The organism is Amycolatopsis sp. cmx-4-54, from assembly GCF_046548895.1.
Classification (GTDB): Bacteria; Actinomycetota; Actinomycetes; order Mycobacteriales; family Pseudonocardiaceae; genus Amycolatopsis.
On the sequence record NZ_JAEBEJ010000001.1, the window covers coordinates 56022 to 506530 of the forward strand.

The 450509-nt window shown below is 67.4% G+C and carries 438 protein-coding genes, 3 tRNA genes and 8 pseudogenes (2 of these 449 cut by a window edge); 255 read left to right on the forward strand and 194 right to left on the reverse strand.

The window, feature by feature from the left end; genetic code table 11:
- Positions 1–776, forward strand: partial view of an alpha/beta hydrolase family protein gene (locus ACLJQ7_RS00270; protein ID WP_410646036.1) — the 3' portion only. Its footprint begins 550 nt before the window's first position; only the last 776 of its 1326 coding nucleotides appear in the window; the start codon falls outside the window, past its left edge; its stop codon occupies positions 774–776.
- Between the two features lie 106 nt (positions 777–882).
- On the opposite strand, the gene ACLJQ7_RS00275 is transcribed toward ACLJQ7_RS00270, so the two are convergent.
- Complete coding sequence (locus ACLJQ7_RS00275; protein ID WP_410646037.1) at positions 883–1683, reverse strand: carbon-nitrogen hydrolase family protein; 801 nt, start codon at positions 1681–1683, stop codon at positions 883–885.
- Between the two features lie 103 nt (positions 1684–1786).
- Between ACLJQ7_RS00275 and ACLJQ7_RS00280 the strand changes: the two genes are divergently transcribed.
- Positions 1787–2446: a GntR family transcriptional regulator gene (locus tag ACLJQ7_RS00280; protein ID WP_410646038.1), complete on the forward strand. Its 660-nt coding sequence runs from the start codon at positions 1787–1789 to the stop codon at positions 2444–2446.
- Here the strand turns inward: ACLJQ7_RS00280 and ACLJQ7_RS00285 are convergent.
- Positions 2434–3528 carry an agmatine/peptidylarginine deiminase gene (locus ACLJQ7_RS00285; RefSeq protein WP_410646040.1) on the reverse strand — a complete coding sequence of 365 codons (1095 nt, stop codon included), beginning with the start codon at positions 3526–3528 and terminating at the stop codon, positions 2434–2436. The two genes, ACLJQ7_RS00280 and ACLJQ7_RS00285, sit on opposite strands and share 13 nt — an antisense overlap.
- An 87-nt stretch (positions 3529–3615) precedes the next feature.
- Between ACLJQ7_RS00285 and ACLJQ7_RS00290 the strand changes: the two genes are divergently transcribed.
- Together ACLJQ7_RS00290 and ACLJQ7_RS00295 are read left to right on the forward strand one after the other, a co-directional pair.
- Positions 3616–4182 carry a TetR/AcrR family transcriptional regulator gene (locus ACLJQ7_RS00290; protein ID WP_410646041.1) on the forward strand — a complete coding sequence of 189 codons (567 nt, stop codon included), beginning with the start codon at positions 3616–3618 and terminating at the stop codon, positions 4180–4182.
- Entirely contained in the window at positions 4182–4517 is a 336-nt protein-coding gene (locus tag ACLJQ7_RS00295) for a sporulation protein (protein ID WP_410646042.1), read from the forward strand. The genes ACLJQ7_RS00290 and ACLJQ7_RS00295 overlap by 1 nt, the downstream gene beginning before the upstream one ends.
- Here ACLJQ7_RS00295 and ACLJQ7_RS00300 read toward each other — a convergent pair.
- Positions 4456–5130: a TetR/AcrR family transcriptional regulator gene (locus ACLJQ7_RS00300; RefSeq protein ID WP_410646043.1), complete on the reverse strand. Its 675-nt coding sequence runs from the start codon at positions 5128–5130 to the stop codon at positions 4456–4458. The two genes, ACLJQ7_RS00295 and ACLJQ7_RS00300, sit on opposite strands and share 62 nt — an antisense overlap.
- Before the next feature lie 54 nt (positions 5131–5184).
- Between ACLJQ7_RS00300 and ligD (ACLJQ7_RS00305) the strand changes: the two genes are divergently transcribed.
- Positions 5185–6117, forward strand: coding sequence for a non-homologous end-joining DNA ligase (ligD, locus tag ACLJQ7_RS00305; RefSeq protein WP_410646044.1), 933 nt, complete (start codon positions 5185–5187; stop codon positions 6115–6117).
- A 342-nt stretch (positions 6118–6459) separates the two neighbouring features.
- Here the strand turns inward: ligD (ACLJQ7_RS00305) and ACLJQ7_RS00310 are convergent, their stop codons facing one another.
- A complete protein-coding gene (locus tag ACLJQ7_RS00310) occupies positions 6460–8844 on the reverse strand; it encodes an ATP-binding cassette domain-containing protein (RefSeq protein ID WP_410646045.1) in 2385 nt (794 codons plus the stop codon).
- A gap of 355 nt (positions 8845–9199) precedes the next feature.
- Complete coding sequence (locus tag ACLJQ7_RS00315; protein WP_410646046.1) at positions 9200–9703, reverse strand: Lrp/AsnC family transcriptional regulator; 504 nt, start codon at positions 9701–9703, stop codon at positions 9200–9202.
- Positions 9704–9796: 93 nt separating this feature from the next.
- Here ACLJQ7_RS00315 and ACLJQ7_RS00320 point away from each other — a divergent pair, with 93 nt between their 5' ends.
- The 7 genes from ACLJQ7_RS00320 to pspAB all read left to right on the forward strand — a co-directional run bounded on the left by ACLJQ7_RS00320 (position 9797) and on the right by pspAB (position 15237).
- A complete protein-coding gene (locus ACLJQ7_RS00320; protein WP_410646047.1) occupies positions 9797–10981 on the forward strand; it encodes an MFS transporter in 1185 nt (394 codons plus the stop codon).
- A 138-nt stretch (positions 10982–11119) separates the two neighbouring features.
- Positions 11120–11308 (forward strand): hypothetical protein, encoded by a 189-nt coding sequence (locus tag ACLJQ7_RS00325; RefSeq protein ID WP_125683248.1) that lies wholly within the window; start codon positions 11120–11122, stop codon positions 11306–11308.
- 45 nt (positions 11309–11353) lie between these two features.
- Positions 11354–12496: a type III PLP-dependent enzyme gene (locus ACLJQ7_RS00330; RefSeq protein WP_410646048.1), complete on the forward strand. Its 1143-nt coding sequence runs from the start codon at positions 11354–11356 to the stop codon at positions 12494–12496.
- Complete coding sequence (gene speD, locus ACLJQ7_RS00335) at positions 12486–12857, forward strand: adenosylmethionine decarboxylase (protein WP_410646049.1); 372 nt, start codon at positions 12486–12488, stop codon at positions 12855–12857. Before ACLJQ7_RS00330 ends, speD begins: the two co-directional genes overlap by 11 nt.
- Positions 12857–13717: a spermidine synthase gene (locus tag ACLJQ7_RS00340; protein ID WP_410646050.1), complete on the forward strand. Its 861-nt coding sequence runs from the start codon at positions 12857–12859 to the stop codon at positions 13715–13717. The genes speD and ACLJQ7_RS00340 overlap by 1 nt, the downstream gene beginning before the upstream one ends.
- 121 nt (positions 13718–13838) lie before the next feature.
- A complete protein-coding gene (locus ACLJQ7_RS00345) occupies positions 13839–14525 on the forward strand; it encodes a GAF and ANTAR domain-containing protein (protein WP_410646052.1) in 687 nt (228 codons plus the stop codon).
- A 154-nt stretch (positions 14526–14679) separates the two neighbouring features.
- A complete protein-coding gene (gene pspAB, locus ACLJQ7_RS00350; RefSeq protein WP_410646053.1) occupies positions 14680–15237 on the forward strand; it encodes a PspA-associated protein PspAB in 558 nt (185 codons plus the stop codon).
- Between the two features lie 15 nt (positions 15238–15252).
- On the opposite strand, the gene ACLJQ7_RS00355 is transcribed toward pspAB, so the two are convergent.
- The gene (locus ACLJQ7_RS00355) at positions 15253–15522 is read right to left on the reverse strand and encodes a hypothetical protein (protein ID WP_410646054.1); all 270 of its coding nucleotides are present in this window, start codon (positions 15520–15522) and stop codon (positions 15253–15255) included.
- Positions 15523–15854: 332 nt separating this feature from the next.
- On the opposite strand from ACLJQ7_RS00355, the gene ACLJQ7_RS00360 reads away from it, so the two are divergent.
- Genes ACLJQ7_RS00360 through ACLJQ7_RS00370 form a run of 3 tightly spaced genes read left to right on the forward strand, consistent with a single transcriptional unit; the run spans position 15855 to position 22168 of the window.
- Positions 15855–16538: a response regulator gene (locus ACLJQ7_RS00360; RefSeq protein ID WP_410646055.1), complete on the forward strand. Its 684-nt coding sequence runs from the start codon at positions 15855–15857 to the stop codon at positions 16536–16538.
- A gap of 32 nt (positions 16539–16570) precedes the next feature.
- Entirely contained in the window at positions 16571–17641 is a 1071-nt protein-coding gene (locus tag ACLJQ7_RS00365; protein ID WP_410646056.1) for a PAS domain S-box protein, read from the forward strand.
- A gap of 21 nt (positions 17642–17662) precedes the next feature.
- Positions 17663–22168: a HAMP domain-containing protein gene (locus ACLJQ7_RS00370; RefSeq protein ID WP_410646057.1), complete on the forward strand. Its 4506-nt coding sequence runs from the start codon at positions 17663–17665 to the stop codon at positions 22166–22168.
- Between the two features lie 8 nt (positions 22169–22176).
- Here ACLJQ7_RS00370 and ACLJQ7_RS00375 read toward each other — a convergent pair whose 3' ends face one another.
- Together ACLJQ7_RS00375 and ACLJQ7_RS00380 are read right to left on the reverse strand one after the other, a co-directional pair.
- Positions 22177–22581, reverse strand: a complete 405-nt coding sequence (locus ACLJQ7_RS00375; RefSeq protein ID WP_410646058.1) for a response regulator transcription factor — start codon at positions 22579–22581, stop codon at positions 22177–22179.
- Between the two features lie 71 nt (positions 22582–22652).
- Positions 22653–22958, reverse strand: coding sequence for an ANTAR domain-containing protein (locus ACLJQ7_RS00380; protein ID WP_410646059.1), 306 nt, complete (start codon positions 22956–22958; stop codon positions 22653–22655).
- Positions 22959–23146: 188 nt separating this feature from the next.
- Here ACLJQ7_RS00380 and ACLJQ7_RS00385 point away from each other — a divergent pair, with 188 nt between their 5' ends.
- Positions 23147–23779, forward strand: coding sequence for a response regulator (locus ACLJQ7_RS00385; RefSeq protein ID WP_410646060.1), 633 nt, complete (start codon positions 23147–23149; stop codon positions 23777–23779).
- A gap of 15 nt (positions 23780–23794) precedes the next feature.
- Here the strand turns inward: ACLJQ7_RS00385 and ACLJQ7_RS00390 are convergent, their stop codons facing one another.
- A complete protein-coding gene (locus ACLJQ7_RS00390) occupies positions 23795–24772 on the reverse strand; it encodes an Acg family FMN-binding oxidoreductase (protein ID WP_410646061.1) in 978 nt (325 codons plus the stop codon).
- A 130-nt stretch (positions 24773–24902) separates the two neighbouring features.
- Here ACLJQ7_RS00390 and ACLJQ7_RS00395 point away from each other — a divergent pair, with 130 nt between their 5' ends.
- Entirely contained in the window at positions 24903–26645 is a 1743-nt protein-coding gene (locus ACLJQ7_RS00395; protein ID WP_410646062.1) for a GAF domain-containing sensor histidine kinase, read from the forward strand.
- 6 nt (positions 26646–26651) lie between these two features.
- On the opposite strand, the gene ACLJQ7_RS00400 is transcribed toward ACLJQ7_RS00395, so the two are convergent.
- Positions 26652–26948, reverse strand: coding sequence for a dsRBD fold-containing protein (locus ACLJQ7_RS00400; protein WP_410646063.1), 297 nt, complete (start codon positions 26946–26948; stop codon positions 26652–26654).
- Between the two features lie 254 nt (positions 26949–27202).
- On the opposite strand from ACLJQ7_RS00400, the gene ACLJQ7_RS00405 reads away from it, so the two are divergent.
- Positions 27203–28351, forward strand: coding sequence for a DUF6528 family protein (locus tag ACLJQ7_RS00405; protein WP_410646064.1), 1149 nt, complete (start codon positions 27203–27205; stop codon positions 28349–28351).
- Between the two features lie 168 nt (positions 28352–28519).
- Here ACLJQ7_RS00405 and ACLJQ7_RS00410 read toward each other — a convergent pair whose 3' ends face one another.
- Together ACLJQ7_RS00410 and ACLJQ7_RS00415 are read right to left on the reverse strand one after the other, a co-directional pair.
- Positions 28520–29509, reverse strand: coding sequence for an alpha/beta fold hydrolase (locus ACLJQ7_RS00410; protein WP_410646065.1), 990 nt, complete (start codon positions 29507–29509; stop codon positions 28520–28522).
- Between the two features lie 64 nt (positions 29510–29573).
- Entirely contained in the window at positions 29574–30551 is a 978-nt protein-coding gene (locus tag ACLJQ7_RS00415; protein ID WP_410646066.1) for a GlxA family transcriptional regulator, read from the reverse strand.
- 253 nt (positions 30552–30804) lie between these two features.
- Here ACLJQ7_RS00415 and ACLJQ7_RS00420 point away from each other — a divergent pair, with 253 nt between their 5' ends.
- Entirely contained in the window at positions 30805–31428 is a 624-nt protein-coding gene (locus tag ACLJQ7_RS00420) for a hypothetical protein (protein ID WP_410646067.1), read from the forward strand.
- Between the two features lies 1 nt (position 31429).
- Here the strand turns inward: ACLJQ7_RS00420 and ACLJQ7_RS00425 are convergent, their stop codons facing one another.
- Positions 31430–32245 carry a response regulator transcription factor gene (locus ACLJQ7_RS00425; RefSeq protein WP_410646068.1) on the reverse strand — a complete coding sequence of 272 codons (816 nt, stop codon included), beginning with the start codon at positions 32243–32245 and terminating at the stop codon, positions 31430–31432.
- Between the two features lie 108 nt (positions 32246–32353).
- Between ACLJQ7_RS00425 and ACLJQ7_RS00430 the strand changes: the two genes are divergently transcribed.
- Complete coding sequence (locus tag ACLJQ7_RS00430) at positions 32354–34003, forward strand: AMP-binding protein (protein ID WP_410646069.1); 1650 nt, start codon at positions 32354–32356, stop codon at positions 34001–34003.
- On the opposite strand, the gene ACLJQ7_RS00435 is transcribed toward ACLJQ7_RS00430, so the two are convergent.
- Positions 33960–36029: an AMP-binding protein gene (locus ACLJQ7_RS00435; protein ID WP_410646070.1), complete on the reverse strand. Its 2070-nt coding sequence runs from the start codon at positions 36027–36029 to the stop codon at positions 33960–33962. The genes ACLJQ7_RS00430 and ACLJQ7_RS00435 overlap by 44 nt on opposite strands.
- Positions 36030–36348: 319 nt before the next feature.
- On the opposite strand from ACLJQ7_RS00435, the gene ACLJQ7_RS00440 reads away from it, so the two are divergent.
- A complete protein-coding gene (locus ACLJQ7_RS00440) occupies positions 36349–37017 on the forward strand; it encodes a flavin reductase family protein (RefSeq protein WP_410646985.1) in 669 nt (222 codons plus the stop codon).
- On the opposite strand, the gene ACLJQ7_RS00445 is transcribed toward ACLJQ7_RS00440, so the two are convergent.
- Positions 36963–39500 (reverse strand): P-loop NTPase fold protein, encoded by a 2538-nt coding sequence (locus ACLJQ7_RS00445; RefSeq protein WP_410646071.1) that lies wholly within the window; start codon positions 39498–39500, stop codon positions 36963–36965. The two genes, ACLJQ7_RS00440 and ACLJQ7_RS00445, sit on opposite strands and share 55 nt — an antisense overlap.
- A gap of 270 nt (positions 39501–39770) precedes the next feature.
- On the opposite strand from ACLJQ7_RS00445, the gene ACLJQ7_RS00450 reads away from it, so the two are divergent.
- Positions 39771–41015 (forward strand): MFS transporter, encoded by a 1245-nt coding sequence (locus tag ACLJQ7_RS00450; RefSeq protein WP_410646072.1) that lies wholly within the window; start codon positions 39771–39773, stop codon positions 41013–41015.
- On the opposite strand, the gene folE is transcribed toward ACLJQ7_RS00450, so the two are convergent.
- Positions 41005–41601 (reverse strand): GTP cyclohydrolase I FolE, encoded by a 597-nt coding sequence (gene folE, locus ACLJQ7_RS00455; RefSeq protein WP_410646073.1) that lies wholly within the window; start codon positions 41599–41601, stop codon positions 41005–41007. The two genes, ACLJQ7_RS00450 and folE, sit on opposite strands and share 11 nt — an antisense overlap.
- Positions 41602–41733: 132 nt before the next feature.
- Here folE and ACLJQ7_RS00460 point away from each other — a divergent pair, with 132 nt between their 5' ends.
- A complete protein-coding gene (locus ACLJQ7_RS00460) occupies positions 41734–42471 on the forward strand; it encodes a helix-turn-helix transcriptional regulator (protein WP_410646074.1) in 738 nt (245 codons plus the stop codon).
- A 5-nt stretch (positions 42472–42476) separates the two neighbouring features.
- Here ACLJQ7_RS00460 and ACLJQ7_RS00465 read toward each other — a convergent pair whose 3' ends face one another.
- Entirely contained in the window at positions 42477–42929 is a 453-nt protein-coding gene (locus ACLJQ7_RS00465; protein ID WP_410646075.1) for a carboxymuconolactone decarboxylase family protein, read from the reverse strand.
- A gap of 68 nt (positions 42930–42997) precedes the next feature.
- Complete coding sequence (locus tag ACLJQ7_RS00470) at positions 42998–43693, reverse strand: SDR family NAD(P)-dependent oxidoreductase (protein WP_410646076.1); 696 nt, start codon at positions 43691–43693, stop codon at positions 42998–43000.
- Between the two features lie 106 nt (positions 43694–43799).
- Between ACLJQ7_RS00470 and ACLJQ7_RS00475 the strand changes: the two genes are divergently transcribed.
- A complete protein-coding gene (locus tag ACLJQ7_RS00475; protein WP_410646077.1) occupies positions 43800–44378 on the forward strand; it encodes a TetR/AcrR family transcriptional regulator in 579 nt (192 codons plus the stop codon).
- Here the strand turns inward: ACLJQ7_RS00475 and ACLJQ7_RS00480 are convergent.
- Positions 44375–45751, reverse strand: a complete 1377-nt coding sequence (locus tag ACLJQ7_RS00480; protein ID WP_410646078.1) for a cytochrome P450 — start codon at positions 45749–45751, stop codon at positions 44375–44377. The genes ACLJQ7_RS00475 and ACLJQ7_RS00480 overlap by 4 nt on opposite strands.
- 100 nt (positions 45752–45851) lie before the next feature.
- On the opposite strand from ACLJQ7_RS00480, the gene ACLJQ7_RS00485 reads away from it, so the two are divergent.
- On the forward strand, positions 45852–46448 hold the full coding sequence (locus ACLJQ7_RS00485; RefSeq protein ID WP_410646079.1) for a TetR/AcrR family transcriptional regulator: 597 nt from the start codon (positions 45852–45854) through the stop codon (positions 46446–46448).
- Here ACLJQ7_RS00485 and ACLJQ7_RS00490 read toward each other — a convergent pair.
- Together ACLJQ7_RS00490 and ACLJQ7_RS00495 are read right to left on the reverse strand one after the other, a co-directional pair.
- Positions 46366–47160 (reverse strand): glycosyltransferase family 2 protein, encoded by a 795-nt coding sequence (locus ACLJQ7_RS00490; RefSeq protein ID WP_410646080.1) that lies wholly within the window; start codon positions 47158–47160, stop codon positions 46366–46368. The two genes, ACLJQ7_RS00485 and ACLJQ7_RS00490, sit on opposite strands and share 83 nt — an antisense overlap.
- Positions 47161–47162: 2 nt before the next feature.
- Positions 47163–47792: a class I SAM-dependent DNA methyltransferase gene (locus ACLJQ7_RS00495; protein WP_410646081.1), complete on the reverse strand. Its 630-nt coding sequence runs from the start codon at positions 47790–47792 to the stop codon at positions 47163–47165.
- Between the two features lie 124 nt (positions 47793–47916).
- On the opposite strand from ACLJQ7_RS00495, the gene ACLJQ7_RS00500 reads away from it, so the two are divergent.
- Positions 47917–48261 carry an MmcQ/YjbR family DNA-binding protein gene (locus ACLJQ7_RS00500; protein WP_125683301.1) on the forward strand — a complete coding sequence of 115 codons (345 nt, stop codon included), beginning with the start codon at positions 47917–47919 and terminating at the stop codon, positions 48259–48261.
- 1073 nt (positions 48262–49334) lie between these two features.
- Here the strand turns inward: ACLJQ7_RS00500 and ACLJQ7_RS00505 are convergent.
- Positions 49335–50588, reverse strand: coding sequence for a DUF222 domain-containing protein (locus ACLJQ7_RS00505; protein WP_410646082.1), 1254 nt, complete (start codon positions 50586–50588; stop codon positions 49335–49337).
- 177 nt (positions 50589–50765) lie between these two features.
- Positions 50766–52385, reverse strand: a complete 1620-nt coding sequence (abc-f, locus tag ACLJQ7_RS00510; protein ID WP_410646084.1) for a ribosomal protection-like ABC-F family protein — start codon at positions 52383–52385, stop codon at positions 50766–50768.
- A 387-nt stretch (positions 52386–52772) separates the two neighbouring features.
- On the opposite strand from abc-f, the gene ACLJQ7_RS00515 reads away from it, so the two are divergent.
- Positions 52773–54074, forward strand: coding sequence for a hypothetical protein (locus tag ACLJQ7_RS00515; protein ID WP_410646086.1), 1302 nt, complete (start codon positions 52773–52775; stop codon positions 54072–54074).
- A gap of 50 nt (positions 54075–54124) precedes the next feature.
- Here ACLJQ7_RS00515 and ACLJQ7_RS00520 read toward each other — a convergent pair whose 3' ends face one another.
- Genes ACLJQ7_RS00520 through ACLJQ7_RS00535 form a run of 4 tightly spaced genes read right to left on the reverse strand, consistent with a single transcriptional unit; the run spans position 54125 to position 58670 of the window.
- The gene (locus ACLJQ7_RS00520) at positions 54125–55528 is read right to left on the reverse strand and encodes a GH1 family beta-glucosidase (protein ID WP_410646986.1); all 1404 of its coding nucleotides are present in this window, start codon (positions 55526–55528) and stop codon (positions 54125–54127) included.
- Positions 55529–55530: 2 nt separating this feature from the next.
- On the reverse strand, positions 55531–56388 hold the full coding sequence (locus tag ACLJQ7_RS00525) for a carbohydrate ABC transporter permease (RefSeq protein WP_410646087.1): 858 nt from the start codon (positions 56386–56388) through the stop codon (positions 55531–55533).
- A complete protein-coding gene (locus ACLJQ7_RS00530) occupies positions 56385–57365 on the reverse strand; it encodes a carbohydrate ABC transporter permease (protein ID WP_410646088.1) in 981 nt (326 codons plus the stop codon). Before ACLJQ7_RS00530 ends, ACLJQ7_RS00525 begins: the two co-directional genes overlap by 4 nt.
- Positions 57366–57368: 3 nt before the next feature.
- Positions 57369–58670 (reverse strand): extracellular solute-binding protein, encoded by a 1302-nt coding sequence (locus ACLJQ7_RS00535; RefSeq protein WP_410646089.1) that lies wholly within the window; start codon positions 58668–58670, stop codon positions 57369–57371.
- Positions 58671–58849: 179 nt separating this feature from the next.
- On the opposite strand from ACLJQ7_RS00535, the gene ACLJQ7_RS00540 reads away from it, so the two are divergent.
- From ACLJQ7_RS00540 to ACLJQ7_RS00615, 16 genes are all read left to right on the forward strand, one after another.
- Positions 58850–59896 carry a LacI family DNA-binding transcriptional regulator gene (locus ACLJQ7_RS00540; protein WP_410646090.1) on the forward strand — a complete coding sequence of 349 codons (1047 nt, stop codon included), beginning with the start codon at positions 58850–58852 and terminating at the stop codon, positions 59894–59896.
- A 108-nt stretch (positions 59897–60004) separates the two neighbouring features.
- On the forward strand, positions 60005–61018 hold the full coding sequence (locus ACLJQ7_RS00545; protein WP_410646091.1) for a LacI family DNA-binding transcriptional regulator: 1014 nt from the start codon (positions 60005–60007) through the stop codon (positions 61016–61018).
- A gap of 77 nt (positions 61019–61095) precedes the next feature.
- Positions 61096–62067 carry an ABC transporter substrate-binding protein gene (locus ACLJQ7_RS00550; protein ID WP_410646092.1) on the forward strand — a complete coding sequence of 324 codons (972 nt, stop codon included), beginning with the start codon at positions 61096–61098 and terminating at the stop codon, positions 62065–62067.
- A 22-nt stretch (positions 62068–62089) separates the two neighbouring features.
- Entirely contained in the window at positions 62090–63592 is a 1503-nt protein-coding gene (locus ACLJQ7_RS00555; protein ID WP_410646987.1) for a sugar ABC transporter ATP-binding protein, read from the forward strand.
- Positions 63589–64626, forward strand: coding sequence for an ABC transporter permease (locus ACLJQ7_RS00560; protein WP_410646093.1), 1038 nt, complete (start codon positions 63589–63591; stop codon positions 64624–64626). The genes ACLJQ7_RS00555 and ACLJQ7_RS00560 overlap by 4 nt, the downstream gene beginning before the upstream one ends.
- Complete coding sequence (gene yjfF, locus ACLJQ7_RS00565) at positions 64623–65606, forward strand: galactofuranose ABC transporter, permease protein YjfF (protein WP_410646094.1); 984 nt, start codon at positions 64623–64625, stop codon at positions 65604–65606. The genes ACLJQ7_RS00560 and yjfF overlap by 4 nt, the downstream gene beginning before the upstream one ends.
- A 295-nt stretch (positions 65607–65901) precedes the next feature.
- Positions 65902–67575: a ribulokinase gene (gene araB, locus ACLJQ7_RS00570; RefSeq protein ID WP_410646095.1), complete on the forward strand. Its 1674-nt coding sequence runs from the start codon at positions 65902–65904 to the stop codon at positions 67573–67575.
- Positions 67572–68258, forward strand: a complete 687-nt coding sequence (locus ACLJQ7_RS00575) for an L-ribulose-5-phosphate 4-epimerase (RefSeq protein ID WP_410646096.1) — start codon at positions 67572–67574, stop codon at positions 68256–68258. Before araB ends, ACLJQ7_RS00575 begins: the two co-directional genes overlap by 4 nt.
- Positions 68255–69760, forward strand: coding sequence for an L-arabinose isomerase (araA, locus tag ACLJQ7_RS00580; RefSeq protein WP_410646097.1), 1506 nt, complete (start codon positions 68255–68257; stop codon positions 69758–69760). The genes ACLJQ7_RS00575 and araA overlap by 4 nt, the downstream gene beginning before the upstream one ends.
- Before the next feature lie 26 nt (positions 69761–69786).
- Positions 69787–70914, forward strand: coding sequence for a multiple monosaccharide ABC transporter substrate-binding protein (gene chvE / locus ACLJQ7_RS00585; protein ID WP_410646098.1), 1128 nt, complete (start codon positions 69787–69789; stop codon positions 70912–70914).
- Positions 70915–70918: 4 nt separating this feature from the next.
- Complete coding sequence (gene mmsA, locus ACLJQ7_RS00590) at positions 70919–72442, forward strand: multiple monosaccharide ABC transporter ATP-binding protein (protein WP_410646099.1); 1524 nt, start codon at positions 70919–70921, stop codon at positions 72440–72442.
- A 3-nt stretch (positions 72443–72445) separates the two neighbouring features.
- Positions 72446–73693, forward strand: a complete 1248-nt coding sequence (mmsB, locus tag ACLJQ7_RS00595) for a multiple monosaccharide ABC transporter permease (RefSeq protein ID WP_410646100.1) — start codon at positions 72446–72448, stop codon at positions 73691–73693.
- Positions 73694–73820: 127 nt separating this feature from the next.
- Complete coding sequence (locus ACLJQ7_RS00600; RefSeq protein ID WP_410646101.1) at positions 73821–76355, forward strand: alpha-L-arabinofuranosidase C-terminal domain-containing protein; 2535 nt, start codon at positions 73821–73823, stop codon at positions 76353–76355.
- A gap of 2 nt (positions 76356–76357) precedes the next feature.
- Positions 76358–77815 carry a family 43 glycosylhydrolase gene (locus ACLJQ7_RS00605; RefSeq protein WP_410646102.1) on the forward strand — a complete coding sequence of 486 codons (1458 nt, stop codon included), beginning with the start codon at positions 76358–76360 and terminating at the stop codon, positions 77813–77815.
- A gap of 22 nt (positions 77816–77837) precedes the next feature.
- Positions 77838–81572 (forward strand): glycoside hydrolase family 2 TIM barrel-domain containing protein, encoded by a 3735-nt coding sequence (locus ACLJQ7_RS00610; protein ID WP_410646103.1) that lies wholly within the window; start codon positions 77838–77840, stop codon positions 81570–81572.
- A 258-nt stretch (positions 81573–81830) separates the two neighbouring features.
- Positions 81831–82235, forward strand: coding sequence for a hypothetical protein (locus ACLJQ7_RS00615; RefSeq protein WP_410646104.1), 405 nt, complete (start codon positions 81831–81833; stop codon positions 82233–82235).
- Here ACLJQ7_RS00615 and ACLJQ7_RS00620 read toward each other — a convergent pair.
- Positions 82213–82767 (reverse strand): hypothetical protein, encoded by a 555-nt coding sequence (locus tag ACLJQ7_RS00620; RefSeq protein ID WP_410646105.1) that lies wholly within the window; start codon positions 82765–82767, stop codon positions 82213–82215. The two genes, ACLJQ7_RS00615 and ACLJQ7_RS00620, sit on opposite strands and share 23 nt — an antisense overlap.
- Positions 82768–82807: 40 nt before the next feature.
- Here ACLJQ7_RS00620 and ACLJQ7_RS00625 point away from each other — a divergent pair, with 40 nt between their 5' ends.
- Positions 82808–84154: an MFS transporter gene (locus tag ACLJQ7_RS00625; RefSeq protein ID WP_410646106.1), complete on the forward strand. Its 1347-nt coding sequence runs from the start codon at positions 82808–82810 to the stop codon at positions 84152–84154.
- A 229-nt stretch (positions 84155–84383) separates the two neighbouring features.
- Here ACLJQ7_RS00625 and ACLJQ7_RS00630 read toward each other — a convergent pair whose 3' ends face one another.
- The 7 genes from ACLJQ7_RS00630 to ACLJQ7_RS00660 form a co-directional block, all read right to left on the reverse strand.
- The gene (locus ACLJQ7_RS00630; RefSeq protein ID WP_410646107.1) at positions 84384–85322 is read right to left on the reverse strand and encodes a squalene cyclase; all 939 of its coding nucleotides are present in this window, start codon (positions 85320–85322) and stop codon (positions 84384–84386) included.
- A 9-nt stretch (positions 85323–85331) separates the two neighbouring features.
- Positions 85332–86099 carry an HpcH/HpaI aldolase family protein gene (locus ACLJQ7_RS00635; RefSeq protein WP_410646108.1) on the reverse strand — a complete coding sequence of 256 codons (768 nt, stop codon included), beginning with the start codon at positions 86097–86099 and terminating at the stop codon, positions 85332–85334.
- Positions 86084–86869 carry a 2-oxo-hept-4-ene-1,7-dioate hydratase gene (gene hpaH / locus ACLJQ7_RS00640; protein ID WP_410646109.1) on the reverse strand — a complete coding sequence of 262 codons (786 nt, stop codon included), beginning with the start codon at positions 86867–86869 and terminating at the stop codon, positions 86084–86086. The genes ACLJQ7_RS00635 and hpaH overlap by 16 nt, the downstream gene beginning before the upstream one ends.
- Positions 86870–87053: 184 nt before the next feature.
- Positions 87054–88148 (reverse strand): 3,4-dihydroxyphenylacetate 2,3-dioxygenase, encoded by a 1095-nt coding sequence (gene hpaD, locus ACLJQ7_RS00645; RefSeq protein ID WP_410646110.1) that lies wholly within the window; start codon positions 88146–88148, stop codon positions 87054–87056.
- Between the two features lie 31 nt (positions 88149–88179).
- Positions 88180–89685: a 5-carboxymethyl-2-hydroxymuconate semialdehyde dehydrogenase gene (gene hpaE / locus ACLJQ7_RS00650; protein ID WP_410646111.1), complete on the reverse strand. Its 1506-nt coding sequence runs from the start codon at positions 89683–89685 to the stop codon at positions 88180–88182.
- 13 nt (positions 89686–89698) lie between these two features.
- Positions 89699–90370, reverse strand: a complete 672-nt coding sequence (locus tag ACLJQ7_RS00655; protein ID WP_410646112.1) for a GntR family transcriptional regulator — start codon at positions 90368–90370, stop codon at positions 89699–89701.
- On the reverse strand, positions 90352–91815 hold the full coding sequence (locus tag ACLJQ7_RS00660; RefSeq protein WP_410646113.1) for a fumarylacetoacetate hydrolase family protein: 1464 nt from the start codon (positions 91813–91815) through the stop codon (positions 90352–90354). The genes ACLJQ7_RS00655 and ACLJQ7_RS00660 overlap by 19 nt, the downstream gene beginning before the upstream one ends.
- 148 nt (positions 91816–91963) lie before the next feature.
- On the opposite strand from ACLJQ7_RS00660, the gene ACLJQ7_RS00665 reads away from it, so the two are divergent.
- The gene (locus ACLJQ7_RS00665; protein ID WP_410646114.1) at positions 91964–93337 is read left to right on the forward strand and encodes an MFS transporter; all 1374 of its coding nucleotides are present in this window, start codon (positions 91964–91966) and stop codon (positions 93335–93337) included.
- A gap of 18 nt (positions 93338–93355) precedes the next feature.
- Here ACLJQ7_RS00665 and ACLJQ7_RS00670 read toward each other — a convergent pair whose 3' ends face one another.
- Positions 93356–94045, reverse strand: a complete 690-nt coding sequence (locus ACLJQ7_RS00670) for an IclR family transcriptional regulator (protein WP_410646115.1) — start codon at positions 94043–94045, stop codon at positions 93356–93358.
- 70 nt (positions 94046–94115) lie between these two features.
- On the opposite strand from ACLJQ7_RS00670, the gene ACLJQ7_RS00675 reads away from it, so the two are divergent.
- From ACLJQ7_RS00675 to ACLJQ7_RS00700, 6 genes are all read left to right on the forward strand, one after another.
- Positions 94116–94646: a flavin reductase family protein gene (locus tag ACLJQ7_RS00675; protein ID WP_410646116.1), complete on the forward strand. Its 531-nt coding sequence runs from the start codon at positions 94116–94118 to the stop codon at positions 94644–94646.
- Positions 94647–94677: 31 nt separating this feature from the next.
- Positions 94678–96138: a 4-hydroxyphenylacetate 3-monooxygenase, oxygenase component gene (hpaB, locus tag ACLJQ7_RS00680; protein WP_410646117.1), complete on the forward strand. Its 1461-nt coding sequence runs from the start codon at positions 94678–94680 to the stop codon at positions 96136–96138.
- A 312-nt stretch (positions 96139–96450) separates the two neighbouring features.
- A complete protein-coding gene (locus ACLJQ7_RS00685; protein WP_410646118.1) occupies positions 96451–97164 on the forward strand; it encodes a hypothetical protein in 714 nt (237 codons plus the stop codon).
- A complete protein-coding gene (gene thiL / locus ACLJQ7_RS00690; RefSeq protein WP_410646119.1) occupies positions 97157–98212 on the forward strand; it encodes a thiamine-phosphate kinase in 1056 nt (351 codons plus the stop codon). The genes ACLJQ7_RS00685 and thiL overlap by 8 nt, the downstream gene beginning before the upstream one ends.
- Complete coding sequence (locus ACLJQ7_RS00695; protein WP_410646120.1) at positions 98209–98976, forward strand: hypothetical protein; 768 nt, start codon at positions 98209–98211, stop codon at positions 98974–98976. The genes thiL and ACLJQ7_RS00695 overlap by 4 nt, the downstream gene beginning before the upstream one ends.
- A complete protein-coding gene (locus ACLJQ7_RS00700) occupies positions 98967–99635 on the forward strand; it encodes a class I SAM-dependent methyltransferase (RefSeq protein ID WP_410646121.1) in 669 nt (222 codons plus the stop codon). Before ACLJQ7_RS00695 ends, ACLJQ7_RS00700 begins: the two co-directional genes overlap by 10 nt.
- On the opposite strand, the gene ACLJQ7_RS00705 is transcribed toward ACLJQ7_RS00700, so the two are convergent.
- Positions 99593–100015: an HIT family protein gene (locus tag ACLJQ7_RS00705; protein WP_410646122.1), complete on the reverse strand. Its 423-nt coding sequence runs from the start codon at positions 100013–100015 to the stop codon at positions 99593–99595. The genes ACLJQ7_RS00700 and ACLJQ7_RS00705 overlap by 43 nt on opposite strands.
- 102 nt (positions 100016–100117) lie before the next feature.
- The gene (gene cmk, locus ACLJQ7_RS00710; RefSeq protein WP_410646123.1) at positions 100118–100792 is read right to left on the reverse strand and encodes a (d)CMP kinase; all 675 of its coding nucleotides are present in this window, start codon (positions 100790–100792) and stop codon (positions 100118–100120) included.
- A 696-nt stretch (positions 100793–101488) separates the two neighbouring features.
- Here cmk and ACLJQ7_RS00715 point away from each other — a divergent pair.
- Both ACLJQ7_RS00715 and katG read left to right on the forward strand, forming a co-directional pair.
- Positions 101489–101969: pseudogene (locus tag ACLJQ7_RS00715) on the forward strand (Fur family transcriptional regulator).
- Positions 101962–104196 (forward strand): catalase/peroxidase HPI, encoded by a 2235-nt coding sequence (gene katG / locus ACLJQ7_RS00720; RefSeq protein WP_410646124.1) that lies wholly within the window; start codon positions 101962–101964, stop codon positions 104194–104196. The pseudogene ACLJQ7_RS00715 and the gene katG overlap by 8 nt, the downstream one beginning before the upstream one ends.
- Positions 104197–104247: 51 nt before the next feature.
- Here katG and ACLJQ7_RS00725 read toward each other — a convergent pair whose 3' ends face one another.
- A complete protein-coding gene (locus tag ACLJQ7_RS00725; protein WP_410646125.1) occupies positions 104248–104709 on the reverse strand; it encodes a DUF4383 domain-containing protein in 462 nt (153 codons plus the stop codon).
- 253 nt (positions 104710–104962) lie between these two features.
- Here ACLJQ7_RS00725 and ACLJQ7_RS00730 point away from each other — a divergent pair, with 253 nt between their 5' ends.
- Entirely contained in the window at positions 104963–105715 is a 753-nt protein-coding gene (locus ACLJQ7_RS00730) for a ZIP family metal transporter (protein ID WP_410646127.1), read from the forward strand.
- A 7-nt stretch (positions 105716–105722) separates the two neighbouring features.
- Here the strand turns inward: ACLJQ7_RS00730 and ACLJQ7_RS00735 are convergent, their stop codons facing one another.
- The 3 genes from ACLJQ7_RS00735 to ACLJQ7_RS00745 form a co-directional block, all read right to left on the reverse strand.
- Positions 105723–106178 carry an ester cyclase gene (locus tag ACLJQ7_RS00735; RefSeq protein ID WP_410646128.1) on the reverse strand — a complete coding sequence of 152 codons (456 nt, stop codon included), beginning with the start codon at positions 106176–106178 and terminating at the stop codon, positions 105723–105725.
- Entirely contained in the window at positions 106175–106831 is a 657-nt protein-coding gene (locus ACLJQ7_RS00740) for a hypothetical protein (RefSeq protein WP_410646129.1), read from the reverse strand. Before ACLJQ7_RS00740 ends, ACLJQ7_RS00735 begins: the two co-directional genes overlap by 4 nt.
- Positions 106832–107163: 332 nt before the next feature.
- Positions 107164–108174: a hypothetical protein gene (locus ACLJQ7_RS00745; RefSeq protein WP_410646130.1), complete on the reverse strand. Its 1011-nt coding sequence runs from the start codon at positions 108172–108174 to the stop codon at positions 107164–107166.
- A 191-nt stretch (positions 108175–108365) separates the two neighbouring features.
- On the opposite strand from ACLJQ7_RS00745, the gene ACLJQ7_RS00750 reads away from it, so the two are divergent.
- The 5 genes from ACLJQ7_RS00750 to ACLJQ7_RS00770 all read left to right on the forward strand — a co-directional run bounded on the left by ACLJQ7_RS00750 (position 108366) and on the right by ACLJQ7_RS00770 (position 112739).
- Positions 108366–109766, forward strand: a complete 1401-nt coding sequence (locus ACLJQ7_RS00750) for a fatty acid desaturase (RefSeq protein ID WP_410646131.1) — start codon at positions 108366–108368, stop codon at positions 109764–109766.
- Entirely contained in the window at positions 109763–109957 is a 195-nt protein-coding gene (locus ACLJQ7_RS00755) for a ferredoxin (protein WP_410646132.1), read from the forward strand. Before ACLJQ7_RS00750 ends, ACLJQ7_RS00755 begins: the two co-directional genes overlap by 4 nt.
- 2 nt (positions 109958–109959) lie before the next feature.
- Positions 109960–111159 carry an NAD(P)/FAD-dependent oxidoreductase gene (locus ACLJQ7_RS00760; protein WP_410646133.1) on the forward strand — a complete coding sequence of 400 codons (1200 nt, stop codon included), beginning with the start codon at positions 109960–109962 and terminating at the stop codon, positions 111157–111159.
- A gap of 126 nt (positions 111160–111285) precedes the next feature.
- Positions 111286–111912, forward strand: a complete 627-nt coding sequence (locus tag ACLJQ7_RS00765; RefSeq protein ID WP_410646134.1) for a TetR family transcriptional regulator — start codon at positions 111286–111288, stop codon at positions 111910–111912.
- 524 nt (positions 111913–112436) lie between these two features.
- The gene (locus ACLJQ7_RS00770; RefSeq protein WP_410646135.1) at positions 112437–112739 is read left to right on the forward strand and encodes a DUF1905 domain-containing protein; all 303 of its coding nucleotides are present in this window, start codon (positions 112437–112439) and stop codon (positions 112737–112739) included.
- Positions 112740–112742: 3 nt separating this feature from the next.
- Here the strand turns inward: ACLJQ7_RS00770 and ACLJQ7_RS00775 are convergent, their stop codons facing one another.
- A complete protein-coding gene (locus ACLJQ7_RS00775) occupies positions 112743–113723 on the reverse strand; it encodes an ArsR/SmtB family transcription factor (RefSeq protein WP_410646136.1) in 981 nt (326 codons plus the stop codon).
- 65 nt (positions 113724–113788) lie between these two features.
- On the opposite strand from ACLJQ7_RS00775, the gene ACLJQ7_RS00780 reads away from it, so the two are divergent.
- Positions 113789–114979 (forward strand): MFS transporter, encoded by a 1191-nt coding sequence (locus ACLJQ7_RS00780; protein WP_410646137.1) that lies wholly within the window; start codon positions 113789–113791, stop codon positions 114977–114979.
- Here the strand turns inward: ACLJQ7_RS00780 and ACLJQ7_RS00785 are convergent.
- Together ACLJQ7_RS00785 and ACLJQ7_RS00790 are read right to left on the reverse strand one after the other, a co-directional pair.
- On the reverse strand, positions 114966–115187 hold the full coding sequence (locus ACLJQ7_RS00785) for a hypothetical protein (RefSeq protein WP_410646138.1): 222 nt from the start codon (positions 115185–115187) through the stop codon (positions 114966–114968). The two genes, ACLJQ7_RS00780 and ACLJQ7_RS00785, sit on opposite strands and share 14 nt — an antisense overlap.
- 136 nt (positions 115188–115323) lie before the next feature.
- Positions 115324–117354, reverse strand: coding sequence for an MMPL family transporter (locus tag ACLJQ7_RS00790; protein ID WP_410646139.1), 2031 nt, complete (start codon positions 117352–117354; stop codon positions 115324–115326).
- A 106-nt stretch (positions 117355–117460) separates the two neighbouring features.
- Between ACLJQ7_RS00790 and ACLJQ7_RS00795 the strand changes: the two genes are divergently transcribed.
- The 5 genes and pseudogenes from ACLJQ7_RS00795 to ACLJQ7_RS00815 all read left to right on the forward strand — a co-directional run.
- The gene (locus ACLJQ7_RS00795; protein WP_410646140.1) at positions 117461–117934 is read left to right on the forward strand and encodes a MarR family winged helix-turn-helix transcriptional regulator; all 474 of its coding nucleotides are present in this window, start codon (positions 117461–117463) and stop codon (positions 117932–117934) included.
- A gap of 11 nt (positions 117935–117945) precedes the next feature.
- Complete coding sequence (locus tag ACLJQ7_RS00800) at positions 117946–119406, forward strand: SDR family oxidoreductase (RefSeq protein WP_410646141.1); 1461 nt, start codon at positions 117946–117948, stop codon at positions 119404–119406.
- A 249-nt stretch (positions 119407–119655) separates the two neighbouring features.
- Entirely contained in the window at positions 119656–120333 is a 678-nt protein-coding gene (locus tag ACLJQ7_RS00805) for a response regulator transcription factor (protein ID WP_410646142.1), read from the forward strand.
- Complete coding sequence (locus ACLJQ7_RS00810; RefSeq protein ID WP_410646143.1) at positions 120326–121720, forward strand: sensor histidine kinase; 1395 nt, start codon at positions 120326–120328, stop codon at positions 121718–121720. Before ACLJQ7_RS00805 ends, ACLJQ7_RS00810 begins: the two co-directional genes overlap by 8 nt.
- A 57-nt stretch (positions 121721–121777) precedes the next feature.
- Positions 121778–122743, forward strand: a pseudogene (locus tag ACLJQ7_RS00815) (acyltransferase family protein); the annotation flags it as partial.
- A 165-nt stretch (positions 122744–122908) separates the two neighbouring features.
- Here the strand turns inward: ACLJQ7_RS00815 and ACLJQ7_RS00820 are convergent.
- Positions 122909–124357 carry a DHA2 family efflux MFS transporter permease subunit gene (locus ACLJQ7_RS00820; RefSeq protein WP_410646144.1) on the reverse strand — a complete coding sequence of 483 codons (1449 nt, stop codon included), beginning with the start codon at positions 124355–124357 and terminating at the stop codon, positions 122909–122911.
- A gap of 225 nt (positions 124358–124582) precedes the next feature.
- Here ACLJQ7_RS00820 and ACLJQ7_RS00825 point away from each other — a divergent pair, with 225 nt between their 5' ends.
- Positions 124583–125434 (forward strand): maleylpyruvate isomerase N-terminal domain-containing protein, encoded by an 852-nt coding sequence (locus ACLJQ7_RS00825; RefSeq protein WP_410646145.1) that lies wholly within the window; start codon positions 124583–124585, stop codon positions 125432–125434.
- 264 nt (positions 125435–125698) lie between these two features.
- The gene (locus ACLJQ7_RS00830) at positions 125699–126178 is read left to right on the forward strand and encodes a cupin domain-containing protein (RefSeq protein WP_360132647.1); all 480 of its coding nucleotides are present in this window, start codon (positions 125699–125701) and stop codon (positions 126176–126178) included.
- A gap of 4 nt (positions 126179–126182) precedes the next feature.
- On the opposite strand, the gene ACLJQ7_RS00835 is transcribed toward ACLJQ7_RS00830, so the two are convergent.
- The gene (locus ACLJQ7_RS00835; RefSeq protein ID WP_410646146.1) at positions 126183–126590 is read right to left on the reverse strand and encodes a RidA family protein; all 408 of its coding nucleotides are present in this window, start codon (positions 126588–126590) and stop codon (positions 126183–126185) included.
- 98 nt (positions 126591–126688) lie between these two features.
- On the opposite strand from ACLJQ7_RS00835, the gene ACLJQ7_RS00840 reads away from it, so the two are divergent.
- From ACLJQ7_RS00840 to ACLJQ7_RS00850, 3 genes are all read left to right on the forward strand, one after another.
- Positions 126689–127078, forward strand: a complete 390-nt coding sequence (locus ACLJQ7_RS00840; RefSeq protein ID WP_410646147.1) for a winged helix-turn-helix transcriptional regulator — start codon at positions 126689–126691, stop codon at positions 127076–127078.
- Between the two features lie 59 nt (positions 127079–127137).
- The gene (locus ACLJQ7_RS00845) at positions 127138–128073 is read left to right on the forward strand and encodes a helix-turn-helix domain-containing protein (RefSeq protein WP_410646148.1); all 936 of its coding nucleotides are present in this window, start codon (positions 127138–127140) and stop codon (positions 128071–128073) included.
- Between the two features lie 82 nt (positions 128074–128155).
- Positions 128156–129973, forward strand: coding sequence for a fibronectin type III domain-containing protein (locus ACLJQ7_RS00850; protein ID WP_410646149.1), 1818 nt, complete (start codon positions 128156–128158; stop codon positions 129971–129973).
- Positions 129974–130072: 99 nt separating this feature from the next.
- Here ACLJQ7_RS00850 and ACLJQ7_RS00855 read toward each other — a convergent pair whose 3' ends face one another.
- Complete coding sequence (locus tag ACLJQ7_RS00855; protein WP_410646150.1) at positions 130073–130504, reverse strand: VOC family protein; 432 nt, start codon at positions 130502–130504, stop codon at positions 130073–130075.
- A gap of 101 nt (positions 130505–130605) precedes the next feature.
- Here ACLJQ7_RS00855 and ACLJQ7_RS00860 point away from each other — a divergent pair, with 101 nt between their 5' ends.
- The 12 genes from ACLJQ7_RS00860 (at position 130606) to ACLJQ7_RS00915 (ending at position 144898) form a co-directional block, all read left to right on the forward strand.
- A complete protein-coding gene (locus ACLJQ7_RS00860; RefSeq protein ID WP_410646151.1) occupies positions 130606–131262 on the forward strand; it encodes a GntR family transcriptional regulator in 657 nt (218 codons plus the stop codon).
- 132 nt (positions 131263–131394) lie between these two features.
- A complete protein-coding gene (locus ACLJQ7_RS00865) occupies positions 131395–132708 on the forward strand; it encodes an ABC transporter substrate-binding protein (RefSeq protein WP_410646152.1) in 1314 nt (437 codons plus the stop codon).
- On the forward strand, positions 132708–133664 hold the full coding sequence (locus ACLJQ7_RS00870; RefSeq protein WP_410646153.1) for a carbohydrate ABC transporter permease: 957 nt from the start codon (positions 132708–132710) through the stop codon (positions 133662–133664). Before ACLJQ7_RS00865 ends, ACLJQ7_RS00870 begins: the two co-directional genes overlap by 1 nt.
- Positions 133657–134496, forward strand: a complete 840-nt coding sequence (locus tag ACLJQ7_RS00875) for a carbohydrate ABC transporter permease (RefSeq protein WP_410646154.1) — start codon at positions 133657–133659, stop codon at positions 134494–134496. Before ACLJQ7_RS00870 ends, ACLJQ7_RS00875 begins: the two co-directional genes overlap by 8 nt.
- A 32-nt stretch (positions 134497–134528) precedes the next feature.
- A complete protein-coding gene (locus tag ACLJQ7_RS00880; protein WP_410646155.1) occupies positions 134529–135860 on the forward strand; it encodes a GH1 family beta-glucosidase in 1332 nt (443 codons plus the stop codon).
- A 221-nt stretch (positions 135861–136081) separates the two neighbouring features.
- Complete coding sequence (locus tag ACLJQ7_RS00885; RefSeq protein WP_410646156.1) at positions 136082–137557, forward strand: amidohydrolase family protein; 1476 nt, start codon at positions 136082–136084, stop codon at positions 137555–137557.
- A complete protein-coding gene (locus ACLJQ7_RS00890) occupies positions 137554–138696 on the forward strand; it encodes a M20 family metallopeptidase (protein ID WP_410646157.1) in 1143 nt (380 codons plus the stop codon). Before ACLJQ7_RS00885 ends, ACLJQ7_RS00890 begins: the two co-directional genes overlap by 4 nt.
- A 31-nt stretch (positions 138697–138727) precedes the next feature.
- The gene (locus ACLJQ7_RS00895) at positions 138728–139612 is read left to right on the forward strand and encodes a GNAT family N-acetyltransferase (RefSeq protein ID WP_410646158.1); all 885 of its coding nucleotides are present in this window, start codon (positions 138728–138730) and stop codon (positions 139610–139612) included.
- Positions 139609–140715, forward strand: a complete 1107-nt coding sequence (gene menC, locus ACLJQ7_RS00900) for an o-succinylbenzoate synthase (protein ID WP_410646159.1) — start codon at positions 139609–139611, stop codon at positions 140713–140715. The genes ACLJQ7_RS00895 and menC overlap by 4 nt, the downstream gene beginning before the upstream one ends.
- A 76-nt stretch (positions 140716–140791) precedes the next feature.
- Entirely contained in the window at positions 140792–142462 is a 1671-nt protein-coding gene (locus tag ACLJQ7_RS00905; RefSeq protein ID WP_410646160.1) for a PucR family transcriptional regulator, read from the forward strand.
- Positions 142463–142604: 142 nt separating this feature from the next.
- Positions 142605–143870: an MFS transporter gene (locus tag ACLJQ7_RS00910; protein WP_410646161.1), complete on the forward strand. Its 1266-nt coding sequence runs from the start codon at positions 142605–142607 to the stop codon at positions 143868–143870.
- A 113-nt stretch (positions 143871–143983) separates the two neighbouring features.
- Positions 143984–144898: a serine hydrolase gene (locus tag ACLJQ7_RS00915; RefSeq protein ID WP_410646162.1), complete on the forward strand. Its 915-nt coding sequence runs from the start codon at positions 143984–143986 to the stop codon at positions 144896–144898.
- On the opposite strand, the gene ACLJQ7_RS00920 is transcribed toward ACLJQ7_RS00915, so the two are convergent.
- On the reverse strand, positions 144867–145061 hold the full coding sequence (locus ACLJQ7_RS00920) for a hypothetical protein (protein ID WP_410646163.1): 195 nt from the start codon (positions 145059–145061) through the stop codon (positions 144867–144869). The genes ACLJQ7_RS00915 and ACLJQ7_RS00920 overlap by 32 nt on opposite strands.
- Positions 145062–145159: 98 nt before the next feature.
- On the opposite strand from ACLJQ7_RS00920, the gene ACLJQ7_RS00925 reads away from it, so the two are divergent.
- Positions 145160–145606, forward strand: a complete 447-nt coding sequence (locus ACLJQ7_RS00925) for a VOC family protein (RefSeq protein ID WP_410646164.1) — start codon at positions 145160–145162, stop codon at positions 145604–145606.
- Positions 145607–145717: 111 nt separating this feature from the next.
- On the opposite strand, the gene ACLJQ7_RS00930 is transcribed toward ACLJQ7_RS00925, so the two are convergent.
- Both ACLJQ7_RS00930 and ACLJQ7_RS00935 read right to left on the reverse strand, forming a co-directional pair.
- The gene (locus ACLJQ7_RS00930) at positions 145718–146365 is read right to left on the reverse strand and encodes a response regulator (RefSeq protein WP_410646165.1); all 648 of its coding nucleotides are present in this window, start codon (positions 146363–146365) and stop codon (positions 145718–145720) included.
- A complete protein-coding gene (locus ACLJQ7_RS00935; protein WP_410646167.1) occupies positions 146353–147552 on the reverse strand; it encodes a sensor histidine kinase in 1200 nt (399 codons plus the stop codon). Before ACLJQ7_RS00935 ends, ACLJQ7_RS00930 begins: the two co-directional genes overlap by 13 nt.
- Before the next feature lie 66 nt (positions 147553–147618).
- On the opposite strand from ACLJQ7_RS00935, the gene ACLJQ7_RS00940 reads away from it, so the two are divergent.
- Positions 147619–147945, forward strand: coding sequence for a putative quinol monooxygenase (locus ACLJQ7_RS00940; protein ID WP_410646168.1), 327 nt, complete (start codon positions 147619–147621; stop codon positions 147943–147945).
- Here the strand turns inward: ACLJQ7_RS00940 and ACLJQ7_RS00945 are convergent.
- The gene (locus ACLJQ7_RS00945; protein WP_410646169.1) at positions 147929–148792 is read right to left on the reverse strand and encodes an alpha/beta fold hydrolase; all 864 of its coding nucleotides are present in this window, start codon (positions 148790–148792) and stop codon (positions 147929–147931) included. The genes ACLJQ7_RS00940 and ACLJQ7_RS00945 overlap by 17 nt on opposite strands.
- A gap of 120 nt (positions 148793–148912) precedes the next feature.
- Here ACLJQ7_RS00945 and ACLJQ7_RS00950 point away from each other — a divergent pair, with 120 nt between their 5' ends.
- Positions 148913–149830 (forward strand): AurF N-oxygenase family protein, encoded by a 918-nt coding sequence (locus ACLJQ7_RS00950; protein ID WP_410646170.1) that lies wholly within the window; start codon positions 148913–148915, stop codon positions 149828–149830.
- A 1-nt stretch (position 149831) separates the two neighbouring features.
- Positions 149832–151337 carry an FAD-dependent oxidoreductase gene (locus tag ACLJQ7_RS00955; protein ID WP_410646171.1) on the forward strand — a complete coding sequence of 502 codons (1506 nt, stop codon included), beginning with the start codon at positions 149832–149834 and terminating at the stop codon, positions 151335–151337.
- Positions 151338–151386: 49 nt separating this feature from the next.
- Here ACLJQ7_RS00955 and ACLJQ7_RS00960 read toward each other — a convergent pair whose 3' ends face one another.
- Positions 151387–151848 (reverse strand): SDR family NAD(P)-dependent oxidoreductase, encoded by a 462-nt coding sequence (locus tag ACLJQ7_RS00960; protein ID WP_410646172.1) that lies wholly within the window; start codon positions 151846–151848, stop codon positions 151387–151389.
- 44 nt (positions 151849–151892) lie between these two features.
- On the opposite strand from ACLJQ7_RS00960, the pseudogene ACLJQ7_RS00965 reads away from it, so the two are divergent.
- A pseudogene (locus ACLJQ7_RS00965) lies at positions 151893–152114 on the forward strand (amidase); the annotation flags it as partial.
- Positions 152115–153002: 888 nt separating this feature from the next.
- Here the strand turns inward: ACLJQ7_RS00965 and ACLJQ7_RS00970 are convergent.
- Positions 153003–153230 (reverse strand): helix-turn-helix domain-containing protein, encoded by a 228-nt coding sequence (locus ACLJQ7_RS00970; RefSeq protein WP_410646173.1) that lies wholly within the window; start codon positions 153228–153230, stop codon positions 153003–153005.
- A gap of 2659 nt (positions 153231–155889) precedes the next feature.
- Here ACLJQ7_RS00970 and ACLJQ7_RS00975 point away from each other — a divergent pair.
- Positions 155890–156432 (forward strand): helix-turn-helix domain-containing protein, encoded by a 543-nt coding sequence (locus ACLJQ7_RS00975; RefSeq protein ID WP_410646174.1) that lies wholly within the window; start codon positions 155890–155892, stop codon positions 156430–156432.
- A gap of 751 nt (positions 156433–157183) precedes the next feature.
- Here ACLJQ7_RS00975 and ACLJQ7_RS00980 read toward each other — a convergent pair.
- Positions 157184–158002 (reverse strand): GntR family transcriptional regulator, encoded by an 819-nt coding sequence (locus ACLJQ7_RS00980; RefSeq protein ID WP_410646175.1) that lies wholly within the window; start codon positions 158000–158002, stop codon positions 157184–157186.
- A 355-nt stretch (positions 158003–158357) separates the two neighbouring features.
- Here ACLJQ7_RS00980 and ACLJQ7_RS00985 point away from each other — a divergent pair, with 355 nt between their 5' ends.
- From ACLJQ7_RS00985 to ACLJQ7_RS01020, 8 genes are all read left to right on the forward strand, one after another.
- A complete protein-coding gene (locus ACLJQ7_RS00985) occupies positions 158358–158726 on the forward strand; it encodes a hypothetical protein (protein WP_410646177.1) in 369 nt (122 codons plus the stop codon).
- A complete protein-coding gene (locus tag ACLJQ7_RS00990) occupies positions 158726–159226 on the forward strand; it encodes a hypothetical protein (protein ID WP_410646178.1) in 501 nt (166 codons plus the stop codon). Before ACLJQ7_RS00985 ends, ACLJQ7_RS00990 begins: the two co-directional genes overlap by 1 nt.
- Entirely contained in the window at positions 159223–160824 is a 1602-nt protein-coding gene (locus ACLJQ7_RS00995; RefSeq protein WP_410646179.1) for a DUF2637 domain-containing protein, read from the forward strand. The genes ACLJQ7_RS00990 and ACLJQ7_RS00995 overlap by 4 nt, the downstream gene beginning before the upstream one ends.
- Positions 160825–161058: 234 nt before the next feature.
- Positions 161059–163221: a hypothetical protein gene (locus ACLJQ7_RS01000; protein WP_410646180.1), complete on the forward strand. Its 2163-nt coding sequence runs from the start codon at positions 161059–161061 to the stop codon at positions 163219–163221.
- 142 nt (positions 163222–163363) lie between these two features.
- A complete protein-coding gene (locus tag ACLJQ7_RS01005) occupies positions 163364–163624 on the forward strand; it encodes a hypothetical protein (RefSeq protein WP_410646181.1) in 261 nt (86 codons plus the stop codon).
- 1101 nt (positions 163625–164725) lie between these two features.
- Positions 164726–164926 carry a hypothetical protein gene (locus tag ACLJQ7_RS01010; protein ID WP_410646182.1) on the forward strand — a complete coding sequence of 67 codons (201 nt, stop codon included), beginning with the start codon at positions 164726–164728 and terminating at the stop codon, positions 164924–164926.
- Between the two features lie 65 nt (positions 164927–164991).
- Complete coding sequence (locus ACLJQ7_RS01015) at positions 164992–165306, forward strand: hypothetical protein (protein WP_410646183.1); 315 nt, start codon at positions 164992–164994, stop codon at positions 165304–165306.
- Positions 165307–165716: 410 nt separating this feature from the next.
- The gene (locus ACLJQ7_RS01020; RefSeq protein WP_410646184.1) at positions 165717–166040 is read left to right on the forward strand and encodes a DUF732 domain-containing protein; all 324 of its coding nucleotides are present in this window, start codon (positions 165717–165719) and stop codon (positions 166038–166040) included.
- Positions 166041–166396: 356 nt separating this feature from the next.
- Here the strand turns inward: ACLJQ7_RS01020 and ACLJQ7_RS01025 are convergent, their stop codons facing one another.
- The 3 genes from ACLJQ7_RS01025 to ACLJQ7_RS01035 form a co-directional block, all read right to left on the reverse strand.
- Positions 166397–166930 (reverse strand): endonuclease domain-containing protein, encoded by a 534-nt coding sequence (locus ACLJQ7_RS01025; RefSeq protein WP_410646185.1) that lies wholly within the window; start codon positions 166928–166930, stop codon positions 166397–166399.
- Positions 166931–166998: 68 nt separating this feature from the next.
- Positions 166999–167199 (reverse strand): hypothetical protein, encoded by a 201-nt coding sequence (locus tag ACLJQ7_RS01030; protein ID WP_410646186.1) that lies wholly within the window; start codon positions 167197–167199, stop codon positions 166999–167001.
- Positions 167200–167204: 5 nt separating this feature from the next.
- On the reverse strand, positions 167205–167711 hold the full coding sequence (locus tag ACLJQ7_RS01035) for a helix-turn-helix domain-containing protein (protein ID WP_410646187.1): 507 nt from the start codon (positions 167709–167711) through the stop codon (positions 167205–167207).
- Positions 167712–168071: 360 nt separating this feature from the next.
- Between ACLJQ7_RS01035 and ACLJQ7_RS01040 the strand changes: the two genes are divergently transcribed.
- The 8 genes from ACLJQ7_RS01040 (at position 168072) to ACLJQ7_RS01075 (ending at position 177012) form a co-directional block, all read left to right on the forward strand.
- Positions 168072–168668: a hypothetical protein gene (locus ACLJQ7_RS01040; protein WP_410646188.1), complete on the forward strand. Its 597-nt coding sequence runs from the start codon at positions 168072–168074 to the stop codon at positions 168666–168668.
- Between the two features lie 60 nt (positions 168669–168728).
- The gene (locus tag ACLJQ7_RS01045) at positions 168729–169847 is read left to right on the forward strand and encodes a hypothetical protein (protein ID WP_410646189.1); all 1119 of its coding nucleotides are present in this window, start codon (positions 168729–168731) and stop codon (positions 169845–169847) included.
- A 7-nt stretch (positions 169848–169854) separates the two neighbouring features.
- The gene (locus ACLJQ7_RS01050) at positions 169855–170586 is read left to right on the forward strand and encodes a hypothetical protein (protein ID WP_410646190.1); all 732 of its coding nucleotides are present in this window, start codon (positions 169855–169857) and stop codon (positions 170584–170586) included.
- A gap of 1140 nt (positions 170587–171726) precedes the next feature.
- Positions 171727–172149 carry a LuxR C-terminal-related transcriptional regulator gene (locus ACLJQ7_RS01055; RefSeq protein ID WP_410646191.1) on the forward strand — a complete coding sequence of 141 codons (423 nt, stop codon included), beginning with the start codon at positions 171727–171729 and terminating at the stop codon, positions 172147–172149.
- A 438-nt stretch (positions 172150–172587) separates the two neighbouring features.
- Positions 172588–173529, forward strand: a complete 942-nt coding sequence (locus ACLJQ7_RS01060) for a hypothetical protein (protein WP_410646192.1) — start codon at positions 172588–172590, stop codon at positions 173527–173529.
- 149 nt (positions 173530–173678) lie between these two features.
- Positions 173679–175730: an NAD-dependent DNA ligase LigA gene (ligA, locus tag ACLJQ7_RS01065; RefSeq protein WP_410646193.1), complete on the forward strand. Its 2052-nt coding sequence runs from the start codon at positions 173679–173681 to the stop codon at positions 175728–175730.
- Positions 175731–175780: 50 nt separating this feature from the next.
- Positions 175781–176221 carry a hypothetical protein gene (locus ACLJQ7_RS01070; RefSeq protein ID WP_410646194.1) on the forward strand — a complete coding sequence of 147 codons (441 nt, stop codon included), beginning with the start codon at positions 175781–175783 and terminating at the stop codon, positions 176219–176221.
- Positions 176222–176562: 341 nt separating this feature from the next.
- Complete coding sequence (locus tag ACLJQ7_RS01075) at positions 176563–177012, forward strand: single-stranded DNA-binding protein (protein ID WP_410646195.1); 450 nt, start codon at positions 176563–176565, stop codon at positions 177010–177012.
- Between the two features lie 467 nt (positions 177013–177479).
- On the opposite strand, the gene ACLJQ7_RS01080 is transcribed toward ACLJQ7_RS01075, so the two are convergent.
- Together ACLJQ7_RS01080 and ACLJQ7_RS01085 are read right to left on the reverse strand one after the other, a co-directional pair.
- On the reverse strand, positions 177480–178097 hold the full coding sequence (locus tag ACLJQ7_RS01080; RefSeq protein WP_410646196.1) for a hypothetical protein: 618 nt from the start codon (positions 178095–178097) through the stop codon (positions 177480–177482).
- Positions 178098–178375: 278 nt separating this feature from the next.
- Positions 178376–178693, reverse strand: coding sequence for a DUF397 domain-containing protein (locus ACLJQ7_RS01085; RefSeq protein WP_410646197.1), 318 nt, complete (start codon positions 178691–178693; stop codon positions 178376–178378).
- Positions 178694–179109: 416 nt separating this feature from the next.
- Here ACLJQ7_RS01085 and ACLJQ7_RS01090 point away from each other — a divergent pair, with 416 nt between their 5' ends.
- The 14 genes and pseudogenes from ACLJQ7_RS01090 to ACLJQ7_RS01155 all read left to right on the forward strand — a co-directional run bounded on the left by ACLJQ7_RS01090 (position 179110) and on the right by ACLJQ7_RS01155 (position 189700).
- A complete protein-coding gene (locus tag ACLJQ7_RS01090; RefSeq protein ID WP_410646198.1) occupies positions 179110–180261 on the forward strand; it encodes a DUF932 domain-containing protein in 1152 nt (383 codons plus the stop codon).
- Positions 180262–180560: 299 nt separating this feature from the next.
- Entirely contained in the window at positions 180561–180800 is a 240-nt protein-coding gene (locus tag ACLJQ7_RS01095; RefSeq protein WP_410646199.1) for a hypothetical protein, read from the forward strand.
- Positions 180801–181058: 258 nt separating this feature from the next.
- Entirely contained in the window at positions 181059–181862 is an 804-nt protein-coding gene (locus tag ACLJQ7_RS01100; RefSeq protein ID WP_410646200.1) for a hypothetical protein, read from the forward strand.
- A 186-nt stretch (positions 181863–182048) separates the two neighbouring features.
- Positions 182049–182543 (forward strand): hypothetical protein, encoded by a 495-nt coding sequence (locus ACLJQ7_RS01105; RefSeq protein WP_410646201.1) that lies wholly within the window; start codon positions 182049–182051, stop codon positions 182541–182543.
- A 486-nt stretch (positions 182544–183029) separates the two neighbouring features.
- Positions 183030–183206 (forward strand): annotated as a pseudogene (locus ACLJQ7_RS01110) (DUF4326 domain-containing protein); the annotation flags it as partial.
- Positions 183207–183550: 344 nt separating this feature from the next.
- On the forward strand, positions 183551–183880 hold the full coding sequence (locus tag ACLJQ7_RS01115; RefSeq protein ID WP_410647016.1) for a hypothetical protein: 330 nt from the start codon (positions 183551–183553) through the stop codon (positions 183878–183880).
- A 47-nt stretch (positions 183881–183927) separates the two neighbouring features.
- Positions 183928–184437: a hypothetical protein gene (locus tag ACLJQ7_RS01120; protein WP_410646202.1), complete on the forward strand. Its 510-nt coding sequence runs from the start codon at positions 183928–183930 to the stop codon at positions 184435–184437.
- 566 nt (positions 184438–185003) lie between these two features.
- Positions 185004–185243 carry a hypothetical protein gene (locus tag ACLJQ7_RS01125; protein WP_410646203.1) on the forward strand — a complete coding sequence of 80 codons (240 nt, stop codon included), beginning with the start codon at positions 185004–185006 and terminating at the stop codon, positions 185241–185243.
- Between the two features lie 778 nt (positions 185244–186021).
- Positions 186022–186735 carry an AAA family ATPase gene (locus ACLJQ7_RS01130; protein WP_410646204.1) on the forward strand — a complete coding sequence of 238 codons (714 nt, stop codon included), beginning with the start codon at positions 186022–186024 and terminating at the stop codon, positions 186733–186735.
- A 756-nt stretch (positions 186736–187491) separates the two neighbouring features.
- A complete protein-coding gene (locus ACLJQ7_RS01135) occupies positions 187492–188880 on the forward strand; it encodes a TROVE domain-containing protein (RefSeq protein WP_410646205.1) in 1389 nt (462 codons plus the stop codon).
- Between the two features lie 4 nt (positions 188881–188884).
- Positions 188885–189103: a hypothetical protein gene (locus ACLJQ7_RS01140; protein WP_410646206.1), complete on the forward strand. Its 219-nt coding sequence runs from the start codon at positions 188885–188887 to the stop codon at positions 189101–189103.
- 159 nt (positions 189104–189262) lie between these two features.
- A tRNA-Val gene (locus tag ACLJQ7_RS01145) sits at positions 189263–189334 on the forward strand.
- A 28-nt stretch (positions 189335–189362) separates the two neighbouring features.
- A tRNA-Val gene (locus ACLJQ7_RS01150) sits at positions 189363–189436 on the forward strand.
- 192 nt (positions 189437–189628) lie between these two features.
- Positions 189629–189700: transfer RNA gene (locus ACLJQ7_RS01155), tRNA-Cys, on the forward strand.
- Between the two features lie 58 nt (positions 189701–189758).
- Here ACLJQ7_RS01155 and ACLJQ7_RS01160 read toward each other — a convergent pair.
- Positions 189759–190256, reverse strand: a complete 498-nt coding sequence (locus ACLJQ7_RS01160) for a hypothetical protein (RefSeq protein ID WP_410646207.1) — start codon at positions 190254–190256, stop codon at positions 189759–189761.
- 408 nt (positions 190257–190664) lie between these two features.
- Between ACLJQ7_RS01160 and ACLJQ7_RS01165 the strand changes: the two genes are divergently transcribed.
- The 27 genes from ACLJQ7_RS01165 (at position 190665) to ACLJQ7_RS01295 (ending at position 213516) form a co-directional block, all read left to right on the forward strand.
- The gene (locus tag ACLJQ7_RS01165) at positions 190665–191063 is read left to right on the forward strand and encodes a hypothetical protein (protein WP_410646208.1); all 399 of its coding nucleotides are present in this window, start codon (positions 190665–190667) and stop codon (positions 191061–191063) included.
- A 158-nt stretch (positions 191064–191221) separates the two neighbouring features.
- Complete coding sequence (locus ACLJQ7_RS01170; RefSeq protein ID WP_410646209.1) at positions 191222–191686, forward strand: macro domain-containing protein; 465 nt, start codon at positions 191222–191224, stop codon at positions 191684–191686.
- Between the two features lie 630 nt (positions 191687–192316).
- Positions 192317–192916, forward strand: coding sequence for an HAD domain-containing protein (locus ACLJQ7_RS01175; RefSeq protein WP_410646210.1), 600 nt, complete (start codon positions 192317–192319; stop codon positions 192914–192916).
- 265 nt (positions 192917–193181) lie between these two features.
- Positions 193182–193376: a hypothetical protein gene (locus ACLJQ7_RS01180; RefSeq protein ID WP_410646211.1), complete on the forward strand. Its 195-nt coding sequence runs from the start codon at positions 193182–193184 to the stop codon at positions 193374–193376.
- Between the two features lie 77 nt (positions 193377–193453).
- A complete protein-coding gene (locus ACLJQ7_RS01185; RefSeq protein WP_410646212.1) occupies positions 193454–194176 on the forward strand; it encodes a hypothetical protein in 723 nt (240 codons plus the stop codon).
- A 544-nt stretch (positions 194177–194720) separates the two neighbouring features.
- Positions 194721–194954 (forward strand): hypothetical protein, encoded by a 234-nt coding sequence (locus tag ACLJQ7_RS01190; protein ID WP_410646213.1) that lies wholly within the window; start codon positions 194721–194723, stop codon positions 194952–194954.
- Between the two features lie 205 nt (positions 194955–195159).
- On the forward strand, positions 195160–195384 hold the full coding sequence (locus tag ACLJQ7_RS01195) for a hypothetical protein (protein WP_410646214.1): 225 nt from the start codon (positions 195160–195162) through the stop codon (positions 195382–195384).
- Positions 195385–195501: 117 nt separating this feature from the next.
- The gene (locus ACLJQ7_RS01200; protein ID WP_410646215.1) at positions 195502–195726 is read left to right on the forward strand and encodes a hypothetical protein; all 225 of its coding nucleotides are present in this window, start codon (positions 195502–195504) and stop codon (positions 195724–195726) included.
- A 537-nt stretch (positions 195727–196263) separates the two neighbouring features.
- The gene (locus ACLJQ7_RS01205; RefSeq protein ID WP_410646217.1) at positions 196264–196953 is read left to right on the forward strand and encodes a hypothetical protein; all 690 of its coding nucleotides are present in this window, start codon (positions 196264–196266) and stop codon (positions 196951–196953) included.
- Entirely contained in the window at positions 196950–197852 is a 903-nt protein-coding gene (locus tag ACLJQ7_RS01210; protein ID WP_410646218.1) for an N-6 DNA methylase, read from the forward strand. The genes ACLJQ7_RS01205 and ACLJQ7_RS01210 overlap by 4 nt, the downstream gene beginning before the upstream one ends.
- Positions 197853–198922: 1070 nt before the next feature.
- Entirely contained in the window at positions 198923–199180 is a 258-nt protein-coding gene (locus ACLJQ7_RS01215; RefSeq protein ID WP_410646219.1) for a hypothetical protein, read from the forward strand.
- A gap of 954 nt (positions 199181–200134) precedes the next feature.
- A complete protein-coding gene (locus ACLJQ7_RS01220) occupies positions 200135–200374 on the forward strand; it encodes a hypothetical protein (protein WP_410646220.1) in 240 nt (79 codons plus the stop codon).
- 915 nt (positions 200375–201289) lie between these two features.
- Positions 201290–201514, forward strand: a complete 225-nt coding sequence (locus ACLJQ7_RS01225) for a hypothetical protein (protein ID WP_410646221.1) — start codon at positions 201290–201292, stop codon at positions 201512–201514.
- A gap of 257 nt (positions 201515–201771) precedes the next feature.
- On the forward strand, positions 201772–202275 hold the full coding sequence (locus tag ACLJQ7_RS01230; RefSeq protein WP_410646222.1) for a hypothetical protein: 504 nt from the start codon (positions 201772–201774) through the stop codon (positions 202273–202275).
- Between the two features lie 542 nt (positions 202276–202817).
- Entirely contained in the window at positions 202818–202991 is a 174-nt protein-coding gene (locus tag ACLJQ7_RS01235; protein ID WP_410646223.1) for a hypothetical protein, read from the forward strand.
- A gap of 189 nt (positions 202992–203180) precedes the next feature.
- The gene (locus ACLJQ7_RS01240; protein WP_410646224.1) at positions 203181–203858 is read left to right on the forward strand and encodes a hypothetical protein; all 678 of its coding nucleotides are present in this window, start codon (positions 203181–203183) and stop codon (positions 203856–203858) included.
- 375 nt (positions 203859–204233) lie between these two features.
- Positions 204234–204548, forward strand: a complete 315-nt coding sequence (locus tag ACLJQ7_RS01245; protein WP_410646225.1) for a hypothetical protein — start codon at positions 204234–204236, stop codon at positions 204546–204548.
- A 92-nt stretch (positions 204549–204640) separates the two neighbouring features.
- Positions 204641–205009 (forward strand): hypothetical protein, encoded by a 369-nt coding sequence (locus tag ACLJQ7_RS01250; protein ID WP_410646226.1) that lies wholly within the window; start codon positions 204641–204643, stop codon positions 205007–205009.
- 947 nt (positions 205010–205956) lie between these two features.
- Entirely contained in the window at positions 205957–206178 is a 222-nt protein-coding gene (locus ACLJQ7_RS01255; RefSeq protein WP_410646227.1) for a hypothetical protein, read from the forward strand.
- A 107-nt stretch (positions 206179–206285) separates the two neighbouring features.
- Complete coding sequence (locus ACLJQ7_RS01260; protein WP_410646228.1) at positions 206286–206909, forward strand: hypothetical protein; 624 nt, start codon at positions 206286–206288, stop codon at positions 206907–206909.
- Positions 206910–206973: 64 nt separating this feature from the next.
- On the forward strand, positions 206974–207432 hold the full coding sequence (locus tag ACLJQ7_RS01265; RefSeq protein WP_410646229.1) for a hypothetical protein: 459 nt from the start codon (positions 206974–206976) through the stop codon (positions 207430–207432).
- Between the two features lie 416 nt (positions 207433–207848).
- The gene (locus tag ACLJQ7_RS01270) at positions 207849–208499 is read left to right on the forward strand and encodes a hypothetical protein (RefSeq protein WP_410646230.1); all 651 of its coding nucleotides are present in this window, start codon (positions 207849–207851) and stop codon (positions 208497–208499) included.
- A 227-nt stretch (positions 208500–208726) separates the two neighbouring features.
- Entirely contained in the window at positions 208727–209170 is a 444-nt protein-coding gene (locus ACLJQ7_RS01275; protein WP_410646231.1) for a hypothetical protein, read from the forward strand.
- Complete coding sequence (locus ACLJQ7_RS01280) at positions 209142–209990, forward strand: DNA polymerase III subunit beta (RefSeq protein ID WP_410646232.1); 849 nt, start codon at positions 209142–209144, stop codon at positions 209988–209990. Before ACLJQ7_RS01275 ends, ACLJQ7_RS01280 begins: the two co-directional genes overlap by 29 nt.
- 279 nt (positions 209991–210269) lie before the next feature.
- The gene (locus tag ACLJQ7_RS01285) at positions 210270–211136 is read left to right on the forward strand and encodes a hypothetical protein (RefSeq protein WP_410646233.1); all 867 of its coding nucleotides are present in this window, start codon (positions 210270–210272) and stop codon (positions 211134–211136) included.
- Positions 211137–211435: 299 nt separating this feature from the next.
- The gene (locus ACLJQ7_RS01290; protein WP_410646234.1) at positions 211436–212314 is read left to right on the forward strand and encodes a hypothetical protein; all 879 of its coding nucleotides are present in this window, start codon (positions 211436–211438) and stop codon (positions 212312–212314) included.
- Positions 212311–213516 (forward strand): hypothetical protein, encoded by a 1206-nt coding sequence (locus tag ACLJQ7_RS01295; RefSeq protein ID WP_410646235.1) that lies wholly within the window; start codon positions 212311–212313, stop codon positions 213514–213516. Before ACLJQ7_RS01290 ends, ACLJQ7_RS01295 begins: the two co-directional genes overlap by 4 nt.
- Before the next feature lie 36 nt (positions 213517–213552).
- Here ACLJQ7_RS01295 and ACLJQ7_RS01300 read toward each other — a convergent pair whose 3' ends face one another.
- A complete protein-coding gene (locus ACLJQ7_RS01300; RefSeq protein ID WP_410646236.1) occupies positions 213553–214140 on the reverse strand; it encodes a hypothetical protein in 588 nt (195 codons plus the stop codon).
- A gap of 291 nt (positions 214141–214431) precedes the next feature.
- Here ACLJQ7_RS01300 and ACLJQ7_RS01305 point away from each other — a divergent pair, with 291 nt between their 5' ends.
- The 20 genes from ACLJQ7_RS01305 to ACLJQ7_RS01400 all read left to right on the forward strand — a co-directional run bounded on the left by ACLJQ7_RS01305 (position 214432) and on the right by ACLJQ7_RS01400 (position 230268).
- Positions 214432–214848, forward strand: coding sequence for a WGR domain-containing protein (locus tag ACLJQ7_RS01305; RefSeq protein ID WP_410646988.1), 417 nt, complete (start codon positions 214432–214434; stop codon positions 214846–214848).
- Positions 214845–215843 (forward strand): AAA family ATPase, encoded by a 999-nt coding sequence (locus ACLJQ7_RS01310; RefSeq protein WP_410646238.1) that lies wholly within the window; start codon positions 214845–214847, stop codon positions 215841–215843. The genes ACLJQ7_RS01305 and ACLJQ7_RS01310 overlap by 4 nt, the downstream gene beginning before the upstream one ends.
- Positions 215840–217651, forward strand: a complete 1812-nt coding sequence (locus tag ACLJQ7_RS01315; RefSeq protein ID WP_410646239.1) for a hypothetical protein — start codon at positions 215840–215842, stop codon at positions 217649–217651. The genes ACLJQ7_RS01310 and ACLJQ7_RS01315 overlap by 4 nt, the downstream gene beginning before the upstream one ends.
- A 220-nt stretch (positions 217652–217871) precedes the next feature.
- Positions 217872–218132, forward strand: a complete 261-nt coding sequence (locus ACLJQ7_RS01320; protein ID WP_410646240.1) for a hypothetical protein — start codon at positions 217872–217874, stop codon at positions 218130–218132.
- A gap of 106 nt (positions 218133–218238) precedes the next feature.
- Positions 218239–218664, forward strand: a complete 426-nt coding sequence (locus tag ACLJQ7_RS01325) for a hypothetical protein (protein ID WP_410646241.1) — start codon at positions 218239–218241, stop codon at positions 218662–218664.
- A gap of 258 nt (positions 218665–218922) precedes the next feature.
- Positions 218923–219912 carry an NADAR family protein gene (locus ACLJQ7_RS01330; protein ID WP_410646242.1) on the forward strand — a complete coding sequence of 330 codons (990 nt, stop codon included), beginning with the start codon at positions 218923–218925 and terminating at the stop codon, positions 219910–219912.
- A gap of 126 nt (positions 219913–220038) precedes the next feature.
- Positions 220039–220551 carry a hypothetical protein gene (locus tag ACLJQ7_RS01335; RefSeq protein ID WP_410646244.1) on the forward strand — a complete coding sequence of 171 codons (513 nt, stop codon included), beginning with the start codon at positions 220039–220041 and terminating at the stop codon, positions 220549–220551.
- 532 nt (positions 220552–221083) lie between these two features.
- Positions 221084–221212 (forward strand): hypothetical protein, encoded by a 129-nt coding sequence (locus ACLJQ7_RS01340; protein ID WP_410646245.1) that lies wholly within the window; start codon positions 221084–221086, stop codon positions 221210–221212.
- A 106-nt stretch (positions 221213–221318) separates the two neighbouring features.
- On the forward strand, positions 221319–221621 hold the full coding sequence (locus tag ACLJQ7_RS01345; protein ID WP_410646246.1) for a hypothetical protein: 303 nt from the start codon (positions 221319–221321) through the stop codon (positions 221619–221621).
- A gap of 88 nt (positions 221622–221709) precedes the next feature.
- Positions 221710–222159 (forward strand): hypothetical protein, encoded by a 450-nt coding sequence (locus ACLJQ7_RS01350; protein ID WP_410646247.1) that lies wholly within the window; start codon positions 221710–221712, stop codon positions 222157–222159.
- Positions 222160–222436: 277 nt separating this feature from the next.
- A complete protein-coding gene (locus ACLJQ7_RS01355; RefSeq protein WP_410646248.1) occupies positions 222437–223501 on the forward strand; it encodes a YqaJ viral recombinase family protein in 1065 nt (354 codons plus the stop codon).
- 60 nt (positions 223502–223561) lie between these two features.
- Positions 223562–224641: a hypothetical protein gene (locus ACLJQ7_RS01360; protein ID WP_410646249.1), complete on the forward strand. Its 1080-nt coding sequence runs from the start codon at positions 223562–223564 to the stop codon at positions 224639–224641.
- Between the two features lie 81 nt (positions 224642–224722).
- Positions 224723–225265, forward strand: coding sequence for a hypothetical protein (locus tag ACLJQ7_RS01365; protein ID WP_410646250.1), 543 nt, complete (start codon positions 224723–224725; stop codon positions 225263–225265).
- Between the two features lie 262 nt (positions 225266–225527).
- Entirely contained in the window at positions 225528–225902 is a 375-nt protein-coding gene (locus ACLJQ7_RS01370) for a hypothetical protein (protein ID WP_410646251.1), read from the forward strand.
- Positions 225903–225989: 87 nt separating this feature from the next.
- Positions 225990–226388: a hypothetical protein gene (locus tag ACLJQ7_RS01375; protein ID WP_410646252.1), complete on the forward strand. Its 399-nt coding sequence runs from the start codon at positions 225990–225992 to the stop codon at positions 226386–226388.
- A gap of 413 nt (positions 226389–226801) precedes the next feature.
- Complete coding sequence (locus ACLJQ7_RS01380; protein ID WP_410646254.1) at positions 226802–227179, forward strand: histone-like nucleoid-structuring protein Lsr2; 378 nt, start codon at positions 226802–226804, stop codon at positions 227177–227179.
- 404 nt (positions 227180–227583) lie between these two features.
- Positions 227584–227955 (forward strand): hypothetical protein, encoded by a 372-nt coding sequence (locus ACLJQ7_RS01385; RefSeq protein ID WP_410646255.1) that lies wholly within the window; start codon positions 227584–227586, stop codon positions 227953–227955.
- Positions 227956–228174: 219 nt separating this feature from the next.
- Entirely contained in the window at positions 228175–228636 is a 462-nt protein-coding gene (locus ACLJQ7_RS01390) for a hypothetical protein (protein ID WP_410646256.1), read from the forward strand.
- Between the two features lie 461 nt (positions 228637–229097).
- Positions 229098–229676 carry a hypothetical protein gene (locus ACLJQ7_RS01395; RefSeq protein WP_410646257.1) on the forward strand — a complete coding sequence of 193 codons (579 nt, stop codon included), beginning with the start codon at positions 229098–229100 and terminating at the stop codon, positions 229674–229676.
- 130 nt (positions 229677–229806) lie between these two features.
- Entirely contained in the window at positions 229807–230268 is a 462-nt protein-coding gene (locus tag ACLJQ7_RS01400) for a hypothetical protein (RefSeq protein ID WP_410646258.1), read from the forward strand.
- Positions 230269–230311: 43 nt separating this feature from the next.
- On the opposite strand, the gene ACLJQ7_RS01405 is transcribed toward ACLJQ7_RS01400, so the two are convergent.
- Positions 230312–230734, reverse strand: coding sequence for a hypothetical protein (locus tag ACLJQ7_RS01405; protein WP_410646259.1), 423 nt, complete (start codon positions 230732–230734; stop codon positions 230312–230314).
- Between the two features lie 321 nt (positions 230735–231055).
- On the opposite strand from ACLJQ7_RS01405, the gene ACLJQ7_RS01410 reads away from it, so the two are divergent.
- The 8 genes from ACLJQ7_RS01410 (at position 231056) to ACLJQ7_RS01445 (ending at position 238758) form a co-directional block, all read left to right on the forward strand.
- Positions 231056–231838, forward strand: coding sequence for a GGDEF domain-containing protein (locus ACLJQ7_RS01410; protein WP_410646260.1), 783 nt, complete (start codon positions 231056–231058; stop codon positions 231836–231838).
- 216 nt (positions 231839–232054) lie between these two features.
- Positions 232055–232528 (forward strand): hypothetical protein, encoded by a 474-nt coding sequence (locus ACLJQ7_RS01415; RefSeq protein ID WP_410646261.1) that lies wholly within the window; start codon positions 232055–232057, stop codon positions 232526–232528.
- 205 nt (positions 232529–232733) lie between these two features.
- Positions 232734–233693 (forward strand): hypothetical protein, encoded by a 960-nt coding sequence (locus ACLJQ7_RS01420; protein ID WP_410646262.1) that lies wholly within the window; start codon positions 232734–232736, stop codon positions 233691–233693.
- Positions 233694–234296: 603 nt separating this feature from the next.
- Positions 234297–234809, forward strand: coding sequence for a hypothetical protein (locus ACLJQ7_RS01425; protein WP_410646263.1), 513 nt, complete (start codon positions 234297–234299; stop codon positions 234807–234809).
- 629 nt (positions 234810–235438) lie between these two features.
- Complete coding sequence (locus ACLJQ7_RS01430) at positions 235439–237241, forward strand: ParB/RepB/Spo0J family partition protein (protein WP_410646989.1); 1803 nt, start codon at positions 235439–235441, stop codon at positions 237239–237241.
- A gap of 620 nt (positions 237242–237861) precedes the next feature.
- Positions 237862–238098 (forward strand): hypothetical protein, encoded by a 237-nt coding sequence (locus tag ACLJQ7_RS01435; protein ID WP_410646264.1) that lies wholly within the window; start codon positions 237862–237864, stop codon positions 238096–238098.
- An 84-nt stretch (positions 238099–238182) separates the two neighbouring features.
- Positions 238183–238425: a hypothetical protein gene (locus ACLJQ7_RS01440; RefSeq protein ID WP_410646265.1), complete on the forward strand. Its 243-nt coding sequence runs from the start codon at positions 238183–238185 to the stop codon at positions 238423–238425.
- A gap of 96 nt (positions 238426–238521) precedes the next feature.
- Positions 238522–238758, forward strand: coding sequence for a hypothetical protein (locus ACLJQ7_RS01445; protein ID WP_410646266.1), 237 nt, complete (start codon positions 238522–238524; stop codon positions 238756–238758).
- Positions 238759–239134: 376 nt separating this feature from the next.
- On the opposite strand, the gene ACLJQ7_RS01450 is transcribed toward ACLJQ7_RS01445, so the two are convergent.
- The gene (locus ACLJQ7_RS01450) at positions 239135–239314 is read right to left on the reverse strand and encodes a hypothetical protein (protein WP_410646267.1); all 180 of its coding nucleotides are present in this window, start codon (positions 239312–239314) and stop codon (positions 239135–239137) included.
- On the opposite strand from ACLJQ7_RS01450, the gene ACLJQ7_RS01455 reads away from it, so the two are divergent.
- From ACLJQ7_RS01455 to ACLJQ7_RS01515, 13 genes are all read left to right on the forward strand, one after another.
- A complete protein-coding gene (locus ACLJQ7_RS01455) occupies positions 239313–240023 on the forward strand; it encodes a hypothetical protein (RefSeq protein ID WP_410646268.1) in 711 nt (236 codons plus the stop codon). The two genes, ACLJQ7_RS01450 and ACLJQ7_RS01455, sit on opposite strands and share 2 nt — an antisense overlap.
- Before the next feature lie 98 nt (positions 240024–240121).
- Positions 240122–240394 carry a hypothetical protein gene (locus tag ACLJQ7_RS01460; RefSeq protein WP_410646269.1) on the forward strand — a complete coding sequence of 91 codons (273 nt, stop codon included), beginning with the start codon at positions 240122–240124 and terminating at the stop codon, positions 240392–240394.
- A complete protein-coding gene (locus ACLJQ7_RS01465; RefSeq protein WP_410646270.1) occupies positions 240376–241041 on the forward strand; it encodes a PP2C family protein-serine/threonine phosphatase in 666 nt (221 codons plus the stop codon). Before ACLJQ7_RS01460 ends, ACLJQ7_RS01465 begins: the two co-directional genes overlap by 19 nt.
- A gap of 68 nt (positions 241042–241109) precedes the next feature.
- On the forward strand, positions 241110–242078 hold the full coding sequence (locus tag ACLJQ7_RS01470) for a bifunctional DNA primase/polymerase (RefSeq protein WP_410646271.1): 969 nt from the start codon (positions 241110–241112) through the stop codon (positions 242076–242078).
- Positions 242079–242505: 427 nt separating this feature from the next.
- Positions 242506–242712 carry a hypothetical protein gene (locus ACLJQ7_RS01475; RefSeq protein ID WP_410646272.1) on the forward strand — a complete coding sequence of 69 codons (207 nt, stop codon included), beginning with the start codon at positions 242506–242508 and terminating at the stop codon, positions 242710–242712.
- 103 nt (positions 242713–242815) lie between these two features.
- Entirely contained in the window at positions 242816–243235 is a 420-nt protein-coding gene (locus ACLJQ7_RS01480) for a hypothetical protein (protein ID WP_410646274.1), read from the forward strand.
- Between the two features lie 745 nt (positions 243236–243980).
- Entirely contained in the window at positions 243981–244688 is a 708-nt protein-coding gene (locus tag ACLJQ7_RS01485; RefSeq protein WP_410646276.1) for a hypothetical protein, read from the forward strand.
- 70 nt (positions 244689–244758) lie between these two features.
- Complete coding sequence (locus ACLJQ7_RS01490) at positions 244759–245292, forward strand: hypothetical protein (protein WP_410646277.1); 534 nt, start codon at positions 244759–244761, stop codon at positions 245290–245292.
- 724 nt (positions 245293–246016) lie between these two features.
- Positions 246017–246661: a hypothetical protein gene (locus ACLJQ7_RS01495; RefSeq protein ID WP_410646278.1), complete on the forward strand. Its 645-nt coding sequence runs from the start codon at positions 246017–246019 to the stop codon at positions 246659–246661.
- Positions 246662–246809: 148 nt separating this feature from the next.
- The gene (locus ACLJQ7_RS01500) at positions 246810–247121 is read left to right on the forward strand and encodes a hypothetical protein (protein ID WP_410646279.1); all 312 of its coding nucleotides are present in this window, start codon (positions 246810–246812) and stop codon (positions 247119–247121) included.
- 243 nt (positions 247122–247364) lie between these two features.
- Positions 247365–247724, forward strand: coding sequence for a hypothetical protein (locus tag ACLJQ7_RS01505; RefSeq protein WP_410646280.1), 360 nt, complete (start codon positions 247365–247367; stop codon positions 247722–247724).
- 387 nt (positions 247725–248111) lie between these two features.
- Positions 248112–248414, forward strand: a complete 303-nt coding sequence (locus ACLJQ7_RS01510) for a hypothetical protein (protein ID WP_410646281.1) — start codon at positions 248112–248114, stop codon at positions 248412–248414.
- Positions 248415–248779: 365 nt separating this feature from the next.
- Complete coding sequence (locus ACLJQ7_RS01515; protein ID WP_410646282.1) at positions 248780–249172, forward strand: single-stranded DNA-binding protein; 393 nt, start codon at positions 248780–248782, stop codon at positions 249170–249172.
- A gap of 134 nt (positions 249173–249306) precedes the next feature.
- Here the strand turns inward: ACLJQ7_RS01515 and ACLJQ7_RS01520 are convergent, their stop codons facing one another.
- Positions 249307–249858, reverse strand: a complete 552-nt coding sequence (locus ACLJQ7_RS01520; protein WP_410646283.1) for a hypothetical protein — start codon at positions 249856–249858, stop codon at positions 249307–249309.
- A gap of 527 nt (positions 249859–250385) precedes the next feature.
- Between ACLJQ7_RS01520 and mobF the strand changes: the two genes are divergently transcribed.
- Positions 250386–254993, forward strand: coding sequence for a MobF family relaxase (mobF, locus tag ACLJQ7_RS01525; protein ID WP_410646284.1), 4608 nt, complete (start codon positions 250386–250388; stop codon positions 254991–254993).
- A 535-nt stretch (positions 254994–255528) separates the two neighbouring features.
- Here the strand turns inward: mobF and ACLJQ7_RS01530 are convergent.
- The 29 genes from ACLJQ7_RS01530 to ACLJQ7_RS01670 form a co-directional block, all read right to left on the reverse strand.
- Complete coding sequence (locus ACLJQ7_RS01530; protein WP_410646285.1) at positions 255529–256218, reverse strand: hypothetical protein; 690 nt, start codon at positions 256216–256218, stop codon at positions 255529–255531.
- 57 nt (positions 256219–256275) lie between these two features.
- Entirely contained in the window at positions 256276–258117 is a 1842-nt protein-coding gene (locus tag ACLJQ7_RS01535) for a type IV secretory system conjugative DNA transfer family protein (RefSeq protein WP_410646286.1), read from the reverse strand.
- Complete coding sequence (locus tag ACLJQ7_RS01540; protein WP_410646287.1) at positions 258104–259426, reverse strand: ATP/GTP-binding protein; 1323 nt, start codon at positions 259424–259426, stop codon at positions 258104–258106. Before ACLJQ7_RS01540 ends, ACLJQ7_RS01535 begins: the two co-directional genes overlap by 14 nt.
- A 164-nt stretch (positions 259427–259590) precedes the next feature.
- Positions 259591–259950, reverse strand: coding sequence for a WhiB family transcriptional regulator (locus ACLJQ7_RS01545; RefSeq protein ID WP_410646288.1), 360 nt, complete (start codon positions 259948–259950; stop codon positions 259591–259593).
- A complete protein-coding gene (locus tag ACLJQ7_RS01550) occupies positions 259950–261449 on the reverse strand; it encodes an SCO6880 family protein (RefSeq protein ID WP_410646289.1) in 1500 nt (499 codons plus the stop codon). Before ACLJQ7_RS01550 ends, ACLJQ7_RS01545 begins: the two co-directional genes overlap by 1 nt.
- Positions 261446–263650: a hypothetical protein gene (locus ACLJQ7_RS01555; RefSeq protein WP_410646290.1), complete on the reverse strand. Its 2205-nt coding sequence runs from the start codon at positions 263648–263650 to the stop codon at positions 261446–261448. The genes ACLJQ7_RS01550 and ACLJQ7_RS01555 overlap by 4 nt, the downstream gene beginning before the upstream one ends.
- 22 nt (positions 263651–263672) lie before the next feature.
- On the reverse strand, positions 263673–264353 hold the full coding sequence (locus ACLJQ7_RS01560; protein WP_410646291.1) for a hypothetical protein: 681 nt from the start codon (positions 264351–264353) through the stop codon (positions 263673–263675).
- A gap of 9 nt (positions 264354–264362) precedes the next feature.
- The gene (locus ACLJQ7_RS01565; RefSeq protein WP_410646292.1) at positions 264363–264695 is read right to left on the reverse strand and encodes a hypothetical protein; all 333 of its coding nucleotides are present in this window, start codon (positions 264693–264695) and stop codon (positions 264363–264365) included.
- Entirely contained in the window at positions 264692–265891 is a 1200-nt protein-coding gene (locus tag ACLJQ7_RS01570) for a MinD/ParA family protein (protein WP_410646293.1), read from the reverse strand. The genes ACLJQ7_RS01565 and ACLJQ7_RS01570 overlap by 4 nt, the downstream gene beginning before the upstream one ends.
- Positions 265892–265896: 5 nt before the next feature.
- Entirely contained in the window at positions 265897–267021 is a 1125-nt protein-coding gene (locus tag ACLJQ7_RS01575) for a C40 family peptidase (RefSeq protein WP_410646294.1), read from the reverse strand.
- A complete protein-coding gene (locus ACLJQ7_RS01580; protein ID WP_410646295.1) occupies positions 267021–267647 on the reverse strand; it encodes a hypothetical protein in 627 nt (208 codons plus the stop codon). Before ACLJQ7_RS01580 ends, ACLJQ7_RS01575 begins: the two co-directional genes overlap by 1 nt.
- Complete coding sequence (locus ACLJQ7_RS01585; protein ID WP_410646296.1) at positions 267644–268657, reverse strand: alpha/beta hydrolase; 1014 nt, start codon at positions 268655–268657, stop codon at positions 267644–267646. Before ACLJQ7_RS01585 ends, ACLJQ7_RS01580 begins: the two co-directional genes overlap by 4 nt.
- 173 nt (positions 268658–268830) lie before the next feature.
- On the reverse strand, positions 268831–269871 hold the full coding sequence (locus ACLJQ7_RS01590) for a hypothetical protein (protein ID WP_410646297.1): 1041 nt from the start codon (positions 269869–269871) through the stop codon (positions 268831–268833).
- Between the two features lie 359 nt (positions 269872–270230).
- A complete protein-coding gene (locus ACLJQ7_RS01595) occupies positions 270231–271337 on the reverse strand; it encodes an aminotransferase class I/II-fold pyridoxal phosphate-dependent enzyme (RefSeq protein WP_410646298.1) in 1107 nt (368 codons plus the stop codon).
- The gene (locus ACLJQ7_RS01600) at positions 271327–271845 is read right to left on the reverse strand and encodes a hypothetical protein (RefSeq protein WP_410646299.1); all 519 of its coding nucleotides are present in this window, start codon (positions 271843–271845) and stop codon (positions 271327–271329) included. The genes ACLJQ7_RS01595 and ACLJQ7_RS01600 overlap by 11 nt, the downstream gene beginning before the upstream one ends.
- 60 nt (positions 271846–271905) lie before the next feature.
- Positions 271906–272190, reverse strand: coding sequence for a hypothetical protein (locus tag ACLJQ7_RS01605; RefSeq protein WP_410646300.1), 285 nt, complete (start codon positions 272188–272190; stop codon positions 271906–271908).
- Positions 272191–272226: 36 nt separating this feature from the next.
- Positions 272227–272619, reverse strand: coding sequence for a hypothetical protein (locus ACLJQ7_RS01610; RefSeq protein ID WP_410646301.1), 393 nt, complete (start codon positions 272617–272619; stop codon positions 272227–272229).
- Positions 272620–273154: 535 nt separating this feature from the next.
- A complete protein-coding gene (locus ACLJQ7_RS01615) occupies positions 273155–273928 on the reverse strand; it encodes an AAA family ATPase (protein WP_410646302.1) in 774 nt (257 codons plus the stop codon).
- Entirely contained in the window at positions 273925–274449 is a 525-nt protein-coding gene (locus tag ACLJQ7_RS01620; protein WP_410646303.1) for a hypothetical protein, read from the reverse strand. Before ACLJQ7_RS01620 ends, ACLJQ7_RS01615 begins: the two co-directional genes overlap by 4 nt.
- Complete coding sequence (locus ACLJQ7_RS01625; protein ID WP_410646304.1) at positions 274446–275465, reverse strand: AvrD family protein; 1020 nt, start codon at positions 275463–275465, stop codon at positions 274446–274448. The genes ACLJQ7_RS01620 and ACLJQ7_RS01625 overlap by 4 nt, the downstream gene beginning before the upstream one ends.
- Positions 275466–275636: 171 nt before the next feature.
- Positions 275637–275867 (reverse strand): hypothetical protein, encoded by a 231-nt coding sequence (locus ACLJQ7_RS01630; protein ID WP_410646305.1) that lies wholly within the window; start codon positions 275865–275867, stop codon positions 275637–275639.
- A gap of 296 nt (positions 275868–276163) precedes the next feature.
- Positions 276164–276778, reverse strand: coding sequence for a hypothetical protein (locus tag ACLJQ7_RS01635; RefSeq protein WP_410646306.1), 615 nt, complete (start codon positions 276776–276778; stop codon positions 276164–276166).
- A 191-nt stretch (positions 276779–276969) separates the two neighbouring features.
- Positions 276970–277665, reverse strand: coding sequence for a hypothetical protein (locus ACLJQ7_RS01640; protein ID WP_410646307.1), 696 nt, complete (start codon positions 277663–277665; stop codon positions 276970–276972).
- A gap of 38 nt (positions 277666–277703) precedes the next feature.
- Positions 277704–278681, reverse strand: a complete 978-nt coding sequence (locus ACLJQ7_RS01645) for a L,D-transpeptidase family protein (RefSeq protein ID WP_410646308.1) — start codon at positions 278679–278681, stop codon at positions 277704–277706.
- Positions 278682–278773: 92 nt separating this feature from the next.
- Positions 278774–280699 (reverse strand): protease pro-enzyme activation domain-containing protein, encoded by a 1926-nt coding sequence (locus ACLJQ7_RS01650; protein WP_410646309.1) that lies wholly within the window; start codon positions 280697–280699, stop codon positions 278774–278776.
- Positions 280700–281047: 348 nt separating this feature from the next.
- Entirely contained in the window at positions 281048–281446 is a 399-nt protein-coding gene (locus ACLJQ7_RS01655) for a hypothetical protein (protein ID WP_410646310.1), read from the reverse strand.
- Positions 281443–282213, reverse strand: coding sequence for a hypothetical protein (locus ACLJQ7_RS01660; RefSeq protein ID WP_410646311.1), 771 nt, complete (start codon positions 282211–282213; stop codon positions 281443–281445). The genes ACLJQ7_RS01655 and ACLJQ7_RS01660 overlap by 4 nt, the downstream gene beginning before the upstream one ends.
- Positions 282214–282308: 95 nt before the next feature.
- Positions 282309–282605 (reverse strand): hypothetical protein, encoded by a 297-nt coding sequence (locus ACLJQ7_RS01665; RefSeq protein ID WP_410646312.1) that lies wholly within the window; start codon positions 282603–282605, stop codon positions 282309–282311.
- Between the two features lie 48 nt (positions 282606–282653).
- Positions 282654–283478 carry an alpha/beta fold hydrolase gene (locus tag ACLJQ7_RS01670; RefSeq protein WP_410646313.1) on the reverse strand — a complete coding sequence of 275 codons (825 nt, stop codon included), beginning with the start codon at positions 283476–283478 and terminating at the stop codon, positions 282654–282656.
- An 849-nt stretch (positions 283479–284327) separates the two neighbouring features.
- Between ACLJQ7_RS01670 and ACLJQ7_RS01675 the strand changes: the two genes are divergently transcribed.
- Positions 284328–285059 carry a hypothetical protein gene (locus tag ACLJQ7_RS01675; RefSeq protein WP_410646314.1) on the forward strand — a complete coding sequence of 244 codons (732 nt, stop codon included), beginning with the start codon at positions 284328–284330 and terminating at the stop codon, positions 285057–285059.
- 51 nt (positions 285060–285110) lie between these two features.
- On the opposite strand, the gene ACLJQ7_RS01680 is transcribed toward ACLJQ7_RS01675, so the two are convergent.
- The 3 genes from ACLJQ7_RS01680 to ACLJQ7_RS01690 form a co-directional block, all read right to left on the reverse strand.
- Positions 285111–286301: an MAB_1171c family putative transporter gene (locus ACLJQ7_RS01680; RefSeq protein ID WP_410646315.1), complete on the reverse strand. Its 1191-nt coding sequence runs from the start codon at positions 286299–286301 to the stop codon at positions 285111–285113.
- A 9-nt stretch (positions 286302–286310) separates the two neighbouring features.
- Positions 286311–286700 (reverse strand): hypothetical protein, encoded by a 390-nt coding sequence (locus tag ACLJQ7_RS01685; RefSeq protein ID WP_410646316.1) that lies wholly within the window; start codon positions 286698–286700, stop codon positions 286311–286313.
- Between the two features lie 185 nt (positions 286701–286885).
- Positions 286886–287344 (reverse strand): helix-turn-helix domain-containing protein, encoded by a 459-nt coding sequence (locus tag ACLJQ7_RS01690; protein ID WP_410646990.1) that lies wholly within the window; start codon positions 287342–287344, stop codon positions 286886–286888.
- Positions 287345–287590: 246 nt separating this feature from the next.
- Between ACLJQ7_RS01690 and ACLJQ7_RS01695 the strand changes: the two genes are divergently transcribed.
- The 6 genes from ACLJQ7_RS01695 to ACLJQ7_RS01720 all read left to right on the forward strand — a co-directional run bounded on the left by ACLJQ7_RS01695 (position 287591) and on the right by ACLJQ7_RS01720 (position 293440).
- Entirely contained in the window at positions 287591–288148 is a 558-nt protein-coding gene (locus ACLJQ7_RS01695) for a hypothetical protein (RefSeq protein ID WP_410646317.1), read from the forward strand.
- A gap of 141 nt (positions 288149–288289) precedes the next feature.
- Entirely contained in the window at positions 288290–289297 is a 1008-nt protein-coding gene (locus ACLJQ7_RS01700) for a BMP family ABC transporter substrate-binding protein (protein ID WP_410646318.1), read from the forward strand.
- Positions 289294–290760 carry an ATP-binding cassette domain-containing protein gene (locus ACLJQ7_RS01705; protein WP_410646319.1) on the forward strand — a complete coding sequence of 489 codons (1467 nt, stop codon included), beginning with the start codon at positions 289294–289296 and terminating at the stop codon, positions 290758–290760. The genes ACLJQ7_RS01700 and ACLJQ7_RS01705 overlap by 4 nt, the downstream gene beginning before the upstream one ends.
- Positions 290757–291824, forward strand: coding sequence for an ABC transporter permease (locus ACLJQ7_RS01710; protein ID WP_410646320.1), 1068 nt, complete (start codon positions 290757–290759; stop codon positions 291822–291824). The genes ACLJQ7_RS01705 and ACLJQ7_RS01710 overlap by 4 nt, the downstream gene beginning before the upstream one ends.
- Positions 291817–292734, forward strand: coding sequence for an ABC transporter permease (locus tag ACLJQ7_RS01715; protein ID WP_410646321.1), 918 nt, complete (start codon positions 291817–291819; stop codon positions 292732–292734). The genes ACLJQ7_RS01710 and ACLJQ7_RS01715 overlap by 8 nt, the downstream gene beginning before the upstream one ends.
- A 64-nt stretch (positions 292735–292798) precedes the next feature.
- Complete coding sequence (locus ACLJQ7_RS01720) at positions 292799–293440, forward strand: class I SAM-dependent methyltransferase (RefSeq protein ID WP_410646322.1); 642 nt, start codon at positions 292799–292801, stop codon at positions 293438–293440.
- Between the two features lie 12 nt (positions 293441–293452).
- Here the strand turns inward: ACLJQ7_RS01720 and ACLJQ7_RS01725 are convergent, their stop codons facing one another.
- Positions 293453–295744, reverse strand: a complete 2292-nt coding sequence (locus ACLJQ7_RS01725; protein WP_410646323.1) for a tetratricopeptide repeat protein — start codon at positions 295742–295744, stop codon at positions 293453–293455.
- Positions 295745–296009: 265 nt separating this feature from the next.
- Here ACLJQ7_RS01725 and ACLJQ7_RS01730 point away from each other — a divergent pair, with 265 nt between their 5' ends.
- Complete coding sequence (locus tag ACLJQ7_RS01730; RefSeq protein ID WP_410646324.1) at positions 296010–297266, forward strand: MAB_1171c family putative transporter; 1257 nt, start codon at positions 296010–296012, stop codon at positions 297264–297266.
- Positions 297267–297427: 161 nt separating this feature from the next.
- Here the strand turns inward: ACLJQ7_RS01730 and ACLJQ7_RS01735 are convergent, their stop codons facing one another.
- Positions 297428–298621 carry a cytochrome P450 family protein gene (locus ACLJQ7_RS01735; RefSeq protein WP_410646325.1) on the reverse strand — a complete coding sequence of 398 codons (1194 nt, stop codon included), beginning with the start codon at positions 298619–298621 and terminating at the stop codon, positions 297428–297430.
- Positions 298622–299028: 407 nt separating this feature from the next.
- On the opposite strand from ACLJQ7_RS01735, the gene ACLJQ7_RS01740 reads away from it, so the two are divergent.
- Complete coding sequence (locus ACLJQ7_RS01740; protein ID WP_410646326.1) at positions 299029–300159, forward strand: hypothetical protein; 1131 nt, start codon at positions 299029–299031, stop codon at positions 300157–300159.
- A gap of 103 nt (positions 300160–300262) precedes the next feature.
- Here ACLJQ7_RS01740 and ACLJQ7_RS01745 read toward each other — a convergent pair whose 3' ends face one another.
- Entirely contained in the window at positions 300263–300928 is a 666-nt protein-coding gene (locus ACLJQ7_RS01745; RefSeq protein WP_410646327.1) for a hypothetical protein, read from the reverse strand.
- Positions 300929–301884: 956 nt separating this feature from the next.
- Here ACLJQ7_RS01745 and ACLJQ7_RS01750 point away from each other — a divergent pair.
- Positions 301885–305202 (forward strand): error-prone DNA polymerase, encoded by a 3318-nt coding sequence (locus ACLJQ7_RS01750; protein WP_410646328.1) that lies wholly within the window; start codon positions 301885–301887, stop codon positions 305200–305202.
- A gap of 299 nt (positions 305203–305501) precedes the next feature.
- Here the strand turns inward: ACLJQ7_RS01750 and ACLJQ7_RS01755 are convergent, their stop codons facing one another.
- The 4 genes from ACLJQ7_RS01755 to ACLJQ7_RS01770 all read right to left on the reverse strand — a co-directional run bounded on the left by ACLJQ7_RS01755 (position 305502) and on the right by ACLJQ7_RS01770 (position 308134).
- Entirely contained in the window at positions 305502–306260 is a 759-nt protein-coding gene (locus ACLJQ7_RS01755) for a hypothetical protein (protein WP_410646329.1), read from the reverse strand.
- A gap of 129 nt (positions 306261–306389) precedes the next feature.
- Complete coding sequence (locus ACLJQ7_RS01760; protein ID WP_410646330.1) at positions 306390–306815, reverse strand: hypothetical protein; 426 nt, start codon at positions 306813–306815, stop codon at positions 306390–306392.
- Between the two features lie 98 nt (positions 306816–306913).
- Positions 306914–307309, reverse strand: a complete 396-nt coding sequence (locus tag ACLJQ7_RS01765) for a CPCC family cysteine-rich protein (RefSeq protein ID WP_410646991.1) — start codon at positions 307307–307309, stop codon at positions 306914–306916.
- 291 nt (positions 307310–307600) lie between these two features.
- Positions 307601–308134, reverse strand: coding sequence for a DUF6985 domain-containing protein (locus tag ACLJQ7_RS01770; RefSeq protein ID WP_410646331.1), 534 nt, complete (start codon positions 308132–308134; stop codon positions 307601–307603).
- 299 nt (positions 308135–308433) lie between these two features.
- Between ACLJQ7_RS01770 and ACLJQ7_RS01775 the strand changes: the two genes are divergently transcribed.
- Positions 308434–308973 (forward strand): hypothetical protein, encoded by a 540-nt coding sequence (locus ACLJQ7_RS01775; RefSeq protein ID WP_410646332.1) that lies wholly within the window; start codon positions 308434–308436, stop codon positions 308971–308973.
- A 256-nt stretch (positions 308974–309229) separates the two neighbouring features.
- Here the strand turns inward: ACLJQ7_RS01775 and ACLJQ7_RS01780 are convergent, their stop codons facing one another.
- From ACLJQ7_RS01780 to ACLJQ7_RS01800, 5 genes are all read right to left on the reverse strand, one after another.
- Positions 309230–309757, reverse strand: a complete 528-nt coding sequence (locus ACLJQ7_RS01780) for a hypothetical protein (protein ID WP_410646333.1) — start codon at positions 309755–309757, stop codon at positions 309230–309232.
- A gap of 241 nt (positions 309758–309998) precedes the next feature.
- Positions 309999–310493, reverse strand: coding sequence for a hypothetical protein (locus ACLJQ7_RS01785; RefSeq protein WP_410646334.1), 495 nt, complete (start codon positions 310491–310493; stop codon positions 309999–310001).
- Positions 310494–310729: 236 nt separating this feature from the next.
- Positions 310730–311389 carry a cysteine hydrolase family protein gene (locus tag ACLJQ7_RS01790; protein WP_410646335.1) on the reverse strand — a complete coding sequence of 220 codons (660 nt, stop codon included), beginning with the start codon at positions 311387–311389 and terminating at the stop codon, positions 310730–310732.
- Positions 311390–311553: 164 nt separating this feature from the next.
- Positions 311554–311859 carry a hypothetical protein gene (locus tag ACLJQ7_RS01795; protein ID WP_410646336.1) on the reverse strand — a complete coding sequence of 102 codons (306 nt, stop codon included), beginning with the start codon at positions 311857–311859 and terminating at the stop codon, positions 311554–311556.
- A 230-nt stretch (positions 311860–312089) separates the two neighbouring features.
- Entirely contained in the window at positions 312090–313388 is a 1299-nt protein-coding gene (locus tag ACLJQ7_RS01800; RefSeq protein WP_410646337.1) for a pentapeptide repeat-containing protein, read from the reverse strand.
- A gap of 310 nt (positions 313389–313698) precedes the next feature.
- Here ACLJQ7_RS01800 and ACLJQ7_RS01805 point away from each other — a divergent pair, with 310 nt between their 5' ends.
- Complete coding sequence (locus ACLJQ7_RS01805; RefSeq protein WP_410646338.1) at positions 313699–314292, forward strand: hypothetical protein; 594 nt, start codon at positions 313699–313701, stop codon at positions 314290–314292.
- A gap of 567 nt (positions 314293–314859) precedes the next feature.
- Here the strand turns inward: ACLJQ7_RS01805 and ACLJQ7_RS01810 are convergent.
- The gene (locus ACLJQ7_RS01810) at positions 314860–315630 is read right to left on the reverse strand and encodes a GntR family transcriptional regulator (RefSeq protein WP_410646339.1); all 771 of its coding nucleotides are present in this window, start codon (positions 315628–315630) and stop codon (positions 314860–314862) included.
- A gap of 153 nt (positions 315631–315783) precedes the next feature.
- On the opposite strand from ACLJQ7_RS01810, the gene ACLJQ7_RS01815 reads away from it, so the two are divergent.
- On the forward strand, positions 315784–316665 hold the full coding sequence (locus ACLJQ7_RS01815; RefSeq protein WP_410646340.1) for an RNA polymerase sigma factor: 882 nt from the start codon (positions 315784–315786) through the stop codon (positions 316663–316665).
- A 413-nt stretch (positions 316666–317078) separates the two neighbouring features.
- Here ACLJQ7_RS01815 and ACLJQ7_RS01820 read toward each other — a convergent pair whose 3' ends face one another.
- The 4 genes from ACLJQ7_RS01820 to ACLJQ7_RS01835 all read right to left on the reverse strand — a co-directional run bounded on the left by ACLJQ7_RS01820 (position 317079) and on the right by ACLJQ7_RS01835 (position 323466).
- Positions 317079–318341 carry a helix-turn-helix domain-containing protein gene (locus ACLJQ7_RS01820; RefSeq protein WP_410646341.1) on the reverse strand — a complete coding sequence of 421 codons (1263 nt, stop codon included), beginning with the start codon at positions 318339–318341 and terminating at the stop codon, positions 317079–317081.
- Between the two features lie 214 nt (positions 318342–318555).
- Positions 318556–318774, reverse strand: coding sequence for a hypothetical protein (locus ACLJQ7_RS01825; RefSeq protein ID WP_410646342.1), 219 nt, complete (start codon positions 318772–318774; stop codon positions 318556–318558).
- A 461-nt stretch (positions 318775–319235) separates the two neighbouring features.
- Positions 319236–320369 (reverse strand): hypothetical protein, encoded by a 1134-nt coding sequence (locus ACLJQ7_RS01830; RefSeq protein WP_410646343.1) that lies wholly within the window; start codon positions 320367–320369, stop codon positions 319236–319238.
- A 1777-nt stretch (positions 320370–322146) separates the two neighbouring features.
- Complete coding sequence (locus ACLJQ7_RS01835; protein ID WP_410646344.1) at positions 322147–323466, reverse strand: terminase large subunit; 1320 nt, start codon at positions 323464–323466, stop codon at positions 322147–322149.
- A 169-nt stretch (positions 323467–323635) separates the two neighbouring features.
- Here ACLJQ7_RS01835 and ACLJQ7_RS01840 point away from each other — a divergent pair, with 169 nt between their 5' ends.
- Positions 323636–324247: a hypothetical protein gene (locus ACLJQ7_RS01840; protein WP_410646345.1), complete on the forward strand. Its 612-nt coding sequence runs from the start codon at positions 323636–323638 to the stop codon at positions 324245–324247.
- Here ACLJQ7_RS01840 and ACLJQ7_RS01845 read toward each other — a convergent pair.
- Positions 324165–324623, reverse strand: coding sequence for a phage terminase small subunit P27 family (locus ACLJQ7_RS01845; protein WP_410646346.1), 459 nt, complete (start codon positions 324621–324623; stop codon positions 324165–324167). The genes ACLJQ7_RS01840 and ACLJQ7_RS01845 overlap by 83 nt on opposite strands.
- Positions 324624–325191: 568 nt before the next feature.
- Between ACLJQ7_RS01845 and ACLJQ7_RS01850 the strand changes: the two genes are divergently transcribed.
- The 8 genes and pseudogenes from ACLJQ7_RS01850 to ACLJQ7_RS01885 all read left to right on the forward strand — a co-directional run bounded on the left by ACLJQ7_RS01850 (position 325192) and on the right by ACLJQ7_RS01885 (position 332118).
- A complete protein-coding gene (locus ACLJQ7_RS01850) occupies positions 325192–326511 on the forward strand; it encodes a tyrosine-type recombinase/integrase (RefSeq protein ID WP_410646347.1) in 1320 nt (439 codons plus the stop codon).
- Positions 326501–326944, forward strand: a complete 444-nt coding sequence (locus tag ACLJQ7_RS01855) for a DUF6262 family protein (protein WP_410646348.1) — start codon at positions 326501–326503, stop codon at positions 326942–326944. The genes ACLJQ7_RS01850 and ACLJQ7_RS01855 overlap by 11 nt, the downstream gene beginning before the upstream one ends.
- A 68-nt stretch (positions 326945–327012) precedes the next feature.
- A complete protein-coding gene (locus ACLJQ7_RS01860; protein WP_410646349.1) occupies positions 327013–327558 on the forward strand; it encodes a hypothetical protein in 546 nt (181 codons plus the stop codon).
- A 106-nt stretch (positions 327559–327664) separates the two neighbouring features.
- Positions 327665–328222, forward strand: a complete 558-nt coding sequence (locus tag ACLJQ7_RS01865) for a hypothetical protein (protein ID WP_410646350.1) — start codon at positions 327665–327667, stop codon at positions 328220–328222.
- Positions 328219–328641 (forward strand): annotated as a pseudogene (locus ACLJQ7_RS01870) (TniQ family protein); the annotation flags it as partial. The gene ACLJQ7_RS01865 and the pseudogene ACLJQ7_RS01870, both read left to right, overlap by 4 nt.
- A 1837-nt stretch (positions 328642–330478) precedes the next feature.
- Entirely contained in the window at positions 330479–330856 is a 378-nt protein-coding gene (locus ACLJQ7_RS01875; protein ID WP_410646992.1) for a LysR family transcriptional regulator, read from the forward strand.
- Positions 330857–330956: 100 nt separating this feature from the next.
- Positions 330957–331424 carry an NUDIX hydrolase gene (locus tag ACLJQ7_RS01880; RefSeq protein WP_410646351.1) on the forward strand — a complete coding sequence of 156 codons (468 nt, stop codon included), beginning with the start codon at positions 330957–330959 and terminating at the stop codon, positions 331422–331424.
- 187 nt (positions 331425–331611) lie between these two features.
- On the forward strand, positions 331612–332118 hold the full coding sequence (locus tag ACLJQ7_RS01885) for a hypothetical protein (protein WP_410646352.1): 507 nt from the start codon (positions 331612–331614) through the stop codon (positions 332116–332118).
- Positions 332119–332307: 189 nt separating this feature from the next.
- On the opposite strand, the gene ACLJQ7_RS01890 is transcribed toward ACLJQ7_RS01885, so the two are convergent.
- The 21 genes and pseudogenes from ACLJQ7_RS01890 to ACLJQ7_RS01990 form a co-directional block, all read right to left on the reverse strand.
- Positions 332308–333066, reverse strand: coding sequence for a hypothetical protein (locus tag ACLJQ7_RS01890; RefSeq protein ID WP_410646353.1), 759 nt, complete (start codon positions 333064–333066; stop codon positions 332308–332310).
- A 187-nt stretch (positions 333067–333253) separates the two neighbouring features.
- On the reverse strand, positions 333254–333853 hold the full coding sequence (locus ACLJQ7_RS01895) for a hypothetical protein (protein ID WP_410646354.1): 600 nt from the start codon (positions 333851–333853) through the stop codon (positions 333254–333256).
- Between the two features lie 430 nt (positions 333854–334283).
- Positions 334284–334907: a hypothetical protein gene (locus ACLJQ7_RS01900; RefSeq protein WP_410646355.1), complete on the reverse strand. Its 624-nt coding sequence runs from the start codon at positions 334905–334907 to the stop codon at positions 334284–334286.
- Between the two features lie 191 nt (positions 334908–335098).
- On the reverse strand, positions 335099–335650 hold the full coding sequence (locus ACLJQ7_RS01905; RefSeq protein ID WP_410646356.1) for a helix-turn-helix domain-containing protein: 552 nt from the start codon (positions 335648–335650) through the stop codon (positions 335099–335101).
- Positions 335651–335793: 143 nt separating this feature from the next.
- Positions 335794–336831 (reverse strand): SAM-dependent methyltransferase, encoded by a 1038-nt coding sequence (locus ACLJQ7_RS01910; RefSeq protein ID WP_410646357.1) that lies wholly within the window; start codon positions 336829–336831, stop codon positions 335794–335796.
- The gene (locus ACLJQ7_RS01915; RefSeq protein WP_410646358.1) at positions 336825–337712 is read right to left on the reverse strand and encodes a helix-turn-helix domain-containing protein; all 888 of its coding nucleotides are present in this window, start codon (positions 337710–337712) and stop codon (positions 336825–336827) included. The genes ACLJQ7_RS01910 and ACLJQ7_RS01915 overlap by 7 nt, the downstream gene beginning before the upstream one ends.
- A 190-nt stretch (positions 337713–337902) precedes the next feature.
- Entirely contained in the window at positions 337903–338970 is a 1068-nt protein-coding gene (locus ACLJQ7_RS01920; protein WP_410646359.1) for a S1 family peptidase, read from the reverse strand.
- Positions 338971–339160: 190 nt separating this feature from the next.
- Positions 339161–339550: a hypothetical protein gene (locus tag ACLJQ7_RS01925; RefSeq protein ID WP_410646360.1), complete on the reverse strand. Its 390-nt coding sequence runs from the start codon at positions 339548–339550 to the stop codon at positions 339161–339163.
- Entirely contained in the window at positions 339547–340440 is an 894-nt protein-coding gene (locus ACLJQ7_RS01930; protein WP_410646361.1) for an SAM-dependent methyltransferase, read from the reverse strand. The genes ACLJQ7_RS01925 and ACLJQ7_RS01930 overlap by 4 nt, the downstream gene beginning before the upstream one ends.
- Positions 340437–341165, reverse strand: coding sequence for an SAM-dependent methyltransferase (locus ACLJQ7_RS01935; protein WP_410646362.1), 729 nt, complete (start codon positions 341163–341165; stop codon positions 340437–340439). The genes ACLJQ7_RS01930 and ACLJQ7_RS01935 overlap by 4 nt, the downstream gene beginning before the upstream one ends.
- Before the next feature lie 248 nt (positions 341166–341413).
- A complete protein-coding gene (locus ACLJQ7_RS01940) occupies positions 341414–342415 on the reverse strand; it encodes an ABC transporter substrate-binding protein (protein WP_410646363.1) in 1002 nt (333 codons plus the stop codon).
- Positions 342416–342508: 93 nt separating this feature from the next.
- A complete protein-coding gene (locus tag ACLJQ7_RS01945) occupies positions 342509–343147 on the reverse strand; it encodes a hypothetical protein (RefSeq protein WP_410646364.1) in 639 nt (212 codons plus the stop codon).
- A gap of 60 nt (positions 343148–343207) precedes the next feature.
- Complete coding sequence (locus ACLJQ7_RS01950; protein WP_410646365.1) at positions 343208–344125, reverse strand: SAM-dependent methyltransferase; 918 nt, start codon at positions 344123–344125, stop codon at positions 343208–343210.
- 227 nt (positions 344126–344352) lie between these two features.
- Positions 344353–345240: a phosphotransferase gene (locus tag ACLJQ7_RS01955; protein WP_410646366.1), complete on the reverse strand. Its 888-nt coding sequence runs from the start codon at positions 345238–345240 to the stop codon at positions 344353–344355.
- A 12-nt stretch (positions 345241–345252) separates the two neighbouring features.
- Positions 345253–346113, reverse strand: a complete 861-nt coding sequence (locus ACLJQ7_RS01960) for a hypothetical protein (RefSeq protein ID WP_410646367.1) — start codon at positions 346111–346113, stop codon at positions 345253–345255.
- Positions 346114–346184: 71 nt separating this feature from the next.
- A complete protein-coding gene (locus ACLJQ7_RS01965) occupies positions 346185–346538 on the reverse strand; it encodes a helix-turn-helix domain-containing protein (protein ID WP_410646368.1) in 354 nt (117 codons plus the stop codon).
- Positions 346539–346815: 277 nt separating this feature from the next.
- Positions 346816–347328, reverse strand: coding sequence for a flavoprotein (locus tag ACLJQ7_RS01970; RefSeq protein ID WP_410646369.1), 513 nt, complete (start codon positions 347326–347328; stop codon positions 346816–346818).
- Positions 347321–348529, reverse strand: coding sequence for a helix-turn-helix transcriptional regulator (locus ACLJQ7_RS01975; protein ID WP_410646370.1), 1209 nt, complete (start codon positions 348527–348529; stop codon positions 347321–347323). The genes ACLJQ7_RS01970 and ACLJQ7_RS01975 overlap by 8 nt, the downstream gene beginning before the upstream one ends.
- Positions 348530–348809: 280 nt before the next feature.
- Entirely contained in the window at positions 348810–349328 is a 519-nt protein-coding gene (locus ACLJQ7_RS01980) for an NUDIX domain-containing protein (RefSeq protein WP_410646371.1), read from the reverse strand.
- The gene (locus tag ACLJQ7_RS01985; RefSeq protein ID WP_410647017.1) at positions 349316–350362 is read right to left on the reverse strand and encodes a hypothetical protein; all 1047 of its coding nucleotides are present in this window, start codon (positions 350360–350362) and stop codon (positions 349316–349318) included. The genes ACLJQ7_RS01980 and ACLJQ7_RS01985 overlap by 13 nt, the downstream gene beginning before the upstream one ends.
- 78 nt (positions 350363–350440) lie before the next feature.
- Positions 350441–350623: pseudogene (locus ACLJQ7_RS01990) on the reverse strand (helix-turn-helix transcriptional regulator); the annotation flags it as partial.
- Positions 350624–351539: 916 nt separating this feature from the next.
- Between ACLJQ7_RS01990 and ACLJQ7_RS01995 the strand changes: the two are divergent.
- The 6 genes from ACLJQ7_RS01995 to ACLJQ7_RS02020 all read left to right on the forward strand — a co-directional run bounded on the left by ACLJQ7_RS01995 (position 351540) and on the right by ACLJQ7_RS02020 (position 356190).
- Positions 351540–352574 carry a hypothetical protein gene (locus ACLJQ7_RS01995; protein WP_410646372.1) on the forward strand — a complete coding sequence of 345 codons (1035 nt, stop codon included), beginning with the start codon at positions 351540–351542 and terminating at the stop codon, positions 352572–352574.
- A gap of 39 nt (positions 352575–352613) precedes the next feature.
- Positions 352614–352994, forward strand: a complete 381-nt coding sequence (locus tag ACLJQ7_RS02000; protein WP_410646373.1) for a hypothetical protein — start codon at positions 352614–352616, stop codon at positions 352992–352994.
- Positions 352991–353902 carry a hypothetical protein gene (locus tag ACLJQ7_RS02005; RefSeq protein WP_410646374.1) on the forward strand — a complete coding sequence of 304 codons (912 nt, stop codon included), beginning with the start codon at positions 352991–352993 and terminating at the stop codon, positions 353900–353902. The genes ACLJQ7_RS02000 and ACLJQ7_RS02005 overlap by 4 nt, the downstream gene beginning before the upstream one ends.
- Positions 353899–354522: a DUF3558 family protein gene (locus ACLJQ7_RS02010; protein ID WP_410646375.1), complete on the forward strand. Its 624-nt coding sequence runs from the start codon at positions 353899–353901 to the stop codon at positions 354520–354522. The genes ACLJQ7_RS02005 and ACLJQ7_RS02010 overlap by 4 nt, the downstream gene beginning before the upstream one ends.
- Before the next feature lie 59 nt (positions 354523–354581).
- The gene (locus ACLJQ7_RS02015; RefSeq protein WP_410646376.1) at positions 354582–355382 is read left to right on the forward strand and encodes a hypothetical protein; all 801 of its coding nucleotides are present in this window, start codon (positions 354582–354584) and stop codon (positions 355380–355382) included.
- A gap of 82 nt (positions 355383–355464) precedes the next feature.
- A complete protein-coding gene (locus tag ACLJQ7_RS02020) occupies positions 355465–356190 on the forward strand; it encodes a Scr1 family TA system antitoxin-like transcriptional regulator (RefSeq protein WP_410646377.1) in 726 nt (241 codons plus the stop codon).
- A 126-nt stretch (positions 356191–356316) separates the two neighbouring features.
- Here the strand turns inward: ACLJQ7_RS02020 and ACLJQ7_RS02025 are convergent, their stop codons facing one another.
- From ACLJQ7_RS02025 to ACLJQ7_RS02050, 6 genes are all read right to left on the reverse strand, one after another.
- Positions 356317–356766 (reverse strand): SUKH-3 domain-containing protein, encoded by a 450-nt coding sequence (locus ACLJQ7_RS02025; RefSeq protein ID WP_410646378.1) that lies wholly within the window; start codon positions 356764–356766, stop codon positions 356317–356319.
- Between the two features lie 245 nt (positions 356767–357011).
- Positions 357012–357326 (reverse strand): hypothetical protein, encoded by a 315-nt coding sequence (locus tag ACLJQ7_RS02030; RefSeq protein ID WP_410646380.1) that lies wholly within the window; start codon positions 357324–357326, stop codon positions 357012–357014.
- A 9-nt stretch (positions 357327–357335) separates the two neighbouring features.
- Entirely contained in the window at positions 357336–357728 is a 393-nt protein-coding gene (locus ACLJQ7_RS02035; protein ID WP_410646381.1) for a hypothetical protein, read from the reverse strand.
- Complete coding sequence (locus tag ACLJQ7_RS02040) at positions 357725–358228, reverse strand: hypothetical protein (protein ID WP_410646382.1); 504 nt, start codon at positions 358226–358228, stop codon at positions 357725–357727. Before ACLJQ7_RS02040 ends, ACLJQ7_RS02035 begins: the two co-directional genes overlap by 4 nt.
- A gap of 124 nt (positions 358229–358352) precedes the next feature.
- Positions 358353–358553 (reverse strand): hypothetical protein, encoded by a 201-nt coding sequence (locus tag ACLJQ7_RS02045; protein ID WP_410646383.1) that lies wholly within the window; start codon positions 358551–358553, stop codon positions 358353–358355.
- A gap of 214 nt (positions 358554–358767) precedes the next feature.
- Entirely contained in the window at positions 358768–359232 is a 465-nt protein-coding gene (locus ACLJQ7_RS02050; protein WP_410646384.1) for a hypothetical protein, read from the reverse strand.
- Between the two features lie 277 nt (positions 359233–359509).
- On the opposite strand from ACLJQ7_RS02050, the gene ACLJQ7_RS02055 reads away from it, so the two are divergent.
- From ACLJQ7_RS02055 to ACLJQ7_RS02065, 3 genes are all read left to right on the forward strand, one after another.
- The gene (locus ACLJQ7_RS02055; protein ID WP_410646385.1) at positions 359510–360772 is read left to right on the forward strand and encodes a hypothetical protein; all 1263 of its coding nucleotides are present in this window, start codon (positions 359510–359512) and stop codon (positions 360770–360772) included.
- Positions 360765–361643 (forward strand): phosphotransferase enzyme family protein, encoded by an 879-nt coding sequence (locus ACLJQ7_RS02060; protein ID WP_410646386.1) that lies wholly within the window; start codon positions 360765–360767, stop codon positions 361641–361643. Before ACLJQ7_RS02055 ends, ACLJQ7_RS02060 begins: the two co-directional genes overlap by 8 nt.
- A 99-nt stretch (positions 361644–361742) precedes the next feature.
- Entirely contained in the window at positions 361743–362369 is a 627-nt protein-coding gene (locus tag ACLJQ7_RS02065; RefSeq protein ID WP_410646387.1) for a hypothetical protein, read from the forward strand.
- Positions 362370–362485: 116 nt separating this feature from the next.
- On the opposite strand, the pseudogene ACLJQ7_RS02070 reads toward ACLJQ7_RS02065, so the two are convergent.
- The 6 genes and pseudogenes from ACLJQ7_RS02070 to ACLJQ7_RS02095 form a co-directional block, all read right to left on the reverse strand.
- Positions 362486–362692: pseudogene (locus ACLJQ7_RS02070) on the reverse strand (SUKH-3 domain-containing protein); the annotation flags it as partial.
- 126 nt (positions 362693–362818) lie between these two features.
- Positions 362819–363427: an SMI1/KNR4 family protein gene (locus ACLJQ7_RS02075; protein WP_410646388.1), complete on the reverse strand. Its 609-nt coding sequence runs from the start codon at positions 363425–363427 to the stop codon at positions 362819–362821.
- Positions 363428–363525: 98 nt separating this feature from the next.
- Positions 363526–363822, reverse strand: coding sequence for a hypothetical protein (locus ACLJQ7_RS02080; protein ID WP_410646389.1), 297 nt, complete (start codon positions 363820–363822; stop codon positions 363526–363528).
- Positions 363823–363923: 101 nt separating this feature from the next.
- Positions 363924–364871 (reverse strand): hypothetical protein, encoded by a 948-nt coding sequence (locus tag ACLJQ7_RS02085; protein ID WP_410646390.1) that lies wholly within the window; start codon positions 364869–364871, stop codon positions 363924–363926.
- Positions 364872–365514: 643 nt separating this feature from the next.
- Positions 365515–366705: a hypothetical protein gene (locus ACLJQ7_RS02090; RefSeq protein ID WP_410646391.1), complete on the reverse strand. Its 1191-nt coding sequence runs from the start codon at positions 366703–366705 to the stop codon at positions 365515–365517.
- Positions 366706–366953: 248 nt separating this feature from the next.
- Positions 366954–367373: a hypothetical protein gene (locus tag ACLJQ7_RS02095; RefSeq protein ID WP_410646392.1), complete on the reverse strand. Its 420-nt coding sequence runs from the start codon at positions 367371–367373 to the stop codon at positions 366954–366956.
- A gap of 207 nt (positions 367374–367580) precedes the next feature.
- Here ACLJQ7_RS02095 and ACLJQ7_RS02100 point away from each other — a divergent pair, with 207 nt between their 5' ends.
- A complete protein-coding gene (locus ACLJQ7_RS02100) occupies positions 367581–367955 on the forward strand; it encodes a hypothetical protein (RefSeq protein ID WP_410646393.1) in 375 nt (124 codons plus the stop codon).
- A gap of 132 nt (positions 367956–368087) precedes the next feature.
- Positions 368088–368255 carry a hypothetical protein gene (locus ACLJQ7_RS02105; protein ID WP_410646394.1) on the forward strand — a complete coding sequence of 56 codons (168 nt, stop codon included), beginning with the start codon at positions 368088–368090 and terminating at the stop codon, positions 368253–368255.
- A 172-nt stretch (positions 368256–368427) separates the two neighbouring features.
- Here the strand turns inward: ACLJQ7_RS02105 and ACLJQ7_RS02110 are convergent, their stop codons facing one another.
- A complete protein-coding gene (locus ACLJQ7_RS02110) occupies positions 368428–368889 on the reverse strand; it encodes a hypothetical protein (RefSeq protein WP_410646395.1) in 462 nt (153 codons plus the stop codon).
- An 840-nt stretch (positions 368890–369729) separates the two neighbouring features.
- Here ACLJQ7_RS02110 and ACLJQ7_RS02115 point away from each other — a divergent pair.
- The 6 genes from ACLJQ7_RS02115 to ACLJQ7_RS02140 all read left to right on the forward strand — a co-directional run bounded on the left by ACLJQ7_RS02115 (position 369730) and on the right by ACLJQ7_RS02140 (position 376091).
- On the forward strand, positions 369730–370071 hold the full coding sequence (locus tag ACLJQ7_RS02115; RefSeq protein WP_125677262.1) for a hypothetical protein: 342 nt from the start codon (positions 369730–369732) through the stop codon (positions 370069–370071).
- A complete protein-coding gene (locus ACLJQ7_RS02120; RefSeq protein WP_410646396.1) occupies positions 370068–371375 on the forward strand; it encodes a putative T7SS-secreted protein in 1308 nt (435 codons plus the stop codon). The genes ACLJQ7_RS02115 and ACLJQ7_RS02120 overlap by 4 nt, the downstream gene beginning before the upstream one ends.
- Before the next feature lie 49 nt (positions 371376–371424).
- On the forward strand, positions 371425–371832 hold the full coding sequence (locus ACLJQ7_RS02125; protein ID WP_410646397.1) for an ankyrin repeat domain-containing protein: 408 nt from the start codon (positions 371425–371427) through the stop codon (positions 371830–371832).
- Positions 371829–372359 carry a suppressor of fused domain protein gene (locus ACLJQ7_RS02130; protein ID WP_410646398.1) on the forward strand — a complete coding sequence of 177 codons (531 nt, stop codon included), beginning with the start codon at positions 371829–371831 and terminating at the stop codon, positions 372357–372359. The genes ACLJQ7_RS02125 and ACLJQ7_RS02130 overlap by 4 nt, the downstream gene beginning before the upstream one ends.
- Before the next feature lie 127 nt (positions 372360–372486).
- A complete protein-coding gene (locus ACLJQ7_RS02135) occupies positions 372487–373473 on the forward strand; it encodes a hypothetical protein (RefSeq protein ID WP_410646399.1) in 987 nt (328 codons plus the stop codon).
- A gap of 215 nt (positions 373474–373688) precedes the next feature.
- Positions 373689–376091, forward strand: a complete 2403-nt coding sequence (locus ACLJQ7_RS02140; RefSeq protein WP_410646400.1) for a hypothetical protein — start codon at positions 373689–373691, stop codon at positions 376089–376091.
- A 58-nt stretch (positions 376092–376149) separates the two neighbouring features.
- Here ACLJQ7_RS02140 and ACLJQ7_RS02145 read toward each other — a convergent pair whose 3' ends face one another.
- The 18 genes from ACLJQ7_RS02145 to ACLJQ7_RS02230 form a co-directional block, all read right to left on the reverse strand.
- Positions 376150–377925, reverse strand: a complete 1776-nt coding sequence (locus tag ACLJQ7_RS02145; protein WP_410646401.1) for a hypothetical protein — start codon at positions 377923–377925, stop codon at positions 376150–376152.
- Between the two features lie 199 nt (positions 377926–378124).
- A complete protein-coding gene (locus ACLJQ7_RS02150; protein ID WP_410646403.1) occupies positions 378125–379057 on the reverse strand; it encodes an aminoglycoside phosphotransferase family protein in 933 nt (310 codons plus the stop codon).
- Positions 379054–379824, reverse strand: coding sequence for a dTMP kinase (locus tag ACLJQ7_RS02155; protein ID WP_410646404.1), 771 nt, complete (start codon positions 379822–379824; stop codon positions 379054–379056). Before ACLJQ7_RS02155 ends, ACLJQ7_RS02150 begins: the two co-directional genes overlap by 4 nt.
- Entirely contained in the window at positions 379818–380642 is an 825-nt protein-coding gene (locus ACLJQ7_RS02160; protein WP_410646405.1) for an inositol monophosphatase family protein, read from the reverse strand. The genes ACLJQ7_RS02155 and ACLJQ7_RS02160 overlap by 7 nt, the downstream gene beginning before the upstream one ends.
- Entirely contained in the window at positions 380639–381217 is a 579-nt protein-coding gene (locus ACLJQ7_RS02165) for an AAA family ATPase (protein ID WP_410646406.1), read from the reverse strand. The genes ACLJQ7_RS02160 and ACLJQ7_RS02165 overlap by 4 nt, the downstream gene beginning before the upstream one ends.
- Positions 381214–382056, reverse strand: a complete 843-nt coding sequence (locus tag ACLJQ7_RS02170; RefSeq protein ID WP_410646407.1) for a nucleotidyltransferase family protein — start codon at positions 382054–382056, stop codon at positions 381214–381216. Before ACLJQ7_RS02170 ends, ACLJQ7_RS02165 begins: the two co-directional genes overlap by 4 nt.
- Positions 382053–383231 (reverse strand): hypothetical protein, encoded by a 1179-nt coding sequence (locus ACLJQ7_RS02175; protein ID WP_410646408.1) that lies wholly within the window; start codon positions 383229–383231, stop codon positions 382053–382055. The genes ACLJQ7_RS02170 and ACLJQ7_RS02175 overlap by 4 nt, the downstream gene beginning before the upstream one ends.
- A complete protein-coding gene (locus tag ACLJQ7_RS02180; RefSeq protein WP_410646409.1) occupies positions 383228–384103 on the reverse strand; it encodes a hypothetical protein in 876 nt (291 codons plus the stop codon). Before ACLJQ7_RS02180 ends, ACLJQ7_RS02175 begins: the two co-directional genes overlap by 4 nt.
- Before the next feature lie 29 nt (positions 384104–384132).
- Positions 384133–384873: an HAD family hydrolase gene (locus ACLJQ7_RS02185; protein WP_410646410.1), complete on the reverse strand. Its 741-nt coding sequence runs from the start codon at positions 384871–384873 to the stop codon at positions 384133–384135.
- Entirely contained in the window at positions 384870–385592 is a 723-nt protein-coding gene (locus ACLJQ7_RS02190; RefSeq protein WP_410646411.1) for a ribulose-phosphate 3-epimerase, read from the reverse strand. The genes ACLJQ7_RS02185 and ACLJQ7_RS02190 overlap by 4 nt, the downstream gene beginning before the upstream one ends.
- The gene (locus ACLJQ7_RS02195) at positions 385576–386508 is read right to left on the reverse strand and encodes a sugar phosphate isomerase/epimerase family protein (RefSeq protein ID WP_410646412.1); all 933 of its coding nucleotides are present in this window, start codon (positions 386506–386508) and stop codon (positions 385576–385578) included. Before ACLJQ7_RS02195 ends, ACLJQ7_RS02190 begins: the two co-directional genes overlap by 17 nt.
- A gap of 48 nt (positions 386509–386556) precedes the next feature.
- Positions 386557–387009: a nucleoside 2-deoxyribosyltransferase gene (locus tag ACLJQ7_RS02200; RefSeq protein ID WP_410646413.1), complete on the reverse strand. Its 453-nt coding sequence runs from the start codon at positions 387007–387009 to the stop codon at positions 386557–386559.
- A 32-nt stretch (positions 387010–387041) separates the two neighbouring features.
- Complete coding sequence (locus ACLJQ7_RS02205) at positions 387042–387755, reverse strand: 7-cyano-7-deazaguanine synthase (protein ID WP_410646414.1); 714 nt, start codon at positions 387753–387755, stop codon at positions 387042–387044.
- Positions 387752–388507 carry a dTMP kinase gene (locus ACLJQ7_RS02210; RefSeq protein ID WP_410646415.1) on the reverse strand — a complete coding sequence of 252 codons (756 nt, stop codon included), beginning with the start codon at positions 388505–388507 and terminating at the stop codon, positions 387752–387754. The genes ACLJQ7_RS02205 and ACLJQ7_RS02210 overlap by 4 nt, the downstream gene beginning before the upstream one ends.
- The gene (locus ACLJQ7_RS02215; protein ID WP_410646416.1) at positions 388497–389210 is read right to left on the reverse strand and encodes a 7-carboxy-7-deazaguanine synthase QueE; all 714 of its coding nucleotides are present in this window, start codon (positions 389208–389210) and stop codon (positions 388497–388499) included. The genes ACLJQ7_RS02210 and ACLJQ7_RS02215 overlap by 11 nt, the downstream gene beginning before the upstream one ends.
- Positions 389204–389974 (reverse strand): 6-carboxytetrahydropterin synthase, encoded by a 771-nt coding sequence (locus ACLJQ7_RS02220; RefSeq protein WP_410646417.1) that lies wholly within the window; start codon positions 389972–389974, stop codon positions 389204–389206. Before ACLJQ7_RS02220 ends, ACLJQ7_RS02215 begins: the two co-directional genes overlap by 7 nt.
- A 106-nt stretch (positions 389975–390080) precedes the next feature.
- Complete coding sequence (locus ACLJQ7_RS02225) at positions 390081–390908, reverse strand: AAA family ATPase (RefSeq protein ID WP_410646418.1); 828 nt, start codon at positions 390906–390908, stop codon at positions 390081–390083.
- A 166-nt stretch (positions 390909–391074) separates the two neighbouring features.
- Positions 391075–391875 carry a TauD/TfdA family dioxygenase gene (locus ACLJQ7_RS02230; protein WP_410646419.1) on the reverse strand — a complete coding sequence of 267 codons (801 nt, stop codon included), beginning with the start codon at positions 391873–391875 and terminating at the stop codon, positions 391075–391077.
- Between the two features lie 151 nt (positions 391876–392026).
- On the opposite strand from ACLJQ7_RS02230, the gene ACLJQ7_RS02235 reads away from it, so the two are divergent.
- On the forward strand, positions 392027–392437 hold the full coding sequence (locus ACLJQ7_RS02235) for an NUDIX hydrolase (RefSeq protein WP_410646420.1): 411 nt from the start codon (positions 392027–392029) through the stop codon (positions 392435–392437).
- A gap of 7 nt (positions 392438–392444) precedes the next feature.
- Complete coding sequence (locus ACLJQ7_RS02240) at positions 392445–393695, forward strand: helix-turn-helix transcriptional regulator (protein ID WP_410646422.1); 1251 nt, start codon at positions 392445–392447, stop codon at positions 393693–393695.
- Positions 393696–393912: 217 nt separating this feature from the next.
- Here the strand turns inward: ACLJQ7_RS02240 and ACLJQ7_RS02245 are convergent.
- The 3 genes and pseudogenes from ACLJQ7_RS02245 to ACLJQ7_RS02255 form a co-directional block, all read right to left on the reverse strand.
- A pseudogene (locus tag ACLJQ7_RS02245) lies at positions 393913–394728 on the reverse strand (Tn3 family transposase); the annotation flags it as partial.
- Positions 394729–395519: 791 nt separating this feature from the next.
- Positions 395520–396398, reverse strand: a complete 879-nt coding sequence (locus tag ACLJQ7_RS02250; RefSeq protein ID WP_410646423.1) for a hypothetical protein — start codon at positions 396396–396398, stop codon at positions 395520–395522.
- Positions 396399–396622: 224 nt separating this feature from the next.
- Entirely contained in the window at positions 396623–397444 is an 822-nt protein-coding gene (locus tag ACLJQ7_RS02255; RefSeq protein ID WP_410646424.1) for an SAM-dependent methyltransferase, read from the reverse strand.
- Between the two features lie 304 nt (positions 397445–397748).
- On the opposite strand from ACLJQ7_RS02255, the gene ACLJQ7_RS02260 reads away from it, so the two are divergent.
- The 3 genes from ACLJQ7_RS02260 (at position 397749) to ACLJQ7_RS02270 (ending at position 400914) form a co-directional block, all read left to right on the forward strand.
- Positions 397749–398024, forward strand: a complete 276-nt coding sequence (locus tag ACLJQ7_RS02260; RefSeq protein ID WP_410646425.1) for a hypothetical protein — start codon at positions 397749–397751, stop codon at positions 398022–398024.
- 62 nt (positions 398025–398086) lie between these two features.
- Positions 398087–398590, forward strand: coding sequence for an RNA polymerase sigma factor (locus ACLJQ7_RS02265; RefSeq protein ID WP_410646426.1), 504 nt, complete (start codon positions 398087–398089; stop codon positions 398588–398590).
- Positions 398587–400914: an EAL domain-containing protein gene (locus ACLJQ7_RS02270; protein ID WP_410646427.1), complete on the forward strand. Its 2328-nt coding sequence runs from the start codon at positions 398587–398589 to the stop codon at positions 400912–400914. Before ACLJQ7_RS02265 ends, ACLJQ7_RS02270 begins: the two co-directional genes overlap by 4 nt.
- Positions 400915–400971: 57 nt before the next feature.
- Here ACLJQ7_RS02270 and ACLJQ7_RS02275 read toward each other — a convergent pair whose 3' ends face one another.
- From ACLJQ7_RS02275 to ACLJQ7_RS02285, 3 genes are all read right to left on the reverse strand, one after another.
- Complete coding sequence (locus ACLJQ7_RS02275) at positions 400972–401175, reverse strand: hypothetical protein (protein WP_410646428.1); 204 nt, start codon at positions 401173–401175, stop codon at positions 400972–400974.
- Positions 401176–401567: 392 nt separating this feature from the next.
- Positions 401568–401921 (reverse strand): hypothetical protein, encoded by a 354-nt coding sequence (locus ACLJQ7_RS02280; RefSeq protein WP_410646429.1) that lies wholly within the window; start codon positions 401919–401921, stop codon positions 401568–401570.
- Between the two features lie 351 nt (positions 401922–402272).
- The gene (locus tag ACLJQ7_RS02285; protein ID WP_410646430.1) at positions 402273–402833 is read right to left on the reverse strand and encodes an NUDIX hydrolase; all 561 of its coding nucleotides are present in this window, start codon (positions 402831–402833) and stop codon (positions 402273–402275) included.
- A gap of 261 nt (positions 402834–403094) precedes the next feature.
- Between ACLJQ7_RS02285 and ACLJQ7_RS02290 the strand changes: the two genes are divergently transcribed.
- Positions 403095–403217 carry a hypothetical protein gene (locus ACLJQ7_RS02290; RefSeq protein WP_410646431.1) on the forward strand — a complete coding sequence of 41 codons (123 nt, stop codon included), beginning with the start codon at positions 403095–403097 and terminating at the stop codon, positions 403215–403217.
- Between the two features lie 60 nt (positions 403218–403277).
- Here ACLJQ7_RS02290 and ACLJQ7_RS02295 read toward each other — a convergent pair whose 3' ends face one another.
- Positions 403278–403466 carry a hypothetical protein gene (locus ACLJQ7_RS02295; RefSeq protein WP_410646432.1) on the reverse strand — a complete coding sequence of 63 codons (189 nt, stop codon included), beginning with the start codon at positions 403464–403466 and terminating at the stop codon, positions 403278–403280.
- 166 nt (positions 403467–403632) lie between these two features.
- Here ACLJQ7_RS02295 and ligD (ACLJQ7_RS02300) point away from each other — a divergent pair, with 166 nt between their 5' ends.
- From ligD (ACLJQ7_RS02300) to ACLJQ7_RS02315, 4 genes are all read left to right on the forward strand, one after another.
- Positions 403633–405714 carry a DNA ligase D gene (ligD, locus tag ACLJQ7_RS02300; RefSeq protein WP_410646433.1) on the forward strand — a complete coding sequence of 694 codons (2082 nt, stop codon included), beginning with the start codon at positions 403633–403635 and terminating at the stop codon, positions 405712–405714.
- Positions 405715–405748: 34 nt separating this feature from the next.
- Positions 405749–405913, forward strand: a complete 165-nt coding sequence (locus ACLJQ7_RS02305; RefSeq protein WP_410646434.1) for a hypothetical protein — start codon at positions 405749–405751, stop codon at positions 405911–405913.
- A 300-nt stretch (positions 405914–406213) separates the two neighbouring features.
- Positions 406214–406429 (forward strand): hypothetical protein, encoded by a 216-nt coding sequence (locus ACLJQ7_RS02310; protein WP_410646435.1) that lies wholly within the window; start codon positions 406214–406216, stop codon positions 406427–406429.
- A 1219-nt stretch (positions 406430–407648) separates the two neighbouring features.
- Positions 407649–408857: a hypothetical protein gene (locus ACLJQ7_RS02315; protein ID WP_410646436.1), complete on the forward strand. Its 1209-nt coding sequence runs from the start codon at positions 407649–407651 to the stop codon at positions 408855–408857.
- Positions 408858–408921: 64 nt separating this feature from the next.
- Here ACLJQ7_RS02315 and ACLJQ7_RS02320 read toward each other — a convergent pair whose 3' ends face one another.
- From ACLJQ7_RS02320 to ACLJQ7_RS02335, 4 genes are all read right to left on the reverse strand, one after another.
- Positions 408922–409122 (reverse strand): hypothetical protein, encoded by a 201-nt coding sequence (locus ACLJQ7_RS02320; RefSeq protein ID WP_410646437.1) that lies wholly within the window; start codon positions 409120–409122, stop codon positions 408922–408924.
- A gap of 858 nt (positions 409123–409980) precedes the next feature.
- Entirely contained in the window at positions 409981–410805 is an 825-nt protein-coding gene (locus ACLJQ7_RS02325; RefSeq protein WP_410646438.1) for an SDR family oxidoreductase, read from the reverse strand.
- Positions 410806–410848: 43 nt separating this feature from the next.
- A complete protein-coding gene (locus ACLJQ7_RS02330) occupies positions 410849–412036 on the reverse strand; it encodes an acyl-CoA dehydrogenase family protein (RefSeq protein WP_410646439.1) in 1188 nt (395 codons plus the stop codon).
- Positions 411987–413426 carry a tyrosine-type recombinase/integrase gene (locus ACLJQ7_RS02335; protein ID WP_410646440.1) on the reverse strand — a complete coding sequence of 480 codons (1440 nt, stop codon included), beginning with the start codon at positions 413424–413426 and terminating at the stop codon, positions 411987–411989. Before ACLJQ7_RS02335 ends, ACLJQ7_RS02330 begins: the two co-directional genes overlap by 50 nt.
- Before the next feature lie 93 nt (positions 413427–413519).
- Between ACLJQ7_RS02335 and ACLJQ7_RS02340 the strand changes: the two genes are divergently transcribed.
- The 4 genes from ACLJQ7_RS02340 (at position 413520) to ACLJQ7_RS02355 (ending at position 415053) form a co-directional block, all read left to right on the forward strand.
- On the forward strand, positions 413520–413675 hold the full coding sequence (locus tag ACLJQ7_RS02340; protein WP_410646441.1) for a hypothetical protein: 156 nt from the start codon (positions 413520–413522) through the stop codon (positions 413673–413675).
- A complete protein-coding gene (locus tag ACLJQ7_RS02345) occupies positions 413672–414289 on the forward strand; it encodes a hypothetical protein (RefSeq protein WP_410646442.1) in 618 nt (205 codons plus the stop codon). The genes ACLJQ7_RS02340 and ACLJQ7_RS02345 overlap by 4 nt, the downstream gene beginning before the upstream one ends.
- A gap of 114 nt (positions 414290–414403) precedes the next feature.
- Positions 414404–414607 carry a cold-shock protein gene (locus tag ACLJQ7_RS02350; protein WP_410646443.1) on the forward strand — a complete coding sequence of 68 codons (204 nt, stop codon included), beginning with the start codon at positions 414404–414406 and terminating at the stop codon, positions 414605–414607.
- Positions 414608–414909: 302 nt separating this feature from the next.
- On the forward strand, positions 414910–415053 hold the full coding sequence (locus ACLJQ7_RS02355) for a hypothetical protein (RefSeq protein ID WP_410646444.1): 144 nt from the start codon (positions 414910–414912) through the stop codon (positions 415051–415053).
- A gap of 339 nt (positions 415054–415392) precedes the next feature.
- Here ACLJQ7_RS02355 and ACLJQ7_RS02360 read toward each other — a convergent pair whose 3' ends face one another.
- Together ACLJQ7_RS02360 and ACLJQ7_RS02365 are read right to left on the reverse strand one after the other, a co-directional pair.
- Entirely contained in the window at positions 415393–416028 is a 636-nt protein-coding gene (locus ACLJQ7_RS02360; protein ID WP_410646445.1) for a hypothetical protein, read from the reverse strand.
- A gap of 164 nt (positions 416029–416192) precedes the next feature.
- A complete protein-coding gene (locus ACLJQ7_RS02365) occupies positions 416193–419231 on the reverse strand; it encodes an RICIN domain-containing protein (RefSeq protein WP_410646446.1) in 3039 nt (1012 codons plus the stop codon).
- A gap of 337 nt (positions 419232–419568) precedes the next feature.
- Between ACLJQ7_RS02365 and ACLJQ7_RS02370 the strand changes: the two genes are divergently transcribed.
- From ACLJQ7_RS02370 to ACLJQ7_RS02405, 8 genes are all read left to right on the forward strand, one after another.
- Complete coding sequence (locus tag ACLJQ7_RS02370) at positions 419569–420648, forward strand: hypothetical protein (RefSeq protein WP_410646447.1); 1080 nt, start codon at positions 419569–419571, stop codon at positions 420646–420648.
- Between the two features lie 153 nt (positions 420649–420801).
- Positions 420802–425058, forward strand: coding sequence for a DNA/RNA non-specific endonuclease (locus ACLJQ7_RS02375; RefSeq protein WP_410646448.1), 4257 nt, complete (start codon positions 420802–420804; stop codon positions 425056–425058).
- 106 nt (positions 425059–425164) lie between these two features.
- Positions 425165–425722 (forward strand): SMI1/KNR4 family protein, encoded by a 558-nt coding sequence (locus tag ACLJQ7_RS02380; protein WP_410646449.1) that lies wholly within the window; start codon positions 425165–425167, stop codon positions 425720–425722.
- Positions 425723–426134: 412 nt separating this feature from the next.
- Complete coding sequence (locus ACLJQ7_RS02385) at positions 426135–426347, forward strand: hypothetical protein (protein ID WP_410646450.1); 213 nt, start codon at positions 426135–426137, stop codon at positions 426345–426347.
- A gap of 402 nt (positions 426348–426749) precedes the next feature.
- Positions 426750–427031: a hypothetical protein gene (locus ACLJQ7_RS02390; protein ID WP_410646451.1), complete on the forward strand. Its 282-nt coding sequence runs from the start codon at positions 426750–426752 to the stop codon at positions 427029–427031.
- 16 nt (positions 427032–427047) lie between these two features.
- Positions 427048–427509: a hypothetical protein gene (locus tag ACLJQ7_RS02395; protein ID WP_410646452.1), complete on the forward strand. Its 462-nt coding sequence runs from the start codon at positions 427048–427050 to the stop codon at positions 427507–427509.
- The gene (locus tag ACLJQ7_RS02400) at positions 427510–427716 is read left to right on the forward strand and encodes a hypothetical protein (protein ID WP_410646453.1); all 207 of its coding nucleotides are present in this window, start codon (positions 427510–427512) and stop codon (positions 427714–427716) included. It abuts the gene before it with no gap.
- A gap of 200 nt (positions 427717–427916) precedes the next feature.
- Positions 427917–428210 carry a hypothetical protein gene (locus ACLJQ7_RS02405; RefSeq protein WP_410646454.1) on the forward strand — a complete coding sequence of 98 codons (294 nt, stop codon included), beginning with the start codon at positions 427917–427919 and terminating at the stop codon, positions 428208–428210.
- 83 nt (positions 428211–428293) lie between these two features.
- On the opposite strand, the gene ACLJQ7_RS02410 is transcribed toward ACLJQ7_RS02405, so the two are convergent.
- From ACLJQ7_RS02410 to ACLJQ7_RS02445, 8 genes are all read right to left on the reverse strand, one after another.
- Entirely contained in the window at positions 428294–428809 is a 516-nt protein-coding gene (locus ACLJQ7_RS02410; RefSeq protein WP_410646455.1) for a hypothetical protein, read from the reverse strand.
- Between the two features lie 79 nt (positions 428810–428888).
- Positions 428889–430115 (reverse strand): NucA/NucB deoxyribonuclease domain-containing protein, encoded by a 1227-nt coding sequence (locus ACLJQ7_RS02415; RefSeq protein ID WP_410646456.1) that lies wholly within the window; start codon positions 430113–430115, stop codon positions 428889–428891.
- A 798-nt stretch (positions 430116–430913) separates the two neighbouring features.
- Positions 430914–431534, reverse strand: a complete 621-nt coding sequence (locus ACLJQ7_RS02420; RefSeq protein WP_410646457.1) for a hypothetical protein — start codon at positions 431532–431534, stop codon at positions 430914–430916.
- 336 nt (positions 431535–431870) lie between these two features.
- Entirely contained in the window at positions 431871–433706 is a 1836-nt protein-coding gene (locus ACLJQ7_RS02425; protein WP_410646458.1) for a tetratricopeptide repeat protein, read from the reverse strand.
- Between the two features lie 101 nt (positions 433707–433807).
- The gene (locus ACLJQ7_RS02430) at positions 433808–434281 is read right to left on the reverse strand and encodes a hypothetical protein (protein WP_410646460.1); all 474 of its coding nucleotides are present in this window, start codon (positions 434279–434281) and stop codon (positions 433808–433810) included.
- Positions 434282–434830: 549 nt separating this feature from the next.
- Positions 434831–436405, reverse strand: coding sequence for a hypothetical protein (locus ACLJQ7_RS02435; RefSeq protein ID WP_410646461.1), 1575 nt, complete (start codon positions 436403–436405; stop codon positions 434831–434833).
- A gap of 231 nt (positions 436406–436636) precedes the next feature.
- The gene (locus ACLJQ7_RS02440; protein WP_410646462.1) at positions 436637–437317 is read right to left on the reverse strand and encodes an alpha/beta fold hydrolase; all 681 of its coding nucleotides are present in this window, start codon (positions 437315–437317) and stop codon (positions 436637–436639) included.
- A gap of 74 nt (positions 437318–437391) precedes the next feature.
- Positions 437392–437730, reverse strand: a complete 339-nt coding sequence (locus tag ACLJQ7_RS02445; protein ID WP_410646463.1) for a VOC family protein — start codon at positions 437728–437730, stop codon at positions 437392–437394.
- A gap of 445 nt (positions 437731–438175) precedes the next feature.
- On the opposite strand from ACLJQ7_RS02445, the gene ACLJQ7_RS02450 reads away from it, so the two are divergent.
- The 4 genes from ACLJQ7_RS02450 to ACLJQ7_RS02465 all read left to right on the forward strand — a co-directional run bounded on the left by ACLJQ7_RS02450 (position 438176) and on the right by ACLJQ7_RS02465 (position 442834).
- Positions 438176–439519, forward strand: a complete 1344-nt coding sequence (locus tag ACLJQ7_RS02450; RefSeq protein ID WP_410646464.1) for a hypothetical protein — start codon at positions 438176–438178, stop codon at positions 439517–439519.
- A gap of 77 nt (positions 439520–439596) precedes the next feature.
- Positions 439597–440817, forward strand: a complete 1221-nt coding sequence (locus ACLJQ7_RS02455; RefSeq protein WP_410646465.1) for an AAA family ATPase — start codon at positions 439597–439599, stop codon at positions 440815–440817.
- Entirely contained in the window at positions 440817–442040 is a 1224-nt protein-coding gene (locus ACLJQ7_RS02460) for a DUF2201 family putative metallopeptidase (protein WP_410646466.1), read from the forward strand. The genes ACLJQ7_RS02455 and ACLJQ7_RS02460 overlap by 1 nt, the downstream gene beginning before the upstream one ends.
- A 311-nt stretch (positions 442041–442351) precedes the next feature.
- Complete coding sequence (locus ACLJQ7_RS02465; RefSeq protein ID WP_410646467.1) at positions 442352–442834, forward strand: NUDIX hydrolase; 483 nt, start codon at positions 442352–442354, stop codon at positions 442832–442834.
- Positions 442835–442931: 97 nt separating this feature from the next.
- Here ACLJQ7_RS02465 and ACLJQ7_RS02470 read toward each other — a convergent pair whose 3' ends face one another.
- From ACLJQ7_RS02470 to ACLJQ7_RS02485, 4 genes are all read right to left on the reverse strand, one after another.
- On the reverse strand, positions 442932–443438 hold the full coding sequence (locus ACLJQ7_RS02470) for a hypothetical protein (protein ID WP_410646468.1): 507 nt from the start codon (positions 443436–443438) through the stop codon (positions 442932–442934).
- A gap of 55 nt (positions 443439–443493) precedes the next feature.
- Positions 443494–444312, reverse strand: coding sequence for an inositol monophosphatase family protein (locus tag ACLJQ7_RS02475; RefSeq protein ID WP_410646469.1), 819 nt, complete (start codon positions 444310–444312; stop codon positions 443494–443496).
- A 43-nt stretch (positions 444313–444355) separates the two neighbouring features.
- Entirely contained in the window at positions 444356–444508 is a 153-nt protein-coding gene (locus ACLJQ7_RS02480) for a hypothetical protein (RefSeq protein WP_410646470.1), read from the reverse strand.
- Between the two features lie 180 nt (positions 444509–444688).
- A complete protein-coding gene (locus tag ACLJQ7_RS02485) occupies positions 444689–445858 on the reverse strand; it encodes a hypothetical protein (RefSeq protein ID WP_410646471.1) in 1170 nt (389 codons plus the stop codon).
- Between the two features lie 113 nt (positions 445859–445971).
- On the opposite strand from ACLJQ7_RS02485, the gene ACLJQ7_RS02490 reads away from it, so the two are divergent.
- Together ACLJQ7_RS02490 and ACLJQ7_RS02495 are read left to right on the forward strand one after the other, a co-directional pair.
- Complete coding sequence (locus ACLJQ7_RS02490) at positions 445972–446115, forward strand: ribbon-helix-helix domain-containing protein (RefSeq protein ID WP_410646472.1); 144 nt, start codon at positions 445972–445974, stop codon at positions 446113–446115.
- A gap of 298 nt (positions 446116–446413) precedes the next feature.
- Positions 446414–446743 carry an SAM-dependent methyltransferase gene (locus ACLJQ7_RS02495; protein WP_410646473.1) on the forward strand — a complete coding sequence of 110 codons (330 nt, stop codon included), beginning with the start codon at positions 446414–446416 and terminating at the stop codon, positions 446741–446743.
- A gap of 243 nt (positions 446744–446986) precedes the next feature.
- Here ACLJQ7_RS02495 and ACLJQ7_RS02500 read toward each other — a convergent pair whose 3' ends face one another.
- Together ACLJQ7_RS02500 and ACLJQ7_RS02505 are read right to left on the reverse strand one after the other, a co-directional pair.
- Entirely contained in the window at positions 446987–447967 is a 981-nt protein-coding gene (locus ACLJQ7_RS02500) for a DMT family transporter (protein WP_410646474.1), read from the reverse strand.
- 65 nt (positions 447968–448032) lie between these two features.
- Positions 448033–449751 carry a carbamoyltransferase C-terminal domain-containing protein gene (locus tag ACLJQ7_RS02505; protein WP_410646475.1) on the reverse strand — a complete coding sequence of 573 codons (1719 nt, stop codon included), beginning with the start codon at positions 449749–449751 and terminating at the stop codon, positions 448033–448035.
- A gap of 633 nt (positions 449752–450384) precedes the next feature.
- Between ACLJQ7_RS02505 and ACLJQ7_RS02510 the strand changes: the two genes are divergently transcribed.
- A protein-coding gene (locus tag ACLJQ7_RS02510; RefSeq protein WP_410646476.1) for a hypothetical protein crosses the window boundary here: on the forward strand, positions 450385–450509 show its 5' end (the start). The gene runs 694 nt beyond the window's last position; the window shows 125 of its 819 coding nt (coding positions 1–125); its start codon is at positions 450385–450387; the stop codon falls past the right edge of the window.

The window sequence follows — 450509 nt, forward strand, 5'->3', positions numbered from 1 at the left end:
ATATGCGCACCCTCGCGGGCGCGGGTGTGTTCCCCGAGGCCGGATACGATCCGGTTCCGGTGCTGGAGAAGGTGCGGCAGCCGGTGCTCGGCCTATGGGGTGAGCTGGATCGGCTCACCCCGCCCGGCGAAGCCGTGCGGATCTTCCAGGAGACGCTGGACCGGGCCGGGAACCGGCAGTACACGCTGAAGGTGTTCCCGCAGGTCCAGCACGGGCTCCGGCGGACCACCGATGGTTTCGACAAACTCGACGGCTTCGCTCCCGGCTATCTCGACCTCGTCGCGAACTGGGTGAACGGAACGAAGGACGGGCCGTCCGCCGACCCGCCTCCGGTCCAGGCGAGCCAAAGTGCCGCGCTGGCACCGCTCGCCTGGTACGAGGTGCCGTGGGTGCAGATCGTGGTCTGGGCGCTGGCTCTGCTGGCGTTCGCGGCCTACCCGGTGACAGCGTTGTTCCGCCGTCGTAAGGAGGTTCCGCTCGCCGGGCCCGCACGCTGGCTCGCTTCGGCAGGCCTGCTCGGGACGGTGGGATTTCTCGTTTACTACGTCGTGCTGACGACGGGGGCGGCGATGGGGCCTGGTCCGGTCCTTTTCGGACGGACGCTGCCATGGCTCGCGTTGCAGCTGATCGCGGTCGGGGTCGTCGTCGCCGGGGCGGTGACCGCGGTTTCGTGGTGGCGGAAGAAGGAACGTGGGGGAGTCCGGGTCGGCCTGCTGCTGGCCGGAACCGTGCTGTTTATCCCGTGGGCCGTCCACTGGGGACTGCTGGTGCCGTGAACCGAGCCTGGGTGCCGGGCGGCCACCCGGCACCCAGGCGAACGGAAGCCGCGTCACCACGCCCGAGGGCGTGTCTTCACGAACGGACTTCCGGTTCAGAAGATACTCAGGACTTCGGGGTGACGGTGAACCGGCGCAGTTCCAGCGCCGGGTTCTTGGCGCGTACCTCGGAGATCCGCTCGGCGGAGACCTCGCCGGTCGCGGTTCCCGTGCGCTCGCCGAGCGAAGCGACGACGACGCCCATCGGGTCGACGATCATGCTGTGCCCCGAACCCGTCGGGGCGGCCTGCCCGGCCGCGACGAGGTAGATCGTGTTCTCGATCGCCCTGGCCCGGATCAGGGTGGTCCAGTGGTCCTCTTTGAGCGGACCGGGCATCCACTCCGCGGGCAGCAGTACCGCGTCGGCGCCCGCGTCGACCAGGCGACGGGTGACCTCCGGGAACCTCAGGTCGTAGCAGGTCTGGAGACCGAAGGTGATCCCGTCGACTTCGAACGTCTCCGGGGCCTCGATGTCGCCGGGCCGGACCAGTTCCGATTCGCGGAAACCGAAGGCGTCGTACAGGTGCAGCTTGCGGTAGAGCGCGGTGATCGCCCCGTCGGGGCCGGCCGCGACCAGCGTGTTCGAGATCCGCTCGCCGCCGGGGAGGGCTTCGTTGATGCCCGCGACGACGGTGATCTGCCTGTCCTTCGCGAGGCCGCGCAGTTCGGTGACGAACGGCCCGTCGAGTTCTTCGGCCGAGGTCACGAATTCCCGGCTCATCGTCGGTACGGTGAACAACGAGTACTCGGGCAGCGCGACCACCCGCGCGCCGCGGTCGGCCGCTTCGCCGACCAGGGAGGCGACTCGGGCGAGGTTGGCCTCTTTGTCGTTGCCGGGCGCGAATTGCGCCACCGCGACGTGCACCATGGGACCCCTTCCAATCAGTGGAACTCTTGTATACATGATGGATACTTGGCTGGTCCAGGTGTAGGCTCTGTCGCGGAAAGTGACGAAATAGAGGGGGAACGAGATGACTGTGACCGCCGAAGGGGGCGGCCCGGCGCGCGAGCGGGTCTACACGTGGCTGCGCGACGGAATCATCTCGGGCGAGCTGGAAGGCGGCCGGTTCCTCGACGAGATGTGGGTTTCCGGCGTCGTCGGCGTCTCCAGGACCCCGGTGCGCGAGGCGTTCCACCGCCTGGCCGCCGAGCGGTTCATCAGCCTCCTGCCCCGCAAGGGCGCCCAGGTGCGCACGGTCACCGCCAGGGAGCTGGAAGAGGTCTACCAGAGCAGGCGGCTGATCGAAGGCCACGCCATCGCCATGCTCTGCGCGAACCGGGCGGGCGCTCCCGCCGAACTGCCGGAACTCATCGAAGCCATGGCAAGCTCCGGCGCCGAACACGACTGGTTCGCCGTGTCGGGTTTCGACCGCCGGTTCCACCGCGCCATCGTGAACGCCGCGGGCAACACCGTCCTGACCGAGCTGTACGACACGCTCCGTTCGCGGCAGCAGCGGGTCACGGTCCGCGCGCTGGAGGCGCGCCCGCAACGGCTGACCGTGATCAACGCGGAACACCGGGCGTTGGTCGCCGCCCTGAACGACCACGACGCGAAAGAGGCGTCACGGTTGCTGGAGGAGCATCTGCGCCCGGTGTCCGAAGTGATGTCGGTGCTGCCTCAGGAAGGCTGACCCGGCTGGTCGTGTGTCGAGCAGTGGATCCCGCCGCCTCCCGCGGCGATGGCCGGGATCTTCACCGGCACGATCTCGCGGCCGGGGAATTGCTCGCGCAAGATCCGCTGGGCGCGCTCGTCCGCCTCGATGTCACCGAATTCCGGCACGAAGACCGACTTGTTCGCGACGTAGAAGTTGGCGTACGAGATCACGCTGTCCTCGCCGTAGCCTTCGACCTTGTCCGGATCCGGCTGGACGAGCTCGATGACCTCGAAGGGCCTGCCGTCGGCGTCGGTGGTGCTCGCGAGCACCGACCTCGCCTGATCAGTCGCACGAGACCAGGAATCGGGCGGCGTTCCGGGCGCGGCTTTGTCCAGGAGTACGACGCCGGGCGCGGTGAACCGGGCCAGGCAGTCGACGTGGGCGTCGGTGATGTCCTCGCCGCGAACGCCCGCGAACCAGATGACCTTCCGGACGCCGAGCACCTTCTTCAGTTCGTCTTCGATCTCCTGGCGGCTCTTGCCCTTGTTGCGGTTGTCGTTGACGAGTGAGCTTTCGGTGACCATCAGGGTGCCCGCGCCGTCGGTCTCGAACGAGCCGCCCTCGGCGGTGATCCAGGTTTCGGTGCGGGCCAGGCCGTACTCGCCCAGCACGGACTTCGCCACGGCGTTGTCCTTGTCGTGTGGCTTCTGTTTGCCGCCCCAGCCGTTGAAGTTGAAGTCGACGCCCGCGACCTTGCCCGCCTCCTCCACGAAAACCGGGACGGTGTCGCGCGCCCACAGGTCGTCGACCGGGATCGGGGCGACCTCGACGGTGTCGCCGCAGGCTCGCTGAGCGGCGTCGGCGTGCTCGGGCCTGGCGAGGAGCACCACCGGTTCGAAGTCGGCGATCGCCTTGGCCAGACCCGCGATCTCCTCACGGACGACGGGGAGATCCTCCGCCCAGATGGACTTCGACGCGGGCCAGGACAGGTAGGTGCGTGCGTGACTTTCCCATTCGGCGCCCAGCCTGCGACCCGCCACCGCGCTCCCGACGGCGACGGCGCCGACCGCGGTCACCGCGCGCAGGACCGTGCGACGGGGAAGGGACGAATCGAACACTTTCTGCACTCCTTGGTCGGACCGGTATTGACACGATAGCATCTGACTGAAAATTCAGTCAGGACCAGATGACTAGGGTGAAGCCCCGTGTTCGAACGTCAGCAGAAGATCTTGGAAGCGGCCGTGCGAGTGATCGCGCGCAGCGGTGTGCGGGGCCTGCGGGTGGAGAAGATCGCGGCGGAGGCAGGGATCTCGACCTCGCTGATCTACTACCACTTCACGAACCGCGCCGGGCTCCTGCGGAAGACGCTGGAATTCGTCAGCGATCGCGCCGCGGCGTACACCGAAGAGGCCGCGGCCAAGGCGGCGGATCCCCGCGCCGAACTGGAACTCCTGCTGTTCGGGGAACTTCAGGACACCCAGTCGGTGCGGGAGAACAGCACGGCCTGGGGCGAATTGCGGGCCAGCGCCGTCTTCACCCCGGAGCTGCGTGAGCCGCTGGCGGAGTCGACACGGATCTGGGTGGACGAAGTCGCCGGGGTGATCCGGCGTGTCGGCGGTGCCGGAGTCAAGGCCGAGGACGCTGCGGAACGGCTCACCGGGCTCGTCGAAGGACTCAGCGAGCGGTGGCTTTCTGGTTCGATGGGTCTGGACAGGGCGCGGGACCTCCTGCGAGGTGCGATCGCGCTGGAACTGGACAGGGCGGGAGGCTGATGGGACTCGAAAAGGTCGTCGGGGTCATGCGCGACAACCTCACCGTCCGGCGCGTCTACGGCGAGCCCGTCGAGAAGGATGGCGTCGTGGTCATCCCGGCCGCGAGCGTGATCGGCGGTGGAGGCGGTGGGCACGGCGCCGAACAGGACAAGGAAGGCGAGGGTGGCGGTTTCATCCTCGCGGCGCGACCTGTCGGCGCGTACGTCCTCAAAGGCGGCGAGGTGCGCTGGGTCCCGGCGGTGGACGTGACCTTCCTTTCAGCGGTGTTCGCCGTCATGGTCGCCGCGATCCACCGGCGCCGGTCATCCCGGCGAGGATCAGATCGAGCCCGGTGAGGAACTGCTCCCGGTCGTCGTGATCGCGCGCGTCGCCGGCGATGGACCGGAGGAAGGGGAATTCGGCCGGATCGAGTCCTTCCCAGGCGTCCGCCGCGGCGTGGAGGAATTCGGCGCGGTCCACCCCGGCCACCCGGGAGTTCGCGGCGTTCTGGCCGGCGGCGCCGAAGATGTAGTGCACCAGTGCCGAGGTCGCCGTGAACCAGGTGGTTTCGGGGACGTCGAGCGCGCTGACCCGCTGCCCGATGCTTTCGAAGATCCGCGGCGTCACCGAACCCCAAGGGCTGCGGGAGAGTTGCGCGGCGAGTTGCGGGGGCAGCCAGGGGTGCCGGTCGACCGCGTCGAACAGGCCGAGCGCGAGGGCGCGGATCTCACGCAGGGGTGAGCCCGTGGCTTCGACGGCCAGCGCGCCGGCGATGACGGACGCGGTCGCGGCGTCGAGCAGCGCGCCCTTGTTCGGCACATGCCAGTAGATCGCGCCGGGACCGGTGGCGAGGCGTTCGGTCAGCGTCTTGAAGGTCAGCCCGCGCTCGCCCGCCGTGTCGAGGAGCCCGACGGCGGCCTCGACGATGCGCTCGCGGGACAGTGCCTCCGCGCGGGTCCGTGGTGCCATGTCGTTCATCCTGACAGAGCGGCGGACCGGTGACGTTCGGGTTAGTTTCCTTGTATGGCGAAAAGCTCGGCGGTGGAGATCGAGGTCGGCGACCGGACGGTGCGCGTCTCGAACCCGGATCGCGTGTACTTCCCGGCACGAGGCGAGACCAAGCTCGACCTCGTCCGGTACTACCTCGCCGTCGGCGACGGGATCGTGCGGGCGCTGCGGGAACGGCCGTGCATGCTGCACCGGTTCCCCTCCGGTGTTTCGGGGGAGAAGGTCCATCAGAAACGGGTGCCGAACGGTGCTCCCGACTGGTTGCAGACCGTCCGCGTCGATTTCCCGTCCGGCAGGCACGCCTACGAACTGTGCGTCACCCATCCCGCGGACGTGATCTGGGCGGTGCAGATGTCGACCGTCGAGTTCCACCCATGGAACTCCCGCCGCGCCGACACCGAACGCCCCGACGAATGGCGGATCGACCTCGACCCGATGCCCGACTGCCCCTTCTCCACCGTGCGGAAGGTCGCCCACACCGTCCGCGAGATCCTGGACGAACTCGGGATCACCGGCTGGCCGAAGACCTCCGGCGGGCACGGCCTGCACGTCTATGTCCGGATCGAGCCACGCTGGGGTTTCCAGGAGGTCCGCCGGGCGGCGCTCGCTTTCGCGCACGAGGTCGAGCGCCGGATGCCCGACGAGGTCACCACCACCTGGTGGCGCAAGGACCGCGACCCGACGAAGCTGTTCGTGGACTACAACCAGAACGCGCGCGACCACACCATCGCGAGCGCGTACTCGGTTCGCGGCGTGCCCGAAGCCGTCGTCTCGACCCCGATCCGGTGGGACGAGATCGACGACGTCGAACCGCGTGAGTTCACCATCGCCACCGTGCCCGCGCGCTTCGCCGAACTGGGCGACCTGCACGCGGGCATCGACGACACGGCATACTCGCTCGACACCCTGCTCGAGTGGGCGGACCGCGAAGGCCTCGACGCCGAGTGACCTCCCCGCATTTTAGTCCTCTAAATGTGGTTGGGTGCGGCCCCGAGGCCGCACCGCGAAGGGCGAGCGAGTAAGCGACCCGCATTCAGAAGACTTAAATGCGGGTCGGGTGGGGCCGAGTGAGGGGTTGCGAAAGCCACTTTCGCAACGTTGAAGGTTGCGAAAGTGGCTTTCGCAACGTGCCCTGTCGCCGCCCCGTGGAGCCCGCCCCTCACCTCGGCGCCGGCTTCGGCTGTCGCGAAAGCCACTTTCGGGACACCAGATGTCCCGAAAGTGGCTTTCGCAACGCGTGCGAACCCGCGCCCTTCCGCATTTAGAGGACTAAATGCGGAAGGGGGAGGGTCACTTGCCGACGTAGGCCGCCAGGTGCTCGCCGGTGAGCGTCGAAGAGCTCGCGACGAGGTCGGACGGCGTGCCCTCGAAGACGATCTTGCCGCCGTCGTGGCCGGCGCCCGGGCCGAGGTCGATGATCCAGTCGGCGTGCGCCATGACCGCCTGGTGGTGCTCGATCACGATCACGGACTTGCCCGCGTCGACGAGCCGGTCCAGCAGGCCGAGCAGGTTCTCGACGTCGGCCAGGTGCAGACCGGTGGTCGGCTCGTCGAGGACGTAGACGCCGCCCTTGTCGCCCATGTGCGTCGCGAGCTTCAGCCGCTGGCGTTCGCCGCCGGAAAGCGTGGTGAGCGGCTGGCCGAGGCTGAGGTAGCCGAGCCCGACGTCGTCGAGCCTGCTGAGGATGGCGTGCGCGGCCGGGATGCGCCCGTCGCCCTCACCGAAGAACTTCACGGCCTCGGAGACCGGCATTTCGAGCGCTTCGCTGATGTTCTTGCCGCCGAAGGTGTACTCCAGCACCGACGCCTGGAACCGCTTGCCGTCGCATTCCTCGCAGGTGGTCGCGGTGCCCGCCATGATGCCGAGGTCGGTGTAGATGACGCCCGCGCCGTTGCAGTTCGGGCAGGCACCCTCGGAGTTGGCGCTGAACAGCGCGGGCTTCACGCCGTTGGCCTTGGCGAAGGCCTTGCGGATCGGTTCGAGCAGACCGGTGTAGGTGGCCGGATTGCTCCGCCGCGAGCCGCGGATGGGGGTCTGATCGACTGAGACCACGCCCTCGGCGGCGGGGATCGAGCCGTGGATCAGCGAACTCTTGCCGGAACCCGCGACACCGGTGACCACGCAGAGGACGCCGAGCGGGACGTCGACGTCCACGTTCCGGAGGTTGTGGCGGTCCGCGCCGCGAATCTCCAGTTTGCCGGTGGGCTTGCGGACGCTGTCCTTGAGCGACGCCCGGTCGTCGAGGTGCCTGCCGGTGATGGTGTCGCTGGCGCGCAGGCCTTCGACGGTGCCCTCGAAACAGATCGTCCCGCCCGCGGTACCCGCGCCGGGCCCGAGGTCGACGACGTGGTCGGCGATGGCGATGGTCTCCGGCTTGTGCTCGACGACGAGCACCGTGTTGCCCTTGTCGCGCAACTGCTGGAGCAGGTTGTTCATCCGCTGGATGTCGTGCGGGTGCAGCCCGATGGTGGGTTCGTCGAAGACGTAGGTGACATCGGTGAGCGAGGAACCGAGGTGCCGGATCATCTTCGTGCGCTGCGCCTCGCCGCCCGAAAGCGTGCCGGACGGCCGGTCGAGCGAGAGGTAGCCGAGGCCGATGTCGACGAAGGAGTCGAGGGTGTGCTGGAGCTTCTCCAGCAGCGGCGCCACCGACGGCTCCTTGAGCCCGCGGACCCAGTCGGCGAGGTCGCTGATCTGCATCTTGCCGGCGTCGGCGATGTTGATCCGCTTGATCTTCGACGAGCGCGCGAGTTCGCTGAGCCTGCTCCCGTCGCATTCGGGGCAGGTGGCGAAGGTGACCGCCCGGTCGACGAACGCGCGGATATGGGGCTGCATCGCCTCGCGGTCCTTGGACAGGAACGACTTCTGGATCGTGGGGATCAGTCCCGAGTAGGTCAGGTTGATGCCCTCGATCTTGAGCTTGACCGGCTCCTTGTAGAGCAGGTCGTTCATCTGCCGCTTGGTGTACTTCTTGATCGGCTTGTCGGGGTCGAAGAAGCCGCAGCCGCGCAGGATGCGGCCGTACCAGCCGTCCATGGAGAAACCGGGGATCGTCAGCGCGCCCTCGTTGAGGGATTTGGTGTCGTCGTACAGCGCGGTGAGGTCTATGTCGTTGACCTGCCCGCGGCCATCGCAGCGGGCGCACATGCCGCCGGTGATGCTGAACTCGCGGCGTTCCTTCGTGGTCCGCCCGCCCTTCTCGACGGTCACCGCGCCGGCTCCGGAGATAGACGCGACGTTGAAGGAGAACGCCTGCGGGGAGCCGATATGCGGCTTCCCGAGCCGGCTGAAGAGGATGCGCAGCATGGCGTGGGCGTCGGTGGCGGTGCCGACCGTGGAACGCGGGTCCGAGCCCATCCGCTGCTGGTCGACGATGATCGCGGTGGTCAGGCCGTCGAGCACGTCGACCTCGGGCCGGGCCAGCGTCGGCATGAAGCCCTGTACGAAGGTGCTGTACGTCTCGTTGATCAGCCGCTGCGACTCGGCCGCGATCGTGTCGAAGACCAGTGAGCTCTTGCCCGATCCGGAAACCCCGGTGAACACCGTCAGCCGTCGCTTCGGCAACTCGACGGCGACGTTCTTGAGGTTGTTCTCGCTCGCGCCCAGCACGCGGATCAGGTCGTGGCTGTCGGCGGGGTGCTGCTCGGGCGGCTGCGGCCGGGTGGTCTTGCGCATCTTCTCTCCATCCTCACGGGGGCCGCGTGTACGTTCCGTCAGCCGCACCGGGCTCGATCTAACCAGCTTCGAGCCGTTCGTCCTTGTTGGTGATCACGCTAGGTGAACGCAGCACGCCGTCGCTTCTCGATTCCTGATCCGTCCGGTGGCAGAACTTCCGTGGGTGTGTCGTCCGTTGGCACACACACGTGTCGTCCGTCTGATCACCCGTGTCGTCCGTTGGCGACCATCGCACCACCACGACCACGGCACTGGTCCTCGTCCTCCGTGATCAGATGGACGACGCGCGTGATCAGATGGACGACACGCGTGATCAGATGGACGACGCGCGTGATCAGACGGACGACGCGCGTGATCAGACGCTCCAGCCCTCGCTCTTCGTCGCCTTCAGGTAGTCCTCGACCGGCGGGCCGACCGGCCTGCCCTCGTACTGCGTGGACAGCACCACCGACGACCGGATCTCACCGTGTTTGCCCAGCCGTTCGAAGAGGCCTTCGAGGTGTTCGAGCGACACGGCCCGCACCTTCAGCATGGTGCAGCGGTCGCCGCTGAGCCGGTGCAGTTCGACCACCTCGGGGTAGTCCTCCGACTTGCTGGTGCGCAGCAGGCAGCTGCCGAGCGAGCAGCGCATCTCGACGAACGCCTGCAGGCCGTACCCGGCGCGGTGGGCGTCGACCTGGGCCCGATACCCGGTGATGACGCCCGCTTCCTCCAGCCGCCGGACCCGTTCGGCGACGGCGGGCGCGGAGAGGTTCACACGGCGGCCGAGTTCCTTGAACGAGAGCCGCCCGTCGCCCTGGAGTGTTTCGAGGAGCCGCCAGTCGAGGTCGTCCAGCGCCCTTTCCGATCGTAAGGTCATCGCGCCCGGATTCCTTCCATGATGCGCCTCGAAGCCCAGCGAGGCCTTCGTCAGCCTATTCGCCGCGGCGCCCGGAATCCCTAGGTTTGAATCATGAAACCGATGTTCGCGCTCTTCATGGGTGTCGCCTGTCTCAGCACCGCGGTCGTCGGCCTGTCCACCACGGCGGCGCTGATCGTGGTCGAGCACGCCGGCGCCGCGTGGAGCGGACTGCCGAACGCCGTGCTGGTACTCGGTTCCGCGGCGGGTTCGCTGTGGTCCGGGGCACTGGCCGCCCGCTACGGCAGGCGGCTCGTCCTCGTGCTCATGTACGGCGCCGCGGTGGCCGGCGCGCTGATCTCGTTCGCCGGAGTGCTCGGCGGATCCGTGCTCGCGCTGGTGGCGGGGATGCCCTTGATCGGCTTCGGAAACAGCGGCGCGCAGTTGTCCAGGTACACGGCCGCCGACCTGTCGCCCGAGCACCGCAAGGGGTTCGCACTGTCCACAATGGTCTGGGCGGGGACCGTCGGCGCGATCGCGGGGCCCGCGCTGATCGCACCGGCCGCGGCGAGGGCCGAAGCCGCCGACCTGCCCGCCCTGTCCGGGCCGATCGCGGCAGGCGCGATCGTCGTGGCCATCGCCGTGGTCGCCGTCGCCACCCTGCCGCGAGGCCTCGCCGCACCGGCCGACGGGGTGCCGAGACGGGAGCGGATGTCCGTGCGGAACCCGGTGATCCTCGGGCCGCTCGTGGCGATGGTCGGCGCGCAGCTGGCCATGGTGGCGGTGATGACGATGACGCCGGTCCAGTTGCACCAGCACGGTCAGGGGCTGGACGTCGTCGGCTGGGTGCTGAGCGCCCATCTGGTCGGGATGTTCGCGCTGGCACCGCTGTCCGGCTGGATCGCCGACCGCTGGGGCGGCCGCGCGGCCATCTTCGGCGGGATCGGCACGCTCACCGTCGCGGCGGTCACCGCGATCGGCGCCCCGGATTCGCATCACGTGGGAATCCCGGTCGCGATGTTCCTGCTGGGCTACGGCTGGAACCTGGTGTTCGTCGGTGGCAGCAGCATGCTCAGCCGAGATCTCCCGCCCGCCCAGCGGACGAGGGCGCAAGGCACCGTCGACGCCTTCGTCTGGGGGACTTCGGCCGCGGCGAGCCTGCTCGCCGGGCAGCTCTTCGGCCTGGGCGGATACGTTCTGGTCGCCGTCGCGGGCGGACTGTGCGCCCTCGTCCCGCTCGCGGTGATCGGCCGACGCGCTCCCGCGCCGGAACCTGCCGAAAAGGCCGGGCTCCGCTGATCTGCCAAACGCGGGACCTGCCGTCATACTGCTTCACTCCGACACGAACGAACCCGTGATGACGCAGATCACGTGGGTGACCGATTCGGAGGGTCCTAGGGTGAAAGCAGACAAGGTGCGGGAGATCGGGGGTGCACGATGAGCGAGTTCGCGGTGAATCTGCGGGACCGGGTACGGCAGGCGAGGGAAGACGTCCAGATCGCCAAGCAGGCCTCGGACGAGGACAGGGCTTCGGCCGTCGGCGCCGATCTGGCCAACCTGGAGCGGCTGGCCGCCGAGCACGGTGTGGAGCTGCCGGAGCAATCCTCTGGTGACGTCCGGGCGTGACCCCGGGTTCCGGGCCGGTGATCGGGCTTTGACACCCTGGGGTGTGTGACCGCAAGCCTGAACCGGATCCGCGCCTTCCTGGCGGATCGCGAGCCGCCGACACCGTGCCTGGTCGTCGACACCGACCTGGTCGCGGAGCGTGCGGCCGCGGTCACGGCGGCGTTCCCGGACGCGCTGATCCGTTACGCGGTCAAAGCGAATCCGGCTCCCGAGGTACTCGACGCCGTGGCGTCGACCGGCGCGGGGTTCGACGTGGCCGGCCCGGGGGAGATCGAGCTGTGCCTGTCCCGGGGCGCGCGGGCGGCGGACCTGGCCTACGGCAACACGATCAAGAAACCGGCGGACATCGCCTTCGCGGGCGAACGCGGGGTCCGTGAATTCACCACGGATTCCGCCGGTGATCTGGCGAACCTTGCCGAGCACGCGCCCGGTTCGCTGGTCTCGGTCCGCCTGCTGACCGGCGGCCCGGACTCGGTCACACCGTTCGGCCACAAGTTCGGCTGCGAGCCCGCGGTGGCCGCGGCGCTGCTCCGTCAGGCCGCGGAAGCCGGACTGCGGCCGGGAATCGCGTTCCACGTCGGCTCGCAGCAGCCGGATCCGGCCGCCTGGGAGATCGGGATCGCGACCGCGGCCAAGGTCGCCGCCGACGCGGGCGTGGTACTGGAGCGGCTCAACATCGGCGGCGGGTTCGCCACCGAGCACCGGGAACCCGTGCCGTCGCTGACGGACTACGCGGAGGTGATCCACGCCGCCCGCCGGCAGCATCTGCCGGAACCGGAGCTGCTGCTGGAACCCGGTCGCGTGATCGTCGGCGACGCCGGGCTCATCAGGACCGAGGTCGTCCTGGTGACGACGCGCGCCGCCGCGGACGAACGCCGCTGGGTCTACCTCGACGTCGGCAGGTACAACGGAATGGCGGAGTGCGAGAACGAAGCCGTCGCGTATCGGCTGGAGGCCGTCGGCGTCAAGGGACCGCAAGGACCGGTGGTCCTCGCCGGGCCGACCTGCGATGGTGACGACGTGCTGTACCAGCGGACGCCGTGCGCGCTGCCGCTGTCGTTGCGGGCGGGCGACCGGCTGGACATCCCGGGCACCGGGGCGTACACCGCCAGCTATTCGTCCGTCGCGTTCAACGGAATCGAGCCGTTGCGTACTTATTGTGTGGGGAGGTTCGCCGATGCCGGGTGAAGTACCACTCGTCGGCCGGTTCGCCGGCCGCCACGTACTCGCGGAGTTCGAGGGGATCGAGCCGTCGTTGCTCGACGACGCCGTGCTCCTCGAGAAGACACTCGCCGAAGCGGTGACCGAGGCGGGGGCGACCGTCTGCGAAGTCGTGTCGCATTCCTTCGCCCCGCAAGGGGTCACCGTGCTCGCGCTGCTGGCGGAATCGCACGCGTCGGTGCACACCTATCCGGAGATCGGCTCGGTGTTCGTCGACGTTTTCACCTGCGGGGACCGGGCCGATCCGGAACGCGCGGTCGCACTGCTGGCGAAGATGCTGGGCGCCGGGACCGTCCGGATGTCCACCGTGGAACGAGGAGAGAACTGATGGCGCAGCGAGTGATCGTCGAGCCGATGGGCGCGGGGCTCACCCGGAACTGGGCCGTCGAGGAGGTCCTGTTCGAGGGCCGCACCGCGTTCCAGAACGTCCTTATCGGACGGACGGCGCAAGGGGTCTCCCTGTTCTGCGACGACGAACGGCAGAGCACCGAACTGAGCCAGCTCGTCTACCACGAGGCGCTGATGCTCCCTTCGCTGCTGCTCGCCGAACGCGTCGAGCGGGTGCTGATCATCGGCTCCAGCGAAGGGGTCGCCTCCGAACTCGCGGTCGCCGCGGGCGCCGAGGTGGTCGACCACGTCGACATCGACGCCGAAGCGGTGCGGGCCTGCGCCGAGCACCTTCCCTACGGCTACTCCCTCGACGATCTGGCCCGTGCGGAGCGCGGGGAGGGGAAGATCCGGATCCACTACCGCGACGGCTGGGAGTTCCTCGCCGAGGCGCGTGAGCGCGGCGACTCCTACGACGTGGTCGTGATCGACCTGCCGGACGAGAACGACGATCCGGAGGCTCAGCACAACCGGTTGTACGGGAGCGATTTCCTGGCCCGGTGCACGGCATTGCTCACCGACGGTGGAGTGGTCGGGTGCCAGGCGGGCTGCCCGACGCTGTGGCGCAACCAGACGCTGATCACGTCGTGGCGCCGGTTCTCGGAATCGTTCGGCACCGTTCTCTACTACGGTTCGGACGAGCACGAATGGGCGTTCCTGAGCGGCAGGGCCGACCAACTCGACGATCCCGGCGCGCTCGTCGCGGAAAGGATCGGCAAGGCGGGAATCGGAGAGTCCACTATGGACGAAGACGCGATGAGGGCGAACACGGTCCCGCCGTTTTCCCTGCGACGGCACTGAGAACTCCTCGTCGATCGTTATCCGGCCGAGATCAACGGTCGTCGCCGTCCGTGACGCCGTCGGTACAGGATCCTCCATCTGGTCGTTGCCGCTGGTCGCGGTGGGGGCCAGAATCGCTCGGGTGAGCAGCTGGCGAGCGGACCGGGAACCCGCGGTCTGTGCCGCCTTCGCGAGCTTGACCGCGAGCGTCACGGAAGACCTCGAGCCGGATCGGGTCGTGGACACCTTGTCCAGCGAATGCGCGCGGCTGCTGCCGATCGATTCCACGGAGGTCTTTTTGCCGGGTCTCGAACTCGAACGCCATCCCGCGGTGGTCGACGAAGGGCCGGCGCGCGAGTCGTTCGAGACCGGGAACGACATCGCCGTCCACGACCTTTCGGCGGAGGTTTCGCGCTGGCCGGATTACGTCGCCAGAACGGCGGGGAAGGGCTATGCCGCGGTTTCCGCGCTTCCGCTGCGCACGATGGATGAAACTGTCGGCGCGATCGCCTTTCTCAGTGCCGAAACCATGGTCTTGAGTGCCGAAGACCGCCGTCTTGGCCGGGCGCTCGCCGACGTCGCGACTTTGTGTCTCCTGCAGCAGCGGGAATTACGCCACTATCGGACGCTGTCGGAACAGTTGCAGACCGCGCTCGACAGCCGGATCGTCATCGAACAGGCGAAAGGCATGCTCGCCGAACGCGTCGGTGTCGACCTCGGTACCGCGTTCCGTCGCTTGCGTTCCTTTGCCCGCAGTTCCAACAGGAAGCTGTCGGAGGTGGCGCGCGGCGTCGTCGAAGGCACACTGGACACCCGGGAACTCCGGTGACGAGACCGGTGACGGCCGCCGGAAAGCGGACAAGGGCTGGTAGGGCCGTTCGTCACCGGATCTGGGGACTTGTCCCGGACAGTGCGCGACCGTGCGGCCCTAGGGCGGGAGGGCGTAATCGGAAAGGCTTCACGCAGAAGGGTGCGGTGAAGTCATGGCGTTGTTGGGAAGTCTGCGCGTGCGGAGCCGGTCGGTGCGGCCGAGCCTGCTTCCGTTGCTGGAGTTGAGGTCCGCGGCAGTGACCCTGCGGTCCGGGTATGGGCTGGCGCCCACCGGGTCGGGGACGGTCTGCTTCGTCGCGGAAGGCCGTCCGGGCGAGGGGACGGAGGCGGAGTTCGTCGCCGGGCTGGCCGGGGACTCCGTCCGCCGCAACGTGGTCGACCACGACGGGCTCGGGCGGACGATCGTGCGCTGCTGGCGGGACAACGGCGACCTCGGCCGGTTGCTCGACGACCTCGCCGACGTGAACGAGCGGCTGGCCCAGGCCGGGTTCGCGTCCTGGTTGCTGCACACGACGGTCGACTTCGCCGAGCTGCGCGACCTGCGCCATCCCAAGCTGACCATGGTCTATCGCCGGGAGCGCGGGACTTTCTACCCGTATGCGCCTCGCGGGAGCCGCGGCCGGGACAGGGCGCTGGAACTGAAGATCCGCTCGTCGCTGACCAGGGTCGTGCCGATGGAGTCCGACATCGGCCGGTGGCGCCCGGTGTGACGGGCGCCCGCCAGGTCAGCCGGGCGCGCCGCTGAGCCAGCCGCGCAGTCGCTGGACGCGCCGGTCCCGCGGATTCCATCCCGGGAACCGGCACCGCGACCGCGTGGCCAAGGCCGCGCCGTCGAGATGCCGGATGGCGGTTAGGACGTCGTCGAGCAACGAAGTGTGCGTTTCGGGTTTCGCCACGCCCTCCGGCAGCCGATCGGGTTCGGCCGCGACCCGTGCCCGGCGGGCGGCGGCACGCGTGCCGGGACGGCGGCGGGTCTCGCAGATCCTCGTGGTCACGTCCCGCTCATCCTTCCCACGCGCTCGGTCCGGCAATCGTCACATACGACGATGCGCCACCGAGGGCCGTTCCGGTCACCGCCGAAGGTTGTGCCCTCGAGGGCACAAAGACCCCACTCGGTCCCCAGGCGAGTACGGTGGGTCACGGGTTGGCCTCGAAACGACGGCCGGAGCGGTAGCCGGTGGGACAATGCGCCGGCTTCGGTGTGTTCCGTCTCCGGGCACGCGAGGCCCGCGAATGCGCACCAGGGTGAACGCGGCCGAGGACGGATTGATTTCCGGGAATCTGCCCGACAATGGTCCGGCGAGACCACGATCGACGGAGAAGGTGCATGCCGAACCCGACCTCCCCGCAGCCCGCGCCCGCTCCGACGACACGACCGATCCGGGTGCTGCTCGTCGAGGACCACAAGATGGTGGCCGAAGCACTGGGCGCGGCCTTCGAGGAATTCCCGGAGATCGACCTGGTGGCGTCGGTGGAGTCCTTGGCGCACGGGATGATCGCCGCCGGGGAGCACCTGCCCGACATCGTGCTGCTCGATCGGCGGCTGCCGGACGGCGACGGGATCGAGGCGATCGCCGGGTTCCGCGTGATCTCGCCGTCGAGCAGGGTGCTGGTGCTGACCGGGGACGCGAACAGTGCCATCGCCGCCAGGATCCTGGAGGTCGGCGGGGCCGGGCTGCTGCTGAAATCCGGTCTCCTCGACGAATTGGTCACGGCGATCCGGACCATCGCGGCGGGCGACGTGGTCATCGACCCCGAACTGCTCGGCGGGGCGCTGGCCATGCTGGCAGGCAGTCCGGGCAGCCTCGGGCCGGTACTGACCCTGAGGGAACGGCAGGTGCTCGGGCTGATCGCCGAAGGCGCGGGAACCGACCGGATCGCCGAAGAGTTGCGGCTGGCGCGGAATACCGTGCGGAATCACGTGCAGCGGATCCTGGTGAAGACCGGGACCCATTCGAAACTCGAAGCCGTGGCGCACGCGCGCAAGAATGGCCTCCTCGAACGGCCGTAGCGGGGAGACGTACCCGAGTGCCAAGCTGCACTATGGCCATGCCGCCATCGGAACGGACGCCTGAACACCGCAGCGCTGTGCTCTTCGAGTTGTTCATGCACAGCGTCGTCGACTACGCCATTTACCTGCTGGACGTCGACGGCCGGGTGATCAGCTGGAATCCGGGGGCGGAGCGGATCAAGGGCTATTCCGAGGAGGAGATCCTCGGCCGTCATTTCTCCGTTTTCTACACCGAGAGCGATGTCGCCGACGGTAAACCCACCTCGGAACTGCTGGTCGCCGCCGAGATGGGGAGCCACGAGGAGGAGGGCTGGCGCGTCCGGTGCGGCGGCGAACGGTTCTGGGCCAACACCGTGATCACCGCCTTACGGGACGACCAAGGCGAACTCGTCGGTTTCGGCAAGGTCACCCGTGATCTCACCGAACGCCGGAAAACACTGGAGGAAAAGTCCGAACGACGCCAGGCCTTCGCACATTTGGTCCGGGCACAGGAAACCGAACGTCGCCGTATCGCGTGGGATGTTCACGACGATTCCATTCAGTCGATGATAGCGGTGAGCATGCGGTTGCAGATGCTCGCCGCGCAACGGCGGGATCCCGCTTTGCGGCAACTCGACGAAGCGATTCAAGGGGCGATCCGACGATTACGGATCCTCGTCGCCCAATTGCGGCCGCCCGCGCTGAACGACGACGACCTCGTCGGTTCCGTCCGCGATTACCTCGACGAGGTCGTCGCGGGCTGGGGGCTCGACTCCACACTGCGGCACGATCTCGGCGTCAAACCGCCGCCGGATCTCGTCGTCACCACCTTCCGGATCCTGCAGGAGGCGTTGGTGAACGTGCGTAAACACGCCAACGCCACCTCCGTCGTGGTCGCGCTGACCGGACAGGACGGGGGTCTCCTCGTGACGGTCACCGACGACGGCGACGGGATGAAGGCGGACGGCGAGACCGCGCACGAATCGGGGTCGGGCGAGCACATCGGCATGGCGTCGATGCGTGAACGTGCCGAAGCGGCGCAAGGCTGGTTCCGGATCTCCAGCAGACCCGGCGAAGGTACGTCGGTGACCTTCTGGATTCCGGTGGGCCCTCCCCAGAGATAGTCAGGACAAGGAGGCTTTTCGATGCCGGAGCCGGGAAGCAAGCGCGGATCGAGAGAGCCGGTCCGGGTCGGCGGGGCGATCGACGACCAGGGTCTGCAGCGGCTGCTGGAGGGGCTGAAGGCCGTCCGCGACGGTGATTTCAGCACCCGGCTGCCTCAGGTGGACGACGTCCTGATGGACGAAATGGCGCTCGTCTTCAACGGGATGGTCGATCAGCTGGCGTTGTTCACCTCCGAGGTCACCCGGGTCGCGCGCGAGGTGGGCACCGACGGGAAACTCGGCGGACAGGCGGCGGTTCCCTCGGTTTCGGGGACCTGGAAGGACCTCACCGATTCGGTGAACGCGATGGCGGGCAACCTCACCGGCCAGGTCCGCGACATCGCCGAGGTCGCGACCGCGGTGGCGAAGGGTGATCTGTCGCAGAAGATCACCGTCGACGTCAAGGGCGAGATGCTCGAGTTGAAGAACACGATCAACACGATGGTGGATCAGTTGTCGTCGTTCGCGGATGAGGTCACGCGGGTGGCGCGTGAGGTCGGCAGCGAGGGGCGGCTGGGCGGGCAGGCGGAAGTCCCCGGGGTGGCGGGGACGTGGCGGGATCTGACGACGTCGGTGAACTTCATGGCGGGCAACCTGACCGATCAGGTGCGGTCGATCGCCGAGGTCACGACCGCGGTGGCGAAAGGCGACCTGTCGCAGAAGATCACGGTCGACGCGCGGGGCGAGATCCTGGAGTTGAAGAACACGATCAACACGATGGTGGATCAGTTGTCGTCGTTCGCGGACGAGGTCACGCGGGTGGCGCGGGAAGTCGGTACCGAAGGAGCGCTCGGCGGACAGGCCCAGGTGCCCGGGGTGGCCGGCACCTGGCGGGATCTGACGACGTCGGTGAACTTCATGGCCGGCAACCTCACCGCGCAGGTCCGCTCCATCGCCCAGGTGGCCACGGCGGTGGCGAAAGGCGATCTGTCGCAGAAGATCACGGTCGACGCGCGGGGCGAGATCCTGGAGTTGAAGAACACGATCAACACGATGGTGGATCAGTTGTCGTCGTTCGCGGATGAGGTCACGCGGGTGGCGCGCGAAGTCGGCACGGAGGGGCGGCTGGGTGGTCAGGCGGACGTCAAGGGTGTGTCGGGGACCTGGAAGGGCCTGACCGAGTCGGTGAACGTCATGGCCGACAACCTGACCGATCAGGTGCGGTCGATCGCCGAGGTCACCACGGCGGTGGCGAAAGGCGATCTGTCGCAGAAGATCCGCGTCGACGCCCGCGGCGAGATTCTGGAACTCAAGGACACGATCAACACGATGGTCGGCCAGTTGTCGTCGTTCGCCGACGAGGTCACGCGGGTGGCGCGGGAAGTCGGCACGGAGGGGCGGCTGGGTGGTCAGGCGGACGTCAAAGGCGTGTCGGGGACCTGGAAGGGCCTGACCGAGTCGGTCAATGTCATGGCCGACAACCTGACCGACCAGGTGCGGTCCATCGCCCAGGTCGCGACGGCGGTCGCCAGGGGCGACCTGTCGCAGAAGATCACCGTCGAGGCCAAGGGCGAGGTCGCCGCGCTCGCGCAGACGATCAACACGATGGTCGACACGCTGTCGGCCTTCGCGGACGAGGTCACGCGCGTGGCGCGCGAGGTCGGCACCGAGGGCATCCTCGGCGGGCAGGCCAGGGTGCCGAACGTCGCCGGGACCTGGAAGGACCTCACCGACAACGTCAACTCGATGGCGAACAACCTCACCGGCCAGGTCCGCAACATCGCGCAGGTGACCACCGCGGTCGCGCAGGGCGACCTGTCCCGCAAGATCGACGTCGACGCCCGCGGCGAGATCCTGGAGCTGAAGACCACCATCAACACGATGGTCGACCAGCTTTCCGCGTTCGCCGCGGAGGTCACGCGCGTCGCGCGCGAGGTCGGCAGTGAGGGTCGGCTCGGCGGCCAGGCCGAGGTCGAAGGCGTTTCGGGCACCTGGAAACGGCTGACGGAGAACGTCAACGAGCTGGCCGGGAATCTGACCCGCCAGGTCAGGGCGATCGCCGAGGTCACCAGCGCGGTGGCCACCGGCGACCTCACCCGGTCGATCTCCGTCGAGGCGCAGGGAGAGGTCGCGGAACTCAAGGACAACATCAACGCGATGGTCCAGTCGCTGCGCGAGACCACGCGGGCGAACGAGGAACAGGACTGGCTCAACACCAACCTGGCCAGGATCTCCGGCCTGATGCAGGGGCACCGGGACCTGCGGGTGGTGGCGACGCTCATCATGAACGAGCTGACCCCGCTCGTCGGCGCCCAGCACGGGACGCTGTTCCTCACCGAATCCGGTGAACACGGCACCCGGCTGCGGCTGATCACCAGCTACGGGCACAGCGAAGACCCGGACACGCCCGCGGAGTTCGCGATGGGGCAGTCGCTGATCGGCCAGGCCGCGCAGACCAAGAAACCGATCGTGGTCGACCGGACGCCGCCGGGTTTCGTGAAGATCTCGTCGAGCCTCGGCTCCGCCCCACCGGTCACCCTGATCGTGTTGCCGATCGTCTTCGAGGACCAGGTGCTCGGCGTCATCGAACTGGCGTCTTTCGGCGAATTCACCGCCGTCCGCAAGGATTTCCTAGAACAACTGATGGAGACCATCGGGGTCAACGTCAACACGATCATCGCCAACGCGCGGACCGACTCGCTGCTGGAGGAGTCCCAGCGGCTCGCCGAGGAGCTCCAGACCCGTTCGGAGGAACTCCAGGCGCAGCAGGCGAAACTTCAGGTGTCCAACGCGGAACTGGAGGAGAAGGCCGAACTCCTCGCGCGGCAGAATCGCGACATCGAGGTGAAGAACTTCGAGATCGAGCAGGCTCGCCAGGAGATCGAGGAACGCGCGCGGCAGCTGGCGCTGGCCTCGAAGTACAAGTCGGAGTTCCTGGCGAACATGTCGCACGAACTCCGTACCCCGTTGACCAGCCTGCTGATCCTCGCCGGCGTCCTGTCGCAGAACTCGACCCAGAACCTGACGCCCAAACAGGTCGAGTTCGCCAAGGTGATCCAGTCGGCGGGCACCGACCTGCTGCAGCTGATCAACGACATCCTCGACCTGTCGAAGGTCGAGGCGGGCAAGATGGACATCCACCACGAGCCGTTCCCGCTGCGCCAGCTGCTCGACTACGTCGGCACGACCTTCCGTCCGCTGACCGCGGAGAAGGGGCTCGACTTCCAGGTCACCGTCGAACCGAACGTGCCGGAACTGCTCTTCACCGACGAGCAGCGGCTGCGGCAGGTGCTGCGGAACCTGCTGTCGAACGCGGTCAAGTTCACCGAAGACGGCAGCGTCGAACTGCGGGTCGGACTGGTCGACACCGTCGTTTCGCCGTCGAGGGCGTTCCCACACGAATCACTGGTGGCGTTCAGCGTCATCGACACCGGGATCGGGATCGCCGAGGAGAACCTCGAATCGATCTTCGGGGCCTTCCAGCAGGCCGACGGGACCACCAGCCGCAAGTACGGCGGTACCGGGCTCGGCCTGTCGATCAGCCGCGAGGTCGCGTACCTGCTCGGCGGTGAGATCCGGGCGGACAGTGTGCTGGGGACGGGCAGCAGCTTCACCCTCTACCTGCCGGTGGCCAGGTTCGCCGCGCCGGCGAGCCTCGACGGGTCCACTGTGGACAACAGCGGTTCGGAACGGCGGGTCCTGGTCGTGGAGGGCGAACGGAACAGCCTGCTGACCTTGCTCGCCCGCGGTGTCGCGGCCGACGTCGCGGACAGCCACGGCTCGGTCCAGGTCCGGGCGGTGGCCGATCCGGCGGAAGCGTTCGAGGAAGTGAAGCGGGAAAGCTATCGCTGCGTCGTACTCGACACCAGCATCCCGGGGACGAGCGCGTTGAGTTTCCTCAAACGGCTCGCCGAGGGGCCGGACCCTGTCGAGGTTCCGGTGCTGGCCTATGCGACGCGCAAGCTCAGCGCGGCGCAGGACCGGTTGCTGCACGGGCACGCGAAGGTGCATCCGGTCGAACTGCTGCCGTCGCTGGACATGTTGCGGGAACGCATCATGCTGCACATCTCGGCCAGCGAACTCGAAGGCATCCTGCCGCTGATGCAGCAACCGGAGCAGACGGCGCCGTCGTCGGACGACCAGCCGTCCGGACCGCCCGCCGGTCCGCCGCGGTTGCGAGGGCGCAAGGTCCTGCTCGTCGACGACGACCCCCGCAACGTGTACGCGATCTCCGGGATGCTCGAACTGCACGGACTTTCGGTCGTGCACGCGCCCAACGGCCGCAAGGGCATCGAGGAACTGCTGGCCGACGACGGTATCGACCTGATCCTGATGGACGTGATGATGCCCGAGATGGACGGCCACGCGACGACCGCCGCGATCCGCGAGATGCCGAAGTTCGCCGGCCTGCCGATCATCACGGTGACCGCGAAAGCGATGGAAGGGGACCGGGAGAAGAGTCTCGCCGCCGGGGCGAGCGACTACGTCACCAAACCCGTGAACGCGGAGGAACTGCTGGCGTGCATGGAACGCTGGCTCGCGGACTGAGCGGCGGGCTACTCCGTCCCGTTGGCCTTGGTCGCACAGACGCGGCGGATGGCCGCGATGATCTCCGTGTTGGGGCTGCCCTTCACGAGGTATTCGGTGACGCCCGCGGACGCCATCTGGGCGATGGACCGGGTGTCGCTGTGCGCGGAGAACGCCATCAGCCGGGTATGGGGCACCCTCCGCCGGATCTCCCGCGCCATCCACGCGCCGCCTCCACCGGGAATCCGCACGTCCAGCAGGGCGACCTCCGGGACCAGCAGTTCCGCGAGCGCGACCGCTTCACCGGCGTCGAGCGCGACGGCGACCACCTCGATGTCCGGTTCGGATTCCAAGAGGGCGCACAGGGCGTCGCCGATGACCGGGTTGTCGTCGGCGACGAGCACCCGGAGCCTGGGGAGCGGCGTTCGGTTCATCACCCGGTCCGAGCCCGCGCTGTCTGCGGCTCCGGTGGTGGTCGCGGGCCCCCCGCCGAACTTGGCGCGACTCAGCAAGAGATCCGGCGGTCGCCTTCGCTGGGCTGCTCGATGAGCGTCCTGGCGACATCGTGGATCTTCATGTTGTTGTTGCGGCAGAACGAGCGCAGGAGTTCGAACGCCGCGTCGATGTCGATCTGGTAACGCTCGGCGAGGATTCCCTTCGCCTGTTCGATGGGCAGCCGGTGGTCCAGCGCGTACTGGAGTTGTTCGGCGCGGGCCCGGTAGAAGCTGATGCGGTCGCGCATGGCCACGAGGTCGTCGGCCGGATCGGGAGATCCGGCCGAAGGGGCCGTCGAAAGCGTGGTCTCGGACATGGGGTGATCGTCGCAGCGGCCGGACTGCTCCGGAAGAAGAGAACGTCCTGACTCGAATGATGCAAATGAACCTGGTCCGGTCGGCGGCAGCCACTCGAACGGGCGCCGAACAGGGCCCTTTGGCCTGTCGCAGTGACCGGTCGTGCGCCGTACGCTCTCATCCGAGGGGGGAAACCGTGGAGGTCGGAATGCTCCGGGTGTTTCTGGTCGACGACCACGAGGTGGTCCGTCGAGGGGTCGCGGACATGCTCGAGGAGGACGACGGCCTGTGCGTCGTCGGTCAGGCCGCCACGTTTTCCCAAGCGCTGGCGAGGATTCCGGCATTGCGGCCGGACGTCGCCGTGCTCGACGTCCGGCTGCCGGACGGCAACGGCGTCGAACTCGCCAGGGAACTGCGCTCCAAGATGCCCGAACTGGAATGCCTGATGCTCACGTCCTACACCGACGAACAGGCGATGCTGGACGCGATCATGGCGGGCGCGAGCGGTTACGTCATCAAGGACATCCGGGGGATGGACCTGGTTGCGGCGGTCAAGGAGGTCGGCCTCGGCCGGTCGTTGCTGGACGCGCGGGCCGCCGCGACGCTGATGGCGAAGTTCCGCGACGACGCCGCCAAGAAGGGCCCGCTCGCCGGGCTTTCCGACCAGGAACGCACCCTGCTGGAACTGATCGGCGAGGGACTGACGAACCGGCAGATCGCCGAGCGGATGTTCCTCGCGGAGAAGACCGTGAAGAACTACGTGTCCCGGCTGCTGACGAAACTCGGGATGCAGCGGCGTACTCAGGCGGCCGTGCTGGCCACGGAACTGCGGCGGCAGTGAAGGCTTCGGCCCGGCTCAAGCGGAAATGAGCGTTTCGAGCAGCATGTCCTCCAACGGTCGGCGCGGCGTCCACGACAACGGCGACCCGTAGCCCACCCGCAGCAGCACCTGCGGCCACACGCCGCAGCCGAGGAGACGCCGGAGTTCGGCGCGGGCCCCGCGGACCATGATCGGTGGCGAGATGAACGACGCGTCGAGTCCCGCGCAGGTCGCGGTCAGCAGGACCCGTTGCAGTGCCTGGCCCGCCTGCAGCCGGTCGAGACGGTCGTCGGTCAGCGACGCGATCACCACCACGAGCGGGGAAGGTGGCGTGCCGTCGTGGGCTTCGCCGAATTCGTCGAGGAGCCAGCTTTCGTCGGCGGGGGAGCCTTCCGTCGCGTAGGACGGCACCCCGTCGCGAGTGCTCGCGCCAAGGCCGGTCCAGCGGTCGAGCTCGGCGAGGAACGCGGGGTCGGAGAGTTGCTCCCGCCGGGCGCGGGAGGTGAGGTCGTGCAGCAGACGGCACTGGTCGGCGTCGAGGCTGGACATCCACGCGTGCTCGAGTTCGGTCGCGTGGCGGAGCGCGGTCAGCGTGGGTTCCGGGACGGCGTTGGTCAGGAACGGCCGCCGGTTGGTCCGTCGGCGGGGGATCGCACGGGCGAGCCGGACGACCTTCGGATCCGGCGTGCGCTCGGCGAGCGGGCGGACGACGGCCAGCAGATCGGGATCGGCACGGCTCGGCATCAGGGTCGTCGCCGGATGGAAGCCCAGTGCGTGAATCGCCGTCCGGAGGGTGAACAGGGCCGCACCGCACGAGAGAACGATTTCCCGGCCGTCCGGATCCGTGGCGGGCAGAAGCCGGCGCGGATCGGCGTGGACTTCGATCCCGCTGGCGGTGCACCGGAAGAGCCACGGCTGGATGTTGTGCGTCGACGGGGCCAACGTGGCCGACCGGAGCACGGAATTCACCTGTTCGGAGTTCAAACGTCCGACCCTGGTGACTTGTAAGGTCATGGTTTCCCCCGCCGCCGCGCCACGGGCAATAAGGTTGTCTCGTGAGACGGTCCCCGCCCGCGGTGCGGGGCCGAAAGAGGAGAAAGTCACCACGGCAGCGAGTCGTCCCGATCTTCGGAGGCGCGGCAGGATGTCGGCTCAAGACCGGCTGGACGGAAACGACGACCGGATCACCGGCGCCCTTTCCCAGCTGCGGATTCGTGAGGTGCTGCGGGATCTCCAGGGCCGCATCGAACGGCTCATCGGCACCCGCGACAAGATGGACGGCCTGCTCGAAGCGGTGCTCGCGGTCGCGTCGGGGCTGGAACTGGACGCGACGCTGCGCCGAATCGTGCAGGCGGCCATCGATCTCGGCGAAGCCACCTACGGCGCGCTGGGGGTGATCGCGGACGACGGATCGCTCGCCGAATTCGTCTATCTCGGCATCGACGGCGAGACGAAGGAACAGATCGGGCATCTCCCGAAAGGGCACGGGCTGCTGGGTTTCGTCATCGACGAGGCGAAACCGGTGCGGCTGGCCGACATCTCGCGGCATCCCGCGTCGGCCGGGTTCCCGCCGCGCCATCCGCCGATGCGCTCGTTCCTCGGGGTGCCGATCCGGGTCCGCGACGAAGTGTTCGGGAATCTCTATCTCACCGAGAAACGCGGGGAGAATTTCACCGACGACGACGAGGTGGTCGTCCAGGCGCTCGCCGCCGCGGCCGGGATCGCGATCGAGAACGCCCATCTCTACGAGCGGGCGCGGATCCGTCAGCAGTGGCAGGCCGCCACCAGTGAGGTGACCACGGAACTGCTGGGCGGCACCGATCCGGTCGACGCGCTCAACCTGATCGCGGGCCGGGCCTTGGAACTGACCGGTTCCGACCTCACCCTGCTGGCACTGCCCGGTCCCGGACGGCTCGACGTCAGCCCGGGCGGGGAGGACGAGGCCGACGAACTCACCATCGCCGTCTGCGCGGGCGCGCGGGCGGCGGAGCTGACCGGGACGCGGATCGGTGTCGCCACCTCGTTGCCGGGGGCGGTCTACCGCGACCGGACCCCGCGCAGCGTGCCCGAACTCGTGCTCGGCGCCCAGGAGGAATTGCGCCTCGGCCCGACGCTGGTGGTGCCGCTCCGGGCACGGGAACGGACGTCCGGCGTGCTGATGGCGGTGCGGAACCCCGGCGCCGTCCCGTTCGAACACGCCCAGTTGCCGGTGGTGGCGTCGTTCGCCGACCAGGCCGCGCTCGCGCTGCAACTGGCGGCCCGGCAGCGCACGGCGAGGGAACTCGACGTACTCGCCGACCGCGACCGGATCGCCAGGGATCTGCACGACCACGTGATCCAGCGGCTGTTCGCGGTCGGTCTCGCGATGCAGAGCACCCACCGCCGCGCGGACTCGCCGGAACTGCGGCGGCGGATCGGCGAGAGCATCGACCAGATGCACGAGATCGTGCACGAGATCCGCACGGCGATCTTCGATCTCCACGGCGGCGAGGCGGGCCAGCGGGGAGTGCGGCTGCGGCACCGGCTCTACGACTCGATCGCCGAACTCACCGACGACACCCCCATCCACCCGACGGTCAGCCTGTCCGGACCACTCGACTCGATTCCGCTCGCCTTCGCCGAACACGCCGAAGTGGTGGTGCGGGAAACGGTCGGCAACGTGGTCCGGCACGCGCGCGCGAGCGGGGTTTCGGTGAGCGTCGCGGTGAAGGAGGACGTCGTGCGGATCGTCGTCACCGACGACGGCGCCGGGATCGACGGTGAGCCCGGCGGGCCCGGCGGGCTGCGGAACCTGCGCGATCGCGCGGAGAGGGCAGGCGGAGCGTTCCAGGCGGAGACGCGAAAAGAGGGCGGAACCAGGATCGAGTGGTCCGCCCCCTTGCGCTGATCGCGGTCAGTTCGTCGACTGCGTGGCGAGGACCCCGTCCACTTCGATCGAGCGGGCGACGTCGGAGGCGACGGTCTCCAGCAGTTCCGCCGTGAGGTCCGAAAGCGCCCGCGTCACCGCCAGGTACGAGCCGATCTGGGAGGCCGAACCGTTTCTCAGCCCGGCCTCCGCGATTCCGACACCGACGAACTCGCCGCCGTCTTCGAGCCGGAGCAACGCTTCCGCGCGCACCCGGTACGGCTCGTGCTGCAGGGAAACATCGATCGTCCACTTGTCCGTCATCGTCGGCTCCGTTCCGGTCATCGAGGCTCCCATCACCGCCGTTCGTGGCACAGGGTCCTAAGTCTTCGCTCCCGGGTATCGGGGGCGAAAGTCCTCGGAGTTCGTGACCGGCGGCCGCTGCGGTCGCCGGGTACCCCGGCCGAAGGTGGACCAACCCTCGTCTTCGGAGAGCCCACGATGCAGATCCCGTTGCCGGCTCACGTCGACCGGGAGCGGATCGACGTGTGGCTCGACCGCGCCCGAGTGCTCCGGATCGCCGTCCGTCAGGCGCGGCGATGTCAATCCGCCCGCACACCGTGTTGCGCTTCGGGTACGGCCGTCCGGTGCCGATGACGGCCCGCGCCGATCGGCGAGGTACTGCTCCGGCGGTCCGGGGCGAGCCTCTGATCCGGGGTCATCTCGTCGACATCCACGTTTCGGGCCGCCGCCACCCGCCCGTCATCCGCGGCGGGTTCGGTCTCCCTATGAAGATCATGTGGAAATCCTTGGCGGCGCTGGTCATCGCGGGCCTTTCGGTCGCGGCGTCCGCGCCGGCGGCGGCGGACGCGGGCGCACGCGATCGCGGTTCGATCGTCATCACCGAGCAGGCGTCCAAGCGGATCCTGGTCCTGCCCGCCGACCGGGCCTCCTGGCAGAACCGGAAGGTGAGCTGGGCGTGGGCGCCGAACTCCGCCAACGGGCTGGCGGACCTGGCGGGTTCGTGGAGCAACCCGAGCGACGCGAAGCTCGCCGAGCGTGGTGGCGAGAAGTACCTGTTGACGTCGGCGTCGGGCGGTTTCGCCGCCGTTGTGCCATATCCGGCGGGCGACCGGGCCTACTGGGCCGCGAACGTAGGCGGACCCGCCAACCCTCACAGCATCGAACTGCTGCCGGACGGGAACGTCGCCGTGGCGGCCAGCACCGGTGGCTGGGTGCGGATCTACACCGCTTCGCAGGGGCAGCGTTCGACGGCCTACACCGAATACCGGCTGGTGGGAGCGCACGGCGTGGTGTGGGACGCCGGTCGCAACGTGTTGTGGGCGCTGGGCACCGACGTGCTCGTCGCGTTGAAGGTCGGCGGTACGCCCGGGGCGCCGGTGCTCACCGAGCAGCGGTCCGTGCCGGTGCCGACGAAGGGCGGGCACGATCTTCAGCCCATCCCGCACCGGTCGGATCTGCTGTGGGTGACCACGGAAGCGGGCGTGTACCAGTTCTCGAAGACGAGTGGCGGGTTCACGCAGCGCTACGCGGGGGCTCGGGAGATCGACCGGCCGCATGTGAAGAGTGTGTCGACGAACCCGCGGACCGGGCAGGTCCTGACCGCCTCGGTGCAAGAGGGGCATCTTTGCACGTGGTGCACGGACACCGTCCGGCTGGCCTTTCCACGCGCCGAGCTGGCGCTGCACGGCGCGTGGATCTACAAGGCCCGCTGGTGGATCGGTTGAGCTGAACTTCCATGTCGGTACCGGCCGTTCGGGGGGCTGCCCGGCCGGTACCGACACACCAGAGAAGAGGGGACCCCGTCGCGAGAATGACGCGTGGCCGCGTCTTTCACCTGACCGAGTGAATCGGTCCGTTCGGCGGGCGGCGTTGACCCATTCGGGGTAGGCGCCTCAGCCGAGGAAGGTCCGCAGCTCGTCGATGACCGTCCGCGGCTGCTCCTCCGCGACGAAGTGCCCGGAACCGGAGACCTTCCGCACCCGGACGTCGACCGCCTTGGTCGGCAGGACCGCGGCGAGGTAGTCGTAGTTGAACTCGGAGCCCAGGCCCAGCATCGGGGCGGTGATCTTCGCGTAGGCCTTCTGATCTTCGATGTCCGTACCGAACGCCTGGTACCAGCCGTTCCCGGCGCGGATCGCGTCCGGGCGGTCGTACGCGGCGGCGTAGATCGCCCGGTCCCTGGCCCCGATCGAGGCCGGGTCGGCCGCGAGATGGTCGAACATCCAGTCGACGAGAAAACGCGACCGGCCGGCCAGCAGCTGTTCGGGCAGGGTCACGACCTGGTTGAAGGCGAACCACCAGACGTTCACCGGTTGCCCGGGCGGAGCCAGCATGGGGAGCTGGTACAGGCTTTCGTCGGGATGCGAGACGTCCATGAGCGTGACGGTCTTCGTCGCCTCGGGATGGTTGGCGGCGAAGGCGAACGCGACCATGGCACCGATGTCGTGCCCGGCGATATGCGCCTGCCGGAGGCCCAGCGTGCGCAGGAGTTCGAAGATGTCGCGGGCCATCGTCTTCTTGTCGTACCCGCCTTGGGGTTTGCCCGAACCGCCCATGCCCCGCAGGTCGACGGCGATGACGCGGTACCGCTTCGCCAGCTCCGGCATGACCTTGCGGTACTGCCACCACGTCTCTGGCCAGCCAGGCAGCAGGATCAGCGGCTCGCCCCGGCCACCGGCGACGTAGTGCAGCCGGGTCCCGTTGACGTGGGCGTATTCGCTACGGAACCCGCCGGGGAGGGAGCGGGCGAGTTCCGCGTCGCCCGGGGCGCCGGACTGGCCGGCCTCGGCGATGCCACCCGAGGCCACCAGCGCGGCCGCGGCCCCCGCGCCGAGGGTGAGCATGGAGCGGCGGTTGAGAAAGGAACGGCTGTCTTCGGTCATGCCTCGATCGTGGCCGGGCCGAGGCACCGGGCGTGAGCGGTGTTTTCGCCAACCGGGGTCGGTTTCAGGACAGCATGGGTTCGGGCACGGCCAGCCTGGTCCCGAACGTCTCCCGGTAGGACACCGGCGTGACCCCGACCTGCCGCCGGAAATGCGGGCGAAGCGCGGCGGACGAGGAGAATCCGCAGTACCTGGCGATCTCGTCGACCGGGAGATCGGTGGATTCGAGCAACTGCTGCGCGCGGATGACGCGCTGGTGGGTGAGCCACGTGCCGGGCGCGGCACCGGTGATCTCACGGAACCGGCGATCGTAGTTGCGCCTGCTCATATGCGCCCGCCTGGCGAGTTCGTCGACCGGGAGCGCCGTGTCCAGCCGGGTCAGCGCCCAGGCCATCGTCTCCGACACCGGGTCGCCCTCGTCGAGTTCCGGCATCGGCGACTCGATGTACTGAGACTGCCCGCCGGGCCGGTGCGGCGGGACGACCATGCCCTTCGCCAGCCGGTTCGCCACCTCCGCGCCGCACCACGAGCGGATCAGGTGCAGGCCGAGGTCCATCCCCGCCGCGCCGCCACCCGCGGTCAGGATGTCGCCGTCGTCGATGTAGAGCACCGATTCGTCGAGGAGGACGGCAGGGAACCGGGCGGCGAGCAGCGGGGCCATCGCCCAGTGCGTGGTCGCGGGGCGTCCGTCGAGCAATCCGGCCGCGGCCAGGACGAAGGCGCCGCTGCACAGCCCGGCGACCCGGGCCCCTCGATCGTGCGCCGCGCGGAGCGCCTCCAGCGCGGCTTCGGGCGGATCCTCCATGGGGGACCGCCAGTTCGGGACCAGCACCAGATCCGCGTCCCGGACCGCGCCGAGGTCTTCGGGGACCGGCACGGTCAGCCCGCCGCCTCGCAGCGCTGTCCCCGGTTCGCCTCCGACCACCTTCAGTTCGAGGTCGGGCAGTTCCCCGAAGGCCGAAGCCATCTCGAACACGCCGAACGCGAAGGACATCGCGCCGAGCGACGCCCCGTTGAAGACCACCACGGCCAGTCGTCTCATGGACCGATCCTAGGGGCTTCGTGAGTGGTAAGGACGGTTTTCAAACGCGGTCCGTGAAGGCCTCCTTGAGGGACTCTGGGTCCCTCAAGGAGGCCTTCACGGACCTGCGACCAAGGCCGCCACATGCGTACCTGCCTGAGACCGGGCAGTCCTACCACTCACGAGGCCCGACCTGCGGCGGAGCCGGTTTCCGACTGTCCGAAGGGGACGGTAGATTCCTCGCGCACAGGTTGCTCGGGGGAAGGAAGCATCGATGTCGTACCCGCAAGGGCCGCAGTGGCAGCAGGGCCAGCCCCAGCAACCACATCCCCAGCAGCAGTACCCCCAGGCGCAGTACCCCCAGCAGCAGTACCCGCAGCAGGGCTACCCGCCGCCAGGCTACGGCGGGCCGCAGTACCCGGGACAGCAGCCGCCGAAGAAGGGCAACGGCCTCCTGATCGGGCTGATCGCCGGTGGTGGCGCGCTCCTGGTGGTCGTCTTCGTGATCCTCGCCTTCGTGGCGCCCGGATTCCTGCTGAGCGACAGCAAGTCCTCGAAGTCGGCGGGCGCGACGCAGGCCCCGCTGCACCTCAATTGGGGTCCGGTGCTGGCGGGCAAGTTCGTGCTCGCGGTGTTCGGTGACGAGCCCGCCAAGGCCGCCGAATCGGCCTGCGCGGATTCGAAGGACAAGATCCGGGCCGCGGCGAAGGCCTTCGGCGACCGGAACGCGTCGCTGAAGGCCGAGGAGCCGAAGCAGGTGGGGCCGGACCTGATCTCGGTGACCATGTCCGGAACGCTGAACTACGAAGAGAACTTCACCACGACCATGGAGGTCCGGCGGGAAGGCGCCGACAAGTACTGCATCTCCTCGGTGTCACCGTTGCCGCCGCCGTCCTGAGTCAGGGGAGCAGGCCGATCCGCCGCGCGTGCGTGACGGCCTGCAACCGGGAGGTCGCGTCGAGCTTGCGCATCGCGTCCCGCAGGTAACTCTTGACCGTCTCCGCGGTCAGCCCCAGCCGGTGCGCGATCTCGGCGTTCGTCAGGCCGAGTGCGACGAGCGCGACGGTGTCCAGTTCCCTGGGCGCCAGGCGCACCACCGGGGAAGCGACGCCGGTGAGGTCGTCGCACAACGCGTCGAGACGGTCACGGAGAACGCCGTCGGCGATCTGGCCGGAGAGTGCCCGGAGCTCGCCGTAGACCTCGCGCAGCCGTTCGCGCGGTGCGGCCTCCTCGCGATGCTTCGCCAACGGCCGTGCTTCCGCCAGCCGCCGCTCGATCTCGTCCTCGACGGCCAAGGTCTGTTCGAGATCGCGCGCCGCGTGCAGGGCGGCGGTGATCGTCCGGTCGGACAGGGTGGCTTCGTCGCGCAGGCCTCCGTAGAGGACGGCGCGGACCCGGCGTCGTACGACGACGGGAATCGCGACCACCGAGTGGATGCCCTCGTCGCGAACCGGCTCGTCGTAGTCGTGACTGATCGTGGTGGCGCTGTGGTAGTCGTTGGCGACCACCGGCCGGGTCAGCGCGAGGGCCTTGCCTCCGAGGCCGCAGCCCGCGCGGACGGACAGGCCGTTCAGCGCGGTGCCGCGGTTGCCGAGGAACGCGGTCAGCCGCATCCGAGGTGAGGCGCCGGCGATCCCGGCGAAGCCGACCGGCAGGCCGGTGTCCCGGCGCAGGTCCGAGACCGCGCCGAGCAGCTGGGCGTCGTCGACCGGCATCGGCTCACCCTCCTCGGTGATCCCCCTCGATCGGGGGTGGTGGACGGATCGGGCCCGCCCGCACGATTTCCGGAACTGTACGCCTTCGTCAACGTCCCGGGAGAAACCATGACCGAAGCCCACGTCCGGCGGTTGCTCGAGGTCTACGACGACGAGCGGGCCTGCGCGGCGACGCTGTTGTGCGATCGGCATCCGGCGGAAGCGGTCGCGTTCACCGTGGTCGAAGCGGATCTGACCAGCCGCGATCTCACCTACGGCGAACTGCGCGAACAGTCGGAACGCTTCGCCGGGGCACTGGCCGGCCTCGGGGTCGGGACGGGAGACCGGGTCGCGACGTTGATGGGCAAGTCGGCGGAGCTGGTCGTGGCGCTGCTGGCGATCTGGCGGCTGGGCGCGGTGCACGTCCCGCTGTTCACCGCGTTCGCGCCGCCCGCCATCGCGCTGCGCGTCACCGGCAACGACACGAAGGTCGTCATCGCCGACGCCGGTCAGCGTTCGAAGCTGACGCCGTCCGCCGATCTGCCGGACGACCCTTCGCGGCGGATCGTGGTCGTCGGTGACGGCGAGGCGGGCGATCTGTCGTTCCAGGAGCTGCTGGCCGACGCGGCGCCGCTGCGGGGAGCCGTGGTGACCGGTGGGTTCGGGGTCTTGGTCGAGCTGTTCACCTCCGGGACCACGGGAACGCCCAAGGCCGTCCCGATTCCGCTCCGCGCGCTCGCGGGTTTCCAGGCGTACCAAGACTTCGCGCTCGACGTCCGCGCCGACGACGTCTTCTGGAACGCCGCCGACCCGGGCTGGGCCTACGGTCTGTACTACGCGATCATGACGCCGATGGCGACCGGCAGGCGGAGTCTGTTGCTGCACGCGGGATTCTCCGCCGAACTGACGTGGGCGGTGCTGGAGCGGTTCGGTGTCACCAACTTCGCCGCCGCTCCGACGGTGTATCGCGCGCTCCGGAACTCGGCCGCCCCGGTGCCGGAGGGTCTCCGGCTGCGGCACTGCTCGTCGGCGGGGGAACCGTTGACGCCGGATGTCCTGGACTGGGCGTCGTCGAAGCTCGGCGTCTGCGTTTACGACCACTATGGACAGACGGAACTCGGCATGGTGGTGGGCAACGCGTGGCATCCGGACCTTCGTGCGGAGGTCAAACCCGGCTCGATGGGGCGTGTCCTGCCGGGCTTCGCGGTCGAGGTCCTTCGTGAAGACGCCGACGTGGTGGCGGAGCCGGGAGAACGGGGACGCGTCGCCGTGGATCTCCCGGCGAGCCCGCTGGTGTGGTTCCGGGGTTACCGCGACGCGCCCGAGCACTCCGCCGCCCGTTTCAGCCCAGACGGCCGCTGGTACTACACCGGCGACGTGGCCGCCAAGGACGCCGACGGTTACTTGACCTTCGCTTCGCGGGACGACGACGTCATCCTGATGGCGGGCTACCGAATCGGCCCGTTCGACGTGGAAAGCGTTCTGCAGCGGCATTCCGCGGTGGCGGAATGCGCCGTCGTCGGCGTTCCGGACGCGTTGCGCGGCGAGGTGGTCGTGGCGTACGTGGTGGCGAGGGACGGCGTTTCCGCGGACACCGCATTGGTGGCCGACTTGCAGCAGCTGGTGAAGACCCGGTTCGCCGCGCACGCCTACCCGCGTGAGGTCCACTTCGTGCCGGAATTGCCGAAGACTCCCAGCGGGAAGATCCAGCGGTTTCTCCTGCGGGAGCGGCATGCTACTGATCGATCGGCCAGGTTTCGTCCCGCAGCAACCGCTTGAGCACTTTGCCGGTCGCGTTCCGGGGCAGCTCCTCGACGAAGTACACGTCCCGCGGAACCGCGAAGCGGGCCAGCCGGTGGTGGATGTAGGCGCGGACGTCGTCCGCGCTCATGTGGGCGCCGCGTTTCGGCACGATGTACGCCGCGAACCGTTGCCCGAACTCGCGATCCGGCACGCCGATCACCGCGGCTTCGTGGACGCCGGGCAGGGCGACGATGGCCTCCTCGACCGGGCGAGGGGACACGTTCTCCCCACCGGACACGATCATCTCGTCCGCCCGGCCGGTGACGAAGAGCCGTCCGGCGGCGTCCTGGTAGCCGACGTCGCCGGTCGCCATCAGGTTCTCCGCGCGGGGCACGCTGGCACCGTCGGTGTAGCCCTCGAAAAGCATGTCGTTGCCGACGAAGATCTGTCCCTCCCAGCCCGGCGGGACACGATCGTGGTCGTCGTCGAGGATGGCGACGCGGGTGCCGGGCGGGCAGCGGCCGGCGGTGGTCGGCGCGGCGCGCAAGTCTTCGGGCGTGGCGATGCTGGCCCACGAAACCTCCGTGGAGCCGTAGAAGTTGTAGAGCACGTCGCCGAAGGTGTCCATGAACTCGGTGACGATCGTGCCCGGCAGCGCGGATCCGCTGCTGGCGACGATCCGCAGTGACGACAGGTCGTAGCGGGCGCGGATCCGTTCCGGCAGATCGAGGATGCGCTGCAACATGATGGGCACGGCGAACAGCACACCGCAGCGATGTTCGGCGATGGTCCGCAGTATCTCCTCGGCGTCGAACCGGCGGATCAGCGACAAGGAGGCGCGCACGGCCATCCCGATCTGCATCCCGGCGAGCCCCCAACTGTGGAACAGCGGCGCGGCCACCACGAACCGGTCTCCGGAGTGGAGGGGGATACGGTCGAGCATGGCGGCCGACGTCGACAGCCCTTTCGGGGTCGGGCGGCGCGCGCCCTTGGGGGTACCCGAGGTGCCGGACGTGAGGACGACGAGCCTCCCGATCCGGTCCACCGGTTTGAGTTTGGTGGCGGGCACCCCGGCGATCAGCTGATCGATCGTCGGATAGCCGTTCTCGGTCTCCGGCCAGGTGGACAGCCGCAGGAAATCGCCGGGGATTCCGGCGATGATCCGCGAGAACTCGTCGTCGGCGAGCACCGCGACGGGTTTGTGCAGCCCGATCACGTCCGCGACCGCGCCGGCGGAAAGCCCGGTGTTGAGCAGGATCGCGTCCACGCCGAGTTTGCTGCACGCGATCAGCGACTCGACCATCGCGGCGTGGTTCCGGCACAGCAGGGCGATCCGGTCGCGGGCGCGCACTCCGCGTGCCGCGAGCGCGTTCGCGAGCTGGTTGCTGCGATCGGCCGCCTGCTTGAACGTCCGGACGTTGCGCTCGTCGTGCAACGCGACTTCGTCGGGTACGCGGGCGGCGTTGGCCGAGTAGCCACCGGCGACTGTGGCCCCCCATTGCGACAACGAGGTGAGCTGCCGCGCGATCTTGTCCGGGCGCGCGGCCGCGAGTACCCCGGCCTTGATCAGTGTGCTCGCCGTGTGCAGGGTGGTGGCCTTGGTGTGCGCCGGTTCATCCTGGGGCGACGCCGCCCGGCCCGAAAGGTGCAGATCGATCCGGCGGGCCGTCGCGCGGACGGTGCGTTTGAAGGACGCGGCGGACACCAGACCGGCGTGCGGTGGCGGAAGCATCAGTTGCGCGGTGAGTTCGGTGCCGCCGCCGGAAGCCTGCCGCAGCTCGACCGAGACCCAGATTCCGTCGTTCTCGACGCCGCACCAGACGACGTGTTCGCCCGGCCGCCAGACGCGGGCTTCGATGTCACCGACGACGAGTGTTCCCGGCCGCGGCTCCAGCCGGACGAGGCATTTCGGACCGCGCCCGCGTTCGGCGGGGCGCTGGATCTCGCACCAGCTGATCTCCGCGACGAACCTCGAGTAGGACTGGGGATCGCCGATCACTTCCCAAACCTGGCCGGGGGAATGCCCCAGAATCGAGCTCGCCTGGACCACATCGTCTCGCATGCGATTCGCCTCACCACGCGCGTTCGGGTGTTGACCGGGCCGCTGCCGGGGCCTCCTTCGTCGTTCGAGTTCGGCGAACTTACCAGCAATCGGCCGAACGCAATACTCCGAACGATCGCGTGCCCAGGAGGGCACCTCGGAAAGGGTAAGCGCTTTGGCCGCGCGAAGCCGTCCGCCGACGGAGTTGATCGCGACGTCCGATTCACGCCAGTCTCCGGCGCGCGACACGGCGAAGCTGGCGAACGTGACAGCTACTACGACGGCGGCCGAGGCCGCGCACACCCGTATCGAGCCGGGAATCCTGTACTTCGGCACCCCGGTGGTGCTCCTTTCGACGGTCGACCAGGCGGGCACCCCGAACCTGGCGCCGATGTCGTCGGCGTTCTGGCTCGGCTGGCGAGGCATGCTCGGGCTGGGCGCGAAAGCGAAGACGGCGCAGAATCTCATGCGCAACCGTGAATGTGTTCTGAATCTCCCTTCCGACGCCCTGGCGGCCGCCGTCGACCGGCTGGCGCTGACCACCGGATCGGATCCCGTCCCGGCCCGCAAGTACGAACGCGGCTACCGGCACGAACCCGACAAGTTCGCCCGTGCCGGGCTCACCCCGGTCCCTTCGGAGACGGTCCGGCCGCCGCGTGTCGCGGAATGCCCGGTGACGATGGAGGCCGTCGTCGAGGCCGTCCACCCGCTGGCGGAGGACGACCCGGCACAACGCGGCGGCGTCCTCGTGTTCGAGGTCCGCGTGCAGCGCGTCCACGTCCACGACGACGTGCGGATGCCGGGCACCGAAGACCGGATCGACCCCGACCGGTGGCGGCCGCTGATCATGAGCTTCCAGAAGCTCTACGGCCTCGGCCCGCAGGTCCATCCGTCGACGCTGGCGCGGATCCCGGAACGGCTCTACCGGGGGCCCGACATCGAACGCTCGCGGGATCAGGCGTCGCGGGCGAACGAGAACCGGTTCACCAACGGCAACCAGCGTCGATAGGACGCGGCCAGCAGCGGCCACGCTTCGCCGGACAGGCCGCGTTCGAGCTTCGGCCGCAGTTCGTGGTCGTTCATCGACGACACGAGGTCGAGGGCCTTGTCGTCGGGGTCGGTCCCCTCGAGATCGGCGAACCACCGGATGGCGTCCGGATCTCCGACGTGGACCGCGAGCAGCACCAACACCGCGCGGAACGGTGCCTCGCGGTCACCGTCGGCAAGGAAGCTGGCCAGTTCCGTACCGGCGAAGCGCGCCCGCAGCAGGCGGTACAGGTTCAGCAGTCTCTTCGCGGCCCGCGGGGACCGGACGAGCGGGGCCAGCGTCGGCAGGAAATCCAATTCCGCCTGTGAGATCACCAGTCGAGGAGGTCGAACGTCTATTGTGGACTGTTCGGACGACGGTTTCGGCGCTTCCGCGTGAGGAGACGATGCGACCACGGCCAGGGGAGGACGGCCGCCGATGGCCCGATCCGTTCCGGCGGGGGCCGGCACCGGAGTGGCGTCGGGGGCCTCGGTGTCGGCGAGCCCGCGCACGAGCCCCGCGAACCCTGGATCGTCCATGGGGGACAACGTGAACGGCACCTGGAAGATCTTCTCGAGGTAGCTCTCGGCGAACGATTCGGGGTCGTCGCCGAGCATCTCCTCGTAGTGCTGCTCGACGGCCTTCTTGAGCCAGCGGGAGTCGACGCCCACCACGACGACGAACACCGGCAGCGCCAGCAGGAGATGGATGGCTTCGAGGACCTGGACGACAACCCTTGGCGGGCAGCGGTCGAGGTCGTCGATGTACAGCACGGTCCGTTCGATCTTTCCCGAACCGTGCGGCACCTCGGCGAGCATGGTCGCGAACGTCTCGAGATCCTTGCGCAGCAAGGAGACCACGCCCAGATGCTCGACGTAGTCCGAAACCCGGGATTCGGCGAACGACACGAGGTCCAGGCCGGGCGCGAGGTCGGCGACCGCCTTTTCGAGCCGGTCGGATTCGGCGTCCAGCTCGGCGAGCCGCCGTTCGGTCTCTTCGTCCTCTTCGGACGGGCCGCCGAGTTTGTCGAGCGCCTGATGGATCCGGTCCGCGCTGGCCCGCATCCGCAGGACGACGGTCAGCGCGGAGCTCACCACGGTGAGCCCGCCGAGCACGCCGGACACCTGCGAGCGTCCGACGAGCAACGTGACGACCAGTACCGTCACCAGTCCGCCGATCAGGACCAGCAACGGAACCGGATCCTGGCGCAGTCGTCGCCAGAATTCGGCGACGTCCGAACGCAGGCCGCCGGTTTCCTGGGCCAGCCGTTCGAGGTCTTCGGCGGTCGGCTGGTCGACACCGATCCTGGCCGCGATCCACGCCTTGTCGGCTTCGGTGAGGCTCTCGAAGACCGCGCGGACGTACTCACGCGGCTTCCGTCGCCTCCGGTTCGCCTGTTTTTGCCGGGCCGTCAGGGTTCTGCGTTCGAGGCGGACCGCGCTCAGCCTGCCGAGCAGCGTTTTCTCCGTCTTGCGGCGTTCGGCGAGCAGGTCGGCCTGGCGCTGAAGGTCGTTCTCGGCGCCGCTCGCGGCGAGGTTGTCGAAGATATGCGTGGCGAGGCTGGCCAAGAGGTTCGCTTCGCTGTAGTGCCAGGCGTTGAAGCTGATCTGGCGGACACTCGAACAGTAGGAGGACACGGACTTCCCGTGCGTACCCGCCTCGGTCTCGGCCGTCCGCGCGGAATCGGCGAGCTCGCGGACGCGCAGTTGCATCTGGCGCATGAAGAAGCTCTTGCCCGAACCCCAGCTGCCGAACAGGCCGATCGACAGGGGAGGGGTGATCATCCGGGAGACCACCAGGTCGGCGAGCATGCGCACGTCGGGACCGATGCCGAGGCGGTCGACGCCGTCGTCGGTGTCGGGCCGGTAGTCCGCGAGGTGAGTGGGGAAGGGGTCCCGATCCATGCTTTTGGAACCGGCAGAACTTCGCGTGCCCGCGATCTCGTCGATCGTGCGGATGGGCCCCGAGCCGGGGAACATCTCTTCGGCGTCCGCCCGTTCGCCGGTGGAGAGATCCGGGCCGATGTGCAGGACGGTCGGCCCGAGGCGATCGATCGCCGCACGCAGTTCGGGATGGTCGTACTGGCTTTCGCCCACCAGCCCCAGAATCCGGCGCCGAGGATCCCGGTCCAGCCACTTGGCCACCGCGGCGGGGTCGCGGCCGAGGGTCTGGGGCAGCTTCCGGTCGAGCCAGAGCACCGCGTCGCCGTCGTGCCGGTCCGTCACGAGCTCGTCGAGCTCCGGCTCGACGACCAGTTCCGTTCCGGCGTACATCATCGTCAAGGCTTCCAAGGCCGATCGCCTCGCACCCGAGTAGACCTCGTGGACGAGGAGGGTGAACGGCGTGGTCGCGAGCGCCGACCTGAGCGGGCCGTCGATGTCCCTGGGCAGATAAGCCCCTGGTTTCTCGCCTGGTGCCTTGTTCATCAGCAGAACCGACGGATCGACGTCGCGCACCAGCACCATCCGTGCTCCCCTCCCAAGGCCGAACGGAAGAGCAGTCTAGGCCGTGTCCTGCAAGTCGTGTTCGCGGTCTTCGCGCCCAGGTGGTCCCTGACGGCACGGGCGGGCTCGGCCGAGTACGACCCGGTACGAGGCCGACCCGCCCGCACCGCCAGGAACCACCTGGATCACGAAGCCCATCGAACAGACTCACAGGACACGGCCTTGGGGGCAGTCGCTCAGCTGTGGGTGAAACTCCGCATCCGTTCGGTCACCGGTCGCTACGTTGATCTCATGGCGGAGGAGCGGCTCGACGGCAGGTACGCGAAGCTCTGGGCGGCGAGTACGACGTCCGCGCTGGGCAGCGGTCTCGCGACGGTGGCGGCGCCGTTGCTGATCGCTTCCCGCACCGATGAACCGCTCGTGGTCTCGGGCGGGTTCGCGGTGGCGTGGCTGCCTTGGCTGCTCTTCTCGCTGCCGGGCGGCGTGCTGGTCGACCGGGTGGACCGGCGCAAGCTGATGATCACCCTCGACTGGATCCGTGTCCCCGCCGTCGCGCTGCTGGCCGTCGCGATCTCGATGGGGAACGTCAGCATCGCGTTGCTGTACGCCGTCCTCTTCGTGATCAACGCGAGCGAGGTCGTGTTCCGGACGGCAAGCGGGGCGATGCTGCCCTCGATCGTCCCGAAAGCGTTGCTGGAGCGGGCGAACGGGCGGCTCTACGCCGGGACGACACTGACCCACGGCATGCTCTCGGGGCCGCTGAGCGGATTCCTGTTCGGCGTCGCGGCGAGCATCCCATTTTACGTCAACGCCGGTACGTACGCCGTCAGCGCGCTGCTGCTCGGGTTGATCGCGGGCGCGTACCGGCCGCGGCCCGGCGACGGCGCGCCGGTCGCGCGCCGGTCGATGCGGTCGGAGGTGGCCGAAGGGTTCCGCTGGCTCGCCGGTCAGCGTCTGCTGCGGACCATGATCGGGTTGATCGGGATGCTGAACCTGACGCTCGTCGCGGCCACCTCGGTCCTCGTCCTGCTCGCGAAGGAACGACTCCAGCTGGGTTCCGTCGGTTACGGCCTGCTCTTCACCTGCATGGCGGTGGGCGGGCTACTCGGCTCCATCGCGGGGGACCGGCTGATCGCCTGGTGCACGCCGACCTGGACGTTGAGGATCGGCCTGCTGATCGAAGCCGGGACCCATCTGGTGCTCGCGACGAGCACGAGCGCGCCGGTGGTCGGGGTGATCCTGTTCCTGTTCGGGGTACACGGCGCCCTGTGGGGAATCGTCGGCAGTTCCCTGCGCCAGCGGCTCACCCCGCCCGACATGCTGGGCCGGGTCGGCAGCACCAGCCTGTTCGTCATCGCGGGCGGCAACTGCGTGGGTGCGGTGCTCGGCGGGGCGGCGGCGGCGAAGTTCGGGCTGACGACGCCGTACTGGGCCGGTTTCGTGGTGGCGGTGATCGTTTCCGCGCTCACCTGGCGGGTGTTCGACCGCGAGGTCGTCTCCGCGGCCTACGCGCAAGAGCCCACGGTCAGCCGTTGATACCGGTGAGGGCGAAGAACTCACTGCGCGAACGGGCGTCTTCACGGAGCGTGCCGAGCAGGGTCGAGGTGACGGTGCTCGATCCGACGGCCTGGACCCCGCGCAACGTCATGCACGAATGCTCCGCCTCGATCACCACGCCGACGCCACGCGGTTCGAGCTGCTCTTCGAGCCAGTCGGCGACCTGCTTCGTGAGCCGTTCCTGAACCTGCGGACGGCAGGCGAAGTGCTCGACGATCCTGGCCAGCTTGGACAGACCGAGGATCCGCTCTCCCGGCAGATATCCCACGTGCGCGACCCCGACGAACGGCAGCAGGTGGTGTTCGCAGACGGATCGGACCGGGATCCCCCTGGCGAGGACGATTTCGTCGTAGCCCTCGTCGTTGGGGAAGGTCGTGAGGTCGAACGGCCTGGGGGTGAACAGCTCGGCGTACGCGCGCGCCATCCGGCCCGGCGTGCCGCGGAGGCTCTCGGAGTCCAGCGAAATGCCCAGTGCGGTGAGGAGATCGGCGGCCGCGGCCTCGGCCGCCACCAGATCCGGCCCCGGCCCGGATTCGTGCACGACGCGCAAGGCGGGAGTGGACATTGGGCCTCCTAGGCTGAACCGCGATCCCCAGTGAATTTAACCAAGTCTTTTGGGTGTTTTGCCACCCCGCGGCTCATCGTACATGGTAGATCGGCAGTCCAGAATGTTCCGCCGGTTGAGATAGGCGATATCGTGGTGAACGTGACAGTGCCCCATCCGCCCGACCTGCCCGACCCGGACGGCCTCGACGCCCCCGCCATCGCCGCGGTGGCGGCACTCGACGACGACCTCCGTCGCGGCATGTACGCCTACGCCCGGCGCGCGAGGCGTCCTGTCACGCGCGACGAAGCGGCGGCGGCCGTCGGGATCTCGCGCAAGCTCGCCGCCTTCCATCTCGACAAACTCGTGGCGGCCGGGCTGCTCAGATTCGGTTTCTCGGCCGGTCCGGTGGTGAAGGTGGGGCGCAGGCCGAAGGTTTACGAACCCGTCGACGAGGCCATCCAGGTGCAGCTTCCCGTCCGGCGTCACGAGATCCTGGCGGGCATCCTCGCCGAGGCCGTGCTCGCCGAAGGAAGCGGCGAGACCGCGAGGGAAGCCGTGCTGAGGGTCGCGGGGGAGCGCGGTTTCGCGGCAGGCGAGGAGGAACGAACGCGAACACGTCCCGGCAGGCTCGGCACGGAACGCGCGCTCACCGTGGCCGAAGGGGTGCTTCGCCGCTACGGCTTCGAGCCGAGCCGGGACAGCAGGACCTGCGTCCGGCTGCGGAACTGCCCGTTCCATCCGCTGGCCGCGGAGGCTCCGGAGCTGGTCTGCGGGATCAATCAGGCCTTCCTGACCGGTTTCCTGAACGGCGTGCGCGCCGGGAACGTGGAGGCGGCCCTCGTTCCCGGCGCGGCCGAGTGCTGTGTGGAGTTACGGCAGGCCGAGTAGGCCGCTCAGGCGGCGCCGGCGATCTGCCGGGTGGCGACGTTGAGCCGGTTCCAGGTGTTGATGGCGGCGATGGACAGGACAAGGCTCGAGAGCTGCTTTTCGTCGTAATGACGGGCCGCCTCGTTCCAGACCTCGTCGTCGACCGGGTCGGCCCGGTCCGCGATGCGGGTGATGGCCTCCGCCAGCGCGAGCGCCGCCCGTTCGGCGTCGGTGAAGTAGGCGGTGTCGCGCCACGCCGCCACGGTGAAGATCCGCTCGTCGGATTCGCCCGCCTTGCGCAGTTCCTTGGTGTGCATCTCCAGACAGCCGCTGCATCCGTTGATCTGGCTCGCGCGGACGTGCATGAGGTAGTGCGTGGTGTTCGGGACACCGGTGTCGCCGGTCGACTCCGCCAGCGCGATCAAGGCCTTCAGGGTGGCGGGGTTCGCGAGGGCGGGGTTCGGGATGCGGGATTCCATGGTCGTTCTCCTCAGGGGCTTCCGTCTTGCTTTCACCGCACTGACGGATCCCGGAGCGGAGATGTGACTTACCAGGGCACGACCTTGCCGTGGAGATCAAGGAACTGGAGCCCTGGCGCGCCGGCCTGGGCTTCGAGGACGTCGACGACGGCGGGCATGCTCTCCTCGGGCGAGAGGGGAGCGCCGGGGCCGCCGAGCGGCGTCTGGTTGTGGCCGGGGTGCACGAGGAGCTTGGTGTGCCCGTCTTCGGCGTACCTGGTGGCGTAGCTGCGCATCAGCTGGTTGAGCGCGGCCTTGCTGGCCCTGTACGCCTCGAATCCCGGCCTCGTGTTCAGGGAGATACTGCCCTGCCTGGACGACATGACCGCGACGGTGCCGCCGGGTACCACCAGATCGCGAAGCGCTTCAAGGGTGCGCAGCGGGCTCAGCGCGTTGGTGATCATGACTTCGGCGAAGGTCTCGGCCGAGACCTCCGTGATCGGCAGGTTCCCCCGGTCGATCGCGGCGTTGACGAAGAGCAGGTCGAGCTTGGTGCCGTCGAGCCGGTCCCGCAGGGCGGCGAGCTGCTCGGTATTGGTCATCTCCAGTGACTCGACCCGCAGACGCCCTCTCGATGTGTCGGCCTTCCGCTGTAGGTCGCCCCCGCTTCGGCGCGCCGTGGCGATGACCTGCCGGCCGCGCCGGGTCAGCTCCTCGGCGAGGACCAGCCCCAGGCCACGCGAAGCGCCGATGACGAGAGCCTGACGTTCGGATGTGTCGGACACGAAAACTCCTTCGTGACGGGATTTTGAATAGACGAGACGTTGCGTCTAGACAGTAGCACGGGGCCTGTCGCCCGGACACGGCCGCGCTGACCGGTAGTGTGGCCGCATGCCAGCCGTGAATTCGCAGCCCCGCAGGGCGCGCTCCGGCAATCAGCGCGACGAGGCCGCCCGCCTGGCCGTGCTCCATGCCGCGGACGACCTGCTCGTCGAGCACGGCTTCGCGCGGCTGACCATCGAGGCGATCGCGCGCCGGGCGGGCGTCGCCAAACAGACGATCTACCGCTGGTGGCCCTCGAAGGTCGAGATCCTCCTCGACACGCTCATCGAGGACAGTGAGAAGCGCTTCCCGATCCCGGCGGAGGGCGGTATCCGTGGCTACTTCCGCGGCTTCGCGCGGTTCGTCACCCGCGACCCGGCGGGCAAGGTCCTGCTCGCGCTCATCGCCGAGGCGCAGCACAGCCCGGAAACCGCCAAGCGCCTTCACGACCGTTATCTCGGCCCGCGCCGCGAACTGGAACGCGACCTTCTGGCGCGCGGCATCGAGTCCGGCGACGTCTCGACCACGCTGGACCTCGACGCCGCACTCGACGCCGTCGCCGGCCCGATCGTCTACCGGGCCCTGACGGGCGCGAGCGTCCCGCGCACCCTGGTGGACGCCCTTTTCGACACGGTGCTCAAGCCCTAGGCGGACACCGCCGCGCGGTCGCGGAGCGAGACCCGCAGTTTGAAGCCCTCCGGCTTGAGGGTCAGCAGCTCCTGCACCTTCAGGCGATAGGACGGGTCGCCGCGCAGTTCGTACCGGCTCAGCAGCATGCCGAGCACCAGCGTCGCCTCATGCAGGGCGAACTGCCGCCCGATGCAGGCCCGCTCGCCGGTGCCGAAGGGTTTGTACACGTGCGCCGGGCGGGCACGGTTGCGTTCCGGGGAGAAACGGTCCGGGTCGAACGACTCGGGATCGTCTCCCCAAACGGGATCGCGGTGCAGGGCCGGGATGAGGACGAGCGCCCACTGCCCCTTCCGCATTCGGTACTCGCCGCCGACGACGGTGTCCACCTGGGCCTGCCGCGCGAACGCGGGCGCCGTCGGCCAGAGCCGGAGCGCTTCGTCCAGCACTCGCCGGACGTAGCGGAGCTTCGCGACTTCCTCGTAGGACGGGTCCGGGTTCTCGCCCCAGACCTTGTCCACTTCGGACTGAGCGCGGGCCAGGACGTCCGGATTCCTGGCGAGGTAGTACAGCGCGAACGACAGCGCGCCCGACGTGGTTTCGTGCCCGGCCACGAGAAAGGTGATGATCTGGTGCCGGATGTTGTCCTCGTCCAGCGCTTCGCCTGTGCTCGGCTGCGTGGTATTCAGCATGAGACCGAGCAGGTCTTCGGTGCTCGGATCGTTGCGGCGCGCCTCGATGACGTCGGCGACGACCGAGTGGAGGAATGCCAGGTCGGCTTCGTCGCGCCGACTCGCCTTGCGGCTGAGCAGCGGGCCGATGACCGGCGGCTGGATCGCCCTTCGCTGCGCGTGCCGCAGCGTGCGGACCATCGCGGCGACGAATGGGTGCGGCTCGGCGCGTTCGAACGAGGAGAAGCTGTAGCCGAATCCGGTGCGGCCGATGGTCTCCAGCGTCAGCTTGGTCATGTCGTCCGCGACGTCGACCTCACCGCCTGTGTCCCACGCGTCCAGTAGCTCGCGGGTGATCGCCAGCATCGTCGGGTGGTAGCGCTGCATGGCGTTGCGGCTGAACGCGGGCGCGAGGATCTCGTGCGCGCGCCGCCAGTTCGGCTCTTCGTTGTGTGCGGTGAACAGTCCGTCGCCACCGAGCGGGCGCAGGTTCGAGATCGCGGGCGTGACGTGCTTCGCGAAGCGCTTCTCGTCGGAGAGGTCGGCGACCATCTCGGCGCCGTTGACGAACACGATGCTCCGGCCGAACACCTTGCGCTCGAAGACCGGGCCCAGTTCGGCCGCGTGTCGCATCGAGTCCTGGACCGGCGTCTTCGGCGACACGCCGAGCACGTCGCCGATCAGCGGGATCCGCCGCGGGGGATGGGGGAGAGCGGTGGCCATCGAGCCCCTCCTGATGAGCACTGTGTGCACTGTTGAACCGGCATCCAATAGCGAGCGTGGCCCTGTTACTGAACTCGTGTCAAGTAAGTACGATGCGGGGATGGCGCCAAGTACTTCCGGGAAGCCCCGCAGCAGGCTGAGCACCGCCGAGCGGCGGGAACAGCTGCTGCGGATCGGCGCCCGCCTGTTCGCCGAGCGGCCGTACGACGACGTGTGGATCGAGCAGGTCGCGGACATCGCCGAGGTGTCACGGGGGCTGCTGTACCACTACTTCCCGACGAAACGGGACTTCGTCACCGAGGTCATCAAGGCGCAGGGTGAACGCCTGCTCGAAATGACCAAGTCGGATCCCACGCTCCCGGTCGCGGAGCAGTTGACGGCCGGTCTCGACGCGTACCTGCGCTACGTCGAAGCCAACGAGGACGGCTACCGGGCACTGCACTCGGGCACGTCGATCGCCGTCGACGGCGTCCGCGAAGTCCTGGACAACAACTTCGCCGAGCAGGGACGCCGGATCCTCGAGGTGCTGTGCCCGGACGGCGAGCCGCCGGAGGCGCTGCGGGTGCTCGTCCGCGGCTGGCTGGCCTTCGTCGTCGCGGTCTGCCTCGACTGGCTCAAGTACCGGAAGCTGACCCGGGACCAGATCCGGGATCTGTGCGCGAAGGCGTTGCTCGACCTCGTCGACGTGCCAACATGACCTCGGCGCGTTCCTCGATCAGTCTCATCCGCGCGAGCCGTTCGCCGTCGTCGTTGTGCGCCGCGGACCGGGTGACCTGACCGGCCCACTTCCGGTAGAACATGCCGCACGCGGAGACGAAGTAGCCGTCGGAGCAGGCGTTGGCGGCGAGGATCAGCCCGGTGTCCTCCGACGCGGGCAACGCCATCCAGCCGCCCAGTTCCAGCAGCAGCTCGCGACGGATGCAGAGCGTCCCGGCCACCACCGACGATACGTATCCGTTGCGCTGCCAGTGACGCAGGATCGCGCCGCGTTCGATCCGCCCCTCCTCGGGATCGCTGTCGACGCCTGACGTGGTCCCATCGGGAAGGAGGTCGAGCACCCGGCAAGTCGTCCAGTCGATCTCGGGATCCGCCAGCGCCGCGATGTCGCGCGCGAGGGCGCCGGGCGTCAAGAGGTCGTCCGCGTCGAGCGCCTTGATCAACTCACCGGAGGAGCGGGACAACGCCATCATCCGCGCGACTCCGGGGCCGCCGCGGCGCCCCGACCCGGGCAGCACGCGCTGGCCCGCAGGGAGGGTGCCGTCGAGCAGACCGGTCTCGCCGTCCTCCTGTACCAGCCATTCCCAGGTCCAGCCTGGCGGAAGTTCCTGTGCGGCGAGGGATTCGTACGCCTCGGCCAAGTACGGCAGGCTCGGCGGGTGGACCGGGGTGATCACGCTGACGACCCGCATGCTCACTCCGGGCGCCTGGCGAGGATCAGCAGGTGCTCCTCCGGCGGTGTCCCCGGCTCGTCCGCGGTGAAGAGCTCCGAATGGGTTCCGGTGACCTCCATCCCGGCTGCCGCGACCCGCCGGACGAGGTCGTCCGGAGCGAAACTGGTCTCGAGGAAGGTGCGGCCGAAGAACTCCGCGGGCACGTCCTCGGCGTCACGCGGAACGGTGACCAGAGCGAAAAGACCACCCGGCACCAGCCAGCGCGCGATGTCGGCGAGCACGGCTTCGGTGTCCTTGCGCGGCATCTGGAGGAACGGGAAAAAGGCGCAGACGGCCTCCCACGACTCGGACGGCGAGGTCCATTCCCGCACGTCGGCGTGGACGAAGGTGGCGGCGGGAACCTGCTCGCGCGCGAGTTCGATCATCACCGGCGACACGTCGAGCCCGGTCACCCGATGACCGGCGGAGGACAGGTCCTCGGCCACGGGCCTGCCGGTTCCGCTGCCGATGTCGAGCACCCTCGACGACGGCGGCAGCGTGTCCAGCAGATGCCGCACCGCCCTGTCGACCGCCGGCGCCCGTCCGAAGACGTCTTCGTATGCGGAACCGATGGCGTCGAACAACTCTGCCGCCGTGACCGGTCGGTCCATTGCGCAGCTCCCCGGATCGAGTGGATCTCCCGGAGGCGAATCTACCGATCGACGTCCACAAAAGACGGGCCCACCCGGGCCCTTAGACTGGAGCCGACGGAGTTACTGGGGTTTGGGGTTCACGATGAGCGTGTCGAGTGACGAGTTCCACCGGATGCTGAAGTCGCTCGCCGACGTCGAGCGATCCGACGCGAAGGAGTGGGAGTCGTTCAGCGTGCGCGGGAAGCGGTTCGGCTACTACTGGCCGCGGACCCAGACCGTCGGCCTGAAGCAGACGCTCTCGGAACAGGAAGCCCTCGTGGCCGAGCGGCCCGACGTCTTCGAGGTGCAGTTCACGGCCGGGGGATTCGGCTGGGTGGTGGTGTACCTCGACGGTATCGAATCCGACGAGCTGAACGAATTGGTCTACGAGGCATGGCGGCTGTCGGCGCCCGAAGAACTGGTCGATCAGGTTCCGCCGCCCTGCTGAGGGTTACCGCATTCGTGTGTTGACGCGCGTCACTTCTTTCGCGGGGAACGTTTTCCGAGTCGTGGCGTTGTAGAGGGTGTCGGTACGGATGGTGCCCCCGGGCCTCACCCTTCGCCTTCATGGAATACCGGTTCGGCCGGAGCCATGTCGTGCCTTTCGCCGAGAGGCGGCCCACCGTATCGACCTTTGCTCCCGCTTCCGCTCGCAGGTAACCCCCAGGCCTTCGCTGAGCGGGAGCGGGTCTTTTTTGTCCGACCGGACCTCGGTTGACGCACGTCACTTGCTCGCCGGGAACATTTTCTCGGGTCGGCGCGTTGAATGAATTGTTGGCTCCCGCTTCCGCTCGCAGGTAACCCCCAGGCCTTCGCTGAGCGGGAGCGGGTCTTTTTCGTACATTCGAGTGTAGACGCGGGTCACATCGATTCGGGATCGGTGCCGGGGAACATTTCGAACGGTGGTGCGTTGTAGAGAGTGTCGGTACGGATGGTGCCCCCGGGCCTCAACTATCGCCTTCACGGAATACCGGTTCGGCCGGAGCCGTGTCGAGCCACTCGCCGAGAGGCGGCCCCCGTACCGGCCACAAACTCCCGCTTCCTGCTCGCAGGAACCCCCAGCCTTCGCTGAGCGGAAGCGGGACCTTTTCCTTCCAGCCCGTCGCCGGTTCGGCGGCGGGCTTTTTCGTTCCTGTTCCGAATCGGCTCGGATGGAACGGCCGGTGGTCCGTGAAGGCCTCCTTGAGGGACCCAGAGTCCCTCAAGGAGGCCTTCACGGAACGAGCCTCGCCAGTGCCGCCAGCCACAGCGAGGCGCGTGAAGGCCCCCTTCCCTCCGCTCAGCCGAGGAAACTCGACCTTCACACCTTGCCGAGAACAGGAAGAGGGCCTTCGGGTACTTCAGATCCCGGTGTTGGCCGCTGGACATGACTTCGTCCATCGCGTCGAGGTCATCGTGCTGAAGTAAGAATCGACGGTAGTGAAGGGCTCCTTGCCTGCTCTCAGGGTAGGGAAGGAGGCCTTCGCGGAGCGGGCATGGCGAGGGGCCCGTCGCCGGTGTGGCCGACGGGCTCCTCGGGATTTAGACGTGGTGGAGGGTGTTGCGGCGGGGTTGTCGGAGCGGATCCCGGTATTGGGGTGGGATGAATTCCGGTAGCCCGTCGGCGGCCATGCGGACTTCCCAGTCGCCGTGGTGGATCAGCCGGTGGTGGAATCCGCAGAGCAGCACCAGATTCCGGAGATCCGTCGGTCCTCCGTCTGCCCAGTGATGGATGTGGTGGGCGTGGCAGTTTTTGGGTTTCCGGTGGCAGCCGGGGAACGCGCAGCCGCCGTCGCGGATGTTGAGGGCACGGCGTTGGCCTGGTGTGACGAACCGCCGCAGCCGCCCCACATCGAGGGGCTCCCCGGCGGCGCTCATCACCACGGGCAGCATGAGACAGTCGCAAGCAGCGAGGCGGGCTTCGCGCGCGGTCATCGTCCCGACGAAATCCAGGCAGGCGGTGCCGAGGCCGGTTTTGAGTTCGTCGAGTCCGATGGTGACATGCACCAGGGTCCGGTAGCCGCTGGTACCAGGCTGATCGGGGCACGCGATCGCCAGGTCAAGGATGTCAGCCCACGCGTCTCCCATGCGCTCACACTTCATCCGCAGATCGGCTTGGCCGAACTCGTCCACCGGGCGGGGCTGGGCATACGCCTCGAGAGCGGCGTGAGTGCGGGCACCGGTCTCGTCATCGAGCAGCCCGGTCAGCTTCCAGAACCCGTCCTTACGCCGCTCCAGCGTGATCTCCCGACGCGGCTCCTTCGGCTCCGGATCCTTCGGCTCGTTCCCGTCCGGATCCAGCAACCCGAGCAGGTTCTGTTCGGCGTCCGCGAGCTGCCGGGGCCCAGCGTCGCGGGCGAGAGTCGCGAGAATCTTCTCCGCACCCGCCCGATCCTCAACAGACGTCTCAGCTGGCAGCTTCTTCAAGAACTCCAGAATCTGATCGACCCGCTCGTCTCCAACCAACCCTTCGGCCGCCACCGCAGCAGTCGCGGGCGCGACAGCGGGAACTTCGGTCCCATCCAACGCGCGGGTCGGATTCAACGCCAGCGCCCGATTCACCACAGGCTGAGCCTCACCACGCGACAACCCCGCCACATCCGCGAACCAAGCAGCCGTCGACCCATACCCATACAAGTCCTTCACGCCCCGAGACTCGATCTCCGCCAGATATTGCCCCAGCCCGGCGGTAGCCATCCGAATCACCCGCAAGGACTGCTGCACGCCATGGGCAAGCTCCAGCTTGCCAGCGCGCCACAGCTCCTGCGGCAACTCGGGAAGGAAGGTCTCGGACACCCCGCCATGATATCCCAAAACAATCGAACACATGTTCGTAATTTTAAGCAACAATGAACGAGCGCATTTACCACTCAAGAGTGATTTGGTGACCGCGCTCCTTGCGCTCGAGTGACCGAAGCGCCGGGCCGTGAGTGTTAGGGTACGAATTGCCACTCACGACCCGGCCGAAGAGCCTCAGGACTCCACGAGTGCCCCACCGGTCAACCGCACCCGCCGGTCCACCTTGATCTCCGCCAGAAACCGCTCGTCGTGGCTCACGACCACGAAAGCACCCTGATACGCCCCCAAAGCGCTCTCCAGTTGTCCGACGCTGACCAGGTCGAGGTTGTTCGTCGGTTCGTCCAGCAAGAGCAGTTGCGGCGCGGGTTCCGCGAACAGGACGCAGGCCAGGGTGGCACGCAGGCGCTCGCCCCCGGAGAGCACGCCGACGGGAAGCTGGCTTCGCGCTCCTCGGAACAGGAAGCGGGCGAGCAGTGTCATCCGTTGCGACTCGGGGAGGCCCGGAGCGAAAGCGGCGAAGTTCTCGGCGATGGTCCGGTCGAGGTCCAGGAGATCGAGCCGCTGGGAGAGGTACGCGATCCGGCCTTCGGCTCGCTTCAGCACGCCACTGTCCGGCGTGAGGTCTCCGTTGAGCACCCGCAGGAGGGTCGACTTCCCGGTGCCGTTTCCGCCGGTCAGCGCGATCCGTTCGGGACCGCGGATCGTCAGGTCGACTCCGTCACCCGCGAAGACGTTCCGGTCGCCGTAGCGGACCTGGATGTGCTCGCCGTGGAACATCGTGCGCCCGGCGGGAACGTTGGTGCCCGGCAGGATCAGTGCGATCTTCTGGTCGTCGCGGAGGGAGCGTTCGGCCTCGTCGAGGCGGTTCTTCGCATCGCTGACCCGGGCGGCGTGCGTCTCGTTCGCCTTGCCCGCGGACTCCTGGGCATTGCGTTTCATGGTGCCGGCGAAGATCTTCGGCAGGCCGGCGTTGCCGAGGTTCCTGGCGGCGTTGCCCGCGCGCCGCGCCGCCCGCTCGCGGGCCTGCTGCATCTCCCGCTTCTCGCGTTTGACCTCCTGTTCGGCGCTGCGGACGTTGCGTTCGGCGACCTCTTGCTCGGCCTTGACGGCCGCTTCGTACTGGGTGAAGTTCCCGCCGTGGTACCGGAGATCGCCGCGGTCGAGTTCGGCGATCCGGTCCATCCGGTCGAGCAGTTCCCGGTCGTGACTCACCAGCAACAGGCAGCCGGACCAGTCTTCGAGCACCCCGTAGAGCTTGCGGCGGGCGTCGAGGTCGAGGTTGTTGGTCGGTTCGTCCAGCAGCAGGATGTCGGGCCGTTTCAGCAATTGCGCGGCCAGGCCGAGGGAGATGATCTGCCCGCCGCTCAACGTGCGCAGGCTCCGGTCCAGCGAAATGCCGTCGAGGCCGAGCCGGTCGAGCTGGGCACGGGTGCGTTCTTCGATGTCCCAGTCGTTCCCGATGGTGGTGAAGTGCTTTTCGCTCGCGTCTCCGGATTCGATCGCGCTCAGCGCCGCGAGCTGCGGGGCGATGCCCAGTACCTCGGCCACGTTCAGCCCGGCGGTGAGCGGTAGCGACTGCGGCAGATAGCCGAGGATTCCCTGGGTGGAGACCGACCCGGACGCCGGCCGCAGCTCTCCGGCGATCAGTTTGAGGAGCGTGCTCTTGCCCGCCCCGTTCGGCGCGACCAGGCCGGTGCGGCCACCGGGCACGGTGAAGGACAGGTCCTCGAAGACCGGGGTGTCATCCGGCCAGGAGAAGGAGAGGGCGGACACGACGACGAAGGCGTCTGACATGGAAATGACCTCGCGAAAGACAGCGGGCGCCTTGAGGCTGCACCGCGGTGGACGTGGCTTGAGGGACGACAAAGAGGCCACATCGGCGTCGACGCCGGTGGCCTGCCTACTCCGGCTCACCCGGAGATGTCGTCTTCACCCGCCACGTCTGGTCTCCACTGCTCGTCGATCAGGTCCGTACCTACGATAACAAGACCTGCCGGACGGTGGCCACCGCAATCCACCGGCCCGGCGAGGGCCGGCCGCGAATCCCGGCGTCTATTCGTTTGTCCGCCACGATTCCCGGTGATCGGTAATCGTGTGGTCCGAATCATATTCATTGAGGGCGGAGACGAGGACTTCTAATGTTCTCGATGGCCATTACTCGACCTGGGAGGTTTTCCGCTGATGTCGAATGCCGGAACCCGAAGACGAATCGCGACCACGGTGACCGCGCTGGGGGCGTTCGCCCTGGTCGCACCACCGGCGCAAGCCGCCGAAACCGTCGTTCCCTGTGACTCCGCCGCGCTGGTCCGGGCCGTCGCCGAGGCCAACGCCACTTCCGCGCCGGACACGTTGTCCCTGGCGGCGAAATGCGTGTACACGCTCACCTCGGTCGCCGATGCCACCTGGAAGGCCGGACTGCCTTCCATCGAAGGAAAGCTGACTGTCAACGGTAATCACGCCACCATCGAACGCGCCAAGGACGCGCCCCGATTCCGGATCATCAACAATTGGGGCGACCTGACCCTCAACGAAGTCACGATCGCGGGCGGGCACGCTGCCGACGGTGTCGGGATCGGTTCCTCCGGCTATGCGAATCCGGGCGAGTCCGGCGGCGGAATCAACAACTGGGGTCCGCTGACCATCATCGACAGCGTCATCAGCGGCAACACCGCCGGCTCCGGTGCGCCGGGCGCAGACGCCACGGCCACCACCAGTGCCGGTGCCGGCGGCTCCGGAGGCTCCGGCGGCGGGATCTCCTCCTACTCTTCCGTTCCGACGACGTTGACGATCACCCGCACCTCGATCAGCGGCAACGCCTCCGGCTCCGGTGGCCCTGGCGGAAACGGAGTGGCCGCCAAATCGGGTGGCTCGGGCGGCTACGCCGGCTTCGGCGCCGGTGTCGACGTGCTCAGAGGCAGCGTCCTTCGGATCACCGACGGCTTCGTCACCGGCAACAGTGCCGGGAGTGGCGGCAAGGGCGGCACGGGAGGTGCGGAAGGCGGCGGAGCCGGACACGGCGGCAGCGGCGGCACGGGCGGCGGCCTGATCATGTCGACCAGCCGCGGTGTGCTGCAGAATCCGGTCATCACCCGCACCACCATCACCGGCAACCTGGCGGGACGCGGCGGCGATGCCGGCGTCGCGGGGCCGAGCGGGTACTCCGGGTTCTCCGGTTACGGAGGTCGAGGAGGCGGGCTCAGTGTGTTCGACGACAGTCTGACACTCGACGGCGGGACGGTCAGCGACAATGCGGCGGGCGAACCTGGGGCCGGCCGGTACCCGACTCCCGCTTCCGGCGGCGGCATTCATACGCTCGGCGGACGCGTCGCCCTGGTCAACGGGGCCGTGGTGAGTGGCAACCGGCCGGACAACTGCACTTCCACCGCGGATGTGCCTGGTTGCGTCAACGACTTCAGTGCCTTCGGCGCCGACGGTCAAGACCGGCGGGCCGCCGCGGAACGCGTCGAGCGCTCCCGCGCGTAGAGGTCGGGAAAGGGCCGTTCAGGATGAAAAGTGCCTGAACGGCCCTGTCTTCAGCTCAGCCCGTTGAGACTGATCGCCCGGGCGTACCAGAGCGCACTCTGTTTCGGCGTCCGCCGCTGCGTCGTGTAATCGACGTGGACGAGCCCGAACCGCTTGCCGTACCCCTCGGCCCACTCGAAGTTGTCGAGCAGCGACCAATAGAAATAGCCGCGCAGGTCGACGCCCGCCTCGATCGCGTCGTACGCGGCGCGCAGATGCGAGTCGAGGAAGGCGATCCGATCGGTGTCCGCGATGTCCCCGCCGATCAGCGCGTCCGGATAGGACGCGCCGTTCTCGGTGATGTACAACGGGATCGGCCGATAGTCGCGATGGACCCGGACGAGGCACTCGGTGAGCCGCGAGGGCTGGACCTCCCAGCCGGAGTCGGTGCGGGGCGCCGCTTCGTCGGGCACGAAATGGACGTCGGGGGAGCCGAGCCAGTCGGCGCCCGCCGGTTCACTGCCGGGCAGCGGGGTGCCCGCGACCTGGTAGCCGCGGTAGTAGTTGATGCCCAGCCAGTCGATCGGAGCGGCGATCGTCGCGAGGTCGCCGTCCCGCACCAGCTCTCCGATGCCGAGCGGCGCCAGATCGGTCAGCAGGTCCTCGGGGTAGGAGCCGCGGAGTACCGGGTCCAGGAACAGCCGGTTCTGCAGGCCGTCGATCCGGCGCGCGGCTTCGGAGTCCACAGTGGACGAGGGATCGACCGCCGACACCGGGTACAGGTTCAGCGTGATCCCCGACGACGCGGCCGGTGTGTGCCGCCGCAGGACGTCCATCGCCAGTCCGTGTCCGAGCAGCAGGTGGTGCGCGGCCGCGACGGCGGCGCGGGGTTCCTGCCTGCCGGGTGCGTGGATCCCCCGCGCGTAACCCAGCATCGCGGCGCACCACGGCTCGTTCAGGGTCGACCAGCGCGGCACCCGATCGCCCAGGCGTGCCACGACCGTTTCGGCGTATTCGGCGAACCGGAAGGCGGTCTCGCGTGCCGCCCAGCCACCCCCGTCTTCCAGCGACTGGGGGAGATCCCAGTGATACAGCGTCGCCCATGGCTCGACTCCGGCGTCGAGAAGCTTGTCGACGAGCCGGTCGTAGAACTCGAGGCCGCGCGGGTTCGGCGTGCCGCCGTCGGGTCGGATCCGCGGCCACGACAGCGAGAACCGGTACGCGCCGAGCCCGAGCCGCCGCATCAGATCGACGTCTTCGGCATAACGCCGGTAGTGGTCGGCGCCCGGCTCCCCGGTGTCGCCGCCAACGACGGCGCCGGGACGGCGGGCGAAGACGTCCCAGATCGAGTCGGTCCGGCCGTCGGCGGCCGTCGCCCCTTCGACCTGGAAGGCCGCGGTGGCGGCGCCCCACACGAATCCGGGCGGGAACTCCAGCGCGGTCTTCGCCCGGACACTGTCGGGATGAGCGGACATGGTCACCCTTTCACGGCACCTTGCATGATCCCGGCCACGATCTGGCGGCCGAGGAGGAGGAAGACGATGAGGATCGGGATGGTGGCCAGGGTGGTCCCGGCCAGCACCAGCGAATAGTCGACGTAGTAGCCGCTCTGCAGCTTCTCCAGCGCCAGCTGGACGGTGGGGTTGCCGGCGTCCAGCACCACGAGCGGCCAGAGGAAGTCGTTCCACGAAGTCATGAACGTGAACATCGCCAGGATGGCCGCCGCCGGCCGGACCGCGGGCAGACAGACGTTCCAGAAGATCCGGATCATGCTGCAGCCGTCGACGCGCGCCGCCTCGATCAGTTCGTACGGTACGGCGTCCACTGTGTACTGACGCATCCAGAAGACGCCGAACGCGGTCACCAGGTTGGGCACGATCACCGACTGCAATCCGCCCGCCCAGCCGAACTCGGACATCGCCATGAACAGCGGGATGATGCCGAGCTGGATCGGTACGGCGAGGGTGATCACGATGAACACGAACAGCCCGTTCCGCCCGCGGAACCGCAGTTTGGCGAAGGCGAACCCGGCCAGCGACGAGAACAGCACCGTGGTGAGGGTGACCGTGCCGGACACGATCAGGCTGTTCGCGAGCGCCTTCCAGAACGGCACGGTGTCGAACACCCTCGCCGCGTTGGCGAAGAAGTTCCCGCCGGGCAGGAACGGCGGGACCCGTTCGGTGAGCATCCCGCTGTCCCGGCTGGCGACCAGGAACGACCAGTAGAACGGGAAAAGCGAGCCCAGCACGAAGATCGCGAGCACGACGTAGGTCGCCCTGCGCGGCTTGCCCAGCGCCGAAACGCTTCGCTTGAGTCCACTGTGGATAACCGTCATTTCTTCTTCACCGCCGTGAGCCTGCCGGTGAGGAAGAAGTTCACCAGCGCGATCAGCACGATGATCACGAACAGCACCCACGCGATCGCCGAGGCATAACCGAGTTCGTAGTTCTCGAAGGCCGTTTGGTACAGGTAGAGCGTCACGGTCTGGAACTGGTTGGACGAGCCGCCGTTGTTCGACCCCGGCATGGCGTCGAACAGCTTGGGCTCGGTGAAGATCTGCAGACCGCCGATCGTCGAGGTGATCGTGACGAAGATCAGCGTCGGCTTCAGCAAGGGGAGCGTGATGCTGAAGAACCGGCGTGCGGCGCCCGCGCCGTCGATCAGCGCGGCCTCGTGCAGTTCCTTCGGGATGGCCTGCATCGCCGCGAGCACGATCAGCGCGTTGTACCCGGTCCAGCGCCAGTTCACCATGATCGCGATCGCGGCGTGGCTGCTGAACCGGCCCGCCTGCCAGTCGACCGGATCCAGCCCGATCGTCTGCAGCAGACCGTTGACCAGCCCGTACTTCGGCCCGAACAGGTTCGCGAAGATGATCCCGAGCGCCACCAGGCTGGCGGCGTAGGGGAGCAGGACGCCGACGCGCCAGCCGGTCGCCCCGCGGAGCCGGGCGCTCAACAGCGCCGCCAGGAGGACCGCGATGATCAGCTGCGGAACGCTGGAGAGCAGGAAGATGCTGACGGTGTTCTCGAGCGCGTTCCAGAACTGCGTGTCGGCGAACAACTCCTTGAAGTTGTCCAGTCCGATGAAAACGGGGTTGTCGTCACCCGCCTCCCAGCTGAACAGGGACACGTACGCCGTGTAGAGCAGCGGGAACAGCCCGACGATCCCGAACACGACGAAGAACGGGGCGATGTAGAGGTACGGCGAGACCTTGACGTCCCACCGGCTCAGCCGATGGCGGAGGGTGGGCCGGGGCGACGTGCGCACCCCGGCCCTCTCCTTGTCCGGCGCGATCTTGTCGACGACGGTCATCGGTCAGCGCGTGATCTTCTTCGCGGCGTCGAGCAGTTGCGTCCAGCCCTCGTCCGCGGACTTGCCCTGTTCGACGGCCTGCAGTGCCGGGCTCGACGCGTTCTCCTGGATCTGACCGTCGCCGGGGCCCTTGTACTGGGGCTTGGCGACCTTCTTCGCCTGCTCGGCGAACAGCCGGCCGATCTTGGCGCCGCCGAAGTAGGCGTCGGTCTCGCTCAGCAGCGCCTGGTCCTCCAGCGCCTTGACCTGGCTGGGGAAGGTGCCCTTCGCCTTGAACGCCTTGATCTGCTGCTCGGGCGCGGTCAGCCAGGCGGCGAGTTCGGCCGCCTCCTTCGGGTGCTTCGACTGCGTGGGCACGGTCAGGTACGAGCCGCCCCAGTTCCCGCCGCCACCGGGGAAGGCCGCGGTGACCGCCCATTTGCCCGCGTTCTCAGGACCGGAGTGCTCCTCGATCACGCCGAGCATCCACGCGGGGCACACCTTCGTGGCGAAGGCGCCCTGCTTGAAGCCGGAGTTCCACTCGTTGCTGAACGCGGTCAGCTTGGCCGACTGTCCTTTCGCGACAGCGCCGGTCACCTTGGTCCAGGCGTCCTTGATGCCCTGGTTCGATTCCAGCGCCGGCTTGTCGTCGTTGCCGATGTAGCCGGTGGGGAGCTGGTTGACCATGGCGTTGAAGTTCTGCGCGGCCGAGTCGAACCACGCCTTCCCGCCGGTCTTGGCGACGTACTGGTCGCCGGCGGCGAAGTAGCTGTCCCAGGTCGCGAACAGCGGCTTGACCGCTTCGGGATCGGACGGCAGACCCGCCGCTTCGAGCATGTCCTTGCGGTAGCACATCGCCAGCGGGCCGATGTCCGTCCCGTAACCGATGACCTTGCCGTCCTTGGTCTTCGCCGCGTCGTACTTCCAGCCGAGCCAACGGCCGGGGGAGGCCTCCGCCGGGCCGATCTTGGGCAGGTCGTTGAACTTCGAGCCCTTGTCGAGAACGTTCGACAGATGCCCTTCCTCGACGGCGGTGACGTCGGCGAGGCCGGACCCCGCGGCTAGTTTCGTGATCAGATCCTGGTGGTACGGCCCACCCTGACCGGTCTTGCGGTGGGTGATCTTGATGTTCGGATGCAGTCGCTCGTACTCGGGGATGAGCTCCTCGTAGCCGAATTCGGTGAACGTCGCCAGTGACAGCTCGACCTTCGCGTTCGGGTCGGACGCGGCGGGGGTTCCGCCGTCGTCACCGCCGCACGCCGCCAGGCCGAACGCCGTCATCGTGATACCCAGTGCCAGCACCAGGCCGTTCCGGATGCTTCTCACGTCGTGTCCCTCGCTGATGGGGTGGGGAGAAAATGGGAGCGCTCCCAGGATGCGCCGAGTCTGTCGCCAAGGTATGGCGGTGTCAAGAGCTTGTAATGAGAGTGTTTCCATCAGGGGAGCGCTCTCAGTGTCGCCGCCCGCCGAGCACTAAGCTGTCGGTGTCCGGATGGAGCTGAAGAGTGAAGGTGGCGCGGGTGGGGCCTCGACCAGAGGAAGACGGCAGGCCGACGCTGGAGGACGTCGCCGCGTCCGCCGGGGTCAGCCGGTCGACGGCGTCCCGTGCGCTGAACGACGACGGCTACGTCAGCGCGCGTTCCCGCGAGAAGGTCCAGGCCGCGGCCCGCGAACTCGGCTATTCCCCGAACCAGGCGGCCAGATCGCTGGTGACCAGGCGGACCGGTGCGGTCGCGGTCGTGCTCTCGGAGCCGGAGGCGCGGCTGCTCGACGACCCGTACCGCACCGCGGTCATGCGCGCGGGCTATCGCGAACTCGCCGACGTCGGCTGCCAGATGGTCTTGATCTTCAGTGACACCCGCGACGATCTCGACCGCACGGTCCGGTTCCTCGACGGCGGGCACGTCGACGGCGTGCTGGTCTTCGCCCCGCACCGGACCGATCCGCTGCCCAAGGCGCTGCGGCAGTTGAGGATCCCGGTCGTGTACGGCGGGCAGGCGGCCGGGCTGAAACGCGGTGTCCACGTCGTCGACTTCGACAACGAGGGCGGCGCGAAGCTCGCGGTCGCGCATCTGGTCGAGGCAGGCCATCGCCGGATCGCCACGATCGCGGGTCCGCAGGACCAGAGCGCGGCGATCGACCGGCTCTCCGGCTGGCGCAAAACCCTCCTCGACGCCGGACTCGACCCGGCAGACCTGATGGAGGAAGGCGACTTCACCCTGACCGGCGGCGCGAAGGCGATGTCGAACCTGCTCGCGCGGCGCCCCGACCTCGACGCCGTCTTCGTGGCCAGCGACATGATGGCCCTCGGCGCGCTCCGGACCCTGCATTCCGCCGGACGGCGGATCCCGTCGGACGTCGCCGTCGTCAGCTTCGACGACAACGCGACCCTCGCGCCGGAGATGGACCCACCGCTGACGTCGGTCCACCAGGACCCGCGCGAACAGGTGCGCGTGATGGTCGAGACCCTGCTCGCGGTGATGGACGACCGGGATCTCAAGCCCCGCCAGCGGATCTTGCCGGTCTCGCTCACGCATCGCGCCTCCAGCTGACTCCGGTCTCCGTGACCCGACTGTGACTCGGGGAGCGCTTGACCCGGATCGTGTTATCGCTAACACTTGCGGCACTCGTCACACGGTACCGGGATTGGGAGACAGGCGATGGCGCGCGAAACCACCGAGAGCAAGCAGGCCAGTCTCACCGACGTGGCCGCGCTCGCGGGGGTTTCGCATATGACGGTCTCGCGGGTCATCAACGGCACCGGGCCGGTCCGCGCCGAGACGCGCGTCCGGGTCAACGCCGCCATCGAGCAGCTGGACTACCGGCCGAACTCGGTCGCCCGCGCGCTGGTCACCGGCCGCTCGGGCACGCTCGGCGTGGTCGCGCTGGAGGCGAACCTCTACGGTCCGGCCAGCACCTTGAGCGGCATCGAGCACGCCGCCCGCGAAGCCGGCTACGCGACGACCATAACCAGCATCAGCCGTCCGGGCCGGTCGTCGATCGCGGACGCGGTGGAGCGCCTGCGCCGCCAGGCCGTCGAGGGCATCGTCGTGATCGCGCCGCACGTCACCGCCGCACGCGCGCTGGAGGCGGCGCCCAGCGACGTGCCGCTCGTCGCGGTCGGCGGCGGGGAGAAGGCGCCGGTCCCGGTGATCACGGTCGACCAGTACGACGGCGCGCGGCGCGCCACCGAGCACCTCCTCGGCCTCGGCCACGAGACGGTCTGGCATGTGGCCGGACCCGAAGACTGGCTGGAGGCGCTCGACCGCGAACGTGGCTGGCGCGAAACCCTGCAGCGGCACGGCGCGCGGATCCCGCCCGTCATCCGCGGCGACTGGAGCGCTCGGTCCGGGTACGCGGCGGGGCGGTCTCTCGTCGGCGAACAGGGGCTCGACGCGGTGTTCGTGGCGAACGACCAGATGGCCCTCGGTTTTCTCCGTGCCTGCACCGAAGCCGGGGTGAACGTGCCGGGGGAGATGCGGATCGTCGGCTTCGACGACGTTCCCGAGGCGGCCTACTACACGCCGCCGCTGACGACGGTGCGCCAGGACTTCGTCGAAGTCGGGAGGCGCACGTTCGACCTGCTCCGCCGCCGGATGAACGGTGGTGAGGACCGAGATCGCGAGCTGGTGGTCCCCGAACTGATCGTGCGGGAGAGTACCGGTCTTTCGTAGCACCCCGAGCCGTTTCCAGAGCTCAGGCGTAAGTGTTAACGCTAACTCAACTGATCAGTGCGGATCTAGGAGTCGATGTGGCGAGAAAACCGTGGACGGCGATCGTGGCCGGAGTGGCCGGGCTGCTCCTGCTCTCCGCGTGCGGCGGTGGCGGCGGTACGGGTGGCGGCGGCGCCCTCACCCTCGGCTTCGCCCAGGTGGGCGCGGAAAGCGGCTGGCGCACGGCGAACACGAAGTCGATCCAGGAGTCCGCGAAAGCGGCCGGGATCGAGCTGAAGTTCTCCGACGCCCAGCAGAAGCAGGAGAACCAGATCGCGGCGATCCGGTCCTACATCCAGCAGAAGGTGAAGGTGATCGCCTTCTCTCCGGTCGTGGAATCCGGCTGGGACACCGTGCTCAAGGAGGCGAAGACGGCGAACATCCCGGTGATCCTCACCGACCGGGCCGTCGACTCGCCGGACAAGACGCTGTACAAGACCTTCCTCGGTTCGGACTTCGTCGCCGAGGGCAAGAAGGCGGGCGAGTGGCTGGCCAAGGAGTTCGGCTCGGCGGCGGGCGACGTCAGCATCGTGGAACTGCAGGGCACCACCGGTTCCGCGCCGGCGAACGACCGCAAGAAGGGTTTCGCGGACGTCATCGCGTCGAACCCGAAGTTCAAGGTCGTCGCGTCGCAGACCGGTGAGTTCACCCGGGCCAAGGGCAAGGAGGTCATGGAGGCCTTCCTGAAGTCCCAGCCCAAGATCGACGTGTTGTATGCCCACAACGACGACATGGCCCTCGGCGCCATCGAAGCGATCGAGGCGGCAGGGAAGGCGCCCGGCAAGGACATCAAGATCGTCTCGGTCGACGGCGTCCGCGACGCCCTGCAGGCACTGGCCGACGGCAAGATCAACCACGTCGTCGAATGCAACCCGCTGCTCGGCCCGCAGCTGATGGATCTGGTGAAGAAGGTCGCCGCCGGCGAGCAGGTGCCCCCGCGCATCGAGACCACCGAGACCGAATTCGCCCAGGCCGCCGCGAAGGCCGCGCTGCCGCAACGCCAGTACTGAGCCGATGACAGAACCCCTCGCGATGCTGCGGATGAGTCATATCCGGAAGGAATTCCCCGGCGTGGTCGCCCTCGACGACGTGTCCTTCCGGATGTTCCCCGGCGAAGTGCACGCCCTCATGGGTGAGAACGGCGCCGGCAAGTCCACCCTGATCAAGGTGCTCACCGGCGTGTACGGGGTGGACTCGGGCACGATCGAACTCGACGGCTCCCGGGTCGCGTTCAGCGGCCCGGGCGAAGCGCAGCGCTCCGGCGTGAGCACCGTCTACCAGGAAGTGAACCTCTGCCCGAACCTGTCGGTGGCGGAGAACATCTGCCTCGGCAAGGAGCCGCGACGGCGCGGGCGCATCGACTGGCGTGAGACACGTCGCCGGGCGGCCTCGCTGCTGGCCAGGCTGGACGTCGAGGTGGACGTTTCGGCCGAGCTGAGCAGCTGCTCGATCGCGGTGCAGCAACTTGTCGCGATCGCCAGGGCGCTCGACGTCGACGCGCGTGTCCTCGTGCTCGACGAACCGACGTCCAGTTTGGACGCCGGCGAGGTCGAGCAGCTGCTGAACGTGGTGCGTTCGCTGCGGGATCAAGGGATGGCGGTCCTGTTCGTCTCCCATTTCATCGAGCAGGTCTTCGCCGTCGCGGACCGGATGACGGTGCTGCGCAACGGCAAGCTGATCGGTGAGTACCGCACGGAGGAGATCACCCCGGTCGACCTGGTCACCAGGATGATCGGCAAGGAACTCGAGGCCCTCGAAGACATCGAGGACGCGGGCCACAGCCGGTCCGACCTCGCCGGAGCGCCGGTGTTCCTCGAAGCGGGCGACGTCGGCCGCAAGGGCGGTGTCGCGCCGTTCTCGCTCGACATCCGGTCGGGTGAGGTCGTCGGTCTCGCCGGTCTGCTCGGTTCGGGCCGCACCGAACTGGCGCGGCTGCTGTTCGGCGCCGATCACGCCGACAGCGGTTCCGTGCGGATCGACGGTGAGCCGGTGTCGTTGAAGACGCCGCGGACCGGACTCGACCACCGCATCGCGTTCTGCTCGGAGAACCGCAAGACCGAAGGCCTCGTCGAGGAACTCACCGTGCGCGAGAACATCGTGCTCGCGTTGCAAGCTTCGCGGGGCTGGGCGCGGCCGATCCCGCGGCGGCGGCAGGACGAGATCGCCGAGCGCTACATCGCGATGCTCGACATCCGGCCCGCGAACGCCGAAGCGAAGGTCGGAGACCTGAGCGGCGGCAACCAGCAGAAGGTCCTGCTCGCGAGGTGGCTCATCACCGAACCGCGGTTGCTGATCCTCGACGAGCCGACGCGCGGCATCGACATCGGCGCCAAGACGGAGATCCAGCGGCTCGTCGCCCGGCTCTCGCGTGAGGGGATGGCCGTCGTGTTCATCTCCGCCGAACTCGAGGAGGTGCTGCGGTTGAGCCACCGGGTCGTCGTGCTGCGTGACCGCTCGGTGGTCGCCGTACTGGACAACGAATCGCTGACCGCGGACCGCGTCATGGCGACGATGGCCGAAGGAGTCGCACGATGACCAAGCATCGCTTGTTCTGGCCCGTCGCCGCGCTGCTGGCGCTGCTGCTCGGCGACCTCATCGTCCATCCGGCGTTCTTCGCGATCGAGTTCCGCGACGGACATCTCTACGGGAACCTGATCGACATCCTCAAGAACGGCGCCCCGCTGATCCTCATCGCGATCGGCATGACCCTGGTGGTCGCGACGCGGGGGATCGACCTCTCCGTCGGCGCGGTCGTCGCGATCAGCGGCGCGCTCGCCTGTCTGCACATCAGCGGACTCGGCGACCAGAACAGCCTCGGCGGGACGCTCGCCGCGGTCGGGATGGCACTGGGGCTGGCCCTCGCGCTCGGCGTGTGGAACGGCTGGCTGGTGGCGGTCCTGGGCATCCAGCCGATCATCGCGACACTGATCCTGATGGTCGCGGGCCGCGGTATCGCCCAGCTGATCACCGGTGGCCAGATCATCACCGTCAATTCGCATCCCTACGAGTGGATCGGCAGCGGGTTCACCTTCGGCCTGCCCAGCGCGATCCTCATCGCGCTGGCGGTGTTCGCCATCGCGGCGGTGCTGGTCCGCCGGTCGGCGCTGGGCCTGCTGGTCGAATCGGTGGGCGGCAACCCGGAGGCGGGCAGGCTCGCCGGGCTCCGGTCGTCCCGGCTGATCTGGCTCACCTACGTCTTCTGCGCGCTCTGCGCCGGCATCGCCGGACTGATGATCAGTGCGAACGTGCACAGCGCCGACGGCAACAACGCCGGGCAGTTCATCGAACTGGACGCGATCCTCGCCGTCGTCATCGGCGGGACGCTGCTGACCGGTGGCCGGTTCTCGCTCACCGGATCGGTGATCGGCGCACTGCTCATCCAGACGTTGACGACCACCGTCTACGCGCTCGGCATCGCGCCGCAGGCGATCATGCTGTTCAAGGCCGTGGTCGTGCTGGCGGTCTGCCTGCTGCAGTCGCCGGTGTTCCGCAAGAAGCTCGCCAGGCGGCGGAAGACGGCCCCGCCGCCTGCCGCCGTCGTGCCGGAGAAGGTGGAGGCCGGGGTATGACGACCCTCGACCGCATCAAGGGCTATCGGCCGCGGCAGCGGCATCTGCCGATCCTGGCGACGATGGCGATGCTCGTCGGCGCCTACATCTACGGCGCTTCGAGCTACACGGCGTTCGGCTCCGGACAGGTCGTGCTCGACCTGTTCATCAACAACGCCTTCCTGCTGGTCGTCGCCGTCGGGATGACGTTCGTGATCCTCACCGGCGGGATCGACCTGTCGGTCGGCTCGGTGGTGGCGCTGTCCACTGTGGTCTCCGCCGACCTGCTGCAGAACCAGGGCTGGCCGGTTTTCGCGGTGATCCCCGCGGTCCTGGCGATCGGCGCGGCGCTGGGTTTCGGGATGGGCGTGCTGATCCAGGTCTTCGAGATCCAGCCGTTCATCGCCACGCTCATCGGGATGTTCTTCGCCAGGGGGCTCTGCTACACGATCAGCACCCAGGCGTACTCGATCGACGATCCGACGGTCGCGAGCCTCGCGCAGACGCAGATCCCGCTCGGCGGGGAGCTGCACATCTCGATCGGCGTGGTCGTCGCGCTCGTCGTGGTCGCGGCCGCCGTGTATGTCCTTTACGGAACGCGGTTCGGCCGGACGGTCTACGCGATCGGCGGCAACCCGAAGTCGGCGCTGCTGATGGGCTTGAACGTCGGCCGGACGCGGATCTCGGTCTACACGCTCAGCGGGTTCTGCTCGGCGCTCGGTGGCCTGCTCCTGGTGCTGTACAAGTCTTCCGGCGATCCGCTCAACGGCGTCGGCCTGGAACTGACCGCGATCGCGGCCGTCGTCATCGGTGGCACGCTGCTCACCGGCGGTTCCGGCTACGTCCTCGGGACGGTGCTCGGGATCATGGTGCTGGGCATCATCCAGACCCTGATCACCTTCGACGGCACGCTGAACTCCTGGTGGACCTCGATCATCACCGGCGCGCTGCTGTTCGCCTTCATCGTCTTGCAACGCCTCGTCGGCAGGCGAGCCTCATGAGGGGAAGGTCGATGTTTCTCGTGCCATTCCCCGGGCTCCCGGTCCGGGCCAGGCGTTGCGAAAGCCACTTTCGCAACCTTCAACGTTGCGAAAGTGGCTTTCGCAACCTCCTCGTCGCGGGAGCCGCCCTCGACTGACAGCGTGGGCGCTCCTTGCCAGGTGATCCGGCCGGAGACACGTGAGTTAAGCCTTCAAACACGTGAGTTACGCCTTCAATCACGAGAGTTACGGCTTCAAACACGCGTGATCGTGGTTCTCGGCCAGAAATGTGAACGCTAACAATGCGGGAGAAGAAGTGAGTACAGGGGAGCCGCTGGTCGTCGGCGTCGACTTCGGGACGCTGTCCGGCCGGGCCGTCGTCGTCCGTGTCCGCGACGGCGCGGAACTGGGCAGCGCGGTCTCGGAGTACCGGAACGGCGTGGTCGACCGGATCCTGCCCGAGACCGGGCACGGTCTGCCACCGGACTGGGCGCTGCAGGTGCCGTCGGACTACGTCGACGTCCTCCGCACCGCCGTGCCGGAAGCCGTCCGGGCCGCCGGCGCCGATCCCGCCGACGTGATCGGCATCGGCACCGACTTCACCGCCTGCACGATGGTGCCGACCACGGTCGACGGCACGCCGTTGTGCGAACTGCCGGACTTCGCCGGGAATCCGCACGCCTATGTGAAGCTGTGGCGGCACCATTCCGCGCAGCCGCAGGCGGACCGGATCAACGCGCTGGCACGCAAGCGTGGCGAGTCGTGGCTCCCGCGCTACGGCGGGCTGATCTCCTCGGAATGGGAGTTCGCCAAGGCGCTGGAGGTCTTCGAAGAGGCGCCCGAGGTCTACGACCGGATGCGGCACTGGGTCGAGCTCGCTGACTGGATCGTCTGGCAGCTCACCGGGACCTACGTCCGCAACGCGTGCACCGCCGGGTACAAGGGCATTCTCCAGGACGGCCACTACCCGAGCGCTGAATTCCTGGAAGAGCTCGCGCCCGGCTTCGGGTCCTTTGTGGACGACAAGCTCGTGCATCCGCTGGGCGCTCTCGGCGCCAAGGCGGGAAGCCTGAGCGCCCAGGCCGCGGAATGGACCGGGCTGCCGGAAGGGATCGCGGTCGCCGTCGGCAACGTCGACGCGCATGTCACCGCACCCGCCGTCCAGGCCGTGGAGCCGGGGCAGATGGTCGCGATCATGGGCACCTCCACCTGCCACGTGATGAACGGTGCCGAACTGCGCGAGGTGCCGGGCATGTGCGGCGTCGTCGACGGCGGGATCGTTTCCGGGCAGTGGGGTTACGAGGCGGGCCAGAGCGGCGTCGGTGACATCTTCGCGTGGTTCGTCGAACACGGCGTTCCGTCGTCCTATGTGGACGACGCCAGGGAAGCCGGGATCTCCGTCCACGAACTGCTCACCCGGCTCGCCTCGGTACAGGAGATCGGTGAGCACGGTCTCGTCGCGCTCGACTGGCACAGCGGGAACCGGTCGGTACTGGTCGACCACGAACTGTCCGGCGTCGTCGTCGGGCAGACGCTCGCGACCCGTGCCGAGGACGCCTACCGCGCGTTTCTGGAAGCGACCGCGTTCGGCACCAGGACCATCATCGAGACCTTCGACGGCGCCGGGGTGCCGGTCACCGAACTGATCGTCGCCGGTGGCTTGGTCAAGAACCCCCTGCTGATGCAGATCTACGCCGACGTCACGAACCTGCCGCTTTCGGTGGCCGGTTCGGCGCAGAGCCCCGCGCTGGGTTCGGCGATCCACGCCGCCGTCGCCGCCGGAGCGCATCCGGACGTTCCGGCCGCGGCGCTCGCGATGGGCTCGGTCCGCCGCGCGGTCCACCGGCCGATCGCCGAGAACGTAAAGGCCTACAACGACCTCTATGCCGAGTACGCCGCGCTGCACGACTACTTCGGCCGCGGGACCAACGACGTCATGCACCGGCTCGCCGCCCGTCGCCGTGCCGCCAGGAAAGGACAGCACCGATGAGCCTCGCCGTGGAGATCACGGACACCTTCGAAGAACTGCGGGACACCGTCGCGCGGCTGCACAGCGAGCTGACCCGGTACGAACTGGTCATCTGGACCGCGGGCAACGTGTCGGCGCGCGTACCCGGACACGACCTGATGGTGATCAAACCGTCCGGCGTGTCCTACGGGCACCTGACCGCCGACACGATGGTCGTCACCGACCTGTACGGCGAAGTCGTCCACGGTGACCTGGCGCCGTCTTCGGACACGGCCGCGCACGCGTACGTCTATCGGCACATGCCGGAGGTCGGCGGTGTCGTCCACACGCATTCGACCTACGCCACCGCCTGGGCGGCGCGCGGAGAACCGATCCCGTGCGTGCTCACGATGATCGCGGACGAGTTCGGCGGGGAGATCCCGGTCGGACCGTTCGCGCTGATCGGTGACGACTCGATCGGCCGGGGCATCGTCGAGACGCTGCGGTCCAGCCGCTCGCCCGCGGTGCTGATGCGCAACCACGGCCCGTTCACCGTCGGCCGCACCGCACGGGACGCGGTCAAGGCCGCGGTCATGGTCGAGGACGTCGCGAAGACCGTCCACATCGCTTCCGCGCTGGGAACGCCGGAACCACTGTCCGGACAGGACGTGGACCGGCTCTACGCGCGCTACCAGAACGTCTACGGCCAGCAGGGAGAGAAGTGAGCACACAACGCAAGACCGAGGTCTGGTTCCTCACCGGGAGCCAGGCGCTCTACGGCGAGGAGACCCTCGAACAGGTCGCGGGCCAGTCGTTGCAGATCCAGCGGATGCTGGCCGACACCGGCCGGATCTCGGCCGGGATCGTCGCGAAGCCGGTGCTGACCGAGCCGTCGGCGATCCGGCGCGTGATGCTCGAGGCGAACGCGGACGACGCCTGTGTCGGCGTGATCGCGTGGATGCACACGTTCTCGCCGGCCAAGATGTGGATCACCGGGCTCGACGCGCTGCGGAAACCCTTGCTGCATCTGCACACCCAGCTCAACGAGGCGCTGCCGTGGCAGTCCATCGACATGGACTTCATGAACCTGAACCAGGCCGCGCACGGCGACCGCGAGTTCGGTTACATCCAGACCCGGCTCGGGGTGCCGCGCAAGACCATCGCCGGGCACGCGGCGGATCCCTCGGTCGCCGACCGGGTCGACGCCTGGGTCCGCGCGGCGGTCGGCCGGCAGACGATCGGCTCGCTCAAGCTCGCGCGGTTCGGTGACAACATGCGCGACGTCGCGGTCACCGACGGGGACAAGGTCGAGGCGGAACTGAAGTTCGGCGTCTCGGTGAACACCTACGGCGTCAACGAACTCGTCGCGCTGGTCGACGCGGTGCCCGGCGCCGAGGTCGACACCCTCGTCGAGGAGTACGCCGAGTCGTACGCGCTCGCGCCGGAGCTGACGAAGGCGGGGGAGCGGCACGAATCGCTGCGGTACGCCGCCCGGATCGAGCAAGGCCTCCGTACGTTCCTGACGGACGGTGGGTTCGGCGCGTTCACCACGAACTTCGAGGATCTCGGTGGCCTGCGGCAACTCCCCGGTCTCGCGGTGCAACGCCTGATGGCCGACGGCTACGGCTTCGGCGGCGAGGGCGACTGGAAGACGTCCGCGCTGCTGACCGCCGTCAAGGCGATGGGCCGAGACTCCGAACGCGGAACGTCCTTCATGGAGGATTACACCTACCACTTCGGCCCTGGCGAACCGAAGATCCTCGGCGCGCACATGCTCGAGGTCTGCCCTAGCATCGCCGCCGCCAAGCCTTCGTGCGAGATCCACCCGCTCGGTATCGGCGGCCGCGAGGATCCCGTCCGGCTGGTGTTCGACGCCGCCGCCGGCGACGCCGTCGTGATCGGCCTCGCCGATCTCGGCGATAGGTTCCGCTTGGTGGCCAACGAGGTCGAGGTCGTCGCGCCGGACGAACCGCTGCCGAATCTGCCGGTCGCGCGCGCGGTGTGGAAGCCGTCGCCGTCGCTGGCGACGTCCGCCGAGGCGTGGATCACCGCGGGCGGGCCGCACCACACGGTGCTCACGCAGGCCGTCGGCGCCGAAACGATCCGGGATTTCGCCACCATGCTCGACGTCGAACTGCTGGTGATCGACCAGACCACGACACCCGCTTCGATCGCCGACCGGATGCGCTGGAACCAAGCCTATTACCGGCTCGCACAAGGATTCTGATCGGTCCCCACCGGAGAGAAGGAACAATGAAGTTCACGAAACTGGCCACGGTGGCCGTGGCGGTCGGCCTCGGTGCCGCGCTGACGGCCTGCGGTTCGAGTGAGAAGACCGGCGATCAGCAGGCGGCCGCGAGCGGTGCCGCCGGTGGTCTGGTCGGCGTCACGATGCCGACCAAATCGTCGGAGCGCTGGATCCACGACGGTGACAACATCAAGGCGGCACTGGAAAAGCTGGGCTACCAGGTCGACCTGCAGTACGCCGAGGACGACATCCCCACCCAGGTGAACCAGATCGAGAACCAGATCACCAAGGGCGCGAAGCTGCTCGTGATCGCCTCGATCGACGGCACCGCGATCACCACCCAGCTGCAGCAGGCCGCGGACAAGAAGATTCCGGTCATCGCCTACGACCGGCTGATCCGCAACACCCCGAACGTCGACTACTACGCGACCTTCGACAACTTCAAGGTCGGCGTGCAGCAGGCGACGTCGCTGCTCACCGGGCTCCAGGTGCTCAAGGAGGACGGTTCGCCCGGTGAGGGCAAGGGGCCGTTCAACGTCGAACTCTTCGCGGGCTCGCCGGACGACAACAACGCGACGTTCTTCTTCAACGGCGCCATGTCGGTGCTGAAGCCGTACCTGGACAACGGGACGCTGGTCGTCAAGAGCGGCCAGACCGCGTTCAACGTCGCGGCGATCCTGCGCTGGCAGGCGGCGACCGCGCAGCGGCGGATGGAAGACCTGCTGACCAAGACCTACAGCTCCGGCGACAAGGTGCAGGGCGTGCTCTCGCCGTACGACGGGCTCTCGATCGGCATCCTCTCGGCGCTGAAGAGCAACGGCTACGGCACCCCGGGCCAACCGTACCCCGTGGTCACCGGGCAGGACGCCGAGGTCGCGTCGGTGAAGTCGATCATCGCGGGCGAGCAGTACTCGACGATCTTCAAGGACACCCGCAAACTCGCCGAGACCACGGTCAAGATGGCCGACGCGGTGCTCAAGGGCGGCAAGGCCGAGGCCAACAACACGACTGACCACAACAACGGCCAGAAGGTCGTCCCGGCATTCCTGCTGGAATCGGTGATCCTCAACAAGGGGAACTACCAGAAGGAACTCATCGACTCGGGCTACTACAAAGCGGAACAGCTGAGGTAGCGACGTGACCGACGAAATCCTTCGGATGCGGGGGATCACCAAGACCTTCCCCGGTGTCAAGGCGCTGCAGGACGTCAACCTGTCGGTGCGCCGGGGAGAGATCCACGCGATCTGCGGCGAGAACGGCGCGGGCAAGTCCACGCTGATGAAGGTGCTCTCGGGCGTCTACGCGCACGGCTCGTACGACGGCGAGATCGTCTTCGACGGCGAGCCGTGCGCGTTCTCCGCGATCCGCGACAGCGAACGCCGCGGGATCGTGATCATCCACCAGGAACTCGCGCTGTGCCAGCAGCTGTCCATCGCGGAGAACATCTTCCTCGGCAACGAGAAGGCACGCGGCGGGCTGATCGACTGGAACCGGACGAACCAAGAGGCGGGCGAGCTGCTGCGGCGCGTCGGCCTGTGGGAGAACCCGGTGACGCCGGTGCTCGACATCGGTGTGGGCAAGCAACAGCTGGTGGAGATCGCCAAAGCACTGTCCAAAGAGGTCAAACTGCTGATCCTGGACGAGCCGACGGCGGCGCTGAACGACGACGATTCGGCGCATCTGCTCGAACTGCTGCGCGGCCTGCGCGACGACGGCGTCACCTGCGTTTTGATCTCGCACAAGCTCAACGAGATCGCCGCGATCGCGGACTCGATCACCATTCTGCGCGACGGCAGGACGATCGAGACGCTCGACGCGAGCACGGTGACCGAAGACCGGATCATCGCCGGGATGGTCGGCCGGAAACTGGAGAACCGGTTCCCGCCGAGGGAACCGCGGATCGGTGACGAGGTTCTCCGGATCGAGGACTGGACCGTGCACAGCCCGACGCAACACGGCCGGGTGGTCGTGGACGGCGCGAGCCTGACGTTGCGGCGCGGCGAGATAGTCGGGCTCGCGGGACTGATGGGCGCCGGACGGACCGAACTCGCGATGAGCGTGTTCGGCCGCTCGTACGGCAAGGACATCTCCGGACGCCTGATCAAGGACGGCAAGGAGATCGAGGTGCGCACGGTCGGCGACGCCGTCGCCAACGGGATCGCGTACGCCACCGAAGACCGCAAACGGTACGGGCTCAACCTCATCGAGGACATCCAGCGCAACATCTCCGGCGCGGCACTGGGCAAACTCGCCCGTCGCGGCTGGGTGGACGAGAACGAAGAACACCGTGTCGCCGAGGAATTCCGCAAGAGCATGAACATCAAGGCACCGGACGTGCGCAGCGTGACCGGCACGCTCTCCGGTGGCAACCAGCAAAAGGTCGTGCTGTCCAAATGGATCCTCACCGATCCGGACGTGCTGATCCTCGACGAGCCCACCCGCGGCATCGACGTCGGCGCGAAGTACGAGATCTACACGATCGTCAACCGGCTCGCCGACGAGGGGAAGGCCGTCCTGGTCATCTCGTCCGAGCTGCCGGAATTGCTCGGTCTGTGCGACCGGATCTACACGTTGTCGGCGGGCCGGATCACCGGTGAGGTCGGCCGGGCCGAGGCCACCCAACAGGTCCTCATGCGGGCGATGACCAGGGAACAGGAGTAAGACATGAGCACCGCCTCCGCCGCCACCGTCACCGGTGTCGGTGACCAGCAGGGAGCCGGACAGGCCAGGGCGCCGCGCCGGATCTCGTTCAACCCGCGCGAGAGCGGCATCTACGTCGCGTTCGCGCTGATCGTCGTGTTGTTCTCGATTCTCACCGGCGGCGCGCTGCTGGAACCGCAGAACATCTCGAACCTGATCGTGCAGAACTCGTACGTGCTGATCCTCGCGATCGGCATGATCCTGATCATCATCGCCGGGCACATCGATCTGTCGGTCGGGTCCGTGGTGGCGCTGACCGGCGCGATCTCGGCCGTGCTGATGGTGAACATGGGCATGACGTGGCCGGTCGCGCTGCTGATCACGCTGGCCGTCGGCGCGGTGATCGGGGCGTGGCAAGGGTATTGGGTCGCCTACTTCGGCATCCCCGCGTTCATCGTGACGCTGGCGGGAATGCTGATCTTCCGTGCCCTGACGCTCACCGTGCTCGGGAACCAGGGGATCGGCCCGTTCCCGGACGAGGTGCGGACGCTGGCGAACGGATTCACCGGCGGTTATCTCGGCAACATCGGGCTCGGCCCGCTCGGCGGTGCCGACGTGGTCAGCCTGTTGCTGGGTGCCCTGGCCATCGCGGGCGCGGTCGTCTCGCGGTGGCGCAAGCGGACGGCACGGCTGAACTACCTGCAGGAGGTGGACCCGCTGCCGATGTTCCTGCTGAAGATCGTCGCGGCGGCCGCCGTCGTGCTGTTCGTGGTGGTGCAGCTGGCGCGGTACAAGAACCTGCCATGGGTGCTGATTCTGCTGTCCGTGCTGGTGATCGGCTATTCGCTGGTGACGACGCGCGCGGTGTTCGGCCGCCACATCTACGCCATCGGCGGGAACCTCCAGGCCGCGACGCTGTCCGGGGTGAAGGTCAAATCCGTGACCTTCTGGATCTTCGTCAACATGGGCGTGCTCTCCGCGCTCGCCGGCATCATCGTGGCCGGGCGGCTCAACCAGGCCGGACCGACCGCGGGCAACATGTTCGAACTCGACGCGATCGCCGCGGCGTTCATCGGCGGCGCCGCGGTGCAGGGCGGGGTCGGCAAGGTGGTCGGCGCGATCACCGGCGGCCTGATCATGGGCGTGATCAACAACGGCATGTCCCTCATCGGCGCGCCGACCGAGAGCGTGAACTTGGTCAAGGGTTTCGTGCTGCTCGCCGCCGTCGCCTACGACATCTGGACCAAACGGCGGGCCCGTACCGCCGCCTGAGGTGAGGCCGAGAGGTTGCGAAAGCCTCTTTCGCAACCTTCAACGTTGCGAAAGTGGCTTTCGCAACGCGGCCCGCGGTCCATACGCAGTTTCAGGGTTTCCTCGCAAAGAAGCGAAAGGAAGTGCTGTGCGCAGTAGGTCAATCCGGATCGGTGTGTTGTCCCTGACCATCGCCGCCGGTGTCCTCGTGCCCGTTCAGACCGCTTCGGGCCAGGCACCGACGACCGACTACAACCTCGCCGTGGACGCGGCGGGACGCGGTGCCACGATCGACCGTTCGATGTACGGCGTCTTCTTCGAGGACATCAACCGCGCCGCGGACGGCGGGCTGTACGCGGAACTCGTGCAGAACCGCTCCTTCGAGTACGACAAGGCCGACAACGCGTCGTACACGCCGTTGACGTCGTGGGCGCCCACATCGCTCAACGGCGGAACCGGTACGGCGACGGTGGCCGACGACGACCGGAGGCTCAACGAGCGGAATCGCCGCTATCTCAAGCTCGAACTCACCCGAGGCGAGTACGGCGTCGCGAACTCCGGTTACAACTCGGGCATCCGGGTCGAGAAGGGCAAGCAGTACGACTTCTCGGTGTTCGCCAGGACCGATCGCGCGGCGGGCACCCCGCTCACAGCCGCCGTCACCGATCCGGCGGGCAAGGCAGTCGCCGACCCCTTGCGGGTGCAGGTCCGCGGCGACGGCTGGGTGAAGTACACCGGCGCCTTCCGGGCGCGGGAGTCGAGCGCGCTGGGCAGGCTCGCGCTGACCGCGTCCGGCGGCGGGACGCTGCGGCTGGACATGGTGTCGCTGTTCCCGCGCGACACCTACAAGAACCGGGCAGGCGGTATGCGGGCCGACCTCGCGGAGAGGATCGCCGCGCTCAAACCCGGTTTCGTGCGCTTCCCCGGCGGATGCCTCGTCAACACCGGCAGCCACCAGGGTTACGAGGCGCCGAACTGGGAGCGGAAGCGTTCGTACCAGTGGAAGGACACCATCGGCCCGGTCGAGCAGCGGGCCACGAACGCGAACTTCTGGGGCTACAACCAGTCCTACGGCATCGGCTATCACGAGTACTTCCAGTTCTCCGAGGACATCGGCGCGATGCCGCTCCCGGTGGTGCCGGCGCTGGTCACCGGCTGCGGGCAGAACAAGGCGACCGACGATCCGGCGCTGCTGCGGCGGCATATCCAGGACACGCTCGACCTGATCGAGTTCGCCAACGGACCGGTCACCTCGACCTGGGGCAAGAAGCGGGCCGAAATGGGGCATCCGGCGCCGTTCAACCTGACGCATGTCGGCGTCGGAAACGAGGAGAACCTGCCCGACGAGTTCTTCGCCCGCTTCACCGAGTTCCGCAAGGCGATCGCGGCGAAGTACCCGGGGATCACGGTGATCAGCAACTCGGGACCGGACGACACCGGCACGACGTTCGACCGGCTGTGGGACCTGAACCGGAAAGAGAAGGTCTCGATGGTCGACGAGCATTACTACAACAGTCCACAGTGGTTCCTGCGGAACAACCAGCGCTACGACACCTACGACCGCACCGGCCCGAAGGTGTTCCTCGGTGAATACGCGTCGCTGGACAACAAGTTCGGGAACGCGCTGGCCGAGGCCGCGTACATGACCGGGCTGGAGCGGAACGCCGACGTCGTCAAGCTCGCGTCGTACGCGCCGCTGCTGGCGAACACCGACTACGTGCAGTGGAAACCGGACATGATCTGGTTCGACAACCAGCGTTCGTGGGCTTCGGCCAGTTACGAGACGCAGAAGCTGTTCATGACCAACGTCGGTGACCACGTCGTCCCGAGCAGGGTGTCGGCGACGCCGGCCACGGTCGCGCCGATTTCGGGCGCGATCGGACTGTCCACCTGGGCGACGAGCGCGGCCTACGACGACGTCAAGGTCACGTCGGCCGACGGCGCGCAGCTGTTCTCGGACGACTTCTCCGGCGACGACTCGCGCTGGTCGAAGGTGGCCGGACGGGGTACCTGGGCGGTGTCGAACGGGGTGTACGTCCAGTCGGACCAGGCCGCCGAGAGCACCTTGGTGACCGCGGGTGATCCCTCGTGGAGCAACTACGACTTCTCGGTGAAGGCGACGAAGACCGGCGGCAGGGAAGGCTTCCTGGTCGCGTTCGGCGTCAAGGACACCGGCAACAACTACTGGTGGAACCTTGGCGGCTGGAACAACACCGTCTCCGCCGTCGAGAAGACCGAGGGCGGCGGCAAGCAGACCCTGCTCCAGAACGACACCAAGATCGAGACCGGCAAGCAGTACGACCTGCGGGTCGAGGTGCGGGGCCGTCAGGTGACGCTGTTCCTCGACGGACAGAAGTGGGGCTCGTTCACCGACGACAAGGTCGCCGAACCGTTTCGGCAGGTCGTCACCCGCGACGTCAAGACCGGCGAACTCGTGGTCAAGGTCGTCAACGCCCAGGCCTCGGCCGCCCGGACCCGCGTCGCTCTCGGCACCCGTGTCCAGCCGGGTTCGACCGCCCGCGTGACGACGCTGCAGGGCTCACCGGACGACGTCAACACGGCTTTCAGCACGCCGATCGCGCCCCGTGAATCGCGGTTCTCCGGCGTGTCGAACAGCTTCACCTACACGTTCCCGCCGAACTCCGTGACCTTCCTGCGGTTCCCGGCCCGAGTGAGGGGATGACCATGACCATCGACCGTCGTGACCTGTTCAGAGCCGGAGGGGGGCTCCTGGCCGTCACCGCCGTCGGCAGCCTGGTGCCGGGTACGGCCCAGGCCGCCGAAGCCGCTCCCACGTCGTTGACCACCCGGAATCCGCTGGTCGAACAGCGGGCCGATCCGTTCATCACCCGCCCGGTGAACGGGATGTACTACCTGACGGGTTCGGTGCCCGAGTACGACCGCATCGTCGTGCGCGGCGCCGCCACGATCGACGGCCTGGCCACCGCCAGGGAGACCACGATCTGGCGACGGCCCTCGTCCGGGAAGATGGGCGGCCACATCTGGGCGCCGGAACTGCACCGGATCGACGGGCGCTGGTACTTCTACTTCGCCGCGGGTGACTCCGATGACGTGTTCCGCATCCGGACCTACGTGCTGGAGTCCACTTCGGACGATCCGCGCGCGGGTACGTGGGTGCCGCGCGGGCAGATGGTGACCGAATGGGACACCTTCACCCTCGATTCGACGACGTTCGAGCATCGCGGCAAACGCTATTTCGCTTGGGCACAGAGCGAACCCGGGATCGCGACCAACAGCAACCTGTACCTCGCCGAGATGGCCTCGCCGCTGGCGCTCAAGGGTGATCCCGTCCGGCTCGCGGTGCCCACGCTGCCGTGGGAGATCCAGGGGTTCAAGGTCAACGAGGGGCCGGCGGTGCTCATCCGCAACGGGCGGGTGTTCATGACCTATTCGGCGAGCGCCACCGACGCCCGCTACTGCATGGGCTTGCTGACCGCGGACGAACGTTCGGACCTGCTCGACCCGCGTTCGTGGACGAAGTCACCGCAGCCGGTGTTCACCACGAACGAGGCCACCCGGCAGTACGGTCCCGGGCACAACTCGTTCACCGTCGCCGAGGACGGCTCGGACGTGCTCGTGTACCACGCCCGCGACTACCGCGACATCACCGGCGATCCGCTGTACGACCCGAACCGGCATACCCGCGTACAGCGGCTGTACTGGAACGAGGACGGGACCCCGAGTTTCGGTGTCCCGGTCGGCAAAGGCGGTCCTTGTGTGCGGCTGTCCCCGGTGGACGATCCGGCGTTGTACGTGCGGCACTACGAGTACCGGCTGACCGCCGACGGCAACGTTCGCGAACTCGCCGACTCGCAGTTCCGGATCGTCGCGGGGTTCCGCGGCGCGGGAACCGTCGCCCTGCAGTCGGTGAACTTCCCGGACCGGTATGTCCGGGTCGTGGATCCGGCGACCGTACGGATCGATCCGTACGACGAGAGCGACGCGTACGGGCGGGCGGCGAGTTTCACCCAGGTGCCGGGCCTTTCCGACCGGCTGGCGGTGTCGTTCCGCCTTGCGGGTGAACCTGCCACCTATTTGGCCTACGACAAGGGAAGGATCTTGGTCTTCCGTCCCGGTGCCGCGGTGCGGGATCGTCAACGGGTCAGCTTCCGGCTCAGCTGAACTCTCTGGGAGGTTGAACGCAGTGCTGCGAACACGCCCCATCGTCCTGGTCCTGGCGATGCTCGCCGGGACCCTCGTCGCGGCCGCCGCTCCGGCGGCCGCCGACGTCCAGTCCTATCTCGACGATCCACGAAAAGTCTCCGAAGGACAGGAGCCACCGCACGCTTTCCTCCGTCCGTATGCCGACGTCTCCGCCGCTGCCCGCCGCGACGAACGCAGCCCGTACACGGTTTCGCTCGACGGCAAGTGGCGGATCGCGATGGCGGACAACCCGTCCCAGGTCCCGAAGGGGTTCCACGAGGACGGGTTCGACGCCTCGCGCTGGCGTGAGGTGTCCGTCCCGCACACGTGGCAGACGGACGGTCTGGACCACCCGATCTTCCGCAACATCGCCACCGAGATCCAGCCCGACGACCCGCCGCGTGTCCCGCGTGACGTCAATCCGACCGGCGCCTACGTCCGTGACTTCACCCTGCCCGCGAACTGGGCGGAACGCGCGACCTTCCTGCGCTTCGAGGGCGTCACGTCGGCGTACTTCGTCTGGGTCAACGGGAAGTACATCGGCTACGATCAGGGCGGCTACACGCCGGCGGAGTTCGACATCTCCTCCGCGCTGCGCCCGGGGCCGAACCGGATCGCCGTGCAGGTGCACCGCTGGAGCGCGGGCGCCTACCTGGAGGACGTCGACCAGTGGCGGTACTCGGGCATCTTCCGCTCGGTGACCCTGCATTCGGCGCCGGGGACGTTCATCCAGGACGTCGGGCTGACGACCGACCTCGACGCGACCTACACCGACGCCACCCTCAAGGCCGCGGTCGAGGTCGCCACCAAACCCGGCGGGACCACGGGCAAGCACCGCGTCGGGCTGAGCCTGCGCGACGCCGCCGGCAAGGAGGTCGGGACCACGAGCGGGGAGGTCGAGGCGGGTGGCAAGACCGCGTTGAGCCTGCCCGTCCGCGACCCGGCGAAGTGGACCGACGAGACACCGAACCTGTACACGGCGGTCCTGACGTTGACCGCGCCCGACGGCCGCGTCACGCACATCACCAGCGAGACGGTCGGCTTCCGCGAGATCGAGATCCGCGACAAACAGCTGCTGGTCAACGGGAAACGGGTGCTTTTCAAGGGTGTCAACCGGGCGGAGACCGACCCCGATCACGGCAGGCACGTGCCCCGGCGCGCGCAGGAACGCGACGTCGCGCTGATGAAGCAGCTCAACGTCAACGCGGTCCGCACCTCGCACTACCCGTCGGACCCCTATTTCTACGAACTGGCAGACCGGCACGGGCTCTGGATCGACGACGAGATCGACATCGAGACCCACAACCACGAGAACTGCGCTCAATACTGCCAGGCGAACGACCCGGCCTGGCGGGACGCGTTCTTCGACCGCATGATCGGCATGGTCGAACGGGACAAGAACCATCCGAGCGTCTTCCTGTGGGACACCGGAAACGAGGCGGGCCTCGGCGCGCATCACTTCGCGCTGGCGGAATGGCTGGACGCGAACGAACCGACCCGGCCGATCTACCACCAGTCGAACAGCCCGGACGGGGACGCGCCGTTCGCGGACGTGTGGGGGCCGCGGTATCCGTCACCGGAGAAGTTCGCCGAGCAGGCGAAGAACACCACCAAACCGCTGATCTTCGGCGAGTACGCGCACGCCATGGGCAACAGTCTCGGCAACTTCCGGGAGTTCTGGGACACGATCCGGGCGAATCCGCAGACCCAGGGCGGGTTCATCTGGGACTGGGCGGAGCAGAACATCCGGCAGCGGATCCGGGTCACGCCCGATTCGTCGGGCAACGACATCTCGGCTCATCTCAGCGGCAAGCCGGCGCTGGTCGACGGTCATCGCGGCAAGGCGCTGGCGCTGTCCGGACTGGACGATTTCGTCGAGGTCTACCGCGACCGGAAACTCGACATCACCGGGAAGGCGCTGACCCTGGACGCCTGGGTGAAGCCGGGGAAATGGACCGGTGATTTCCGCATCCTCGGCAAGGGCGATCACCAGTACGCGCTCAAGATGAAGACGCAGGACACGCTGGAGTTCTTCATCCACAGCGGAACGTGGCAGGCGGTGCAGGCCAAGGTGCCCGCCGACTTCTACGGCAACTGGCACCGGGTGAGCGGCACGTACGACGGAACCGCCCTGCGGCTCTATCTCGACGGCGAGGAGATCGGCAGCAAACCGTTCACCGGCGCGATCGACTCGTCTTCGGCGGAGGTCAACATCGGCCGCGACTTCGAGACGTCGTGGAACGACCCGTCGAACATCGGCTGGATGGGCCGCGGCGCCGTCGACGACGTCCGCATCTACGACAAACCGCTGTCCGCCGCGGAGCTGTCCGGCCCCACCCCGGCGGGCGGTGCCGTCTTGGCGCTGGACTTCGACAGCGTCGCGGACCGGGGGAGTCACCTGTCCTACGGCTCCAGCCTGTCCGGTGTGGACGGTCTGATCGACTCGGACCGTTCGGCACAGCCGGAGACCGCACAGATGGCGTGGGCGCATCAGCCGCTCCGGTTCACCTACTCCGGTGGCACGGTTTCGGTGACCAACGAACGGCAGTTCAAGGGCACCGACGAGCTGAACCTGCGGTGGCGGATCCAGGAAGGCTCCCGGATCGTCGCCCGCGGCGAACAGCCGTTGCGGGTCGGCGCCGGGACGACCGGACGGGTCGCCGTTCCCGTGCCGCCGAATCCGGCGGACCGTGAGCGGTTCCTCACGGTCGAGGCGGTGACGACCCAGGGCGAGCCGATGCTCGCGCGGGGACACGTCCTGGCCCACGACCAGTTCTCCCTCGGCGGGATGCGGATTCCCGGCCTGGACCGGACTCCGCTCGACGGGAAGTCCGTCGGGGTCGCCGAGGACGCGGGTTCGGTGACGGCGTCGGCGGCCGGTGTCACGTACCGGGTGGACAAGGCGACCGGTGCGCTGACGTCCATCCGGCACCAGGGCAAGGAACTGCTGACCGCCGGGCCGAAGCTCGACGCATGGCGGGCGCCCATCAGCAACGAGACCTTCGCCTGGGGCAGAGCCGAGGGCGAGGACTGGCGCAAGGCAGGCCTGGACCGCTTGAAGACCACGGTCACCGGAGTGCGGGTCGAGAAGGACGGCTCGCGCGGCGTGCGGGTGATCGTCGACAGCCGGGTCGCGGCGCCCGACGTCGCCGGGGCGTGGTTCGACCAGACGATGACCTACGCCGTCGACCGGACCGGGACCCTGAGCCTGGGCAACCGGGTGGTGCCGCAAGGAAGCGTGCGCACACTGCCGTATCTGCCCCGGATCGGTGTCTCGCTCGCGGTGCCGGACCGATACGACCGGTTCGCCTGGTATGGGCGAAAAGCCGAGAGTTACGTCGACCGGAAGGACGGGACGCCGATCGGCGTGCAGTCGAGCACGGTGGACCAGCAGTACGTCGAGTACCACCGGCCGCAGGACCACGGCAACCACACCGACAGCCGATGGGCGCTGCTCACCGACGGCCGGACCGGTGGCCTGCTGGTCGGCGGCGCGAACGACGTCAGCGTGACCCCGTTCGACGATCTCGACCGAGCGGCGTATCCGTTCCAGCTGCAGCGCAACAAGGGCTGGTCCACCCTGCACGCGAGCCACGCGGTGACCGGGGTCGGGGACACGCCGAACCCGGTGCGGGAACGCGGCCAAGTTCAACCTGACAGCACTTACGAGTACACGCTGTTGCTTCGGCCGTTGACCGCGCAGGAAGCGCGGGCGGGGTTGCCGGCCGGCGGCTGACCGACCGGGCGGGATCCCTTCACGGCGCGGTGAAGGGATCCCGCCCGGCGAAGAACGCGTGCTCCCGTAGTCGTCCCTCGACCTGGAACCCGAGGAGTCGCCGATGGAGTTCGATCGGCGCCTCGTTTGAACGCGTGGATGTGCACTTCGGGCGAAGCCAATCCGTGCTGCTTCGTCCGGGTGATGTCGGCAGGAGGCACGTTCGTGCTCACCCGGTCTCGCTAGTCTTGATCTTCGACTGCGAGGGAGACTGAATTCATGGCGGAATGGGCCGATCTGATCGCGTTCGTACGGCACGAATATCGGGTGGTGAAGGACGAACCGGACGAAATTCGCATCCGATTGTCCTACGGTGACGACGACTACGAAGAGCGGGCCCAGACGGTGGTCATCGCGCGGGAGGTCTTCGACCGCCGCGAGGACTGGGTGCAGATCGCGACGCCGTTCGCGCGCGTCGACCAGGTCGACCTCACGACCGTGCTGACCGAGATCGGCAACACGATCGTCGTCGGCGGACTGGTGGTCATGGGAGAGCACCTGGTGCTGCGCCATTCCCTGCCGTTGGTGAACCTCGACATCAACGAGTTCACCGACCCGCTCGAACTCGTCGCGGGCTCGGCGGAGCTGCTGGAGCAGCAGTTCACCGGACGCGACGACTACTGAGCCGCGAGATCTCGTCGAACGAGGTCACGCGCTCGCATTCCTCTTCCGTGAGCTTGTTGATCGCTGCCCGGTACGCCTGCGCTTGAGCCGTACCGGGCAGTTCGCCGTCGAGGAGAAGCGGAAGACCGAGTTCGAAACCGCAGCGGGCCCGCGCTCCGTAGCGGTGCCGGGCTCGGGCGACCGCGGTGGCGACGCGGAGCCCGTGCTCGGTGCCCGGCGGTGTGGCCGGCCGGTCGGTCTCGATGGCCGCGAACCGGAATCCGTTGGCCTGGTCGCATTTCTCGCAGCCGTCGGGCCCCGAGCCGAGCCCGTTGCCGCAGTCGGTGCAGGTCAACCTGTCGAAGGCGGCGTCGACGACTCGCCATTCGAACACGGAAGTATCGGCGACCACCGATTCGGCGAGGTCGGTTTCCTCTTTCGTCCCGGCGGTCACCTCGTATTCCGCCAGGAACGACCGCCACCGGTCCTCGATGCTCGCTTCGACGGCGGCCAAGGCCTCGGCGGGGGCTCCGCCACGCGGAGGTGCGGTCATGGCAAGACCCTAAACCGTGATCGCCACTAGGGTGTGCGCCATGGGGCCGTCGAGATGGGGTGGGCTCGCGGCTCTGCTCGCGGGGTTCTTCGTACTCCTGCTCGACACGACCATCGTCGCGGTGGCGAGCCCGAGCATCCAAGCCGATCTGGGCGGGGACGTCGCCGCGCTCTTCTGGGTGACGGCGGGCTATCTGCTCGCGTTTTCGGTTCCGCTGCTGGTCGCCGGTCGTCTCGGTGATCTCTTCGACCCCAAGCGTGTCTACCTCTTCGGCATGGGAGGGTTCGGCGTCACCTCGGCGCTGTGCGGGATCGCGCCGTCGATCGGATGGCTCATCGCTTTCCGGATCCTGCAAGGCCTGGCGGCGGCCGCGATGTCACCGCAACCGCTCACGTTGATCCGACGCCTCTTCGCCGAAGACGAGCGGGGTCGCGCGTTCGGCATCTGGGGCTCGGTGGCGGCGGCCGCCACCTTGCTCGGCCCCATTCTGGGTGGGCTGCTGACAGCGAGCCTGGATTGGCGCTGGATCTTCTGGGTCAACGTGCCGCTCTGCGCCGTCGCCGTGGTCATGGGCATCCGCCTGATTCCGGGAAGCCGGGGAAGTGCCACCCGCTTCGATCTGCTCGGAGCCGCGTCGAGTACGGCGGGTTTGAGTCTTCTGGTGTGGGCACTCCTGTCCTGGAGCCCGCTTTCTCTGCCTGCGACCGCCCTCGCCGGTGTGCTGCTTGTCTGTTTCTGGTTTCGGGAACGGGGCCAGGGCGAGGACGCCCTCGCGCCGTTGAGGCTCTATCGCTCGTCCGGGTATTCGTCCGCGAGCCTCGCGATGGCGGCGCTCGGCGCGACGGTTCTCGCGATGGCGTTGCCCACCATGCTCTACATCCAAGAGATACGCGGTTTCGGCCCGATGGAAGCCGCGTTGATCCTCGCACCGGACGCGGTCGTCGCGATCGTGCTGTCGCCACCGGCAGGCCGCTGGGTCGATCGGGCGGGTGGGCGCCGCCCGGCGATACTCGGCATGAGTCTGCTCGCTACGAGTCTTCTGCTCATCGGGCTGGTGGTGGTGGTGAAGCTGAACCCTTGGTGGATCTCGGTGGGCGCCGCGTTTCTGGGGGCTGCCAACGCGCTGGCGTGGTCACCGCTGTCCACCATCGCGATGTCGTCCGTCGGACCCGATGCCGCGGGCGGCGCCTCGGGTCTGTTCAACACGGTCAGGCAGGTGGGTGCGGTGGCCGGGGTGGCGGTGACCGGCGCGATCCTGGCGGGGCTCGAATCGCGGCCGGCCTTGGCTTTCGGTTTCGTGTTCGGGTTCATCGGTCTTGTCGCCGTTGGCGGTGTCGCGGCCGCACTTCGGCTTCCGGAACGGTCGCCTTCGCAATTAGTCGGCTGATTGCTTTAGGGTAGTCGTCGTGTTGGGGGCAAATCACCCTTCAGTATTGTTCGTGCGTTTCGCTTGTTGGCCCTCGGCATGCCCGCATCCCGGCGAATCGGAGTGCCGCGTTCTGTCTGGAGTCTGTGAAGGCCTCCTTGAGGGACCCAGAGTCCCTCAAGGAGGCCTTCACAGACTGCAATAACGCCTGCTCAGCCAAGGACCGCGCGTGAGGAAGGTCCGCCCCTGCTCAAGTCGCGGAATCCCACCAGTTCAGCACCCGACTGCCGTACAGCGTCAACCACTTCGACGGTTCGCCTGCCGCGACGCCGACCTCGAACCACACCTGCCCGGCGTGCCGGTGGGCCTGCAGCCAGGTCCCGTCCGGCTGCCGTGCGGCACGGATGCGTTCGACGGCTTCGGCCATTCGCGGATCCGGAGGCGTGCCGTCGCGCAGGGACGCCTCACGGAAGTAGTCGGCCGCGTTCAGCACGTCGTAGAACCAGCGGAACGGATACGCGAAGACCGTGATCCACGGCGCGATCTCCGACCCGGTCGACAGCCGCCGGAACAGGCCCCGCTCCAGCAGATACTCCTCACCCGAGCGTCGCGCGGCCCGCGAAGCCGGGGTGCCACCGGTCGCGGTCTCGAAGGCGAGCAGGCCTTTCAGCGAGTTCAGCGTCGAGTGCACGGATGAACGTCGGGAACCCGAGACCCACTCGCAGTTCCAGCCACCGTCGGGTTGTCGATGTTCGGAGAACCACGTGACGAGCGGGGCGACGTCGGCGCCGAGCCACAGACCGTTCGCGAGCGTCCACGCGTTGATGCAACAGTCGACCTCGCCGCCCCAGTACGGCAGGTCGTCGTACTCCCACCGGCTGTTCCGAGCGAGGAGTTCGGCCGTCCCAGAAAGGACCGCGGCGTCCATGCCCCACTCGCGCAGAGTGTTGAGCGACCACGTCGTCGCCGTCCACGGCTGTCCGTTCTCAGTACCGGTGAACCCGGCAGGAAAGAACGCGCCGCCCGCCCACTGGCCGTCCGGGTCCTGGTGGGCGAGCAGACGCGCTCCGAAGCCCTCGGTCGCGATCCGTGCCCGCGTCGCCTCCCAGACCTCGAGCGGTTCGTGCGCGAGGTCGCGTTCCACCTGCCAGCGCAGGGCCGGGTCCGAGTCGAGCAGCCACGGGAGCATGCCAAGACCTTAAGCCTGATGCCGCCGCGCGAGCGCCTCCGAACCTTGTGCGAGCAGAGAGACGTCGGCGCCGACCAGCACGAACGCAGCGCCGGCGTCGAGATAGCGCTGAGCCTGTGCGGGGTCGAACGCGTTGACTCCCACCGGCTTTCCCTGAGCAAGGACGGCCTCGAAGGTGCTCAAGACGGCCGCGGTGACGTCGGGGTGCGTCTGCTGTCCGAGCAGGCCCATCGAGGCGGCCAGATCGGACGGCCCGACGAACACCCCGTCGACGCCGTCGACAGCGGCGATCTCTGCGGCCGCCGCGACCCCTGTCGTCGACTCGATCTGGACGAACAGCGACGTGAACTCTTCGGCCTTCGCGAGATAGTCCTCGACTCGGTTCCAGCGCGCCGACCGCGAAAGGGCGCTGCCGACACCACGCACGCCACGCGGCGGATAACGGACGGCCCGCACCACGGCTTCCGCTTCCTCCGCGCTGTCGACCATGGGCACCAGCAGGTTCTGCGCGCCCAGGTCGAGCAGTTGCTTCAGTGCGACAGCGTCGCCGGACGGCGCGCGCACCATCGGCGCTATGGGATAGGCGGCGATCGTCTGCAGCAACAACTGCACCGTTTCGAGTCCGGCGGGGGAGTGTTCGGTGTCGACGAGCAGCCAGTCGAGCCCGGAGCCCGCGCAGATCTCCGCGACGACCGGGCTTCCCGACGTGACCCACATGCCGATCAGTGGCCGTTCGCCCAGCCGATCCCGGAACGGCGGGTCTAGACGAAGCGGCATGTGATCGCCCCCAGGTCCCGATAGTCGGCGGTCACCGTGTCGCCGGGGTGCACCCACATCGGCCGCGTGAACGACCCGGCCAGCACGATATCGCCCGGATCGAGTTTGTCACCGTGCTGGGCGAGCTTGTTCGCCAGCCAGGCGACGCCGTTCGCGGGATGGTTCAGCACCGCGGCGGCGACGCCGGATTCCTCGATGGTTTCGTTGCGGTACAACAGCGCCGAGACCCAACGCAGGTCGACGGCGTCGACGGCGACCGGGTTGCCGCCGTAGACCATCCCGCCCATGGCCGCGTTGTCGCTGATCGTGTCGACGATCGTCCGGCCCGCCATCTCGATGCGTGAAGACAGGATCTCCAGCGCGGGGACGACGTACTCGGTCGCGCGCAGCACGTCGAACACCGTGGTGTCCGGTCCGGAAAGGGAATCACGAAGCACGAAGGCCAGTTCGACCTCGATGCGCACGTTCGAGAACCGGCCGTGCTCGATCACGGAGCCGTTCTCGAACACCATGTCCGCGAAGATCGCGCCGTAGTCGGGTTCGGTGATCCCGGTGGCGGCCTGCATGACCTTCGACGTGAGCCCGATCTTGCGCCCGACCGGACGGCGCCCCGCCGCGATACCCCGGCGCCGCCATTCGTTCTGCACGGCGTACGAGTCCTCGACGGTCATGTCCGGATAGCGTGCTGTCAGCAGCGGGATAGTCTCCCGGGCCTCCTCCGCGGCCGCCAGTTCGTCGGCGATCGCGGTGATCGTTTCCTGTTCGAGCATGTTCCCGCCCTATCGTCTGCTGGTGAACCCGCGACCGCGATCGACGTCGGCAGGCCGCACCTGGTCATCCCCGTCACTGCGGCGGATAGGGCGCCCTGCCACCGCGATAGCGGGGCCTTCGGCCGGGGCGGGTTCACGCGTTCGGTCGCCTTTCAGATACATCTGCAGCTCCGCCAACCGGCACTCAAAGTTGGTTGCCGAGTTTGTACTCGCCCTGTTTCCAGGCCGGCAGTTCGCCATCGTCGTCACCCTTGCGGGTGTAGGAGAAGCCGTCGGCGCCGATGGTGACCTCCAGTTCGCTCTCCTCGGTCCTCGCGGCCACCGGCTGCGGCTTGCCGTCGAGGTCGAGCACGAGCGAGGCGTCGGTGTACCAGGACGGGACCACCGGCGTGCCCCACCAGTCGCGGCGCTGGTTGTCGTGCACGTCCCAGGTGACGACCGGATTGTCGGGATCGCCGGTGTAGTAGTCCTGCGTGTAGATCTCGACACGGTGCCCGTCGGGGTCGCGTAGGTACAGGTAGAACGCGTTCGAGACACCGTGCCTGCCGGGGCCGCGTTCGATGTGATCGGACATCCGCAGCGAGCCGAGTTTGTCGCAAATGGACAGGATGTTGTGCTTTTCGTGCGTGGCGAAGGCGACGTGGTGCATCCGCGGCCCGTCGCCGCCGGTCATCGCGGTGTCGTGCACGGTCGGCTTGCGGCGCATCCAGGCCGCGTACGTGACGCCCTGGTCGTCCTGGATGTCTTCGGTGACGCGGAAGTTGAGGTCTTCCATGTGCTTCACCGCGAGCGGGACGTCCGGCGTGACCTGGTTGAAGTGGTCGAGACGGACCAGCGCGCCCGGGACGTGCAGGTCGTAGCGCCAGCTGAGTCTGTCGACGTGCTGGACGTCGTGGAAGAACTCGAGGGGGAAGCCGAGGGGGTCCTGCACCCGCACCGAGTCGCCGATGCCTTTGGTGAACCCGTTTTCGTTGCGCTCGACCCGGCAGCCCAGCTCCGTGTAGAACGCGACGGCCTTGTCCAGGTCCTCCGGCGACCGCACCCGGTACGAGAACGCCGCGACCGCGGCGACCGGTCCCTGGCGCAGCACGAGGTTGTGGTGGATGAACTCGTCGATCGTGCGGAGGCTGACCGTGCTCTCGTCCTCCTCGGTCACCGTCAGGCCGAGGACGTCGGCGTAGAACGCGCGCGAACGCGCCAGATCGGTGACGACGAGTTCCATGTATGCGCACCGCAGGACGTCCGGCGGCGGCGACTTCGGGGTGGGGATCGGCTTCATTGCGTCATCCTTCGTGGACGGGGGAACGGGGTCAGCCCTTGCCGAAGGCGGGGTTGTGCACCTCGCCGAGGTTGATGTGCACCGCCTGCTGGTCGGTGTAGAAGTCGATCGAGCGGTAACCGCCCTCGTGCCCCAGCCCGGACGCCTTCACCCCGCCGAACGGCGTGCGCAGATCACGGACGTTGTTCGAGTTGAGCCAGACCATGCCTGCTTCGACGGACTGCGCGAAGTTGTGCGCCCGCTTGAGGTCGTTGGTCCAAACGTAGGCAGCGAGCCCGTACTTCGTGTTGTTCGCCAGCGCCAGTGCTTCGTCTTCGCCGTCGAACGGCGTGATCGCGACGACCGGGCCGAAGATCTCCTCCTGGAAGATCCGGGCGTCCGGTTTGACGTCGGCGAACACCGTCGGCGCCACGTAGTTCCCGGTCGGGAAGCCGTCCGGGCGGCCGCCGCCGGCGACCAGCCTGCCCTCGGTCTTGCCGATCTCGATGTACTTCATGACCTTGTCGTAGTGCTCGGGGTGCACCAGCGCGCCGACCTCGGTCGCGGGGTCGCTCGGGTCGCCGACCTTGACCCGCTTGGCCTGCGCGGCATAACGCTCGACGAACTCGTCGTAGATCGCGCGCTCGACCAGGATCCGGCTGCCCGCGGTGCAGCGCTCGCCGTTGAGCGAGAACACACCGAAGATCGTCGCGTCGATCGCGGTCTCGAGGTCGGCGTCGGCGAAGACGATGGCGGGGGACTTGCCACCCAGCTCCATCGACAGTCCTTTGAGGAACGGTGCGGCGTTGCCGAAGATCAGGCTGCCGGTGCCGCTCTCGCCGGTGAACGAGATCAGCGGGACGTCGGGGTGCTTCACCAGCGCGTCACCGGCGTCCTCACCGAAGCCGTTGACGAGGTTGAACACGCCCGGCGGCAGCCCGGCCTCCTCGAAGATCTCCGCCCACAGCGAGGCGGAAAGGGGGGTGAACTCCGCGGGTTTGAGCACCACGGTGTTGCCGGTCGCGAGCGCGGGCGCGAGCTTCCACGACTCCAGCATGAACGGCGTGTTCCACGGCGTGATCAGCCCGGCGACGCCGATCGGCTTGCGGTTGACGTAGTTGATCTGGCGGCCGGGCACCTTGTAGGTGTCGTCGGCCTGCGCGACGATCAGGTCGGCGAAGAACCGGAAGTTCTCCGCCGCCCGGCGCGCCTGGCCCAGCGCCTGCGAGATCGGCAGACCCGAGTCGAAGCTCTCCAGCGCGGCCAGCCGCTTGTCCCGCGACTCGACGAGATCGGCGATGCGGTTCAGCACGCGCGATCGCTCGCGTGGCAGCAGCTTCGGCCAAGGACCCTCGGTGAACGCCTTGCGCGCCGCGGCGACGGCGCGGTCGATGTCGGCCTTCGTCCCCGCGGCGGCCCGGACGTAGACCTCGTTGGTGACCGGGTCGATCACGTCGAAGACGGCGCCGTCGGCCGAATCGGCGAGTTCGCCGCCGATGTAGTGCCGGATCCGCTCCGGGACACCGTCCGGGATCGGCCGGGGAGTCGTGCTGGTCAAGATTCCTCCTCAGTCAGCGGTTCGCGCGCTCTCGAGCGTCCAAAAAGGCCTGCATGGTGGCCCAGCGGTGATTGCGCGCGGCGAATTCGATGTCGAGCGGGTCGGCCTTCTCGGTGATCAGCCGGATGATCTCTTCGTGTTCCTCGACCGACCGGTGCGCGCGGTCGGGGACGAACGCGAACGTGGAGTCGCGCAGTCCGGACAGCCGGGTCCAGCCCTGATGCACGAGGTCGAGGATCTGCGGGTTGGGGCAGCATTCGAAGAGCAGCGAGTGGAACTGCTGGTTCAGTGCGGTGAACTCGTGCGCGTCGAAGTGGTCCAGCAGCGCGATCATGCGCTCGTTCACCCGCCGCGCCCGCGCGATGTTCTCCTCGGACAGCCGCGGCGCGGACAGCGCGGTGGCGACGCCTTCGACGACGCCGAGGGTCTGCATGGCGTGGACGTACTCGTTCTGGTCCACCATCGCCACGCGCGCGCCGACGTTGCGTTCGAAGGTCACCAGCCGTTCGGCCTCCAGCCGCCGGATCGCCTCGCGCACCGGGACGACGCTCATGTCGAGCGCGCCGGCGATCTCGGCGAGGACGAGCCGGTAGCCGGGTCCGTACTCGTGCCGGGCGATCCGCTCACGCAGCCACTCGTAGGCGAGTTCGGATTTGCTGGTCGTCTTCACTGCTTCTTCTGCCATGCCTCATACCTTTCCCGCCACAACGGGTTCAGCGGGAAGAGCCCCTCGATCGGGCGGCCCTGTCCGACCTGCTCGGCGATCCAGGAGTCCTCGTCCTCCTGGACGAGCGTCGCGTCGGCGATTTCTTCGGCCAGCGATGGCGGGATGACGACCACGCCGTCGTCGTCGCCGACGATGATGTCGCCGGGCAGCACGGTGGCCCCGCCGCAGGCGACCGCGACGTCGGTGTCCCACGGAACATGCTTGCGGCCGAGGACCGCCGGGTGCGGGCCCTGCGAGAACACCGGGAGCCCGGTCGCGGCGACGGCCTCGAAGTCGCGGACTCCGCCGTCGGTGATCACGCCGGCCGCGCCGAGGTGACGCGCCCGCAGTGCCAGGATGTCGCCGAGCGTCCCGGAACCCTTGTCACCGCGGGCTTCGATGACGATCACCTCGCCGGCGCCGACCGAGTCGAAAAGGCGTTTCTGCGCGTTGTAACCGCCGCCGTGGGACTTGAACAGGTCTTCGCGGTTGGGTACAAAACGCAAGGTCCTCGCCGTGCCCACGACCTTCGAACCGGGCAGATTGGGGCGTACGCCGTCGATCGCGACGTTGTTCAGCCCGCGTTTGCGCAGCTGTGCGGACAAGCCCGCGACCGGTGCGCGCAGCAGCTTGGCGCGAAGTTCTTCGCTGAGCGCGGGAGTGTCCTCTTCGGCCTGCTCGACGGGCGTCCCCCAAGCCTCGGCACGCTGTTTGTCGTCGACCTCGGGCAGGCTGCCGATGTCCGAAAAGGACCGGATGCCCTGGGTGACGGTGGTGTGGAGCCGTCCGCTGCTGACCGAGGTGCCGGGAACGTCCACTTCGACCACGACGACGTCGCCGGGCGAGACCACCGACGACCCGGCGGGAGTCCCGGTGAGGATGACGTCGCCCGGTTCGAGGGTGAAGTGCTGGGAGAGATCGGATACGAACTGCCGCAAGGGGAACAGCAGCCCGGCCGTGGTGTCCTCCTGCACCAGGTCGCCGTTCACCCAGGTGCGGACGCGCAGCGACGAGGGGTCGACGTCGCGCGCGTCGATGAGGCCGGGGCCGAGCGGGGTGTAGCCGTCACCGCCCTTGGACCGGACGTTGGAGCCCTTGTCCGCGGTGCGCAGGTCGTAGAGGCCGAAGTCGTTCGCGGCGGTGACCGCGGCGACGTGTTCCCATGCCTGGTCCGGTTTCACCCACCGGGCCGCGGTGCCGATGACCAGCGCGATCTCGCCTTCGAAAGCCAGCAGTTCGGTGCCTGCCGGACGTTCGACCGTACCGCCGGACGTGCCGATCGAGCTCGACGGCTTGAAGAAGTACGACGGGTTCGCCGGACGCCGTCCGCGCTGCTCGGCGCGTGACGCGTAGCTGAGATGGACGGCGATGATCTTGCCCGGCCGGGTGGCCGTCGGACCGGACGGTGCCTCGTAAGTGCCCATGTTCCCCTGAATCCTCGACCCTTGCTTCGTATCTAATAACGTATATGATTCCGTGCCACAGTGGCAAGGCGGTCACCGAGTGGCCTTCGCCTCGCCCGAGATCCCTGCGGGCCGCCACTCGCGTCAGGCCTACGTCAAAGGAGTCAAGGTGTCGAATCCAGCGCAGGATGAACGCACGCCAGGCCGAACCGCCCCACCGTCTTCCGATCGGCGCCGGGTCGCGTTCGCGACCGTCGTCGGCACCACCGTCGAGTGGTACGACTTCTTCGTTTACGCGTCGGCCGCCGGTCTCGTCTTCGGAAAGCTGTTCTTCTCCGGCCTCGGTGCCAACAGCACGCTCGTCGCCTTCGCCACGGTGGGCGTGAGCTTCCTGTTCCGCCCGCTCGGGGCGTTCCTCGCCGGGCACTTCGGCGACAAGTACGGCCGTCGGGTGGTCCTGGTGCTCACCCTGATCCTGATGGGCGCCGCGACCACGTTGATCGGCGTGCTGCCGACGTTCGACCAGATCGGTGTCCTCGCGCCGGTACTGCTGATCCTCCTGAGGATCCTGCAGGGAGTTTCGGCGGGCGGTGAATGGGGCGGCGCCGTACTGATGGCCGTCGAGCACGCGCCGTCGCAGCGCAGGGGGCTCTTCGGCGCCTCGCCGCAGATCGGTGTCCCGCTCGGGCTGCTGCTGGCCTCCGGTGTCCTGGCGCTGACCAGCCTGCTCGTCCCCGGCCAGGCGTTTTTCGACTGGGGCTGGCGCATCCCGTTCCTGCTCAGCGTCGGGCTGATCCTGGTCGGCCACTACGTGCGGCACCGCGTCGAGGAGAGCCCGGTCTTCCGGGAGATCGCGGAGCGTCGTGAGCAGACCCGCACCCCGATCATCCAGCTGTTCCGCAAGCACGCCGTGCTCGTCCTGGTGGCGGCGCTGGTGTTCGCGGGCAACAACGCCGTCGGCTACATGACCACCGGCGGCTACATCCAGAACTACGCGACCAACCCGAAGGGCCCGATCGGCCTCGAACGCGGCCCGGTGCTGTGGGCGGTGACCGCGTCGGCGGCGACCTGGCTGCTCTCGACGTGGGCGGCGGGAGCGGTGTCCGACCGGATCGGCAGGCGGCGCACCTACGTGGTCGGCTGGATCGCGCAACTCGCCGGCGTCGCGCTGCTCTTTCCCTTGGTGGACACGGGGAACATCGTGCTGCTGGCGCTGGGTCTGATCATTCTCAGCGTCGGGCTCGGCTTCACCTACGGCCAGCAGGCGGCGTTCTACGCGGAGCTGTTCCCCGCGTCGATCCGCTTCTCCGGCGTTTCGATCTCGTACGCACTCGGCGCGATCCTCGGTGGCGCGTTCGCGCCGACGATCGCCACCGCGCTGGTCGACGCGACCGGCACGTCGGTGTCCGTGGCCGTCTATCTGGCCGGGATGACCGTCGTCGGGCTCATCGCCACCTTGCTGCTGCGTGATCGGTCGGGAATCCCGCTCGGACCGGACCACGAAGCCGAGCAGTCGGTCAGCCCGCTGCGCTTCTCGAAGTGATACCGCCGTCTGTGACGCTCACCCGCCGAGAGCGTCACGGACGGCCTTCGCCGCCGCCTTGAGCCGCTCCGCGAGCTCGGCGGGGGTTCGCGTGCTGGACAGGTAGACGACCGCGAGCGCCGCGGGGGCGTGACCGCGCAAGGGGAGCGGCACGGCCACCGAGCTGAGGTTCTCGATCACCTCGCCGTGGCTGTCCGCGTACCCGCGGTCGGCCACTTCCTGGATCCCCTCTTGCCAGTCCTCTTCAGGCAGCTGGGAAAGGATCGCGCGGCCGGGAGCGCCCGCGGTGAACGGATGCCTGGACCCCGGGCGCTGCGCGACGGACGCGACGGCGTGCCGGGGTTCCACGCTGACCAGGGTCACGCATTCGTCGCGGTCCATCACCGCCACGAAGCACGTCATGCCGAGCTCGTTCGCGACCGCGGTCAGTTCGGGCAGCGCCGCGGCCTGCAGATCGTGTTTGATCCCCGCCGCGAGCGCGGCCAGCCGTGCGCCGAGTTCGTACTTCCCCGCAGGCTCCCGCGTGAGGAGCCCGTGCTCTTCGAGGGTGCGGATGAGCCGGTACGCGATCGACCGGTGCACGCCGAGCCGTTCGGCGATGCGGTCGACACTGAGCGGTTCTTGGGCGTCGGCAAGGACTTCGAGCACTCGGATACCGCGACTGAGCGTCTGGGACGTGCTCGCGGTCTTGCGGGAGTCCGAAACCATCGTATACGATCCATTTCGATAGTTGAACTGACTGTTCGATTATAGAACAGGAATCGGCTGGGTGGTCATGATGTCACGCGAAACCAGTTTCTCGCCGGGATCGAGCCTGTATCGGCCGCCCGCGCAGTTCTTCCGCGGCTGTCTCGGCCGCTTCGCGACGGGGGTGGCCATCGTGACCTTCGATGCCGCCACGAAGCGGCACGGCCTGACGGTGAACTCCTTCACCGCGGTCTCGATGGATCCGCCGCTCGTGCTCGTCTCGATCCAGCGCACCTTGAAAAGCCATGACCTGCTCGCCGGCCGCCCGTTCGCGGTCAACGTCCTCGGCGCCGAGCAGGAGGCGCTGGCGATGAACTTCGCCGGCCGCCCGACGCCCGAAGGCGCGCCGACGTGGGTCGAAGGCGGGCACGCGCCGCGGCTCGGCGGCGTCCTCAGCTGGTTCGACTGCACGCCGTGGGCCGCCTACGACGGCGGCGACCACACCCTGTTCCTCGGCGAGGTGCGGGAGTTCGACTACCGCTCCGGTGACGCGCTCGGCTTCGTCAACGGGCAGTTCTCGACCATCCACGAATCCGCGCAAGGCCACGAATCCCTGTTCTGACAACGACGTCCATCCCGAGAAGGAGCACGACATGGGAGCCCGTACCGGACAGCAGTACCTCGACAAGCTCAACGCGATGACGCCGGAGTTGTACGTCGACGGCGAGAAGGTGACCTCGAAGGTCGCCGAGCACCCGGCTTTCCGCAACAACGCGCTGACCTACGCGAAGCTGTTCGACCTCCAGCACGATCCGGCGCACCGTGACGTCCTGACCTACGAATCGCCGACCACGGGGGAGCGGGTCGGCACCTCGTTCCTGGTGCCGCGCAACGAGGAAGACCTCAAGCGCCGCCGCGCCGCCTTCTCCGTGTGGGCGCAGTACGCCAACGGGTTCCTCGGCCGTACCGGCGACTACATGAACTCGTCGCTCACCGCGCTGTCGACCGCGAAGAAGTTCTTCTCCCGAGCCGATCCCGTCTACGGCGAGCGCATCGAGAAGTACTACGAGATGGCGCGCGAGAACGACCTCCTCGCGACACACACCCTGATCCCGCCGCAGGTCAACCGTTCCGTGTCCGGCAGCCAGCAAGGCGGGGGCAACCTGTCGGCGAAGGTGGTCGAGGAACGGGAAGACGGTATCGTCGTCCGCGGCGCCCGGATGCTCGCCACGATCGCGCCGATCGCCGACGAACTCCTGGTCTTCCCATCGACAGTTCTGCGCGGCACTCCCGAGGACGCCCCGTACTCCTACGCTTTCGCCGTCCCGAACGACGCGCCCGGTCTCAAGTACTTCTGCCGCGCCGGACTCGACCACGGGCGCTCGCATTTCGACGAGCCGCTCGCCTCCCGGTTCGAGGAAATGGACGCGGTCGTGGTGTTCGACGACGTCTTCGTCCCGAACGAGCGCGTCTTCCTGCTGGGGCACCCGGAGCTGTGCAACGCCTGGTACTCCGAGACCGGCGCCGGCGCGCTCATGACCCACCAGGTCGTCACGCGCACGCTGGCCAAGACGGAGTTCTATCTCGGCCTCGCCAGCGAGATCGCGGCCGCGATCGGGATCGGCGGTTTCCAGCACATCCAGCAGGACCTGTCGGAGCTGATCTCCTACGTCGAGATCGAAAAGGCCGTGCTGCGCGCGGCGGAGGCCGACGGGAAACTGAGCGAGGACGGCGTCTTCCTGCCCAAGTGGGAAGTCCTCAACGCTGCCCGGAACTGGTACCCCACCAAGGTCTCGCCGCGGTTGACCGAGATCATCCGCAAGTTCTCCGCCTCCGGCCTCATGGCCCTGCCGGGTGAAGCGGACTTCGAGGCGGAAGGTCGTCCCGACATCGACACGTACCTCCAGTCGGCCACGCTGCCCGCCGAGGACCGCGCGCGACTGTTCAAGCTGGCGTTCGATGCGTCGGTCTCGAGCTTCGCCGGGCGAGAGTCGCTGTACGAGTACTTCTTCTTCGGCGACCCCGTGCGGATGGCCGGTGCACAGGTGAACGCGTACCCGAGGGAGGCGCTGCAGGAGCGGGTCCGGGAACTGCTGGCGCGCGAAGGCAGGTGAGAGCGGATTTCGCCGATGAATGGGTATTCGTGCGCGATTTCGTTGAGATCGACGCAGACGTGAGCGGATCGCGATAGCGGAAAGCGTCCGTCGCCCCACCGGGCGGCGGACGCTTTTTCGTGCCACGGGGCGAGTGAGTATGTATCGGCCATGATGTGTCCTGCTTTTGGCCAAAATCCCGCGATCACGAATCCGTGCGTGGGTTGCGACGTTCGAGTTAATCTCCGCATTGACCGTTCAAGTCCGCCATATCCGTGCGCAAAATCTACGATGGTCCGTTCGACGGCGACCAGGCGAGGCGGCAGGGGAGACATGATCGAAACCATGCAGTGCGCGGGTGCGGATTTCTGCGACGAGCTTTCAGGTGCCGACGACACTTCCTTCGCCCGTTTCTACGAAGGTGACCCCCCGTCTCGGCTGATATGTTCAACAGAAAACTTGACCCTGCTCGCCGATATGTCGCCGCTCGCCCTCGGGCACCTCCTGCTCCTCCCGTCGGACCACTACTTGTCTTTCGCTCAGGTACTTTCCCTCCACGAGGCGGAGGTGGCAGGATTTCTCGCCGACGTCGTGCCGCTGTATCGAGAGGCCTTCGGTGAGCCGCTGATTCTGGAACACGGGTCGAGTGCCGGGCAGGACAGCCACGCCTGCATCACGCACGCGCATCTGCACTTTCTCCCCGTCGACGGGGACGCCGTGGACGATCATCTCATCGGCGACTCCCTCGCGTACCGAGATCTGGGTTCTCTCGGCGAACTCGCGCTCTCGCCGTGGCCGTCATCGGCCTATTTTCTCCGTGTGTACCGGGAAAGGGTCCGGGTTTATCTCCCGACAGGAGAGCAGAAAAGACAGTATCTGCGTTCGGTCGTCGGCGCCGTGCTGGCGATCGAGGACCCGGAATGGGATTACGCGGTGGTGATGCGGAAGGGGGAACTTCGTCAGACCATGAGAATGGTGGACCGCTGGCCCGGAAAAGTGCGTGGTGATGTCACGATCGCCGATGCGGAGCTGTCCTGTAATGAGTGAGAAATTCTCGGACGAGCCGACCAGGCTGGCCAAGACGATCGTTCCGCTGTTCGCCCGTCAGGCAGGCGCGTTCGCTCCGGTTTCGTTTCCGGACGGCGGCCGGGTGGAGCTGACCACGGGTGCCGATGCCCAAGATGACTGCGCGGTCTTCCGGCTGGCCGGGAGCCATGACCTCGTGGTGGGCACCGACTACGTCCGCGGTCCCAAGTTCAGGCTGTACGAGATGGGACACCTGGACGAATACGACCTGGGGTACTACCTGGTCGCGGCGAACCTGAGCGATATCGCGGCGATGGGCGCGAAGCCGATCGGGCTGCTTTCCGTCGTACGGTACCCGGCCGAAATGGACGATGCCCCGTTCGGCCTCGTCATGCGAGGAATCCGTGACGCGTGTGCCGCCTTCGGCTGCTTCAACGTCGGTGGTGACATCGGTGGCGCCGAACGGCTGATCCTCTCCGCGTCGGCACTGGGGGTTTGCCCGGCGGGCAGGGCGTTGTTGCGATCCGGCGCGAAACCCGGTGACGTCGTATGCCTCACGGCACCGACCGGCCCTGCCGGGGCCGCGATGGCGTATCTGCGCTCCGGCGTCCCGGACCTGGTCATCGACAGCCTGCTGCCCGCGCTGCTCGCCAACTGGAAGCGGCCGGTGGCCAGGGTGGGCGAAGGGCTCGTGCTCGGGACCAGTGGAGTGGTCACGAGTTGCCAGGACACGTCGGATGGCTTGAAGGCCACCTTGCTGGGGATCGCCGAGTCGAGCGGTGTCGGGATCGAAGTCGACGAGCGGTCTGTCCCCGTCCCCAAGGCGGTGGCCGCCGTGGCGGCGCATGTGGAGGTGGAGCCGTTGAGCCTGGTCATGGGGGATTCGGTCGATTTCGAACTCGTCTTCACCGTGCCGCCCGCCCAAGTGGACGATCTCGCCGAAGCGTTGAGTTTCCACCGGATCGGGGTGGTCACCGAAAGCCCCGAGGTGGTGCTGATCGGTGCGAACGGCGAGCGTACGGACCTGCCCGGCAAGGCGTGGCGGCACCAGGGCGACGGAAAGGCATGAGCCGGAAGACGGCCAAGGCCGCGGACAAGGCGATCCTGCTGTCGGCGACCTTGTTCTTGGCGGGCAAGGCCTACAACGTGCCTTCGAAGATCTTCTGGGATGACGTCCTGGCCGGCCGCCCTTACCTGTTGCTGGCCGTTCTCGTCGTGGCCGGCGTTTTCGGCGCCTTCACACCCTTCGAAAGCTGGCAGCGACGCTCCTTCGTGGACCGGAACGTCATGATGCGCCGCCGTGTCCTCTCCACGTTCGGCAGATTGCTCGACATCAGTGCGAAAATCGATCCGCCACTGGACACCGGCGATCTGGCGCTCCATGTGTGGCGGAAGACGCGTACGCTGCGACACCCGGTGCACGGTGTGCTGAAACGACTTTCCTCCTATCGGATGTCATCCTTTCCGGCGACCCGGAGTTTCGCGCCGACACTAGGCATCGGCGCGGTGGGGTTGTGCTGGCAGCACGATCGTGAAGTCTGGTTCGACGTCGCGCCCCTGGTGGAGCGCCTTACCGATCCGGCGAGGTACGAAGACCACGTGACACGGCACGGACCGGAATCGGTGATGAACCTGAAGTGGGAGGAGTTCCAAACCCTCAAGCATCGAACCGCGCTCTTCGTCACACCGATCAGGAGCGGGCGCAACAAGTTCGTCGGCTGCGTGAGCGTGGACGCCGGTCGTGGTTACGACGTGCTCAACCGGCGGGAACTGCTCGAGGAGATGACGAACCTGGGCATGGCCATCGGTCGTGAGGACTTCGAATGCACCTGAACGACGCGGCGCTGCGTGCCCTCGTGTCGCGGAACCGCTCGGCGTACGACGAGAGCGCCGCCGCATTCATCCGGACCACGGACACACTCGACAAGTTCCCCGGTCTCGATCGTGAACTCGATCGGTTCTTCGAGGCCTTGCGGGGCGCTCTCGTACTGGACCTCGGCTGTGGTGCCGGCCGCGATTCCGAGTACCTGATCGAGCGAGGTGCGGCCGTCGTCGCGACCGACCTCAGCGAAAAGCTGCTCCGGCACACGCGCTGCCGGTGTGCTGCCTTCGGCGCGGTGCAGTGCGATCTCCTCGCCTTGCCGTTCGGCGCCGGGGTGTTCGACGGCGTCTGGGCCTGCGCGAGCGTCCTGCATCTCCCGAGTGAGGTGCATCCTCACGTCTTCTCCGAGATCCATCGGGTGCTCGCGCCCCGCGGTGTCACCGCGATCAGTCTCAAGGAAGGGGACGGCGAAGGGTGGACGCGAAGTGCCCGTATGCCATCGTCGCGCTGGTTCTCGTTACGCAGGCCCGAAGTCGTCGTGGCTGAGCTGGCCGCCACCGGCTTCGTTTCGGTCCGGGTCTTGCCGAGCGGGCGTGGCAACTGGTTCGTGGTCGAGGCGAGAAAGGCTCAAGCGAGCCATTCGTCGGGATTGGTGCCGGGCAGGACATGACGGATACCGCCTCGAGGGTCGGGCACGTCGCCCTCGTAGCGTGGGATCAGGTGGATGTGCAGGTGATCGATCGTCCTGCCCGCGGCCTGCCCCTCGTTCACGCCGATGGTGCAACCGTCCGGCTGGAACTGTTCTTCGATCTCATGCCACGCGCGCTTGATCAGGGCATAGACTTCGGCGTGCTCACTCGCGGTGAGAGAGAAGTAGGACTCCACATGCCGTTTCGGGACGACCTCGACATGCCCCTTGGCCGCCGGAAAGTTGTCCCAGCGGACATAGATCTCGCGTCCTTCGAACAGTACGTCATTGACCGAGGCGTCATCGAAATGGCAAAAGAGGCATTCGGCTGTCACCGGTTCGGCTTCGTTTTCCTTCGCCATCGCCGGTCTCATAACCAATACTCCTCGTCATTGATCGATCACTTGAAGTCATACCCGTGGTCAACTTAGCTTCGTCGCAGACAAAGCAGAAGCGTACTCGCACTATCGGTTGATCTCTAAGCCTCTGTTACGACACGCCGACGACATGCGGCTCAGCACCTCCACGAGGGAGAGCTCGGAGGTGTCGATTCTGATGGCGTCCTCCGCGGCGACCAGCGGCGACACCGTTCGGGACATGTCGGCGGCGTCTCGGCGGATCACGTCGTTGAGAACGTTCTCGTAAGAAGCCGCCCGCTCTTGCCGTACTCGTCGCATCGCCCTGATTTCGGGTCTGGCGGTCAAGTAGAACTTGACGGTCGCGGCGGGAAAGATGGCGGTGCCGATGTCCCGTCCTTCGATGACGCACCGTGTCTGCGCTCCGGCCCAAAGCCGGATGAGACTGGTGACACGCTGGCGGACCTCCGCGATCTTGGCCACGGTCGAGACGGCGACGTTGACGGGAGCCGCGCGCAGTTTTTCCGGCGCGTAGCGCTCGGAAGTCAGGAGGCTCTCCGAACGGCTCTCCGTGATCAATTCGTCGCAGAGTCCGGTGATCTTTCCCGTGTTGTCGACCGGAATTTCCCGTTGAAGTGCCTCGAAAGCGATGATGCGGTAGGTTCTGCCGCTTTCCAGATAGCGAAGGTCGAATGATCGCGCCAGCGCCAAACAGGTGGTGGTCTTGCCCGCCGCCGCAGGACCATCCACCGCCACGACGGTGGCGAACCCTTGTTCGGGCATGATTGTTCCTTGAGGGTGCGTGGTCGATGAGTTCGAATCTTTGGGGAGCAGGGCGCAGACGCTACCACGGCGGAAGTGGGTCGTGGTCACGCGTGCGCCTGGCCCCGGAGCAGCGGATCTACGGGGAATCGCGCTCTGCCAACGGATTGCGGAGCCTGGACTGGTGGTGCGTCCGGATCCTGTCGGCGACGCTCCGGCATGCTGCCTCACTCGTACAGGTGTCCTGAAGGGCCACTTTTGTGTTGATCTGAGCCAAAAGTTCCCTATGACAGTGGAGATTCCTTGCCATGGGCGCAAGTTTCATCCGATTTTCGCACCTTCGTGTGGGTGCCGTCGTGCGGTCCAGACCATTGACCGTGGTGCTCTGCGGGTATCGCAATCGGAGGATCGATACATTTCCGGGAGTAGTTGTTCGTGCAGGGTGAAATACCTGAAGAGAATCTGTAACGAAAGCCACAAAAGTGGCGTCAACATGGTCAGCCGTCTTGCCGTGTCCGCTCTTGAAGTCCTCGTGCGTGCGCGCCAGGTCCATGAAGGCTCCTTCGCTGCCCTCAAGGTTGATGGCAGGTACTCAAGAGGGCGGCGCCTGGTCGGAGCTGCTTCTCCACGTGCGCGGGCGCCGCCTCAAGGGTGGGCAAGGGAGTCTTCGCGGCCGGGGACACGCCCGGAAAGCAAGAACTTGATTCATTCAAGAAAATGGGCCAGACTGCGGACGTGCCCACGACCCCGGACTTCGAGCGGATCCTGCGCGGGGCCGCCCTGCGCGTGACGCGTCCCAGGGTGGCCGTGCTGACAGCGGTACGCGACCATCCGCACGCGGACACCGACTCGATCATCGGTGCCGTGCGCACGGAACTCGGCGAGGTCTCTCACCAGGCCATTTACGACGTGTTGCGGGCACTGACCGCCGCGGGTCTCGTACGGCGGAATCCAGCCGTCCGGGTCCGTGGCACGGTACGAGTCCCGGGTCGGGGACAACCACCACCACGTCGTGTGCCGGATCTGTGGTGCCATCGCCGACGTCGATTGTGCCGTCGGTCCCGCACCCTGTTTGACCGCGTCGAACGACCAAGGCTTCGTGATCGAAGAGGCCGAGGTCATCTACTGGGGCCTTTGTCCCGACTGTGCCACCGAACCCCGTGCAGTTCCTGATTCCCGGAAGGATTCCCGTGTCTGACAGCCCGGACGCCGTCATCGGCGAAATGAACGAAGAGAGCGCGGGCGGCTGCCCCGTCTCGTCGGGCCGCCGCAACCACCCTACCGAAGGCGCGGGCAACCGTGACTGGTGGCCGAACCACCTCAACCTGAAGATCCTCCGGAAGCACTCGGCCGCGTCCGACCCGATGGACGCCGGGTTCGACTACGCAGCCGAGTTCAAGACCCTCGACCTCACCGAGCTCGCCAAGGACGTCGACGCCGTCCTCACGACGTCGCAGGACTGGTGGCCCGCGGACTTCGGCCACTACGGCGGCTTCATGATCCGCATGGCTTGGCACAGCGCGGGCACCTACCGCATCGAAGATGGCCGCGGTGGCGCGGGCGCGGGCATGCAGCGGTTCGCCCCGCTCAACAGCTGGCCGGACAACGGCAACCTGGACAAGGCCCGCCGCCTGCTCTGGCCGGTCAAGAAGAAGTACGGCCGCAAGATCTCGTGGGCCGACCTGATGATCTTCACCGGCAACCGCGCCCTGGAGACCATGGGCTTCGAGACCTTCGGCTTCGCCGGTGGCCGCGCGGACGTCTGGGAGCCGGACGAGGACGTGTACTGGGGTCCCGAGCGCACGTGGCTAGGCGACGAGCGTTACACCGGTGACCGTGAGCTGGAGAACCCGCTGGCCGCCGTGCAGATGGGTCTCATCTACGTGAACCCGGAAGGTCCGAACGGCAACCCGGACCCGCTGGCCGCGGCCCGCGACATCCGCGAGACCTTCGGCCGGATGGCGATGAACGACGAGGAGACCGTCGCGCTGATCGCCGGCGGTCACAGCTTCGGCAAGACGCACGGCGCGGCCGACCCGGACAAGTACGTCGGCCCCGAGCCCGAAGGCGCTTCGATCGAGGAGCAGGGCCTTGGCTGGAAGAACACCTTCGGCAGCGGTAAGGGCCGCGACGCGATCACCAGTGGCCTCGAGGTCACCTGGACGCCGACCCCGACCCAGTGGAGCAACTGGTTCTTCCACAACCTCTTCGAGTACGAGTGGGAGCTGACCAAGAGCCCGGCCGGTGCCCACCAGTGGGTCCCGAAGGACGGCAAGGCGAAGAACACCGTGCCGGACCCCGAGGACGGCAAGCTCAACCGCGCGCCCGGCATGCTCACCACCGACCTGGCGCTGCGTTTCGACCCGGTCTACGAGCAGATCTCGCGCCGGTTCTACGAGAACCCGGACCAGTTCGCGGACGCCTTCGCCCGCGCCTGGTTCAAGCTGACCCACCGTGACATGGGCCCGATCCAGCGCTACCTCGGCCCGCTGGTGCCGCAGGAGACGCTGATCTGGCAGGACCCGGTGCCCGCCGTCGACCACGAGCTCGTCGACGACGCGGACATCGCCGCCCTCAAGGAGAAGCTGCTCGCTTCGGGCCTTTCGGTCTCGCAGCTGGTCTCCACCGCCTGGGCCTCGGCCTCGACCTTCCGCGGCAGCGACAAGCGCGGTGGCGCGAACGGTGCCCGCATCCGCCTCGAGCCGCAGCGCGACTGGGAGGTCAACGACCCGCAGACGCTGTCGCAGGTGCTGCGGACCCTCGAGGGTGTCCAGGACGCGTTCAACAGCGCCCAGACCGGCGGCAAGAAGGTCTCGCTCGCCGACCTGATCGTGCTGGGCGGCGTCGCCGCCGTCGAGCAGGCCGCGAAGGAGGGCGGCCACGAAATCACCGTGCCGTTCACCCCGGGCCGCACCGACGCGACGGAGGAGCAGACCGACGTCGAGTCGTTCGCCCCGCTGGAGCCGACCGTCGACGGGTTCCGCAACTACCGCGGCAAGGGGCACCGTCTCCCGACGGAGTACCTGCTCCTCGACCGCGCGAACCTGCTGAACCTGAGCGCGCCCGAGATGACCGTCCTCGTCGGCGGCCTGCGTGTCCTCGGCGCCAACGCGCAGCAGTCCAAGCACGGCGTGTTCACCGAGAAGCCGGGGTCGCTGACCAACGACTTCTTCGTGAACCTGCTCGACATGGGGGTCCAGTGGACCGCCACGTCGGATGACGCGGAGACCTTCGAGGGCCGCGACTCCGCGACCGGCGAGGTCAAGTGGACCGGTACTCGTGCCGACCTCGTGTTCGGGTCGAACTCCGAGCTTCGCGCGGTGGCGGAGGTCTACGCCAGCGACGACGCGAGCCAGAAGTTCGTCCGCGACTTCGTGGCGGCGTGGGACAAGGTCATGAACCTCGACCGGTACGACCTGATCTGAAGCTGACCCGAGCGTCCGGGTCCGTCGCTTCCACGGCGGGCCCGGACGTTTTCACTGGTGCTGCATATCGGGTTCCGGGTAGTCGCCTGCCTTGCGTTCGAGCGCGGTGGTGAAGAGACCCAGCGCGATCATGCCGACGCCCAAGCCGAGATGCAGCCAGTTGTCGGCGACGTTGAACGGCAGGAAGTTCCCGGGGCTGCTCTGCGGGATCACCAGGCCGATGATCCACAGAAGCAGATAGATTCCGCCGCCGACCATCAGGAAGATGCGGGAAGCGGCGCGTTTGCGAGCGGCGAGCACGCCGACCACACCGAACAGCAGATGCACCAGGTTGTGCAGGATCGACACGGCGAAGACGCCGAACAACCGTGCGCCGGAATGGTGTCCGGCGAATTCGAGTTCCTCGTAGCCGGTGGTGATACCCGGGATGAAGCCGAGTACGCCGACCAGGAGGAAGACCGTGCCGACGAGGAGCGCGGCCACTTGCGGCGGGCGCCGTGCGGTCGCGGTCATGACTCCCGACCACCCGGTCCCCGGGTCTCGTCCTGCTCGACGCTCTTGCGCTGTTCGGACGGTGAGTTCGGGTCGTCGCGGTGGTCAGCGCCTTCGGCCGGGTCCGAGGGGCGGGAGTCGCGCGCCGGGTCTTCTCGTTCCATGGCCGCCGGGTACCCCTGGTGTCCCGGGATAATCCTCGGCTTCCGGCGCGCGTCCGGCCACCGGCTCGGCCAGACTGGGGTCCGGGTTTCGAGCGGTGAGGGAGGAACGGGTGCCGGATCTGCTGGCGGCGGGAGGCTGGGGTCTGCTCGCCGGGTCGGCTTTGCTGCTCGGTGCCATGGTCGGTTTCCTGATCCGGATTCCGGGCAGGGTAGTGGCAGGCGTCATGGCCTTCGGAAGCGGCGTGCTGATCTCCGCCGTCTCCTTCGAGTTGATCGCCGAGGCGCACGAAAAGGGCGGTTTCCTGCCGACCGCGCTCGGTGCGCTCGGCGGTGCGCTGGCCTACACCGTCGCGAACGTCGGGCTCGCCCGGCGAGGCGCCCGGCATCGCAAACGCTCGGGTGGCCAGCAGCCGTCCGAGGCCGAGCAGGCGGGCTCCGGAACCGCCATCGCGCTCGGCGCCCTGCTGGACGGAATCCCCGAATCGATGGTGATCGGCACCAGCCTGCTCGGCGGCGGAAGCGTCAGCGTCGTGACCGTGGCCGCGGTGTTCATCAGCAACGTCCCGGAAGGGCTGTCCAGCGCCGCGGGGATGAAGCGGGCGGGCCGGAGCCCGCGCTATGTCTTCGCGCTCTGGAGTGGCATCGCCGTGATCAGCGGTGTGGCCGCGTTGCTGGGCTACGGCGTCCTCGGCGAAGCCTCCGGTGCCACCCTCGCGGTGATCACCGCGATCGCGGGCGGTGCCATCCTTGCGATGATCGCCGACACGATGATCCCCGAAGCCTTCGAAGACGCCCAGCTGTGGACCGGGCTGATCACGGTCGCGGGCTTTCTGACCGCTTTCGGCCTTTCCCACCTCGGGTGATCGGTGATCAGACCTCGCCCGAGGCCGGCAAAGTCAGCAGTTCGGCGTGCCCGGCCTGGGTGATCAGGCTGGCGGCGTCGAAGTAGATGCGCTCGTTCGTGATCCGGTCCTCGTCGAAGAAGAACACCGCGATGATCGGCACCCGGAACGCCTTGCCGGTGGGCGGGCGGCCGTAGAACTCGCCGAGGTTGGTGCCGAGCAGGTCGAATTCGACGATCACCGACTCGTCGGCGAAGTGGTACCGCACGTTGTCGTGCCGCTGGTCCGGGAACGCCGTCCGGGTCATGCGGTAGTACGCCATGACCTCTTCGTCGCCGTCGAAGATCTGCCCGGTCGCCACGATCTCGTAGTGCGGATGGCCGTTGAAGGTGCCCAGCGTGCGGTCGAACTCGTGGGCCACCTCGGTGTCCATGTGCTCTTCGATGATCTTGAGGCGCCGCTCGCGCAGGTCTTCGCTGATCACTGGCCCTCCGGGTGGTTCCTGGTCGCGATCCGGAGCCTACCGCCCGCGGCCTCGTCGTCGGTGCCGTAGAGCAGGCTGCCGCAGGAGCGCGACAGACAGGTCATGGCCTCGATCTTGTGGCCGGGGAAGTCGCCGATCTTCGCCGGAACGGGGGAGAGGGCGATCGAACCGTCGGGGCGGAGGACGCCTGCCTCGTACACGGCCGAATCGAAGGGGCCTTCGTCGCCGGGATCGGAGGCGGCCGAGATCAGGACGCGGTCGTCCGCGGTGATCTCGACGTCCGAGGTGTGCCGGACGTGGGTGGCCGGGTACGGGACGCGGAACGGGACCGCCTTCGGCTTCTTGAAGGAGAGCTTCGAGACCGAGAACTCCGCCGAGTAGAGCGTGGCCGGGCGGGCGTCCTGGCCGCGGTCCGCCCAGACCGCGAACAATCGGTCATTCACCTTTTTCAGTGCGAAACCCTCGTAATTGTCTTCCGGGTCGCCTTTCGGGACCTGAAAAGTGCCGAGGACTTTCAGGCGCCGGTCCTTCAGTGTGAAGTGAAAGCCTTTGCCGTCGCTGGCCAGTGCGATGAATTCGCCGTTCCTCCCCGGCACGGGTTCAGCCGCTTCGAGATCCACCGGGAGCTCGCCGGGCCAGTCGATGGAGTCCACCTTGGACACCTTGCCGTGGTCGACGCGAACCCGGGCCGCGGGTTCTCACCGGGTTTTTTGTTGTCCCGCAGGACAAGCGCGTCGACACGATCGTCGTCACGGGCCAGGACGGCGATACCGCCGGCGCCGGAGGTCATGCCGGTGCCGATGGACTGCCAGCCGTCGTCCGCCAGTGCGGCGGACGGCAGGAACAGGGGAACGGCCAAAGCCGGAAGAATTGCGAGGGAAGCGAATTTCATGCCGACAAACTAGTCCAGGAATAAGGGTGGGGGAAAGGCCGGAATCGATGCATTCCATTCCGGCGCGAAGCCGCGCCGGAATGGAGCTCCGGCTCAGCCGCAGGAGAGGGTGCCGGCGCGCAGCGCGTGGCCGCCTTCGTTCCCGTCGTCGGCCCAGACGACCTGCTTGCTCCCAGAGGCGCACGTGGCCGAAATCGCGAACCCTTCGTTGTTGTGGTCCGGCATCCCGCTCGGCCGGTCGTAGGTGGCCGTGACGGCGAACTTGCCCTGCGCGTCGACGGCCAGCGTCGTCGAGTCACCGCCGCAGGTGTCGTCGCAGACCGCCCACAGCTTGCCGGTGGAAGCCTCGTACTCGAGTTCCATGATCGAGTCGAGTCCGCTGGCGAAACTCGCGACCCGGGTGTACTTCCCGCCCGCCTGGTCGAGCGCGTAGGCGTAGATCATCCCGTTGCTTTCGAGGCCGACCAGGTAAAGGCCGGTGCCGTGGCCGGGATAGCTGCCCGGGTTGTACGGCGCCTTCGTGCGCTGGTCCACGAACCCCTTGGCGGTGAGAGCGCTGTCCGGGATCCACGAGACGGCTTCGAGGCCGTCGTTTGCTGAGACCTTCGGCAGGTCCGCCGTCAGGTTCCATTCGGCCTTGGCGCTGAGCGTCTTGGCCGAACCGGAAACGTCGTACCGGAGCACCTTGAGGGCACTCGTCTTACTGTTGTCGCCGTCGCGTTCGGTGGCCGCGACCACGCCGTCCGGGGTGGCGACGACGGCTTCGGCGTCGGGATCGCCCTTGCCGTCGCGGTAGCGCAGCTGCTTGCCCGACGACCAGCCGTTGGCGGTGTCCGGCTGCCATTTGGTGCCGTTGCGCACGAGGCGGTACAGCGTGCCGGGACCGTTCTTGACCGCCCACAGGACGTCGGGGCCGCCGAAGGACAGGCCGCTCATGTTGCCGCCGAGGACGTTCGAGCCGTCGGCGTTCGCGACGGCCGAAGCGCCCGGCCAGGGGCTGTTCGCGACCGTGCTCGCGGTGGCGGGCGTGGCGGGCAGGACCAGCAGGGCGGCGGCGACGGTGGCCACGGCGGCGGGCCGGATCCGGCGGGGTGATCGGGGCATTCGCGCTCCTTCGGGCGGACGAAGTGGGTCGCGGCGTGTCATCACAAGTTAAGTAAGTTTCCTTACGAATACAAGATATCGCCAGGTTCTCACGAAACGAAACAACGCTGGGTTTACAAATAATGTCTACTTGTCAAACTCGGTGTACATAACCTATAGTTTTGTAAACCCAGCCAACGGAGGAGGGTTCGATGAGCGAGATGACGGGCACGATCCCGGCGAGCTCGACCGAACGGTGGACCGACCGCAAGCGGTACCTCTGGCTGATCGGGCTGGTGGTCCCCTCGCTCGCGTTCCTCGCCATCGGGCTGCACGCGGCCACCGGATGGGGGGTGTGGTTCTGGATCGGGCCGATCGTGATCCTGGTGATCGTGCCGCTGATCGACCTGCTGGCCGGGCTGGACCGCAGCAATCCGCCCGACGACGTGATCGACCGGCTGGAGCGGGATCGCTACTACCGCTGGATCACCTTCGCCTTCCTGCCCATCCAGTACGCGGGTTTCGTGGTCGCGTTCTGGCTGATCGCCCGCGGCGACCTGTCCGTCGCGGACAAGATCGGGCTGGCGATCTCGATCGGCTGCATCGGCGGTATCGGCATCAACACCGCGCACGAACTCGGGCACAAGAAGGAGAGTCACGAGCGCTGGCTGTCGAAGATCGCGCTGGCGCAGAGCTTCTACGGCCACTTCTACATCGAGCACAACCGCGGCCACCACGTCCGGGTGGCGACCCCGGAGGATCCGGCCAGTAGCCGCGTGGGGGAGAGCTTCTACCGGTTCTGGCCGCGCACGGTGTTCGGTTCGCTGAAGTCGGCGTGGGGCTTGGAGCGCAAGCGGTACGCGCGGCGCGACCGGCATCCGTTCCGCATCGGCAATGACGTGCTCAACGCCTGGCTGATGTCGGCGGTGCTGTGGGCGGCGATGACCGTGTGGCTGGGGCCGGGGATCCTGCCGTATCTGGTGATCCAGGCCGTGATCGGGTTTTCGCTGCTGGAGGTCGTGAACTACATGGAGCACTACGGCATGCGGCGGCAGAAGGTCGGTCCGCCGAACCGGCGCCGCTACGAACGGGTGGATCCCAGTCACAGCTGGAACTCCAACAACATCGCCACCAACGTGCTGCTCTACCACCTGCAACGGCACAGCGACCACCACGCCAACCCGACCCGTCGCTACCAGACGCTGCGTGACTTCGCGGAATCGCCGGTGCTTCCGACGGGCTACGCCGGGATGATCGTGCTGGCGCTGTTCCCGCCGGTGTGGCGCCGTGTGATGGATCCGCGCGTCCTCGCGCATTTCGACGGTGACATCTCCCGCGCCAACATCCAGCCGTCGAAACGGGCCAAGATCGTGGCGCGCTACGGAACGCGCGTCACCGCCCCCTCCCGGGCCGTCGCCGACACACACGGCGACGCGACCGAAGGCGGGATGTGTCCGGGCTGCGGCTATGTCTACGACGAGAAACTCGGCGACCCGCGTGAGGGTTTCCCCGCCGGAACGCCGTGGTCGGCGATCCCGGATTCGTGGTGCTGCCCGGACTGCGGGGTGCGGGAGAAGGTCGATTTCGTGGCACCGGGGAGGGTCGGAGCATGATGAAGATCGAGGCGGACCGCGCGAAATGCGACGGGCTCGGCATGTGCGAGGCGATGGCGCCCGACTTCTTCGAGGTGGGCGACGACGGGACGGTTGTCGTGCTCGACGAGCGGCCCGGTGAGAAATACCGGCAGGACCTGTCGGCCGCCGTGGACGCTTGTCCGGTCCTCGCCCTGAAGCTGCGGGACTGACGATGGCACTGGTCGTCGTGGGAGCGTCACTGGCCGGACTGCGCGCGGTCGAGGCCGCGCGCCGGGACGGGTACCACGGGCGGATCGTGCTGATCGGCGCGGAGGACCACCCGCCCTACGACCGGCTCCCGCTGTCGAAATCCTTCCTGGCCGCGGACGGTCCCGGGCGAGTCGGTCCCTTCCACACCGAAGCCGTGCTGCGCGACGAATTCGGCGTCGAACCGATGCTCGGCGCGCCGGCGGACGGGCTCGACCCCACCGCTCGCGAGGTGTCGGTCGCGGGGACGACGGTTCCCTACGACGCACTGGTGATCGCGACCGGAGCCACCGCGCGGCGGCTCCCCGGCAGCGACGGGATCGCCGGGGTCCACACGCTGCGGACCGCCGAGGACGCGCTCGCCGTTCGTGCCGCACTCGACGGCGGCGCGCGCACGGTCGTGATCGGGGCGGGTTTCATCGGCTCGGAGGTCGCCGCCGCGGCGCGGAAACGCGGGCTGTCGGCGACGATCGTCGAGGCGCTCGACGTCCCGCTCGTCCGGGCGGTCGGGGCCGAGGCGGGTGCGGTGTGCGCCTCGCTGCACCGCGAGGCGGGCACCGAACTGCGGTTGTCCACGACGGTCACCGGTCTGGAATCCGACGGCGATGTGGTGACCGGCGTCCGGCTGTCGTCCGGGGAGGTACTGCCGGCGGATCTGGTGGTCGCCGGCATCGGCGTCGCCCCGGCCACCGGCTGGCTGGCGGGGAGCGGGATCCCGCTGCACGAACGCGACGGTGGCGTGGTGTGCGATGCGACGCTTTGGACCGGAATCCCTGGTGTGTACGCCGCCGGGGACGTCGCGCACGCCTCGAACCCGTTGTTCGACGGTGAGCTGATGCGGCTGGAGCACTGGACGAACGCCGCGGAGCAGGGTGCCGCGGCCGCTCGTCACGCGCTCGTCCCGGAGTCGGCACGCGCGTTGGCGCCGGTGCCGTACTTCTGGTCGGACTGGTACGACCACCGGATCCAGTTCGTCGGCACCCCGCGTGCGGACGAGGTGGTGGCCGCCGTCCCGGAGGCCGATGGCTTCACCGCGCTGTACCGGCGCGGGGACCGGGTCGTCGGGGCGCTGACGATCGATCGGCCGCGCGAGATCATGAAGTACCGGCGCCATATCGCGGGGCGGGCGCCGTGGCCGGAGGCGCTGGCGTTCGCGGCGGCCTAGAAGGTGTCTTCCGAACAAAGGTCGACCACAAGAGTGGCACGCGCGCGTCTTTTTCGGCCGGAGGCCTCGGATTCGCGGAGGCGGGCCGCGGTCCGGCTCCGCGCGCTTGGAAAGGCACCGCCTAGAATGACGATCATGAGCGAGGCACCGGTCACGGGGGGTCCGTACCGTCAACCGATCGTCGCGTCGGCGATCGAGTTGACCGTGCGTTCCGGCTGGTCCTCGGTGACGATGAGCAGACTCGCGGAGATCGTCGGCGTCAGCCGCCAGACCGTCTACAACGAACTCGGTTCGAAGAGCCGGCTGGCCGAAGCGATGATCTCGCACGAACTCGCCCGGTTCCTCTCGGTGGTCCGGGAAGCGTTCGAACGGCACCCCGACGATCTCGTCGAGGCGATCCACGACGCCGTCCGCGGCGTCCTCGAACTCGCCGACGACAACCTCCTGCTGCGCGCCATCGTCTCGGCGACGCACGGCGCCGACACCGAGTTGCTGCCGCTGCTGACGTCGCGGGCCGGGAGCCTGCTGGGCGAAGCGACGGTCATGCTGCGTGGTCGTGTCCGCGCCTACGACCCACCGCTGGACGCCGCACAGCTGGATGTGGCGATCGACGTCGTGGTCCGGACCGTGCTGAGCCACATCATGCAGCCGTCGGACACTCCGGCACGCACGGCCGACGCGCTGGCGTGGATGGCGTCGCGTGTGCTCGGCGCGACGACGGCTCGGTCACTGCGGCATCCTTCGCAGGATTAGGCCGCCTCGCGTCGATGAGGAAATCGGGACGTCGAGCGCCGTCGGCGACTGCCCGCTGTGCGAAGTCCGGTTCCGCGTCGTGTCGTGAGTGGCAACTGTCGTTTGATTGAGGGGTAAGTCAAACGTGTCGTGGTGTGCGCCCTGTCGCACAGGTGTCCCATCGACTGCCAAGGCGGGTCTTCGTGGCGCACGCCAATTGTCCATAAGGACACGGCCTTCTCCGCGTGTCCGATTTGGGCGCTTTGCTCGGGGGTCGTGAGTGGCAATCGGGCGCCGAGCAGCGATCCTAAGTCCCTTATGGACAGTCGGAACCGCGGCGGATCTGTGCCGACCGGCCTCTCGCGCTCTCGGGACCCGACACGTTTGCCTTGCCCTCAATAACCCTCTTTACCACTCACGAACCAAGGAACAGAATCGTGCAAGGTGCCCAAATCGGGCACTGCAACCACAGCTGCCATCCCTTGTGGGCAGCCAGTGGCGGCAAGCACGCGGGAATTGTCGGACCCCTGTGCGAGGCTCCACCGATGATCGTCGTGTTCGATGCCGAGCTTTGGGTCTGGGACGCCCGCCGAGGAGAGACCTGGACCTTCGTCAGCCTGCCCCAGGATATCTCCGAGGAGATCCGCGAGATCGCCGACGGCCCGCGCCGAGGGTTCGGCGCGGTCCGGGTCCAGGTCGGTATCGGTGGCAGCAACTGGAAGACGTCGATCTTCCCGGACACCAAACGAGGCGCGTACGTGCTGCCGGTGAAGAAAGCGGTCCGCAAATCCGAAGGGATCGAGGAGGGGGACATAGCGAAGGTGACCGTCGAGCTGATCGACCTCTGACCGTCAGAGCAGGCGTTCACCGAGTGGTGTCGTCAGGTAGAGGACGCTGCGGCCGGAGCGTTCGCGTGCGACCAGTCCGCTGTCCCGCAGGACCTTGAGGTGCTGGGAAACGGCGCTCGGCGTCACGCCGAGAGCACGGGCGAGATCGGTCGTGGTCGCGGGGGAGGACAGTGCCGAGAGGAGGTCCGACCGTGTCCGGCCCAGCAGCCGGACCGTGGTGGACCCGGGTGACCTGGTTCCGGCGGTCCACAGGGTGCCGGTTCCCCTCGCCGGATAGCGGATCGTGGTCTGGGTCGAGGTGTTCTCTTTGACCAGGACATACGGCGACCCGAGGACGACCGGCATCAGCACGAGACCACCCGGCCCGCGCGTGATGACACGATGCTGATCGCGCCATCGCTCGCCGGCCAGGATCACCCGGTCGTTGTGCCAGCGCAGATCCGGATGCAGGTCCGCGAACAACCGCTCGGCACCGCCCGCGGTCAGTGCACGGGCGTGGTACCCGACATCGGCGTCCAGTACCGCCCGGATCCGCGGCCAATGCGGTGCGACAAGGCGGTCGTGAGCGGCACGCAGTTCCGCGGCGACCTCCCGCAGTCCGGACGCGGGGTCGTCGGCGAGGGCCGCGACGGCAGGCGGAGGGCTCACGCCGAAGACCCGGTCGAGGCTCGCCCTCACCCGGTCTTCAGGGGTTCGCCGCAGGGCGTCGAGGTCGTTGTCGAGGGAATCCCCCGAGTCTTGCGGGGCGGGGACGATGAACTCCGGCCAGCCCAGCCTGCCGGTCACGAGCAACGGCCAGGTCCGCGAAAGGTCGAGTGGCTCGCGATCGAGTTCGTCGCGCGCCCACCGAAGCCAGGGCAGGTTGACCGCGTTCCGGTCGATCCCGGCGAGCTGCTGTACGCCGGCCACGGTTTCGGACAGCGGCGAGATCGCGAACCGGGTCGCGGCAAGTTCGGCGACACCGACTTCGATGGTCATCGGCATCGCCCGAGTATGTAGGCAGGGCTAAATGGTGTCTCCGGAACGCCGGACCTCGCCACGATCCGATCATGCGCAACCTGCCCCGTGCCTACCGACGACTGTGGTGGGCCACCGGGATCGACAGCCTCGGGAACGGCGTCTTCAGCGCGGCACTGCCGTTGCTGGCGGTGACGGTGAGCCGCGACGCGCGGGATATCGCCCTGGTCTCCGCCGCGACGTACTTGCCGTGGCTGCTGCTGTCGCTCACCGCCGGCTCCGTCGTCGACAGGGTCGACCGGACCATCCTCATGTGGCGAACGCAGGCACTCCAGGCCCTGATCGTAGGCGTGCTCACCGCGCTCGTCGCGGCCGAGGCCGTCACCGTGCCGATGCTCGTCGTCTTCGCGTTCGCTTTGGGGTCGTGCGACGTCTTCTACGACAACGCGGCGCAAACGGCACTCCCGGACCTCGTCCCGAAAGACCTGCTGCATCAGGCGAACGGCAGCCAGCAGGTGGTGTTGGTCGTCGGCAGGCAGTTCGTGGGCCCGCCTCTGGGGAGCCTGCTCTTCGCGCTCACCTGGACGCTGCCGTTCGCCGTCGACGCCGTGTCGTTCGTCCTCGCCGCCCTGCTTCTGGCCGGGCTGCCCAAACGGCGACACGCACCTTTGGAAAGGGCGAAGGTCCTCGACGGACTTCGCTGGCTGAGGAATCACCGCCTGCTTCGCACTCTTGCCTTGCTACTGGGCATCAACACGTTTTGCGGTCAATTCGGGAACGCGACTCTCGTGCTGTTCGTGACCGACGTGCTGCATCTCGGCGCGGGAGTATTCGGTGTGCTGCTCGCAGGCGCGGCTGTCGGCGGCATCGCGGGCGGACTGGTCGTCTCGTGGCTGGTCGCGCGGCTCGGCGACCTCCGCGCGCTCCTCGTCTCGCTCGCCGTGAACGCCGTCGTCTTCGTCGGTATGGGGTTCAGCCCGAACGTCGCCGTGCTCGGCGGGCTCCTGGCGGTGAGCGGTTTCGTGACGACGATCTGGAACGTCGTGACGGTCAGCGTGCGGCAGCGAGACGTCCCCGCGTCGTTGCTCGGCCGCGTCAACAGCGTCTACCGGTTGCTCGGCTGGGGGCTGATGCCGCTCGGCGCGTTGACCGGGGGACTGCTCGCGCACAGGTTCGGGCTTCGCGTTCCCTATCCTGCCGCGGGAGTCGTGCGAGGTCTCGCGCTCTTGGCCGTGCTTCCGGTGCTGATTCCGGCGATGCGGGACCGGCCTACTCCTCGGTGAGTTCGGCCAGTTGCTCCGCGGCGTCCCGGTTGCCGCGTCCGGCCAGCCGCCGCAGTTCGTCCAGTGCGCCGAGTTCGGTCGCCGTTTCGATCAGCTGGTCCGCCGCGTCACTGCTGCCGGCGTCGGCCAGCCGCCGGAGTTCGTCCAGGTCGCCGCGTTCACCGGCGTCCTGGATCCACTCGTCGACGGCGTCCTGTTCCTCGCTCATGTCACCAGGTTACGGGCAGGACAGACCGACAGGACCTGTTTGGACAGTGGGGGCCGGTCGCAGGGGGAGATGCGACTCCACGCGTAGCACCGTCCCGAGGCGGTTCCGGCTGATCATGGGGCTCGGCTGGCGGCGTTCATTCCCGGCCGGTCTTCGCCAGCTTCGACGGCCACCAGATCTTCCGTCCGACGTCCACCGACAGAGCCGGTACCAGCAGCGAGCGCACCAGAAGCGTATCGAGCAGGACACCGAACGCGACGATGAACGCCAGCTGAGCCAGGAAGAGAATGGGCAGGACGGCCAGTGCGGCGAAGGTCGCGGCGAGCACGACCCCCGCGGACGTGATCACGCCACCGGTGACGCGGAGGCCGCGCAGCGTCCCGTCCCGCGTGCCGATTTTGCCCGCCTCTTCGCGGACCCGGGTCATCAGGAAGATGTTGTAGTCGATTCCCAGCGCGACAAGGAAGACGAAGCCGAACAGCGGGACGACCGGATCGGCGCCGGGGAAGTCGAAGACGTGATTGAACACCAGCGCGGAGGCACCCATAGTCGCGGCGAAGGACAGCACCACCGTGCCGATCAGCAGCAGTGGCGCGAGCAGCGACCGCAGCAGGAGGGCTAGCACGAAGAAGATCACGACCAGGACGATCGGGATGATCAGCAACCGGTCGTGCTCGGAGGTCTCCCTCGTGTCGAGAAGGGTCGCCGTCGGTCCGCCGACCTTGGTGCCGTCGACGGTGTGCACGGCCTCCCGGATCCGCTGGACCGTCGCGACCGCCGCGTCGGAGTCCGGGGGATCCGCGAGGACCGCGTCGATCTTCGCGAGCCCGCCCGCTTCACCGCTTTGCCGGACGTCCGAAACACCGGGTACCCGCGCCAACGCCGTGACGGCTTGTGCCTGACCGCTGGGGGTGATGATCACCGTGGGCGAGCCGGAGCCACCGGGGAAGTAGCGAGAGAGGACTTCCTGCCCCGCGACGGAATCGACCGGCGTGAGGAAGACGTCGGACTGCGCGGTGCCGGAGGCCTTGAGCTGGGGGAGGAACGCGCCACCCGCGAGCAGGACGACCGTGGTGACGATCCAGATCGTGCGCGGAGCGCGGGCGACCCAGCCCGACACGCGTGCCCAAAGCCCGCCGGTCTCTTCGTGAGACTCGGTCACCGTCGGCCGGAAGGGCCAGAAGGCGTTGCGGCCGCACAAGGCCAGCACCGCGGGGAGGAACGTGATGGTCGTCAGGAAGGCGGCGCCGATGCCGATGGCGGCAACCGGGCCGAGTCCCTTGTTGGAGTTGAGGTCGCTGAACAGCAGGCAGAGCACGCCGAGGATCACGGTCCCCGCCGAGGCGGTGATCGGCTCGATGGTCGAGCGCCAGGCCGTGCGGAGCGCGGAGCGCGCGTCGTCGGTCGTCCGGAGTTCTTCGCGATAGCGCGAGATCATCAGGAGCGCGTAGTCCGTGGCGGCGCCGAAGACGAGGATGAACAGGATGCCCTGGCTCTGCCCGTTCAGCGCCAGCACGTCGTGCTCCGCCAGCAGGTACACCGCGAGACTCGCCGTTCCCAGTGCGAAGACCGCCGACAACAGGACGAGCAGGGGGAGAAGCGGGCTCCGGTAGACGATGATCAGGATGACCGCGACGACCGCGCCCGCGACCAGGAGCAGCAGTCCGTCGATCCCGCCGAACGCCTCCTTGAGGTCGGCGACCTGGGCGGCGGGGCCGGTCACGAGCACCTTCAACCCGTCAGGGGTGTCGCGGGCGAGCGCCTCTCGTAGCGCTTCGACGCCGTCCCCGGGGTCGGCCTTGGCGTCGAGGAGCACGACGACCTGCGCGCCGGCGTCGCTGCCCGGCGCCGGGACGAGCTTGGCGTTCGACGTGCGATCGGCGAGGAACCGCTTGTCTTCCTCGGTCAGGCCGGAGGGGCGTTCGGCGACGACGATCGCCGGGATCACGGAGGCCCCGGCGAACCGCTTCTGGAGTTCGCCGACCTCGGTCGCTTCGGCGGATGCCGGGAGAAAACTGCTGCTGTCGTTCTCCGTGACCTGGCTCAGCTTTCCCGTGTACGGGCCGCTGAACGCGCCGAAGATCAGCCACGCGACCGCGATCAGGGCGGGGAGCAGCCACCGCAGACGTGACCGCGTGCGGGCGGGGCGTTCGACTTCCGAGATCATGGACGGATGGCTCCCGTGGCAGCTCTACTTCGACGAGTGAATAGTTCGACCATCGAAATAGTAGAGTGGTCACCTGGACGGCGCAGCATGAGGGGAGGTTTCGGACATGTCTGAGGACGCGGAGCCCGTCACGGACGACTTGCTCGTTCTCCTGCTGCGCCAGCTGACGGTCGAGTCGGACCGGTTCGCGGAGATGTTCGGTGACGCCCACGGCCTGCACCGGACCGACCTCAACGCGCTCGCGGTGATCATGGACGCCGCCCGAATGGGGGACCCGATGAGCCCCAGCAGGCTCGCGAGCGCCCTGCACCTGAGCGCGTCGGCGACGACGGCGGTGCTGGACCGGCTGGAGCGGGCAGGGCATCTCCACCGGGACCGGAGCGCGACCGATCGGCGCAAGGTCGAACTGCGGATGCACGAGAAGGCGCGGGAGATCGGTTCCGAGTTTTTTCAGCCGCTCGGACGGCGCTACGCCGAAGCGTGGCGTGACATGGGGGAGGACGAGCGGCGAGCGGTCGTCAAGTTCCTCCGGAGCAGTATCGCCGCGACCGTCGAAGTGCGGGGTCGCCTGGCACCGTGAACACTCGGGGCATGCGATGTGTGGTGCTCGGAGCGACCGGTTATGTCGGCGGACGGCTGGTGCCGCACCTGCTCGACGCGGGCCATGAGGTGCGCGTAGTGGCGCGTTCTCCGGAGAAGGTCGCCGAGGAGCCATGGCGTGACCGGGTCGAGGTCGAACGCGGCGACGTCACCGATCCGGCCTCCATCGAGACGGCGCTGGCCGACTGCGAGGTCGTCTACTACCTCGTGCATTCACTGGCACGCAAGGATTTCGTCGACGTCGACCGGGAAGGGGCGCGGACGGTCGCCGCGGCGGCGAAGGCGGCGGGCGCGCGGCGGCTGGTGTACCTGGGCGGCATCGTGCCGGACGACGAGGAACTGTCGCCGCACCTGGCGTCGCGCGCCGAAGTCGGCCGGGTTCTGCTGGATTCCGGAGTGCCCGCCATCGTCCTGCAGGCCGCGGTGATCATCGGTTCGGGTTCGGCGAGCTTCGAGATGCTGCGCTACCTGACCGAGCGGCTCCCCGCGATGGTGACCCCGCGCTGGGTGCGCAACCGCATCCAGCCGATCGCGATCCGGGACGTGCTGCACTACCTCGTGCACGCGGCCGACCTGCCGCCCGAAGTGAACGGCGCCTTCGACATCGGCGGGCCGGACGTGCTGACCTATTTGGACATGATGCGCCGATACGCCGTCGTCTCCGGTCTGCCGAGGCGTGCCGTCGTTCCCGTTTCGGTGCTCACTCCGTGGCTGTCCGCGCAATGGGTCAACCTGGTCACGCCGGTGCCGAAGTCGATCGCCGTACCGCTGATCGAATCGCTGGTGCACGAGGTGGTCTGTCACGACCACTCGATCGCCGAGCACATCCCCGATCCCGATGCCGGCCTGACGCACTACGAGCACGCCGTCGAACTGGCACTGACCCGGATCCGCAACGCCGACGTGCCGACCCGCTGGTCGGACGCGTCGAGCGCCGCGGCGCCCTCCGATCCGCTGCCGAGCGACCCGGATTGGGCGGGCGGGACGGTCTACGAGGACGAACGGGCGCAGCGGACGGACGCCTCGCCGGAAGCGCTGTGGGACGTCATCGAGTCCATCGGCGGGGAACACGGGTGGTACTCGTTCCCGCTGGCCTGGTCGGTCCGCGGCTGGGCCGACCGGCTCGTCGGCGGCGTCGGGTTGCGGCGCGGGCGGCGGGATCCGCGACGGCTGCACCTCGGCGAGGCACTGGACTGGTGGCGCGTCGAGTACCTCGACCGGCCGCGCCTGCTGCGATTGCGGGCGGAGATGAAACTGCCGGGGCGCGCCTGGCTCGAACTCGGCGTCGAGTCCGATGAGGACGGTCGGACCGTCTACCGGCAGCGTGCGGTGTTCGAGCCGCACGGGCTGGCCGGGCACGCGTACTGGAAGGGGATCGCGCCGTTCCACGGTGTCGTCTTCGGCGGCATGGTCCGCAACATCACCGGTGCGGCGCAGGGAGAGGCCTCGTGAGCGATTCAGGTTCTTCGATACCCACCGCCGTGCTCCGATGGACGACACACGTGATCGGACGGACGACACGCGTGTCCAGATGGACGACACGCGTGTCCAGATGGACGACACGCGGTCGCGAGCGCGTGTCGTCCGTCTGATCACGCGGAATACGACCAAAGGACTGAGCCGGCCGGTGGAGGACTCGTCCTGACGGCGGCGGGGCCTTCACCCGGACAGCGTCGCCGGGTGGTATGGGATCGTGAGCGGATGAGGATCTTGCTCGTCGAGGACGAGCGACGGCTGGCCGAATCGCTGCGCGCGGGGCTGAGTGCCGAGGGCTATGCCGTGGACGTCGCGCACAACGGCCGCGACGCGCTTTGGTACGCCGCCGAACACCCGTATTCCGCGATGATCCTCGACATCATGCTGCCGGGGCTCAACGGCTACCGCGTTTGCCGGAGGCTGCGCGAACGGGGTGACACCACCCCGATTCTCATGCTGACCGCGAAAGACGGCGAGGACGACGAGATCGAGGCGCTGGACACCGGCGCCGACGACTTCCTCCCGAAGCCGTTCTCCTACGGCGTCCTGCTCTCCCGGCTCCGGGCGCTGATCCGGCGCGGGGGAGCGACCCGGCCGGGCACGCTGCGGCTCGGCGACCTCGAACTCGACCAGGCGAGCCGCGTCTGCCGTCGCGGCACGGCCGAGATCGCGTTGACCACCAAGGAGTTCGCGCTGCTGGCGTATCTGATGAAACGGCAGGGGGAGGTGGTCACCAAGGCCGAACTGCTGGAGAACCTCTGGGATTTCGCCGCGTCGGCGACCGCGAATCTCGTCGAGGTCCATGTGAGCGCGCTGCGGCGCAAGATCGATCTGCCGTTCGGGGTGGAGACGATCCGCACGGTACGAGGCGCCGGCTATCACGTGGTGGGCTCCGGTGCGTGAATTCCTGCGGACGACCCGCTTCCGGGTCGCGCTGACCTCGTTCGTGACGTCGCTCGTCGCGCTCGGCGTCGTTTCGGCCTGGCTCGTGGTCGACGCCGAGAACCGGCTGGGGTCGGGCGCCGCGCAGGTGGCGCGGGCACGCGCGGCGGCTATCGTGCAGCTGCTGAACACCGGCGCCGCACCCGCCGATCTGCTCCTGCTCGTCCGGGACTCGGCCTACGAGGTGGTCGACCAGTCGGGCCGGCGCGTTGTCGGGTGCCCGGGTCTGCGGCACGGTCTGCTGGTCCGGGACGACGACTATCAACGCGGTGATTCCGTGTCGGTTCTCGAGGCGGGTGCGGTCGACGAGTCGATGGCGGGGTCGGTCGGCTGCCGGGGAGTGCTCGGCCGTGATGTCGAGACCACCGAGACACGGGTGCACGTCGCGGCCGAGACGAGCGGCGACAGCAAGTACCGGATCTACGGTGCCGCCGTGGTCGACGAGTCCGGACAGGCGGCGCTCGACGCGGTGCGCGTGACGCTGCTGGTGGGTGTCCCGGTGATCGCGCTGCTGATCGGTGCGGTCGCCTGGCTCGCCGTACGCCGTTCACTGCGGCCGGTCGAGGCGATCCGCTCGGAGGTCGCGGAGATCGGCGCGCACGATCTCTCCCGCCGGGTCCCGGCCCCGGACAGTGCCGACGAAATCGCGAAGCTCGCCGAAACGATGAACACGATGCTCGCCCGTCTGGACACGGCGGTCACCCGGCAGAGCCGCTTCACGTCGGACGCGTCGCACGAACTGCGCACCCCGCTGGCCTCCCTGCGGACCCAGCTCGAGGTGTTGCTCGCGCATCCGGACCGGCTGGACTGGCGCGACGCCTGCCGCAACGCGCTCCTCGACATCACCCGGCTGCAGGACCTCGTCGGTGACCTCGTGCTGCTCGGCAAGCTGGACAACGCGGAACCGGAACGAAGCACGCCGGTGCGACTGTCCGAAGTGGTCGAATCCTGTCTTTCCGGACGGCAGGGTGTCCGGGCCGAGAGCCACGAGGATCCGATGGTCCTCGGCGACCGCGGCAGGCTGGAGCGGTTGCTGCGGAACCTGGTGGACAACGCGCAACGCCATACCCGCACCGGCGTCGAGGTTCGCGTGTCCACTGTGGACGAATTCGCCGTGGTCGCGGTCACCGACGACGGTCCGGGCATTCCCGCCGCGGACCGTGAGCGGGTGTTCGATCGCTTCGTGCGTCTCGACGACGGACGTGCGCGTGACGAGGGTGGCGCTGGTCTGGGGCTGGCGATCGTCGCCGAGATCGCCCGGGCGCACGGCGGCACCGTCGAGGTTGGAGACCACGACGGAGGCGCCCGGCTCGTCGTCCGCCTGCCCTTGGCGAAAGCGCGAAGCTGAAGACGTCTTCAGCTTCCTTAAGCTGCGGTTCAGCGTCCGCGCACGAACCTTCGGGGCATGTTCGCTCCTGCACGCCGCTCCTGGTGGCGGCCCCTCGGTCACGCCGACTACCTGGCCTCGTCGTGGTTCCCCGGCCTCACCGGTGTACGCGCGCTCGCCGCCGTGGCCGTCGTGTTCTTCCACTACGGAGGCCCGGTCGTCGACCGTCTCCAAGGCTGGATCGCCGTGCAACTGTTCTTCGTGCTTTCGGGCTTCCTCATCACGACGCTGGCCCTGCGCGAAGAAGACCGAGACGGCCGGATCTCGCTGCGCGGCTTCTACCTTCGCCGGGTCTTCCGGATCATGCCGGTGTATTTCCTGCTCCTGGCGCTGACCACGGTCGCGGTCCTGCTCGGCGGGACGTACCAGAGCAGCAGGCTCGCCGACGCCATGCCGTACTACCTCGTTTTCGGCAACGAACTCGTCGACTTCAACACGCCGTATCCGACGTCGTGGTCGCTGGGAGTGGAGGAGAAGTTCTACCTGGTGTGGCCCGCGCTGCTGGTGCTGACTTCGTTCGCGCGGAGCGGGAAGAAGGCACTGCGTTCGCTGCTGGGCGCGTCGGCCGTCCTGGGGGTCGTGCTGATCGCGCTTCCGCTGGCGCCCTCACACACCTGGGCGAGTCTTTCGGTGCACTACTGCTCGCTGGTCATCGGCTGCCTGCTGGCGATGACCCTCCACCATCCGCGCGGGTTCGCCCTGGTCCGGCCACTGACCAGCCCGGCCGTCGCCACGGTGATCGGCTGCGGGTTCGTCGTGCTGCAGTTCTCCGTCGGGCCGCTGACGAAAGCGCTCGGCGGGCATTGGCAGTCCGTCGTGCCGGTCTACGCGGCGGGCTCGGCGCTGCTGCTCGTGACCGTCGTGTCGCCGGGCCCGGTCCGGACGCTGCTCTCGAGCAGGCCGATGACCTTCGTCGGCGACCGTTCGTACGCGCTCTACCTCGCCCAGACCGGCGCGGCCGGGGTCACGGGCTGGCTGCTGCCCAGCGGGCTCGCCAAGGCCGCCGCGACCACCGCCGTCGCGTTGGTGTTCGCCTGCGCGCTGCGCCGCTGGGTCGAACAGCCCGCCATCGCCTACGGCCGGAAGGTGATCGGACGACGCGCGCCCGCCGTGCCTCCGGCGGAGGCGACGGCGGGCGCGCGGTCGACGTCAGTGGTGCGCGGCCACCGCACCGGTGCCGGCGCTCTTCTTGACGAAGAGCGATCCGACGAACGCGGCAAGACCGATACAACCGGCGACCATGAACGTCGTGCGGATACCGCCCGCGTCGGGGCTGGCCGCACCGGCCGTGGTCGTGCCGGCCGTGGCCACCGCGATGAACAGGGCGGTGCCGAGCGCGCCGGCGAGCTGCTGAAGGGTGGCGAGGATCGCGCTGCCGTGTGAATAGAGGTGTTCGGGCAGCGAACCGAGGGATTCGGTCATCAGCGGCGTCATCATGAGGCCGAGCCCGCCCATCAGCAGGACGTGGATGGCGATGACCGCGATCAGTGGTGATTCCGCGCCGAGCAGGGCGAACAGCCACAGCGAGATCGCCATCGCGGCCGCACCGGGAATGACCAGGGGCCGGGGACCGAAGCGGTCGTAAAGCGCGCCGACCGGGCGGCCGAGCAGCCCGAGGGCCAGGCCACCGGGAAGCACCGCGAGCCCGCTGACGAAAGTACTGGTGTGCAGGACGGTCTGCAGGTACAGCGGGAGCAGGATCGCCGCGGCGCCGAGCAGGCACATGAACAGCAGGGCCGTCAGCACCAGCGAGACGACGAAACTGCGATGGGTGAACGGACGCAGATCCAGCAGCGCGCGGTCTTCCTTCTGGAGGCGCAGCTGGCGCCAGGTGAACACCACGAGCGCCACGACACCGACGGCGATCGGCGCCCACGGCGGCACCGGCTGGTGTCCACCGGCGGATTCGCCGGACACCGACAGGCCGTACAGCACGCCGCCGAAACCGAGCGCGGACAGGACCACGGACAGTACGTCCAGCGGGACCTTGCGGGTGTCGCTGTCCAGCCGCAGCCGCATCATGCCGACCACCAGGGCGGCGAGCGAAAGCGGCAGCACGATCCAGAACATCCAGCGCCAGCCGAGCGAAGAAAGCACGGCGCCGCCGATGGTCGGGCCGATCGCCGGGGCGACCGCGATGACGATGGTGATCGTGCCCATCGTCGCGCCGCGTTTCTCGACCGGGACCAGGCGCATCACCGTGGTCATCAGCAGCGGCAGCATCACCGCCGTTCCGCAGGCCTGGATGACGCGGCCGGTCAGCAGCAGGGCGAAGCCCGGGGCGAGCGCGCTGACCAGGGTGCCGGTGCTGAACAGGGTGAGCGAAGCGAGGAACACCTGGCGCGGGGTGAACCGCTCGAGCAGAAATCCGGTGGTCGGGATGACGACCGCCATGGTGAGCAGGAAGCCACTGGTCAACCACTGGACGGTGGTGGTCGGGACCTGGAGGTCGACGGTCAGGTCACGCAGCGCGACGCTCAGGATGGTCTCGTTGAGGATCATCACGAACGCGGAAAGGACCAGGACCCCGATCAGGAGGCCGGCTTTCGCCGGTGCCCTTTGCTGGTCGTGGGCGGTTTCGGGCAGGGTCTCGGTCATCGGTGAAGGGCTCTCCTGGAAGGGCGCGGGTCCGCGTTGGCCGCCTTCTGCGCCGGCAACGGTGACAGCGAAGGCGAGGCTGAGGCTTTCCGTTCAGTCTGCCTGTGCCGGTCGGTGTGTGTCACGTGAATTTCCGTAGTGAGTACGGTCACTGCGCTTTCGGGCAGCGCCGGACCGCACGTGAGCGGAACGGTTTTTCGGTGGCAGCACGATAAAATCGGGTACGTGACCAGAGCGATCACGGCCGATCGGTGGCATTCGGTACGGCGAGCCTATCGGGTGACGGGTGCGCGATTCGCGGCACTGGCCGCCCGCGTTCCGGATCCGGACGCGATGGTCACGGCGGAGTGGACGGTGGCCGAAACGGTCGCCCACGTCGCGATGATCGCGAAGATGTACTCGTCGCTGGTGCGGCCGGACGGCGCCCCGGTCCTGCCCGCGCGCGGGCAGAGCCAGGTCGAGAAGACCACTGTGGACACCGTTTCCGTGCTGAACACCTTGGTGTTGCGCGACTTTCCCGAACGTGACATCCAGGTGCTCGTCACCGGATTGCTCGCGGACATCGAGGAAGTACTGCGGGTGACCGAGGACGCGGACCCCGGCACCCCGCTGGACTGGCTCGGCGGCTCGAAGGTGCCGCTGGCCGGCGTCCTCGCGCACCTCGTCAACGAACTGCAGATCCACGGCTGGGACATCGCCAAGGCGCTGAACCTGTCGTGGACGATCCAGCCGGGTGACGCGGCGTTGTTCTTCGATCTGTTCCTGGTGGGTGTGCTGAGCCACGACGTCGGGCACCTCCTCGACACCGACGAGCCGCCGCGGGATCGACGGATCGCCGTGGCGTTCCGGTCCGCGTACACGTCCCCGGTCGTGCTGGTGCTGCATCGGGGGCGGGTGACGGTCGAGGAACCCGGCGGACCGGTCGACGTGCGGATCTCGTTCGATCCGCCGACGCTGAACCTGATGCTGTTCCACCGGGTCGGGAAGGCACGTTCCGCGCTGACGCGCAAGATCGTCGTGAGCGGCCCGCGACCTTGGCTGTTGCCCGCGTTCCTGCGGGTGGTGCGGTTGCCGTAGGGCACGGGTCTACCTGGGCTGCGGCTGATCTCAGGCGAGTCCGTGAAGGCCTCCTTGAGGGACCTAGAGTCCCTCAAGGAGGCCTTCACGGACTCGATGATCGCCACGCGCGCCCAACCTTCGCGCGTACTTCGGGCACGACCACCCATCGATAACCTCCATATTATCGATCAGTGCGGCTTCCCGCATTGATCAAGGCCGGGCGCCGCGAGAAGCTGGTCCTGTCAGCGAGCCTGCTGAACAAGGAACCAAGGAGACGCCACCATGTTCGACCCCATCCTGCTCCGAGCCGCCGACGCCGAGATCGTCAGCGACGCGCCGGGCAGCGAAATCACGCTGCTGGCCGACTCGGACACCACCGACGGGGGCTTCACCGCGAACCGCGCGACCTTGAAGGACGGCGTCTTCGGCACCCCGGCCCATTTCCACACCCGGGCGACCGAATTCTTCTTCGTGCTCGAAGGAAAACTCCAGGTCCTCGTCGAGGAAACGCTGCACACGCTGGAGAAGGGCGACTTCCTCGCCGTGCCGCCCAAGGTGCCGCACGCGTTCGGCCCCGCCGCCGGCTCGGACGCCGACGTCCTGGTCACCTTCACCCCGGGCATGGCCCGCTTCGACTACTACCGCCTCCTCGACCGCGTCGCACGCGGTGAAGCCGACCCCTCGGAGATCGCCGCGTCCTCGAAGCAGTACGACAACCACTACGTCGACAGCCCGATCTGGCGGGCCGCGCGCGGTCAGTGAGTGCTCAGTCGATGACCGCGGTCGCCTCGACCTCTACAAGGTGCTCGGGTACGTCGAGGGCCGCGACGCCGATCAGTGTTCCCGGCGGGACCGGGGTGCCGCCCAGCTTCGCGGCCGCCCGGTCCACGCCTTCGAGGAACAACGCGAGTTTGTCCGGCGTCCAGTCGACGACGTAGACGGTCATCTTCGCGACGTCGTCGAAGGTGGCGCTGGCCTCGGCGAGCGCGGTGCCGATGTTCAGGTAGCACTGTTCGACCTGTGCGGCGAGGTCACCCTCGCCGACAAGGACACCGTCGGCGTCCCAGGAGACCTGCCCCGCGATGAAGACCAGCTTCGACCCGGTCGCGATCGACACCTGCCGGTAGGCGGGGATCTCCGGCAGTCCCGCGGGGTTCACCAGGGTGATGCTCATCCGTACTCCTCGTTCGTGGTCACTTGTGGTTACCCAGGAACTGTAGGAGAGTGGTCGACGACCTGGAAGAACGCACTTTTTCGTGACTGGGGAACCTCATGGTGACCAAGCAGCTCAACGGTTCGGACGACGCCGATCTGCTGCGGGCGGACTCGCTGGCGCGGGAGATCTTCTCCGACGTCGCCAACAAGTGGGCGCTCCTGATCATCGAGACGATCGGCGACCGCATCCGGCGGTTCACCGAACTGCGCGACGAGATCGAGGGCATCAGCCACAAGATGCTCACCCAGAACCTGCGCATGCTCGAGCGCAACGGCCTGCTCGAACGGACCGTGCACCCGACGGTGCCACCGCGTGTCGACTACACCCTCACCGAGGCGGGGCACGGCCTCCGCGCGACGGTCGACGGAATGTGCGACTGGACCCACCGGTTCCTCGGCCATATCGAAGACTCGCGTCGCCGCTTCGACGCGCCTGTTAACGGTTAACGGCCTGGTCAGGGTTTCGCCCCGTTCACTTCGGCCCGGTACGGATCTATGCTCGTCGCGTGACGTCCGGCGGAGCGGCGCCCCGGCCCGGGCTCGAGCGGCTGCTCCGCGACGGGCCCTTCGCCGACGCGCTGCGTGAGGCGATCCGGGCGCGCGGCCTCAGTCTGGAACGCCTGCGCGACCACCTGCGCGCTCGCGGCGTCTCGATCACCGCCGCGACACTCAGCTATTGGCAGTCGGGGCGAAGCCGTCCGGAACGCCGGGACTCGATACTGGGCCTCCGCCACCTCGAACAGGTACTGGAGGTGGCACCCGGCAGCTTGACCGCGCTTCTCGGCCCGCCGCGCGCGAGAGGCCGGTGGCCTGCCCGCGCCGACGGCCTGCCGGAGATCGGCCGGTACTGGCCGGACCGGACGCGGATCGACTCGGCCGTCAGCGAGGTCGACACCCGCTGGGACGAACGGCTGACGAGGATCAGTCAGCACGATGTCGTCTTCGTCGGACCCGATCGGGACGAACTCGCGTTCCAGTCCCGGCAGGTCCTGCGCGCCGAGGCCGACGGTCCTGATCGGTGGGTGATGATCGTCCACATCGACGAACACGACCGGCCGTTGCCCGAAGTGACCGCACTGCGCGGCTGCCACCCCGGGCGGAGGGTGCTGCATCCGGAAGACGGTCTTCTCGTGATGGAACTGCTTTTCGAGCGCCCGCTCGCGAAAGGCGAAACGGTCATCACCGAGCACACCCTGGTGAACAGTGCCCCGTGCCCGCACGCGACAAACTACGAACGCAAATTCCGTCTTCCCGCTCGCGAGTACGTGCTCGAGATCCGATTCTCCTCCGGTGTGCTGCCGGCGCGGTTCCTCCTTTGTTCCGAACAGGATGGACAGCCCGCGGAGTGTTCGGAAACCTTGCCGGTAGGCGATTCCGTGCACGGGGTGGCCCTGAATTTCGGCCCCGGCCGATTCGGGTTCGAGTGGGACTGGGACTCTTAATTGTTAACGACTCGCGGGCCTACGCTTCCGTGAGGTGAAGGAATTACCGTCTGTGCACCGCCTTTCGATTCGAGGAGTGCATATGCGACGGCACAACGGCGTGCTTTCCTGTTTGAGCATCGTGGCTCTGGCCGCGTTGGGGTTCGGGCCGGTGGCACAGGCCGCTTCGCCACCGGCTCCCGTCCACCCCGACGCCGAGGTGAACGGCGTGGCCGCCGCGTTCGGCCTGACCGTGTCCCAAGCGAAATCCCAGCTTGCCGCCCAGGACGAGGCCCACCGGCTGGCCGCGTCGCTCCCGGACGGGCTGCGCGCCCGCTCCGCCGGGCAGTGGTTCGACGCTGCCACGGGCAAGCTGACCCTGGCCGTCACGAACGCGGCCGACGCCGACGCGGCCCGGTCCGCCGGCGCCGAACCCCGGCTGATGCCGCGGACCAAGGCCGAACTGGACCGGACCGACGCGGCGGTCCGCGCGCTCGTCGGCGACGGCGTACCGGGGGTGTTCGGTTGGGGTGTCGACGTCCGGAACAACGAAATCTCGGTCTCGGTCGACCGCAACCGAAAAACCGCCGAGACCGAGAGTTTTCTTTCCCAGGCAAGGGATCTCGGAGTGCGGATCACCGAATCCGGCTCTTCGCCGCAGCAGCAGGACGGCACGGTCCAGACCGGGAACCCGTGGTGGCCGGGTGGCGAGACCAGCTGTTCGGTCGGCTTCGGTGCGACGGATTCCTCCGGCGCCAAGCATTTCCTCACCGCCGGGCACTGCACGAACGACCGCGATCAAGCCGCCTACGGCGCACAGAGCCAGCAGAACCGGATCGGCACGTCGAACGTCGGCGGGACGCGCAGCGTCAACGCCCGCGAGGGCGACATGGGCGTGGTCGCGGTGACGCAGCCCGGCTGGGAACTCTCGGCCGCGGTCAACACGTGGGGCGAGGCCGCCATCACCGTCACCGGTTCGGCCGAGGCCATGGTCGGTGACCGGGTCTGCCACTCCGGCAACACCTCGAAATGGAAATGCGGCGAGGTGAAGTACACGCACAAGGCTGTCGACTACGGCGGCGGGCTGATCATCGAGGACCTGACCTGGACGACGGCCTGCTCGCTCGGCGGTGACTCGGGCGGCGGCTGGCTGCTCGGCACCAAGGCGGTCGGCCTGCACGACGGCGGCCCGTCGCAGTGCGTGGAGAACCCCACCGACGGGGAGATGTCGATCTTCCAGCCGGTGATCGAGGCGCTGACCAAATGGAACCTCACGCTGGTGACCGGAGGCGGCGACACCACGGCGCCGAACGCGCCCGGCAACGCGCGGTCCACCGGTACGACGTCGAACAGCGTGTCGCTCACCTGGGACGCGGCCACGGACAACGTCGGCGTCACCGGTTACGACGTCTACAACGGTTCGACGCTGGCGACATCCGCGACGGGAACCAGTGTCACCGTGACCGGCCTCAGCCCGGACACCTCGTACGGTTTCACCGTGAAGGCCCGCGACGCGGCGGGGAACGTGTCGCCCGCGAGCGGGGTCGTGTCCGTCAAGACACAGCCCGGTACCGGTGGCCGGACGCTGAACAACGGCACCGACTTCGCGATCCACGACTACCGACAGGTGTTCAGCCCGGTGACCTCGACCCTCACCGGACGCGCCGCCGCGTCGCTCGAGATCTCGGTGACCATCCGGCACACCTGCGCCGAGGACCTCGGCGTGACGGTCCTGGACCCGAACGGCAAGGCCTATCCGCTCAAGCACAGCGGCGGAGCGGCGTGCACCGCGTGGAACGGGGCCCGGACGTTCTCGGTGCCCGGCGCGTCGTCGCCGGCGGGCGGAAAGTGGCAGCTGCGGATCACCGACTACGGGCCCGGTGACACTGGCGTGCTCGACACCTGGTCGCTGACGCTTTAAGGGTCGAGACTGCGCTCGCCCCTGCGGTACTTGAAGGGCGTGAAGGCCCCCTTCCCCCTCGGCTGAACCGAGGGAAGGGGGCCTTCACGCACGAGACGGTCAGGCGGCGAAGACCTGCGAGTCGTCGGCGAACGCCTTGAATTCCAGGGCGTTGCCCGCCGGGTCCAGCAGGAACATCGTCCACTGTTCGCCGGTCTGACCCTCGAAGCGGACGTAAGGCTCGATGACGAACGAGGTGTCCGCCGCGCGAAGCCGGTCCGCGAGCTTCCGGAACTCCGGCACGGTGAGGATCAAGCCGAAGTGGGGCACGGGAACGTCGTGTCCGTCGACGGGGTTGTGGATCCGCTGCGGCCGCTCCGGCGCGAGATGCGTGACGAACTGGTGGCCGTGAAGGTTCCAGTCGATCCACGTGTCGGAGCTGCGGCCCTGTTCGAGGCCGAGGACTTCGCCGTAGAAGGTGCGCGCGGCGGCGAGGTCGCCGACGGGCATGGCGAGGTGGAAGCGCGGGATGGGGGAGTCGAGGACGGTCATACCGAGGGATCCTTTCCGACGGGAGAAGCACTTGTAGCGATGTTAACATTAGGACAAGAGTGCGATCGCTACTATCGGGCGTTCCGGCGGGAAGGATGAGGATGAGCGAACCCGGCAGGGTGGTGCCGGCCCGTCGTCGCGGGCTGGCGGACGAAGTCGCCGACAGGGTCAGGGACGCCATCTTCGGTGGCGCCTATCCGCCCGGCGCGCAGCTGCGCGAGGTCGAGCTTTCGGCGGCGCTCGGCGTCAGCCGCGGTCCGGTGCGCGAAGCACTGCTGAAACTGGAACGCGAGGGCCTGGTCCGCAGCGAATGGCATCGCGGCGCGATCGTCACGACGCTGTCCGATGTGGACGTCGCGGAACTCGACAGCCTGCGGTCGGCACTGGAGCAGCTGGCCGTCCGGCTCGTGGTCGCGAACGCGCCGGAGGCAGAGCTGGCCGCGATCGACGAGGTCGTCGGCCGGATGGACCGGGCGCGCGACGAGCACGAGATGGTCCGCTGTGACATCGACTTCCACGACGCGGTCTACGCGGCGGCCGGTCACCGGCGGCTCGTCGAGGCGTGGCAGGCGATCCGGTCGCAGGTGCACCTGTTCTTGTTGACCCGGATCGGCGTGAGTTCCGACGGCTACCTCGCGAGCATCCCGGCCGAGCATCGTCGGCTGGCGGACGCTCTTCGTGCCCGTGACGGGGAGAAGGCGCTGGAACTGTTCGCCGTCCACCGCGGCGAGGCCTTCGCCGTGCTGACGAGGGAGTGAACAAGCCGGACGAATTGGCGTTCAAGGTCTTGACGGCAAGGTGGACCAAGGCTTAACTCAAGCCATGAAATAAGACGTGTCCCGGGTCACAGGTTCCGGGCGCGGCTTGGCCACTCACCCCGAGGACCATCGATGCGAATCGGAAAGATCGCTCCCGCGCTCGTCCTGGCGCTGGCGGCCGCCGCCACGACGGCGTGCGGCGGCGGCGACACGTCGTCCAGTGCTCCCAAGGAGCTCGTGTACTGGGCGTCCAACCAGGGCACCAGTCTCGACAACGACAAAGCCGTCCTGCGGCCCGAACTCGACAAGTTCGAGAAGGCCTCCGGGATCAAGGTCAAGCTCGAGGTCGTCCCGTGGACGGATCTGCTCAACCGGATCCTCGCGGCCACCACCTCCGGCAAGGGGCCGGACGTGCTCAACATCGGCAACACGTGGTCGGCCTCGTTGCAGGCGACGGGGGCGTTCCTGCCGTTCGACGACGCCGCACTGGAAAAGGTCGGCGGCAAGTCGCGCTTCCTCGGCCCGTCGCTGGCGGCCACGGGGGCGAGCGGGCAGCCGCCGGTCGGCGTACCGCTCTACGGCCAAGCGTACGGCTTGTATTACAACAAGAAGCTCTTCTCGGAGGCCGGTATCACCAAGCCACCCGCCACCTGGGAGGAACTCGTCGAGGACGGCAAGAAGCTCACCAAACCCGAAAAGGGGCAATGGGGGCTCTCGCTCCAGGCGGGGCAGGTCACCGAGAACAGTCACCACGCGGCGATCCTCGGCGCCCAGCACGGTGCTCAGTTCTTCACTTCCGAGGGCAAGCCGCAACTGGCCTCGGATCCGTCGGTCGCGGCCGTACAGCAGTTCGTCGACCTGATGCAGAAGGACAAGATCGTCAACCCGGCCAACGCGGAGTACGCGGACACCGCCAAATCGCTCAAGGACCTGTCGGACGGCAAAGCCGCGATGTTCATGAACCAGGCGTCCGCGGGGTCGTTCAAGAGCATCGGGATGGACATGGCGAACCTCGGTGTCGCGCCGATCCCGCTGCCCGCCGCCACGCCACCGAACGGCCGGAAGGTGACCAGCTTCGTCGCGGGCATCAACATGTCCGTCTTCAAGAACACCAAGAACCCCGACGCCGCACTGGACTTCGTGAAGTTCATGGTCTCGGCGCCGGAGCAGGCGCTGCTCAACAAGACCTACGGTTCGCTGCCGACCGTCCAGGACGCCTACAGCGACGCGGCGTTCCAGACCGAGGACGTCAAGGTCTTCCAGAACGTGCTCGCGAACTCGGCCGAGCCGATGCCGCAGGTCCCGCAGGAGTCGCAGTTCGAGACCCTGATCGGTACCGCGATGAAGGCGATGTTCGCCGACGTCGCCGCGGGCAAGCCGGTCGACAGCGGCAAGATCCGTGACCAGCTGAACCAGGCGGACCAGCAGATCGCGGCCGGTGGTTGATGCCGACCGCTCTCGACGACGCCCCGGCCCTGAAACCCGCCGGGGCGTCCCGCCCGCCGCGCGTCCGGCGCAAACGGCCTGCGGTCGCGCTGCCGTATCTGCTCCTGCTCCCCGCGATCCTGCTCGAACTGCTCGTCCATCTGATCCCGATGATCGCCGGGCTCGTGATGAGCTTCTTCAAGCTCACGCAGTTCCATATCCGGGACTTCTCGTCCGCCCCGGCGGCAGGGCTGGACAACTACAAGTTCGTCCTGGACTTCGACTCGGCGGTGGGCAAGTCGCTGCTCGGCTCGTTCTGGATCACCGTCCTTTACACCGTGCTCTCGGTAGGATTCTGCTGGCTCTTCGGCACGTCGGCCGCCGTGCTGATGCAGAAGAACTTCCGGGGACGCGGCCTGCTCCGGACCCTGTTCCTGGTGCCGTACGCGCTGCCGATGTACGCCGCCGTGATCACCTGGTCGTTCATGTTCCAGAAGGACACCGGCCTGGTGAACGACCTGCTGGGCACCGACTCCTTCTGGCTCATCGGGGACAACAGCTTCTGGTCCCTGGTGGTGGTCTCGGTCTGGCGGAACTGGCCGTTCGCGTTCCTGATCGTGATGGCCGGGCTGCAGAACATCCCCGGCGAACTGTACGAAGCGGCGGCCATCGACGGCGCGGGCTGGTGGCGCCAGTTCCAGGCCATCACCCAGCCGATGCTGCGCCCGGTCAACCAGGTACTGCTGCTGGTGCTGTTCCTGTGGACCTTCAACGACTTCAACACGCCGTATGTCCTTTTCGGAGCGTCCGCGCCGAAGGAGGCGTCGCTGATCTCGATCCACATTTACCAGAGCTCCTTCGTGACCTGGAACTTCGGGCTCGGTTCGGCGATGTCGGTGCTGTTGCTGCTGTTCCTGCTCCTGGTCAGCACCGTCTACCTGGGACTGACCGCGCGGAGGAGGAACGCCGTTGTCTGAGCCACGCTGGGTCCCGTGGGCCCGCCGATTCGTCCTCGGCTTCCTCGCCCTGTTCACGCTGGTGCCGCTGTACGCGATGGTTTCGTCGTCGCTCAAACCACTCGGGGACGTGCAGGGTACCTGGGAATGGGTGCCGACGACGCTGACCATCCAGCCGTTCTTCGACATCTGGGAGACCATCCCGCTCGCCGAATACTTCGTGAACAGCCTGGTCATCTCCGGCTCGGCCGCGATCCTCTCGGTGGTGATCGCGATCTTCGCGGCGTACGCCCTGAGCCGGTTCCGCTTCCGGGGCAAGAGCTTCTTCAAGATGACCGTGCTGTCCACGCAGATGTTCCCCGGCATCCTGTTCCTGCTGCCGCTGTTCCTCATCTTCGTCAACATCGGCAACACCACCGGCATCGTCCTGTACGGCTCCCGGCTCGGGTTGATCATCACCTACCTGACCTTCTCGCTGCCGTTCGCGATCTGGATGCTCGCCGGCTACATCGACTCGATCCCCAAGGAACTCGACGAGGCCGCGATGGTCGACGGCACCGGGCCGCTCGGCGCGCTGATCCGGGTGGTCATTCCGGCGGCGATGCCGGGCATCGTCGCGGTGGGGATCTACTCGTTCATGACGGCCTGGGGCGAGGTCCTGTTCGCGTCGGTGATGACCGATTCGGGCACGCGGACCCTCGCGGTCGGTCTCCAGGAGTACTCCACCCAGGTCCAGGTGTACTGGAACCAGGTCATGGCCGCGTCCCTGATCGTCTCCGTCCCGGTCGTCGCCGGATTCCTGCTGCTCCAGCGTTATCTCGTCGCCGGGCTCACCGCCGGTGCCGTGAAATGACCAGCCCGTCGCCCCGTACAGAGAGGTCCGCCTTGAATCTGCACCTGCCCGCCGATTTCCTGTGGGGTGCGGCCACCGCCGCGTACCAGGTCGAAGGCGCCGTCGACGCCGACGGCCGCCTCCCGTCCATCTGGGACGATTTCGTCCGGGTCCCGGGTGCCGTTCTGAACGGCGACACCGCCGACGTCGCGTGCGATCACTACCGGCGCTGGCCCGAGGATCTCGCCATCATGAAGAAGCTGGGCTTGGACGCCTACCGCTTCTCGGTCGCGTGGCCACGGGTGATCCCGAGCGGTCGCGGCGCGGTCAACCCGGCCGGACTCGACTTCTACGACCGGCTGGTCGACGCGTTGCTCGATGCCGGGATCCGGCCGTTCGCCACGCTGTTCCACTGGGACTTGCCTTCCGCGCTGGAGGGCGGTTGGCCCGAGCGCGACACGGCCTATGCCTATGCCGACTACGCCGCCGTTGTGGCGGCAAGGCTTGGTGACCGGGTGAAGGACTGGAACACCGTCAACGAACCACTGTGTTCGGCCTGGCTCGGCTACCTCGAAGGGCGTTTCGCGCCCGGGGTCAAGGACCTCAAGCAGGCGATCCACGCCTCGCATCATCTCCTGCTCGCGCACGGTCTCGGGGTACAGGCGATTTCCGCGAACGCCGCACAGCCCGCGAACATCGGCCTCGTGGTCAATCTCAGCGGGATCGAACCGGCGTCGGACTCCACCGCGGACGTCGAGGCGGCGGCGCGGATGGACGGACATGTCAACCGCTGGTGGCTCGACCCGTCGAACGGCCGCGGCTATCCCGCGGACATGATCGAGGTGTACGGCGTCGAACCGCCGGTGGTCGGGGACGATCTGGAGGTGATCGCGGCGCCGGTCGGCTTCCACGGCTTGAACTACTACTTCCGGCAGATCGTCGAGGACGATCCGGAGGGTCCGACCCCGCGTGCCCGGCAGGTGCCGGTCGAGGGCGCGGCCACCACGGCGATGGGCTGGGAGATCCACGGGCAGGGGCTGGCGGACCTGATCCACCGGATCGCCGGCGAGTACGGCGCCCGCGCCATCTACGTCACCGAGAGCGGGGCCGCCTTCGACGACAAGGTCGCCGAAGACGGGTCGATCCACGACGCGGACCGCATCGCTTACCTGGAGGAACATCTGGGCGCGGTGGCGGGCGCCGCCGAGGCGGGCGCGCCGGTGAAGGGTTACTTCGCTTGGTCACTGCTCGACAACTTCGAATGGGACAGCGGGCTGAGCAAGCGGTTCGGACTCGTGCGGGTCGACTACGACACGCAGGTCCGCACCGTCAAGGCGAGCGGGCACCGGTACGCGGAGATCATCGCCCAGCACCGGAACCGCTGACCGGGGTCGAAAAGTGTCTCAGGTCCGTGAAGGCCTCCTTGAGGGACTCTGGGTCCCTCAAGGAGGCCTTCACGGACTTCAAGGGAGCAAGGGGGCGGCGGTCACGAGCGATTCGTGCGGGCGGATGGACCGAGGGGTCCGGATTCGTCGCGCGGTACGAACGGACGCCCGCCGAAACCTCCTAGGGTCGCCATGAACGAGGCGATCCTAGGAGGCGAAGCATGCGGACACTTTTGCGCGGCGGTCGTGTCATCGATCCGGCGACGGGGTTCGACGGCACGGCCGACGTGCTGGTATCCGGCGGGGTGGTCACCGCCGTCGGGGCGGGTTTGACCGCGGAGCCGGGCGACGTGGAGATCGACGTGTCCGGGCTCGTCGTCGGGCCGGGCTTCATCGACCTGCACAGCCACGTGCACACCATCGCGGGCCAGCGGCTGCAGGCGATGGACGGCGTGACGACCGCGCTCGACCTCGAGGCCGGGTTGATGCCGATCGAGCGGGCCTACGCCGAGGCGGCCGCCGCGGGACGTCCACTGCACTACGGCTTTTCCGCATCCTGGGGTGCCGCGCGGGCACAGGTGCTCGCCGGGATCGAGCCCGACGCGAATATCGACAGCGGGCTGGCGGTACTCGGGAACCCGGCCTGGCAAAAGTCTTCGTCACCGAAGGAGCTGGCGGCCTGGCTGTCCCTTGTGGACGGTGAGCTGGCCGCGGGAGCGCTCGGCGTCGGCGTGCTGCTCGGCTACGCGCCCGACACTGAGCCCGGCGAGTTCCTCGCGCTGGCCCGGCTGGCCAAGGAGGCCGGGGCGCCGACCTACACCCATGTCCGTGAACTGGTCGAGGTGAACCCGGAGACACCGATCGACGGTTCGGCCGAGATCGCGATCGTCGCGGCCGAGACCGGCGCCGCGATGCACCACTGTCACGTGAACAGCACGTCCGGCCACCAGATCGAGCGCGTGCTCGCGGCGCTCGAAGCGGGACGCGCGGCCGGGTCGCGGGTGACCGTCGAGGCCTATCCGTACGGGGCGGGCAGCACGGGGATCGGCGCCGCCTTCCTCTCGCCCGAAAGGTTGAAGATGAAGGGGTTGTCCCCGTCCAGCGTGATCATGCTGGAGTCGGGGGAGCGCATCGCCGACGAAGGCCGTCTGCTCCAGGTGCGCGCGGAGGATCCCGGCGCGCCCTGCATCCTGGAGTTCCTCGACGAAAGCAGTCCGCACGACCTCGGTCTGCTGCGCCAGGCGCTCGCGTTCCCGGACGCCATCGTCGCCAGCGACGCGCTGCCCGTGTACTGGAAGAACGGCACCAGCGAGAGCACCGAATGGCCGCTGCCGCCCGGCGGCGCGACCCATCCGCGCACGGCCGGGACCTATGCCAAGACGTTGCGACTGATGGTGCGTGAGAGCAAGGCCTGGACCTGGCTCGAGGCGTTCCGGCGCTGCTCCTACCTGCCGGCGCGGGTGCTCGACGAGGTCGCGCCCGGGGCGCTGGCCAAGGGACGGCTGAACGTCGGTGCCGACGCGGACATCGTCGTGATCGACCCGCACGCCATCACCGACGCTGCGACCTATTTCGACTCGACGCGGCCCTCCGTCGGTGTCCGGCATCTGTTCGTTTCGGGTGTCCCCGTCGTGATCGACGGGAATCTGCGCACGGACGCCTTCCCCGGCAAGCCGCTGCGGGGTGAGCCGCGATGAGCGATCTGCTCGCCGACATCGAGACGCTGGTGTGCTGCGAGTCGCCGTCGTCGGATCACGAAGCGGTGGCCCGCAGCGCCGACGTGGTGGCCGGAGTCGGCCGGAGGCTGCTCGGCGTGGATCCGGAGAAGATCGTCGTCGACGGCGTCACCCATCTCCGCTGGAACTTCGGCGCCGGCCCGCCTCGTGTCCTGCTGCTCGGGCACCACGACACGGTGTGGCCGCACGGTTCACTGGAGACCCATCCGTTCTCCGTGCGGGACGGAGTGCTGCGCGGACCCGGTTGCTTCGACATGAAGGCGGGGGTCGTGATGGCGTTGCACGCCGCCGCGTCCGTGCCCGATCGCGGCGGACTGTCCATTCTGGTCACCGGGGACGAGGAGATCGGCTCACCGTCCTCCCGCGCGCTGATCGAGGAGACCGCGGCGGGGTGTGACGCCGCGTTCGTGCTGGAGGCTTCGGCCGACGGCGGCGCGCTGAAATGCCGGCGCAAAGGCGTTTCCCACTACCGGGTTGAGGTGACCGGCCGCGCCGCGCACGCCGGGCTCGAACCGGAAAAGGGCATCAACGCCGGAATCGAGATCTCCCACCAGATCCTCGCGGTGGCCGCGCTCGCCGATCCCGGTGCCGGGACCAGCGTGACGCCCACCGTCGTCTCGGCCGGAACGACGGTCAACACCGTCCCGGCCGCGGCGAGTGTGGCCGTCGACGTCCGCGTCTGGGACGAGGCCGAGCAACTCCGTGTCGACCGTGCCATCCGGGAACTCCGCCCGGTCCTGGACGGCGCCGAGGTCCGCGTGACCGGCGGGATCAACCGGCCGCCACTCGAAGAGGGTTCGTCGACGGGACTGTTCGCCTTGGCCGGCGAACTGGCGGAGGAACTCGGGCTTGAGGAGCTGACGTCGGCGTCGGTCGGCGGTGCCTCGGACGGCAACTACACCGCCGGGATGGGCATTCCGACACTGGACGGCCTTGGCGCCGTCGGTGGTGGGGCACACGCGGATCACGAGCACGTCATCGTCGCGGAGCTGCCGCGCCGTACCGCTTTGCTGGCCGCGCTCGTGGAGAACGTACTCGCGAAGCGGGGTCCGTCCGGTGCGACGAATCCCGCGGGCGAATCTGGTACGGCACGACGGTGACTCGGCCGAAGTGCCGGGAAAGGATTGGCCCGTGACAAATCTTGCTACGAACGCGGACAGCCCGGCGACGGCGGTGGTGCGTGACGAGGCTGTCGCCGCCGCGCGGGCCGCGGCCGTGGCTTCGGGCGTCGAAATCCGCGAGCTGACCGAGATCGCCGATCTGGCCGCCGTGGTCGACCTGTTCGAGTCGATCTGGCGGTCCGGGCCGGGCGGCAGGCCGGTGAGCACGGAACTGCTCCGCGCGATGTCCACGGCCGGCAACTACGTCGCGGGCGCTTTCGCGAACGGTGACCTGCTGGGTGCCTGTTTCGGTTTCTTCGGGAAGCCCGGAAAGGCGAGTCTGCACAGCCATATCGCCGGTGTCGCCAAGGCGGGAGCGGGCCGCGGGATCGGGCACGCGCTCAAACTGCACCAGCGCGGGTGGGCGCTGCTGCAGGACGTCTCGGTGATCACCTGGACGTTCGATCCGCTGGTGCGGCGCAACGCCTACTTCAACCTCGGCAAACTCGGCGCGCGCCCGATCGGCTATCTGCGCGACTTCTACGGTCCGATGGAGGACGACATCAACGGATCGGGTGACACCGACCGGCTGATGGTCGGCTGGGATCTTCGGAGCCCGCAGGTCCGCGCCGCCGCCTTCGGTGAACCCGTCCTGATCGACGCGGAGGGCGTGGGCGGCACGAAGGCGCTCTCGGTCGGCCCCGACGGTGGTCCGAGCATCGGATCCACCGACGGGCCGACCGTCCTCGTCGCCGTCCCGTCCGACATCGAACGGTTGCGCCGCACCGATCCCGGTCGCGGCAACGCGTGGCGCGTCGCGCTGCGCGAAGTCCTCGGCGGACTGCTGGCGGACAACGCCCACGTCGCCGGTTTCGATCGTGCCGGCTGGTACGTGATCTCCAAGGAGCAGTCGTGAAACTCAGTGGTGTGGAACTGCGCCGGGTCCGGATGCCGCTCGTGGCCCCGTTCCGGACGTCGTTCGGAACGCAGTCCGAGCGGGAACTGCTGCTGGTCCGCGCGGTGACCCCGGCGGGCGAGGGTTGGGGCGAATGCGTCGCGATGGAGGCGCCGCTCTACTCGTCGGAGTACAACGACGCCGCCGAGCACATGCTGCGGAACCATCTGATCCCCGCCCTGCTGGCGGCCGAGGACGTGACCGCGCACAAGGTGACGCCGTTGCTGGCGAAGTTCAAGGGGCACCGGATGGCGAAGGGCGCGCTGGAAATGGCGGTCCTCGACGCCGAACTCCGCGCGCACGACCGGTCCTTCGCGGCCGAGCTGGGGTCCACCCGCGACTCCGTGGCCTGCGGGGTCTCGGTCGGGATCATGGACTCGATCCCGCATCTGCTCGACGTCGTCGGCGGCTACCTCGACGAGGGCTACGTCCGGATCAAGCTGAAGATCGAGCCCGGCTGGGACGTCGAGCCGGTCCGCCAGGTGCGTGAGCGCTTCGGTGACGACGTGCTGCTGCAGGTCGACGCGAACACCGCGTACACGCTGGGCGACGCGCCACTGCTGTCCCGGCTCGACCCGTTCGACCTGCTGCTGATCGAGCAGCCGCTCGAAGAGGAGGACGTGCTCGGCCACGCCGAACTGGCCAAGCGGATCCGGACGCCGATCTGCCTCGACGAGTCGATCGTCTCGGCCAAGGCCGCCGCGGACGCGATCAAGCTCGGCGCCTGCCAGATCGTCAACATCAAACCGGGCCGGGTCGGCGGGTACCTCGAAGCCCGCCGGGTGCACGACGTCTGCGCGGCGCACGGGATCCCGGTGTGGTGTGGCGGGATGATCGAGACCGGGCTCGGCCGGGCGGCCAACGTCGCACTGGCCTCGCTGCCCGGCTTCACACTGCCGGGCGACACCTCGGCGTCCGGCCGGTTCTATCGCACCGACATCACCGAGCCGTTCGTGCTGGACGGCGGGCAGTTGCCGGTACCGACCGGACCGGGACTCGGCGTGACTCCGATTCCCGCCCTGTTGGACGAGGTCACCACGGAGAAAGCGTGGATCGGTTCGTAGCGTGCTACGAAATCCGAGGTTAGATTTGGTCGGATCGAACCGGTCGGTTCGGCGAGGCCGGGTTTAACTTCGGGGGGTGCTGACACCGGTGCCCAGCAAGCCGCATACGAGTTTGGGGCGCGTCCTCGAAGACCTCGGGGACGTGCTCCTGGAACCGGTCGCGGTCGGCCGGACCACCCGCAAGCAGCTCGGCGGGGTGGTCATCCACGATCCGCACGACGAATCCGACATCCCTGGCGGAGCCGTCGTGCTCGGCGTCGGGGTGCGGGACCAGGACGAGGTCGTCCGCCTCTTGCACGACGTGGGTGCGCGAGGCGCGGCGGCGCTCGTCGTCCGGTCTCCCGTCACCCCGGCGCCGGAACTCCGGCGTGCCGCGGAGTCATCCGGGGTCGCCCTGCTGGGACTCGCGCGCGGCGCGTCCTGGACGCAGCTCGCCGCCATGCTCAGGACGTTGCTCGCCGAAGAGGACGTCGGTGAGGTCTCGCCGCAGACCCTCGGTGGCATGCCTTCGGGTGATCTGTTCGCACTGGCCAACGCGATCGCCGCGCTCATCGACGCGCCGGTGACCATCGAGGATCGCAACAACCGGATCCTCGCGTTCTCCGGACGCCAAGACGAAGCGGACCCCTCCCGGGTCGAGACCATCCTCGGCCGTCAGGTGCCCGAGCGGTTCGCCCGCGGCCTCGAACAGGACGGCGTCTTCGAGAAGCTGTACCGGGACCAGGCGCCCGTGTACGTCGATCCGCAGCGGTACGACGACAACGCCATCGCGCTGCCCCGCGTGGCGCTCGCCGTCCGCGCCGGCGACGAGGTGCTCGGATCGATCTGGGCGGCGGTCCGGGAACCGCTCAGCGCGGAGCGCACCCAGGCGTTGATCGACGCCGCCAAACTCGTCGCGCTGCACCTGCTCCGGTTGCGCGCGGGCGCCGACGTCGAACGGCGGTTGCGCGCGGATCTGGTGAGCACGGCGCTCGAAGGCGGGGCCAGTGCCCCAGAGGCGATCGCCCGGCTAGGGTTGCTCGGCCAGCCGTCGATCGTGCTCGCCATGGGACTGCTCGGCGCGCCCGACCCCGAGGACGATCTCCGGCTGGTCGCGGACCGCCAGCGGGTCGCCGACGCGCTGGCGATGCACCTGAGCGCCGTCCAGCCTCGGTCGGCCGTCGCGCTGGTCGGCGACGTCGCCTACGGCATCCTCCCGATGCCCGGCGGGCAGGCCGACTGCCAGGAGCGTTCGGTGCGGGTCGCGTCGACCTTCCTGGAGCGCACGGGACGTCGTGCGGCGGCCGCGATCGGCATCGGACCGCTCGCGCTCGACGCGTCCGGTCTCCACGCCTCCCGCGACGGTGCGGATCGGGCGTTGCGCGTGCTGCTCACCAACGGCGGCGCCAAACGCGTCGCGACCGCCGAAGACGTCCATGTCGACGCGCTCATGCTGGAGCTGGCCGACCTCGCAGCGGCCAGGGGAGACGTCGCGACCGGACCGGTCGCGCGGTTGCTCACCTACGACGCTCAGCACCAGTCACAACTGGTGCACACCCTCCGATGCTGGCTCGACGCCTTCGGTGACATCGGAGCCGCGTCCGCGTCGGCCTACGTCCATCCGAACACCTTCCGCTATCGGCTGCGGCGGTTGGCCGAAGTCGGCGCCATCGACCTCGACGACGCGGGGGAGCGGTTCGCCGCGATGCTGCAATTGCGGCTGCTGCCCCGTGACGCGCGGACCGGGCCGCCGGGCGCCGAAGACTGATCTTTCGGCCTCCCGGCCCGAAACGACGGCCGATATTCGTGTGATCGCACGAACTCCGCTCGGCGACCGCGTTTCAGAATGAGTGATCGGCGCCACGCTCGCGCCGTTCTCCCTTCTCTTCCGAAGATCCCGCGGAGGCGCCATGACGGCAGTGGTCAACGAGGACACCTGGACAGCACGGCGGATCAACCGGACCGCGCTCATCACCATGGTGGTGATGGTGTGCGCGTGGGCGGTCGACTACATCGACCGGTTCTCGATCGGGATGGCGCTGCCGATGATCGGCGCCGAATTCGAGCTCAGCAAGACCGAACAGGGCTGGCTCGTCACCGTGTTCGCGCTGGTGTACATGATCTGCCAGATCCCGGCGGGTTTCCTCGCCGACCGGTACGGCTCGCGGGGGCCGATGCTGGTCACGCTGCTGCTCTGGTCGGCGTTCACCGCGATGACCGGGATGGCGGGCACGTTCGGCATGCTGCTCGTCGTCCGTGGCCTTTTCGGTGTGTGCCAAGGACTTTTCCCGGCGGCGTCGTTCAAGGCCATCGCCGAAAGGACCACCCCCGGCAATCGCGCGACGGTGACCGGCGTGATGCTGTCCGCGGGCGGTATCGGCGCCGGCCTGGCCCCGCTGATCGTCGGCCCGCTGCTGATGGCGGTCGGCTGGCGGCACACGTTCTTCTGGATGGCGGGGGTCGGTGCGCTCATCGGCGTGGCCGTCTGGACGATCCTGCCGAAGGCACTGCCCGAAAGGCTGAGCAGCCTTCCCCGCGACGTGGTGAAAACCCCTGAGGTATCCCGTAAACAGGTGCTGAAATCCCCGGTGATCTGGAAGTTCACCCTGCTGTTCTGCGTCACCAACATGCTCAACTACGGGATGATCACCTGGGTGCCCAGCTATCTCCTGGAGTCCAGGGGGCTGTCGTTGAGCCAGACCGGGGTACTGGCCGCGATCCCGATGCTGGTCAGCATCGGCACGACCATCCTCGGCGGCTGGCTGTTCGACCGGTACTTCCACGATCACGGCCGCTGGTACCTCGGTTCGATCTCGCTGGTGACCGTGGTGCTGCTGACGTTGATGGTGAACGCGGACAGCACCGCGGAGTTCACGCTCTACGAGACACTCGCCCTCGCGGTCTTCGGCATGGCGACGATGGCGGTCTTCGGCCTGCCGCTACGCGTATTGCCCACGGCGGTCACCGGGATCGGCATGGGCGTGATGAACTTCGGCGGCCAGGTGGCGGGCGCCGTGGCGCCGGTGGCGATGGGCTGGCTCGCCGACACGTTCTCCTACACCGCCGCGTTCGGTTTCCTCATCGGCACCACCTTCCTCACCGCCGTGATGGCGTTCTGGGTGCCGCAGAACCCGGCGCAGTTCTCTTTCGCTCCGGCGAAGTCCAGCGTGTCCTGACCAGCCGCGAGACCCCATCCGAAGGCGTTGCGAAAGCCACTTTCGCAACCTTCAACGTTGCGAAAGTGGCTTTCGCAACACCTTCCGGCGAGCCCAACCTAGACAGGAGTTCCATGCGCACCGCGTCCGAAGTCATCGAAACGATCACCGAACGAGCGAAGGCGGCCGGCGTCCGGGTCCGGCTGCACGCGGCCGAAATCGACGGCACCCGGCGGATCGGCGTCGACGAGCACGCCCCCGTCGTCACGGCGTCGGTGTTCAAGGTCCCGATCGCGCTGGAACTGGCGAAGCAGGGCGCCGAGGGCGGGCTCGACCTGGGCGAGCGGATCACCGTCCCACCCGGACACCCCACGCCGAGCCCGTACGGCCTCGCCACGTTCCGGCACGAGATCTCGATGTCCTGGTACGACCTCGCGATCCTGATGATCGGGATCAGCGACAACGTCGCCACCGACCTGATCCTCGACCGCGTCGGAAAAGAATCGACGGAGAAAACCTTGCGGGGCCTCGGATTCGAACACACCACCGTGTCACAGGACTGCGGAGAAGTGCTCGACAGCATCGGTGAGGACCTCGGAATCTCCTACGAGGACGACGAAAGACTGCTGACGGAACTCCCGATGGAGCGGATCGCCTCGTTGCGAGCGCTCCAGCCGGAGCACAGTTGTGCCACGACGGCCGAAGAGATCACCCGGCTGCTCGGGATGATCTGGCGTGACGAGGCCGCGTCGCCGTCCGCGTGCGCGGACGTCCGGCGCTGGATGGAACTCCAGGTGTGGCCGCACCGGCTGCGGTCCGGGTTCCCGGACGACGGGATCCGCGTCAGCGGCAAGACCGGGACCCTGCCGTCGGTGCGCAACGAGGTCGGCGTGGTCGAATACCCCGATGGCGGCCGATACGCGGTCGGAGTCTTCACCGACGCCGTCGACGCGCGGTCACGCGTGCCGGAGCGGGACGCGTTCATCGGGTTCGCCGCGGCGCGCGCCGTCGAATGGCTCAGGCTTTCCGACGCGCCAGATGGCGCATGATCAGCAGCACGATGCACACGACCGCGACAGCGCCGGCGATCATGCGGAGGGTCCAGTCCAGCCCCGCGAACTGGCCGATCGAGTTGGTGGCCGCGCTGACGAGGAGGACGAGCCAGAGGGAAGCGGTGACCAGTGCGCCGCGGGACTTTTCGGTGTCGTTCATGAAGAAGACGCTAGGGTTCGACAGGGCGGGCGACCAGGGGAGTGGCCCCCGTCGCGAGGTGGTGCTGGCGCTACCCCGCCGAACGAAGGAGTCCCAGCGTGGCGATCCAGCGGATGGACAACGTCCTCATCGTCGTCGAAGACCTTGACGCGGTCATCGCGTTCTTCGTCGAACTCGGAATGGAACTGGAGGGCAAGGGACCGCTCGACTGGCCGGGGGCGGAACGGGTCGTCGGGCTCGAAGACGTCCGCCAGGACGTCGCCATGCTGCGGATCCCGAACGGTCCCGGCCGGATCGAGCTGGCGAAGTTCCACCGGCCGAAGGCCATCACGCCCGAGCCGAAGGACGCTCCGGCGAACACGCTGGGCATCCGCCGCGTCATGTTCGCGGTCGACGACATCGAGGACGTCATCGCCCGCCTGCGTGTCCACGGCGCGGAACTCGTGGGTGAGCTGGAGCGGTACGAGAACATCTATCGCCTCTGCTACGTCCGCGGTCCCGAAGGCATCGTCGTCGGGCTGGCGGAGGAGCTCGGAGGCTCGTGAGCGGCTGGGGCCTGCCCCCGAAAGTCCGTGAAGGCCTCCTTGAGGGACCCAGAGTCCCTCAAGGAGGCCTTCACGGACCGCCTTGGGATCGAGCGCAGCCGTTCGAGGGTCTTAGCCCTTGCCGCCCAGGTAGGCCAGCACCGCCAAGACCCGCCGGTGCCCGCTGTCCTCCGGCAGCCCGAGTTTCGCGAAGATGTTCCGGATGTGCTTGTGCACCGCGCCGTCGCTCACCACCAGCAGCTCGGCGATGGTCGTGTTGTTGTAGCCCTCCGCCATCAGCCCGAGCACCTCGCGTTCCCGCGCGGTCAGCCCTTCGAGCGGGTCGGTCGCCCGGCGGTGCGCCATCAGCTGGGTGATGACCTCGGGGTCCATGGCCGTGCCGCCCTTGACGACCCGGTCCAGCGCGTCGAGGAACTTCTCGACCTTCCCGACCCGCTCCTTGAGCAGATACCCGACGGCGCCCTTTCCGTCGGCGAGGAGTTCTGCCGCGTAGCTGGTTTCGACGTGCGCGGACAGCACGAGCACGGGGAGCCCGGGATACATTTTCCGCGCTTTGACCGCGGCGCGGAGACCTTCGTCGGTGTGGGTCGGCGGCAGCCGGACGTCGGTGATGACCGCGTCGGGCCGGTTCTTGGTGACCAGTTCGAGGAACTCGTCGACGTCGTCCACCGCCGCGGCGACGTCGATGCCCGACGTGTTCAGCAGCATCACCAGGCCTTCGCGCAGCAGCGCGTCGTCCTCGACGATCACGACCCGCATGGCAACTCCACTTTCACTACGGTCGGCCCACCCGTGGGGCTGGACAGTTTCAAGGTCCCGTCGAACGCCTCGGCCCGTTTGCGGATCCCGGACAGGCCGCTTCCCGCGGCTTCGTCGGCGCCGCCGTGGCCGTCGTCGCGGATCTCGATGAGCAGGGTGTCGGCGGTACCGTCGAGGGTGATCCAGGCGTGTTCGGCACCGGAATGTTTGGTGATGTTGGCCAGCATCTCCGCGACCACGAAGTAGGCGGCCGCTTCGACGGCGGCGGGACGGCGGCTGCGGCCGCGCACGTCCACGGTGCACGGGACCGGGCAGCGATCGGCCAGCGCGGTGACGGCGCCGTCGAGACCGCGGTCGGTCAGCAACGGCGGGTGGATGCTGCGCACGACGGTCCGGAGTTCGGCCAGCGCGCCGGTCGCGGTGTCCTGCGCCTTGCCGAGCAACTCCCTCGCCCGCTGCGGGTCCTTGTCGAACAACGAATCGGCGATCCCCAGTTGCAGGACCACCGCGGCGATCCTTGCCTGCGTCCCGTCGTGCAGGTCCCGTTCGAGACGGCGGAGTTCGGCGCCGTGCGCCTCCAGCGCGGCGGCACGAGACGCGGCCAGTTCGACGACGCGGTCGGTCAGCACCACACCGGGTGCGGGTGCGAGCAGCCTGCGTGCGACGGTGGCCTGCCATCGGGCCACACGGGGGAACAGGAAGATCAGCGCGACCATGCCGACGCCGGTGATCGCGCTGAGCGCCGCCAGCGGCCACGACGTGACCATGAACCCGAGCGAGCTTTCCACCCCGCCGGGCACCATCGGCCAGAGGAACGCCGTGACGATCTGCCGGAGCCCGCCGAGCGGCAGGGCGATGGCGAAGATGCCGACGACGAAACCGGTGGCACCGTGGAAGACGAGCCAGCCCAGGTCGCGGCGCGACGCCGGATCGGTCACGGGGTTGCCGGACCGGTACGGCTCCGGGATCGGCTCACCCAGCAGGCGGGCGGCCCGGCGGCGTTCGAAGCCGACCGGACGGCGGATCAGCTGGAGCGCGATCGGCAACGCCGGGACCCCGACGCCGAACGGGCACATCAACAGCACGAACAGCATGCCGACGAGGACGAACCAGGCGACCATCGAGGAGACCGCGCCGACCGCCAGGTACCGGATCGCGGACCAACAGGACTGGAGCCGCGTGATCACCCGGACAGTCTTTCATCCGGCCTTGGAGCGGAGCGCGTGAAGGCCCGCTTTTGCGATACTCGGGCCATGATCTTCATCGTCCTCAAAGCACAGATCCGTCCCGAGAAGCGCACCGAATGGCTGGCCGGTATCGAGCGCTACACGCAGCAGGTGCGCGGCGAACCCGGGAACGTCTCGTTCGACTACTACCAGAACGCCGGTGACGAGAACGAGTTCGTCCTGGTCGAGGTCTTCGCCGACAGCGCCGCGGGCGACGCGCACGTCGCCACGCAGCACGCTCAGGAGTTCTTCCCGTTCATGGCGACCGTCGTCGCGGAGAAACCGCGGATCAACTACCAGAACCTCGACGGCGACGCCTGGTCGGAGATGGCCGAGGTCACGCCGGTCGACTAGCGGTGTCCGTGGCGGCGCGGTCGATGATGGCGGCCAGTGTCGCCGCGGCTTCTTCGGGGACCCAGTGGCTGACGCCGGTCAGGATTTCGAGGCGGTAGGCGGCGTCGACGTACTGGCCGGCGAGTTCGGCACTTCGCCGGGACAGCGCGGTGTCGCCGTCGCTCCAGACGTGCGTGGTCGGCACGGTGACCCGGGCGCGGAGGGCGGCCGGGTGCTGGAAGAGTATCGCGCGGTACCAGTTCAGCCCGCCGGTGAGGGCTCCGCTATGGACGATGTCCCGGCGGACCTGGTCGATCTGGGCGGGTGTCATCCCGGTGCCAGTCAGCGTGCGGCCGAATACGCGTGGCCGGCGCCGGAGAACGAATTCCGGCAGCCAGGGGAGCTGGAACAGGAACATGTAGTACGACCGGATGAGCTGGTCGCTGGTGAGCATCGCGCGGAGGAACGCTCCGGGATGCGGGACCGACACGGTGGTCAGCGACCTGACCTGGTCCGGCCGTCGTGCCGCCGTCGACCAGGCGGCGACGGCGCCCCAGTCGTGTCCGGCCAGGTGCACCGGCCCGGCTCCGATGGTGTCGATGAGCGCGACGGTGTCGGCCACGAGACGGCTCGACCGGTAGGCGAAGCGGCCTCGTGGACGCGCGCGGGGGGAGTAGCCGCGCTGGTCGGGCACGATCGTGCGGTATCCCCGCTGGTGGAGCAGGGCGGCGGTCTCCGTCCAAGATGCGCCGGTCTGCGGGAAGCCGTGCAGCAGGACGACGACCGGGCCGTCGAGCGGGCCGGTGTCGCGTACTTCGAAGATGAGTCCGTCATGGTCGAAGGTGCCGATGCGGCGGGGTGCGGTCATGGGCGGATCTCCCGTTCTCCGGCGGTCTGGCGGGCCACTGGGCTATATGTTACCTTGAGTAACAGTGAATCGCGGTAACAGGTAGCCGCGCACTCTGTCGACGTCGTCAGGGAGGTCCGTATGACCAGCACCGATGTGCCACGCACCGCGGCAACGGCCGGGGCAGGCCGCCACGAGACCGCGCGGCGGCTCCTCGATTCGTCCGCGATGCTGTCCTACGACCCCGCCACCGAGGTGGACTGGGAGACGCCGTTGGACAAGGACTACCACGGCGCCAGCCCGGAGTGGAGCACTCTCTACGGCACGAGCTACTGGGCCGAGATGAGCACGGAGCAGCAGAAGGAGCTCACGCGCCAGGAAGCCGCTTCGGTCGCGAGCACCGGCATCTGGTTCGAGATGATCCTGCAGCAGATGGTGCTCCGCGATTTCTACGCCAAGGACCCGACCGACCCGGCCTTCCAGTGGGCACTCACCGAGATCGCCGACGAATGCCGTCACTCGATCATGTTCGCCCGCGGCGCGGAGAAGCTCGGCGCGCCCCCGTACCGTCCGCGCAAGCTCGCCGTCGAACTCGGCCGGATCTTCAAGGCGACGGCGACCGGCGAAGCGGCGTACGCGGCCATTCTCGTCGCCGAAGAGGTCCTCGACGTGATGCAGCGCGACTGGATGCGTGACGAGCGCGTGGTCCCATTCGTGCGCACCATCAACAACATCCACGTGGTCGAAGAGTCCCGGCACATGAAGTTCGCCCGTGAGGAGACGCGGGAGCAGCTGGAGGGCGCGGGTTTCGTGCGCCGCCGGATCAACGCGCTGGTCATCGCGATCGCGTCGTACTTCATCGTCAGCAGCATGGTCAACCGCGACGTCTACAAGAACGCGGGGCTCGACACCAAGCGCGCCTTGCGCGAGGCGAAGGCCAACGAGCACCACAAGGCGATGATGCGGTCGAGCTGTGCGGGCCTGATGGAGTTCCTCGGCTCGTGCGGTCTGCTCACCCGCCCCGCGCTGGTGTTCTACAAGCGGGCGAACCTGATCTGACATGGCCTTCGCGATCACCCAGACCTGCTGCAACGACGCCACCTGTGTGTCGGTCTGCCCGGTCAACTGCATCCACCCGACGCCGGACGAGCCCGACTTCGGGACCACCGAGATGCTCTACGTCGATCCGGCCTCCTGCATCGACTGCGGAGCCTGCGCGGACGCCTGCCCGGTCGACGCGATCTTCCCGGCGGATCTGCTGACCGGATCGCTGAAGGTCTACGCGGACATCAACGCGGACTTCTACGCCGGCCGTGAGACCGTCTCCTCGGCGGATCCGGCGCCGAACTTCCACCGGTGGGCCCCGCCGACGTTCGACCGGGCCATCCCGAGCGATTTCGCGCCGCCCGACATCGCCGTCGTCGGCACCGGCCCGGCCGGTATGTACGCCGTGGAGGACCTGCTCCTCCACACCAACGCGCGGGTCACCCTGATCGACCGGCTGCCGGTCGCGGGCGGGCTCGTCCGCTACGGCGTCGCTCCGGACCACCCCGCCACGAAGCGGATCGGCGAGACGTTCTCGCGCCTCCACGAGCATCCGCGGCTGCGGATGCGCCTGGGCACCGAGGTCGGCCGCGACGTGTCCGCGGCCGAACTGGCCGAGCGCCACGACGCGGTCGTCTACGCGGTCGGTGCCTCGTCCGCGCGTGACCTCGGCCTGGACGGCGAGGAACTGCCCGGCAGCATCGCGGCGACCACCGTCGTCGCCTGGTACAACGGCCATCCGGACGTGCCCGCGGACGCGGTGGACCTGTCCGCGGAACGGGTCGTGCTGGTCGGCACCGGCAACGTCGCGCTCGACGTCGCCCGGATCCTGACCGCCGACCCCGACGACCTCGCCGGGACCACGATCGCCCCGCACGCACTGGAACGCTTGCGCAGCAGCAAGATCCGGGAGGTCGTGCTGCTCGCCCGGCGCGGTCCGGAGGACGCGGCCTACACCTCGCCTGAGCTGCTCGCGCTGGCGGGGCGCGCCGGTGTTCCGCTCGTCGTCGACGACGCGGACCCGCGCACCACGGCCGCGATCGACGCCGGCGTCGGCAAAGCGGCGCTGTTGCGCGAACTCGGCCGCGAGACCGTCGACTGGACGGCGCCGCTGGGTTCGGACGCACGCCGGATCGTCCTCCGCTTCCACTCCGCGCCCACCGGGATCATCGGCGACACCCAGGTGCGGGGCCTTCGCGTCACGGGCCGGGACGAGCCGGTCGAAATCGCGGCGGGTCAGGTGGTCCGCGCTGTCGGCTATCGGGGTGTGCCGGTGCCGGGTCTTCCGTTCGACGACACGTGCGGCACGATCCCGAACACCGCCGGCCGCGTCGAGGGGCTCAGCGGCGCCTACGTGGTCGGCTGGATCAAACGCGGTCCCTCGGGCGGAATCGGCGCGAACCGCACTTGTGCGCGGGAGACCGTGGCGACGCTGCTGGAAGACATTACGTCCGGCAGGTTGCCGGTGCGGGAGCGACGGTCGCCGGTGGCCGCGCTGGCCGCACGGTTCCGCCGTCGCTGACGCCCTGGCGGTTTCGCGAAGTGGGTTGCGAAAGCCACTTTCCCAACCTTCAAGGTTGCGAAAGTGGCTTTCGCAACGCGCGCTGGACGGGTCGACCTTGGCGTGAGGTCTGGTGGCTTCGCGACGCGAGCACTAAAGACTGAGTTACGAGGCGGCCACCCGGCGGTTCAACATCACCGGCACGGCGCGATGCCCGTTGGAGATGAACGAGTCGAGGTGCCGCATGGCGTCGGGAGAGGTCGCTCCAGCAACGGCCGGGCTCGACGCTGCCGAAGTCACCGAGCACCGACGCGGGCAGCTGCTCGATGTCGGGACGGTTGGCGACGTCGACGCGATAGCTCTCGGCGTGCGCCCCGCTCCGGTCCAGTTCGGTCGCGAGGCGTTTCGCGGCCGCTTCGTCGAGGTCGGCGATCGCCACTCGATGGCCACCGCTGTGCAGGCGCCGCGGGATCTGCTCGCCCAGCCCGGTCGCCCCGCCGGTGACCACAGCGACCGGCGCGCTGCCGCTCACAGCAGGAATCCCGCGGCGAGTACCCGAAAACGGTCGGCGGGTCCGAAGTGGAGGACTACCTGCACTGGATGCGGGCGGCCTACCTGATCTCCGCCACGGAATGCCCGGCGACCGCCGTCCCGGCGGGCTTCACCGGCGAAGGGCTGCCGGTCGGGATCCAGGTGGTCACGGCACGTAACGCCGACCTGCGCGCGCTCAGAATCGCGCACGCGCTGGAGAAGGCGAACGGGCACACCGCTCGCAGGCCGTCGATCCCGTCGACGTGACCGGCGTCATGGTGGTGCCAGCACTACCACGAGTCTTCCCTCACGCGGGATCGATCCGGGCCCTCTCCGCCCGTAGGTTTCATCGGGAGAGATCACCACCGGTTAAGGGGAAATGATGAATTTCCCCACCCCGGGGCGTAAGGAAGCATAGCGGAGCGGTTTGGCTGGTGTAGCAGGCAGCCGAGCAAGCGGGCGGAGCATGGCGGAGTCGGTCAGAGTAGGGCGGAGCGCCGCAAAAGCATGGGTAAGTGATGGATCATCTCAACTGGACAACGGCCTAGCCAAACGCTCTTGGGCGGGACACCGTACTGCTCGAAGACCTCTCCGACCTGCTATGAGCCGGTGCGCTGCTGGTTCTCGTGGCGTTCGAGAACAAGAAAGGCTTGACATCGAGCATGTAGGGGGCTCGATCGGCGGCGCGGGCAGCGGTCGCTCTGTGCTGCCCCGCTTGGCGGGTACAAGAGCGGCGTCGTCTGCGCTATAGACTCTAGCCACCAAGGCCTGGGCGCTGGTCACGCGCCGTCGTGACGCAGGAATTGGCCGACTCTTGGCCGAGTTCATCTGCACTGGAACGGTGACCTCGAAGAGCTGGCATCGGTGTGAGCTTCTCGTCTATGCGAAGGAATCCCGCTCACCTTCACGGGGCCTCGCTTGGCGAGAACGGTCGCGGACCCAGACACCGTCGAACACTCCAGCGCCCAACGGCTACGGACAGCTCACGCGGTCGGTTAGTACTTCAACAGTGGGATCGCCGAGGATCTGCAAGCGTGCGATTTGCTAAGGCTGGATGCGTGGGCACCGCCGTCCGGTTCCTCGACCCGATGTGTGCGGCCAGCGACGGTCTCGTCAAGGTAGCCATCAGGCGTGCGAGCGTTGCGGCGGGACGGTTCAGACTTCTGCCACCGACGGCTTGTCGCTTCCGGTAAGCAGCTCGTTGACGTGGGCGCCACTGATCTTCCAGCGGTTGCCAACGCGACGTGATCCAAGAACACCATTACGACACATTGCGTGCACGGTCCATTTCGACTTGCCGATGATCTCGCCGACTTCGCGAGGTGAGAGCCATGCAGTCGGCGCGATACCCGTTTCGATGGCACTCGGAGACCTGTCGGTCATACTCCGACACCTCCGGAAATGTCCTTGTATTCGCGGCCCACTCTGGACCGCCCTGGGTTGCCGTGGACTGTAAGACCGGTCGGCCGCCAGAGAGCTATGGAGGTCATAGGCTTCCCTTGTCTTCGCGGATAGTACGGCGCTGGCGTGTCATTTCGCGGGCACAGGCATGGGCGTGTTGTTGTGGACTGCTCGATGCCGGGCGAGCCTTAGGTGCAGATTCGCCCGCAGTGGTCGTGGGCGCTGCCTGTGCGGCGATAGGAGACGATCGCCGTGAAACGCGACCGGCAACGCACCATGACGATGTAACTACCAGGCAACTCTACCTGGTCAAGGATAGTACGTCTTCCGCACTAGTCAACTGTGAGGCAACTTTTGGTTGACATGGAGCGTGTCGGAGAGTTGTATGGGATCTGGGCCGGTGCAGGGCGTCGAGATATAGGACCTGACCGGTTCACCGTCCGATCTCATGCAAGCTGGTTGAATGCCCGCACACTGGTCGGCGGATACGGCGGCGGACGTGAAGCTCAGATCAAGGTTCCTGCCTGCCATGGAGGTTTGAGTCATCCATCTCGTCGACTACGTGGGGCAGACGTGAGCACAGATGATCCTGTACGGGTAGGTGGGAGGGCGTCATTGGGTCATGACATTTGTAGACCCAGCAGATTCGACAAGGTTGCGTTCCTTGGCCCATACATCCTGATCGCGCACGACAACACAGCTGTCGGTACCGCCACTTCGCTTGAGGACGCACACGGGTCTGTGGCGCGCAACGCTACCGTGACTACATTCGCAGGCACTCTCCGTAAATCGCTGCTCGCAGTTGATATCGACCCGACCGACACTGCAGCCGAACCCGAAGCTGGCGAAGCGCTCGCCGGGCAACTCGAGTCGTGGTGCGAGCGCCTAGGCCTGTCATGGATGAGGCGAGCATCGGGTCGGCCGGGTCACCAACATCTAGTAGTTCACGTACCAGACAATCTCCGAAACGACTTCAGAGGCGTCGTTCGATCGCTCGCTGACCACCACTCGGTTTCGGCAACGGTCAGAACAACACTCCGTCCACTCTGTGCACCGCACCGATCTGGTGTGCCGGCGAGCGCCGTCTCAGGAAATTTGACGACGACCGGCCTGGACGAGCTTGAGCTTGCACTGGGAACCGAGCCGGTCATCGTCGACAAGGCATGTGTCGGCGGACGCCGAACCATCAGACGCCGTGCAGCCCGTGAACATGCTCAGAGCCGATCTGAGATGGAGTTTGGGGAAACACTCGCACGGATCCGCGCACGGTGGACCTTCAGTCAAGCTTGGGACGCTGCTTGTCAGCCGGGAACCAAGGCGGCGGAGATCGGCCTGGCTGCTTGGCGCCGCTGGGTTTGGGCACCTGCGGTGACCATCGTTGACGCTGAACGACACGTCGACGTTTCGGTTGCCTGGAAAAACTTTCGTACTGCTTCGCCTCAACAAGCCGCACATTTGGGCTACGCCGACTGGGTGCGCTCACGTTGGCAGCCAGCGGTGGAGGAAGCACGACGTTCCAGGCCGCGGCGTACACGAACTGGGCAGGGGCAGGCTCGCGGCACGCTGGTCGGCGGGCAGGTCACGCTTGCCCTTTTCGGAGAGTCGCGCGTGGAGACGACGGCGGATCGGCTTGCCGCGGTAGCTTATGCTGCCGCGTCGCTCACCGGGCGCTTGCTCGGTGGCGTTCGGGTGAAGACGTTGTGCATCGCTCTTCGAGTTCTAGCGCGGGCGATCGTGGCCCGCGAGGGATCTATGTCGGTTCGTGAGTGGTCCGAACAGGCAGGACTCGATCCGAAGACAGTTCGGCGAGCGCGTGACGCCGCGAAGGCTCTTGGTCTCATACAGCAAGTGCACCGCTATGGCGGTCAGGCCGAGGACTGCGATGCTTGGCTCCCGACGCCTGCGTTGAAGGTCGATCTCGATTGGGCCGCCGCGCAGGCCCATTCCCCCACTGGGCGGTACGCCCCCTACCGCGGCGTGCGCGGTGACGCCAGCCGTGACCGCTTACGCAAGCAGCACGCCGCCGAGCGGTCGAGGTGGCGAGCTCACCTTGAGGCCAGGAAGCGATACCTCCGCCTGCTCTCCAGTTCAACCGGAAGGAGAGCGCATGTAGTTCTGCTGCAGCAACGGTGGTGGTGGTCGCTGTCTGCTGCGGATCGCGCCGCTCGGCGCGTGACCAGGCGGGAGAGGCTGAAGAAACTGCCCGTCGACGTTCGTCATCGATGGTTCGCTTGGCTCGCGGTAAGGCGCGAGGTGGTGGCTGGAGCAATCCGGATAGTCTCCGGTGGTGCGACGTTCGAGGACTGGCGGCGACTACGCGATGCCCCGTCGACTGTGTTCGCCGGCGTTGGGTACTTCAAGGCCTCAAACGGCCCCCTGCCGCAGTCTGGCTGAAGGCCCGCTCAACTGGTACCGATCGGCAGCCGAGCTTTTCCTGAGGTTCACGGTCTTCAGCGGTGCCGACGGAAGGACGCGCCGTCAGCAAGAGGGCCGCGCCCGTGTCCTTAACACCTCGCGAGTGTTCGGCGACCTGTGGCCGCACGCAGGAGCGTCGGAGGTGAAGTTGCATGACAGTTGACTAGGCGGTGCTAGCCTGTTCAACGCAGTTCTTTGGCCGCCTCAGCCACTAGTGGAGTGCGACGTGCAGCCAGACCTTGAAACGTCTGACCCCTTCGTGGAGGGCCTCGACATGCTCTTCGAGCACGTCAGGCATCCCACCGAACTAGGACGTGACGGCCGCCATCGTAAGTGGAAAGCTACGGAACTCGCAGCAGCGCTGGGGGTTAGCGACGCCTATGTCTCAAAACTCCGCAAAGGCCGTACCAACCCGCCGTTGGCTCTGATCCAAGGTATCGCGGCATTCTTCGAGGTCTCCGGAGCTGTGCTGGTTGATGATGATCCTCAACTGCGTGAATACGTCAGCGCTCAATTAGACCTGTACTCGGCCCTCATCGAACAGGATCTGCCGCTAGCCGAAGCGAAGCAGCTTCTTCGTGCGCCGAGTGCAGAGCCGCCCGCCGTGATAGCTCGGCTACTTGATACACGTCAACGATACCGCGGAAGCTCTGACACTTCAGACATCGCGCCAGCGGCACGCGAGTGGTCACCTTCGAGCGTCGGACCGGTCTTTCGTGAACCGTTGACCAAGGGCGACAACTTGCCCGTTCGCGCCGATACGACCTAACGGCGTCCGGTCAGTGCGCAGAGGAAAACCTCGAGGCCAGGCGCCGGAGCATGGCTGCTGTCAAGTGCGGCATCAACGCGTGCAGCTTAGCGACGACGTCATCGTCCGAGTCAGGTGTGGCGCTTGCGGTTGCGGAGCTCTTCAGTGCGCGGCTCATCCTGGCGTTGTACTCGCTCAACGCCTCAATCCAGCCGGTTCCTCCCTCAAAATGCGGACTTGACGCCTTCCGTGACCCGTACGATGTCACGCTCGAGCCTCCCCTGGCATTGACCGATGCGATCTCAAACTGGACAACCCTCATGGGCCATGGCCGGTATCGGCAGCATCCGCTGCCAAGCTATCCGAACTCCAGGCTGAACCGCGACCGCATCGCTTGGAGTGGGAGCGTTAGCACAAAGTTGCTGCCACGAAACGTGACTGCGGTGCCACCCCCCGCGCGAGCAACCTTAAGCGGTCACAAGCGATGAATCTCGCGGGTGAGGATGGCCCTACCTGCAATTAAGCGTTCAAGCACGCGTTAAGACGCCCTGGTGGAGCCGATGCTAGACGTGCCGACATGTGCCCTTTCGTAGGTGTGTTGTCCTGCTTGCCTGCGTACCTCAGCGGCTCGTTTGGCCGGCTTGCTGAGGCCGATTCCTTCGACAGCTGGTCCTTCGAGCCCGGGACAGCACTTCATTTCGTCACAGCTGGTAGGCCGTCGAGGTGCCTTCACAGTGGGCAGGTGGCAGCTCGCCGAATCTCGTACCTCGGGTTACGGTGCAGCGTGTGGTGGCCAGGCAGCGGACTCGCCACGGGGGAGCGGAGTCGGGCCAAGCCGGAAGCGGTCGCCGCTGACACTGCGGGTCGTCACCTCGACTGGTCGGCCGTCGCGCAGCCTGGTGATGGTGTGCACGTGGAGGACAGGGGATCCGGCCCGCACGTTCAGACGATGAGCCTCCACCCGATCTGCGCGTTCCGCGCCGACAAGATCGGTCCACGTGAGCGGGCCGCCGAAAGACTCCTCGATCCGATCGAGCACGCTGCCAGGTGCGGTGGTGGGCTCGGCCAGAGTCGGGAGTTGCGCGACGATCCAATTGGGGAGAGTGCTCGTGACGATCTGTATCGGATCGGGTGTCGCCCGGCCACCTGAGCGATCGATCGGCCATCCGAGGACATGTGCCCTGGTCAGCACCTCGTCACCGAGTTTGAGGTCGAGCAGGTCCGCGATGGTTGCGCGCACTGGCACTGTGATGAGCTCGAGTTCCCCCAGTTGTTTCCAGGGGGCTGACTCGAAGAGGTATCCGGACACGTCGCGCGAGACCATTGGCGACCTGGGCAGATTCTCGCGTCGCTGATCGACCACGACTGTGCCCGATCGTTTGCCGACGCGTACCAGGCCCTCCTCCTGGAGGTCGTTGTAGACGTTCGTGATCAGCCATCGGGTGGTGTCCCATGTCGTCGCCAGTTCCGCGGCTGGAGGCAACGTAGAACCAGGAGGATATTCGCCGAGCTCGATAGCCCGTCGCAGCTCGTCGGCAATCGAGCGCCGAAGGTCACTTCCCATCTCGACAGCTCCTTCGGTGCCCGCCATGGACGTGACTCTCCGAACACGACTTGTGCAGCATATTGACCACTGCGGCTGAGTTGAGACAGTATATGCTGCACATAGACGTTGACAATCACTCCCGTTGACGTTCAAGCACCTCTGGCCTGGGGGCGCAACCCCAGGCCAGAGGCATAGGAGACCGACACACGATGAGGAGGACGGTCCCCGTGTTTGACATGTTCTCAGTAGGCATGAACCTCGCGCACCGCGAGGTTCCCCTAAAGGCAGACCGGTGCCGATCAGGGATGCTTCCGATGGGGCGGACAAGTCTGTCCGGCTGCGTTGTCGATGCTTGCGCATCGCAGCCGTTTGACCAGCTTCACGCTGGTGGTGAGACCAAGTGACGGCCACCGGTGTTCGTGAAGCGCTGGCGGTTCTGCCTTCCTGGCGATGGTCTGGCTTCTATGTCATCGCCTACCTGGCAACCAGCCTGCTGCACCTCGCAGCGAAGGCGAGCGGCCCGATGACCGGAGCCGTGATCGGCTACGTGGTCGCCGGCCCTGCAGGCGCCATGGTCGGTCTTCTGATCGGCCAAGCGACGCACGCAGGCCCCGTATTCACCCACATCGCGAGTCTCCTGGACGACGGCGCCGATCGCCTCGGACACGCAGCGAACAGGATCACCGCATCCATCGCGGACGAGATCGCCCGAAAGCACGACGAGTCGGCCAAGCGCGCGGCCGATCGCTACGCGGGAGTGTGCATCTGATGCGCATCCAGCAAACTGATCGCGTCGATACAGGTTCATCACCGATCGTCGATCCTGACGACAACACCACCGATCGCAATGAACAACCCGAGACCAGCGGGGGCTCGCAGCCGATCGGCTACCGATCGAATCTCCTGATTGAGCCGATCGTCGATCGGTTCAGGATCCCAGTGCCCGCCTTCCGCGCCGGCGACGATCACATGACCGTCTGGCCACGCCCCGCCGTTCAGATCGACGACGCCGACGCGCTCAAAGCTGTCCGGCTCGACCTGCATGCCTGGCATGTCACCTATGCGGTCGAGGAAGATCCCGTCGGGGTAACGCTCCCAGTCGTGTGCCGAAAGCAGGACGCAGCCATACAGTTGGCGGCCGCGTTCGCGCAGCACCGTAGCCAGGGCTACGCGTCTCCCGGTGAACCGGAAGAACTCGTGAAGTGGTGTACGTGGTGGGCATCGGAGAACCCCGCCGTTGAGCTCTTGCACAAACGGACAGACGAGTGAAATGGACCAAAACGGCGACACGCCGCGCCACCGGCATCGACCAGTCGACAACCTCGGCCGCGTCCGTCGAAAGCAGTGTCGACGCGGAGATCCGCGCCGCAGACGCAGACCTGCAGCGCGCGATCGCAGCCAAGAACGCCGACCTCGAGCTGAAGGAGAAGGAACGTCTCTCACGTGAACTCGCCCGCGACCGCCGGGTTCGGCGTGAGCAGAGAGCCGCTCGCCTCCGGAGGGCGACCCGGAAGCGGCGGAAGGCCCTCAAACGGCGTGCTCGGCGGGAACTGCGAGCGTCTCTTCGGCAGCGGTTCGAGCAGGCTCTCGCCGGTCGGCTGATCTTGCTTCTCGTAGCGATGGCCGCCGCGACCGCCTGGTACAGCCAGTACCGGTACCTGCACGAGGTCTTGAACCTGGCGCACCCGTTTCCTGCGGCCGGTGCGACCGCTCTCGAACTGCTGGGTCTCGGGATGTTCAGTATCGCTAGAAGCGCGCGCCGCTACCGCGACCGCGCAGTCCGGGCCCGGCTGGTCGGATGGGCAGTGATCACCTTCTCCGCGTTCAGCAACTGGGTGCACAACGGCGTGCTGCTCGCCGCGCTCTCCGTGGCCGGGCCGGTCGCGTGGGAGATCCACGAATGGTGGCAGCAGCGCGTCGTACTGCACGACGAGGGGAAGCTGCCTGTGCGCCCGGTCCGGCCGCGGTTCCCGATCGATCAGGTCGTGCTGTTCCCGCTATGGACCTATAGCGCGTACCGGATCGCGGTCCGGGATCGGATCGAGGACGTCGGCCAGGCCCTGGCGATCGCCGCTCGGGAACGTGCGGCGCAGCGATGGTTGAACCGATCGACGATGCGATCGTGGGCGAAGTCGGTCCGGGAGTCGATCGATCAGCATGAGGCGTCGATCGAACGCAGAAGCGATCGGCCGATCCACCTGCCGTTGGCGGCACGGTCGGAGCCAGGTGGTGGTACCTCGATCGAGTTCGTTCCGATCGATACTGGTCGGATCACGCGTGATCGGGTGCAGCGGCTGGACCTCGCCTTCAATGATCGAGAAGTGCTGAACACGGACGGGAAGGTGAGGTGGCTCCACTGGCGATTCCCGCGAAGCGGTCGGCTGCGAAAACCGCGGACGAGGTCAGTGATCGTGCGGGAGAACGACGCGAGCGATCGTCACCCCGTGAAGGGCGCCTCGCCGGGACTCGCGACCGATCGGCCGGTGAGTCAGCGCAAGCCAGATCACGCGCATCAGGACCAACTGCACGTCGAAGGTGTCGACGAGACGATCGGACACGTCGAACGTCGGCGTGACGGCGATGATCCGTACGGGGAGCCGATCGAGCGCAATAGCGGAGCGCAGCATCAGCGTCACGATCGAGAACCGCGCACCGCATCGTCGTTCCGCACTTTGGATCAACTACGCGTCGAAGCACACGATCTGGTCGAGAGCAAAGGATGGGCTCCTGCCGAGGTAAAGGCCATCTGGCTCCAGAAAGGACTTCGATGCAGCCCGAAACGTGCGCGGATCCTGCGAGACGAGATTAACGCGTCATCCGATCGAACTCAGGGCGCGGGCAGCGAGCGACGACCTGCCGCTCAATGAGCCGATCAACCGCCTTGAATCAACCCGACACGGACTCGATCGCCGGAGATGGGCGCGGCGGCTCTGAGGTTCCGGAGCCAAGCACAACCAGCGCGGCACGGTGTGGCAGGACCTGACCTACCGACTGCCGGCAGCACTGACCGCGATCAGTGGCGGCCAGGTCCTGCCACGCCGTGTCCTCGGTGGCCGTACTCCGCTAGGCCACCCAGACCCGCCACGCCGAACCGAGGCACGATGAACGACAGCGCAAATCAGTCCACAGCAGCACAACGCGACACAGCCCGGCGGGCGATCGTTCCCGCCGGTGGCGACGGTGCCTACGTGGAGCAAACCCCGGATCACTCTCCGGACCTACAAGCGTCCACGAACGACAAGACCATCTCGCACCCTCCTGCGGACGGCGGGAATGAGGACGACTCCCCGATCGGCATCAAGGCCCCCGACGCTGCGCCGCCCAAGCCCGGCCCGTTCGACCGCGTTCGGCGTCGAGTTGCCACCACGCTGCGTACCAGGCGGGCGCAGCCAGGAGCGGAGGTCGTGCAGCAAGGAGAACGCCGCGCTCGCCGGCGCCGCCTCGCACGTTCAGCGGCACGCCTGGCCGCAGCGACCTCATGGTGGACATTAAGAGGCATCGGCATCACCGTGCGTGGACTCTGGCGAGCGCTGTGGCAACCGGAAACCGTCGATCACATCAACGCCATGGTCGACGCCAACGTGCCGGACAAAGCCCATCAGGCCCGGATGAAGTTGCGGCGGGATCGCCGCAACGCGGTCGCCTTCAGTCTCATCATCGCCGCCGCGGCATACTTCGCTGTCAAATACTGGGGGTCTGAGCTGTGGCTCGCGACCCCGTCATGGGCGCTTGCCACCATCATGGTGGTTACCGTGCCGCTGCTGGCCCTAGTCGGCCGGCCCCCGCGCCAGGAGACCGCAGACGCAGAGGCACAGCACGAAATGCCTCGTGGGCTCGCGCTCAGCGACTCAGCTCGGGGAGTGGCCCGCACACTCAGCGACGCGTTCGTCAACAGCAAGATTCGCGCTGAGGTCAGCGAGGGAGGTGTCCGCGCCGAGCCCGGAGGTTGGGGATGGACGGTCACGTTGCAACTTCTCGACGGCATCACCGAGCCGAAACTCGAAGCGCTCGAACGGCATCTCAACACTCCCGCAGGCGGACTGGTCTTCTCACGCGTTCCGCAAGCCGCCCGGGTCATGGTGCTACGCATCGTCATGAAGGACCTCCTCACCGAACCCATCGACGCGCCTGAACGCACGTTCGGCTCGGTACGTGACCAGGTAGCGATCGCCACACGCTTCGACGGTGGTCGACTCATCCTCGAGCTGTTCGCACGACACGTCCTGATCATCGGGCGCACCGGCTCAGGTAAGTCCGGTGTACTTCATGACTTCCTTGACGCCTTGACCGCAGACCAAGACGTCGACATCGTCGGGATCGATCTCAGCGATGGTCCGGACCTGAAGTCCTGGAAGGCCTCGATGCGCGACCACGCGTTCGGGCCGAACATCGACAAAGCGGAGAAGATTCTGGCCGCAGCGGTCAGGCTGGTCCGGCACAACACCGCCAACCTCGGCTCCCGGAACTTTGACCCCGCAGTCGACGGCCCCGGTCACGTTGTCGTCATCGACGAATACGGGATGGTCGCAGCGATCGACACCCTCAGAGTCCTCGTCGAGTTCATCGTGACCTACGGGGCAAAAGCAGGAGTGTGGGTCGTCCTGGCCAACCAACGCGCTGTCAATGACATGATGGGCACCTCCCGCCTCGCGAGTCAGGTCCACATCAAGGTCTTCCTCGGCATGTCCGCCGAAGACGCACAGGGCCTGCCCAAACACCTCCGCGAGCTCGGCGTCCGACCGCACCTCTTCCGGCAAGCAACGCAAACCTCTCCCCATGACGCCGGTAAAGCGTTCGTCGTCGACGTCGAAACCATCCCGATCCTCGTGCGCTTCTACCGCCTCGGCCGCCTGGCAGCCGTACGGCGCGCCAGCGAACGGGCTCCGTACCGCCCACACCTCACGGCTGCGCGCACCGAGATCCTCGATGCGGACGACCATGACGAGACGCCTGCGCTTCTACTGGCAGTCCGCTCGGCCATCCTCGCGATCTCCAGCTCGGAGGGACGCCGCCCGGAACGGGCATCCGGAGAGGAACTACTTCCGCGCCTTCGGCAAAGAGGATTCGCCGTCGACAAGAAGAACCTGCTTGGCGAGCTCCGCAGTGCCTCCCGCGGCCTGATCGACCGAAGCCGAGATACAAACCTTGCCCCTGGTAAGAACCCCAAGGGCTTCTACCTGGAAGATCTGGACCAGGCAATCGCCGCGATCGAGCAAGAAGCAACCCGCGCGCCGACCGACAACCCCGGCCCTGCAGGAGGGTGATGACCGAAGGCGAGACACCAAAGCCTGGACAGCCAATCTCTCAGTGTTCCGCAGCACCAAGAGGTACTGGTCAAGGTATGCGTAGCATCACGACGGCTGCCCGGGCACGGGACAGTGACCATCCAGCGGAGGATCGACACCCATGAGCGAACAAAATCCGGAGACCATCCCGTCGGGATGGGACCTGCGAGTCAACCGGACGCACGCGGGAAAACCCAGCGAATGGGTGATAGGGGCCGAACACGACGGGATCGGCTATGCCGCTGAGGCGACAATAGCTGCAACCTCGGCAGAACCCGGACCTGACATTGCAAACTGGGCAGCTGAAACTCTGGGCGTCGTCGAGGTTGTCTTCGTCAAAACCAGTGACCCTGAGGTGTGGTTGATCGAGATCGTGTACTGACGCCACATCAGTGCTGACATCAGACGAACTGCGGGTGGAGACCCCAAGCTCAAGCGGGATCCGATCCCAGCGTCGCTACGGGTGATGCCGACGGGGCAGCTGCCGATGCGTCAGCTCACGCAGCCGGGCTCGGCAACCGTGCGTTGCGTTGACCGGGTCGTGAAGTGGAGCTCCCGGCAGAACTGGGCTTCACCAGTCCTAGGAGACGACGCCTCGGTCATCGCGGTCCGATACGCGTTCCACGGATTCGTTGCACCCTGACGACGTAGGGCTCCCCAGCGGCTCCGCGGCACAGCGTTGCTGACCGGGAATCCACGCTCGCTCCGGCGCGGCGTCGACTGCTCCAGCGAATCCAGCCGGCGACCGTGGACGCGGACGTTCCTCAGCGTCCCTACCTGTCCGGCACACGGGAACGCGCACGTATGAACTGCCGATCGTCTGAATTGCGGATGGACTGGACAGGCACCAACGCCGAGTCGCTCCTGCGATGCCGGTCGTGATACCGCCTTTAACCGGTGCGCCGAATCGGAGCGGTCATTCCCGCGGTCTTCACCGGTCCTTTCGCACCTGCACCGGCCAGGAGGAACCAATGCCCAAACCGAACACTCCGTTGCCCTACGGAGCCCGCTGCTACTACGAGGTCTCAGAAGAATCCGACGACCGCTATGGCGTGATTCGATTTTACCGATACCGGCGCGAGACCGGCGACTCTGCCGTTCCCGACACCTACCGGGTCACAATCGAGCACAAATTGCACGCGGACCGGTCCTCAGCGCACGCAGATGTACAGAACTCGAACCAAAAGTGGACGCGCCTCGTCAGCAAAGACGCGTCGAAATGGCACAGCACCACGTCCCCCACTGCGGCAATGGCACCGATGCCCATCCCGATCCCGGGTTCGTCACACTCCGACGGCTTGCGGACACCCTGGCTGCGGAAGCAATAGCCTGCGCGGCCGAGCGGCAACGTTCGTAGCACGGACGAGGATCCACACTTACTGCCCAAGGCTGTAAAGCCAGAGCAGCACCACCAGGCGTGCACAGTCGTGTCGCCAGATCCGGCCGCGGGCGCAGCGATATCGGCAACCCCGGGCGTCGCAAGATGGAACCAACCAACACCTCCGTCGGCTCCGAGGAGAAGTACACCGCCGAGCAGCGGCAGGACTACGCCAGTCGTGTCATCGACTGGGCCCGCCGGATGCGCGCCGACGAGATCACGGTGCAGCAGAACCCCGTCACCGAGTACCCGGTGGTCGGCAAGCCCGGCGAGCACCCCTATCGGATCGGCATCTGGTGGGACTGACCGCAGAAGCGCCCTGGACCCGGCGACCCCCGGGGCCGGGGCGCCGCCTCGCACTATGGCGCCTCGTGAACTTGTGCACCTCGTCGACCACCCGCCTCATCACGTCAGCCGGATGTGTCCGGCTGCCCGTCTCCGCCGAAAAGAGCGAAGCCGTGTTCACCCCGCCGGCCACCGAGTTGGCCAAGGACCACTTCGAACGGCAGATCAGCTTCGGAGGCTCGACCCACGCCCAGTTCTTCGACCCCACGCTCCACCAACTACTGCGGTCCGCTGCCGCGAACGCCCCCGCCAGCGGGGCATCAGTGCCAGTGCCCAGGCTGCTCCAGCGAGGGCTGGTACGCGTCCTCGCCGGCGTGCAGATTCTGGCGCGCCCTCTGTGACCGTTGTCGAGGCCACCGCAGTTATGTCGATCCCGCTTCCCGGACCCGCGTCGACTGCGGAGACTACAAGGACGCGTGGATCGCCGACCTCCGGTTCTTCCAGGACGCCTTGCGTAGCCCATCCGCCGTTGTTCGCCGTCTGCGCAGCGAGGCCGCGGCCGCGGCGCGACGGGGCACGTGACCTGATCACGACAGGCGCCGCCTGCGGCACCGGCCGCGTGGACGCCCGAAGGGCTGCAGAACCACCCAGGACAGGCAAGGCCGACTGCCGCTACGCGGTCGGCTGCGCCGAGCCTTGCAAGTCCTGGGTCGCTCCGCTGGACGTGTGCCCGTCCACGCACCGCCAACACCCCAGGAGGCACCAGGTGCCCTTTCGTTCACGAGCTCTCACTGTCGCGGCCGCAACCGCGGTGTCCAGCATCGTCCTGTCCGGCTGTTCGCTGCTGTCACCCAAGCCGGAGCCAGGTCCGGACCTGACCGTTCCCGACGTCCTGTACCTCACCGAGCTGCGCAACGCCGACGTCGAGCTGAGGACGCCCGCCCCGGCCGTCGACTACACGCGCCCCGGCAGGGCCGCCTGCGTGGCACTGGACAAGAGCAAGAGCGTGCCGTCTGCAGTGAGGCCGCTGGCCGGCAACTTCTACCCCGATGAGGCCAGCGTGATCATCGTGGCCGCAATCCACAACTACTGCCCGCAGCACCTTGGGCTGCTGGCTCTTCCCGGCCGCTCGTGACCGCCTGGCTGAACGGTGGTACCCGCGCTTCCGTCTCAGCGTGGCCTGCTTGAGGTTCCCGACCGGCGCCGTACATCGGCGCCGGTCGGGAACCCAGCCACTCGCGGATGCTTGCCGAGCAACAAGCCCGAACCCACCCACGGCGAAATTTGGGAGACCGGCACAGGAGTCGCGAGTCGCCACCGTGACGGCTCCGTTCCGGGCGTCGATTTGCGACAGCAGCGCGATCAGGCGACCCGCTGAGATCATCGGTTGTGTACCCGGCCGTGGCGTCGGGGGCACGAAGACGACCTTCGCACCGGTGCCCACATCGGCACGGGTGCATGCGATGGAGAGCACGCGCCGCCATCAGCCCTCTATGACTGTTGCCGAGCGCGCTTCTCAGCCTCTTCGACTTGGGCACGACGGGCCACGCCTTCTGGGGGAGTAGGCAACGGCGCCGGACGCCGGCGGCCACGGTTCGGGTAGCGGATAGCCAGCGCGTGAGCAGGCGGAGAAGCGAGGTAGTCGGCGAAGGCACACCCGGAAAGGTGCGGGCACCATTCGACGGAAACATTGCAAAACTCACAGAGCATTCCGCGGACAAGCCCGGAGTCGTGATCGTGATCAACATATTGCGCAGCGCGGCCGCAAATTGCGCAAGCCTCACCGAACACGGCGATGAGCCGGGTACGGATCCGTGATATCGGCGTATCGCCGCCCAGATATCGTGGCCACATCGTCGAAACCGGAAGTGGGCATCTCAGGTGCGGAGGCACTGAGCCAGCCAGCATCCGTTCGGTGCCGAGTTCAACGACCCAGGCCACGCGAAACTCGAATCTTTCAGCGTCCATCGGAATCGAGTTGCCAAATCGACGTACCCCGTCCATGACCCACCAGTGGCAGGTCATGGTGTGGCGGTAGCTTCGCTGCGATTTGCGGGCCTTCGTGTCAGCGCAACCAGGTTTTCCGTTTGTGACTAGGTGATAGCGGCCATCGTCTGCCAGGATCGCCGTAACATCCGGTAGCGCTCGATCGTAGAGTTGCACGGCTGATCGGCGCCGGCCTGAACAACTTGCTCGACCTGATCCGGATCGAAACCCCACTTGACCGCGTAGCGGCGCAGCAAATTATCGCGGCGTGTGGCAGGAAACTTATCCAGCAGAGAAGAATCCGTCATATTAGTCAGTCGCCAGACGGGAGCATGAACGGGGCAACCCTGCCACGAGAGGCGTTGCGCGTCTGCGCCTCCGAGAGTGTCGCCTGCATTTTGAGAGTGTGGCCATATCGGACATGCTTGGCGACGCTGCTAAATTCGGGGTCGAGTAACGCGGCCGGCCCGGGTGGGTGCAGGCCGCAGTGCACGCAGACAACCTCGACGGCTGCTGTCGGCACCTGAGTCACCTTTCCGCAGGTCGACCTCGCGTTCAATCGAAGCGTCCTGAGAGTGTTGCCGTCCGTCGCGCCGCTCAGTTCACGAATCTCGCACTCCAAGGCAGCGGCCAACGCAGCAATACGTGCCGGCTCGGGCGTCGCCTCGCCCTTCTCGTACCTGATGAGCTGACGACGAGATGTCCCTACACGGTTAGCAAGCTCGTCCAGCGACAGTCCCGGCCGGTCGCGGTCGGAACGGGGAAAGGTCGTACGGATGGACTTCATCGCCACACGATCGAAACTCGCCTGCCCTCGCATGAGAACAGTCTAAAGCACACGTGTCTTTTAGCGTGTAGTCACTGGTTGAGGCTGGATCGCGCCACGATCCGGGTCCCGGCTCTAGTGGAACGGCGGCGGGCGGCCACCTATCCGCAGGACGCCGGCGCGGCCAGGCGTAGGCGGCACGGGGGAGCGGAATGCCCAGGGCTGTCGGGCGAGGAGCCCGGAAGCCGAGCGAAGCAGACTCGGTAGTCGGCGGCAAAGGTGCCGGAGCAACCTGGGCCTACGTCCGTTCTTGCCGCCGGCCACCTGCGCCTGCCATCGCCAGGCTCCGGGGCTGCCCGCCCTGAACCGAGACACGCCAACCCTTCCCAAGCCCCAGTAGGAGACCCGCCCAAAATGTCCAGCACACCGGTCAGTAATAGCAGCCAGTTCCAGTCCATCCACGAGGTCGAGGTCGACGGATACCGCTATGTCCTGACGATCAGTGCCGATCCTGTCCGGACCGACACGGTCATCATCGACCTGCTCGGCGCTGGCGCCGATGCCGAGGTCACCGCCGAAGGCCACATAGTTGCCAGCCGGAGCGCGTTGGAACACCTGGGGCCGCTCCTGAGCGAAGCCTTTCCAAGCGGGCAGCGGTCGACGACTCGCAAACCACGCCGGCGTGGCTACGGCAAACCCACACGGTCCTACCACCCGTGGACCGATGAACTCCGGGCCGCGCTGCACGCCGCCTGGACCGCGGCCGACCCCACCGTTCCGGCGCTGCAGGTCGTGGAGGGCATAGCTACAGCTCTCGATGTCCCTGTCGAGCGCGTGAAGTCGCAGTTCGAAGGACCCGAGTCGACTAGGGATCCCTCCACGCTCATCTCGGTCATCGCGACCATCATGCAGCGCACCGACGGTGCGATCCTCAACCAGCTGCCCCGGCAGGCCCTCGATCCGGAACGCCCCGGTCCCCAGTCCGAGGACGCCCGTCAGGCCAGCGGATAGGTGTGTTCTGGTAGCGCGCCATCGTGGTGGGACGGCAATTTAGTCGATATCGTTTAAATCATGTGCACGCAGAGCTTCGTACCGCTACACGATCAGCGCGTCGCGTTGAAGGAACTGATGCGCGCGGAGCAACTCCGCATCAGCCAATGGAAAGCTCCAAGGAAAGCGGAGATCGCGAAGCTCAAGAGCCCGTCGGCGCGAACCAAGCTGCGAGCCCAGCTGAAGAAGGAGCTCGACGACGAGATCTCGGCTGGCCGCCTGATCATCACGCACGACGCGCTGATCGCTCCGGCCGTCGAGGCTGAGCTGGACGCGCTCGGCTGGGGCGGCCCGTACGAGCCGCTTCCGCTGCTCGCCCGGGGTGGTGGCCGGCGCTGGGGCTCCACCGCGGTGCATGGCGACCGCAGGCATCAGATCGCTGTGCGACTGGACGACAAACTGCACGACAGACTGCAACGGGCGTGCTACCACGAGCAGATCGACCTGGTGAATCAGCTCGAGGCGTTCTACGAAACCTATGGAGACTCGCCGGATCTGCCAGATGGTCGGCCAGGCGAAGAACCTGACGCGCTGGCCGCGCGCTACCGCGACGAGCTGCGCGCCGAGATTCTGACCGCCGGCGACGTCATGCGCGCTGCGCTAGATCGCGTCATCGGCGTCACTACGGCAACAATCGGCCTCGCTCATGAGCAGCACGACGCCCTGTGCGCCTTGTTGGTAGCCGAACGGGAACGGGCTCGCAGGTGGTGGCGTCAGCGGAAGGAGACGCTGAAGGCCATCAGGGACCCGGTCACCCGCAAGCGGGCTCTTGCGCGCTGCGAGCGGGACTATCACCAGGCGGTGGAGACAGGCGAACTGGTCGTCACCACCGAGGGGTTCATCTTGCCGGCCATCAACGCCGAGCTCGAAGCTCGAGGATGGACCAAGCCCTACGCGGCACTGCCACACAGACCCTCCCAGGTCGAAAGCCTGGAGTCGGTGCGACACACACCGACCTCGGCTGCTGGCCACAGAATCCGCATCCGAATCCCAGGCGCGTTTCGCCTTCACCTCGAGCGAGCCTGCTACTGGGAAAGGCTCGGCACCCACCAAGAGGCGACACTCACTGAACTTCTCCACGCTGCGGTCATCCGCGCGATCACCTCCACTGCGCAGCCTGGCCCTCACAGCAGCAAATGATCCACAGGTGGCATCAGCATCAGGCGTACCCTCAACTCAATCGATATCGATTGAATCAACGCCTGGCAGCGAGGAATCGACGGTCGGCGCGCTCCCCATCGGGAGCCTGATCGAGCGGCCCGAGGACGGTGCTCTCGTCCAGGTGGACGCGGTTACCTCATTCGAGGGCGAAGACGGAGAGCCCCGGGTCCTGCTCAATGGCGTGTTCGAGGGGACCGACGTGCCCTGGCAGGACGACTGCTCAGCGGACATGGTCGCCACCCTCGTCACCGACGAGACCCTGGCGTGGCTCGGCGCGCCCGAGAACATGGATGCTCTGCTCGGGCCTGCCCCGACACCGGCCGGGCATCGCGAGTGGGAGCCGGCCCTGGCAAGCGAACGCGCGTCGATCACTGGTCGGCTTGCCCGCTTCCACGGCAGCGTGCCCTTCGTCGACCCCAGCGCATACTCCAGCGCCGTCGTGGTCTGCGCGACGCACCCCGACATCCCGCCGCTGCTCAACGTCCTCGGCGAGCGAAGACCCACCCGCGGCGACGTCGCGTTGAATGACGTCGTCGACGCGTTGCGTCTGCTCACCCTCGACCGCGCCAACCCGGGCGAGCTCGATCCCGGAGCGCTGGACAGGCAGGAGACGCTGCTGGCACGCGAAGCCGTCGCCTGCGGCGGCACACCGGAATCCCTGGCAGCACGGCTGGGCGTGCCGGAGAGCGCGATGCGTGACGCGTTGGCCCGCTTCTGACCGGGCGGGCGCCGAACGTGCGCCGGCCTGCTCGACCTGTTCGATCAGATCACCCGATGCGCAGGTCTGCCGTCCTCGACTTGCTCCGCGTCTTCAGCCCCCGACGAGTGACCGTTCGTCCTGATCATCCGGCCGGGTGTCGAGGCCGCGTTCCACCGCGATGTCGACAGCGTGCTCGGAGACGCCAAACAGCCTGAGGTGGCGCAGGATCTGCCGGAGGATGAGGTCGATCCGCTGGGTGCGCCGCGAGATTGCGCGCAGAAGCAGCTCGTGTTCCCAGGCGGCGAGCCGCTGTTCCAGCGAGGTGATCCGCCCGGGCAGGCAGGGTTCGGGTCATGACGTCGACTAGATCCCTTGCTGCGGAACGAGTTCGCAGGCACTGAGACGAGAAGAAACGGCACGTCGTCCTCCATGGGCCAGCGAATTTTTCGTGCCCGGATTGCGGCGGCATCGCAGTCCACTGCGCATGTGGGGCCCGTCCGCTAAAGCTTGTATCTCGCCAGGACTTTCGCCGCATCTGAGGCTGCTTGTCCGGGAGTGAGCCGGTGCTCGCATCGGCAGGGGCCCAGGCACGCAAGCCTCTGTTCGGCATCGACTACGCGGCACACCCAACGCCTGCGTGCGGCGGCTTTCGACTGCTGGTTGGCCACGAAAGCCTGTGACTCCGCCTGCAGGACGTGGTAGCAGGCCGGGCACAGGTCGCGCGGGTCATCCAGATTGTCCCGGAACGCCCTGCTCCCTGCCTCCCAGGCGATCCACGTCGCAGTCGCCCACTCCGCCAGCGGAAGTCCCGTGTCGTCATCACGAGCAAGCTCCGGTGACTGAACGCTCCACAGACAGGCGCCCCAGCCGAGGACGATCGACTTACGCCTGAATGGCCACATCGAGCACTTCCTCTCCCCGGAGCGCTTGCGGGTTGCAGGGCCACAGTTTGCCACGCCTCACCCGCCCGGTTCCCCAGCACCTGTTGCCCTTCCGGTGCTCGTTCCTCTCGCCGCGTGCGGCGCTCTCAGCACAGCAGACCACCGGCTCGGGCGGGCTTTCCCGAGCACCGTCACGTTCAGCACATGGCCCGCCCGAACCGGCGGCCCGCTCCTGCCGACGCGTACACACACTGCCGACGAGGGAGCGCACACCGAGATGGCTCAGATCGTTATCTATCCTGCGGAGCGCAAAGTCCTTGAGAAGATCGCCGAGGGGTGCACCAACCAGAAGGCAGCCAATGAACTCGGGCTATCCAGGCACACCGTTGACAAACAGGTGAAAACCCTTCTGAAGAAGTTGGGCGCAAGTACCCGAGTGGAAGCAGTGAGCAAAGCCCTTGAACTCGGTTTACTCAAGGGTCCAAAGCCGGAGCCGGCAAAACTGACGGGAGCGGAAGCAGAGGTCCTATCTATGCTCGCCGAAGGACTTACGGAAAAGCGTGTCGGCTTCCTGACCAGCCGTACCGATAACACCATCAAAACCCTGACACGCCGAGCACCCGAGAAACTAAACGCGAGCAGCAACGCAGAAGCGATCGTGATCGCCACGCGCCTCGGACTACTCAACGACAGCAAGTAAGACCACGACGTGGGGTTTCTCCGGTGGCACTAGTGGTCGGGCCGCCCTCGCCGGGCGGTCCGACCACCACCCGCACGGAGAGCTACCGGACTGAAATGGTTTCCACAAGTCCGGCCCTGCACCGCGTCAGTGATCCTGGCCGTGAGCATCGCTCGACGTCCCGCGCAGCCGTGGTCGTGGGCGCTTGTTCATGCCGAAGCGGGTTTTCAACCGATGTGATCGACATCGATTAAATCGCGCCTCGCAGCGTTGAGCCGAGGTTAGTGGTCGGTCGGCGATGCCCACTAGGAATCCCGCGTTCTGCCCCTGGAAGCGATTGCGGTACTCGGCGACCACAGCAGACGCGCAGGGGGCAGGCAAGAAAAGCGTTTGCCTGCCCCCTGCGCGCCCGCTGGTTGGACTTGCGTCCCACTTCACTTGCCCCAGAGGGAGAACTTCGTGAACCTTGCGAACGTCACCGCGCGTTGTTCCTTTTATGTTGCGGATGCGACTGCACGGTCGATCGGCGCCGCGCTTAACATCTGGGACTCCGTTGACGAGTTCGTGTACGACCGCTGCGGCCGATCCCTCGGGTGGCCGGAGCCGCCCGCCAGGTTGGAATACCGGCTGCGTAAGTACGCGCAGCGTCGCGGACTTCCTGTCCACGTCCCCGGTGCCCTGGCCGCGCGCTTGAATGACCGGCTCGACCCCGAGTTGTCGCGACCGACCGTGCATGCGGTGCTGCGGCTGCCGGAGTCAGCGACTCGCCGGATCCACCCGTGGTCGCCTGGAGCCGACTACATCGAGGTCACCACGGCGCGAACGTGGGTGCGTCGAGACGAGCAGAACGTCGACGAACTGCACATCGTCAACTACGTACCCGGCGACCTCGCGACCGGACATTCGCTTCAGACAGGTGCTCTGTCCGCAGACCAAGCGTTCTCATTCGCGGGCGCCGCACCTGATCACCCGCAACGGGCGTCGGCGGCCGACTGGAACGAGCAGCCCATCGACCAGGCACACCCCGCGTCGCGGTACCTGGACGAGGTGCAGTCGCTTCGTGATGAATTGCGGTCACGTCTTCTGCTGGAGGAGTACATCTACCGAACCTTGGTGCCCATCATGCAGGTCAGCTCTCTGCCGCAAGGCGGGTTTGAGGTCGGGCTTGAGTTGTCCGCCGGTCCCGAGGTCGCCGGGATCTCGCTGCTGGCCGGCGCGCTCTCCCGCTTCGCCCGCGGCCTCCGCGCCGAAACTGGCTGGGAGATCACTGCGGTCGGCTGGACCCCTGTTCCGTGCGCGGCGAACAGCCCGCGGCTGTTCCCCCTGTTTCCCGCGGCCTTGCAGAAGCTGGGCCTCTCCGACTCCTGGCCCTATCTCCCGGTGACATCCGAGACAGCGTGACTCGCGGCTGGTGACGCGCCCCTGCGACTGAAGCACGACGCGCCCGGCCCCCGATCCGGGGCGTCGGCTCAAACGCCGAGCCCCTCGGGGCCGGGCGCGTCGTGCTGTCCCGCATGGTCCACGTCACCACCAGCGAGGAGCACGTACTCATGGACTCCGTCCCCGCATCAGCGACCCCGTTCGACGGTCTTACCGAATTCGAGCAGGCCGTCGGGCGAGCACACGCCGCCGCGAAGGCCTACTTCGGTGGCGAGACACTGACCATGCCGGACGGCGACTACGACCACCTGATCGCACGCATCACCGCGAGCATGGAGGTGAATCCGCAGTGGGACGATCGCGGTGTCTCGACCGCGGTCGCCGCCGGTGCATCGGGCGGAGCGGTGCGGCACGAGACGCCGATGCTCAGCCTCGACAAGATCACCACCGCCGCCGAACTCGAGCAGTTCACGAACACGCTGAGCACGTGCACGGCGGTGGTCGAGGCCAAGTTCGACGGCATGGCCTGCCACGTCGACTACCGTGACGGCCGCTTGGTGCGCGCGGTGAGCCGCGGAGACGGCGCAGCAGGCGATGACATCACCCACCAGGTCACCCGTGAACCCGGCGTCGCCGGGCTGCCCGTGAGCCTCCCGAATGCGTGGAGCGGGTCGGTTCGCGGCGAGATCTTCATGACCAACGCCGACTTCGAGGCCGCCAACGACGCTCGTGTCGCCGCCGGCAAGGCGCCGTTTGTCAACCCGCGTAACGCGGTCGCCGGTTCGATCCGCAAGGTCGAACGTACTTACAGCGTGCCGATGAGCTTCGCCGCCTACGCCATCAGCGGTGACGGCCTCGAGGACGTCGACAGCCACCTGGAACGCATGGCCCACACCCGCTTGTCCGGGATCACCACCGCGACCATGCTCACAGCCGGGGCGCTTCCCGCGGGCACCCTGACCTACGGCCGCCGTGCCGAGGACCTGCAGCGTGCCGTCGACGCGCTCGAGAAGCTGCGGCCACGCCTCGGGTTCCCGGTCGACGGGGCCGTGATCAAGGCCGACTCGCGTGTTGTCCGCACCCGGATGGGCAGCCACAGCAGCGCGCCACGCTGGGCCGTGGCGTACAAGTGGGCCCCAGACACCGCCTACTCGATCCTGCGAGAGATCCATGTCTCCGTCGGCAGGACCGGCCGCGCCGGCTTCCGGGCGGTCATCGACCCGGTGACGGTGGCAGGGACCACGATCCGCTACGCGAGCCTGCACAACGTGGACTGGATCGCTCAGCAGGGGCTTGGTGTCGGTTCCCGCGTTGCGGTCGTCCGCGCGGGCGACGTGATTCCCAGGGTCACCGCGGCCGCTGGTGAGCAGCCGGAGGATGTGGTGCCCTGGATCCCGCCCGCCGGGTGCCCGCAATGCGATCAGCCCTGGGAACGCTCTGGGCAGCTCTGGCGCTGCACCACGCCGGCCTGTTCGCTGGTGTCCTTGCTGACCTACGCCGCCAGCCGCGACGTCCTCGACATCGACGGACTGGGGGAGGAGGTCGCGGCCGCGCTCGTGGAAGCCGACCTCGTCCGGGACCTAGCCGACCTGTACACGCTGACATCCGACCGGATCGCCGAGGCATCGTACGTGCGCCCCGGCACCACGGTCGGGCGCCGCATCGGCAGGACCACCGCGGCCAAACTGGTCGCCGGCATCGCCGCGGCGAAGGAACGACCACTGGCTCGACACATCACCTCGCTCGGGATCCGCGGGACCGGACGCCGTATGGGCCCCACGCTGGCTCAGCACTTCGGAACGCTCGACGCGCTGCGCGCTGCCACCACCGATGATCTCGCCGCAGTCAACGGCATCGGCACGGTGACCGCGTGCTGGATCAGCGCGGGCCTGCACGAAGCCGACGAAGTCATCGACCGGCTGATCGCTGTGGGCATCGCGACCGTCCACGACACCACACCGGCGGTGGCGGACGGATCGCTGGCGGGGAAGCGCGTCGTGATCACCGGAGCGATCCCGAACATGACGCGGACCCAGGCACAGGAAGCCGCCGAACGACTCGGTGCCACCGCGTCCGGCTCGGTCACGCCCAAGACGGACCTGCTCATCGTCGGAGCTGGCTCCTCGGCCCGCAGCAAGCTCGCCAAAGCGAACGAACTCGGGGTTCCCACGATGTCCGCTGAGGACTTTCTGGCCCTGCACGCCGCGGCTGTCACCTCGTAGCCAGCGCACGCCGGTTCACACCCACACTGCAACCACGGAAAGGGCATACCGTGCCGGGAATCAACCGCTCGATCTCGATGCAGTTCATCGTCCGCTCACTCGCACACGCCCCAGACCACGAGTCCTACGGCGAGAAGATCGCCCGCGAAACGGGGCTTCGGTCCGCCTCCGTCTACGGGGCACTCAACACTCTCACCAAACGAGGCTTCGCCCAGCGGACACGTGAGGAACGGGGCGCCTATGGCACGCCGCGTCGCTACGTTCAGCTCACCGCCGCCGGACTGGACCTGGCGAGGAAATGGAACGTGCTCAGTCTCGAAGCCACTGCGGCACAGCGATTGCGCTCGATCGCCGAAGCACTTGACCTTGCCCCAGGCAGCGCACTGCATCGAGCAGCCGATCAGCTCTCTGATTCGAGCTGGGCCGTGCCATCGTTCGACAGCGCGGCTGTGGTAGCCGCAGTCCTCGGTCCCGCAGGCCCTGATCAGTAGCGCTGGGGCTGAAACGGTGATCACCTCGTGCGGACGCCCGACCGGCACGATGCCCCGTCGCCGGATTGAGCCGGTCTCGGCGAAACACCCCGGTGTCCTTCCCAGACATCTCCCTGTCTCGCAACTACTGTCGTTGTTGCTGGCCGGTGGTGGAACGAGAACTCGCAGCACGTCAGCAGACCTGGCTGGGCGGGTCAAGGCAAACCGCTGACGCGGTCGTCGCAAGCGCCGAGCCTTGCACCTCGCCCGTCCCGGCCCGCTGCGGGACGCGTGTTCACGCACCACAACCACCGACCACACAGGACACCGACACGTGTCTTGATAGAATCAGGAGAGATCCCATGGCCGGAGACACCGTCATCACCGTGATCGGCAACCTCACGTCCGACCCGGAGCTGCGCTTCACTCCTTCCGGTGCGGCGGTCGCGAACTTCACTGTCGCGTCCACCCCGCGCACGCTGGACAAGCAGTCCGGTGAGTGGAAGGACGGCGAGGCCCTGTTCCTGCGCTGCAACATCTGGCGCCAGGCGGCCGAGAACGTCGCCGAGTCGCTGACGCGCGGCGCGCGTGTCGTCGTGCAGGGGCGCCTCAAGCAGCGGTCTTTCGAGACCAAGGAAGGCGAGAAGCGCACTGTCGTCGAGCTCGAGGTCGATGAGATCGGCCCGTCGCTGCGCTACGCCACCGCCAAGGTGAACAAGGTCAGCCGTGGCACCGGTGGCGGAGGCGGCACGTCCGGCGACCAGTGGGCCAACGACGCCACCTCGGCGCCTGCCGACGAACCTCCGTTCTGATTTCGCCGCGTGGCGCGGGGAACACCGCCGATCGCACCATCCCGCTGGATCTGGCTAACCTCGACTTCGCGATCCGGACGCTCCGGCCCCTGCGCGTCCGGCTCGACGCGCTCCTCGCCGGTGGCGAGCGCCCACCGCATGGTCGCGGCCCACGTCGCTGCCGACGCTGGGCCGGACATCATCGCGTCAGCACTGGCCGAACTGCGCATCACGGTTGTGCGCCTGCCACCCGGTCCGGATGCCGCAGACCTCGCCCTCCTGGCCCACGGCCGACGCTCCTGCGGCTCCTGGGACGCCGAGCCAAAGGGGGACGCCTTCGAGGCTGGGCTATCCGGACCTGCGCGCCTGATCAAGCCACGTGCCGACTCGACGGACAGGCGATCGGTGGGGCTAGTTGCAGGATTTTTGGTCACCGTCGGCCGGCTGTCGCTGGACGTCCTTGCGTCCCGCCGGGCGCAGTGATCGGCTCACCCGGCATTGAGCTGGAGGTCGGGGCGGTGCGGGTTCAGGGCCGCGAGCATGGTTCTGAAGCCAGCGACCGGCTGATCTTTCCGACGCATGCCGGTGGCGAGATCCAGATGAGACCAGTCACCGAATTCACCGTAGTCGCAGACCGTCAGGCTCATGGTGCCTGGTTCACACCAGTCGATTTCGTGAAAGACCCCGTGCGCTACCTCATTGACATCCGGGCTGCAATAAGTTGCTGGCGGCTCGAAGATAATGTCGGCCCGGTCCGTCTCTGGATCGACGTTCACCCGCCTGAATCGCAACTCTCTGTACGCGCCTCGCAGAATGTGGCCGCGAAGTAAATTCCAGCGGTGATTGTGGGGAATCTGTTCCTCGGCGCCGCCGCGAATGTCCGGGCGGAACCACACGTTGAGCTTAACTGTTGCCTCCACGCCCACCAGAAGCGTCAACTCCGACTTGGAGATTTCTCCGTCGAGATCAGGAATATTGAGCCAGTTGGCAGCGTCCACGAAGCGGGATCTGCTCAGCGTGCCAACGTGCGGAGGGAACTCGGCGACGCCGGCAGCAGTGCGCTCATACATCGCCTCTGTGAGCACGAGCCCCGGAATGGTCTCCACCGTAAACATCCTTTCCCTTCACTCGCAGTGATCGACTCTTTCACCGTAACGGGAACAGGGCTGTTGCGGCCGGTAGCTTCATCTTATTGACGATCAACTGTCCAGAAGGACAACGGGTGCGATGGAACGTGTCCACTCACAGGTTGCCGCAGAGTCTTGCCTGCGGTCTGTGCGTATCGGCTATAGGTCAACGACGTCAGGGATCGGGTGCTGCCCCACCGCAGCCGCGCGGGCAGACGGCTGGTCGAGCCGGAAAGGACGGTGTCCAACTCCGGCGATCATGCGGTGGCTGAGCCGCCATGCTCGCGGTGCCGCTCCATCACAGCTTCAGGATCGAAGTAGCCGGTGGAGGCCCGTGCCGCGAACAGCCTCCATTCCGTCGGGGTGTACGTCATGACCAAGTCCTCGTCAGTGTGGGGAGGGGTCCGCCGGACCGCGGTGTAGATGACGCCGTCCGTGTGCTGAACAAACGCCACCTCGACGACCTCGACGCCGTCTGCGACACCTTCGCCGCCTTGCCAGTGCGCGCCGGTCAGGTCGAGGTGGCCGAGGACGTCACCGTTCTTGCTGTAGATCGGTGCGGTGGTCCTGCGCATCGTCTGATCCTCACAATTCAGCTGGTCAATCGAGTCCGAAGGTATACCCGACGGCAGAAGCCGCAGCGTGATGCCCCGTTGGCGTGACCTGCCCGCCATCGCGGACTGACCCCGGCATGCTGATGCTCGCCCGCCGCCGGTGCGGCCGCGCACTCTGGACCACCGGCGCCCGGCTGCGCCCGATGCCCGCACGACCGCGCCGACCGGGTGAGACGCGCCTCGCTCTGCTCGGTCGCCTCCGGCGATCCCACCCCGGTCGGCCGACCGCGCCGGGCCCCGGCCGGTCCAGGCATCGGCGGCCCGGACGAGCGCCACGCCCACCGCCAACGAGGTGAGCAACAGCAACCAAGCCAGGCGCTGTCCGCCGGCGCTCGCCACACGCCGGTTCCCCACGACACCCGAAGGAGCACCACGCGATGACCACCGTGGAGTCCGTCCTCACCCGGCGCAACGCCACCCTGCGCGACATGGCCGAACTTCTGCAAAGCCAGCACGACTCCAAGCTCGACGTCGTCGTCCCTGCCCGTGACCTGCGCATGGTCGGTGGGCGCCTCGCGATCGACGGGATCGGCGAGCCGACGATCACCCTCGACGGCGTCACCTCGAGCACCGGAATCTTCGTGCCCACCGCCACCTGCGACGGCGGCTTCGCCGACAAGCTCGGCATCCCGGTGAAGTACCTGCGCCGGATGCGCGATACCGGGCACCTCGACCTGCTCGACCACAACATCAACGAATGGCTCGCCGAGGATCCGAACAAGCGGTTCCTCGCACGCAACCTCCGCGGGGTCGACGGTGCCCCCGGCATTTCCCGCGCCTTCCTGTCGGAGAACTACCGCTTCGTCGACAACCTCGATGTACTGATGGCCGTCCTCGAAGGAATCCGGCTGGCCGGCGTGCACGTGGACGTCTCCCAGTGCGACCTCACCGAAACCCGGATGTACGTCCAGATTCGATGCCCCGAGGTCTTCGCCTACGCCCCCGAACTGTTGCGCAATTACGTTAGCCCGTTCACCGGCCGCCGAGGCGCGGACAACCCGGTGGTGTTCGCCGGGTTCGTCTTCAGCAACTCCGAGGTCGGGCACGGCAGCTTCTCGATCACCCCGCGGATCACCGTTCAGGTCTGCAACAACGGCATGACCTTCACCCAGGACGCTATGCGCGAAGTGCACCTGGGCGGCAAACTCGCCGACGGCGTGGTCCGCTGGAGCGCCGACACCCAGGCGGCGGCCTTGGACGTGTTGATCAAGCAGGCCCGCGACGCGGTGAACACCTTTCTCAACCCGGACTTCGTACACGCCAAGATCGCCGAGGTGGAGGTCGACGCCGGCGTGCGGGTGCGTGACGTCGAGGCGACACTCGCGTACGTCGGCAAGCAGTTGCGGTTCACCGAAGCCGAGCGCAAGACGATCCTGGACCACTTCTTCGACGGCGGCGACCGTACCTCCGGCGGCGTGCTGCACGCGGTCACCAGTGCCGCGCAGACCATCGGCGACGCGGACCAGGCCTACGAGATGGAACGCCAGGGCATCCCGGCGATGCGGCACGCCGCCGCCTTCCAGCGCTGACCCCGCAGGGCGGCCGGGAACCACCCGGCCGCCCTGACTGGTTCCTCTCGGTGAGCGCGTCGCTATGCCCCGGCAGCCGGCGTCTTGGGCGTCGTTCGTGACTCGGCCGCACGAACTCGAGCACACCGCCGGAGAGGCACGCGGCGATGAACCCGGCCCTGCCCGCCCAGCAAGCCGCGCCTCACGGCAGCTGCCGATCCGGGCAGGGCCGGAACCCCCGCCGTCCTGCGGACCTCCCCGGCGCCGCGCGAGCACCGCGCTCGTCCACGTCACACCCGCTCCGCCCGAAGGACCCGCCGATGAGCATCCACTTCGACAGGCTCACCACCGACCACGTCACCGAGTGGGCACGAGGAACCCTCGAGGACTGGCTGGAGGGCTGGACCATGGCCGGAGGCGACGTCCCCATCGAATACCGGATGCGGCCACAAGGCGACGGCACCTGGATCTTCGAGCCGACGAGTTTCCCGCCCGACGGGTGGGAGAGGCCGACGCAACGCTTCGCCATCCAGATCACCGTCACCGAAACCCAGCCCTGAGAACCTCCAGCCCTGAGCAGTACCCCGGGCCGGTCGTCTTCCGCGCGCACCGGAGACGACCGGCCCCTTTCTCCCGACTCGAGTGATAGCGCGCAAGTCCTCCTCCGGCGCGCGTGGACCGGCCACGCCAGCAGCCCGGCGATGGCCGGTCCAGGCCCGGCGCCGCTGCGCGGTCGGCCTCGCCGAGCCTGGACCGGCCTTCTCGCCGTCCCGCTGCTCCGCCCTGGTCCACGCATCGCGCCGACCAGGAGGAAAACAGTGCGCATCACCATCTCCATTGACGACACCGTCCGTCGGGTTCTTGCCGAGTGCCGTATCGAGGAGAACCGCCTCTACCTGCCGGACCGGCAGCTCGACCGCAAGCTCTACAAAGGAGTCAACGCCGTTCTCGAAGCGTTGGGCGGAACCTGGAACCGCAGGGCCAAAGCACACCTGTTCACCAGCGATCCCAGGACAGCCATCGCGAACGCCGTCGCGGGTGGCGCTATCACCCCGCCGCCCAGAGTGACCGAGGGCTACTTCGCCACCCCGGCATGGCTCGCCGAGAAGATCGTCACCGAGTCCGACATCCCCGACCTCGAGGCCGGAGCCGAGTTACTGGAACCCTCCGCCGGTGACGGTGCGCTCGTGAGGGCGATCCTTGCGGCCAATCCTGGCGTCCGTGTCACGGCGGTCGAGCCCAATCTCGACCGCGTCGCCCAGCTGGGTGACGATCCCCGGCTGACGGTCGTCAACAGCACTCTGGAGGACTTCGCCGAATCCGCGCCGCGCCAGCATTTCGCGGCGGCGGTGATGAATCCGCCGTTCGCGCTGCCAGGACAGCCCACGATTTGGATCAGTCACGTTCTGACCGTCTGGACCATGCTCGCCGCAGAAGGCCAGCTGATCGCGATCGCCCCGAACGGCTTCACCTTCCGCCGCGACAAGAACCACGAGAACATCCGGCAGCTGATCGCCACCTACGGCGGCTACGAAGACCTGCCGGAGGACTCCTTCGCCGAGTCCGGCACCGGCGTGCGCACAGTGCTGCTTCACGCACATCGCACCGACATCACCGGGTAGCCGCGGGATTCAGGCTGTGACTCGTCGGCTCCAGTGCGGGTTTCGCGCGGACTGACGACGACAGCACTCCATTCCAGCCAGGGCAAGGGCGCTTCGCGCCGCTGACGCGGAAACCCTTGCCCTGGCTGGAATGCCCCGCTGGGCGTGTGTTCGTCCACGACACCAACATCAGCCCTGGAGAACACGATGTGTCACCCCGAAGCATCCTCTGATGTCCCGCGCCAGCAGACCATCACGGCTCGCCGGCGTCGCAGCTCCCGCCACGTTCCCCGCCTCGCGCTCGTTCCCGCGCTCGGCGCGTTCTATTTCGTCGCCGCGTGCGGCCTGGACACACCCGCGGAGCTCGGCGGTGACTACGACTACGTCGCGATCTGCAAGGATCCGCGAACTGGTGAGCGCGTCGACGACGACCAGTGCGCCAGCTCACCCGAGAACTTCGACGGCGCGCCTGACGGTTCCGGAGCGACGACGTCGCTGTGGTTCTACATGCCCGCCGGGGCCAACCACATAGCGCCGCCGGTCGGCCAGCGCATCGTCAGCACCGCAGGTAGCTACACGGCCCCGAAGTCCGCAACCGGCGTTGCCCCGTCCGTTCAGCGAGGCGGCGCCCCACGCGAAGGTGGCCCCATCACCCGCGGGGGATTCGGCAGTTCGGGCAAGTCCGGCAGCAGCGGTTCGTAAGCCGCAGCGCCGCCTCGTGGTCGACGCAAGGGGGCCCCTCTCGTGAACCAGCCGCACGGGACCCGCATCGCCGACGTCGCGTCTCGCGGGTAGGTGAACAACCCGCGAGGCGACGTCGCCGACGCGCCGAGGATGGACCTCGCCACCCCGAAACAGCCCTGCCACCGTTGTGAGATACGCCGGTGCAGCCAAGCGGCAAGCGCCAAGGCCTCCCGACGGCACTGCCCGGCTGATCCCTATTCCGGCGAATTCCCCTTCTTGCCGATGGTGCCCGAGGGCATAGATCCACGCTGACACCGATCAGACCGGCACCGGGTACGCGGCGATGAACCCGGCCCGGACAGCACGGGGCCGGAACCCTCGCCGCCCGCCGGCCTCGCTCCCGGTCCGATCCGCGGCTCGCAGATCGACAGCCGCTCGGCTGACCTCACCTGGCGAAGCCCTCGCCTGACGGGCGATCACGAGTCCGCAGGACAGGAGCACACCGTGGCCCACCCGCTGGTCGTCCACTGCAAACGTGACCGGTACCACGTCTACATCGGCCGGGGCGGCAAACGGGGAGACCTGTTCAAGATCGGCACCCACGGCACTCGCGAGCAGGTCATCGCCTGTTACGAACAATGGCTGCCCACGCAACCGCACCTGCTGGCCTCGCTCAGTGAGCTGAGCGGAAGACTCTGGGGTGCTGGCGCGCACCTTGAGCCTGTCACGGCGAAGTCCTGGTTCGGCTGGCCGCCCGCGTGCCGCGTCGCTCGGGAAGCGCACCGCACCCCGCTGGGGAGCGCGTCGCGTATCCGAGGCGCTCCTGACACGTCGGTCCCGGGCGGGCTGGTGACCAGGCCTGCCCGGTTCTGCGGGTCGTGCTGTGGCCCCGCGATGTCGGCAGATCCCGGCCGGGCTGTCCAAGCCAGGTCGCTTCGCGATCGGCTTCGCCGAACCTGGACAGCCCGGCCGGGATCTGCCCTGACCTCCTGGTCCACGCACAACGCGCCGAACAGGAGAAAGCCATGGGCTGGATCACTTCCGTCCGTCAGCCGGGCGAAAGCGACCGCACGCACTTCGAACGCGAACTGTTCGAATACTCGAACCACACGATCGTGCAGTCCGCGACCGTCGAGAACGTCTTCTACGCCGCCGTGCGCACGAAGGGCACCGGCAAGGTCTGGGCACTGGTGGTGCCCATGGTCAAAGCTGGCGGCGCCAAGTTCCGATACCGCGACCTGATGGAGACCGACGGACCCAGCGAGGCCAAGGCGCCCGCCGCAGTACTCAAAGCACTGAGCCCCACCACCGATGAGAAGGCGCTGCGCTGGCGAGAGCGGTGCCGGAAGCGTTGATGAGCGGAATCACCGGCGTTGCTCGGTGTCCGGGGTGCCGGGAGCCGGTGACGCTGCTGGATGACACCCGGTACGCCTACTGCCTCAACGACGACTGCTCGTGCGACGGAATTCCCGCCGGGGAAGTCTCCCTCCAGGACCAGCCGGGGCGCGGCATGCCGCGGCCGGTCCTGGAGGGCCTCCCCGTCCCGTGGCTGGCGCCCGTCATCGGCGACCGCGTCGCCTGGACCGCACTCAACGAACAGCGTGGGCTTGAGGCTCAACGATCGTGGCTGTGCCAGGTCTGCGGCGAGCCGCTGTCCGACGGCGACGCATGGGTCGCCGTCTCAGGCGGCGACGTCGCCGAAGGCGGTGCCATGGACAGACGATGCCTGAGGCTCGCACGGAAAGTATGCCCGGTGTTGAGTACCGACAAATCCTATGTGTACGTCGAAGTGCGTCGCGGCGATGAAGCCCGCGATTGGGCCACAGTGTTCGAGCGCCTGTCGGACTATGAGACCCAGCACGGAACGATTCCGGCCTTCGTCCGGTACTGGCCAGACGCCCGTGCCGAGTAATCCCGGAATTGTCCCGAGGCTCGAATTCGCGGTGTGTCCTGTTTGTCCAGCCGCGTTCCCGCGTCCAGTTCGCGGCGTCGTTGCGCGGATCCGGAAGTACTTCACGACCCGGTGAGTTACAGTGCGCGTCGAGCCTGGGCCTGCCGTCACGCTCAAGCCAGGCGTGCTCAGTTCTCGGGTTCGGCGCCACTGGTGCCGGTCAATTTGCCTGGATCGGCGACCGCGTAGAGCGGCACCATCACGCGACAGCGACTCTAGCGATGTCGAACCCGCTCTGACCGGCCCGCGTAACCTTCACACGTCGTCAGCTGGCGGCGGGTGCGGAAGCACACGTGTAGAGGGCTCGCTGTATTCAGCGGCGCAGCCCTCCAAACACGGGGGTACTAGGTTGGACCGAGTGTTCTGGCGGCAGCAGCTCTAGCGGGAAGAAGGACCATGGGTGTCTCGTCCGATGTCATCGTCCAGGACCCAGCGGGGATGCGAAGAAACTGTTCACACACGCTTGCGCAGCAGTCGGCCTGTCACCCGTTGCCCACCACCACGTGCACGATTTCGGAGCCGTGTGCATGCTGCAAGCAGCGCCGGGCCAAGGCGCCGAGGCATTAGTTGCGGTTCACTACGCCGCTGACGGTGGGCTGTATCCCGACACGGACAACGACGAAACAATGGGTCCAGACGGCTACGCACTGGTGACGTTCGGCATTGCCGGGAGCATTGACCACGAGACCGCTTGGCTGCGTCACCGCCGCATTGTCGTCGACCGGTTCGGGCCCTGGCTTACCGACCAAGAGCTGCGTTGGTCGTGACGATACAAGGATGGCCTCTGGGAGGCTGGTTTCCTTCGCCGCCGCAATGACACACCACCGGTTTAGTACCGAGCCGACACCAAGTTGAGGCCGGTCTGCTCCACGATCGCTGTCGACATGCTGGTGCATCCAGTCCCGACGAGAGTTCACGACCGCTACGCGATCGGACAACGTCCTAGGTAGCCCCGATGCTTCTTCACGTCGTGCGGGCTCGTCTGTGACACCCGCGGCGATCTTCTCGTAGGTGGCGCTGCGTGCAATCTCAGGCCTCGACGTCCCTGCCGATGTCGGCGCACGCCTTGGGCTGTGATCACGGACAGCACGCCTTAGCGCAGGCAAGAGACATCCTCGCGTCATCATCGGCGCCGAGATTCGCCTCCTCGACGACCACACCCGACATGCTCCAATCCACGGCGCTGCGGGCGTAATGGGTTGCCCGTAAGGACGCTGCCAACCGACAGCTCTGAAGAGGAGTTCCGCGCGCGTTCGGTCCGTTCCCGCGGACGACCGCAGCAGACGGTGCCAGGCGAAGGGCGCCGGGCTCGGCGACCTGCGTGAAGCCGATCAGACCATCGCCGGATGCGCGCGATGGCCCGGCCCCAAACCCGTGGGCCGGGCCATCGCGCCCCTGCGGGCCCGGCGACGGCCTGATGTTCGGCACGCAGATCACCCAGCACCCGAGCCGCGCTCGCCCGACGACATTCGTCAGACGGCGGCAGGCAGGGCGCGGTGACGTCGCTGCACCTCATCAGCTTCCTATCTGCGAAAGCGAGCCCTCATGCCTGCTTCCACCATCGTTGCCTCCGGCGGCCAGTACCGCTTCTTCGACGACTCCGTGCAGACCTACCCGCGGCTGCCGGTGGCGACCTACTCCATCCGTTTCAACCAGATGAGCGGACACAGCCTCCGTCAGGTCGCACCGCTCGCCCCCGGCGACGAAACCGTCTACGGCTCCCACGCTCGACGGGTGGACCGCATCATCCGCGGCTACGAGCGCATGAACCGTTCTGTGGGCGCGATCCTGTCGGGAGACAAAGGAATGGGCAAATCGCTTATGCTCCGGATGCTCGCCGAAAAGGCCCGCGATCAGCTGAAGCTGCCCACGATTCTCGTGCAGGAGTCGACACCAGGCCTGGCGTCCTTTTTGGACGAACTTGGCGAGGTGGCCGTCATTTTCGATGAGTTCGAAAAAATCTTCACGCTCAGCGGCGATGACGAAATGTCCCAGACCCAGTTCCTTAGCCTGTTCGACGGGCTGAGCACCACCAAGCGTCTCTACATCCTCTCGGTCAACAACCTCAGCCTGGTCAACGAGTTCATGCTCAACAGGCCCGGACGTTTCCACTACCACCTCAGGTTCGCCTACCCCGAACCCGAGACCGTCGCCACCTACCTGCGCGACCAGGTTCCGGGCATCTCACAGGCCCAGATCGAGGAAGTTGTCGAATTCACCCGCAAGTACGATCGCCATCTCGCGGATCGTGGGGACTGATCTCCTTGACCGTAGCGGTGAAGGCATGACCGTCGCGCCAGGCTACGACCGGCGCGCCCTCCTCGATGGGGCTGCCTTCGGGGTCTGTGATCATTTGAGTCCCTCCGCCGGTTCATGGATGTCGACTAGCTGGCATCCGCGCTGACAAGGCCCTGTCGCGCGGCTCTCCTCGTGGCGGCCTGGATGTGGACGCCGGACGGCAGCAGACCGGAAACAGGCACGTCGGCGATGAACCCGCGCCCGGCCACCTGGGTGAGACAAGCCCCTCCGGGGTCGCCTGCGGCGATCACACACCAGGTGACCGAGCCGGAACCCCCGCCGATCCGCGCGAGCGCGGACCTGTCCCACGGCCTGCTGGGCTGCGCCCGTCCACACGCCAGACCACCGACAAGGAAGGCCGGCGGCGACGGACCGGATGCGGTAGCCCCCCTCCCGCAACCCGGTTCGCTCAACGAAGGCCGCGGTCTCGTGTGGACACGCAACTCCCGTTGCGAAGCCCAACGGTTACTTCTACCGCAATGGAATCCAACACCGTAGGGCGCCTTAATCTCGGGAGTCGCGCACATGGTCAGGCGAGGCCCGCTGCGAAGGTGAGGGTTCCTTCACGCAGTGGAGCAGGTTACGGGTTCGAGTCCCGTCCAGGCTGCGGTCTGGTAGCTCAATCGGCAGAGCAGCTCCTAAAAAGCACCTTCACCGCTGTGATCTCGGGCCTCGCCTGAACCCTTGCGTCGGCTTCCTCGACACGAGAGAGCCGACATGTCGAAGTTCAACACGCGCAGCGCCCGACCCGCCGCGACCTCGCCCGTCTTCTCCGAGACGACCCCGAGCGGCCTGACCCACGAAGGCGCCGCCGGCTACGCCCGCGACGTCCAGTCCGAACTGTTCCTGCTCGCGGTCAGCAACATGGTGGGGGAGCACACTTTCTACGAGAACGCCGACAACAGGGACACCCGCTACGCGGAACTCGTCCGGGAAGCCGCGGTGAACTATCCAGACTGGACCGCCCGGTTCCTGCGCTGGCTGCGGCACGAGGCGAACATGCGCACCGCGTCCCTCGTCGGTGCGGCGGAATTCGTCAAGGCGCGCCTGGACCACGGCGAAAGCTGCGAGTCTGTCACCAACCGGTCGGTCATCTTCTCGGTGCTGCGGCGCGCGGACGAACCCGGAGAGATGCTCGCGTACTGGGCCGAGATGTACAGCCGAGCCTTCCCGATGCCGGTCAAGCGTGGTGTCGCCGACGCCATCCTGCGCCTGGGCACCGAATTCAACTACGTCAAGTGGGATTCCGAAGGCCGCGGATACCGGTTCGCCGACCTGCTGAACCTCACCCACCCCGGCGACCGCAAGGGCAGCGCCCAGCACATCCGCGGCGACCTGCAGCACTCCCTGTTCGACTACATCGTCAAAAAGCGCTACCAGTCCGGTCTCCCGGTTCCGGAGACCCTTCCGCTGCTGACCCGCCGCCAGGCGCTGCTCGATCTGCCCGTCGACGAACGACACACGGCCTTGGACGACCCGAGCCGGTTGCGCGCGGCCGGGATGACCTGGGAGTCGCTGGCCGGTTGGCTACAAGGGCCGATGGACGCGGCAGCATGGGAGGCGATCATCCCCTCGATGGGGCTGATGGCACTCGTCCGGAACCTGCGCAACTTCGACAACTCGGGCGTCTCCGACGACGTCGCCGCACAGGTCGCGAACCGGATCGCTGACCCCGAGCAGGTCACGGGTGCGAAGCTGTTCCCGATGCAGTTCCTGTCCGCATACCGCTCGGCGCCGTCGCTGCGCTGGGCCTGGGCCCTCGAGCAGGCGATCACCCACTCCCTGGCCAACGTTCCGCGGCTGGAGGGCAACACGCTCGTCCTGATCGACACCTCCGGCTCGATGGCGGACAGGTTCAGCAAGGACGGCAGCCTCGCCCGGTGGGACGCCGCCGCGGTCTTCGGGCTCGCTCTCGGCAGCCGCTGCGCCAACGCGGACGTCGTGTCGTTCTCCGGCGGCTCCTGGAGTGCCCACTCCCAAGGTCTTCGACCTACGCGAGGACGAGTCGCTGCTGAAGGCCGTCGACCGCTGGGTGTCCGGCGGGTTCTTCCTCAACGGCGGAACCGACACCGAAGGCGCAGTGCGCACACATTTCCGAGGCCATGACCGGGTGGTGATCCTGACCGACGAGCAGGCCGCTTACGGCGGCGATGTCGGCCGGATGCTTCCGGCGGCGACGCCGCTCTACACCTGGAACCTCGCGGGGTACCGCTACGGCCACGCACCCAGCGGCGGCCGCCACCGGCACACCTTCGCCGGCCTGACCGATCAAGGGTTCGCGATGATCCCGCTACTGGAAGCGGGCCACGCCGCGAGGTGGCCGTTCTGACCTCGCACAAAGACCCGGGGCTGCCAGGAGACTGGCAGCCCCGCCCGGGCACGGCCGGGGAATGGGGGACGCGCTGGTGCGCAGACGATCCTCGCACGATCATCCTGGAGGGTTCGATCCCCTCGTTCTCCACCACACCACCGCAGGATCGGTGGCCTAGCGCGTGTGGCTCAGCGGCGACAGAGCCTCGCCCACACCGGGGAGCCCCAGGTTCGAGTCCTGGCACGCGCACAGCACTGTCACCCGCTGGTGGCAGTGCCGTCCTGTAGCTCAGTCCGGCAGAGCGTCCGCCCGACACGCGGAAGGTCCCAGGTTCGAGTTCTGGCGGGGCGACTGTGACCGAAGCCGAAGCAGACGAGGCCCTGGATTGTGGCTCCAGGCGAAGCCGGTGCGAGTCCGGTCGGTCACCCCACATCAGCCACGGACACTCGTGGCTACGCGCGCGGTTCGGTAACCAGCTGGGCCTCATAACCCCGGCCGACGTGGGTCAGCACCACGGCGCGCGACCAGCTCATCCGTACGCTCGGCCCGTACCACGACGGTCGTGAGGCGGTCTGCAAAGCCGTCGTCCACCGGGTTCGACTCCCGGACGGGTCTCACCGCGATGTCTGCTCCGCTGTGTCAGCCACCGTCCTCGCCACAGCGACCATCCGGCTCACCCCAGCAGGCCGAGAGTGCCTGCTCGCGTGTAGAGCCTCTTGATCACTGGTGCCAGGAACTCGGCACCCTCATGGGCGCGAGTACTGCGCAGCAGTGCCAGTGCGTTGTCCAGTGACGCATCGAAGGCCGCTCCCCGACGAGGAGCAGGCCCGTGGATCCGTTCTACGAACGTCGCCAGCTGGAGCGGATAGTTCAACCTGCGGTGCAGCATGCCCCACCTGCTCGCGGCGTCACAGGGGGATTCCGGAGACTCCAGCCAACCGGCGAGGAACTCGCCGAGACGCCCGCAGCTCTGGTCGTCCCAGAACGCCGTCAGATGACAAGTGCGGTACGTAGCCGGCGTATCAGCGTCCCCGCCGGCCGGTGTCAGGTAGTCGCCGAACCGGGGGTGACCGTCGCGCTGGGCTGCGGCGAAGGCCTCGAGGTAGGTCTGTGGCTGGGCGCCCACGGACGCCATGAAGGTGTCGAATGACTGTCGATTCTCGGAATTCATCTCGTTCCTCACGCGTATTGGTGGCGTCGAACCAGCCCCGCTACTACGGGGAACGAGCGGCCACCAGTCTACGACAGCCTCGGATGAGCCTCGCGCTGTGTACCCGCCAGCCAGGCTTGAGACGTCAACTTGGCCAAGCTGCGGAAGGGCCAGAAGACGGATCCGCTCCGGGATCTCGTCTCGTGGTCCGCCCGGCAGCGAGCCGGGCCAGCGGTCGCGCGGCGGCCTGGTCCTCGCTGTCGCGGTGCTGAGCCGGAGGACAAGCCGATGCCAGCGGAACCGCGTGTGGTGCTTCAAGGGCGCCTTCGGCGTCGCGCGCGATGGGCCTTCGGCCCACCCTTTCCACGCCACACGCGGTTTCGCTCGGGCCACGCTCGTCCCCGAGCATCACCCCGAACAGGAGAACCCATGTCGATCACCTGCGGAAACCGTGCTGGCCATGATGATGGGAAACCCGCCATCCACGCGACGATCGACGCCGTCCGCGCCTGCTGCACCGCCGGGCTGGTCTGGGCCTGTGACTGGCTCCTGGCCCGCACCCACCCCGAAGACGGCGAAACCTACACGGTGGAATGCGGCGGCCTGTCCTGGCACCTGCCCGATGGCCGCGGCACCACCTGCGAGTTCGGCCACTCACACATTTACGCCGAAGTTCGTCAAGACGAACGCTGGGACTACGCAGAAGACGATGAGGAAGCGAAACGTCTCGCCCGCCTAGGCGTGGCGCCCTTCACGATGGACGGGAAGCCGTTCGACATCGACTCGGACGCGCTCCTGTACCCGGCCGGGTTGACTTCTGCCCTCTAAACCGGATAGGCGCCGATGGCCGCTCGTGTCCACAATGGACGCGAGTGGTCACCTTCGCATCTTCCTGCAAGGGCACCGAGCGGAACCTGCCCACTCCGGCCACCTGCGGCACCCGGCCATGGCACCGAGGAAGCCCTGAATTCTGAAAGGATCAGCTCATGCCCTTGGAGTACGTGACCGGTGACGCGACCCGCCCTGGCGCACCGGGAAACAAGGTAATCGGGCACGTCTGCAACGACCGCGGCGGATGGGGACGGGGCTTCGTCCTCGCGGTGTCACGACGATGGCCGCAGCCCGAACACCACTACCGGCAATGGAGCCGAACGTCCGGCTTTGAGCTCGGCGCGGTGCAGCTGGTGCAGGTCGAGACGGACACCTGGGTCGCGAACCTCGTCGCCCAGCACGGCTACCGCACCCGCGAGAACCCTGTGCCGCTGCGCTACGAAGCGCTCGACACCTGCCTGGCCACTCTCGCCGACCACGTGGTCGAACTCGACGCAACCGTGCACCTGCCTCGGATCGGGACCGGTCTCGCCGGCGGTAGCTGGGACAAGATCGCCACTCTCCTCGACCGGCAGCTCACCGCTCGCGAGATCTCCACCACCATCTACGACCTCCCATAGCACCGTTTGAATCTCAGGCCGCCTGCCTGCCATCTCGTCCCAGCTGAACGATTGACCGGCATCCGGCGGCACCAGGCCCGGCTGGCCTCACTCGCAGCTGCCGCGCGGCTTGCTCGCCACACTTCAGCGCAGAGGCGGAACGGGTGACACCAGCACGGAGGACGGGGATTCGCGGCAAGAGCCGCACGCCCGCGCCGTCCGGGTGAGACGAAGCCTCGCTGCGCTCGGTCGCGCTGACGCGCGATCCCACCCCGGACGGCCCGGGCGCGCGGCTCTTGCCCGCCCTGCGGTCCCCATCCACCGTGCTCCGGCGCGCTCGTCCCATCTCCAGCGCGACCGAAGTGGACAGACGCCGTGAGCCACACACACACACATCGACAAGTGTTTTTAGCCAAGCCTGAAATGCACGTTGTCACCGCACACGCACACCTGGCGGTGCGTACCGCAGGACTGCCCGAAGTACCAGCACAAACACAAAAGCAACTTCTACCAGGCTGTCCTGAAGTGCCGGAAAGGGCTCGTAGCCGTCACGACCTGATCCGGCCAGCGGCCATGGCGTCCCTGCCAGGGGACGCCATGGTCGCCCACCAGCGACAGCGTGCTCAGCACTGCAACGAATCGGAGGACACGATGAACCACACGGGCCTGCTGCTGATCGACGTCGACGGCCCCCTCAACCCCTACGCGGCACCGCGGCACCGCCGCCCGCGGGGGTTCGAGACCTTCCGGTACACCTCCAGTGGCGGCTGGTTCTCCGGACGGCAGACCAGAAAACACCGAGGGATGCGCGTGTGGCTCAACCCGGCACACGGGACCGCCTTACTCGACCTGGCCGCCGACACCGGTCTCCAGCTGATGTGGTGCACCACCTGGCAGCACGAAGCCAACACCCACATCGGACCGGCGATCGGGTTGCCACGGCTACCGGTGATCGAGTTTCCAGAGGAAGACGTTCTCTCCGATGGCGCCGGTGCGCAGGGCTGGCGCCGCGACGGCAACTGGAAATGGGCCACGGTCGCGCGCTACGCGGCGGGTCGGCCTCTGGCATGGCTTGATGACGACCACGACGACCCGGCGTTCGCGGCCGCGCGAGCCGACTTCGACAAGCAGCGCCTCGCGACACCGACTCTCCTGAGCCACGTCGATCCACGCACCGGCATCCAGTCAGATCATCTCGACCGGATCCGCACCTGGGCTTCGGCGCTCGGGACACCCGCGCGGCACTTCTGATCGCCCGGGTGCGGACCCGGTCTACGCCAGCAGACGCCGTCACCGCCGTCCAGGCCCGCACCGCCGCGCGGCTGCGAACATCTTGCCTGGACGGCGGTGACGGTCGCCCGCTCCGGGGACCTGGTCCACGCACCTCTCGACGATCAGGAACACCGGCATGGCGGAATCGCTGAACCGAATCGACCCACACGACTGCGGCTGTACCGACTGCCTCACCGGATACAGCAGACCCCTGAATCAACGGAGCGACGTCACACAGTTCCGCATGTTGCTCAACGGCCAAGTCACCGACGGCACGGGCACCGAACGCGGGGCGTGGATGCGAGAAGCCGCCCGGGTGTGCCCGCAGGCACTCGCCGAGTTCGTCGCTGCCGAGTTCGCCGCCGGCCGCCTGCTCTCCCGCGCCCTGCTGCAGGAACGCCTCACCAACCGCGTCCTGGGCAGCTTGCTCGACCTCTGACACCGGCACCCCGCACCGCCAGACGCCCGACCGTTGGCCGGGTGTCTGGCGGTGCCGAACCTTGAAGGCAGCAGCTGATGAGCGACACCCGCATCACCCTGATCGTCCATTCATGCCCGCCGTATCGCGTCCGTGCCGTCGCCGCGGTACTCCGCGCCCGCGGGCTCACCGACGACGACCCCGACTCCCGCCAGACTCTTCACCTCGGTGAGGCCTACATGTCTTCCGATCTCGTGGGGCGTGACGTAGCCGTCCTGATCGACGACCTGACCCAGGTGGCACCGGAAGCGGCGTTCACCGTGTACGAGGACGCGACCGACGAATGGCTCGGCACCGTCGATCGCGTCGTGCCACCGCTCGGGCGGTTCACCGCGGCAACCGACCATGACGGCAACGCGGTGTTCACCGTCGACGAGATCCTCGAACTCGACCAACTCTCGTCCGGCGAACGGCAAGCCCGTCTCGGCATCCCCTGGGCGAACGCGATCGCCACCATGCGCGAGGGCGCCATGGCCGAGCCGACACCCCACGAAACCGAGTGGACACCTGTCGACGGCAGGGTGGTCGTACTGGCCGCAGGACAGGACGGAGCCGATCTTCTCATTGACCCGAGTTGTCCGGCCACAGTGGACGACCACGGCAACCTGGAGACCGCCACAGCGGCCGATGCAGCACTCGGCGACGCAGGGTTCCTGCGCGCGAACCCGTGGGAACCGCTGAACCTGACGTGTCGAAAATGGGGCACCGCCGTCTACCGGATGCCTGACAGCGCCGCGGCCGGCAGCGAACGAAACACCTGACCCACGAGCCTCAACCGACAGCAGCCCAGAGGCGCCGGACCCCGCAACGATCCGCCTTCAGCACGCAAACTACTCGCGACGCGCATGGCACCTGGGTTCCGCAGACTCACAACTTCATGACCTGAGAGCAGTTGCCGACGGCCAGACCGACTCCGCGTCCGACTGGCCGACCACAGCGGTCCAGGCTGGACTCCCGTTGACACGCGACGCGCACGCAGCGGTTGCTGCTCCCCGTGTTGAGGGCTCACCGACGCTGACCGACGTCCGCGGCTGCGCCCGAAGCGCCGCACGCCCGGCCGACCGGGCGAGACGAAGCCTCGCTGCGCTCGGTCGCGCTGACGCGCGATCCCACCCGGTCGGCCGAGCACGACACCCCGGCCGGTCCGCGATCGCCGGTCCTGCTGGCTCCGCCCCCAACACCGGGGGCGCACCACCACAAGGTGCTCAGCGACACGTCAACGGGAGCCCAAGCCAGATGAGAACCCTCGGGGAAGTCGCAAAAGACGCCGCCAAGAAGGCGGGTAAGAAGGCCGTGGACGCGGCCGTGAAGAAGCCCGCCAAGAAGGCGGCCAAGGCGGCGGCCACCACGGTAACCACGACGGCGAAGCGCGGATACACGGCAGCCGTCAAGCCCAAGGCCGTGATCAGCACCAACGAGCAGGTGAAAGCCGCTCACTGCGGCGGCTGCAAGAAGCCGCTCGACGGCCGGAAGCACAACAAGTCGGCATGTTTGAAAGCCGAGGCCAGGCAGATGTTCCGCGAAAACGGAATCGACTAACTGAGTCGTCGGCGAACTCCTCAGCTACACCGTCGAGTCTGTCCCTTTAGGACAGTACTCGACGGTGTAGCTGCCGGTCGCAAACAGTTCTCTGCCAGTGCTAGGCGTTCAGCCACAGCACTTACATCGAGCTCCGCTGAGCCTGCTTGCCACAGTCTTTCTCTCTCGCAGGCCGCACACCTCATTCATAGGAAGGGAATTCCCTGTGCCGAAGGGTTATTTCGGGTGGCTCATCAAGGGTGATAGCCGGGAAGAGCGCGGCCATGCCGCCACTCCTGCGGCGGCATGGGAAGCCGCAGGAAAGCGAGCCCCGGGCCACTTCACCAACCAGCACGGCCTGATCTCGATCTCCGTGGACGGCGAGACCATCTCCGTCAGCCGAGCCGACTACCAGAAGAAGATCAGCAACCTGGTGGCGCAGCACGGATAGGTCTCAACACGCCTCTGGACACGCCTCTGGGCCCGCACCGAGTCGTCAGTGCGGGCCCAGAGGTTTCTCACAGCGCCCCACAACCACGTACCTACTGCGACAAAGGAGAACCCGACGGTGCGCAACATCGACGACCTCGTGCGGAAGGCCACGATGTTCCTCGGCTACCGGCCGCGCCGCAAGGACGAAATCCTCGAGCGCGCCATCCGCCGCATCCAAGACCTGTACACAAAGGACCACCTCACCGCCGCAGCGATCGCCAAACTGCTCGGTAGCGACTACCCCGAGAGCTCACCGATGCGGCGGGAAGACTTCATCCAGTTCGTGATCGACCGCACCTGAACGCAAGCTGCTGAACGCTGCCACGTCGGCCCGCACTGGCGTGGCGGCGCCGCTTCACATCTTGGGCGCCTCGTCGATCCACCTGAATGAGCGCGCGAGGGCTTCCAACCCCGCTACCGGCGTCCAGTCTCATTCTCCGGAGTCCGGCAACCACTACCTGATGGACGGGTAGGACACGGCACAACCCGCCGAAAGGGACATGTCAGCTCGTGTACCGCGAGTGCTGACCCTCGTATCCGGGCGGTTCGTGCTGCTGCGCTTGCCAGTCAGCTGTCGCGAGCGTCCCCCGGTGTTCCGGAACGCCTCACGGTAGCCGTCGGCGAGGCACGCGCCCAAGGGCTCCGCCATCCAGCTCGTCCGGGTGAGCCACACGGTGTTGTGCCGGGCGCCGGTTCGGAGCGGCGCAGCACACCCCGGACGAGCGAGCGCGTCGCCCAGTTGCGCGCGTGCCTCGCCGACGGCCTGCGGGCGGCGCCCCGGAACACCGGGGCGCCGCCCGCCGGACGTCATCCGGCGCCCGAAGAACGGACTCTGGCCATGCCTGCCGTCATCCGCGCCGACCTCTCTGTCGTCAGCTCACCACCCAGCGCGTCTGCTCCCGGATGGGCAGTTCGAGGGCTCGTCACCGCCAGCTTCAGGACTCTCACCGCCGTCTTCCGGTCCCCGGACTTCGGGATCGACGCCATCGAGGACTGCACCCTGTGGCAGTTGGAGACTCCCGGAGGACGTGCGCAGCTGGCCAGCCAGCACACCGGCACTCACTTCCTCAGCGCACCCGACAGCGCCACCACTTGGATGGTCCAGGCCTCGTCTTTCGATGTCCTGCCCTGGATTTTTCAAGCTCTCCCCGAAGGAACCGCATCCTTTCCCCGCAGCACGAGGGACATTGCTGTGGGCGCGGACCGCATGGCTCTGATCCGGGCGTACCGGCGATTCCTGCGCAAGCGCGCGGACACCGTGGCTTTCCGAACCGCGGGCAATCCCCGGCTGCCCCTGTCCGAGGAAGTCGCGCTCTGGCGGCAACTGGTCTCGGCACACCAGGCACTTGGCCGCGCCCTGTACCTGGCGGTCACTCCACAGGACGTCGCCGCTGCCCTGCAGCAACTGGCCGACCGACTGGAAAAAACAGGACACGAGCCAGGGAGCGATGCCGCGTTGCACGGCGAGATCGTCGCGACAGTCCGCGCGCTCGCTGCGGCAGATTGCGACCAGCAGGTGCCGGCATGATTGCCCGCACACAGCACGCCCTTCCCGCCGACGACCCACACGAGCGTGCCCAGAAGATCGCCGAACGGGTCGACGAAGTCTGGCACGCCCGGCACGGACACGGGGAACTCGAGATCCCGGTGTCAGTCGTCGCAGTGCTGTCTCTGCTCGCCCCACCGCCTTCGCGGCGGGCCACCCTGGCGAGCGCGATCAGCGCACTGGAGCCCGATGGCTTCGCCGACCTGGTTCGCCGGATGTGGAAGGAGTTCGTTCTCGCACGTCCGGATTTGGTGAACCGAGCCTGGCCCCTGATAGAGCCGTGGTTGGGCGACCGGAAAATGACCCCGGAGAAGCTGGAGGCGGCGTGCGCCGTCGCCCATGAGATGCTGCGGCGGGACCTGTTCGGCCTGACCGACACCACTCGGTGGGAGATCGATCTGCTCGGCGCCGTGCTGACCACGGTACGGACAGAATCGTCGTGGAAAGCCCGCGGCCAGTACTACACCCCGACAAGCCTCACCGACCTGATAGCCCGCTTGGCAGGAACACCCGCGCCAGGCGAGTCCGTCAACGACCCTGCCTGCGGGACCGGTGGCATGTTCCGCGCGGCCGCCGCGGCGATGCGCAGCGCCGGGGACGATCCCGCGACTGCCTCGTGGGAAGGCAATGACGTCGACGAGCTAGCCGTCGCGTGCTGCGCGGTCAATGTGGTGCTCTGGGGATTGGGCACGAACGTGCTGCTCGGCGTCGGCAACACCCTGACTGCTGACTGGCGTGAGCGCGCTCTCGCCGAACGGAGCGAACCGGTCGTCCTGATGAAGCAACTCTCCGCGCTGATGGCTGTCATGGATCTGACCGACACCCAGCGACGTGGCAGCGCCTCGACGTCCGCCGACGTCACGACAGGAGACGAGCAGTAGCCGGGCCGTTGTCCGACCGCAGTGCCTCACCAGCAACCACGCGATGACGTGGCAGCGCGCCAATCCTGATGCGAGCTCCCGGATGGTCCGTTTGCGGCATCGGCTTCTGCTCCAACCCAGTGAGCCGCTCGTAACTCGCGGGTGAGCTGAGGTCCCGCCGTGTTGAGGGCTCACCGACGCTGATCGACGTCCGCGGCTGCGCCCGAAGCGCCGCACGCCCGGCCGACCGGGTGAGACAGGGCCTCGCTGCGCTCGGTCGCGCTGACGCGCGATCCCACCCGGTCGGCCGAGCGGCCACGCCCCGGCCGGTCCGCGATCGCCGCTCCTGCTGGTTCCGCCCCCAACACCGCGGAACCCGCAACCTCGCCGGAGTTCACGGCGACCCATCAGATTAAGGAGCTCGACGATGGGCAAAATCGCTCGCGCAGCGAAGAAGGCTGTCAAAGAGATTGTCGACGAAGCAGTTAGTAATCCAGCGAAAGAGGCGGTCAAGCGCGCTACCGCGCCTATGAGGTCACAAGTTCAGCGAAGCACTGACGAGTCGCTCCGCCCATGTTCCTGCGGTAAGCCGTTCGACGGTCGCCTGCACCGCGGGCGCAAGTGCTTAGGTCCTGCGGACCGGGTGACGTTGCCTCGCCGATCCTGACTCGCTGCAGGGTTCTTGGCGCCGTTGTGTCTGTCTAAGGCAGACACAACGGCAGACCTCACGGGCTGAGTGCAGTTCAAACAATCGTGCCGACGATGCCGCAGCTGCTGCGTGCACCGCGCCACGGGCGTTCCGCCAGATACCTGGCTTCACGCGATGTCCGCAAGTCGAGGCACCACCCGAATACGTCGCCGTTCGTGCCGTGCGACCTTCTTGGTCAAGTCCCGGGTCAATCGCCCGCGTGAAGGGTCGGCAACGAGTTCTTTGCGGAATGTTCGCCGGGCTGTCAGGGGCTACCGCAGCATGCACGGGGATCGGGGTGAGCACAAGCCGCGAACAGCAGGCGGCTTGTGCTCACCCCGGCCCCGGTGCTCCCCGCGTGGGCCCCGCCAACTCGGGCGGGACACACCGAAAGGAACATCCGATGGCGAACTCCGCCGAAGCCAACAACCTCGACGCTCTGGCCGCAGTGGTCAAGAAGTCCCTGAACGGTTTGTCCGAGGCCAAGGCCCTCGTCGCCGAACCGGTCCGGCACGCGGCGAAGATTCTTGAGAAGCCGGAGCAGGAGCGAATGACGTCGGACGCGAAGGAAGCCCGCGACGCAATCGACACGGCCGAGGGCCTGGTTCTGAAGATCGTCCTGCAGCTGCAGGGTGCTGCTAAGGACCGCCGCCGCAGCTGAGTCCTGACGTTGGTGACGTCCCCGGCGGGTGCGGGGACGTCACCAGCCCGTGTTCGCCAGGCCTGGTTCGGCGGCGGTGGAGGACTCACGTAATCGACGTGACCGGCTCCCGGCCGACTCCAAGCCATACTGGCCCGCACCAGACGACGGCAGGAGCGCGTGCTGCTGGGCGAGGTCGAGACCTGTCGCCTGAGGATGTGCCGGGTAGCTGAGGTGCGCCGACGGTACTCGCACATCGTTCGCGCCAGCGCACCTTGGTGCCTTCTCGCACGCGGCGTGCAAGTGCCGTAACGCGGGGGTTGTCACCAGCGACCACCCCCGCTGCGATCGGCTCCGCGTGCGTTCCGTGCCAACTCCCTCTGTCGCCTGCACGACGGTCGTTACCTGGCGTACCAGCAACAACCGGAGCTGATAGGAGCCAGCCTCTGGCAGATCGAGCCTGTGAGGACTTCCAGAGGACAGCAGACCGGTGGGGACAGGCAAGGGCGCTTTGCATCGCTGCGCGATGGCCGCGCGCGGCCACCCTTGCCTGCCCCCACCCCGGCCCGCAGGCCTTGCGGCAGTCCACCCAGCACCGACCAGCCAGGAGCACAACATGTTCATCTTCGACGGAAACGCCATCGGCCTGCGGCCCGTCACCTCGCCGAGCTGAACTGCGGTTGCCTCGACGAGTTCGAGGGGCACGACGTCGAGGTCGGGAGATCGTCGACTGCGATCGGCAGGAGGCGTGCACCAACCTGTCGTTCGGGTCGGCGCAGGTGCGGAGCGTCGTCCGGACCGGCGTCGTCGACAGCGATGTCCTGGACCTTCGGGTCGAGAACGCGGCCGCGTCGGCGGTGTAGCCCTGCCACCTGGTCTCGTCTCCCATCCGCAGGGAGGCGAGACCGCCGTTCCCGCCTGTCCATATCGGACGGAACTCTGCGCTCAACGAACACGCAAGGGAGAGACCACGTAATGAGTGATGTCAGTATGCGCTGGTGGGCTGAGGCTGACGGCGACGCCGCGGCATATGACGAACGCAGCGCGGACCGCGTGGATGTCTACACCGAAGCCGGTGACCACGTGTGCACGCTCTACCGTGCATTGTCCGGCCGCTGGGTGGACGTGCATCCGCACGACGTGACCAGCACAACGATTCTCTGGCTGGACGTGGCCACCTACATCTCGGACCCGGACGGAGCGAATCATGGATAGCCCCGCACTCCGCGCTGCGGAAGAAGACGCCGCCGGCACCGCGATGGTGATGGTGATGCTCGGCTATGTCGGGGAATGGATGCACAGTGGTGCCAATGGGAACCTCATTGCGTTCGCCCTAGGGGTGAGGTAGATCCAGCCTGCCGGCGCCGAGAGGGGTGCGGCGCTCTCGCGGCAGCGCCGCCGCTGTCCCGCCGCACGCGGACATGCTGCGTGCCGCGGAGAGGCCCGTCAGCTTCGTAAAAGCACGGTACGGCCAGTTCTTGTAAAACGTGCGCCCTTTGTCGGGTTGGCGTCCCATAGGGACGTTCGCGCACGTTGTGGAGGTTGCAGCGAGCGAACTTCGACGCTCTCCCGCGCACCGGACCGCCGCGGGCAGCCAGCGAAACTTTGTCTAGCGAGACCGCATCCAACTCTCGTGCAGGACAAGCGACGCCTTCCGGTCCACCGTTCGTAGTACCGGGTGGTCCCCGGATCTCGTGCCGCTCCACAACGTGTAGCCGCAATCGCCACACGAGCCTCGGATGGAACGACTCCGCCGCCCCCCTCCAGTGGCCGAATTCGCGAGCGGTCTGGCTCTCACTTAATCGAACCCCACGTCCGGCTTGCTGCTGACGCGGGTCGAGCATCCACCGGCCCCAGACGCGGCGACTGCGGGGCCCCTTCGCGTTGAGGGCTGACTGACGCTAACCGGTGGTGGCGGCTGCGTCCGAAGTTCCTTACACCCGGCCGTCCGGGTGAGACGACCCTCGCTGCGCTCGGTCGCGCTGACGCGCGATCCCACCCGCACGGCCGAGTACGGCTCCCCGGACAGTCCACCACCACCGGTCTGGCTGGGCCCGCCCCAAACACCACGAGGGGAAACCGCATCCGCCAGATCACGCGTTGGCGGAGGACAGCGACCAGGAGCCGGACATGGAGAAAGCCGAGTACGTAGCAAAGCAGCTTCTGCACATGGTGCCAGATCGACGTCTCAAAGACGTGGTCAGCGCGGTCAAGTTGATCGACAGTTGCCGCACCAAGAACCCGTCGCCCGCGTCCATCCAGAGCGAGATCACCAAGACGTTCAGCAGGAACGCGCCGTTCACGCAACTGAAGTTCATCGAGGCCGCGGTCGTGAAGTTGTCATCCCGTTCCTGACCTCGCTCCGCCGCAGAGGCCGGCGTACGCCCGTCCCTCCGTCCGGAGGGGCGGGCGTCACAGCCTAGACCGGCGCGGCGTTCTCCTTGGGAGCCTTCACCACAGCCGACGCAGGGGAGACCCGCCTCGCTGCGCTCGGGCGTGCCCGCCCGGACGGCTGCGGCAGAAGGCTCCCGGCGTTCATCGCCGACGCCGGTCTCACGGTGACGCCTCGCCCCAGCCGGGACGAGGCAGGTAACCGTCCACAGGAGACCCGTGTGAATCACTTCCCGCAGCTACTCGCCAGTGCCTCACCGCCGCCCGGTAGTGAATCTCTGCTCAACCTCGCGGACTGGGGTTGGTTGAACTGGCTCAACTTCCTGATCGTGTGGATGCTCGTCATCGTGCTTCTCGTCGCGGCCCGGGTGCTGGTTCAGCGGCTGTATCACCGCGGCAGGCTCTGCGTGGCCCGTGAGTACGGCCTGCGTGGCGGTTTCACCGAGTACGCGAACAACGACTTCCAAGCGAAGGTCACCGAGCTGGAATGGCTGTTGTGCCAGGCATACGAGCACCTGGAGGGCCGCAGTGTCACTGTCGGAAATGACGGTGCGATCGCGCTTCACTTCCCCGTGGGGTTCTGGAAGCAGGACTTCGACGGCCGGGTAACCGTGGAAATTACCAGCAGCGCCTTCGGTGCCGAGAGGGTCACCCGGTTCGGCTCCATCGACGCCGCACTCGATGATGTTCGCCGGTGGCACCGGTCTGAGATGAAGGCCGGCTGAGCATCGTGGGCCCGGCCGTCAGACTTCGTGCCGGGCCCACGGTCCCACCTTCTCTCCATCTCAGGGCGTGCCTGCGTACCAACCGCACTCCGCTTTGATCACTGCCTGGCGAGCCCAGACGGATCGCAGAGTGGAGGAGAAACCAGCCAGAAGCGCCGTCGTTGTGGACCTGACGATTCACCACGCCCGCCCTACGAATCCGCGCGGTCGCCGCGCTCCTCATTGTCAGCGCCGACTCCTGACTCAGCCTGTGGCCGCCATCCCCGCGGAGGGGCGGCGACACTGTGGCCTATCGGCGCACGGACAGCCACAACGACGACCCCGTGCCGTCCGGGTGAGACAGGCCTCGTTGCACTCGGTCGCGCTGACGCGCGATCCCACCCGGACGGCCGAGCACGTCGCACAGGCCGTCCGTGCGCCGATAGGCCTGTTCGTGCCTTGCCCCGCCAACCGGCGGGCAAGGCAGCGAGGACGAGACCACGAAGCCTGCTGCCTTCCGAGCCCGCGACTCCGTCGCGCAGTCATGAAAGGCCACTACGTCGATGAGCGACCAGCCCACCGAGGGATTCTCCGACGAGGACATCAAGAAGAGTGCCAAGGCGGCTGCGGCAGACGCCGCTGAAGGCCGCAGTAAACGCCGACCCACCGACATGACGAGGGCAGTCGAAGGGAGCCGGGCGGCCAAGGAGGAGTTGCGCCGCCGGAAGGGGGATTGACTTTCGCCCCTTGCTGGGGTGGTTCGGCGCCAGGGCTGTCCGGCCACCCCAGCACAACCCCTTGCCCAGCAACCGAAGTTTCGGCGCATCGTACTGCGCTGCACGGTTGTGCTGGTCACGGAACGGAGACCTGACGTGCACGTGATCCAATATTCTGGCGGTATCGGCAGCTGGTGCACTGCCCAACGTGTGGCCGCACAACACGGGATCGGCGACCTGGTCCTGCTTTTCGCCGACACCCGCATCGAAGAGCACTCGCTGTACGAATTCTTGTCTGCCTCGGCGGATCAGCTCGGCGTCCCGTTGATCAGGGTCGCCGACGGCAGGACACCGTTCGAGGTCTACTGGGATTCCCGGTTTCTCGGGAACGCCCGTATCGCCCCGTGCTCGAAGATCCTCAAGCAAGTTCCGGCGCGGCGCTGGCTGGAGGCCAATGCGGATCCCGCAACCACCACCCTCTACGTCGGGATCGACGTGACCGAAGCGCGCCGTGTCCCTGGGATCCGCCGCGGCTGGGCGCCATGGCAGGTTGAGTTTCCGCTCATCGAAGAGCCGGCGTTGACCAAGGACGCGATGCTCGACGAGGCCCGCGAGCTCGGCCTGACCCCTCCAGCCGCGTACCAGGAAGGCTTCAGCCACGCGAACTGTGGTGGGTGCTGTGTCCGTGGTGGCCAGGCACATTGGCTGCGCCTGCTGGAGCAGCATCCCGAGCGGTACGCCGACTACGAGCACAAAGAAGAGCTGTTCCGCGCCGAGTTCGGTGATGTCGCGATCCTCAAGGAACAGCGCAATCGTCTCGTGCGACCGCTGCCGCTGGCCGAGCTACGGCGACGAGCCGACGCGGCCGCACGGCACACCCCTGCCTGACAACCCGCAGACGACCCCGGTCGGAAACCGGGTGCCTGCCCTCACAGGACTGTCGCACCGTATGGATCCTGGCCTGTGCCGGACCTGGACAAGTCACGGCTGGCGGCCGGGGGATCAGGTCGCATGCCCGTCGAGCCCGCCGCCCCGGGGCTGCGGAACTGCGCTAACGAACCAGGCCAGCACACCGGTCGGGGGTTTCACAGCCGACCAGGTGCATCCGGTCCGGCCGGGTGAGACAAGCCTCGCTGCGCTCGGTCGCCTCCGGCGATCTCACCCGGTCGGACGAACGCTCCCGGCCGTCCGCCCTACGGGCCCCTGCCCGGCGTGCTGAACCGCAGCTCGTCAGCTCACCAACCGCAGCCCCGGGAGGCCCCTGTGACCATGCACCACCTCACTCCCCGCGACCCGGCCAACGCCGACAGCGTCGTCGTCGGATATGACCACGTGCTCAGCACCTTCTTCGCCAAGGCCAGCCACAGCAGCAACCCTGGCCCCACGCTCTGGGTGGGTCACACCAAGCCGCGCGAGATCACCCGCGCCACGGATGTCATCGCGAAGGTGGAGCGCTATGCCCACATCCCCGGCGGTCTTCTCCGGGCGCTCCAGGACGACCACGACAAGGTCGACCAGCGCACCCGCACGGAGCGGGACGCGGTGACCCGCTGGTCCCGCTCCGGCGTCGACCACTGACCAACGGCAGGGGTGGCGCGGCCGTCCGGCTGCGCCACCCCTGCTGCCGCTTACGGCTGCAAGGCCAGCTTTTCCCAATCTCGGGAGTCCTTATGAAGCACAACGATTTGATCAGGATCGCGCAGAATCGTCACCGGATCATGAAGCGGCCGCAGGCGGGCGAAGTGCTCGTGCGGTTCCCCGGCCCGGCTGACGGGCCCATTTTCCCCGCGGTCGTCGACGAAACGTGGAACAACGCGGCTGTCCCGCTGTTCCGCCGCGAAATCGCGAAAATGGTCGCCGCCCACATCAACTCGGCGGGATCAACCGCACGAGCGGCCTGGGACGGCGACACCCTCGTCGTTACCGAAACGGACAAGGTTCGCGACCCCGGCTACGTTCCCGAGCGCATCACCCCCACCAACAGCGGCCGGTACTGCATCCTCGGGAAAGCCTGGTCCTGGGAGCTGGTCGGAGAGTAGGCAGCCGGCCGAGCGGAGCGGTGTGCGAAGGGCGGTTGTGGCCGCGCAGTGCCAGACCCCGCTTGGCCCGACGGGCGACCTCGTACAGGCGATGTAGCGCTCGCCAGCACCGCCCGTGCGCTGTGTTGACCCCGGCGCCAGTGGCGTCCGTTGTGGACGACGCCAGACCAGCAGACCGGGCCGGTTCCGCGCACTCCCGGACACTTCGCGACGCGAGGGTGCCCGCGGTCACGCTGCGCGGAACCGGCCCGGTCCGCTCAGGCCCGTCTGTCCACAACGGAGCCACCGGCTTACGGGGAGAACAGATGGCAACTCACCAGCGGAGCACCGGGAGCAGGAGAGACGACACCGGTCGGGGCAGGTTCCGGGTTCGTATCGACTACACCACCAAGTGCGCGGAGATCCTCGACAGCGCAGACGAGGACCGGGTGATCGAGGCGTACGGGCCAGGGGTGGTCCGCGCGACGGTGGAAGGGTTCATCGCCGCCGGGGGATGGGTCTTAACCCCGCCGACGGACTCGGACTCCTGGAGCGTGTGGGTCGACGGGCGTGAACATCCGGTTCATCGCCGGTAGGACAGCAGCACTGAGCCGAACTCCTCCAGCTAGCGCGGGAGCCGTCTCCTGTCGCACGTCAGCCTGCGGACCCGTTGCCCCTGTCCCGGAGTTGGTTCAGTCGCCGTGCCCATGACGGCCCCGCAGCGATCAGGGGCGCGCTCAGGATGACCGGCGCCCGCGTCGTCCCCGCAACCTCGCATGCCCGCGCCGTCCGGGTGAGACGAGCCTCGCTGCGCTCGGTCGCGCTGACGCGCGATCCCACCCCGGACCGCCGAGCGCGAGGCGGCGGGGCCGTGTGCGGGCCCGGTCCCTCAGGCGCTGCCCCGCACGCGGGGCCGCCGATGAGCACCTGCTCTCGGTGTGCCGAGCGCAGGACCGGGAGAGACCTTCATGGAGAAAGCCGCTGTCGTCGCACAGAAAATCGCCCGCTTGGTCAAAGCTGGGCACCCGCTTAGCTACGTCACTCACGCCGTCGAGCGCATCGACGCCCAGCGAGCGATCGACGCGAGCCCGTCCGCGATACGGGCCCAGCTCCTCGCTCACTACGGCCCGACGTCCGACTTCGTCCACCTGGACTTCATCAAAGCCGCGCTTAAAGAGCTGAGCCGGTGATCACACGTGGACAGACCACCTGACGGCGTCGCCGTCCTGCGCATCGCCCTTCCGGGGGCGTTGTGCAGTACGGGTGCTGTCGCACACTTTGGAAGGAAAGAGTCCTGATGAGCCTGTTCGACGACGTAGCCACAGGAGTCAGCTACCGAACTACTCGCGACGAGATCACCGGCCAGGCTGAACAGATCGCGACCGAGCTCCGTCTCGTCGTGCACCCTCTGGCAACGACGCCCCCGGAACACCACCGCGCCACCACTCCGGTCCGGAGCGAGTCGGTCCTCAATGGACAACGCCGAGCGAAACCCACGGGGGACGACGAGGCGGATCACGACAATGGGTTCGTCTTGATCTGCCTGTACGCCGACGATCGCGACGAGGTCTTCCCGGCGTGGGTGTCCCCACACCGGTGGAACGGGTGGGCCGTGCCGCACTTCGGACGCGACGCCGCCGAGCGTGTCGTGGACTGGATCAACCGGCTCCACGCCGAGGACCCGGACAGTGTCGCGGCCGCGGTCTGGGATGGGGACGACCTTCTGCTGTTCGACACCGAGTGGGAGAAGTACGGCCTCCAACGAATCACCCCGACCCCGTCCGGCCGCTACGTCATCGGCGATAGCTGGATCTGGGAAGTCGAGAGGTGCCAAGTCTGCCGGGCCACGTCCTACCCAGGCGAGGACGAGGGCTCCCGCGTGCTGCTGCACGAACCCCACTGCACATCGGGCCCGCCCTAGCAGTTGGCCAGTTCATCTCAGGCGCCCACCGTGCGCCGTTCCATCTACCGGAAAGCGAGTCACCATGTACGCGAACGATCCCGGCCCGCGACGGGCGTCGAGCACCAACGATCGACTCCGGCATCGTCGGTCACCCCTGCGCACCTGCCGTGCGGTCGGCACGGCGCTCCTGGCCCTCGGCCGCACCCTCATCCCCCTCGGCCGCGATGTCGGCTCGACCGGGCACCCTGACCTCCGGGGGACTCGCCCGATCGCCGACGTCGGCGACGGCTCGGATACCCCGACGACGGTGACACGAGGAGGCGTGGACGAGCATCCCTACACCGTTGTGGGTTTGAGTGAGTACGACGGCGGCCCGTTCTTGGTCGCCGCAGTCCTGAGGGGCGAGGTGCCTGTTGTGGACAACAGCTACGGCAGCGGCAAGTTTCAGCGGCACTCGATCTTCGTTGTGGCCACGGATCCGGACGAGGCGGAGGAACTCGCGGCGCGGGAACTCGCCGACGAGGAGGAACCCGCCGCCTGACGCCGATCGGAACGAAAGAAGCCCACCCCGGTCTCCCGGGGTGGGCTGGCCGGCCACGTCCGACCCGAAGGTCCCTCGCTAGCAACGAGGAGCCAAAAACGTGTCCGGCATTGCATAACCCCACAACCCCGAGTGCTACCCCGGGAAGGTCTCCGCGTGCACAGCCTACCGCGCTCGCACGTCTCGTGGCCACAGGCATCGACGTCGGCTCCAGCGGCAGGCGCCGGGCCAAGTCAGCCGAGCACACCGCGCGGCGGCGGTGCGGCGATGAACCCGCCCGTAGGCCCCAGGTGAGCGCAGCTTCTCGCCTGGGCACCGGATCGGGCCTCCGGGCAGAACCTCCGCCGTCCTCCGGACCACCGCGCGGTCTGCTCATGACGTCGTGTCCCTGACGCCCAGCCGAAGGAGCGCGCCTGATGACCCAGCACCACCCGACGACACGGTTCGACCACGAGCCGAGCCTCGACACGACCAACACCGCCGCACGCGACCGGCCCCACGATCACGGCGACAGCACGATGCCCGCATCGGACAGTCTGATCGCCGACGGCATGCGGTGGACAGCCAGTTCCGAGCAGGAGAACGATGCTGTCCACGCCCTGTTGATTCCCTGCGACCTCACCGACCCGGTGCGCAGGATCTCGCTGAAACGCTCCGAGGACGGGACCGTGCTTGCCGCGTTGGCCGCCCATCTGGGAAGCCCGATCGACGCAGCCACCTGCTTGTCCACAGTGGACTTCCTCTTCAATGATGACGGGCACTACACCGACGACCCTGACCGTTTTGACAACGTGCGGGCCGCCGCGTTCCGCGCCGGCGTGTGGAAAACGGTCATCGACGGCACCCACCCGGCCAGCCCCGCGGACGTCGAACTCGCCCGTGACATGTTCGGCAGCGGACCGGCTTTCCTGCCGCTGTTCGGCCCGGTGGTGGTGGTCGGCGTCGACCCTGCCACCGGGGACTGGCGGTCGGCCCCTGAACTGGTCGTCGAGAGGATCCTCGCCGCCGACACCAATGCCGCTCGCGTGCACACGCTCCTGCAGGGCCTGGTCCTGCGCGTCGGGTAGACCCCGGTGGTGCGTGGCGGACGCGGCCGGCTGAGCCACCGCGCCCGTCACGCGCCGTCCGAATCGAGGCGCCGCCGACGATGGCGGATCGCGACGGGCCGAGCGCGCTGATCCTTGCCGCTCACGTGGCCCGTCGCGATCCGCCCTGAGTGACGGCGCCCTCGATCCCGACGGCATCAGATCGCCACCAACGCCAGATCCGGTGGCGTGCAGGGGAAGGACATCTCATGACCGCGTACTCCGCGGAGGCGGCGCCCGTCATCACGCCAGGTCCGGCTGAGCCTCTGAGCCTGTCGACAGACCGCGCCGCGCTTGCCGACGCACTCGTGACGACCGGGCTGGTGCCGATCGATCGGTCGTGGTCTGGCTGGGGCGGTGTGTTGCTCGAAGGCCGCGGCGATCATCTGATCGTCACCGGCGCCAACGGGGACACCGCGATCCAGGTTCGCGTCCCCGATGCCGACACAATGCACGGCCGCGTCCTGCTCGACCGCGCCGAGCTGACCAAGCTGCTCACTGCGCTGGTGAAAGGGCACCGGAAGAAGGATCTCGCCGGCATGCGGGTCACCATCGACGCGACCGACCCGGACAGGCCGGTCCTGGAGCTGGCCGGGGTACGCGGTCCCGCTGACCGCGGTGCCGATGGACGGGTTCCCGCCGGTGCCGCATGAGCTCGCGACCGTGGCTCAGCTGGATCGCGACCTCTTCGCGTCCCAGGCCATGCGGGTGCTGCGCGCCGTCCGGAATGACACCGCGCTGCCCATGCTGTCCGGGCTGCATCTGGAGGTGCTCGACGGTGCGATCAACCTGGCCGGCACCGATCGCTTCCGGCTGGCGACGACCCGCGTTCCCGCCATCACCGTGCTCACCGACACGACACGTGGCGGCGCCGTCGTGCAGGGAGACCTGCTCGCGAAGTTCCTCAAGCGCCTGACCGCCGACCGGATCAAGGTCGGCTGGCACGCCAGCACTGCTGCCTCTGATTCCGGGCACCGGCACCCTCCGATCGTGTCATTCAGCTGCGGCGACACGACCCTGATCACCACGTCGACCAGCCCCGGGTACATCGACTATCAGCACGTTCTCCCCACCGAATCGCGGGGCACAGCGGTCATCGACCGGGTATGGATGCTGCGCGAAACACAGCGAGCGGCGGCCGTGCTCACGGCGAAGAAGGAGATCCCGGGGCGAGTCGCTGTTCTGCTCGACCCGCTGGCAGTACGGATCACACCGGTGCTGGGTGATCGCGGTGACCAGGTCAGCGCGCCGGGCCGCGTCGCCATCGTCACCGGCATCAGCGAACCGGCGGAGTTCCTGTTCAACCCGGAGTACCTCGTCGACGCCCTGCAGTCGTTCGGTGAGGAGATGCTCACCCTGCACCCGACGGGAAACACGGAGCGGCCACTGGTGCTCACCGACACCCCGCACGAACTCCTGGACCCCACGGCGTTCCGGCACCTGCTCATGCCCTTGCGAGACCCAGCGGCCTGAGGGCTCAGGTGGCACGACCATGCGCGGGCAGCGAGGTCGAGGGCAGCGACCGTAGCCGCCGGGTGACCGCTGCGCGCACGACCCCGCTGCCCGCGCCGTCCGGGTGAGACAGGGCCTCGCTGCGCTCGGTCGCGCTGACGCGCGATCCCACCCCGGCCGGGCGAGCGCCAGGGTGTGGCTGCGCGGTCACCCGGCGGCTCGGCGGTGGGCGCCCTCGATCCCCGGGGCGCCCGCCGCCACCGGCCCGGTGGCCTGGCCGACGATGAGGAAGCACCCGCCATGGCCCGCATCCATCCCGACCTGACCATCGACCACGAGCCCTGCACGACGCCCGCCTACGGGCTCATGGTCCAAGGACACATCCACGCCCGCGGCACCCATCTGCGCGCTCTGTTCGGCGAACCCGCGCGTTCCCTCGCCGGTCGTGCCGAACCAGGCGCGTGGACGCTGGACTCTCCGGCCGGACGAGTACACCTCGCCGCGCGGCAGCTCCGGACCACCCTCGCGTGTGGCGGCAGCTCGTCGTGCTGGCTGATCCTCGGCGCCCACGACGCAGTTCTGCCCTGGGCCTTCAAAGCCGTGACGGGTTCGACTGTCAATTTCGTGGCCGGCGCGCAACGGCACTTCTCCGAGTACACATTGGCGACCTTCACGTCCGCCTACATCGATTACCTGTTCCTGCGTGCCGACGCTGCGGCCGCGTGGGGCGACCGCCAGGACTGGATCGACCCTCGTTACCCGATGTGGCGCCACCGGCCGGCGCAGCTGCACACCGCGGCGAACGCGCTCCTGACCGTCTTGCACCACCACCAGTGGTCGCAGGCGACCGACGCCCAGCGCCGGGCCTGGGCGTCGATGGGCCGACCGGTCCCCGGCGGCTCCGCGTCCGAGCTCGAGCACTGGCGCGAAAAATGCCGCTGGCTGTATTCACCGATCAAGACCGTCCGGTATCCGCACGGGGGTGACCCGGACCTGGCCGGAATGCTGCTGCGCCTCGCCGACGACTGCCGCGTCCACCGTCCCCTGCTGATCGAACGCAACCCCAGGCTCGACGTCGAACTGTTCGACGAACACGAACAGACGCTGCGCAATCTGGCCACCACTGCGATCCCCGGACTGGACGCGCTGTCGCCATTCACCCGATGACCACCCGGGCTCGGCGTCGACCCCCGGCGCCGGGAAGCTCCGCACGACGGATGTGCCCCCGGTCCCGGCGACCCGAGCCTGACCGGCCCGGTGGCTGCGGCCGAACCGGCTGCGCCCGACCCGACACGGGTGATCCGGCCGCCGAACGGACACGGCTTTCGCCGGCGACGGGCCGGATCACGCCGGTCGGGTGAGCGCGCCGGTCTGTCCTGCGCTGAACCGGGCCGGTCCCGCGACGGGCGCCCCGACCAGGGGCGAGACCGCCGGGGGTCTACCCGGTTCGCAGAGCGGAGCCAGACATGGCTGTCATCCACGACGATCTCAACATCCAGGCCACACCGTGCAGAACACCGGCGCACGGCCTGACCTCTCGCGGCGCCCTACGCGCCAGCTACCGCGCCTTGACCGCCCGCTTCGGTGACCCTGACTTCGGAACCGGCGACTCGCCGGACGGAGAAGCCACGCTCTGGGTGATCGACACTCCAGGTGGACGGGCGCAGCTGCAGAACTGGCTCGCCGTCGAGCAACTGCAACGGCGGCCGGACGAGGACATCCGCTGGAGCATCCAGGCCGCGACCGACCATCCCTTGCCGTGGATCTCGAAAGCGGCGACCGGATCAACGGCGCACTTCCCCGCGGCGGTCGGCGAGTTCACCCGCCACTCCAGTTCCGAAACGCTGACCGAGGCCTACGTCGACTACCTCTACCAACGTGGTCAGGCGTTCGGGAACTGGGTCAACCTGCAGCGCAGGGACAGCCGCGGCTACCTCGAGAACTGGACACTGCCCCGGCATCTGCACGGGTTCGCCCTCCAGGTCCTGGAAATCCTGCACGACCATCAGTGGTCCCAAGCCAGCCACGACGAGCGGCACACCTGGATCTGCACCGGAGCTCGCCAGAAACCGGCCGGCTCCGATGTCGATGGCTGGCGCCGGCAGGCGCGGTGGCGCTACGTCCCCGACCCCCATGAACCGCCCCCCGTCGGCGGAACCCTGGACCTGGCCGGGGCGCTCCGTGAACGCGCCGCGGACTGCGCCTGGGCGAAAGACCACCTCATACGCCCGGGATCCTCCGGCATCACCCGCACCCGCAAGCTGGAGCTCTACGACGAGCACGTCGCCACGCTCACTGCCCTCGCGGACGCGAAACCGGCCACCCCGACCGGGACAGGCCGGTGAGCGAGCCTGCGCTCCCGCTGGAGCTACCCCACCGCGGCATCACCGGCGACGCCCGCCCGCTCCATGTTGTGAGCTGGGGTCTTGGCGTCGAAAGCTCCGCCTATCTCGTCGAGGTTCTGTCCGATCCAGACCGTCACGGCATCGATCCGTCCACCATGATCGTGCTGCACGCCGTCGTCGGATCGGAATGGGCGCAGACATACACCGACGCCGAGCAGTTCTTGCTGCCGCTTCTCGCTGACCGCGGCGTACGAACTGTTCAGCTCGCGAGAGGCGGCCCGCGGGAATCTGACGGCATCGTTGTTCTCGACGACACCACACGCCCGCAGCGACTGCATCGCCGCGGCCCGTGGACACTCGCCGAGGAATCGAAACTGTCGGGGACGGTGCCGCAACTGTCGCATCGGCGCTGTTCGCTGAAATTCAAGGGGTGGCCCCTCGATACCTGGATTTCGGCGAATCTTGGTGACCGTCCTTACGAGCATGTTATCGGGTACAGCGTCGAGGAATTGACCCGGGCGAGGCGTGATCTGGTCTACGCGAACGCGACCCGTAGCCCGTCGCATCCACTGATTCGCTGGGGCTGGACAAGGGATGCGTGCGCGGCCCGGCTGTTAGCCGAGTTCGGAGTGATATTTCAGAAATCGGCGTGCGTATTTTGTCCGTACGCAGGCGGCCGTTCACTGAAATCGACACTTTCACGGATGCGGGAGAGTCCTGATGAAGCCGCGACCGCTCTGCTTCTAGAAGCGCCCGCAATTGCTTTGAATCCCAGGTCAAAATTGTTCGGAACGCACAGCTTGCTGGAACGACTGGTCGCCGACGGGAACACTCTCGCCGTCGACCTCTTCCACGCCCGCCTCGCCCAGCAGCCGTGGTCGGTCTACGAGGTCCGGCGGCTGCACTTCGCCGCACGCGACAAGGAAAGCGGCCTGCCCGACCCCACGCGCAAAGGAACATCCTGGCGCTCGGTCCGGACCTTGCACACCGGCACCGAGCTGGAAGCACGTACCTGGCTGGCGGGACGCGGCTACGCCGACGACGACGAACGGCTCTGGCTGCGCCAGGACCTGCCCGATGTATATCCACGAGCCGAGCACTTCCTCGTCGCGACAACCGCGGGGATCGCGCCGAAGGCCCGGCCGTCGTTCGAGCAACAGTGGCAGCGCATCTGCGGCGAGGACACTCTGATGGACCTGTGACCACAAGTCCCCGCCAGAGCGGGTTCCAGGATGCCTTCAGCGGCCCAAGGCCCACCAGAGTGCCGCGTCGGCGCCGCTGTAGAAAGCCTGTGTACGTTCCGCATCACCCGCGAGGTAGACGCGGCCGGTGATGAGGTGATGCTCGGCGTCGACACGGTCCGGGGCCGGCCTGCTGTGGTCGCCCTTCCCCCGTGTGCTGGGGGAGAGTGGCTCGATGCCCTGGGTCCAGGCGAGCGCGTAGAGCTGGCCGCCGATGTAGCCGTCGTTGTCGTTGAGAGGTTTCAGCTCGGCGATCTGCTGTGTGATCTCGGTTGTGTCCCGTAGTCGTGGGGCGGGATCGGCGATGCCCAGCGCTTGGACAACGGCGAGTGGTGCTGCGCGGGTGTGCTGCACGATGTCCAGGGCGACACTTCCAGGCCACGGGTAGGGCCTGCTGGCGCCGCTGAGCCAGATGTCGGGTGCGTCCGAAGTGGATCCGTTGCGCCAGAGCTGTGCGTAGAAGCTGCCGATGCGGTCATCCCAACCCCAGATGCTTCGGTCGTCCCAGCCGACCAGGTCGATGGCGTCATGCAGCGCGTATCCGGGCCGGGCGCCGTGGTTGCGGGAGAAGCGGGACACAGTCATTTCGGCAGTGTGCCCTGTCCGGTCAGGTGCTCGCTGAACGAAACTTCGCCGGCGGGACCCTGGCCATGGCCGCAGACGCGCTCTACGAACTGGGCCGGGTCAGCGTAGGCAGTCCACGCGTCGAGCCCACCGGCCTCGGCTGGGGCTGCCGCACTTTCCACCAGCACCGGCGGAGCGCAAGCCGCGGAACTACGCGCGGCGTGCGCTCCGCTGCCGGTGCTGGTGGCGCGCGCGTGCGCCCCGCCGCCCCCGGCGGGCGCACGACGCGGAAGAAGGTGATGCACGGTGGACATGGCGCCCGCTCCAGCCATGATCGCCCACGGATGGGAGCTGCACTCCACACAGGACGGCAGCGACAAGTTCTACAGGGTCTTGGTGATCGGCACCGTCACGCTTATCAACTACGGCCCGAAGAACACGACAGGGCAGTTCATCGCGCACTGCTTCGCCGGTGTGGGCGACGCTGCCAAGACCGCGCAGGAAAAGGCCCGGATTCTGACGAACGCGAAGTCCGAGAAGGGATATCGGATCACGCGGGACTTCACGGAATTCACAGTCGACCGGCCGCATGCTGCCCTACTGGCCGATCTCGGCTACGGCTCACATCGGGTCAACGGGATTCCGGTGGAGATTCGCGAGACCATCGTCGCGCGCTTCCGACGCGCGGCCGACGAACAGGGCACCGCCGCTGTGGGGGCGTCGCTGTGAGCGGCTACGGAGTCGGCGACGACATGGTCGCCAAGCTGCGCAAGGGCTACAGGGGTTCTTCCAGGTCCACCGCCTCAGAGGTGTTCCTTGATGACGATGGAAGCAGCAGGAGTGTCCCGGCCGCGCCGTCGACGGCCGCCTTGGCCGCGCGCATGCGGTCTTTCGGACCGCAGCGGCGACCGAACGGGAAGGTCTACCAGCCGCGCGCGGTCGCGCGGGAGTTCGAAGACATCGCGCTCCTGCGGGATGCGCGCAAGTACCGCGAACACGTCCTGTTCTTCGGCCCGCCGGGAACTGGCAAGACCGCGTTGTGCGAGGCGGCGTTCGCCCAGGACGCCACGCCCACGCACGAGGGGATGGAGTCCATCGTCGGCACTGCCGACACCACCGAGAGCGACTTCGTCGGCACGTTCGTCCAGGACTCGCGTACCGATGCGTGGACGTGGCGGCCAGGGCCTCTGCATCGCTCCGTGCTCTTCGATGTCCCGTTGCTGGTGGACGAGATCGCCCTCATCGACCCACGCGTGCTGAGTGTGCTGTATCCGCTGATGGACGGCCGGAATGTCCTGCGGATCCCGATGAACCCCGACCTCGATCCGCTCCCCGTGGGCAAAGGCTGGTTCGTCATGGCCGCGTACAACCCCGATGTGCCCGGTGCGCGGATGTCGGATGCGCTCAGGGATCGTTTCGAGCACCACATCGAGGTCATGACCGACTGGGAGCTGTGTGTCGAGCTCGGTGTGTCCCGGGAGATCGTCGAGATCGCCAAAAACCTCGACACTCGGCGCCGCAAGGGGGAGCTCAGCTGGTCTCCCCAGATGCGGACCCTGCTGTCCTACGCTCGCACCGAGCGCCGCCGAGGCCAGGAATTCGCGCTTGCGAACCTGGTCGCCAAGACTCCCCAGGACGACCGCGACGAAGTTCGTGGCGCGCTGACGAGAAAGTTCGGCGCCAAGGTCCGCGACCTGCGCCTGGGCCGGAGGTTCGCCGCATGACAACCTCCGATCTCGCGCTGGCCGAAGCCCGCGATGTGCTCGTGGTGCGGCTGAACAAGGGCGTGAACCTGCTGGCCGACCGAGACGACCTGATCGTCTCAGTTGAGTGGGACGCCGGTCCGGCGACCCCGCCTGCGTGGTTCACCTTCGACAAGGCCGAGGTCAGCCTCAACGGCCCGGTCGCGCTGGCCGGCGCCGAACCCTGGCAGATCAACCCGCTGACTCCCGACGGACGTCGACGGCATCCGGTGATCATGGGGCTGTTGTGCCACGAAGCCGCCCATGCCCACTCCACGCGCTGGGAGCACGGCTTCGACGGCGATATCCCGGTCGTGGTCGCCCGCGCGGCGGTACTACTGGAAGACCCGCGCATCGAGCGACGGCAGCTGCAACGCCGTCCCCGCGACCAGCTTTACCTGCGCGCAGCCAGCCGGCTGCTCGTCCTTCCGGACGCGGAGTCCCACACCGAGGCGGCGGGCCGGTGGCAGGCCGCGCAGGCGGCCCTGCTGACCGCGGGGCGGGTCGACGCAGGGGTCCTGGACGAGAACGACGTGCGCAAGGTCGTCACCTTGTGCCGGAACGCGCTGGGACGCAAAGACTTCAACCGGTTGCGTGCCCTCTGGCGCGACGCCCTCGACCTCGACGATGGTGATGTCGCCGGTCTCCTCGACGTCGCGGCCCAGTGGGTCGAGGTCGTGGGCGTCGAGGACCCGGCTGACGCACCCGCGCCCACGTGCGCCACGGGCCTGCACGAGGGTCATCCCGCCGCCCCGGCGCAGGGAGGCGACGACGAGGCGGAGGGTTCCGGCGACGATCGCGGAACGCCGACGCCAGGCATCGCGGGCACCGCCGCCGAGGCCCTGGCCCGAGCGTTCCGGGACGCGATGGACACATCGGGGGAGCGGGGCGTCTCACAGGCGACCGCCGAGCTCGACGACGACGCGGACCATGACGCGCCCTCCGGGTCCGGCGAGGACAGCAGGGAACTCGCGGCCGCCGAGCGGGCCGCTGACGAGGTCTTTCACGGCTACACCGTCACCGGCGGGCGTGATCCGCGCGCCAGGACCCGGCCACCGACGCCCGCGGAGCGCGATCTCGCCCGGCGCACCGGCCGGGCGTTGCGCCGGGCCAAATTCCGGGAACGAAGCCGGACTGTGATCGCATCCGCGGTCCCTCCTGGTCGCCTGTCCGGGCGGGAGGCGATGCTCGGCGCGGCCCAGCGCGCGCGGAAGATGCCGGTCACCGCTCGGCCGTTTCGTCAGGTCGTTCGTCGCGAAACTCCGGAACCTCCTTTGACGGTCGGGATCGCCGTGGACATCTCCGGGTCCATGTCCTGGGCGACTTCGGCGCTGGCCAGTACAGCCTGGCTGGTAGCCCACGCCGTCGACGACGTCGGAGGCGACTCGGCCACCGTGGCGTTCGGGGAGTGGGTCACCGCCATCACCAAGCCGGGCGTGCCGCCGACCGTGGTCCAGGAGTTCGTGGCCGACGACGGCCACGAGCGGTTCACCGACGCGATGCGGGCACTCGACGGAGGCCTCCGGCTCACCAGCGGAACAGGTGCCCGGCTGGTGTTCGTGGTCAGCGACGGCCACTTCGTGCTCCCCGGCGAGATGGAGAGCGCCCAGACGATCATCGACCGGTTCGTTCGCAGCGGCGTGCACGTCCTGTGGCTGGACCTCAAGTCCAGGACACGGAATCTGACCACGATCGTTCCCGCAGGTGCGATCCCCGTGCAGGTCACCGACGTCGCCGAGATTCCGCACCAGGTGGGAGCCATCGCCGTCCGCGCTCTGCGCAGCGCGTGAGCGGCACCGGCGGGGGAACGGCCTCGGTCTGGCAGCTTTCCCGCCGGCTTCCACGCGCCGCCGCGTCCGCCTCGGTGACAGGGCGACAGCACTCTGCCCCGGTGCCTGGCTGGGCGGCAAGCCACGAACAGCGTGCGGCGTGCCGCCCAGCCAGGCACCGGGGCTCACCGCGTGCGCCCCGCCGACACGGGCGGGACCACAACGCGGAAGGGAACCGTGCATGTCGATCCCCGAGGACGTTTCGAAGTTGACGAGCCTGGCGTCATCCCGGGAAATCCCGATCGAAGTCCTGACCGAAGCGCAGAACTCGCTCGACGCTCTTCGCGGAAAACTGCAGCTCATTCTCGGAACCATGTCCCAGCGCGCCACCGACATCTACGGCCTGATCGAAGCGGCGAAGGAAGCGCTCGAAGAGGCTAAGGCAGTCAGCAAGAGCCTGGAAGCCGCGATTCACGACGCCGCTGACTACCACTCGCAATAGGCCAAACCATGCCCGGCTGCGCCGGTCCGGCGCAGCCGGGCATGGCCCTTGTCGGCCGCAACGACCAGCCCACCTGCGCATCGCGTACGCCGCCACGAATCGGTGGATGACCGCGCCTATCTACCTTCACCTGCTTCGGAAATCAGGAAGGCCAGTTATGGGAATGTATGTCATCAAGGCCGCGCCCGATCGCGACCTGTATATGGAATGGGACACGAGAGTTGATGCTCCCACCTTTATCGGTACCCGCGCCGAGGTCGTCGCCTACCTGGAGCAGGTGACTGGCCGCGGGCCGTCGGACACACCCGAAGCTCGGGTGCGCCGCGCTGACGAGACCGGCACCAGCGCGAAGCCGTCCCCGTGGGCACCCGGCTATACCGGCCCGCTTGAGGGAGCCTGGGATGACACCGGGTTCATTGTCGAAGGGCAGATGTGGCTTCCGCGAGACCGGATCGCGAAGTTCCTCGACACCTACCTTCGGACCGAGCAGATGCCGTACGCGCTGCTCGACGACCTCCGCAGCGACAGCTGACGCTCAGCCTGCCGAGTACACCGTGCCCACCCAGCAATTCGAGTAACCATGCCGCTGCACGTGGCTCTCCGTCTTGGATCGTCAGGGGCTTGGGTGCTCCGGCTCGGAGGGGGCGGCTGACCGCGCAGAGACCAGCGGGCAATTCGGGGGTGTGCAAGGGCGCTTTCGGCGCCGCTGACGCGGAAACCCTTGCACACACCCGCCGTTCCCGCTCGGCGTGCGCCCGTCAACGCACCTCTACCGAGCCGGAGCACCCTCATGCTCGACGTCGTCAACGGATTCCACGGCCACTACCGGTTGCTGTCCAACTTTCACGAGCACCCCGTGACCTGGGACGGCTTCACCTACCCCAGCGGTGAGGCCGGCTACAACGCCGGCAAGACCCTCGACCCGCAGCGGCGAGCGTGGATCGCCGCTGCTCCATCCCCGGGAGAGGCCAAGCGCCGCGGCCGCCAAGTCCAGCTGCGAGACGACTGGGACGACCTGCACCGGTACGTCGTCATGCAGGAGGTTGTCGCCTCGAAATTCACCGACCCCGCGCTGCGGGAACGCCTGCTGGAGACCGATCGAGCCCTCTTAATTGAGTCGAACACCTGGCACGACCAGACGTGGGGGTGCTGTTCCTGCCCGCGACACCGGTCGGTACCTGGGCGGAACCTGCTCGGCCGATACCTCATGGCGCACCGTGCGTGGCTGGCGTCCGAGCCCACCGGAACCTGGACGCGTGTCGCCCTGACCGGGCACCGGCCGCAAGGCCTCCCGCCAGGCTCCGAGGCGTGGCTCGCGGACGAGCTGCGGCGGATCTCGGCGAAGCTCTCGGCCGAGCACGGGACCCGGGTCGCGATCAGCGGCGCGGCCGCCGGCGCGGACCTGATTTGGGCCGAAGCCGCCCACAGCAGCGGGATGCCGGTGTGGCTGTATCAGCCCTACACCGGCCATGACGAACGCTGGACCCAGGACTGGCGCGACCGCCTGACGACCGCACGCATGGCCGCGTCCCGGGTCGACACCCTGGGGACGCGGTTCAGCATCGATGTGCTGCACGCGCGTTCAGAATGGATGATCCGTGACTGCGACGCGATCATCGCCGTGGTGAACCCGCAGCGCACCTCCGGCGGCACGTGGCAGGCGCTGAAGAAAGTCCCGACCAGCACGCCGATCATCCGCATCGACGTACTCCACCGCAGGACCACCCTGCGCGACTCGGACCGCACGCCGCTGATCGCAGGCGGCGTGCGCGGGGAATGAATCCCAGCGACCGGCCGTGTAGGCCACGAACGCAGGATGGTCGCGTCGTCACGCACCATCCTGCGTTGCCGCTCCTTGCGGCGAATAACACTCTGTCCCGGCACTCTCTGACACGAAAGGCCTCCGATGACCTCCGCTCCGACTCCCGCCGGCAAGCGGGCTGACATCAAGCAGCCCCGCCAGGACGTGACCGGCACGGACCGACCTGATCTCTCCCTGCTGAGCCTCACCGAGCCTGCGCTCGAGGCCCGCGCAGCGCTGATCGCCATGGCCGCGCAATTGCGCACAGCGTGCGAAGTTGCCGATCCCGCCCCCGTCGTGCACCGCATGTACACACGGATGTTCGATCCGGTCCCTGGTGACCTGGTCGTGGAGATCGGCGCCACAACCGCAGGCGCCGGAACCGACCTCGTCACGGCATTCGGCCTTCTCGTCGAACACCGGCAGGAGTGGGCGACCACCGACGAGCAATGGCACGCCGAACAGCACCGCGATCCCGGCTTGACCGCGCAAGACCGGGTTCGCGAAGACGCCTGGTACATCCAGTACGGCCCCGCGGCGGGCGATCTCTGCCGCTGGGTGAACTGCACGTTCATGACACTCCCCATCGACTGGACCTCCAGCGCGCCGACACGGTGACACCACCGCAGACGCGAGACGTGCCCTGATGGCACGCGACTGGTCCTGTCGATGTCCCGTTGAGCCGCTGGCTTCCGCCAATGCACCCGAGGGCAAGGTGACCGGGCCAAGCCCAAAGCAGACGAATCGTGCAGCGGAGTCGATGATCCGGGCAACGTGGGCACTGTGCGGTCTATAGCCACACGTACGGATGCCGGACGAGACCGGCCGCCGATAAGACGCCCTGTCCGACGCCGCTGCGACGATCTGGAGCCTCACGCCGTCGCAGAATGCCGATCAAGTCTGTTGCCGTGAACTCGCCGGCGGACAGGAGATCCTTGCGCGTCTTGAGGTTCCACGCTCTCGGCTGAGCGCTGCAACAGTGCTCTAGCCCTCTTGGCGGGCAGGTGCTCGGACACGCAGAAGCCCAGCAGGTCCCTCCGGATCGCCCAAGGGCGCTTCGCGCCGCTGACGCGGAAACCCCTGTGCTATCCGGAAAGTCCCGCTGGCTGATGCGTCGTCAACGCACCACACAGCCAGCCAGGAGGCGCCCGTGATCACCGTTCCCCCCCACCTCATTCCTGCGCCGGGTGGTGACCACATGACCTGGCAAGAGGTTATCGTTGTCGCCATTTTGGCACTGTTCTGGCTCGGCATCATCTGGATTCTGAGCCGATCGTGATCCGCTTCCGCCCGGTGTTCGCAGTCAAAGACGCGCCGGGCGGCCATCCATTGTCGGCTTCTCACGGAGCCACGCCCCGTTCGCGAGTGCACGAAAGGCCCTTGTCATGTCCGGATACCGCGAATTCAGCACCGCTGAGTTTCAGAGCAAGTTCGCCACACTGCAACAGCTTCTGGCCAAGGCCTACGAACACAACCTCGCCCGCGACGAGCACTGCAAGTCCAGCGAGGGCGCCATCCGACTGAACTTTCCCGAGTTCTACTGGTCGCACAACAGTGCCAAGCGGATCGGCGTCGAAATCTTCAGCTACTGCTTCGGCGGCGGTGGGCGCATCCACGAATTCGACAACGTCGACGACGCCCTCGACGAGGTCCGCGACTGGCACCGCGACGAGATGGCCCAGCAGTAGTCACAGCGGTGTCCCGGCCAGTGAAGTCCGGCCGGGACACCGCCTGCATTTCCTACCTGTCCCTGCGGATCCACAGTGGAGCTTGCTCATGATCGGACAACGGGTCTTTTACGACGGCAGCATCGTCGACGCCGAAGGCCGGTACCTCGTCTCCGACGAACACACGACGGAGCACGGTTCCCGCTACACCTTGACCACCTACGCAGGCGACGTCGCGCTACGCAACGTCCGCGCCGAGTCGATCACTCCGGTCCCCGAGGGCCCCAAGCACCGGGTGCTCGCCGCGCAGGGACGCGCGCAGGTCGTCCAAGGTGAGTTCTGGCGCCAGTTCCCTCCGGGCACGTGGCTGCCCTACATCCACGAGCGCTACGACCGTCTGCACCGCGACGTCGACGACCTGATCCGCCGGAATCGGCCCGTCGAGGCCGAGTACTCCCTGCTCAACGCCGAGCGGTTCGTCGGCTGCATCTCCTACGACGAGATGAGCGCACGGATCACAGCCCTGGTCATCGCCGGAGACGACGAATCGTGGCTGTGACAGCGACCAGCCGCGGCCGCCGCACCACCGCGGCTCTCGGCCAGCCACCCGGGCGGGGAGGGCGCGCACCGTGACCGACGCGCAGCGCGGTGGCCCAGGCGCGACCGGGCCGGAGCCGACACGGGTGATCCGCCACCTAGTGACCCGACGTGGCGCGGTGGCGTGATGCCGGATCACGCCGGTCGGCCCAGCCCACGGCCTGGGCCACCGCTCGCGCGCCGGCCGGTCGGCTGCGCCCCCGCCCGGGAGGCGCAGCCGACCGAAAGCGAGCAGTCACGTGACCGCGCCACCGACCTCGCCGCCGACACCGCACTCGGCGGCACCACCCTCCGGTCCATCCTGGACCTGCCCTGACGGGAAACTCGTCGTTCCCGCCTCGGCCTCACACACCCAGTGGCTGGCCCGGCGCCGCGACGGCCTGGGCGCCTCCGACGCCAGCACCGTGGCCGGCGTCAACCCGTGGTCAGACCTGACCACCCTCTACGCGGACAAAGTCCACGGCATCAGCGTGCCGGACAACGACTTGATGAGGGTCGGCCGTGACCTCGAAAGCTATGTCCTGTCCCGGTTCCGCGAAGCCACCGGCCTGCGGACCCGCCGGATCGGGATGCTCGCCAGCCGCGAGCACCCCTGGATGCTGGCCAGCCTCGACGGATTGAGTTCCGACGGGGGAGTGGTCGAAGCCAAGACCACCACCAGCGACTACATCGACGAGTGGACCGACGCCTACGGCATCGAGTCGGTACCCATGCACTACCTGCTGCAGGTGCAGTGGCAGCTCAAGGTGTCGGGCCGGACACACGGCTGGATCGCGTGCCTGTTCCTCGACACCCGCAAGTTCGTCTACCGCCGTGTCGAGCGCCACGAGGAGCTGATCAACCTCCTGGTCGCGATGGGCGGCGACTTCTGGCACGACCACGTCCTGCCGCAAGTCGCCCCGCCACTCGACGCCGGCGCCGGACCGATCCTGCGCCGCCTGCACCCCACCGTGGAGGCCACCAGCTGTGAAGGCGGGAACGCCGCCGCGGTCGCGCTGCGCCGACATGCACGGATCAAGGCGCAGATCAAGGAACTCGAAGCGGAACTCACCGCCGTCATGGCCGAACTGTTCGCGATCACCGGTGACGCCGAAACGCTCACGGTGCACGGGATGCCCGCCGCCACCTGGCGGCACACCGGCCGCTTCGACCAGGACGCCTGGCGTGCCGCTACCGACCCCGACGTCGTGCGCACCTACACCCGCACCCAGGACGTCATCGACTGGCGCGCGGTGATCGCCGACCGGCCCGCCGACGCCCGCTTCCGCGCACGGGTGTTCCTGCCCAAACAGAACCTCACCTGAGCCGGTCCCGCAATTCACCGACCGGACTCGCCGGCCGGTGTCACGTAAGGAGAAACGCACGTGGACATCACTCAATTACGGGCTCAGCTCGAACAGACCCATCGTGCCCGGCGCGGGGAACTGATCCCCGCCCAGCACCAGCCGGTGACACCGACCTCGGATGTTCTCGACACCGACGAGGCCTACGCCGAGCGTCTGGCGAAGTCGGTGCTGCTGCCCTCGCATTACCGGCGTCAGCCCGCGAACATCCTGTGGGCGGTGGAATTCGGGCGGATGCTCGGCATCCCCGCAATGGCCGTCATGCAGGGCGTCTTCATCGTCGAGGGCAGCCCGACGTCCAAGGTATCGCTCATCGGCTACCTGGTTCGCCGCGCGGGTCACAAACTGCGCGTGCGCGGTGGCCAGAGCTGGAAGGAACCGGCCTTCGCCGAGATCATCCGCAAGGACGATCCCGGCTTCACCTTCCGTTCGGACTGGACGATCGCCCGCGCCCAGGAATCGCAGCTGGTGCGGATCGTGAACAACCGGCCGTACGCACGCGACAGCAGGAGCCGAGCCCTGCCGTGGGAGCGCTACACCCCGGCGTTGCTGAAGGCCCGCGCGATCACCGAGGTCGCCCGGGACGCGTGCCAGGACGCCCTGTTTGGCCTGCAGTACACGCCCGAGGAACTCGGTGCCGACGTCGACGAGCACGGCCAGCCGACCGGTCGCCTGCTGGAGGTCGACTCCACCGCCGCCGGGTACCACCTCGACGCAGCGCCCACCCTCGAGGAGGCCTTGGAACAAGCCCACCAGCACACCGGGCCCGTCCCGGAGCAGGCGGCGGCGCCAGGGCCGGAGCGGGAGCAGGTGGTGGTCACGACTTCGGCGTCCACAGTGGATGAACCGGAGGACGCCGTACTCGACGCCACCCCGATCGACTGGGACGCCGCGCTGGCCGAAGCCACCAGCCAAGGCGTCGACGCCGTGCGGGATCTCTGGTGGGTCGCCCGGGAAGCCGAACCGGACAACACCGAACTGCGGAATCGGATCAATGCCGCCGGGGAGGACCTCGCCGCCGACGGCGAGACCCCGGCACCGGCGACCTCGCCGAGCTCGGCCGAGCCCACCGCGAAAGACGAGTCCTCGTCTACCGAGTGATCACCGGGTGCGTGCCCTCGTCGGCCGAGGGCGCGCACCCCCCGCTGTTCTCACATCCGTTACGTAGCAAGGAGTTGTGATATGTCCGAACCCAGTACATCCACCAGCGAAAGCGGGGTGCCCGCGGCCGGCAGTCCGGTGCCGATGCGGTGTTTCACCATGGCGCACATCGCGCAGTGGTGGGGAATTCAGCGCAGCTCGGTCACCATGATGCGCAAGCGCTGGGGCCCCGACAGCGCGGCCCCGTTTCCTGTCCCGGACGTCGAGCTGATTCCCGCCAGCGGTGACACCGTGATCCCGGGCTGGGCGTGGCAGCGTTGGCCGGCCGAGTTCGAGGCGTGGGACCACCAACGCAAGCAGGCACCCCGCCGCCGGTCCGGAACCCCCGGGCCCGGGAAGCGACCGACGCCGCGGCGCGATGTCGCGCCGAAGCCCGCCGCACTGCAGGCACCCGAACAACCAGCCCCCTCGGCCGACGGCACCGATAGTCCCGCCCCAAAGGAGAAGATCCGCACCCGCGACTACATCAAGCCGGGACGCCGCACGCACAGCGGCGCCCGGCAGGGCCGGGTAGCGGCAGGCCGGGTCGCGCGCGCCGTGTCCCGGGGCAGAGCCCGCCGATAGCTGGCGGAGATGCCGGATGACGGGGACATCACTCTCGTCATCCGGCCACTGCCTGGCGGCGCGCGTGCGTGACCGGGCAGAGCACAGCAAACCGTCCCCGGCCGGGGCAAGGGCGCACCCCGCGCCGCTGCGCGGAAACCCTTGCCTCGGCCGGGGACGGTCAGCTCACGGCCGCCCGGACACACACCAGCGCGCCACCGGCGTCCTTCGCCCTGGAACCAGCGCGCTGATGCCACCCGGAAGCCGTGCAAGGAGTCTTGTCGTGACGATCGCCCCGCTCGCCCCCACATCCCGCCACGTCCCGAAGCAGTGGTCGCCCGGACCGGGATATGACGAACTGCTCACCGCTCGGGCGTGGACTCGGCGACTCGGATCCGACGAGTACGAAGTCGTGATCGTGACCGGTGTCGGCGAAGACGGCCACGGACCGGCGCTGACCTCCGGTGTGCTGTCGGAAACCCTGGTCTCCCTGGCCGACTACTGGCTGGACAACCCCGCAGAACTTCGCCTGCTGGTCTCCGCGGGCCTGCTTCAGCGCCACGACATCAGTCCCGAACATCCCGCGCTGGCCCGCGCCACCGCACCGGACAGGCCCGGAACCCCGCCGTTCGCAGCGCCCCTCTTCGCGCCGCGCTGACCATCCCGCGGAGCCGCCTCACTGCCCACCGGCTCGCTGCGGCACCGGCCGGTGGGCCTCGTCCTCTCGCCCGCCAGGAGCCGCCTTGTGAACGCCAGCAAGAAATCCAGCCACCGGACGGCACGGAAACAGGACCGCGCCGCCGCGGCCGCCCGCCGCGAGATCCTCCGCCCGCGCGGAACAGAAGAGCTGGTGACCATCTCCATCGACGACTGGAATCCACAGTTCCCCGCGCTGGTCGCCGATGAACTCTGGAACGGGGCCGCTATTCCGCGGTTCCGGCTCGAGGTCGCCGAGCTGGTCGTCGACTGGATCAACGACACCCACGCCAAGTACCCCGACGGATCCGCACGAGCCCACTGGGACGGCGACACAGTCGTCCTGACCCACTCGGACCCCGGCTACGACCCTGACCGCGTCGAACCCGACGATGAGGGCCGCTACGGCATCGGAGCTCGAGCATGGGTGTGGGAATTCGTTTCCTGAACACCACCACGCCTCCCCGGCGCCAGCCCCACCTGCCCGGCACGCGTCTCCCGCCAAGGCACCCAAGGTGCAGCGCCACCGATGTCCGCGCTGGCCGTCACGCTCGACGGGCGCACCGCGAGAGCGGAATGTCAGCCGTCCGGGGAACGGGTTCCCGTCCGCGAGGCGGTCGGTCCTGCTGGTGACCGGCGCAGCAGACGCACAAGGCCAGCACAACACCCAGGGGCACGCGGCACAACGACACCCCCGCACATCCGTTGCGGGTGAGACAAGCCCCTGCGGGGTCGCGCTGCGCGCGATCACACCCGAACGAACGCCCGGGGTGTCGTTGTGCCGTCCTGCGGACCCCTGGCCGCTGTGCTCAGGCCACGAGCGTCAGCAACACCAGCTCACCAGAAGGAGTCCCACAGCCCATGGCGAAGAAGGAAACCGTCGTCACCGTCGACGACATCGACGGCACGCCCGCTGTAGCGACCAAGAAGTTCATGCTGGACGGCGTCCACTACAAGATCGACCTCGATGCCGACAACATCGCGCACCTGGACGACGTGCTGAAGACGTTCGTGGCGAAAGCCCGGCGCACCGGAGGCCGTGCGACCCCGTCGAAGTCGCACACTGCGGAGAAGGACACGTCTCCCGCAGCTGAGGCGCTGCCGCCGAACGACGTCATCCGTAACTGGGCCAGGGAAAACAAGCACCAGGTCGCCGACCGCGGACGTATCCCCGAGAAGGTGATCAAGGCCTACCTCGATGCGACCAACCCGCGGAAGAAGGGCACCCGCAAGCGCTAGTGAGCCGGCCGTCCGGCGGACACGTGCAGAACGTGCCCGCCGGACGGCAACCTCGGCACCGGCGCCCACCGACCTGCCCGGCTCGCCTCGGCACGAGGACTGAACTGTCCCTGCCATGTTTCCGGCTCTCCAGCGTTCGACACTCCGTCCGCTAGCGCTGGTGACGCCGGGGCCCGCGCGCTCGGCCTGACCCCGCCCGCGGCCAGTCAGGAGGGCTTTCGCCCACGCGAACTGCTCCGGCATGTGCGTGTGCGGCGGCTAGGCCCACTGGCGACGCCTGCTCGTGCGCCACTCCGTCAGGTTCGCCGACTGCGAACGCCGCGAGCACCCCGCCTCGCCACCCCGCTGTCCAGCCGGTACTCGGCCGGCCACGCGGGGGCCACTGCCCTGTGAAGGAGTTCGCCATGCCGCTGACCAAGACCCAGCAGGCGCTGCTGGAGGAGATGAAAGACGCGCTGCACCAGGGAACCTGGGAACGAGTCTCCACTCCCTACGGATTCACCATCCGCTACACCGAAACCCGCACCACACCTGAAGGCATCCCACGACGCTGGTGGCCAGAGAAGACCTACGAGCGGCACCAGTTTCTCACGCTGCACCACCGTGGCGTCATCTACGGCGACGTCCCCGCACCGTGGGTCGGCCGCAAGGACAGCCACATCACTTACAAACGCGCCTTCGCGATCTTGCGCGATCCGGCGGTGCGGTGGGAATCGCGACCAACCGTTCCCGAGGAGAACACACCTACGGCACCCGCTGCACGGTCAGACGACTGAGCGAACGCGGACGGAAGAGACCGACGTCGAAAGTCTCCGGGCTTGCCCCGACGGCGGCACGTCCTCGTCACGCGGGCGTTGGACCGCGCAGCGCAGCAGGGCTAGGCCGGACGGTCAAGGCCAAGCCGCTGCGCGGCGGCTTCGCCGAGCCTGTGACCGCCGCCTGGCGCCCTGCTCCTGGTCGCGGTGTCCACGCACACCGCGACCAGGAAGAAGCCCATGAACCTCACACGACCCACCGTCGACACCGACGTCGTCGAGTTCGTTCGCCTCGGCCAGAGGGTCTCCCTGAACTTCACCGTGCCCATCCGCAACCGCGAGACCTTCGACGCGGTCATGGCCGCGGCGCAGGGTGGCAACAACTTCGATCCCGACCAGGTAGCCCGCACGATCGACACGTTGTTCGGTGAGGCGATGAAGGTCGAGTTCGGCGCCGAGGGCTCTGCGGTGCTCTACATCGAGGTGCCGTTCACCACCAGCCAGCGTCTCGACGCGACCGTCGTGGGCCTCGGTGGGAAGTACACCGCTCTCCAGCGTCAGGACTACGCCCGCCGCGTCATCGAGTGGGCTCGCGCGATGCGCGCCGACGAGATCACAGTGCAGCAGCACCCCGCCACCGAGGCGCCAGTGGTCGGCAAGCCCGGCGAGAACCCGTACCGGATCCGAGTCTGGTGGGACTGACCTGCCCCTCCAGTCAGGGCCGGCCATCACGGCGACCCTGACCTGGGCACTACCGCCGGTGCGCCGCCGAGAACATCGTGACGCTCTACGACCAGGGCAGGGCGGCATCGGTGCACCCGGCGACCTGGCGAGACCCCGCCCAGGCACGTTCGCCGCCCGATTGACCGACCTGGCTCAGCGAGCATCCGCCGCGTCCGCCGTCGGCTGACCTGGGGCCGTGGAGAGTTCGCCTCCGGCTGCGGAGCGACCTGACGCACGAGGTCACCACAGCGGGGAGGCGGTACCAGGCAAGGGCGCGGGCCGATCCATCCCGGCGAGACAGAGCCCCTTCGGGGTCGCGCTACGCGCGATCACACCGGGATCGATCGGCCCGCTTCCCTGCCTGCCCTGCGGGCCCCTCCCCCCTGTGCTGAGGCCAGGCCCGTCAGCTCACCACCACAGCAGGAAGGCGGCCCTCGCCCATGCACCACATCCCCGATCCGTTCCAGCCCGAGGCCACCCAGCAGCTTCGTACCCGGCCGCCCCGCGCGCACTCGCTGGTCGTGTTCGACAGCAACGGCGTGACGTTTCAGGACCACCCGGTGGCCGGCGTGCGCCACTCGACACTGATGGTCATGGACGGCATGGGCGATCTTCTGGCCGCCAAGCCCAAGGTGTTGGCCTCGAAGCTGCTGGCGCTGCCCGACGTGAAGCCCACCGAACTGCGCGGCCACAGCTACATCGACGTCCCGCTGATCCGCCCCGACGAACACGACAGCCCACACTGCACGACCTGGACAGTCCTCGCCAAGCGGCTGCTCATCGACCAGACCGACTCCCACCGCGCGGAGCTGCTCATCCACGGCGCGGAGAACCCCGACGTCGGCACCGTCGAGATGCGGCCCTTCGACTGGTGGCACCTGATCCGAGTTCTGGTCTCGCTGGACGCCTGGATGACCTACCTGCGCAGCGAACTGGACGCACACGCCGCGACTGTGCGGCGGGCGGTGCAGGCCACCACACAGGTGGATGCGCTCCGGGGCGTCGAACCGTCGTCGTGACGTTCCTTCGCTGAGGCGCCGCGGCCCCCGTCGAGAACGGGGGCATCGCGGGCCTGCCCGAGATCTGCTGTGTCTGCAGCAGCACCAGCACGCTCACGCCCGTTTCGTCAATCTGTGAGGAGAACCGACAGTGGAAGGCACGGTCACCGAGCTCGCGTTCCTGCATGAGCTGATTCGCGCGAACCGCCCGCCGGGCCACCGCCATGGCCCGACGGTCCGAGACCCTCGCCACGTGGTCTACCGGCCCGTCTACACCACTCTGGCCGCCCAGGCACACGGTGAGCGGCCGGACTGCTACCAGGTGTTCCTCGGCCGCCATCTGCTGGGCAGCGTCACCCGCTTCGTGTGGGGTGACTGGGGTACCTGGCGTGCAGCGGACGGACGCGGCATGCCCGTGCAAGACACCCGTGCCGCGGCTGCCGGTCAGCTGCTGGATCTGGCGCGCACCAACGAATACCGGTGTCCCCGCACATGGAACGCTCCGGCATGTCCCGGCTCCCGCGACCGGGTTCACCGCTGCTACATCGCCCCGCTGGGGTGCGAGCACTCGTGCGAATGCGTGTGCGGCACCTACTGGTGGGCACCGCGGTAAGCGCACCACCGACGCGGCCGCCGTTCACCTGAGTGAAGTACCGCTAGCGGCGCGGATCAGCGGGCACCACGGGACGGGAACGGAGCGCCGTCACCAACATGTGCCGCGCGCTTGTCGTCTCGGCCGCAGGACCGGACTCGAGCTCATCCCGGCGCCCGGACCAGCCGTGCGGAACGACATCCGGACGTGACTGCAGCGCGGCCCACGGCCGGTCAGCGTCTGTCCGAGCCCACTCGAGGATCACGTCGGCGTCCTCGCCGAGAATGGCCGCGGCCAGTAAATAGACCGCCAGCAGGCGGTCGGCATGGGCTGCGAGGTAGGCGTCAGTCGGCCCCACGCGGGCGACGCCGGAGGCCTCGATCAGCGTTCGCGCCCGATCCTCGGCCACGGACGCGCTGATGCATTCGATCATGCAGCCCGGCCCGTAGATCTGCTCGATCAGGCCGCCCTGGTCTCTGCCCGCCATCGCCGCTCCCGTTCCCCTCTGCGTGCGCTCGCCGCGTCAAGCCTCTCGCACACGGCTGCCGCCTGCCACAGGTGACCCGGCGGCCGCACAAGCCGGGCAGTCCCGCCCCGGCGGCGTCAAGGGCACCTTTCCGCTCGCGCCGCCCCGGTCACGAGCGGGTCCCTTGACGCCACCGGAATCGGGACTGCTGGCCAGGGAACGCGTCCGCGCGGGACCCGCCGCAGCCGCTTGCTGCCCTGGTCTCGCTGTCACCGGGCGGAACAGGCCCTGGGCTTGAGCCGCCCGCGCCCGCGTACCGGGCGCGTTCCGGGAGCCCACGTCATGTCCTCGTCCTTTCTGCTCGCGCTGATCAGCGCCGTAGCCCTGTCCGTACTGGTCCTGCTCGCCCGCGCGCGCCGCGCACTCGGCACCACGCGCCGCACCAACGTTGTACTGCGGGCGGAGAACGCTCGCCTGAGCGCCGAGAACACGCGGCTGCGCAGCGACACCGTGACCGGCCTGCTGCTGCGCAAGCCATGGACCGACGCCGCCAGCGCAGTGCTGCCGTTCCTCAGCCAGCCCGCGGTCCTGTTCGTCGACGTCAACAAACTCAAACCGCTCAACGACACGATCAGCCACCGCGCCGGTGACCGGTTGCTGCGCGAGATCGCCGACCGGCTGCGAGCCCAGCTGGGGGAGAAGGCACTACTGGGCAGGATCGGCGGTGACGAGTTCGTAGCCCTCCTGGACCTGGACGCCATCGGCAACTGGCAGACAACGCTGCGATCGACCGTCACAGCCTGCCAGGTCGAAGTGGCCGGCAAAGTCTGCGGCGCGGCATTCGGACTCGCCCGCCCGATCGACCTCGCCCGGCGAGTCGACGCGACCAGCACACCGACCCGTGAGGCAGTCCGGGCGGCGAGCGGTCGACTGGACCGGCTCATGCACGCGGCCGATCTGGCGATGAACCGGGCGAAACAGCGCTGCCGCAGCGAGAATCTCGTCGTCGCTCTGGAGCTCTACGGCTCGGCTGACCCCGTCGTCCCGCTGACGTTCGACCCCGACCCGTCCGATCGTGCCCGCGACGACAGTCACGGGGCCGGCATCGCGCACACGCACCCGTGACCGCGCCACGCGGCGGGTCTCCCGGGCGGCCATCTGGCCCGGGACACCCGGAGGCCCCGGACCGTGCCAGACGACGCCGCGGAGTGCCCGGGCGCCGGCCCCGGGCCGAAGTCGCAGGCGCTCCGCGGCGTCGCCCGGCCAAGCCCGTCGTGCCTCCGCGCACCCCGCGAGGCCGCACCTGCCCGAGCGCGTCGGGCTCAGCACCTGGAGCAGAACATGGGAAACAGTCCACACGGGATGCTCGCTTACGGCTACGACCTCGGCGGAGGCGACACAGGCTGGTACATCAGCAACCTCACCGAGTCCGGCCAGCTCGACCTGAGTTGGCACTTCGACGAGTACGACGACTTCGTCGAGCAGGCCGAAAAGCGCCTTCTGGAGCGGATCACGGGCTTCACCGAGACCGACTGGACGGTCGAGGGATACCGCGAGCGCCGCGACGCCGCCCACGACACCGTCGGGGTCACCTTCACCGCACACGGCGACATTCAACAGCCGTCCTACGCCTTGACCGCTCACGTGATCGACGTCAACTGGGAGAGTCCCGCCCAGGTCCGGTTCGCCGACCTGGAGCGGCGCAGGCTGAGCAGGAACTGGGACAGCCGGCTTGCCCGAGCGCTGAACATCCTCGAGATCATTCCGCGGCAGCAACGCCCCGCCTGGTTGCTGATGACGTCCGGTTCGGACTGACGCCCCAGCGCCGGGGCGCACCAGACTGGCCGACTCCCCAGCCGACGCCGCTCCAGGTCGACGAGCCGGAACACCCTTCACCGCGCGCGATGTCACATCGTCGACCTGGAGCGGCCCGGCCGTCGTCGGCCGGTGCCGGTGGCGCCCCCGGCACCGGGGGCGCCACCCGCCACCCTTCAGGTGGCCGCCAGGAAGGCGCAGTTCATTGGGTTACAACACCACCTTCTGGGGCTCGATCACCATCGACCCGCCACTCAACGAGCACGAGCAAGCCCATCTCAACGAGTTCGCCCAATACGGCCTGCCTGCCACCGTGACCACATCGGACGGTGCCCTCGCCGCGGCCACCCCTGGTCTCGCAGCCGAGAACAAGCTGCCCACCTCGGCATGCCAGTGGATCCCCACCGACTCCGGCGACGCCTTGGAATACGACCAAGAGGAGAAGTTCTACGACGGCGCCGACTGGATGGTGTACCTGATCGACACCTTCCTCAAACCCGGCGCCGGCCTGCAGCAGGACCTGGCTCGCCGCCCTCCCGGCTACGAGTTCGCCGACGCCGTGGAGCACTTCACCTTCGACCACTCGTGCAACGGCGTGATCGACGCCCAAGGCGAAGACGCCGACGACCGGTGGCGCCTCATCGTGCGCGACAACGTCGTCTCCGTCCAGGCCGGTGACGTCACCTTCCCCCGGGAGACGGTGCTCGTCTCCGGACGACGCACGCGACCGTCCGGAGATCCAGCACCCGCCACCGCACCGGGTGAGCACGCACCAGTACTCCGGCTGATCGCGGTCCTTCCCAACGGCAAAGTAGCCGCCTGGTCCGACCCGACACCCGAGCGGCCCCCCGACGGGAAACTGCCCAGCCCGGAGCTGCCCTCCACGCTCACCGAGATACTCGACAGCAACGACCTAGTGGTCCCGCAAGCCACTCCGATCGTGCGATTTGATCTGGCCCCGCCGTTGTCCGCACATCTGCTGCTGGAATCCGGGATCGACCCCTCCGCGGCGCTGCCGTACAAAACCGTCCTGCAGGACGGCCACCGATCCCACCGATACACGAGTGATGACCGGCACCAGTTCTGGTCCCTGGAGTGGGTCAGCATCGACCTGTTCACCGAATTCGCCAGCCAGGTGGGCGTCCTCGTTCAACTGACCTGCTGATCGACTCGCCGACCGCAGCGCCGCGATGCCCGCCACGGAATCCGGTGGCTCCGGCCCGCGATGACCCGGCTGGGGACGCGCGCACCCTGACCGACTCCGCGCCGCGTGCAAGGACGTCAGCCCGGCCGCCGGGGGAGTGGGCCTCGCTGCGCTCGGCCGCACTGCCCTGGCGCCGCGGGGCGGCCGGGCTGACGTCCTTGCACAGCCGCCATCGGGCGCCGGCCGGACGGTCGCTGTCCCCGGCGCGGGAAAACGTTCACCCGCCGCCGTCGCCGCCTCGCGCAACCGCTCACCTCACGCGGGGCAAGCCCAGGAGGTCCCTCGATGAACACCCCATCCATCAAGTATTTCCACACGTTCGGACCGTGTGTCCGATGTGGACGCATCGCGGCACACCTCGAAGAACATCCCCGTGTGCTCCTGGTCGTCCACCGGGACGGCTTCCCGCCCTGCCCCGTTCGGCAAGGCGAGATGCCGACCCCCGCCCCCGGGACCCGGCAGCCGCGCCAGCCCTGAACCCCGCGGGACGTGGCTCATCCGGCCGAGGTGACTTCGGCCGGATGAGCCACATCTCGAACATCCCCCGATCCAGAAAGGACCGTCATGCCGCTCTATCTGCCCGCGCCGGAATCCGCCCCGCGCGGCCCCGATGGTCGTGGCTGGAACCGCCTCACCCTCGGCGCGCACTACGGACGCCCACCAGCCCAATGCGCGCTGCGGCCACGCACCTACCCCACCCTGCACGAAACCCTGCGAACCACCGAGCTGGCCACCTTCGGCTACCACGGGCGCTGCGTGCGCCACACCTCACCGCAGTACCCCGACTGCCGGACCTGCCCGGTCTTCACCGCGGCACCGACCACACTCGACAGTCCACACAACCGAGTCCTCGTCCGAATCGAACACCGAACCGTCGGATTCGGACTCGCCACGCTCACGCTCGACATCCCGTATGTGGTCGCCGAGCCCGACCAAGGCTGGGACAGCCCCCGGGACCAATGGTCGTGGGACGCCTTGGCCCGCATCACGGGATGGCGCCCCGGTCGGGAACACCACGACCACCACTCACCGGGCTTCTGGCTGGAGCGCTCAGACCCTGGTTCCGCCGGGAGGTAGTCCAGGAAACGCCGCGCAGGCACTATCTCGTGGATCGGCTGCGCGCCAATGCTCCGCACCCGTCGAGGCCCACCGTGTGAGTACATCCGGGGCCACGCCACAAGAACAGGCTCGTACAACCACGCCCCAGTGCCACCGTGCGCCCCGCGCCACGCCCGCTGACCGTGGTGGAGCGGCAGATAGCGCGGCACCGGATCGGCCCCAGTGCACGTCGATGGTCGACGCCTTCCGCGCTACACGGAACGCGTGGCGTCGCGTGGCGAAAACCGAGCTGCACCAACCGATCGGCAACGGCAGAAGCGCTACGGCAATCGCGCGACGTCCGTGGTGCGGGACTTGCACTCTAGCACGCGCGTCGCGCCCAGGCCCCCAACGCCAAGGGCCCCGACACGGCTGAACCAGCCGCGGAATTCCTTCAGCGTCGACAGATCCGCGCGGCTGGTTCACCCGGCTGAAGCAGCCCATCCCGGTGGGGCCTGGGCGCGGCGCGCGTGCATGACCGAGTGCGTCCCGCACGAGGACGACGCACGGATTCCGCGAAAAACCCGTGCGACGCACCAGCGGTAGCCCGGCAGTCGGCACAGCGCCGGGCCCGCGAACCCACGAGATGGAGCATGCCAGTGACCACCATGGAGAGCCCGGCCGTACTCGACCGCGACGTGCCTCCGGCACCGGTCGTCGAGACACCTCCCGCGGTGTCCGGGCCGGCGACCGACGCTACCGCGGCCGCCGTCGAGGAGGCCTTCGCATTGACCAGCGTCACCAGCCCGCCGTTCGGCGGTGCCGAACTGCTGGAGGTCAGCCCGGACGAGTTGTCCATCGGCGCGAACACCCGCCGCGATGTCGTGCTGGACAAGGACTTCGTCCGCAGCATCGGCCGCCACGGCGTGCGCGAGCCGATCCGTGCCTACCGTGACAGCAACGGAACGCTGGTCGTGCACGACGGGCAGCGGCGGACACTCGCCGCGCTCAAGACCAAGCGAGAGATCGTCCGTGTCATCGTCGAACCACTGCCCGACACCGACGAGACCGAGCTGGAGCGCACCCGGATCGTCGACCAGGTCGTGGTGAACCGGCACCGCCTCGACATCACCGGCGCCGATCAGGTCGGGGCAACCCAGCAGCTGCTGGAGCTGGGCTTGGACGCCCGAGCCATCGCCCGGGAATGCTCGATCCCCCTCAAGGAAGTCGAGACCACCGTTCGGGTCGCCAAGAGCGACCTCGCGCGCAAGGCCCTCGACGAAGGCACACTGGACCTCACCCAGGCCGCGGTTGTCGCCGAGTTCAGCGACGACGACGAGGCTGTGGCGTCACTGACCGAGTGCGCCGCCCAGCGACCGGAGCAGTTCGACCACCAGGCGCAGCGGCTGCGGGACCGCCGCGAGGAGAAGCGGCTGCGTCAGGAGATCACCGACAAGCTGACCGCCGAAGGCATCACCGTCGTCGACCGGCCCGACAACCTCTCCTTCGGCAAAGCACGCAGGCTCACCGACCTGCGCGCCACGCCGACGTCGAAGCCGGGCATCAAAATCACCCCGAAGCGACACGAATCCTGCGCCGGACACGCCGCCTACCTCGACTACCACGGCTGGAAGCCGGCCGACGAGCGCGTGATCGTCACGCACATCTGCACCGACTTCGCCGGCCACGGTCACGCCGAGCGGAACGCAGGCGAGGGCAAGACGACGTTCTCCTCCAGCACGACCGGTCGGGTTGCCGGGCCGATGAGCGAGGCGGAGAAGGCGGCCCGACGCACGGTGATCAAGAACGGCAAGGAGTGGGACTCCGCGGTGAAGGTCAGGACGAAGTTCCTGAAGTCCTTCGGTGCCCGCAAGACCGCACCGAAGGACGCTGCTTCGTGGATCGCTCAGATGTGGGCCGAAGGCGGCACCGACCTGCGCAAGGCGATGGAAGCCGACCACGAGCTGGCCGTCACCCTGTTGAACATTAAGCCGAAGGCGGGGCGCACCCGCTACAACCGGAAGGTCACGCACCCCATCGCCGAGGCGGCGGCCAAGGCTACCCCTGGCCGGGCGACGATGATCAACCTGATGATGCTGCTGGCCTCGATCGAAGCGGGAACCGATCGGCGCCGCACCTGGGACACCCCCACGGCCGCGCAGGTCTCCTACTTCACGCAGCTGCGGTCGTGGGGCTATGCGCTCTCGCCCGTCGAAGAGATGGTCGTGGCTCCTCGCGACACCGCGGTGGCCACCCCGATCACCACAGACACGACCGAGACCGCGTTCCCCGGCAGCGAGGACGGCAGTGGGACGACCGGCGAGGAGTCCGAGGAGGCAGACGACCCGAGCGAGCCGACCACCACCGGCGACGACGAGCCGGCCGGGCAGGGCGACTCGATCACCGATGCGAGCGAGAGCGTCAGCGATGTGGTGACCGACCCCGGCCACGACGTGGACCTGGCGGCGTGACCTGAGGCTGGTGGGAGCGCGTCGGACGCTCCCACCAGCAGCCACCAGGAACACAAGTGAGTGCTATCAACAAAAGGAGATGTCGGCCATGTCATCGGGGAGACACCAGAGCGTGACCCCGGTCGAGAGAACAAGGCCCGACCGGCGTCACGTCTTCAACTGGGTGATCCAGCTCCTCACGGTGCTGGCTGCCTTAAGCCACGAGTTTCTCAGGCTGCTGGCTTAGGCATGGGGCGGCGTCCGCTGGGCGTCGCCCTCACTCGTCATCGTAACCAGGTCCACTTCCGGATCGAGTACGCGGACTCGCAACGACCGGAGGAGCGTACGTCGCCGTTCAATTCCGCCTGCTCTGTGCAGCAAAGGTGCCCGGCAACAAGTCGTCCGTACTGATGCGCAGACCGCAGCACCGTGTTCTCTGGTGCGTCGCGGCTGACGCACGAGATCACCACACCGCGCAGAGACACGCGGCGATGAATCCGCCCGGCCGGTCGGGTGACGGTCCTCGCTGCGCTGCGGGCCACCCGACCGGCCGGCCGGAACCCCCGCCGTCCTCCGGACCTCTGCGCGGCCTGGTGACACCACGGGCTGTCAGACACCACCGCTCAGAGAGGACCCGGAACATGGGGCGACACCGCCTCAGCAGCTCTCCAATCGATGTCGTACTCAGCCTGTGGGCGCACGTGCTCATCGCCGTCGACGACACGCTCACCGCGATCACCCGCCGCCACTCCGGGACGTTCCGCTGTGACCACTGCGACGTGTCGTGCACCTACACCAACGTCAGCCGCCGGGAATTGCGCGACGGCCGCGCCTTCGCGGCGGACCACTCGCGCCACCGACTCGCCCTGCCCGCGTAGGGCCCTCGCGACGACCGGGACCGGCGCTCGCCATCCCCGTGCGCCGGTCCGGTCGTCCTGGAACCCCGGAGGGAGCTTCTGACCATGACGCTCAACGGCTGGACCGTCTACACGATCGTCGACCGTCGCGACATCGCCGTTCGCACGCTCAACACGGTCGCCGCGGTGGCGCGGTTCTCACCGAGCCGCATCACCGCGGAACTCGACCTTCTCGACGCTGCGACCGGCGCGCCCATCGCCACCGTCTCGAACGTCATCCGCCGCGACATGACCACCTTCACGCTCTTCGCCGACCAGCACCTCGAACTCGCCACCGAGTCCCGATAGCCGCACAACGCCGTGCCGCCACGCCGGCTGCCGCCCGCCGGTCTGCCGCGCACATCCCCGAACCCCCGTGCCCGAGGAACAGGAAAGGACCTTGCCGTGGCCGACAAAGCCGAGTACGACCCGAACGCCGCCTACGACACCTGGATGCGCTCCCGCGAAACCGCGGCCGACCGGGCCATCGACGCGGACGCCATCGCGGCGATGAACGCGAACCCGGATGCGCACGCCGCGCAGTTCAGCCACGCAGGCGAGCGCTACTGGGCGATCCCCACCAGCTCGGACGAGTTCGTGATCCGCACAGACGCCGAATACAACCCCTTCGAGAACCTCTGACGACCGACCGGCACCTACCTCGGATATTCAATCGAGATCGATTGAATATCCGAGGTAGATGCCGGTCGGTGCTTGTCCTGCCGGATAGCCGTGGGCCCCCGGTTCAGAGGCGGGGCATGAGGCGAGGCCTTCTCGCCTCATGCCCCTGAAGCACCGGCGGGACACCGGGAGCGTGCGCAGGGGGTGGAGTCGGCCCGGCTGTGTGTCCGCAGTGCGCTTGCGCCGCCGACCAGCGGGGGCGCGCCACGCCTTCACCGGGCGGGCCCTGGATCCGCAGCCGGGGTGATGACCGCGGTCAGCCGAGCACGCCCAGGCGGGGCAAGCGCCGATGCCACCCCGGCCGCCGCCGAGTGGGCGAGACGTCGCCTCGCTGCGCTCAGCCGCGTTCCGCGAACTCGCCGCCCGGCGGCCCTTCGGGGGTGGCCCCGCCGTCGCGGGCCAGGGCACCGACAGCGCCTACAGCGCCGGACACGGGTACCGGTGCCCCGGCCCGCGACCCCGCTACCCGGGCGTGCTGCTTCCCGGCGTCCACCACCCCGACGCCGGAGGAATTCATGCACGCCGATCTCGTCGTGAACCAGGTCCACGAGCTGACACAACCGCAGGCCCATGCCCTGCGCGACGCCATCAAGCTGCGTCGTCGACTGCTCAACGACGCGACCAACGCCCTGTACGCCGCCCTGGTCACGGTCGGAGCGCAGGTCACGACCCGCGACATCATCAACCCCGCCCGGTACCGCGGGCTTTCCGGCACCGTGCAGGCCAAGAACGGCAAGTACGCCACCGTTCTCCTGGACGAAGCCTCCACCGCCAAGCTGGCCAGCCAGACTGGCCGCAACCGGGTCTGGATGCCCGAAGGCACCACCAGGCACTCCCTGGACGGCATTCCCGTGGAAACCCTGGAAGTCCGCGACGCGCCTGACGGTTTCGGCGAACTCGCGAAATTCCTGATCAACGAAGCCGCCCCGGAACTGCTCACCTCCGTCGACGCTGCCCGCAAGCAGCGCCTGCGGGCCCTGGCCGCTGACATCGGCGAAGGCGATCCGGTCATGGTCACCGACGTGACCCCGAAGTTTCTGGCAGGGCTGACCGGTGCCGTGAAGTCGGTCGACTATGCCGGCGGCACCTGCGTCGTGTACCTCGACGAGAACTCCACCAAGCAGCTGCGCCTGGAAGACAGCCCGCGGTACCCGGTCGAGGCCAGCGCCACGACCTTCCCGCTGCGGCTGGGATTCGAACAGATCCTGCTCACCGGCGGTCTCTGACCCGCCTCCTTGCTCCCCGGTGCTGGCGGACGTGCTCCGGCCCGCCAGCACCGGGGCTCCACCCCGTCACTTTTCCTTGCCTGCTTGGGAGAATCACCATGCTCCACGTGCTTCGCGACACCACCGGCCAGGCCCTGCACAAGGTCGCCGTCGTCCAGCCCCGGCCCGACCGGCCGCCACGGGCGCTGTGCGGACTGTGCGGCTGGTCGGAAACCGCCGACCCGCCCGGTGACACGCCGAAGCGTGCGCTTTCGCACGCCAGCACCTGGAACGACCGGCATCGTGGCCGGTGTTTCATCGCGGCCGCGCCAGCCTCACCGGCAGCCGCCGTGTCAACGCCGACCATGCCGCCGTGTTCGTCGACGACGTGACCGGCGAGGTCACCGCGTGGGCGGTCGCTGACGGCATCGGCGACAACCCTGAAGCGGCCGCCGCCGCGCGGACTGCCGCAACCACCGCCGTGCGAGCCCTCTACGGCCGGGGCCTGGACCCCGCCGCCGCGCTGCTCGCCGCCCGCCACGAACTCCTGAACCGCCAGCCGGACGGCGACACCGTGATGGTCGTGGCCGCCGCCCGCGCCGGCGGCGAGGGCTACGAACTGGCGTGGGTGGGGGATTGCCGCGGCTACGAGCTTCGCGACGGCCGCCTGTGCCAGCTGACCACCGACCACACCGTGGCCGAGGAAGCACGTGCCTGGCTGCGGGAGGCGTACTCCGTCCACGAGCCGCCGCCGGGCTGGCACGCCCATCACCTCCCGCGATGGGAGCACATCGTCACCACCACCGTCGCGACCGCCTCGGCAGCCACCATCGGCCGAGCCGCCACCCGGGATCACACCACCCGGCTCCTGCTCACCACCGACGGTGTGCACAAGCACGTACCGCACGACACGCTCACCACTCTCGCCGCCGCGAGCGACGTGCGGACCGGTGCGCACCGGATCGCCCGCGCAGGCACGGAACACGGAGGCCACGACAACGCGACCGCCCTGCTCGTCGACCCGGTGGTGACCCCGTGAGCAGCGGTTTCCTCCTGCACGGCAACCCCGCCACCACCTACTCTCACAAGCCAGGGAAGGAGGACACCATGGACCCCAGAAGGAGCGCGGGAACACCGGCTCGGCAACAGAATCCACCACCGCGCCTGAACGCGGCGCTGGCTGCCGCCCGCCGCGGCTGGCCGGTCTTTCCCCTGCACCCGTACTCGACCTTCCCGGCGGTCGAGGACTGGGATAACGCCGCGACCACCGATGCCGACGCCATCACCGAGATCTGGTCACAGGCCGCCTACAACGTCGGGATTGCCTGCCGGCGCGCCGGTCTCGTGGTGATCGACCTCGACCCGGCACGCGGATCACCCGCGCCACCGGAATGGGCCGATCTGGGAGTCACCCACGGTCGTGACGTGCTGCGCATCCTCGCCCAGCGTGCCGGTGAACCCGAGCCCGTCAACACCTACTCCGTGATCACCCCGGGGAAGACCGGACCGCCAGGAACGGGGGAGCACCGCTACTTCACCGCACCCGCCGGGGCCACGCTGCGCAACACGGCCGGAGACCGCGGCAACGGACTCGGCTGGCACGTCGACACCCGCGCCGACGGCGGCTTCGTGGTGGCGGGTGGATCGGTCCGGCGGGTCAACGGCCGCCCGCGTCTCTACCACGTCATCCGGGATCTGCCGGTCGCTCCGCTTCCTCGTTGGCTGGTTACCGAACTGACACCACCGCCGCCGCAGCCACGGATCCCGCTGCAACTGCCCCGCGGCACGCGCCGCGACGCCTATGTGCGAGCCGCCGTGGTCAACGAGGCAGCACACGTCGAGCACGCGCAGCCGGGAACCCGCGCAGACACGCTGTTCGCCGCGGCGGCCGCGCTGGGGGAGCTGGTCGGCAACGGACTGCTTGACGAGCAGACCGCCGAGACCGCGCTGCTCAACGCCGCCCGCCACCACGACGGGGTGCAGAACTGGAACTCTGCCGAGGCCCGGCGCCATGTGCGCAACGGCCTGGAGCGCGGGAAAGCCAACCCGCGGCCGCTGGACGGGCTCACCGCCTGACCAGCCCGCAGAGCCGCGGCGCCGCTGGACTTCCGCTAGCCGGTTGTCGCCCGACAGTACCGGACCGTCGGGCGACAACCCGTGCGGCGTCACCAGGCTTCAGCGGCAGGCGCCGGGTGCTGTGCGGGCCCACGGCCCTGGCTCCCGGAACCGTGCGCCTCGCTGGCCCTGTCCCGCCCGGGTCTGGTCGCTCATCGGATTCCCGACCTGGACCGCCAGTGGATCGCCCGAGGGCAGTACACCGCAGGAGGGGCAGGCGGCGATGAACCTGGGCCAGCCATTCCGGTGAGACAGGCCCCCTCCGGGGGTCGCCTGCGGCGATCACACCGGAATGACCGACCCAGAACCCCCGCCGGCCTTCGGCCCCCTCCTACGGCGCACTGGGCAGAGCCGCGTTCCACAGACACCCCAGCCCCAGGAGGACCCGATGAGCGACCAGACCCTCTTCGCCGACGTCGCAACCGAGGTCGCCGCAGCCGAGTTGATCCAGGACCTGCTCGGCGGCCACGTCATCGAACACACCCCGGACCCCGCCACCGTCGAAGCGTGGCGCGCCTACGACGACCGCGAAGCCGCCGAAGACCGGATCGCCTTCGAACTGATCGCCGACGACCTGACCGCTGCCGGCTGGTGAGTCCGACGCCTGGCGGGCCGTAACCGGCCCGCCACGACACCCAGGGAACCCAGCAAACGCCGCCCAGGACCCGTACCTACCGCCGACTCGCCAGGAGCGCACCATGCCCACCGCCGCACTCCTCAAGTACATGGACGACCGCGAGCACATAGCCCGCACCCTTGCCGCCGTCGCGGCCAAACACCGCGCGAACGGCGACCCCGCAGCCGCGCGAACGGCAGACTGCTTCGCCGCGTGGGCGTTCGCCCAGGCCGTCGGGATCCGCCTCATGATCGACGGCATCAAGGCCACCTGGACCACACGGCCCGATGAACCCCGCAGCCACGGCGTCACCCTCCCCAGCGGGGTTTTCATCCCCACCCGCCCCTACGCCAACACCACCGCCGCGGTCCTCAACGGCCAGCGCGTCCGCCGGATAAGCCTGCACCATTCTGACAGCGCCCGGTACGTCTCGTCCGTCATCTGGCACGCCGCCCGCGAACTCGGCACTCCGGCCGCGGACCAGGGCGGAGCCGTCGCCTGACCCAGTCCACCCGCCTGCGTAGCGGCGCCCGGCACGACCGGCATCGAGCCAGCGCCGGGCGCCATCCTCACATCCCAGGAGCCTTCCCGTGACCCGAGACAAACTCATCCGCAACACCCTCGCCACCCTGGTCGCGACCGTTGTCTACAAGGGACTGTTCGCCCTGGCTCACCACTCGATCTCCTGGCTGCTGGCAACAATGCTCGGCGTCATTGTGTATTCGGCGGCGTTATATTCCTCGGCGACTGGTAGACAAGTTCCGCGGCAAAGATGGCCGCCCATTCTTGTCGGCTCCTAAAGAATGGTTAACGAGTTATTGCGTCGGAAATGGCGCCGCGGTTAATCGGTTGTCCCGGGGGGCGTTCGCCACCCCCCGGACCCCCCAGGCAGGCGCTCGGGAATGGAGCAGGAAAGCGGCGGTTCGGTGGGTCTTTGTGCTTCATTCCCTCGGCCTTCCTGATGTCTACCAGGGGTGTCAAGGGAAAAAGCGCCCTTGACACCCCTGGCTTAACGACATCAGGCCGAGGGAATGAAGCACAAAGACCCCCCTTTGCAGGCAAGGACTAAAAGCAAAAAGCCCCATTCTTTAGCTCGGCCTGACGCGGAAAATATCTCCAAAAAATGACCCGCTGACACTCCCTTTTCGGCGCAAACCAGGTAATATTGTCGTTGTCAGGGGGAACGAAAACCCCACCCGGAGCCGCCAAAACTCCGGACGACAACCCCACGAAAAGGAAACGCAAACATGACCACCACTGTCGCCGCTCCCGCGAACGCTCACCTCACCCTCGTTGACGGCGCGATCACCCTCTGCTCGAACCCCGACTGCCACCTCGTGCTCACCGACTCCGAGAAGCGGCGCAGCGTCCGCCAGCGCGGATTGTGCACCGAGTGCCACACCAACGGCGTCACCGTCCCCGAGCTGATCGCCGCGCCGGAGGCCGCCACGCTGCCCGCGCCCGCCGAGGAGACCGCCGCGCCGGAGCCCGCCACCGAGGCCGCGCCCGCCGAGGAGACTCCCGAGGAGACCGCCGCGCGGCTGCACGCCCTGGGCATCGACCCGGAGTCGGGGGAGATCTACCGGTGCGGGTACTGCGATACCAGCATTGCCGCCACCCCGGACGCTGAATACTGCGGCCCGTCCTGCGAAGAGGACGCCGTCCGCGCGAAAGTCCGCGCGGAAGCCCTCGCGATCGCCGTCGGCATCGTGCGGTTCGCGTACCCGGAGATCAGCGGCTACGAGGCCGAGACCGGCCTTACCGCCGCCGTCAAGCACTGGAGCAACGGCCGAGTGGCTGGACAGGGTATCGCCGCCGCCGCCCGCGCCTGGATCCCCGACTACGCGGACATGAAGCCCGCCCACCAGGGCATCGCCAACGGCAAGGTTTTGCCGATCCTCAAAGCCGCCATCAGGGCAGCCCGAGAGTACGCCCAGGCGAACCTTCCCGCCTGACACCCGCGACCGGCGGCCGGAAACCCGGCCGCCGGTCCCCCCGGTGCTTTCACCCCAGGAGACCGCGAGCATGACCAGCTTTGACACGTTCCCCGAGCCGGATTCCGGCGCCGAGTTCGACGACCACGCCCCGGACGGCCGCCGGGTATTCGACATGCCCAACGACGCCGACACGTTCGACCCGAACGCCTACCAGCACTGCTACGAATGCGGCCGCATCTACCCGACAGAAGCCGACCTCATCAACGCGTACGTTGCGAACGGAGACGCCAAGACACCGACGCCCGCAAGCGGCGCGAAAATCTCTTTCTGCCCCGAATGCCTCCACGACTTTCTCTACATGCCGCAATGCACATGGACCGCCAACAACGGCGACCAGTGCACATTAACGCCCGGCCACGACATGGACCCCGGACACCTGATCATCGACGTTGATTCGATCAGTGGGCGCCCGATCTACCACGTCCATGAGCGGAAGATCTACTACTTCACCGACGACCACGAGCCCATCAAGCCCGCCCAGCCCTGCGACGTCCACGGGGACGGCTGGGGAATCCATCAACCAGTTTTCGCGTTCGAAGACTGCCAAGGACGCGTGATCTGACCACCCGGACCGAACGCGCCCCGCGAGCGAGGAGCCACCAGCTTCCCGCCCGCGCGGCGCGAAGCATCGGTGGGGCCGGCATCGAGCCGCCCCCACCGATCTGAAGGGGCTCGCGCCCCCTCAGACTCCCCGCGCCCCCCGCCCACCCGGCCCGCCTGCCGGCGGGCAAGGGATCGGGCTCCGGCGCCTGAGGCGCCTCCGCCCTGATGCTGCGCATCTTGGCGTGGTCGGCGCCTGGCGGCGCCGACCACGCGGGCTACGCGCCTGGCGGCGCTACGCCAAAAACCGCCCACCCGCACACCTCGCCGACCGACCAGCACCCACATTCCGAACCGCCACGGAGCACCACTTCGCCGCGTCCCGCCCGATGCCCCCGCCCAGCCGCGGAGTACCTCGCCCTTACAACCACAGCGCGAGGACAAGGCCGGACTTCGCTGCACAGCAGTCAGGAACGGCCCTCACCGCAGCCGAGCCGGACCAGCATGGCCCGCACGGCCGACACAGCACCACCAGGCCCGGACGTCGCCGAAACGCCCGAGGGCACCACGGCACCGGAGAGGCACGCGGCGATGACCCCGCGCGGGTGCCGGTCGGGTGACGGTCCTCGCTGCGCTGCGGGCCACCCGACCGGCCCGCACAGAACCCCCGCCGTCCTAGCGGACCTCTCCCGCACCGTGCTGGGCACAGCCGCGTTCCACCGACGCCCAGCCCGCCAGGAGGCACCATGTTCAGCGACCACACCAGCCCCGGACCGCTCCCCGGCGGCGTGCTGCGCCGCAGCACTGCGGACTTTGTCCAGTCCGGCACCGAACTGCTCAGGGAAATCGAACGCATCGGCAACCACGCCGGCTGCCAGCCCGCCGACTGGAGCTGGACCACCCCCTACTCCAGCACCACCAAAATCCCGACACCCGGCCCGACCCTGCGCGGTCACATCTACACACGCCACCCCGCCGCCGCCCGCCAAGCCATCCAGCAATGGGCCAACGTCCTGGGCCTGACCCCCAGCGAGAAAGCCCACCCCGGCACCCTCAGCTACAGCGGCGAAATCGAACGGCTCCCCATCGAAATCTGGACCGTCGTCGACGACAAAGCCTTCGGCCACCGCAAGCACGCCATGCTCAAGCTCTACGCCCCCGACTGGATCCTCACCGCACTGTTCACCATCGCAGCCACCACCGCCGCGATCACGCTCAAACGCCACCGCGCGCTCACCAAACCCTCACTCGCTGACCCGCGGCTCGCCCCGGCACGTACATCGGGCCGGGGCGAACGCGCGCGCCGAGGCCGTCGCCCCGGCAACGCCCCAGTCGCGGGCGAGCCGACGCACCCGACACCAGCACCCCCGCCGACGGCTTCGCGGCGATGAACCCGGCCCGCCCGGCCCGGTGACGGTCCTCGCTGCGCTGCGGGCCACCGGGCCGGGCGGGCCAGAACCCCCGCCGCCCTGCGGGCCCTCCACCGCGGTGCAGCCCCGCGCCCCGTCAGCACACCACCCGCTGAAAGGGCACGCACCGATGACCGAACACACCCTCACCCCCAACAGCTCCTCACCCCACCACGTGATCATCGTCGGCTGGGACTCCCGCATCCGCACCTTCTTCGCCCGCGTCTACCGCGACGCCCCCGGAACCAACCCGGAAAACGTGCTCTGGGAAGGCCTCAACACCGGCGAATACACCAACGCCACCGACATCGTCGACCTCGTCACCCCCTACACCGACACCACCACAGTCAACATCCCCAAACTCACCGACGCCCTCACCGAAGACCAGGACATCGCGCGCTACGCCCCCAGGGGCCGCAACAACGCCGCCACCCGCTGGTAACCCAAGCCCGGCCGGGCTCCGAACCGGAGCCCGGCCGCACCCCACGCGACCCCGCACTGACAGGCCAAGACCAGCACAGGTGCCGAGGCTCCGCGCCGATGAACCCGCCCTGCGGCGGGCGGAGCATGGCGGGATGAGCCACTGAGTAGCCCGCCGCAGGACAGAACCCCCGGCGCCCTGTGGGCCCCGGCACCTGTGCTGAGCCCCTGCTGTCCGTGCACCCGCACCGCGAAGGGCAACCCGATGACTCAGCACCACATTCCGCCGAATGACACCCACTCCGACCATGTCATCGTCGCCGGTTTCGACCGCCAGACACCTACGTTCTTCGCCCGCGTCTACCGCAGCACCAGCAGCGGTCCAGAGCACGTGTTGTGGATCGGACGCCCATCCTCACCGATCGCGAATTACAGCGTCATCACCGACTGCATCGAGCCCTACGTCGACACCGACAAAGTCGAACTCAGTGAAGTCGCCACCGCGTTGTTCCTGGACATGGTGTTCAGCCCCGACGCCACCACAGCCGAAGCCAACCGCGTCACCCAGTGGGATCCCGACCGCCTCGACATCGCTCCCACCGCAAAGACCGGCACCGGCCAGTAGCGCCCAGGTACCCCCGCGCCCGTTACCTCCACCCATGTCACAAGTCCGCCGGTAGCCAGCTGCGATGACCACGCGGCCGGCTCCACTTCCCGGACCCGGCCGCGCCGCGTTGTCTGACGGCATCCGCCACCCAGACGAGATCGCAGGCCATCGGGCTCCCTCGTGCGGAGGCCGCGGCTTGACGTCCGACGTCAGCACACCCGGCGAGGGCAAGCGGCGCATCTGCCACACCCGGCCGTGCGGGTGAGACAAGCCCCTGCGGGGGTCGCGCTCCGCGCGATCCCACCCGCACGGCCGAGCGTGACAACCACGCCGTCCTCCGGACCCTCACCCGGCGCGCTGATGCCAGCGCCCCGTCAGCGCAGAACCACCGCACGAGGGAGCCCGATGACCCGCCACAACCTCACTCCCGCAGACCCTGCACTCGTCAGCCAGATCACCGTCGGCTGGGACCGCGCGCTGCGCAGCTACTTCGGCGTCGTCATCGCCGCCAAACCCGATGACGACGGGGAAGATGTCCTCCTGGTCGACGTCGGCATCTTCCCTCGGGTCACCGACCCTCAAGAAGTTCTCGACAAGGTCGCCGAGTACACCACCGTCCCGAGCGAACTCCTGCCCCGACTCAAAATCGACGCAGTGTACGCAGACAGGCTTTCAATGAGCCAGTACAACGAAGTCGTCAACTGGTGACCCTGTCACCAGGGTGGCCCCATTCCCACTGGGCCACCCGGTGACGGCTCCACCCGGAGTCGGAGGCACCCCGCCGGGCACCTCGGAAACCCAGCACATCCGGCGATCGCACCGCCGCTGTCGTCCAGACACATCAGCCCGTCCGTCTCCCGGAAGCCGGCCCTGGCGCACCGCAACACAGGCCAGCAGAGCGACACAGAGGCAAGCGCCGATGGTTCCGCCGGGGTCGCGCTGGCACGCCCTCGCTCCGCCCCGGGCTACCAGCTCAACCCCGGCGGAACCCCCGCCGTCCTGCGGACCCCTCCATCACCCCGCTGACACCACGCAGCGTTCCACCAAGCCCAGTCCTCAAAGGAGACAGCCAGATGGCCACGAACTTCATCGTCGGCAATGTCAGCTCAGTCGAAGGAACCCGCCGCACCCTCAGCGGCAACCTCGAACTCAAGTTCGAGGTAGCGGTGAACTCCACACGCCGCGGCGCAACCGGCGACCACAGCGACGACCGGCCCCAGTACTACACCGTCGTCGCCTACGGCAGCCTCGCCGAGAACACCGCCCTGACCTTCAGCCGCCACGAGAAGAACGGGGTCGGCGTTCGCCTGGTCATCGGCGCACGGAGGCGAGACAGGTCCACCACCCTCGTCGCTGACCAGATCGCACCCGACCTCCGCTGGGTCACCGCCACGCTCACCAAGTCCGGTCCGAACCCCGAACCCACCGAAGCGCGCATCCTGGAACCCTTGACCGCCGTCGCCTGACAACAGTCGATGTAGCGAGTTGCCGAGACAGAGTTCTGTCTCGGCAACTCGCCGCATCATCCGCCGTCGCCTAACAACTCACGCTCAGCCCGGCAGCAGTATCGAACCGGGAGATTCGCCGCACATCCGCGACGCTACTCGCTCTCGGCGGCCATGGTTGTCTCCTCACCGATGACCTCCTCAGACATCGGAGTCTTGGCGACGACCGCGAATCCGTTCACCGAAAGCGGTCGTTCCGACCCAGGACCCGAGTTACCTCCCGGAACGGCACGCTCGACCCGCGCCCCCGTATCCACCCGCGCAGCCTGCTGAGCCCACCGCCGCAGATCCTCAACCCGAAGATCTGTGAACTCCGCCAACTCCGCCTGCGTCACTCGTCGTTCCCTAGTAGCCGTCAGCACCGCGCGCCCCACAGCCAACTCCGCGTCCCGCACGACGGACCCGTCCGCCAATGCCGAGTTGAACGCCGCCCGTAACTCTGCCGCACGAGCGTCGCCGTGCGACAACCTCAACGCGGAGTCGAACGCCGATCGCAATCGCGCGTCGTTCTCCGCGCGGGCCTGCTTCGCCGCCGTCGCCGCCGTAGCAACCTCGACAACCGCCTCCTCCCGCGCCTGCCGTGCTTCCTCAGCCTGCCGGCGGATCTTCTTCCTGATTTCGCTTGCGGTCAAAGCCACCGCGATCACTCCCGAGGCTCGTTTCGAGCCCCCTCCCTGCCCTGACCGTAGATCACCGCACCGTCGCGCCGCATCCGATTGTCCGGTCAGGACATCTCCTCCGACGCCGTTCCCCTCCCGACCGCTAACGGCCGTCCGCCCGGCCCGAGTCCCTTTTGGCGAACGCGCGAACGGTGCGCACCGCGAACGGCGAGCCGCGCGCACGACGCAAGCCATCGACGCGGGTGCCCGCGCCGATTCTGACTACTGACGGCCTGACGGCCGACTGTCCTTTCTGTCGTCTCCGCTTCGCTTCGACGACGGCGCTCGCCAGCGAGCGCGGATGCCCGCTGACGCGGGCACACCTCGCCGAAGGCGAGGTGGAAAGACAACGGACGGCCTGACGGCCGACCGTGTCGTTGCCCGCTGACGCGGGCCTTGTGGGCGGTAAACCGCCCACAAGATCAACAACTTTGAGCTAAGGTATCGTCACGCGAATGAGGAACAATGATCTTGGGTGAGATCGTTTTCCCAGCTCACCGTAGGAGGTGAACTGGATGGCGTGGATAACGCCTATCGGCTCCGATCCGGCCCAAATCGACTACCGACTGGGCATCGGTCACGGCTGCCTGGGCGAAGCCATCACCGACGCCCAGTTCGCCGACCACCTCGACCTGCGCGAGGAGCCACTCGTGTGGGTCGGAAAGGGACTCGCCGACCTCGGAATCACAGCCGGAACCGAACTCACCCCCGACCAATTCCACAAAGCCCGTGCCCTGGTCAACGGCTATCACCCGACCACCGGTGAACAGCTCGTCGCACACAAGAAAGGTGTTCCGCACGAAGCGAAACTCGCGGTAGCACCTCTCATCAGGATGATCGAAGGCGTCGCCCGCGAAGCCGACGTCCCCCTCAACCAGGTCCTCGTCACCGCCCGGATGCGCACCATGTTCGCCCGCGCCAAACGATCCCTGCGCAGGCAAGGCGAAAGGGCGGCACTGCGAGCAGACCACGCCGGCCAGCTCGCCGACGCCGCCGAACTCGCCCCCGCCGACATCTGGGGCGAGGACGTCTTCACCACAGCGTTCTCCAACCTGACCCGCACGATCACCCTCCCCGACGGCAGCCAGCAGCACATCGACAACCGGATCGTGGTTGGCAACGTCGCCTACGACGCAACCCTCACTCTTCCCGGATCGTTCACCGCCCTGCTCGGCCTCCTCAAGTCGGTCGACCCCGGCACCCACGCCGAGCTCACGGCGATCTACACCGACCAGGCAATGGCGACGTTCAACTGGGTGGAAGACGCCGTCGCCTACGGGATGCGGGGCCACCACGGCGACGGCCAGACTGCGGACGTCACCCCGGGAAACGGGTTCGCTGGATGGGCGATGTTCCACCGGACAGCACGACCTGTCGGTGATGCACCGGTTGGGGATCCGCACTGGCACGTTCACTACACCATCGCGAATATGACCAAAGGCGAAGACGGGAAATGGTCCACGATCGCGGCTGGCGGACGCGATCTGATGCGCCACGCACCCGTGGTCGACAAGCTGCTCCAAGCCAGCGTTCGCAACGTCCTCAGTAGCCGCTACGGGATGGAGTTCCGCCGTAGTGAACGAACTGGCCTGTGGGAGATCGCCGCAGTCCCGGACGAGGCTATCGCCCTGTTCTCCAAACGCGGTGAGGGAATCGAAGCCGCACTGGTCGAGATGGGGCTGAGCCCCGATGACGCCACGGCAGCCGTCCGACGGGTCGCTGCGGGCATGACCCGCGAACGCAAGAACGACAGCGCCGCTGCATCAGACCAGACCCTCGCCGAATACTGGCGAGACGAAGCCATCGCCGCTGGCCTCGACCCTGACCAGATCGTCCGCGCTCCTTTCGCCGCTGGCGAATCCACCTCGGAAGCGACGCGCATCCCAAGCCTGGAAGAGCTCGCCGCGCAGCTGCAGAACCCGGAGACCGGCGTTACCGCGCACGGCCGCCGCTTCTCTCGCCTTGACGCGATCATCGCGGTCGCAGAGGCACTTCCAGCCGGTGGAACGCAAGCCGACATCGAGCAACTGGCCGACCATGTACTCGAGCAAGCAGGTTTCGTCCAGCTCGGCGACACAGGCCAGCCGGGTGCGCCGGTCGGTACCGACGTGGTACCTACCAACGGCGAGCGCCGCCAGCTCGGCGCCGAGCACATGGCCAACGCCACCCTCTACACCACCGATGACGTCATCGCGGCAGAAAGAGTCATCGTCGCGAAGGCCGAAACCAGTGCCCCTGACGAGACCAGCATCCGCGTCGGCCGCGAGACCGCCGAACTCGCGGCCACCACCATCGAAGCCAGTGGCGGCTTCGAACTCTCCTCCGAACAATGGCGCCAGCTGCTTCGCATCACCACCTCAGGCGCCGGACTTGACACCCTCGTCGGCCCGCCGGGAAGCGGGAAGACAACCCTCATGGACGCCGTGCGCGCGGCCTATGAGGCGGAGGGATTCGTCATCGCCGGCACCGCGACCCAAGGTGTGACCGCCCAGACCCTGCAAGCCGAATCCGGGATCCCCAGCCGAACCATCACCCAATGGCTCTGGCGCATCGAGAACGGGCCCGGACTGCGCGGTATCGACGTTCTCGTCCTCGACGAAGCCGGAATGATCGACGACCGCGCCCGCGCACGGCTCTACCTGGCCGCTACAGCCTCCGGCACCAAGATCCTGGAAATCGGTGACCCGAAACAACTCCGCGGAGTCGGCATCGGCTCCAGTTTCGCCGTCATCCACGCCCTCGTCGGCGGGGGCGAACTCAAGGAGAACCGGCGCCAGGTCGACGCCGACGAACGCGCCGCCATCGCCGCTTGGCGCCGCGGCGACTACAGCGAAGCACTCACCTCCTGGGCCGACCGCGACCGCCTCATCGCCACCGAGACCGGAAACGAATCCATCGCCGCGATGCTCGCCACCTGGCTCGACCAACGACAAGGCGCGCCCGACCCGCTCACCGAACAACGCGGACTGCTCATGGTCGCGGCCACCAACGACATGGTCGACCGGCTCAACGACGGAGCCCAGGCTCTACGCGCCGTCGCCGGTGAACTCGGCGAGACCCGCGCCTACGACATCTCCGGCGGCCGGACCGCCATCTTCAGCGAAGGTGATCACGTCATGGTCCGGGTCAATGAACGCCGCCTCGGCGAACCAGACGTCCTCAATGGCTACCGCGGCGTCATCGACACCATCTACCAGGACGGCAGCATCGCCGTCCATTGGGAACGCGCCACACGCGGCGGCCGCGTCGTCGAACACGCCGACCTCAGCCCGGCGTTCATCGCCAAAGGGGGCCTGACCCTGGGCTACGCCATCACCATCCACAAAGGCCAAGGCCTCACCGTCGGTTCCGACGGCGCCACGTGGACCGGACCCGACGGGCAACGCCGCGGGGGAGCGGTCTTGTTCAGCGCGACCGGCGCGGACAACCCCGGCACCTTCGTCGCGGCCACCCGACACAAACTCGCCGTCTGGATGTTCCTCGCCCGCAAGGAACTCGAGACCGCCCACGACGTCTACTTGCTCGGCTTCCCCCGCAAAGTGTGGGATCGGACCCAGCGCGTCATCACCAAAGTCATCAGCCGCGCGGAAGCCACCGAGTTCAACCGCAACGACATCCCGGCCCTGGTCGATCTCGGTCTCCTCGACGTCCCCACCTCCGCACGACGCACGACCGAGCCCGCGCTGCCGGATCCGACCGCGAAGACTCCGGAAGAGATCGAGCAACACCGCGCGCTGCGTGCCCGCGTCCACGCCGAAGACGTCGTCCGCCGCGTCAAAGCCGAACGACTGCTCCGTGAGGAATGGGAGGACCACCCCGCCGTCGACCGTGTCGTCCACGGCACCGCGTTCCGCGCCCTAGCCCTCACCCTCGACCGTGCCGACAAAGCAGGCCGCAACCCCCGCGACCTGATCCGCGACATCAACCCCGACAACCTCATTAACCCTGAAGTTCACGACCCGAGCCGACTCACCGCCAGTCTGGTGAAAGCCTCCGCACAAGCCGACCCCGCGACCACCCAGCCACGGCCGAGACCACTCACCAAAGCGCAGCGTCAAGCCCGCGCCGACGCCATCGAACAAGCCCAGCGCGACATCGCCGCCACCCTGCTCCGCCAGGAATGGGCCGAACACCCCGCCGTCGACCGCGTCATCACCGGCACCGCGTTCAGCGCCGTCGCGCGAAACCTCGCCAAGGCGGCCAGAGCCGGACACGACCCCCGCGCGATCGTGCGCGACCTCGATCCCGACTACCTGCTCCGCCCCAGGATCGACAACCCGAGCGTCTACGCCGCCTCCAGGATCCGAGCAGCGATCACACCACAGGAAGCCGCGCACCCATCGCCGACCGACCGGCCCCGCCCGGTCGCGCTCCCGCCGAGGCACCCCGACGCACCCGCTCGGCTCGACCACCTCATCCCCGCCTACCAGAACACCCTCGAGCACCTCACCGGACAACCTGCCCCGGTCCCCGCCGCCGGTCCAGCCAGCCCCAAGCCAGCGCGACCCCACCAGCCCCCAGCGACCCGAAACCGCGACGCGATGTGGCCCAGCTGGATCCCCGGCCCTCCAGATCGGGTGCCGCGGACCGGACGTGAGAAGTCACTCGCCGCAGCCGTCGCCACCGACGCCCGCCGCATCCGCGCCCGCGTCGTAAAACTCGGTCGGGAAGCCGTTCGCGACCGCCCCGAGTGGGTCGAGCAACTCGGCCCACCGCCCGACGGAGCCGCGCAGCGTGCCCGATACCTCGCAGCCGTTACCACCATCGCCGCCTACCGTGAACAGCACAGCATCACCGGACCGGACCCGCTCGGGCCCGCACCGGCTGAAGGGGAGCCACGCGCTGCCCACAATGCCGCGACACAAGCACGCGACTCCCTGATACCCACCATCGAGCCACGCATCGGGCAACCCAAGACCTCAACGGCACCAGACCTCGCAGTCGGCAAGCATCAAGATCGGACGGCAGCCGACCCGAGACAAGGGCGACCCAGCCAGGCCAGTGAAACCGCGGCCCGCGCCGAACGCATCACCGACCACCAACGGCAGCCCCGTCCACGTCTGCCTCTCCAGGACGAGCCCCGCCGCCCCGCACCGGGGCAAAGCCCACGCCCCGGTCTTTAACGCCCAGACACGCTAACCTCGCCCGACGAACGGGATGTCCCGGCTGCTCGAAATCTCTTTCCGTCGAGCATTGCGCCCGATCGGCGTCTTTCAAGGTGACCGGATGGTGACAGCAGAACTGGGACGGAAGGAGCACCAGGCCTCTGCCGCGCAGATAGAGGTCCTAGTCGACGTAGTCGAGCACCCGCAACACAGGTGGCCGCTACGTGACGCGCGGATGCAGGGTGGCGAGCAACCGACCGACGCCACCGGTCAGCAATGCCTTGCACGTCGGGATCGGTCAGCCTCGACTTGCGCGCGCAGCCGTCCCCGATTCGGCTCGACTGCGTCGAGCAAACCAGCGGCGGAAGGGATGTTCCACGGTTTCATTGTGAGGAAACATGGGGCTGCGGCAGCAGGCCGCGTGACAAGCCGCGTTGTTGGTAAGTTCCTGCAGCCAGTGGTGCCCCACCTCAGCGGATGGACTGCTCTCACGTACCGCAAGCATGCGGGCGACTTCCTGCCCTGCACATCGATCGCTTCGCGTTCATTTGAGTCAGCCGGACGTGGGCCACGGAAGCGGTTGTTCGGAAAGGCGTGGCCGCGAGCCTGCTTCGGCCGCGATGAAATCCTCAAAGCCGCTGTCGGTCGGGTCCTGCCGTGCGATCGGTTGGACGTGCCGACGTGATTCCTTGCATTCGCGCCAAGACGCGTGGGCGGCGAGCCGGGACAGACATGGCCACAGCCACCGGTCCCGCCAGGCCGTCATCGCAGAGGACGGCTGGTCGCCCGCACAATACGCTTCGCGCCAGGCTGCGTAGAGGTCGGAAAGCTCGTCGACGGCGATAGTGTGCCGGTACCAGCAGGGCGGAATGCTGACCTCGCTGCCCAGCGGATAGCGTCGCGTGAGGTAGTCGACGAACCAGCGCGTCTCCTTCCAGAGCTGCACCGCGGCGTCCTGGTTGAGGAACTCCCACGCCCATCGGGACGGCTGCGCCACATTGGCCTGGTCGACCAGCGTCTTCTCCAGCTTATGAAAGCCAGCGTGCAAGGCGGTGAGTTCTTCGGACTGTGTCGCGGCCTGGCCGCCGAGTTCCGCCACGGCTCCGCCGAGTTCGCGGAGCAGCCCTTCGTGTTGTTCGGAGGTGGAGGCGAGTTCGGCGACCACTTCCGGCACCATCTCGATGTCGACGACCGGGACGCTGGTGTCGTCGTCCGGGAACTCCGGAGGCTCGGTCTCGGTCATTCTCCTCCCTTTGAGTGAGTCTGAGGCTGCGCTGGTGAGTCGGTCCGGCTTTGAGAACTACTGGGAGAGCGTGACGATGCGGCGAGTTTCCTCGCGACTGGCGATAACCCGGTCACGGATGTCCGGGGAGTCCCACCAGCCGGGCAGCTCGACCCGAGCTGCCCTCATGTTGCGGTAGAACAACAGTGCCTCGCCTTCGCCGAGTTCCCGGATCGCGTCCACGGTCAGGGCGCGTTCCATGCGTGGCGAGATGGTCACCTGGTCGCGTGCGTTCCCGGTCGAGACGCTGGCTTGGTCGACCGCTCGTTCGCGCAACAGATCGGAGATGCTCTGCAGGTCCTTCGCGTTGCTCAGTCCACCGAGGATGAGCTTGATCGACGCGTTGTCCCAGATCTCAGTCGCCTGCTCCACCCCCCACCGTTGGCGCAGCTGCGAGAGAGACTGAACGTAGACGTACAGCTGGACTCCGCGCCCGCCGGAGTCGGCCAGTCGGGCGGCGAGATCCTCGAGTGGTGTGATCCCGCTGGCTTCGTCCATGACGACTCGGAACGGCGGGTCCAGGCGGAGATCTCCCTGTGGGCGTTTGGTGAACTGCTCTGCGCCCGGCTTTTGCGACAGAATGTCGGTGCGGTGGAGGATTTCGGCCATGAGAGCGGTGATCATGGGTGCGGCGGAGTTCTTGCGGCCGCGGGAGATCATGTACAGCGTGTCGGTGCCGGACAGGATGAAGTCGTCGATGTCGAATGGCCTGTCGCGAGGCTTCGGTGTCAGGGACCGCATGACGGTCGGCGAGTTCAGTGGTCGCAGGATCAGCTCTAGGGTGGAGAAGATGCCGCCGGCGCCGCTGGTGTCGCTGGTGCTTTTGAGGCTGTCGAGGAGGTTCCGCAGCCCACTGCCGATCGCCGGTGCCGCATCAGCGTGGGTGTCGAGAATTTGTGCGGGCTGGTAGGACTGGCTGGTGGTCCAGTACCAGATGCTGTCTAGACCGGCTCCGCTGAGCGCGGCGGCGTGCAGCATCGCCGCGAGGACACCTTCGCTCTTGCCGGAAAAATAGCCGCCGTTCTTGGTGTCTTCCAACGGCATCGCACTGCAGATGGCGATCGATCGGCGCAGCGCGACATCGAAGTCCTCGCACCCGGCGATGGGGTTCCACCGAAGCTTGTCCGGCCAGGGAACCCGACTCTCGGGATCAAACACCCAGACCCGGCCACGTCTGCTTCGGTCCATGATGGTGAGCTCAACGACGTCAAAGCGGGTCGAGGTCGCGAGCAGCGCACCTGGTGCGCGCAGGACGTCCGAGACAGCCTGGCGTTGGGTTTTGCCCATCCGTTGGGGTGCGACGACCAGCTTGGAGTCTTCGTGGGTTCCGTAGAGGCCTTCGCCGGTGCCTGGCCAGCGCGCAAAGAACGTCCCGGCCTCATCCGGGCTGAGGGAGCGGACGCCTTCCAGCGAAGGGCGCAGGCGGCGAGCGGACCTCGCCACAGCGGCTGCGCCGAGCCGAGCGAGGACGGTGGCCTTGTCAGCCAATCCGGTCCGGTGATCACCTCGGCGGCCGCGGCTTCTGCGTCGCCATGCTGAGATCCGCCACCACAGCGCTCCTTCGGCTGCCACGATCAACCCCACCAGGAGATAGGTCAGGACGGCAGGGCCTGGGCGCGGATCGGTGCGCCACGCGGCCGCAGGATTATCGGGGCTGGCCAGCCAGCGACCCAGCACAAGGGGAAGCTGAGCGGGAGGTGGCCACGCCCAGCCAGCGCCGCTGAACAGGCCGGACAAGGCCGCGCCGATCAGCGCCGCGAGAGTGAGGCCGATCAGCACCGCCGCGACCACCGGATAGAACGTGCTGACCGGCGGCCGGGCGGACGTGTTCCGGAGTGGTTCCGGGTCACGCTGAGACACGGCTGCTGCTCCCCGTCAGAGCGGCGTCGGTGTCGGTTAGTGCGATCTCGCGCTGTGAACGTTCGTGCCTCAGCAGGATCGGATCCCGGCTGCCGACTTTGAGCAGGCAGGTGCCCTGTTCCAGCGCCATGATCGTCTCTTCGGTGCCGGCGGGAAGGTTGTAGAGCTCCACACACGCCTCGGCGTCGTCCTGGCTACCCTGCCCGTATACGAACACGGTCTCGGCTTCTTGCAGCAGCGAGCGGGCGGGGGAGTCGGGGGGAAGGTCGGAGATGTGGTGGAACCCGGCGATCGTGGCCAGACCGAGCCCTCGGGACAACTTCGTGTTGCGGCGGAAGATCGCTCCGACAGAGCCTTCGGCGACATGCCAGCCCTCTTCGATTACGTTGACCGTCTGCTGACCCTCACCTGAGCGGCGGGCGAGCATATTCGCCTGCCAGGTGTTGATCAGGGTCATGACCACCCGCAGCGCAGGACCGTCGAGCGGCAGAGCCGAGATATCGAAATGGGTGAAGCCCGAGGGATGGTCCAGATGCACTTCTCGGCTGGTTTCGGCGTCGACCAGCCCGGCGAGGTCCTCCTCGATCATTCGCTCGAGCGCGAACGCGGGGTCCAAGCCCCAGTCCTGTAGTTCCCGGACCTGTCGACTCAGCACGCGTGCCTGGTCGTCGGAGGGATTGAGCAGGTGGTGGACGACGTCACTGATCACCGGCACGCGATCGCGGTTGTGCGCGTCCCGGGTAGCTGAGACCAGCGCGAGCCGAAGCGCTTTGCCCTCGCGCTCGCTAACCGGCCGGCCGAGAGCTTCCGCGAGCACCGCGCGCAGCAGCATCATCTGTCCGGTCGGGCGCGCCAGCCCGCCACGGGCGTCGGCCTCCAGGTTTCCGGCCTCCAGGTTTCCGGCCTGGTCGTCACCGAGCGCGATTACCGGGTCCAGCAGGTTCAGTCGCGAACCCCGGCCGTCTACGGTGAACCGGATGCTCGGCGCGCCGAGAAACCTGGCCAGCGCGGTGTACTCGCCGACCCCTGCTTGAAGCTTTTTGTCCAGCACCACGACGCGGCGGTTGTCGAGCAGGAGTTGCCGGGTGCAGGCCCAGGTTTTCAGCAGCGAGGACTTGCCCTTGCCGACGTCGCCGATAACGGCGGCGTTCGGCGAGCTGATCAGTTTGTCCTCATAGGACACGAACGGGTCGTGGGTGACCAGTTGCCCCGAGAGGAGGTCGGTGCCGACGATGAGTCCGCGATAGCTGGTCGGCGGTGACGACAGTGCCAGATTCAGCGCCTCGGCTTGCCGCGTCGTGGTGTGCATCGGGTCGACCCGTGGCTCGTACCAGCCCCAGCGATCCAGCCACCGCCGTCTGCGAGGCGGGGACGCGAACTGAGGTTCGGGACGTTGCGACGGAGGCTGTGGCGGTTGCCAGCCGACCTGCGGTGGCGTCTGCTTCGCCCGCGTGGCAGGGGAACGGAGTATCACTATGCCGCCTCTCGTCGACTGTCCTGCTCCTCGCGCCACAGGCGCCGGATGATCTGGTAGTCCGGCTGGGAGACTCCACCCCAACTGCCGTAGGCCTCCCCGCGCAGTAGAGCGCCGGCGAGGCACTGGTTTCGCACCGGGCAGTCCCCGCACAGCATCGCGACGCGTTCCCGCTCGACAAGGAGGTCATGCCCGCGGAACCGGGCGCTGTCTGGCGGGAAAAACCACTCCGGGTCAGTGGTCCGGCAACGACGGGACGGCTCCTTCTCCACGACAGACTGCAACGTCCAGGGGTCGGCTTCGAGGCATCCGTCGATGTCCGCGAGGCGCTGAACGTGGAAGCTCGTTGGTCCACGCATCAGGCCACCGCCATTCCCCGTGCGAGCGGGTAGGTGGACAGCACGGCCACGTCGTGTTGGGTGTCCTGCCAGTCCAGGTCGGTCAGCGCCGACTGCGCAGCCTCGTTGGCGACCCGCATGCACGCCCGCCTGAGCTCCGCCGGATCCGAGGCGGTCACTGAGATCGCCATCGACCAGTCCACTCCCTGATGCCCGGAGCCGGGTGCGAGATCGTGCAACCGGCGCGCCGAGGCAGACAGCATGACCTCGTCAGTGCCATCGCCAACCCGCCCTTTCTGGTCGGCGCCTTGCAAGGACGCGCCGTCCTGGGCGACGTCGACGACGGCCCTGGCACGGGCGACCCTGTCGGGGATGAATTCCATCCGCACGCTGAGCGTGCGGATCACCGACGGGTTGACCGCCGTCAGCAGCGGCGCCAGCCAGCGCGGCCCCAGCTTCGCGGGGGCGATGCCAGCACGGGGGAGCACCGCGGTGCGGGTGTGCCAGCGCTCGTTGACGATTTGGCGGTCCCGTTCGGTGCGATAGGACTGCCAGCAGTTCTCCCAGCGCACGCCCTCGTGTTGATCGATCGGCCATCGTGGGTCTTGCAGGCTGCGCAGCATCGCGCAGGTCCGCTGTTCACCCAGGACACGCGGCCGTGTCAGCTCGGCGCGGACGGCGAGGTCTGCCATCCGAGCGAGTTCCTCGTGCACGAGCCCGGCCCATCCCGCGACACCCTCGCCGTAGGATTGGGACTCCTCGAAGAATTCACCCGTCAGCGGGATCCGCGCGATGAGGTAGTTGCGATGCTGCTCGGCTGACACGGCGGTGAGGTCGATCAGGTCCTCGTAGGAGGCGATGATGTCCGCGAGGCCGCCACGCCGCGACACTCGGCCGGACACGAACGCGCGGTGAGGTGCTGGGTCGTGCGGCACGATCCGGTTGAGTTGCTGCAATCCGCGGATGTAGCTACCGGCCTTGCCCAACTGCGCGAGCAGAACACCGTACTGGATAGACGCCGCATCGTAGGCTCGATCAGTACGCAGGCCGGACGCCTGGCCCTGGACCTCCATCACCACGGACAGATAGGCGCGCTCCCCGGGATTGTGGTGGTGCAAGATGAACATCGATTCCAGGCCGGTCCCCGCTAGGTCGAGTGGCTCGACACGCCCGAGCGGGACAGGACGATCCCACAACGGGAGCGGCCACGAGTCCGGTTCCATCTGGTGGATCTGCGCTGGCGCGGTGTACTGGGTTTCGCCGTTGCGGCGCCGGATCCGCCATCTGAAAGCCCACATCCATTGCTCGGCGATCGACCGGCGCTGCGACCACGGACGGACCAGGGCGTAGGTCAGTCCGAGCAGCGCGAATCCGGCGGCTGCGCCGCCCATGCCGCCCACGCCGAGCCACAAGATGAACGCCCCGGCAGTGGACATGCCCAACAGTGCGACCGCGGGTTTCGGCAGCGACCCGAACAGACCGCGTCGCCCAATCTCGCCTCCGAGTACGGAGATCCTCATCGTCGGTCACCTCGCACCACGTCTTCGTCGACTTCCGGAGCGCGATGCGCGGAGGTGCGAGCCTTGTTGAAGCCCGCCACCGCGGCCTGGGCGACAACACCCCATGGCCCGGCGGCTGCCCCGCTCGCTGCCCCTGCTTGCGCGGCGCCGGCAGTCGTTCCGGCGGCGGCGCCGCCGTTCACGAACGCGCCACCTGCAGCGGTCGCGGACTGCCGACCGGACGATGCCATGCCACCGGCCTGGCCGGACGAACCTGCCGAACCGGCAGAGCCCGTGCTACCAGGAGCACCGGTGCTACCTGGGTTTCCGGGGTGTCCCGCGGCCGGAGTGCCGGCACGGGGCTGCGGCCGCTGAGACCCGCGAGGTGGTTCCTGCTGGCGGGCGTAGTTGCTCTGGATCGAGTGGCCGTCTCCGGCGCCGGCTGGGCTGCCGCCGGATGCAGACCCGGCTCCCCGGACCGCAATCGCGCCGACACCCGCGCCGACGACAGACGAGGTACCGAAACCACCTGATGGCTGGGTGTCGTGGCTGTCAGACTCGGTCGGCAGCAGAGGCGCGTACTTGAGAAGCGAAAACGGTGCCAGGCCCACCATCAGCATCGCGAACCCGGCTGAGGCCAGTTGCGCCAGCAGAGGCAGGCCGCCGCTCTGCATCGCTGGAATGGTCAGGTTGCCATCAATCACCGCGAAGATGAATCCGAGCAACAGGAACAACAGCGGGGGCATGAACGCCATGCCGACGAACATCATCGGTGGCTTGAGCGCTTTTGTGCGGTACTTGGGATGAATCAGCATCCCCCACGAGATCCCCGCCACGGCGCCGGCCAGCGGCAACGCCACCGACTGCACCACCAGTCCCGCGAACACGGCGAAGGCGCCCAGAATCATCAGTAAGAAGATGAGAATCGCGATGAATACGCCGCCGGGAAGGAGCGCTACGGAGACCTTCCCGAGCAGACCGAGTTTGACCACGGCGGAGTTGAGGTAGCCGGCGTCCCACGCGGCGATGCCGTTGGTCAGACCGCGCGTCATCTCCAGCAGCACCGTGGCGATAGCGGGGGAAAAGACCGCGAGGAACAGCCCGAGGGGTAGGCGTTTGAACAGAGCCTCCTGTAGTTCCTCCCGGCCCCCGCCGCCATGGGCCGTCCGCCACAGCATCAGCACCGCCATGAATGCCATGGTCACGATGCCGATTCCGCTGCTGGCCGCATACATGCTGAGGAACCAGGGTGCCGTGGGGTCGAAATTCCCCACGCTGGCCAGCCCTTGCAACACGGTGGTGGTGAAGGTCGTGGCTCCCTGGTGCAGCGCGTTGGCGAGATCATCGATGGCCGATGATGGATTCGCGACGAACTTGCCCACCTCGGCCGGAGCCATCGCGACCCCCGCGAACGCGTCTACCACCCACTTCCCGCCGGTATAGAGCGTGTCTCCGACGAGCTCGAGGAACCGCTTCACGTTGTCCAGCCACGACGAGTTGCTTTCGATGAACGCCGCCATTCCCGTGAACAACTTCCCGATGGCGACGTTCCATTCCACACACTGCGGATGCTGAACCGGGTCGCTGGCAACCTTGGCGCAATCGACGAAGAACGCCTTCTCACAGAATGGGGACTTCGCCTTGACACACGCACCGGTGAACTCCTCCACCGGAAGCTCGGATGGGTAGATCGGCGGTAGCGCCTTCATCCGCTCCAGGCTCGCAGGATCCGGAGCGGAGACCCAGGTGAAGCCCCACGCGTTGTTCGCCAGGTTCGCCCACTTCTGCAGCCTGTTCGCGCACCCACCCTCACCGGTGGGCACCCGGTAGGCGTCCCGGTCGGCGGCGCTGGCCGGGAACAGTTTCGGCAATGACGGTGGCTCCTTGTTCGGATCGGCGTCCTTACCGCCAAAAGGGCCACCCCAGAACAGTTTCCGGGACTCAGGAGGAAGCGACCAGTACATCAGCCGCGGCTCGTCGAGCATGATCGCGTTGAGATACAAGCCGACGTTCCCGCCGTGGTCGATACAGGACGGATCACGAAACCACGGGGCGTCTCTGAACTCCTCGGTACCCACTACATATTTCCGCAGTTCGGCGGGAAAGCCTTGCGGCAGCTGTCCTCCGCCGACCGGGGTGTTCGGGTCGGCCACCGCGCTGGGCGCGGCCATGACCAGGAACGCCAGCACTGTCAGGATCAGTGCGGCGATACGGTGGAACATGCTCCCCCCTAACGTTCATGCGTTAGTTGATGTAGTAGGTGTAAAGGCCGTTCGTCAGCGGTGCGGTCGCAGGAGCGGTGGTGGGGGCTCCCGGTTGCGGGCCGGAGTTCGCGCGCAGCCCCGCCACCTTCCAGTCGCCGGTCTCCCACAACAGCTGGATGGTGTGAGTGCTCCAGCGCGCGGCGGTGTTCGTGCCGCCGCCGATAGCGTCCCCGGACCCGACCGCAACGACCCACACCTCGACCGTGGCGGCAGCGTCGGTGTAGGCGGTCACCCGCGTGGTCGCCGGGATCTTGCTGGTTTGGTCGGCGCTACCGGGCCGGGTGGAGAGCGCCTGCCGGGTGCCGGCGTCGGCGGTGCTGGCCGTCCACGTCGTACTCGCGACCTCCGGGGCGGCTTGACCGTGGGCGAGGTTGTTCACCAACTGCACCGCGTTGATGCCCGCCGTGGCGGCACCGGCGCGATCGCGGGTGTAGCCGGAGGGCACACCCTGGCTGATCTTCGCCGGGCCATGCGGTGCCGCGACGAGCACGCCCTCCGGAGCGATTCCGGTCACCGGCCCGGTGCCGCCCGCAGCAGGGGACTCGGCCGGGATCACCCAGCGGCCCAGAATGGCCCCGGTCACGAGCGCGGACACAGCGACACCGATCCACAGCCCGTTACGGGAGCGGCGGTCCGAGGTGGGCTGCGCGAGGTTCGTCATGATCATCTCCTAGAAGAGGGCGACAACTGCTCCGAAGATGATCCCAATACCAGACACGACAGCCAGAGCCATACCCAGACGTTTGATGCCGTCCGTGTGTTCAAGGATGCTGGCCTGGTATCCACCCTTCTTGGCCTCCTGCAGTTGGTAAGCGGCGCGGAGCGCACCGCCGGCCAGCCAGACAAACGTCAGTCCCCAAAGCCCCGCGAGGACCTTCTGCCACGCCTTGGTGAACTGGATCCCGAAGACGTTGAAATCTGGTGTGATCCCGTCGAACGGGTTCCTGCTTCCTTGCTGGGAAAGAAACTCCACTGCCGTCTGTGCGAGGTAGACATTGCTCATTGTGCTTTCGCCCTTCGTGCGGGCAGTTCGGTGACCGAGGCGTCGGCTCCCCGTGGCTCGGTGCTGTCCTGCGTGTCCGCCGGTCGCTGTGCCGATCCCTGCTTGTGCCGGCCGGTGCCCGGCGAAGTCGGCATCTGGTCCGGCCGGGTGCTTACCCGAGCGGCGAGCTGGTCGGCGACCGCGGCTGCGGCGGCGACCCACGCTCGCCGCGATGCCTGGCTGATCCGGTCGAACACGACAGGTGCCCCGCCGGCCAACTGAGGGTCGAAGGGGACCTCGACCACGACCGCGGTCCGCGCGCTGAAGTACTCCAGGACTCGTGACCTCACTTGCGGATCCGGCGCGGTCGTCGACGGGTTGATCACCGTCACCGCTGTTGTCGCCAGATCCGCGCGGCCGATCGCGCTCAGAGTGTCGAGCATCCACGCTGCCAGTTGTACGACGTCCGGTTCGCAGGTGATCGGCACGACCAGGACGTCTGCCTGATGGGCGGCCCACTGCCATGCTCCTGATCGCGGATTCGTGCCGGTGTCCATCACCGTCAGGCGGTAGTAACGCGATAGCAGCAGCCCGACGCGGCCGGTCTCGGCCGAGCCGATCTGGCTTCGTCGTGTCGCTTCCGCGTCGGCGGCGAGAATTTCCGCGCGGCTGGGTTGCGTTCGTAGATAGTGGCTCATGTCGCCCGCGGAACCGGCCGGTCCGATCAGGCGCTCGAACGCACCGAGGAGGTGTGTCACAGTGGTGGCCGGTGTGGCTACCTCGGCCCGCTCGGCGAGCGTGCCGCGTGCCTCGTTGTTGTCCCACACCACCGTCGACCCGCCGCGCAGCGCGGCGAACACGTGGCCGAGCATGAGCGCGGTCGTGGTCTTGCGGGAACCGCCCTTCGGGTTCGCGACCATAATGAGCCGTGCGCCGCCGATGTACTGGCGCACAGCGACTTCGGCAAGGCGGTACCGGATTTCGGTGTGGCCTGGCTTCGGCTTGATGACACCGAAGGTGGCGCGGCGAAGCCTGCCTCGCCAGCCCCAGGTCGCGGGGTCGGCGGTGACCGGCGGCGCTGCGGCCAGGCTGGCGCTGTCCAGCGCGCGAGGTTCGGGCGCCTCCGACGGCGCGTGTGGTGGTCGTGGCGTGCTGCCCATGCGGGTGAGATCCACCGGTTCTTCTGCGCCGTATTCTGAGGCATCGCCGGGTCGCATTTCTTTCACCTCCCTGGAATCGGCCGAGCGGCGACACCGCGGAAATCTCCACCGGTGCGTACAGTCGACACTTTGACAACGTCACCGCTTTGCGGCGCTTCGAGCATCTGATGCCGGCCTTCGAGCTGACCGAGGTACATGGCGACGTGGTGGGTACCCCAGAACAGGAGATCACCCGGCTCTGCAAGGGAAAACTGCACCACTAGCTTCGCGTTGGTCAGCTGTGTCCGCGATGGACGGGTGAGTGTGACACCCGCCTGGGCGTAGGCGTACGCGGTCAGCCCGGCGCAGTCGAACCCGATCTTGTTGGAATCACCGTGCTTGTCGGCGGCGCCGCCGCCGTCACTGACTCCCTTAGTCGGCCCGTCGGCGTTGCCGCCGCCCCAAGCGTACGGGGTTCCCAGCCACGCCAGGCCCGAGCCGATCGCTTTCGCGGTTTGTGGTGTCGGAGCGATGATCAGGCCCGATACCCCGGCTTCGGGCGGCAACGTGACCTCGTTGCCGCGGATGGTGACGGCGATCTTACCTTTCGCGGATTGGTCGGTGCATCGTAGTGGTGGGCCGGAACCGTCGTAGAGCGCGTTGGTGATGGCTTCGGCGAATGTCTGCCATTGGGCGTATTCCTGTGCCCCGGCGCCGCTGCGCTGGACCTCTTGGGCGAGGTCGTGGTTGGTCCGTGGGTCTGTGTCGTAATCGGGAACGCGTTTCAGCAGGACGGTGAAGAATCCACCAGCGGCCGCGGCAGTGTCGTGCGGGTCGTAGCCGGTGTACGCGTCGTACGGGCCGGGTGCGATCTGCTGGAACGTTCCGAGTGCCCGGCCCGAGTCGTTGTGGGGGTCCAGTTTGGACTCTTGGTAGGCCGTCTGGATCGCGACGGTCGCGCCGCGTTTGGTGATCCTGCGGCCCTTCGCGGTGCCGAGGATCTTCTGGACAGTGTCGACCTTCTCCGGTGACAGGGTGATGCCGCCGAAGGTGTTCCCTGGCTGACCATGTGCTGTTGGCGTGACTGTGGGTGCAGTGCAGGTCGGCGGACCGGGAACGGCCGCCTCGGCCTTATGGCCGCCGAGCACCAGGACACCACTGACGACCAGCGCGACGACGGCGGCGGGAACGATCAACAGGGCCTTCATCAGCCCGCGTCCACTGCGACATCGACCAGCCACCGGTCATCGTCGCCACGAACCACGCGCCGAGTGCTGACCAGCGGTAGCGTCTGGAACGGGCGGCCGTTGGCGAGCTGAGTGCGTGCTGCCGACACCTGCACGTAGACCATGGACGGTGTCGTGGGCGCTTCCGGGTTGATCGTCGCCTCGACCTGGTCGCAGCGAGCGGCCAGCTTCTGAGTCTGCATCTGCTGATAGGTCTGTGCGGTGTCGCCGTGGGTGGTATCCGAGGCGGTGGCTTCCGGAGTCGCGTAGGTCGCCGCCCGGGTCAGGTTCCCGTTGATCGGCTCCGTGAAGTCGGTTTGGCAGAACTGCCGCATCCATGCGGTCGTCACCCGGAGCGGATCGGTGAACAGGGCAGTGTCCACATGTGGAGGTGCAACAGCAGGCGGTACCCCGGTCGGTGCAGCGTTGGCGGAGGTCGGCGTGATCGGTGCGACAGGTGGCAGCGTGAACTGTCCCTGCGCGGTCGGCGAGGCCGGCGCCGAACCCTGCGGCGACGGCGCCTCCGTGGGTTCTTGGTACGAGCAGGCGCCCGCCGTCGCCGCGAGTACCAGACAGGCCAGCAGCATTTGTGCCAAGCACCGGGTCATGACCGGCTCCGTGCGGTCTCTGTCAGCACGCGGTGTAGCCACCCAGAGGCGAAGTCGGTGAATGCGCCGCCGTCACGCGCGAGCGCCAGCGAATGCCCGGAGCGTGGCTGCACGTAAGTCGTCAGCGGCGCGGTGAAATAGCCATGCTCGGCCGCGAGCAGAGAGGCCGCGCTTGCGCAGTCCACGGCGGTGCACGCCCAGGAGTCCCTCTCGCCGTTGGCTTCCAGCACCGGAGCGGTGATCCGTCGCGAGGTGTCACGGGAGAGGCCGGCCAGAACGCCGTCGGGAAGCTCGGTCGCGCTCGCGACGTCCTTCGTAATCTCATCGGCAGCGAGCACGGCCGGGTCGACCTCGCCGTAGGCATGAAAGAGGGAGCCGCGGACACCAGGTCGGGTCGTCAGATATCCCAGGTCCAACGGGCGCCCCTCCGATGCGGCGGGGTACATGGAGGCCAGGGAAGTCAGAAGGCCACCGGGCGCGATCCGGTGGCTGTAGCCGGTGAGGATGAGGGCGTCGACGTCAGCCGGGTGACGGGCGGCGGCGATGACGGCGGCCATGCTGCCCAATGAGTGACCGGCAAGTGCGACCCGGGTGTGTTTCCGACCGGTGAGAACGCCGGACCGGACGCGAGTGATGACCTGATGCAACGCGTCGGCCTGCATGCTGGCCGAGACCAGGATACTTAATGGCTGAGAGCTGCGGCCGGTGCCGATCCGGTCTACGGCCAGTGTCGCGAAGCCGGCGCTGGCCGCGCGTGCGGAGTAGGAGTAGTTCGGTAGGCCTAGCCCAGCCCAGTAAGTGCGATTGTAGGTGCCTCCGGCGACCAAGACCTGCAGCGGAATGTCAGCTGCCGGCAAGACGGGAAGGCAGAGCGTCGCGTGCATCCTGGCGGCAACAAGTCCAGAGGTCACCGGGATATCCATGTCGGTGCATGCGGGGCGGGACGGATTCGTGGCCGCGGAGGCACCGCCCGCGGCAAGTACGCCCGCGACGAGTGCGATGAGGAGCACGACAGCGGCGTGGACCGGGCGACGGCTACGACGGTGCCGTCCACGCTGTCGTCGTCCGGTCGTATGCACGGGAATGGACCGGCGCGGGTGGTTGCGGGTACTGGAGTGACGTCCCCTCATATTTCCCCCTACAGGAAAGGTTTTGTGGTGTGCAGCCGTTCGGCGAGCGGCGCTTATCCAGTACTGGTTGCCGTCCACGCGCGAGCCACACTCGCCGCGAGCGCGTAGTTCGCACCACCGGCCGCGATGGTTCGCCGTCCGAGGCCGCAGGCCGCTCCGATCGCGGTGACCGGCCCTCCGAGGGCGTCAGTCATCAATGCCAGTGCCGTCCGCGTCTCGTCCGGGTGTTCTTCCGCTACGACGCCGGCGATGACGTCGATCCCGCGCCTGAGCTCACGCAGCGCGGCGAAGAAGTCGGGGTCTGTCGAGGGTGCGGCGCTGCCGTGCGCAACTGGGAGATGCACGCGGGGCACAGAGACGCCGCGTTCGGTGAGGACGTCCGCGAGCGCGTTGACAAACAGCACTGCCGCGTCGAGGTCGGCCGGTTCGAACAGCGCCCGATGCTCAAGATCCCCGTAGCACAGGTGCAGGATCCAATGGGCATCCTTCGCGACGCTGATGGTCTCGGCGACCTGGCGGGCAAGCTGCGCCGTCAGTTGCGACCAAAAGTCGCGCGGCGTGGCGTGATAGGCCAGAAGGATCGATGGGCTTTCCAGCTGCAGCTGGACCGCGTCGCCCCAGCGGTCGGCGATTTCGCGGATCTCGCCGTTGAGCATGGCCTGGGCATCGACCATCCAAACCGGTGCTGCGGCAGTCGAGCCTGAGACGAAATAGGCGAGGTCCAAGGCGTTCGGGATGCTGACCTGAAGCCGCTGCGGAATCTGGTCACCGATGAGACGGTCCTTCACAGCGAAGGCGGCGGCGGTCTGCTCGACACGGCCGAGGGCGAGATCGGCGGGTGAGAGGCGGTGACCGGGCTCGACCGTGTAAAAGGGCATGTCGGTGTACCCGCGGCTCTTCCCTGGGCGGGCTTTGACCAGCCCGGGCACCAATTCCCGGGAGTCGAGCCAGGCGATGATCCACCGGTCGTCGGTGATGTCGAACGGCAGCCCGGTCAGGGGAACACCGTGCTGGTGGTCGAGGTGCCATTGCATGGTGGAGAACGGGTCACCGCCCGCGCCGAGGGGGACGGTCCCGACTGGGTGGATCTCCATCGGGCGGGAAGCCCACTGGTTCCGAGGTGGAGCGGACGGTGCGGATACGGACATGACGTGTTCCTCGGGAAGTCGGACCAGGCGGCTGGGCATGGTCGGATGTGGGAGTGGAAGTGGTGCGCGGGGGCGCCGGGGGGCGAATCGCCCCCGCGCAGCTCGGGTGCGGCGGCCGCAGGACGTCGGTGTGTCTGCGTCCGCCGCCGGCATGCCAATGCTTCAGCATCGGCCAGGCGGTGATTCATGTTCGGAGAAGCTGCTGCGGGTGTGGTGGAGCGGACATGGGGGCCTCGCGGGCCTGCCATCACCGGGGGAGAGCTCGATGGCCTTGGCGATTCGCGACGCGGGTCGAGCCGACGTGTTCATCTGTTCTCCTGGTTGCTAGGAGAAAGCCAGGCCTTGGCCGGCCGGGGGCGGCCGGTGATCCAGGTGTGCGCGGACCTGAGGAAACAGTCGTTGTCCGTCGGGGTGCCGACGGTGACTCGGACTCCGTGGTCGGCGACGTCCATCACGAGAACTCCGTCGTCGTAACAGTGTGCGGCAAATCGTCCTGAGTCCTCGGCGAGCGGAAGCCACACGTAGTTGCCGTGTGACTTGCCTGGTGCGTAACCGATCCGGCGCAGTTCTGCGATCACGCGGGTTCGTTCCGCGACCACGCGGGAGATGTTGCGGTCGGTCGATGCACGACTCTTGAGGGCCGCGACCCCGGCCATCTGGGCAGTCGCGCTGATCTCTCGCGGGATGGCGGCGTCGCGCACTTTCCGCGCCAAGTCGGTCGGCGCTACGCCGTATCCGATCCGTGCACCGGCGAGCCCATAAGCCTTCGAGAACGTCCGGACGACGGCAATGTTCTCATGCCCCGCGGCCCAGTGTGCCTGGGCCAGCTCGACGCCGTCGGGGACATCGGGATCGGTGACAAAGTCGCGGTACGCCTCGTCGAGCACGACCGTGACGTTGTCGCCAAGGTTGGAGAGGAACGCGCGCAGCGCGGAGGTCCGCGCGACCGCGCCGGTGGGGTTGTGTGGATTGACCACAACGATCATGCGCGTTGCTGGGGTGACGGCCGCGAGGACCGAGTCCAGGTCCAGGGCGTCGCCGCCAACGTGCGGAACCCGTTGGGCACCAACTCCCGCTTGCCGGGTGAAGGTTTCGAACGCGTCGAACGCCGGTGTCGTCCACAGGACTGCGTCGTCCGGACTGGCGCACACGATTCGGGTGAGGCGCTGCAGGATCGAGGATGACCCTGCCCCGAGCATGATCTGCTCCGGCGGTGTCCGCAGATGTGCGGCAAGCGCGGTGACCAGGGCCGCGCTGTGCGGGTCAGGGTAGCGGTTGAGTTGCACGTGGTCAGCGATGGCGGCACGGACAGGCGCGGGCGGGGCATGTGGGAGTTCGTTGGCGGCCAGGCGCGTGATGCCGCCGATTCGGCGCGGTGTCGTGCACTGCGGGGGGTTCGTGTCAGTTGTCATCGACAGTCCACACCGCTGAGCTCCAGGACGCCGATTGCAGTCGTTCCTTGAACGCGCCGTTGCGGAAGTCGTTCTGTGCTTGTGCGACCCTCGCGACCGCAAGGGTATCCAGGCGGGGAACGCGTTCCACGTCCTCATTGAACGCGGGGTCCGTACGTGCCTCGAACACTGTCGCGACCTCGGCGGAGAGATTCACACCGACGTGGGGCACTCCTGCCCCGATGGTCATGATCGAGTGAGGACTGTGTATGAACAGGTGCTCGAGTTCGTCGCCGACGAGGGAGGCGACCAGGCCGTGCGCTACGAAAATGGTGATTTCGGAACGCGCGTGCATGTGCGGCAGCGCGTGATGGAAACCGGGCATGCGCACGATGCCGGACGCCAGGGTCTTGATCGGCGCGACTCCTGTGTGGACAGCTGGGGCGAGCAATTGACGCTGCGGCCCAGTTTGATAGTCAGCTACTGGGTTCGTCGTGGTGTGCAGCAAGCGCTGCAGTTGGTGGGTCATCGTGGATCCTCCTTGGACAGTCAGTAGTGGAGGCTTGTCAATCGCAGGTGCAACCCCGGTTCACAAAATGGTGGGTACATCGGTGATCAGGACCCCGGCCTCCTCAACACCGGCGAATCCGGATACTCCGGTGATCTGCCGACCGTTCGGATCGAAGTTCCCTGCCGGCCCGATCGCGTGTCTCGGGATCAACGAGTCCGCCCAGTCTTGGGCTGGAGTGACTGCACCTTTTCCACTCGGTACCAATGTTTCCGCGTCGGCAGAGCCGATACCGAGGGTCGCTCCGGTGATGGCGATCGTGCTGAGCAGCAGGGCGGCATTCAGCAATTTCGTCAAGGTGAACATGAAATGTCCTTTCCGGACCTGTGGGCAGGTCTGAGGTCAGGCGGATGGGTCGTGCCCTGGTGAGTCCATGTGGGCACCCGGTCTTCGCGCGAAGGTGTTCGCTGGGATGTGCAGTAAGGACACGGAAGGGCCGGGGTGGTGCAGGTTGTAGAGCCGGATCAGCAGGTCGTAGCGGGCCGCTACCGCTGTCCCGGCGGCGGTGGAATCTCGAAGTTGATCGAGGCTGCGGCACACCTGCCGGTAGACCACGTCGGTAATGGAAGCCTTCCCCAAGGCGAAGCGCGTGTGGGCGGTGCGACAGTGGCCGAACATGCGGCTCTCGTGCTTGTCGCCTCCGTCGGTCCGTGGCCGCCGCGGATAGCGCGCGCCGAGCCCCTGGAATCCGAGTTCGACCTCCAGGAGCTGCGGGACGAACAACTTGTCGATCACCTGGGCCGCAGCCGATGTCGCGGCGGCGCCTGCGCGGTAGACCTCGAAGGCACCTGCGAGCTCGGCTAGCTCCGGCTCGCTGAAAACTGCTCATGCCAGGCTCCGCGCCAACGTCTGCCGCGCGTGCGTCCAGAAGGTCACGATCGGGTAGCACGGCGGGATCGCGATGCACTAGCGCACGGGCAATGTCCCAGATGTTGTGGGACCAGAACAGAAATTGCGCGCGGGACAATGCGCCATCGACCGGGAGATGCCCAGTTGGGACTGCCATACGTCGCGCGCGGTCGAGGATCGGCTCCAGCGGTGGCAGCGTCCCCGGCGTTCCGTACTCGAGCACGGTACGCAGGTAGCTCTGCACAAAATGGACTTGTGCGGCCTGGTTTCCCTGAGCATGGCGGAAAGATGCATAACCCAGGTGCCGCAGGTGCCTCGCCCAAGTCATCGGAGGCCGATGACCGGTACGCCGGAACGGGTCTGGCTTGTCCGGGCCTCCCCGCCCGCTGATGATCTTTGTCGGGGTCATGGAGCTCTCCGATCAGTACCGCAGGGCGTAAGTGATCCGGCGGTACAGGGATTTGCGGCGGCGTGCTTCGTGAACACGCGCATCGGCTTCGATGAGGTCGGTCGCGGCGCGGACACGGTCCTCGGCTCGCGCGATCGCCTCGTTGACCGGCATCACCAGCGGTAGCTGGTGGTGGTCCACGATCTGCTCGACTCGCTCGGCGATCGAGCCCCGGACGATCAGGTACGGGAGGCCGAGCTCGTCGAGCGACTCCAGCAGGAGTCTGTCCGAGAGCAGCCGGAACTCTTCCGACACTGGCCGGTGCCGGTCCGCGTGCATGCGGAACTCGACAGGCAGATGGATGTAAGCGTCGTAGAGTCGCCGGGCGCGGTCTTTGGTGAGGTCGCCGTAAATGTCCATGTACTGCTGATAGAACCGTCGTACGCGGTATCCCGAGAGAGTTTTGAGCTGCCGCAGTGCCCAGTTGGCGCCGGGGTTGATCCCGACTCGCATCCGGGCTTCGCCGTATACCCACTCGTGCACGACCGACCCGTCGGAGACGAACCCACCCGGGATCGACTCGTTCGCTACGCGCTCCTCGAATCGTCTCAGTCCGAGCTTGATCAGCTCCATCGCCGACAGCTCCTGGACCTGCTTGCCGGGAACGACGTCCGCGAGGATTTCGCGGGAGGTCTTGGCGTGAGTGCGGGGGAGACCGGTCGCCAATGCCACCGCCTCGGTTGTAGTGCTCTTGCCGGTGGAGTAGGTACCCGAAATGGCCAGGCGCAGGGCCTTGCTTGCACTCATGTCGATGCTCCAGAGAAGACGCGGTGAGCCGCAGGGGCGAGGGCGTCGAGCGGGGGGTGGCCGGTGCCCAGCCAACGGGCGAAGCGGACGTGCTCGTGATCGCCGAGGGCGGCAGGTTCGACAAGCAACGGAGACTGCAAGACCGGTGGTGGTGTCGCACGGGAACGGGTGGACTCAAAGAAGCGCTGGCCACGCTCGCGGAGTTTCGGTGGCAGCCACCCAAGGAACGGGATGCGTAACTCACTGACGTAGCCGGTGAACTCCGCGAGCTTCATCAAGTCTTCCGGGGCGTCGATCAGTTCTTCGGTAAGCAGGGGCACGATCGTCGGCATTTCGGCGAGCACCACCAGTAATGGCGCGCCACCGTCGACATGCTCGGCGATCTCGGCTTCCTGCTCACGGGTCGGCCACAGGCCGCTCGGACGCCAGCGCGCTGGACCGGTCCGGATCCAGCTCAACCGGGCAGCGCCTTCGACAACGATAAGAATGTCGTCCTGGCGGAGTGCGGGGCTGGCGTTCATGCGGACTCCCGGCCGGTTGGAAGTTCGTGCGCTAGACGGAACTGGAAATGCAAACCGCTGAACAGGGCCCGCCACGAGGAAGTACGCCACGTGCCGCCGGCGAAGTTCACCAGCCCCGTACGGGTGACCGAGGCCGAGGCGCGAAACGGCGTACCGAGACGCTGGTGCGGAGGCGGACCGACCACGTCGAATTTGCGCAGCCACAGGGTGTTGCTGTCGCCGCGGTCCACGTCGTCGAGGTCGTAGAGCAAACTTTGAGCGAGCTGTGCGAGGACGATCATGCCGTCGATCAAGGTGATGGCGGGCTGGTACCGCCCGGCGATGCCGTTTGGGTGAATCTCAGCGCCCATGACGCGCGCGGTCGCGGAGACAACAGTGTGATTCTCAGCCACAACGACGTCGCGCAGCTCATGATCACGGGTCTGGAATCCGGTGCCGAAATAGCGATGTGCCGGATCGCCGAGCGCCTTTTCGGCGCTGACTATACGTGGCCCACTCGTGCGGACATGCAGATGGCGGGGGTGAACGACCTCACACAGAGTCGCCAGTCCGCCGACATTACCCGTCAATCGCGTGAGAGCGGCATGAGTGTCGCTCTTGGTCACAACACGCTGCGCTGACATTGACACATCAGTGAGCTGTTGCTGGGGGGAGCTTCCGGCCTTGACGGTCAACCGTCGGATCGTCAGCCCGCGACGTTGCTCATCGGTGAGGCCGAAGGTCGCGGTGAAATACAAGTCGGCGAGTTGCACGGCCAGCGCCGCTACGTCGAGGGAACTCAAGTGCGGTGTTCGGAGTACGTCGGAAGTTTTGGAGGACCAGTCTGGCGGATACCGCAGCCGTGCATGGGCGGTAATTGAGCTGTCGCGAGTATCCAGGACAGCGTTGGTGATCTGGTGTGACACTCGTTTGAATCCGTCGCCGAAGTAGCGATCGGCACGGGGCCCAAGCTGATCGTCGATTGAGTCGAAGCGACGCGCCGTCCGGCGAATGGCATTGGAGTATGCGTCGTGCACGTGAACTCCTTGTCGAAAGTGTGGCGGAAGCGGTGGTGGGGCCGGGCTTCGGGGAGGGGATGAAAGAGGCCCGGCCCCGGTCCAGCGGCCGATCACGGCGTGGTGTCCGCAACGATGCCTTGCGCGTCGTCAGCGTGCCTGGATTCCGCAGTGCGGTCTCCGCGTGTCCAGCTACAACTCGCGGCTGTCGGGCGTTCTGAACGTGATGCGCGTGCCGTCCGGCGCAGTGCCCGTGGTGCCGGTGCCGTGCAGGTGGGAGGCGGGGCCGGCCTGCGTCTGGGTGATGTGGCCTGGTGCAGCATCGGCGAGGGCGGTTCCGGCGGCGGCGAGAGCAGCGCCGGTAGTGATCGCACCTAGAAAGAGAGTGGCGATGGTACGGCGGGTGAAGATGTTGTTGGACATAGTGGTAGTTCCTCCAGTAGGTGGGCAGAGCTGGTGACACGACAGGTTGAGCGGTGGCACCAGCGGTGCGGCCGGGCGAACGAGGGGCGGGCGGGTGAACCGGCGTATTTAGCTGCTCGTGCAGCTTTACGACGGTGTGTGATGTGAATAACCGTTCACTGCCGGTTGTGCTGGTGGGGCGCGTGGAACCTCGCGCGCGGGACCTGTTCCGTTGCGCCGGGTGGGGGCGGCTTGGTCACGTGGGCTTCCACGGTGACCAAGCCGTGTCCGTGATCCCGATCAGCTCCGGAGCCGGTTCAGCACCACGGGACATATCCGGTGCCGCCGCCGCCGGGTCCGGTGCCTTGGCGGATTTCCCACAGGTCGCTGCGCATCCAGCCGCTGCGCCATCCGCCCGAGGTGTAAAGGCTCATCCAGCCCCAGGTGTAGCCGCCGTGCGGGATCTTGCAGCCGACGTAGGCGGTCGAGTTGCGGTAGCCGAGGGCAAGGACGCGTCCGCTCGGGACCGATGCGCGCAGCCGGGCACCGTTGGCGGTGATGTCGACGTAGGAGCCGCCCTGCGCCTGTACTCCGCCTGCGGAGCGCATGGCCTGGTTGTCGCCGCGGCGGTGCGCCAGGCCCGACCACGGGTCGGACTGCAGGCCGCGGACTTCGGTCCCGTCCGGCGCGATCGCGGGTACGTCGCTTCCCGCGAGGCCACCGGGAACGGGGCCGACGTCCGCGTCGGGGGCGAGTTTCAGTCTGGCGTGCGCGGAGCCGGGGTCCCAGTTGCCGTCGATGCTGATGACCCCGGAGGGTGCGGCACTGGCGGTGCTCGTGGTCACGGCGGCCCCGCCCACGGCGAGTGCGCCGAGTGCGAGCGCGGTCAGCGCGATCCGGCCGCGGCCGGTTGTGGTGGTCGTCGAGTTCACGTTTCTCCTCCAAGATGCGGCGAAAGCCGCGTCGTCGTTCATTCACTGTTGGGATTAAGGGAAAACCCGGTGCTTTCCCTCGGGTTGTTGTCCGTTCCAGCCGGTTGGCACGCCCGTGAGGTGCACGAGCCTTTCCGCGGGAACGGGGAGAGGCGCCGGGGCAGCGCTGGCGGGCACTGCCCCGGCGGGTATCACCCGGTCACCGCGTGGTGGCCCGGTCGCGGCGGGACCGGCGTGGCGTCCTTCTCCGGTGCCGTGCCCGCCCGCGGCTTACCCGCTCCGGGCTTGCCGGTCCCCTGCGTCGGGGTACCGGGCTTGCCGGTGGGTTTGCCCGTGGGGGCCGGCGTGCCGGTCGGGTTGGGTTTGCCGGTCGGCGGCTGTGTGGTCGGCGGGGTCGTCGCCTTGTCACAGCTCACTCCGGCGGCGGCCACGGTCTGGCTCTTCGTGCCCTTGGCGTCGGTGATGGTGACGGTGATGCCGACGACGCTGGGGCCGCCGCCCTTTCCGGGGACGACCTGGAAGAACTTGGTGTTCTGGGCGCTGCCGGAGAAGGTGACCTTGGTGACCCCTTGCTCGCAGGTCGCGGTGACTGAGCCGAGTGCCTTGCCGCCGACGGTCAAGCTGCCGACGGTCGCCTTGGCGTAGCCGGGCCGGGTCTCGGTCGAGATTCCCGACGCGGAAAACGACATTCCGGAGAGGGAGCCGCTGTTGGCGGCCTTGTTCTCGTTCCCGGTTGCCCTGACACCGAACGCGGTGGATCCGGCTGCGGCGGCGGCCGGTGCTGTGGTGGAGGCGGTGACGCCGATGACACCTGCGGCGAGGATGACGCCGATGCCGGCGGTCACGAGCGGCCGGCGGGTGGCAGGTCGTTCGAGTGTGTGGACCACGTGGTCCCCCCTTGACTGAGTGAAGTGAATGCGGGTGGTCACGTGATCTCCACGAGGCTGCCCAGGGGCACGGTTCGGGAGATCACGTCGAGTGCGTCGGCGGGAACGCGGATGCAGCCGTCTGAGGAGGCCCGCCCGAAAACCGCTGGGGTGGGCCAGGAATGGATGCCGACAGTCCCCGGGCCGCCGCCATAGCTGGAGTAGGTGTCCGAATGCGACCCGAGCGGCAGGACGACACGGCTGAACGCTTTCGGGCTGGTGTCCAAAATGGATGAGAGGATGAAGGTTCGGCCCACCGGGGTGATTGCGCCCGGCTTGCCGATGCCGACCGTCCAGACCCCGATGTGGCGGTCCTGTTCGAACAGCGTCAGGGTGAAGCGAGCGCGGTCGACGACGAGGCGGTGCTTGCTGCGTTCGACGGAGACGGCCGGGTCATCGAGGGACACCCAGCCGGTGGATCCGTTGGGACGGCTGGGAAGCAGGACCTGCGCCCAGCCGGGTTCCTCGGTGATCACGGGGACTTTCGTTTCGGTCCTCAGCTCGCCGAACGTCTGCTGCGCGGGGAGTGCCGCGATCGGCGGCCCGCCGGGCTGCGCGTACACCGCGATCGTCGCGGTGGGGTGGATAATCCGGCCCGAGGTGCGCGCACTGGGCGCGGGGTCCTGTGGTGCGGCGGAAATAGTGGTGAAGGTCGTAGCGTGGGGGAGTTCGGCGAGGCTCTGTGCGTTGATCTCCTGCGGTGCCACGATCGGTTCGCTGGCTGACGCGTGCGGGGTGTCGGGCAAGGTGGTGATCGTCGCCGTCGGCTCGCCGGAGGTGATGATGATCGCGGCTGCCAGCGCGATTGTGACGGCGGCCAGCCCCGCGATCGCGGCCAGCCCGGACCGGCGGTTCCGTGCGCTCGAGGGCGGCTCCGTCGAGCCGCGCCGTCCCGGTGGGGTGTTCGGGCCGAGCGAGGCGTCCTGCTCGTGTCCGGTCTGATTCGGTCGCGGGGTCTGGTCGCCGTCTTTGTCCATCGGAGCCTCCTTTCCTGGGGATTACTGGGATGTGGCCGGGGTGCCGTGGCGGCGCGTTCCTGCGAGGAGCGCCGCCACGGCACGAACCGGGGCTACTTGCTGAGCGCGGCCGGGAAACCGGCGGCCGGTGTGCCGACGCCGGTCAGCGGGTCCCAGCCGGGGCCGCTTTGCAGCGACTGAGGCTTCTGGTCGAAGTCCACGAGGTAGCTGCCCTGCCCCGGGGGAACGGAGACCCCGCCGTAGGAGCCCAGCCGATCGGTCCAGACCCCGCCGTCGCGGTGCTTGACGTCCGAGATCGCCGTTGTTCCCGCGAGGTCGTAGATCGCGGGGTTGACGAACCCGAGCCGATCGATGCCCGCGGCCTGCGCGGAGGCGGCGATCATGCCCGCCAACAGCGGCGAGGCGAGGCTGGTGCCTCCGGAGGCGTATTCGACGTAGCCGTGGCCGGGAACGGTGTGTCCCACGGCGAAACCGGTGTAGGCGTCGGCCAGGGCGGCGATGTCGGGAACCGCTCGGCGGGTGCTGGACACCTTGCCCGCCTGGTACTCCGGACGCTCGAACACCTGCGACACGCCACCGCCGGCACCGCCCGCGAACGGCCCGTCCCTGTCCTGGGTCGGGACATAGCGGTCACCGGACTGGACCAGCCCGGTGGAGGTCCAGCCGGTGTCCCAGAGTTTCTTGCCCGCGCCGTCGATCGCGGCCGAGGTGCCGCCGACGGCGGTGACCCACGGGTGCGAACTCGGGAAGGTCGCCGACTGCTTTCCGCCGGTCACACCGGACAGGTCGCCCGCGTCGCCGGAGGAGAACAAGATCGACTGGCCCTGGATGGCGGCCTGGACGCCGATGGAATCCATCAGCTGCCGGGCTGCGGGCGACGCGGTCGTCTCGTCGCCGTTGTAGGCCCACGAGTTGGTGATGATCCCGACTTCGTTGTCCGCGACGGCCTTGTTGAGCGCGGTGTAGAGACCGCGGCAGTCCCGCCCGGCGTAGTAGGTGATCTTCGCCGCCGGGGCGATGGTGTGCGCTGCCTGAACGTCGAGGGCCTGTTCACTAGCCCAACCGTCGGGCTCGCAGGCGGGGTCCGGGTTGAATCCGCCGTCAGGCAGCTTCACGGTGTACTGGCCGGGTGCCAGTGGCGGCGAGCCGAATTTCGCGGCCGCGCGGTTGGCGTCGGCGAAGGTGCGGTCGCTGTTGTAGGCGGCGACGATGCCGATGTTTGTTCCGGCTCCGGTCTGCGTGGCGGTCAGCCCGTACAGTCCCCAGGTCTGCGCCGTGTTGTAGCCGCAGATTTCGTTGGACTGATCGGGATATTTGCGGGGCACGCTGGTGTTGACGGTCTGGCCCCAGTACGTCGCGCAGCCCGTCCCGGCCACAGCCTGTGCCTGTACCGCAGGCGCGCGGCGATCCACCCGCTGCGGAGTGATGGTCTTCTCGGAGTCGTCCAGTCCGACCACCGCGGTCACCGCATCACGAAGGGAGGCGGGAAGGGTGATCGCGGACTCCGGGGCGACCAGGTTCTCGACCTTGCCGTGCTTTCCGCGGTGCTGGTAGGTGGAAAGCTTGGCGCCAAAGGCTTTTTCCAAGGTGGAGGTGTCGGCGACAGCCTCGATGAGGTGCCGGTTCGCCGACACCGCGGTGATGCGGACGCCCTGCTTCTGCAGCCAGCCGCGGACCTTGTCGACGGTGTCGTTGGTCGCGGCGAACCGGTTTGTGAACTGGTCGGCCGTCAAGACCTTGCGGTAGTGCGGTGAGCCGGGCGTGCTGATCGCCGTCGCCAGCCGCTCGGCGCCGGCCCGATCTCGCAGGGCCAGCGCGACCTGGATGCGACGCTGGGCGCCGCCGTCGGTGCCGCCGACCTTGGCGGCCGGTGTGGCCCAGGCCGGTGTGCTGCCCGTGACGGCGACTCGGTCGCCGTCCTGGCCGGTCGTGGCGATCGCGGGTGTCGCGGCCGTGATCCCGGCGAGCGCCGCGCATCCGGCGATCACGCCGGCTGCGCGAGATGGTCGTACTGCCATGTGTTGCCCCCGTTACTCGGTTGGCGTGTGCAACACGCCGAAATAGTTGCGCGCAGGCCCTCAATTCACGGGATGGGAAGAGTCGAATAGGCGCAATGCCGAACGGTGACTTCAGCTTTATTTCCCGTGTGGGCCACCCGCGTTCCGACGTGCGGCCAGTGACTTCGATGCTGGCCTGTGAACTGGGGTGTCCCGGCTCACGACTCACTCTGCACAACCGTTAAATGCTCTGTCAACCAATTACGAAAAGATTTTCTTGCCGCATTTTAATGCACATTTTTGGGCACGGTGAAGCGTTCGAGGACCGAGTGGTATAGAGGTCCGCGAACTGTCGAATGAAGGTTTTGTTTATCGGATCGGGTGTGGCTCCACCTTTTCCGCGACGAAAGGGATTCCTGATCCGCACACGGTCGCGTTGGCTAGTGGGTCGAAGGTGTAGCCGGTGATGCGGACGCGTTCTTGGGCTGGGGCGCCTTCGAACACGGCGCGTTCGTGGTCGGTCGCGACCTGGCCGACGAGCCGGAGTTTCTGCCCGTGGTCGGTGACCATTTCCGCGCATCCGACGTGGTCGGTGCGCCAGGTAGCGGTGCCGTCGACGACGATCTGTGGTCCGGGCCGGTCGGTGGGGGCTGGGTGCACCCAGCCGGTGGTGGATGGTGGGGATGGCCCGGGGGCGTCGCTGCTGCAGGCGAGAAGAGAAGCGGCGGTCGCGGCGAGCACGAGGGCCACGCTGGCCGGGGGATTCATGCGCTGCCTCCGGGGTGCTGGTGTGCCGCGCTGACGACCTTTTCCGCGACCAGGATCAGTGAGTTCGGCTCCTGCATCCGCGCCATTAAGGGAGCCAGCAGGGCGTGCGCTCGCGCGGCGGTGAATCCCCGCCCCAGCAGCCAGGCTTCGCGGGACTCTGTGCCGCAGCGCCGGACGGCGTAGATCTCGCGGGTCCGTGCGATGTAGCCCACCTGCCAACATCCCGCCCGTGCGAGCGGCTGTTCGATCGGGTCGTCGCCCTCGCGTCGCCACAGTTCGCCGTAGTCCTCGCCGCCGATGGTGCCCGCAAGACCGCCCGGTGCCGCGTCCCGGCGGGTATCGGCCAGAAGAAAGTAGGAGACCTCCTCGAACACCGCTACTCCGGCGGGAACAGCGGGGGAGCGCGCCCATCCGGCCGCTGCTTCGGCGAGCAGTCCCTCCTGAGGCTCCATCGCGATCACAAAGGCTCGGAGGGCTCGCTTCAAGGCAAGGATCTCCGCATGGATCCTGCACGCCTCGCGATAGCTGTCGTGTACCTTCTCGGACTCGGCTCGCACTTCAGCGCGGCGAGTGCGCGCGAACCAGCTGCGGCGGAATTGCGAGAGGAGCCGTCGTAGCCGCGCGTATTCGGCGATGTCGGCGGCTGCTCTGTCGGCAGCGCGTTGCTCCAGGTCCCGCACGTGGGCGTCCATCCGCAGGACGTCGGCGGCGGCGTCACCGCGGGGGCGACGTTGCTCCAGCAGCATCGCGGCGACCTGGGCTGGCACGGTCGCGCTCTGCTCACCCAGGTTCAGTATGAGTCTGTGGGCATCCGGGCTGCTTTCCCACCACGGTTCGGCTGGCGCGGCAGAGGCGGGGGTGGTCATGCCGCTGCCATCGACGCATGCGCGACCGGCTGTGGCTGACCCGGTGGTGTCGGCGGTGAGGAGGGGGCGAACCAGAAGTTGGTCGTGTCCGGATCGATCGCGTAGGTGGCGAAAACGCTGTAGCCGGCGGTGCGCATGGCGGCGACGAGTTCGTCTGTGGTGGTGTGCAGAAATCCGGTGAAAAGCGGCGTCGCGCGCGGGTCGCGCGGCTGGCGGGCGACGTGCGCCCAGCCGGATTCGTCGTCCCGGACGAGAACGAGAAGCGGGGCGACGGGCGGGGTGGAGTCGGTCATCGGGTTCTCCTCGATCGGATGGTTTCGCCTGAGGCATCGGGGCAGTGGTCACGCCGCTCCTGTGGCCTCGGGATGCGCGTGATCGGCGAGATGGGAGCGGATCAGGCCGGCGACATAGGACGGATCCCGGCGATGAGCCAGGTGTCCGTGCCGCCGCATGCGCACCACCCGGCCGGCCGGGAGGGTCTGCGCGAGCGCGAGTGTGGAGTCGCGATTGGGGTGCGGAGCTGAGCGCTCGCCGAGCAGCAACATCGTCGGCACGGCGATCGCGGCGTAGGTCTCCGGTGTCCACACGAGACGGTCGGCGGCCTCAACTTCCGAGAGCAGCGCCGGAACCTGGCTCTGCAGCCAGGCGTTTCGAGTCCGGCGTTGGGTGGCTTCGGGAGTGAGGCCGGCGACGTCGCGCAGGTACATGAGAAGCGCGGCGGCGTGATCTCCGCCCGCAACGGCGGCGGCGATCGGGGCGAGCAGGTCACCGACGATCGGCCCGCCCGCGGTCAGCGGCGGCTCGTAGAGCACGGCGGTCGCGATCGGCAGCGCCGGAGTGCGCAGAAGCGCACGGAGGGCGATCAGGGCACCATAGGAGTGCCCGACGACGCAGGCGGCCCCGTCGACGAGCCCGAGTACCGCGGCCAGGTCATCGATCTCCCGATCCAGTGAGTAGGCCTCACCGGCATCGGCCCGCCGTCGTTGCGGCAGCCAGCACCGATATCGGCGGCGGGCGAGCGAGGACGCGACCGGCATCCAGCTCACCGAGCTGTCCATTCCGCCGTGGACGAGGACGACGTCGGGGCCGACCCCGACACGGTGGACCATGATCGGCGTGCCGTCGGCGCTGGTCACACCGTGCCTGTCAATCAGATTCGAGCGCATGTCTTCCCCTTCGTAGTGCTGGCCGTCCACGAGCCGCGGCCGGTCGTTGCCGGGCGCCGGCAGTCAGGTCGATCGAGCCGGCGTGGGCGCGCGGCGTTGTCGCCACCGCGCACCCGCGGGGGAAGGGGGTACTCGATCTCGTTAGTGGGCGGGCGCTACCGCAGTCGAGGACGGCGGCGCCCGCCGGGCACGTGCCGCGGAGGGACATCCGGGCGGCACGATGGTTCATCCTGTGCGCCTGGCCCGGGCGCCGGGAATGGCGCCCGGAACAGCGCGTTGGCCGCCGCCTTGGTGAAGCCGGCGCCCAGGTCTGCCGTGGTCATGGGCTGGTACTGGCGAGCGCTACACCCGCGGGGACCGACGAGCACGTCACGGTCAGGCGCTGTCGACTCGGCCACCAGACGCGTGATCCCCATCTGCACACTCATCGGTCTCTCCCCCTCCATGAGCCCCTGTACCCACAGGCGACTGACCTGCGTCGATGCCCTTCGGAACAGCGACGCCATCCCGCTGCAAGTACGAGATTCGCGTGCCAGTCCGGCTTCGACATGACGAGCATAGGGAAGTAGGTAGGAAAGTCAACTGAAACGCGGATCCACTACCTGGCTGGCCGTCGTCATGTTGACAAAAAATTGACAAACTCGCTCGCCGGTCAAGCCAAAAGGGCAGGTAGAGGCATGATCACGACCGGCTTTTGTTTCATCCGAAGTCGACACAACTTTCTCCGGTGACCGCGATTCAGTTAGGATCTGCAACTGCAGACACCCCGCGATGCTGCGGTGGCCTGCTACTGGGGATGAAGGTCCGATGCCGTGAGGCAACGGATGTGACGGCTGGAGCTGAGACACGGTGGCGGACGAGGATCGAGGCGATCCGCGCGGCAACCTCGCGCAAAAATTGCGGTACCTCCGCTGGACTCAGCGCGGGCTGGGCAACCAGATGCTGTCCTACGAAGACATCGCCGTCGGTGTCACCCGCACGACCGGACGGCAGTGCGGTGAGAAGTACATCGAGAAGTTGTTCACCGGCCAGCCCGCCCGGCATCCCGACCCGGAGCGGCTGGAGGCGATCCTGACGCAGTTCGGGAAAACGCTCGCCGACCTCGAGGACCGCGGGGACCTGCAGGGGACGTTCGGGCAGAGGCTGCAGCACCTGCGGTATCAGTACGGCCAGGAGCGGGGCAACGGCAAGCTGCCGTCGCTCGAGCAGATCGCGGAGCATGTCCGCAAGTACACAGGTCGAAGCTGCACCGACAAGTACATTGCCCAGTTGCTCAACGATCGTGAGCCACACGGCCTGGCGAAAGACAAGATCGAAGCCCTGGCCGCGTTCTTCAAGGTGTCGCCGGCCTTCTTCTTCGATGACGAGAAGTCTCGTGCCGACCAGCAGAAACTGGAAGCTCAGGGCGCATTGCTCAGCGCGTTGCAAGAGCTGCGGGAGGTCGGAGGAGACTTCGCTGCCGCGTTTCGGCAGCCCAACCCGGGGCAGGTGATGTCCCCTCAGGACATGCTGCAGCTGGCCACGGAGATCCGGGCCTACGTCGGCGCGTTACGGGAGCAAGGCAGCGAGTCCAAGGCCTGATGGCACGAACCGGGTGCCAGGGCGGTGCGGGCGGTCTCGGCGGTCGCGTGCTCACTGCCGGCGCGAGCCCGCGTCGTTGGTCATGGCCTGGGTGGCTTTGCCGACCAGGGGAGTGTTGAACGCGCGCGCCACCCTGAGCTGGAACAGGATTTCCTCGGCTCTGCCGTCGGGTTCCGCGATCCGGCTGTCGGGATCCAGTGGTCCGGCGGGGAACCTGTTGGTCTTGGCGGCGATCGCGGCCCGCAGTTGAGCGGCCTCGATCGCCGCTGCCCGCTTTTCCGAGCTTAGCCGCTCGGCGTCGACGATCCGGGTGGCGGTCGCGGTCGCGTCGGGGTTCATCCAGGCTGTGAGGGACCGTTGGGCGTCCCGGTTCTCCACCAGGTACCGGGTGATCCGGAAGGCTGTTCCGTCGCCGGTGTCCCGTTCGGAGAGCTGGCGGGCGACCTGGGGGACGGCTGTCACGAGCGTGGCGTGCAATCCTTCCAGTTCGCGTTCGAATGACCGCCGCCTCAGCTGTACCCATGCCGCCGAGAGGTGAGGGCCAAGGTCTGGCAGGAACCATCCGACGGTGTACAGGATCGACCCCACACCGAGCGCGGCGACCGTGATTGGTTCCCACGCCGCGCCGGAGATACCGAACAGCAGCGGGGCGAGGATGTCGGCGACGCGGCCGAGGATGTAGATCAGCTGCAGCAGCGTCGCGGCGATGATGACACGGAAGGCGCGCCGGACCCACATGGTCGGCGCGGCGCGGATGGCGCGCCGGGCGAGGCGGCGGACGTCGTACTGCCCGACGGCGAACGCCGAGATGTACACGGCGAGATAGGCGGGTGAGGAGATGGCTCGCGAGACGGCGAATGCGGCGCGGTCATCGGTGTAGGTGGCGTTGAACAGCACGACCATGGTGATCACCACGGCGGTGACGAGGGCGAGCCGTGGCGTCACCCGGCGCCAGGCTTCCTTGCGGTCGTAGCCGTAGTGCAGGAGGACGACGGTGTTGCAGGCGATGATCGCGATCACCGAGATCTGCGCCAAGAGGCCGCCGAGCGAGCTGATTCCGAAGGTCTCGGCGATCGGATGCCACAGCCATGGCGTGACCAGCCCCCACCCGAGAACGATGAAGGCGAAGATCCCGCAGAGGCCGATGTTGGCGAGGTTGGGGACCGCGACGGCTTTGCGGATGCGGTAGAGCAGAGCGAGGAAGGCGATTCCCGCGCACAGCGGGTACACGATGGTGGTCACTGGGTCTGGTCAGCTCCGGGGCGCGAACAGCGCGGACAGTCGCGCGGCGAGGTCGAGGATTTCCTGGTCGCCGCTGATCCGGCGCGTCAAGTCCGCTGTCCAGCGGGTCCGGCTCGCGAGCACGGTTCCGAGGTACTCGGCCTGCCATTCCGCGGGTGAGTCCGAATGGTCTCGGCCGAGCACGCCTTGGACCATGCTCGGGCTGAGCGAGGGCCACAGTGTCTTGATCGCGGTGAGGTCGACGACCGGGCCTGCTTGGTGCTCGCAGATGGCATGTCCGAGTTCGTGCCGGACGATGGCCGCCTGATAGTCGGGCGCCGCCCGCTTCTCGAACGCGATGTAGTCGACGCCGGCCGTGGTCGACAACCACATCCCGGTGACCTGATCGGGCAATTCCATCGGCACGAGCCGGGTCTCGCGTCCCCTCGCCTCGCTTACCCGCTCACACAGCTCGGGCAGACGGATTTTCGTGAACCTCGGCAGTCGAAGACGCGCCAGCCGCTCGCGTGCATCCCCGCGCAGATCGCCTCCTGCGGCGCCTGCCCCGGTGTCGTGCTCCATGACTCTCCAGCGATAGAAGTCCGTCACGGCCGGGAGGAGCCGCCGTCGTGGTTGTTGGCTTTTTGCGCCGCCGTCACCCATTTCTGCAGCTGCTGCAAAATGCCGCCCATGTCCCGGGGGGACGGGGGCTCCGAATCCGCCCGAAAGACGACCGAGGACACACCGAGTTCTTCCTTGACCTCGATGTTCTGCCTTAGAGAGTCGAACTCGCTGTTGACCTGGTCAAACACCGCTTCATCGAGCAGATACGCCACGCGTTCGACACCGAGTCCGGCCGCGAGCTTGACCAGGGTGTCCAGACTCGGGTTGGCGGTGCCCGCCTCGATCTCGCCGAGTGCGCGCCTCGACACGCCTGTCGCTTCGGAGAGCGCGGCCTGGGTCCTGAGACGGCCATTCGGGTGATGTGTCCGGGCGTACTTCAACCGGCGGCCGACGTCGGATTTCACCGTCTCCAGCAGTGCATCTGGTGCTGATTCGGACATCGTGATCACTCCCCCCACAGTGATGTGCAGTGTACTGCACAATCGGCAGTTCGTTGCACAATACGACCTGTCCGGGCTATCGTCGCCCAACATAACGGGAAACGCGGGAACTCTTCACGGGGCGTCACATCGCGGACGGGGCCGCAGGCGTTATCCGAAAGTAGGACTCGCTCATCAGCGGCGTTTCTCACTTAGGCACCACGCACGGGGAGAACGCCGTCCTATGGCAATGGGGAGGTTGCTGTAGTGAATGCCGAGACGCGGCGCATCGAGGCGAAATGCCATGCGGCGTTGGGATCGCTGAACCTGCCCGACCGGTTCAGCACCGAGGCTCTGCTGGATGCGACCAGCGCGAAGACCGGCCGGAACGTCATCGTCCGGCCCGCCGAGCTGTCTGGCTTGATGCCGTTCGGCATGGTGCTGGAAACAGCGACCACCTACACGATTCTGTGCCCGCGCAACACCTCGAAGCTGCACCGCACGCACATCACCAACCACGAGCTAGGTCACGTGCTGTTGCACCTGTCGAATGCTGACAGCCCGGAACCACCGCGCAACTATGAGTTTGAACGCACAGTCCGGCAGCTGATCCCAGATCTGCACCCGGACCTGGTCGCGAGACTTCGCGTACGCACGACCTACGAGGACACGCAGGAGCACGAGGCCGAATACTTCGCGACGATGGCGCAGGCCCGCACCGTGCACGTCCAACTGCCCGACCAGCGGGTCGATGAGGAATTCCCCGACGGGCTCGCGGCGCTGTTCGACGTCCCGAGGCGCCGCGGCGGGGTGTCCTGTCCCTGACACCACTGGGCGTCGGCTTCGTCAAGAGTTCTCCGAGCACCGCCGCGGCATCGGCCGCCGGCGGTTTGTTTCGGGTTTCGGTGAAACACGGCCAGAGATGGCACAGTCTGATGGCACTGTCAGGTGGGGAGATCAAAAGGCATGCGATTCAAAGCAGTGGCGGCTGTTGTGGGGGCTCTTCTGGTGGCGGCGTCAGCCGCTGGATGCGGCGCTTCAGACTCGGGCACCGACACGGGGGTCCCCCGTGTCGCAATCGTCCTGGGAGGTCAGGCCAACGATGGTGGCTTCAACCAGGCTGGGGCTTCCGCGGTGGATCAGCTGGCCAAGGAAGGCAAGATCGAGGCCCAGGTCCGGCCAGGAGCTGACGAACGCAGGGCCGAGGGATATTTTCAGCAGTTCGCCGCTGAGGGCTATGACCTGGTGATCGGCTGGTCGGCGACGTTCTCCGCATCGATGTACAAGATCAGCGCGGACCCGAAGTACGCCAAGACAAAGTTCCTCGTCACGGGCGACTCCAGCGACAAACAGAAGACGTCCGCGAATGTGGAGACTTGGACCTACGACAACCTCTCCTACGGCTACTTGCTGGGGTGGATCGCCGGGCACGCACAGCTGTCCCCGATCGGCATCATCGACGGAAAGCCGTTGCCCGCGCAGAAAAAGAAGTGGGAAGGCTTCGCACTCGGGGTAAAGGCCGTTCAGCCGACCGCCGAGGTCCGGGAGCCGGTCTTCATCGGCAGCTGGGAAGACGCACTACTGGCCAATCAGGCTGCGACCGCGCAGATCGGCAGCGGGGCACGCATGATCGCCACCAACAGCGAGGGTTTCTCTCCGGGCATTGCTTCGGCCGCGGCGGCTCGCAACGTGGCCACCGTCGGCATGGCATCGACCGCCAGCGCGGAGACCAAGAAAGTCAACATCGGCCGAGCGAAGCTTGACATGCTCCCGCTGCTGCGCCAGATCGTCGACCGGGTCAAGAACGGCGCGTTCGGTGGCCAGACCTCGACGAGCACGATCGGGAACCGTTCCCTGGTGCTTGACGAACTCACCAAGGTCGAGGCGACTCCGGCGCTTCCGGTCGACCTTCAGGCTCGGGCGCAAGACCTCGCCCAGCAGATCGCCGACGGCAAGATCAAGATCGGGTCGTGAACCCGGTTCTTTCCCTGCGCGGCGTGTCCCGCAGGTTCGGTACCGTCCAGGCTCTGCTGGGGGTGGACCTGGACTTCGGATCTGGGGTGCACGCCGTGCTCGGAGAGAACGGCGCCGGCAAATCCACGGCGATCAAGATCCTGGCAGGTCTCGACCAACCGGACACCGGCACCGTCGAACTGGACGGGAACCCGGTCCGGTTACGGACACGAGACTCGGCCATCGAGCAAGGAATCGGACTGATCCCGCAAAACGGCAGCCTGGTCGGCGAGCTCACGCTGCTCGAAAACCTCGCGCTGACCCAGCCACGTCAGCTGATCCGGCGACGTCACGTCCGCGAAGTCCTGGATGCCGCGGCCATATCCGCCGCACTTCCCATCGACATGACCACCCCGGTGAAACGGCTGGGCCGCGCTCAGCAGCAACTCGGCGAACTGGCTCTCGCCGTCGCACAAGGCGCCCGGATCCTGTTGCTGGACGAACCCACATCCGTGCTCGACGCCGACGAGATCCACGGCTTGCACGTCAAGCTGCGCGAGTTCGCGCACGACGGCATCACCGTCGTGCTGATCACTCATCACCTACACGAGGTACGTGCGGTCGCCGACGCCGCGACCGTGCTCTCGCACGGCACGGTGTCCTGGTCCGGACAGGTAGCCGACGTCGACGACCTGTCCTTGGCCCGGGCGATGGTCGGCGAGCTGCCCTCCAGTACGCCACCGCCCCGGCCGCCGATCGGCGACGATGCCGAACCTGCGCTAGTCCTCGACGGGGTATGGGCCGCGACCGACGATCTCGCGCCAGTCCGGGACATCAACCTGAGCGTGCGGCCCCGGGAAATCGTGGCCGTCACCGGAACCGCGGGCAGCGGCCAGCGTGCACTCGCCGAGGCCGCCGCCGCGGTCGTCCAGCCCGAGCGCGGCACCCGCCGCGTCACCGGAGCCGTTGCCTACATTCCCGAGCGGCGCGCCGATGCGCTCCTGCCCAGCCTGCCGCTGAAGTGGTCGGCAGTGCTACCGCGCCTGCGGGACCGGCGCTTCACCCGCTTCGGGATGGTGCGCCAGAACGCCGTCGACGAGTTCGCCCGGGACCTGCTCGCACGCTTCGACGTCCGGCCACCGGACCCGGATCTGTCCGCTGACGCGCTCTCAGGCGGAAATGCCCAGAAACTTGTGATGGGCAGAGAGCTCGACGTCGCGCCCGCAGTCGCGGTCGTGCACGCGCCAACCCAGGGACTGGATCTGCGCGCCGCGCAACAGAGTCGCGAACTGATCCTCGCCACCGCCGCGGCGGGTGCCGCGGTTCTGCTGCTCTCCGCAGACCATGAAGAAGCGCGCACGCTGGCCGACCGTGTCCTGGTGCTGCGCGATGGCCGCATCGTCGGCGAGCACACCGCGGTCGAGTACGACGATGCCGTGCACCGTCTGGTCGACGTCCGTCCCAATGAGGACGGCACGGCATGACGCGGCTGCGTATGCCGGCGACCGGCCGGTCCCGGCTCTATGGCATCGGGGCAGCGTGCGTGCTCGGTGGCTTCGCCGTGGTGGCCGGGATCCTCGCCGTCACGGGCGGCGATCTCGCGGTCGCCGTGTCCGGCTGGGCCTACGGCGCGGTCGGCACCCCCTACGCGATCAGCCAGACACTCGCCTACGCCGCACCGCTGGTCCTCATCGCGCTCGGGGCGACCCCGGCGCTGCGGGCGGGGGTCATCGTCGTCGGCGCCGAAGGGCAGGTGATCGTCGGGGCGATCACGGCGACGGCCGTTGCGCTGTCCCCCTTGGGACACCTGCCGATGGCGCTGGCGTTGCCCTTCGGCGCGCTGGCAGGCGCGTTCGGCGGCGCGGCGTGGGCGATGATCCCCGCGATCCCTCTGCTGCGCTGGCGGGTCAGCGAGATCCTTACCGCGCTGATGGCCAACTACATCGCGCTCCATCTGCTGACCTACCTGCTGCGGACGCGCATGCGGGACCCCGAAGGCCACTCGACTCCGCGCAGCGCGGAACTGCCCGGGCCGTCGCAGATCCCGCTCCTGCCGACGGCGGGCAGGCTCACCGCAGGAGTCATCGTGGTGGCGCTGCTGCTTATCGCCGGTGTCTGGTGGCATCGCACTCGGACCGCGAGAGCCCTGGACGTGTTCGCCGAGAACCGCTGGCTCGCAGGGCGGCTCGACGTGACACCGGCGCGAGCGATCCTGGGCACCGGCGCGGTCTCCGGAGCGGCCGCCGGGCTCGCGGGCTGGATGCAGGTGGCCGGGGTCGACGGGAACCTCACCCCCGGGGTAGCCGGCGGCGTGGGTTTCACCGGTCTGGTCGTCGCGGTGATCGGCGCCAGCCGACCGGTTCCGATCGTCGCCGCCGGATTGATCATGGCGTCACTGACCACCGGCGCAAGCGGGATCCAACTGCTCTCCCCATCGACGCCCTCGTCGATCGGTCAAGTGACGCAAGGGGTCCTGCTGCTCGCGGTGGCCCTGGCACTGGCGCTGACCCAGCGGCACCGCGCACGGCGGAGGGCCGCCGATGGCTGAGTTTCTGACGTTGCTGCTCGGCGCCGCATTCATCGCGGCCGCTCCACTGATCCTGGCCGGGCTCGGCGAAATGGTCCTCGAACGCAGCGGGGCCGGATTCAACTTGGGCCTCGACGGGATCATGCTGGTCGGCGCTCTCGCGGGGGTGCTCGGCTCGGCGGCGGCCGGACCGTGGATCGGGCTGCTGACCGGTCTCGCGGCCGGTGTCGCGGGCGGCCTGGTGTACGCGCTTAGCGTGGCGCTCGGTCTGGACATTGTCCTGACCGGCATCGCGATGTCGATCGTCGGCGCCGGTGTCTCCACGTATGCCTTCGAGATCATCGCTCCGGCCGGCAGGACGAACATCTCCGCTCCGCTGCTGCCGACGATGCCGGTACCTGGCCTGGCGAACCTGCCAGTGGTCGGGCCGCCGATGCGGGAATTGAGCGTCGGCTTGTGGCTGGCGATCGGCGTGGCGATCATGGCGGCATGGGCACTCAGGTCCACGAGAGCTGGTCTGCGGATGCGGGCTGCGGCGGATCGCGACATCGCCGTGCAGCGCGGGATCGCGGTCGGCCGCTTCCGGCTCGTGGCCGCACTGATCGCTGGCGGACTTGCCGGGGTCGCGGGCACTGTGTTGGCGGTCAGCACGATCGGCACGTTCACCCCGCTGATGACCGGCGGGCGAGGGTTTCTTGTTCTGGCGGTGGTGATCATCGGCCGCCAGACTCCCGGCGGCGTGGTCGCGGGCGCCGCGCTGTTCGCGGTCATGGACGGGCTGGCGCTGCTCGCACAAACCCGCGACCTCGGTCTTGCCACCGAGGTCTATCACATGCTGCCGTACCTCACTGCGCTGGTCGTGCTCTGTGCGCACGCTCGCTGGCAGCTTCGCGGCAGCGCCAGGAGGATCAGCCCCGGCTCTGCCCTGTGACCTGGCACCGGCATTTCCTCGCCGGACACCCACAAGTCCCCTCCCCACCCGAAAGGTGCCCCACATGGCAGACCCGATTCCTGAGACCGCCGCCCAGCTCTACAACGCCCTGGGACAGGCCTACGAGGACGCGTTCGGTCACCAGCCCGCCCTCGGCGCCACGCTCGCGCACCTGCTATCCCTACTGCCCTCACGGTCGAAGATTCTCGACGTCGGATCAGGAACCGGCGCACTGGTGGCGCTGACCTGCGCGGAGGCTGGCCATGACGTGACCGGGTATGACGTGTCCGAGACCATGATCGAACTGTCCCGGTCGCGTGTGCCCGCAGCGACGTTCGAACTCGCGGACATGCGCGACCTCGAGTTCGGCGAAGGCACGTGGGATGCGATTCTGGTGTTCTTCTCGATGCTGCAGCTACCACGTACGGACCAAGACGCGATGATCTCCCGGTTCGCCCAGTGGCTCACTCCGGGCGGCTACTTCGTTCTGGCGACCGTCCCCAGAGACAACCCTGGCAGGGTCGGCGAATGGATGGGCCATTGGGTGCAGACCTTCAGCTATCCCATCCCGGTTCTGCGGAAACGGATTGACGACACAGGCTTGCAGGTCGTGCGTGAGGTGGAGGTGGAATTCATCCCGGCCAGTGACAAGGCGCATCCCGAGCCGCAAGTCTACTTCACCGCGCGGAAGCCCTTCGCGCCGTGAACACAGCCCGGCTTAGCTTTCAGGCACGAGTTTGTACCAGTCGGCTTCGAGCGCGCCGGCCTTGCGCAGGTCGAGGTCTCGGAGCCTGTACAGCGCGCTGCGGAAGATACCGGTCGCGTCGCTGATGTCGCCGCGCTGGGCGAGCGTGAGCGCTTTCTCGCCGAGCGCTTCCGCGTATCCCTGCGGATCGCTGGTCGCGGTGTAGCTCTTCAGCGCCTGTTCGCAGTATCCCAGGGCGGCATCGAGGTTGTCGGCTAGCCGGTGGGTGCGGGCCAGCGGCACGGCCGCGAAAGCCACGCCGTGCTGATCGTCGGCCTCCATGAGCATGTCGACAGCGCGGGTGCCGTGCTGGATCGCGCGGTCGAATTGTGAGAGTTCGCGGTAGGCGGCACCCAGATGCGTCCGCGAGAGAGTTTCCCCGATGAACGCGCCGGCGGCTTGCGCCGCCCGGACGGCCTGTTCGCACAACTGTGCTGACTCGGCGTACCGTCCCTGCTCGAACAGGATGTTTCCCATTTCGACATAGGCGAACGCGACGAATCTGTTCGGTGCCAGGTTCTCACAGACCTCGATGGCGCGTTCGTTGAGCTTCCAGGCGCGGTCGAGGTCCTGCGGACTGCCGCGGCGAAGGTAACCCTCCGCCAGTTCCTCCGCCGCCTGCGCGATCTGCAACGGGTCGCCTGCTCGCTCGGCAGCTGCGTAGGCGCATTCGTGCCCGTCAATCCACGCGCCGAGAGGGCGATGGTGAATGTAGAAGTCGAAACACTCTACCGGGATCCGCCACGCCGCGAACAACAGATCGTTGTGTAACGCCAGGTCCGCGATGCCAGCGATCGCTGGCAGCTCCTGCCGGAACCAGTCGTAGGCCTCGCTGAAGGAGGTGAACGTGGGCGGTTCGACGTTTTCCGGTGGTGCTGGCAGAACGATGTGATGGTCAGGTCGTTCCGGTGTGATCAGCCATGAGGCGGCATTAGAGGTGTAGAGGTACCAGTGGACAACGCGGTCGATCGCGATCCGCCGTTCCTCGGCCCATTCTTCACGACCTGCCTCTTCAGCGGCATACACGCGCAGCAGATCGTGCAGCCGGAACGTGTGCAACGCGACCTGCTCGACGAGAGAGAACTCGACCAGCTGTTCCAACAGCCGGTTCGCCTCAGTCTCAGGGAGCCCCGTCAGTGCACCGACCGATGCCGCGCTGAATTCCTGGCCCGGATGCAGTCCGCAGAGCCGGAACACGCGGGAGAGAGCGGGACTCAGCTGTCCGTAGGAGAAGCTGAAGGCAGCACGGACACCCGAATCCTCGTCGTCTTCGATCTGCAGTTCCAAGGCCCGGTCGGCGAGACGATCGGCGTGCTGCTGAATCGTCAGGCGCTCGTTTGCCGCAACCTGCTCAGCGGCGATCGTCAACGCGAGCGGCAAAGTGCCGCACAGGTTGGCCAACCTGGCGACAGCGTCGGGTTCGGCATCCACCCGCTCATCGCCGAGGTAACTGCGGATCAACGCGACAGCGTCGGGCTTGGCCATAAAAGCCAGGGGGATCGCCGGGGCGTCGGCGGAAATCACGAGTCCGGCCAGCCGAACTCGGCTACTGACCAGGACGGATACGTTCCTCGTTCCCGGCAGAACCGCACTGACCTGCCGGGAACTGCGGGCATTGTCCAGCACGATAAGCACCCGCTGTCCTGCCCTGTCCAAAACCTGCAACTGCCCTTGCAGCAACGCCAGCCGCACGTCGTCGGCGGTGGGGAGCCGTGTCCTGACCCCCAGCCCCCGCAGCAACGCCTCGAGGATGTCCCCGGTCTCCGCGGGTGCACGCGGACCGAAACCGTGCAAATCCGCGTACAGGACAGCGTCGAACTGTTCTTGGTGGCTGTTGGCCCAGCGACGCAGCAACGCGGTCTTACCGACGCCCGGCGGCCCCACCACGAACGCCACGGTCGATCGGTCCGGCGCGGCGTCGTCGATCAAGGCTTTCGTGAGCTCGGCCAGAGCCGCCTCGCGGCCGACGAAGTGCGGGGTCGCCGGCGGCAGTCCGGCGTAGGGCTCGGCCCGGGCCGCGGCCGCCAGCTGAATCAGCGCACCGCCGGCGTCCAAAACCTGATCGAGGAGCCTCGCGCCCTCCATCGTCGGCTTTTGCTTCCCGGTCTCCATCCGGCCGAGCATGCTGTAGCTGTACCCGACCCCTTTCGCGTCCAAATCGCGCAAGGTCAGCCGGCGGAGCTTCCGGAACGTTCGAAGCGCCTTGCCGAACTGCTCGGCGGCTGTAGGAGGTCCGGAGGCCGCACGGTCGGAGTTCCTCGGCATTCCGCACCTCTCCCGCCAGTCTCGACTTTCATGATCGTGCCACACATCGTTGCCGGTCAGAGTCGAAATAAACAATGTTTACGTCCAGAAGCATGGGCGAAGACGGATGCGAATCCATGCGCGGGAGAGACAGTGACGACAGCCACGCTTGTTACATCGAAGTTGAAACAACAAGTACTAGCCCTGCCACGCAGCGTGACGGCAGACTTTCCTTCTCGGGGATGGGAGAGCACCATGACTGCTGATCACGCTCGCGAGGCCGCTGGTGAATAACTACCTGAGCTACGCCGGAGCACTGCTGACGATGGCCGCGGCCGCGACCAAGTACCTGGCCGCACGGAGATCGGGACGGCCCCGGACACGTGCCCGCCAATTCCTGATCCTCGGCCTCCTCCTGCTCAGTGCCGCGCTGGCGCTCGGCGCGCCCGCCTCGCTCCAGCTGGCACAAGGTTACGAAGCCGTCCCGAACCTGGCACGCCTGATTGGAGACGTCCTGGCCATGGGCGCCGCCTACTGCATGCTCGTGCTCTCGACGATGGCCCCAGGTCGTGATCCGCATCCTCAGCGCCGGATCACCGGCCACGCCGCAGTGTTCCTAGTGGGCGCGGTGACCATGTCGTTCCTGCTCGACCTCGCGAACACCGCGCCCACTACCGCGTTCGTCGCCACCTACGGCGGCGATCCCCTCATCGATCTCTACCTGGCCATTTACGCCGGATACCTGTCCTGGGGAATGGTGACGTTCCACAGGTTGGGGCGACGCTACTTTCATGCACCCTCCACCACGATCATCGCGCGAGCTGGATTCCGGGTCACCCAGCTCGGCCTGTGCTTCGGATACCTATGGCTGCTGACTAGAGCGATCGACGTCCTCGCCCAGCACACCGGCTGGCCGATCGGGACACCGTCGATCGGAGCCACCGTGCTGCCAGTGCTGTGTGCCTGGCTCGTCGCATCAGGAGTGACCTTCCCAGAGTGGATGCCGCCGCTGCTGCGGTCACGCACGGCGTGGCACCTCCTGCGACCGGTGGCCCACCTTCGGGTCCTCGTGGCCCTGGCGCTGATCACCTTGCTGTGGCGGCCGCTGGTCCGCGCCTTCCCCGAGGTCGTGGTCGATGTCAGTAGCTGTGGCGGCGCCGCGATGCTATATCGGCGGGTGATCGAGATCCGGGATGTTCAGCTGCGGCTGGCGCCCTATGTCCATCCCGACGCCCAGCTCGTGGCCGCGAAGCGATCGCAGCGGGAACCCACCGACGAGCACAGCCTCGCAGTGTTCGAGGCCGCGGCGCTGGCAACCGGACTCGATGCCTTCCGCGCCCGGCGGGAACACCCGTCCACGGACGGCCCCGTGGTGGACTACGTCGACCACGACCGGATCGTGGCCACGCCGTTCGATGAAGCCCGCCACCTCGCGGCAGTAGCGGTGGCGTTCCGGTTTAGCCGCACCGTCCGCTTCGTGCGCCGCTCGTTGTGTCCGATCGCCGTGCACGCCGCTGCCGCGGTCGCCTCCTGTCGGTCATGACCATCGCTCCGGCCGGTCGCGACTCGCGTGTCCAGCTGCAGACGACATCCAGCGCGTGGGCACATCAAGGCAGCGCAAGGCGGCGCCTTGTTCACGACCTGTCGTCGCTGCCACACGACCGGCGACGTCGTCCTCCGGGTACGCGGTTGCGCAGGGCTGACCTAGCTGACGTGAACGGGAAGGTCGAGCAGGCCCCGGTTACGGAACGACAGCCGCCATCGCAAGCGGTCGTGGGGGAGCGCCAAGGTCAGTTCGGAGTACCGGTCGAGCAGTGCGGTCAGGCCGACCTCGATCTCGATCCGTGCCAGTGGCGCGCCGATGCAGTAGTGCGGTCCATGCCCGAATCCGAGGTGCGGGTTGCCCTCGCGGCGCGGATCGAGGACGTTCGGGTCGGCGAAGCGATCCGGGTCGCGGTCGGCGGACGCCAAGGACAGCATCACCGCGTCGCCGGCAGGAATCGTGACCCCGCCGATGGTGACGTCGACGGTGGGGAAGCGGCGAATGGCGAGCTGTGCCGGAGAGCAGAACCGCACCAATTCCTCCACAATGGATGGCAGCAGCGCACGCTCCTCGCGCAGCCGAGCAAGAAGCTGCGGCCGGGACAGCAACGCGGCGAGGCTGTTGCCGATCTGGTGCACCACGTTCTCGTAGCCTGCCCCGAGGATGAGAAACAGCGCACTGATCAGCTCTGCCTCGGACATCCGGCCTTCGACGTCGCGTTCGTCGATCAACGCGCTGATCAGGTCCTCACCCGGGTCCGCGCGTTTCGCCGCCGCGAGCCCCAACAGGTACCGCCTCAGCGATTCCACCGCCAGGCCGACGTCGGCGGCGCTGGTGGGAGAGAGCATCCGATCGGTCCAGGAGCGGAAGTCGGGGCGGTCCGCGGGAGGAATCCCGAGCAGTTCACAGATCACGGTGATCGGCAGCGGCGCGGCGAACGCCTCGATCAAGTCCACCTCGCCGGTGTCCGGGAGGGCGGAGAGCAGGCCGTCGGCGATCTCCTGAATCCGGGGACGCAGGCCTTCGACACGGGCACGGGTGAATCCGCGTCCGAGGATCGGCCGCAGGCGGGAGTGATCGGGCGCGTCCATGTTGAGCAGGTTCGCGTCCAGTTCCGGCGGCAGGTCGAAACCTCGATAGCCGGTGCCCGCGTTTCGCTTGTCCAGCGACAGGCGCGGGTCCGCGAGCGCGGCGCGGACGTCGTCGTACCGCGTCACGAGCCATACCCGGGCACCGTCCGGCGGCAACACCGCACGGTGCACAGACTGCTCGGTTCGCAGCGCGGCGTAAGCCGCGTCCGGGTCCTTCAGGAACGTGGTGTCGAACTGAACAATGTCGTGGCCGGGCACGGCCATGTCGATCCTCCCCTGTCGGTGCACTACCAATCCGATCGTAGAGCGCCGCGACAGGCTGGAGGCCACCGCGCCAGCAGCAGGCGCGCGCTGTGCGGGCTGGATCGCGGGCCTGACCGGCCATGCAGGGAATGTGATGCCTCGACATAGGCATCACAAGGCTGAATCAAGGTCGATCTACAAGATCGTTCCGCAGGGAGGATGAAGGAATGAATGGGCGCTATCCACCGCCGGAGGGACCCTGCGGGCCGCCGAATCAGCAGCACCATGGTTTCACACCCCGCCCCAGATCCACGCAGTCGTCGTTCTCTCTTGCCGGAGCGATGCCCCCGCCTCCGACTCCGCATTTTCCTGGGGCGCAAACGCCGATGCCGCCGAGGAAACCACGGCGTGGCCTGAAAGTCACGCTGGTGCTCGTTCTGGTCGCCGTTCTCGGATTCGTCGGTACAGCTATCGTGCGCTCCTGGATGTCACCGTCGGCAAGTGATCTGACGCCGGCGGAGGCAGATCTTGGCTCGGGTTCGGTGACCGATCCCATCAGGTACGCCGTCAACGTGCCCGCTCGTGAATCCCGTCAGTACCCGATGGACCTGCCCGGCGTGCAGCCCGGTACGGCACTGACCAATCAGCAGCTCGGCGGAGTGGATCCCCGGACACTGCTGTGGGTCACGCTCAAAAGGCAGGCCCAGCGCCCGGTCACCGACTCGATCAGCCGCTGGTACGGCTCGATCGACGAGTACGAAAAGTCTTATCCTGCGGCGCCTTTCGCGATCCGCTCCGCAATCGACTGGCGTACTAGGGAGTTCACCCGGGACGACGTACGGATCGACACCAGCGACAAGATCGACACCTACCTCATCTACCGCTGTGTCGGCTTGCCCTCCGGATCAGCGCGCGAGGGCACCTATCAAGAGAATCGATCCGGCGACCGTGAAGCCACATGGAAGGTCGTGGAGAACCCTCCGACAAGTAACTGTCCGCTTCGGATGAAGCCGGGCAAGCTCGTGGCCAACAACCACGTCACCGATGGCCTGGCGCCCTACGGGCTTTCCCCTGAGGCGACTGACAAGTTCATCTCATACCTCGACCAGGTACCGGATCTTATCCAGGTCGCCCGCCCCGAACCCGTCACAGGCAAAGACGGCAGGAGATACATCCAGCTCGACGCAGCCTTGGTGCCCCAGTCAGATGGCATGGACGACCGGAAGGGAGCGGCGTTCCTCAATGCTGCGTTCGCCCAAACGGGAAAGAGCCCTTTCGACCAGCCGTATAGCATCAACATCGGCGTCTACCAGGGATTCAAGAAGCGATACCTCCTTGACCCCGTCACGTTGCTCCCGGCCTACTCGGTGACCCTGTCCACGCCCCGCCTGGACCTCAACGGCGCACCGGTCACTACCGGCCCGCAGCCGGAGATCTCCTACAGTCTCGACCAGCACACCTGGCCCGAGACGATCGAACCGGACGCCAAGCGCACCGAGGGGGGTCCGCCTGTCATTCCCCACCACGCTTGGCCATTCGACAAGATCCGGTTGCATTGAAGGACTCACGCCGTTCCTAATCGACTTCGACGCTCGCCTCGCACACACGGTGCGGCCCGGCGAACGCGGTCGACGCGTTCTCTTCCCTCGTTGGCTGACGTGCTCACGCGCGTTCGACGTGAGTTTCAACAAAGCCTGCGAGTCGCGACCAGGTGCTGCCGTATGCGTTTCCACTTCCGAGCACGAGCCGGAGAAATCCGTTGGGCGGGTCATCTGGAACCCGGGTGAGCTGGACAACCTCGTAGGCGTTCACACTGCTCTGCTGAAGCCGCCTTAGCTGACGCTCCTGCGATCGCCATCCTGCTTGTTGGTCGAGCGTGAGCTGAGGAAACCGCGTTATCCAAGGGGCCAGGTGCGGGGCGAGCACTTCGTGCACGGCGGGCAGAACATCGTCACGTACGAGGTTGTCAAGGTCCTTGCCGTTTGGCGGTGGTACAACCAGCAGAATGGCTTTCACAGGCACGAGAAGAGGGTTAAACACCGGCCACTGACGGGTCCACTGGTTCAACTGCTCACGCAAGCCATCGCGGAACCCTTGCCGATCGCCCTTGGCAGTTGGCAATGAAGGCAAGGGAATATGCAACACGTTGGACAGCAACACGTGCCGGTCTGACTCGGCAATGCTCTCGAAGAGGTCGCTCGAGTTGCCTGGCCTGCGGTTGGGGTTGATCAATGTGGTGCTGCGGCTCAACACAGAAGCGACCAACGCGTCATTCGTTCCGAGGAGAGCTTCCTGGACCCGGGATCGGTCATGCAGCTGCAACCACATGTTCAAGTCTGACCATCTCTGCCGCTCTGCCGCTCTGCCGGTCCGGAGGCAATCCGGAGGTCGAACGTAGGAGTGAGGTCAACGTCCGGCACGTCGGGTACGTGAAAGGGTGACTCCTCGTCGTGATCGTCAACGAGATCGCGCAGGGCGTTGGCGAGCTCCAGGTCGGCAACAACATCTCGCAGTGGTCTCGCCAGAACGGCGGTGTTCGGTTGTATGCCGTCTGGTGGTGCCTGCCCGAGGGCTGCCAGGTGCGCACATGCAGCAGACGAACCTGCCGGTCATCGCGGTAGAGCATGTGACGGCGCCCGCCTGCCGGTGCCTGCGGCGGTGCAGCGCCCAGTAGGTCCAGATACCGCTTCGCCAGGTGATAAAGGTGAGGTGGCTGGTCCGCCGATGTGTGGAAGTCGAGATCCAGCGCGACCGGTCCAGTCAGAGCCCCCTGCCGGACCTTTGTGAGCTGAGCGACGCCCTGAGCGAAATCGTCGGCCCGCCGGCTCTTGTCCGCCCTGTTGCCGTGCTTGAGTGGCTCGCCCTGCAGGTACAGCCGCCGAGTGCGCAGGTGGCGGTACCACCAAGCGATCGCCTGGCCTTCAGCTGAAGACCAAAACGCCTCAGCACACATCGAACGTAAGACACAACGTCTGCGGACGTAACACAGCGACAGACTATGGGAACGCAGGGCATCGAGGCGACCGGTGGAATCCGCAAACCTTCCGCCTGTTGTGACCGCTGCAACTCTGCTCCCTACCGAGCCGAACTCGAACACGCCATCGACCATGGAACCTTCAAGTCCCCGAAGTGACAGATAGCGTGGTCAGGTGACAGATAGCGTGGTCCGTCACATCTGCTCGTTCCAGATTTGACAAAGTCGCAGGTAGAACGGACGATCGCACAGACGTTCGATGTTGGTGCTGTCTTCCCCACGGCTCCTCTGGTGTGTCGTGGAGTGGTCGATGGCGTGGAGTGGTGGTCCGGCGAGCTGGTCGGAGCTGGAGCGGATCGCGTCGGGGCGTCCACCGGCGGGGGACGGCAATGACGCGCCGGCGTGGTCGCGGAAGCGTGAGGGGTATGCGGGGCCGCCGCCGGACTTGATGACGCCGCGGTCGGATGACGGTGGTGGCGCGCTGGCCCGGACCCCGTATGCGGAGTTGCATTGTCATTCGAACTTCAGCTTCCTCGACGGGGTGAGCCATCCGGAGGAGCTGGTGGAGGAGGCGGCGCGGCTGGGGCTGGACGCGATCACGCTGACTGATCACGACGGCTTGTACGGGGCGGTGCGGTTCGCCGAGGCCGCGAAAGAGCTCGGTGTGCGGACGGGGTTCGGTGCGGAGTTGTCGCTGGGGCTGACGGGGCCGCAGAACGGGGTGGTGGATCCGGCGGGGACGCATCTTTTGGTGATCGCCCGCGGTTTGGAGGGGTATCAGCGGTTGTGCCGGACGATCTCGACCGGCCAGTTGGATGGGGAGAAGGGCGCCCCGCGGTACGAGCTGGATCAGGTGGTGGAGGACCTGCGCGGACATGTGCAGGTCCTCACCGGGTGCCGTAAGGGCGCGGTCCGGCGCGCGCTGGTCGAGTCCGGGCCGGCGGCGGCCGCGGGGGAGCTGCGGGTGCTGGTGGACCGGTTCGGGCGGGACTCGGTCGCGGTTGAGCTGATCGATCACGGCCTGCCGCTGGATTCGACGCATAACGATCTGCTGGCGGGGATGGCCGCGGAGCTGGGCCTGGCGACGGTGGCGACGACGAACGCGCACTACGCGGCCCCGCAGGATGCGGTGTACGCGGACGCGGTCGCGGCGATCCGGGCGCGGCGGAGCATGGAGGACATGCAGGGCTGGCTGCCGGCGGCGGGGATGCAGTTCCTGCGCTCGGGGGAGGAGATGGCGGAGATCTTCGCCCGCTACCCGGGGGCGGTGCAGCGGGCGGCGCTGCTGGGGGTGGAGTGCGCGGTCGACCTCACCCTGGTCGCGCCGGAGTTGCCGCCGTTCCCGGTCCCGGACGGGCACGACGAGGCCTCCTACCTGCGCGAGCTGACCTACGCCGGCGCGCGGGAGCGGTACGGGACCCGGGACGACGCGCCGCGCGCGTACGCGCAGCTGGACTACGAACTCGAGGTGATCACCGAGCTGGGGTTTCCGGGGTATTTCCTGATCGTGTGGGACATCGTTCGGTTCGCCCGGGAGGCCGGGATCCTCTGCCAGGGCCGCGGGTCGGCGGCGAACAGCGCGGTGTGTTTCGCGTTGCGGATCACCAGCGTCGACACCGTGCGTTACGGGCTGCTGTTCGAGCGGTTCCTCGCGCCCGAGCGCGACGGCTACCCCGATATCGATGTCGACATCGAGTCCGATCGGCGCGAGGAGGTCATCCAGTATGTCTTCGACACGCACGGGCGTCGCAACGCGGCGCAGGTGGCGAACGTGATCACCTACCGGGCGCCGTCGGCGATCCGGGATTCCGCCCGCGCCCTGGGCTATAGCCCCGGTCAGCAGGACGCGTTCGCCAAGGCCGCCGACCGGTGGAACAGCGTCGCGGCGGCCGCCGCGCAGGACGGGCACGGGATCCCGCGTGATGTGCTCGGGCTCGCGGCCCGGCTGGAGGGGTTCCCGCGGCATCTCGGGGTCCATTCCGGCGGCATGGTGCTGTCGAAGACGCCGGTGTCGGAGGTGGTGCCGGTCGAGTGGGCCCGCATGGAGGGCCGGTCGATCCTGCAGTGGGACAAGGACGACTGCGCGTCCGCCGGGCTGGTCAAGATCGACCTGCTCGGGCTGGGGATGCTCTCGGCGCTGCACTACATGCTCGACCTGATCGCCGAGCACCACGACACCGTCATCGACCTCGGGCAGATCGACCTCGCCGACCCGAAGGTGTACGACATGCTGTGCGCCGCGGACGCGATCGGGGTGTTCCAGGTGGAGAGCCGCGCGCAGCTGGGCACGCTGCCCCGGCTACGCCCCCGCACCTTCTATGACCTGGTCGTGGAGGTCGCGCTGATCCGGCCGGGCCCGATCCAGGGCGGCTCGGTGCATCCGTATCTGCGGCGCCGCCGCGGCGACGAGGCATGGTCGCACGCCCACCCACTGCTCGCAGGGCCGTTGGATCGCACCTTGGGTGTGCCGTTGTTCCAGGAACAGGTGATGCAGATTGCCACGAGTGTCGGGTCGTTCAGCGCGGCCGAGGCCGATCAGCTGCGCCGCGCGATGGGCGCGAAACGGTCGGCGGCGAAAATGGAACGGCTCCGGGACCGCTTCTACGCCGGCGCCGCGGCCAACGGGATCACCGACAAGCTGGCCGACACGATCTACGAACAAATCGCGGCATTCTCCGGGTACGGCTTCCCTGAAGCGCACAGCATGAGTTTCGCGCTGCTCGTGTACGCCTCCGCCTACGTGAAGTGCTACTACCCGGCCGCGTTCACCGCCGGGCTGCTGCGCGCCCAGCCCATGGGCTTCTACAGCCCGCAGTCCCTGGTCGCCGACGCCCGCCACCACGGCGTGAAGATCCGGCGGGCCGACATCAACCGCAGCCTCGCGCACCCGACCCTCGAACCCGACACCGACAGCACCGGCGGGGTCGCGATCCGGCTCGGCCTCGGCGGGATCCGCCACCTCGGCGACGACCCTGTCACGCGCCTGATCGCCGAACGCGACCAGCACGGGCCCTTCACCGACCTCGGGGATCTCGGCTACCGCACCGACCTCACCACCCCCGCGATGCAGGCACTCGCCACCTCCGGCGCGCTGGAATCCCTCGGCCCGGACCGCCGCCAGGCCCTCTGGGCCGCCGGACCCGCCGCCGCCAGCCGCGACACCCACCTGCCCGGCATCGCCTCCGGACTCGACGCCCCAGCCCTGCCCGGCATGACCGCCTTCGAGATCACCGCCGCAGACCTCTGGGCCACCGGCATCTCCCCGGACGAACACCCCATGCAGTACCTGCGCGAGTACCTCAACGGCCGCGGCGCACTCACCACCGCCGCCGTCACCCGGGCGGGGAACGGTGCCACGATCTGGGTCGCCGGAGCCGTCACCCACCGCCAACGCCCCGCCACCGCCGGCGGCATCACCTTCCTCAACCTCGAAGACGAAACCGGAATGCTCAACATCGTCGTCACCCAGCGCCTGTGGGATCGGGAGCACAAGATCGTGCGCAGCTCACCCGCGCTGCTGGTCCACGGAATCGTCCAATCCCACCACGGCGTCACCAGCCTCTCGGCCGACCACTTCGAACCACTCGACCTTCGCGGACTCGCCACAACATCACGCGATTTCCGTTAATGGACAACCGAGTCAAACGGACGTGTAGGGTCTCAAAATCGATGACACTTTCCCAAAGGTCGTGGCACTGAAATGGCACTAGTGCCACGAAAACTGGGATTGACCATTCTTTCACGCCCGCTGAGCTGTTCCAGTGGGTGCCCGTGACGCGCCACGTCATTCGAAGATGCTGTGGCACAACCGAATCAGCAGCTTCCGTTGATGCCGATGAGCGGATGCGCCACGTTGGTATCAAGGGAAACTCGGCCGTTGCGCGGACTGGGCTTGGGTCACAACGGTCGTAAATGGGGGCCGGGTCTTCACGACGGTGGGGTGAGATTCTGACAGAGGTGGGTGGGGAAGGCTGGCTCGACGGCGAGGATTTCGCCGCAGCCGCCGCCCTTCGCCGAGGCGAAGCTCATCCAGCCGTTGCCAGCCCAGCGGTAGGCGACCCGGGTCGGGGCCTGGCCGCTGTGCCGCTGCAGGTCGTGGATCAGCCAGTTCTGGTCGCACGCCCGTGTTGTGCCCGGGTGCTCGGCCTCCGCGCTGAACTCGACCTGTGCCACCCATGCTTCGGCGCAGTGATCGGTGGGCGGTTCGCAACCGAGGATCTTGTCGCATTTCCTCCAGCCGGTGGAGGTCAGCCCCCAGGTGTCCCCGGCGTTGACGAGCACCGGCCGCTTCCCGATTGGTGCCGCTGTCTTCATCGGGAAGTCGGTCGGGACCTGTTTACAGTCTGGGCCGTTCCTGGGCTGGAACAAGACGCTGGCGTGGATGCTGTCGGCGGCTTCGGTGATCTGGGTGTGCGGTTGGACGGCACAGGCAGGCAGGTCGACGCGCAGTACCGCACTGTGGTCGTCCGGGCCCGGCCGAATGTCGGTGACCCACGCGGACATGTCCGCCGGAGGAGCCGATATGAGCGGCGGGTCCGGCGTGGTCGCTGACGTGGTGGCCGAGGTGGTCTCCGGCGTAGCGGTGCTTCGGTATGGGATGTTCAGGGCCAACACCAGCCAGAACACGAGCCCGCCCACCGCGAGCGTCCCCAACGTCCACAGCACGGGTCTCACAGATCTCGACATCGAAGTCCCCCTCAACGTTGTCGGCGGGGAGCCTACCGGACCACTGAACCGTGGCAGGCGATCATCGCGGGCGCACGGGGTGCCATGGTAAATGTTCGTCGACATGCTGTGGTGGCAGTGGCCGGCAGCTCAAATCCTGTAGGGATAGATTTTGATCTGCTCAGGTCTTAGGTTGATCTCGACCCATGTGCCGGCCATCCCATGAGGCAGGCCGTCGATATGGCCGAGGTCGATCACCGCGCCGGCCAGCTCCAGGTGCGCGAACGGCTCCTCCGACTCAAACCCGGTGAGGCCGAGCCGTCCTCGGCTGAACACTCCGCGTTCGTCCTGGTGAAGGCAGGGTTCCTCGACTGTGGCCGGCGAGCAGTTGAACCCCCACCGGAACTCCTCGTCCAGTTCCCACTCGATGTGGTGCTCGCCCGCTGCCGCCTCCAGGTTTCCGCACCAAGACGCCGACACGGACCCGACCGAGGACCTCACGGTGACCAGCCGCGCGTCGCCGGGGTTCCGGGACAACCGCTCCACCTGAACCAGCACCGGATCATCGTTCCGCATGGCACTCACCCTGCCAAGTGCGCCCTCATGCCGATGAGCGTACGACCGCCTCCGTGAACGTCGTCATCGCATTTGCCTGACGCTCAGCGGCACCTGGGTCAGGTAGGTTCAGTGGGCGGTACGTGAGCTCGCTTCACGCCGCCGTTAGCGACGTAGCGGGTTCGTGCGGCGTCAAGGCTGAGTTGCCCGTTCGGCCCGCCGCGGACGGTCGTGCTGTCGTGGTCGTCCTGCCCGTCATCTTCCCAGTCGCATTCTTCGCAGATTTCGTATCCGCCTCGTTCACCGAGGGTTGTGTGGCCGCAGCAGGGGCAGCTGTATGGCCCACCGCTGGGTGGGGCGAACACATTCCTCTGTCTTGCGTAGGTCTGGAACCAGGCCGTTCGCTGGCCGATCGGCTCCTCGCCCGCGCCCGGCCCACGCACGCCGGAGCGCCCGGGCCGGCTTGACATGCCTGTCTCTTCGGATCGATCATCGGACACGCGACAAGGATGCATGTTCGTGACCACTCGTAACGAGTCGTTTTTGGCCGGAAAGGTCACGTCCCAGCCGTAATAGCTCTTCAGGCCCACCTGAACTATTGACGGAACGCGGTGTCGCCGAAGCCCATATCGCGCATTTGCTCGGGCGAGAAGCCGACCATGATCTCGTCACCTCCGACGAACACGCGCTGCCAGCGAAGATCTCGCCCGCCGTGCCGCGGGATGGTTCACCGCGACGAAGAGGTGACAGTGGGCCGATCACCCTGTACCGAGGACACACCACGATGGCCTGGTGGCTGCGACGCGTCAGTGCGACTGATACACAACGCCTTCGAGTTCGTTGTCGGCGTAGGCGGCCGAGTTCGTCAGGTGGCCGTCGTATGGCCCGACCTTGGTCACCGAGCGACCGTCCCGGAGCACGATCTGCAGGCCGTGCTCGGGTTCCCAGTCGCACTCGCACTCCAGCGATACATAGACGTGCCGATCGCCGTAGACGTCCCGGCTGACGATGGGCTCATCACCAAGCCGGACATGATCGAGCACACTGTGCGGGCCATCGACCTCGACGACCACGGCCTCGTCGCCCGCGGCCACCAACTCGTTCATGACATCGCGGTAATAAGCGAAGATCGCCGGCGTAGCTGCCACCAGCACCGACGGATTGAGCGTCAGGAACGTATGAATCGCCTCGTGGAAGTCACCTGGCCGTTGGTCATCGTCGTAACCCTCAAGGACGATGCTGCACAGTGCACCACCCAGCACTGGTACGGCGAGAGGCTGACTGCGGTACCAGCCGAATTCCGTATCCAGAGCAACCTGACCGAGCCCGGGGATCTCCATGCCGTCACCTTAGTCTCAGGTGCTTCGATGGCAGAGCAAGCAAGGACCTCCTGGCTCCGTTCACCGTTCGGCCACAAGAGACAACGAGCTCAGCGTCCGCCGATCGCACTCTCATGCCGATGAGCGAAAGTTTGCGGTGCATCGCACGATCTGCCGCCGACTGAGTGACTCACGATGGGCAAGGTAGCGCTGCGAGCCACCACAGCGATCCCTACGCGGGAGCTAGTACCAGTGACCTGCCCGATCGGATGGGGGATGGCTTGCAACCCTTTGTGCAGCAGTTGCCGACGTTGATCGGAGTGCTGGTCGGTGCCATAGCCACATATACGGCTACGTCGGCGGCGGAGCGGGTGCGGTGGCGCCGTGCGCAAGCCGTTCGATGGGATGAGAAGAGGTTGAAAGCGTACTCAGACTACGCGGACGCCATCAAGAAGGTGATTTCGATAGCTGTCAGGTTAGCTGCATTTCACGGCATACATCCCGACAGGGACACACTTGCTCCTACCGAAGGTCTGCCCATGCTGGCCGTGGCGGAGGAGGAGCGAACTCTTAAATTTGAGCCAGTCCTTCTGCTCGGAGGAAGCCAGGTGGTTAAGGCGGCCCGAGCCTGGCACCACAGTACATTTCGTCTACAACGCATCGCATCAGGTAAGTCGACGGACTTTTCGTGGGCGGAAGCGGTTCGTGCGGTCAGCCACACGAGACGCGAGTTCTACGAGGCAGCCAGGCGGGATCTCGGAATTCCCGACGTCGAGGGAACCGAGAGTTTTGAATGGCAGCTAGCGAAGCTGCTGCCGCTACCTGGTGACGACAGTTCTGACGAGAGACTACGTGGCTGACTTTCGCCTTCTGGGCAACTGGCCAACCCCATGACCGGATATCTGCTTATGCCGCGACGAGGATTCTTGGGCAGGCGGCTGGGCCGGCCCACGCTGTCCGGGCGCCGCAACCGCCGGCTCGCCACCTCAGTCGAGGAAATGCCACGAGTTTGAGACTGATCATGGTGACGTCGCCGTGAGACAGCCGAGAAGGCCCAGGACGCACGAGATCAACATGTCAGGAGTGATGAGAACCTGCAGGACGACGCCGTCGTTGTTAGCCGGCCCAGGGAGACGGGCCCTGTCTGACTACGGTGAGGGCGCTGCGCTCGGCGGCCGGCCAGATGCCGACCTGGTAGATGAAGTGGTCACCGGGTGCGTCTGGGTCGGAGTCGGCGGGTGGAACTGACGGTACGTAGCAGACTCGTGTGCGGTATCGGCCAGGAGTCACGGTCACCGCGTGCTCGGGCTGCGGCGGCTGAGTACAGCCGACGATCGAAACGGTTCCGGTCGGAACGTCGAGGTCGGCTTCCACGGCATGTTCGGCTGTGATGGTCAGTTGCGGCGGGCTGGTGTGGACCGTTAGGACCGTTTCGACAAGGTCCTCACGTGCTGTCCCCACTGAGATCGAGTGCGGTTCCAGCCCGATCCGGTGCAGCTCGACGGCGTCCTCGGTCCAGCCGCCCGCGGGTCGGTCGGGGTCCATGGCCGCGCCGCCGCGCATCGCGCGGTCGTGAGCGGCAACGTCCTGGACGTATAACTGCCCGTATTCGGCGAACAGAACACCGTGCCGCGCTGCGATCATGGTCGCAGCATAGTGTCGCGGCAATGATCGCCAGTGCTGCTCCGTAAGCCGCCGCGCACGGAGGCTGCCTGAGGAAGTGACACGGCAACAGAGACTGATCATGGTGCCACCGCCGTGGGACAGTGTCAGAACGCGAGGTCGATCAAGGCTGGATGTGCCGTGCGTTTCGGGAATCTGCCGGGGAGGAAGGCTGCGGCAGAAGAAGGGCGTTTGCTGGGGGACTGGCGGCGTTACGCTCCGGTCAGCGGCTGGCCGCCAGATCCGACCAACTGCCCGCGTCCAGCAGGGCCAGTAAGTCCTTGGCCATCTTCCTGGAGGGGCTGCCGTCCGACCAATCGCCGGCGACGGTACGCAACACGTCCGCCGAGATGCGGATCTGGCGCTCGACCGCCTCCGTCACCTCCACAGGCCGCCCATCATCGTCCTGGAGGGTGTACCCGGGCTCGGGCGCGAAACAGCCCCACCAGTCCAACAACACTCCCATCGCTTCAATGCGTGGTTTGCCTGGCAGATCCCGGATAACCGTGAGCAGCACATTCACTGCAGGGACGGCGGCTGGGTACAGCGTCCCGCGATGGTCGTTGCCGACGGCGTCGACCAACCGGCCAACCGCCAAGGCGGCACCGTCAGCCGACACCGCCGCCGCCAGATCCTGGACAGCGCCAGCGGCCGCCTCCGGTCGGTACCAGGCCGGCCCAGGCACTGCGGACCAATCCACCGTCGTCCACGTGTCCATCGCACCAGCGTACGCACGCCATCGCGACCGGCACGCATGAATTCTGGTCCCGGCACGTGCGTCCCGGGTGGGTGACTGGTGGCCGGAACGAAGCCCGCGAAGTCGGTGACCGAGATACGCATTCGTCGCGCGCTGGTGCGCAGATTCCGCCTTTATCCACCAGCCTGGCCCTTTGCCCTGCAAAACCACGTAAGTGACACGGCCAACCTGCTCGGGCCAAAGAGCGGGGCCAGCAGTCACGTGGTGGAGGTGGTCTCGGTCCAGTAGGCCGGATCGCGGCCGTAGTTCGGTGTGGTGAACGCACGGTCCCAGGCCGCGTCGGGCGCGAGGATTTCCCGCCACGGGGCGACCTCGGTATAGAGGACGCGCAGGGAGTTGAGCGCGCCCTCGTGCAAGGCGGGGCCGTCGGTTGATACCGCGTCACTGGGCACGGCGACCTCGAAGTTGCGGGCCAGCGCGGCGCGTGCGGTGGCTTCGACGCACACGTTCGTCTGCAGGCCGGCCACGACGAGTCGCTGGACGCCGAGGTTGTGAAGCAACGGATCGAGTTCGGTGTAGTCGAAGAAGCTGGCCCGGGTCTTGTCCAGTACGACGTCACCCTGCTCAGGCGAGACCGCGTCCATGATCTGCCGGTTCCACTCGTGCTCGGCCGCTCCCACCTCGGGGATGAGGTGAGAGCGGTGAGCCAACAACCGAGCCATGCGGGGACTTTGTCCGAGGGACCCGGCAGTACCGGCGGTCGATCTGGAGTAGATGACCTGCATCCCTTGGTCCCGGGCAGCCGCCAGCAGATCCGTGCAGGCGGTGATCGTCTCCTGCAACCGCCAGATCGGCGGCCAGCCCAGCGCATCCCGGACGCCATCCTTCGCGACGTACGAGTTCTGCATGTCAATCATCAGCAGAGCAGTAGATCCCATCGCCCAACGCTCCTCACAATGAACAGGCCAACCACTGATCGTCTCTACCGTTCGGCTCGGCGGCAAGAACAGCCCGACCGACGCCGTGAACCAGTTCGCTCCTGCCCCGCCAGGACAATGTCGAAGGACACGCCCGGTGAGGTCTAGCGTCGTGAGTAGTCGGTTTTGTGACGGTTCTGGTAGATGCGGAATCCGCTCCAGGCGGAGGCAGGGATTACCCAGATCAGCACTGCGGCGAGATACAGCCAGCCGAGCCCGTCGCCCCAGCCGCCGCGCAGCGCTGGCAGATTCCCGGTCACCCACGCGATCGGGACGATCGAAACGATCCAGAGCAGCACGCTGGCGAGGACGAGGTAGAGGACGGTGCTGACCAGCCAGTCCGTGAAGGGCCCCTTGGCAGGCAGGCGCCCCAGCATGCGGTCGTAGTAGTAACCCCGCGGCTTGCTCACGTGTCGCCTTCCCTGTCGTGTTAACCAGACGATAGCGAAGACATCGGAGGTGCGTTGACCGTGTCATCGCGACCTCGCGATTGTCAGGCATGGTGTCGGCCCCGCCTTGCGGGTCCCAGCCTGAGCGGACGTCGGCTCGACCAACCCGCGTAGTCGGGTGGCCGGGATGGCAAATGGCGGTGAGACAAAACAGCGTTAGTGAGGGGCTCTGACGCGTTGGTGCTCCTTGGTTACGCAGTGCCTGTGTTGTGCGGTTCCGGAGGGGGAAGCGACTTCATGCTGCTGCGGGTGAACTCCTGGAGTTCGCTGGGCCATCCCTTGCTGAAGTTCGCACCGCTAAAGTCAGGCGGGCGGAAAAAGGAGGTGTCGGTGAAGCTGATGGTGTCTAGAAATGCAGAATTGGCGAAGGACGGCGCATGCCGCTGAAATTCCGCGTGGTCAAATTGGGTCGAGCGGGTGAAGGTCGCTCCCGCGAAGCTGGGGCCAGTCGCGAACGTTGTGCCGATGAAACTTGCATCCTTGTCGAACGTTGCTGTGTCGAAAACGGCTGTTTCCCCTTGGAAGCTGGCTCCGTCAAACTTGGCGTTGTGGCCGAACGTGGTGTGGTCGAACCATGCGACGCTGTGGAAAACGGCGGCAACGAAGTTCGCTGGGGCGGTGAACGTCGCATCGCTGAAACGGGCGTCGCGGTCAAAGGTTGTGATATCGAATCTGGCCGGGCCGACGAAGGTAGCTTTGTCGAACCTGGCCTGCGCGACGTGACAATTGGTGAGCTTCCACTCGATCAGTGTGGCCCCGGTCAGGTCGAGGTCGATATCGGGCCAAAATGTGACGTCCGGGTTGTCCGAGCGGCTGCCGGGCCGGAGGTGCGTGGCGAGGATGCGTTGCGCCGCGAGGCGGACCTCTCGCTCTTGAACGCGTTCTTTGTGGTCCTGGAGTTGGGCGTTGAGGGTCTGACGATCGCGCTCGTCGTCGGTGGGAGGGTCGCCGGGGAGTGTGAAGGGCATGCGCAGGTAGGCGCAGATGACGTTGACCACCGTTTGTCTGAGGTGTGGTCGGTCGGGGTTGTCCTGGGCGAGGCGTTCGAAGGCGTACAGACCACCGAGGCGAACTGGTGCTTTGTCCGATCCGAGCTGTTCGGACGCTTTCGTGTACAGCTCGGTGACGCGGCGTGCCGTGGCGTCCTCGGCCGTGGTGTGCGCTACCTGCTCCTGGAGTTCGAGGGCGCGTTCGCGGTTGTCCAGGTCGGCCTCGGTCGCGCGTTGGCGGCGTAGCGCCAGGTACAGGCCGAAGGCGCCGCCCAACCCGATACCGATGCTCAGCCCGACCTTGATCGCATCGAGTCGTGCTGATGCGAGGTCTTTGCCACTCAGGCCCGGGGTGGTGAACAGGAGCATCGCGATCGTCGCAGACGCCGCGAGCACCAGGCCGAGCACGAATCCGAGCAGGATCTTCCACCACGCGATCGGTTCAAGGACCGGCCTTGCGGTCGGGGTCCCGCCTTGAGCAGGCAACGGTTTCCAGATCACGGGGCATAGTCTTCCGATCGGTGCATGTTGTGACAACAACCCCCGGGCCGCGGCCGGCGGCCGCGGTCGAAGTCGGGCCGGTGTAGGGGTGAGGCTCGCTGGGAGCGCAGGGGCACGGGCTGGCTGCCGTGCGCAGTCACGCATCCAGGTGTTCTCGTGATCCGGCGACCGTGCGCGGAACACGTCATTTCGGCCGGCGACACAGGTTGTGCAGCGGGTGACGTTCGGCCTTTACAAAGTGTCCGGTACCGAACGGAACCTAGGTTGACCCTGGTGCGGAGGTGACGGGCGCTGAGCGCATACTCCGGGAATGCCCGCTGTGCCCGCTCGTGACCCGATCGCAGGCGGCGACTATGTCGTGCGGTCTGCGGTGCGGCACGGGCGGTGCCTCAATGGTCACGCCCTCGACGTTGCCGGGCACGGCCGCGGCTGGAATCAGGCACTGGATCTGCCGACCGTCCGGTGCGAATTGTGTGTCCGGTTGCGCCTTCCTCGGGCGGAGTCGCTCGAAGTCGATCTCCGGCCGCGAGACGGGATGTCGGCGACGTCGGCCGGGCTGCACCTGGCCGTGCGGCCTCCGTTCGTGCGCGCCGGAATCGAGCAGATCATGCTGCAGCTACGGGATGTCACCATCGCCGATCTCGACATGCAGATGTGCAGTGCGTGCAAGGTCGGGGTCGTGGAACAAGTCCGCGTCGACGACGCCTACTTGCGGCGGGGTATCGGAACCGTGCTGGTGACCGCCGCGCTGGAGCGCGGCCAGGGCTACCGATGGTCGACCACGGCGATCACCGACACTGCGGCGGCGGGAGCGTTCTGGGCAGCACAGCAACTGCCGGACGGCATGACACTCGGAGCTCCAGAACGGTGCACTCACATGCTCGAAGCATCAGAATTCGCGTGATCGAGCACTGTTCCAGCCTGCGCTAACGAGAGGCGGAACCGACAACGCTGAGGGAATTGCGCGCCGCGGAGCCACAGCGGACGTGGGAAGCCAACACGATGGAACCGGCGACACCGGCCTACGCGCGGTCCCTGCGCCAATGCTCGCAGCCGACATCCAGATCGGTTGTCGACGTGGACAGAGAGTCGAGATGTGGATGCTGCCGCGATCAGCGGGGCGCAGGCAGCTGTGCGAGCGCTTTGGTGATTTCGGTGACGAGGTGCTCTGAGTGCCCCCTAGCGCCACCTGCGCGGTCAGGAAGTCCCTGACCTGCAGGGTGTACCGCGGATCCTCCCGGACCACTCCGAGCAGTAACTGCACGGCCGTGACCTGGGTCGCGAGTGGCTGCCCGGGTGCGATCCGCGTGGACGCCCCCGCGAACAGTTCGGCAAGTTCAGCCTCAGTCATGCGGGGAGCCCTTCTGGCGCCGTGCGGCAGCCATTGTCACCGCTCCCCTCGTCGCGTACCTGATTGGCAGGGCATATATCGGCCCACGCACGTCGTCGTGTTCTTCTGGTCTGGACGAGTTCACCGGTCCGGTGTGTCCATGCGCTCGAGCGCGTACCCGATCTCGTACAGGTGGGCTGGCAACGCGGTCTCGTTGACCTCGCAGATCCGTCCGTCCGGGCTGCGGGCGATTCGCCGCAGTCGCAGTATCGGTGCACTGGGTGGGAGGGCCCACAGTTCGCGCTCGCGCGCGGACGGCGGGCGGGCGCCGACTCGCTCCTCCATGTCCAGCTCCGCCTGCAGGTGCTCCTCCATCCGGTCGAGGATCCCGCCCGGCCCGGTCTCACCTTCCACAATGACAGGGAGTTCACCGACCAGCCACGGTGGCAGGTAGCTGAGGGAGACGTGGTGCACTTGACGGGTGTCGGGGTCGCCCATCACGCGATCGCGGATGACCACCGGTTGACCCGGTGTGGTCCCCAGTAGCACGGCGAGATCGGCTGGGGGTGGCGCTGTCCGGACCTGCGGCTCACGAACAGCGACCCAGGACTGTGCCGCCAGGTCAAAGAAATATCCCCGCTCGTCGCGGAAGATTTTGCGCTCCCGCACGATCACCTCGCGTACGGGCGCGGCCGTCACCACTGTGCCGCCACCCACCCCGCGCCTCGTCTCGACCAAGCCGTCCGCGATCAACTCCCGCACCGCACGCTGGACTGTCTCTTTCGACGCGTCGAACTGGCGGGTGAGCTGGCTGAGCGGAGGCAGCATGTCACCCGGCTGGTACGTGCCGTCGACAATCGAGTCCCGCAGCTCCGCCGCGATCACCTCGTACGCCGGCTTCTTGACCACCACACCAGCCCCTCAACACCGCCGGAACAAAGTCCTAGGACTATTGCGCATCCAAGCTTCGCATGCAATTCTCAAAGTCCTAGGACTTTGAATCTGCGCTGGTATCCGGTCGGTACCTCGCACCACGTCGTGATCACGTCCAGCGGGGAGTCAGTCGTGTCCACCATCGTGTTGCCCAGCAAGCGGTCGTCCACAGTCGTCCTGTTCCACCGAACCGGTGACCGGCGCAGCAGCTCCCGGAATGGGCCGCGAGCCACCGCGGCCGTCGTCGTGGCCGGGGCACCCGCCGCGGAGTGGACCGACCACGAACTGCTGCAATCCGTGCGCCACGGAAAGAACGCCACGAGCGCGGCCGCCTTCGGCGTCCTGTATGCGCGGCATCGGGCCTCGGCGCACCATCTGGCCGGGCAGCTGGCCTTCTCGGAGCACGATGCCCACGACCTGGTCTCCGAGGCATTCCTCCGGGTGTTCGACATCCTGCGGGGTGGGGATCGCGGTCCCGAGGACGCCAAGTTTCGCGCGTACCTGCTCACGACCTTGCGGCATATCGCCTACGACAAGACACGCCGGGACCGCAGGATCACCTTCACCGAGGATGTCGAGACCACCGCGATCGACTCGGGCAACCCGGGCACGATCGCCCAGCCGTTCCGGGACACCGCTCTGGCCGATTTGGAGCGCTTGCTCGCCGCGCGCGCGTTCGTCCGCCTCACGCAGCGGCACCAGGAAGTGCTGTGGCACCTCGAAGTCGAGCAGCTGACACCCCTCCAGATCGCCCCAGTGATGGGACTGACCCCGAACGGGGTGTCCGCCCTGGCCTGCCGGGCGCGTGAGCGCCTGCGGCAGGCATACCTTCAGATGCACGTGCCCGAGCCTGACGAGCGTTCGCGAGGCTGTCTCGCGACGGCGGGAAAGCTGGGCGCATGGGTCCGGGACGGGCTGGGGAGGCGGGAGGACATGCGGGTCGGTCATCACGTGAGGGAGTGCGTGGCCTGCGGCGCCGTTGTCGCCGAGCTGCGCCAGGAAATTCCAGCCTGAGCCAGAGAATCCGGCCTGAGCCAGGCCGAACCACGGTGCCCTCGGTGTCTTGCCAGTGCAGGGAGGGTGTTTGGCATGGTGAGCGGCAGATCAGCGTCGGCGCTGTATCGCTCGCGCCGGGCGGGGACGAGGGCGTAGCCGGGCACGCAGAGCTGACTCGGGTGGCCAGGTGATGGTCCTGTTCGCTAAGGGTGTGGGTTTGGGGCGGGCACACCCGGCTGGCGGTGAACGGCGTCGCCCAGGCCGGGCGCCGCGCAGCGGATCGGCAGGTATCGGGCTGCAAGGGCGAGGGCGACGGCTATCGATAACCCGCTTCGGAGGCGCTCGCGAGCAGGATCCACCCCAGCTCGCGTGGCCGTGGCACTGCGTGAACGACTTGGAAAGCATCAGCTGACGGTCGGGCGGCCGCCGGATCATTCGGACTTCCCGTGGTGTGCGAAGACGTCGGCGAAGAATTGCTCTGCTCCCAACGCCCGCACGAACTTGTACATCAGCCTGCTCACCACAGGCCCTGGGGCTTCCTGCAGCTCACCAGTCCCAGCTGACGTTCCTTGCACGTATCGGCTTGCGCTGTATCGCAGAAGCTGGTCGGGCTCACCCACAGACGGTGTGCTGCTGTGGACTAACCCGTTGAGGTTGGTCAATCCGACAGCGATCTCCCACTGACCCCGGTATCCGAACGTGGTCCCGACCTCGCCGGCGAGGGTGACCAGGGCGCGGACCAGTCCGACGGCTCCTTCGGTGTAGACGAAGCGCTGTCCGACGGGCCGGGCGTAACCGATCGATTTGGTACCGACCAGCGCTGAGGCGAACAGCGCGATGGAGCCGTCATCGGAGATCTCCAGGTCGGCCTGGGCGCGGTCTTTACCGACGGCGTCCGGGGCGAGGATGCGGGAGTGCAGGTCGTAGGTGTGCCAACCGCGACCGACCGCCCGTGGTTCGTTGTATGCGGTCAGCCGTTGCAGCCAGCTGTCCGTATTGGGAGTGATCGCGGCTCGGGCGACGAGGGTTCGCAGTTCCTCGCCCATCAGGTGCGGGGTGAGTAGCTCGGGAGGGCTGGCGATCGGGTGGGCGACCGCGTACAGGCGGACGTCCTGGTCGCGGTCGTCCTCGATGGGATCGCGGGCGATCTCGGCGGCGATCAGCTGCTCGGCGGTGACCTGGCGGGCAGCCCGGATCGCGAACAGGCGCTCCACGGCCGCATCGTTCAGCCGGTGGTTGGTCTTGTCGCCTCGGCCGTGATACTGGCCGTCGACCATGTGCGGTGCCAGCGGACTCGGCGGTATCTCGATCACCAAATAGCCGTTCTCCATGTCTTCCGGAGACACGGGGATCGGATGGCACTGTACGAACAGCGACGGGTCACAGCGCTGGTGCAGGATCTGCTCGACGGTTTCCGCCAGCCCTGACAGTCGTGTCGGCGCCAGGGTGAGCTTCCCGGTCGGCCTGTCTTCGTCCACGCCGATCAGGAGCACTCCGCCGTCGTTGGCGAACGAGGCCGCGTCCCGGGCGAGTTCGATCTTGTCGTGTTTGTCGTGGTTGAGCTGGCGCTTGATGTCGAGCCAGTGCCGTTCCTCCAGCGCGCCGTTGTCGATGGCGTGCTGGATATCGGCGGGGGTGCTCGGCCGCCATCGTTGGATGGCTGGTCCGAGGTAAAGGTGTGGTGACTGGCTCATCGCTTCATCGCTTCATCGTCCTCGGGTTCGGTGACCGGCCGGGCTGCCACTCGGATCAGTGCCAGGTGGCTCACGCCCAGGCTCTGTCATATCCGGGCGAGGTGGCATGGGCGGTGAACTGTAGCTGCGGGACGGGTGTCGCTGATCTCCGTCCGTGCCGAACGTGGTGGGAGACGCCCGGCGTCGTGTGGCGCCGGGCGTCTCCGGTTGCTGTTCAGGGTTTTCCGAGGCGGATCGGGCCGAGGTCGACAGCAGCGTTGAGCAGCCACATCCCGCCGATGATCACGGTCAGGATGATCACCAGCCGGACCGTAGCTCCCCAGGAGCTGAGGATCCGGCTGGCGAGTCGGACCAGGGATCGCCGTTCGTCGCTGCGGTCAACGGTCGTGGCGTTCGGCGCGGATGATTCCGCCCCCTGTTCGTCGTCGCGCACAGGCGACGTTCTGTCGTTGCGCGATGGCAACTCGTCTCGTGCACCACCTATCGTCATGTGTGTTCCGTTCTCGTGTTCCTGCTGCGGAGGCAAGACACCCTCGACGGAACCTGTAAGGGGCGGCCTCTCGTGCCAGAGAGGCCGCCCCGGTTCGCGATCGGTGGCGCTCGTCAAAGACGTTAGAAGGACTGGCTGTGCCAGGACCACGGGCAGGCGACGGTCGGTCGGATCGGCGAGGTGAGTTGAGGTAGCCCTGACCAGCAGGGCCGAATCGGGCAGTCCTTCCAGCGGGACAACCGGCAACGACGGCGACCTGGGGGCCACAGATCGGGACAGCTGGACGTCGCGACCTTACGATTACGCTGCGCCGCGGCTCGCAGGATTCGGCCCAAGGTGAGGGCGCCCATCGCGGATAGCTCTGGCCGACGATCGACGGACGTCAGGCTCTAGCTGGAGGGCGGTCAGGCGACCGGCCAGGGGAGACCGTGGCCGGTGATGATCTGTCCGGCGATGTCGTGAAAGGCGTCGCGGGCGTGTTCGCCGGTGACGCGGCGGCCGAGGAGGTGCTCGGCGAGTTCGTCGACGGGCCAGGTGACCAGCTGGCCGTGTCGGCCGAGCATTAAACCGACCCGCCGGATCCGGTACAGGTCGGCGGTGTCCAGCCACGCGTACAGCAGGATTTGCCAGAGCCAGCGTCCGACTTTGCTGGTGTCGCGGACGCTGACGACGGTCTTAACGTCGAGCAGCGTTCCGCCGTCGGCGTCGATGCCGTGGTCGGGGTCGATCGCGCCGAGGAGGAGGTCGGCGTCGGCCCAGTGAGGCACGATGGTCGGCCCGGCGATCCCGAGCGGTGTGCCGGGCGCGGGGTTGCCGGCGAGTTTCCGGAGCTCCCACAGGGTTCCGCGGTCGTGCAGCAGCCGCGCGAGGGCGACCAGTTCGTCGACCTGGCGCTGGTTGACCAGACTGCGCAGTTGGTCGACGGTCGGGCGCCCGGCGTCGAAGAGCCTGGCCAGGCGGTCGTCGATGAGCCCGCTGCGGTATACGTCCTCGCAGAGGGTCAGCAGCCAGCACAGGCGAGCCAGTCCGGCTTCGGCGCCGGGGGAGCCGAGGGTCCCGGCTGGGGCGTGACGTGCCAGGTAGGTACGGCCGCGCTCGAGGAAGTCCGCCCATGCCGCCTCGGCGGCCGGATTTCCCAGCAGGCGCGGTTCGACGGGCCCACTGAGGTCAAGCCAGGACGCGGCGGCGGGGCGCAGGTGCAGCGCTCGGGCACGGTGCTCGCCGGTGAGGCCCCTGTGGCTGGGGTAGCGCGCGGCCTGATCGTGCGCCCAGGCAGGGGAAACCCACTTGGCCTGGATCAGCCCGAGCAGCGCATAGTACGGCGGTGCGGGCTGTACGAGGTCCGCGACACGTTGCCCGAACGCTCCGCCGACTTCCGCCCACCATCGTGCCGGGACCTGTCCGGATGGCCGGATGGGACGGACATCCCGCACGGCGGTCGCGATCTGCTCGACCACCGACGCCGTCCCGGCGAATGTTCGCTCGCACCACGCGGCGAGCGGGCTTCGGGGGCTGGCTAGTTCACTGGTCAGGGACACGATGTGACCACCGCACGTCGGGTCGGTGGACACGGCACGGACACGACGGCCACCGCACGCAGCGCGCCGCGGCCGGTCCGCTCGCTGCGGAGGTCACGACAGCCCTCCACGTGTGCCATGCCCGAAGCAACGTTCATGCCCACCGTCTATCACGCCGGTCCGACATTCGGGGAAACACGAACATCGCGGCGTTCCTGGCCGACGGGTGCGCGCCAGGCGGCCGACGCCTCCAATCAGTAATTGCGTTCGCTCTGGTGCCAGTCAGGTCGTGGACGACCGGACTCGGCGCTGGTCGATGAGTTCGCGCCGCACTGCCGCCGAGCGATGCTGCTTCCGGCCGAGTCTCCGGAGGACGGCGCCGTGCTGCCGGCGTCGTTCGTCAGCATCAGGGTTGGCGTTGTGTCGGCCGCGACTCGGGGATACGAGAGCTTCACGCACCCGGCCCGTACAGGCGGCTTGGCATGAAGGTCTGGGGCCTGTACGAGGGTGCGGTACGGTCGGAAAGGCTGCCGCACGTCGCTGCCGGCTTCCGAGATGTCCCCTTCCCACGCAAGGGCGCGGACGTCGACGAGGACAAGGGTCGATACCCGCCCAGGGGCGAGGTTGGGGACTCACGTGCAGCTCGACATCCTTCGGACAACGGTCGATCGTGCCGGTCGGATGGCGTGGGCCCCGGCCGTGGAGAGGCGATCATGACCAAGAACGCCGGCAGCAAGCGCCGCCATCGCGTGAAGGCCCGTGGCGGCGACGATTCCTACAGTCACGTCCGCAATCAGCGCAGCGGCCCGTGGCGCGAGAACGATGCGGACAGCGCCGGGCACGTCGGCGAGTTCCGGACGGGCCTGGCGCGGAAAGATCTCGAACGTGGCCGGGGCATGGCCGAGAAGGACTTCCGATCGACCGACCCTTACCGCCGGGCCGAGGCCTACGCCCTCGCCTCCCGGCTATACGACGAGCTGGCCAGGCATACCGACGATCCGACCTGGAAGCACGCCGCGCGCATGGCCGCGCAGCGACACGCGATCGAAGCCGCCCGTATCCGCTGGCAGCACCGCATCCCCACCATCACCCCCGGCAACACAGGCAGCGCTGCTCGGATTGGGCCTGTGCCACTCGTGTGGGCGCCCGTGGCAGACCGGGCTGGAAGGCGCCTGCCCGGTCTGCCCGCGAGTGCGGCACGGTGCGACACCGGTGTCGGTCGAGGAGGCCGAGCGGTTCGGGCCGGGCACCGACGTCGACCTCGCAGCGCTCCTCGCCGTGCCGCTGCACCGCAACGAGGATGACTGACCAGGCCTCGTCATTCCCCGCCGGGCCTTCCGCTCGGCGATGCGCGAGTCGGAGCCGCCGCGGGCATGGTGGTGTGGGACGAGCAGATGACGGGGGAGAGGGGACGCCATCGTGGCAACTCCGGGCGGATTGGGCGCCAGGTCATCCGACTTGGTCTGGTACGCCAGCTATGGCTCGAACATGAACGCCGCCCGGTTCGGCTGCTATCTCGCCGGCGGAGTTCCGGACGGCGGCACCCGGCTCTATCCGGGGTGCCGCGATCCGCGGCCGCCGGTGGCCTCACGCGGCTGTGAACTGCCCGGCGGGATCTATTTCGCGACCATGTTGGGGCAGTTCGCCGACGTCGTCGCCCAGGAGATGTACCGCGAGCCCGGTGACGACCTCGATCTCGCACCGGTCTTTGCGAACGGTGTGACCGCCCTCGGCCCCGGCCGCTACGAGACCCTGCTGCGCGCAGGCAGTCTCGACGGATATCCCACGGTGAGCGCCATCAGTAGATCTGCGGGATCGGCGCGAGGTCGAGGCGGGTCTTCTTCTGGATCGCCTGCCGGACCGGTTCGCCGGACCACTCGTCGTACCCGGCCGCCATGACCTTGAACGTGGCGCAGTCGGCCGCGATGTCGGCGTAGATGACGTCGTAGTCGATGACGTCGCCGGGCGTGACGGTGATCCATCCGCCGTCGGCCCACTGGGAAACCCGGCCGTTGGTGCGGCCGTCGAGGAACTTCACCGCGGATTCGGGAAGCCAAAACCTCCAGAGCATCGACGGCTTGCCGTCGAGACCGTCGGGAACGAGCAGCGACCACGCGGTCATGTCGAGCTTGGCCGCGAGGTCGAGACCGCCGTAGGCGCGGCGCCCCGCCAGCTCAGCGCGCAGCCAGTCTGGGGCGCGGGCGACGGTCCCAGCACACTGTCGGTACAGGTGCATCGGCATCCAGCGGTGAGCCTGCTGCACCCACTGATTGAGCCGGTACTGCCGGAAGGCATTTTCCTTGCTCGGATCATTTCGTGCCTCAGCGGCTTCCTGCCGCAGCGAGCGGATCGAGAGGAAGTCGCCCAGGGCGGGGTTGGCCAGCGGCCAGTTCCGTTCGTCCCACGGGTCCGCGTCTTCGGGGACGTTGCGGACGTAGGCGAAGCGATGCCGGGCGCGGTCCGGGTCCTCCTGGATGCGCACGCACTCGTCGTGCTCGCTGCGGGCGAAGCTGGCGGGGTCGTCTCCGGCCGTGGTGGCGGCGATCATCATCGGCTGCGCGCGGGTACCCATGCCGGTCCGCATGGCGTCCCACAGCCGGGCGTCCCGCTGGGTCAAGACCTCGTCGAAGACGACGCCGTGCGGGTTGTGTCCGAGGTTGCCCGCCGCGTCGGCCGCGACGACTTCGTAGTAGCTGCCGGTGCGCTCGTCGATGATCCGCTTGATGTGGTCCTTGACGATCAGGCGGGCTGAGAGCACCGGGCTGAGCTTGACGATCCTGGCGGCGACGTCGAAGAGTTTCGCGGCCTGGCCCCGGTCCATCGCGCAGCCGTAGATCTCGGCGCCTTTCACTTCGTCGCCGACGAGCAGGTACAGCGCGATGAACGCGAGCAGTTCGCTCTTGCCGTTCTTGCGCGCCAGCTCGATCCAGCCGATCTGGAACCGGCGGACGTAGGACTCCCATTCGGGGTCCCACACGACTTCGCCGAACAGCGGCTCGACGATGTCCTTGCGTTGCCACGGCGCGAGTTCAAACGGCCGGCGGGACCACTTGTCCTTCGTGTGCACACACAGCTCGGAGCAGAACGCGACGGCGTGCGCGGCCCGAGGGCGACACAAGTGGTCTCCCCTCTTGCGGCAGGTCTTACCGTCGAGAGTGAAGCCGCACTCCGGCAGCCGATGGACCGCCTTACGAACGCTGGCTCGGGCCATCCAGGGGTGACCTCCCTGGACACAGCTGTGACGCGGGGAAGTCCGGTGGCTGTCGATGACCCAGTACTGTCGTCAGGTGCTATCTGTTTTCGTTCACCACGCGACGCTCCAGAACGCCGAGGTCAAGCCCACCGAAATCGCCACAGTCGTGATCGCCTCCTGCGCGTTGGTTGCGGCCTCGTGGTCAGCGCTTACGGCGCACAGAACAGGACGTCGACAGGCGGCGCAGCTCAAGGAAGCCCAAGATCATGATGTTCGGCGACAAGCGGCGCAAGTGGCTGCATGGAGCGTGCCCAACATGGACGAGCACGGGACGCCGACCATCTCGACCTACATCATGAACGCCAGCAATCTGCCCGTGTTTTCTCTTGAGCTGATTGACGGCGTAACTACGGCCTCGAGTTTCGCCGTGCAGGAGCCGACTCCGAAACCTCATCGTCAGCGCGCCCAGAACTACGACTGGACGAAAGAGGACAAAGAGCCCTGGGAGGTTCGGATAGCGATCCTGATCTTCACCGATGCCGAGGGCAACCGGTGGATTCGTGACCACCACGGGCTCCGACTACTTCAGCGCGCCAAGACGCTACCGGACGTCGATGAAAGCGTTAGGAAAGCAGCCTCTCGGCGCCTGCTCCGTTGGCCTGGGCGGAAGCGTCAACCTTCAGCTGCGAACGATCGGACGGGGTGAGCCCGAACCTCGCGCCGTACTGCGCGAACGTCGTCTCGGCCTCGCGCTGCACGATCAGCGCGGGGTTCTTCACGAAGCCGTTCGGCCCCTGCATCAGCAGAGCGGAGCCGTTCACCAGCTTCGTAGCCTGCTTGTACCGGGCCAGCGCCTCGCACACGATCACGAAGGCGTCGACGTCCCACGTGGTGAGCACACCGACGGCGATCAGGCCGGGCGCGAGCCGGTCCCAGACGGCACGGGCGTCGTCGGACAGGTCCTCGGGCGCGGTGACCTCGTGCTCGGGCGGGATCGGCTCCGCGTGGTTGATCCGGTCGGGCCGGTCGCCGTGGAGCACTTTCAGTGCTGTCGGCTTCGGCTTGGCTCCGCGTGCTCCCATCGGCTTCGCCTCCTCACTGTGACGGCGCTGACGGGAAGGTGGTTGGCTGCAAACTCGTCCGGGTAGGTAGGGACGACGGCTGCGACACGTTCGGCGGCGAGGGGTGGACCGTATGGCTTCTGCGAAGTGGGGTTTCGGCAAAACGACAACGGACGCGAAGACTGCGCTCCGCATGGCTGTGACCTGGAGCCTTCTCGGTGTTATCTGGCTCGTTCTGGGGCTAACCGATGAGGGTCCGATGGACTGGCACAACTGGGTTAACGTCGGACTCGGCGCACTTCTAATAGTGTCCACCAGCTACTACTGGGTTTTGTTCGTACGCCAGCGCCGGAAGGGCCGCTGAGCCCGCTGCATCGCCTCGCTGCTGGAACTGAGCGAACAGCAGTGGCGCGTCGCGGCTGCGGCTCGTCCGAATCAGTCTCTGGTCTTCCTGCTCGACGCCCGCTACGCGATCGAGGCGCTGCGCGACGGAACCGGCTGGGAGGTCGAATACCCCCGGGATGTCTGGCGGTTGGACCGGTTGCCCGGCATCGCCGGACCAGGCGGTCGCCCGTGTCCCCGGGCACGGTTGCGGTTCGACCGCATCACCCATCCCCGGCTGCGTGATCTGGGCAAACGATGGACCCGGCTCCGCCTGACGTCCGGGCTGAGCATCGGCGCGGCCCGCGCCGGAGTCGATGCCCTGACCCGGTTCAGCGACTTTCTGGCCTTGGTCGGTGTCGACTCGCTCGCCGACGTCGACCGGCTACTGCTGGAACGCTACCTCGCCCACGCCATGTCCCAACCCGGCGGAAACAACATCAAAAGGCACCGGATCGGCTCGCTCAACGTGTTCTTCCAAGCCGTCCGCCAGCACGGCTGGGACGACAGCCTCCCGGCACGGGCAACCTTCTACACCGGTGACACGCCGCCCATCCACGTCCAGGTGGACCGCCGGCTGGCCGAGTTCGTCATGACCCAGATCGAATCACCGGCCAACCTGGACCGCTGGGCCGATCCGTCCGCCAAGCTGGTCACCCTGATCCTCACCCGATGCGGTCTACGAGTGTCAAGCGCACTGGCGCTCGCGTTCGACTGCGTCGTCCACGACGGGCAAGGCGCACCCTACCTGCGCTACTTCAACACCAAGATGAAACGCGAAGCCGCCGTCCCCATCGACGAAGAACTCGAAGCGGCCATCGGCGGGCAGCAACGCAGAATCCTCGAACGATGGCCAGACGGGACACCGCTGCTGTTCCCACGCGAACGCTCCAACGTCTCCGGCGACATCCCGCTCGATCCCGGTACCTACCGCAACAAGCTGAACGACTGGCTCACCACCTGCGAGATCCGCGACGAACACGGCCGCCCGGTGCGTCTGACACCCCACCAGTGGCGTCACACGTTCGCCTGTCGTCTGATAAACCGCGACGTCCCGCAGGAGACAGTGCGGGTACTGCTCGACCACTCCAGCCACGCCATGACCGCCCGCTACGCCAAGCTCACCGATCAGACCGTGCGCCGGCACTGGCAGGAGGCCACAAAGGTCAACATCAAGGGTGAGCGGGTCTCAATCGACCCGGAAGGCCCACTGGCACAAGCACAATGGGCAAAAACCCGCTACGGCATGTCCACACAGACCCTGCCCAACGGCTACTGCGGCCTGCCCCTGCAAAAGACGTGTCCACACGCCAACGCTTGCCTGACTTGCCCCGTTTTCCTGACAGGGCCGGAGTTTCTGCCCGAGCTGCGCGAGCAGCGCCACCGCACGCTCACTCTCATCGACGTGTCGAAGGACAAGGGACATGGCCGTGTGGTTGAGATGAACCAGCAGGTTCTGGACAACCTGGACCGCATGATCGGCGAGGTCGAGAAGGACGAGCAGGAGGACGCCGCCGATGCGGGCTGACAACTCCCACCATGTCATTGCGGCCGCCCGCCACAGGGCGGCCGCCACCCGCAAACGCGCCGTCGCCGCCCTGCGCCGCATGGACAAGGCCGGGCTGCCGATCAACTTTGACGCCGTCGCCAAGCAGGCACGGGTGTCGCGGTCGTGGCTCTACAATCAGCCGGATCTGCGTGTCGAGATCGAACGGCTCCGCGCCCGGCAAAGTCCGGCCTCGCCGAACCGGCCGGTTCCCGACCGGCAACGAGCCTCCGACGCTTCGCTGTTGCGCCGCCTGGAGTCCGCCACCGAGCGGGTCCGACACCTGGAGGCGGAGAACAAACAACTCCGTGAAGCGCTCGCCTTGGCCCTCGGCGAGCGCAGGGTGGCCGACGTTCGTGGCAGTACTCGCGACACGCCCAGGAGGAAATCCTCAGCGATCATCGGACCCTGCTGATGGCCGTGTCCGCGCGGAAGATCACTGAAGGGTGGCGGCGCCCGTAGTTGGTCGGGGATCCTGATGGCGTGACCGACACACCCGCGCCTGGGGATCCGATCTCGCACGTTCCGCCAGACTTCCTCACGCCTGACGACGGCAAGAAATGGTCAGAGAAGCACTGGTTGAACGTCCCTGGCCCCTTCTACACAGGCCTGACCGACAACTGTTGGACCGGCCGGCAGTCCGCACCACGCCACGTCCTCTACGGCGGCGAGTACTACAACGAGTTCGTCTACCGCCAGCCCACGACCCGGGAGGAGGTCGAGTGCCTGCTGTCGGCCGCCGAAGAGGACCCTTTAGGCGGCTACGCCTGCGACGGCGACTCACGGTGGACACCGGACGCCGTCCGCGCCTGGTGGAACGCGCGAGGCCAGGTCGAGGAGCATGTCGCGGCGCTGCTCGGCGAGTGGACCGCCGCCGAGGCCAACTCATATGAGGTTGAGGCCGCCGAAGGTGCACGCGAGTTCCTCGCCTACCTGGCGGGTGACCTCAGGACCGACCTTCGGGCCTATGTCTTCCGCCTGGAACAAGGCCGCTACCCAGACTCTGGTGACTTGCTCCCAGATCTCTGAACCAGAGCTGGTGATCAGGCGCTTGCCCTGCCCTTGGCAACGTCGAGCTGATATGCCAGCGCACGACACGCCGAGGAAGAAACTCTGCAGTGATCATCGGATCCACTTGACGGTCGTCGTCGACAATGTCCTCATGGCATCGATACTGGTCAGCAGCATGATCATTGCGTCAGCTCAAGATAACGTTCAGTTCCCGGTGACTCTGGTGTTCATCGGCGTCGGCCTTTCCGAGCGCGGCCTGTTCCGCGAGGGCGACTCCTACAGCAACGCGGTCCTGGCCCAGACCGGGCGCCGCACCACCCGCCTGGACATGCGCCCGTTCACCGTCGACACCGACACCGGGCGGCGCGAGTGGCGGCAGATGCTGCTGGCGATCGAGCAGCGCCTCGTGCTGGCCGGGAAACACCCCGGCATGCTCGCCGACGGCCTGTCGGACTATCTGTTCGCCCGCAGCACCGGCCACATCGGCTCACTCATGACGCTGATCAACCGCGGCTGCCAGCGCGCCATCCGGACCGGAACCGAGCACCTCAGCAAGGAGCTGCTCGACGGCGTGAAAAACGACGCCGCCGCGGAAACCGCCCGCCGCGAACTGGAGAACGCCCTCGACGGCCGCCGGATCACCACCCGCACCGCGCCGGGAACCCGGCGCCACAGCGGATGAACCGGACCGACACCCTGCCGATCCGGCTCCACCCGATCCCGGGCGAGGCACTGGACTCCTGGTTCGCCGCCCTCGCGCACCGGCTGCACACCCCGTTGGGGTCGCTCCTACCCGACCTGGGCCTCTGCCACCGGAACAACGACGACGCCCCGGCCGACTGGACGGTCCTGCTCCGGCCCGCGGAGATCGCCACAGTCTCCGCCGTGACCGGCGTCGGGCAGCACCTCGTCGAGGCGATGACGCTGAACAGCTTCGACGGCACCGCCCTGCTCATCGACCCCGCCACGCGGCGGGTCCGGCGAACCCAGCTCTGGGGACGCAACACCGGGTCGCGCTACTGCCCCGATTGCCTGGCCGAGACCGGCGGCCGCTGGCTGCTGCGGTGGCGGCTGGGCTGGTCGTTCGCCTGCACCGCCCACCGGCGGCTGCTCGCCGACGACTGTCCTGGATGCGGGCACCTGCCCCGGCGCCGCATTCTCACCGAAGTCCTGACACCGGGCCGCTGCGTCCACCCCGTCGGCGACGACAAGCACGGGCGTTCCCCGGACCGCTGCGGACATGACCTGACAACCATGAACACGCTCCGGTTCCGGCACGACGATCCGGTGCTGAACGCCCAGCGCATCATCGACGAGGTCATCGAGACGCGAACGGCCTCATTCGGCGTCTACGCCGCCGAATCCGCGCCGGCGATCACAGCGCTGGCTGACCTGCGTGCTCTCGCCAGCCGCTTTCTCCGCTACGCCCATCTGAACGACGTGACCACGCTGCCCGACGACCTGCTCGCCGCCTGCGAGCACGCCCTGGCACAGTCGAGCGGTGATCATCCGCCCGTGCTGGCCGGGAGACGGCACGGGTTCATGGCCCCACGCCACGCCGCCGTCGCCGCGGTCGGCGCCACGGCCGCGATCGCGATACTCAACGCGGACACCATTCGCGACGCGGGACACCGTCTGCGCCGGGCCATCGAATCCGCGCGCCGACGCGGCCATGGCGTCCGGGTGTCGAACGTGGACAAATGGGGACAAGGAACCAGCACCACGCTGAAAGCCATCCAGGTCTCCGCGTTGGGTCCCTTCCTCAGCCCCAGTGACCAACTTCGCTATCGAACCGGCGCCACCAAGCCCCATCACCAACTTCCTGCAGCGAAGGCGTCCACGCGACGCCGCCACGTCCCGACCATGCTCTGGACCTCCTGGGCGCTGCGGTTACGCCCAGCGAAGACCTTTCAGCTGCACACCCTGCGCCTCGCGTTGTCCGCGGCCCTTCTGCTCCCGGGCGCCCGGCACAACCTGCCCGACACGGCCACGATCCTCGGCATAGCCGACAGCCGCGACCCATCCCGCGTTTTCGGCGCCCTGCATACGAATCCGCACTGGACCCACATCCTCGCTGCGCTGACCCACCTCGCCGACTACCTCGACGCCCACGCCATCCCCATCGACTACGACCGGCGCCGCGGCCTCGACTACACCGCCTTGCTTCCCGAAGACCAGTGGCACCACATCTGTCTCCAGAGCCGATTCCCGCCTGGGCACGGCCGCCGCCTGGACCTCGCGCGATGCCTGCTCTTCGAGAAGATCAGCATGGTCCCGGCCGATCTGGCGCCAGGCTCGTTCGCCATCGACTCGTCCTACAGGCGCGACTGCCTCCTCGAGTTCGCCGCGCCGATCACCCCTGATCTCGCCCTGCGCCTGAACGAGGCGGCCCAAGAATTCCTGGCGCAACAGGGCATCCACGACGAACCAGTCGAATGGCAGCCGCCTCTCGCGCTGCTCGACGGTCTCAGCCTGCCCGGAGCCGATCCCGATCACGTGGACATCAACACGCTGCACCGCCTCATCCGCGAGGACGACACCGCGCTCACCATCGCGGCGCAGCGGCTCGGCTCCTCCCTCGACGTCGTTCGTCACCTTCTCGAACAACATCCCGCACCGCCACGCCCGATCACGAAATCTCAAGCACGAGCCACGGGGCTGATCCGTGTCGCCCTCCGCGAGGCGCTTCCCCGAGACCGCCTCAACGATCTCTACCACGATCAGCAACTGACCTTGCGAGAGATCGGCAGCCGATTCGGCGTGACCAAAAACGTCATCGGCCGTCTGCTCGACGACTACGGCATCGAACGTCGCGAACGTCCACGACCCGGTTCAGGCATCGTCATCGACCGCGACTGGCTCTACGACCAACCAATACATCAACCAGCGCCGCACCTTGAGCGACCTCGCCCAGGAGAAAGGAATGAGCCCCGCGAACATGCGGCGCTGGGCAGGAAAACACGACATTCCGCTCCGCCCACACGGAGGAGGAAGCCACAACGAGGTCCGCCGCACGCTCGATCAGGCGACCACCGCGCCGAGAGCACTTCGACCGGCGCTGACCGGGACAGGAGCGTGGACCCGGCTGCACCGGTTCGCCGCCACGGCCGACCATCCCACGCTAACCACCGCTGCCTCCGCACTCGATATCGACCTCTCCACACTGCTCAGACAGATCAACCGCCTCGAGCACGACCTCGGCGGACAACTCCTTACACGCGCCGAACGGAATCAGCCCCTGCAGGTGACACCTATCGGGCGAAGGATCATCACAGCGCTCCGGAAATGCGACCGCGAGGAAATGTCGTCGTCGTGAGTCCGATCTCTGGTGATAAGGCCTTTCGACAAAACGAAAGCCCTGGTCACCGAGACCAGTATGTCACGCGTCGACACCGGCAGGAAGCGACAATGCCTTGGTGAACAACGAGCTACCAAGGATCCGCGTCGCCGCCTACGTCATCCGCCACCAGAGAGGACCGCAACTGCTGGTCTTCGAGCACCAAGGTATCCCCGAGGCTGGCACGCAGATCCCCGCTGGCGGTGTTCGGCCCGGCGAGACCCTCAGCCCCGCTGTCCAGCGAGAAGTCCTCGAGGAAACCGGGCTGACCGACACAGTCGTCGTCAACTGGCTGACTACTGAGGACAAGCCGCACCCGCACAGCGGCCAGCCGCGACGCACCACCTACTTCCACCTGCGCGCTCCAGTAACTGCTCCCGACAGTTGGTCCCACCACGTCGGCGGCGATGGATACGACGCGGGCCTGATTTTCGTCTGCCGATTCCAGCCCCTACCACTGGATCGCCCACTGGCTGACCAACAGGATGCCTGGCTCGGGTTGATCAGCCCAGAACTGGCCACACGTGAGGAATTGCCTCGAAACTGAGACCGATCTCAGTACGTCGCGGTGAGGCAACCACGAAAGCTCAGGCCACTTAAGATCGACATGTCACGCACGGTGAGATCGTGCAGGTCCTCGGCCTACCCCTGGGTACGGGGTGATCACTCGATGACCGTTGGCGCGAACAACTGACACTCACCGATCACAACCGGAACCAGGAGCACGAGCAGGCATGCCAGACCAGCACGAACCCGAAAATCCACTCACCAGACTGTACGCGTTGGCCGATCTCGTCAGCTCCGATCTGGCCATCGCTGGGATCCCCCTGGTTCCCGATTACCTGCACGGCGGCCATCCCCTCGGTCCGGTCGGCGCGCACGTCTTCGCCGACAACCTCGGACATCGTGGTGTGTTCATCAGCTGGGTCAGCCACTCGATCTTGACGTCCGCGTCCCTGGAGGCATGGAGCGAGGGCCGCACCGGTCCAGACAATCCCGCCGGGCAGTGGAAGGAGACGGTCGACACCGCGATGCAGAACGCGATGGCCACGATCCTGTCCTCAATCGGCTACGAGGTAGTGCCAGCAGATGACGAGTCAGGACCTCAGCTCATCGTGACGCAGCGAGCCCCCGAAAGTCCTTGGTACGCCTGGTACCGCGACCAGACGGACCGGGTGCGAGCCAAGTCGCTCGAAACCGCGGAACGGCTCAGGGCAGCCACCGACGATCACGGGCAGTGAATCCGCAGCCACGAGGTGCACTCGCCGTGGCAGCCGGCCAATCACACCAGCGGATCATCTGGCCCGTGCGACGAACCGTGGTGGTCGAAGAAGTGAAGCGGCCGTGAGACTGATCTTGATGAAGAAACCGTGAGACACGCTACGAAACCGCAGGTCACGCAAGATCAACATGTCAGGAGCTATGAGACCCTACAGCGCGTGCTGCGCTTGCCCGATGCCTTTACCGCCGAACAACCGCCAGAAGTTGCCTTCGCCGATGATCCCGGCGTCGGGGGTGCGTCCGTCCGCGCCCAGCAGTTCCACAAGATTGTCCATGGCGTAGACGGTGGACTGGTCCCCGTCCGCGCCGCCGTGATCAAAATTTACATAGGTGAGGTCCAGCCCGTGCCCGGTGCGGTACCGAGGGACGACGGTGTGCGGCGTGGCGGGTTCGTCCGGTGCTTCCTGCGGGCGGGCAGCCGGGTGGCCGGAAGCGTCGTCGCGGCCGCATGCGCCGAAGTGCAGGCAGTGGGCGATATCGCGGGGTTTCAGGTGGCGGGCGTGACGTTCCATGTCATCGAGCACCGCCGCGAAAACGGTGCCGTGTGCGCCGATGGTCGCGTGGTTGCTGCGATGCCGGTCGCAGCCGATCACGGCGCCGCAGGAGGTGAAGGTCGCGGTCCAGTGGTCGCCGTGGCGGCTGAGCGTGCATTCCAGGTCTTGGAGGTTGAGGTCTGCGATGGGCAGTCTGCGGTCGTCGATGGCGAGTGCGCCCTGGAAGCCGCCGGGGTAGCAGAAGTCCGCCCTGGTGGGGCAAGCACCATCGAGCGTGATCCAGCCACGCCGCCGGAGGTACGAGGCGAGCGACACCACGGTGCCGTCGCCGGGTGGCAGGTCCTCGTGGCGGCGGGTGACGAACGGGGCTGCGATGCGCTGGATGCGGGTTCGCGCAGTGTCGAGGATGGTCATGACCTTCGTGTCTGGGGAAGTGGGCGCGGTGTGGTGCGCTCAGGACGTGGGCAAGGGGCATAGAAAATGCGTGGCACGTAGCCGCGCATCCTGGCTTTCGGCTACGTCACAGGGGTTTCACCCGCTGGTGCGGGCACCGCACGAGCAGGCCGCGGCGAGTGCGGGGTCCGGGTTGTGGCAGCAGGGTTCATGCCGTTGCGTCGTCCGCGTGAGGACACGACGCTGCAGGAAGGAGCACCGGGGCCGACGGGCCATGCGCGGCTCCGCCCGCGGCGACAATGCGGGTACCCGCCTCGACAGCAGGCTCACGCAGGGGAAACCGCTTCACGACGTCCCGTTCGTAACACCGCGCGGCGGGATTCTGCCGGACCCAGCCCAGGACCAGGGTGCGGAACAGAATCCAAGGGTGGCTGGGCCGGGAACGCCGCCGCAGAGCGCTGCCGAAGTCCACGTTGTCCTGACGGCAGCCTGCGTAGAACAGCGCCATGTGACCGGGCCGGGAATCGTGCCCGATCGCGCCGGGCCCGCACAGCCGGGCGATGGCGTCACGGACATCGGTGACCAGATCGCCGTACGGATCCACTGGGACGGCAGCGGCGGGGCCGATGTCGAGGGGCTCGTAGTCGAGCACGACGCCGGTGTCGCCGATCATCGGGGATCCCATCCACAGCGAGAACGCGGGCCGGTCACTGAGCAGGATGGTCAACGCCTCGGCCAGCTTCGCCACGGTCGTGTTGTCGATCGGTGGTTCGTTATGGAGGCCGTGATTGATCGCCTGAACCGTCATGTGCAGTCCCGTATCCGGTACGGGCGTGCGCGTCGCCGGAAACCCGGACACGACTTCACGGACGCCGTTGACCAGCGTCACCAGAGAAGAACCACCACTCGGTCGGCGACGCGGCCGCGCTCAGGCAGGGCGAGCAGAGTGAGTTCACGGTGTCCCTCGGGCCACCGGCGTTCACCGTCGAAAGCGCTTCTCATAGCGGGTACCAATTCCTCGCAGATCGTTAACAGGGACAGGGGCAGTTGGTCATAGACGCCGAGTTCGGTGACGTCCTCAGCACCCGCGGCAGAATCCTGCGGCCCGGACCGCCACAGCACGCTCGTCGATATCGGTGAAATGCCGCTGCACCACGGCATCTGGCCCCTTCGTCAGGGCTGTGGTGATCGGTAACCGGGTCGTCGGGGACCGCGAGATCCTCACGGCGGGGCTGCTGTTAAGTGCAACCGGCTGCAGCCAAGGCGATGCGCGTGGCGTGGTCGCGCGGAACGGCGCCGCGGCCGAAGATCTCGGCGCGGGCCTGGGACGGCCATCGGTCGCCGGTTCTGGTGAACCGCAGGACGCCACCGTGCGAACCGACGATGGTCACGACGTCGGTGGTGATGCTGAGCTCGGCGTCCGGATCGGTGTATTCGGTGCCGGTCAGGCACTTACCGCGGTAGTCCCGGATCCCGGACCAAATGTCCGGCGCGAAACGGGTGTCCGCGGGCATGCCCGCGGCGACCAGCCCGAGCCACACCAACACGAGGACGAAGGTGGTGCACGCGCGTTGCGCGACGCGGCGGAAGACCGGCACGCTCTCCAGCGCCCATCCCACGCCGGCCCAGGCGAGGCCTGTCACCGCGACCGTGGCGAGCCACCAGGGCATCGGCAGGTAGAACGTGCCGCTCCAGGTCGCCAGCCCGGTTCCGGTGGCGAGCGCGAATGCCCAGCACGCTATGAAGACCGTGCCCAGCGCGGCGTCGGTGTCGTCGCGGCGGTCCCGGTCTGCGGTGTCACAGCGGCGACGGGCGAACGATCGTTGACCGCCTTCGCGGTCAGCCCGTCCACGGCGTCGCATGAGGCGACGGCGCGGCGGCCGGGCCGCACGAGCGGAGGAGGGCCGTAAGCGGATCTTCCGGTGCTCCCGGGCTGCCGCCTGGGTGGTGTCGGCGGGGGCGGGGAATGGGTCGGAATCGGGCATGCTGTGTCTCTTTCTCGGTCGCGGTAGTGGCCGTTGCGTGAGGCGGGCGTCGTCCGGACAGTGGGATGTCAGCCAGGCGGGGCAGCAGCGGGCCGGGTGCTGGTGTTGCGTTCGGCGACCGCGGCGAGCTGCCAGCGGGCCTGGCGCGCGAGGAGATCGCTGGCGTCGATTCCGTAGCGGCGGCTGATGCTGTCGGCCAACGCTGGGGTGATGGGCTGGTGGCCGTTGAGGATCTTGGAGATGATCGTGGGGTCGTATCCGAGCGTGACGGCGAACCGGCTGTTGCTTAACCCCGTTTTGGTGATGACGGCACGGACCACGTTGATCGCCGAGGCGTCGACGTCGCGGCAGACAGGTTGCCGGCGCACTGCCGGTGCTGATGTGGTCGTGAAGGCGTTGTGGTCGCGGTCGGCCGCGATGGTGGCCAGTGCGGTGCGGTTCTGCCGGATCAGCAGGTCGAGCGGATCGATCTTGTAGCGCTGCGCCACGGCGTGGGCGAGGTCCGGGCTGATACGGGTACGGCCGGTCAGGACGCGGCCAAACCTGGCAGCGGGGTAGCCAACGGAGTTCGCGAAGTCCTCCTGGGAGAGACCGCTGCGGGCCACGACCTCGAGCAGCACGTCACGCGCGGTGGCGCACGCGGATCCACGCGCCTTGCTTTCACCCACCCGGCGGGCGGGGCCGCGCGTGCTCGTAGCGTCCTGCGGCGTGGTGTGCGGACCGACGACGGGGTACCGATCGTCGGGCAGCGAAGTGAGGGTCCTCATGTTCTCACCGGTGTCTTATCGGACATGGCAACGGTAGGGATGCGGCCGACGGCGGCGAGAGTAAAGGGCGCGCGTGGGTGCTGGGTGGTGTCCGGGTGCGGCCAGCAGGACGTGCTGGTGATCCCCGGCTCCAGAAGGTCCACATCGGACACCACCGTCGCGAACCGCGCGGGACCGAATGCCCTGGGATGCGGGGGAACGCAGCGCTGGTAGGCACGGCACCAACGGGCCGTGTCCTCGCGCAACGCTTGGCGCGTGGGACGTGGAAGTTTGGGCAGCAAGGGTTCGTCGGACAGGTGCGTGACCGCGACGATGCTGCCCGGTGGCAGGTTTCTGGCGAAGGACCCGATGATGGCGCGTGGTGCCCGACGTTCGAAGAAGTGCAGGACGTCGACCATCAGGGCGGCTACGGGCCGGGTGCGGTCCAGCAGCTTGGCTTGGCAGAGGCGGCTGAGCATCCCGGGGACCGCGAAACAGTTCCCGCGTATCGCGGTGGCCCGCAGGCCGGGCTGAGAGTGCTGGCGTAGCCAGGCGCGGTTGACCTCGTCGACCCGGATGTCGTTGTCCACGAACACGATGTTCGCCGCGGCGCCGGCCCGGATAGGCGCTGTGGTGAGGGTGGCGTAGGCGGCGCTGGCGGTGGCGAGTCCGGAGCCGAGGTCAAGGAACTGGGTGATGCCCTCGGCGAGGGCGTGCTCGACGACGCGCACGGTGAACTGGTCGCGTTCCCGCACCGCGGACGAGGCCGCCAGGGAGATGTGCACGAGCTCGTCGGCCAGACGCCGATCATTCGCGGTGGCGTGATCACCGTTACGCAGCACGTTGTCGACCAGAGCGGGGTGCGGGCGCATGCTGCACGGGGTCGGCAAGGCCGACCACTGCGCTTGATACTCGGCACGGTTGGTGAGGGTGTGGTTGTACCGGCAGCACCCGCGCCCGGCGGGGCACGGTCCGCCCCAGTACGGCCCGCGGCCGTCCCGCCACGTCTCGACCGTGCGCATCGCCTCCGGGCCGACCTCACGAACGATCAGCATGCCGTCGCCCCGCCGAAGGTGCCAGGGGCGAGAAGCCTCACCGCGGAGGAGGTCTCAGGCAGCGCTCGGGAGGCCAGTTGAGTGATGGTCTGCCGGTAGGGCGCGAGGTGATCCGGGTTGTCCAGGACCAGCATCGTCGTCGGCGTGAAGGCGGTGACGACTTCGTTTCCCCGGTCGTCCTGGAACAGGGTGAAGCCCTGCGTGGCGGTGGCAAACGCGGTGGCTGGCGAGATTCTGAGGTGGCAGCGTGGGTGCCGGACCAAGGTGTGGAGATAGAGTCGTTGCTCGGCCGCGACCTGGCTCAGCAACGACCGACTCAGAACGGCCTGGTCGATGTATACCGTCGTGGTCGGTCCTTTGGGCCAGCTGAGGATCGTCTGGCGTTTCTGGCGTGCTGATGCTCCGTCGCGGATCGTGTCAGGTGCCAGGATGCCGGTGTCGCGCAGGATGGTCTCGGTGTATCCGGCGGTCTGTGTCAGGTGCGGCAGTTGATGTGGCTGGTAGGAAACGATCGTGTGGGCGTTGGCTCCGAGATGGAGGAGTGTCGGCAGCATGTCGGGAAGATCCACGGGGTGGGCCTGGACGCTGTACGCCCGTGGGGACAGGTCGGCCACGGCGGAAACGCGGTCGATCTCCTCGGGAACCGCCTCTGCCGCCACGAGGAAGCTGGCCACGTCCAGTCTGGTAGCGGCCGTGTACCCGGTGACCATGCGGCTCGTTTTCGAATCGCTCCAGCCGAGTTTGCCCGCGATCGTGCCCTGAGTGAGTTTCGATCGCCGGAGCGCAAGGTGCAGCGCGGCACCGATCTCTCGGCTCTGGACCGAGGATTTTTCCGTGGAGGCAAGCGTTGTTCCGGCAGGACAGGATGCGGCGGTGGACACGGTGAATCGCTTTCTGAGGGCGCTCAAGGAAAATGGTCGTTGGCTCGTCGGATGACGTATGTGCTGCCTATGCCGAGGTATCGCTGGGGATGGAGGTCGCGGTCGGCACGCAACAGTGGAGAGGTCGCGCTGGCAGGGAAGAACCGGTGTTTCGGCGGCCGCGATGGCTACCGGAACACCGGTTCCTGTGCTATCCGGCCAAGGTCAGATCGGCCTGCGTGACCTGTGTCTGCGCATCACGCTGGTGCATGGTATGGATGATCCACAGCAGGAATCGCGGTTCCGCGACCTGCGTGTAGATCGTCGAGGCGACGCAGGACTGCGTGTGCGAGCGCGACCCGAGTCCGGTGAGGAACCAGTCCCGCCCGTACCGCTGCAACGCTCCGCCGCCGGAATCACCGGCACACGCGGTGCCTCCGTTGGGGGCGGTGCCCAGGCAGATTTCGCCGCGTCCGATCCCCGCTGGGGCGCAGTCGTCCTTCGGGGCGATCGGCACGTCGAGCTGCCGCAGCCACGTCGGTGCCGGCGAACCCCAGTGGGCCGGATCCGGGTCGGTCACGCCCCACCCGATGATCCGGGTTTGCTTACCCGCCTTGGGATATGCGAGCTTCGCGGGCTTGACCTGCCATCCCGGGACTGGGTGGTCCAGCTGGATCACTGCCAGGTCCCAGATATAGCCGTCGCCATCCGGCATACCCCATTCCCAATGCTTCGGAAGCGAGATCGACTTGACGCCGCGGACGGCGCCGCCGAAGTGCCGGTTGGTCGACCCGATCCGCAGCGTGTACTGGGACGGATCCTGCGGATTCGCCTGTGTACCCACTCCGGCCCGCCGCGGGGGCGGTGCCTGCTTGAACGCCCGCCACGCCAGTTCGCCCGCCCGGTCCGCACGCTGCGGCGCCTCAGTCATGACGGACAGGCAATGCCCTGCCGTGACGACGAACGACGAGTGAATCAGCGCACCACTGCAGGTGTGCCAATCGCCGACGCCGTTCTTTGCCAGCTGGATCGACCCGGCACCGGCGTAGGCCTCCGGGGCCCGTTCGGCGCCGACGATCATCGGCGATACATCGTCGCCTCTGGTGTCGGTGGCAGCCGGGCTGCTGGTGCTGGCGGGTACGGCCGTGGCCGCACCGTGGTTCCCGCCGTCGGCGGCAGCGACCGGCGCGGCGCCGAGACCGGTGGCGACGAACGCCGCCAGCGCGGCCACGGCGACGCGCAACCCGCCACGGCGGCGGGCTCTCGTGCTTACTTTCACTGTTTCCCTTCTCTGATAGTGCTTCCTGACGCTCTCCGCGGGCATGCGAGGAGCGCGACTGTGGGGGCCACCGGATCTCCTCGGTGGCGGTGTGCGGCGACGTCGACCACCCGCCGTGGTCAAGGTGGACAGTCCTTTCCGGACGTCACGAGGCTCCGCACGCTGCGGCCCGTGGTGCCGGGTGGCGGACTCAGCTGACGCCGGGGCGCTCGCCGGAACGGGTGGCATCGACAAGCTGCTGGTAGAAGTCCGTCTCGGTGCCTATGCCGGGGGTTTGCGCCATGTAGATCATCGACTCGCCGGTATCACACCGGACAAGAACGAGCCGGATCGCGCGGTGGGTTGTCACGTCGACGAACAGGTGCTCCGATGGGGAGTTGCGGTGCTCGATCCGGCGACAGAGCAGGCTGGAGAGCCAGTCTCCGGCGTCCTCCCGGTCCAAGGCGCCAGCGTCGGTGACCTTGATCAGCCCACGCGTAGCCAGGTCGATCGCTGCGAAGTCGACGAGATCCGCGATCCGGGCGGCATGCGCAGGCTGGAAGTAAGCGGCGTCCTCAACGATCACGGTCGAAGTCGTCACGACGCAGCCCTCGTTGCGATCGCGCACCACACCGGGAGCTCCGGACCCGCGATCTTGGCAGGTTGCGGGCCGCACCAATGCGACACCGCCGCGACTCCTGGGTGTTCGAGATCCCAGCCGGTGCCGTCGAACCAGCTTTCGACCTCAGCCTGGGATCGCGGGGTCAGCTGTGGCTCGGGTGTCAAGGCCAGGTGCGTGGCCAGGTCATCGAGCGCGGCGGCCACCGCGCTTCCGGGAGGCGCGACGCCGAGACTGCTCACCCCGATCACGCTTCCGGGAGGGAGCTCCTCGTGGTAGGCGCGCATCAGGTCGGTGACGTCACCAGGCCAGTGCGACGGATCTGCAACCATCGTGAGGCACACCGGTGTCGTAAGGTCCAGCGACCAGTCGCCACGTTTATGGACCTGGTGCAGCGGCCGGTGGACCTCATGGACAGCGGCCTTGACCGCGGCGACTCGTTTCTCCTCGAGCACGGCCATGGCCGTCTGCTGATGGCCGAACAGTATGTTTTCGCGAGCCACCAGCACCATGCTGGGTGCGCCGACGTAAGCCTTGACCTGGGTGTGCGGAGTTTTCCTCTCCGGGCCGAGAGGCAGCGCGGCGCGCAGGACCACGAACTGGCTGATCCCTCGCTTTTCAGCCGCGAACGCGATGACGTCATAGAGGAAGCGCTGCTGCGCCAGCACACACCAGCGGTAACCGGGCACGTCAGCGTCGATCCGCCGGGCCAGTTCCCGGTCCGCGACGAAGACTCCATCGGATCGGACCCCGAAGTTCTCGTCGAGGAGGAAGCCGTTGATACGGCCGATGGTCGGGTTGTCGGTTTCGGCTTGCTGCTCGGGGACGGTCCCGTGCGGTTTGAGGAAATATGGGTCAGGCGATGTGGTCATGAGGTTGGTGTGCTCCTGTATGCCGAAACGAGTCCGTGAGGCCGGGTGCGAGGTGGACGGACGGCTACCCGCGTGATCAACGCCGAGGATGAGTCCGCTGTGGACGGTGACGAGCCGCGGTCGTGCGTGTCGTGGGTCTGAGCGGGCCCGGCTGCCGTGAGGTCCCAGGGATGGGGGGACATGAACAGGGCGTCGAGTTCGGGTGCGGTGCGCAGGATCAGGGGAGTCCGCGTGTGACGCTGGAATACATTGCAGGCGGGCGGGTGGCCGGTTTCCGCCGGCGTGTCCGAGGCGAGCGGAAGTACCTGGTTGACCGCAACTCGGCTTCCGGACGGCAGGATGTTCCACAGCCCGGCCAGCAGAGCGTGCGGGTCGTGGGTGTGCCGCAGTGCGGTCGATCCCAGCACGCAGAGAGGTCTGTTCAGGTTGATCGCGCCGATGCCGTGGCCCGTGCGCAGGCACTGTTCGATCCCGGGTGTGGAGGACAGCCACGCGACGTCGGGGGTCAGGCTGTGGGTCGTGACGATCCGCGTCCAGACCGCAGGTTCGTTGTCGTCGAGCAGATAGAGCGCGCGGCAACCTGCGCCGGCCGGAAGAAGTTCGTGTGCCAGCCGCAGCGGGGGGAGATCGGGGCTGAGGGCGACGAACTGGCGAATGCCCGCACGCAGAGCTCTGACGATCACATGGTTCCGGACGCGGTACTCGGTCGCGATCGTCGCCTTCAACCCGGGTCGGCAGCTGCGGAGAATGGACGCCACGGCGTCGGACTCGGCGTGTCCGCGGACTCCCGCCAACGCCACCCTGGCCTCGGCCAGTGACACGATCGGCCAAGGGCGGACGCGGACGGGCGCCGCCGGGGCATCGGGGTGACTTGTGTGGTCAGGCATTGTGACGGGGCTTTCGGCTCGCAAGATCCGGAGTGGGGGACGCGCGTGCGGTGCGTGGCTCGATGGCTCGGCGTGGAAGGGCGTGGTTACGTACCGGGTGGCGGGGGAGGGATGATCAGTTCGGACATCTGGATCGGCCGGCGGAATTTCTTGCCGTAGCGCTGCATCAGGTCCGGGACGCGCTGTAACTCGGTCATGACCGGGTCGCTGCGGTATACCGGCAACTCCATCAGGGCGGCGGTGTCGGCGTCGATCCCTTTCAGATGCTTGACCGCGACGTCCTCCACCAGCTTCCGGGTCCCGGCTGCTGCCGCCGCGTCCCGCATGGCCCGCTGAAAGCCGGCGATCGCTGCCGGATTGCTGGCGGCGAACTTCTCGGTGGCGGCGTACAAGCCGATCGGGAAACCCTGCGCGGACCCGGTCGCCGGATCGGCGACCGGGTGCAGACCGTGTTGTTTCTCCGCCGCGGTCGCGAAAGGTTCCGGGAACAACGCGGCCTCGATATCGCCACCTACCACTGCGGCCGCCATGGCCCCGAATTCCAGGTTGGTCCAGGTCACCGAGTTCGGGTCGGCTCCGTGGTCGGCCATCAGCGACTTGGTCAGCGTGTCGCTCACGCCGCCTTCGGCGTTGCGGCCGAGCTTCTTCCCCGCCAGGTCCGGGACCGACTGCACCGGTCCGTACTGGCGCGCGAGAACCCTCATGGTCCGCTCACCTGCGACCGCGGCCTCGGCGACGATTTTTAGTGGGAGGCCGCTGTTGACGGCGTTGACGAAGGCGATGTCGCCCGCGTAGGCGATGTCGGCGTCGCCGCTTTCGAGCTTGGTGATCGCGTCCTGGCCGCTTTTGGCCGGGACCAGTGTGACCGCGATGCCTCGTTGAGTGAAGAGCCCGTGGTCGGCCGCGATATGCAGCGGTGCCACGTCCGCGAGCGGCACGGCGGCGACCTTGACCGGGATGTTCGGGCCGGGTGTGGGCTCCTCGCCGCGGAGGAGCCCACACCCGGCGGTGACGGTGAGGACAGCGGCGCCGAACACAGCGCGGATACCGGTGCGAACGCGCCTGTGGCGCGGGAAAGACGGTCTCATCGTGAAATCTCCGGGATCGAAAGGATCAATGCCGGACCGGACACGGCCAGGCAGGGGAGGGGAGAGGCGAGGAACGATGAACGCGGCGCCGTGTCAGCGGTTCAGGTGCCGTCGGGTCGGAGCCCGTTGGTGGCGCTCGCGATCGGGCAGCAACAGGCCACAGAGGGCGTCGGGACAGGCGCTGCGCGGCTGCAGACTCGGCGCGCGTAGCTGATCGCGATGCAGCCCGGCTTCGGCGAGAATCGTCCAGAGCGCCGCGGCACGGTCATTCGCTGTGTCCGGGTCCTGGTGCGCGGACGCGAGCATGCGATGCCACAAGAACGTGTACTCCGGGTCCGTCAGCACCCAGCCTCGGATACGAGACCTGCGTGCTGCGCGCTGTCGCTGCAACGCGGTCCAGGCCACCGTGTACGCCGGCCCCTGGAGTTCGGCGAGCATGTCGTCGACGGGCAGATCTCTCGACAGCGTCGCGCGGACCGCAAAGCCGCACGGCTCTGCCAGCCGAACGACCGCCGCACCATCGGCCACGACGAGCCGCTCACCACGGATCGTCAACGCACCCTCGAGGAAGAGCTCGGCGACCAGCGCGACCGCGACCGCGAATCTGTCCCGATGAGACTGCCGGGTAAACACGTGATCACGGCGATCTTCCCCCACAGCGGACAGCACCAGTGCAGGCAGAGACGTCGGGCCCTCGTAAGCCAAGATCGCCGTGGAATTCGGTGTGTCCAAGGTGTCCTTCCCTATGGGCGAGAGAGCCAGTCGAGTTCGCCCTCTCCGAAATGTGGGTGACTACGCCAACGGCCAGGGCCGCCCCTTGTGCGCGACGCCAGCGAGGTTGAAGCGATCGATGGCGACACGCTGACGGAACGGGCCGGGCGGATACCACTCCGGGCACGGAACGGGTACGCGGTCGTCCGTCAGCGCGTGAGGAACCACCAGCGGAAGGTCGCCGAACAGCGCCTCGATGTCCTTCTGCGGTAGGAAAGGTCGAGTCCCGAGACCTCGCGCTTCGAGATGGTTGCCCGCCCGGAGCACAGCCTCGGCGTCATCGGCGTCCTCAGGCGCGCACAGATGCGTCAGTGCCAGGAACGACCCATCCGGGAGCGTGTCGATCAGCCCGGCGGTGATGTCCTGAGCGGTCCGCCTCGTGTCGTGAGGAACGAAAGGCAAGGTCGCGCAATGCAGGAGCGCCAACGGCTCAGAGCGATAGAAAGAGAGGTGTGTTTCCGCATAGAGCCGGCGGAGTAAGTCGGGATCGTAGAAGTCGGCTTCGACGACGCGGACAACGGCATTGGCCGAGTTGGTGGCCGTGTCGTATGCGCCGAGTGCGTGACCGAAGATGACCGGTTCGGATTCAACGTAAACAACGACAGCATCGCTGTTCACCCGGTGAATACGCTCGTACAGTGGGTCCCCGTCTACCGCCCACTGATCCGCTCCACAGACGACAAACGTCTTGACCTGTGTCCGCCGGAGCAGCATCTCGCAGACCCGCACCTGAAACCGGCGGTCCTCCTCGAACAGGCGCCTCGCGGCGACGGTCCCGTTCGGCAATGCCTCGCGGACCGCGTTGGCTGTCTTCCGGTCCTCTTCGTAGTGGTCCTTGCCGTCAACCAGCGCGTCGATCAACCGCACACGGCTGTGCTGCTCGTGGGACGCCAGGTGCTCTGACGGCATCAACCGCGGTGTGGCGACATCGGAAGGCACGCGCATCAACCCCTCGAAATGTGATGAGGTGATCTTGGTGACTGCCTTTGTTTTGCGCCAGGAAATCCCGCCCGAAAAAACGCTGGAAATCCCTGGAAATCTCTAGAAATCCTCCTATTTGACCTGGGCGAATAACGTTAAGTAGCGGCAAAGATAGGCCATACGAGTGACCGGCTCGAAGTGCTCGTAAAATTGGTGCTATCGATGCCACGGGTAGTGCAGGTCGTTTACAACGCTGCCCATGTCCACGGCCGGGGGATGTCGCCTTGAAGGCATGCCAGACGGTGACGGCATTCCCGCATCGCGGCGGGGTTGTCAGCTGCTTTGCTGAGCGCGAAGGCCAGCCAGCGAAGTTCCTGTATGTCGGCGAAGACGCGGAAGTTATCGCTGATAGTCATGTCATGCCCGCCGTAGGAGTCGATGAACCCCTGATACGACTCTCGCGAGAGACGGTGGAAGTCGGTGAAGTCGACCGCGATTTGCACGAGATCCCAATCGCGATAGCCGTAGCTGACGGCCTCGAGGTCGAGTAGCACGGTGCGGCCGTCGCCGAGCAGGGCGACGTTGCCCTGCCAGGCGTCACCGTGGATGACACCGCGATCGCTCGGACTCGCCAGCGAGCTGTAGGCGTCGTTGAGGTGGTGCTCGTGTTCGATGAGCCAGGTGTGGTCGTCGCCGTTGAGCCAGGATGCTTGCTGGATACGGTCGCGGATGCCGGAGAACGGGTCGTGCTCGGGGAGGTGAAGATCCTGTGGTGGGTCAAGGTGGTGAAGCCGGCGCAGCATTGTGCCGAGGTCGCTCGGTGCGCCCGGGCGGTGCGAGGGAAGGAGCTTCCACCACGTGATCGGCCGATCATCCACGCGCACGTCCTGCGGCAGATCAGCGATCGCCCGAGTCGCGGGTAAGCCGGCTGTCTCAAGCCAGCGCGACACCGCGACCTCGCGGAGGGCAATTTCCCCACTGCCGGGCGCGCCGATGCGGGCGACGATCCCGCCGCGCAGGGAGTACATGACGTTGTTGCCGTCGCGGATCAGCTCGGCCTCGTCAGCGTCCAGGTGGACGATCTCAGCAGCTCGACGAAGGACCGGGCGAAGCCGGTCAAGGTGAGCGGTCACGTCACTATGATCTCAGGACGGCGTGGAAGATAGCGATGAGATGCCGGCGCGCAATTGCGCGACCTCGGGCACGCGAATATGGTCGGCTGCGGCTCGGTCGAGCTGCGTGAGCTCTTCCAGGATTCGTTTCGAGCTGAGCTTCTGCGCATCCGCCACGGCGACAGCGCCGATCGCGGCAGCTTCGACTGGATGTCCTGTCGCCATGAGAAGGCTCGCCAGCCGAATACGGGAAAACGTCCGCGACCTCGGGTATGCGTCGCCGTGCAGCCGGACAGCCGCCTCCAGCCGCCCGGCCGCGATCTCAGGCCGCTGGGTCCGTACTGCCTGAACCAGCAGCGCCTTGCCAGTGGAACCGAGATGCTCGGCTTCGTCGTAGTAGCAGAGCCACGGCGGATCCTCCTCCGGAGCACGAGCGGCGAAGCATTCATCGGCTCGGGCGACGTCGGCCGCGGACTCTTCACCACGCCCCACCAGGGCGAGCAACCTCGCGCGCACTGCCCACAGCATCGCTTGGCCGGTTCTCGAAAGCCGGTCCGACCGGACCTGCGCGTGCTCAATCGAGGTCAGTGCGTCGTCGTACTTGCCCAGGTAGCTCTGCTTGCGGGCCACCTCTGCCATGACGTTCGCCCGAAGTGGCCATGCCTTGCCCTCGTGGGCCGCCCACAAGCTGAACTGAAAGAAGCGGTCGGCCGCGGAGTGGTCTGCGATGTCGAAAGCCGTGTGGGCGACGACGGCGCTGAGATTTGCTACCGCCTCATGCATGCCGCGTTTGACCTCGTTCGTACCGCGGGCATTCAGCAGGCGCTGCGCCCAGCGCAGCTGGGCCACCGCGGCCTCGCATGTCGGGCCGCCGCCGAACTTGTTCTCGGACATCGCGACCATCCAGGTGATCGCACGGATCCGCTCCACATCGCTAGCCCCGACTTGACCGGGAACGGGTGGGCTTACCTCTGTACGGGCCAGAAACTCGGCCGGTGGAGCGTCCAAGGTCGGGAACATCGCGAGCGTGTCGAAATTATGGCATCATGGTCGACGACAGCAGGGGAAGCAGCGTTGGTCGTCGTCTCGTCCAGGAGCGCGAGGACTTGCTGGTGGGTGAGTTTGAGGATGCGGGCGAGTTGGAGCTCGTTGCGTCGGGTTGGCTTCGAGTACCCGCGTTCCCAGTTGCTCACCGTTTTCCCGGTGACCTCGAGTTCTGCCGCGAGACTGTCTTGGCTGTGCCCGATCGCATCGCGGGCCTGGGCCAGCCCGTCACGTCGAGTCACAACTGTCCTCCAGTAGGTCCGCAGTAGTCGCATTGTCGCAGGTCAGACGCCCTGGCTCAACTCCGCGCGGTCGGCCGCAGGCGTCGCTGCGGCCCGCTGTCTTGTGGTCGGCTAAGTCTATCCGAGTGATCCACTTACGGTCCGGGCAGAGCTGAGCCGGCACGCTCCCGCCGCGTGTGACCTATTCGAGGTGGCTAGCGCGCTACGGTGCGCAAGGCAGTGCGTACGGACTGTTGGACTCCGACTGTGTCGCCGAGCGCGGGTAGGTTATGGCCGACGGCGGCTACCAGGGAAGTCTCGCACTCGTTTGTCATCGCTCGAGGGGAAGTGCATTGATCAGGCGGTTCCATAAAAATGATTCATTCTTTTTGGTGGGGCGAACTAGTTCATTGGGGAGTACGTGCACGCCCCAATTGCTAAGCTTGGACAAGCTGCTGATAAACGCGGGATGTGCCGCTAGTGTGCTTTTTGCGTACGGCATGAGGTAAGTCGGCGTTTTGAAGCCAAATGCCTCGTTGAGAATTCCAAGGGCGTAGTTGTCTGAAATTCCTGAAACCCATTTATTGATAGTGTTAAACGTTGCGGGGCAAGCAAGGATCAATTCCGGTTCTGGGAGGGTTAGCGAAGCTTGCTGCTGCCCGTCGAGGCCAATCGGGAAACCTGTGCGTTCTTCGAGGTCTTCGATATCTACCCATGTTGCGGCCGTCGGGGTGGCAAAGACGCAGGCCCTCCAGCCGATGTCTTGAAATTGGGAAATTAGGGTGCCGAGATCACGGACAGGTGGTGCGGCGCTGCCGATCAGATAGAGCGTCCGTTCAGTCATGGACACCGGCCCGCATGGCTAGCGCACGAAGTCCGGGAGTGGCGTTCCGCCGTTCTCGATCGAGGAGGGTGCGTATAGTCTCGCGGGCGTTGGCGTTGTGCGACACGGCCTGCTTGGCGACCCGCTCCGCTTCAAGTAAGTGTAGGACAGCCAGACCGTCGTCTCCCGCCCCCATTGCCGCGCGCCCAAGGTCAAGATGGACTTGCGACCGACGTCCGACGAGAGCCCTGGGAAGCCGATCCGTATCTAAAACTGAACCGAGTTCGTAAGAACGTCGCACATCACCAAGCTGCACCGCGACAGACAGCTCGTGGATAGCTACATTGGTTGGCCCAAACCCAGTCCACAGCGCATTTCCCTCGCGGCCGAAAGATTCCGCCAGGTCGCGCGCCCGTAGTAAAAACTCGCGAGCGTTACCACTATCTCCGGTTCGTGCGGCCATAACTGACGCCAGGAGTAGAAGCGCGCCCTTTGCAGAAGTAGCCATCGGTTGATCGTGGCGCGTTGTTGTGGCGGCCAGGTCTTCGAGAGCTTCCCCGGTTAGATGCAACGCATCGTCTAGGTAGCCATTCAGCAAGAGCGCGCAAGCTATCTGGTAGCGGGAAATTCCAACAAGCGCGCGATTCTCAGATTCCATAGCCGCATGGTTTGCGCGATCAGCAGCGAGCCAGGCCAAGCTCCCGCAGCCAAGCTTCGTGGCCAGCTTCGCACCGGCGACATAGGCGCACGCCTTCTGTGCGGCCATCTGAGGTTCATCCGGCTGGTCGTTGAGCTGGACTATCACCTTCGGAAGCTGTTTCGCGGCCGCCTCGTAGTCCGCGTACTGATAGTGCCGATGCACTCGATTGACGGCCCGTGCAAGCTCGTCCAGACCGGAAGACTCTTCGACGGGGCCGCGCGCCCCGATGATCGATCGTCGTAAACCATCCAGCAGCGCGGCTTGGGACCGGCGCGGATCGATATCAAAAGTAACCGGGGCGGGATTGGCCGCCTCACGATCAGGCTCAATGAGGGCAATGACTTGCTGGTGGGTGAGTTTGAGGATGCGGGCGAGTTGGAGCTCGTTGCGTCGGGTTGGCTTCGAGTACCCGCGTTCCCAGTTGCTCACCGTTTTCCCGGTGACCTCGAGTTCTGCCGCGAGACTGTCTTGGCTGTGCCCGATCGCATCGCGGGCCTGGGCCAGCCCGTCACGTCGAGTCACAACTGTCCTCCAGTACGTCCGCAGTAATCGCATTGTTGCAGGTCAAGCCTACATACTCAAACTCGACATGATCGCTCAGCACGCAGACCTCGGCGTACATCGAGTACGACGCAGTGTTCGCCTGGCCTGTGAAGGGCGAACTACCACATTTTCACTTCAACATCGTATGCGCCTTCACTACAACCACAGCGAGGATCGGAAATCTGCGGGAATCCGAGGTGACCGGAGGGTCCGGGCGCACCGCCGCCACACGCCGTGCCTGTCCTTCGGCTGGGGCGACTCACCTGCGACCCCCTTGTGTCGAGTGCTCGCGGTAGTCGGTTTCACCGGTATCTCGCGCGTGGAGGGCGCGGGTGAGGAGCGCTGCAATGTCGGGGCGAAGCAGGCGATCGCAGTCGGTAGGGTCCGCGAAACGGAAGTCGCTGATTTCCTCGTCGACGGCGCGGAGCGTGGCGATGGCGTCGGGTGTGAGGATGCCGGCGTCGAAGACGAAGACGAGTTGGTCGTCCCAGGGGCCATGTGGTTCAACCCAGTCCAGGGTCAGGAGCCGTCCAGCGGTGATGGTCAACCCGAGTTCTTCCCGCAGCTCGCGTTCGGCGGCCTTCCGAGGTGGTTCGTTCTCTTCGGCCATGCCGCCTGGCAGGTCCCAGTCCTCCTTGTAGGTGGGTTTCACGATCAGCACTCGTCCGACTTGATCCCTGATCACGACGTCGACGGCGACCCGCTTACGCGCCTGCCTTCGGTTGCCTTCGGCCAGGTAAGCCCAGCGTGCGGGGTCATCATCGGCTAGACCGGCCATGCGGGCACCTCCACACGACGGTTCCCTAGAGTGTCCAGGAGGTCGAGGAATTCCTTGACATCAGGTGTGGCGGCGTGCGGCCGGAGTACCGCGCCCAGGCTATTCAGTCGGGTCCGTACTCGCGTGGAGGCAAGGGAGGGCGCAACCTTCGCCACGGAGTATCCAAGGTGCACCGCCTCGTCGAGACGTCCAGTCTGAACCAGAACGGTCGCAAGGGTGAGTTGCCCGAAGGCGCGGGATCGCACCCGATCGCCATCGCGCAGCGCGATCACTCGGAGTGCATGCCGCTCAGCGCCGGCGAGGTCGCCGAGTCGCCGCAGGCACAGGGCCGCTTCACTGGCAAGAGCACCGTCGTCGAAGTGGGCAATCCACTCGGCTGACCGTTCGTCTTCGGCCGTGCTGAGCGCGTGTTCAGCGTCGCTCAAAGCTCTCACACAGGTCTGAGCGTCACCGCGCGTTGCCAGTCCTCGTGCCCGCATCGCGTGCAGACGGGCGGTAAGCCGCCGAGCTCCCGAAGCCGCCCGTACCTGCGTGAGTCCTGCCTCAGCGATCCGGACGGCATCATGGGGTTGGTGCATCTGGCCAGCTAAATGGGACATGCTGGCGCACACGTTCGCGATCATCACGTCGTTGGATGCGGCGGTTGCCAGCCGATACGCGTAGTCGAAGTGGTCGCGTGCGGTCTCGTCGCGCCCGTCGTCATGGGCCATCCAGCCTGCGGCCTCAGTGACTGACGCCGCGGCGGTGAACAACGCTGCGCCATCTCCGACGGGGTCGAGAAGCAGGGGCCCGATCTCGGTGCTCAGGTAGTTCTGGACAAAGCGGTAGAGGTGGCCGCCGCCGGTCTGCCGGTCTGCGGTCTGGACGGCTCGGGACATGGCCCGGATACCAGCGATTGTCTGCGTCGAGCTCTGCCGGACAGATCGCGACACGACGGCCGGGGACAACGGCGGTTGTTGCGGGGCCAGAGCAGGCATCTGCGGTCCAGGCTGATCGTTGGAGCAGAAACCCAGCTCGACTTCGGTGGCACCCACCTCGGCCCTCCGCGACGCCACGGACTGGTTTGCCCCGGCAAGGGCGGTATCGCTCGCCCAGTCAACGAGTTCAGTAACTTGTTGCTGGGTGAGGTTGAGTATGCGGGCTAGCTGGAGTCGGTTGACCCGAGTGGGCCTGGAGTAGCCACGCTCCCAGTTGCTGACCGTCTTCTCGGTAACTCCCAGGAGGCACGCAAGGCTCTCCTGAGAATGCCCGGCCGCGCCACGTGCGTCAGCCAGCCCATCCCGTCGACCGGCCATCAGGCACCTCGCCTCTCACGCGTCCGTCAGCCGCCGCCCGCTGGTCGACGCCGCAGATTTCCAGTCATTTCCAGCAGATTACCGCCTAGATTTCCTGGTGCGTTTCGGACCTCCACGCGAAGATCACCATCGAGCAAGCTGTGAACCGCAGCTACCGAACCGCACGTGACCGGCAGGCCAGAATAGACGGCAGCTTCTGCTTGCTCGTGACCATCTCATGGAATCGATGGTGCTCGGCGATTGCGAGCGGTGTCTGACACGGAGGGTCTCATCGAGATCAGCAACGTCCTGACACGAGCACCGCCAACGGAAAAATATGTATCTGTCGACGCACGCGGCTCAACCATGCGATTGAGCTCACCGATCTTGAAAGTCGTGCACCTTCTGGACTCGGCGGCTCAGGTAGAGCACCGGATCCTCCTGCCCCTGTGCATGGGTGCTGCAGACCGCGCGGAGTACGTGTATCGAGGGCGACGAGCCGAGGCTGTCTATCACCCGACCTCGTCCGTTGTGGACTGTCGGGCCTGTCTGCGTGAAGTGGACCAGATCAGTACGACCTGGTTTCCGGCGGTTCCCGTCGGGAGCTCGATATCTGCGTGCCACGAGATCTGGTGGTCATCGATACATGATCGGTTGCTCGCAGCCCGCCGACGCACTTCGATCGCGTACTTGCTCAGGCGTGCCCAGCGTGCTGCGTGCGAAGACTTGCCGGCCGTGAACACACAGTCGTCGACGGTCACGAGGTTGATTAGCGCTGAGGGTGATGTGTTGTCGCACAGCGGAGATCTGCTCGCGTCCGGTCCGAAGAGAGAAGAGATCACGGCGCTGCTTCGCCGTGTGATGGCGGGCGTTTCAGCGCGCGTAGAGGGGAATTAGCTTGCGTGGGCCCGGAGTGCGGTCCGGTCATGTCCGGATCATGACCTACAACTTGATGAACTACGGCGACGACGCGGGGCAGGCCGAGCTGGTCCATGAGGTGATCGGTCAGGCGCGGGCGGCGGCGTCTGCGGCGGGTGATGCGCTGGTGGTCGCCGTACAGGAGTTGATCGCAGGAGAACCGCGCGCCGGGGCCCGAAGGTTGCGGTGGTGCCGTCGCTTGTGGCCAGGGCCGGGCTCGCGGAGTAAGGCGGGCCGCGCGGGATGGCGACTGCAGACGTTGGCCGAGGCGACTGGCTTGCGGTGTGAGTACGAGCGGAACAGGCCGGCCGTCGCAGTCGGCAGTCAGCGCTACCACCCGGGGCTGATGTGGTCGGATGAGCTGAGCCCGGCTGGCGGGTTCGCTGTGGTTTCCGGCCGGGCGCTCTGGCACGCGTACGTGCAGGTCGACCTTGATGTCGGCGCGCTGGAGCCGGTGGCGCACGCGTCTTTCCACGCGCGGCCGCACGGGCTCAATCAGCGCGCTGACGAGAGCGAGGTAGTGCTGAAGCGGGTGTACCGGCCGCCTCGCCGGCGAGCGACGCTGGTCGGGCTGGACAGGAACGGTATGGCGGCGGATCTGCCGGGCTGGCCACCGCGTGCATCGGAAACGGCGGTGTGGGCCGAGTACGACCACGACCCGTATCGCGTTCGGCACGGCGAACCGTGCCGGACGGTGGACTGGCATCCCGAGTTCGTATTTCAGTGCCGGACCTGGATCAACGCCGACGGGACGCGGGGCTGGGAGGCGGACCGGACGGCGGGACGTGTCCTGTGTGATGGGGGCTTGGTCGACACGGCCGCGGCGCTCAATGAGCCGTGGGCGGCGACCGTCGGGCATTGGCCCGGTGATCAGGCGTGCGGGCCGCGTCGGCTCGACAGCGTGATCGTCACCCCTGAGGTCGTGCCCGCGCTGATGTCGTGCGAGGTCATCGCGAGCGCGCTGGCGAAGGACGCGTCGGATCATCTCCCGGTCGTCGCGCGGTATGCGCCGGCGGCGATTGCCGTGTCCGTCCGCGAGCGTGCTGGTGGGTAGCGCTCGCGTGTTCGGACACGGTGCCGGGGGAGCGGCGTGATGCCGGGCATCGAGGCGATAGCGACGCGGATGCCGTGGCAGCGCAGCAGCTTGAGTGGCCGGTCCGCGTGGTGGCCGACGATCGGCGAGTTCGTCATCGAGGCACACGGCGACGACGTCCCGGACGCCGACTGGTCTGGGCCGGGGGAGGGCAGTGGGGCGTTCGTGCGGTGGATACCGCGCTATGAGCGGTCTCCGGATCGGCTGTGGGCGGTCCTGGAGTGGCGAGCACACGGGATGCCCGTGATCGATATCGCGGTCCTGATCGGTGTGCCGGAGGCACGCGTGCGGTCGTGGTTGACCCGGAACGCACGTGAGGCACGGAAAGAACGATTGGCGGCCGCGCTGAGACCGCGGTCGACGAGGGGAGATGCGACATGACGGGCACCGAGCTACGGCTACGGACCGCGACAGCGAACGTGAAACGCGGCGGATTCAACCGCCGGACGAGGTTTCACGATCACGACAAACTGGCGGCGACCTTGTGTTCGCTGAAGGAAGCGCCGCACGCGCTGTTTTTGTCGGAGTGCACCCATTACGCCGACACATCCCACGATCCGGATCCGCTCGAGGAGGTCCTCAGCATGCTCGGCTCGTTGTGGACGACCAGGGGTCCTGATGGCCGGAAGTTCGGCGAAGTCCCCTACCGTGCCTGGATTTCCAAGGTGCCGGGATCGGTGAACGTCCCCGGCCTGTTCGTCGACCCCCGCACCATCCAACCGGGCACTCCTTATCGGCTCGCCGGCAGGCGGACCCAGCTGGCCAACACCCTCACCGCCACCATCAACGGCCACCCGTTCCGGTTGAAGTGCGTGCACTGGAACGGATCCCGCGGCCCGAGCGGCCTGACCGAGCAGGCGGATCAGGACGGTCAGGTCGCGTCGGAGAACGCGCTCTACGCCGGTGACTTCAACACGACCAGCTCCGCTCAAGGCGAGACGGTCTATGAGAACTGGGGGGAGCTCTGCGACCGGGTGGGCCGTCCGTGGATGCGCAGCCAGAAAGGCATCCGGCGTCCGGACGGGACGTGGGGCACGCACACCGGGATGGACCGGTTCCTGGAGCATGGGTGGTGGGACGCGGGCCAGGTCGCCGGTGTCTTCACCCCGACCACGACGGACCAGGAGACCGCGTTGCGGATCGATCGCATCGTGCTGTCGAAGCGGTCACCGGCCCGTTTCGATCCCGACACGTACACCGTGCACGGCCATCCGCTCCTCGGCAAAGGCGCGGCACCGAACGATCACCTGATGGTCAGCGCGGATGTCATCGTCGAGGCGGCGGCATGACCAGGCTGGCCGGGTCGACGGCTGGGCCGCGCGTGGTGCTGCTGATCGCGGCTGTCGTGGCCGGATGCAGCCCAGCTCCGGTGAGCCCGCCGCCGTCACCGACGACAACCCGGACGATCGGGCTGACGACCCGGGTGCCGCCGTACGCGGGGGCGCCCGCGGTGCGTGACCCGCTGCCGTCCACCGTGCTGTCCGGTCATCCGTGTGCGACCGCCCTTACCCCGGTCCAGGTCAAGCAGATCCTGGGGATGGAGGCCGCCGGCAAGCCCGACCGGAACGAACCTGCTGGGCCGACCTGTCTGTGGGAGGACCCGGTGACCGCGCGGATGGTCAGAGTGGGCTTCGCGACGACCCATCGGCAGGGCCTCAGTGCGATCTATCCGGCCCCGAGCCCAGACGAGGGCCGGGTGTGGCGGGAGTTGATGGTGGGCGGATTCCCGGCGGTGGCGACGGCTGAGGATCTGGAGTGGTCCTGCACGGTCATGGTCGGCCTGGCCGACGATGCCGCGGTCGGGGTCGCGCTGATCGGCCGCGTCGGGGACACCCGCGATGTGTGCGCGGCGGCCGGGCAGGCCGCCGAGCTGGTCGTCGCGACCTTGAGGAAGCAGGTAGGACGGTGACAACGCCGATGCCATCAGAAGCCACGGGGCGCGACCGGACTGGCCGGCCGCCGTCGGTGATGACCGACCATCCCGGGTGGCGGCTGGATGACCAGGGGCGCTTGCGGCGGCTGCTGCGTTCGTCGGACGCGGTGTGGCTGGTCATCGCTACCCCGTCCCGGGACGGCGGCCATCAGATCGACCTCGAACTCGTCGACGGGCCACCCGGTACCGACCCACCGGTCGACGTCGTCGGCCCGGCCGCGCTCGCCGACACCGAGACAGGTCTGCGCGCGGTGTTGCTCGAGGCAGGGCCCGTGGCTCGGGTCCGGTCCGGTGATCTGTGGGACGCGCTGGTCGGCGCGATCCTGCGGTGCACCACACCGGCCGAACGCGCCCGCGCTGTCTATCGGGACACCGCGGCGGGATTCGGGACGAGCTATGACACACCACTGGGCCGGGCGAGTCTTTTTCCCTCACCCCAACTGGCTCTCGAGTTGTCGGCGGACGTGTTCGAGGTGTACGGGGTCAGCCATGTCCGCGATCACCTGCGCACCGCGGCGTGGGTCGCCCGCGAGCTGGAGTCCCGGTGGCGGACCGTGCCGTCGGATCAGCTCGCCACGGTGCTCGCGGCGGTGCCGCGGCTCGGAACGCTGATCGCCGGTGCGGCGGTCGCGGACCTCAGCGGCGACTTCCGCTGCCTCGCGCCCGGTGACGTCCTGGTACGCCGCCGAGTCCGTGCGTTGGATCCGGCGGCGTCCTGGCCCGACGATCCGCAGGCGTTCAGCACACGGTGGCAGGAGATGACCGGGGTCGAACGATCGGCCTGGACCGTGCTTGTCCTCGCCGCCGACGCTCGTCACATCGTGCAGGTGCCGTGATTCCACCTCCTCGTATGAGCCCACCGGCGAGACGAGCCGTGAGCGCCAGAATCCGCCCGAGAATGGACATGACGTGACCACGATGGACACATTCGACCGCATTCGTGCTGACGCGGTCGCGTTATGCCGGGCTGAAGAAACAGCGGTGTCGATCCGCTCCTACGGCGGGTTGGAGTTCCCCGATCTGTTGATGGACGGCGCCTACGCCGAGCAGATGTGGTCGATGCGGACAGCGTTCCAGCCGTTGCCCGCGATCGCGCGTGCGGTCCTGCAACCGCGGCGCATGGCCGTGCTGCGCCGTGATCCTCCGGCCGAGGCGTCCTTTGTGGTCAACGAGAGCGCCCTGACGGCGCTGGAGTACGGGCGAGGCGAACCTCGTGTCGTGGCCGCTCAACTGCGCTGGCTGGCAGACCGCATCGACGAGCGGGCCTGCACCGTGCGGGTTCTGCACTTCGGAGCCCGGCTGGCGCTGACGCCGGACCCCGCATTCGGGCCAGTCCTAGGGGGCACGCCGGGACCCGCGTTCACGATCGTGACCGACGCCGAGGGCCGGGAGACGGTGTTCGCGGACGCGCCGACTCCCAGCCGGATCCAGATCGTCCGCGACGAGATACCTGATGTCCGCGGAGTCGGCTACTACACGCGGCGGTTCGCCGAGCTGAGCGACGCCAGTCTCGACCGCAACGGCAGCCGGGAGCGGATCCGCGACGTGATCCGACGACGTGAGGAACTGGCCGCCTTGGCCCCATCGGATGGCGACAATTCGACCGGCGCCGTAGGTACCGGCGGCACGAGACGGTCCCGGTGACGTGGTTGCTCACAGCCGTGACGAGCGCGTACCGGGCTCGGGCCGGCCAGCGGTCTCCTCCCGGGCAAAACCCGTGCAGGAGTGGGTATCCACCCAGCGCCTCCAGCATGCGATAGCCCGGCACGGTCATGAAGGTTCTGGAATCACCTCAGGTGCGACACCGAGAATCAGGTTCTCCAGGGTGGCATCACCGGTACCGAAGCTCGCTACCCAGGTTTCCACGAGGACGATCTCAGCGTGCTCCGAGATTCCCAGGAAGTAGCGACCGCGATCGAATTCGCCGATCGGGAAGAGGTTCATGCCGAGATGGGTGCCCCAGTCGGCGAACCTGTCCGTCTCCGACTCGACGTCACCAGGGTTGAACTCGAAGGGCTCTCGGGCTCGCGAGACGCCGCCGCCACTGAGGTTCACCCGCAAGCCGCCGAACTCGGTAAGGAATCGTTCAGCGGCCTCATGCATGTGCACCAGTCCGTCAGCTTCCAGCGTGCGCCGCCAGGCAGTGGTATCAACACGCCTCCCTGGCGTCCAGCCAGAAGGCCGGAGCAGGTGTTCGACCTCTGCCGAGAACCTGGTCATTCGCCCGCCCCCACATCACACCCCGATCGGAACGTTCACCCTATCCCGTAGGCGGACTTTCTACGGCGAGGTAGGTCTCTCACCGTCGAGAGTAACGCCGACGACCGTATTAAGAGCAGAACGTCAACGGCAACCGTGCGCTCGTTCAGGCCTCGTTCGACTGTGCGCCATTGGACACAGGCTGGAGGAAACCGAGGCATCCTTAATAGCCGTCGAGGTGCTCCGCCTGTCCGGTTGTGTCCGGCTCAGCTGGTGGGGCGCAGTGCGTGTCGGCCGGTGGCTTCACCGATGGTGCTCAGGTCGGTGAGCAGGACATTGAGCTTGAGCGGGAGCTGACACCGGGTCCGGCGCCGCCACCGCGGGCGAGGACATGCTTCGCAGTCGCCGTTGGTGTCGATCTGATGCTGATCCAGCAAGGCCCGCAGCGCGCCGGTCAGCAGCAGCACTGCCTGCGCAAGTTGTTGCGGGGACGCGGTATCGTCGTGGTGCGCGGTGCGGTCGTAGCTGTCGAGACGCGTCATCACCTCGTCGGTGAACGTCTGCGCGAGGACGTATGTCACGGCTTCTCCTTATGTGGAAGACGATGTCGTCGCCGACCGCGGGCGCGACGGCATCACCGGTTGCGTGTCCACGGTGGTGGAGCGTTGCGCGGGAATGACCGGCTCGCAGGTGTCCGGGTCGGCTGCTATGAGGACCAGAGGTCTGAATCTCGTCGCGGCGGTGGGGGCGCATTCTCCGATCCGGTCGGGTTCCCGGCGGCCTGGTGGCTGGTGGGGAAGCTCGGTGACCGTGGCAGCGGTCATGGTGCGCCGCCGGGCCCCGAAGGCGACGGGAAAGGTCGTCTGGGAGAGCCGGGAGTACTGGTAGGGCATGACTTTGCCGGTGATGGTGTGCCCGTCGATGACGGCCGTGACGAGCGTGCCGATCCACGGCAGTGCCGGAACCGCTCCGAGCGGGCTCACGAGGGCGGGCCGGGTTCTGGATTGGTCGGGGGCACGTGTTTGGGGCCTTTCGTGGGCAGCTGGCGAAGCTTCGCGAGCACGCGTTCCATCACGGCGAGGTCAGGGCTCGGCAGTGGCCGGTGCACCGGTCGTGCGGCGGCGAACGGGACCACGGGCCGCGCCAGCCGCAAGGGCAGCGGACGGTAGGGGAGCAGATCGGCGGCGAGCACGGCGACGGCGGGCAACCGGTGCCGGGGCACCGTGGGTGCCAGCATCACCGCGCGCTCCCGCTCGAGATCCAGAGATCCGGCCAACGGCAGGTAGGCGGTGGGCGGGTCAGCGCGGCGGGCGCGGGCGGCGACGGTGGTTTCGCTTTTCCCGCAAGCACAGCGGCAGACGCACTGTCGTCGGGTCAGGCGCACGGTCCAGGCCGTGACGTCGCACTCCGGCTCGGTGTCCGCCAGCCCCCAGGTGTGGTGGTCGCGGGCGCAGTCGCCGCAGCGGACGGGATCCGGGTGCACGGCGCTGTGGCCTAGCGGCCGGGCAGGAGAAGGCGCGGGACGTCCAGGGTGAGGACAGCGCGGTGGGCCAGACGGTCCGCGGCCAGTTGCGTGAGCCGCGCGGCCCGGGACGGTCGTGTCGTGATCATCGGGGATCGTCCTGGCTAGATGCGGCGCGGCGGGCCTCGGCGATCTGTGACTGCCACATGACGAACCCGTGGTCGCATTGGTAGCCGGCCTGGTTCCAGGCCCAGGTGTCGCAGCAGTGGCCTCCGACGGCGAAGGACACACCACGCTTGACGACGAGCACGGCGGTGGTGGGTGGGACTGCGGTTGGGTGTGTCACGGGGATCAGCTCCTCGAAGGGCCATGAACGTGGCATGGGGGTGGGTGCTCCGCGCCGGGGCGGGAAGGCGCCGGACGGTGGCGGCCGCCTGCGCTGCCGGCGTCGGGGGCCGCCCGGGCAGCGAGCTGGTCACGGCGCGCACGGCGCGGAGCACCTGGTCGTGGTGACATTCGAGTTCGAGAGGGTCGCTGGCCTGCCGCGGGCGAGCCGGGTCTCACCCCGTGCTCTCCGGCGAGGCGCAGAGGGAGGGCCGCGCGGCGGCTGGTGCGGCCGGTGCTTCCTCGGATGTGAGGGGGAGGGTTTCCAGGACGCGGTCGACGGCGCTTCGCGAGCCGAGGGAGCTGTCGCGCAGATGACGCCACCGCACTCCTCGAACATCCGGGGCCCGCATGCGCAGATCCGTGCGGTGGGCGACCCTGGCCATCACCAGTGTTCCGGCCTGCGCCACGCCGTGCGCTGTCTGGCTGGTGGCCCCGAGCCGGCGTACCGGGGTTCGGGGGAAACCCCAATCCGACAGAAGCCACGTGGCGGCGTGCTCGAGCGAACCCTCCGGCACGTGGGCGACCGAGGGCAATTGCCATTCCGTTTCCTGGAATGGCGGTGTCAGGGTGCATTGCAGGACGTCGTCCTGGTGAATAATAGCCACCAGGAGGCAGGTGTTTGCGCTGTCGGAGGTCACGCTGTTCCTCGCGTTGTCGTCTCTTCCCGGATCCAGCGCCGAAAATTGACCGGAATCCGTTGGTGCCGGCGGGACAGCCAGTGTGTTCCTGGGGTCTCGGCCGTGTTCTGAGCGTGCCTCGCTCCCGCCTGCCGCGGAACCCCGTGGCGTTGCAGGCACTTGCAGCACACTGCAATGGGGGTTGCAGCCCTATTGCAGTTCACGATGCCGGGCGGCACAGTGGAGCGGAATAGGGAGGGCGTGGACAATGAATTTCCGGTGGACGGCGCAATCGGCGATGGCTCTCAAAGCGGCGCTGAACCTGAACCTGGCTACGTTTGCCGAGCATCTCGGGCTGAGCCCGAGCACCGTCAACCACTGGAGCGCTCCCGGATCGTCGGTCACACCGGGCAGGGAAGCACAAGAGTTGCTGACCGTGGCCCTGAACCAGGCCACCGGCGAGGCGAAGAACCGGTTCTGGGTCACCGTGGCCACCGAAACCGGCGTCCCGGCCGGTGCCCCTGAGCGGCTCGATCTTGGCGGGCAGATCCGGGACGGCGCGAAGCTGTCGATGACGATGGCCGACGAGGCAGCCCAGCTGGCCTCCAGCGACGAACAGCTGAGCTACCTACGCGACGAGCTGTGCAGGATCGCCGTCGCCTATGTCCACACGCCACTGTCCACCGTGGTCGACGACCTCCGCGACGCGCAGAAAACCCTGGCGGCCATCACCCAGACCGCGCACCGCCCACGCAGCGCACACGAAGCGACCGTCCTGTCCGGAGTGCTGTGCCTGCTGCTCGCGCACGCCAGCCAGAACGCGGGAGACCAGAAAGCGGCCCTGCAGCAGCTGCGGTCGGCGAGCACCTTCGCGACCGTCGCGGACAGTGACGCGCTGCGGGCCTGGACGCTGGGTTCCGCGGCACTGATGCTCGAGTGGTCCTCGCGACCCGGGGAAGCCGCCGCACGGGCACGCGAAGGCCTCCAGTACCCGGTCAGCGCGCAATCGCACCAACGGCTGCTGGCGATCGTCGCCAGGTCAGCCGCACGAGCCAGGGACACCCCGGCCGCGCGCGACGCGCTGGTCCGCCTCGGCGACCTCGACCCGGCACCCGCCGCCCGGGACGACGTCGTCGACTTCGGCGGGCTGCTCAGCTTCCCAGCGACGAAGCTGACCTACTACCAGGGCGGGGCGCTGACGCTGCTCGGCGACTACGAGCGGGCCGAACTCCACTCGGTGACCGCGATCAACGGCTACGAAACCGGCCCCTTGGAGGAGCGCTCCTACGGCGACGAAGCGCTCGCCCGGCTGGACGTGACCCGCGCCCGGCTCGGCCAGGGCGACGTCACCGGCGCTCTCGCCGCCGCCGAGCCCGTCCTCACCCTGGACACCCAGCTCCGGATCCGGCAGATCGACACCGCCATAGGAGGCCTGCGCGCGGAAGCACACACCCTCGCCGGACGTCGTCACGGTGACGCCGCCGAGCTCACCGACCGCCTCACCGCCTACCTGACCGCGGCCCGGCAGGCGCCACGAGCACTACCATCGCTTCGTGCCTGATCTCCCGGACACCGCCGCCCTCGTCCAAGCCTGTCGCGAAGCGGGCCTCGACCCCGGTGACGCGGTCCTCCTGCGGCGGCACGCCACCACCGTCTACCGCATTCCCGCCCACGGCCAGGGCCTGATCGCCAAGATCGCCCCGCACACCGCCTGGGCCAGCGCGGAGCGCGCCATCCACCTCACCCGCTGGCTCCGCGCCCACGACTTCCCGTGCACCGAACCAGCCGAGATCAGCCAGCCGATCGACGCCGGCGACTTCGTCGTCACCTTCTGGAAGCACTACGACCAAACCCAGCGGGGCCTGCCCGGCGCCCAGCACCTCGGAGCGCTGCTCCGACGGCTGCACGCCCTGCCATCACCGCCCATCGATCTCCCCGCGGCCGCGCCGCTGCGGCACTTCGCCGACCTCGTGACCTCCTCGGCAATCTTGTCCGACGACGACAAAACGTGGCTGGTGGCCGAACGCCACCGTCTGCTCACCGAGTACGCCGAACTCGACTTCCCCCTCGGCACCGGAATGCTGCACGGCGACGCCTACCCCGGAAACACCCTCTGGGACGGTGACACCGCCCTGCTCGGCGACTGGGACGAACCCGCCTTCGGCCCCCGCGAACTCGACCTCGCACCCACCCTGCAAGGCGGAATCCGATTCGGACGCAGCACCACCGAACTCGACGCCTTCACCACCGCCTACGGCCACGACCCCCGCGACTGGCCCGGCCTCGCCACGCTCACCGGCCTCCGGGACCTGCACACCCTCGGTTCTTTCATCCGCCGCGCCCAGCACGGCGACACCGAGGCTGTGAGCGAACTCGACATCCGGATCGCGTCCCTGCGCCGACGAGACAACTCCTCCTGGCGCGCCGCATGACCCGACGGCAACGATGAACGCCCTCCACGTCAGCGTCGCCCAAACCCGCCTTTCCACGACAGCGACGACAAAGTCTTCACCACCCGGGACGCCGTCATCGTGCTCGACGGTGCCAGCGCTCACGCCCCGGTCCCAGTCAGCCCCTCCATTTACGCCGACACCCTCGGCAGGCACTTGCACCACCACGTCGACCGCGACGCCGACATGGACCTGGCCGAGGCGCTCGCTGACGCGATCACCGCGACCACCGCCCAGCTGAGCCTGACCGCGGGTAGGTCCCCGTCCAGCACGGTGACCATCCTGCGCCGCCGCGACGAGCACGTCGACGTGCTCATGCTCGGCGACAACCTGGTGGTGTTGCCCGGCCGGACGATCACCGATCCCCGCCTCGATCACCTCCACGTTCCCGAACGCCGCCAGTACAAGCAGCGCCTCGCCGACGGTACGGGATTCGACGACACCCACCGCGGACTGCTGGTCACACTCCAGCAGCAGCAAGCGGCACGCCGCAACCAGCCCGGCGGTTACTGGATCGCGGAAACCAACCCGGCCGCGGCCTACCAGGCCATCCGCGCCACCACCCCCGTCGACCAGATTCCGTGGGCGATCGTGGCGACCGACGGCGCCTACACGCCCATGCAGCACTTGGGCATCACCGACTGGCCTACCATCAGCGCGATGACGGCGGCAGATCTGCACGACATCCTGACCCGCTGCCATACCTGAGAAGACGACGTCGATCCCGTCGCGCGGGCGCTGCCGCGTGCGAAACGCCACGACGACAAAACCCTTGCCGCAGTGCGCATCTAGCCACGGCGGCACTACGTCATACCCCGACTCCGTCATGGTGATTCCGCAATGACCTGTGGTGCGACACCAAAACTGAGGGTTCCCAGGGCGCTATCACCGATTCCGAAGCTCGCCGCCCAGAGTTCAACGAGGACACTCTCACCTGACTCTGCGATTCCCAGGAAGTAGCGGCCGTGACCGAGTTCGCCGATCGGGAAGAGGTTACTGCCGAGATGGGCACCCCAGGCGCCGAATCTGTCCGTCTCTGACTCGACGTCTCCAGGGGTTCAGCTCGAGGGGCACTCGCGTTCGCGAGATGCCACCCTCGCTGCGGTTGACCCGCAGGCCGCCACACTTGGCGAGAAATCGTTCAGTGGCTGGGGGGATTACGTCCAGGTGAATGCTCCGTCGTCGCGGATGGCCGGCGCTCCTGGGCCTGTCTGGGACTCGGCGGCGGCGCGGTGGCGATCGAGGCGCTCGGCGGTGTCGGTCAGCATCGCGGCGATGCTGGCCCAGGGGGTGCGGTGGGCGCCTGCTTGTGCCATCCAGTCCATCACGCAGCCGTGGTGGTTGCCGGGGCGCAGGTCGAGGGCGAGGATGGCGCGGTCGACACCGCGGCAGATCGGGATCAGCGCGGTGCAGTATCCGAAGGTGGCGTCGCCGGCGGAGCGCAGGTGGTGTCCGCCGGTGCGGCAGCAGTCCTCGTCGGGATAGCGGCTCAGGCTGGCCCATTCCTCCCGGACACGTGCCACCGGTAGTGGCATGCGTACCTCGGGGAAGGTGAAAGCGGTGCGGTAGTCGCGCTGGTCGTCGACACCGTCCATCAGGTTCCACCACTGCAGCAGGTCGTCGGGAAGTGCCTGCCCTACCGCTTTCTGGGTCGCGCGGATGTCCTCGGCGGGTGCCGGGGGCCGGAGTGTGGCGGCGGTGACTGGCGCATGGATGTTCAGCCAGGTTGTGATCCGTTCCCAGGCCGAGTCGATGCCGCCGTTCACGTCCGCACGCTCCCTTGCGATCGTCGATGGGTGTGGTGGCCCGCCGGGAGGCGATCGTCCCGGTGGGCCACCACGTTTGTCGTCAATCCCGGTACTGGCTAGGGATTGATCGGGATGAAGAACCGTTCCTGATCGTTCGGGTCAAGCTCCGGGTCCTTGCCCAGATCCAGGATGCGGTCGTTCTCGTACCAGCCGAGCAGCCGCCGGCCAGCCTCTTGGTTCTGCTCCCGGTTGACCCACCGTACCGTGTAGTCCAGCGCGTACTGGGGGCCTTCGTACTCGTGCCGTGCGGAGCCCTCATAGCTGGACGCGTAGGCGTACTCGTCACAGTCGAACGGCCCACCGGTCGGTGGCCGCGGCGGCATCTGCACGGTCGCGCAGAAGTTCGTCGACACGGGTGCGGTTGCGAGCGGCGCGGGTTCTCGAGGCGTCACTACGGCCGCTGGCCAGCCGGTGCAGCGTGTCCCCAGGAGCCGCAGACCCGCCGAGGAGCCGTTTACCCTGCTTCGGTGGCACGGTCGCATCCGGATTGGCGCGGGCCTCCTCGACGTGGACAGCGTGCCCGGCCACCGCCTGGTCGCTCTTGGAATAGGACATGCCCGGCACAGCGCGGTCGAAGATACTGCCCTGCTTGTCCCCGCAGGTAGAACGCGCTGTCGAACCGCAGCCCACCCTCGGGGCTGACCGACGTCAGGTCGATGTCGCGTTTCGGGGTGAACTCGTACTCGAACTTGAACACACCCTGAGCCAGCTGCTCACCGAACTCCGCGCCCGACTGGAACCCATCGGAGAGCAGGTCGAAGTGGGAGTTCGGGTCGACGCGCCATTCCGGGATGGTCGCCTTGCGGGTAGAGAACTTGCCCGGGTAGCACGCGCGATCGTTGGGTATCCCGAAATCGACCCTGTACTCGCCCACGCATTTGATGGTCGCCTGCATCGTGGCGTTGGGCTGGGAGAACGCACCCTGGGTGTAGAGGATGGTGGTGACCAGCCGGAAGTCGGCGAACCGTTGCGTGGCGTTCTCAGGGTGAGCCCCGATCTTGCCGTAGCCGACCACGACACTTGTCGCGCCGATCGCGCCGATGACCTGGCAACCCCTGATCCCGCACTTGAGGTCCACCGCCCAGACCAGATCGATCTGACAGTAGGAGAACCGGTTCTTGATCCACCCCGCATCCTGGCCCGCGGTACCGACCTCGGCCAGGCAGTCCGCGTGGGTCATGTACTGATACGGATCCTCCGGTTTACGTCCGGCAGGAAACCGGGCACTGTCCACCGCATACGGCGGATCGGCCGCCGCGATCCGCGGCTTCCGCTGCGGCGGCGCTTGACCGGCCGCGGCACTCGGCTGGATGCCGAGCGCGTCCAGATTGCCGTCACGCTTCAGCGTCTTCCGTACGATGTCCGGATTCCGCACCAGCGCCGGATCGCGGATGACGTACATTTCCGATCGATATGTCACGGCCTCGTCTGCCTGTGCGGGCACCGAACCCAACAACAGCGCAACGACGGATGCTAACAATAAAAAGGCATGTCTGAGACGTATCACAATCGTTGATCCTCCCCAGGTGTCACCAGTCAGCAGTCGCGTATGGGCTGCCGGGACTCAAGACTGTCGAACCGTACGTCTGTTCGACGACCGCCGATCGAGTGACACTAGTTCCAGGCATTTCGAAAGGCAGGAGATGTAGACATCGAGTGCGAACAACCTGGGGTCCACGGGAAGAATCCCTGGTACGAAATCCGATTCAAAGGGGTTTCCCAGCTGGAAAATCCTGACACGGCGATGCTGCGTGAGCGACGACGATTTGCTACAAGGAACCTTGAGCGGGCAAGGAAGTCCGCGGTGTGCGCCTGGTGATCGGACGCATTCCGCAAAGACTTTGAACAGCTATCGCGAATTCGTGTCGGCGAAATTGCCGGGCGACCTCCACACGTCACGGAGGTATTCGTAGTCGTGGCCTACTTTCACACCCGCTCTCAGGAAGTCCGCGAGCGACGATCAGCGGCGGCCGCCACGACTCTCCGTCTGCCATTCCTAGCCCCGCTGACCGACAGCTTGATCGAGGTGGACGCCGCAGTGCGGATCAGCTTGTAGGTGCCTCGGGATCGGTGGATGCACTGTTGTGAGGAGCGGCGCTGATCTGACCGGTATGCGGGTGGTCGTGGAGGGCCGGTGCCGCTGGTGTGGTCTCGATGGCTTGTCGGTCCTGGGCGGTGATGTTGAGTGCGCGAAGGATGTCGTGTGGGGAGGTGAGCAGGTGTGGCTGATGGTCGAGAGTGAGTTGCTGGGCCGCGGTGAGCTGGTGCACGGCGACCACGTTGTCGACCTTCACGATCAGCAGTGCGCCGACCCTGAGCACCGCGTCGGGAGTGGGCTGCAAAGCGGTCAGGACCGGCCCCAGGTTCTGCATCATGGTGGAGGTGATGGTCGCGTCCTGGCTCAGGACCAGGCGGGCGTCGAGCGCGTGTGCGGCGGAGATCGCCGCGTCCCGCGCCGCCGGTGAGCTGATGACCTTGGCCCACAGGCGCCGAAACCACGATCCTAGGACGGGTTCGTCCTTGTCGACGATCTCGGCACCGGCCAGAGCAAGCAGTTTCGTGACGGCCGTCTCGACCTGTTCGTGGACACGTTCGTTCGCGAGGTAGATCGTCACCGGCAGGTCGGTGCGGGAGGCGGCTTCGGCCGGAGCGGCTTGCCGGGGCACTCTGATCCAGCCTCGGGATTGGTGCTCCTTCCCGCGGACGGCGACGGGACGGAACCCGGCGGGGTCGACGGCCTTGCGGTGCAACACGGCGTCGTACAGCCACTCGGAGATCACCAGGATCGGCGCATTCGAGACGCTGGACCGTGTGACGCCTTCCAGGCGCGGAGCATCCAGTAACCGGAACGCCTCGAAGACCACCGCGCCGTGCGCGCCGTCCTCATCGATGGCAACCTGCCCGCCGTGTAAGGCGATTGTCAGGTCGATGCGCTGCTCGGATGGGTGCACGGCGTTGCGTCGGGTCAGGGCGGCTGTGAGGGCTTCGGGTACCACGTTGACGAGAACGCCAGGTGGTGTCCCGGCGGGAAAAACGATGAGAGCCCCGTCCCCTCTGTCTTCGATGTAACTGTTCGCCCAGGACAGGCCAGCGGCGTCGAATGCCTGCCTCAGGACGTCGTAGAGGCCCTGGCGGAGGGAAAGCCGATCCCTGCTGCTCCGGTGGGGCGCGGCGAAGCGCTCAAGATCGGTGACGAGGACAAGGCGGTTCTCGGCCTCGGGTCGGCTGGTATGCATAGCGGCCTTCCTGATGGTGCGTCTCGGGCACGTTGGCGCGTCGTCGCCCCGGACATCGTCGCTCCGTCGTCAGCCATCCTGCGACAGGCCCTGGTGCGCTGCCTAGGCCCCGATCCGCCGGTTCGCCCAACTTGCTACGGTCACTGTGATCAACTTGCTCCCCACGTAGGTGGGGCTGCACGGCGCGTCGATGTATATGAACGCGTCGGCGCCGAGGTGGGGCGGTATGACGGAAGCCGCGGATCTCTTCATACCGGCTGCATCTGGAAGTACTTCTCGTAGTCCTGCAACGCGGCCCGTGTGCAGTCCGCGGTGAATCCGGCGATCGAGCACGTGTCGCAGTCGCAGGGCAGTTCGCCCTCCTGCTCACAGATGGCAACGTATTCTGTCAGCGCACTGCTTGCTCGCTCCGCGGCAGTGGCGCCGTGCGCCCATCTCGAGGCCGTGAAGTAGCGGCGGACAAACTGTCCGAAGTCTGCGTCATTGGCCACAAACTCGGTGATCTGTGCGCTGGTGAGCCCGTCGGACTCGGCTGCGCAGCCGGTGCACGCCTCGGGCGGGAACCCGTAGATGGCGGCCACCGCTGGGTGTCGCTGTGCGAATCCATGGTCCAGTTTTCGGTCTTCTCCCAAGGGCTTCCGGCACCAGGGGCAGGTCGTTGTGGTCATGTGCCGCACTGTGGGTCCGTTCAGCCTCGCCCGCAAGCGGCCGTCCAACGCGAGTAGGAGGGGCTTCAATATCGGAAAGGCCGAGGTCAGGATAGGAAAAACGGGTGTGCTGTAGCGAGGCCTTGGTGTCGCCCGGTCAGGTGTTCCCGGCTGAATTCACTGGGACCTGTCTCGATCGGGTGACCGCATGGCCGGGACAATCACCGCATGTCGACTGTGCCTGTTTCCCTGGCCCATCTGGTCGCGATCCGAGGCCGAGTGCTCGATGTCCTCGGCGAACTGGACTTGCTGCTCGGGCCACACGACGCGATGAACGGCCCGTCTCCCGCCGTGCCGCCGTTGGTGACCGCGGTGCTGGAATCCACGGGGTCGAGCTGGATCGGTGGATTCGTGCCCCTTGAATCGATCTTGTGGCGCGCGGAAGAGCTGGGGCTGTCGCATGGTACGAAAGCCGCGCTTGTCACAGACCTGGCCGCGAGGTTCCCGGATCTGCCCGCGCCTGCGCCGGCCACGACACACCGGGTTGGGGGTCGCGGTACTGGGTTCCCGGCGGTCGAGGCCTTCGCCGCGGTCAATGCCTGATATCACGCCCACGGCCGGCGACTGCCGTGGGCGGACTGGGCCCGCTACGGCGACGTACCGCAATGGCTGGAACTGCTGCCTTTCCTCGCCGAGATCGCCACCACGATCCAGGAGCCGATCAACCGCGACACCGTGAAAGCCGCTTTCGCCGCGGCGGGCCGGATCATGCCGGTCAAGGTCCGGCCGCAGATCCTCGCCGCCGTCCGCGCGACACGGTCGGGACTGTGGCCCTGGATGCCCACGACCCGCATGTCGCCGCGGGAACTCGGCCACCGCGCGGTGGCTACCGCAGGGAAGTGACCCGAGCCTGATCACTGGTCGTCGCGATCGAGCCGGCTTCCGGCACTCACTCACAATTCGTTCCCGCTCCGGTAGCTTGGGGTCTCTGAACCACCGATCCGGAGGCATGTCCGTCGCCGCCGCGGCTGTTGGGTGCAGGTTGCCGCGTTCCGTCACCGGCAGGGAAGCGCGGTCAGGGGCGACTCTGGGCGTCAACGTCGACCCCGACGTTGGTGGCACCCGATGTGCTGGCCGTTTCGGTGGTGTCATTCTTCGCGTACTTTGCCGCGAGCTCCTGTCGGGTCTTGGTCAAGCTGCGCAGCTGGCGGACATAGCGAATCGGCCGACCCGGCCGAACGGCCAATGCGGAAGAGGCGCCCATAATGCAGATGTAAATGTCGTCTATCATCATCTTGATATAGTCGGCCGTGCCGGCTTTCGGCACCTGGTCATCCTTGATCAGCTGGTAGTTGATTCCGGTCTGCTTATACGTGGATATATGGAAATCCAGGGCCATGAGTGTGGATGACAGCTGCATCAGGAAGCCGTCGGTAACCTTTTCCTGCCACCTCGGCAGGGTTCTGCTGAACTTGCCGAACTCGACGTGGAGCTGGCTGCACTCGTCACCCCTGTCGTCGAGGTTCTGTGCTCCCATCAGCCACCCCTACGTTCGCCAGGGTAAGTCCGAACAGGAATTTCAGATCATAGGGCAGCGATAGGAGCCTGGCTTCGAATTGCCGGCGCAGTCTCATTCCTTCGATGACGCGGTCTTTTCTGGCTTCGAGCCTAGGTTTGGCGGCATATTCGACCGCGATGGTCACGGCTGCCGCGGTACCGGCACTGATAAGCGCCGTTTGCATCAACGGAAACACTCTGTGCCGCTTACTTTCACTCGGTTTCGATGAGACAGGGACACGCAGGCGTCATCGGCCGGTGCCGCACGGTTCGGTGTGCAGTCTGGCCGGCGTTCTCCGGTCAGACAGTCGAGCTTCGTGAACGTAGCACCGCATGGGGTGGCTTGATCATGGGCGTTCACTCCTAGTACGGTCTCGTGCGTGCATCGTGACCGGGGGAGTGCTGTGTCGCGTCTCTTCGCTGTCGCGCGTCAAGTCAAGGCTGGCCAGAGAGGCCTATCGGACTTCATGGACGTGTTCGCGACGGTGACGGTATTTGCCCGGCGGCCTCGACGGACTGCGTTGCTGGTGACCGAATTGGGTGAACGGGGACGGTGGACAGTGGTGTTTTCGTCGCTGGATCGGCTCGCCCTGCACGCTGGCGAATGTGACTACTTGTCCGCGACCGGCGCGGATTTTATGGAATTAGTGCCGGACGGGGTCGCGGGGATGGTCGACCCTGATGACGACCACCGTTTCCCGGTGCTATCGAAGGTGGCGCCTGTGGATTTCGTAGCCCGGGTGTGGGCTGGGAAATCACGGGACTAAACGAGCGCCCGGCCTGTGCGGGCCGGTGAACGACAGGGGAGGGATCACGAGGGGTGGACGGCCCGGGTTTTCATGTGGAGCTCGAGGTGCTGGAAAGCGCGTCGAAAAGCATGGGTGAGATCGTGCACGACCAGGAGGGGTTCGAGCTGCGCGGCTTGTGTGGCGAACCCGCGTTGTACGGGCATGACGGGGTTCATGCCGCGCTGGCGGAGTTCTGCGGGCGGTGGAGTGTCGGCCTGGACGCGCTGGCAGATCGTGCTCGCGATCTCGGGGGCCTGCTGGGTGCCGCGGCGAAGGCCTACCGCGAGGTCGAGCACACCAACCTCGCCGCGCTGAAGACCGATCCCGGGCTTGGCTCGGTCAGCGCGCCGCCCCGCGTCGGGAGCGGCCGGTGAAGGCCGCGGAGCTGGGACAGACCGACAATCCGAAAGCGCTGGTACCGGGCAACCCCGACGCGGTGTTCGAGAACGCACGGGTGCTGCACGAACGGGCCCGGGACGCACTCGAGGCGGGGGAGGCGCTCAAGCGCATCGACACCGGCGCATGGCAGGGGCCGGCGTCGAACCAGTTCCACGACGATCACCAGACCGAGGTGCCGCGCTGGGGCAACGCCGGTGACTCCCTCGACAACGCCGCGCTCGCGCTGACCGACCTCGCCAACTGTCTGGCCTGGGCACAAGGCCAGGCCACGGAGGCGATCGCCCAGTGGAAGCAAGGCGAGGCCGACACCCAGCGCGCGGTCGACGCCCACGGCCACGCCTGCGCCCAGGCCGAGGCGCAGAACCGAGCGAACATCGAGCGGGGCGACCCGACCGTCGTGCAGCCACCGCCTTTCACCGATCCCGGTGCGGCGAAACGCCAAGCGGCCCGCGACATCCTGAACCGGGCCCGCCAGCAGCTGGAAGGGGAAGGGGGCCGGTGCGCCGAGGCCCTGAAGGCCGAAGCCGCGCTGGCGCCCCAGGACTCCCGGAAACAGGCCGACGCGAACTTCTACGGCGGCATGCTCGACAGCGCCCAAGGCGTTCTCGAAGGACTATGGGGAGCGGTCAGCGACCCGGGCGGCACGGTCGCCGCGATGGCCCACAACCTCACCCATCCCGTCGACACTCTCAAGTCCATGGTCGCCTGGGACGACTGGGCCGCCGGCCGCGGCGACCGGGCGCTCGGGAAAATCACCGGCGACATGGTCATCGCCGCCGCCACCTTCGGCGCCGGGAAGCTCATCAAGGACGGCCTCGCCCGCCACCATGACAGCGACAACCCGAATCCGCCAGGTCACGACGGCCCAGCGGCACCGGGACCGCGTCCGGTCTACGAACCGACCCGGAACCGGGTCAAGCTCAGGCAGGGAACCAAACGAGCCATCTACCGGGACGCCGAGCGGCAGCCGGACGGCTCCGGCGACTTCGTGTGCCAGGCGTCCCGGGAACGGATCCCCGCCGCACACAATCCCGACGGCAGCCTCGTCAAAGTCGACCCGGACACCGGCAAACCGGACCCCGCCGGCATGACAGTCCCGGAACCGGGAAAATACGAATTCGGGCACCAACCAGGCTCGGAATGGTGGCGCTACAAAGAGGAAGCCGAAGCGAACAGCTACCCACGCGAGAAAGTCATCGAAGACCAGAACGACCCCGACCGCTACCGCCTCGAAACACCCGAGGCCAACCACAGCCACAAATACGAACTACCACCGTAAACCACGCGAAACGGCCAGGTAGCATACGGTGCAACGGAAACGAGGTGTGATGACCAACCCGGACCGCGAAGAACGCGACGAACTCCATTACGCGGCACAGAAAGGCGACGTCGCCGCTATCGGGCGCCGCTTGGCCAACGGTGTCGACGTCAACATCACCGAGAAACGCAGCCAGTACACGCCACTGCATTTCGCGGTCCAAGAGGGCAAGGTCGACGCCGCCCGCGCACTGCTCGACGCCGGCGCGAACGTCCAGGCCGTCTACAAGCCAGGTGCGACGCCCCTGCACCTCGCGGTCATCCGATGGCGCCAGTCGCCCGACGGCGCCATGATCAAGCTCCTGCTCGACCGCGGCGCGGACAAGACCGCAACCGAGACCAACGGCAACACCCCGGCCGAGATCACCAAAGGCCAGTACGGATTCCCCGCCGACCTCACGGAGCTGCTGCAACCATGACCGAGCAGGCCGCCCTCGACGACCACCTCACCCGCTACCTCGGCCACGGCAAGCGGGTCACCGACGTCGACGGTGTCGAGATCTGGCGGCACGAACGCCCCGAGTACGTCACCTTCGCCACCCACGGCCTCTCCGCTCAGCCCATCACCGCGGTGTACCCGCAGGAACTCGTGTGCTCCGTCGAGCACGGCCAGGACGGCGCCGCGCTCTACCTGGTGGAAGCCACCCTCAAGATCGTCCAGGAGAATCGGCGCGGCGTCGTGAACAACCAGGTGATCCGCAACGACCAGCCGCTGCTCGTCGACACGGACATCACCGGCGTCCTCGTCGGCGGTCACCCCTACCTCGACGACTTCGACGTGATCTTCGGTGCCGACGGGAAGGTGCTGGTCGAGCTGATGACCTTGATCCCGCTCACTAGCGGCGAAGTCGCCCGATCCACCAGCACCGGCGTCGACGCACTGCTCGATCACCTCGAGGACACCGACCCACCCCTGCTGAACATCCAGCGAAACTCGACCACCTGAGACGCCCCGGGGACTCGGCTCAGAAATCCCCGGCCGATGGCACTCGGATCCTCCGGCGGCGACTGCGCACGAGAAACCAGACACCCGGCCTGAATACCCGTCCATGAAACCCAGACAGGAACATCACATGAGCGGCGGCATCAACCCGACCGACAACCCCGGACCGACACAGACCGGGACTCCTGCGCTCGACGAGGCGGCTCTACGCGGTGTTCTCGGCGAGCTGGCCCTGGTGTGCGAGGACATGATCGCCGACGCGAACGCGGCCGACGCGACGATGATGAGCCTCTCCGAAGCCTGCGAGACCCGGCTCGAACACCGAATCGCGAACCGCATGACCCACGACCAGCCCGATCCAGTGGGGGCGCAATTGTCGATGCGCAGCAACACAGCCAACAACGTGGCCCGGGAACGCCGTAAGGCAGCACGCGAGTTCGTCGCCTGGTGGTCGGACGTGGCCTCGCTCGCCCTCGCCGCCACGGGAACCCGCCAGACCGTGCCCACAGCCCGAGTAGTGGCAGCAGACCCCACCATCATGCTGAACGACGAAGACCTTCGCGTCCTGCCCGACATCTCCGCCACAGACCGGGACCTCACACTCCTGGCAGCCAGGCTGGCGATGACGCCAGCACGCCCGGGTGAGCACGGGCGGGACATGGCGACCGTGGCACTCGAACGTGCGGAACACCTCGGTTTGCAGATCCGCTACGGCAACGGAGAACCCACGCTGTCCGAGGACGGAAACGCCGAGGCACGACGCCGCCGCCTCTGGGGTACACCGTGGAAAGAGGCCCGCGCGCCACTCCTGCCAGAACCCGATCAGCTGACCGACTGGCTCGCCCGATGCAAGATCGCAGAACCTGCGAGCACGGAGATACTCGGCTCAGCCCGCGAGGTTGCCGTCGCCACCATGGCCCACCTTCGGGCACGCGAGCTCGAGGACGACGACTCCCAGGACGGCCCGGACGTGATGGCCGAGATCGAAACCCTGTGGGACCAGGCTGATCAACTCACGGACCTACTCGCCACGTACTCGCGAAAAATTACGGATGCCTTGTTAGGGAACGCCGCCACACGGGTCGCTGAAACCCGACCATCCGAACAGGACAGTTAGGAAACGGCCTTTCCAGGCTCGCCTGTGTTGCTGAACAGCCTCGGCGCCTTGGGGCGCAGTCCGGCACGGGCCCGGACGGACCCGGACAACGTTGCGCGGGCAGACGGGCATAGGTGGGATCACCGGTAACGGCCTGGTGCCGCCGGAAGACTGAGTACGGTGTCCGGTGGCCCCTGTCGGACAGACCACCGACGTTGCGAAGGAGAGTCGTCAGCATGGAGCTGGAGGAGATCGTCACTCTGGACCAGCTGTCCGCGGCGCTTGATCAGCTACGCCTCGACCGTGGCCTCTCGTTACGAGACCTCGCTGCCGCGGCAAGGAAGCTCCCGCCGCAGGACGGACGGCAGCGAACTCTTCCCAGTTCCACGGCCAGCGACGTGATTCACGCCAGGTCGGTACCAAAGCAAGAGACTGTGGTGACGTGGCTGGCGACCTGCGGCGTCCTGGGGGAGGATGCGCAGCGGCCCTGGCTTCAGACGCTGGACCGGATCATGCATTCCCACGAGCAGCGCCCGCCGGGGGCGGTGCGGGTCCGGGACGCGCGTCCGCGGGTGCTGGGAGTGCACGCCGCGATCCAGGTCGGCCAGCTCGCCGGGGACGGCCCGGACGAGTCCAAGCAAGACGATCTGCCGCTCTATGTGCCGCGGGACTTCGACGCCGACCTGTGCTCCAAAATCACCTTGGCCGGGCAGCAGGGCGGTTTTGTGCTGGTGACCGGGGATTCGTCGGTGGGGAAGACACGCGCGCTGTTCGAGGCGGTGCGGGCGGTGCTGCCGGACTGGTGGCTGCTGCACCCCGGGGAGGCGGACGTGCTGCGTGAGTTCGCCAGGCACCCGGCGGGCCGGACGGTGGTGTGGCTGGACGAGTTGCAGGACTACCTCGATTTCCGCGGAGGCGTGCCGGTAGGAGACGTCCGCAGCATGATCGAGGCAGGCGTAGTGCTGGTGGCGACGTGCTGGCCCGGCGAACGCACCAATAGGGTCGCGCTGCCCGAGGCCGGCGAACCGGATCCGTACGCCAACGACCGGCGGCTGCTCGACCTGGCCGACGTGCTCACTGTGCCCGGCACGCTCAGCACTCACGAACGGCGTCGCGCCGAGGAGCTCGCCGGCGCCGATCGCCGGATCCGGGTCGCGCTCGACACCCCCGACGCAGGCTTCACCCAGGTGATGGCCGCAGGCCCGGAACTGATCCGCCGCTGGGAACACGCACCCGTCTACGCGAAAGCGGTCATCACCGCCGCGCTCGACGCCCGCCGTGTCGGCGCCCACGCACCCCTCACCCGCGACTACCTCGAAGCCGCCGCACCCGGCTACCTCACCAACCGGCAGCAAGCGACCCCGCCACCACGCTGGCTCGACGACGCTCTGACCTACGCCACCGAACTACTACACGGCGCCACCTGCACTCTCTGCCCCGTCGCCGCCGGAATGGGATCCATCACCGGCTACCAGGTCGCCGACTACCTGCACGAGCACGCCCTCCGCGTCCGCCGGACCGAACACCTCCCCGGCGGTGTCTGGCACGCCCTAGTCCGCCACCACCACCCCGACGACACCGAACGCATCGCCGACAATGCACGCCGCCGCGGCCGCGACCACGAAGCCCTCACCCTGTACCAGCGGCTCATCGACGACGGAGACCTTGACGTTGCTGAGCCGATGGCGGATCTGCTGGCCGAGCGGGGGGATGCCGGGGCATTGCGCCGGCTCGCCGACAACGGCGACCACCACGCCGCCATTCGACTGGATGCACTGCTCGCCGACAAGGGAGACGTCGATGCTTTGCGACAACGTGCTGACAACGGCAACGACAGTGCCGCTCACCAGCTGGTTCGTCTGCTGGCCGACCGCGGCGACGTCGAGCAATTGAGCGAGCGCGCCGACAACGGCAACGACCAGGCCGCCTACCGCCTGGTTGTCCTGCTGGCCCAGCAGGCAAACGTCGATGCCTTGCGCGAGCTCGCCGACCACGGCAACGACAACGCCGCTCACCGGCTGGCTATCCTTCTGGCCGAGCGAGGCGACGTCGAGCAGTTAACTGAACGTGCCGACAACGGCGACCTCGACGCTGCCCTGGTGCTGGTCGACGTGCTCGTGAAGCAAGGGGATACCGAGACACTGCGCCAACGCGCCGACAACGGCGATATCTTCGCCGTCGTACCGCTGCCTGACCTGCTGACCGCGCAGAAAGGCGTCCAGGCTGTGCGCCAAGGCGCTAGCCCATACGCCGCCGCGTTGTTAGTTGATCTGCTGGCCGAGCAGAAGGATGTCGTGGCGCTGCGCGAACTCGCCGATATCGGCGACGATCATGCGGCGGACCGGTTGGTGAGTCTCCTAGCTGAGCGCGGGGACCTGAAGCAGTTACGGCAGCGCGCCGATAGCGGCGACCGCCGCGCCGACAGGTTAGCGGCTGCCCTTCTGGCCGAGCGAGGAGACGCCGAGGCATTGCGCCAGCTCACTGACGACGGCAACATGCACGCCGCCTTGCGCCTGGTTGACTTGCTGGCCGAGCAGGGAATGCTGGATCTGCTTGGCCGCGAAGTCGCCGCGGGAACCAGGGGCGCGGCCCGGGCAATGCGCCGCACGCACATCTCGTCCGCGGATCGTCAGGTTTGACAGGTCAGAAGTGATGAACTTTCGAGAACGTAAGGCAAGCACGCCGTAGCGGGCTCGGCTAGTCAGGGTTCTCGGATTGGGCGTCCGGGAGCGCCAGTTCGACGCTCCCGCTGACAGCGCGTTCCGCAGCTTCAGGATCCGTGGCTAAGGCAACGCGGACAATGGTGTTCTCGCCCGGAGTCAGTACGCCTTTCCGGCCATCGTCGCTGGTCGGTGTCCAGGCGACTGCTTCGGCGAACTGGTCGATGTAACCGACGTTCCAGTCACGGTCCTCGATAGTCACCGTCAGTTCGTGAGTAACACGGAAGAGTCTCGGTAGCCGTAGGTCGGTGTCGGCGTCTCGGAGAGTCAAGGGGAGCGCCGTCCAGGCACGCCTCACCTCTTCACCGTCCAGAAGCGCGGCCGCGTTGAACCACGCGAACAGCTGACTCGTGTCGGTGGTGGCCATGTCCGGCACTGACAGCTTGATCGGGATTTTGGTCTGTAGCAGCGTGAGCGCCGCGCATACCGCCGTGCGGTGTTCGAGGACTTCGGGCTCTGCGAACAACGTGTCTGGAAGGGTGCCGAGCGATAGTACGGCTGGGCCGCCAGGGATGTTGAGACTCACGGACGCACCGTCGCGCATGGCGGAGACAGCAGCGAGGGTCTCCAGTGCCGTCTGGGGATCCACGCCGGAGATGTCTCGCATACTGAGCGACAGGCTGGCTTGACGGTCTTGGTGTGAGACCAGGATGGTCACTTCCAGGACACCGCTGGGGTCTTCGCCGGTCCAAGCCTGACGGTTCTGGTTGTTGACCCCTGTGGTTGGTGGGTTCATGAGTAGGCAGGCTCGGTGCTCGACACGCTCGTGGTCGTTCTCGACGGCGACCACGAGGTCGAACGGCCGTGGTTGGGTATCGCCTCCCGGGAGAATGCTGAGCGTTCCTGTGCTCAGGTCCGGCAGCTCGAAACTGTCCGGCGAACCAGTGACGGCAACCTCAGCTGGAACGCCATGCAGGGGGATGCCATAGGTGAGAAACTGCGTCACAGCTTCATGCTCCGTCGGCGATGTCGGCTTGAAGGTCACGGAGAGCTCGTCGGGTAGCGGTCGGTCAAGCTGGACCTCGTTGTAGCGTTGGAAGACGTCAACTTGGGCGAGGATCCCGTCCCGAACGATGGCACTCGAGTAAACCAGGTCCTGGAGGTCTGGTGGCATCTGGAACGTGCCGTCGGCTGGAGCTGTATCGGCGGTGAGGCGGTAACGGTAGTGCGGGTCGATCTCATTGAGGGCTTTAGCGAGCGCCATCAGGCCCTCGAGCGCGGTCTCTGTCGAGATTATCTGACCGGTCCCGGCTGCCCGATCGAGCCCGGCGGCCCGGACGAAGTCTCGGGCGGTGTCCAGGACACGCTGCTTCCCATCCATCAGGTAGTAGTCGATGACGTCCTGAAACTGGGCCGCCCACCCATCCAGTGTGGCGAGTCCGGTCCAGGCCGATGGGATGCCAGAGCCAGCAGTCAGATCGTTGAGCCAGGCGATGTCTTCCCGGGTGGGGTCGATCGGCCTGACCACATGCCACTTCGTCACCTGAACGCGCTGCTTCGCGGTGTAAGCGAGCATTCGTTCCCATGACTTCTTGATCTGCTTCTTATGGGAGGCACTCAGCGTCGTCGCGAAGCTTTTGACCTGGTAGACCTCCCACTTCCGTGCGCTGTGAGGAATGACGACGTCGAGGCCGCCATCGCCCTGCGAAGGACGGATCCTGCGGCCGTGAGGATGCTGGCGTAGCAACATGATCGCTACGACGGCCTCGATGTCGTCGCCGCCGTACGTTGACCACGCCACGCGCCCTGTCATCCTCGTCCACCTGTTCGCCGCGCCACCAGACCTTCGGATTCGGGAAATGCTACGTGCTCGACCCGCTCGGAGCCCGAACCGCCGAGCCGAACAGGCCCACCGTGGCGGACCGTCCGTTGCGGCCCACGCGATCGGAGTGTCGATGAGGCGGCCCAACACTCTGGTCAGAACCGCAGCAAGGTGCCACGTTTCTTGTCAGTCACTCGTGGAGCGCCCGGACGCGCTCGTATTGTGCGGTGAACTCCTCGACTCGCTTGGTGCGCTGCTTCCAGAGTACGGCGAGCCACCGGAGTGCGATGGTGCGTTGTGCGGCGGCGAATCGTGTGCGGATGTCCGGTGTGATGCCGAGTTCGGCTTCGGCGCTAGACCAGACGTCGTCGGGAATGGCGCGGGCGCTGATGTGCTCGATGTGGTCCGCGGCGTCGACGGCGACGTCGGAGTAGCCGCTGAACTCGAAGTCCACGACATAGGTGTTCCCGCCGTCGTGGAGCCAGTTGAGCATGTTCGCGTCGCCACGGGAGTAGACGCGGGTGGCGGGCCGCGCGAGCAGTTCGGCGTCACCGCTGGTCTCCCAGCGGCGCAGGAGAGCGAGCATGTCCGGGGTCTGGGGTTCGTCGGCGGCGTCGGCGAGCTGGCCGGGCCAGACGTCGGTGAGCCGGGCGATGTAGTGGCTGATGGAGTCGACGCGTTCCAGGCTCGCCAGCGGCTCGTTCAGCGGAAGGCTCTGCAGGGCGCGGGTCGTCTCAGCGAGCGCCGTGATGGCGGATGACGGGTCGAGGACGTCGAGGATCGGGGCGCCGGGCAGCAGGGTCATGCCCAGTGCCGGTTGGTCGGGGTCCTCGTCGAGCCATAGCGGTGTCGGCGTGCTGCCCAAGCTGACTGCATGGGTGAGCCCGTGCCATTCGCGCTCGACGCGCTGCCGGTCGGTTTTCTTGTAAAGCTTGATGCAGATCGGCGTGGTCGCTGCGGTCCAGGCGAAGACGTCGTTGTTGCGGCCCCCGTCAAGCGCTCGCAGCCCGTCTTCGTCGAGCGTGGCGGCCGGGGCGTCGTTGCCGACCGCGCGGGCGGCGCGCAGGCCGCCGAGTAGGTCGGCGGGAGCGATGTGGTCGCGGTGGCTGGCCAACGTGGTCATCGGTTAGGGCTCCCGGTTTCGGCTCGGCACGGGTTGGTGGGGTCAGCGTAGGAGAGCGGCCTGACGGAGTCGTGGTGCCCCGCGCACGGGCGCAGGGTGATATCGCCCGGTTGGTGGGTCTGGTCCAGGACGGTGTGGATGGCGTGGTGGGTGCTGACCGGGTCGAGTTCGGCGACGTCGAGTGTGGCGAGCTGCGGGTCGTGCTCGGCGAGCAGTGCGTAGGCGTGGTCGACCCAGGTGAGATGGGCGCGTTGCTCCTCGGTCAGCGAGGCGCGGTCTCGTCCGCTCCGGTCGTCGGCGCGCCGGGCGGCGAGGTTTGGAGGTACGCGCAGCCACAGCGCGCGGGTGGGGCGTGGCCCGGCCAGGGCGGTGAGGGCGTGCAGCCAGTCGAGGGCGACGTCGGCGGGGGCCCGGTGCTCGCGCAGCAAGCTGGCGATGGCGTAGGAGGCCATGGTGTGGATACCGCGGTCTTCGATGACGATCGCGCCGGGTGCCGTTGCCAGCGCAGGGTCAAGGACGGTGGCGACGAGGTCCGCCCGGATAGCCGCGGTGATCAAGGTGTCGGTGATGGCGTCGCCGGTGCGCAGGAACGGGTCCGCGTTGGTGCGCAGGAGCGCGACGAGGGCGGCCGCGACGGGTTCGGTGTCGAGGGTGGCCAGGTCGGGCAGGGTGGTCACGGTGTGGCCGTGGGCGCGCAGGCACCGGGCGAGCATCTGGGCTTGGGTGCTTTTGCCCGCTCCGGGCAGGCCCTCGAAGGTGATCAGCACGCGACGATCTCCTCGCCGGTGAAACTGGTGGCCGCGCTCGCGCGCTGGACGATGCGGAGGATGTCGTCGGTCAGGCCGGGTGCGGCGGCGATGGTGCAGCGCGAGGTCGTGGTGTGGTCGGTGCCGTCGAGATCGGTGACGTGGGCGCCGGCTTCGCGGGCGATGACTGCTCCGGCGGCCATGTCCCAGGTGCGGTTGCCGAGCGTGATCGAGGCGCCGAGGGCGCCGTCGGCCAGCAGCGCGAGGTCGACAGCCGCGGATCCGAGCATCCGGACGCGTTGTGCAAGGGGCGCGAGGGCGGCGTGGATGGCCAGCATCGTCGCGTTGCGGGTGGCGGCGCCGGGTCCGGTGCCGTAGTCGCCGATCGCGACGATCGCCTCGTCCAGCCGGGCCGGTCCGGTGACGTGGAGGGGGTTGCCGTCCCGGCAGGCTCCGAGGCTGTCCGCCGCCCAGTAGGTGCGGCCGAGCTGGGGGAGGGCGATGACTCCGAGCAGAGGGTCATCGTCGACGACCAGGGCGAGGGAGATGCCGGTCAGCGGGATGTCGTGGGTGAGGTTGGCGGTGCCGTCGACGGGGTCGATGACCCAGCGGGTGCCGCTGGTCGGGCCGCCTTCTTCTTCGCCGTGGACATCGATGCCGGGGGTGGCGCGGGTCAGCTCGTCGCGCACGATCCGTTCGATGGCGAGGTCGACGTCGGTGGCCATGTCCCGATCGCCCTTGCCGGTCCAGGTGCGGGGGCGGTGGGTGCGCAAGAACGCCGCGCCGTGCTCGACGGTCGCCTGTGCGATCAGCAGCAGTCCTGGCAGTTCGGTGGTCACATGATCTCCACGGTGGTCGGGGCCGCCGGACGGATCACGGCGTCGGACGGAGCGAGGGTGTCCAGGTGGCGCAGGACGATGTCGACGTTGGTCGCGACCGGCTTTCCGGTGTCCAGCAACAGTTTCGGGCCGGTGATCGGCACGGCGGTGGCGGCGAGCTCCTGGTGTAGCTGCGGGGTGCGGTTGGCCGCCGGGTGACGGCCGTGCTGGTGATCGACGGCCAGCCGGGCGTGAGCGACGTCGACCGGGCAGACGCATTCGAGCAGCAGTAAGGGGTGCCGGTGCGTTGCGGCGAAGGCGCGCAGGTCCTCGCCCTGGCCGGGGGCCAGCCAGGTCCGCCCGTCGAGCACGACGGTCGTGGCGGGAGCCCGCAGCCACTGCCAGACGGCGGTGGCGAAGAGGACCTGGACGCAGTGGTCGTCCTGGTCGCGAGTGTAGGTGGTGTGCTCGGTGCCGAACAGGGCGTGCCGGACGGCGTCTTTGCGCAGCAACAGCGCGGCGGGAATGTGGCTGGTGAGCTGCTGGGCGAGGGTGGTTTTGCCGACGCCGGGCAGCCCGGCTAAGGCGATGATCATCGGTGCGGCTCCTCGCTGGCGGGGAGGCGGGCCGGAGCCGCGGGCAACAGCGGCCAGTGCGAGCGCAGCACCGACCACCCGGCGAGGACGTCGGCGCAGTGTGGGGCGGGCGGCGCCGTCGCGCGGAGCTGGCGGATCGCGTCGGCGGCGAGTGCCCAGCGCGGCCGGTTCGCGAGCCGGGCCAGGGTGTGGTGGACCGCGTCGGAGGGCTCGGGGACCGGGAGCGGGTGGCCGTGGGGAGGAACGGCGATCTCGATACGGCGGGCCAGCAGACCGGGGACGTCGTCAGCGGCGCCGCAGGGCAGGGTCGCGTTGAGGTCGAGGATAATGAGCGGGGCGATCGGATCGCCGGTCTGCCGCGTCCAGGTTCCCTTGTCCTGGCTGGGCTGGTAGCCCTGGGCGCGGAGGACAGCGTGCGCGCGTTCGGCGTCGCCGGGTGCGATGAGCAGGTCGATGTCGCTGAACTGGCGGGCGCCGGTGCTGGCGTAGAGGGTGTGTTCCACGCTGAGCCCGCCGAGCACAACGACCGCCACGCCCGCGGTACGGAGTGCCGCGGTGTCGGCGAGGGCCGCTGCGCGACAGGCGTAGGTCTTGTATCGGTTGGTGCGCAGCGTGTGGTCGAGGAACCGGGTCACCGTGCGATCCAGCTCGGGGACCGGGTGGTCGTGCAGGTATGCGGCGAGCAGGCAGAGCGTCTTCGACCGCACTGTCTGCTCGAGTGCAGCGCCCAGCTCGGTCAGCACGGCACGGGCGATGATCGTGTGGATCTCGGCGCCGGCGCCCCAGCACAGCGCCCGGACGGCGTCTTCGGCGAGGCGGTCTGTCCGTTGGTCGGTCATCTCCGGCCACCTGGTCCGGTCGGTCGGGTGGCTGGTTGATCGAGCAGGCCTGTCACGCGAGCTGCCAACGCGGCGGGCGAGTCGGTGACCGGGATCCGAACACACGGCACGGTCCGGGCGAGCTGGTCCGCGACGGCGCTGAGCGCGAGCGCGGTCCGGTCGTGGTCGGGGGGCAGCAGCCAGTGGTTGCGGTGGGAGGTGGTGCGGGTGACCGGGTCGTGCATGAAGAACTGGGTGCGTACCAGGACATCGCGCACCTCGGCCGTGGGCACCGGCTCGGGGGGACGGTCCTGGTCGCTGCGGTACGGCCAGAGCATCAGCGTCGGCTGGAGCTCGCCGCGGATCTGCGTGGTGGGTAGCGCGGCCCGTAGGTCGCCCGGCTCGATCGCGATCTTGCCGCTCGGCGAGCCCTGCTCGGTCCGCTGTTCGGCGGGCAGAAACCGGTTCATCCCCGGTACGGCGCGCAGCGTGCTGGCGGTGGCGCGCAGGTGCATCGGCCAGGCGTGGCCGACCGTGCCGGGGCCGCCGGGTTCGAGGCGGAGCAGGAGCCGGTCGTTGGTGACGAAGTCCCCGCCCACCAGTCGCAGTGTGCTCAGCAGGGTGGTGGTCTTGCCCGCGCCCTTCGGCCCGGCGATCAGCAGGCCGTGATCGGCGTGCACGAGCGCGGCGGCGTGCGCGTAGACCGCGTCGTGTTCCAGAAGCTGGGCGGTCATGGCCTGCCGCACGAGCCGGGCGCTGAAGAACCGCGCGGCGTCTAGGTCGCCGGCGTACACGGTGATCGTTCCGGACATCTCGTCGAGGTGCACGAGGGTGGCGTGGGCGCGGATCCAGAACGCCCGGCCGCCGGGAACGCCGATCGACTGGGCCTGCAGGTTCGGGCCGATGTCGTGGTCGTCGGCGTCGGCGAACAGGGCGGCGGCGCCGACCTGGTCGACGCGCGCACTGGTGTGCACGGTGATGGTCCATCGGCTGGCTGCCGTCGTGGTGCGGGCGTAGGAGTACAGCGTGGCTTCGGCGTCCGTGAGCAGTTCGGCGTGGTCGGTCCGCAGGGTGACGCTCGCCGGTCCCTGGGTGAAGCGGCACGTCGCACTGGCGGGTGCGGTGGCACCGATCAGGGGCCGGATCGGGCAGGAGGGGTCGGCGGCCGCGGGGTGGTGTGTGCGTGGGGTCGTCATGACGTCGTGGCGGTGACATGTCGGCGGCCGAAGTGCGCGGCGTGCTCCTGCAGCCGCGCCAGTTCGGCGTCCGGGGCGTGGTGGTAGAGCGCCGCGAGCCCGGAGGGCATCAGCAGGTCCCTGGCCCAGGTCGGGGATTCGCCGCGCCGCAGAGGTCGCTCGGTGAGCTCGTGTTGGGTACCGGCCACGGCGAACGTCGAGGCCGTGCGTGTGATGGTCAGCTCGGGTGCGGGGGCGGCTCGGTATTTCAGGTCGCTGTCGACCGCGTCCCGGCTGGTGTGGCCGGTCAGGATCTCGGCGACGTCGGTGTAGATGTTGAACACCGCCGCCGGGGCGTCGAGTACGACGGTCAGGTGCCAGGCGCCGAACGGGATGACGACGTGATCGCCGGCCTGGCACACGTGGTAGTCCATTCTGGAGTTTCCGGCGTCGTCGATGTTGGTGTGCAACAGAAGAACTCGCCCGGACAGGCATTGGAAGATCTCGACCTGTGCCGGGGTGTTCCAGTGGCCGAGGGACCGGCCGGGTTCCGGGCTGGGGCCGAGGTTCGCCGCGGTGTAGACGACGAGGTCGGCGAACCAGGCGTGTGTGCCGTCGGCGCCGTTGACCGGCTGGCCGGTCTTGGTCCGGGGCGCGGCGATGTCGCGGTAGGCGAGGTACAGCTGCGGGTTGACGCCGCGATCGAGCATCGTGCGCGCCTGGTCGGGGTCGAGCAGGTAGACCGCCCCGTCGGCGTCGGCGCCCGCCAGTAAGTCGCGGAGATGGCGTGCCCGGCCTTCGCGGGATGACGCCGCGACAAGGAGGTCCAGGCCGCTCGGCGGCAGCGGGCGGGGCATAACGCGGGCCGTGGGAATGTCCAGCGGCGTGATCATCAACGGTTTTCCTTGGATCGGTGGCGGGTTCAGGCGCAGGTGGCCAGGACGGCGTCGGGCATCTGGTCGAGGCTGGTGATGGCCCGCACGCCGGCGGGGCAGGGTTTGCCGCGCGGGTTGAACAGCACCGCGCGGCATCCGGCGTCCAGCGCGCCGTGGATGTCGGTCGTCAGGCTGTTGCCGACGTGCACGACCCGGTCCAGGGCCGTGCCTGCCGCGGCCGCGGCGAACATTTCGCGGCAGGGTTTCGCCACCCCGACGTCGGAGGAGAAGACCGTCTCGTCGAACACCGTGGTCAGGTCGTGGTCGTCGAGGATGAGCCGGGACACCGACGCCGGGGTGGCGAGGGTGTTGGAGGTCAGCACGAGCCGTGCTCCGGCCTGCCGCAGCGCCCAGAGCGCGCTGTGCGCACCGGGAATGAGATCGGGGCATGCCCGCAGGACCGCGTGTGTGTGCGGCACGAGCAGGGTGTCGACCAGGCGCGTGTCCAGGGGCAGGCCCATGACGGTGAGCATCTGCTCGACTTGGCCGCGCACCGGAGGTTGTTCCCCGGTCTCACGTTGGCGTTGCTGGGTATCCGCGCGCACGGCGAGGATCGCCTCACGAACCTGGTCTGCGGGCAGGTCGTGGCCGAACTCGGTGAGCACGGTCTCGAATTCACGGATCCGCCAGGCGGCTTCGGCGTCGCGATCGCCGTAGGTGATCAGCGTCCCCCACAGATCGACGCTGACCACCCAGCTATCCAGCGGCCCTGTCGCGGCCGGTGTCACGGTCGCACCTCGGCGCGGTGTTCGGCGAACACCGGGTCGCGCCGCTGGTTGTGCAGCCAGGTGGTGGTGGCCGCGAGGTCGTCGCTGCCCAGCAGCAGCGATCCGGCGACCACAGCGTCGGCGCCGGCGGCGGCGAGCGCGGGAACGGTGTTGTCGCGGATGCCGCCGTCGGCGATGACCGGCAGCCGGTCTCGGCCCGCGCTGGCTGCCAGTGCCCGCAGGTGCCGGACACGATCCGGCGCGGCCGGGTCCATCGCGGTGCCCTTGGTGCCCAGCGGCGTGCCGATGAGGACCACGAAGTCGACGTCGTCGAGATACACGGTGACGGTGTCGAGGGGGGTGTCCAGGCGCAGCGCGAGCCCGGCGGCGCCGCCGAGCGCGCGGATCCCCCGCAGGGCGTCACGGACATCGTCGGCCTCGGCGTGCACGGACAGCAAGTCCGCTCCGGCGCGGGCGAACGCGTCGGCCAAGGGCAGGGCGCGCTCGGCCATGAGATGGACGTGGAACGGCACGGCGGTGTACGGGCGCAACGCCGCGACGAGATCGGGGAAGAACAGCGGGCTGGGTACGAAGCGGGTGTCGGAGGCGTCGAGGTGGAAGACGTCGGCGTACGGGGCCAGGCGAGCGACGTCCGCGCCGAGCGCTGCCAGGTCGGCCGACCACAGCGACACCTCGACCGCGAGCCGGTCACGCGGGTACAGCTCAGCCAGTGACAGCATCGCGGACCACCTCCTCTCCTGCGGAGGCGGGGAAGTGGCGGCGGCAGTGCTCGACGGAGCTGGTGATCAGCTTCAGTACCTCGGTGGAGTCGTCCTCGAACCGCGGGTAGACCTCCAGGATCACTGCAATATCGGACAGCTGGTTGTCGGTGAGGCAGGCCGCGAGGGCGCCGACGTCGAAGGTGCCCTGCGGGTGCGGCCAGCCCCAGTGCGGGTCGCCGTGGCCGTCGGTGTTGTCCAGGTGTATCTGCCGGATGTTCGAGCCGAGTCTGTGGATCCAGCTCTCCATCCCGGCGTCGGTGCCGTGCAGCCGCTGGAACACCGCGTGGCCGGTGTCCAGCGTGAGCCCCACGTTGGTGATCCCGCGTCCGCGCAAGGCGGTGAGCAGGGTCTGGCAGTCCTCGATGGAGGCCGGGTACTCCCGCAGGATCGGGGTCGGCTCGACCAGCAGGTCGCGCACTCCCGCGTCGGAGGCGCGGCGGGCGAGTCGTTCGAGGTGGTCGACGAGCTCGTCCTGGCGGTCGGCTCGGCGGTCGGGATCGCCGGAGTCCGCCTCGCTGATCGTGCCCATCGGGCCGCCCACCGCCGGTGCGCCGAGCTCGGCGGTGAGGTCGATCGCGCGTTGCCACCAGGTCAGGGCGGCGGCGCGGGCGTCGGCGTCCGGGTCGAGCAGGCCGCTGGGCACGTAGTGCGCGAGCCCGACGAAGCACGAGTCGATGATCAGGTCGTAGGCCGCGGCTGCATCGCGTACCCGGCGGGCCAGCCGGGAGCGCTGCTCGTCGGGCCACCAGGGGTCGAGCAGGTCGAAGGTGAACTGCACGTGGTCGAGGCCGAGGTCTTCACGGACGAACGCGGCCCAGCGTTCCGGTTCCGGCATCCGTTTGACGGCGAAGCAGAGGTTGACGCCTAAGGGCATGGCAAGGCTCCTTGTCGGATCAGCGATGGTCGGGTTGGACAGGTTTGCTCAGGGGGTCGGCGTGAGCGCGTCGACGTGGGTGCGCAGGAGTGTGCTGAGTTCGTCGATCGAGTGGGCGATGCCGCCGTTGAGCGAGTAGTCGATCATCAGGTTGTTGGAGTCGGTGCCGCCGAAGCGGCGCGAGTCGGTCTGCAGGCCGAAGCAGTCCGCGCCGCGGGCGCGGGCCATGCCGAGCTCCACGCAGCCGCCCTCGTCGGGGACGCGGCCGTCGAGGATGAACACGAAGATCGCGCACTCGGCGATCGCGGCGCAGTCCAGCTCGTAGAGCCGGCGCCGGACGGTGTCCTCGTCCAGGCCCTGGCGCACCAGCGGGGCGGCCTCGCCGCCGTCGCGCTGGGGCAGGAAGGTGGCGAGGCCGAGGGCGCGGACCGCGGCGTCGACCTGGAGGTTGAACGCTTTCTCCGCGTCGCAGAACAGCGGTGCGGCGATGTAGGCCTTCATGGAGTGCTCCTCGTTCGGGTCGGCAGGGCTGGTCAGCTCGCCACGGCCGTGCCGACGGTGGCCAGCGCGCCGAAGAACTCCTGCGCGCGGTGGTCGGGGTATCGGCCGTCGCGCATGGCCGGGACGTAGAACTCGCGGACCCGATCCCAGGTCCAGGGCTGCTGCTCGAACTCGGCCTCGACGCCGTTGTTGGCCAGGGACGTCCAGCGGCGCAGGCAGCTGGGGCACCGGCCACAGTGGACGGTGCTGTTGTCGGTGCGGCTGCAGGAAAATGTCAGTAACAGGTGCTCGACTGGCAGGCCTTGCGCGAGGTACCAGGCGACGATCTCGGTCTTGGTCATGTCCCAGAATGGGCTGTCGACCCGGACCTGTTGTCCCGAGAAGCGCGCGATGATCCGGTCCATGTCGGCGAACGCGCCGGGGCTCTTGTCGAGGGTGTGGTCGCCCTTGACGCCGACGCACCACACCGTGTCCGCGCGGTTGGCGGCGAGCATCGCCAGGTGCACGTTGCGCAGCGGGATGATCGCGTCCTCGGCTTCCCACGCTCCGAGCCGGAGTTCGTCGCTGATCTCGACCTTGATTCCGGCGGCGTCGGCGAGCGCGGCGATGGCGGCGCGTTCCTGACTGGCGTAGCGGTGACCGAGGTCGAAGTACAGGCCTGGCGGGCGGCCGAGGTAGTGCCAGGCGGGGTAGGAGTCCAGGCCGGCGGAGAACAGCAGTACCTCGGGGATCCGGTTTTCGGTCATCGCAGGGCTCCTGTTTGGGTGTGCAGCACGGGGGAGAGCAGCTCGTCGATCTCGGCCAGCACGCTCGCCGTGCTCCGCACGCCGACCCGGATGCGCCGGACGCGGTCGGGATGCGCGGCGGTGACCGTGCGGTAGGCGTGGGCGAAGTGGGGCAGGAACAGCAGCCGCTCCACTGAGCCGGGGTTGCCGCCGCCGTGGCCGCGGGTGACGGCCCGTTCGCGGGCCAGTGGCCAGGGCATGTCCAGCCACAGCGCGACGTCGGGGTGCTGGAACCACGGGTCGGTGACCGCCCGGACGTGCGCCAGCAGTAGCGCTGGGTCCTGGTCGGGGTGTTGCTCGGTCAGCACCGTCAGGGCGTAGGCGAGCTTGGAGTACACGCCGTGGTCGACGATCACGACGTCGTGCTCGGCCAGGGCCGACCGGTAGTGCATCCGGTGGTGGTAGGCCTCCCGGCTCAGGCGTAGCAGCACGTCGACCGTGGCGTGGTGGGGCTCGGCATAGCCACCGAGGCCGTCGCGGCGGCGCAACGGCGCGCCCTCGAGCATGCTCGACAGGCGTTCGACGACGCCGTGGCGGGGCCCGTAGTGCAGGACGCGGGTCGAGAACCCGGCGGCGTTCAGCCGCTCGCCCAACGCGGCGGCGGTCGTGGTCTTTCCTGCGCCCCAGAGCCCCTCGATGGTGATCAGCACGCCACGGGGAGAGCCGTACGGCGGCACCTCGGCGCGACAGCGGGCGGCGGGGTCAGCGGCCACGCTGGTCTCCCCAGGCGAGCAGCTGCAGCCGCGTGGTGAGGTGAAAGCCCCGTGCGATGGCCTCGTCGGCGATCTCGCCCAGGCGCCGGGTGATCTCGGCGGCGGTGCGCCCTTCCGGCATCACGTAGACCGTCTCCAGTTCGTGGTCGGCGACGAGCTCGGTGATCTCGTCGAGGTCGCCGATGGTGGAGACGACGAATTTGAACACCGCTTGGCCGCTGACCGCGAACTGGCGGAGCACCTGACCCTTGATCCGTCTGGAGACCGGCATCCCGGCGCCGAAGGTCGACAGTTTCGGGGAGACGTTGAAGCGGGTCACCCACGCCAGCAGGTCCGGCGTGGGCGGGATCGTGCCGTTGGTCTCGACCTCCACCTGCAGCCCGGCGTCCGCGAGCCCCCGTGCGAGCGCGGTCAGGCGGCGCTGCTGGATCAGCGGTTCGCCGCCCGTGATCACCGCCATGTCGACCGGCTGCGCCGTCGCCCACGCCAGCAGATCGCCGATCGAGGTGACGGTGGTTTCAGCGTCCAGGTCGAAGCGGGTGCCGTCCCAGGTGTACGGGGTATCGCAGGTCTTGCAGCTGAGGTTGCAGTTCATCAACCGGATGAACACCGCACGGCGTCCGGTCGAGGGTCCTTCGCCTTGCACGGTCGGGCCGAACGTCTCCGCGACGAGCAACTCGTCGGCGGCCAGTGTGCTCAGCACTGGCCGATCCGCTCGTCCTGCGAGAACTCCGCCCATCGGCGGGGCGACTCCCACACGCGGACCGCGTGGACGGACGCGGCGTCCCGGGCGCCGGCCCGATCTACCAGGCACGCGTACAGGTACTCGGCGAGCAGTTCGGACGTCGGCGGGAAGTCGAGCACGCCGTTCAGGTCACGGTGATCTATGCACTGGTCGAGGTAGGCCGCCAGGAGGGCGCACAGGCGGGTGCGGCGACGAAGATCTGTCCGCGGGGCCAGGTGAAGGTCGACTCGGTAAGAGTGGCCGTGGTCCCGGCCGCACTTGTGCCCATTCGGCAGTCCATTCAGGTGGTGAGCAGCCTCGAACGTGAAGGACGCCTCGTCGGCTTGTTGAGCCCGTGGGCTTGCGCCGATGGCGACGTGGACTGCGTGGAGCTGTTTGCCGCAGTCGGGGGGCATGTGCGCGAGAAACCAGGCGGTGATGTGCTGGGCGAGCGCGTCCGTGGTGGTATCGAACGTGAACAGTGTGTCGAGGTCTCGGTGGTCCAGTTCGCGTTTGAGGTAGTCGCCGACAGGTGCGAGGTCGGCGAAGTCGGCGACAAAGCCGGGAGCCTGGAGTTCTGCGTCGGTGAGTTCGACGTCGACGGTGAAGGTGTGGCCATGGCGGCGAGCGGCCTTGTGCGCGGCGGGCAAGCTGGAGATGCGGTGCGCCGCGGCAAAGGAGAAACTGCCGTCACCGATGCGGTAACGACCGTGGGCCAGGTCGCTCGCCCTGCCCCGTGTCATCCTCGCTGGTTGAGGACTCATCATTCGTCCTTTCGTCGTGGCTGTTGCTTGGTCGATGCGCAAAGGCGCTGCGGTCCGTGCTGCCGGGCGCGTCAAGCCGCGTAGTTCACCCGGCCTCTGGCGATAGGCGCTCCCAGCCGCGTGTCCCAGCGACGAGGTGAATCGGAAGGCAGTGGGGTAGCCGGACACGCACCTCGGTGCCGGACCGTGGCAGGTTCTCCGGGATGGCTGACGCGGTGCGCGCGGCCACCGCAAGATCTGCGGCCACACGGGCGAGGAAAACTCGAGTCGGCCGGAGTTCGGCGAGGACTGTGGGGTGGCGCCGGAGTTCGTCGGCAGGGCACCGGTAGGCCCAGTTGACTGGGCGAACCTGCTCGACCTCGAACCAGCGGCCCGGGTCTGGATCGACGGGCCATGCGTGCTTGAATACGATCGACCCTGTCTGCTCCGCGCCGAGCAGGAATACAGCGGAATGACCTTCGTGGTCGATGTTGCGTAGCGTTTGCGTCAGCAGAACAGCATTTTGCGCGAGTACCTCGTCGCGGATGATGCTTGCCCGGTCGTCGATGCGTTCCCGGCACCACTCGGCGTTCGCCGTGAACACGACAGCCACGGTGGGGACGCTGAATTCTCGTGCTATGGCGAGAAGTACCCCACGCTGACCGGTTCGGAGGTTCGTGGAATCGACCACGGTGGTGACCCCGTTTCGCAGGCGCTGACGAAGAATGTCAAGCAGGTGCCTGCGTGCTGCGGCGCTGTTCGATTGACTGGCTGGATCGTTGCACATTCGAGCACGAAAATCGTCCATCGACAGGATCTCCGTCGGCGCGAAATGCCGGTACGCCAGAGTGCTCTTTCCACATCCCTGCAACCCGACGAGAATGATCAGCACTGGGTTCGGCAGGTCGATGCGGTAGGTGTGAGAAGTCGTCATCGCATGGGACTTTCCGTGTTCAGGTAAAGAGAATCAGGCTCTGGTTCCGCTTGCCGGCAGCGGTGCCGGGGTCCATACACCGGTGACGCTTACGGCGCTGTCGATGTGACGGAAAGTGGTCAGATATGGCGGTGATAGAGCTGAATACCGCGCTGTGGCCTGAAAGTTACGTGGTGTCGGCGGTCGCCGGGCGATGGTCGCGCAGAGTGCTGGAGTGTTCGGGAAGAAATCCCGGAGTAATGCGACCCGGAGGGGGATCGAGCAAGACCCGCCACATCATCCGGTCGCCGGTGAAGTGGTGGCGTCCGTGCAGCCACCACCGGTTGTTCACTACGTATCCACGTCCTGCGGGGAGCGCCAGCGCGTCGGAGTGGTCGAGAATCGCCTGCCGTAGCTGGGGAAGCCATCTCTGGGTCCGTGGGGAGAACTGCGCCAGCTCGTCCATCCGCAGGCGTATCGCGACGCGGCCTTCGGGTTGGGGTTCGAAGACGGATCCGAGATGCCCGGCTGCGCCGCCGAACAGCACATTGCGCTCGCCGGCCAAGTCCGCTACTGCCTCGGGTGCCTGTGCCGAGAGCGTCGCGTGCACCGCCCGTCCGTTGACCAGGAGGCTCTCTCCGCCGCGAGGTGCGGCCCGCGCACATACCGCCAGCACCAGAGCCGGGGGATAGGGCAGGCTCGAGCGGTCGGTGTGCGGCGTCAGGTCACGGTCAGTGAACGCGGCTGCGCCCGCGCGAAGCGGACCCGGTCGAGTCGTGATCGTGGTGATGCCACTGGGATCGCTGTGCGGATGTGTTGCGATCGAGCCGAGCTGGGTGGCAAGGCGAAGCAGCGCCGTTCGGTCGTTGACACCGTCGAACACGGCGACGCCGTGCTCAGCCAGGGCCGCGGTGATCCGCTCCGTGGCGTCCGGGCTGCGGACGTTCAGCGGCGAGCTGATCAGATCGGCGAGCCCCGGCTTGGTCATCCAGCACCTCCTTCGTCGTGTGGCTGGCTTCCAACACAACCGGTCTCTCACTGTCGGTGTCCACTGACAGATTGTCAGCGGTCTGTCGCGCCAGGTGCCTGCTACGGTGCTGATCACCTCGTCCACCCCTGTGCAGGGAGGTATGCCGGCGATGCCTGACTACCCGGTCTCCATCAAAGGCGTCGTCGTGCGCTCGGGCCGCGTGCTGCTCCTGCACAACGAACGCGGCGAGTGGGAACTGCCAGGCGGCCGCGTCGAACTCGGCGAGACCCCGGAGCGATGCGTGGCCCGCGAGATCTACGAGGAGACGCGGATCAGCGTCGATGTCGTGGAGATCCTCGATTCGTGGATGTACGACATCACCGTGGCGAAGAAGAACGTGTTCATCGTGACCTACGGCTGCCGTGCCACCACTGATGCTGCGCCTGTCCTGAGTCATGAACACAAGCGCGTCGGCGAATTCACCGCCGACGAGGTCCCGGACCTGGTCATGCCCGACGGCTACAAACGCTCGATCGCGGCCTGGTTCACCCGGCTCGGCGCGGACAGTGCGGTCGGGTAGGTCTGTTGTGGACCGGCGGTGCGAACGTTGCGGACACCGCCTCGGCGGCTTCGACAGTTCGGCGGTGTGTCCAGCCTGCCGCAGCGGCACCGCCTCTCTCACCACCGCACCACCGCGGCTCGCTCCGGCAGTGTGGATGTGGTCCGATCCCGCCGCCGCCACGGCGTTCGCCTCACGAAACCTGCCGACCATCCTCCGCGCCTACCGCGCCATCAACGACCTGTCCCAACAGGACCTCGCTCAGCTGCTGGACTACGACAAGTCCTATATCGCGATGATCGAGACAGGGAAGCGGTCCTTCGACGGGGTCCGCGCCAGACAGCACCTGGCGCACCGTCTCGGCCTGCCGTATCACCTTCTCGGCGTCACCGACCCCGACGACGCCGACTTCGCCGCGCTCGTCCAATTCGGCGACAGCGTCATCCGGCTGGCCGACATCGCCCGCCAAGCCGGCCGCGCCGTCGATGCCGTGAACGAGCTGTGGCCACTGGTCGCGCGGCTCGAAGCACGCGCCGCCGAAGGCCGCCTCGATCGGCACACCCTCCGGCTGCTGGCCCACGGTCGCCTATCTCTGGGCGTTTCTCTGGGCACGGTCCTGCCCGAGGAACGCCTCACCGGCGCCGCTGTCTGGACCGGCAAAGCACTCCTGCTCGTCCGCCATCTGGACGACCCCGGCTTTCTGGGGCACACCCTGCGCATGCACGGCAACGAACTCCGCAAAGCCGAACGGCTTCCCGCCGCCATCGCCCGCCTCGACCACGCCACCGCAATCGCCACCACGCCCGAAGACCGCGGCACCGCATTCGCGCTGCTCGCCCGCGCGGCCGGCGAAGCACACCACGAACCACGTTTCACCGCCGCAATCACCGAATGCCGCCGCGTACTCGACGACACCGCGCACCACGATGGCATGCTGCTGAACCCATTCTCGCTACGCGAAATCCACGCCCGCGGCCTGCTGGCCCTCGACCGTCCCACCGACGCCCTACACGTCCTGTCCCGACCCGCAGCGGCCGACGCCGCGGCCCCGCAATGGCAGGTCATCGAACACGTCACCCACGGCGAGACCCTGGCCGCCATGGGAGACCACACCGGCGCAACCGAAGTACTCAATGGCGCGCTCCGCGCAGCTGAGCAACGACGGCTCCCGCATCAACTCCAACGGGTCCTCCGAGCTGCTGATAGCCACGGTCTTCACACGGTCGCTGCGCGCGGACACAGCGCTCTGCAAAGACTGCGTGCTTTGCTCGCCCCATAACCTGAGCCGAACGACCCCTCTTTCCGACCGAAATACGGTTCGGCTCCGGTCACCGCCCGCTCTGGGAAAACTCGCACAGCAGAAACGGCAGAAGGTCGCCGCCCTCGAACGGCAGCACACCCGCCTGAACATCCAGATCCATCCCGACATCCTCACCCTCCCGCCGCGCGCGCCACCATCCGGGGACACGCGGCTACCCACCGTCGGTCGAGGGCTGTCAGAAGAGGGTGTCGCGCACGCGCCGCGGCCGGTAGCCGGTGGGGCCGAGCTGGGCGAGTTCGCCGTCGATGTCGACCTCGATGGCGCCGAAGAAGTTGATGTTCTCGCTGTGTGCCGGGGTGATGTGGGCCAGGACCTCGTCGTCGATGCGGCGTCCGGCCGCGCGCATCTGCTCGACGGCCAGGCCGTAGTACTCGGTCGTCCAGGTGACCACGGCGTTCGTCACGAGCGTGAGGCACCACGCCTGCTCGGTCTGGCCCTCGAGGTGCCGCGCCCGGACCATGCCCTCGTGGGCGTAGAGCAGATCCCGCTTCAGCGCGTGCAGCGACTCACCCTTGTTCAGCTGCCGCGAGATCTTCCGCCGGCACGCCCGATCCGACAGGTAGCGGGCGGCGTAGACCGTGCGCCGGAGCGCCCCGTATTCCTTGAGCGCGGCGGCGAGCGCGTTCTGCCGCCCGGACGCCGAGAGCTTCCCGACCAGCAGGGACGCGGTGGCGTGCCCGAACTTCAGCGACCCGGCCAGCCGCAGCAGGTCGTCCCAGTGCTCGGCGATCAGGTCGGTGTTGAGCTTGCGGGTCAGCAGCGGCCCGGTCAGCGGGAACGCCGACTCGGCCGCTGCTTTCGCCCCGGCCCGGTAGAGGGTGATCTTGCCCAGGTCCCTGATTCGGGGCGACAGCTGGAGCCCGAGCAGGTCGAAGAGCCCGAAGTTGACCAGCGTGACGCCGTGGGTGTCGGTCGCGTGCTCGGTGATCGGGATGTCGGTGGCGTTGCCGAGGATCTCGTCGAGGACGTAGTGGGCCTCGCGTTTCGTGGCGGGCTGCGTGAACTCGCCGACCTCGGCGACGATCACGCCGCCGACGTCTTGGTGCGTCTTCTGGCCGAGCGCGGGGACCTGAAGCAGTTGCGCCAACTCGCCGACAACGGCGACCTTTACGCCGCCGCGCGACTGCCTGATGTGCCTGCCGAGCAGGGGATGTTGGAGCTGCTTAACCGGGAAGTCGCAGCAGGAACCGAGGGCGCGGCCCGGGCTCTGCGTCGCACGCGGATCTCTCGTGCCGACTCGTGATTAGGTACCGCTCAGGTGCTGGAAGTTGCGAAGTGTCAGGGACCCGCGCCGTGCCGAGGTCGATAGCGCTGCTCGTCATGTCTCCGGGAAGGTGGCCGCGGGCGGGGTACGACGCCACGCGCCCTCGGGTTCTTCCCTTCGCTGGCAAGGGCGAGTCCAGGACGGATGTCGGCGACGCCCGCGGCGCCGGCAATGGCCGCACTCCATGATCGGCTCTAGGCGCTGGGCTCGTCCTCGGAGCCGTCAGCGACGGACTTTTCGAACCAGCGGCCGCGGCCGCGAGGTAGGTTCCGAAAGCCTCGACAATCGTGCGTTCGACGTCGATGGGTTCCCCGGTCTCATCAAGGAAGAGGCCGGTCGCGGCCAGTGCCTCCACGGCCGCCCGCGAGTCCGGGTTGGCTTCCAGTGGTTCGGTCCAGCCCAGCACCTCGTCCAATTCCAGCGCCCGGATCGCGTCACCCTCGGGCACGAAACGCCCGTCGGGTGCGATATCGCCGATCGACTCCATCGTGCGCTGGTCCCATTGCCAGGGCCGTGAGTCACCTGGTTCCCAAGCCTCCGGCAGGTCGCTGCCGACGACCATGGCCGCGAACATCGGCAACGTCCGGCCTTGCCGCATGGCGCGGTGGTTGGCCAGCGACCACACGTACCAGAACCCGCGCACGTCGTCGATGGCAGGGATCCCGTCCGGCGGGCCCATCGTCGCCATCAACGGGGACGGTGCGATGCGGCCGATCTGATCGAGAGCGTGGCCAAGGGAGCGATAAACCCGCGGCAAGGACGACGAGGATCATCGCGATGATGATTGCCCTGATGAGCTCCTCCGGGACATTCTCCAGCACGGAATCGAATTCGAAACAGAACTCGTAGAGAAGCAATCCTGGTTCGGCGCGCCACCAGTGCAGGAACAGCCGATACTGCCCCAGCCAGTGGTATCCGTGCACCAGAAGGCGCTTCTCGTCGACGTCGTAGCGGGTCCCCGCGACGTAAGGCAGGTGGTGGCGGGCGATGGTCTGGTTGAACACCTCAACCTTGCGCCGGCCCTTGTATTTTCCATCGGCCGAGTTCGGCTTCACTTCGTAGAACTCGCCTGGGTCAGGGGGTGCCCGGTGCGTGATCATGTCCGGTACCGCGAATTCCTGCCCCTCGGCCAAACATTCCCCGCCAAGAGTGGGTGGGTCGATCCACGAATTGTGCTTTCCCAGGTATTCGGCCAGGTTGTCGCATCGGTGCGGGCCGAGCATCTGGTCGAAGAAGTCCTCTTGGTGCCCACCGACGCGGGGATCGAACGGTGAGCAGGCACTACCCCGCACGTTTGCGCAGGAGTGGTGCCGGATTACGATCTCCGCGAAGTCACCAATCCACGAGCGGACTTGGGGGCTGAGCATGTACTCGCTGGGGTTGAAGCACCGCTTCATCAAGGCCCCTCGCCTCGGTGGACACTTCCAATCGTGGACATCGGATCCCTGGCAGATTCGCCACCGGAACCGTCCTCAATTACCCGATCGGGCAACGGCGTGGCTTTGCGAGCCTCGTTCATGATCGTGTGCGGAACGAGGGGTGTGGCGGGTCGTCGTGAAGTGACGGACAAGCGCGGAACCCCCGCTTCTTCCGCCCGCGGTGGCGGAGTACTTCGCGACCGTCACGGCAGGCGGGCGACGGCGCCGAGGACGAGGTCGTGGTCGGGGCTGGCGGGGGCATCACCCGCTGCCCGCCAGGAGTGGGTGACGGTGACGCCCGGCGAAACGATTTCCAGTCCTGTGAACCAGCTGGCGACGGCGCTACGAGTGCGCGCCACCAGGGAGTGGGTGCTGTGGCGGTACTCCGCGATGCAACGGTGCACCTGGGATCGAAGCTCGGCTGAGGCGGTGTCGACGGTCAGGTGGGATAAGCCGAGATAGCTGCCTGGTGGGAGCGCGTCGCGGTAGCCGGCGACGATGTCGCCGGGCTGGTCGTGGTCAGGGATGAAGTGCAGGACACCGATCATCAGCGCCGCGATGGGCTGGGTGAAGTCGAGCACGCCGCGGACCGCCGGGTGTCCGAGGACGGCGGCAGGGCGTCGAAGGTCAGCCTCGACAACGACAGTGGTGGTGGGCTCTCTGGCCGCCAGGCGCCGGCTCTGAGCGACCGCGAGGGGGTCGTTGTCGACGTAGACGACAGCTGCGTCAGGCGCGTGCTGGCGGGCGATCTGGTGGACGTTGCCGACGGTGGGGACGCCGGAGCCGAGGTCGAGGAACTGGTGGACACCGTGCTCGACGAGGTAGGTGACGGCGCGGTAGAGGAAGTTGCGGTTGTCCACAGCCATCGTGCGCGCGGCGGGGAGGACTTGGAGGATGCGTTCGGCGAAGGCGCGGTCGACGGGGGTGTTGAAGGAGCCGCCGAGGAGGTAGTCGTTGGTGCGGGCGATGCTGGGTTTCTCGGGATCGAGGGGAGGTTGCGCCGGGGGAGCGTTCTCGTCCGGCACATGTGCTCCTTTCGTCGAAGTTTGAGGCTAGCAACGGCAAGTTGCCGGTTGCATCCTCCAGGCAGGGGGTTGCCGGCGAGTGTCCCGCGGTCGCGGGAATGGCCGAAGGGCGTCACCGACCCGAGTGAGAAGCCTGCGCGGTTCGGTGGCGTTGCGGCGGTCGTGTTCATTCGTTCGGGGTGGTGTGTGTTCTTTCGAGGGATACGAGATCAATATCAGCCGGTTTTGCCGAGTAACAGGTGCCGGCACGCTTTCCCCCGGGCGGGCCGGTCGACTCAGATCCCGATGAAAGGAAAACCCCGAGATGTCCCCGAACTGGTCACCGCTGCTGATCATCGCGGCGTTCGCCGCGATGGGCTGGGGCCATACCCGGCCCGGCTTGGCCCGAGCAGGGCGGTGCGTGGCGACGATGCTGCTGGCGTGGTGGGTCGCGATGATCCAGACCCGGGTGTTGACCCGCGTTCTCCGCGGCCTGAGCACCAACCTCGGCGCCGCGCAGGTGGCAGGTGTGGGGCTGATCGCTCCGGGCGTCGTGCTGACCGTCGTGCTGGGACCGCCGCATGCGCAGGGCGTCGAGTGACCGACTCGGCTCACCCGCCGGCACGTCCACCGTGGACAGAGCAGGACTACCTGGAGTGCTCGATGATCGTCAGCGAGAAACGCGCCGGGCTCACCCAGTTCGTTCGCCGGACCGCGCCGATGGTGGATCACGACAACGTCGTCGGCGAGGCGCTGCTCGCGCTGTATGTCAACTGGCACACGATCCGTGGCGAGAAATTGCCCTGGCTGTACCGAGTGGCACGGAACAAGGCTGTAGACGCGTTGCGGGACAAGAACTTCGGCCACGCCGAGATCGACGAATCCCAGCCCGCGTCGGGCCAGTCGGCACCGGTCGGGTCCTGGACGCCGTTGCGGCCGGGCCAGCGCATGCTGTTCGTGCACGCGCTCGGCAGCCTTCCCCGTCACCTCGGCTTGACATTGACGTTCCTGGACAAGGGCTGGCGCCTGGAGGACATCGCCGAATACCTGGGTGTCAGCTGCGCCACCGTCCGGTCCTACATCTCCCGCGCGAAGAAGGACCTGACGCGCGAGATCTACGCACCTGATTCCGGCAACGGCACCCGACGCGAAGGGACGGATCGATGACTACACCGGCGCCCCTGCCCAGCGACGACCACCACCACAACCCGCCCAACCGACCCGATCCACGGGCCTGTGTCGAGCAACCGCCGGTCGTGGTGGATGCGCTCGAGGCACCGATCACCGCGGAATGGGACGTCAGCGCCGACCCCGTGATCAGCGACCCGGACGTGGAGGCGATGATCACCGCGGCGGTGGCGGAGGCGGCCAACCCGCTGCAGCCTGGCCTGGAGCTCACCGTCGACGACGCACTCGAGTTCGGCCGCCGCTGGTACCGCACGCTCACTGCCACGAGTTGCCTGGCACTGCACCGCGCGGATGCCGAGCGCCTGTTCGGCCGCTGGACCGCCGCGCTGCTGGCCGCGCTCGGCGCACCGGTCCCGGACCCCGGCAAGATGCTGACACCGACAGGGAAGTGGGCGAGTCCCACCGAGATCGGCTACGACCTGGCCCACGGTCACCGGCTCAGCGCCGACAACCTCGGGCTGTGTGTGTCGTTGCTGTCGGACCTGGCCGCCGAGTTCACCCCGCGCGCCCGCCGCGCGGTCACAGCCCGGGTGGTGGGGGAGTTCAGCAGCGGCTTCGCCGAAGGGCTGCAGGAGCGGGTCCGTGACGACCAGACCGCGCTCACCTCCGCGGTGCTGAACCTGGGGCTGGCCGTGACCGGTGACGGCACCCGGGCCCGCCGGTTCCGTGCGGCGGTCACCAGCGCCATCACCGCGGTCCTGCGCCTCGACGAAAACGGAAAGATTATCGACGCCAACTCCGCAGCCGTGACCCTGCTCGGCCGACCGCTCGCCCAACTACGCGAAGCCCCGGTGACAGAGCTGGCGTTCTACGACGAGGACGCCGAGGAGCTCCGCCGCGCGCTCGCCACGCTGCCTCGCGACAACCATCACGGCCTGCCGGATCTTCCCCAGGTGACCACCGAGTTCCGGATCCGTGCCGACGCCCAGCAACCACCGCGGTGGGCCACCGCGACCATCGGCCGCGACCACGACCACGTTGAAGACGGCGATGTCACTGTCGTGCTGAGCAACGTCACCTTCGTGCGGGCACTGGAACACGGCATCGACATCGAACCCACCACCGGCCTGCTCACCGAAGTCGCCTTCGCCCAGCAGACCCGCCGGATCCTCACCGACACCCCAGAACCCGCGGCACTGCTGACCATCCGCCTGACCGGCTGGGCCCACCTCGACCACGTCCTCCCGCACGACCTGCGCGCCCGGCTGCTGAGCCAGCTACACGCGCGGATCCGCGGTGTGCACGACCCGGCCCGCCACCGGCAGCTGGTCGGCCGCCACGGCGACGACGTCCTCGTGCTGCTCTACGACCTCACCGATTGGACCACCGTGATCCACCTGGTCAAACAACTCTCCGACTGGCTCCAGGATCCCGTCCGGATCGACGCCCACCAGATCCGCCTGCGACCGCGCATCGGTATCGCCGAAGCTCACCCCGCCGACACCCTCGACGACCTGTTGCGCCGCACCCGCCGCGCCCTGCACGACACCGACGACCACCGCGCCCCCTGGATCCACGCCGACCCACCCGCACACCAACCCGGCCGCGACGACCACCACCGGCTCGAACTCCTCGCCGAACTCGCCACCGCACTCGACACCGGCACCCTGCACATGGACTACCAGCCCATCCACACCGCCGACGGCCGGCTCGCCGCCGTCCGCCCTCAGCCCTACTGGCTAAGTCCCGACGAGACCCGCCGCGACCTGTGCGACATCACCGACCTCGCCGACCACACCGGACTCCTGGCCGCGGCACTCCCGCATATTCTCACCCGTGGGGCTGACGACGTCGTCATATGGGCGGCCGCTCGCGACACTGCGCCCACCCTGCTGCTGAGCCTGCCGGGCAGCACCGTGCACGACGAGCCCCTGCTGGACACCCTCACCACCCTCGCCGCCGACAGCGGCATACAGCCGGGACGCCTCCAGCTCGCCGTTCCCGCCCACGCCCTCACCGGACAACCTGCCGTGCTCCGACGGCTCCGCGAACTCCCTGCCGGCCACACCGGCATCCGCCTCGCCCTGACCGACGTCCTCGACGACCACATCCCCCTCCAGGCCTTCACCACCGTCGACTGGGCCACCATCGCCCTCACCGCCCCGACAGTCTCAGCTCTCACCGCCACCCCCGCCGGAGCCCTACCGCTCAACGCCGCACTCAGCACCATCCGCGCCCTCGGCGCACAAGCCCTCACCGACCACCCCCCAACCCAGCACACAGGTCGCATCTTCGACCTCTACCAACACCCCACACCCCGCACCACCGCCGAGATCGCCCAACTAATCGACATGCCCGGCTGATACGAAATCGCCGACAGATCTGGACGCCAAATCTCCGTACGCGAGGAATGCGTTCCTTTACGTCTCGCGGTCGTCGCGCAGCCAGGTCAGGATCCAGACCTGCTCGCCTAGCGGACCGAGCGACGCGCTGAGCGCGTATTCCGCCAGGCCGCCCGTGTGGCCGCACGAGCGCACGTCCCCGCCGTCGACGACCGCGGCGTGGGCACGCGTGCGCTCTGGGGCGCCACGAATCTCACCGGAAGTCTCTGGCCAGTCGACCACCGGCAACTGTGAAGGTCCCCGCCGTGGCGATAGGCAGTCGTTCGCTTCAGCAGCCCGGGTCGTAGCCCAGACCAGATCGCAGGGCAACGTGGCCAGACGGGGCCCATCCCCGGGATAGAGCCTGGCTAGGAGGGGGTTCGAGCCGGTGGTGAGAGAATCCAGGTCAGAGAGAAATGTCGGGTACTGCCCTGACGGAGCGCCGAACGGGATGAGCGGCCCGTCGACGCTAAGAAAGAGCAGCTGGAGAGCGGACGGGCACAGGATGACGAATTCGAACGCCGTCGATTTTTCGGAACTGTCGTAGATGAGGAGAAACTGCGCCGGAATTTCGAGAACTCGCTTCGGCGGGCTTTCTCAGCTGCTCGCGACCTCAAACTTTCGACAAGCCATGATTAGTTCGCATTGTTCGCCTCGTATTCTATCAAAGCGCGGTTGTTAGCGGCCTTGTCGGTGACGGCGGAGATCTGGATCTTCCATTGATCTACTTTTCCTCGATAGATGATTTTCCCGACGTCGAGGTGGCTCGTCGACGGCACGTGAACCAGATGTAGTGCCGTCGCCCATCGAGCAATCGTCGCCGATGTAATCGAAGGGGAGCTCTCATTGTAGGGAGACGCCCGTATCTCGCGGTCGAAGAGGGCAACGCTCCAGTACAAACGAGGAAGGTCGGTCAGACCGTTTTCCTCGGCGAAGTCCTTGGCCCAGGACTGTACGGCCTTGTCGATGTAGCTGCCCAGGTAAGCCATCTCTCCTCCGTCCACCCCGGCGCGGCGCGGGGTTGCTGAAGCAGTGTGCCAACTCTGCTTCTGCCACGATTGGGCGACCTGTACACGGATTCGCCGCCGGCGTCGACGCGGTATCCGTACTGATGTCGCTGGCGGGCGACAGCCGGTCGTGACTCAGCTGAGGGTTCGCGCGACCCCGCTCGTACTGCGCGCCGACGTTTTCGCCTCGCATACCACGCTGTCTCCACAGCACGGCGAGCCACCGGAGCGCGATGGTGCGTTGTGCGGCGGCGAATCGGGTGCGGTTCTCCCGTGTGGTCCTGAGATCGGCTTCGGCGCTGGCTTCGGGGTGCGCAGGGATCGGGCCTGGAGTCAACCGATCTGAGCGGGCATGTTCCTGGCTCGGTTGATGCGTTTACCGAGTTGCTGTTCGGCGTCGGCCAAGGTGAGCCAGGACGCGCCGGTTACCTCGGATTCCTGTAGTTGTTGGATCTCAGCATGGGTGGTGGTGAAGGTGTACCCGATGTCGAGATGGAAATGGGGCGGCTCGTTCTTCGTTGGCCTGGCGGGGACTGCGCCGTACTCGATATAGGCGGGGATCGTCGAGGTTAGCGTGATTTTTTGTGGGTCGACACCGGTTTCTTCGGTCAGTTCGCGGAGCGCCGCCTCGGTCAAGTCGTTGTCGATTGGTTCGAGGTGGCCGCCGGGTTGGAGTTTGATCCGGTACGCGCGGTGGTCGATGAGCAGGATGTGGGTGTTGCGGCGGACCAGGAGCGCGCCGACGGTGACGTGCATGGGGAAGGTGCGGCGCGATGCGAAGCCGGAGCCTTGGTCGAGCTGGGCGAGCGGCTCGATCAAGGCTGCCGCGTCGTCGGGGTGGTGTTTGAGGTAGGTGGTGACGGCGGCGCGGATGTCGGGGTCAGAGATCGGCACGGGACGCTTTCGGCTGTGTTTACGCGTTCGCGGCGTTGGGCGGGTCCGTGTCGTATTTCTCGCGGCTGCGGTGACCACAACCGGCACCTCGCCGTCAACGATGCGAGCGCTCGGGGACGGCCAGGACTGTACAAGGTGTCGTTGCGCGGAACGGTGACGCCAAGCTTCCCCGGAGTGGGCCACTCGAACGTGGGCCTGCGCTGCTGTTGCTGTCGCCAGCGGCCGCGGGCGCCGCCGAAGGCGGGGATGTGCAGGCGGGTGGTGAGTTTCCAGCGGCGGGCGGCGACCGCGCCGGCGAGGTCCCGGGTCCGGGCGGCGATCTCGATGTCGCTGGCGCCTTCGGGCATGACCCAGATCGGGGGCGAGGCGGTGGGTTTCGGCTAGATCGGCGATGCGGTCGAGGTCGGCGAGGGTGGAGGCGACGAATTTGAAGACTGCCCGGCGTCATGCGGCGAAGGAGTCCAGGACGTGGGGGACGATACTGCGGCGTTCGTCGATGCCGAAGCTGGCGAGCTTGGGGGAGACGTGAACCGTGGCGCCGTCGTCGAGCAGCGCTCGCCCAGCGCAGCTCGACGGTTCGATCAGGCCGCACAGGCCACACCTCCGTGGTTCGTCGTCGCTGTGATGTCGCATCCCAGCATGCGCATGTAACAGTCGTACTCGGGGTTGTGGGCGAAAACCGGTGGTCTCACCCGGACTGGCGACGAAATCAGGCGTGTTTAGGCCATTCGAATTACCGTCGTTGCAAGGGCCTCGGTCGAGTGGTTCGTCCTGGTCTGATTGGTGACGGGAGCTCATGATGGCGCGGAAGTCGGCAGGCGGCCGGGGCGACGCCGGATCGGGCGTTCCGGGGTGGGTGGAGCCGATGCTGGCCAAGCCGGATGGGGGCCGGCTGCGCGAGGGGGCGGAGTGGGCATACGAGTACAAGCTCGATGGCTACCGGGCCTGCATGAGGATCGCCACCGATGGCACCACGGTGTTGACAAGCCGTAACGGGATCGACTTCACCGGTGAGTTCCCAGACCTCCTCGGTGTCCTCACCGAGGCGCTGAACGGGAGGAGTGCCGTGCTCGATGGTGAGATCGTCGTCTACAACGAGGCAGGGCAGATCGACTTCGGGTTGCTGCAGGAGCGCCGCGGCCGTTATCGAACTTACCGCAGCTCTGTGCGCCGTAATGAGCCGTCCGAGGACGTGCCGGTGCGGTTCTTGGCCTTCGACCTGCTGCAGCTCGGTGGTACGTCGCTGCTGGCTGAGCCGTATGACGAGCGACGGTGGCAGCTGACCCAGTTGCCGATGCCGGATCCGTACCGGGTGGAGGTGGTGCGCGGTTTCACGTTCATCGAACTCGCCGCTGATCGCCGGAGCCCGGGGCAGCTGCTCGAGCACGTAAAGGCCAGTGGCCACGAGGGCCTGGTCGCGAAGCTCCGCACCGCCGCTTACGCCCCGGGCCGCCGTAGCGACGCGTGGCTGAAACACCCGTTGATCCAGACAGCCGAGGTGATCATCTGCGGATACCGGCCGGGACAAGGACGGATCGCTGGCCGCATGGGCGGGCTGCTGCTAGGCGCTCACGACTCCGACACCGGAGATCTCGTCTACATCGGTGACGTCGGCACCGGGTTCACCGAGGCTGAACGCGGCCGGCTGCAGGCCCGGCTCGAGGTGCTGGAACGGAAGCGGCATCCGTTCGCGGTCACGCCTCCGCGCGCCGATGTCGCCCGCGCCCACTGGGTGCGGCCGGAGATGGTCGGGGAGGTGGTGTTCCGGCAGTTCACCCGTGGCGGTGGCCGGCTGCGGCACACCGCGTGGCGAGGGCTACGTGATGACAAGAAACCCGCCGGCGTGCTCCTCCCACATCGTTCACACCCGCGTGCCGCCGAGACCGCACCGTCCGTCTCCTCCCGCGGCCCCACCGTCGGCCGGGCGAAAGGCGCCGCGCCGGTTGACAAACCACCCGCGGCCGCAGCGCCACCGGCGGGACCGCGGATCACCGTCCAGGCCGGGGACCGAAAGCTCACCCTGTCCAACCTGGACAAGCCGCTGTATCCGGACGGGTTCACCAAGGGTGAGGTCATCAACTACTACTCCCGGATCGCCCCGGTCCTGCTGCCGCATCTGGCCGGGCGCCCGGTGACGTTCATCCGCTTCCCCGACGGGGTCGGCGGTGACCAGTTCTTCGAAAAGAATGTCCCGCACGGTGCGCCGGACTGGCTGCCGACCGTAAGGATCGCCCGCAGCGGCACACGCGGCTCCGGTGAATCGATTACCTACGCGTTGCTCGACGAACTCGCCGCCGTGGTGTGGGCGGCGAACATGGCCGCCCTCGAACTCCACGTTCCACAATGGACCGTTAGTGACAGAGGCGTCCGGCGTGTGACGGATCGGCTGGTGTTCGACCTCGACCCCGGGCCGGGAACCTCGATCGTGCATTGCTGCCGCGTCGCCGAACGACTGCACGACGCCCTGACTGAGGATGGGTTGACGCCGCTGGCGAAGACGTCCGGCTCGAAGGGCATGCAGCTCTACTGCGCGATCACCACTGACGACGCTGCAGCGCCGTCGGCGTACGCCAAGAAACTCGCCCAACGCCTGGCCCGGGAGACACCGGACCGGGTGACCGCGGTGATGGCCAAAGCCCAGCGGACCGGGCGGGTGTTCATCGACTGGTCCCAGAACAACCCCGCCAAGACCACCGTCGCCCCGTACTCGCTACGCGGCCGCGACCACCCCACCGTCTCCACTCCGATCACCTGGGACGAAGTCCGCGCCTGCCGCCGCCCAGCACAGCTGGTGTTCACCGCCGACGACGTCCTCGACCGCGTCAACGAACACGGCGACCTCCTCGCCGATCTCGGCACCACCCGGGCGGCATTGCCGTAACACGCGACCGCGGCCCCGTCTCGACAAGCGGGGCGTGAGCCGAGCCGCCCAGGACGAACACCTCAAACGGCTCTCCCAAGCGGGAAAACTGCACCTCGTGCCCGAAAGCAACCGAAAAACCCTGCGCGATCCCGACCACGACGCCGCCATCCACATCAGCGGCGAGGCCAACCACCTCGTCATGTGGAACGGCGAGTGACGCCACGCCCCGCCGAGCCCCCCGGATCAGGAAACGACCGTCAGCGGCTCGCCGCCGTGATCACCGAACTGGCAAGCCGCGGATACTAGATCGACAACTAACCGAAAGCCCCCGGCCGGGTTCGGCCGGGGGCTTTCGTGCGTTCAGGGCGGATTGAGCCGGGTCAGCGGCCGCGGTTGACGAAGCGATGCCACCACGGGCTGGGCTGTGCCTCCTTGTCCGTGACGACGCGCAGTGCCGGGCGGGGCGTGACGGCATCCTCTTCCTCGTCGTCGGGGGGGCGAGGTCGTGCAGTGTGGAGTGGATCGCCAGCAGGCCGGCGGTGACCCAGCCGTCGCCGATTTCCGGGCGCTGGTCGCGGTCGACGTCGATGGTGTCGCTGATGCGCTGCAGGAGCGGGCGCGGCAAGTCCAGTCGTTCGGCCAGACTGAGCAGCGCGCGCCCGGCGAGGGTTATTCGCAAACTCTGCGAGCTTCCTGCAAGCTTTCTGCGAGCAGCTGTGAATACTGTCGCTAACGCAAGTTCACGACTCTCTTGAGTGAAGGATTCCAAATGCACTTTGGAGTTCGAGTCATATGAGGAAACGTGCAATTCTGACGGGAGCGACTTCGGCATTTGCGCTAACTATGGCCATTGCTGGCCCCGCTGGGGCTTCGGCGGGAACCGGGCAATCCGAGGAAGCTTATCGAAATCTTGAATCGCAAGGTGCCACAATAGTAATGGGGTGGCCGACCAACTGTCAGGCAAAGGTTCAACCGAGAGACTACACGGAAGCTTGGTGCTTTGAGCACAACGGCGGGTCGTGGCAGGCAATCGCTGTCTGCAGGAATGATGAAGGGAAGCTAATCCACCGACATGGCCCGTGGCGGCAAATCGGGTCGTCGTTGGCATATTGCCGAGGAACCGAGAAAGCCGTATATGCAACCTGGAACGAATCCGCAAATAACGAAACTCGTTAAAATGAGCCAGGAATGGAGATATTTGCAATGACGAGAACTTGGGTAAATGTATTATTTTCTGGCTTGGCCGTGGCGTCTGTTGGCCTGCTCTCCCCAGCAGTCTCCGTAGCATCTACGGCAGAATCTCAGGCTCGGCCAGCAGTGTCGCCCCGGCCGTGGCCGGAGGATTGCGTCGATCATCGCGCCAGGCTCTGGGAGGGCTGGGAGGGCGTCTGTCATTCAGGCACAGGTCACTACAAGGCAACAGTGGTTTGTAGGGCTCTGGTTGGCGGCGAACTAATTGACCGGGAGCCCCCGAACTGGACGTCGATCGGCAACCGATCCTATATTCGTTGTCCTCCGATGACCGTGGCTGAGTACGGCACACTCCTCATGAAGAACAACTAGCAAACCGTCGTTCAGTGTCGAGGCGCGAACCGTGCTAGCAACGCTGCCGGTTCGCGCTCCGATGTTCGCGAGCAGAGAACAATGACCCCATCAAACTCGCGTCGAACCTTACGCAAATGACGACGTCAGGCTCGAATCACTGAACGCCGCGACAGCGACCAAGCTCGAGACAACGCCGCTCAAAGCGGATGCAGTCAGGACTGGCAGGCGACCAGGGACGCCTGTTTCCGCGAACATCGACTCCGGGGGCAATGCCGGTAACCGGCCGCAGTGGCCGGCCGCCACCCCGAAACGCTCCCTCGTCGCCCCGATGGGCGCGATACGCCCGGTGTCCGGCGATCGCTGGGTTCCTTCCGCCCTTCAGTCTGAGTGATGGTTCGGCGGTGTGGATGAAGAGCGCATCCGCGGCGATGGCCGACTACGATCGCGGAGTGGTGGACTCGACCTACGACTGGCTTCCTGAGCGTCATCTCGGCGTCGCGGCGACGCTGGCGCACGCGGACGAGTTGATCGAGCAGATCAGCGATCTACTCTTCGAGTACCACACGCAGTCCGACGGCGTGTTCGGCCTGCGCGAGGTGCCGGCTGGGCCTGTCAGTCGGACTGTGGTGGTTCGCGTGGCCCCTATCCCCCGCAAGGTGCCGCTGCTGGTGGCTGACGCCCTGGTTGCGTTGCGTGCCGCGCTCGAGCACGCGCTGTTCGCCGAGGTCGAGTTCGCAGACGGTGCGCCACTCGACGAGAAGGCGGCTCAGCTCGTGGAGATGCCCGCGTCGCACACGTACGAGAAGTTCGAGAAATGGAGGAAGAATCGGGCGAGGCACGGACCTTTGTCACTGAGAGCGGGAAGCGAACTTCTTCGGCGCGTAGCCGGCCTGCAGCCCTTCCAACGCCCGGCGGAACCTCAGATGCACCCGCTGGCTCGTCTGGTTCTCCATACGAACCACGCGAAACACAGGACCCCGGCGGTCACGACCGTTCGCTTGGCCGCCATGTACCGTGACGATCAGGTGCCCCGCTCGATCGAGGACCTACCGAAACAACCCGAGAAACCACTATGTGTGGGCGACGTCATCGCAGAGACCCCGATCGGAACCAAGGTCCCCGTCACCCTGTTTCCGACAATCGGGATCAACAGACCACGCACGGATCGGTGGCCCGTACTCATGCAGGAGCTCGACGAGATCTCCCAGTGGGTCCGCTGCCAGGCGCTACCACGCCTGATTACAGGATCGGAACCGCCCCAGCCGCCACTTCCCGCGCGCTACGAGATCAGTGTCGGACACCAGGATGAACGCCGTGCGGTAGCTGCGGGATCGTCGACGTCAGCTGCGAGCCGCTACACGCGACGTCTTAGTGCCGCATCAGCGCGGATCAACCTAGTCGAACACCTCGGCCAGATCTACGACTTCCCTAACGGCCAACAGGTGTCGGCATGGCTGGCGCACCTGACCGACGAGGAAGTACTCGGCAAAATCGCGGCCTTGAAGAAGAACCACAACTACGACCCGCGTGTGATGCGGCACAACATTGAAGTCCTGGCCCGGCTGCGCGACGAGATCCTGAACTCCCCTCACGAAAACAAGCCTGCCGAAGAGTAAGGGCACGTGACAGGCGCTAGCTGGCATCTCCCAGCGCTAGTTGACTAGCTAAAGCGGACCCGGTTCAGAGAGCGAATGTCTGAACCGTATATACGATCAGCAGCAGCAGAACGACGATCAAGATCGGTGTCGTAGTCGCCCAGCTGCCGATGTTCGACAGCGCGATGGGGACCGACACCACGACCGGGGAGCCCGCGATCAGAGCCAGCGGGATCGGGAAGTTGGCTGGCATCGATTCCGAACACTTCGCGTCGTTTCCTGTCACGTCCAGCTCCGTTCCTGTTGCCGTCTGAATACGAGGAACACTCGGGTGCGCTGCTGAGCGTGTTACAGCTGAGCGCCCATACGGACGTCGAGCTCGACGGCAAAGGCGGACTGGCGGCCCCGCCGTGCCTCGTCGGTCATAGCCTTCGTCGTCGCGCACGCGGGCTGGGGACGGTTCAGATCGATGCGCTGGCGGAGTTCGGGCGGGCGTCGAGCTGGATCGTGATTTCGGCGCGAATGGCCGTCGTGCGACAGAGCGGTGTGCGCCAGGCGGACAGAGCCCTCGGGCGCGGGTCTAACTCGGCACTTCGATCCAGGTCGGCATGTCGCGCAGCGGGGAGGCAGGGACGAGGGCAGGGCGAGGGGTGCCGCCGAAGGGCCAGTAGTAGGTGGTGTCGTCGGGCAGGACGTACGACCGGCCGCCGCCGAGGGGGTTTGTCGGAGGCCTCGTACACGGTCACGCCGGTCAGGTCGGGTTCGTCCACTATGCCTCCCAGGTCACTCTTACGGCCTAGCGTGTTACCAAGTCGAGTCAACCATGCCAGTCCGTGCGCGTGGTTCACTGGTCGGGGTGGTGTCAGGTTCACTGCCTGGTGTTATGTCAAGCACTACTGGTGCAACGCAGATATTCGAATGTGCGGTATTCGACCCGGTGTGCACGGGTATCGAACGCATGTTCCGTGGTTGGCATAGGAACGATCGAGGGGGAACCAATGACCGCGGCGGGAGTCGATGGAGGGAGGTCCCGTTGGTGCTCGGTCGCTGAGCTCGGAATCGGCCGCCACGTTGTTGCGAGAGTGAGCTGATCGTTATTGGCCGGTCGTGGCGCGTGCGTTGATTCCGCTCGGCAGCGTGGTTGTCATCGTGGTCGGTCGACGAAGATGTCGTACTCGATTTCCGCCTTGCCGCTGTAGGTGGAGAGGTCGGTGACTCTGGCCTCGCGGAGGACCTCGACGTCGAGAAAGGTGTTGCCTGTGCAGGCTTTCGCGGGGCGTTCGACGATCTTGACGGCGGCGTCGGCCACGATCTCGGGTGAGCGTGCTCTGTCCATCGCAGTGTCGCCGCCGAGGATGTTCTTCACCGCGTCGGTGGCGATGTAGGTCTCGGGCCAGAGGCAGTTGGCCGCGATGCCGTGTTCGGCGTATTCCGCGGCCCAGCCGAGGGTCAGGAGTGTCATGCCGTATTTGGCCATCGTGTACGCGGGGTGCGCGCCGAGCCAGGCGGGGGGAAGGTTGAGGGGTGGGCTGAGCGAGAGGATGTGTGGATTGGTTCCCTCGCGCAGGTGGGGGAGGGCTTTGCTGGTGAGCAGGTAGGTGCCGCGGAGCTGGATGTCGGTCATCAGGTCGAATTGCTTCATCGTCAGCGTGTCGGTGCCGTCGAGTGCCAGCGCGGACGCGTTGTTGACCACGATGTCGATGCCGCCGAACCGGTCCACGCCTCGTTCGACGGCTTGCTGCACGGATGTCTCGTCGCGGACGTCGCCGACGACGGCGAGTGCTTGGCCTCCGGCGGCTTCGATCTCGGCGGCGGCGGCGTGGATGGTGCCGGTCAGTCGGGGGTGCGGGGTGTCGGTCTTGGCGAGCAGGATGACGTTGGCGCCGCGGCGGGCGGCGGCGAGGGCGATCGCGAGGCCGATGCCGCGGCTGCCGCCGGACATGAGCAGGGTGCGGCCGGTGCGGTTCATCCGGTGATCTCCTTGCCGAAGATGCCGCGGGCGATGACCCATTTCAGGATTTCGTTGGCGCCTTCGTAGATCTCACCGATTTTGCTGTCGCGCGGTAGATCGCCTCGACCGGGCCCGGTGTGCCGTCGGCGCTGAGTTCGCGGGCGAATCCGAGGCCGCCGAACGCCTGGACGGCGTCGCGGGCCATGTCAACAGCGAGGCGGCTGCCGTAGAACTTGGCCATCGACGCTTCCGGCTCGGGGAAGATCTCGCCGTCGTCGCGGCGCAGGGCGGCTTTGAGATAGAGGTTGCGGGCGTTCTCGATTTCGGTGGCGCGGTCGGCCATGAGGAATTGCCAGTGCTGGTTGGCAGCCAGCTTCCGGCCGAACGCTTCGCGGGTCGACAGGTGAGCGACGGTGTGGTCGAACGCGGCCTGCGCCATGCCGACACCGGCGGCGGCGATGCCGATCCGGCCGAGAGTGAGGGTGGCGAGCGCGTGCCGGAGCCCGTGTCCCTGTTCGCCGCCGAGCAAGGAATCAGTGGTCAGTTCGACGTTGTCGAACCACACGTCGGCGGTGAGTTGTCCGCGGTTGCCCATCTTCTGGTCGGGTTCGCCGACTCGGACTCCGGGCAGCGTGGTGTCGACGATGAACATCGAGAGCCGGTCGCCGGTGCGGGCGAGGGTGACGATGAATCCGGCGACCGGTGAGTTGGAGATCCAGCGTTTGCGGCCGTTGAGGATCCAGGTGTCGCCGTGCTGGACGGCGACCGTCCGGATCGCCTGCGGGCTCAGGTCGGACGATGCTTCCGGTTCCGTCGTGGCGAAGGCGCCCACCATGGTCCCTTCGGCCACCGGACGCAGCCACCGCTGCTGTTGGGCGGCGGTGCCGTGTGTGAGCACGTTTCCGGCGAGGATGCAGTGGACGTCGAAGACGGCCGCGATGCTGCTGGAGTGGTAGGCCAGCTCCTCGATCGCGACGGCGGTCGCGGTGACCGGATGCTCGAGGCCGTCCCCGCCGACCTCGGCGGTGAAGGGCACCCGGTACAGGCCGGCGGAGGCGAGACCGTCGAAGACGTCGCGCGGGAAGCCGTCGACGCGTTCGTCCCCGTTCGCGATTCGGCGTGCGACGGGGGCGACGACGTCGGCGGCGATCTTCCGTACCCGGTCGCGGAGTTCGCGGGTCTGGGCGGGGGCCAGGAGGTCATGGTAGAGCCGGTCCGCCTGACGGGCGGGAGCCTGTGGGGAAGGCATGGGTTCCTTTCGTCAGTGAGCCGGGCGGGACAGGCTCGCGAGAATCTGCCTGGCGGCCCGTTCGCCTGATGAGGCCGCGTCGGCGAGAGAGGGCATGTCGAGCTGGTAGTCGCCTGCCAGGTGGACGGGGCCGAGGTGTTCGCGCAGCGTCGGTAGTGAGGCGCGTCCGCCGGGCGCCCAGAACGGCACGACGCGATGGTGGCGCCGGACGACCCCCTCCCGCCGGTGGCCGGTGGTCCCACCTTGCGGAGAGATGGTCGGCGACGCGGCGGAGGACCACGTTGTGGTCTTCGATCAGGTAGATGTCCGCAGTCGTGCTCAGATGCGCGTGCCCGAGGACAGTTTGAACGTCACGCATTGACAGGCGGGTATCACGCGACATGCGAATCCCCGCAGTGTGGCGCAGGTCGTGCGGGGTCCAGTTCGTCCCCAGTGCAGCGTTCAAACGGCGAAACACCGCGCGGTAGGCCTCATAGTTCAGAGGCTGCCGTCGAAGACCTTCCCCGCGATCACGACGACGCAATGTCTGCCACAACGGATCACGCGGCGCGAAGTCACCGAGTTCGGCGATGTAGAGCCGCAGCCAGACGAACGCCTCGGCGCTGACCGGAAGCCACTGCTCGGCCCGGCTGCCTTTCCGGACGACACGGATCAGTTGCTCACCCCAGTCCAGATCCACACCCCGCAGTCCCAGCAGTTCACCGGGACGTGCCCCGCAACTGACCGCCATCGCCACGATCGCGCGATCTCGATTCAAACGCAGCGCCGCGAACACAGCCGCCCATTGCGGGTCCGGCATGGCCCGCGGTAGCCGCTTCGGCAGCCGAGGGTTGTAGCGGATACGCGCTCCGTTCGACGGTCGCTCGCCAAGAGATACCGGCGCTCGCCGGCCACGCCGAGCATCCAACGGCATCGGGTTGATCAACGGCCGTGACCCTTCGTCCAACCAGAACTCGTAGAAGCTCCGGATCACGGCGTTGCTATGCCGGATAGTCCGCGCCTGATACTGATTGCCAAGGGACGCCTTCCGGGCGATCGGGTTGACGTGCCCCGCCGTCGTCGCAGACGCCGTCCGAGCGTTGCGCCGCGGTTTGACCGTCGCGGTCAGCCAGAGGACAAACCCTCGTGTCTCCGCCGACGTCGCAAAATCCCACCGCACGTCGACAACGAGCAGCCACCGCCACCACCGCAACAGGTCGAACGCATAGCTGCGTACGCTGCTTGCCGCGTTGCCTCGCGCGGTGAAGTCCGCCAGGAACACCTCCACCGGCTTTACAGGACTGTTGGAGGGATCGACGACCAGCCACGGCACGGCGGCCGACCACGCAACGACCCGCCCCCAACGGGGTAACTGAATCAGCGCCAGGTCGCTCGTCCTGACTGCGTCCATGCGGCCTCCAAACCTCGGCTGCACGCAGTCTCAGCGCCGAGCCTGAGATTGAACGGCGACGCACCGGCGTGTCGGTTCTTAGTCCGGTCAACGGTGTGGGCCCGCCACAAAGTCATCGCCCGCTCCAGCGCCGCCCTGCTCGTCCGCGGCCAGGTCCAGGCCGCCGACGGTGTCGTCACTCTCGTCGCCGCCAAACTCGAACGCCTCGACCTGTCCATGACCACCGGGCCGTCGCGGGACTTCCGATGACCGGCGCCGACCACGGCTGGCGCACCCTTGAGATCCCCATCCGACCCGGCACCACGACACCAACCCACTGCCCCTGGGGACACGACCTCGCGGTCGGAGGCGTCAGACAGAGCTGGTTACAGGACTACCGCGCACCCGAATGGCTCTGCGAAGCCTGCCACGCCCTCCCCGGCCGCGGCGGACTCTGGGCAAGCATCGACCCTTCACCCCGGCGGCACGTCACCGAGGACCAGGTCGACGAGTACGGGCTCCGTCTCGTCCTGCTTCGCCCACCGACGCCCGCCGGAATCGGATCCATCCAGCTGCGACTGGGACACACGACCTTCGGTGAAGTCCAGCTCTCCCTCTGCTCGATCGACCAGCGCGCGATCCTCGTCCACATCGACATCGAGCAGAAACACCGCCGCCGGGGAGCGGGCTCCGTTCTCGTCGCCGCGGCAGCCGCACGAGGACAGCGCTACCAATGGACGACACTGCCGATCGACCGTGACCCCACGTCGCTCGCGTTCTGGGCCCGGACCGGCGCACCAGGGCCAGCGGCACCACACCCCTGCACGCATCAATTGGACGCGAAGGTGGTGCCCGCCGAAGCACGTTGGTCCAAGTGGTGGTGATCGCGCCAGCCGCGGCTCCGACAGGTGCACAGATGGGCTGGTGCCTGAAACAATGGCCTCGAGATCAGGGCATGGTCAGGGCTCTGACGCACGATGAAGAGCAGGTAGAAAAGTATGGCTCAAGGCAGTGTGAAGTGGTTCAACAGCGAAAAGGGCTTCGGCTTCATCGAGCAGGACGGTGGCGGGCCGGACGTGTTCGTGCACTACTCGGAGATACAGGGCAACGGCTTCAAGTCCCTGGATGAAGGGCAGCGCGTGGAGTTCGAGATCGGACAGGGCCAGAAGGGCCCGCAGGCCCAGCGCGTCACCGCGATCTGACTCTGTAGCCCGACGGCCCTGGCCAGAATCTGGCGGGGCCGTCGGGTCTCTGAAGACGTCACACCGTCTTGACAGTGGTGCGCGCGTGCCCGGTCGCGTCGAGAGGCCGGGATACCAGGTGTCGGGCGAGTACTGGCTTTTGACCGGCAGCGCTCGGTCCGGCAGCGTGCCCGAGCGGTGCTGGCCATTGATGAGTGAGAGCCTCGTCGTCCCGTTCAGGATCGCTGCAGGACATCGCCAGACGTGATCCCGAGTACGCGGCCACCATGGTGGCCTCAGTCAGCCGGCCCTTTGAAGGCCGAATGATCACCTTCCTGCACAAGCTGGCGCAGGAGGACCCCGACACCGTTGCCCGGCTGCTCGACATCATCGCCCAGACCTACCCGGTCAAGGCCGTCCGACTGGCTGAACACACCGGCGTACCCATCCCCGCCACCGGCGACTGAAGGTCGCCTCGCGGAACCAGGCGCTGCCGGTGAAGACTCCGCGGGAACACGTCGGGCACGACTCCTACGTGTTCCGCGGGGAACCGCGGATCTTCCGCCAGTCAGAATCGGTGTCGGTCTCACTGCTTGTCCTGTCCGCGCTTGGCAGGAGTCACGATCGCGGTGTTGTGTGGGCGACCGACGAGCACTTCGCCGGTATGAGCGACGTCATGACGATGGTCACCCTCGGCATGGCGGGTCTCACCGTGGTAATGGCCGCCGTCACCACGTACGGATTACAGACAGCGGCATCCTCCTGCTGCTCGCCGTTGGCCGGTATCCGTGCCGTCTTTAGCTCCTCTATGCACATTCAGCCCGGAGATCGCGAACCCTGGCCGCCATACTCATGCAGTCCCGACGTCGGCCGCCGTCAGCGGCGTCGCCACCATGACCAGAGGTTCGGACGACGGCCGATCGCGTCGCTGACGTTCCTCGCGAAGATCCTCGGAGAGCTGCCTGACCGTCGCCGCCAGATCCCGCACGATCTCGACGACCGTCGAGTCGCCGGTAGGGGGAAACCTCGGCGACCGCGGGCACCGGTGTGCCGGTCTTTTTGGCCTTCGTGGCACGCACGGCGTCGTCGTACAGCCGCCGCAGATCAGGCAACACAGCCTCTTTCGTCACGCCCGCTTCGGCGCGGACGCAGCACTCCACGACCAACTCGATCTCGTTGAACTCCGGTAGTACGGCCCGGCTCAGATTTTTCTGCAGCGCACTGCTGATCGGTAGTTTCTTGTCCTCGGCGATGGCATAGAACCTCCTGTACGAGCCGAAGACCTTTCGGATCAAGCCACCCACGGTCGCGCATAGGAAGGCGACTTCGCGAACATCTGTCAGGTTCAACAACTTCGGCAGCTCGTTCGTCGGCCGTCCACCCTGCGACTTCTTCGCCGGGACAAGTGGCTGCTCACCCGGTTTCCGCGGAGCTTCCGACATCGCCAAGCCCCCTCTGACCTGCGTTTACGACGTCTCCGAGGTTATCGATCGCTGTGGGCGGATGGCTTGAAACGAAAACCGAAATACCCTGAAGCTGCAGGAACGGTGTGGGCTAGCTGATTTGGGTGCTGGCTCCAAGTTCGATGGAGCCAGCACCCAGGGTGTTATGGGGTGGTGCTGATCTGGATGATGCTCCAGCGTTGGTTGGGGTTGCCGAGGTCGGCCCACTGTCCTACGGGGGTGGCGTTGGCGGTGCCGTTACCGAGTGCTTCGGCGATCTTGGCGGAGTAGACGCTGCGGAGGGCGAGTGTGCCGTTGGCGGCGGTGGTGAACTCCCATTGCTGGTTGACGCCGTTGTGGCAGGTGTATTGGGTGATCGAGGTTCCGTTGTTGTAGTTGGGGGCCAGGTCGAGGCATTTGCCGGAGTTCTGGTTCTTGAGGGTGTACTTGTTGTCGCCGAGCGGAGTGAGTTTCCAGACTTGCTTGGCGCCGGCGACGCAGTCCCAGAGTTCTGTGCCTGCGCCGTCGCGCAGTGCGTCCTGGCCGACGCCGGCGACCTGGATGCAGCGTCCGCCGTTGGCGTTCTTGAGTTCGATCGAGCCGAGGGGCATGGTGACGGTTTTGTAGTCGATGGTGCTGCCGCTCTCGTTGCTCCAGTCGATGCGCCCGTTCTGGAAGACGTTGCGGCGTCCCTTGGGCAGGGGGAGTTCGTCGGTGGTGGGGTAGCCGAGGTAGGACGTTTCGGCTCCTAGGGCGTTCCAGCGGGCGCGGATGTTGCCGTAGATGGCGTGGGCGCCGGTGGCGGGGTGCCAGTAGATGGCGGTGCCGTTGCTGAAGTTGACATACTTGCCGACCCCGTCGGAGGTGGGAAGCACCTCGGAGGCGGGCAAGCCAAGGATGCCGGTCTCGTGACCGAGTTCGGCATACTTCTTGTAGATCTCGCCATGGACGGCCAGGACGCCGTTGGCCGAAGTGCGGTAGAGCGCGCCGGTGGAGAATCGCTGGCGCGGAATGCTCGGGACGCCCGCGTCGGCGAGCGCCGCGGCGCTTTCGTTCTCTATGGGGTGCCCCAGGGGTCCGGTTTCATAGCCGAGAGCTTTGTGGCGGTTGTGGAAGTCGCCAGTGACCGTGAGGCCGCCGACGTTGGGCATCCAGTAGATCGATCCGCCAGTGAATCGGTTGTAGTAGCCGGTGCCGTTACCGAACCCGGTCTCATCGGTGGTCGGGTAGCCCAAAGGGCCGTCTACGCGCCTGGCCCAACTCCAGACGTCGCCGATGCCGCCGTGTACTTCGTGGGTGCCTGTTGCCGGGCTCCACACGATGAATTGACTGTCCCTTCCTCCGCGGGCGGAGTGGATTTGCAGTATTTGGCCTTGTCCGTCGTTTGTCGTCGTCTGGTCGTCCAGACTATGGCCAAGAGTGTAGAAGCCGCCCATTTCCAAGAACTTGTCGAGAATCGGCCCGTTGTAGATCACGTGGACGTCGGTGGTCCGAGTGAGGTAGAGCCTGCCTTTCTCGTACTCCTGATAGCCGAAGTCGTTGGAGTCGAGGACAGGCTCGTTGAGAGGCTTGCCGAGATTGTTGCGGAGACCACTATCTCTGTTGTAGTGCAGTTCGAAGGGGGTAGGAGGATGGGGCGGTTCGATCACCCAGGTAGCATTACGTGACCCTTCAGGCTGCAGGTACAGGCTTGGGTCTCCCTTTGGTCGGAACATGGGCCACCCCGGCTCACCATTTACACACCACGTTGCCTCAGCCTTGAACACATCGGTGCCGTCGGTAGGCGCGACGGTGACTGCGGCACCGTACTTGTCATCTGCTTTTGCTTTTGTCCAACGGAGGTAGCTGTTGGGATGGGTCACAGACTGGAGAGAGAAGCAAGCCGGATCACTGAGCCCAGGGAGGATTTTCCAGGACTTCTCTGGGTGGTGACCTGGCTGCCATATGGTCATGGTGGCACGGCCATCGCCATCGGTGAGGTAGGCCTCTTTCCCGCCATGGAGACTTCCGCGCAGCGATTGCGTCAAGTGCTGGTCCTGACCGGTGCGCAGGAATCGCTCCCGGTCGATCGGAGAGCCCGCTAGAGCGGCATCGGCGGCGGTGACAAGGGCTGGGTGCACCATGCTCTTGACCGCGCGCGTGCGGATCTCGGTGATCTGGCGGATGTACTCTTCGTCGCGTTTGCGGAGTTCGTTGTCGATGTCGCGGAGGTGGGCGTCTTTGGCGCCGTGGTCGATGAAGGCTTTCCAGTCGGCGGGGTTGCGGCTGCGGACGGCGGCTTCGGCGGCTCCGTGGACCTCGGTGTTGCGTGGTGCGCGGCTCCAGATTTCGATGACGAAGTCTTGGTCGCTGAGGTTGACCAGGGTCGTGTCGCCGCGGATGCCGAGGGCGTGCCAGGCGGCGTTGGCCTTGGCCTCTCTCGCGCGCTCGGCCGCCTTCTCTGCTTCGGACTTGGCCTCGTCCTCCCGGATCAGCCGGTCGACGTCCTTGCTGTGCTCGTCGAAGACCCCGACGCTGAGGAAGGTCCACTGTGCTTCGGCTGTGCCGCGTAACGCGGTCCGGGCGGCTTCCTTGACCGCGGTGTCCTTGTGGTTGTCGGCGTTGAGGTCGAGGTAGACGATGAACTCGTAGACCGACTTCTCCAGGACGGTGTTGTCGGCCGGGATGCCGAGTAGACCGGCTGCCTTGGCTTTGGCGGTGCGTTCCTCTTCCTGTCGGACGCGGCGCTCGGTCACGATGGCCTGGTCCTGGGCGTGGGCTGCGGCCATGCCGGTCTTGATGAACGTGGTACAGGCGTCGTCGCTCTCGCCGAGCGCGGCGACGGCGGCATCCTTGACCTTCCGGTGCTCGGGCTCGAGCGGCTTCTGCTTGTCCAGGTCGTCGGCCGCGTAGTACATGGCGGCGGTGAAGTTGCGGTCGGTGAGGATCAGCAGTTCCGGGCCGGCGACGATGCCGAGTATGGCGGCTGCTTTGGCCTTTTCGGCTTCGGTGGACTGTGCCAGGGTGGCCTTTGGCGCTGGTCGGGCTGGTTTCTGGGGCGCCCCGGGCAGCGTCCCGACAGTCAGGGGTACTGGAGCCGGCTGCGTCGAGGCCGGTGGTGTGGCGGGGTCTGGGGCCGCCGTTGTGCTGGTGCTTACGTCAGTTGTGGCGGTGGCTGGCGGGGCGGCGAGCATGCTGAACGCCATGACGGCCGCGGTGAACACCGCGGCCGTCCGTCCTGGATGTTGTCGCGGCAGGCGCAATGCCGCCGTCGATCTACCGGAACGTCTCACAACTATTCCCCCTCTTGATGGCATGATGATTGAATCAAATGGCGTATTTACCGCTCAGCGGAAACCGCCTTCAGGGCGGCGAGAGAAACGCGAGCATGACGACAACTAGCGCCCATGACAAATTGCTGTCAATAGGTCTGGACAACCGAAACGCAGCCGTGATCAACCGCTGAAAATTGCTGTGACCGCTATCACGTTATGATGGGGGGTGCTCGCGATGGTGTGCCATAGTTTCCCGGCTGCGTGATCACGTGGCTACTGGGGGGGGGTGGAAATCGTGGTGAAGGTTGCTGTCGTCTGCCGAGCGCTCGCGATCGGGTTGGCGATCACACTTCTCTTATCTGGCAACACTTCTGCTGCTGTCGCAGGTTCGGCGGGTCGAAGCGTGGCGGGGATCGAGCAGTCGCCGTGGTATCCGATGGTGCGCCAGATCGCTCTCTATCACGGGGAAACGCTGGTTCGAGCCTCGGCGTGGCAGGCGGTATGGTCAGACGAAGGGGAAACCGCACTCCAGCGATTCGTAATATCCGGATTTCGTGAGGCGCGGGAGCGTGCTCAGCAGAATTCCGCGCGTAATCGGGATTTCGTGCAGCGAGTATTAGCGACGTATACCGCCACGTACTCCCCGAGGGTCCACGCCGCCGCGAAACAGGCCTCCCAAGGTAGTGACGCTGACCGGGATCGTTTCGTGCGGACTGGTTTCGCTGAAGCGAAAGCACTCGACACCGCCGCCCGGGAGTCCGACGAGCAGCATCGGCAGGTGATCGCTGCGGAGGAGCGGGATTTCATCCGCCTGCTGAGCGTTTCCGATCCTGGTGAGCAGGTCCGGCTGGCCGCGCAGCATGCTCTGCGGCCGGGAAGTACCGATGCGGATGTGCGGGAGTTTTTCGCAACCGGGTGGATGGCGGCGGCGGCGCTGGATGTGGAGATCTTCCGGCTCCGGACGCAGGACGCGGGGATCCAGTATCACGCGGTGATCCCGCGGCTGGTGGCTGACGCCGAGGCGGCCGAGCTTGAGGCCCGCAACGCGGGGGAGGCCGCGGCGGAGCAGGCCCGTCTGGTCGCCGCCCGGGCCTGGGCCACCACGCGGGACAAGGCCGAGGAAGCACGGCAGGCGTGGGAGGCCGAGCGGCAGCTCTGCCTGGAGCAGGCCCGGTACTGGCAGACGGTGAAAGACCGCGCGGCCGCGGAAACCGACCCGGTCTGGGCGGCGATCGTGACGGGCGCGGAGAAACAGCGCGGCGGCTGGACGACGGAAACGACGTTCGCCGGCGACGAGGCCGGGCGATGGACCGACTCTCGTGACCAGGCGCAGCTCGGCTATGAGCGGATGACTACCCGCCCCTGACCCGGCGGATGTGTTCCGCCTGGCCACGACCCGACCGTGGCCAGGTGTTCTGACACGGACTTCTTTCGATGGTGGGGGTGGATTGTGCGAATGCCGAGACGGATGCGCCGCGCGAGACAAGGGGTCCTGGCCAGCCGGTGGTGCCGGCGAACCGTGGTGGTGACCCTGGCCGCCGCCTTGGTCGCCGGGGGAGCGGGACCGGGCAGCTCTGTCGCCGCCCTCTCCGCGCCAGGGGCGCCCCATGGCCAGTGGCAGCCACCGGCCGGTGCCGCCGCGACCAGCGAACCCCCACCGGAGGCACCGGGGCCGGAAGGCGATCCCGAGCAGGAGGCCGTGTTACGGCAGCTGCAGCTGGATCTGCTGGCCGACATCGCCGCGTTCGACGAGGACGAGGAAGTCCGCGCCGCCGCCCGCGACACCCTGCGGAAAGCGGAAGCAGGCGACGCGAACGCCATACCGGTGTTCTTCGACCATGGACAGCAGGACGCCAAAGCGGCGGCGAGGAAACGCAAAGCCGACGCCGACGCTCACAACCGTGCCCTGATCGAGCCGCTGGCGGGCACCGGCGGCCCCGTGTTCAACACTGCTGTGGCCCGCGCCCTGGCCGGCAACGCTTACGACCGGGCCGACTTCCTGGCCTTCGGCCGCGACATCGCCGCCGAACAGGACCGGCGCGAGGGTGCCTATGACAAGGAGCTGAAGAACCGGCGGCGGATGCATGTCCAGGTCGCCGCCGACCGCGGCACGCCCGAGGTGTCCGCGGCGGCGAAGGCAGCACTCGCCGCCGGGGACACCGCGATCGCGGAGTTCCTCAAGACGGGATACCTGGCCGCGGCTCAGCGCGACACCGACGCGCGGGAGCGGTATCTGGCCGAGCTGGAACAGAAACGCAAGGACGCGGTCGCGGCATCGGATCTGGCGCAGCGGACCGCGCGGGCGATGCGCGCCCGCACGAACCTGCTCGCCGCGCACGCCGACGGGGTCAAAGCCCTCGAGCGCACCGCGAACGACATGACCTCCGCGGCGAACATCTCCCGCGAGACCGCCCGGTTGCTCGCGTCGGATCAGGCCGGGCACACCTATCACCCGGAGTTGTATCAGCGGGCGAAGGACGACGTCGCCCGCGAGGTCAGTCGCGCCGTCACCGACGCCCAAGCCGCCCAGAACGCCGGCGCCGGGGCCGGTGTCCAGGTCGACATCCTGCTGCAGAACGGGATGCCGCACGGCACGCAGTGGGCGAAGGTCGTGCAAGGCATGGCCGCTGCCGCGGACGCGGCGAAACGCGCCGCGCAGACCGCCGCGCACGCCATCGACGCGATCCACGCCGACGCCGCCGCCACCGACGCCGCCGAAAAGGCCGAAGCCCGCGAGGCGAACGCCCGCCAGTGGCGGCTCAACGCTGAATCCCATGCCGCCGCGGCCGCTCAGCTCGCACAGGCCGCCAAAGACCAGGCCACCGCTGCGGCAGAGGCGGCCGAGCTGGCGCGCCAGGCCCGGGTCGACGCCGAAACCGCACTTCGCAACGCCCGCGTTCACGCCGCGAACGTCAAACAAGCCCGTGTGGACGCCGAACGCGAACGCGACGTCGCCGCCGCGAAACGACAAGAGGCCGAGCACTGGCGCTTCCAGGCCTCCGCGAAACGACAGGAAGCCGAAGCCAAACAACTCCAGGCCTCCCAGCACCGCGACGCCGCCCAGCGCGACGCGGCCATCGCGCACCAGAAGCGCCTGGACGCCGAGGCCCAGCAGCGGATCGCGGCGGGGAAACGCAGTGACGCCCAAGCCCAGGAACAGATCGCCGCCGACGCCGCCCGTGACGCCCGCGCCCAGGAAAAGACAGCCCAAGCCGCCAACACCAGTGCTCGTAACGAGGAAGCCAACGCGTTCCGGGCACGGGACGAGGCTGCGGCGATCGCCCAGTCCGCGGACACCACGGACAAGAAGGCCACCGGCCTCGAAGGCCTGGCGCAGCGGCTGCAGCAATCCACCGAGGTCGTGCAGGCGGACAAAGACAAGGCATGGGCCGCGGCCCACGCGGCGCGAGCCGACGCCAACAAGGCCAAGGACGCCGCGCAGATCGCCCGTGGCCACGCGAACGACGCTCAAGCGGCCGCCGGTCGTGCCCGTGGCGCCGCGATCGAAGCCGACGCCGCCGCCGGCCGGGCCCGCGCCCACGCCGACGCCGCCCACGCCGCCGCCGCCCAAGCCCGCGCCGCCGCACGCGAAGCCGAAGTCGCCGCCGAGAACGCCCGCACCGCAGCGAATGAGGCCCAGGCCGCTGCGGCGCGCGCGAACGAGGCCGCTTCCCACGCCGAACGGGAGGCCGCTGCGGTCCACGCCGAAGCACTGCGCGCCCGCGCGTCTGCCGAAGAGGCCACCGCTGCTGAGGCCCGGGCCGCGGAGTACGCGCGCAACGCGGCCAACCTCGCACAGCAGGCAGCCGTCGAAGCAGCGATCACCTTGGACGCTGCCCACCGCACCCGGGATGAAGCGAACGCCGCCGGCGTCGAGGCAGCCACCGCGGCCATGCAGGCCGGGATCGCCGCCCGAGCCGCGACCGCATCGGTGCAGTCGGCTTCCGGGATCGCCGCTCCGGCGGACCAGGCCATCGCGATCGTGAGCCCCTTCACCGGCGCGGACATCGACGCCGACTTCATCATCATGGTCGCCAACCGCGCCAAAGACGTCGGGGACACCCAGGTCAAGACCGCCCAGGCCGCTGCCGCGGACGCCGCCGCCCAAGCCCAGCGGGCAGCCGACGCCGCACGCAACGCCGCCGCCGACGTCGCCCCCGCCTACCAGGCAGCAGCCCAAGCGGCCAGCTCCGCCGCCGCTGCTGCGCGCTCCGCCGCGGCGGCACAGCAGTCAGCGGCCGACGCCGCCATCCACGGCGCGGCAGCCCGCAAGGCCGCGGCGGATGCCGCGGTCGTCGACGCCGGCGCACAAGCCGACGCCCAAGCAGCCCGAGCCGCGGCGAACCAGGCCGCCGCCGACGCTGCCCTCGCCGGACGTCTCGCCGACCAAGCCGACGCCGACGCCCGCGCGGCCCGCGCAGCCGCCGACTCCGCCACCCGCGCGGCGAACGAAGCCAGCGCCGCCGCCACCCGCGCCGAACACGACGCCGCAGCCGCCCAACAAGCCGCCGAACAAGCTCAGGTTGACGCTGACGCGGCCCGTGTCTCGGCGGACCGGGCCGCGGAACACGCCCGAAACGCCGACGTAGCAGCCACCAACGCCGAGAACTACGCCAAAGACACCGAAACGCGTGCGAACAACGTGGCGCAGGTTTCCCGTGACATCCAGGCTCAGTTGGCCCAGATCCAGGAGCAGCTCCGGCTGGAAAACGAAGCACGACAACGTCAGGAGGTTGAGCAAGCCATCACCGACGACAGCGAGATCCCCGCGCTGACGTCGGCGGAAGCCGAGGCGCTGCGGACTGAAAAGGGGCAAGCCGCCGTTGACGAGTACAACCGCGCCCGCGCCGATGCGAACAAGCCGCTGCTGGACTTCGTCGCCCAAGAGGGTGGGCAGATCATCCTCGACATCATCGGCTACAACGACGCCAAACGCTGCTTCACCGAAGGCGACTTCATCTCCTGCGTCATGACCGTCATCAACGCCCTGCCCATCCTCAAGATCGCCTCCGTACTCAGCAAAATCCCCGATGCCGTCTCCGCCGTCGTCCGGATCGTCAAAGGCATCCGCACCTTCAAGGACCTGAAGGTCGCGAGACGGCGGCTGACCAGCGAACTGAGGGACCTGGCTCAGCGGCTGATCAAGTGCAAGACGGTCGCTGCCAACAGCCTCGCCGGACCTGGCTGCGAGGTGCAGACCAAGCCCAAGCGCGATCCCCACGCGCCCCCGGTGAACGACCCGCGGCGGGACCCGTACCCGTTCCCCGGCCCGCTCCCCGAGCCTGGCCCTGGCGAGGAGAACAACGACCGGAAATGCCCCGACGGCACCACCGGGTGGGTCGTCAACGACCGCATGCAGAACTTCACCTACAACAACGTGCCCGCAAGCCGTGCCACCGGCGGAACCGCATGCGTCGCCTATGTCGGTCCTCGCCAACCAGGTGAGCCGGACACACCTGTTGGGTACGAAGAAGGGCTGATGCACAGAGGGCATCTCATCGCTTCGATGTTCGGCGGAGTGCACCACGTGCAAAACATTGTCCCGCTGTACGAGTTGGCGAACACGCCCGCTATGCGATATGACATCGAGGAGCCGATCGCGCGGGCGGTACGTGCGGGCGAAAAAGTCTACTACCGGGTCAGTGCCTACTACAAGAACCCCGGAGACGCGGTGCCAGCAAGGCTGTATATCAAGGCATGGGGGATGGAAAGCTCGTTCCGGTGTCTCGCAATAGTAGAAAATGTCCGCAACCCGCCACGGACGACCTGTCAATAGTGCGAGTCAGACGCGTGCGGCTGCTTTATCATGCCAGGTCGATACTTTAGACTTGGCATGATACGGTCTGAACGAGTGTCTCTTCAAAGAAGGAGTCTGCGTTCAGATGACCGATCCTGGTCTCGTTGTCGATCGTATCGCGGTTGCGCTCGGTTGGGATGGCTCCGTATCGCCTGAGCTGGAGTGGGAGGCGGCCGAAGAACAGTTGGGAACCCCGTTGCCCGCCGACTACAAGGAATTCATGGGCCGGTTTCCTTCCGGAGTGATACGCGACGTGGTCACGTTTTGGAATCCTGTCCAGAGCGCTGAGCACCTAGCTCAGTGCAAAGCGAGATTTGACGGAATTTTGGTCGGCGCAAGGATAGCTTGGGAACGAGGGTACGACAGTTTTCCGCCGTTTCCGGAGCCCAATGGAGTGATCCCATTTGCTTCCGATGTCGAGGGTGGCGCACTTTTCTGGCTGCCATGGACATCCAATCCTGACAAATGGCATGTGGTGTATCAGAGTCGACACAGTCCCGATGACTGGACGAGGACAAAGCGGTCAATGACAGCGGTGATGCTCGAACTCGCGAGCAGCAGGAGCGAACGTAACATTCTTGGCTGGAACCTCTCCGCAAAGGAACGATCATTGAGGCCATTTACCCTCCCTGCGGGAGCTTGACAGCAGCCCATCTCCGGCGCGATCAGTTACTAAAGGCGCCGAGGAGGTCCACGCTGCGGAGAACGCCCGCAGCGTGGACTTCACAGACCTGCCCGTGGAGTACATTTCCCCACGCGTACCGCTAGCGACAGGCAACCGGATGACCGCCGCGGGCGCCCCAGCACGTGGGGGCGGCAGGCATCTGAGAATTCATCTTACTTACTCCGCACCTCAGGCTCGGTCTGGTTGCCCAGGATGCAGAACTTGGCTGACGCGACCCAACTCGATGCCGACCGTCGCCAGCCACCCTGGGCCACTTCAACCAGCCAAGGAAAGTCGATGACCCACTCCGAAACCCCGTCCCGCGTCGACGAGATCGCCGCCCTGCTGGGGCTGGCAGCGGCAGTTCACCTCCGAGAGGTCCTGGACGATCGTGGAGCAGGATCTGGGCATCGCGTTGCCGTTGGACTACAAGGAACTGCTGACACGGTTCCCGGGCGGGGTGTTCAGGCGGATCGAGATCGACAGCCCGGTCGCAAACGAAAAGGCCTGGACGAAGTACAAGCGCGCCCTCGATGAACTCCTCGAGATCCTCGGCGACGAGGACCTCGAGTACCTCGACAAGGTCGACTACACCCCGTGCTGAGTACACGGGTCAAGTCCTGAAGCTTTTCTGCGTGGTTGCGGTAAGGCACAGGAACCGGTGGTCTCAGCTGCGAACTGGGGCCACATACTCAGGCGAGGCCTCGAGCGTAACCACGCTCGAGGCCTTCGTCGTGTCTACGGGACTCCGCACAGCACACGGTAGACACCGTTTGCGTAGCGAGCGCTCCTCATGCGTCTGCCCGTACGGGAGCCTTGACTGGTTCCGGTCCACCCCGGGATGTTGCCAACATGGCCAGTGGTTCGCAGCCGCAGAGGCCCGACCGATGACGCAGTGCTCGTAAATCCGCAACCACGGAGCGCGCCATCCTCGCCCGCCCCTGCTGACCTCGGGGCGTGCAGGCGCGCTTCATCCGCAGAAGGGCACCCAGCCATGTTGACATCGGTGAACCCACCTCCCAGGGGCGGCACCACCCCGGCCGCGGTCAGACTGACCTGGCCGGAGGCCTTCGTGATCACGGTGGCCATCGGCCTGACGATCTTCCTCCACGTGCGCGAGACCCCGTTCATCGCGGCCGCGGCCATCGCGGCGGCCACGATGCTCGTGTTCGTCGCCGTGGTCGCGATCCCGCGCGGGATCGGCGAGATCGCGAAGAACCTGCGGCTCCTGCGCGGCGCGGCCGACGAACTGTCCCGCCTGCACGGGGAACAGGAGGGACGGCGATGACCATGACCGTCCCACCGTGCAGCAGCTCATCTTCGAGGCGAAGGACTCGACCGAGTTCCGGGCCCTGCTGGGCAGGATCCTCGAGTCCTCCACGCTCAGCTGCGGCCAGATCGCGATCAAGGCCGGCATGCCGCGCTCCACCGCCTACAGCCTGCCCGGCACCAAACGCCTCGGACTGCCCAGCAACCCCGAACAGATCCGCGATTTCGTCCGGGCCTGCGGACTGAGCGTTACCCAGATCGAACTCGTCATGCACCTGTGGCTGAAGCTGCAGAACGAGACCGAGGAGGAGGCGGCGGCCGGCGACGGCATCCTCCCGGGCCTCGTCGTGGGGGCCGTTCAGTCGGGCAAGTCCCGCATCGCGACCGACGCGATGCTGGCCTGGCACGAACTGCGCGGAGTCAGGGTCGACCACCACCAGTTCGGCGTGAGCCCGCCGCGCCTGCGCGAGACCAGCGGGATCGATCTGCTGCAGTAGGTGCTGGCCAGCGATGAGCGCACCCGGCGCGCAGTCCTGTTGCTGATCCTGGTCACGCTGCTACTGCTGGGCATCGTGGGAGCGGTGGTGTTCCTGGCGGTCCTCAAGCCCCTGGTCGTTCCGTTCGTCGTCGCCGGGCTGCTCGCGCCGTTCCTGCTCGTCGCCCGCAAGAACATCAGGAATCCGACAACGAAGACCAGCGACTAGATCCCGGCACCAGCGAGAGGGGGCCCGGCAGCGAACATGCTGCCGGTTCTCCCTTGTTCAGGCGGTCAGCCGGGGACCGCGGAACCCCCGCGCAGCGGTGTTCGGAAACGATCTACCTGGCAGGTGCGGCTCGGCAGGATCAGGGGCAGATGTCCTGTGCCATGGTGGTGCGAGGACCAGGTTTCGAGAAAGGACCTCTGGTGCGTCAACCCTCCAAGGGCCGCATGCAGGCGCTGACCGCAGTCGACCAAGGTCTCGTGCGGCTGTTCGGGCCCGAAATCGGCTGGCATGTTGCTTTCCCACCGCATGAGTACGCGGAGATGACCTTCGAGGGCGTGCCAGACAAGGCGCTAAAAGAGGTCTACAAGGACGGATGGATCGCTGTCCCTTATGTGCCGGTCGAACCGCGCGAATCGGTCCTGGCCACATTGACCGACAAAGGCCGGGCCATCCTTACGCACTTCGAGAAGGACGACAGTGGTCGCTGGCGCTAGCCGGGGCGCGCAGCTGGCCGCGACGCGGCTGTGTTGTGACACCGGGATGGCGCATATTGCGTTAAGTTCTGCTTGCTGTGGGGTTAGTGGGCGCGCCAAAGTGCGCCGGTGCTGTCGGTGGCTTTCAGGAGTTCGTCCTGGCATGGTGTGTCCGGCCAGATCTGGATCAGGTGCTGCTCCTGCGGGTCGTCTGGGCCGCGGTCTTCGCCAGCGTCGCGGTGACGCACCGAGTCCCGCACGCGGTAGGTGCCGCCCGGGGCTGGGGGCAGCGCGATGGGGATGTCGACGTCCGTCCCGCAGGCCGCGATCGGGCTGGTAGGCCAGGTGACCGAGACTTCGGCCACGTCCTCCCAGGAATCGAGGTCGGGCTCCGGCGGTCCGTCCCAGATCTCGGTGGTGACGGTGATGCCGCCGAGGTGGACGCCGCACGTGACCGCGACGAAACCCGGTGCAGTGGCGAGCAGTCCTGTGACACGAGGGTCGGGCAGGGAGCCGACGTGGTAAAGCGGGCTCTGCGGATCGTTGCGGTCTCCGAGGGAGAAGCTGTTGTCCTCGATGGTCAGGGTGCCGGTGGTGCGATCGAGCATCGTGGCAGGCATCGGTTTCTATTCCTTGTGCGGGAACGTGACAGGGGCGAGGCCGCGGTGCGGCCCCGCCCTATTGAGCTGAGTGTCTAGGTTATCCCGGGCACTTCACGAATGCCCGGGTCTTCTCGGCGATCTCCTGGTCGGTGATGCCGGCGGGCAGGACCACGTTCACCCAGAATTTGTCCTTATCCAGCACGCGGTTGGCGGCGTACCAGGGGCGGCGGTAGCGGCTGCCCTCGAGGCTGTTCTGGGTTGCGGGCACCATGGAGCAGGAGTGATCCGGGTTCAGGGAACCTCCCTGGTAGGTGCTGGCGAACGGGTACTCGTCGCACGATTTGCCGGTCGGTCGCGGAATGCTCGCCGGGCAGGCGGCGTTCCTGTTGGCGGTGATCACCGCGGCGTCCATGGTGCGGGTGAGTTCGGGGCCGAGGCCTTTTCGGCCCCACTTGCCGGCGAGGTTGCGTTGCGCCCATTGGATGTGCCAGGCGACCTGGGCGGTGTCGTTGTTCAAGGTCGACACGTCGTAGGTCGGGGTGAACTGGGCATAGACGCATCCGCCGGTGTTCGGCCCCACGGTCGGGGTGCTGTCACAGCGGACGTCGACGGCTGACCCGATTTCCTCGCGGATCGGTCCCCACACCGCGGGCGTGATTGATTGGAAGGTGAAGCTGGGTGTGATCTTCAGGTTGTCCAGGTTGCTGCCCGCCGAGGTGACTTGATAGTCGAAGTCCACGGGTACCTGGAACGGCAGGGTGCGGATCGCCGAGTTGGTGGCAGTACAGCCGCTCGAGCAGGTCGCGGTCGCGAACCCTGCCGTGCCGAGTTTGGCTGCGCCTTCCGCGATCATCACGGTCGCGTTGATCCGCTGCGTCCAGGTCCGGGTCCGGGTATCCAGCGTCACGAGACTTTTGACGGCCATGTCGGCGAATCCGACCTCTTTGCCGGTCTGCAGGTCGATGAGTCTGTAGGCGACCTCCTCGAACAGACAGGACTCGGTCCGGTTGAAGAACAACTGGTCTTTCGCGGTGCACACGACCGCGGCAGGAGCGGCCAGCTGCCGCTGCAGCGCCTCCGATCGGTGAGCCTGGTCAGGAAGGCTCTCGGGACTGGTCAGGCAAGCCGCCGTCCCGACTCTGCCTCCGCCAGTCTGCAGATTCGCGCAGTCCTGTCCGGCCTGACTCACGCTTTGCCACAAAATACCGGGTCGCTCCGCGCTGGCTGTGTCGGCGGATGCTGCAGTGGCACTCAGAGTGCATCCGACTACGGATATTGCAGTGATCAGCGAGAATATTCTTCGCGGACTATGCCGTGTTGTCATGCAAATTTCCCTTCCGGTCGAATTGGCATACGAGGTGGCGAATATGTGCTTGACACAGTGAGTAGAAATATCGGCGACGGGACATTTAGCAACACTGCATTAATGACTTTGTGCTTAATCGTGTGTTTCACTGCCGCCGGCTCGCGCATAGACATGCGGACTCGCGTGCGGAAGTCTCTCTGGCAATATGATATATCGCCATTTTGTATCTGCCGGAGAGGTTGTCTGTTCTCGCCAGTTGTAAGCGATACAGTGCTTCCATTAAGCCCAACGCCTGCGGTTAGCGGGCGACGGGGCGCGTATCCGTGCTCAATCCCGCACTGTCTCGCTCTCAGAACGTGACGCCCTGTTAGCTATATCCATGTGAGCGCCATGCAGGTGTACTCCTGAATTCAGTACAAGCATGGTTTGAACGAAACGAAGCTGATAGTGGCTCCTGGTCCCCGCGCATTGAATTCGCTGTGACTGTCTACCAACCTCAAAGTCGTGCTGTCAAGCGTTGGCGAACATGGCCGGCCGGTTGTGATGGCACACTACGGATTCCCCGATTTGAAAGCGCTGAGAAACAGAAATCTGCAGGCTTCTTGCGCCCGCCGGCGCCGCGGAGCCGTTGGCGGGTCTCATGTTGGTTCCGTGGGGTATGGGGCGTCTGACTTTCGAATGGAGTACGCGGATGATGCCGGTGTTTGCGGGCCCTTCGCGGTGCCCACTCGGGAGTGGTCGACGTGGCCCGACCTGGAGGACGTCGCGGGCTCGTACAGGGGTGTACCTGGAGGAACGGGGCGATCAGGAGCGCGGTTACCGGGGATTTCGGTTGCGATGCAAGGCGTTGTCGACCATCAAGGTAAATGTTGTTGGGCGGCCTCGCCGGAACCGGTTCGAACCGCGGTCACCGGCAACCGGCAGATTGATGACCTCGCCCTTGGTGAACCCGTGCGGGTACAGCGGCTTGTCGAGGTTGGACAGGGTGAGCTGCCGGGTGCCGGCCTGCACCGTGATCTTCGGTCCGAGCGGGCGGGGTGGATCGTCCGCATCGCGGGGGCGTGTCCTGGTCGCCGCGGCGGGCTCGGCGGCCGGGGGAGAGGCGGCCACTGGCTCGCGGTCAAGCTGGGGTGCGAGGACGTCGCCGGGGTCCTTGTCGTTCCGCAGTCCGCGCCAGGCGGGGTGCCGCAGATGTCCGCTGGCTCGGGTGACCTGCCGGAACACGACCTCGCCGACCAGGACCGGATCCACCCACTGCGCGTGGTCGACGTCCGCCCGCGGCGGATCGTCGGCGAACGGGTGTTCCGGCCGGGTCAACGTCTCGAGGTGGGTGTGGAGGCGGGCGCGTTCGGCGTCGCTGAGGCCGGTGCCGACGTCGCCGATGTACCGGAGTTCTCGGCTGTCCGGGTCGTAGGCGCCGAGCAGGAGGCCGCCCACCGTGCCGGTGAAGCGGCCCTTCCCGGGTGCTGGCAGGGCGCAATATCAGAACTCGTCGAATGCCCGGCTATCCGCTGTCACGTCTGTACAGAACCAATCGGCCAGCGGCGTCTTCACCTGAGTACGTGGGGGCCAGGGCGAGTGTTCCAGAGGCGCTCCAAAGTTTGTCCCACCTGGCATTCCGCACGTCGGTCGCACTCAGGCGCTCAGCGGCATGAGCGGATGTTCGCTGACTCTAGAATCACCTTACATTAAAGTGACCGACTCACGTATGTTGTTGTGGCTCGGTGTTCTGCTGAACGCGCGGAGGCCATAACCTCTCAAGAGACTAGTCGGCTACCGCTTCTTTCCCTTCTTTCTGCGCTTTCCTGGGCCATGCCACAGGATCGGCTGCTTGGCTTTGGCGGCATTGTGTCTGATATTTTTGAGGGCCTCCTTGGTGGCCTGGGTGGTGGGATGGTTCTCACCCAAGACCCGTTGACGTGCAGCGAGGACTGCTCGCATTGTAGTGTCGGATTCTCGGTACCGACCTGCGACTGCGCAGACTATTGCCAGGTTGTGTTGGGTGGTGAGAGTGCTGGGGTGTTCCTCGCCCAGCACCCTCCGCGCGATGTCGAGGACGGCCTGCAACTCAGCCTCCGCTCCCGCGAGATCGCCCCGGCCCTCAAAGACAAGGGCTATGCCATGTCGTGCCGCGAGCGTGCGTTCGTGTTCGTCGCCGAGGGCGTGGCGGCAGGTCCGCAGCATGGACTGGTACTCGGCTTCGGCTTGTGCGCGCAGGCCGCGGACGTACAAGTGCCGGGCGGCCAGGTCGACTGTGTGCGCTACGCGGTCGACCAGAGTCGGGTCGATGTCGGTTCGCGCGAGGGCGGGGAGTAGATGAAAGGCGTGCGGAGCGAGCAGGGTCCAGAAGTTCCATCTGGTGTGGTCCTTCGGTGACCAGTCGGCCTCGCCCGCGGCCGAGTCGACCAGCAATCGCGCGGCAGTGGTCAAATAGTCGTCGTCACCGTGGACAGGATCGAGGTAGCGGTGACCGGCGTCGCGCCTGAGCGGGTGCAACCGCAGCACCGGCACAGCAACGTCGGCAGGGTCCAAGGCGTCGGCGGCGGTCAGAGTGAGCAGGCCAAGGTTCGCCGATTCGTGAAGCAACGATCCGGCCTGCTCACGGTCCAGACCGGCGAACACTGGCGAGTCGAACAGGGCACGTTGCCGCAGGATGTCGCGGTAAGGCAGCGGAGCGGGAGCAAAGTGGGCGAGCAACCGGATGAACCGGCCCGCAAGCGATAGGCCCCGCTTCTCCAGCAAGTGGACCGCCATCCGCCAGACTTCGTCGATCGCCGGACCCGCGCCGCCGGCCGGATCCTGCGGAGGGGTGTCCATGAGGTCCGTCCGGCCCAGGTCGAGGGCGGCATGGAAGTCCTGGAACGTGATCACGGCATCGTCATCGACCCAAAGGTCATCCACGGACTGAGCAAGATAGGAACCGGCCACTGCCAACGCCAACGGCAGCCCGCCCAGCCGCTCGGAGAGAGCGCACGCCGCCTTGTGGTCCCCGCCGCGGCCGTGTGTGAGGTCAAGCAGCACTTGGGCGCCGTCGGCGGGATTGAGCATGTCCACTGGTATCTGCCGTAGGCGCCGACCCGCATGTGTCCGGCCACCGCCGCGCCTGCTGGTCACCAAGACCAGACCAGTCTGGTTAAGGACGGGGCGGATCCACCCGTCTGCCCAACCCGCCCCGTCCGCGGTAACGTCGAACACCTCGGGGTCGTCGGCGTTGTCGACGACCAATAGCCACGGCTGAGTTTGTGCATTCAACCGGCGCCACACCGCGTCTGCTGCATCGTCGGCCTGGAGTTCCTCGGCGCTGGCCCCGATCAAACGCCCGACGGCGTGCATGCCCGCCACCAGCCGCGCATGGTCGACCGCGGACACCCACCAGACATCCACTCCTTTGGCCGACAGCTTTCGTCCGACCTCCGCGGCGATCGAGGTCTTCCCGCTGCCTCCCAACCCGTGCAGAAGAAGGGAACGCCCGCCGTCGCCGGCACCCTCGAAACTTTCGAGCAGTTCCTGAACGACCCGGCCCCGGCCACGCAGGTGCTCGCCCCCGATGATGTCCGGTGGCACGGCCACCGACTGGGCGAAAGCCGCCCGCTCCACCGAGAATGGCACTGCGGGAGTCGTCCCGAAGTCACCGATGGCGCCTGCTGCGACACCGCCCGAACCGGCCAGGTAGATGTTCTTGGCGTGAAGGGTTGTCCCCCCGGGAACAGTCAGTCCTGATCCGTCCCGGGCTGGGGAGGGTTTCCCGACGTCGAAACGTTTCCGTGGATCACCTGCGCCGCGACACCGCCCGAGGTCGCCGATGTCGTGGAATCACCACCGACGACGACACTGTGGTCACCGGTGACCGCCGTGACCGACACCCCGTCCGCCTTCGACTGCTCCACTACACCGCGCAGCTCGTCGGCGGACTCGGGGTGCTCTTCCAGTACGTCGCGCAATCGTGTCGCCCACTCCGTCGCGCGTACCTCCCGCGCCCGCTGCAACTCCGCACCCGTCAAAGGCAGCAGCTCCGTGTGAGTACGTTCCAGACGCCCTTCCACCACCAATGCCTGCTGCTGGTCGCCACGGCCCAGGAATCGAGCGAACCTCTCCTTTGTCTTCGTCCACGCATCCGTGGCCGCGGCCTCTACCAGCGCCGTGCCACCCGCGGCCGCCAACGCGACCAACGCTTCCTCCAACACGAAACCTCCCTGACGACTCAAAGCTCGACGAGTGCCGAAACCTACGCCTAGGATCGCTAGCCGGTAACCCACTGTTACGAGCACCGGCCACCATGGAGCCCGCACACCCGGCAGGCCATCACAATGCTGAGGACGCCTGCTCAATGAGCTGGGCCGTAACCTCATAGGGCAGGCCGATATCGACACAGCCATTGGCTACTACACCCTTGCCTGCGACAGTTACCAACGACTCGCAGGCCCGCCCACCACGACATGCTGAACTTGCGCAACAACCTGGTCCACGTATACGAGTCGGCGAGTGACCTTGCGCGGGCGACCTCTCTATCCGGGGTCACTCTTGCCGACAACGAGCGGGTGCCAGGGCCCGACTACCCCAGGACTCAGATCATCTGCGCGAACCTCGTCAGGGCACGAACGACCTGAAGCTGCCTTCATACGATCGTTACGGAACGGCTTACCTTGGTGCCGAATGCCCGCTCATCGGCATGAGCGTGCGAATGGAGAGCCCGTTCTCTTCGAGATGTGGAATTTCAGCGGAGGGTGGTTGTCTTATCGATCATGCTGCTCGTCCTCCTCTACCTGTCCGGTAGTCAGTTCGAGGGCGAACCGGCGTGCATTGTCGTTGGGATCGGAACGTGCAAGGTCGTGAATCACGTCGCGAGCGTCGGCCGGCCATGTGGTTCGCGGCCACTGTTGGAACGCTGTCAGCGCCATGTTCCGGTTGCGAGTAACCGGGCTGTGCAGTCCTGCCAGCAGCAGATCGGCTCCGGTACCCGGATGGTCGCGCAGGGCTTGCAGGGTCCAGTCCAGCGCATTGTGGGCGCGCCATTGCGGGCCCATTCCCAGCGCATCGGCTGGCCCGGTCGTGATCTGGTCGATCGGCAGGAGGGTATGTACCAGGTCTGCCAACTGCTGAGCGCGCCCGGTGTCTGCCTGTTGCCAAGCGTGAAACCACCCGCTGCCGAACGGATCGGTCTTGATCTTCTCGAGGTGTGCGTCGAAAGTGTCCATGCCCCGGACACGGGCAGCACGGTCTGCCAGGGAGAACTCAACGGGGTCGTCTGATGCCAGCCCCGCGGTGATGCGGCCGATCCATGAGTCCTGGCTCAGGATCTGGTCACTGGCGTGCTCGAAGGCTTGTCGGCGGGTGGCGGTCCAGCCGTTCTGGCTGCGCTGGTCCCACCCGGTCTCGCGGGCGAGGAAGGAGCGGATCGTAGCCACGGTCGAGAAGTCCTGAAGGGTCTGCGCCTGGGTGGTCATCGTGGCGAGAAACGCCTCCACGGCGTCGGCGCCGGACTCGTAGTCGTCGACGTCTTCCGCCGGTCCACCCGTGATCAACGCTTCCAGAATTTCACCAGCGGAGGTCAACAACCCTCGATCGACCGTCTCACCGCGCAGAGCTTCGAGCAGACCTCCGGTCGTGGCGGCAATGCAGGCCAAGTACTCGTACATGATGGAGTTTCGGAATCCCTCACGCAGGATCCACGAGCGAATGTCCGGATCGGTCGTGTCCCGCAATCGCTCCACGCAATGAATCCGGCCCCAGCCATCCACCGACGCGGCCAGCGCCCACAACTCCGACTCCGGGGCGGGTAGCCCGTTGGAGATGGCCACTGCGCAAAAGAGGGTGAACTCTTCGTGTGCGCCGAGCGTCCGCACGACGGCCACGTCCTCTCCGAGCCCGGTGACACCAAGCAGTGCGATACCCAGCTTGACCGGCCCTCGATCGGGGGCCGTGACGGCAAGCCACTTCCCGACCCTATGCAGCGCCCTCCCGTCCAGCCGCTCGCGGCCCAGCCTTTCCATCAACGCGTCGACGTAGTCCATGACGTCGTCATCCGTGATACCGGCATAGAGCTTGCGGAGCTGCCTGACCGATGGCCGCTGGCACACCGTGGCCAGCAAGCGTGCGACCTCAGTGGCGCGGTCAGTGCCATCGGCAGATCCATGGTGACCGATGACCCCATCCATGGCACCAGGCACCCACCGAAACCGATCGGACATCACCTTGGCGTCGTCCGGCAACCCCACCTCCGCCGGCAGCCGCCCGGACGGATCAAGATTCCGGCGAATGTGCTCGTAGAGCGCAACCCCGGCCATCACCACCGGCAGGTCAACCGACACAGACGTCACTCCCCGCATATCCACGACAACACGCCATGGACGATACAAGTCCCGAACCTTGGCCTTAAACCAAATACCCCAGCCCGCAGCGTTACCGACGTGATCCTCAACTCGGCACATGCGCGCCTCGCGACAGCGCGGTCAGCGGCATGAGAGGACGTTCGGTGGCACTTGGTCGGCGGGGCACCGGCCTTGCACCGAGGTCGCGGCACCTGCGAGAAGGGTCCCCGGTTAGAGGTCGACGATGAGCTTCAGGACGAGCTCTGAAGCGTTGTGCATGAAGTTGTGTGTGGTATCCCAGGTATGCACAGTGAATTGTTCGTCGGCGCGTGCTTTCGCCGTCATCGCCGCGAGCGGGGATTCGCCGGGCCAGCCTGTCGCTTCGACATAGTGCTTGACGGGTACGTCGCGCCATGCCCCCGTGAGTTTTGCGGCTTGCATCAGGGTGGCCAGCGGGTGCGGGCGTGCACGCTTATCGAAAAACGGCAAGGGATCAACGAAAGCTCCGGTACGGGCCGACCCGTCGACGTACCAAGTATGCTCCTCGTCGTTGGTCATCGACCAGCTAGAATCCCCGTTTTCGGGGATTAGGGCGTCCAGATAGACCAATGCTCGGATTCGGTCGTATTCGGCGTCCGCGACACCGCTGATAATGCTTCCGCCGTAGCTATGGCCGACGAGGACTGCATCGCGCGTGCCGTCCGCCTCCGCCGGAACTGCCCGCAGTGCCTGGATCGCCTGGTGCACGTGGTCATCCAGGGTGATCACCTGTTGTGGCGGGTTTGCGTCCGGATCCAGGCCCAGGGGAGTGAGCGCGACGACGGTGTGCCCGGCCTCCTTGAGAGCGGGGACTACGGGGTCGTACCACCAGCCGCCGTGCCAGGCGCCGGGTACAAGCAGATAAGTGGTCACGGGTGGATTTCCTTCCGGCATGTGAGTGCATAGCCAGGGCTGGTAGGGCAAAGCCGAGATATGAAGCCCGTCGATCAGCCGTGGGGGCGTGACTCGATGGCCTGTAGCGACCAGCTGTTGCCGTCAGGATCGTGGAAGTAGACGAAGTTGCCCCACGGCTGCACGTCGACCTCGCTCGCGTCGATGCCGGCGTCGAGCAGCTGCTTGCGCGTCGTCTCAGCGTGGGCGACCACGACTTGGATCTCCTGCGTGCCGGGCGTCTTGGTGGTGATGCCTTCGCCGATCACGATGGAGCAGGCCGAGCCGGGCGGTGTCAGCTGGACGAACCGCAGGCCTTCGTGCACTTTGTGATCGTGGTCGGCGTTGAAGCCGACCTTCTCGTAAAACGCCTTGGCCCGATCGACGTCGGTCACCGGAACAGGGATGAGTTCGATCTTTCAGTCCATGGTCCCACCGTAGGACGTGGGTACGACATTCCGCGCTCCGTTCCGTACGGTCTTCCGAGAAGCGCGAGCGGCGGCAGGGCCAACGCGGGTCACTGCCCGTTGGCCGAATGAACGTGAAAGCCGCACTAGGCACACCCCCACCGTCCGCGGCATGAGCGGACATTCGCCGTTGGTCGACTGCGACGGTCACGCGGCTCACTACCCGGATGGACCTCGAGTCAGTCCGTGGGCACCTTTCAGTCGGCCATGCCGGGAGTCAGTCCGGACACCCTGGTGACCGTTCGACGAGCACCACGCCAACTCCAGCAGTTCCCATGGAACAGCCCTCACTCCGTGTTAATCCTGCTACGCTTGCCGCGATGATTACCTACTTGAGCCGATCGGAGGTTCCGTTCGCCAAAGGTGAGTGCTGATGCGCCCCTTGACTGCGAATGAGAACTTCCGCCTCCGTTTCTGGGCGCGCGTGCGCGAGTTCGCCGTGCCGCCCTCGATGATCGAGTCAGCGACTGCCCGCCGCGCGGTGGGTGACTGGGCTGGAGCCTGCGCTGCCGCGCGCGTCGACGTGGATCTGAACCTGCGAGCCGTGGGTCGCGCTCATGGCAATTTGTTGGCAACGCAGGTCCGCGCTGATCTGCGTCATCTGGCTCCGGACCTGCTTCGCTGGCATTTCCCGAGAATCGGTCCGGACGGCCCGCTGCGGCCTGGTCTCACGGTTTCCCTCGCCCGGTACTGTTCGACGGCTGACAGCGGCGACGCGATACACCTCGTGGCGCGTACGCCGCCGGCGTGGGCGGATGCCGGTCAGCGGATCAGCCTAGCGCTGTGGGCGTCATCCCAGCCCAGGGCCGGGACGGGTCTTCATCCGCATCCCCGCCCCGACCGCCGGTTTCGCCTCGATCTGCATCGCCATTTATGGGACGTGCGCAGGGCCGGTGAACTGCGGGAGCGGTCCGGTCATTGGCCTTCGGACGGCGATCTCGCATGGGATCAGATCCCTGCCGGGGTCGGCGCGTGCGCCGTGGACCGGTGGCTGGCCGAGGCGGCACTGCTGCTGCGCGCTGAGGGCCGTGGAGGCGCCGTCGTCGCCGTGCGGCTCTCTAGCCGGCACCGGCTGATGTTGAACCTGGGCGCGCCGGGTGAGGCGGTCGGAGGCTGCGCCCGTGTAGTGCCGGTCCTGCCCGACGCCGCGACCTGGGTCCTGCCCGACCTGGAGTTGCTTCATGCCGGGTTGATCGACGTTGACCAGCTGCACCCGCTTGTCGCGTCGGCACTTCGACCTGACCATCGGCCGGTCGGTGCGTCACGGAGTCCGGACGGCTTAGGGAATTCGCGCCTCGTCGAGTGTCGTGGTGCCACGCACCGAATCGGTGTGGTGAACGGGGTGCTCGTCCCGCTGGACCACGACCCCGACGAGATTCGCCGCGAGGAGCTGCTCGGCGCGCTGGGCGGCACCGAGCTGCCGTGCCTGCGGGCGATCGACGAGGCACACCGGCATCCGGAAAGTCTTGTGGATGTTCGCGCCCGGCTGGACCACGGCGACACCGCCGGCGCCCTCGCCTCCGTCGAAGGTCTGCTCGGGCCGGACGTGCTCCTGCGCAGCGGCGCATTGCGCGATGAGCTGGAGACGGCGGTGCGCCGCCAGGTGGCTCATGGGCTGTACCGGGCCGGGCTGGCCGGGTTCGGACCGGCTCCGTCCACACGGGACACCCGCCGTCGTGTTCTCCGGACTCGCCCGCGCCACGCGCCCCTTCGCTGATCCTCATATCTCGCTTGCTCACTTGGCCGACGCACGGCCCCGATTCGACACCAAGGTGATCAAAACTGTCTACTGCCATGGATATTTCTTCCGAAGCGGCTCACCTCCGGCCGCTGGACGTCGCCGTCGATCTGCTTGCCCTGCTACACGACACGACCACAGAGCCGCGTACAGACACCCAATTGGAAGCCTTGACGCTGGCCGTGTCCGCCGATTTGCCGGTGCTGCTGTGGGGCGAGCCGGGCATCGGCAAGACCGCGGCGCTGAACCAGCTCGCGGATGCTCTTGAACTGCCACTGACCACTGTGATCGCGAGCGTGCACGAGCCGTCCGACTTCTCCGGTCTGCCGGTGGTCGGCGATGATCCCGCGGAGCAAGGTGTGCCGATGGCCCCGCCGGACTGGGCCGTGCGCCTGGTCCGGGCCGGCCGGGGGCTTTTGTTCCTGGACGAGCTGTCCACCGCGCCGCCGGCCGTCCAGGCGGCCCTGTTGCGCGTCGTGCTCGAGCGACGGGTCGGTGCCCTGCGGCTTCCTCCCGGTGTCCGGATCGTGGCCGCCGCCAATCCGAGTTCCTCCGCGGCCGGCGGCTGGGAGCTGAGCCCGCCGCTGGCCAACCGGTTCGTCCATCTGCAGTGGACCTATGACCACGACGTCGTGGTGCGTGGGCTGGGTGGAACGTGGCCGAAGGCGGCGCTGCCACAGCTGGACCGGGGGCGGCTGCCCGACGCCGTGACGTTCGCCCGACGGGCGGTCTGTGAACTACTGGCCGCCCGGCCCGGACTCGTCCATCAACTGCCGAAGAACGAAGCACGCCGCGGCGGTCCGTGGCCCTCACCACGTAGTTGGGAGATGACCCTGCGGCTGATCGCGTTCGCCACCGCGGCCAGTGCCTCCCGGGATGTGCTGTCCATGCTGGTTCGGGGGGCCGTCGGAGACGGGCCGGGCCTGGAGTTGCTGGCCAGCATGGATCGGATGGATCTGCCGGACCCCGAGGTGCTGCTCGCGGATCCCGCGGCGGCGATCCTGCCCGAGCGTGGCGACCTGCGCCAGACGGTGCTCGATGGCGTGGTGGAGGCGGTGCGCAGGCGGCCGGAGCGGTCCCGCTGGAACGCGGCGTGGTCGTTGCTGGTGCTGGCTTTGGAAACCGGCGCCCCGGACCTGGTGGTCGTGCCGGCGGCCACGCTCGCCGCGCTGCGCCGCGACGACTGGCAGGTGCCGGTGGCGATCGAGCGGCTGTCCGGGGCGGTGTCGTTGTCGCGGCGAGCGGACCGGGCCGCGGTCGGCGAGGGTGCCCGCTGATGACGCCGGGGAGTATGGACGAGGAGAAGCTTTTCGCCGCCAGGCTCTACGCTGTCCGGAACCGGCCGTACCTGGCGACGGCGCTGTTCGCACTGCACACTGTGGAATCACGGCAGGTGCCGACGATGGCCGTGGACCGCCACTGGCGCTGTTACGTTTCGCCGGGTTTCGTGGACCGCACCCCGTTGGAGGAGCTGGCCGGGGTCTGGGTGCACGAGGTCTCCCACCTGCTGCGCGACCATCACGAACGCAGCGACCGGTTCGCCGCGAAGCACGAGCTGACCGGCCCTGCCGAGCGATTGCGCATGAACATCGCCGCAGACTGCGAAATCAACGACGACGTGTTCGGCGACGGGTTGGCGCGGCCCGAGGGCGCCGTCCAACCGGCGCTGCTCAGGTTGCCCGAGGGGCAGCTGATGGAGGACTACCTGCGCCAGTTCAGGCTCGGGCCGTACACCGCCGGATTCGCCTGGCTGGACTGCGGTAGCGGCGCCGACGGACTGGAGCGCGAGTGGGATCTGGGCGCCGATGGTGCGCATGGGCTCAGCGCGCAGGAACGAGATGCCGTCCGGTTCCGGGTCGCGCACGGCATCAACAGCAGCCCGGGCAGCACCCCGAAGGGCTGGCAGCGCTGGGCACAGGAGGCATTCCAGCCGCCGCAGCCGTGGCGGGAACTACTGGGGGCAGCGGTCCGTTCAGCGATCTCCGGCCCAGGCGTTGGTGAGGACTACACCTACGGTCGCCCCTCGCGCAGGTCAGCCGGTCTGCCCGGCGTCATCATGCCGAGCCTGCGGCGCCGGCCGCCTCGTGTGTGCGTGATCGTCGACACCTCCGGGTCGGTGAGTGACGCCGAATTGGGGAGCGCGATCGTCGAAATCACTGCGATCATCCGAGCGGTGGGCGGCAGAGGCGACCTTGTCTCAGTACTGTCGTGCGATGCCGCCGTTCACGTCACACAACAGCTGTGCCGCGCCGAAGGAATCCCCCTGGTGGGCGGCGGCGGCACGGATCTGCGCACCGGCTTCGCCAAGGCTCTGCGCGGCAGCCCCCGCCCCGACGTCATCGTTGCCCTGACCGACGGTCAGACACCGTGGCCCGAGGCAAAACCGCCCTGCCGGGCGGTCGTCGGCCTGTTCCCCCGGCAGCGTCAACTAGACGAGAACAATCCCCGCTACGTGCCGGACACACCACCTGCTTGGGCGCGAGTGGTCACACTAGGCTGATCACTCGGCGGACGTCGGCGGCCTCGAAAGTCACTTCATGGCAGTGTAGGTCCATCCGCTCATCGGCAAGACAGTGCGTTAGAAGATCCGCAGGTCCGACTCCGAATGCGTCCGCGACACGCCTGAGTAGCGTCCGAGGTACGCCGCAGGCGCCAGTCGTAACACAGTTTCGTCCAGGTCTGAGGGCTCCATGACCTCCGATGCTGGGTGAGATCGCTCCTTACACGAGACCGGAGAGCGCGCCACCTGCGGCATGAGCGAGAATCGCCCACCGGAGTTCACCGTGGCCGACCCGGCAGGAGGAGCCGTCCATGTCTGTTCGCTTGAGCGCGGTCATCAAGGCACCGAACGGATACCTGCTCGCCCTACGACAAGACTTGCCTGACAGCGCTCATCGACATCTCCTGCCGGGCCGCAGGGTCGACGACACCGACCGGCCGTTCGAGGACGCATTGCGGCGTGCACTCCGCGAGCAGGCGAACCTCAACACGACCATCGGGACGCTTATCAACATCGACAAGACTGGCGTTGACGACGAGCACGTGTTCATCGCGCACATCGACGGGGACAACTCGACTTCGGGGGACTTCACTGAGCGGCTCCCTCCAGCACCGGACGGGTGTTCCTGGAACTGCATCGAGCCCACCCCAGCCGCCATCCACGACGCCAACTTCACGCCCGAAGGGATCGGATACCTCCTCGCCGGCCACCTGCGACACGGCCGGCAGCCGTGGGCACTGGCCGATATCCGATCACGACCACCTGCCACTCGCCGCCACCACAACGCGCGCTGAGCCGCGAGAGTCCCGCGCCCAACGGCACAGGTGGGCTCGGCAGCGCCGGAACCACGCCCGCCTTGCGGCCGCAGCGGGCGTTGGCTGTAACCGTGTTCTAGCCCGCACCGGTACGCAGGAGGACGGACGCGTCTCTCCACTCGGATGCGGATTGTGGTGGCGGGAGTTCGACTCCGGCTATCCCGCCAGTCGCAGCGAACTCCGTCATGAGGGCGGCCATCAGATCAGCTGCCTCCCGCGTCGTCTCGGACGCGTTCAATGGATCATCGAGACTGAGGCCGAGTACGAGGGCACCTTCTTCCGTAACGGTGACGATGGCGCCGTAATGTCCGATTGCTCGGAGGTACAGGGAGAAGGCACGTTCGGCTGCGTCATCCCGGCGTAGCTCCGCCAGCGCGTCAGCGTCACCATGAGCTGGGTCGTGCGAGACGAAAGTCCGAACGAACGCCGGGAATCTTGGGTCGCCCGGCTGCTCAACGTCGACGTAGCGATCGATGAAGCGCGACAGCGAGCCGTCCCGGTCGCCGGGCTCCACCCACACGTAGACATCGATTGCCGGGGGCACACCAGATGGTACCGCGCTGCCTAGCCGGATCACGCTCATCGGCATGAGCGTGCGCTTGGCCTTCCTTCGGCCGCCTTGCGGCATGAGCGGACGTTCAGTCGTTGCGATGGCGCGAAACGAGGTCGATCAGGTTTCGGTGAGTCTCGGGGTCGGCGGCCGCGACCAATCCCTGGATACCGGAGTGCACTGGCCGCCCGTCGAGATTGGTCACGACACAGCCTGCCGCCTGACACAAGGCGATGCCGCTGGTGAAATGCACGCTGTCCCGCAGGTGCCCGTCGGTGATGTAGCCGGCCCGCCGTCCGGCCGCGACCCAGGCCACCGCCAGGCTCGTGGACACCACGCGGGGACGGAAGTCTTCGGTGAAAGCATCGTCCAGCAACATCCGGGCTGCGCGGAACGTCACGGCATTGGGGAACGGCGGGTCGAGATTGACATCCACGACGCGGTCGCCCGCCCCGGGTATTAAGGGCTCGTCGCGGCCGTCCCGGCGGAGGAACGCACCGTATCCACTGGTCCAGAAAACTTCGCCGGACAATGGGTCCGCCGACACCGCCACCGTTACGCCGCCCTCGGTATGCAGGGCGACGTTGACCGCGACCAACGGCGTCTGGGCGGCGTAGTTCACGGTGCCGCACAACGGATCGACCAGCCAGGTCCGCGCCCCGTCCCCGGTGTCCGTGCCGTACTCTTCACCGACGATCACATCGCGCGGATAAGCCTCCCGCAGCACCCTCCGGATTACGCGCTCCGCGGCGAGATCTACCCCCGTGGCGAAATCTCTGTCGCCTTTCTCGACCCGCTTCACAGCGCTGCCATAAGAACGCCGGATCACTTCACACGCGGCGTCGGCAGCGCGGATCGCCACTTCCGCATCGGAGCCTGCCCTCATCGCCTTGACCACTTCAGCCATCAATCACATCCTTCCATCCGCGACTGTCCGCCCATCGGGACGCCTACCTGGAGTGCCGGGCCGCCCGGCTGAACCTCGCCGTCCTGCCGCCGGAGGCACCACTGTTCGCCACCGGCTCCGGGAAGCGCTGGGACAAGCAGGGCGCGACGAAAGCGCTCGTCTCGCTCACCGCCCGCTCCGGGATCTCCAACGCCACCGACCTGAACCTGCAGGCGCTGCGCCACTCGGCGGGATCCGGCGCGCACAACGAGCTGTCGCACTCCGCCGCGCCACCCAGCCACCGTAGAACACCCACCGGCCCCCGACCAGCCCGAACACGCCCAGACGCCATTAAACCCGTTGCTTCACAATAGAAAACGGGAATCAGAACAGGCACTCAGCCGCATTGGAACTCGACCGCGACGGGCCGGTCCGGGCAGGTGGGACAGACGAAGAGGTACACGTCGCCACAGTCACCGAGCATCAGGTCCAGCCTGCCCGGCTCGTTGTCGGGGACGGGGATGATCTCCTCTTCGACCGACTCGGGCACCACGGACTGGCCCAGCATGGTGAACGTCGTGGGATCGAACTGCTCGTCCACCCCGATCGAGGTGCTGGTGGTGCGGCCGTCGGCCAGCGCGAACCGCACCCGCTTCTCGAACTTGGTCGAGGCCAGCGCTTCCACCGGAAGCCAGGTCTTCCACGACCTGCTGCCGGATTCGGCGGTGGCCACGGTGAGCAGGTGCGCCATCTGGTGTCCCTGGGCGCATTCCGGCCAGACGGGGTCCTGAATCCAGGAGATCCAGCCGCCGATCTTCGTGCCCGGCGCGGCCGACAGGTTCTCGTTGTAGCCCCAATCCTGATCCTTTTCCCACTTCTCGATCCGCTCGCGCAGCTCGTCGGAAGACAGATCGGCCAACTCGGGGAACTCCCTCACCCGGTCCGGGGTGATTCGGCAGGGGGCGGGCAGGTAGCAGTCATCGCTGAGTTCGCTGTTCGGCTCGGGTGCGGTGGCGACCTCGGACGCGGTCGCCGCCGTCCGCCAGTGGACCTCGGGCCTCGGGGCGTAGTGGGGCTCGTGGTCGATCGGGCACCACAGCACCTGGCACACATCGGTTCCCTCGGGAAACGGCAGCTCCGGAAGATCGCGCGCGTAGAACTGCGCGATGGCTACCATGGGCAGCGCCATGGCCGGGTTCTCGGCGTATTCCGCGCGCCGGAACTCGCGGATCTCGGCCTCGAGCGCCTGGAACTCCGGATAGAGCGGACCGACCGCGGCGTGCTCACCCGCGCGCGCGAGTTCGTTCAGCCGCTCGCCGAGCTCGTCCCGGCGCCGCTGCACTTCCCGGCCTTCGGCGCTGGCCAGCGGACGTGGATCGTCGTGATCGACGGTGCACACCGGCCACGGTTCGTCCGCCGGCCACAACAAGGGCCCGCCGAGCGAGGACTCCTGCGGTGTCACCTCGCCCTGCCACGGGTGTAACCGCACCGCGGTCCGTGCCAGCCCGGCCAGTTCCGGGAACAGCACCGCGAGGTCGACCGGCTTGTCCGGCGTCGTGAACGTCATGAAAAACCTCCCCAGATCGCTACTTGAGCACATTCAACACGGCCCTGGCGGAACGAGAAACGCCCAGGACTCCCTGGCGTCTTAGCACTGGTAAGGACGTCAAGCAGTTCAACGTGTATCTGTCGACGGACTTGATTCGCGAGCTCAAGCACCACGCGGTCGACACCGGGCAGTCGCTGTCGGGTCTCGTGACCGACGCGCTGCGCCAGTACCTCGCGAAGGCAGCAGGCAACATCGTTGAACCAGAAGGAGGCTGAACAGCCCCAGCTGCCCGAGTCCGCGCAGCGCTCCATCCGCCGCCGCGCCGCCGGGGAAGTCCCCCTGGCCGACTCGCCGAGGAATACAGCGTCGGCCGCTCTACCATCCACCGCGTCATGCACCGCACCCCAGCCACTGAGCAGCGAAACGCGGAAGGAACACCAGCGTGAACGACGACGATTCCAGGAGGGTCGTACAGCTGGGCCAGCGGCGTCCCCACGACCCGGACGCTCCGCGGCTGAAGAACAACCACGGGCCCGTACACACGAGTGAAACCCACAAAGGCGACCTCATTTCATGCCCGACGATCGGAACCCGCACGCCGCGCTCGGTTTCCACCGCACGATGCTTCCGCCGGGCAGTTTCCTGGCGCTGTCCCATATCCACGTCGCGCCCGAGGACGTCGAGACGCAGAATGCGGGCAAGAAGCTGGCGCAGGAGTACGGGCGGCGGACCAACCACGCCGCGATCATGCGGACACGTGAGCAGATCACCGAGTTCTTCGGAGGCCTGGAGCTGGTCGAGCCCGAGCTGGTGTGGCTGCCCCAATGGCGACCCGACACCCCGAACCCGGTCAAGGATGCGGCACGGTCGCGCGGCCTGGCCGGTGTGGCCCGCACCCACTGAATACCCCGCCATCCGCCCGGTCTGGGCAAGGTCACAGGACAGGTCTCGGCGCCGCTGGGCGGAGGCGGTCACGGGCTGTGCAGGCCGCGCGGCGTCGACGGTGTCGTAGCCGGGATACGCCGCGGCGAGGACCGCGGGTCGGGTTATCCGTCGCTGTCGTCGCGAGTGCTGACTGGTCTTTTGCTTAACGCGAGGCGAGGGAGACGTCACGTCTCGGGCGAGTGAGATAGGCGTGAGTTGACATCATCGGCCGGTTGAGTTGTGCGTCTTGGTGCCGTTCTTGTTGTCGCCAAAGTGTGGGGAGTGTCTGGTGACCAGGGCGACGCCGGTGGCGGCGAGGGCGAATCCGAGGATCGAGCCAGGGGCGAGGTGCTGGTCGAGTAGTGGGACTCCGGCGAGGGCGGTGACGGGTGGGACGAGGAAGAGGTAGCTGGTGGCGCTCGCGCCTGGCTGGCGTTTGAGGAGTAGGAACAGCAGGACGAAGGCGGCGATCGAGCCGACGAGCGCCAGCCAGGTCACGGTGCCGATGGCGACCGGGGTGAGCGGGAGAGCGAAGCCGCCGGAGACCGCGGTGAGTGGGGTGATGCCGATGGTCGCGGCGACCATCTGCAGGAACATGCCGGTGCGCATGTCCATGTGGTCGCCGAACCGTTTCTGATAGAGCGTGCCGCCGGCTGATCCTGCGAGGCCGCCGATGGCCGCGAGAATGCCGGTGATGGTGCCGAATCCGGCGAGGTCGGTGCTGACGGCGGCGGAGACTCCGGCGAAGCCCAGCACGAGTCCGACGATTTGCCATGGGCGAAGGCGTTCGGCGAACAGGGGGACGGCTGCCGCGGCGACGACCAGAGGGGTGGCGTCGGTGATTAGCGAGGTGAGGCCCGCCGAGACGCCCAGCTGGAGTGCGAGGAAGACACCGGCGAACTGGCAGGTTTGCAGGAGGAACCCGGTAATGAACAGGTGTATCCACGCGGCGGGTCTCCGGGGCCACGGCGCGCGGCTGAGAAGGACGATGGCACCCAGGACGGCCGTGGCAACGAGGAATCGCCAGAAACCGAGGGTGCCGGGGGCGACGGTTCTCGTGCCGATGCTGCCAACGATAAATCCACTGCTCCACACGCACGTGAACAGGACGGCGAAGCCGATCCGCCACCATGTTCCCGCCGCTCGGGAGGCGGCAGGCCGCCCGGCCGTGCTCGACTCGGTCGAGTGTGGCGATGATCCCACGGCCAAGTCTCCCTCCTGCGCCGACGATTCCCAGGTACCCCAACCGAGCCGATCTTGAACGGCGGTCAGCTGGACGGGGTCGTGGTCCACGGACGGCCGATGCCGAGGGCGAATCCTTGGCCATCGAGTTTGTCGAGGTAGGCGGCGCGGCCGGCGAATCCCGTACCCCACCACGACAGGGTGCACGGGTAGACACGCAACCACTCCTCGGCTGCCCGCTTCAAGGCCGGCAGATGGGCCGCATTGGCGGGGTCGAAGCCGGTTTTCAGCTCTGGAACGCGGAGCCACAGATTGAGATATAGCTCGTCGAGGCCGTGTGGGTTGAGCCGAGCGCGCAGTGCCGCGGAGTCCTCGGTGGGCGCGGCCATGTCGGCAAGCGGCCGCCGAGCGGGCATGTCCGCACCGTAGTCCGTCCCGTCCAGTTCCAGTCTGACGCCGGAGACGTAAGCGACGCTGACGCCTTTCCGCAGGCAGAAGTTGAGGGCTTGCGAGGCGTTCTGCACGATCGGCTCACCCTTGTCGTTGAGCGAGGTGTTGCACAGGATCGGCACCCCGGTGGCGGCTTCGACCTGCGTCAGCACGGTGTGCAGCCGGGGGTTCTGGTCCGCGGAGACGGTCTGGACGCGGGCGCTTCCATCCAGGTGAAGCACGGCGGGGGCGGCCTGCCTGGTTTTCGCGGTTCCGAGGAAGGTCTCGAGCATGTACGGGGATTCGCGTGCGTCGTGGAACCATTCGCCGACTCGTTCGGCCAGGATGACCGGAGCAACCGGTCGCCACGGTTGACGGCCCTTGACCTGGTTCAGGCGGTCTTTCGCGGCCTGATTGCCCGGGGCTGCCAGCAGGCTTCGGTTACCGAGCGCGCGGGGACCGAGTTCAGCGGCTCCGTCGGCCCAGGCGATGGGGCCTTGAGCGAGGTCGCTTACTACTTGATGAGGATCGGCTTGCCTGACGTCCGCGATGTGGTCGGCGTACTCGTCAAGGGCGTCGCCGAGTTGGAGATCCGGGTCTCCGGCGTAGGCGCCGGGAAATCTGAACTGGAAGCGGTCGGTGCGTGCCGCGATGGTCGCCAGCGCGATCCCGAGTGATTGCCCGCTGTCGTTGACGCAGGGCGGAGCCAGCAGCCGGTGGAAGCCGTAGCGGTTCATCAGGTGGCTGTTGGTGGGGCAGTTGAGCGCGTATCCGCCGGCGAGCGCGAGTTCGGTCTCGCGAGGACGCAGCCGGTGTTCGGTCAGCGCGTTGTCCACGTTGCGGCGCATAACCGCCTCGCTCATGTCCTGGACATGCTTCATCGCGGCACTGATCACCAGTAACTCGTCGCTCAGGGCGGGTCCGGTGTCCGGCGTCGTGGCGAGCAGTTGCTTGCGGACGAGTCCGTCGAGTTCGTCGAGGATCGCTTCGGCGTCGCCGTAGGCCGGTCGCCCGCGGAACCGGACCGTCCGGTGCACTTCGTCGGTCAGACCGGTCGCGTCCGCGTTGGCAGTGGACGCACCGGCCAGGGCCATGAGCGTGCCTTCCTCCATGCCGTAGCGCTCTGCGGCGACGTGGTAGAGCGGCGCGGGAGACTCGATCGGGAACATCTCCACTGTGTCGCCGCGGAACACGGCACCGGCGTACCAGTTGTCGAAGCGGCGGACGTCCAGGTCGAAGTCCGGCCCGCCGTCGACCGCGAACGCCAGGATTGTCCGGTCGCTGGTGGGGGTCCCTGCGAGAAGCGCCGCGCTGAACACATGGCAGACACTGTGGTAGGGCAATGGAGTGTCGCGGTACAAGTCGCTGACATCCACGTCCACGCCACTGACGCCGGGCGTTCCCCAGCATTCACGGATATCGGTCAGCGACAGCCCCGTCGAAGCGAGTAGTTGGCCCAGTGCGGCGGAAGCTTGTTTTTGTCCCGCGGTACCGAATCCGTAATGCTTGATGCCGGTGAACCGTTCAAGCTCCCAGTAGCGCTCAAGTGTGATGGTGTTTCCGGATTTGCGCCATAGTGACACATTGTTGTCGTGTCGCGTGGCGGTACTCAGAAGATGAGCCGCGCCCGGCGTTGTCAGGTAGGCCGACAAGTAGAAGCCATCCTCAAGCGACTCGGTGGAATTGCGCAGCATGAATCCGACCTCTCCGTTCGTGGGTTTCCAGGGGTTGGCGGCGTTGTGTCGGCGCGGGTTCTCGCCATCATTCCAAGGTCAGCTGTACCCGTCAGGGTCGGCCACTACACGTCCTCGATCATCTACTGCTTGATCATCGGTGCGCGTGACGATCTTCTACGAATTCCGCGAAAAGGTTCAGTGGTATCCTCGAGTGTCGATTATTGCTCCGCCGATCGGGTGGTATGTGGATCTTTCGTGTGTGTTGTCGCCGAAGTCTGGGAAATCTACCTCCGTCATCGTCGGGGACAGACCAATAATCCCGTGGGGGGATTGATGGAAGTGACGACCAAGGCCACACTGTCCGAAATGACCGGTGTCGGCGACGATCTCAAACGCGTCAGCGACTTGGCATTCGCACGAATATGTCATAGTTACGATCGGGAACTACTGGACTCTAT

Excerpts from the sequence above, each read along its gene's own strand:
- ACLJQ7_RS00275 (WP_410646037.1), bottom strand. The coding sequence starts at position 1,683 with ATGGTGCACGTCGCGGTGGCGCAATTCGCGCCCGGCAACGACAAAGAG.
- ACLJQ7_RS00280 (WP_410646038.1), top strand. The coding sequence starts at position 1,787 with ATGACTGTGACCGCCGAAGGGGGCGGCCCGGCGCGCGAGCGGGTCTAC.
- ACLJQ7_RS00295 (WP_410646042.1), top strand. The coding sequence starts at position 4,182 with ATGGGACTCGAAAAGGTCGTCGGGGTCATGCGCGACAACCTCACCGTC.
- ACLJQ7_RS00300 (WP_410646043.1), bottom strand. The coding sequence starts at position 5,130 with ATGGCACCACGGACCCGCGCGGAGGCACTGTCCCGCGAGCGCATCGTC.
- ligD (WP_410646044.1), top strand. The coding sequence starts at position 5,185 with ATGGCGAAAAGCTCGGCGGTGGAGATCGAGGTCGGCGACCGGACGGTG.
- ACLJQ7_RS00310 (WP_410646045.1), bottom strand. The coding sequence starts at position 8,844 with ATGCGCAAGACCACCCGGCCGCAGCCGCCCGAGCAGCACCCCGCCGAC.
- ACLJQ7_RS00315 (WP_410646046.1), bottom strand. The coding sequence starts at position 9,703 with ATGACCTTACGATCGGAAAGGGCGCTGGACGACCTCGACTGGCGGCTC.
- ACLJQ7_RS00320 (WP_410646047.1), top strand. The coding sequence starts at position 9,797 with ATGAAACCGATGTTCGCGCTCTTCATGGGTGTCGCCTGTCTCAGCACC.
- ACLJQ7_RS00325 (WP_125683248.1), top strand. The coding sequence starts at position 11,120 with ATGAGCGAGTTCGCGGTGAATCTGCGGGACCGGGTACGGCAGGCGAGG.
- speD (WP_410646049.1), top strand. The coding sequence starts at position 12,486 with ATGCCGGGTGAAGTACCACTCGTCGGCCGGTTCGCCGGCCGCCACGTA.
- ACLJQ7_RS00340 (WP_410646050.1), top strand. The coding sequence starts at position 12,857 with ATGGCGCAGCGAGTGATCGTCGAGCCGATGGGCGCGGGGCTCACCCGG.
- pspAB (WP_410646053.1), top strand. The coding sequence starts at position 14,680 with ATGGCGTTGTTGGGAAGTCTGCGCGTGCGGAGCCGGTCGGTGCGGCCG.
- ACLJQ7_RS00360 (WP_410646055.1), top strand. The coding sequence starts at position 15,855 with ATGCCGAACCCGACCTCCCCGCAGCCCGCGCCCGCTCCGACGACACGA.
- ACLJQ7_RS00365 (WP_410646056.1), top strand. The coding sequence starts at position 16,571 with ATGGCCATGCCGCCATCGGAACGGACGCCTGAACACCGCAGCGCTGTG.
- ACLJQ7_RS00370 (WP_410646057.1), top strand. The coding sequence starts at position 17,663 with ATGCCGGAGCCGGGAAGCAAGCGCGGATCGAGAGAGCCGGTCCGGGTC.
- ACLJQ7_RS00375 (WP_410646058.1), bottom strand. The coding sequence starts at position 22,581 with ATGAACCGAACGCCGCTCCCCAGGCTCCGGGTGCTCGTCGCCGACGAC.
- ACLJQ7_RS00380 (WP_410646059.1), bottom strand. The coding sequence starts at position 22,958 with ATGTCCGAGACCACGCTTTCGACGGCCCCTTCGGCCGGATCTCCCGAT.
- ACLJQ7_RS00385 (WP_410646060.1), top strand. The coding sequence starts at position 23,147 with ATGCTCCGGGTGTTTCTGGTCGACGACCACGAGGTGGTCCGTCGAGGG.
- ACLJQ7_RS00390 (WP_410646061.1), bottom strand. The coding sequence starts at position 24,772 with ATGACCTTACAAGTCACCAGGGTCGGACGTTTGAACTCCGAACAGGTG.
- ACLJQ7_RS00395 (WP_410646062.1), top strand. The coding sequence starts at position 24,903 with ATGTCGGCTCAAGACCGGCTGGACGGAAACGACGACCGGATCACCGGC.
- ACLJQ7_RS00400 (WP_410646063.1), bottom strand. The coding sequence starts at position 26,948 with ATGACCGGAACGGAGCCGACGATGACGGACAAGTGGACGATCGATGTT.
- ACLJQ7_RS00405 (WP_410646064.1), top strand. The coding sequence starts at position 27,203 with ATGTCAATCCGCCCGCACACCGTGTTGCGCTTCGGGTACGGCCGTCCG.
- ACLJQ7_RS00410 (WP_410646065.1), bottom strand. The coding sequence starts at position 29,509 with ATGACCGAAGACAGCCGTTCCTTTCTCAACCGCCGCTCCATGCTCACC.
- ACLJQ7_RS00415 (WP_410646066.1), bottom strand. The coding sequence starts at position 30,551 with ATGAGACGACTGGCCGTGGTGGTCTTCAACGGGGCGTCGCTCGGCGCG.
- ACLJQ7_RS00420 (WP_410646067.1), top strand. The coding sequence starts at position 30,805 with ATGTCGTACCCGCAAGGGCCGCAGTGGCAGCAGGGCCAGCCCCAGCAA.
- ACLJQ7_RS00425 (WP_410646068.1), bottom strand. The coding sequence starts at position 32,245 with ATGCCGGTCGACGACGCCCAGCTGCTCGGCGCGGTCTCGGACCTGCGC.
- ACLJQ7_RS00430 (WP_410646069.1), top strand. The coding sequence starts at position 32,354 with ATGACCGAAGCCCACGTCCGGCGGTTGCTCGAGGTCTACGACGACGAG.
- ACLJQ7_RS00435 (WP_410646070.1), bottom strand. The coding sequence starts at position 36,029 with ATGCGAGACGATGTGGTCCAGGCGAGCTCGATTCTGGGGCATTCCCCC.
- ACLJQ7_RS00445 (WP_410646071.1), bottom strand. The coding sequence starts at position 39,500 with ATGGTGCTGGTGCGCGACGTCGATCCGTCGGTTCTGCTGATGAACAAG.
- ACLJQ7_RS00450 (WP_410646072.1), top strand. The coding sequence starts at position 39,771 with ATGGCGGAGGAGCGGCTCGACGGCAGGTACGCGAAGCTCTGGGCGGCG.
- folE (WP_410646073.1), bottom strand. The coding sequence starts at position 41,601 with ATGTCCACTCCCGCCTTGCGCGTCGTGCACGAATCCGGGCCGGGGCCG.
- ACLJQ7_RS00465 (WP_410646075.1), bottom strand. The coding sequence starts at position 42,929 with ATGGAATCCCGCATCCCGAACCCCGCCCTCGCGAACCCCGCCACCCTG.
- ACLJQ7_RS00475 (WP_410646077.1), top strand. The coding sequence starts at position 43,800 with ATGCCAGCCGTGAATTCGCAGCCCCGCAGGGCGCGCTCCGGCAATCAG.
- ACLJQ7_RS00480 (WP_410646078.1), bottom strand. The coding sequence starts at position 45,751 with ATGGCCACCGCTCTCCCCCATCCCCCGCGGCGGATCCCGCTGATCGGC.
- ACLJQ7_RS00485 (WP_410646079.1), top strand. The coding sequence starts at position 45,852 with ATGGCGCCAAGTACTTCCGGGAAGCCCCGCAGCAGGCTGAGCACCGCC.
- ACLJQ7_RS00490 (WP_410646080.1), bottom strand. The coding sequence starts at position 47,160 with ATGCGGGTCGTCAGCGTGATCACCCCGGTCCACCCGCCGAGCCTGCCG.
- ACLJQ7_RS00495 (WP_410646081.1), bottom strand. The coding sequence starts at position 47,792 with ATGGACCGACCGGTCACGGCGGCAGAGTTGTTCGACGCCATCGGTTCC.
- ACLJQ7_RS00500 (WP_125683301.1), top strand. The coding sequence starts at position 47,917 with ATGAGCGTGTCGAGTGACGAGTTCCACCGGATGCTGAAGTCGCTCGCC.
- abc-f (WP_410646084.1), bottom strand. The coding sequence starts at position 52,385 with ATGTCAGACGCCTTCGTCGTCGTGTCCGCCCTCTCCTTCTCCTGGCCG.
- ACLJQ7_RS00515 (WP_410646086.1), top strand. The coding sequence starts at position 52,773 with ATGTCGAATGCCGGAACCCGAAGACGAATCGCGACCACGGTGACCGCG.
- ACLJQ7_RS00520 (WP_410646986.1), bottom strand. The coding sequence starts at position 55,528 with ATGTCCGCTCATCCCGACAGTGTCCGGGCGAAGACCGCGCTGGAGTTC.
- ACLJQ7_RS00525 (WP_410646087.1), bottom strand. The coding sequence starts at position 56,388 with ATGACGGTTATCCACAGTGGACTCAAGCGAAGCGTTTCGGCGCTGGGC.
- ACLJQ7_RS00530 (WP_410646088.1), bottom strand. The coding sequence starts at position 57,365 with ATGACCGTCGTCGACAAGATCGCGCCGGACAAGGAGAGGGCCGGGGTG.
- ACLJQ7_RS00545 (WP_410646091.1), top strand. The coding sequence starts at position 60,005 with ATGGCGCGCGAAACCACCGAGAGCAAGCAGGCCAGTCTCACCGACGTG.
- ACLJQ7_RS00555 (WP_410646987.1), top strand. The coding sequence starts at position 62,090 with ATGCTGCGGATGAGTCATATCCGGAAGGAATTCCCCGGCGTGGTCGCC.
- ACLJQ7_RS00560 (WP_410646093.1), top strand. The coding sequence starts at position 63,589 with ATGACCAAGCATCGCTTGTTCTGGCCCGTCGCCGCGCTGCTGGCGCTG.
- yjfF (WP_410646094.1), top strand. The coding sequence starts at position 64,623 with ATGACGACCCTCGACCGCATCAAGGGCTATCGGCCGCGGCAGCGGCAT.
- ACLJQ7_RS00575 (WP_410646096.1), top strand. The coding sequence starts at position 67,572 with ATGAGCCTCGCCGTGGAGATCACGGACACCTTCGAAGAACTGCGGGAC.
- chvE (WP_410646098.1), top strand. The coding sequence starts at position 69,787 with ATGAAGTTCACGAAACTGGCCACGGTGGCCGTGGCGGTCGGCCTCGGT.
- mmsB (WP_410646100.1), top strand. The coding sequence starts at position 72,446 with ATGAGCACCGCCTCCGCCGCCACCGTCACCGGTGTCGGTGACCAGCAG.
- ACLJQ7_RS00605 (WP_410646102.1), top strand. The coding sequence starts at position 76,358 with ATGACCATCGACCGTCGTGACCTGTTCAGAGCCGGAGGGGGGCTCCTG.
- ACLJQ7_RS00615 (WP_410646104.1), top strand. The coding sequence starts at position 81,831 with ATGGCGGAATGGGCCGATCTGATCGCGTTCGTACGGCACGAATATCGG.
- ACLJQ7_RS00620 (WP_410646105.1), bottom strand. The coding sequence starts at position 82,767 with ATGACCGCACCTCCGCGTGGCGGAGCCCCCGCCGAGGCCTTGGCCGCC.
- ACLJQ7_RS00625 (WP_410646106.1), top strand. The coding sequence starts at position 82,808 with ATGGGGCCGTCGAGATGGGGTGGGCTCGCGGCTCTGCTCGCGGGGTTC.
- ACLJQ7_RS00630 (WP_410646107.1), bottom strand. The coding sequence starts at position 85,322 with ATGCTCCCGTGGCTGCTCGACTCGGACCCGGCCCTGCGCTGGCAGGTG.
- ACLJQ7_RS00635 (WP_410646108.1), bottom strand. The coding sequence starts at position 86,099 with ATGCCGCTTCGTCTAGACCCGCCGTTCCGGGATCGGCTGGGCGAACGG.
- hpaH (WP_410646109.1), bottom strand. The coding sequence starts at position 86,869 with ATGCTCGAACAGGAAACGATCACCGCGATCGCCGACGAACTGGCGGCC.
- hpaD (WP_410646110.1), bottom strand. The coding sequence starts at position 88,148 with ATGAAGCCGATCCCCACCCCGAAGTCGCCGCCGCCGGACGTCCTGCGG.
- ACLJQ7_RS00655 (WP_410646112.1), bottom strand. The coding sequence starts at position 90,370 with ATGGCAGAAGAAGCAGTGAAGACGACCAGCAAATCCGAACTCGCCTAC.
- ACLJQ7_RS00660 (WP_410646113.1), bottom strand. The coding sequence starts at position 91,815 with ATGGGCACTTACGAGGCACCGTCCGGTCCGACGGCCACCCGGCCGGGC.
- ACLJQ7_RS00670 (WP_410646115.1), bottom strand. The coding sequence starts at position 94,045 with ATGGTTTCGGACTCCCGCAAGACCGCGAGCACGTCCCAGACGCTCAGT.
- ACLJQ7_RS00675 (WP_410646116.1), top strand. The coding sequence starts at position 94,116 with ATGTCACGCGAAACCAGTTTCTCGCCGGGATCGAGCCTGTATCGGCCG.
- hpaB (WP_410646117.1), top strand. The coding sequence starts at position 94,678 with ATGGGAGCCCGTACCGGACAGCAGTACCTCGACAAGCTCAACGCGATG.
- ACLJQ7_RS00685 (WP_410646118.1), top strand. The coding sequence starts at position 96,451 with ATGATCGAAACCATGCAGTGCGCGGGTGCGGATTTCTGCGACGAGCTT.
- thiL (WP_410646119.1), top strand. The coding sequence starts at position 97,157 with ATGAGTGAGAAATTCTCGGACGAGCCGACCAGGCTGGCCAAGACGATC.
- ACLJQ7_RS00695 (WP_410646120.1), top strand. The coding sequence starts at position 98,209 with ATGAGCCGGAAGACGGCCAAGGCCGCGGACAAGGCGATCCTGCTGTCG.
- ACLJQ7_RS00700 (WP_410646121.1), top strand. The coding sequence starts at position 98,967 with ATGCACCTGAACGACGCGGCGCTGCGTGCCCTCGTGTCGCGGAACCGC.
- ACLJQ7_RS00705 (WP_410646122.1), bottom strand. The coding sequence starts at position 100,015 with ATGGCGAAGGAAAACGAAGCCGAACCGGTGACAGCCGAATGCCTCTTT.
- cmk (WP_410646123.1), bottom strand. The coding sequence starts at position 100,792 with ATGCCCGAACAAGGGTTCGCCACCGTCGTGGCGGTGGATGGTCCTGCG.
- ACLJQ7_RS00725 (WP_410646125.1), bottom strand. The coding sequence starts at position 104,709 with ATGACCGCGACCGCACGGCGCCCGCCGCAAGTGGCCGCGCTCCTCGTC.
- ACLJQ7_RS00745 (WP_410646130.1), bottom strand. The coding sequence starts at position 108,174 with ATGCCCCGATCACCCCGCCGGATCCGGCCCGCCGCCGTGGCCACCGTC.
- ACLJQ7_RS00750 (WP_410646131.1), top strand. The coding sequence starts at position 108,366 with ATGAGCGAGATGACGGGCACGATCCCGGCGAGCTCGACCGAACGGTGG.
- ACLJQ7_RS00755 (WP_410646132.1), top strand. The coding sequence starts at position 109,763 with ATGATGAAGATCGAGGCGGACCGCGCGAAATGCGACGGGCTCGGCATG.
- ACLJQ7_RS00760 (WP_410646133.1), top strand. The coding sequence starts at position 109,960 with ATGGCACTGGTCGTCGTGGGAGCGTCACTGGCCGGACTGCGCGCGGTC.
- ACLJQ7_RS00765 (WP_410646134.1), top strand. The coding sequence starts at position 111,286 with ATGACGATCATGAGCGAGGCACCGGTCACGGGGGGTCCGTACCGTCAA.
- ACLJQ7_RS00770 (WP_410646135.1), top strand. The coding sequence starts at position 112,437 with ATGATCGTCGTGTTCGATGCCGAGCTTTGGGTCTGGGACGCCCGCCGA.
- ACLJQ7_RS00775 (WP_410646136.1), bottom strand. The coding sequence starts at position 113,723 with ATGCCGATGACCATCGAAGTCGGTGTCGCCGAACTTGCCGCGACCCGG.
- ACLJQ7_RS00780 (WP_410646137.1), top strand. The coding sequence starts at position 113,789 with ATGCGCAACCTGCCCCGTGCCTACCGACGACTGTGGTGGGCCACCGGG.
- ACLJQ7_RS00785 (WP_410646138.1), bottom strand. The coding sequence starts at position 115,187 with ATGAGCGAGGAACAGGACGCCGTCGACGAGTGGATCCAGGACGCCGGT.
- ACLJQ7_RS00790 (WP_410646139.1), bottom strand. The coding sequence starts at position 117,354 with ATGATCTCGGAAGTCGAACGCCCCGCCCGCACGCGGTCACGTCTGCGG.
- ACLJQ7_RS00795 (WP_410646140.1), top strand. The coding sequence starts at position 117,461 with ATGTCTGAGGACGCGGAGCCCGTCACGGACGACTTGCTCGTTCTCCTG.
- ACLJQ7_RS00800 (WP_410646141.1), top strand. The coding sequence starts at position 117,946 with ATGCGATGTGTGGTGCTCGGAGCGACCGGTTATGTCGGCGGACGGCTG.
- ACLJQ7_RS00805 (WP_410646142.1), top strand. The coding sequence starts at position 119,656 with ATGAGGATCTTGCTCGTCGAGGACGAGCGACGGCTGGCCGAATCGCTG.
- ACLJQ7_RS00820 (WP_410646144.1), bottom strand. The coding sequence starts at position 124,357 with ATGACCGAGACCCTGCCCGAAACCGCCCACGACCAGCAAAGGGCACCG.
- ACLJQ7_RS00830 (WP_360132647.1), top strand. The coding sequence starts at position 125,699 with ATGTTCGACCCCATCCTGCTCCGAGCCGCCGACGCCGAGATCGTCAGC.
- ACLJQ7_RS00835 (WP_410646146.1), bottom strand. The coding sequence starts at position 126,590 with ATGAGCATCACCCTGGTGAACCCCGCGGGACTGCCGGAGATCCCCGCC.
- ACLJQ7_RS00840 (WP_410646147.1), top strand. The coding sequence starts at position 126,689 with ATGGTGACCAAGCAGCTCAACGGTTCGGACGACGCCGATCTGCTGCGG.
- ACLJQ7_RS00850 (WP_410646149.1), top strand. The coding sequence starts at position 128,156 with ATGCGACGGCACAACGGCGTGCTTTCCTGTTTGAGCATCGTGGCTCTG.
- ACLJQ7_RS00855 (WP_410646150.1), bottom strand. The coding sequence starts at position 130,504 with ATGACCGTCCTCGACTCCCCCATCCCGCGCTTCCACCTCGCCATGCCC.
- ACLJQ7_RS00860 (WP_410646151.1), top strand. The coding sequence starts at position 130,606 with ATGAGCGAACCCGGCAGGGTGGTGCCGGCCCGTCGTCGCGGGCTGGCG.
- ACLJQ7_RS00865 (WP_410646152.1), top strand. The coding sequence starts at position 131,395 with ATGCGAATCGGAAAGATCGCTCCCGCGCTCGTCCTGGCGCTGGCGGCC.
- ACLJQ7_RS00870 (WP_410646153.1), top strand. The coding sequence starts at position 132,708 with ATGCCGACCGCTCTCGACGACGCCCCGGCCCTGAAACCCGCCGGGGCG.
- ACLJQ7_RS00885 (WP_410646156.1), top strand. The coding sequence starts at position 136,082 with ATGCGGACACTTTTGCGCGGCGGTCGTGTCATCGATCCGGCGACGGGG.
- ACLJQ7_RS00890 (WP_410646157.1), top strand. The coding sequence starts at position 137,554 with ATGAGCGATCTGCTCGCCGACATCGAGACGCTGGTGTGCTGCGAGTCG.
- ACLJQ7_RS00910 (WP_410646161.1), top strand. The coding sequence starts at position 142,605 with ATGACGGCAGTGGTCAACGAGGACACCTGGACAGCACGGCGGATCAAC.
- ACLJQ7_RS00915 (WP_410646162.1), top strand. The coding sequence starts at position 143,984 with ATGCGCACCGCGTCCGAAGTCATCGAAACGATCACCGAACGAGCGAAG.
- ACLJQ7_RS00920 (WP_410646163.1), bottom strand. The coding sequence starts at position 145,061 with ATGAACGACACCGAAAAGTCCCGCGGCGCACTGGTCACCGCTTCCCTC.
- ACLJQ7_RS00930 (WP_410646165.1), bottom strand. The coding sequence starts at position 146,365 with ATGCGGGTCGTGATCGTCGAGGACGACGCGCTGCTGCGCGAAGGCCTG.
- ACLJQ7_RS00940 (WP_410646168.1), top strand. The coding sequence starts at position 147,619 with ATGATCTTCATCGTCCTCAAAGCACAGATCCGTCCCGAGAAGCGCACC.
- ACLJQ7_RS00945 (WP_410646169.1), bottom strand. The coding sequence starts at position 148,792 with ATGACCGCACCCCGCCGCATCGGCACCTTCGACCATGACGGACTCATC.
- ACLJQ7_RS00950 (WP_410646170.1), top strand. The coding sequence starts at position 148,913 with ATGACCAGCACCGATGTGCCACGCACCGCGGCAACGGCCGGGGCAGGC.
- ACLJQ7_RS00955 (WP_410646171.1), top strand. The coding sequence starts at position 149,832 with ATGGCCTTCGCGATCACCCAGACCTGCTGCAACGACGCCACCTGTGTG.
- ACLJQ7_RS00970 (WP_410646173.1), bottom strand. The coding sequence starts at position 153,230 with ATGACCGACAGGTCTCCGAGTGCCATCGAAACGGGTATCGCGCCGACT.
- ACLJQ7_RS00980 (WP_410646175.1), bottom strand. The coding sequence starts at position 158,002 with ATGGCGGGCACCGAAGGAGCTGTCGAGATGGGAAGTGACCTTCGGCGC.
- ACLJQ7_RS00990 (WP_410646178.1), top strand. The coding sequence starts at position 158,726 with ATGCGCATCCAGCAAACTGATCGCGTCGATACAGGTTCATCACCGATC.
- ACLJQ7_RS01000 (WP_410646180.1), top strand. The coding sequence starts at position 161,059 with ATGAACGACAGCGCAAATCAGTCCACAGCAGCACAACGCGACACAGCC.
- ACLJQ7_RS01005 (WP_410646181.1), top strand. The coding sequence starts at position 163,364 with ATGAGCGAACAAAATCCGGAGACCATCCCGTCGGGATGGGACCTGCGA.
- ACLJQ7_RS01010 (WP_410646182.1), top strand. The coding sequence starts at position 164,726 with ATGGAACCAACCAACACCTCCGTCGGCTCCGAGGAGAAGTACACCGCC.
- ACLJQ7_RS01025 (WP_410646185.1), bottom strand. The coding sequence starts at position 166,930 with ATGACCTGCCACTGGTGGGTCATGGACGGGGTACGTCGATTTGGCAAC.
- ACLJQ7_RS01030 (WP_410646186.1), bottom strand. The coding sequence starts at position 167,199 with ATGACGGATTCTTCTCTGCTGGATAAGTTTCCTGCCACACGCCGCGAT.
- ACLJQ7_RS01035 (WP_410646187.1), bottom strand. The coding sequence starts at position 167,711 with ATGCGAGGGCAGGCGAGTTTCGATCGTGTGGCGATGAAGTCCATCCGT.
- ACLJQ7_RS01040 (WP_410646188.1), top strand. The coding sequence starts at position 168,072 with ATGTCCAGCACACCGGTCAGTAATAGCAGCCAGTTCCAGTCCATCCAC.
- ACLJQ7_RS01045 (WP_410646189.1), top strand. The coding sequence starts at position 168,729 with ATGTGCACGCAGAGCTTCGTACCGCTACACGATCAGCGCGTCGCGTTG.
- ACLJQ7_RS01055 (WP_410646191.1), top strand. The coding sequence starts at position 171,727 with ATGGCTCAGATCGTTATCTATCCTGCGGAGCGCAAAGTCCTTGAGAAG.
- ligA (WP_410646193.1), top strand. The coding sequence starts at position 173,679 with ATGGACTCCGTCCCCGCATCAGCGACCCCGTTCGACGGTCTTACCGAA.
- ACLJQ7_RS01075 (WP_410646195.1), top strand. The coding sequence starts at position 176,563 with ATGGCCGGAGACACCGTCATCACCGTGATCGGCAACCTCACGTCCGAC.
- ACLJQ7_RS01085 (WP_410646197.1), bottom strand. The coding sequence starts at position 178,693 with ATGCGCAGGACCACCGCACCGATCTACAGCAAGAACGGTGACGTCCTC.
- ACLJQ7_RS01090 (WP_410646198.1), top strand. The coding sequence starts at position 179,110 with ATGACCACCGTGGAGTCCGTCCTCACCCGGCGCAACGCCACCCTGCGC.
- ACLJQ7_RS01095 (WP_410646199.1), top strand. The coding sequence starts at position 180,561 with ATGAGCATCCACTTCGACAGGCTCACCACCGACCACGTCACCGAGTGG.
- ACLJQ7_RS01105 (WP_410646201.1), top strand. The coding sequence starts at position 182,049 with ATGTGTCACCCCGAAGCATCCTCTGATGTCCCGCGCCAGCAGACCATC.
- ACLJQ7_RS01115 (WP_410647016.1), top strand. The coding sequence starts at position 183,551 with ATGGGCTGGATCACTTCCGTCCGTCAGCCGGGCGAAAGCGACCGCACG.
- ACLJQ7_RS01125 (WP_410646203.1), top strand. The coding sequence starts at position 185,004 with ATGCTGCAAGCAGCGCCGGGCCAAGGCGCCGAGGCATTAGTTGCGGTT.
- ACLJQ7_RS01130 (WP_410646204.1), top strand. The coding sequence starts at position 186,022 with ATGCCTGCTTCCACCATCGTTGCCTCCGGCGGCCAGTACCGCTTCTTC.
- ACLJQ7_RS01135 (WP_410646205.1), top strand. The coding sequence starts at position 187,492 with ATGTCGAAGTTCAACACGCGCAGCGCCCGACCCGCCGCGACCTCGCCC.
- ACLJQ7_RS01160 (WP_410646207.1), bottom strand. The coding sequence starts at position 190,256 with ATGAATTCCGAGAATCGACAGTCATTCGACACCTTCATGGCGTCCGTG.
- ACLJQ7_RS01165 (WP_410646208.1), top strand. The coding sequence starts at position 190,665 with ATGTCGATCACCTGCGGAAACCGTGCTGGCCATGATGATGGGAAACCC.
- ACLJQ7_RS01170 (WP_410646209.1), top strand. The coding sequence starts at position 191,222 with ATGCCCTTGGAGTACGTGACCGGTGACGCGACCCGCCCTGGCGCACCG.
- ACLJQ7_RS01175 (WP_410646210.1), top strand. The coding sequence starts at position 192,317 with ATGAACCACACGGGCCTGCTGCTGATCGACGTCGACGGCCCCCTCAAC.
- ACLJQ7_RS01180 (WP_410646211.1), top strand. The coding sequence starts at position 193,182 with ATGTTGCTCAACGGCCAAGTCACCGACGGCACGGGCACCGAACGCGGG.
- ACLJQ7_RS01185 (WP_410646212.1), top strand. The coding sequence starts at position 193,454 with ATGAGCGACACCCGCATCACCCTGATCGTCCATTCATGCCCGCCGTAT.
- ACLJQ7_RS01205 (WP_410646217.1), top strand. The coding sequence starts at position 196,264 with ATGCCTGCCGTCATCCGCGCCGACCTCTCTGTCGTCAGCTCACCACCC.
- ACLJQ7_RS01210 (WP_410646218.1), top strand. The coding sequence starts at position 196,950 with ATGATTGCCCGCACACAGCACGCCCTTCCCGCCGACGACCCACACGAG.
- ACLJQ7_RS01215 (WP_410646219.1), top strand. The coding sequence starts at position 198,923 with ATGGCGAACTCCGCCGAAGCCAACAACCTCGACGCTCTGGCCGCAGTG.
- ACLJQ7_RS01220 (WP_410646220.1), top strand. The coding sequence starts at position 200,135 with ATGAGTGATGTCAGTATGCGCTGGTGGGCTGAGGCTGACGGCGACGCC.
- ACLJQ7_RS01225 (WP_410646221.1), top strand. The coding sequence starts at position 201,290 with ATGGAGAAAGCCGAGTACGTAGCAAAGCAGCTTCTGCACATGGTGCCA.
- ACLJQ7_RS01235 (WP_410646223.1), top strand. The coding sequence starts at position 202,818 with ATGAGCGACCAGCCCACCGAGGGATTCTCCGACGAGGACATCAAGAAG.
- ACLJQ7_RS01250 (WP_410646226.1), top strand. The coding sequence starts at position 204,641 with ATGAAGCACAACGATTTGATCAGGATCGCGCAGAATCGTCACCGGATC.
- ACLJQ7_RS01255 (WP_410646227.1), top strand. The coding sequence starts at position 205,957 with ATGGAGAAAGCCGCTGTCGTCGCACAGAAAATCGCCCGCTTGGTCAAA.
- ACLJQ7_RS01260 (WP_410646228.1), top strand. The coding sequence starts at position 206,286 with ATGAGCCTGTTCGACGACGTAGCCACAGGAGTCAGCTACCGAACTACT.
- ACLJQ7_RS01265 (WP_410646229.1), top strand. The coding sequence starts at position 206,974 with ATGTACGCGAACGATCCCGGCCCGCGACGGGCGTCGAGCACCAACGAT.
- ACLJQ7_RS01270 (WP_410646230.1), top strand. The coding sequence starts at position 207,849 with ATGACCCAGCACCACCCGACGACACGGTTCGACCACGAGCCGAGCCTC.
- ACLJQ7_RS01275 (WP_410646231.1), top strand. The coding sequence starts at position 208,727 with ATGACCGCGTACTCCGCGGAGGCGGCGCCCGTCATCACGCCAGGTCCG.
- ACLJQ7_RS01280 (WP_410646232.1), top strand. The coding sequence starts at position 209,142 with ATGGACGGGTTCCCGCCGGTGCCGCATGAGCTCGCGACCGTGGCTCAG.
- ACLJQ7_RS01285 (WP_410646233.1), top strand. The coding sequence starts at position 210,270 with ATGGCCCGCATCCATCCCGACCTGACCATCGACCACGAGCCCTGCACG.
- ACLJQ7_RS01290 (WP_410646234.1), top strand. The coding sequence starts at position 211,436 with ATGGCTGTCATCCACGACGATCTCAACATCCAGGCCACACCGTGCAGA.
- ACLJQ7_RS01300 (WP_410646236.1), bottom strand. The coding sequence starts at position 214,140 with ATGACTGTGTCCCGCTTCTCCCGCAACCACGGCGCCCGGCCCGGATAC.
- ACLJQ7_RS01305 (WP_410646988.1), top strand. The coding sequence starts at position 214,432 with ATGGCGCCCGCTCCAGCCATGATCGCCCACGGATGGGAGCTGCACTCC.
- ACLJQ7_RS01315 (WP_410646239.1), top strand. The coding sequence starts at position 215,840 with ATGACAACCTCCGATCTCGCGCTGGCCGAAGCCCGCGATGTGCTCGTG.
- ACLJQ7_RS01320 (WP_410646240.1), top strand. The coding sequence starts at position 217,872 with ATGTCGATCCCCGAGGACGTTTCGAAGTTGACGAGCCTGGCGTCATCC.
- ACLJQ7_RS01325 (WP_410646241.1), top strand. The coding sequence starts at position 218,239 with ATGACCGCGCCTATCTACCTTCACCTGCTTCGGAAATCAGGAAGGCCA.
- ACLJQ7_RS01330 (WP_410646242.1), top strand. The coding sequence starts at position 218,923 with ATGCTCGACGTCGTCAACGGATTCCACGGCCACTACCGGTTGCTGTCC.
- ACLJQ7_RS01335 (WP_410646244.1), top strand. The coding sequence starts at position 220,039 with ATGACCTCCGCTCCGACTCCCGCCGGCAAGCGGGCTGACATCAAGCAG.
- ACLJQ7_RS01345 (WP_410646246.1), top strand. The coding sequence starts at position 221,319 with ATGTCCGGATACCGCGAATTCAGCACCGCTGAGTTTCAGAGCAAGTTC.
- ACLJQ7_RS01350 (WP_410646247.1), top strand. The coding sequence starts at position 221,710 with ATGATCGGACAACGGGTCTTTTACGACGGCAGCATCGTCGACGCCGAA.
- ACLJQ7_RS01365 (WP_410646250.1), top strand. The coding sequence starts at position 224,723 with ATGTCCGAACCCAGTACATCCACCAGCGAAAGCGGGGTGCCCGCGGCC.
- ACLJQ7_RS01380 (WP_410646254.1), top strand. The coding sequence starts at position 226,802 with ATGGCGAAGAAGGAAACCGTCGTCACCGTCGACGACATCGACGGCACG.
- ACLJQ7_RS01385 (WP_410646255.1), top strand. The coding sequence starts at position 227,584 with ATGCCGCTGACCAAGACCCAGCAGGCGCTGCTGGAGGAGATGAAAGAC.
- ACLJQ7_RS01390 (WP_410646256.1), top strand. The coding sequence starts at position 228,175 with ATGAACCTCACACGACCCACCGTCGACACCGACGTCGTCGAGTTCGTT.
- ACLJQ7_RS01395 (WP_410646257.1), top strand. The coding sequence starts at position 229,098 with ATGCACCACATCCCCGATCCGTTCCAGCCCGAGGCCACCCAGCAGCTT.
- ACLJQ7_RS01405 (WP_410646259.1), bottom strand. The coding sequence starts at position 230,734 with ATGGCGGGCAGAGACCAGGGCGGCCTGATCGAGCAGATCTACGGGCCG.
- ACLJQ7_RS01410 (WP_410646260.1), top strand. The coding sequence starts at position 231,056 with ATGTCCTCGTCCTTTCTGCTCGCGCTGATCAGCGCCGTAGCCCTGTCC.
- ACLJQ7_RS01415 (WP_410646261.1), top strand. The coding sequence starts at position 232,055 with ATGGGAAACAGTCCACACGGGATGCTCGCTTACGGCTACGACCTCGGC.
- ACLJQ7_RS01425 (WP_410646263.1), top strand. The coding sequence starts at position 234,297 with ATGCCGCTCTATCTGCCCGCGCCGGAATCCGCCCCGCGCGGCCCCGAT.
- ACLJQ7_RS01430 (WP_410646989.1), top strand. The coding sequence starts at position 235,439 with ATGGAGAGCCCGGCCGTACTCGACCGCGACGTGCCTCCGGCACCGGTC.
- ACLJQ7_RS01435 (WP_410646264.1), top strand. The coding sequence starts at position 237,862 with ATGGGGCGACACCGCCTCAGCAGCTCTCCAATCGATGTCGTACTCAGC.
- ACLJQ7_RS01440 (WP_410646265.1), top strand. The coding sequence starts at position 238,183 with ATGACGCTCAACGGCTGGACCGTCTACACGATCGTCGACCGTCGCGAC.
- ACLJQ7_RS01455 (WP_410646268.1), top strand. The coding sequence starts at position 239,313 with ATGCACGCCGATCTCGTCGTGAACCAGGTCCACGAGCTGACACAACCG.
- ACLJQ7_RS01450 (WP_410646267.1), bottom strand. The coding sequence starts at position 239,314 with ATGAATTCCTCCGGCGTCGGGGTGGTGGACGCCGGGAAGCAGCACGCC.
- ACLJQ7_RS01460 (WP_410646269.1), top strand. The coding sequence starts at position 240,122 with ATGCTCCACGTGCTTCGCGACACCACCGGCCAGGCCCTGCACAAGGTC.
- ACLJQ7_RS01470 (WP_410646271.1), top strand. The coding sequence starts at position 241,110 with ATGGACCCCAGAAGGAGCGCGGGAACACCGGCTCGGCAACAGAATCCA.
- ACLJQ7_RS01475 (WP_410646272.1), top strand. The coding sequence starts at position 242,506 with ATGAGCGACCAGACCCTCTTCGCCGACGTCGCAACCGAGGTCGCCGCA.
- ACLJQ7_RS01480 (WP_410646274.1), top strand. The coding sequence starts at position 242,816 with ATGCCCACCGCCGCACTCCTCAAGTACATGGACGACCGCGAGCACATA.
- ACLJQ7_RS01485 (WP_410646276.1), top strand. The coding sequence starts at position 243,981 with ATGACCACCACTGTCGCCGCTCCCGCGAACGCTCACCTCACCCTCGTT.
- ACLJQ7_RS01490 (WP_410646277.1), top strand. The coding sequence starts at position 244,759 with ATGACCAGCTTTGACACGTTCCCCGAGCCGGATTCCGGCGCCGAGTTC.
- ACLJQ7_RS01495 (WP_410646278.1), top strand. The coding sequence starts at position 246,017 with ATGTTCAGCGACCACACCAGCCCCGGACCGCTCCCCGGCGGCGTGCTG.
- ACLJQ7_RS01500 (WP_410646279.1), top strand. The coding sequence starts at position 246,810 with ATGACCGAACACACCCTCACCCCCAACAGCTCCTCACCCCACCACGTG.
- ACLJQ7_RS01505 (WP_410646280.1), top strand. The coding sequence starts at position 247,365 with ATGACTCAGCACCACATTCCGCCGAATGACACCCACTCCGACCATGTC.
- ACLJQ7_RS01510 (WP_410646281.1), top strand. The coding sequence starts at position 248,112 with ATGACCCGCCACAACCTCACTCCCGCAGACCCTGCACTCGTCAGCCAG.
- ACLJQ7_RS01515 (WP_410646282.1), top strand. The coding sequence starts at position 248,780 with ATGGCCACGAACTTCATCGTCGGCAATGTCAGCTCAGTCGAAGGAACC.
- mobF (WP_410646284.1), top strand. The coding sequence starts at position 250,386 with ATGGCGTGGATAACGCCTATCGGCTCCGATCCGGCCCAAATCGACTAC.
- ACLJQ7_RS01530 (WP_410646285.1), bottom strand. The coding sequence starts at position 256,218 with ATGACCGAGACCGAGCCTCCGGAGTTCCCGGACGACGACACCAGCGTC.
- ACLJQ7_RS01540 (WP_410646287.1), bottom strand. The coding sequence starts at position 259,426 with ATGCACACCACGACGCGGCAAGCCGAGGCGCTGAATCTGGCACTGTCG.
- ACLJQ7_RS01545 (WP_410646288.1), bottom strand. The coding sequence starts at position 259,950 with ATGCGTGGACCAACGAGCTTCCACGTTCAGCGCCTCGCGGACATCGAC.
- ACLJQ7_RS01550 (WP_410646289.1), bottom strand. The coding sequence starts at position 261,449 with ATGAGGATCTCCGTACTCGGAGGCGAGATTGGGCGACGCGGTCTGTTC.
- ACLJQ7_RS01555 (WP_410646290.1), bottom strand. The coding sequence starts at position 263,650 with ATGTTCCACCGTATCGCCGCACTGATCCTGACAGTGCTGGCGTTCCTG.
- ACLJQ7_RS01560 (WP_410646291.1), bottom strand. The coding sequence starts at position 264,353 with ATGACGAACCTCGCGCAGCCCACCTCGGACCGCCGCTCCCGTAACGGG.
- ACLJQ7_RS01565 (WP_410646292.1), bottom strand. The coding sequence starts at position 264,695 with ATGAGCAATGTCTACCTCGCACAGACGGCAGTGGAGTTTCTTTCCCAG.
- ACLJQ7_RS01570 (WP_410646293.1), bottom strand. The coding sequence starts at position 265,891 with ATGCGACCCGGCGATGCCTCAGAATACGGCGCAGAAGAACCGGTGGAT.
- ACLJQ7_RS01575 (WP_410646294.1), bottom strand. The coding sequence starts at position 267,021 with ATGAAGGCCCTGTTGATCGTTCCCGCCGCCGTCGTCGCGCTGGTCGTC.
- ACLJQ7_RS01580 (WP_410646295.1), bottom strand. The coding sequence starts at position 267,647 with ATGACCCGGTGCTTGGCACAAATGCTGCTGGCCTGTCTGGTACTCGCG.
- ACLJQ7_RS01590 (WP_410646297.1), bottom strand. The coding sequence starts at position 269,871 with ATGGAGATCCACCCAGTCGGGACCGTCCCCCTCGGCGCGGGCGGTGAC.
- ACLJQ7_RS01595 (WP_410646298.1), bottom strand. The coding sequence starts at position 271,337 with ATGACAACTGACACGAACCCCCCGCAGTGCACGACACCGCGCCGAATC.
- ACLJQ7_RS01600 (WP_410646299.1), bottom strand. The coding sequence starts at position 271,845 with ATGACCCACCAACTGCAGCGCTTGCTGCACACCACGACGAACCCAGTA.
- ACLJQ7_RS01605 (WP_410646300.1), bottom strand. The coding sequence starts at position 272,190 with ATGTTCACCTTGACGAAATTGCTGAATGCCGCCCTGCTGCTCAGCACG.
- ACLJQ7_RS01615 (WP_410646302.1), bottom strand. The coding sequence starts at position 273,928 with ATGAGTGCAAGCAAGGCCCTGCGCCTGGCCATTTCGGGTACCTACTCC.
- ACLJQ7_RS01620 (WP_410646303.1), bottom strand. The coding sequence starts at position 274,449 with ATGAACGCCAGCCCCGCACTCCGCCAGGACGACATTCTTATCGTTGTC.
- ACLJQ7_RS01630 (WP_410646305.1), bottom strand. The coding sequence starts at position 275,867 with ATGTCCAACAACATCTTCACCCGCCGTACCATCGCCACTCTCTTTCTA.
- ACLJQ7_RS01645 (WP_410646308.1), bottom strand. The coding sequence starts at position 278,681 with ATGGACAAAGACGGCGACCAGACCCCGCGACCGAATCAGACCGGACAC.
- ACLJQ7_RS01650 (WP_410646309.1), bottom strand. The coding sequence starts at position 280,699 with ATGGCAGTACGACCATCTCGCGCAGCCGGCGTGATCGCCGGATGCGCG.
- ACLJQ7_RS01655 (WP_410646310.1), bottom strand. The coding sequence starts at position 281,446 with ATGAATCCCCCGGCCAGCGTGGCCCTCGTGCTCGCCGCGACCGCCGCT.
- ACLJQ7_RS01665 (WP_410646312.1), bottom strand. The coding sequence starts at position 282,605 with ATGACCGACTCCACCCCGCCCGTCGCCCCGCTTCTCGTTCTCGTCCGG.
- ACLJQ7_RS01670 (WP_410646313.1), bottom strand. The coding sequence starts at position 283,478 with ATGCGCTCGAATCTGATTGACAGGCACGGTGTGACCAGCGCCGACGGC.
- ACLJQ7_RS01685 (WP_410646316.1), bottom strand. The coding sequence starts at position 286,700 with ATGGAATTGCCCGATCAGGTCACCGGGATGTGGTTGTCGACCACGGCC.
- ACLJQ7_RS01690 (WP_410646990.1), bottom strand. The coding sequence starts at position 287,344 with ATGTCCGAATCAGCACCAGATGCACTGCTGGAGACGGTGAAATCCGAC.
- ACLJQ7_RS01700 (WP_410646318.1), top strand. The coding sequence starts at position 288,290 with ATGCGATTCAAAGCAGTGGCGGCTGTTGTGGGGGCTCTTCTGGTGGCG.
- ACLJQ7_RS01710 (WP_410646320.1), top strand. The coding sequence starts at position 290,757 with ATGACGCGGCTGCGTATGCCGGCGACCGGCCGGTCCCGGCTCTATGGC.
- ACLJQ7_RS01715 (WP_410646321.1), top strand. The coding sequence starts at position 291,817 with ATGGCTGAGTTTCTGACGTTGCTGCTCGGCGCCGCATTCATCGCGGCC.
- ACLJQ7_RS01720 (WP_410646322.1), top strand. The coding sequence starts at position 292,799 with ATGGCAGACCCGATTCCTGAGACCGCCGCCCAGCTCTACAACGCCCTG.
- ACLJQ7_RS01725 (WP_410646323.1), bottom strand. The coding sequence starts at position 295,744 with ATGCCGAGGAACTCCGACCGTGCGGCCTCCGGACCTCCTACAGCCGCC.
- ACLJQ7_RS01735 (WP_410646325.1), bottom strand. The coding sequence starts at position 298,621 with ATGGCCGTGCCCGGCCACGACATTGTTCAGTTCGACACCACGTTCCTG.
- ACLJQ7_RS01745 (WP_410646327.1), bottom strand. The coding sequence starts at position 300,928 with ATGTGGTTGCAGCTGCATGACCGATCCCGGGTCCAGGAAGCTCTCCTC.
- ACLJQ7_RS01750 (WP_410646328.1), top strand. The coding sequence starts at position 301,885 with ATGGCGTGGAGTGGTGGTCCGGCGAGCTGGTCGGAGCTGGAGCGGATC.
- ACLJQ7_RS01755 (WP_410646329.1), bottom strand. The coding sequence starts at position 306,260 with ATGTCGAGATCTGTGAGACCCGTGCTGTGGACGTTGGGGACGCTCGCG.
- ACLJQ7_RS01760 (WP_410646330.1), bottom strand. The coding sequence starts at position 306,815 with ATGCGGAACGATGATCCGGTGCTGGTTCAGGTGGAGCGGTTGTCCCGG.
- ACLJQ7_RS01765 (WP_410646991.1), bottom strand. The coding sequence starts at position 307,309 with ATGCATCCTTGTCGCGTGTCCGATGATCGATCCGAAGAGACAGGCATG.
- ACLJQ7_RS01770 (WP_410646331.1), bottom strand. The coding sequence starts at position 308,134 with ATGGAGATCCCCGGGCTCGGTCAGGTTGCTCTGGATACGGAATTCGGC.
- ACLJQ7_RS01780 (WP_410646333.1), bottom strand. The coding sequence starts at position 309,757 with ATGATCGCAGCGCGGCACGGTGTTCTGTTCGCCGAATACGGGCAGTTA.
- ACLJQ7_RS01785 (WP_410646334.1), bottom strand. The coding sequence starts at position 310,493 with ATGGACACGTGGACGACGGTGGATTGGTCCGCAGTGCCTGGGCCGGCC.
- ACLJQ7_RS01790 (WP_410646335.1), bottom strand. The coding sequence starts at position 311,389 with ATGATTGACATGCAGAACTCGTACGTCGCGAAGGATGGCGTCCGGGAT.
- ACLJQ7_RS01805 (WP_410646338.1), top strand. The coding sequence starts at position 313,699 with ATGCCCGCTGTGCCCGCTCGTGACCCGATCGCAGGCGGCGACTATGTC.
- ACLJQ7_RS01820 (WP_410646341.1), bottom strand. The coding sequence starts at position 318,341 with ATGAGCCAGTCACCACACCTTTACCTCGGACCAGCCATCCAACGATGG.
- ACLJQ7_RS01845 (WP_410646346.1), bottom strand. The coding sequence starts at position 324,623 with ATGGGAGCACGCGGAGCCAAGCCGAAGCCGACAGCACTGAAAGTGCTC.
- ACLJQ7_RS01855 (WP_410646348.1), top strand. The coding sequence starts at position 326,501 with ATGCGGGCTGACAACTCCCACCATGTCATTGCGGCCGCCCGCCACAGG.
- ACLJQ7_RS01875 (WP_410646992.1), top strand. The coding sequence starts at position 330,479 with ATGCGGCGCTGGGCAGGAAAACACGACATTCCGCTCCGCCCACACGGA.
- ACLJQ7_RS01885 (WP_410646352.1), top strand. The coding sequence starts at position 331,612 with ATGCCAGACCAGCACGAACCCGAAAATCCACTCACCAGACTGTACGCG.
- ACLJQ7_RS01890 (WP_410646353.1), bottom strand. The coding sequence starts at position 333,066 with ATGACCATCCTCGACACTGCGCGAACCCGCATCCAGCGCATCGCAGCC.
- ACLJQ7_RS01895 (WP_410646354.1), bottom strand. The coding sequence starts at position 333,853 with ATGACGGTTCAGGCGATCAATCACGGCCTCCATAACGAACCACCGATC.
- ACLJQ7_RS01900 (WP_410646355.1), bottom strand. The coding sequence starts at position 334,907 with ATGCGACGCCGTGGACGGGCTGACCGCGAAGGCGGTCAACGATCGTTC.
- ACLJQ7_RS01910 (WP_410646357.1), bottom strand. The coding sequence starts at position 336,831 with ATGCTGATCGTTCGTGAGGTCGGCCCGGAGGCGATGCGCACGGTCGAG.
- ACLJQ7_RS01930 (WP_410646361.1), bottom strand. The coding sequence starts at position 340,440 with ATGACCACATCGCCTGACCCATATTTCCTCAAACCGCACGGGACCGTC.
- ACLJQ7_RS01940 (WP_410646363.1), bottom strand. The coding sequence starts at position 342,415 with ATGAGACCGTCTTTCCCGCGCCACAGGCGCGTTCGCACCGGTATCCGC.
- ACLJQ7_RS01960 (WP_410646367.1), bottom strand. The coding sequence starts at position 346,113 with ATGTCCGAGAACAAGTTCGGCGGCGGCCCGACATGCGAGGCCGCGGTG.
- ACLJQ7_RS01965 (WP_410646368.1), bottom strand. The coding sequence starts at position 346,538 with ATGCGACTACTGCGGACCTACTGGAGGACAGTTGTGACTCGACGTGAC.
- ACLJQ7_RS01970 (WP_410646369.1), bottom strand. The coding sequence starts at position 347,328 with ATGACTGAACGGACGCTCTATCTGATCGGCAGCGCCGCACCACCTGTC.
- ACLJQ7_RS01980 (WP_410646371.1), bottom strand. The coding sequence starts at position 349,328 with ATGGCCGGTCTAGCCGATGATGACCCCGCACGCTGGGCTTACCTGGCC.
- ACLJQ7_RS01995 (WP_410646372.1), top strand. The coding sequence starts at position 351,540 with ATGACCTACAACTTGATGAACTACGGCGACGACGCGGGGCAGGCCGAG.
- ACLJQ7_RS02000 (WP_410646373.1), top strand. The coding sequence starts at position 352,614 with ATGCCGGGCATCGAGGCGATAGCGACGCGGATGCCGTGGCAGCGCAGC.
- ACLJQ7_RS02005 (WP_410646374.1), top strand. The coding sequence starts at position 352,991 with ATGACGGGCACCGAGCTACGGCTACGGACCGCGACAGCGAACGTGAAA.
- ACLJQ7_RS02010 (WP_410646375.1), top strand. The coding sequence starts at position 353,899 with ATGACCAGGCTGGCCGGGTCGACGGCTGGGCCGCGCGTGGTGCTGCTG.
- ACLJQ7_RS02015 (WP_410646376.1), top strand. The coding sequence starts at position 354,582 with ATGACCGACCATCCCGGGTGGCGGCTGGATGACCAGGGGCGCTTGCGG.
- ACLJQ7_RS02020 (WP_410646377.1), top strand. The coding sequence starts at position 355,465 with ATGGACACATTCGACCGCATTCGTGCTGACGCGGTCGCGTTATGCCGG.
- ACLJQ7_RS02025 (WP_410646378.1), bottom strand. The coding sequence starts at position 356,766 with ATGACCAGGTTCTCGGCAGAGGTCGAACACCTGCTCCGGCCTTCTGGC.
- ACLJQ7_RS02055 (WP_410646385.1), top strand. The coding sequence starts at position 359,510 with ATGGCTCTCAAAGCGGCGCTGAACCTGAACCTGGCTACGTTTGCCGAG.
- ACLJQ7_RS02085 (WP_410646390.1), bottom strand. The coding sequence starts at position 364,871 with ATGTACGTCATCCGCGATCCGGCGCTGGTGCGGAATCCGGACATCGTA.
- ACLJQ7_RS02090 (WP_410646391.1), bottom strand. The coding sequence starts at position 366,705 with ATGCATACCAGCCGACCCGAGGCCGAGAACCGCCTTGTCCTCGTCACC.
- ACLJQ7_RS02095 (WP_410646392.1), bottom strand. The coding sequence starts at position 367,373 with ATGACCACAACGACCTGCCCCTGGTGCCGGAAGCCCTTGGGAGAAGAC.
- ACLJQ7_RS02100 (WP_410646393.1), top strand. The coding sequence starts at position 367,581 with ATGTCGACTGTGCCTGTTTCCCTGGCCCATCTGGTCGCGATCCGAGGC.
- ACLJQ7_RS02110 (WP_410646395.1), bottom strand. The coding sequence starts at position 368,889 with ATGGGAGCACAGAACCTCGACGACAGGGGTGACGAGTGCAGCCAGCTC.
- ACLJQ7_RS02125 (WP_410646397.1), top strand. The coding sequence starts at position 371,425 with ATGACCAACCCGGACCGCGAAGAACGCGACGAACTCCATTACGCGGCA.
- ACLJQ7_RS02130 (WP_410646398.1), top strand. The coding sequence starts at position 371,829 with ATGACCGAGCAGGCCGCCCTCGACGACCACCTCACCCGCTACCTCGGC.
- ACLJQ7_RS02135 (WP_410646399.1), top strand. The coding sequence starts at position 372,487 with ATGAGCGGCGGCATCAACCCGACCGACAACCCCGGACCGACACAGACC.
- ACLJQ7_RS02140 (WP_410646400.1), top strand. The coding sequence starts at position 373,689 with ATGGAGCTGGAGGAGATCGTCACTCTGGACCAGCTGTCCGCGGCGCTT.
- ACLJQ7_RS02145 (WP_410646401.1), bottom strand. The coding sequence starts at position 377,925 with ATGACAGGGCGCGTGGCGTGGTCAACGTACGGCGGCGACGACATCGAG.
- ACLJQ7_RS02150 (WP_410646403.1), bottom strand. The coding sequence starts at position 379,057 with ATGACCACGTTGGCCAGCCACCGCGACCACATCGCTCCCGCCGACCTA.
- ACLJQ7_RS02165 (WP_410646406.1), bottom strand. The coding sequence starts at position 381,217 with ATGATCATCGCCTTAGCCGGGCTGCCCGGCGTCGGCAAAACCACCCTC.
- ACLJQ7_RS02170 (WP_410646407.1), bottom strand. The coding sequence starts at position 382,056 with ATGACCGACCAACGGACAGACCGCCTCGCCGAAGACGCCGTCCGGGCG.
- ACLJQ7_RS02175 (WP_410646408.1), bottom strand. The coding sequence starts at position 383,231 with ATGACGACCCCACGCACACACCACCCCGCGGCCGCCGACCCCTCCTGC.
- ACLJQ7_RS02180 (WP_410646409.1), bottom strand. The coding sequence starts at position 384,103 with ATGATCACGCCGCTGGACATTCCCACGGCCCGCGTTATGCCCCGCCCG.
- ACLJQ7_RS02190 (WP_410646411.1), bottom strand. The coding sequence starts at position 385,592 with ATGCTGTCACTGGCTGAGCTGTACCCGCGTGACCGGCTCGCGGTCGAG.
- ACLJQ7_RS02195 (WP_410646412.1), bottom strand. The coding sequence starts at position 386,508 with ATGCCCTTAGGCGTCAACCTCTGCTTCGCCGTCAAACGGATGCCGGAA.
- ACLJQ7_RS02200 (WP_410646413.1), bottom strand. The coding sequence starts at position 387,009 with ATGAAGGCCTACATCGCCGCACCGCTGTTCTGCGACGCGGAGAAAGCG.
- ACLJQ7_RS02205 (WP_410646414.1), bottom strand. The coding sequence starts at position 387,755 with ATGACCGAAAACCGGATCCCCGAGGTACTGCTGTTCTCCGCCGGCCTG.
- ACLJQ7_RS02220 (WP_410646417.1), bottom strand. The coding sequence starts at position 389,974 with ATGACACGGGGCAGGGCGAGCGACCTGGCCCACGGTCGTTACCGCATC.
- ACLJQ7_RS02225 (WP_410646418.1), bottom strand. The coding sequence starts at position 390,908 with ATGACGACTTCTCACACCTACCGCATCGACCTGCCGAACCCAGTGCTG.
- ACLJQ7_RS02230 (WP_410646419.1), bottom strand. The coding sequence starts at position 391,875 with ATGACCAAGCCGGGGCTCGCCGATCTGATCAGCTCGCCGCTGAACGTC.
- ACLJQ7_RS02235 (WP_410646420.1), top strand. The coding sequence starts at position 392,027 with ATGCCTGACTACCCGGTCTCCATCAAAGGCGTCGTCGTGCGCTCGGGC.
- ACLJQ7_RS02250 (WP_410646423.1), bottom strand. The coding sequence starts at position 396,398 with ATGAAGCGGTGCTTCAACCCCAGCGAGTACATGCTCAGCCCCCAAGTC.
- ACLJQ7_RS02260 (WP_410646425.1), top strand. The coding sequence starts at position 397,749 with ATGTCCCCGAACTGGTCACCGCTGCTGATCATCGCGGCGTTCGCCGCG.
- ACLJQ7_RS02265 (WP_410646426.1), top strand. The coding sequence starts at position 398,087 with ATGATCGTCAGCGAGAAACGCGCCGGGCTCACCCAGTTCGTTCGCCGG.
- ACLJQ7_RS02270 (WP_410646427.1), top strand. The coding sequence starts at position 398,587 with ATGACTACACCGGCGCCCCTGCCCAGCGACGACCACCACCACAACCCG.
- ACLJQ7_RS02280 (WP_410646429.1), bottom strand. The coding sequence starts at position 401,921 with ATGGCTTACCTGGGCAGCTACATCGACAAGGCCGTACAGTCCTGGGCC.
- ACLJQ7_RS02295 (WP_410646432.1), bottom strand. The coding sequence starts at position 403,466 with ATGCGACATCACAGCGACGACGAACCACGGAGGTGTGGCCTGTGCGGC.
- ligD (WP_410646433.1), top strand. The coding sequence starts at position 403,633 with ATGGCGCGGAAGTCGGCAGGCGGCCGGGGCGACGCCGGATCGGGCGTT.
- ACLJQ7_RS02315 (WP_410646436.1), top strand. The coding sequence starts at position 407,649 with ATGAAGAGCGCATCCGCGGCGATGGCCGACTACGATCGCGGAGTGGTG.
- ACLJQ7_RS02325 (WP_410646438.1), bottom strand. The coding sequence starts at position 410,805 with ATGAACCGCACCGGCCGCACCCTGCTCATGTCCGGCGGCAGCCGCGGC.
- ACLJQ7_RS02330 (WP_410646439.1), bottom strand. The coding sequence starts at position 412,036 with ATGCCTTCCCCACAGGCTCCCGCCCGTCAGGCGGACCGGCTCTACCAT.
- ACLJQ7_RS02335 (WP_410646440.1), bottom strand. The coding sequence starts at position 413,426 with ATGGACGCAGTCAGGACGAGCGACCTGGCGCTGATTCAGTTACCCCGT.
- ACLJQ7_RS02345 (WP_410646442.1), top strand. The coding sequence starts at position 413,672 with ATGACCGGCGCCGACCACGGCTGGCGCACCCTTGAGATCCCCATCCGA.
- ACLJQ7_RS02350 (WP_410646443.1), top strand. The coding sequence starts at position 414,404 with ATGGCTCAAGGCAGTGTGAAGTGGTTCAACAGCGAAAAGGGCTTCGGC.
- ACLJQ7_RS02355 (WP_410646444.1), top strand. The coding sequence starts at position 414,910 with ATGATCACCTTCCTGCACAAGCTGGCGCAGGAGGACCCCGACACCGTT.
- ACLJQ7_RS02360 (WP_410646445.1), bottom strand. The coding sequence starts at position 416,028 with ATGTCGGAAGCTCCGCGGAAACCGGGTGAGCAGCCACTTGTCCCGGCG.
- ACLJQ7_RS02380 (WP_410646449.1), top strand. The coding sequence starts at position 425,165 with ATGACCGATCCTGGTCTCGTTGTCGATCGTATCGCGGTTGCGCTCGGT.
- ACLJQ7_RS02410 (WP_410646455.1), bottom strand. The coding sequence starts at position 428,809 with ATGCCTGCCACGATGCTCGATCGCACCACCGGCACCCTGACCATCGAG.
- ACLJQ7_RS02415 (WP_410646456.1), bottom strand. The coding sequence starts at position 430,115 with ATGACAACACGGCATAGTCCGCGAAGAATATTCTCGCTGATCACTGCA.
- ACLJQ7_RS02450 (WP_410646464.1), top strand. The coding sequence starts at position 438,176 with ATGCGCCCCTTGACTGCGAATGAGAACTTCCGCCTCCGTTTCTGGGCG.
- ACLJQ7_RS02455 (WP_410646465.1), top strand. The coding sequence starts at position 439,597 with ATGGATATTTCTTCCGAAGCGGCTCACCTCCGGCCGCTGGACGTCGCC.
- ACLJQ7_RS02460 (WP_410646466.1), top strand. The coding sequence starts at position 440,817 with ATGACGCCGGGGAGTATGGACGAGGAGAAGCTTTTCGCCGCCAGGCTC.
- ACLJQ7_RS02465 (WP_410646467.1), top strand. The coding sequence starts at position 442,352 with ATGTCTGTTCGCTTGAGCGCGGTCATCAAGGCACCGAACGGATACCTG.
- ACLJQ7_RS02470 (WP_410646468.1), bottom strand. The coding sequence starts at position 443,438 with ATGAGCGTGATCCGGCTAGGCAGCGCGGTACCATCTGGTGTGCCCCCG.
- ACLJQ7_RS02475 (WP_410646469.1), bottom strand. The coding sequence starts at position 444,312 with ATGGCTGAAGTGGTCAAGGCGATGAGGGCAGGCTCCGATGCGGAAGTG.
- ACLJQ7_RS02485 (WP_410646471.1), bottom strand. The coding sequence starts at position 445,858 with ATGACGTTCACGACGCCGGACAAGCCGGTCGACCTCGCGGTGCTGTTC.
- ACLJQ7_RS02495 (WP_410646473.1), top strand. The coding sequence starts at position 446,414 with ATGCCCGACGATCGGAACCCGCACGCCGCGCTCGGTTTCCACCGCACG.